437 protein-coding genes, 5 tRNA genes and 5 pseudogenes (2 of these 447 cut by a window edge) are annotated in these 461,373 nt (G+C 65.5%); 248 read left to right on the plus strand and 199 right to left on the minus strand.

Annotated elements, in window-relative coordinates:
- Window positions 1-383, plus strand: partial view of a 3-hydroxybutyryl-CoA dehydrogenase gene (locus tag AB431_RS03665; RefSeq protein WP_047328799.1) — the 3' end only. The gene continues 472 nt to the left of window position 1, outside the view; only the last 383 of its 855 coding nucleotides appear in the window; the start codon falls outside the window, past its left edge; its stop codon occupies window positions 381-383.
- Between the two features lie 3 nt (window positions 384-386).
- On the opposite strand, the gene AB431_RS03670 is transcribed toward AB431_RS03665, so the two are convergent.
- Both AB431_RS03670 and AB431_RS29400 read right to left on the minus strand, forming a co-directional pair.
- On the minus strand, window positions 387-1,244 hold the full coding sequence (locus tag AB431_RS03670) for a polyphosphate kinase 2 family protein (protein WP_047328800.1): 858 nt from the start codon (window positions 1,242-1,244) through the stop codon (window positions 387-389).
- 22 nt (window positions 1,245-1,266) lie between these two features.
- On the minus strand, window positions 1,267-2,613 hold the full coding sequence (locus AB431_RS29400; protein ID WP_052960178.1) for a hypothetical protein: 1,347 nt from the start codon (window positions 2,611-2,613) through the stop codon (window positions 1,267-1,269).
- A 196-nt stretch (window positions 2,614-2,809) separates the two neighbouring features.
- Here AB431_RS29400 and AB431_RS03680 point away from each other — a divergent pair, with 196 nt between their 5' ends.
- Window positions 2,810-3,703 (plus strand): DUF4344 domain-containing metallopeptidase, encoded by an 894-nt coding sequence (locus AB431_RS03680; RefSeq protein WP_047328801.1) that lies wholly within the window; start codon window positions 2,810-2,812, stop codon window positions 3,701-3,703.
- On the opposite strand, the gene AB431_RS03685 is transcribed toward AB431_RS03680, so the two are convergent.
- On the minus strand, window positions 3,696-4,382 hold the full coding sequence (locus tag AB431_RS03685; RefSeq protein ID WP_047333049.1) for a TetR/AcrR family transcriptional regulator: 687 nt from the start codon (window positions 4,380-4,382) through the stop codon (window positions 3,696-3,698). The genes AB431_RS03680 and AB431_RS03685 overlap by 8 nt on opposite strands.
- A 122-nt stretch (window positions 4,383-4,504) precedes the next feature.
- Between AB431_RS03685 and AB431_RS03690 the strand changes: the two genes are divergently transcribed.
- The 6 genes from AB431_RS03690 to deoC all read left to right on the plus strand — a co-directional run bounded on the left by AB431_RS03690 (window position 4,505) and on the right by deoC (window position 8,470).
- Entirely contained in the window at window positions 4,505-5,839 is a 1,335-nt protein-coding gene (locus AB431_RS03690) for a DUF445 domain-containing protein (RefSeq protein ID WP_082135536.1), read from the plus strand.
- Between the two features lie 94 nt (window positions 5,840-5,933).
- Entirely contained in the window at window positions 5,934-6,326 is a 393-nt protein-coding gene (locus AB431_RS03695; RefSeq protein ID WP_047328802.1) for a helix-turn-helix domain-containing protein, read from the plus strand.
- 65 nt (window positions 6,327-6,391) lie between these two features.
- Window positions 6,392-7,012 (plus strand): heparin-binding hemagglutinin, encoded by a 621-nt coding sequence (locus tag AB431_RS03700; RefSeq protein ID WP_047328803.1) that lies wholly within the window; start codon window positions 6,392-6,394, stop codon window positions 7,010-7,012.
- An 83-nt stretch (window positions 7,013-7,095) separates the two neighbouring features.
- Window positions 7,096-7,371 carry a DUF2516 family protein gene (locus AB431_RS03705; protein WP_192827587.1) on the plus strand — a complete coding sequence of 92 codons (276 nt, stop codon included), beginning with the start codon at window positions 7,096-7,098 and terminating at the stop codon, window positions 7,369-7,371.
- Between the two features lie 14 nt (window positions 7,372-7,385).
- On the plus strand, window positions 7,386-7,787 hold the full coding sequence (locus AB431_RS03710; RefSeq protein WP_047328804.1) for a DUF2599 domain-containing protein: 402 nt from the start codon (window positions 7,386-7,388) through the stop codon (window positions 7,785-7,787).
- Window positions 7,787-8,470 (plus strand): deoxyribose-phosphate aldolase, encoded by a 684-nt coding sequence (deoC, locus tag AB431_RS03715; protein ID WP_047328805.1) that lies wholly within the window; start codon window positions 7,787-7,789, stop codon window positions 8,468-8,470. Before AB431_RS03710 ends, deoC begins: the two co-directional genes overlap by 1 nt.
- Here the strand turns inward: deoC and AB431_RS03720 are convergent.
- From AB431_RS03720 to AB431_RS03740, 5 genes are read right to left on the minus strand one after another with little or no spacing between them, the layout of a single operon-like run.
- Complete coding sequence (locus AB431_RS03720) at window positions 8,467-9,408, minus strand: DUF2993 domain-containing protein (protein ID WP_082135537.1); 942 nt, start codon at window positions 9,406-9,408, stop codon at window positions 8,467-8,469. The two genes, deoC and AB431_RS03720, sit on opposite strands and share 4 nt — an antisense overlap.
- Window positions 9,405-10,226, minus strand: coding sequence for a carbon-nitrogen hydrolase family protein (locus AB431_RS03725; protein WP_047328806.1), 822 nt, complete (start codon window positions 10,224-10,226; stop codon window positions 9,405-9,407). Before AB431_RS03725 ends, AB431_RS03720 begins: the two co-directional genes overlap by 4 nt.
- A gap of 4 nt (window positions 10,227-10,230) precedes the next feature.
- Window positions 10,231-11,016, minus strand: a complete 786-nt coding sequence (locus tag AB431_RS03730; RefSeq protein WP_047328807.1) for a hypothetical protein — start codon at window positions 11,014-11,016, stop codon at window positions 10,231-10,233.
- Window positions 11,009-11,521 (minus strand): DUF2505 domain-containing protein, encoded by a 513-nt coding sequence (locus AB431_RS03735; RefSeq protein WP_052960180.1) that lies wholly within the window; start codon window positions 11,519-11,521, stop codon window positions 11,009-11,011. Before AB431_RS03735 ends, AB431_RS03730 begins: the two co-directional genes overlap by 8 nt.
- Window positions 11,522-11,542: 21 nt before the next feature.
- Window positions 11,543-12,049: a DUF2505 domain-containing protein gene (locus tag AB431_RS03740; RefSeq protein WP_047328808.1), complete on the minus strand. Its 507-nt coding sequence runs from the start codon at window positions 12,047-12,049 to the stop codon at window positions 11,543-11,545.
- A gap of 53 nt (window positions 12,050-12,102) precedes the next feature.
- Here AB431_RS03740 and AB431_RS03745 point away from each other — a divergent pair, with 53 nt between their 5' ends.
- The 3 genes from AB431_RS03745 (at window position 12,103) to AB431_RS03755 (ending at window position 15,686) form a co-directional block, all read left to right on the plus strand.
- Window positions 12,103-13,179, plus strand: coding sequence for a UDP-N-acetylmuramate dehydrogenase (locus AB431_RS03745; protein WP_047328809.1), 1,077 nt, complete (start codon window positions 12,103-12,105; stop codon window positions 13,177-13,179).
- A 155-nt stretch (window positions 13,180-13,334) separates the two neighbouring features.
- Window positions 13,335-14,291 (plus strand): hypothetical protein, encoded by a 957-nt coding sequence (locus AB431_RS03750; protein ID WP_047328810.1) that lies wholly within the window; start codon window positions 13,335-13,337, stop codon window positions 14,289-14,291.
- Between the two features lie 75 nt (window positions 14,292-14,366).
- Window positions 14,367-15,686 carry an Ig-like domain-containing protein gene (locus tag AB431_RS03755; RefSeq protein ID WP_047328811.1) on the plus strand — a complete coding sequence of 440 codons (1,320 nt, stop codon included), beginning with the start codon at window positions 14,367-14,369 and terminating at the stop codon, window positions 15,684-15,686.
- Here the strand turns inward: AB431_RS03755 and AB431_RS03760 are convergent.
- Entirely contained in the window at window positions 15,670-16,419 is a 750-nt protein-coding gene (locus AB431_RS03760; RefSeq protein ID WP_047328812.1) for an SDR family NAD(P)-dependent oxidoreductase, read from the minus strand. The genes AB431_RS03755 and AB431_RS03760 overlap by 17 nt on opposite strands.
- Window positions 16,420-16,614: 195 nt before the next feature.
- Here AB431_RS03760 and AB431_RS03765 point away from each other — a divergent pair, with 195 nt between their 5' ends.
- The 6 genes from AB431_RS03765 to regX all read left to right on the plus strand — a co-directional run bounded on the left by AB431_RS03765 (window position 16,615) and on the right by regX (window position 22,567).
- On the plus strand, window positions 16,615-17,922 hold the full coding sequence (locus tag AB431_RS03765; RefSeq protein WP_047328813.1) for an ROK family protein: 1,308 nt from the start codon (window positions 16,615-16,617) through the stop codon (window positions 17,920-17,922).
- Between the two features lie 52 nt (window positions 17,923-17,974).
- Complete coding sequence (gene mshA, locus AB431_RS03770; protein ID WP_047333053.1) at window positions 17,975-19,270, plus strand: D-inositol-3-phosphate glycosyltransferase; 1,296 nt, start codon at window positions 17,975-17,977, stop codon at window positions 19,268-19,270.
- Window positions 19,267-19,773, plus strand: a complete 507-nt coding sequence (locus AB431_RS03775; RefSeq protein ID WP_047328814.1) for a YbjN domain-containing protein — start codon at window positions 19,267-19,269, stop codon at window positions 19,771-19,773. The genes mshA and AB431_RS03775 overlap by 4 nt, the downstream gene beginning before the upstream one ends.
- 25 nt (window positions 19,774-19,798) lie before the next feature.
- Window positions 19,799-20,545: a phosphoglyceromutase gene (locus AB431_RS03780; RefSeq protein ID WP_047328815.1), complete on the plus strand. Its 747-nt coding sequence runs from the start codon at window positions 19,799-19,801 to the stop codon at window positions 20,543-20,545.
- Window positions 20,546-20,678: 133 nt separating this feature from the next.
- A complete protein-coding gene (locus AB431_RS03785) occupies window positions 20,679-21,884 on the plus strand; it encodes a cell wall metabolism sensor histidine kinase WalK (protein WP_047328816.1) in 1,206 nt (401 codons plus the stop codon).
- The gene (regX, locus tag AB431_RS03790; RefSeq protein ID WP_047328817.1) at window positions 21,881-22,567 is read left to right on the plus strand and encodes a two-component sensory transduction protein RegX; all 687 of its coding nucleotides are present in this window, start codon (window positions 21,881-21,883) and stop codon (window positions 22,565-22,567) included. The genes AB431_RS03785 and regX overlap by 4 nt, the downstream gene beginning before the upstream one ends.
- Before the next feature lie 31 nt (window positions 22,568-22,598).
- On the opposite strand, the gene AB431_RS03795 is transcribed toward regX, so the two are convergent.
- The gene (locus tag AB431_RS03795; RefSeq protein WP_235435815.1) at window positions 22,599-23,972 is read right to left on the minus strand and encodes a sugar transferase; all 1,374 of its coding nucleotides are present in this window, start codon (window positions 23,970-23,972) and stop codon (window positions 22,599-22,601) included.
- Between the two features lie 297 nt (window positions 23,973-24,269).
- The gene (locus tag AB431_RS03800) at window positions 24,270-25,547 is read right to left on the minus strand and encodes a glycosyltransferase family 4 protein (protein WP_047328818.1); all 1,278 of its coding nucleotides are present in this window, start codon (window positions 25,545-25,547) and stop codon (window positions 24,270-24,272) included.
- Between the two features lie 146 nt (window positions 25,548-25,693).
- On the opposite strand from AB431_RS03800, the gene AB431_RS03805 reads away from it, so the two are divergent.
- From AB431_RS03805 to AB431_RS29405, 7 genes are read left to right on the plus strand one after another with little or no spacing between them, the layout of a single operon-like run.
- Window positions 25,694-26,341, plus strand: a complete 648-nt coding sequence (locus AB431_RS03805; RefSeq protein ID WP_047328819.1) for a hypothetical protein — start codon at window positions 25,694-25,696, stop codon at window positions 26,339-26,341.
- A complete protein-coding gene (locus tag AB431_RS03810; protein WP_047328820.1) occupies window positions 26,338-28,341 on the plus strand; it encodes an O-antigen ligase in 2,004 nt (667 codons plus the stop codon). The genes AB431_RS03805 and AB431_RS03810 overlap by 4 nt, the downstream gene beginning before the upstream one ends.
- A complete protein-coding gene (locus AB431_RS03815; protein ID WP_144418184.1) occupies window positions 28,338-29,279 on the plus strand; it encodes a hypothetical protein in 942 nt (313 codons plus the stop codon). Before AB431_RS03810 ends, AB431_RS03815 begins: the two co-directional genes overlap by 4 nt.
- Window positions 29,280-29,308: 29 nt before the next feature.
- Complete coding sequence (locus AB431_RS03820) at window positions 29,309-30,133, plus strand: FkbM family methyltransferase (protein ID WP_047328821.1); 825 nt, start codon at window positions 29,309-29,311, stop codon at window positions 30,131-30,133.
- Window positions 30,134-30,153: 20 nt separating this feature from the next.
- Window positions 30,154-31,659 (plus strand): lipopolysaccharide biosynthesis protein, encoded by a 1,506-nt coding sequence (locus AB431_RS03825; RefSeq protein WP_082135539.1) that lies wholly within the window; start codon window positions 30,154-30,156, stop codon window positions 31,657-31,659.
- 32 nt (window positions 31,660-31,691) lie between these two features.
- Complete coding sequence (locus AB431_RS03830) at window positions 31,692-32,783, plus strand: glycosyltransferase (RefSeq protein WP_235435816.1); 1,092 nt, start codon at window positions 31,692-31,694, stop codon at window positions 32,781-32,783.
- Window positions 32,770-35,118 carry a glycosyltransferase gene (locus AB431_RS29405; RefSeq protein ID WP_052960182.1) on the plus strand — a complete coding sequence of 783 codons (2,349 nt, stop codon included), beginning with the start codon at window positions 32,770-32,772 and terminating at the stop codon, window positions 35,116-35,118. The genes AB431_RS03830 and AB431_RS29405 overlap by 14 nt, the downstream gene beginning before the upstream one ends.
- A 13-nt stretch (window positions 35,119-35,131) precedes the next feature.
- On the opposite strand, the gene AB431_RS03840 is transcribed toward AB431_RS29405, so the two are convergent.
- The gene (locus AB431_RS03840) at window positions 35,132-35,908 is read right to left on the minus strand and encodes a hypothetical protein (protein ID WP_047328824.1); all 777 of its coding nucleotides are present in this window, start codon (window positions 35,906-35,908) and stop codon (window positions 35,132-35,134) included.
- 97 nt (window positions 35,909-36,005) lie between these two features.
- Between AB431_RS03840 and AB431_RS03845 the strand changes: the two genes are divergently transcribed.
- The 9 genes from AB431_RS03845 to AB431_RS03880 all read left to right on the plus strand — a co-directional run bounded on the left by AB431_RS03845 (window position 36,006) and on the right by AB431_RS03880 (window position 43,574).
- Window positions 36,006-37,019 carry a Ppx/GppA phosphatase family protein gene (locus tag AB431_RS03845; RefSeq protein ID WP_047328825.1) on the plus strand — a complete coding sequence of 338 codons (1,014 nt, stop codon included), beginning with the start codon at window positions 36,006-36,008 and terminating at the stop codon, window positions 37,017-37,019.
- Window positions 37,016-37,987: a hypothetical protein gene (locus AB431_RS03850; protein ID WP_047328826.1), complete on the plus strand. Its 972-nt coding sequence runs from the start codon at window positions 37,016-37,018 to the stop codon at window positions 37,985-37,987. Before AB431_RS03845 ends, AB431_RS03850 begins: the two co-directional genes overlap by 4 nt.
- 7 nt (window positions 37,988-37,994) lie before the next feature.
- Window positions 37,995-38,840, plus strand: coding sequence for a sugar phosphate isomerase/epimerase (locus AB431_RS03855; RefSeq protein ID WP_047328827.1), 846 nt, complete (start codon window positions 37,995-37,997; stop codon window positions 38,838-38,840).
- A 63-nt stretch (window positions 38,841-38,903) separates the two neighbouring features.
- The gene (locus tag AB431_RS03860; RefSeq protein WP_235435817.1) at window positions 38,904-39,713 is read left to right on the plus strand and encodes a thioesterase family protein; all 810 of its coding nucleotides are present in this window, start codon (window positions 38,904-38,906) and stop codon (window positions 39,711-39,713) included.
- A gap of 105 nt (window positions 39,714-39,818) precedes the next feature.
- The gene (gene proC, locus AB431_RS03865) at window positions 39,819-40,682 is read left to right on the plus strand and encodes a pyrroline-5-carboxylate reductase (RefSeq protein WP_047328829.1); all 864 of its coding nucleotides are present in this window, start codon (window positions 39,819-39,821) and stop codon (window positions 40,680-40,682) included.
- 139 nt (window positions 40,683-40,821) lie between these two features.
- Window positions 40,822-41,085, plus strand: a complete 264-nt coding sequence (locus AB431_RS03870; protein ID WP_036422530.1) for a helix-turn-helix domain-containing protein — start codon at window positions 40,822-40,824, stop codon at window positions 41,083-41,085.
- A 149-nt stretch (window positions 41,086-41,234) separates the two neighbouring features.
- Entirely contained in the window at window positions 41,235-41,336 is a 102-nt protein-coding gene (locus AB431_RS29800; protein ID WP_003402602.1) for a 30S ribosomal protein bS22, read from the plus strand.
- A 73-nt stretch (window positions 41,337-41,409) separates the two neighbouring features.
- Window positions 41,410-42,483, plus strand: a complete 1,074-nt coding sequence (locus tag AB431_RS03875; RefSeq protein WP_047328830.1) for an SDR family oxidoreductase — start codon at window positions 41,410-41,412, stop codon at window positions 42,481-42,483.
- 26 nt (window positions 42,484-42,509) lie between these two features.
- Entirely contained in the window at window positions 42,510-43,574 is a 1,065-nt protein-coding gene (locus AB431_RS03880) for a lysophospholipid acyltransferase family protein (protein WP_047328831.1), read from the plus strand.
- 36 nt (window positions 43,575-43,610) lie between these two features.
- Here the strand turns inward: AB431_RS03880 and AB431_RS03885 are convergent, their stop codons facing one another.
- Together AB431_RS03885 and AB431_RS03890 are read right to left on the minus strand one after the other, a co-directional pair.
- Window positions 43,611-44,114: a MaoC family dehydratase N-terminal domain-containing protein gene (locus AB431_RS03885; RefSeq protein ID WP_047328832.1), complete on the minus strand. Its 504-nt coding sequence runs from the start codon at window positions 44,112-44,114 to the stop codon at window positions 43,611-43,613.
- A 38-nt stretch (window positions 44,115-44,152) separates the two neighbouring features.
- Window positions 44,153-45,082, minus strand: a complete 930-nt coding sequence (locus AB431_RS03890; protein WP_047328833.1) for an HAD family phosphatase — start codon at window positions 45,080-45,082, stop codon at window positions 44,153-44,155.
- A 30-nt stretch (window positions 45,083-45,112) separates the two neighbouring features.
- Between AB431_RS03890 and AB431_RS03895 the strand changes: the two genes are divergently transcribed.
- From AB431_RS03895 to AB431_RS03935, 9 genes are all read left to right on the plus strand, one after another.
- Window positions 45,113-45,373: a glutaredoxin family protein gene (locus tag AB431_RS03895; RefSeq protein WP_047328834.1), complete on the plus strand. Its 261-nt coding sequence runs from the start codon at window positions 45,113-45,115 to the stop codon at window positions 45,371-45,373.
- Between the two features lie 106 nt (window positions 45,374-45,479).
- The gene (locus tag AB431_RS03900; protein ID WP_047328835.1) at window positions 45,480-46,847 is read left to right on the plus strand and encodes a glutamyl-tRNA reductase; all 1,368 of its coding nucleotides are present in this window, start codon (window positions 45,480-45,482) and stop codon (window positions 46,845-46,847) included.
- 26 nt (window positions 46,848-46,873) lie between these two features.
- Window positions 46,874-47,806: a hydroxymethylbilane synthase gene (gene hemC / locus AB431_RS03905; RefSeq protein WP_047333057.1), complete on the plus strand. Its 933-nt coding sequence runs from the start codon at window positions 46,874-46,876 to the stop codon at window positions 47,804-47,806.
- A gap of 38 nt (window positions 47,807-47,844) precedes the next feature.
- Window positions 47,845-49,494: a bifunctional uroporphyrinogen-III C-methyltransferase/uroporphyrinogen-III synthase gene (locus tag AB431_RS03910; RefSeq protein WP_047328836.1), complete on the plus strand. Its 1,650-nt coding sequence runs from the start codon at window positions 47,845-47,847 to the stop codon at window positions 49,492-49,494.
- 13 nt (window positions 49,495-49,507) lie between these two features.
- Window positions 49,508-50,497: a porphobilinogen synthase gene (gene hemB, locus AB431_RS03915; RefSeq protein WP_082135540.1), complete on the plus strand. Its 990-nt coding sequence runs from the start codon at window positions 49,508-49,510 to the stop codon at window positions 50,495-50,497.
- Entirely contained in the window at window positions 50,494-50,916 is a 423-nt protein-coding gene (locus AB431_RS03920) for a hypothetical protein (RefSeq protein WP_047328837.1), read from the plus strand. Before hemB ends, AB431_RS03920 begins: the two co-directional genes overlap by 4 nt.
- 20 nt (window positions 50,917-50,936) lie before the next feature.
- Window positions 50,937-51,326, plus strand: a complete 390-nt coding sequence (locus tag AB431_RS03925; protein ID WP_047328838.1) for a hypothetical protein — start codon at window positions 50,937-50,939, stop codon at window positions 51,324-51,326.
- Window positions 51,319-51,828 carry a hypothetical protein gene (locus AB431_RS03930; RefSeq protein WP_047328839.1) on the plus strand — a complete coding sequence of 170 codons (510 nt, stop codon included), beginning with the start codon at window positions 51,319-51,321 and terminating at the stop codon, window positions 51,826-51,828. Before AB431_RS03925 ends, AB431_RS03930 begins: the two co-directional genes overlap by 8 nt.
- Window positions 51,825-52,106: a hypothetical protein gene (locus AB431_RS03935; protein WP_047328840.1), complete on the plus strand. Its 282-nt coding sequence runs from the start codon at window positions 51,825-51,827 to the stop codon at window positions 52,104-52,106. The genes AB431_RS03930 and AB431_RS03935 overlap by 4 nt, the downstream gene beginning before the upstream one ends.
- On the opposite strand, the gene AB431_RS03940 is transcribed toward AB431_RS03935, so the two are convergent.
- Window positions 52,063-53,208: an amidohydrolase family protein gene (locus tag AB431_RS03940; RefSeq protein WP_047328841.1), complete on the minus strand. Its 1,146-nt coding sequence runs from the start codon at window positions 53,206-53,208 to the stop codon at window positions 52,063-52,065. The genes AB431_RS03935 and AB431_RS03940 overlap by 44 nt on opposite strands.
- Before the next feature lie 138 nt (window positions 53,209-53,346).
- Here AB431_RS03940 and AB431_RS29410 point away from each other — a divergent pair, with 138 nt between their 5' ends.
- The 3 genes from AB431_RS29410 to AB431_RS03950 are packed head-to-tail and all read left to right on the plus strand — an operon-like array spanning window position 53,347 to window position 56,307.
- The gene (locus AB431_RS29410; RefSeq protein WP_052960183.1) at window positions 53,347-54,021 is read left to right on the plus strand and encodes a GPP34 family phosphoprotein; all 675 of its coding nucleotides are present in this window, start codon (window positions 53,347-53,349) and stop codon (window positions 54,019-54,021) included.
- Entirely contained in the window at window positions 54,018-54,149 is a 132-nt protein-coding gene (locus AB431_RS31395; protein WP_255353527.1) for a hypothetical protein, read from the plus strand. The genes AB431_RS29410 and AB431_RS31395 overlap by 4 nt, the downstream gene beginning before the upstream one ends.
- A gap of 46 nt (window positions 54,150-54,195) precedes the next feature.
- Window positions 54,196-56,307: a cation-translocating P-type ATPase gene (locus AB431_RS03950; RefSeq protein ID WP_047328842.1), complete on the plus strand. Its 2,112-nt coding sequence runs from the start codon at window positions 54,196-54,198 to the stop codon at window positions 56,305-56,307.
- A gap of 63 nt (window positions 56,308-56,370) precedes the next feature.
- On the opposite strand, the gene AB431_RS03955 is transcribed toward AB431_RS03950, so the two are convergent.
- On the minus strand, window positions 56,371-57,567 hold the full coding sequence (locus AB431_RS03955; protein ID WP_047328843.1) for an IS30 family transposase: 1,197 nt from the start codon (window positions 57,565-57,567) through the stop codon (window positions 56,371-56,373).
- A 143-nt stretch (window positions 57,568-57,710) separates the two neighbouring features.
- Between AB431_RS03955 and AB431_RS03960 the strand changes: the two genes are divergently transcribed.
- Together AB431_RS03960 and AB431_RS03965 are read left to right on the plus strand one after the other, a co-directional pair.
- The gene (locus tag AB431_RS03960) at window positions 57,711-58,574 is read left to right on the plus strand and encodes an oxygenase MpaB family protein (protein WP_047333060.1); all 864 of its coding nucleotides are present in this window, start codon (window positions 57,711-57,713) and stop codon (window positions 58,572-58,574) included.
- Window positions 58,567-59,154, plus strand: coding sequence for a TetR/AcrR family transcriptional regulator (locus AB431_RS03965; RefSeq protein ID WP_047328844.1), 588 nt, complete (start codon window positions 58,567-58,569; stop codon window positions 59,152-59,154). Before AB431_RS03960 ends, AB431_RS03965 begins: the two co-directional genes overlap by 8 nt.
- Here the strand turns inward: AB431_RS03965 and AB431_RS30735 are convergent.
- The 3 genes from AB431_RS30735 to AB431_RS03980 form a co-directional block, all read right to left on the minus strand.
- Window positions 59,151-59,327 (minus strand): hypothetical protein, encoded by a 177-nt coding sequence (locus AB431_RS30735; RefSeq protein ID WP_158423507.1) that lies wholly within the window; start codon window positions 59,325-59,327, stop codon window positions 59,151-59,153. The two genes, AB431_RS03965 and AB431_RS30735, sit on opposite strands and share 4 nt — an antisense overlap.
- A 78-nt stretch (window positions 59,328-59,405) precedes the next feature.
- Complete coding sequence (locus tag AB431_RS03975) at window positions 59,406-60,116, minus strand: Rieske (2Fe-2S) protein (protein ID WP_047328846.1); 711 nt, start codon at window positions 60,114-60,116, stop codon at window positions 59,406-59,408.
- Window positions 60,113-60,652 carry an RNA polymerase sigma factor gene (locus AB431_RS03980; protein ID WP_047328847.1) on the minus strand — a complete coding sequence of 180 codons (540 nt, stop codon included), beginning with the start codon at window positions 60,650-60,652 and terminating at the stop codon, window positions 60,113-60,115. The genes AB431_RS03975 and AB431_RS03980 overlap by 4 nt, the downstream gene beginning before the upstream one ends.
- A gap of 130 nt (window positions 60,653-60,782) precedes the next feature.
- On the opposite strand from AB431_RS03980, the gene AB431_RS03985 reads away from it, so the two are divergent.
- From AB431_RS03985 to AB431_RS03995, 3 genes are read left to right on the plus strand one after another with little or no spacing between them, the layout of a single operon-like run.
- Window positions 60,783-61,238, plus strand: a complete 456-nt coding sequence (locus tag AB431_RS03985) for a cupredoxin family copper-binding protein (RefSeq protein ID WP_082135541.1) — start codon at window positions 60,783-60,785, stop codon at window positions 61,236-61,238.
- Window positions 61,235-62,158, plus strand: a complete 924-nt coding sequence (locus AB431_RS03990; protein WP_047328848.1) for a metallophosphoesterase — start codon at window positions 61,235-61,237, stop codon at window positions 62,156-62,158. The genes AB431_RS03985 and AB431_RS03990 overlap by 4 nt, the downstream gene beginning before the upstream one ends.
- A complete protein-coding gene (locus AB431_RS03995) occupies window positions 62,155-62,547 on the plus strand; it encodes a hypothetical protein (RefSeq protein WP_047328849.1) in 393 nt (130 codons plus the stop codon). Before AB431_RS03990 ends, AB431_RS03995 begins: the two co-directional genes overlap by 4 nt.
- Here the strand turns inward: AB431_RS03995 and AB431_RS04000 are convergent.
- Window positions 62,501-62,881, minus strand: coding sequence for a nitroreductase family deazaflavin-dependent oxidoreductase (locus AB431_RS04000; RefSeq protein ID WP_047328850.1), 381 nt, complete (start codon window positions 62,879-62,881; stop codon window positions 62,501-62,503). The genes AB431_RS03995 and AB431_RS04000 overlap by 47 nt on opposite strands.
- Before the next feature lie 21 nt (window positions 62,882-62,902).
- On the opposite strand from AB431_RS04000, the gene AB431_RS04005 reads away from it, so the two are divergent.
- The 8 genes from AB431_RS04005 (at window position 62,903) to AB431_RS04040 (ending at window position 70,600) form a co-directional block, all read left to right on the plus strand.
- Complete coding sequence (locus AB431_RS04005; protein WP_047328851.1) at window positions 62,903-63,298, plus strand: nitroreductase/quinone reductase family protein; 396 nt, start codon at window positions 62,903-62,905, stop codon at window positions 63,296-63,298.
- Window positions 63,299-63,423: 125 nt separating this feature from the next.
- On the plus strand, window positions 63,424-64,740 hold the full coding sequence (gene hemL / locus AB431_RS04010) for a glutamate-1-semialdehyde 2,1-aminomutase (protein ID WP_047328852.1): 1,317 nt from the start codon (window positions 63,424-63,426) through the stop codon (window positions 64,738-64,740).
- Entirely contained in the window at window positions 64,737-65,345 is a 609-nt protein-coding gene (locus AB431_RS04015) for a histidine phosphatase family protein (RefSeq protein WP_047328853.1), read from the plus strand. The genes hemL and AB431_RS04015 overlap by 4 nt, the downstream gene beginning before the upstream one ends.
- Window positions 65,342-65,938, plus strand: a complete 597-nt coding sequence (locus tag AB431_RS04020) for a TlpA disulfide reductase family protein (RefSeq protein ID WP_047328854.1) — start codon at window positions 65,342-65,344, stop codon at window positions 65,936-65,938. Before AB431_RS04015 ends, AB431_RS04020 begins: the two co-directional genes overlap by 4 nt.
- On the plus strand, window positions 65,935-66,705 hold the full coding sequence (locus AB431_RS04025; RefSeq protein WP_047328855.1) for a cytochrome c biogenesis CcdA family protein: 771 nt from the start codon (window positions 65,935-65,937) through the stop codon (window positions 66,703-66,705). Before AB431_RS04020 ends, AB431_RS04025 begins: the two co-directional genes overlap by 4 nt.
- 89 nt (window positions 66,706-66,794) lie before the next feature.
- A complete protein-coding gene (locus AB431_RS04030) occupies window positions 66,795-68,369 on the plus strand; it encodes a cytochrome c biogenesis protein ResB (protein WP_162489430.1) in 1,575 nt (524 codons plus the stop codon).
- A 2-nt stretch (window positions 68,370-68,371) separates the two neighbouring features.
- Window positions 68,372-69,346 (plus strand): c-type cytochrome biogenesis protein CcsB, encoded by a 975-nt coding sequence (gene ccsB / locus AB431_RS04035; RefSeq protein WP_047328857.1) that lies wholly within the window; start codon window positions 68,372-68,374, stop codon window positions 69,344-69,346.
- 75 nt (window positions 69,347-69,421) lie between these two features.
- On the plus strand, window positions 69,422-70,600 hold the full coding sequence (locus tag AB431_RS04040; protein ID WP_047333062.1) for a MinD/ParA family protein: 1,179 nt from the start codon (window positions 69,422-69,424) through the stop codon (window positions 70,598-70,600).
- Here the strand turns inward: AB431_RS04040 and AB431_RS30310 are convergent.
- Complete coding sequence (locus tag AB431_RS30310; RefSeq protein ID WP_144418187.1) at window positions 70,597-70,758, minus strand: hypothetical protein; 162 nt, start codon at window positions 70,756-70,758, stop codon at window positions 70,597-70,599. The genes AB431_RS04040 and AB431_RS30310 overlap by 4 nt on opposite strands.
- A 47-nt stretch (window positions 70,759-70,805) precedes the next feature.
- Between AB431_RS30310 and AB431_RS04045 the strand changes: the two genes are divergently transcribed.
- On the plus strand, window positions 70,806-71,135 hold the full coding sequence (locus AB431_RS04045; protein WP_047328858.1) for a DUF4229 domain-containing protein: 330 nt from the start codon (window positions 70,806-70,808) through the stop codon (window positions 71,133-71,135).
- Here AB431_RS04045 and AB431_RS04050 read toward each other — a convergent pair.
- A complete protein-coding gene (locus AB431_RS04050; RefSeq protein WP_047328859.1) occupies window positions 71,132-72,001 on the minus strand; it encodes a 1,4-dihydroxy-2-naphthoate polyprenyltransferase in 870 nt (289 codons plus the stop codon). The genes AB431_RS04045 and AB431_RS04050 overlap by 4 nt on opposite strands.
- A 607-nt stretch (window positions 72,002-72,608) precedes the next feature.
- Between AB431_RS04050 and AB431_RS04055 the strand changes: the two genes are divergently transcribed.
- The 8 genes from AB431_RS04055 (at window position 72,609) to AB431_RS04090 (ending at window position 79,172) form a co-directional block, all read left to right on the plus strand.
- On the plus strand, window positions 72,609-73,730 hold the full coding sequence (locus AB431_RS04055; RefSeq protein WP_144418188.1) for a hypothetical protein: 1,122 nt from the start codon (window positions 72,609-72,611) through the stop codon (window positions 73,728-73,730).
- Window positions 73,731-73,738: 8 nt separating this feature from the next.
- On the plus strand, window positions 73,739-74,266 hold the full coding sequence (locus AB431_RS04060; RefSeq protein ID WP_082135542.1) for a MarR family winged helix-turn-helix transcriptional regulator: 528 nt from the start codon (window positions 73,739-73,741) through the stop codon (window positions 74,264-74,266).
- A 29-nt stretch (window positions 74,267-74,295) separates the two neighbouring features.
- Window positions 74,296-74,853: an SHOCT domain-containing protein gene (locus AB431_RS04065; protein WP_047328861.1), complete on the plus strand. Its 558-nt coding sequence runs from the start codon at window positions 74,296-74,298 to the stop codon at window positions 74,851-74,853.
- 20 nt (window positions 74,854-74,873) lie between these two features.
- Window positions 74,874-75,650: an S-methyl-5'-thioadenosine phosphorylase gene (locus tag AB431_RS04070; protein ID WP_047328862.1), complete on the plus strand. Its 777-nt coding sequence runs from the start codon at window positions 74,874-74,876 to the stop codon at window positions 75,648-75,650.
- Window positions 75,647-76,678 (plus strand): NAD(P)-dependent oxidoreductase, encoded by a 1,032-nt coding sequence (locus AB431_RS04075; RefSeq protein WP_047328863.1) that lies wholly within the window; start codon window positions 75,647-75,649, stop codon window positions 76,676-76,678. The genes AB431_RS04070 and AB431_RS04075 overlap by 4 nt, the downstream gene beginning before the upstream one ends.
- Window positions 76,679-76,852: 174 nt before the next feature.
- Window positions 76,853-77,440: a peroxiredoxin gene (locus AB431_RS04080; RefSeq protein ID WP_047333064.1), complete on the plus strand. Its 588-nt coding sequence runs from the start codon at window positions 76,853-76,855 to the stop codon at window positions 77,438-77,440.
- 2 nt (window positions 77,441-77,442) lie between these two features.
- Window positions 77,443-77,976, plus strand: a complete 534-nt coding sequence (gene ahpD / locus AB431_RS04085) for an alkyl hydroperoxide reductase AhpD (RefSeq protein ID WP_047328864.1) — start codon at window positions 77,443-77,445, stop codon at window positions 77,974-77,976.
- 71 nt (window positions 77,977-78,047) lie between these two features.
- Window positions 78,048-79,172, plus strand: coding sequence for a nitronate monooxygenase family protein (locus AB431_RS04090; protein ID WP_047328865.1), 1,125 nt, complete (start codon window positions 78,048-78,050; stop codon window positions 79,170-79,172).
- Window position 79,173: 1 nt separating this feature from the next.
- On the opposite strand, the gene AB431_RS04095 is transcribed toward AB431_RS04090, so the two are convergent.
- The 3 genes from AB431_RS04095 to AB431_RS04105 form a co-directional block, all read right to left on the minus strand.
- Window positions 79,174-79,794: a TIGR03085 family metal-binding protein gene (locus AB431_RS04095; protein WP_047333065.1), complete on the minus strand. Its 621-nt coding sequence runs from the start codon at window positions 79,792-79,794 to the stop codon at window positions 79,174-79,176.
- Between the two features lie 88 nt (window positions 79,795-79,882).
- Window positions 79,883-80,905, minus strand: coding sequence for a cell wall metabolism sensor histidine kinase WalK (locus tag AB431_RS04100; protein WP_047333066.1), 1,023 nt, complete (start codon window positions 80,903-80,905; stop codon window positions 79,883-79,885).
- Complete coding sequence (locus AB431_RS04105; RefSeq protein ID WP_047328866.1) at window positions 80,892-81,596, minus strand: response regulator transcription factor; 705 nt, start codon at window positions 81,594-81,596, stop codon at window positions 80,892-80,894. The genes AB431_RS04100 and AB431_RS04105 overlap by 14 nt, the downstream gene beginning before the upstream one ends.
- A gap of 100 nt (window positions 81,597-81,696) precedes the next feature.
- Between AB431_RS04105 and AB431_RS04110 the strand changes: the two genes are divergently transcribed.
- The 4 genes from AB431_RS04110 to AB431_RS04125 are packed head-to-tail and all read left to right on the plus strand — an operon-like array spanning window position 81,697 to window position 84,779.
- Window positions 81,697-82,353 carry a glycosyltransferase family 2 protein gene (locus AB431_RS04110; protein ID WP_082135543.1) on the plus strand — a complete coding sequence of 219 codons (657 nt, stop codon included), beginning with the start codon at window positions 81,697-81,699 and terminating at the stop codon, window positions 82,351-82,353.
- Window positions 82,350-83,021, plus strand: a complete 672-nt coding sequence (locus tag AB431_RS04115) for a DUF2064 domain-containing protein (protein WP_047328867.1) — start codon at window positions 82,350-82,352, stop codon at window positions 83,019-83,021. The genes AB431_RS04110 and AB431_RS04115 overlap by 4 nt, the downstream gene beginning before the upstream one ends.
- A 1-nt stretch (window position 83,022) precedes the next feature.
- Window positions 83,023-83,652 (plus strand): methyltransferase domain-containing protein, encoded by a 630-nt coding sequence (locus AB431_RS04120; protein ID WP_047328868.1) that lies wholly within the window; start codon window positions 83,023-83,025, stop codon window positions 83,650-83,652.
- Entirely contained in the window at window positions 83,649-84,779 is a 1,131-nt protein-coding gene (locus AB431_RS04125) for a molybdopterin-dependent oxidoreductase (RefSeq protein ID WP_047328869.1), read from the plus strand. The genes AB431_RS04120 and AB431_RS04125 overlap by 4 nt, the downstream gene beginning before the upstream one ends.
- Window positions 84,780-85,168: 389 nt before the next feature.
- Here AB431_RS04125 and AB431_RS04130 read toward each other — a convergent pair whose 3' ends face one another.
- Window positions 85,169-86,524: a hypothetical protein gene (locus AB431_RS04130; protein WP_047328870.1), complete on the minus strand. Its 1,356-nt coding sequence runs from the start codon at window positions 86,522-86,524 to the stop codon at window positions 85,169-85,171.
- Window positions 86,525-86,600: 76 nt separating this feature from the next.
- On the opposite strand from AB431_RS04130, the gene AB431_RS04135 reads away from it, so the two are divergent.
- The 3 genes from AB431_RS04135 to AB431_RS04145 are packed head-to-tail and all read left to right on the plus strand — an operon-like array spanning window position 86,601 to window position 90,093.
- Window positions 86,601-89,243: an adenylate/guanylate cyclase domain-containing protein gene (locus tag AB431_RS04135; protein WP_144418190.1), complete on the plus strand. Its 2,643-nt coding sequence runs from the start codon at window positions 86,601-86,603 to the stop codon at window positions 89,241-89,243.
- Between the two features lie 50 nt (window positions 89,244-89,293).
- A complete protein-coding gene (locus AB431_RS04140; protein ID WP_047328872.1) occupies window positions 89,294-89,626 on the plus strand; it encodes a helix-turn-helix transcriptional regulator in 333 nt (110 codons plus the stop codon).
- Complete coding sequence (locus AB431_RS04145) at window positions 89,623-90,093, plus strand: SRPBCC family protein (RefSeq protein ID WP_047328873.1); 471 nt, start codon at window positions 89,623-89,625, stop codon at window positions 90,091-90,093. The genes AB431_RS04140 and AB431_RS04145 overlap by 4 nt, the downstream gene beginning before the upstream one ends.
- Here AB431_RS04145 and AB431_RS04150 read toward each other — a convergent pair.
- From AB431_RS04150 to AB431_RS04165, 4 genes are read right to left on the minus strand one after another with little or no spacing between them, the layout of a single operon-like run.
- The gene (locus AB431_RS04150; RefSeq protein WP_047328874.1) at window positions 90,090-90,491 is read right to left on the minus strand and encodes a TIGR03668 family PPOX class F420-dependent oxidoreductase; all 402 of its coding nucleotides are present in this window, start codon (window positions 90,489-90,491) and stop codon (window positions 90,090-90,092) included. The two genes, AB431_RS04145 and AB431_RS04150, sit on opposite strands and share 4 nt — an antisense overlap.
- The gene (locus AB431_RS04155; RefSeq protein ID WP_047328875.1) at window positions 90,488-91,360 is read right to left on the minus strand and encodes an alpha/beta fold hydrolase; all 873 of its coding nucleotides are present in this window, start codon (window positions 91,358-91,360) and stop codon (window positions 90,488-90,490) included. The genes AB431_RS04150 and AB431_RS04155 overlap by 4 nt, the downstream gene beginning before the upstream one ends.
- A gap of 39 nt (window positions 91,361-91,399) precedes the next feature.
- A complete protein-coding gene (menE, locus tag AB431_RS04160; RefSeq protein WP_047328876.1) occupies window positions 91,400-92,545 on the minus strand; it encodes an o-succinylbenzoate--CoA ligase in 1,146 nt (381 codons plus the stop codon).
- Between the two features lie 50 nt (window positions 92,546-92,595).
- A complete protein-coding gene (locus AB431_RS04165) occupies window positions 92,596-92,898 on the minus strand; it encodes a DUF3349 domain-containing protein (RefSeq protein ID WP_047328877.1) in 303 nt (100 codons plus the stop codon).
- 229 nt (window positions 92,899-93,127) lie between these two features.
- Here AB431_RS04165 and AB431_RS04170 point away from each other — a divergent pair, with 229 nt between their 5' ends.
- From AB431_RS04170 to AB431_RS04180, 3 genes are read left to right on the plus strand one after another with little or no spacing between them, the layout of a single operon-like run.
- On the plus strand, window positions 93,128-94,384 hold the full coding sequence (locus AB431_RS04170) for an inorganic phosphate transporter (protein WP_047328878.1): 1,257 nt from the start codon (window positions 93,128-93,130) through the stop codon (window positions 94,382-94,384).
- A 28-nt stretch (window positions 94,385-94,412) separates the two neighbouring features.
- The gene (locus AB431_RS04175; RefSeq protein ID WP_047328879.1) at window positions 94,413-94,697 is read left to right on the plus strand and encodes a hypothetical protein; all 285 of its coding nucleotides are present in this window, start codon (window positions 94,413-94,415) and stop codon (window positions 94,695-94,697) included.
- Between the two features lie 7 nt (window positions 94,698-94,704).
- A complete protein-coding gene (locus AB431_RS04180; protein WP_047328880.1) occupies window positions 94,705-95,013 on the plus strand; it encodes a DUF3349 domain-containing protein in 309 nt (102 codons plus the stop codon).
- On the opposite strand, the gene AB431_RS04185 is transcribed toward AB431_RS04180, so the two are convergent.
- The 5 genes from AB431_RS04185 to AB431_RS04205 all read right to left on the minus strand — a co-directional run bounded on the left by AB431_RS04185 (window position 95,010) and on the right by AB431_RS04205 (window position 98,923).
- Window positions 95,010-95,396, minus strand: coding sequence for a VOC family protein (locus AB431_RS04185; protein WP_047328881.1), 387 nt, complete (start codon window positions 95,394-95,396; stop codon window positions 95,010-95,012). The two genes, AB431_RS04180 and AB431_RS04185, sit on opposite strands and share 4 nt — an antisense overlap.
- Window positions 95,397-95,411: 15 nt before the next feature.
- A complete protein-coding gene (locus AB431_RS04190; RefSeq protein ID WP_255353528.1) occupies window positions 95,412-96,260 on the minus strand; it encodes an SDR family oxidoreductase in 849 nt (282 codons plus the stop codon).
- 70 nt (window positions 96,261-96,330) lie between these two features.
- Window positions 96,331-97,392, minus strand: coding sequence for a hypothetical protein (locus AB431_RS04195; protein WP_047328882.1), 1,062 nt, complete (start codon window positions 97,390-97,392; stop codon window positions 96,331-96,333).
- 152 nt (window positions 97,393-97,544) lie between these two features.
- The gene (locus AB431_RS04200) at window positions 97,545-98,447 is read right to left on the minus strand and encodes a 1,4-dihydroxy-2-naphthoyl-CoA synthase (protein WP_047328883.1); all 903 of its coding nucleotides are present in this window, start codon (window positions 98,445-98,447) and stop codon (window positions 97,545-97,547) included.
- Window positions 98,444-98,923, minus strand: a complete 480-nt coding sequence (locus tag AB431_RS04205) for a nitroreductase family deazaflavin-dependent oxidoreductase (protein ID WP_047328884.1) — start codon at window positions 98,921-98,923, stop codon at window positions 98,444-98,446. Before AB431_RS04205 ends, AB431_RS04200 begins: the two co-directional genes overlap by 4 nt.
- An 86-nt stretch (window positions 98,924-99,009) precedes the next feature.
- Here AB431_RS04205 and AB431_RS04210 point away from each other — a divergent pair, with 86 nt between their 5' ends.
- Window positions 99,010-99,270, plus strand: coding sequence for a hypothetical protein (locus tag AB431_RS04210; protein WP_047328885.1), 261 nt, complete (start codon window positions 99,010-99,012; stop codon window positions 99,268-99,270).
- On the opposite strand, the gene AB431_RS04215 is transcribed toward AB431_RS04210, so the two are convergent.
- From AB431_RS04215 to fadD8, 3 genes are read right to left on the minus strand one after another with little or no spacing between them, the layout of a single operon-like run.
- Entirely contained in the window at window positions 99,260-99,949 is a 690-nt protein-coding gene (locus AB431_RS04215) for an HAD family hydrolase (RefSeq protein ID WP_047328886.1), read from the minus strand. The two genes, AB431_RS04210 and AB431_RS04215, sit on opposite strands and share 11 nt — an antisense overlap.
- Window positions 99,950-99,969: 20 nt before the next feature.
- Window positions 99,970-100,500: a hypothetical protein gene (locus AB431_RS30965; protein ID WP_200902691.1), complete on the minus strand. Its 531-nt coding sequence runs from the start codon at window positions 100,498-100,500 to the stop codon at window positions 99,970-99,972.
- A gap of 22 nt (window positions 100,501-100,522) precedes the next feature.
- Window positions 100,523-102,124: a fatty-acid--CoA ligase FadD8 gene (gene fadD8 / locus AB431_RS04225; protein WP_047328887.1), complete on the minus strand. Its 1,602-nt coding sequence runs from the start codon at window positions 102,122-102,124 to the stop codon at window positions 100,523-100,525.
- A gap of 47 nt (window positions 102,125-102,171) precedes the next feature.
- On the opposite strand from fadD8, the gene AB431_RS04230 reads away from it, so the two are divergent.
- The 4 genes from AB431_RS04230 to AB431_RS30970 all read left to right on the plus strand — a co-directional run bounded on the left by AB431_RS04230 (window position 102,172) and on the right by AB431_RS30970 (window position 106,602).
- Window positions 102,172-102,426 (plus strand): DUF3253 domain-containing protein, encoded by a 255-nt coding sequence (locus AB431_RS04230; protein ID WP_047328888.1) that lies wholly within the window; start codon window positions 102,172-102,174, stop codon window positions 102,424-102,426.
- Window positions 102,427-102,454: 28 nt separating this feature from the next.
- Window positions 102,455-104,020, plus strand: coding sequence for a long-chain-fatty-acid--CoA ligase (locus AB431_RS04235; RefSeq protein WP_047328889.1), 1,566 nt, complete (start codon window positions 102,455-102,457; stop codon window positions 104,018-104,020).
- Window positions 104,020-104,973 (plus strand): o-succinylbenzoate synthase, encoded by a 954-nt coding sequence (locus tag AB431_RS04240; protein ID WP_047328890.1) that lies wholly within the window; start codon window positions 104,020-104,022, stop codon window positions 104,971-104,973. The genes AB431_RS04235 and AB431_RS04240 overlap by 1 nt, the downstream gene beginning before the upstream one ends.
- A 135-nt stretch (window positions 104,974-105,108) precedes the next feature.
- Window positions 105,109-106,602: a PGRS repeat-containing protein gene (locus AB431_RS30970; protein WP_200902692.1), complete on the plus strand. Its 1,494-nt coding sequence runs from the start codon at window positions 105,109-105,111 to the stop codon at window positions 106,600-106,602.
- 5 nt (window positions 106,603-106,607) lie between these two features.
- Here the strand turns inward: AB431_RS30970 and AB431_RS04255 are convergent, their stop codons facing one another.
- Window positions 106,608-107,165: a TetR family transcriptional regulator gene (locus AB431_RS04255; protein ID WP_047328891.1), complete on the minus strand. Its 558-nt coding sequence runs from the start codon at window positions 107,163-107,165 to the stop codon at window positions 106,608-106,610.
- 78 nt (window positions 107,166-107,243) lie between these two features.
- On the opposite strand from AB431_RS04255, the gene AB431_RS04260 reads away from it, so the two are divergent.
- From AB431_RS04260 to AB431_RS04300, 9 genes and pseudogenes are all read left to right on the plus strand, one after another.
- A complete protein-coding gene (locus AB431_RS04260) occupies window positions 107,244-108,143 on the plus strand; it encodes an SDR family oxidoreductase (protein WP_047328892.1) in 900 nt (299 codons plus the stop codon).
- A gap of 9 nt (window positions 108,144-108,152) precedes the next feature.
- The gene (locus AB431_RS04265; protein WP_047328893.1) at window positions 108,153-108,953 is read left to right on the plus strand and encodes a serine/threonine-protein kinase; all 801 of its coding nucleotides are present in this window, start codon (window positions 108,153-108,155) and stop codon (window positions 108,951-108,953) included.
- 78 nt (window positions 108,954-109,031) lie between these two features.
- Window positions 109,032-110,531, plus strand: a pseudogene (locus tag AB431_RS04270) (amino acid permease).
- Between the two features lie 128 nt (window positions 110,532-110,659).
- Window positions 110,660-111,805, plus strand: a complete 1,146-nt coding sequence (locus AB431_RS04275) for an LLM class flavin-dependent oxidoreductase (protein WP_047328894.1) — start codon at window positions 110,660-110,662, stop codon at window positions 111,803-111,805.
- A 61-nt stretch (window positions 111,806-111,866) separates the two neighbouring features.
- Window positions 111,867-112,814, plus strand: a complete 948-nt coding sequence (locus AB431_RS04280) for a GlxA family transcriptional regulator (RefSeq protein WP_047328895.1) — start codon at window positions 111,867-111,869, stop codon at window positions 112,812-112,814.
- An 11-nt stretch (window positions 112,815-112,825) separates the two neighbouring features.
- Entirely contained in the window at window positions 112,826-113,569 is a 744-nt protein-coding gene (locus AB431_RS04285) for a DJ-1/PfpI family protein (RefSeq protein ID WP_047328896.1), read from the plus strand.
- Window positions 113,566-114,354 (plus strand): alpha/beta fold hydrolase, encoded by a 789-nt coding sequence (locus AB431_RS04290; protein WP_047328897.1) that lies wholly within the window; start codon window positions 113,566-113,568, stop codon window positions 114,352-114,354. Before AB431_RS04285 ends, AB431_RS04290 begins: the two co-directional genes overlap by 4 nt.
- A gap of 34 nt (window positions 114,355-114,388) precedes the next feature.
- Window positions 114,389-116,014 (plus strand): 2-succinyl-5-enolpyruvyl-6-hydroxy-3-cyclohexene-1-carboxylic-acid synthase, encoded by a 1,626-nt coding sequence (menD, locus tag AB431_RS04295; RefSeq protein ID WP_047328898.1) that lies wholly within the window; start codon window positions 114,389-114,391, stop codon window positions 116,012-116,014.
- Window positions 116,014-116,535, plus strand: coding sequence for a DUF3592 domain-containing protein (locus AB431_RS04300; protein ID WP_047333071.1), 522 nt, complete (start codon window positions 116,014-116,016; stop codon window positions 116,533-116,535). Before menD ends, AB431_RS04300 begins: the two co-directional genes overlap by 1 nt.
- On the opposite strand, the gene AB431_RS04305 is transcribed toward AB431_RS04300, so the two are convergent.
- On the minus strand, window positions 116,496-117,158 hold the full coding sequence (locus AB431_RS04305; protein WP_047328899.1) for a thioredoxin domain-containing protein: 663 nt from the start codon (window positions 117,156-117,158) through the stop codon (window positions 116,496-116,498). The two genes, AB431_RS04300 and AB431_RS04305, sit on opposite strands and share 40 nt — an antisense overlap.
- 90 nt (window positions 117,159-117,248) lie before the next feature.
- Here AB431_RS04305 and AB431_RS04310 point away from each other — a divergent pair, with 90 nt between their 5' ends.
- Window positions 117,249-118,379: a glycosyltransferase family 1 protein gene (locus tag AB431_RS04310; protein WP_047333072.1), complete on the plus strand. Its 1,131-nt coding sequence runs from the start codon at window positions 117,249-117,251 to the stop codon at window positions 118,377-118,379.
- A 308-nt stretch (window positions 118,380-118,687) separates the two neighbouring features.
- On the opposite strand, the gene AB431_RS04315 is transcribed toward AB431_RS04310, so the two are convergent.
- Window positions 118,688-119,512 (minus strand): SDR family oxidoreductase, encoded by an 825-nt coding sequence (locus AB431_RS04315; RefSeq protein ID WP_047328900.1) that lies wholly within the window; start codon window positions 119,510-119,512, stop codon window positions 118,688-118,690.
- Between the two features lie 56 nt (window positions 119,513-119,568).
- On the opposite strand from AB431_RS04315, the gene AB431_RS04320 reads away from it, so the two are divergent.
- Window positions 119,569-120,255: a demethylmenaquinone methyltransferase gene (locus AB431_RS04320; protein WP_047328901.1), complete on the plus strand. Its 687-nt coding sequence runs from the start codon at window positions 119,569-119,571 to the stop codon at window positions 120,253-120,255.
- A 69-nt stretch (window positions 120,256-120,324) separates the two neighbouring features.
- On the opposite strand, the gene AB431_RS04325 is transcribed toward AB431_RS04320, so the two are convergent.
- The gene (locus AB431_RS04325) at window positions 120,325-121,890 is read right to left on the minus strand and encodes an NAD(P)/FAD-dependent oxidoreductase (protein WP_047328902.1); all 1,566 of its coding nucleotides are present in this window, start codon (window positions 121,888-121,890) and stop codon (window positions 120,325-120,327) included.
- 136 nt (window positions 121,891-122,026) lie between these two features.
- Entirely contained in the window at window positions 122,027-123,247 is a 1,221-nt protein-coding gene (gene menJ, locus AB431_RS04330; protein ID WP_047328903.1) for a menaquinone reductase, read from the minus strand.
- 20 nt (window positions 123,248-123,267) lie between these two features.
- Between menJ and grcC1 the strand changes: the two genes are divergently transcribed.
- The gene (grcC1, locus tag AB431_RS04335) at window positions 123,268-124,275 is read left to right on the plus strand and encodes a nonaprenyl/(2E,6E)-farnesyl/geranylgeranyl diphosphat synthase (RefSeq protein ID WP_200902693.1); all 1,008 of its coding nucleotides are present in this window, start codon (window positions 123,268-123,270) and stop codon (window positions 124,273-124,275) included.
- 77 nt (window positions 124,276-124,352) lie between these two features.
- On the plus strand, window positions 124,353-125,219 hold the full coding sequence (gene htpX, locus AB431_RS04340; RefSeq protein WP_047328904.1) for a zinc metalloprotease HtpX: 867 nt from the start codon (window positions 124,353-124,355) through the stop codon (window positions 125,217-125,219).
- 4 nt (window positions 125,220-125,223) lie between these two features.
- Here htpX and AB431_RS04345 read toward each other — a convergent pair whose 3' ends face one another.
- Window positions 125,224-126,132: a mechanosensitive ion channel family protein gene (locus AB431_RS04345; protein WP_047328905.1), complete on the minus strand. Its 909-nt coding sequence runs from the start codon at window positions 126,130-126,132 to the stop codon at window positions 125,224-125,226.
- Between the two features lie 111 nt (window positions 126,133-126,243).
- Complete coding sequence (locus AB431_RS04350; RefSeq protein ID WP_047328906.1) at window positions 126,244-127,242, minus strand: hypothetical protein; 999 nt, start codon at window positions 127,240-127,242, stop codon at window positions 126,244-126,246.
- A 163-nt stretch (window positions 127,243-127,405) separates the two neighbouring features.
- Here AB431_RS04350 and AB431_RS04355 point away from each other — a divergent pair, with 163 nt between their 5' ends.
- Complete coding sequence (locus AB431_RS04355; protein ID WP_047333074.1) at window positions 127,406-127,957, plus strand: hypothetical protein; 552 nt, start codon at window positions 127,406-127,408, stop codon at window positions 127,955-127,957.
- On the opposite strand, the gene AB431_RS04360 is transcribed toward AB431_RS04355, so the two are convergent.
- The 3 genes from AB431_RS04360 to AB431_RS04370 all read right to left on the minus strand — a co-directional run bounded on the left by AB431_RS04360 (window position 127,954) and on the right by AB431_RS04370 (window position 131,120).
- Window positions 127,954-128,979, minus strand: coding sequence for an NAD(P)H-dependent glycerol-3-phosphate dehydrogenase (locus AB431_RS04360; protein ID WP_047328907.1), 1,026 nt, complete (start codon window positions 128,977-128,979; stop codon window positions 127,954-127,956). The genes AB431_RS04355 and AB431_RS04360 overlap by 4 nt on opposite strands.
- 57 nt (window positions 128,980-129,036) lie before the next feature.
- Window positions 129,037-130,551, minus strand: a complete 1,515-nt coding sequence (locus AB431_RS04365; RefSeq protein ID WP_047328908.1) for an NAD(P)/FAD-dependent oxidoreductase — start codon at window positions 130,549-130,551, stop codon at window positions 129,037-129,039.
- A 77-nt stretch (window positions 130,552-130,628) separates the two neighbouring features.
- Window positions 130,629-131,120, minus strand: coding sequence for a YajQ family cyclic di-GMP-binding protein (locus AB431_RS04370; RefSeq protein ID WP_047328909.1), 492 nt, complete (start codon window positions 131,118-131,120; stop codon window positions 130,629-130,631).
- Window positions 131,121-131,220: 100 nt separating this feature from the next.
- Here AB431_RS04370 and AB431_RS04375 point away from each other — a divergent pair.
- Window positions 131,221-131,303, plus strand: a tRNA-Tyr gene (locus AB431_RS04375).
- 174 nt (window positions 131,304-131,477) lie between these two features.
- Here AB431_RS04375 and AB431_RS04380 read toward each other — a convergent pair.
- Window positions 131,478-132,305: a hypothetical protein gene (locus tag AB431_RS04380; RefSeq protein ID WP_144418191.1), complete on the minus strand. Its 828-nt coding sequence runs from the start codon at window positions 132,303-132,305 to the stop codon at window positions 131,478-131,480.
- 910 nt (window positions 132,306-133,215) lie between these two features.
- On the opposite strand from AB431_RS04380, the gene AB431_RS04385 reads away from it, so the two are divergent.
- Together AB431_RS04385 and AB431_RS29820 are read left to right on the plus strand one after the other, a co-directional pair.
- Window positions 133,216-134,172 carry a hypothetical protein gene (locus AB431_RS04385; protein ID WP_047328911.1) on the plus strand — a complete coding sequence of 319 codons (957 nt, stop codon included), beginning with the start codon at window positions 133,216-133,218 and terminating at the stop codon, window positions 134,170-134,172.
- Window positions 134,159-134,935 carry a hypothetical protein gene (locus AB431_RS29820; protein WP_082135546.1) on the plus strand — a complete coding sequence of 259 codons (777 nt, stop codon included), beginning with the start codon at window positions 134,159-134,161 and terminating at the stop codon, window positions 134,933-134,935. The genes AB431_RS04385 and AB431_RS29820 overlap by 14 nt, the downstream gene beginning before the upstream one ends.
- A 690-nt stretch (window positions 134,936-135,625) precedes the next feature.
- Here the strand turns inward: AB431_RS29820 and AB431_RS04400 are convergent.
- Window positions 135,626-136,813 carry a tyrosine-type recombinase/integrase gene (locus AB431_RS04400; protein WP_047328914.1) on the minus strand — a complete coding sequence of 396 codons (1,188 nt, stop codon included), beginning with the start codon at window positions 136,811-136,813 and terminating at the stop codon, window positions 135,626-135,628.
- 32 nt (window positions 136,814-136,845) lie between these two features.
- Window positions 136,846-137,064 (minus strand): helix-turn-helix domain-containing protein, encoded by a 219-nt coding sequence (locus AB431_RS04405; protein ID WP_047328915.1) that lies wholly within the window; start codon window positions 137,062-137,064, stop codon window positions 136,846-136,848.
- Between the two features lie 450 nt (window positions 137,065-137,514).
- On the opposite strand from AB431_RS04405, the gene mobF reads away from it, so the two are divergent.
- Entirely contained in the window at window positions 137,515-140,325 is a 2,811-nt protein-coding gene (gene mobF, locus AB431_RS04410; protein WP_047333075.1) for a MobF family relaxase, read from the plus strand.
- Window positions 140,326-140,930: 605 nt separating this feature from the next.
- Here mobF and AB431_RS04415 read toward each other — a convergent pair.
- The 3 genes from AB431_RS04415 to AB431_RS04425 all read right to left on the minus strand — a co-directional run bounded on the left by AB431_RS04415 (window position 140,931) and on the right by AB431_RS04425 (window position 143,610).
- Window positions 140,931-141,569 (minus strand): TetR/AcrR family transcriptional regulator, encoded by a 639-nt coding sequence (locus tag AB431_RS04415; RefSeq protein ID WP_369803049.1) that lies wholly within the window; start codon window positions 141,567-141,569, stop codon window positions 140,931-140,933.
- A 171-nt stretch (window positions 141,570-141,740) separates the two neighbouring features.
- Complete coding sequence (locus tag AB431_RS04420) at window positions 141,741-142,655, minus strand: haloalkane dehalogenase (RefSeq protein WP_047333076.1); 915 nt, start codon at window positions 142,653-142,655, stop codon at window positions 141,741-141,743.
- Window positions 142,656-142,917: 262 nt separating this feature from the next.
- Complete coding sequence (locus tag AB431_RS04425; RefSeq protein WP_235435821.1) at window positions 142,918-143,610, minus strand: bifunctional 2-polyprenyl-6-hydroxyphenol methylase/3-demethylubiquinol 3-O-methyltransferase UbiG; 693 nt, start codon at window positions 143,608-143,610, stop codon at window positions 142,918-142,920.
- A gap of 580 nt (window positions 143,611-144,190) precedes the next feature.
- Here AB431_RS04425 and AB431_RS31120 point away from each other — a divergent pair.
- The 3 genes from AB431_RS31120 to AB431_RS04440 all read left to right on the plus strand — a co-directional run bounded on the left by AB431_RS31120 (window position 144,191) and on the right by AB431_RS04440 (window position 145,940).
- The gene (locus AB431_RS31120; protein ID WP_235435823.1) at window positions 144,191-144,409 is read left to right on the plus strand and encodes an anti-sigma factor; all 219 of its coding nucleotides are present in this window, start codon (window positions 144,191-144,193) and stop codon (window positions 144,407-144,409) included.
- Complete coding sequence (locus AB431_RS04435; RefSeq protein ID WP_047333078.1) at window positions 144,406-145,041, plus strand: RNA polymerase sigma factor; 636 nt, start codon at window positions 144,406-144,408, stop codon at window positions 145,039-145,041. The genes AB431_RS31120 and AB431_RS04435 overlap by 4 nt, the downstream gene beginning before the upstream one ends.
- A gap of 161 nt (window positions 145,042-145,202) precedes the next feature.
- Window positions 145,203-145,940, plus strand: a complete 738-nt coding sequence (locus AB431_RS04440; protein WP_047328918.1) for a maleylpyruvate isomerase family mycothiol-dependent enzyme — start codon at window positions 145,203-145,205, stop codon at window positions 145,938-145,940.
- 7 nt (window positions 145,941-145,947) lie between these two features.
- On the opposite strand, the gene AB431_RS04445 is transcribed toward AB431_RS04440, so the two are convergent.
- The 7 genes from AB431_RS04445 to AB431_RS04475 all read right to left on the minus strand — a co-directional run bounded on the left by AB431_RS04445 (window position 145,948) and on the right by AB431_RS04475 (window position 150,981).
- Window positions 145,948-146,709, minus strand: coding sequence for a hypothetical protein (locus AB431_RS04445; protein WP_047328919.1), 762 nt, complete (start codon window positions 146,707-146,709; stop codon window positions 145,948-145,950).
- Between the two features lie 351 nt (window positions 146,710-147,060).
- Window positions 147,061-147,615: a hypothetical protein gene (locus tag AB431_RS04450; RefSeq protein ID WP_047328920.1), complete on the minus strand. Its 555-nt coding sequence runs from the start codon at window positions 147,613-147,615 to the stop codon at window positions 147,061-147,063.
- A 1-nt stretch (window position 147,616) separates the two neighbouring features.
- Entirely contained in the window at window positions 147,617-148,945 is a 1,329-nt protein-coding gene (locus tag AB431_RS04455; RefSeq protein ID WP_082135547.1) for a molybdopterin-dependent oxidoreductase, read from the minus strand.
- Window positions 148,946-148,956: 11 nt separating this feature from the next.
- The gene (locus tag AB431_RS04460) at window positions 148,957-149,265 is read right to left on the minus strand and encodes a hypothetical protein (protein ID WP_052960187.1); all 309 of its coding nucleotides are present in this window, start codon (window positions 149,263-149,265) and stop codon (window positions 148,957-148,959) included.
- 104 nt (window positions 149,266-149,369) lie between these two features.
- Window positions 149,370-149,594: an anti-sigma factor gene (locus AB431_RS04465; RefSeq protein WP_047333079.1), complete on the minus strand. Its 225-nt coding sequence runs from the start codon at window positions 149,592-149,594 to the stop codon at window positions 149,370-149,372.
- 11 nt (window positions 149,595-149,605) lie between these two features.
- Window positions 149,606-150,241 carry an RNA polymerase sigma factor gene (locus AB431_RS04470; protein WP_047328923.1) on the minus strand — a complete coding sequence of 212 codons (636 nt, stop codon included), beginning with the start codon at window positions 150,239-150,241 and terminating at the stop codon, window positions 149,606-149,608.
- 20 nt (window positions 150,242-150,261) lie between these two features.
- Window positions 150,262-150,981, minus strand: a complete 720-nt coding sequence (locus AB431_RS04475) for a flavodoxin family protein (protein WP_235435827.1) — start codon at window positions 150,979-150,981, stop codon at window positions 150,262-150,264.
- A gap of 478 nt (window positions 150,982-151,459) precedes the next feature.
- On the opposite strand from AB431_RS04475, the gene AB431_RS04480 reads away from it, so the two are divergent.
- Window positions 151,460-152,026 (plus strand): hypothetical protein, encoded by a 567-nt coding sequence (locus tag AB431_RS04480; RefSeq protein WP_235435829.1) that lies wholly within the window; start codon window positions 151,460-151,462, stop codon window positions 152,024-152,026.
- Window positions 152,027-152,049: 23 nt separating this feature from the next.
- On the opposite strand, the gene AB431_RS04485 is transcribed toward AB431_RS04480, so the two are convergent.
- A complete protein-coding gene (locus tag AB431_RS04485) occupies window positions 152,050-152,715 on the minus strand; it encodes a peroxiredoxin-like family protein (RefSeq protein ID WP_047328925.1) in 666 nt (221 codons plus the stop codon).
- Between the two features lie 92 nt (window positions 152,716-152,807).
- Here AB431_RS04485 and AB431_RS04490 point away from each other — a divergent pair, with 92 nt between their 5' ends.
- Entirely contained in the window at window positions 152,808-153,413 is a 606-nt protein-coding gene (locus AB431_RS04490) for a TetR/AcrR family transcriptional regulator (protein WP_200902694.1), read from the plus strand.
- Between the two features lie 332 nt (window positions 153,414-153,745).
- Here AB431_RS04490 and AB431_RS04495 read toward each other — a convergent pair whose 3' ends face one another.
- The gene (locus tag AB431_RS04495) at window positions 153,746-154,708 is read right to left on the minus strand and encodes a hypothetical protein (protein WP_047328927.1); all 963 of its coding nucleotides are present in this window, start codon (window positions 154,706-154,708) and stop codon (window positions 153,746-153,748) included.
- A gap of 355 nt (window positions 154,709-155,063) precedes the next feature.
- Here AB431_RS04495 and AB431_RS30680 point away from each other — a divergent pair.
- Window positions 155,064-155,145 (plus strand) — tRNA-OTHER (locus tag AB431_RS30680).
- Between the two features lie 92 nt (window positions 155,146-155,237).
- Here the strand turns inward: AB431_RS30680 and AB431_RS04500 are convergent.
- Window positions 155,238-156,206, minus strand: coding sequence for a hypothetical protein (locus AB431_RS04500; RefSeq protein WP_144418192.1), 969 nt, complete (start codon window positions 156,204-156,206; stop codon window positions 155,238-155,240).
- A 146-nt stretch (window positions 156,207-156,352) separates the two neighbouring features.
- On the minus strand, window positions 156,353-157,438 hold the full coding sequence (locus AB431_RS04505; RefSeq protein ID WP_052960188.1) for a DUF2855 family protein: 1,086 nt from the start codon (window positions 157,436-157,438) through the stop codon (window positions 156,353-156,355).
- Between the two features lie 218 nt (window positions 157,439-157,656).
- Between AB431_RS04505 and AB431_RS04510 the strand changes: the two genes are divergently transcribed.
- Window positions 157,657-157,986: a hypothetical protein gene (locus AB431_RS04510; RefSeq protein ID WP_047328930.1), complete on the plus strand. Its 330-nt coding sequence runs from the start codon at window positions 157,657-157,659 to the stop codon at window positions 157,984-157,986.
- Between the two features lie 235 nt (window positions 157,987-158,221).
- Window positions 158,222-161,281 carry a serine/threonine-protein kinase gene (locus tag AB431_RS04515; RefSeq protein ID WP_047328931.1) on the plus strand — a complete coding sequence of 1,020 codons (3,060 nt, stop codon included), beginning with the start codon at window positions 158,222-158,224 and terminating at the stop codon, window positions 161,279-161,281.
- Here the strand turns inward: AB431_RS04515 and AB431_RS04520 are convergent.
- The 10 genes from AB431_RS04520 to AB431_RS04565 form a co-directional block, all read right to left on the minus strand.
- Window positions 161,274-161,894 (minus strand): FHA domain-containing protein, encoded by a 621-nt coding sequence (locus tag AB431_RS04520; RefSeq protein WP_047328932.1) that lies wholly within the window; start codon window positions 161,892-161,894, stop codon window positions 161,274-161,276. The genes AB431_RS04515 and AB431_RS04520 overlap by 8 nt on opposite strands.
- A gap of 1 nt (window position 161,895) precedes the next feature.
- Window positions 161,896-162,975 carry a branched-chain amino acid aminotransferase gene (locus tag AB431_RS04525; RefSeq protein WP_047328933.1) on the minus strand — a complete coding sequence of 360 codons (1,080 nt, stop codon included), beginning with the start codon at window positions 162,973-162,975 and terminating at the stop codon, window positions 161,896-161,898.
- 1 nt (window position 162,976) lies between these two features.
- Window positions 162,977-164,359, minus strand: a complete 1,383-nt coding sequence (locus tag AB431_RS04530) for an adenylosuccinate lyase family protein (protein WP_047328934.1) — start codon at window positions 164,357-164,359, stop codon at window positions 162,977-162,979.
- On the minus strand, window positions 164,356-166,323 hold the full coding sequence (locus AB431_RS04535; RefSeq protein ID WP_047328935.1) for an FAD/NAD(P)-binding domain-containing protein: 1,968 nt from the start codon (window positions 166,321-166,323) through the stop codon (window positions 164,356-164,358). Before AB431_RS04535 ends, AB431_RS04530 begins: the two co-directional genes overlap by 4 nt.
- A complete protein-coding gene (gene aroF, locus AB431_RS04540; protein ID WP_047328936.1) occupies window positions 166,313-167,347 on the minus strand; it encodes a 3-deoxy-7-phosphoheptulonate synthase in 1,035 nt (344 codons plus the stop codon). Before aroF ends, AB431_RS04535 begins: the two co-directional genes overlap by 11 nt.
- Before the next feature lie 173 nt (window positions 167,348-167,520).
- On the minus strand, window positions 167,521-168,813 hold the full coding sequence (locus tag AB431_RS04545; protein WP_047328937.1) for an ATP-grasp domain-containing protein: 1,293 nt from the start codon (window positions 168,811-168,813) through the stop codon (window positions 167,521-167,523).
- On the minus strand, window positions 168,813-170,582 hold the full coding sequence (locus AB431_RS04550) for an MFS transporter (RefSeq protein WP_144418193.1): 1,770 nt from the start codon (window positions 170,580-170,582) through the stop codon (window positions 168,813-168,815). The genes AB431_RS04545 and AB431_RS04550 overlap by 1 nt, the downstream gene beginning before the upstream one ends.
- On the minus strand, window positions 170,582-172,276 hold the full coding sequence (locus tag AB431_RS04555) for a class I adenylate-forming enzyme family protein (RefSeq protein ID WP_047328938.1): 1,695 nt from the start codon (window positions 172,274-172,276) through the stop codon (window positions 170,582-170,584). Before AB431_RS04555 ends, AB431_RS04550 begins: the two co-directional genes overlap by 1 nt.
- A gap of 36 nt (window positions 172,277-172,312) precedes the next feature.
- Window positions 172,313-173,539 (minus strand): aminotransferase class I/II-fold pyridoxal phosphate-dependent enzyme, encoded by a 1,227-nt coding sequence (locus tag AB431_RS04560; RefSeq protein WP_047328939.1) that lies wholly within the window; start codon window positions 173,537-173,539, stop codon window positions 172,313-172,315.
- Window positions 173,536-174,459: a prephenate dehydrogenase gene (locus AB431_RS04565; RefSeq protein WP_047328940.1), complete on the minus strand. Its 924-nt coding sequence runs from the start codon at window positions 174,457-174,459 to the stop codon at window positions 173,536-173,538. The genes AB431_RS04560 and AB431_RS04565 overlap by 4 nt, the downstream gene beginning before the upstream one ends.
- 256 nt (window positions 174,460-174,715) lie before the next feature.
- Between AB431_RS04565 and AB431_RS04570 the strand changes: the two genes are divergently transcribed.
- The 3 genes from AB431_RS04570 to AB431_RS04580 all read left to right on the plus strand — a co-directional run bounded on the left by AB431_RS04570 (window position 174,716) and on the right by AB431_RS04580 (window position 177,775).
- Window positions 174,716-175,159, plus strand: coding sequence for a Rieske (2Fe-2S) protein (locus AB431_RS04570; RefSeq protein WP_047328941.1), 444 nt, complete (start codon window positions 174,716-174,718; stop codon window positions 175,157-175,159).
- A gap of 100 nt (window positions 175,160-175,259) precedes the next feature.
- Window positions 175,260-176,189 (plus strand): CHRD domain-containing protein, encoded by a 930-nt coding sequence (locus AB431_RS04575; RefSeq protein ID WP_158423508.1) that lies wholly within the window; start codon window positions 175,260-175,262, stop codon window positions 176,187-176,189.
- A 38-nt stretch (window positions 176,190-176,227) separates the two neighbouring features.
- Window positions 176,228-177,775, plus strand: a complete 1,548-nt coding sequence (locus AB431_RS04580) for an alpha/beta fold hydrolase (RefSeq protein WP_235435830.1) — start codon at window positions 176,228-176,230, stop codon at window positions 177,773-177,775.
- On the opposite strand, the gene AB431_RS04585 is transcribed toward AB431_RS04580, so the two are convergent.
- From AB431_RS04585 to AB431_RS04600, 4 genes are all read right to left on the minus strand, one after another.
- Window positions 177,761-178,567: an alpha/beta fold hydrolase gene (locus AB431_RS04585; protein ID WP_047328943.1), complete on the minus strand. Its 807-nt coding sequence runs from the start codon at window positions 178,565-178,567 to the stop codon at window positions 177,761-177,763. The genes AB431_RS04580 and AB431_RS04585 overlap by 15 nt on opposite strands.
- A gap of 67 nt (window positions 178,568-178,634) precedes the next feature.
- On the minus strand, window positions 178,635-180,731 hold the full coding sequence (gene pabB / locus AB431_RS04590; RefSeq protein WP_047328944.1) for an aminodeoxychorismate synthase component I: 2,097 nt from the start codon (window positions 180,729-180,731) through the stop codon (window positions 178,635-178,637).
- On the minus strand, window positions 180,731-181,072 hold the full coding sequence (locus AB431_RS04595) for a chorismate mutase family protein (RefSeq protein ID WP_047328945.1): 342 nt from the start codon (window positions 181,070-181,072) through the stop codon (window positions 180,731-180,733). Before AB431_RS04595 ends, pabB begins: the two co-directional genes overlap by 1 nt.
- Window positions 181,073-181,102: 30 nt before the next feature.
- The gene (locus AB431_RS04600) at window positions 181,103-182,461 is read right to left on the minus strand and encodes a phenylacetate--CoA ligase family protein (protein WP_047328946.1); all 1,359 of its coding nucleotides are present in this window, start codon (window positions 182,459-182,461) and stop codon (window positions 181,103-181,105) included.
- A 238-nt stretch (window positions 182,462-182,699) separates the two neighbouring features.
- On the opposite strand from AB431_RS04600, the gene AB431_RS04605 reads away from it, so the two are divergent.
- The 3 genes from AB431_RS04605 (at window position 182,700) to AB431_RS04615 (ending at window position 185,097) form a co-directional block, all read left to right on the plus strand.
- Complete coding sequence (locus tag AB431_RS04605) at window positions 182,700-183,473, plus strand: SigB/SigF/SigG family RNA polymerase sigma factor (protein ID WP_047328947.1); 774 nt, start codon at window positions 182,700-182,702, stop codon at window positions 183,471-183,473.
- Between the two features lie 96 nt (window positions 183,474-183,569).
- Complete coding sequence (locus AB431_RS04610) at window positions 183,570-184,280, plus strand: GAF and ANTAR domain-containing protein (protein ID WP_082135548.1); 711 nt, start codon at window positions 183,570-183,572, stop codon at window positions 184,278-184,280.
- Between the two features lie 64 nt (window positions 184,281-184,344).
- Window positions 184,345-185,097: a GAF and ANTAR domain-containing protein gene (locus AB431_RS04615; protein WP_047328948.1), complete on the plus strand. Its 753-nt coding sequence runs from the start codon at window positions 184,345-184,347 to the stop codon at window positions 185,095-185,097.
- A gap of 6 nt (window positions 185,098-185,103) precedes the next feature.
- On the opposite strand, the gene AB431_RS04620 is transcribed toward AB431_RS04615, so the two are convergent.
- The 4 genes from AB431_RS04620 to AB431_RS04635 all read right to left on the minus strand — a co-directional run bounded on the left by AB431_RS04620 (window position 185,104) and on the right by AB431_RS04635 (window position 188,938).
- The gene (locus AB431_RS04620) at window positions 185,104-185,784 is read right to left on the minus strand and encodes a GAF and ANTAR domain-containing protein (RefSeq protein WP_047333084.1); all 681 of its coding nucleotides are present in this window, start codon (window positions 185,782-185,784) and stop codon (window positions 185,104-185,106) included.
- A 182-nt stretch (window positions 185,785-185,966) separates the two neighbouring features.
- Window positions 185,967-187,112: a SpoIIE family protein phosphatase gene (locus AB431_RS04625; RefSeq protein WP_047328949.1), complete on the minus strand. Its 1,146-nt coding sequence runs from the start codon at window positions 187,110-187,112 to the stop codon at window positions 185,967-185,969.
- On the minus strand, window positions 187,109-187,906 hold the full coding sequence (locus tag AB431_RS04630) for an alpha/beta fold hydrolase (protein ID WP_047328950.1): 798 nt from the start codon (window positions 187,904-187,906) through the stop codon (window positions 187,109-187,111). The genes AB431_RS04625 and AB431_RS04630 overlap by 4 nt, the downstream gene beginning before the upstream one ends.
- 39 nt (window positions 187,907-187,945) lie before the next feature.
- On the minus strand, window positions 187,946-188,938 hold the full coding sequence (locus AB431_RS04635; protein ID WP_158423509.1) for a diguanylate cyclase: 993 nt from the start codon (window positions 188,936-188,938) through the stop codon (window positions 187,946-187,948).
- 147 nt (window positions 188,939-189,085) lie between these two features.
- Between AB431_RS04635 and AB431_RS04640 the strand changes: the two genes are divergently transcribed.
- Together AB431_RS04640 and AB431_RS04645 are read left to right on the plus strand one after the other, a co-directional pair.
- Window positions 189,086-191,269 carry a hypothetical protein gene (locus AB431_RS04640; RefSeq protein WP_047328952.1) on the plus strand — a complete coding sequence of 728 codons (2,184 nt, stop codon included), beginning with the start codon at window positions 189,086-189,088 and terminating at the stop codon, window positions 191,267-191,269.
- 97 nt (window positions 191,270-191,366) lie between these two features.
- The gene (locus AB431_RS04645) at window positions 191,367-192,800 is read left to right on the plus strand and encodes a hypothetical protein (protein WP_052960191.1); all 1,434 of its coding nucleotides are present in this window, start codon (window positions 191,367-191,369) and stop codon (window positions 192,798-192,800) included.
- 80 nt (window positions 192,801-192,880) lie between these two features.
- Here AB431_RS04645 and AB431_RS04650 read toward each other — a convergent pair whose 3' ends face one another.
- The 6 genes and pseudogenes from AB431_RS04650 to AB431_RS31465 form a co-directional block, all read right to left on the minus strand.
- Complete coding sequence (locus AB431_RS04650; RefSeq protein ID WP_047328953.1) at window positions 192,881-193,231, minus strand: heme-binding protein; 351 nt, start codon at window positions 193,229-193,231, stop codon at window positions 192,881-192,883.
- Window positions 193,232-193,262: 31 nt separating this feature from the next.
- Window positions 193,263-193,562: a hypothetical protein gene (locus AB431_RS04655; RefSeq protein ID WP_047333086.1), complete on the minus strand. Its 300-nt coding sequence runs from the start codon at window positions 193,560-193,562 to the stop codon at window positions 193,263-193,265.
- Window positions 193,563-193,640: 78 nt separating this feature from the next.
- A pseudogene (locus tag AB431_RS31125) lies at window positions 193,641-194,315 on the minus strand (amino acid permease); the annotation flags it as partial.
- Window positions 194,316-194,370: 55 nt separating this feature from the next.
- Window positions 194,371-195,909, minus strand: coding sequence for an MFS transporter (locus AB431_RS04665; RefSeq protein WP_047328954.1), 1,539 nt, complete (start codon window positions 195,907-195,909; stop codon window positions 194,371-194,373).
- Window positions 195,906-196,220, minus strand: coding sequence for a hypothetical protein (locus AB431_RS04670; protein ID WP_047328955.1), 315 nt, complete (start codon window positions 196,218-196,220; stop codon window positions 195,906-195,908). The genes AB431_RS04665 and AB431_RS04670 overlap by 4 nt, the downstream gene beginning before the upstream one ends.
- Before the next feature lie 116 nt (window positions 196,221-196,336).
- On the minus strand, window positions 196,337-197,959 hold the full coding sequence (locus tag AB431_RS31465; protein WP_047328956.1) for a helix-turn-helix transcriptional regulator: 1,623 nt from the start codon (window positions 197,957-197,959) through the stop codon (window positions 196,337-196,339).
- A 155-nt stretch (window positions 197,960-198,114) separates the two neighbouring features.
- On the opposite strand from AB431_RS31465, the gene AB431_RS04680 reads away from it, so the two are divergent.
- The 3 genes from AB431_RS04680 to AB431_RS29425 all read left to right on the plus strand — a co-directional run bounded on the left by AB431_RS04680 (window position 198,115) and on the right by AB431_RS29425 (window position 200,119).
- A complete protein-coding gene (locus AB431_RS04680; protein ID WP_144418195.1) occupies window positions 198,115-198,534 on the plus strand; it encodes a hypothetical protein in 420 nt (139 codons plus the stop codon).
- 278 nt (window positions 198,535-198,812) lie between these two features.
- Window positions 198,813-199,505 carry a hypothetical protein gene (locus AB431_RS04685; RefSeq protein ID WP_200902695.1) on the plus strand — a complete coding sequence of 231 codons (693 nt, stop codon included), beginning with the start codon at window positions 198,813-198,815 and terminating at the stop codon, window positions 199,503-199,505.
- The gene (locus AB431_RS29425) at window positions 199,502-200,119 is read left to right on the plus strand and encodes a DUF6308 family protein (RefSeq protein WP_052960193.1); all 618 of its coding nucleotides are present in this window, start codon (window positions 199,502-199,504) and stop codon (window positions 200,117-200,119) included. Before AB431_RS04685 ends, AB431_RS29425 begins: the two co-directional genes overlap by 4 nt.
- A 42-nt stretch (window positions 200,120-200,161) precedes the next feature.
- Here AB431_RS29425 and AB431_RS04695 read toward each other — a convergent pair whose 3' ends face one another.
- From AB431_RS04695 to AB431_RS04745, 11 genes and pseudogenes are all read right to left on the minus strand, one after another.
- Complete coding sequence (locus tag AB431_RS04695; protein ID WP_047328958.1) at window positions 200,162-206,596, minus strand: SNF2-related protein; 6,435 nt, start codon at window positions 206,594-206,596, stop codon at window positions 200,162-200,164.
- Entirely contained in the window at window positions 206,593-211,830 is a 5,238-nt protein-coding gene (locus tag AB431_RS04700) for a RecQ family ATP-dependent DNA helicase (protein ID WP_047333088.1), read from the minus strand. Before AB431_RS04700 ends, AB431_RS04695 begins: the two co-directional genes overlap by 4 nt.
- Before the next feature lie 347 nt (window positions 211,831-212,177).
- Window positions 212,178-213,965: a DUF262 domain-containing protein gene (locus AB431_RS04705; protein ID WP_047328959.1), complete on the minus strand. Its 1,788-nt coding sequence runs from the start codon at window positions 213,963-213,965 to the stop codon at window positions 212,178-212,180.
- Window positions 213,962-216,073 (minus strand): DEAD/DEAH box helicase, encoded by a 2,112-nt coding sequence (locus tag AB431_RS04710; protein WP_047328960.1) that lies wholly within the window; start codon window positions 216,071-216,073, stop codon window positions 213,962-213,964. Before AB431_RS04710 ends, AB431_RS04705 begins: the two co-directional genes overlap by 4 nt.
- On the minus strand, window positions 216,073-217,353 hold the full coding sequence (gene brxD / locus AB431_RS04715; protein ID WP_047328961.1) for a BREX system ATP-binding protein BrxD: 1,281 nt from the start codon (window positions 217,351-217,353) through the stop codon (window positions 216,073-216,075). Before brxD ends, AB431_RS04710 begins: the two co-directional genes overlap by 1 nt.
- A complete protein-coding gene (gene pglZ / locus AB431_RS04720; protein ID WP_235435831.1) occupies window positions 217,350-220,052 on the minus strand; it encodes a BREX-2 system phosphatase PglZ in 2,703 nt (900 codons plus the stop codon). The genes brxD and pglZ overlap by 4 nt, the downstream gene beginning before the upstream one ends.
- Window positions 220,040-223,711 (minus strand): phage resistance protein, encoded by a 3,672-nt coding sequence (locus tag AB431_RS04725; protein WP_047333090.1) that lies wholly within the window; start codon window positions 223,709-223,711, stop codon window positions 220,040-220,042. The genes pglZ and AB431_RS04725 overlap by 13 nt, the downstream gene beginning before the upstream one ends.
- Complete coding sequence (gene pglX / locus AB431_RS04730; RefSeq protein ID WP_047328962.1) at window positions 223,708-227,253, minus strand: BREX-2 system adenine-specific DNA-methyltransferase PglX; 3,546 nt, start codon at window positions 227,251-227,253, stop codon at window positions 223,708-223,710. Before pglX ends, AB431_RS04725 begins: the two co-directional genes overlap by 4 nt.
- Window positions 227,253-231,485, minus strand: coding sequence for a BREX system serine/threonine kinase PglW (gene pglW / locus AB431_RS04735; RefSeq protein WP_047328963.1), 4,233 nt, complete (start codon window positions 231,483-231,485; stop codon window positions 227,253-227,255). Before pglW ends, pglX begins: the two co-directional genes overlap by 1 nt.
- Window positions 231,486-232,279: 794 nt before the next feature.
- Window positions 232,280-232,777: pseudogene (locus AB431_RS31135) on the minus strand (O-acetyl-ADP-ribose deacetylase); the annotation flags it as partial.
- Between the two features lie 60 nt (window positions 232,778-232,837).
- Window positions 232,838-233,872, minus strand: coding sequence for a hypothetical protein (locus tag AB431_RS04745; protein WP_200902696.1), 1,035 nt, complete (start codon window positions 233,870-233,872; stop codon window positions 232,838-232,840).
- A gap of 87 nt (window positions 233,873-233,959) precedes the next feature.
- On the opposite strand from AB431_RS04745, the gene AB431_RS04750 reads away from it, so the two are divergent.
- From AB431_RS04750 to AB431_RS04760, 3 genes are all read left to right on the plus strand, one after another.
- On the plus strand, window positions 233,960-234,604 hold the full coding sequence (locus tag AB431_RS04750; RefSeq protein ID WP_047328964.1) for an NUDIX domain-containing protein: 645 nt from the start codon (window positions 233,960-233,962) through the stop codon (window positions 234,602-234,604).
- Window positions 234,605-234,681: 77 nt separating this feature from the next.
- Window positions 234,682-235,932, plus strand: a complete 1,251-nt coding sequence (locus AB431_RS04755; protein WP_047328965.1) for a cytochrome P450 — start codon at window positions 234,682-234,684, stop codon at window positions 235,930-235,932.
- Window positions 235,933-235,996: 64 nt separating this feature from the next.
- A complete protein-coding gene (locus AB431_RS04760; protein ID WP_047328966.1) occupies window positions 235,997-236,428 on the plus strand; it encodes a hypothetical protein in 432 nt (143 codons plus the stop codon).
- Here the strand turns inward: AB431_RS04760 and AB431_RS04765 are convergent, their stop codons facing one another.
- The gene (locus AB431_RS04765) at window positions 236,429-236,644 is read right to left on the minus strand and encodes a DUF4926 domain-containing protein (protein ID WP_047328967.1); all 216 of its coding nucleotides are present in this window, start codon (window positions 236,642-236,644) and stop codon (window positions 236,429-236,431) included.
- Between the two features lie 104 nt (window positions 236,645-236,748).
- On the opposite strand from AB431_RS04765, the gene AB431_RS04770 reads away from it, so the two are divergent.
- Both AB431_RS04770 and AB431_RS04775 read left to right on the plus strand, forming a co-directional pair.
- Window positions 236,749-237,330 carry a hypothetical protein gene (locus AB431_RS04770; RefSeq protein ID WP_047328968.1) on the plus strand — a complete coding sequence of 194 codons (582 nt, stop codon included), beginning with the start codon at window positions 236,749-236,751 and terminating at the stop codon, window positions 237,328-237,330.
- A gap of 35 nt (window positions 237,331-237,365) precedes the next feature.
- Complete coding sequence (locus tag AB431_RS04775) at window positions 237,366-238,277, plus strand: hypothetical protein (protein WP_047328969.1); 912 nt, start codon at window positions 237,366-237,368, stop codon at window positions 238,275-238,277.
- On the opposite strand, the gene AB431_RS04780 is transcribed toward AB431_RS04775, so the two are convergent.
- Entirely contained in the window at window positions 238,274-238,756 is a 483-nt protein-coding gene (locus AB431_RS04780; protein WP_047328970.1) for a hypothetical protein, read from the minus strand. The genes AB431_RS04775 and AB431_RS04780 overlap by 4 nt on opposite strands.
- A 100-nt stretch (window positions 238,757-238,856) precedes the next feature.
- Between AB431_RS04780 and AB431_RS04785 the strand changes: the two genes are divergently transcribed.
- Window positions 238,857-239,666 (plus strand): family 16 glycosylhydrolase, encoded by an 810-nt coding sequence (locus AB431_RS04785; protein WP_047328971.1) that lies wholly within the window; start codon window positions 238,857-238,859, stop codon window positions 239,664-239,666.
- Between the two features lie 108 nt (window positions 239,667-239,774).
- On the opposite strand, the gene AB431_RS04790 is transcribed toward AB431_RS04785, so the two are convergent.
- The 3 genes from AB431_RS04790 to AB431_RS04800 form a co-directional block, all read right to left on the minus strand.
- Entirely contained in the window at window positions 239,775-241,370 is a 1,596-nt protein-coding gene (locus tag AB431_RS04790; protein ID WP_047328972.1) for a hypothetical protein, read from the minus strand.
- 149 nt (window positions 241,371-241,519) lie between these two features.
- Complete coding sequence (locus tag AB431_RS04795) at window positions 241,520-242,377, minus strand: endonuclease domain-containing protein (RefSeq protein WP_047328973.1); 858 nt, start codon at window positions 242,375-242,377, stop codon at window positions 241,520-241,522.
- 129 nt (window positions 242,378-242,506) lie between these two features.
- A complete protein-coding gene (locus AB431_RS04800; protein WP_047328974.1) occupies window positions 242,507-243,730 on the minus strand; it encodes a TetR/AcrR family transcriptional regulator in 1,224 nt (407 codons plus the stop codon).
- Window positions 243,731-243,856: 126 nt separating this feature from the next.
- On the opposite strand from AB431_RS04800, the gene AB431_RS04805 reads away from it, so the two are divergent.
- Complete coding sequence (locus AB431_RS04805; RefSeq protein ID WP_047328975.1) at window positions 243,857-244,735, plus strand: oxygenase MpaB family protein; 879 nt, start codon at window positions 243,857-243,859, stop codon at window positions 244,733-244,735.
- Window positions 244,736-244,740: 5 nt separating this feature from the next.
- On the opposite strand, the gene AB431_RS04810 is transcribed toward AB431_RS04805, so the two are convergent.
- The 11 genes from AB431_RS04810 to AB431_RS04860 all read right to left on the minus strand — a co-directional run bounded on the left by AB431_RS04810 (window position 244,741) and on the right by AB431_RS04860 (window position 256,156).
- Complete coding sequence (locus AB431_RS04810) at window positions 244,741-245,517, minus strand: mannan-binding lectin (protein WP_047328976.1); 777 nt, start codon at window positions 245,515-245,517, stop codon at window positions 244,741-244,743.
- Complete coding sequence (locus tag AB431_RS04815; protein ID WP_235435832.1) at window positions 245,517-246,098, minus strand: tetratricopeptide repeat protein; 582 nt, start codon at window positions 246,096-246,098, stop codon at window positions 245,517-245,519. The genes AB431_RS04810 and AB431_RS04815 overlap by 1 nt, the downstream gene beginning before the upstream one ends.
- A 10-nt stretch (window positions 246,099-246,108) precedes the next feature.
- Window positions 246,109-247,359 carry an MlaD family protein gene (locus tag AB431_RS04820; RefSeq protein ID WP_047328977.1) on the minus strand — a complete coding sequence of 417 codons (1,251 nt, stop codon included), beginning with the start codon at window positions 247,357-247,359 and terminating at the stop codon, window positions 246,109-246,111.
- On the minus strand, window positions 247,356-248,546 hold the full coding sequence (locus AB431_RS04825) for an MlaD family protein (protein ID WP_047328978.1): 1,191 nt from the start codon (window positions 248,544-248,546) through the stop codon (window positions 247,356-247,358). Before AB431_RS04825 ends, AB431_RS04820 begins: the two co-directional genes overlap by 4 nt.
- Complete coding sequence (locus AB431_RS04830) at window positions 248,543-249,658, minus strand: MCE family protein (RefSeq protein WP_047328979.1); 1,116 nt, start codon at window positions 249,656-249,658, stop codon at window positions 248,543-248,545. The genes AB431_RS04825 and AB431_RS04830 overlap by 4 nt, the downstream gene beginning before the upstream one ends.
- Window positions 249,655-250,674, minus strand: a complete 1,020-nt coding sequence (locus AB431_RS04835) for an MCE family protein (protein ID WP_047328980.1) — start codon at window positions 250,672-250,674, stop codon at window positions 249,655-249,657. The genes AB431_RS04830 and AB431_RS04835 overlap by 4 nt, the downstream gene beginning before the upstream one ends.
- Window positions 250,667-251,722 carry an MlaD family protein gene (locus tag AB431_RS04840; RefSeq protein ID WP_047328981.1) on the minus strand — a complete coding sequence of 352 codons (1,056 nt, stop codon included), beginning with the start codon at window positions 251,720-251,722 and terminating at the stop codon, window positions 250,667-250,669. The genes AB431_RS04835 and AB431_RS04840 overlap by 8 nt, the downstream gene beginning before the upstream one ends.
- Window positions 251,719-253,086, minus strand: a complete 1,368-nt coding sequence (locus AB431_RS04845; protein ID WP_082135549.1) for an MlaD family protein — start codon at window positions 253,084-253,086, stop codon at window positions 251,719-251,721. Before AB431_RS04845 ends, AB431_RS04840 begins: the two co-directional genes overlap by 4 nt.
- Window positions 253,087-253,941, minus strand: a complete 855-nt coding sequence (locus AB431_RS04850; RefSeq protein ID WP_047328982.1) for an ABC transporter permease — start codon at window positions 253,939-253,941, stop codon at window positions 253,087-253,089.
- A 1-nt stretch (window position 253,942) separates the two neighbouring features.
- Window positions 253,943-254,809 (minus strand): ABC transporter permease, encoded by an 867-nt coding sequence (locus AB431_RS04855; RefSeq protein ID WP_047333094.1) that lies wholly within the window; start codon window positions 254,807-254,809, stop codon window positions 253,943-253,945.
- Between the two features lie 273 nt (window positions 254,810-255,082).
- Window positions 255,083-256,156: an acyl-CoA desaturase gene (locus tag AB431_RS04860; RefSeq protein ID WP_047333095.1), complete on the minus strand. Its 1,074-nt coding sequence runs from the start codon at window positions 256,154-256,156 to the stop codon at window positions 255,083-255,085.
- 282 nt (window positions 256,157-256,438) lie between these two features.
- Here AB431_RS04860 and AB431_RS04865 point away from each other — a divergent pair, with 282 nt between their 5' ends.
- On the plus strand, window positions 256,439-257,149 hold the full coding sequence (locus AB431_RS04865) for a GAF and ANTAR domain-containing protein (RefSeq protein ID WP_047328983.1): 711 nt from the start codon (window positions 256,439-256,441) through the stop codon (window positions 257,147-257,149).
- On the plus strand, window positions 257,146-257,901 hold the full coding sequence (locus tag AB431_RS04870; RefSeq protein WP_047328984.1) for a GAF and ANTAR domain-containing protein: 756 nt from the start codon (window positions 257,146-257,148) through the stop codon (window positions 257,899-257,901). Before AB431_RS04865 ends, AB431_RS04870 begins: the two co-directional genes overlap by 4 nt.
- A gap of 6 nt (window positions 257,902-257,907) precedes the next feature.
- On the opposite strand, the gene AB431_RS04875 is transcribed toward AB431_RS04870, so the two are convergent.
- A complete protein-coding gene (locus AB431_RS04875; protein WP_047328985.1) occupies window positions 257,908-258,723 on the minus strand; it encodes a GAF and ANTAR domain-containing protein in 816 nt (271 codons plus the stop codon).
- A 66-nt stretch (window positions 258,724-258,789) separates the two neighbouring features.
- Window positions 258,790-260,424: a fatty acyl-AMP ligase gene (locus AB431_RS04880; protein WP_047328986.1), complete on the minus strand. Its 1,635-nt coding sequence runs from the start codon at window positions 260,422-260,424 to the stop codon at window positions 258,790-258,792.
- A 378-nt stretch (window positions 260,425-260,802) separates the two neighbouring features.
- Here AB431_RS04880 and AB431_RS04885 point away from each other — a divergent pair, with 378 nt between their 5' ends.
- Window positions 260,803-262,605, plus strand: coding sequence for a bifunctional serine/threonine-protein kinase/transporter substrate-binding domain-containing protein (locus AB431_RS04885; protein WP_047333096.1), 1,803 nt, complete (start codon window positions 260,803-260,805; stop codon window positions 262,603-262,605).
- Window positions 262,606-262,628: 23 nt separating this feature from the next.
- Here AB431_RS04885 and AB431_RS04890 read toward each other — a convergent pair whose 3' ends face one another.
- Window positions 262,629-263,072: a DUF5709 domain-containing protein gene (locus AB431_RS04890; protein ID WP_047328987.1), complete on the minus strand. Its 444-nt coding sequence runs from the start codon at window positions 263,070-263,072 to the stop codon at window positions 262,629-262,631.
- 132 nt (window positions 263,073-263,204) lie between these two features.
- Here AB431_RS04890 and AB431_RS04895 point away from each other — a divergent pair, with 132 nt between their 5' ends.
- The gene (locus AB431_RS04895) at window positions 263,205-263,702 is read left to right on the plus strand and encodes a hypothetical protein (RefSeq protein WP_047328988.1); all 498 of its coding nucleotides are present in this window, start codon (window positions 263,205-263,207) and stop codon (window positions 263,700-263,702) included.
- Between the two features lie 94 nt (window positions 263,703-263,796).
- Here the strand turns inward: AB431_RS04895 and AB431_RS31400 are convergent, their stop codons facing one another.
- Entirely contained in the window at window positions 263,797-263,928 is a 132-nt protein-coding gene (locus tag AB431_RS31400; protein ID WP_255353530.1) for a hypothetical protein, read from the minus strand.
- A 456-nt stretch (window positions 263,929-264,384) separates the two neighbouring features.
- On the opposite strand from AB431_RS31400, the gene AB431_RS31405 reads away from it, so the two are divergent.
- On the plus strand, window positions 264,385-264,519 hold the full coding sequence (locus AB431_RS31405) for a hypothetical protein (RefSeq protein ID WP_255353531.1): 135 nt from the start codon (window positions 264,385-264,387) through the stop codon (window positions 264,517-264,519).
- A 5-nt stretch (window positions 264,520-264,524) separates the two neighbouring features.
- Window positions 264,525-265,025 (plus strand): DUF5994 family protein, encoded by a 501-nt coding sequence (locus AB431_RS04905; protein WP_235435833.1) that lies wholly within the window; start codon window positions 264,525-264,527, stop codon window positions 265,023-265,025.
- Here the strand turns inward: AB431_RS04905 and AB431_RS04910 are convergent.
- Entirely contained in the window at window positions 264,918-266,354 is a 1,437-nt protein-coding gene (locus AB431_RS04910; RefSeq protein WP_082135550.1) for an MFS transporter, read from the minus strand. The two genes, AB431_RS04905 and AB431_RS04910, sit on opposite strands and share 108 nt — an antisense overlap.
- A 106-nt stretch (window positions 266,355-266,460) precedes the next feature.
- On the minus strand, window positions 266,461-266,916 hold the full coding sequence (locus AB431_RS04915) for a DUF5994 family protein (RefSeq protein ID WP_047328991.1): 456 nt from the start codon (window positions 266,914-266,916) through the stop codon (window positions 266,461-266,463).
- Between the two features lie 424 nt (window positions 266,917-267,340).
- Here AB431_RS04915 and AB431_RS04920 point away from each other — a divergent pair, with 424 nt between their 5' ends.
- The 5 genes from AB431_RS04920 (at window position 267,341) to AB431_RS04940 (ending at window position 272,248) form a co-directional block, all read left to right on the plus strand.
- Window positions 267,341-268,492, plus strand: coding sequence for a glycosyltransferase (locus tag AB431_RS04920; RefSeq protein WP_047328992.1), 1,152 nt, complete (start codon window positions 267,341-267,343; stop codon window positions 268,490-268,492).
- Entirely contained in the window at window positions 268,489-269,508 is a 1,020-nt protein-coding gene (locus tag AB431_RS04925; protein WP_047328993.1) for a hypothetical protein, read from the plus strand. The genes AB431_RS04920 and AB431_RS04925 overlap by 4 nt, the downstream gene beginning before the upstream one ends.
- Window positions 269,505-270,986, plus strand: a complete 1,482-nt coding sequence (locus AB431_RS04930; RefSeq protein WP_047328994.1) for a glycoside hydrolase family 130 protein — start codon at window positions 269,505-269,507, stop codon at window positions 270,984-270,986. Before AB431_RS04925 ends, AB431_RS04930 begins: the two co-directional genes overlap by 4 nt.
- Before the next feature lie 177 nt (window positions 270,987-271,163).
- On the plus strand, window positions 271,164-271,967 hold the full coding sequence (locus tag AB431_RS04935) for a transglutaminase family protein (protein ID WP_200902697.1): 804 nt from the start codon (window positions 271,164-271,166) through the stop codon (window positions 271,965-271,967).
- A gap of 8 nt (window positions 271,968-271,975) precedes the next feature.
- A complete protein-coding gene (locus AB431_RS04940; RefSeq protein WP_047328995.1) occupies window positions 271,976-272,248 on the plus strand; it encodes a hypothetical protein in 273 nt (90 codons plus the stop codon).
- 26 nt (window positions 272,249-272,274) lie between these two features.
- Here AB431_RS04940 and AB431_RS04945 read toward each other — a convergent pair whose 3' ends face one another.
- Both AB431_RS04945 and AB431_RS04950 read right to left on the minus strand, forming a co-directional pair.
- Window positions 272,275-273,438, minus strand: coding sequence for a N(5)-(carboxyethyl)ornithine synthase (locus tag AB431_RS04945; protein WP_047328996.1), 1,164 nt, complete (start codon window positions 273,436-273,438; stop codon window positions 272,275-272,277).
- A 137-nt stretch (window positions 273,439-273,575) separates the two neighbouring features.
- Window positions 273,576-273,755 (minus strand): hypothetical protein, encoded by a 180-nt coding sequence (locus AB431_RS04950; protein WP_047328997.1) that lies wholly within the window; start codon window positions 273,753-273,755, stop codon window positions 273,576-273,578.
- Between the two features lie 224 nt (window positions 273,756-273,979).
- On the opposite strand from AB431_RS04950, the gene AB431_RS04955 reads away from it, so the two are divergent.
- Window positions 273,980-274,582 (plus strand): TetR/AcrR family transcriptional regulator, encoded by a 603-nt coding sequence (locus AB431_RS04955; RefSeq protein ID WP_047328998.1) that lies wholly within the window; start codon window positions 273,980-273,982, stop codon window positions 274,580-274,582.
- A gap of 78 nt (window positions 274,583-274,660) precedes the next feature.
- Entirely contained in the window at window positions 274,661-275,164 is a 504-nt protein-coding gene (locus AB431_RS04960; RefSeq protein ID WP_047328999.1) for a DUF5994 family protein, read from the plus strand.
- A gap of 69 nt (window positions 275,165-275,233) precedes the next feature.
- Here AB431_RS04960 and AB431_RS04965 read toward each other — a convergent pair whose 3' ends face one another.
- Both AB431_RS04965 and AB431_RS04970 read right to left on the minus strand, forming a co-directional pair.
- Complete coding sequence (locus AB431_RS04965) at window positions 275,234-275,437, minus strand: cold-shock protein (RefSeq protein ID WP_036343377.1); 204 nt, start codon at window positions 275,435-275,437, stop codon at window positions 275,234-275,236.
- 75 nt (window positions 275,438-275,512) lie between these two features.
- Window positions 275,513-276,892, minus strand: coding sequence for a DEAD/DEAH box helicase (locus AB431_RS04970; protein ID WP_047329000.1), 1,380 nt, complete (start codon window positions 276,890-276,892; stop codon window positions 275,513-275,515).
- A gap of 264 nt (window positions 276,893-277,156) precedes the next feature.
- On the opposite strand from AB431_RS04970, the gene AB431_RS04975 reads away from it, so the two are divergent.
- Window positions 277,157-278,407, plus strand: a complete 1,251-nt coding sequence (locus tag AB431_RS04975) for a KasA/KasB family beta-ketoacyl-ACP synthase (RefSeq protein WP_047329001.1) — start codon at window positions 277,157-277,159, stop codon at window positions 278,405-278,407.
- Here AB431_RS04975 and AB431_RS04980 read toward each other — a convergent pair whose 3' ends face one another.
- Both AB431_RS04980 and AB431_RS04985 read right to left on the minus strand, forming a co-directional pair.
- A complete protein-coding gene (locus tag AB431_RS04980; RefSeq protein ID WP_047329002.1) occupies window positions 278,408-279,292 on the minus strand; it encodes a cyclopropane mycolic acid synthase family methyltransferase in 885 nt (294 codons plus the stop codon).
- Between the two features lie 62 nt (window positions 279,293-279,354).
- Window positions 279,355-280,284 (minus strand): cyclopropane mycolic acid synthase family methyltransferase, encoded by a 930-nt coding sequence (locus AB431_RS04985; RefSeq protein ID WP_047329003.1) that lies wholly within the window; start codon window positions 280,282-280,284, stop codon window positions 279,355-279,357.
- Window positions 280,285-280,395: 111 nt separating this feature from the next.
- On the opposite strand from AB431_RS04985, the gene AB431_RS04990 reads away from it, so the two are divergent.
- Window positions 280,396-280,947, plus strand: a complete 552-nt coding sequence (locus AB431_RS04990) for a bifunctional 2-polyprenyl-6-hydroxyphenol methylase/3-demethylubiquinol 3-O-methyltransferase UbiG (protein WP_047329004.1) — start codon at window positions 280,396-280,398, stop codon at window positions 280,945-280,947.
- A 15-nt stretch (window positions 280,948-280,962) separates the two neighbouring features.
- Here AB431_RS04990 and AB431_RS04995 read toward each other — a convergent pair whose 3' ends face one another.
- Window positions 280,963-281,814 (minus strand): NYN domain-containing protein, encoded by an 852-nt coding sequence (locus AB431_RS04995; RefSeq protein WP_047329005.1) that lies wholly within the window; start codon window positions 281,812-281,814, stop codon window positions 280,963-280,965.
- Between the two features lie 148 nt (window positions 281,815-281,962).
- Between AB431_RS04995 and AB431_RS05000 the strand changes: the two genes are divergently transcribed.
- Entirely contained in the window at window positions 281,963-283,219 is a 1,257-nt protein-coding gene (locus AB431_RS05000; RefSeq protein WP_047329006.1) for an Ig-like domain-containing protein, read from the plus strand.
- A 1-nt stretch (window position 283,220) separates the two neighbouring features.
- Here AB431_RS05000 and AB431_RS05005 read toward each other — a convergent pair whose 3' ends face one another.
- The gene (locus tag AB431_RS05005) at window positions 283,221-284,360 is read right to left on the minus strand and encodes a PE-PPE domain-containing protein (RefSeq protein ID WP_052960196.1); all 1,140 of its coding nucleotides are present in this window, start codon (window positions 284,358-284,360) and stop codon (window positions 283,221-283,223) included.
- A 204-nt stretch (window positions 284,361-284,564) separates the two neighbouring features.
- On the opposite strand from AB431_RS05005, the gene AB431_RS05010 reads away from it, so the two are divergent.
- Complete coding sequence (locus tag AB431_RS05010) at window positions 284,565-285,833, plus strand: Ig-like domain-containing protein (protein WP_047329007.1); 1,269 nt, start codon at window positions 284,565-284,567, stop codon at window positions 285,831-285,833.
- A gap of 5 nt (window positions 285,834-285,838) precedes the next feature.
- Here AB431_RS05010 and AB431_RS05015 read toward each other — a convergent pair whose 3' ends face one another.
- Window positions 285,839-286,381, minus strand: coding sequence for a hypothetical protein (locus tag AB431_RS05015; protein WP_144418196.1), 543 nt, complete (start codon window positions 286,379-286,381; stop codon window positions 285,839-285,841).
- A gap of 131 nt (window positions 286,382-286,512) precedes the next feature.
- Window positions 286,513-287,268, minus strand: a complete 756-nt coding sequence (locus tag AB431_RS05020; protein WP_047329009.1) for a hypothetical protein — start codon at window positions 287,266-287,268, stop codon at window positions 286,513-286,515.
- A 144-nt stretch (window positions 287,269-287,412) separates the two neighbouring features.
- Here AB431_RS05020 and usfY point away from each other — a divergent pair, with 144 nt between their 5' ends.
- From usfY to AB431_RS29430, 5 genes are all read left to right on the plus strand, one after another.
- The gene (gene usfY / locus AB431_RS05025) at window positions 287,413-287,721 is read left to right on the plus strand and encodes a protein UsfY (RefSeq protein WP_047329010.1); all 309 of its coding nucleotides are present in this window, start codon (window positions 287,413-287,415) and stop codon (window positions 287,719-287,721) included.
- Window positions 287,722-288,129: 408 nt separating this feature from the next.
- Window positions 288,130-289,284, plus strand: coding sequence for an IniB N-terminal domain-containing protein (locus AB431_RS05030; protein WP_047329011.1), 1,155 nt, complete (start codon window positions 288,130-288,132; stop codon window positions 289,282-289,284).
- The gene (locus tag AB431_RS31410) at window positions 289,281-289,406 is read left to right on the plus strand and encodes a hypothetical protein (RefSeq protein ID WP_255353532.1); all 126 of its coding nucleotides are present in this window, start codon (window positions 289,281-289,283) and stop codon (window positions 289,404-289,406) included. Before AB431_RS05030 ends, AB431_RS31410 begins: the two co-directional genes overlap by 4 nt.
- Entirely contained in the window at window positions 289,403-289,528 is a 126-nt protein-coding gene (locus AB431_RS31415; protein WP_255353533.1) for a hypothetical protein, read from the plus strand. The genes AB431_RS31410 and AB431_RS31415 overlap by 4 nt, the downstream gene beginning before the upstream one ends.
- A complete protein-coding gene (locus AB431_RS29430; protein ID WP_052960197.1) occupies window positions 289,525-291,147 on the plus strand; it encodes a hypothetical protein in 1,623 nt (540 codons plus the stop codon). Before AB431_RS31415 ends, AB431_RS29430 begins: the two co-directional genes overlap by 4 nt.
- A gap of 67 nt (window positions 291,148-291,214) precedes the next feature.
- On the opposite strand, the gene AB431_RS05040 is transcribed toward AB431_RS29430, so the two are convergent.
- The 8 genes from AB431_RS05040 to AB431_RS05075 all read right to left on the minus strand — a co-directional run bounded on the left by AB431_RS05040 (window position 291,215) and on the right by AB431_RS05075 (window position 299,719).
- The gene (locus AB431_RS05040) at window positions 291,215-293,914 is read right to left on the minus strand and encodes a fumarate reductase/succinate dehydrogenase flavoprotein subunit (RefSeq protein ID WP_047329012.1); all 2,700 of its coding nucleotides are present in this window, start codon (window positions 293,912-293,914) and stop codon (window positions 291,215-291,217) included.
- Window positions 293,914-294,645 carry an ABC transporter ATP-binding protein gene (locus tag AB431_RS05045; protein ID WP_047333100.1) on the minus strand — a complete coding sequence of 244 codons (732 nt, stop codon included), beginning with the start codon at window positions 294,643-294,645 and terminating at the stop codon, window positions 293,914-293,916. The genes AB431_RS05040 and AB431_RS05045 overlap by 1 nt, the downstream gene beginning before the upstream one ends.
- A gap of 23 nt (window positions 294,646-294,668) precedes the next feature.
- On the minus strand, window positions 294,669-295,535 hold the full coding sequence (locus AB431_RS05050) for an ABC transporter permease (protein ID WP_047329013.1): 867 nt from the start codon (window positions 295,533-295,535) through the stop codon (window positions 294,669-294,671).
- Window positions 295,532-296,956 carry an ABC transporter substrate-binding protein gene (locus tag AB431_RS05055; RefSeq protein WP_047329014.1) on the minus strand — a complete coding sequence of 475 codons (1,425 nt, stop codon included), beginning with the start codon at window positions 296,954-296,956 and terminating at the stop codon, window positions 295,532-295,534. The genes AB431_RS05050 and AB431_RS05055 overlap by 4 nt, the downstream gene beginning before the upstream one ends.
- Window positions 296,957-296,981: 25 nt before the next feature.
- A complete protein-coding gene (locus AB431_RS05060) occupies window positions 296,982-297,209 on the minus strand; it encodes a ferredoxin family protein (RefSeq protein ID WP_047329015.1) in 228 nt (75 codons plus the stop codon).
- Complete coding sequence (locus AB431_RS05065; protein WP_047333101.1) at window positions 297,209-297,949, minus strand: GntR family transcriptional regulator; 741 nt, start codon at window positions 297,947-297,949, stop codon at window positions 297,209-297,211. The genes AB431_RS05060 and AB431_RS05065 overlap by 1 nt, the downstream gene beginning before the upstream one ends.
- A gap of 204 nt (window positions 297,950-298,153) precedes the next feature.
- Window positions 298,154-298,894, minus strand: coding sequence for a glucose 1-dehydrogenase (locus AB431_RS05070; RefSeq protein WP_047329016.1), 741 nt, complete (start codon window positions 298,892-298,894; stop codon window positions 298,154-298,156).
- 36 nt (window positions 298,895-298,930) lie between these two features.
- Window positions 298,931-299,719 carry a DUF4239 domain-containing protein gene (locus AB431_RS05075; RefSeq protein ID WP_047329017.1) on the minus strand — a complete coding sequence of 263 codons (789 nt, stop codon included), beginning with the start codon at window positions 299,717-299,719 and terminating at the stop codon, window positions 298,931-298,933.
- A 64-nt stretch (window positions 299,720-299,783) separates the two neighbouring features.
- On the opposite strand from AB431_RS05075, the gene AB431_RS05080 reads away from it, so the two are divergent.
- Together AB431_RS05080 and AB431_RS05085 are read left to right on the plus strand one after the other, a co-directional pair.
- Window positions 299,784-300,572, plus strand: a complete 789-nt coding sequence (locus AB431_RS05080; protein ID WP_047329018.1) for an alpha/beta hydrolase — start codon at window positions 299,784-299,786, stop codon at window positions 300,570-300,572.
- A 60-nt stretch (window positions 300,573-300,632) separates the two neighbouring features.
- Entirely contained in the window at window positions 300,633-300,863 is a 231-nt protein-coding gene (locus tag AB431_RS05085) for a hypothetical protein (RefSeq protein ID WP_047329019.1), read from the plus strand.
- A gap of 5 nt (window positions 300,864-300,868) precedes the next feature.
- On the opposite strand, the gene AB431_RS05090 is transcribed toward AB431_RS05085, so the two are convergent.
- The 5 genes from AB431_RS05090 to AB431_RS05110 all read right to left on the minus strand — a co-directional run bounded on the left by AB431_RS05090 (window position 300,869) and on the right by AB431_RS05110 (window position 304,570).
- The gene (locus tag AB431_RS05090) at window positions 300,869-301,459 is read right to left on the minus strand and encodes a TetR/AcrR family transcriptional regulator (protein ID WP_047329020.1); all 591 of its coding nucleotides are present in this window, start codon (window positions 301,457-301,459) and stop codon (window positions 300,869-300,871) included.
- 3 nt (window positions 301,460-301,462) lie between these two features.
- Entirely contained in the window at window positions 301,463-302,161 is a 699-nt protein-coding gene (locus AB431_RS05095) for a crotonase/enoyl-CoA hydratase family protein (protein WP_047329021.1), read from the minus strand.
- A gap of 79 nt (window positions 302,162-302,240) precedes the next feature.
- A complete protein-coding gene (locus AB431_RS05100; RefSeq protein WP_047329022.1) occupies window positions 302,241-303,050 on the minus strand; it encodes a hypothetical protein in 810 nt (269 codons plus the stop codon).
- Window positions 303,051-303,081: 31 nt separating this feature from the next.
- Window positions 303,082-303,816, minus strand: a complete 735-nt coding sequence (locus tag AB431_RS05105; protein ID WP_047329023.1) for a hypothetical protein — start codon at window positions 303,814-303,816, stop codon at window positions 303,082-303,084.
- A 37-nt stretch (window positions 303,817-303,853) separates the two neighbouring features.
- A complete protein-coding gene (locus AB431_RS05110) occupies window positions 303,854-304,570 on the minus strand; it encodes an MBL fold metallo-hydrolase (protein ID WP_047329024.1) in 717 nt (238 codons plus the stop codon).
- A gap of 93 nt (window positions 304,571-304,663) precedes the next feature.
- On the opposite strand from AB431_RS05110, the gene AB431_RS05115 reads away from it, so the two are divergent.
- From AB431_RS05115 to AB431_RS05170, 12 genes are all read left to right on the plus strand, one after another.
- Window positions 304,664-304,736: transfer RNA gene (locus tag AB431_RS05115), tRNA-Thr, on the plus strand.
- Window positions 304,737-304,800: 64 nt separating this feature from the next.
- A tRNA-Met gene (locus tag AB431_RS05120) sits at window positions 304,801-304,874 on the plus strand.
- Between the two features lie 40 nt (window positions 304,875-304,914).
- Window positions 304,915-305,082: a 50S ribosomal protein L33 gene (gene rpmG / locus AB431_RS05125; RefSeq protein WP_003887980.1), complete on the plus strand. Its 168-nt coding sequence runs from the start codon at window positions 304,915-304,917 to the stop codon at window positions 305,080-305,082.
- Between the two features lie 66 nt (window positions 305,083-305,148).
- Window positions 305,149-305,628 carry a (3R)-hydroxyacyl-ACP dehydratase subunit HadA gene (hadA, locus tag AB431_RS05130; protein WP_047329025.1) on the plus strand — a complete coding sequence of 160 codons (480 nt, stop codon included), beginning with the start codon at window positions 305,149-305,151 and terminating at the stop codon, window positions 305,626-305,628.
- The gene (gene hadB, locus AB431_RS05135; protein WP_047329026.1) at window positions 305,615-306,043 is read left to right on the plus strand and encodes a (3R)-hydroxyacyl-ACP dehydratase subunit HadB; all 429 of its coding nucleotides are present in this window, start codon (window positions 305,615-305,617) and stop codon (window positions 306,041-306,043) included. Before hadA ends, hadB begins: the two co-directional genes overlap by 14 nt.
- A gap of 2 nt (window positions 306,044-306,045) precedes the next feature.
- On the plus strand, window positions 306,046-306,558 hold the full coding sequence (gene hadC / locus AB431_RS05140) for a (3R)-hydroxyacyl-ACP dehydratase subunit HadC (RefSeq protein WP_047329027.1): 513 nt from the start codon (window positions 306,046-306,048) through the stop codon (window positions 306,556-306,558).
- Window positions 306,559-306,746: 188 nt separating this feature from the next.
- Window positions 306,747-306,819 (plus strand) — tRNA-Trp (locus AB431_RS05145).
- A 100-nt stretch (window positions 306,820-306,919) separates the two neighbouring features.
- Window positions 306,920-307,351 (plus strand): preprotein translocase subunit SecE, encoded by a 432-nt coding sequence (gene secE / locus AB431_RS05150; protein ID WP_047329028.1) that lies wholly within the window; start codon window positions 306,920-306,922, stop codon window positions 307,349-307,351.
- Window positions 307,352-307,433: 82 nt separating this feature from the next.
- A complete protein-coding gene (gene nusG / locus AB431_RS05155; RefSeq protein WP_369803050.1) occupies window positions 307,434-308,147 on the plus strand; it encodes a transcription termination/antitermination protein NusG in 714 nt (237 codons plus the stop codon).
- A 70-nt stretch (window positions 308,148-308,217) separates the two neighbouring features.
- The gene (gene rplK, locus AB431_RS05160) at window positions 308,218-308,646 is read left to right on the plus strand and encodes a 50S ribosomal protein L11 (RefSeq protein WP_047329030.1); all 429 of its coding nucleotides are present in this window, start codon (window positions 308,218-308,220) and stop codon (window positions 308,644-308,646) included.
- Window positions 308,647-308,716: 70 nt separating this feature from the next.
- Window positions 308,717-309,427 carry a 50S ribosomal protein L1 gene (rplA, locus tag AB431_RS05165; RefSeq protein ID WP_047329031.1) on the plus strand — a complete coding sequence of 237 codons (711 nt, stop codon included), beginning with the start codon at window positions 308,717-308,719 and terminating at the stop codon, window positions 309,425-309,427.
- An 87-nt stretch (window positions 309,428-309,514) separates the two neighbouring features.
- On the plus strand, window positions 309,515-310,021 hold the full coding sequence (locus AB431_RS05170) for a low molecular weight phosphatase family protein (RefSeq protein WP_369803051.1): 507 nt from the start codon (window positions 309,515-309,517) through the stop codon (window positions 310,019-310,021).
- A gap of 3 nt (window positions 310,022-310,024) precedes the next feature.
- Here the strand turns inward: AB431_RS05170 and AB431_RS05175 are convergent, their stop codons facing one another.
- Together AB431_RS05175 and AB431_RS05180 are read right to left on the minus strand one after the other, a co-directional pair.
- Complete coding sequence (locus AB431_RS05175; RefSeq protein ID WP_082135551.1) at window positions 310,025-311,539, minus strand: sugar transferase; 1,515 nt, start codon at window positions 311,537-311,539, stop codon at window positions 310,025-310,027.
- A 416-nt stretch (window positions 311,540-311,955) separates the two neighbouring features.
- Complete coding sequence (locus tag AB431_RS05180) at window positions 311,956-312,714, minus strand: bifunctional 2-polyprenyl-6-hydroxyphenol methylase/3-demethylubiquinol 3-O-methyltransferase UbiG (RefSeq protein ID WP_047329033.1); 759 nt, start codon at window positions 312,712-312,714, stop codon at window positions 311,956-311,958.
- Between the two features lie 489 nt (window positions 312,715-313,203).
- Between AB431_RS05180 and AB431_RS05185 the strand changes: the two genes are divergently transcribed.
- The gene (locus tag AB431_RS05185) at window positions 313,204-314,031 is read left to right on the plus strand and encodes an FkbM family methyltransferase (RefSeq protein ID WP_200902698.1); all 828 of its coding nucleotides are present in this window, start codon (window positions 313,204-313,206) and stop codon (window positions 314,029-314,031) included.
- A gap of 652 nt (window positions 314,032-314,683) precedes the next feature.
- Here AB431_RS05185 and AB431_RS31140 read toward each other — a convergent pair.
- The 4 genes from AB431_RS31140 to AB431_RS05195 all read right to left on the minus strand — a co-directional run bounded on the left by AB431_RS31140 (window position 314,684) and on the right by AB431_RS05195 (window position 318,937).
- On the minus strand, window positions 314,684-315,319 hold the full coding sequence (locus tag AB431_RS31140; RefSeq protein ID WP_082135552.1) for an acyltransferase: 636 nt from the start codon (window positions 315,317-315,319) through the stop codon (window positions 314,684-314,686).
- A 172-nt stretch (window positions 315,320-315,491) separates the two neighbouring features.
- Window positions 315,492-316,283, minus strand: coding sequence for a glycosyltransferase family 2 protein (locus AB431_RS29835; protein ID WP_158423510.1), 792 nt, complete (start codon window positions 316,281-316,283; stop codon window positions 315,492-315,494).
- Entirely contained in the window at window positions 316,237-317,568 is a 1,332-nt protein-coding gene (locus AB431_RS05190) for a hypothetical protein (RefSeq protein ID WP_144418197.1), read from the minus strand. The genes AB431_RS29835 and AB431_RS05190 overlap by 47 nt, the downstream gene beginning before the upstream one ends.
- Window positions 317,561-318,937, minus strand: a complete 1,377-nt coding sequence (locus AB431_RS05195) for a lipopolysaccharide biosynthesis protein (RefSeq protein ID WP_047329035.1) — start codon at window positions 318,935-318,937, stop codon at window positions 317,561-317,563. The genes AB431_RS05190 and AB431_RS05195 overlap by 8 nt, the downstream gene beginning before the upstream one ends.
- A 533-nt stretch (window positions 318,938-319,470) precedes the next feature.
- Between AB431_RS05195 and wecB the strand changes: the two genes are divergently transcribed.
- Genes wecB through AB431_RS05210 form a run of 3 tightly spaced genes read left to right on the plus strand, consistent with a single transcriptional unit; the run spans window position 319,471 to window position 322,627 of the window.
- Window positions 319,471-320,580: a non-hydrolyzing UDP-N-acetylglucosamine 2-epimerase gene (gene wecB, locus AB431_RS05200; RefSeq protein WP_047333104.1), complete on the plus strand. Its 1,110-nt coding sequence runs from the start codon at window positions 319,471-319,473 to the stop codon at window positions 320,578-320,580.
- On the plus strand, window positions 320,577-321,314 hold the full coding sequence (locus AB431_RS05205) for a WecB/TagA/CpsF family glycosyltransferase (RefSeq protein ID WP_047329036.1): 738 nt from the start codon (window positions 320,577-320,579) through the stop codon (window positions 321,312-321,314). The genes wecB and AB431_RS05205 overlap by 4 nt, the downstream gene beginning before the upstream one ends.
- Before the next feature lie 29 nt (window positions 321,315-321,343).
- A complete protein-coding gene (locus AB431_RS05210) occupies window positions 321,344-322,627 on the plus strand; it encodes a nucleotide sugar dehydrogenase (RefSeq protein ID WP_047329037.1) in 1,284 nt (427 codons plus the stop codon).
- Window positions 322,628-322,848: 221 nt separating this feature from the next.
- Here the strand turns inward: AB431_RS05210 and AB431_RS29840 are convergent, their stop codons facing one another.
- Together AB431_RS29840 and AB431_RS05220 are read right to left on the minus strand one after the other, a co-directional pair.
- On the minus strand, window positions 322,849-323,736 hold the full coding sequence (locus AB431_RS29840; protein ID WP_082135554.1) for a class I SAM-dependent methyltransferase: 888 nt from the start codon (window positions 323,734-323,736) through the stop codon (window positions 322,849-322,851).
- Window positions 323,737-323,896: 160 nt separating this feature from the next.
- A complete protein-coding gene (locus AB431_RS05220) occupies window positions 323,897-325,861 on the minus strand; it encodes an acyltransferase family protein (protein WP_144418199.1) in 1,965 nt (654 codons plus the stop codon).
- Between the two features lie 834 nt (window positions 325,862-326,695).
- Between AB431_RS05220 and AB431_RS05225 the strand changes: the two genes are divergently transcribed.
- Window positions 326,696-328,834: an alginate lyase family protein gene (locus AB431_RS05225; protein WP_082135555.1), complete on the plus strand. Its 2,139-nt coding sequence runs from the start codon at window positions 326,696-326,698 to the stop codon at window positions 328,832-328,834.
- A 234-nt stretch (window positions 328,835-329,068) separates the two neighbouring features.
- Here the strand turns inward: AB431_RS05225 and AB431_RS29845 are convergent, their stop codons facing one another.
- A complete protein-coding gene (locus AB431_RS29845; protein WP_158423512.1) occupies window positions 329,069-330,832 on the minus strand; it encodes a bi-domain-containing oxidoreductase in 1,764 nt (587 codons plus the stop codon).
- Between the two features lie 1,149 nt (window positions 330,833-331,981).
- Between AB431_RS29845 and AB431_RS05235 the strand changes: the two genes are divergently transcribed.
- On the plus strand, window positions 331,982-333,061 hold the full coding sequence (locus AB431_RS05235) for a glycosyltransferase family 4 protein (protein ID WP_047329041.1): 1,080 nt from the start codon (window positions 331,982-331,984) through the stop codon (window positions 333,059-333,061).
- A gap of 183 nt (window positions 333,062-333,244) precedes the next feature.
- On the opposite strand, the gene AB431_RS05240 is transcribed toward AB431_RS05235, so the two are convergent.
- From AB431_RS05240 to AB431_RS05300, 13 genes are all read right to left on the minus strand, one after another.
- Window positions 333,245-334,390: an acyltransferase gene (locus AB431_RS05240; RefSeq protein ID WP_144418200.1), complete on the minus strand. Its 1,146-nt coding sequence runs from the start codon at window positions 334,388-334,390 to the stop codon at window positions 333,245-333,247.
- A 599-nt stretch (window positions 334,391-334,989) separates the two neighbouring features.
- Window positions 334,990-335,877 (minus strand): polysaccharide lyase, encoded by an 888-nt coding sequence (locus AB431_RS05245; protein ID WP_082135557.1) that lies wholly within the window; start codon window positions 335,875-335,877, stop codon window positions 334,990-334,992.
- A gap of 463 nt (window positions 335,878-336,340) precedes the next feature.
- Window positions 336,341-337,459, minus strand: a complete 1,119-nt coding sequence (locus AB431_RS05250; protein WP_047329043.1) for a glycosyltransferase family 4 protein — start codon at window positions 337,457-337,459, stop codon at window positions 336,341-336,343.
- Between the two features lie 136 nt (window positions 337,460-337,595).
- Window positions 337,596-338,570, minus strand: a complete 975-nt coding sequence (locus AB431_RS05255) for a GDP-L-fucose synthase (protein WP_047329044.1) — start codon at window positions 338,568-338,570, stop codon at window positions 337,596-337,598.
- A gap of 1 nt (window position 338,571) precedes the next feature.
- Complete coding sequence (gmd, locus tag AB431_RS05260) at window positions 338,572-339,621, minus strand: GDP-mannose 4,6-dehydratase (RefSeq protein ID WP_047329045.1); 1,050 nt, start codon at window positions 339,619-339,621, stop codon at window positions 338,572-338,574.
- A complete protein-coding gene (locus tag AB431_RS05265; protein ID WP_082135558.1) occupies window positions 339,618-341,150 on the minus strand; it encodes a polysaccharide biosynthesis tyrosine autokinase in 1,533 nt (510 codons plus the stop codon). Before AB431_RS05265 ends, gmd begins: the two co-directional genes overlap by 4 nt.
- A 43-nt stretch (window positions 341,151-341,193) precedes the next feature.
- Window positions 341,194-343,038 (minus strand): DUF4012 domain-containing protein, encoded by a 1,845-nt coding sequence (locus AB431_RS05270; protein ID WP_235435834.1) that lies wholly within the window; start codon window positions 343,036-343,038, stop codon window positions 341,194-341,196.
- A 123-nt stretch (window positions 343,039-343,161) separates the two neighbouring features.
- Window positions 343,162-343,962: a hypothetical protein gene (locus AB431_RS30980; protein WP_200902699.1), complete on the minus strand. Its 801-nt coding sequence runs from the start codon at window positions 343,960-343,962 to the stop codon at window positions 343,162-343,164.
- 171 nt (window positions 343,963-344,133) lie between these two features.
- Window positions 344,134-345,192 (minus strand): alpha/beta hydrolase, encoded by a 1,059-nt coding sequence (locus AB431_RS05280; RefSeq protein WP_047329046.1) that lies wholly within the window; start codon window positions 345,190-345,192, stop codon window positions 344,134-344,136.
- Window positions 345,193-345,256: 64 nt separating this feature from the next.
- On the minus strand, window positions 345,257-346,150 hold the full coding sequence (locus AB431_RS05285; protein ID WP_047329047.1) for a cyclopropane mycolic acid synthase family methyltransferase: 894 nt from the start codon (window positions 346,148-346,150) through the stop codon (window positions 345,257-345,259).
- 160 nt (window positions 346,151-346,310) lie between these two features.
- Window positions 346,311-347,174 (minus strand): cyclopropane mycolic acid synthase family methyltransferase, encoded by an 864-nt coding sequence (locus AB431_RS05290; protein ID WP_047329048.1) that lies wholly within the window; start codon window positions 347,172-347,174, stop codon window positions 346,311-346,313.
- A gap of 138 nt (window positions 347,175-347,312) precedes the next feature.
- The gene (locus AB431_RS05295; RefSeq protein WP_047329049.1) at window positions 347,313-348,221 is read right to left on the minus strand and encodes an alpha/beta fold hydrolase; all 909 of its coding nucleotides are present in this window, start codon (window positions 348,219-348,221) and stop codon (window positions 347,313-347,315) included.
- Entirely contained in the window at window positions 348,221-349,567 is a 1,347-nt protein-coding gene (locus AB431_RS05300) for an AarF/ABC1/UbiB kinase family protein (protein ID WP_047329050.1), read from the minus strand. The genes AB431_RS05295 and AB431_RS05300 overlap by 1 nt, the downstream gene beginning before the upstream one ends.
- Window positions 349,568-349,665: 98 nt before the next feature.
- Between AB431_RS05300 and AB431_RS05305 the strand changes: the two genes are divergently transcribed.
- Window positions 349,666-350,010, plus strand: a complete 345-nt coding sequence (locus AB431_RS05305; RefSeq protein WP_047329051.1) for a nuclear transport factor 2 family protein — start codon at window positions 349,666-349,668, stop codon at window positions 350,008-350,010.
- A 4-nt stretch (window positions 350,011-350,014) separates the two neighbouring features.
- Here the strand turns inward: AB431_RS05305 and AB431_RS05310 are convergent, their stop codons facing one another.
- Complete coding sequence (locus AB431_RS05310) at window positions 350,015-350,611, minus strand: DinB family protein (protein WP_047329052.1); 597 nt, start codon at window positions 350,609-350,611, stop codon at window positions 350,015-350,017.
- A gap of 24 nt (window positions 350,612-350,635) precedes the next feature.
- Entirely contained in the window at window positions 350,636-351,181 is a 546-nt protein-coding gene (locus AB431_RS05315; protein WP_047329053.1) for a DinB family protein, read from the minus strand.
- 61 nt (window positions 351,182-351,242) lie between these two features.
- Between AB431_RS05315 and AB431_RS05320 the strand changes: the two genes are divergently transcribed.
- Window positions 351,243-352,196: a YafY family protein gene (locus AB431_RS05320; protein WP_047329054.1), complete on the plus strand. Its 954-nt coding sequence runs from the start codon at window positions 351,243-351,245 to the stop codon at window positions 352,194-352,196.
- Here the strand turns inward: AB431_RS05320 and AB431_RS05325 are convergent.
- The gene (locus tag AB431_RS05325) at window positions 352,186-352,683 is read right to left on the minus strand and encodes a hypothetical protein (protein ID WP_047333110.1); all 498 of its coding nucleotides are present in this window, start codon (window positions 352,681-352,683) and stop codon (window positions 352,186-352,188) included. The two genes, AB431_RS05320 and AB431_RS05325, sit on opposite strands and share 11 nt — an antisense overlap.
- A 69-nt stretch (window positions 352,684-352,752) precedes the next feature.
- Between AB431_RS05325 and AB431_RS05330 the strand changes: the two genes are divergently transcribed.
- The 4 genes from AB431_RS05330 to AB431_RS05345 are packed head-to-tail and all read left to right on the plus strand — an operon-like array spanning window position 352,753 to window position 359,200.
- Window positions 352,753-353,520: an endonuclease/exonuclease/phosphatase family protein gene (locus AB431_RS05330; RefSeq protein WP_047333111.1), complete on the plus strand. Its 768-nt coding sequence runs from the start codon at window positions 352,753-352,755 to the stop codon at window positions 353,518-353,520.
- A gap of 28 nt (window positions 353,521-353,548) precedes the next feature.
- Complete coding sequence (locus tag AB431_RS05335) at window positions 353,549-357,700, plus strand: NEW3 domain-containing protein (protein WP_047333112.1); 4,152 nt, start codon at window positions 353,549-353,551, stop codon at window positions 357,698-357,700.
- A complete protein-coding gene (locus AB431_RS05340) occupies window positions 357,697-358,302 on the plus strand; it encodes a malonyl CoA-ACP transacylase (RefSeq protein WP_047329055.1) in 606 nt (201 codons plus the stop codon). Before AB431_RS05335 ends, AB431_RS05340 begins: the two co-directional genes overlap by 4 nt.
- Before the next feature lies 1 nt (window position 358,303).
- Window positions 358,304-359,200, plus strand: a complete 897-nt coding sequence (locus tag AB431_RS05345; protein WP_047329056.1) for an ROK family protein — start codon at window positions 358,304-358,306, stop codon at window positions 359,198-359,200.
- 75 nt (window positions 359,201-359,275) lie between these two features.
- Here the strand turns inward: AB431_RS05345 and AB431_RS05350 are convergent, their stop codons facing one another.
- Entirely contained in the window at window positions 359,276-360,163 is an 888-nt protein-coding gene (locus AB431_RS05350) for a hypothetical protein (RefSeq protein ID WP_082135559.1), read from the minus strand.
- A gap of 366 nt (window positions 360,164-360,529) precedes the next feature.
- Between AB431_RS05350 and rplJ the strand changes: the two genes are divergently transcribed.
- From rplJ to AB431_RS05410, 10 genes are all read left to right on the plus strand, one after another.
- The gene (rplJ, locus tag AB431_RS05355; protein WP_047329058.1) at window positions 360,530-361,066 is read left to right on the plus strand and encodes a 50S ribosomal protein L10; all 537 of its coding nucleotides are present in this window, start codon (window positions 360,530-360,532) and stop codon (window positions 361,064-361,066) included.
- A gap of 33 nt (window positions 361,067-361,099) precedes the next feature.
- Entirely contained in the window at window positions 361,100-361,492 is a 393-nt protein-coding gene (rplL, locus tag AB431_RS05360) for a 50S ribosomal protein L7/L12 (protein ID WP_047329059.1), read from the plus strand.
- A 213-nt stretch (window positions 361,493-361,705) separates the two neighbouring features.
- Complete coding sequence (locus tag AB431_RS05365) at window positions 361,706-362,725, plus strand: ABC transporter ATP-binding protein (RefSeq protein ID WP_047329060.1); 1,020 nt, start codon at window positions 361,706-361,708, stop codon at window positions 362,723-362,725.
- 179 nt (window positions 362,726-362,904) lie between these two features.
- Window positions 362,905-365,325: a hypothetical protein gene (locus AB431_RS29445; protein WP_052960203.1), complete on the plus strand. Its 2,421-nt coding sequence runs from the start codon at window positions 362,905-362,907 to the stop codon at window positions 365,323-365,325.
- Between the two features lie 102 nt (window positions 365,326-365,427).
- Window positions 365,428-368,343 (plus strand): lipocalin family protein, encoded by a 2,916-nt coding sequence (locus tag AB431_RS29450; protein ID WP_052960204.1) that lies wholly within the window; start codon window positions 365,428-365,430, stop codon window positions 368,341-368,343.
- 378 nt (window positions 368,344-368,721) lie between these two features.
- The gene (locus AB431_RS05390) at window positions 368,722-372,201 is read left to right on the plus strand and encodes a DNA-directed RNA polymerase subunit beta (RefSeq protein WP_369802989.1); all 3,480 of its coding nucleotides are present in this window, start codon (window positions 368,722-368,724) and stop codon (window positions 372,199-372,201) included.
- Between the two features lie 33 nt (window positions 372,202-372,234).
- Window positions 372,235-376,188, plus strand: coding sequence for a DNA-directed RNA polymerase subunit beta' (locus AB431_RS05395; protein ID WP_047329062.1), 3,954 nt, complete (start codon window positions 372,235-372,237; stop codon window positions 376,186-376,188).
- A gap of 193 nt (window positions 376,189-376,381) precedes the next feature.
- Window positions 376,382-377,029 (plus strand): dihydrofolate reductase family protein, encoded by a 648-nt coding sequence (locus AB431_RS05400; protein WP_047329063.1) that lies wholly within the window; start codon window positions 376,382-376,384, stop codon window positions 377,027-377,029.
- Between the two features lie 41 nt (window positions 377,030-377,070).
- Entirely contained in the window at window positions 377,071-377,823 is a 753-nt protein-coding gene (locus AB431_RS05405; RefSeq protein WP_047329064.1) for a deoxyribonuclease IV, read from the plus strand.
- Between the two features lie 2 nt (window positions 377,824-377,825).
- Window positions 377,826-378,659, plus strand: coding sequence for a PHB depolymerase family esterase (locus AB431_RS05410; RefSeq protein ID WP_047329065.1), 834 nt, complete (start codon window positions 377,826-377,828; stop codon window positions 378,657-378,659).
- On the opposite strand, the gene AB431_RS05415 is transcribed toward AB431_RS05410, so the two are convergent.
- Window positions 378,656-378,991, minus strand: a complete 336-nt coding sequence (locus AB431_RS05415; protein WP_047329066.1) for a cupin domain-containing protein — start codon at window positions 378,989-378,991, stop codon at window positions 378,656-378,658. The two genes, AB431_RS05410 and AB431_RS05415, sit on opposite strands and share 4 nt — an antisense overlap.
- Before the next feature lie 62 nt (window positions 378,992-379,053).
- On the opposite strand from AB431_RS05415, the gene AB431_RS05420 reads away from it, so the two are divergent.
- Genes AB431_RS05420 through AB431_RS05435 form a run of 4 tightly spaced genes read left to right on the plus strand, consistent with a single transcriptional unit; the run spans window position 379,054 to window position 383,118 of the window.
- The gene (locus AB431_RS05420) at window positions 379,054-380,682 is read left to right on the plus strand and encodes an acyl-CoA dehydrogenase family protein (RefSeq protein WP_047329067.1); all 1,629 of its coding nucleotides are present in this window, start codon (window positions 379,054-379,056) and stop codon (window positions 380,680-380,682) included.
- Window positions 380,679-381,587, plus strand: a complete 909-nt coding sequence (locus AB431_RS05425; protein WP_047329068.1) for a crotonase/enoyl-CoA hydratase family protein — start codon at window positions 380,679-380,681, stop codon at window positions 381,585-381,587. Before AB431_RS05420 ends, AB431_RS05425 begins: the two co-directional genes overlap by 4 nt.
- Window positions 381,588-381,610: 23 nt before the next feature.
- On the plus strand, window positions 381,611-382,324 hold the full coding sequence (locus AB431_RS05430; protein WP_047333117.1) for a PaaX family transcriptional regulator C-terminal domain-containing protein: 714 nt from the start codon (window positions 381,611-381,613) through the stop codon (window positions 382,322-382,324).
- Complete coding sequence (locus AB431_RS05435; protein WP_047329069.1) at window positions 382,321-383,118, plus strand: crotonase/enoyl-CoA hydratase family protein; 798 nt, start codon at window positions 382,321-382,323, stop codon at window positions 383,116-383,118. Before AB431_RS05430 ends, AB431_RS05435 begins: the two co-directional genes overlap by 4 nt.
- On the opposite strand, the gene AB431_RS05440 is transcribed toward AB431_RS05435, so the two are convergent.
- Window positions 383,115-383,411 (minus strand): DUF4242 domain-containing protein, encoded by a 297-nt coding sequence (locus tag AB431_RS05440; protein WP_144418202.1) that lies wholly within the window; start codon window positions 383,409-383,411, stop codon window positions 383,115-383,117. The genes AB431_RS05435 and AB431_RS05440 overlap by 4 nt on opposite strands.
- Before the next feature lie 46 nt (window positions 383,412-383,457).
- A complete protein-coding gene (locus AB431_RS05445) occupies window positions 383,458-386,220 on the minus strand; it encodes a LuxR family transcriptional regulator (RefSeq protein ID WP_158423515.1) in 2,763 nt (920 codons plus the stop codon).
- A 388-nt stretch (window positions 386,221-386,608) separates the two neighbouring features.
- Between AB431_RS05445 and AB431_RS05450 the strand changes: the two genes are divergently transcribed.
- Entirely contained in the window at window positions 386,609-388,606 is a 1,998-nt protein-coding gene (locus tag AB431_RS05450; RefSeq protein ID WP_235435835.1) for a cellulase family glycosylhydrolase, read from the plus strand.
- A gap of 2 nt (window positions 388,607-388,608) precedes the next feature.
- Here AB431_RS05450 and AB431_RS05455 read toward each other — a convergent pair whose 3' ends face one another.
- Both AB431_RS05455 and AB431_RS05460 read right to left on the minus strand, forming a co-directional pair.
- Window positions 388,609-389,007, minus strand: coding sequence for a DUF3060 domain-containing protein (locus tag AB431_RS05455; RefSeq protein WP_082135861.1), 399 nt, complete (start codon window positions 389,005-389,007; stop codon window positions 388,609-388,611).
- 19 nt (window positions 389,008-389,026) lie between these two features.
- Complete coding sequence (locus AB431_RS05460; RefSeq protein ID WP_047329073.1) at window positions 389,027-389,419, minus strand: DUF3060 domain-containing protein; 393 nt, start codon at window positions 389,417-389,419, stop codon at window positions 389,027-389,029.
- Window positions 389,420-389,513: 94 nt separating this feature from the next.
- On the opposite strand from AB431_RS05460, the gene AB431_RS05465 reads away from it, so the two are divergent.
- The 8 genes from AB431_RS05465 to AB431_RS05500 all read left to right on the plus strand — a co-directional run bounded on the left by AB431_RS05465 (window position 389,514) and on the right by AB431_RS05500 (window position 397,098).
- Complete coding sequence (locus AB431_RS05465) at window positions 389,514-390,152, plus strand: TetR/AcrR family transcriptional regulator (RefSeq protein ID WP_047329074.1); 639 nt, start codon at window positions 389,514-389,516, stop codon at window positions 390,150-390,152.
- Between the two features lie 319 nt (window positions 390,153-390,471).
- Window positions 390,472-390,846: a 30S ribosomal protein S12 gene (rpsL, locus tag AB431_RS05470; protein ID WP_036343468.1), complete on the plus strand. Its 375-nt coding sequence runs from the start codon at window positions 390,472-390,474 to the stop codon at window positions 390,844-390,846.
- Window positions 390,846-391,316, plus strand: a complete 471-nt coding sequence (gene rpsG, locus AB431_RS05475) for a 30S ribosomal protein S7 (RefSeq protein ID WP_003881868.1) — start codon at window positions 390,846-390,848, stop codon at window positions 391,314-391,316. Before rpsL ends, rpsG begins: the two co-directional genes overlap by 1 nt.
- A gap of 79 nt (window positions 391,317-391,395) precedes the next feature.
- Window positions 391,396-393,498 carry an elongation factor G gene (gene fusA, locus AB431_RS05480; RefSeq protein ID WP_047329075.1) on the plus strand — a complete coding sequence of 701 codons (2,103 nt, stop codon included), beginning with the start codon at window positions 391,396-391,398 and terminating at the stop codon, window positions 393,496-393,498.
- 84 nt (window positions 393,499-393,582) lie between these two features.
- Window positions 393,583-394,773, plus strand: a complete 1,191-nt coding sequence (gene tuf, locus AB431_RS05485) for an elongation factor Tu (RefSeq protein ID WP_047329076.1) — start codon at window positions 393,583-393,585, stop codon at window positions 394,771-394,773.
- A gap of 106 nt (window positions 394,774-394,879) precedes the next feature.
- Window positions 394,880-395,179 carry a hypothetical protein gene (locus AB431_RS05490; RefSeq protein ID WP_047329077.1) on the plus strand — a complete coding sequence of 100 codons (300 nt, stop codon included), beginning with the start codon at window positions 394,880-394,882 and terminating at the stop codon, window positions 395,177-395,179.
- 99 nt (window positions 395,180-395,278) lie between these two features.
- Entirely contained in the window at window positions 395,279-396,145 is an 867-nt protein-coding gene (locus tag AB431_RS05495; protein ID WP_047329078.1) for an SHOCT domain-containing protein, read from the plus strand.
- A 98-nt stretch (window positions 396,146-396,243) separates the two neighbouring features.
- Window positions 396,244-397,098 carry a mycofactocin-coupled SDR family oxidoreductase gene (locus AB431_RS05500; protein ID WP_047329079.1) on the plus strand — a complete coding sequence of 285 codons (855 nt, stop codon included), beginning with the start codon at window positions 396,244-396,246 and terminating at the stop codon, window positions 397,096-397,098.
- Window positions 397,099-397,126: 28 nt separating this feature from the next.
- Here the strand turns inward: AB431_RS05500 and rocD are convergent, their stop codons facing one another.
- Window positions 397,127-398,356 (minus strand): ornithine--oxo-acid transaminase, encoded by a 1,230-nt coding sequence (gene rocD / locus AB431_RS05505; protein ID WP_047329080.1) that lies wholly within the window; start codon window positions 398,354-398,356, stop codon window positions 397,127-397,129.
- The gene (gene ddaH, locus AB431_RS05510; protein WP_047329081.1) at window positions 398,353-399,198 is read right to left on the minus strand and encodes a dimethylargininase; all 846 of its coding nucleotides are present in this window, start codon (window positions 399,196-399,198) and stop codon (window positions 398,353-398,355) included. The genes rocD and ddaH overlap by 4 nt, the downstream gene beginning before the upstream one ends.
- A 124-nt stretch (window positions 399,199-399,322) precedes the next feature.
- Here ddaH and AB431_RS05515 point away from each other — a divergent pair, with 124 nt between their 5' ends.
- Complete coding sequence (locus AB431_RS05515; protein WP_047329082.1) at window positions 399,323-399,769, plus strand: Lrp/AsnC family transcriptional regulator; 447 nt, start codon at window positions 399,323-399,325, stop codon at window positions 399,767-399,769.
- Window positions 399,770-399,828: 59 nt separating this feature from the next.
- Complete coding sequence (locus AB431_RS05520) at window positions 399,829-401,016, plus strand: NAD(P)/FAD-dependent oxidoreductase (RefSeq protein ID WP_047329083.1); 1,188 nt, start codon at window positions 399,829-399,831, stop codon at window positions 401,014-401,016.
- Here AB431_RS05520 and AB431_RS05525 read toward each other — a convergent pair.
- From AB431_RS05525 to mftR, 3 genes are all read right to left on the minus strand, one after another.
- Window positions 401,013-402,269, minus strand: coding sequence for a VOC family protein (locus tag AB431_RS05525; RefSeq protein WP_047329084.1), 1,257 nt, complete (start codon window positions 402,267-402,269; stop codon window positions 401,013-401,015). The genes AB431_RS05520 and AB431_RS05525 overlap by 4 nt on opposite strands.
- A complete protein-coding gene (locus tag AB431_RS05530; protein ID WP_047329085.1) occupies window positions 402,266-402,781 on the minus strand; it encodes an RNA polymerase sigma factor in 516 nt (171 codons plus the stop codon). Before AB431_RS05530 ends, AB431_RS05525 begins: the two co-directional genes overlap by 4 nt.
- Window positions 402,782-402,861: 80 nt before the next feature.
- A complete protein-coding gene (gene mftR, locus AB431_RS05535; protein WP_047329086.1) occupies window positions 402,862-403,494 on the minus strand; it encodes a mycofactocin system transcriptional regulator in 633 nt (210 codons plus the stop codon).
- Between the two features lie 93 nt (window positions 403,495-403,587).
- On the opposite strand from mftR, the gene mftA reads away from it, so the two are divergent.
- The 7 genes from mftA to mftG all read left to right on the plus strand — a co-directional run bounded on the left by mftA (window position 403,588) and on the right by mftG (window position 410,083).
- Window positions 403,588-403,683 (plus strand): mycofactocin precursor MftA, encoded by a 96-nt coding sequence (gene mftA / locus AB431_RS29850; RefSeq protein WP_082135561.1) that lies wholly within the window; start codon window positions 403,588-403,590, stop codon window positions 403,681-403,683.
- Window positions 403,684-403,685: 2 nt separating this feature from the next.
- Entirely contained in the window at window positions 403,686-404,000 is a 315-nt protein-coding gene (gene mftB, locus AB431_RS05545; RefSeq protein WP_369802990.1) for a mycofactocin biosynthesis chaperone MftB, read from the plus strand.
- Window positions 403,997-405,160, plus strand: a complete 1,164-nt coding sequence (gene mftC, locus AB431_RS05550; protein WP_047329088.1) for a mycofactocin radical SAM maturase — start codon at window positions 403,997-403,999, stop codon at window positions 405,158-405,160. Before mftB ends, mftC begins: the two co-directional genes overlap by 4 nt.
- A 3-nt stretch (window positions 405,161-405,163) precedes the next feature.
- Window positions 405,164-406,357 (plus strand): pre-mycofactocin synthase MftD, encoded by a 1,194-nt coding sequence (mftD, locus tag AB431_RS05555; RefSeq protein ID WP_047329089.1) that lies wholly within the window; start codon window positions 405,164-405,166, stop codon window positions 406,355-406,357.
- A gap of 126 nt (window positions 406,358-406,483) precedes the next feature.
- On the plus strand, window positions 406,484-407,227 hold the full coding sequence (gene mftE, locus AB431_RS05560) for a mycofactocin biosynthesis peptidyl-dipeptidase MftE (protein ID WP_047329090.1): 744 nt from the start codon (window positions 406,484-406,486) through the stop codon (window positions 407,225-407,227).
- Complete coding sequence (mftF, locus tag AB431_RS05565; RefSeq protein ID WP_047329091.1) at window positions 407,224-408,636, plus strand: mycofactocin biosynthesis glycosyltransferase MftF; 1,413 nt, start codon at window positions 407,224-407,226, stop codon at window positions 408,634-408,636. The genes mftE and mftF overlap by 4 nt, the downstream gene beginning before the upstream one ends.
- A 4-nt stretch (window positions 408,637-408,640) precedes the next feature.
- Window positions 408,641-410,083, plus strand: coding sequence for a mycofactocin system GMC family oxidoreductase MftG (mftG, locus tag AB431_RS05570; RefSeq protein ID WP_047329092.1), 1,443 nt, complete (start codon window positions 408,641-408,643; stop codon window positions 410,081-410,083).
- On the opposite strand, the gene AB431_RS05575 is transcribed toward mftG, so the two are convergent.
- Window positions 409,994-411,640 carry an MFS transporter gene (locus tag AB431_RS05575; protein ID WP_047329093.1) on the minus strand — a complete coding sequence of 549 codons (1,647 nt, stop codon included), beginning with the start codon at window positions 411,638-411,640 and terminating at the stop codon, window positions 409,994-409,996. The genes mftG and AB431_RS05575 overlap by 90 nt on opposite strands.
- Before the next feature lie 93 nt (window positions 411,641-411,733).
- On the opposite strand from AB431_RS05575, the gene AB431_RS05580 reads away from it, so the two are divergent.
- Window positions 411,734-412,384, plus strand: coding sequence for a TetR/AcrR family transcriptional regulator (locus AB431_RS05580; RefSeq protein WP_047333119.1), 651 nt, complete (start codon window positions 411,734-411,736; stop codon window positions 412,382-412,384).
- On the opposite strand, the gene AB431_RS05585 is transcribed toward AB431_RS05580, so the two are convergent.
- The gene (locus AB431_RS05585) at window positions 412,350-413,600 is read right to left on the minus strand and encodes a cytochrome P450 (RefSeq protein ID WP_047329094.1); all 1,251 of its coding nucleotides are present in this window, start codon (window positions 413,598-413,600) and stop codon (window positions 412,350-412,352) included. The genes AB431_RS05580 and AB431_RS05585 overlap by 35 nt on opposite strands.
- 139 nt (window positions 413,601-413,739) lie before the next feature.
- Here AB431_RS05585 and AB431_RS05590 point away from each other — a divergent pair, with 139 nt between their 5' ends.
- Window positions 413,740-415,365, plus strand: a complete 1,626-nt coding sequence (locus AB431_RS05590) for a carboxylesterase/lipase family protein (protein WP_235435836.1) — start codon at window positions 413,740-413,742, stop codon at window positions 415,363-415,365.
- Here the strand turns inward: AB431_RS05590 and AB431_RS05595 are convergent.
- Genes AB431_RS05595 through AB431_RS05610 form a run of 4 tightly spaced genes read right to left on the minus strand, consistent with a single transcriptional unit; the run spans window position 415,362 to window position 418,278 of the window.
- Window positions 415,362-415,976 (minus strand): TetR family transcriptional regulator, encoded by a 615-nt coding sequence (locus AB431_RS05595; protein ID WP_047329095.1) that lies wholly within the window; start codon window positions 415,974-415,976, stop codon window positions 415,362-415,364. The genes AB431_RS05590 and AB431_RS05595 overlap by 4 nt on opposite strands.
- Entirely contained in the window at window positions 415,973-416,761 is a 789-nt protein-coding gene (locus tag AB431_RS05600; RefSeq protein ID WP_047329096.1) for an SDR family NAD(P)-dependent oxidoreductase, read from the minus strand. The genes AB431_RS05595 and AB431_RS05600 overlap by 4 nt, the downstream gene beginning before the upstream one ends.
- On the minus strand, window positions 416,745-417,215 hold the full coding sequence (locus AB431_RS05605; RefSeq protein ID WP_047329097.1) for a VOC family protein: 471 nt from the start codon (window positions 417,213-417,215) through the stop codon (window positions 416,745-416,747). The genes AB431_RS05600 and AB431_RS05605 overlap by 17 nt, the downstream gene beginning before the upstream one ends.
- A gap of 1 nt (window position 417,216) precedes the next feature.
- Window positions 417,217-418,278 (minus strand): dihydrodipicolinate reductase, encoded by a 1,062-nt coding sequence (locus AB431_RS05610; RefSeq protein ID WP_047329098.1) that lies wholly within the window; start codon window positions 418,276-418,278, stop codon window positions 417,217-417,219.
- A 233-nt stretch (window positions 418,279-418,511) separates the two neighbouring features.
- Between AB431_RS05610 and AB431_RS05615 the strand changes: the two genes are divergently transcribed.
- Window positions 418,512-418,691, plus strand: coding sequence for a hypothetical protein (locus AB431_RS05615; protein ID WP_047329099.1), 180 nt, complete (start codon window positions 418,512-418,514; stop codon window positions 418,689-418,691).
- 197 nt (window positions 418,692-418,888) lie between these two features.
- Here the strand turns inward: AB431_RS05615 and AB431_RS30320 are convergent, their stop codons facing one another.
- The gene (locus AB431_RS30320; protein ID WP_144418203.1) at window positions 418,889-419,110 is read right to left on the minus strand and encodes a hypothetical protein; all 222 of its coding nucleotides are present in this window, start codon (window positions 419,108-419,110) and stop codon (window positions 418,889-418,891) included.
- A 772-nt stretch (window positions 419,111-419,882) separates the two neighbouring features.
- Between AB431_RS30320 and AB431_RS05620 the strand changes: the two genes are divergently transcribed.
- The 28 genes and pseudogenes from AB431_RS05620 (at window position 419,883) to rplO (ending at window position 438,622) form a co-directional block, all read left to right on the plus strand.
- Window positions 419,883-420,173: a hypothetical protein gene (locus tag AB431_RS05620; protein ID WP_158423516.1), complete on the plus strand. Its 291-nt coding sequence runs from the start codon at window positions 419,883-419,885 to the stop codon at window positions 420,171-420,173.
- Window positions 420,125-420,607 (plus strand): hypothetical protein, encoded by a 483-nt coding sequence (locus AB431_RS30745; protein ID WP_158423517.1) that lies wholly within the window; start codon window positions 420,125-420,127, stop codon window positions 420,605-420,607. The genes AB431_RS05620 and AB431_RS30745 overlap by 49 nt, the downstream gene beginning before the upstream one ends.
- 935 nt (window positions 420,608-421,542) lie before the next feature.
- Complete coding sequence (rpsJ, locus tag AB431_RS05630; RefSeq protein WP_003883485.1) at window positions 421,543-421,848, plus strand: 30S ribosomal protein S10; 306 nt, start codon at window positions 421,543-421,545, stop codon at window positions 421,846-421,848.
- 19 nt (window positions 421,849-421,867) lie between these two features.
- Complete coding sequence (gene rplC, locus AB431_RS05635; protein WP_047329102.1) at window positions 421,868-422,545, plus strand: 50S ribosomal protein L3; 678 nt, start codon at window positions 421,868-421,870, stop codon at window positions 422,543-422,545.
- Window positions 422,542-423,186: a 50S ribosomal protein L4 gene (gene rplD, locus AB431_RS05640; RefSeq protein WP_047329103.1), complete on the plus strand. Its 645-nt coding sequence runs from the start codon at window positions 422,542-422,544 to the stop codon at window positions 423,184-423,186. The genes rplC and rplD overlap by 4 nt, the downstream gene beginning before the upstream one ends.
- On the plus strand, window positions 423,186-423,488 hold the full coding sequence (gene rplW, locus AB431_RS05645; protein WP_047329104.1) for a 50S ribosomal protein L23: 303 nt from the start codon (window positions 423,186-423,188) through the stop codon (window positions 423,486-423,488). Before rplD ends, rplW begins: the two co-directional genes overlap by 1 nt.
- Window positions 423,489-423,523: 35 nt before the next feature.
- Window positions 423,524-424,360 (plus strand): 50S ribosomal protein L2, encoded by an 837-nt coding sequence (gene rplB / locus AB431_RS05650; protein ID WP_047329105.1) that lies wholly within the window; start codon window positions 423,524-423,526, stop codon window positions 424,358-424,360.
- Between the two features lie 12 nt (window positions 424,361-424,372).
- The gene (gene rpsS / locus AB431_RS05655) at window positions 424,373-424,654 is read left to right on the plus strand and encodes a 30S ribosomal protein S19 (RefSeq protein ID WP_047329106.1); all 282 of its coding nucleotides are present in this window, start codon (window positions 424,373-424,375) and stop codon (window positions 424,652-424,654) included.
- Window positions 424,651-425,118 (plus strand): annotated as a pseudogene (rplV, locus tag AB431_RS05660) (50S ribosomal protein L22); the annotation flags it as partial. The gene rpsS and the pseudogene rplV, both read left to right, overlap by 4 nt.
- 17 nt (window positions 425,119-425,135) lie before the next feature.
- Window positions 425,136-425,978, plus strand: coding sequence for a 30S ribosomal protein S3 (gene rpsC / locus AB431_RS05665; protein WP_047329108.1), 843 nt, complete (start codon window positions 425,136-425,138; stop codon window positions 425,976-425,978).
- A gap of 3 nt (window positions 425,979-425,981) precedes the next feature.
- Window positions 425,982-426,398 carry a 50S ribosomal protein L16 gene (gene rplP, locus AB431_RS05670; protein ID WP_047329109.1) on the plus strand — a complete coding sequence of 139 codons (417 nt, stop codon included), beginning with the start codon at window positions 425,982-425,984 and terminating at the stop codon, window positions 426,396-426,398.
- Window positions 426,398-426,631: a 50S ribosomal protein L29 gene (gene rpmC / locus AB431_RS05675; protein ID WP_047329110.1), complete on the plus strand. Its 234-nt coding sequence runs from the start codon at window positions 426,398-426,400 to the stop codon at window positions 426,629-426,631. Before rplP ends, rpmC begins: the two co-directional genes overlap by 1 nt.
- Window positions 426,631-426,927 (plus strand): 30S ribosomal protein S17, encoded by a 297-nt coding sequence (gene rpsQ / locus AB431_RS05680; protein WP_047329111.1) that lies wholly within the window; start codon window positions 426,631-426,633, stop codon window positions 426,925-426,927. Before rpmC ends, rpsQ begins: the two co-directional genes overlap by 1 nt.
- A gap of 92 nt (window positions 426,928-427,019) precedes the next feature.
- Window positions 427,020-429,080: a cellulose biosynthesis cyclic di-GMP-binding regulatory protein BcsB gene (locus tag AB431_RS05685; protein ID WP_200902700.1), complete on the plus strand. Its 2,061-nt coding sequence runs from the start codon at window positions 427,020-427,022 to the stop codon at window positions 429,078-429,080.
- Window positions 429,081-429,155: 75 nt separating this feature from the next.
- Window positions 429,156-431,507: an arylsulfatase gene (locus AB431_RS05690; RefSeq protein ID WP_047329113.1), complete on the plus strand. Its 2,352-nt coding sequence runs from the start codon at window positions 429,156-429,158 to the stop codon at window positions 431,505-431,507.
- A 21-nt stretch (window positions 431,508-431,528) separates the two neighbouring features.
- Window positions 431,529-432,233 carry a hypothetical protein gene (locus tag AB431_RS05695; protein ID WP_047329114.1) on the plus strand — a complete coding sequence of 235 codons (705 nt, stop codon included), beginning with the start codon at window positions 431,529-431,531 and terminating at the stop codon, window positions 432,231-432,233.
- A gap of 4 nt (window positions 432,234-432,237) precedes the next feature.
- Entirely contained in the window at window positions 432,238-433,116 is an 879-nt protein-coding gene (locus AB431_RS05700; protein ID WP_047329115.1) for a formylglycine-generating enzyme family protein, read from the plus strand.
- A gap of 82 nt (window positions 433,117-433,198) precedes the next feature.
- A pseudogene (locus tag AB431_RS05705) lies at window positions 433,199-434,117 on the plus strand (hypothetical protein).
- 259 nt (window positions 434,118-434,376) lie between these two features.
- Window positions 434,377-434,745 carry a 50S ribosomal protein L14 gene (gene rplN, locus AB431_RS05710; protein ID WP_014814254.1) on the plus strand — a complete coding sequence of 123 codons (369 nt, stop codon included), beginning with the start codon at window positions 434,377-434,379 and terminating at the stop codon, window positions 434,743-434,745.
- The gene (gene rplX / locus AB431_RS05715) at window positions 434,746-435,063 is read left to right on the plus strand and encodes a 50S ribosomal protein L24 (protein WP_047329116.1); all 318 of its coding nucleotides are present in this window, start codon (window positions 434,746-434,748) and stop codon (window positions 435,061-435,063) included. It begins immediately after the preceding gene.
- 5 nt (window positions 435,064-435,068) lie between these two features.
- On the plus strand, window positions 435,069-435,632 hold the full coding sequence (rplE, locus tag AB431_RS05720; RefSeq protein WP_047329117.1) for a 50S ribosomal protein L5: 564 nt from the start codon (window positions 435,069-435,071) through the stop codon (window positions 435,630-435,632).
- A gap of 4 nt (window positions 435,633-435,636) precedes the next feature.
- Window positions 435,637-435,822 (plus strand): type Z 30S ribosomal protein S14, encoded by a 186-nt coding sequence (locus AB431_RS05725; protein WP_047329118.1) that lies wholly within the window; start codon window positions 435,637-435,639, stop codon window positions 435,820-435,822.
- A 73-nt stretch (window positions 435,823-435,895) separates the two neighbouring features.
- Complete coding sequence (gene rpsH, locus AB431_RS05730; RefSeq protein ID WP_047329119.1) at window positions 435,896-436,294, plus strand: 30S ribosomal protein S8; 399 nt, start codon at window positions 435,896-435,898, stop codon at window positions 436,292-436,294.
- A gap of 13 nt (window positions 436,295-436,307) precedes the next feature.
- Window positions 436,308-436,847 carry a 50S ribosomal protein L6 gene (gene rplF, locus AB431_RS05735; protein ID WP_047329120.1) on the plus strand — a complete coding sequence of 180 codons (540 nt, stop codon included), beginning with the start codon at window positions 436,308-436,310 and terminating at the stop codon, window positions 436,845-436,847.
- Between the two features lie 3 nt (window positions 436,848-436,850).
- The gene (gene rplR / locus AB431_RS05740; protein ID WP_047329121.1) at window positions 436,851-437,258 is read left to right on the plus strand and encodes a 50S ribosomal protein L18; all 408 of its coding nucleotides are present in this window, start codon (window positions 436,851-436,853) and stop codon (window positions 437,256-437,258) included.
- Window positions 437,259-437,286: 28 nt separating this feature from the next.
- A complete protein-coding gene (gene rpsE, locus AB431_RS05745) occupies window positions 437,287-437,997 on the plus strand; it encodes a 30S ribosomal protein S5 (RefSeq protein WP_174714106.1) in 711 nt (236 codons plus the stop codon).
- Between the two features lie 2 nt (window positions 437,998-437,999).
- On the plus strand, window positions 438,000-438,182 hold the full coding sequence (gene rpmD, locus AB431_RS05750; RefSeq protein ID WP_047329123.1) for a 50S ribosomal protein L30: 183 nt from the start codon (window positions 438,000-438,002) through the stop codon (window positions 438,180-438,182).
- Window positions 438,179-438,622 (plus strand): 50S ribosomal protein L15, encoded by a 444-nt coding sequence (rplO, locus tag AB431_RS05755; protein ID WP_047329124.1) that lies wholly within the window; start codon window positions 438,179-438,181, stop codon window positions 438,620-438,622. The genes rpmD and rplO overlap by 4 nt, the downstream gene beginning before the upstream one ends.
- A 52-nt stretch (window positions 438,623-438,674) precedes the next feature.
- Here the strand turns inward: rplO and AB431_RS05760 are convergent, their stop codons facing one another.
- Window positions 438,675-440,606, minus strand: a complete 1,932-nt coding sequence (locus AB431_RS05760) for a hypothetical protein (RefSeq protein ID WP_144418204.1) — start codon at window positions 440,604-440,606, stop codon at window positions 438,675-438,677.
- Between the two features lie 177 nt (window positions 440,607-440,783).
- Entirely contained in the window at window positions 440,784-441,710 is a 927-nt protein-coding gene (locus tag AB431_RS05765; protein ID WP_047333121.1) for an LLM class flavin-dependent oxidoreductase, read from the minus strand.
- 59 nt (window positions 441,711-441,769) lie between these two features.
- Here AB431_RS05765 and sppA point away from each other — a divergent pair, with 59 nt between their 5' ends.
- Window positions 441,770-443,575 carry a signal peptide peptidase SppA gene (gene sppA, locus AB431_RS05770; RefSeq protein WP_047333122.1) on the plus strand — a complete coding sequence of 602 codons (1,806 nt, stop codon included), beginning with the start codon at window positions 441,770-441,772 and terminating at the stop codon, window positions 443,573-443,575.
- Here sppA and AB431_RS05775 read toward each other — a convergent pair.
- The 4 genes from AB431_RS05775 to AB431_RS05790 are packed head-to-tail and all read right to left on the minus strand — an operon-like array spanning window position 443,556 to window position 447,225.
- Window positions 443,556-444,470 (minus strand): class I SAM-dependent methyltransferase, encoded by a 915-nt coding sequence (locus AB431_RS05775; protein ID WP_047329126.1) that lies wholly within the window; start codon window positions 444,468-444,470, stop codon window positions 443,556-443,558. The two genes, sppA and AB431_RS05775, sit on opposite strands and share 20 nt — an antisense overlap.
- Window positions 444,470-445,399 carry a class I SAM-dependent methyltransferase gene (locus AB431_RS05780; protein ID WP_047329127.1) on the minus strand — a complete coding sequence of 310 codons (930 nt, stop codon included), beginning with the start codon at window positions 445,397-445,399 and terminating at the stop codon, window positions 444,470-444,472. Before AB431_RS05780 ends, AB431_RS05775 begins: the two co-directional genes overlap by 1 nt.
- A 3-nt stretch (window positions 445,400-445,402) precedes the next feature.
- A complete protein-coding gene (locus AB431_RS05785) occupies window positions 445,403-446,308 on the minus strand; it encodes a class I SAM-dependent methyltransferase (RefSeq protein ID WP_047329128.1) in 906 nt (301 codons plus the stop codon).
- Window positions 446,305-447,225 (minus strand): class I SAM-dependent methyltransferase, encoded by a 921-nt coding sequence (locus tag AB431_RS05790; protein ID WP_047329129.1) that lies wholly within the window; start codon window positions 447,223-447,225, stop codon window positions 446,305-446,307. Before AB431_RS05790 ends, AB431_RS05785 begins: the two co-directional genes overlap by 4 nt.
- Window positions 447,226-447,617: 392 nt before the next feature.
- Between AB431_RS05790 and secY the strand changes: the two genes are divergently transcribed.
- The 10 genes from secY to AB431_RS05840 all read left to right on the plus strand — a co-directional run bounded on the left by secY (window position 447,618) and on the right by AB431_RS05840 (window position 456,756).
- Window positions 447,618-448,943 (plus strand): preprotein translocase subunit SecY, encoded by a 1,326-nt coding sequence (gene secY, locus AB431_RS05795; RefSeq protein WP_047329130.1) that lies wholly within the window; start codon window positions 447,618-447,620, stop codon window positions 448,941-448,943.
- The gene (locus AB431_RS05800; protein ID WP_047329131.1) at window positions 448,940-449,485 is read left to right on the plus strand and encodes an adenylate kinase; all 546 of its coding nucleotides are present in this window, start codon (window positions 448,940-448,942) and stop codon (window positions 449,483-449,485) included. Before secY ends, AB431_RS05800 begins: the two co-directional genes overlap by 4 nt.
- Before the next feature lie 6 nt (window positions 449,486-449,491).
- Complete coding sequence (map, locus tag AB431_RS05805) at window positions 449,492-450,289, plus strand: type I methionyl aminopeptidase (protein WP_047329132.1); 798 nt, start codon at window positions 449,492-449,494, stop codon at window positions 450,287-450,289.
- 141 nt (window positions 450,290-450,430) lie between these two features.
- Window positions 450,431-450,946: a sigma-70 family RNA polymerase sigma factor gene (locus tag AB431_RS05810; protein ID WP_047329133.1), complete on the plus strand. Its 516-nt coding sequence runs from the start codon at window positions 450,431-450,433 to the stop codon at window positions 450,944-450,946.
- The gene (locus AB431_RS05815) at window positions 450,943-451,656 is read left to right on the plus strand and encodes an anti-sigma factor (RefSeq protein ID WP_047329134.1); all 714 of its coding nucleotides are present in this window, start codon (window positions 450,943-450,945) and stop codon (window positions 451,654-451,656) included. Before AB431_RS05810 ends, AB431_RS05815 begins: the two co-directional genes overlap by 4 nt.
- Before the next feature lie 133 nt (window positions 451,657-451,789).
- A complete protein-coding gene (locus tag AB431_RS05820) occupies window positions 451,790-453,499 on the plus strand; it encodes a thiamine pyrophosphate-binding protein (RefSeq protein WP_047329135.1) in 1,710 nt (569 codons plus the stop codon).
- The gene (locus AB431_RS05825) at window positions 453,480-454,145 is read left to right on the plus strand and encodes a hypothetical protein (RefSeq protein WP_047329136.1); all 666 of its coding nucleotides are present in this window, start codon (window positions 453,480-453,482) and stop codon (window positions 454,143-454,145) included. The genes AB431_RS05820 and AB431_RS05825 overlap by 20 nt, the downstream gene beginning before the upstream one ends.
- Before the next feature lie 8 nt (window positions 454,146-454,153).
- On the plus strand, window positions 454,154-455,176 hold the full coding sequence (locus AB431_RS05830; RefSeq protein WP_047333123.1) for a 3-oxoacyl-ACP synthase III family protein: 1,023 nt from the start codon (window positions 454,154-454,156) through the stop codon (window positions 455,174-455,176).
- Window positions 455,176-456,207: an aminotransferase class I/II-fold pyridoxal phosphate-dependent enzyme gene (locus AB431_RS05835; RefSeq protein ID WP_047329137.1), complete on the plus strand. Its 1,032-nt coding sequence runs from the start codon at window positions 455,176-455,178 to the stop codon at window positions 456,205-456,207. The genes AB431_RS05830 and AB431_RS05835 overlap by 1 nt, the downstream gene beginning before the upstream one ends.
- A gap of 39 nt (window positions 456,208-456,246) precedes the next feature.
- Window positions 456,247-456,756, plus strand: a complete 510-nt coding sequence (locus AB431_RS05840) for a MarR family transcriptional regulator (RefSeq protein WP_047329138.1) — start codon at window positions 456,247-456,249, stop codon at window positions 456,754-456,756.
- Window positions 456,757-456,838: 82 nt separating this feature from the next.
- Here AB431_RS05840 and mmsB read toward each other — a convergent pair whose 3' ends face one another.
- The 5 genes from mmsB to AB431_RS05865 all read right to left on the minus strand — a co-directional run.
- Complete coding sequence (gene mmsB, locus AB431_RS05845) at window positions 456,839-457,708, minus strand: 3-hydroxyisobutyrate dehydrogenase (protein WP_047329139.1); 870 nt, start codon at window positions 457,706-457,708, stop codon at window positions 456,839-456,841.
- Between the two features lie 16 nt (window positions 457,709-457,724).
- Entirely contained in the window at window positions 457,725-458,891 is a 1,167-nt protein-coding gene (locus tag AB431_RS05850) for an acyl-CoA dehydrogenase family protein (RefSeq protein WP_047329140.1), read from the minus strand.
- Window positions 458,888-460,408: a CoA-acylating methylmalonate-semialdehyde dehydrogenase gene (locus tag AB431_RS05855; protein ID WP_047329141.1), complete on the minus strand. Its 1,521-nt coding sequence runs from the start codon at window positions 460,406-460,408 to the stop codon at window positions 458,888-458,890. Before AB431_RS05855 ends, AB431_RS05850 begins: the two co-directional genes overlap by 4 nt.
- A 112-nt stretch (window positions 460,409-460,520) precedes the next feature.
- The gene (locus tag AB431_RS05860) at window positions 460,521-461,198 is read right to left on the minus strand and encodes a response regulator (protein ID WP_047329142.1); all 678 of its coding nucleotides are present in this window, start codon (window positions 461,196-461,198) and stop codon (window positions 460,521-460,523) included.
- A protein-coding gene (locus AB431_RS05865) for a sensor histidine kinase (RefSeq protein WP_047329143.1) crosses the window boundary here: on the minus strand, window positions 461,195-461,373 show its 3' portion. It continues 1,354 nt past the right edge of the window; only the last 179 of its 1,533 coding nucleotides appear in the window; the start codon falls outside the window, past its right edge; it ends in the stop codon at window positions 461,195-461,197. The genes AB431_RS05860 and AB431_RS05865 overlap by 4 nt, the downstream gene beginning before the upstream one ends.

Raw genomic sequence — 461,373 nt, forward strand, 5'->3', positions numbered from 1 at the left:
TGGTCACCTCCGAGGAGGCCATCACGCGGGTCGAGCAGTTCGCAAGTGAGGTGCTCGGCAAGAAGGTGGTGCGCTGCGGCGACCGCTCCGGTTTCGTCGTCAACGCTCTGCTGGTGCCCTACCTGCTGTCGGCCATCCGCATGGTCGAGGCGGGCGTGGCCACCATCGAGGACGTGGACACCGCAATCGTTGCAGGACTGTCGCACCCGATGGGCCCGCTACGCCTCTCGGACCTCATCGGTCTGGACACCATGAAGCTCATCGCCGACTCCATGTACGAAGAACTCAAGGACGCTCACTACGCCCCGCCGCCGTTGCTGCTGCGCATGGTCGAGGCCGGCCAGCTGGGTAAGAAATCCGGCCAGGGGTTCTACCGCTACTGAGGTTCAGGCCTCTGCGAGTTTCTTCTTCTCCGCCTCGACGTCGAAGTCGGCCGGCGGCCACTGCAGCTTCATGCCCTTGAGCGCTTCGATCAGCAACTCGTTGATGGCCAGACGGCTGTACCACTTCTTGTCGCAGGGGATGACGAACCACGGCGCGTAGTCGGTCGAAGTCCGGTCCAGCACAGCCTGATACGCCTCCTGGTAGGCCGGCCACAGCTTGCGTTCGGCGACGTCGCCGGGGTTGTACTTCCAGTACTTGTCCGGCCGCTCGAGGCGTTCGGAGAGCCGCCGTTTCTGCTCGTCGAGGGAGACGAACATCGCGCATTTGACGATGGTGGTCCCGGAGTCGACGAGCTCCTTCTCGAACGCGTTGATCTCGTCGTAACGCCGTTCCCAGACGTCGCGCGGAACCAGTTCGTGCACTCGGACGACCAGTACGTCCTCGTAGTGGGAACGGTCGAACACCCCGATGTTGCCGGCCGCGGGCAGCGCCTTGCGAATCCGCCACAGATAGTGGTGGGCGCGCTCCTCCTCGGTCGGCACGCCGAAACTCGTGTAGTGGATGCCCTGCGGATTGCCTGCTCCGACAACGTGTTTGACGGTTCCGCCCTTGCCTGCGGTGTCCATCCCCTGCAGGACCAGCAGCAGTGAGCGGTTGTCGCCGGCGCGGCCGTTGGCGTAGAGCATCTCCTGCAGCTCGGCAAACCGTTCATTGCGTTCGGCCTGCAGCTCCTCCGATCCGTCCTTACCGTCGGAATATCCCGGCGAGGAGTCGGTGTCGATGTCGGCGACCTTGTCGCCCGGGTTGAACCGCAGGACCTTACGAGGCTCATGGGTCCATGGCGACGGCAGATCACTCATAGCCGACGAGACTAACCCTCGATCACCCTGCTGCGCCGCGGCGGCGCGAAACCAGCATGAACCCGACGACTGCCAGCGCCAGCACGCCCGCCGCGACGGCGACGCTGATGAGGACCGTCTTGTTCTTGTCGATCCACGAGGTCGACTCCGAGGCTGCCGTCAGCTTCACGTTGTAGCCGGGCAGCGGTTCCTGGCCCGGGCGCTCAATGCCCGGCAACAGCTGGGTTTGGTTGATCACGAACACCGCTTCGCCCTTGTCGGTCTTCGACCACTGCCCCCACGCAGGTACCTCTTCGTCGAGGAGCACCTTGATGGCGTTGTTGTTCCCAGGATCCTTGCCCAGGTCGGTCAGCGACTTCACCCGGAAGGGCTCGGACTGGCCCCGGTCGAACTTGACCTGGACCAGCACGTTCTTCTGGGTGTTCACCGGTGCCGGCTTCTGCGGTGGTGCCTGACCGGGCGCCGGCTCGTAGCCGCCACCCGAGAAGCTACCCACGGACAGGTTGGAGGCCGGCCCCGACGCCGGACGCGTCATCGCGGTGAAGCTGTAGGTACCGGTGTTGGGGACGTTCAATGCGGCCCGCTGTAGCGGGGCGACGGTGAAGACCTGGGTGTGGCCGCCGTAGTCGTACAGCACGCTCAGGGGCGTGCGGTACGGATTGGTGAACACCGGTCGGTAGAAGCGGTCGTAGCTGATCCAGCTCGAATTCCACAGTGTCACAGGACTACTCAGTGTCATCCCGGTGGTCAGGGTCGAGGTGCTCACGACCGACGAGACCGACTCCTGGTAGGTGGTGACCTCCTCCGAGGTCACCTCGGTGGTCGACGTTGTCGTCACCTCTGAGGATTGGGCCGCGGTGACGTCCTCGCGCGTCACCTCCGGTTCCGCGGGCTCGACGATGCCACCGTCGGGTGCCTGTTCCGCTGTGCTCCCGCCGACTGGGCTGCCCGCCGGATGGTCGGCGACGCCGGGGGATTCTGCGCCGCCGGGCTCGTCGTGGGTACCGCCGGGGGCCGGTTCGGCTCCGCCTGGCTCGTCGTGAACTCCGCCGCCGGGCACCTCGACACCACCGGGCTCGTCGTGGGTACCGCCGGGTTCGTCGTGAACGCCGCCGCTCGGCTCTTCGTGCGGCCCGCCACCGGAGGGTTCCTGTTCGCCGCCGCCGGAAGGGGCCTCGGGCACGCTGCCGCCGTCGTCGCCGCTGAAGCTGCTGCCGCCACCGTCGTCGTCGCCAAATGGGTCTGCCGCGGCGATCGCAGTACCAGCAAACAGAGCCGACGTCGTTATCGCGACGGCGGCCATCACCGCTGCCGGCCTACGGAACCTAACGGCGTTGTCGTTGTCCACCCCGGCCTCCTCGACCCACATGACGCGAAATCATTCCGCCCGAAGACATATCTCACGGGCTGCCCCGAAGAGTTGTTCTACAGGATTTGCGGCGGATTCACGGGAGGTTGAGCGTCCCATGCTTTTGCGCCTCTTTTTGACGCCCGGGCAGTTAACATCATCTGGCTTATTGCGTGGACGGGGATTGGGGACATCGGTGTGCTCAAGAAGCTGGTCGATGGGTGTCGCGATGCTGTTGCTGGTCGTGGCCGCAGCAGGCTGCGGGAGCGACAAGCCGGCGAAGCCGTCGTCGCAAGCGCCGGTTTCGACGTCGACGGCCCAGGCCTCGGCACAACCGTCCGGACAACCGGACGTCAACCGCAACGGAGTGCCCGATGCGTCGGCCGACGACAGGGACTGGCCCGGCAAGATGACGGCGACCTACGAGGACGCCACCTCGCCGGAGGCGATCACCGGTCGTGACCTCATCAAGAACGACCATCTGCTGGAGGACCTCGCCGACGATGTCAGCCAGTCGTTGAAGCTGCCCTACGACATTCCGCTGATCGGCAAGCAGTGCGGTACGGCGAACGCCTATTGGAGTCCCGACGCCAAGTCGATCACGATCTGCTACGAAGATGCGGCGGACGCCCTGGACATCTACACCAAGGCCGGCGACGCCGACCCGAGAACCGCGGCGATCAACTCCGAGCTCGCCACGTTCTTCCACGAGACCGGCCACATGGTGATCGACCTCTATGACTTGCCGGTGACCGGCAGGGAGGAGGATGTCGCCGACCAGCTGGCCGCCTACATCCTGCTGACGCCCGGACCCGACGGCAAGATCGACCCGCAAGCCCTACAGGCGGTCAAGGACTTCGCCCGCGAGTTCAAGGGTTACAGCGACCAGAAGGGCGGCCAGATCGATGAGGGCCAGCTGGCCGATGTGCACACCCTCGATCTGGCGCGGATGTACAACCTCGAATGCTGGGTCTATGGCGCCGACCCCGTCGGCAATGCCGATCTGGTCAAGGAGGGTGGGCTGCCCCAGGATCGCGCCGACGGGTGCGAGGACGAGTACACGAAACTGAGCAGCTCCTGGGACAAGTTGCTCAGCCCGTACTTCAAGTAAGCGTCGGCAGCTCGGGCGACGGATGCGGGCCGGAGCTGAACCTGTCCAGCGATCCGCCCGCCTCGACGATGCCGCACAGGGCATTCCAGCACAGCATCGTCAGGTAGTCGATCAGCTCGTCACTGGTCATCCGCGGGTTGGACATCCACGAGTGGGTCGCCAGCTGCACCCCGCCGACGATCAGGTAGGCCCACGGCTCGACACCGCCGGTGTCCATCCCGGCCCGCTGCATGCGCCTGCGCAGGACCACCGCGAGCATTCTGGCGATGATTTGCTCCGAGTCGGCGATGACTTTGGTTTTGCTAGCGGAACTGTTTGCCATCACGAATTGGTACGTGGCGGGCTCGGCGGCGACGGTGTCCACGTACACCCGGATGATCTCCCGGGTGAGGTCGAAACCGTCCATGTTCGACGACAGCGCTGCCGCCATGTTCGGGATGAGCGTGGTTTGCGCGAAGCGCATCATGACCGCGGTGGTCAGGTCGTTCTTGTCGACGAAATATCGATACAAGACGGTCTTCGACACACCGATTTCCGCAGCTATCTCGTCCATGCTGACGTCGCGGCCGCGCTGGCGGACGGCTTCGAGCGCGCCGTCTACCAGCTCGGTGCGTCGCTCGACCTTGTGCTGATGCCAGCGTCTTTTGCGACCGTCGGTCTTGGCCCGGGCATTTTCCAGGCCATGGCTCGTCTTCGGTGCCACTATCGCGGAGTCCGTTCCCCTCGTTCTCAACGATTCTACGGTCTAATCAAACGGCAGCGTCACATTAACTGGGTCATGCGATAGCGGATGATGGTGGTGTGGCAGCCAAACATCGCCTTCCGGCGTTGCCGAATGAGGTAGCGCGCGCGGGTACGTCGATTGCGGAGTCGTTCGCTGGGGCGGACCCCGAGGCGGACGCGCAGCGACGCCGAGCGCTGCGCCGGATGAAGGCCGTCGCCCTGGGATTCCTGGTCGGTGCGACGCTGATTTTCCTGGCCTGCCGGTGGGGCCAGTCGCAGGGCGGGCCGCCCTGGATCGGCTACGTGGGCGCCGCTGCCGAAGCCGGGATGGTCGGCGCGCTTGCCGATTGGTTCGCCGTCACGGCGCTTTTCCGCCATCCGCTCGGGCTGAAGATCCCCCACACCGCCATCATCAAACGGAAGAAAGATCAGCTCGGCGAGGGCCTCGGCGCTTTCGTCCGGGAGAACTTTTTGTCGCCCGCGGTGGTGGAGACCAAGCTGCGCGACGCGGAAGTGGCTGGGCGCCTTGGCAAGTGGCTGTCCGAACCGTCGCACGCCGAACGAGTGGCCAGCGAGACCGGCACCGTGTTGCGGGTCGTGGTCGAATTACTCAACGACGACGACATCCAACAGGTCATCGACCGGACCATCGTCCGGCGCATTGCAGAACCGCAGTGGGGGCCGCCGGTGGGGCGCGTGCTGGGCCAACTCATCGCCGAGAATCGCCAGGAAGCACTCATCCAATTGCTGTGCGACCGGGCGTTCGAATGGGCGCTCAACGCCGGCGACACGATCGAACGCGTCGTCACCCGTGACTCACCCAGCTGGTCCCCCCGATTCGTCGACCAGTTGGTGGGTGACCGGATCCACCGCGAGCTGATGGACTTCACCGACAAGGTGCGCCGCAACCCGAATCATGAACTGCGCCAATCGGCTAACCGATTCTTGTTCGAGTTCGCCAACGATCTGCAGAACGACGAGGCGACCATCGCCCGCGCCGAGGCGGTCAAAGAGCAGCTGATGGAGCGCGACGAGGTCACGCGTGCGGCCGAGACGGCGTGGAAGACGCTGAAGCGCCTGGTGCTCGAGGGCGTGGACGATCCGAGCAGCACCCTGCGCACCCGCGTCACCGACTCGGTGGTCGCGATCGGGGAGTCGCTGCGCGACGACGCCGAGCTGCGCGACAAGGTGGACAACTGGATCGTTCGCGGGGCGCAGCATCTGGTCGCTCAATACGGCGCGGAGATCACCACGATCATCACCGACACCATCGAGCGCTGGGACGCCGATGAAGCCAGCCGCCGTATCGAATTGCACGTCGGCCGCGATCTGCAATTCATCCGGATCAACGGCACCGTGGTGGGTGCGCTGGCCGGCTTGATCATCTATACCGTGGCGCAATTACTGTTCTGACCAGCGCTAGCAGGAGTGCTTGCAAAAGTTAGCACCCCCACGTAGTGTGGCGATGGTACGCACCGGATATCCATCGCGACGGGAGGTGAACCCCATGGCGCAAGACGGCGATCTTCATGCCGTGGTGTCGAATGCCGCGCAGGATATCGGTGGCTTCATCAGGGCGCAGCGTGAAGCCGCTCAGGTTTCGGTGCGGCAGTTGGCCGAGAAGGCCGGTGTCAGCAACCCCTACCTCAGTCAGATCGAACGGGGGTTACGGAAACCCTCCGCAGAGGTGCTGAGTCAGATCGCCAAGGCGCTGCGGCTTTCGGCCGAGGTGCTCTACATCCGGGCGGGAATCCTTGAGCCCGGGGAGGTCAGCAAGGTGCACGACGCAATCATCGGAGACACCGTGATCACCGAGCGTCAGAAGCAGGTGCTGCTCGACATCTACACGTCGTTCTGTCAACAGAACGAAGCTGCCCGTGAGGAGCTCCTCACTGAGTAACAGACCAGCAACTGACGAAAACCCCTAACTGACAACACATTTCAAATCCCGAAAGGAGCCATCCGATGGCTGAGAACAACCCCAATGTCGAAGACCTGAAGGCCCCCCTTCTCGCCGCCGTCGGCGCGGCCGATTTGGCCCTGGCCACCGTCAACGAGATCCTCGCGACACTTCGTGATCGCGCCGAAGAGGCTCGTAGCGAGGCCAGCACCCGCGTCGAGGAGCGTCGCGCTGCGCTGACCAAGCTGCAGGAAGACCTGCCGCAGCGTGCCGAGGAGCTGCGCGGCCGGCTGTCCAGCGAGGAACTGCGCAAGGCCGCCGAGGGTTACGTGGAGCAGGCGACCGCGACCTACAACACCCTCGTCGAGCGCGGCGAGGCGGCTCTGGAGCGCCTGCGCAACCAGTCCGACCTCAAGGATGTCGCCGCTCGTGCCGAGGGCTACGTCGACCAGGCCGTCGAGCTGACCCAGGAAGCCCTGGGCAACGTGTCGTCGCAGACCCGCGCCGTGGGTGAGCGCGCCGCCAAGCTGGTGGGCGTCGAGCTGCCCGCCAAGAAGGGCGCTCCGGCCAAGAAGGCCGCTCCGGCCAAGAAGGCCACTCCGGCCAAGAAGGCCGCTCCGGCCAAGGCTGCGGCCAAGAAGGCTCCGGCCAAGAAGGCTCCGGCCAAGAAGGTCACCCAGAAGTAATCGGAGAGCAGGAGCGAAGCGACCCGAGAGGCGAGCCCGGCTCGTCCTAGGGACAAGACCCGCCTACGCTTGTAGCCGTGATGCTGCAAGGTGTGGCGGGTCTTGTTCTTCAGGTCGTCTTCTGGGTGGTCACCGCGGTGACCATCTATGCGTTCGTCAATGCGGCAATGCAGCGGCCTGATGCCTACACCGCGGCCGAGAAGCTCACCAAGCCGGTTTGGCTGGTGATTCTCGGTGTCGCGGGTTTGTTGTCGCTGTTCCTGGGTGTCACGGGCGTGGCGATTGCCGCCGTGGCCACCGGCGTCTACCTGGTGGACGTCCGGCCCAAGCTGCTCGAGGTTCAGGGGAAGTCGCGCTGAGCGCTCGACACCGCGTGGCCGCAGTTCTCGTCGCTGTCCCGGTGGGGCTGTGCCTCGCCGCCCCGGCCGCGGCTGACCCCACTGCAGCCACGCCGTACATCGACCATGTCACGTGGGCGGACTGGGGTGATCTGAAGAGCCTCCGGGTCTACCCGACGCCGGCCGGCCGCGTGGTGGCGGCGCAGCTGCTGAAGCCGCAGAACGATATCGACGAGGCGTGGGGTGAGGTGTTGGCTTTGGCGCCCGAAGCCGACCTGCCCGGAATGCGAGACCAGTTCGTCTGCCATTTCCGCTTCGCCGAGATCGCCCAGCCCGGCAAGACCAGCTGGAATCTGGAGCCGTGGCGACCGGTCGTCGACGACCAGACCATGACGGCCACCGGCTGCAATCCCGGTGGTCTCGAGGAGCCGTTCTGATGCGTTCGCGGGCTGCAATAGCCGCGCTGGTGGACCACACGCTGCTGAAACCCGAAGCCACCGACGCCGACGTCGTCGCGCTCGTCGACGAGGCCGCCGAATTGGGCGTGCTGGCGGTCTGCGTCTCCCCGTCGATGGTGGCAACCGCTCACGCGGCCGCGAGCAGGCATCCGGAGAGCCTGGTCATCGCGAGCGTCGCCGGCTTCCCGTCCGGCAAGCATCTACCGGCCATCAAGGCCCGGGAAGCTGCGGCGGCGGTCGAAGAAGGGGCCACCGAGGTCGACATGGTCATCGACGTCGGCTCCGCGCTCGCAGGCAACTTCGCACAGGTGGCAGCCGACATCGCGACGGTGCGATCTGCAGTTCCCGGCGCAGTGTTGAAAGTCATCATCGAATCGGCCGTGCTGCTGAGCCTGGCCGACGAGGACACGTTGGTCGCGGTGTGCCGGGCCGCCGAAGAATCCGGCGCCGACTTCGTCAAGACCTCGACCGGATTTCATCCCGCGGGTGGGGCGTCGGTGGTCGCGATCGAACTGATGGCGGCGACCGTCGGCGGCCGGCTCGGTGTCAAAGCCAGCGGCGGGATCCGGACCGCCGAGCACGCGCTGGCGATGCTCGACGCCGGTGCCACCAGGCTCGGGTTATCCGGGACGCGCGCAGTGCTCGACGGGTTGTCCGGCTAGACGCCGGTGAAGCAGGGATCCTGCTTGCCGTTGGGGATCGTCGCGTTCTGAGTGACGAACTTGGCCGTGACGCCAGCGTCGGTGACCCCGACACTCTGCGCGTGGATGCCCATCGGCAGGTTCTTGGTCAGCGTGGACATGAAGGCGTCCAACGCCGGCTGCACCGTTTCCTTCGGCAGCGTGAAACCCAACCCCGTCAGGTTGACCACCTGCAGAGTGAGACCGCCGTTGGAGACCGCCGGCTTGATCGTCACGGCGCCCATCGCGCTCTGCAACTCGATGGTGCCGTCCGACGGCGACGTGGACACCCCGCTGACCAGGCTGCCCAGGAACGGGATGGCGTTCTGCACCGTCTCCTTGATGCCGTCCTTGGTCCACGAGATCGTGGCGTCCAGCGAGCCCATCGTGCCCGCCGACTCCGCGGTCTGCTGGAGCCGGATGTCATCGAGCCACAGGTCGAGCTTCATGCCCTTGGCCCCGCGGATCTGATTACCCGCCGTCTCCACGTGGATGTCGCTGTAGTGCTTCGACAGGTGCTGCAGCACGAAGGGCCGAGCGCCGAACGAGACGTCTGCCTGGTCCTGCACCACGCAGGAGACGGCCCGGGATACCACGGTGTCGGCCTCGTGGCGCACGTAGAGCTCGGTGCCCAGCAGGCCGGCGATCACCACGGCCACGACGATGATCAGCACCAGGGCGATCGAAAGCGGGTCACGCAGGAATCTGCGCTTGCCCTCGGCGGGCTCCTCACCCGGCGACGACGGCGGCGTCTGCGACGGCGGCGCCTGATGCGGGATGTGCTGGGTCGGTGCGTCGGCGGGGCCACCCGGCCGGGGGATGTACTCGGTGGGGGTGCCCTGACCCTGCGCGGGCCAAGCCGGCGTGGTCGGGTCGCCGGGGCCGACGGGATGGTTGGGGCCCTGTGGCGGATTCGTCACCTGGGCGATTCTGCCTTATCAATCTGAGCGAACTCTGAGCGGTTACGCAGCACCGCGAGCGTTTCCCGCGTCGGCGCGACCCGGTCGATGTCGATATCGGTCACCAAGAGCTGCGGATCATCACCCGCCGAAGCGACCACTTCACCGAGCGGCGAGGCGACCACACTGCCGCCGACGCCGGTCGGCGCCTTGGTCGACGTCGCCAGCTCGTCGCCCGGGTAGCCCTGGTCGACCGCGGCGACAAAAGACTGCGAGTCCAGCGCCCGAGCGCGGGCCAGCAGAGTCCACTGATCCAGTTTGCCGGGCCCTGCGCCCCATGATGCGTGGACGGTGATCAGCTGCGCCCCGCGATCCGCGAGTTCGGCGTAGAGGGCGGGGAAGCGGATGTCGTAGCACAGGGTCAGCCCGACACCGACGTCGTCGACGGTGATCACCACCGGTTCGCGGCCGGGTGCGACCGCGTCGGATTCAGCAAATCCGAACGCGTCGTACATGTGGATCTTGTGATAGTGCGCGTCGACATCCGGTCCGACCGCGAGGATCGTGTTGGTGACCCGGCCGTCGGGTGCGGGGGTGAACATCCCGGCCAGCACCGTGATGCCCGCGCTCTGCGCGATACGGCGGACGTCGTCGGCCCACGGGCCGTCGAGCGGCTCGGCCACGGCAGCCAGTGGCACACCGAAGCGGCACATCGTGCCTTCGGGGAAGGCCACCAACCGCGCACCGGCGTCGGCCGCGCGGCGGGTGTAGTCCTCGACCAGCTTCAGGTTCACGGCCGGGTCGGTGTCCGAGAGCAGCTGGGCCAGCGCAATCCGCATGTGTTCAGCCTACGTCCGGGGCGACCGTCGACCAGGGCACGGTGAGCACGGCATCGCGAACGGTGCGCCGTTGCGGCTCGACGGGGACACCGCTCGCACGCAGGTCGGCCAGCATCGCCCGCCAGCGGTCTCGCGGGCCGAACACCGAGTGCCCGGCCGCCGTTGCCCACGCACGATCCGCCTTGGCCAGCAGATTATGAATCGGCTGGCCCGGAACATTGTGGTGGATAAGGACTTTCGGCAACCGCTCAGCCAAATCCGAGGGGCGGTCGATATGCCGGGGATCGCAGGCCAGCGTCAGGCTGACCGGACCGTCACGGTCCAGCAGCACCCAACAGCAACGCCGGCCGAGCTCGTCACAGGTGCCGTCGAGGATCAGCCCACCCGAAGCCAGCTGCGCGCGCATCTGCGCCCAAGCCTGCTGCACCGCATCTTCGGGATACTGGCGCAGCACATTGAACGCTCGCACCAGTACCGGATGCAGACCCGAGAGTTCGAAACCACCGACCCGGAATTCGACACCGTCGGCGTCGGGTACCACCCGCGCGGGGTCGATCTCCAATCCGACCACACGGACGTCCGGCCGCACTGCACGCAGGCGCGTCGCCAATTCCAGTGTGGTGACCGGCAATCGGCCATAGCCGAGGTCGACGATCACCGGGGCGGTCGACGACTCCAGCGCAGCGCGGACGCGGGAAGAGTTCACCAGCCAGCGATCGGCGCGGCGCAGCCGGTTGGCATTGGTGGTGCCGCGGGTAGGAACACCGACCGGGCGTGGTGGTCTAGTGATGGCGGGCGATCCAGTCGCGGGTGAAATCCCGTTCGTTGTCGAACAATCCGCGTAGACCGTCCAGCACCCACTTCTCGATCTTGCCGCCGACCAGCGGCACGTTGACCTTGCAGAGGCTGCGCAGGCGCAATTCGCTTCCCGCGGCCGTCTGCTGCAAGACGTAGGTGCCGTCGAAGTTCATCGGCGCGGCGGGCACCAACGCCCGGTAATGCCCGTCTGCGGAGCTGGTCGCGGAGTCGAACGGATCGAAGTGCTGTTCACGGGTGATGGTGAGCCGCAACGGAACCACGGCGGCGATCATCGACGGCATGTCCCGGCGCGACACGGTGTGGGTGAACACGATGTCGGTGCCGCCCGCATGGGAGTCGAACCGGGTGAGTTCGGAATCGGTGTGCTGCTGATGTTCGGCGATCAGATCTTCCCAGTACGCACGGCTGGTGAAGCTGCGGTAGAGCTCGGCGACAGGTTTGTCGAGCGCGATGACGTAGTCCATGCGGCGGGACATGTGCCCACGGTACCTGGGGCGTCAGCCGTTCTCGGCGATCCATCGGGTGGTGAACTGTTGCTCGGCGATCAGCAGGTCGACGAGCTGGTGGCCGATGAAGTTCTCGATCTTGCCGCCGACCAGCGGGACGCGTACTTCGACGGTGGCGCGAAAAGACAAGTGCGCCCGCAGATCTGACGGCGTCAAGAGGGCGCTTCCGGACAGCGACACCGGCGCTCCGGGGATGGAGCCGCTGACGGTGGCGTCGGCCTTGCCCTCGAGGAGTCCGGTCCAGCTTTCCACCCGGCGGATCTCGAGATCACCGTGGTGGAACTGGGTGACGACGGCGGGGAGCCGGTCGACCCGCAGCACCTGGGTGGTGGCCACGTCGACGCCCCCGTCGGGCGTCACATGAATCGAGTCGAGGGAGGCGTGGTCGGCACCGGAATCGGCCAGCCGGGCCAGCCAGTAATGCTCGTCGCGTAATGCTTCATGCACTTGTTCGACGCTGCCTTCGTACTCGGTGGCCATGTCGAATGAGCGAGGCATAGCTGGTGAGGCTACCGTTACGGGCCGTGGCAGCAGGGGACCGGCGCGGCGGGGTGCAGCGAAGCGACCCAGGGATGGCGTATGGCGGCGCGACGGTCGCCGAGAACGTGCCGCTGGCGCCGCTGACCACCCTGCGGGTCGGTCCGGTCGCGCGACGCCTCGTCACCTGCACCACCACCGGGCAGGTCGTCGACACGCTGCGCACCGTCGACGGTGACGCCGGCGGCCCGGTTCTGGTCCTGGCCGGCGGCTCCAACGTGGTGCTCGCCGACGACCTCGCCGACCTGACCGTCGTTCTGCTGGCCAATCGGGCCATCAGCGTGGAGGGGCGACTGCTGAGGGCCGAAGCCGGCGCGGTGTGGGACGACGTCGTCGGTGCGGCTGTGGCGGCCGGATTGGGCGGCCTGGAGTGTCTGTCCGGTATTCCCGGGTCGGCCGGAGCGACGCCGGTGCAGAACGTCGGCGCCTACGGCGTGGAAGTGTCCGACTATCTCACCCGGGTTCGGCTGTTGGACCGCCGTAGCTCACAGGTGCGCTGGGTCCCCGCCGGCGAGCTCGGGCTCGGATACCGGCACAGCGACCTGAAGAACTCCTCGGACGCGGTGGTGCTGGAGGTGGAATTCGCCCTCGAGGCCGACGGCCGCTCGGCGCCACTGCGATATGCGGAGCTGACGGACAGGCTCGGTGTGGCTGCGGGGGAGCGCGCGGCGCCCGCCGAGGTGCGTGACGCCGTGCTGGCGCTGCGCGCCCGCAAGGGCATGGTGCTCGACGCCGACGACCACGACACCTGGAGCGTCGGGTCGTTCTTCACCAATCCCGTGGTCGCAGTCGACCGGTTCGATGAACTGCAACGCGGCTGGGACGGTCCGGTGCCGCATTACCCGGCCGACGACGGGGTCAAGCTGGCGGCTGGCTGGTTGGTCGAGAACGCCGGCTTCGGCAAGGGCTACCCGGACCGTGACGATGCGCGGTGCCGGCTGTCGACCAAGCATGCGCTGGCCTTGACCAACCGCGGCAGCGCAACCACCGCCGACGTGTTGGCCCTGGCACGTGCCGTTCGCGACGGTGTGCGCGACGCGTTCGGCATCACGTTGAGGCCCGAACCGGTGCTCGTCGGCTGTTCGCTGTAAAACCGCATATCGTCGATGAACGGCGTAGTCATGGACGCCTCGGCGACACGAATCGGCGAATATCGGCAAAATTAACCCGCGCGACGAAAAATGGGGAGAATGGTCGGTGGCAGCCCGCTCACGGGTTTGCTTAGACCATCTACGGGGGATGTGAAATGACCACTGACATCAATCAAACCGTCAAGCGCGCGCGCGGCCGCACGCTCGGAGTCAAGACTTGGCTGGGCGCGGGCGCTGTGACCCTGGGCGTGGGTGCCGCCCTTGCGGGGGCGACGGCCGTCGCTGCGGCCGACACCGGCGGTCATTCGGCCCCGAATTCGGCGTCGAGCCCGTCGACCAAATCCGATACCGGGCCCAAGCGCACGGTGGCCGGATCGGCTCGGACCGTCGCCAAGGTGACGACGGCCCCGGCCGGCGCGGCGGTCGCGAAGCCGTCGGCCAGTGCCAAGCCGGCCACCGGAGGCAGGACGGCAACCGCCAACGCGAGCCTTCCGCCGATCAACCAGACCATCAACACCCCGTTCGGACCGATCTCGCTGGTGGCAAACGTGACGGCCCCGACGCCGCCCGACCCGGGCGCCGTCACGGTGGACGTCAACGCGAGTACGCCTATCGGCGGTGCCCAGTTCGGGCTGGCCGGGAACTCGACGTTTGACGCGCCCACCCTCACGTACACGACGGCGTTGACCAGCGGGACGCTCCAGGTGCCCTCGGTGGTCGCATTCGCCGCAAGCACCGCCGGCGCGTTCCTCGGCGCCGGGCTCACCGCCTACAACAGCCTGAACACCTTCGTCTCGGCTGTGAGCAGTGGCAACATCGGGGGCGCGATCTTCGCCTGGGCCGAGGCCGCGCCGAAGTTCGCCAACGCTCTGTTGTTCGGCAGCCAGACGCTCGACCTGCCGCTGCCGACCGGCGGAACGGGACCCGCCATCGTGGCGCACATCCCCGTCGGTGGGTTGTTCTCGCCGGCCCAGTCGCTGTCGGTGAGCTGGGACGAGTACAGCACCACCCAATCCGGCATCACGGTCAAGCTGGCGGCCGGCAACATCGCGTTCGCGGGCACGAAGTTCGGCGGGGCGGCACCGGCCTTCTTCGCCATCTTCGGCCTCTGACACCGACGGGGTGGGGCGAAGCCCACACTCCGTCGATTGGCAGCCGGACGGCTGGGTTCCGTATCTTGGATTGACGTGAGCCCAGCCGACCGACCGCCGATCAACCGGCGACGCGCTTTGACAGCGCTGGTCGTCGGCGTTGCCGCGCCCAGCGCGCTGGCGGCCTGCGTAAACGGCGCCGGCAAACAGGCCGCGAAGCAGGAAGCTCCGCCGAAGGCGACGCTGAACTTCACTCCGGCCAAGGACGCCAAGGATGTGCTGCCCACGACCCCGGTGAGCCTCGAGGTCAAGGACGGCTGGCTGCAACACGTCGCGCTGACCAACGCCGATGGCAAGCCCGTTGCCGGCACGCTCAACCGGGACCGCACCACCTTCACCGCCACCGAACCGTTGGGCTACGGCGCGTCCTACAGCTGGACCGGTTCAGCGGTCGGGCGCGACGGGCAGGCACTGCCGATCGCCGCGGCGTTCACCACGATCAACCCCACCAAACAGGTCAACGGGCAGTTCCAGCTCTCTGACGGGCAGACCGTCGGCGTGGCTGTGCCGATCATCCTGCAGTTCGACGCCGCGATCGACGACGAGCACAAAGCCGACGTCGAGAAGGCACTGAACGTCACCACGACGCCGCCGACCGAGGGCAGCTGGGCCTGGCTGCCCGACGAGGTGGGCGGCTCTCGGGTGCACTGGCGCACCAAGGAGTACTACCAGCCCGGCACCAAGGTCCACGTCGACGCCAAGCTCTACGGCGTCAAGTTCGGCGACGACTCCTTCGGCGCCTCGGACTCGACGCTGGACTTCGAGATCGGCCGTCGCCAGGTGGTCAAGGCCGACGCCACCTCGCACCGCATCCAGGTGATCACCGACGAGGGCGTCACCATGGACTTCCCCTGCAGCTACGGCGAAGCCGACAAGCCCCGCAACGTCACCCGCAGCGGCATCCACGTCGTCAGCGAGAAGTACGCCGACTTCTACATGACCAACCAGGCCGCCGGATACAGCAATGTCCATGAGCGCTGGGCGGTTCGGATCTCGAACAACGGCGAGTTCATCCACGCCAACCCGGCCAGCTCCGGGGCTCAGGGCAACACCAACGTCACCAACGGCTGCATCAATCTGTCCACCGGCGACGCCGAGCAGTATTTCGGAACGGCCATGTACGGCGACCCTGTCGAGGTGACCGGTACGTCGATCCAGCTGTCTTACGCCGACGGTGACATCTGGGACTGGGCGGTGGACTGGAACGAGTGGAAGTCGATGTCTGCGTTGTCGGATCAAAAGCCCGAGACCAGCATTCCGAGCAGCGCGCCGGCCACCCCGACCGATGCCCCGACCCTGTCGGGTACGCCCACGACGACGCCGACGACGTCGCGCTCGGCTACGACCGGCGGTTGAACCGGCTGGCGCTGGCCTGATCGCGGGGCCGGAGCACGATCTGGTCGAGGTTGACGTGCGACGGGCGTGATGCGACGAAGCCGATCACCTCGGCGACGTCGGCGGCCACCAGCGGCGTGATCCCCGAGTAGACGGCGTCGGCGCGCTGCTCGTCGCCGGCGAAGCGCACCAGGGCGAACTCCGTCTCCACCGCACCGGGCGCAATCTCGGTGAGCCGCACCGGTTTTCCGAGTAACTCACCGCGCAGCGTTCGATGCAGCGCACCCTGGGCATGCTTGGCCGAGGTATATCCGCCGCCGTTGTCATACACCTCCAGTGCGGCGATCGAGGTGACGGTGACGATCAGTCCGTCGCCGGATTCGACGAGCTTGGGCAGCAGCGCCCTGGTCACGCGCAACGTCCCGAGCACGTTGGTCTCCCACATCCAGCGCCAGTGGTCGAGGTTGGCCTCGGCGATCGGTTCCAGTCCTTTGGCGCCGCCGGCGTTGTTGACCAGCACATCGACCCGGGGCAAACCGGCCGCCAGGGCGGCGACGGCGTCGTCGTCTGTGACGTCGGCCACAATGGCGGTACCACTGATCTCGTCGGCCAACCGCTGGATGCGATCAGCCCGGCGCGCTACTGCGACAACGTGAAAGCCAAGGGCGGCAAGGGTTTTGGCGGTCGCCTCGCCGATACCGGAGCTGGCGCCGGTGACTACCGCTACGCGGGAATGGGCGTCTGGAAACGTCATCGGACCAACTCTAGTAACTGTGCTAAATTCCTCTCGTGATCCGAATCGGTCTGACCAGCTGTCTGGTCGCGCACACCGCGTGTTGTTGTCACGCGATTCGCTGCGCCTGACAGACCCGGACACTCTTCTTCTCTCGTCCCGCTCACGTCGCCAGGTGTGGCACAAGCCCCCACCCCGACTCGAGAAGGACACCCAATGCGTACCGTCGCACTTTCCTCCCACGATCCGCTCCGTACTTCCGCCCGTGACGCGGCCCGCGTCGGAGCCCGCCCGCATCCGCTGCGAACCCGGCACCACATCGTGGCTCCTTCGCTGCGGATCCCCGATGCCGCCGCCGCATCGGTCTTCGCGGCGGTGCGCCAGCGCGGCGCCATCGGCCGCGATGTGATCGCCCAGGTCACCAACCTGTCGATCGCCACGGTGAACCGCCAGGTCACCTCCCTGCTGGAGGCTGGAATCCTGCGTGAGCGCGCCGATCTGGCGGTTTCGGGCGCCATCGGCCGCCCGCGGGTGCCGGTCGAGGTCAATCACGAACCGTTCCTGACCCTCGGTATCCACATCGGTGCGCGCACCACGAACATCGTCGCCACCGACCTGCTCGGCCGCACCCTCGACGCGGTCGAGACGCCGACGCCGCGGGGCGGACAGGCTGCCGCGCTGGCCTCACTGGCCGGCAGCGCCCGTCGCTACCTGAGCCGCTGGCATCGACGGCGCCCGCTGTGGATCGGCGTCGCGATCGGTGGTGTGGTGGACAGCGTCACCGGACATGTCGACCACAGCAGGCTGAGCTGGACGCAGGCCCCGGTGGGACCCGTGCTCGCCGAAGCGCTGGGCCTGCCGGTGTCGGTGGCATCCCACGTGGATGCGATGGCCGGTGCCGAGGTTCTGCTCGGGCTGCGTCGCCCGCCTGCCCCGGCGTCGAGCAGCCTGTATGTCTACGCCCGTGAGACCGTCGGCTTCGCCCTGGTGATCGGTGGACGGGTGCACAGCCCGATCAGCGGCCCGGGCACGATCGCCGCGCTGCCGGTGTCTTCCGAATTGCTCGGCGGCAGTGGGCAACTGGAGTCGACGGTCAGTGACGAGGCGGTGCTGGCCGCCGCTCGCAAACGCGGCATCGTGCCGGTCTCCGGGCCCGCCGCCTCGATGGCCACGCTGCTGCGGGCCGCCCGCCAGGGCGATACGCCTGCCGGTGTCGGGGCGCAGGAACTGCTGGCCGAGCGAGCCCGTGTTCTCGGCGGCGCGGTGGCGCTGCTGCGCGACATGCTCAACCCCGACGACCTGGTCGTCGGCGGCCAGGCGTTCACCGAGTACCCCGAGGGCATGCAGTTGGTCGAGGCCGCGTTCGCCGAGCGGTCGGTGCTGCCGGCCCGCGATATCAGGGTGACGGCGTTCGGCAACCGAGTGCAGGAGGCCGGCGCCGGCATCGTCTCGCTGGGTGGTCTGTATGCCGACCCGATCGGCGCACTGAGACGGGCCCAGAATCGCCGCGAAGCCGCGGTGTAAAGATGGAGGCGTGCGGCACGCCCGGGAACTGACCGACAGTTCGACCGATGGGATGCCGCGTCGCGTCGCGGTGTTGTCCGTGCACACCTCCCCGTTGGCGCAGCCCGGGACCGGGGACGCCGGCGGGATGAACGTCTACGTGCTCCAGACCGCGCTGCAGATGGCGCGGCGCGGGGTCGAGGTGGAGATCTTCACCCGGGCGACGTCGTCGTCGGATCAGCCGGTGGTTCGGGTGGCACCCGGGGTGCTGGTGCGCAACGTCGTGGCAGGTCCTTTCGAAGGGCTCGACAAGTACGACCTGCCGACCCAGTTGTGTGCGTTCACCGCCGGGGTATTGCGGGCCGAGGCCAACCACGAGCCCGGCTACTACGACATCGTGCATTCCCACTACTGGCTCTCCGGGCAGGTCGGCTGGCTGGCTCGCGACCGCTGGGCAGTGCCGCTGGTGCACACCGCCCACACGCTGGCCGCGGTGAAGAACGCGGCGTTGGCCGACGGCGACGCACCGGAACCGCCGCTGCGCTCGGTGGGGGAGCAGCAGGTGGTCGACGAGGCCGACCGCCTGGTTGTCAACACAGAAGACGAAGCGCACCAACTCATTTCGCTGCACAACGCCGACCCGCGACGCATCGACGTGGTATACCCGGGCGTCGACCTGGAAACGTTCACCCCAGGGAACCGGCACGCCGCACGCGCGGCACTCGGCCTCCCTGACGGCGAGCGCGTAGTCGCCTTCGTCGGGCGCATCCAGCCCCTGAAGGCACCCGATGTGCTGTTGCGTGCGGCCGCGCGGCTGCCCGGTGTGCGGGTGCTGGTCGCCGGCGGCCCGTCCGGCAGTGGACTGGCCGCACCCGACGCGCTCGTGGGTCTCGTTGCCGAACTGGGTATGGCAGACCGGGTGACTTTTCTTCCCCCGCAGTCGCGCGAGCAACTGGTCAACGTCTACCGCGCCGCGGACCTGGTCGCCGTGCCCAGCTATTCGGAGTCGTTCGGCCTGGTCGCCGTGGAGGCGCAGGCTTGCGGGACTCCGGTGGTGGCCGCGGCGGTGGGTGGTCTGCCGGTGGCGGTGGCCGACGGCGTCAGCGGCGCCCTGGTCGCCGGCCACGAGCCCGGCCAGTGGGCCGATGCGATCGACGGTCTGCTGGCCCGCGACCCCGGGGAACTCAGCGCCGCCGCCGAGGCGCACGCCCAGCGATTTTCCTGGGCACACACCGTCGACGGCCTGCTGGCCAGTTACTCCCGGGCGATCACCGACTACGCCAGCGTCCGGCGGCGGCACGCGGCCGGCGACGCGCTGGCCCGGCGCAACGGCCGGCGCTGGACGATGCGGCGGGGCGTGCGGCTATGACCGGCAACGTCCAACAGATCATCGAGAAGACGCTCGACGAGCACGGGCTGGTCTACAGCCGCCACGAAGGCGCGCATGGCGGCTTGCCCGGGCTGATCGTCGAGCTGCCCGGGGAGCGCAAGCTCAAGACCAACACCCTGCTCAGCATCGGCGAGCATTCGGTGCGCGTCGAGGCGTTCGTCTGCCGCCAGCCCGATGAAAACCACGAGGGTGTGTACCGCTTCCTGCTCAAGCGCAATCGCCGGCTCTACGGGGTGGCCTACACGCTGGACAACGTCGGCGACATCTACCTGATCGGGCGGATGGCGTTGGACTCGGTGAACCCCGACGAGCTCGACCGGGTGCTCGGGCAGGTGCTCGAGGCCGTCGACACCGACTTCAACACCCTGCTGGAACTCGGTTTCAAGTCGTCCATCCAGAAGGAGTGGGCGTGGCGGGTGTCGCGCGGTGAATCGCTGAAGAACCTCGCCGCGTTCGAGCATCTGATCGACGACGACGACTGATCGGTGCCGTGAGAAGATTTCCGGCATGGCTGACTCCACACTGATTCTGCTGCGGCACGGCGAGAGCGAATGGAACGCGCTCAACCTCTTCACCGGCTGGGTGGACGTCGACCTGACCGACAAGGGCCGCGCCGAGGCGGTGCGCGGCGGCAAGCTGATGGCCGAACAGGGCCTGCTGCCCGATGTGCTGTACACCTCGCTGCTGCGTCGCGCGATCACGACCGCGCACCTGGCGCTGGATGCCGCGGACCGGCTGTGGATCCCCGTGACGCGCAACTGGCGACTCAACGAGCGGCACTACGGCGCGCTGCAGGGTCTGGACAAAGCCGAGACCAAGGAGAAGTACGGCGAGGAGCAGTTCATGCTGTGGCGGCGCAGCTACGACACGCCGCCGCCGCCGATCGAGCGGGGCAGCACCTACAGCCAGGATGCCGACCCGCGGTACGCCGACATCGACGGCGGCCCGCTGACCGAATGCCTGGCCGACGTCGTGGCCCGCTTCGTCCCGTACTTCACCGAAACCATCGTTCCGGACCTGCAGGCCGGCAAGACGGTGTTGATGGTCGCGCACGGCAACTCGCTGCGGGCATTGGTGAAATACCTGGACAACATGTCCGACGCCGACGTCGTGGGCCTCAACATCCCGACCGGCATTCCCCTGCGCTACGACCTGGACGCCGATCTGAAGCCGCGGGTGCCCGGCGGTACCTACCTGGATCCCGAGGCCGCCGCCGCCGGCGCTGCCGCGGTGGCCAGCCAGGGCGCCAAATAAGCGGGTCAATTGCCGTGAATTCGGCAAACGCAGGGTAAACGGCGGCGGAATACATGCGCGCTCAGAGTGTGACGTGTCCCGAATTGGCCGCACGCTGCTGGGATGACGTTCACCGGATGCGTACCCTTCTCCTGTGAGTGTTGGCTCGGTGGCAGTACTGGCCACGGCCGCGGCGCTGGTAGCGCTTGCTTTCGGACTCGGGATCGGGGCCGCGCTCACCCCACGGATTCTGGAGCGCAAGCAGCGCCGGGCGATCACCGAAGCTGGGATCACCGTGTCGCAGATGCTGCAGCATGTCGTGTCGTTGGCACCGATCGGGATGGTGGTCGTCGACTCGCATCGCGATGTGGTGTTCATCAACGACCGCGCCACGGAACTGGGCATCGTGCGTGACCGCCAGCTCGACGAGCGGGCCTGGACCGCCACTCAACGGGTTCTTGCCACCGGCGAGGGCGTCGAGGTCGACCTGTCCCAGCCGCAGCGCGCCGCAGCCGGCCGGTCCGGGCTCTCGGTGCGCGGGCACGTGCGGCTGCTGAGCAAGCAGGACCCGCGCTTCGTCGTCGTCTACGTCGACGACCAGTCCGAGCAGGCGCGCATGGAGGCCAGCCGGCGCGACTTCGTGGCCAACGTCAGCCATGAACTCAAGACGCCCGTCGCCGCGATGGGCGTGCTGGCCGAGGCGCTGCTGGAGTCCGCCGACGATGCCGAGACCGTGCACCACTTCGGCCAGAAGATCCTCACCGAATCCCAACGGCTGGCCAGCATGGTGCGCGAGCTGATCGAGCTGTCCCGTCTGCAGGGTGCCGAGCCGCTTCCCGACCTCGACGGCGTCGACGTCGATTCCGTTGTCAGTGAGGCGATCTCACGTCACAAAGTGGCCGCCGACAACGCCGACATCTCGGTCACCACCGACGCGCCCAGCGGTTTTCGCGTGCTGGGTGATCAGTCGTTGTTGGTCACCGCGCTGGCCAACCTCATCTCCAACGCGATCGCGTACTCGCCCAACGGGTCGAAGGTGTCGATCAGTCGTCGCCGCCGCGGCGACAACATCGAAATCGCGGTCACCGACCGGGGTATCGGCATTGCCCGCGCAGATCAAGAGCGGGTCTTCGAACGATTCTTCCGGGTCGACAAGGCGCGTTCGCGTGCTACCGGCGGCACCGGATTGGGGCTGGCCATCGTCAAACACGTGGCCGCCAATCACAACGGCAGCATCCGGCTGTGGAGCCAGCCGGGCACCGGCTCGACGTTCACCCTGTCCATTCCCGCCTATCCGCATACCGATGACGACGAACCGGCCGACCAATCGGCCATTGACGAGGAGGCGCTACGCCAATGACCAATGTGTTGATCGTGGAAGATGAAGAGTCGCTGGCAGATCCGTTGGCCTTCCTGCTGCGCAAGGAGGGGTTCGAGGCCACCGTGGTCGGCGACGGCCCGTCGGCGCTGGCCGAATTCGATCGGTCGGGAGCCGATATCGTGCTGCTCGATCTGATGCTGCCGGGGATGACCGGGACCGACGTGTGTAAGCAACTTCGTGCCCGCTCCAGCGTCCCGGTGATCATGGTGACCGCACGCGACAGCGAGATCGATAAGGTCGTCGGCCTCGAGCTGGGCGCCGACGACTACGTCACCAAGCCGTACTCGGCTCGCGAACTGATCGCGCGCATCCGGGCCGTGCTGCGCCGTGGCAGCGACGCCGAGGACGCCGGCATCGGCGACGCCATCCTCGAAGCCGGCCCGGTGCGGATGGATGTCGAGCGGCACGTCGTGACCGTGGGCGGCGAGCCGATCACCTTGCCGCTCAAGGAGTTCGACCTGCTCGAGTACCTCATGCGCAACAGCGGACGGGTGCTCACTCGCGGCCAGCTCATCGACCGGGTATGGGGTGCGGACTACGTGGGTGACACCAAGACCCTCGACGTCCACGTCAAGCGTCTGCGCTCGAAGATCGAAGCCGATCCGGCCAACCCGGTGCACCTGGTCACAGTGCGCGGCCTGGGCTACAAGCTGGAGGGCTAGTGACGAGGCCCAGCCGCTTCGGCGGCTGGGCTCAGTACGCGCCGTCGCCGCTCAACACGGTCTTGATGGTCTTGGCGATGATCACCAGATCACGGATGGGCGACCAGTTCTCGATGTAGCTGAGGTCGAGGCGGACGGCGTCCTCGAGGGCCAGATCCGAGCGGCCGCTGACCTGCCAGAGGCCGGTCAGCCCCGGCTTCACCGTCAGCCGTCTGCGAACCAGATCGTCGTACGAGTCGACCTCACGGCGAACCTGCGGCCGCGGTCCGACGACGCTCATGTCGCCACGCAGCACGTTGATGAACTGCGGCAGCTCATCAATGCTGTACTTGCGAATAATCTTGCCCACCCGCGTGATTCGTGGGTCGTGCTTGTCCTTCCAGAACAGCGGATCACTGCCGTCTGCCGCGATCATCGCCGGCGCTACCGCATCGGCGCCGTCGACCATGCTGCGGAACTTCAGCATCTTGAACGTGGTGCCCTTGAGACCGATTCGTTCCGACACGTAGAACACCGGCCCGGGGCTGGACAGGCGGACCGCGAGAGCGGCGAGGAAGAACACCGGTGCGACCACGACCATCGCGCAGATCGTGAAGACGATGTCGAAGACCCGCTTGGCCACCGAGTTGGCCCCGTCGTACTGCGGCTTGGCCACCTCGAACATGGCCATGCCGGCGACGGGCCGGCTGTACAACCGATCCTCGGCGATGTCCACCAATCCGGGGGCGATCATCAGATCGACGCCCAATGAGTCGAGTTCCCAGATCAATCGGCGGATCTCGGTGGGGTGCAGGTGGTCGGTGGCGGCCAGAGCGACGGTATGGGCATGTGTGCGCCGGACGGCGTCGGCAATCGCCTGGTCGATCCCGACGACCGGGACGGCTTGGCCGTCGATCTCGATAGCGTCGTTCTGGGCGGTCGGTCCCGCCGGAGTGCAGATGCCGACGACGCGGTAACCGGCGGCCGGATCTCGAACGAAGGTGGCGGCGACCTCTTCGGCGGTTCGGGGGCTGCCGACGACGAGCACCGAGATCTGGTGTTCGGCACGGCTGAGTTCGGCGGTGACTATCCGGCGCCAATGCATGCGGCTCGCGAGGAGTCCGAGCAGTCCGGCCGGGAAGACGATCGCGAGATAGGGCCGTGACACGTCGACGTGCAGTAGCAGCGCACCGATGGCGATGAGGCCGAACAGCTGGAGCGTCGCGAGCACGACGCTCATGTATTCACCAACGTCCCGGCCGACGACGCGGCGTGCGCGGTACCCGTTGATGCCGAGCGCCGCCATCCAGAGCGCTGCCAGCGCGACCGAACCGATGGAGTAGGTCAGCAGGGCGGTCGGCTGCTCGGCGAACAGGACCGCGGTCGCAAGTCCCAGGGTGAGGCAAATAATTGCCGCATCGCTCAAGATCAGCCGCTTGGAATGCCGGAAGTGCCGGGTCTCGCGCCGTGAGGCCCGCGCTTCTTGCCAGAGCGGGGGGATGCTGTTCTCGTCAAATAACGGCGAGGTCGAGTTTTGGCGAACATTCTCGGCGCGACCGTTATCAACTGAGATCCGGCTATCGGACTGTTCAGCCAACACAGCGAAATTCTGCCTTCGTAGTCACCGAACTGCTATTAACTGCACCGTAACTCCGGTTAGGCCAGAGCGCAACCACTGGAGCGGATGGCGTACATCACTAGAATTGTGCAAGCGGGTGCAGATTCAGCAAAGACTGAATTCGTCGCGGCACACTGAGAACGCGGTGTCGTACGCCGCGAATACCGCTGACCGGGAGTACGTCGTACGAAAATGCTCGCGCGCCTGCGCCGAAATCTCGGCATTGACGGCGGGCTCGGTGAGCGAGCAGAGCAGCTCCACGAATTCGGCCGGTTGGCGGCCGAGGAGCACTCCGGTGCCCGGTCCACTGGCGATGCCCTCTGCGCCGATGGGCGTGGACACCACGGGTAACGCCCGGCCCAGCGCCTCGATCACCTTGAGCTTGATTCCAGACCCGAAGCGAAGCGGATTGACCAATGCCGCGACGCCGGCAAGAGCGGTACCCAGATCCGGGACGAAGCCCTCCAAGACGACGCTGTCACCCCATTTCGCCGCGAGGGCCAGCAGTTCGGGCCGTGCCTCGCGGCCGATGATCCGCAGCCGGGCATCGGGATGCCGCTTCAGGATCAGCGGCCACGCCGTCTCGAGGAACGATCTGAGTCCGTCGTCATTGTGGGGCAGCGACAGCAGTCCGAGAAACGCGAATTCAGGGGCGCCGTCGTAATGCCGCTCCGGCCCGGCCGGGACGGCGATCAGCGGCGGAATGCTCTGAATTCGGTCGGGCCCCATGCCCGTACGCTGCATCAGCACATCCGCCTCGTCGGCGTTGACCAACAGGCTCCGCCGGAAGCGACGCGCCGTGCGGTCCTCGCTACGGCGGACCAGGGAGCGTTCCGCCCGCAGCAGCATCGTCTGGCTGCGACGGTGGGTCGCCAGCGGGCGCAGTTTCGCCGGCACGTGTTCGGCGAAATTGCCGAGCGGGCTGATGTTGATGTCGCCGAACTCGTCGGCGGCTCGCAGCATCCGGTCGTAGCGCTCGGAGAACAGATCGTCGAGATAACACACCTGCTGAGCAGCTATCGCGTTCGGCGCGTACTGGGCCATTCGGACGGTGTCGTAGATCTGCAGGTCAGGGTGGATCTGATCGAGTAATTCGGCGATGCCGGCCGCCGTCTGCGACGATCCGAGGAAAGCCTCCTGCAAACTCATACGCCCGGTCAACACCCGGGTCATGACGTTGCCGAGCACCTCGCGCCGGCTGGGGCCGGGCACGACATGCATGCGCACTGGAAATTGCTGATTCGGCACCGACCCGACTTTTATGTAGTGCACGTTGTCGTGCCCGTACCGCTCGGTCAGGTAGTCGACGAACCCTGCGAGGACCACTTTCTTGCCCGCATCCGTCGGATACGGGTCGACAGCACTGATCAGGGCGACAGCCACCCGGTGATATTAGCTAATCTCAAAAAATTTGCCACACTTAACCCACATGGTAGGACTGGGCCGGTGGCGTCGCCGCGGAGCGCTTCGCTATTAAGCTGCATGGCAGCACGGTTCGGTCGCCAACGAAACCCGACTAAGGAACAACCATGGCCAAGTACCGCCTCACCATCGCGGCCTTCGCAGTGATCGGTGCTCTTCTCGGCGCCGCGCTGGGGTATGTCCTAGCTCCCCAACCGCACCGCTACCAGGCCGCGGCGCGCGTCGCGCTGCTTCCGGCCCCCGATCTGACGATCGGGGAAGCATCCCCGTTCTGGGAGGTGCTCAGCCGCGGCCAGATCAGCCGAACCGCGGCGGTGCTCTACAACGACCAGCGTTGGTTGCCCTCGGCCGCGACCGCCGCGAAGGTCCCGCAGGGCGAGTTGTCGCTCACCGCCGCCGCGCTGCCGGACACCACGATCCTGACGGTGACGGTCGATGCCGGTTCGGCGAAGGCCGCCGAGGCGGCCTTGAACGATGTGCTCACCAAAGCGACCCCGGAAGTCACCCAGCTGAGCGCGCCCTACGCCGTGAAGGTGCTGTGGCCGCCGGAGGGCAGCGCGGCACCGGTTCCCGTTCCCGGCGCGACGCAGGTCGCGGCGGCCGGCGCCTTGGGCGGTCTGCTGATCGGTGGCGGTGTCGGGTGGCTGGTACTGCGGGCCCGCCGCCAGCGACGTGACACCGCGCCGGTCACGCGCGTCCGCTCCCTCAACGACGACACCCGTCCGATCGACGAAGAGGTGCTACCCCGGTTATGACCGGGCTGATCCGATTCGCACCCTCCCCGGGGGAGTACGCGGCCATGGCTTTGGCCGGCGGGGCTGCGACCTTCGGTGCAATCGTCATGTTCGGGTCGCGGAATCCCCTGCTCCTCGCGGCGGCGACGATCGGTGGCGTCGGACTGGTGTTCGCAGCGCGTAGACCGGTATTCGCCCTTGCGGTCATCGTCTTCATCGAGGTCTGCAACCTGTCCGGGGTGCTCGACCAGTACGGCAGCATCCCGGTGTTCCAAGGGTCGATGCTGCTCGGAGTGGTCACAATCGGGTTGGCCCTCCGCGATCCCGAACTTCGTGGACGCCTCAACGCGTGGACCGCGATCTGTGCCGGCTTCGCCGGGATCTTCCTTGCCACACAATTGGTTTCGGTGATCGGAAGTGTCGACGCCACAGCGTCGCTGGCCTCTGCGCGCCGCACCGCCATCGATCTGGTCTTCCTACTGATCGTCTTGATGCTCACCCAGATGACGGCACGGCCGTGGCTGGTGGCCGCCGTGTTCGTGGTGGTGCTCGCCGCGTTGTCGGTGTTGACGGTGATCGACCAGGTGGTCTACGCGGGATCGACCTCGTTCGGCGGATTCTCGGTCGTCACAACGTCTTCCGGCGAAGACGTGACCACCTTGCGATACGGCGGCCCGCTACCGGACTCCAACTTCTGGGGACGCCACCTGATCATGGGGCTGCCGATGGCGGCAGCCCTGTTGACGCGCTCGCTGAGGGCCTCCCAGCGGCCGGTCGCGTTCGCGTGGGGCTTTTCGATCCTGGCCCTGCTGGCCGGTATCTACCTGACCCAGTCGCGCGGCACGTTCCTGTCCGCGGCGATCGCGATGGTCGTGTGGTTCCTTGCGACCGAGCGTCCGGTGCGCCGCTGGGGACTGGTGAGTCTGCCGCTCGCATTCGGGTTGGTGCTGGTGCCGGGCGTCGGCAACCGGCTTCAGAAGATGTTCACCGAAATCAGTCAGGGTCCGGACAGTGGTCACATCGATCCGTCCTTGCTCGGCCGACTGGCCGCCCAGCAGCAGGCGGGGATGATGTGGGACGAGCGACCGCTTTTCGGCTTCGGTCCCGGCACTTTCCCGGGCCAGGTGTTCAACTTCGCCGGCCGGGTTGCCACCGCACAGCTGGAAGCGCCCGACGGTGCGCACAACACCTATCTTTCATTGGCAGCGGAATCCGGCCTCCTCGGTATCACCGGTTGGGTGGTCATGGTCGTCGGGTTCCTCGCCGTGCTCGTGATGCGCAACACCGCGCAGCCACGGTCGCCGGATCGTGTCCTGGTCGCGGCGTTGATTGCGGCGATCATCGGGTGGTCGGTGTCCAGCGCCTGGCTACATCTGGCCTACTTCCGCACCTTCGCCGTCGTGCTGGCGATGGTGGCTGCTGTCGCCCCCGCCTTACCGATTCCGGCCGAGGCGCTACGGACCTTCTGGCGCGCCGCGGGGGTCTGGCTGATGGCCGCCGTCGTGGGATTCGGCGTCGTCTGGGCGTATCTGTCGGTGACCGGTCCGTCGAAGGTGCGGGCCGTTCAGCGCGCGACGTTGGTTCCGGCCGTTCCGACCGACGGGTGGTACGCCTACGCACTCGACATCCGGTCCCGAATGCAGATGTTGCCGACCTTCGCCGTCGTCTTGCGCGACGAGAAGTCACCGGTCTCGATCGACGCCGACTCGGTGCGTGGTCTGCTGGTCTTCACGGTCGAGGCCGACACCGCGTCGCAGGCTCGCGACGAGCTGCAACTGGCCGTGGCCCAGGCCGGCAACCGGCTCAGTGACTCGATCGGCTTCAACCAGTATGTGATGCAGGGGATCGCCAGCATGGAGTTGACCGAGGTGCGGGACCGCTCGACGGTGGTCACCGGGATCGGTCTCGGTGTGGCCGCGGGTTTGGTGACCGGGCTGACACTGTCGTCGGTCACCGCCCGACGGCGGCGACCCGAAGAGCATGCCGCGGTTCGTCCGTTGGCTGCCCTCAGATCAGGATGAACCAGCACCGCGCAATCGGGCGGACGTTGACCGTCGTCGCCATGGCGACAGCGGTGCTCTGGGCCGGCGTGACGGGCTGCTCCAAATCCGGTCCCACTGCGTTGAACGCCCCGTTCGCCTCGGATAGTTCCTGGCGGCAACCGATTCCGCCGAAACCGGCGATCGATCCGAACAGTGCGGCAATGATCGCCGGGATCCAGTCCGAACGCGCGTTGCACGCAAACCTCGTGGAGTTCGGGATTCCGATCTACCAGGTGCACGGGGACAAGCCCAGCCACGCGGTGGAGTGCACCGGCGGTGACTGGGGTGCGTGTCCTTTCGGCGGTACGGCAGTGCCGATTCCGGCTGATGCTGCGCCGAATTCGGGGTCCGACGGCGCGATGGTCATCGTCGATGAGTCGTCGTCGAAGGTCTACGAGTTCTGGCGCGCGGCCAAGCACGGTGATCGGTGGTCGTCGGAATGGGGAGCGGTGAACAGTCTGAAGGGGCCCGGCTGGGGTGGGTCGTCGACCGGGTCCGGCGCATCGCGGCTGGCCGGTGTGATTCGCGTCGACGAGGTCGCCGCAGGGAAGGTTTCCCACGCGTTGGCCCTGCAGACCAGCAACGCCTGCAAGACATTTCGCCCACCCGCCATCAAAGCCGACGGGACCTCCGGACGTCCCGACTGCATCCCGGAGGGCGCTCGGCTGCAGTTGGACCCCGGGCTGGATCTGCATTCCCTCGGTCTCAACAAGGGTGAGCTCGCCGTGGCCACCGCCATGCAGCGGTACGGCGGTTACGTCGTCGACGTCGGTGGCGCACCGCTCAGTGTGAGTTTCGAACTGGATCGCTCGGCGGCCGCCGGCACGTTGGGCAAGGTCTATCAGGACGCGGGATTCCGTTGGGATTACGACGCGATGGAGCGCGTCCCATGGGACAAGCTACGAGTGTTGGGATGACAGTGACTTCTTCGGGATATCGTGCACGGGTGAACATCAAGCACGCCGCGTACGGAGCGCTCAACCGGCCTTCGACTCGGTGGTTGCTCGGCGTCGCCGCCTCGGCGCGCACCGTGCTGGGGGACGAGCGTGCCTGGATCACCTACGACGCGCCGACCGGGGACTGGCTCAAGCGGACGCGGGCCGGTGCCATGCTGATGTCCGATCTTCGCAATGGCGGCGGGATGAGCGCCGAGCAGTGCGCCGACGCCGCTCAAGACATGTTCCTGCACCGGTATTCTCTCGGCCCCGGTGACGTGGTGCTCGACATCGGCGCCGGGATCGGGACCGAGATGCTGCCGTTCTCCAGAATCGTCGGGGACTCCGGCAAGGTCGTCGCCGTCGAGGCGCACCCCGCGACGTATCGCCGGCTCGAGCGGGTTCGCGAGCTGAACGATCTGCGCAACGTCACGCTGCTTCACGCGGCCGTGATGGACACCAACGACCCGGTGTACATCAGTGACCTCCAGGCCGAGGACTATCTGGAGAACAAGATCGGCGCGGACGGGGTCGAGGTTCCCGCGCTCACGCTCGCAGATCTGGTCTCCCGGCTGAAGCTCGACCGCATCGACTTTCTGAAGATGAACATCGAAGGGGCCGAACTGCCGGCCCTTCGCGGCGCGACCGATGTGCTGCCCCTCGTGCGGCACGCCGCGATCGGATGCCACGACTTCCTGGCCAGGGAGACCGGTGACGACTCGTACCGCACCAAGGACGCGGTGCGCGCCTTGTTGATCGAGGCGGGGTTCACCGTGACCACGCGGCCCGATGATCCGCGCCCCTGGGCCGCCGACTACCTCTTCGCGTCCCGCTGAGATCGGCCGGGGACGCGCGGGTGGGGCCTGAGCAGCGGAATGTAGACGGCGAAAGCACGGATAGCGTCGCGCCCGCTGCGGATGCAACGCCAGCGACCGGGCGCCAAGCCGCTTGGAATTACCTGGTTTTCGGGCTGAGCAAGAGCTCGACCCTGATCATGACGATCGTCGCCGCGCGACTGCTCGACCCTGCTGACTTCGGCCTGTTCACCCTGGCGCTGTTGGTGGTCAACCTCTTCGACTACATGAAGGACCTCGGAGTAGGGGCTGCGCTGGTGCAGAGCCCCGGCAAATGGGAGCGCCTTGCGCCCACCGGGTTGACCCTCACGGTCATCTTCGGCGTCGTCGCCGGCGCACTGCTCGCGCTCACCGCGCCGCTGGGGGCCGCGCTGCTGCATCAGCCGGGGTTGTCACCGTTGATCCGGGTGCTGGCAATCGGGCTGACCATCTCCGCGCTCAGCGCCATTCCGGCTGCCCGGTTGCGACGCGATCTCGACTTCCGGCAGCGCATGTGGCCGGAATTCCTCGGTTCGGTCGTCAAGGCCACGGTCACCATCGTCCTGGCCGCCCAAGGTCATGGTGTCTGGAGCCTGGTCTACGGGCAGCTCGCCGGAACCGTCGTGTTGACGGTCTTGTATTGGTGGGTTGCCCGGACCCCCATCGTGTTCGGCTTCGACCGGCAACAAGCAACAGGCCTGGTTCGGTACGGAGCCGCGCTCACCGGGGTCTCCCTGCTCAGCTTCGCGATGTTCAACATGGACTACCTGTTCATCGGCATGCGCCGCGGCGACGAGCAGTTGGGTCTCTACACCCTGGCCTACCGGCTTCCCGACCTTCTGGTCCTCGCCCTCTGCAGCGTGATCAGTGACGTGCTGTTCAGTGCGCTCTCCCGTCTGCAGCACGATCGAGAACGCCTCGGTGGTCACTACCTCGAAGTCATCGCCGCCACGATGGCGTTGAGCGCGCCGATCAGCGTCGCCCTGGCCGCCGCGGCGCCCGCTGTTATCGGGACCCTGTATGGGCCCGAATATGCCGGTGCCGCACCGGTACTCGTGGTGCTGGCCCTCTACGCCCTGCTCTTTTCGGTCTCATGGCACGCCGGCGACGTGTTCAAAGCCATGGGCCGGCCGACCCTTCTCATCGCGACCGGCACCGGGCGACTCGCGTTGATGGTCGGTCCGGTCTGGTGGGCGGCGGGTCACAGCATCGTCCTGGTGGGGTTGATGCTGCTCGCGGTCGAGTCGGTGATGTTCACGGTGAACACGCTGCTGGTGCGCAGGGTCGCCGGAATCGGCCTGCGCGACCTCGGGATTGCCGTGGTGCGCCCGCTGCCCGCGGCAGCCGCGATGGGCGCGGTGATGTTCGGGTTGACCTGGCTGGCCGCCGGTCTGCCGGCACCGGTCGTGCTGCTGATCGCCATCCCGGCCGGCCTGCTGACATACGCTCTCGGACTGCGATTGACCGCGCGTGCGCTCTACGATGCCGGAGCGGGCGTGGCTCGCAAGGTGATCGGGGGATCGCGTTGACGCACAGCAAGCGATCGCCCTTAAGGGTGCTGATGATTCTGGATTCGTACAACTTCGGCGGTGCTGAGAATCTGATCGCCGAACTCGGCCGGTTCGAACCCCTGGCGCTGCAGGTGTCGGTTGCCAGCCTCGCACCGGAGACCAGCGGGCGCAATGCGCTGTTCGGCAGGCTCGCCGACGCGCGCCTGAACCCGACGTACATTTCGGTGCGGAAGCTGTTGGATTTCAGAGGTTTTCTCCGGCTCGTGCGCACCCTGCGGAATGCCGATGTCGACGTCGTCCATGCGCATCTGGGCTACTCGGCGATCCTGGTCCCCCTGGCCGCGCGACTGGTGGGCAAGCCGGTGGTCGCGACCCTGCATCTGAGTCCGCAGCCCCACAGCAGCCGCGGAGAGTGGCTCAAGGAACGGATGTCGGTGCGGATACCGGCCCGCCTGGGCCGACTGGTGCTGGTCTCTCAACATGCGTTCGATCAGTATGCTCGCCGGCACGGCCCGGCCCGGTCCACGTGGCGGGCGATCCCCAACGGGGTGAACATCACGCGCTATAGCGCACGGGGCGGGCCGCGTTCGACGGACCGGCCGGTCTGGGCGATGGTCGCGGCGCTGCGCCCGGACAAGAACCATGTGGACCTCATCCGCGCCTGGGGCGGGGTTGTCGAGGTTTATCCCGGCGCGACACTGCTGATCATCGGTGACGGTCCGAGTCGGGGTGACATCGAGCGGGCAGTTGCCGATGCGGGGCTGGAGGATTCGATTCAGCTCCTCGGTCGTCGTGAGGATGTCCCCGACATCTTGCGCACCGTCGACGGGGTGGTGTCGTCATCCGTCGACGAAGCCCTGCCGACCGCGCTCATCGAGGCCGGCGCATGCGGTCTGCCGGTCGTTGCCTCCGATGCCGGCGGTACCCGCGAGATCGTCGTCGACGGGGTCACCGGCCGACTGGTTCCGTTGCGCGACGTGCCCGCGCTGACCGCAGCGCTGGTGGAAGTCATCGGAAACCCTGACCTGGCAGCACGATTCGGCGCGGCCGGCCGGGCGCAGGCCGAGGAGAAGTACTCGATGCGAACGTGGATAGCCCGGCTGGAAGCGCTCTACCGGGAGGTCATCGATGGGCACCCCTGACAATCCGGCACCGCTGACTGTTGCTCATGTGATCCACTCTCTCGGCGCCGGCGGCGCCGAAGCGGTGCTCGTCGAGCTGGCTCGCGCGGCACCGTCCGCCGGGATGCGGCTGATCGTCGTCGGGCTGTCCGATGCGGTGTCCGACGACGGTGTCGACAACCGCGTCGTACCGCTGCTGCGCGAACAGGGTGCCATCGTCCACGAAATGCATTCGGGCCGTTACGATGTGACCGCGACCGCCCGGCTGGCCAAACTGTTCCGCGACGAACGCGTCGACATCGTGCACACCCACCTCAAGCACGCCGACCTGGTCGGCGGTCTGGCCGCGCGTCTGGTCGGGGTGCCGTCGGTATCGACTCTGCATGTGATCGACATCGCGACGTCGCGTATGCATCGGCTGCGCGTCAAGGTGGCGCTGGTGGGCCGAAGATTCCTGTCCCGTGCGGTGATCGCACTGTCCAGTGCCCAACAAAGTTGGTATGCCCACTATGCCGGCGCGGCAGCGCCGATCGTGCTGCTGCCCAACGGCATCGTCGAACCACAGGCCACCCGTGACCGGGAACAGGTTCGCGCCGAACTCGGGGTGCCCGACGACGGTGTGCTGGCGCTGAGCGCGAGCCTGATGCGTCCGGAGAAGGGCCATGCCGACCTGCTCGACGCGGTGCGTCTGCTGCCCGCCGACAGCCCGGTGATCGTTGCGATGGCCGGTGACGGTCCGCTCTTCGAGGAGATTCGCTCCGCGGTCGACACCGATCCGGTTCTGAAGAAACGGATTCGGCTTCTGGGATTCCGCAGCGATATCGCCGATCTGATCGCCGCATCCGACTTCGTGGTCCAGCCGTCGCTGGAGGACGCGCTGCCGACGTCGCTGATCGCCGCGCTGGCCGGCGGTCGGCCGATCGTCGCGACACGGGTCGGCGGTATTCCTGACATCGTCGGACCAGGGTGCGGAGTTCTGGTTGCGCCGGGGGAGCCGTCCGCGCTCAGTGCCGGCATCGTGCAGATGGCAACCACGATCGGAACCGATGCCCAAGCGCTGGCCGCGATCAGCCGGGCCGCTCGCGAGCGCTACGAGACCCTGTTCAGCTCGGACGTCTGGGTGTCGAAGCTTCGCGCACTGTACGAAAAGGTGATCAGCGGCAACGGTATTCAGCGTCGCATCGTGCTGGTGGAGTTTCCGCCGTCCGGCGGGCTGTACCAGTTCGCGCTTCAACTGGGTGAGGCACTGGCCCGCGCCGGCATGAGCGTCGACCTGGTCACCGGTCCGTCACCGGAATTGGACTCCCGGGAACCGAACTGCCGGGTTCGCAGCATTCTGCCGACATGGCATCCGACCGCCGGTGCGGATGCGCCGGCGTGGTGGCGCAAGGCGCGGCGTGTGGTGCGCGCCGGACAACACACCGCCGCATGGATCGTGCTGTGGGCGTACCTGGCGCGAGTCCGTCCCGATGTCATCGTGTGGTCGGCATGGCGATTCCCGATCGACGGGTGGGGGGTTCGGGTCGCGCGACGACTCCTCCCGAAGGCGGTGCTCGCGCTGGTGGCCCACGAGCCCCGTCCGCTGGTCGAACAGCCTGGGCACCAAGGCATGTACAAGACTTCGAGCGCCACTGCACGCGCACTGGCCCCGGCCTACGCCGACCTCGACACCGTGTTCGTGCTTGGCGAATCCGCCAAGGACGTGCTCGTCGAAACCTGGCCGATCTCGGCGCCTGTGCACGTCATTCCGCACGGCGACGAGGGCATCTTCGCCCGGGACGCCCTCCCCGGTGCGGAAACAACTGAGCCGGTGGCACTTTCGTTCGGCACGATAACCGCCTACAAGGGCATCGACACACTGTGCGAGGCGTGGCCGTCGGTGCGGGCGCGGGTGCCCGCCGCCGAGCTGGTCATCGCAGGCGCACTGAGCGCCGATATCGACGAGGTGGCACTGCGTGCGCAAGTTGCCGCTCTGCCCGGTGTCAGCCTGCGGACCGGCTACGTGCCGGTGCCCGAGGTGGCCGACTGTTTCGCACGGGCCCGCTGCGTGGTCCTGCCGTACAAGCGCAGCTCGCAATCGGGCGTCGCGCACCTCGCCTTCACCATGGGCCGACCCGTGGTCGCGACGCGGGTCGGCGACATCCCCGCGGTCGTCCGCGACGAGGTCTCCGGTCTGCTGGTCGCTCCCGAGGATCCGGCTGCGCTCGCCGGAGCCGTCATCCGGCTGCTCACCGATGCCGAACTGGCGGCATCGATGGGCAAAGCCGGCGCCGAGAGCCTTGTCGAGGGAGCGTCGTGGGACGAGGTCGCCGAGCGGTTCCTGCGGGCGCTGCCGCCGGTGCGCAGGCCGGGTTAGGCCACCGGCTGCGTCACTGCGCGGCCCTGGTCGCCGGGTGGATGGCGATCAGCGGGAAACCTGCCCGTCGCCGGCACATCGCGGCCAGCTCCGAGTACGCCTTCTCGCCGAGCAGCTCGGTGAGCTCAGGGGCGTAGGACTGCCACACCTGCTTGGCCCCCACGTGGGCGGCGGGATCACCGGTGCAGTACCAGTGCAGATCGGCACCGCCCTCGCCCCAGCCGCGCCGGTCGTATTCGGTGATGGTGGATTTCAAGATCTCGGTGCCGTCCGGTCGGGTGATCCATTCCTGGACGCGCCGGATGGGGAGTTGCCAGCACACCTCGGGCTTCATCGTCAGCGGCTCGACCCCGAGCTTGAGCGCCTTGGTGTGCAGCGCGCAGCCGATGCCGGCCGGGAAGCCCGGGCGGTTGAGGAAGATGCAGGCGCCCTTGTATTTGCGCGTGCGCAGGCTGGGTTTGTCGTCGTACTCGTCCAACTCGAGGTAGCCCTTACGGCCCAGCCCCTTGTCCCGGAACTGCCAATCCTCGTCGGTCAGGTGCTTGACGGCGTCGTCGAGATTGGCGCGGTCGTCGTCGTCGGACAGGAACGCCCCGTGCGAACAGCAACCGTCGTCCGGGCGGCCTTCGACGGTGCCCTTGCAGGCGGGCGTGCCGAACACGCAGGTCCAATTCGACAGCAGCCAAGTCAGATCCGCGGCGATCAGGTGCTCGGGATTGTCCGGGTCGTAGAACTCCACCCACTCGCGGGGGAAGTCCAAGTCAACCTCGCCAGGGTGCCCATGCGTCACAGCGCCCAACCGTAGTCCACCTGCGCGCCACCTTCTCGGTGGGCATTTGCCCCATGTCGCAAGTGCCGGGCAGGTGTCGCAGGCTAGTTTTGTTGACGTGCGATTAGGCGTGCTCGACGTGGGCAGCAACACGGTTCATCTGCTGGTGGTCGATGCCCACCGCGGCGGGCATCCAACTCCGATGAGCTCGACCAAGGCCTCGCTTCGGCTCGCCGAGGCGATCGACGACTCCGGCAAGCTCACCCGCCGCGGTGCGGACAAGCTGATCGACACCATCGACGAATTCGCCAAGATCGCCGCCAGCTCGGGCTGCGCCGATCTGATGGCGTTCGCCACCTCGGCGGTCCGTGACGCCAAGAACTCCGAGGACGTCTTGGCCCGCGTGCTCGCCGAGACCGGCGTGAAGTTACAGGTGCTGTCCGGTGCCAACGAGTCTCGGCTGACCTTTCTCGCGGTGCGCCGCTGGTACGGCTGGAGCGCGGGCCGGATCATCAACCTCGACATCGGTGGCGGCTCCCTGGAGCTGTCCAACGGCGTCGACGAGGCGCCCGAGGTGGCGCTGTCCCTGCCACTGGGCGCCGGGCGGCTCACCCGCGAGTGGCTTCCCGACGATCCGCCCGGCCGGCGCCGGGTCGCGATGCTGCGCGACTGGCTGGACAACGAGCTGGCCGAGGCCAGCACGTTCGTCCTGGAAGCCGGCGTGCCGGACCTCGCAGTGGCGACATCCAAGACGTTCCGATCGCTGGCCCGCCTCACCGGTGCGGCCCCATCGGCTGCCGGGCCCAGGGTCAAGCGAACGCTGACTGCCAACGGCCTGAGGCAACTCATATCTTTCATCTCTAGGATGACCACGACAGATCGTGCCGAGTTGGAGGGAGTCAGTGCCGAGCGGGCGCCACAGATCGTGGCCGGTGCTCTGGTGGCGGAGGCAAGCATGCGAGCACTGTCATTGGAATCCGTAGACATATGTCCGTGGGCACTGCGCGAGGGTCTCATCCTGCGCCGACTCGATAGTGAAGCTGACGGAACCGCCCTGGTGGAAACCGCCGTGGGGGATGCTGGAAGCAAGAATTTTGATCGGTCGACTGCCCGATCGAGAGGCACACGATGACAGCACCAGACGACAGCGAGAACAGCCGGCCGATTTCGGTGGCCGAGCTGCTCGCCAAGAACGGAACGATCGGCTCACCGCCGGTCGGAGGCCGCCGCCGCCGCCGACGCGGCAACAGCGATGCGGTGACTGTCGCCGAACTGACCGGCGAGATCCCGATCATCCGGACCGGCGAGATTCCCGTCGTACGCGACGTCGAGGTCACCGAGGAACCGGAAACGGAAGAACCGGCCGAGGCCCCTGAGCCGCCGGTCGCCGCCACCAACGGCTCGGCCGCCGCAACAGAGCTGGTCGAGGACGAGCAGGTCGAGCACGAGGACGAAGGGCCGGAGCGGCCGTTCGATGGACCTCCCCCGCGCTCGGAGAGCCCGCTTCCGCGTCGCGAGGTGGGCCCGGAACGCAGCTACGACCCCCGTCCGCTGCGCCGGCCCGATTTCAAGTCCGACGTTGACGCGGACTCCGACGCCGAGCACATGACCTTCGACCCGGTCGACGAATCGGCACCCGTGCTGGACCTGGGCGCCGACGAGCAGGTCGACGAAGCCGCCGAGCTGCAGTCCTATCTGCGATCCTCGGCCGGCACCCTGTTCGGCGGCGGCACCGTGGCCGACGACATCGCCCGCGGCGGCGTGACGGTCGATGAGCGCGACGGCGACGCGGGGGCGAGCCAGACCGAAGCCGAGGACTATCCGCGCGAGGGCAAGCTCGCCGCGTTGTGGCGCGGGCTGCTGGTGGTGGGCCAGTCGATCCTCGCCGTCGCATTCGGTGCCGGGCTGTTCATCGCGTTCGACCAACTGTGGCGGTGGAACAACATCGTCGCACTGGTGCTGTCGGTGTTGGTCATCCTCGGTTTGGTGGTGGCCGTCCGAATCGTCCGCAAGACCGAGGACATCGCCAGCACGCTGATCGCCGTGGCGGTCGGCGCGCTGGTGACACTCGGACCGCTGGCGCTGCTGCAGTCGACCTGATTCGTCAGTGCGCCCAGCCATCAAGGTCGGTCTGTCGACGGCCTCGGTCTATCCACTGAGGACCGAGGCGGCTTTCGAGTACGCGGCCGAATTGGGTTACGACGGAGTTGAACTCATGGTTTGGGCGGAAACCGTGAGCCAGGACATCGGCGCCATCGCCAAGCTGTCTCGTCGGTACGACGTGCCGGTGTTGTCGGTGCACGCGCCGTGTTTGTTGATCTCACAGCGGGTGTGGGGAGCCAATCCCATACCGAAGCTGACCCGAAGCGTGCAGGCCGCCGAGCGGCTCGGCGCACAGACCGTCGTGGTCCACCCGCCGTTCCGGTGGCAGCGCCGCTACGCCGAGGGGTTCAGTGAGCAGGTGGCTGAATTGGAAAGCCGCAGCGACGTTCTGGTGGCAGTGGAGAACATGTTCCCGTTCCGGGCCGACCGGTTCTTCGGCTCTGGAGACCCGTCGATCGAGCGGATGCGCAAACGTGGCGGCCGACCCGGTGTCGGTATTTCGGCGTTCGCGCCGTCCTACGATCCGCTGGACGGCAACCATGCGCACTACACGCTGGACCTGTCGCACACCGCCACGGCGGGCACCGATGCCCTGGACATGGCCGAGCGGATGGGCGACGGCCTGGTGCACCTGCACCTGTGTGACGGCAACGGTGCATCCACCGACGAACATCTGGTGCCGGGCCGGGGAACCCAGCCGACGGTCGAGGTCTGCCAGAGGCTGGCCGCGAGTGACTTCACCGGGCATGTGATCCTGGAGGTCACCACCTCGGGTGCCCGCACCAAGGCAGAGCGCGAGGCGCTCCTGGTCGAGTCGCTTCAGTTCGCGCGCACCCATCTGCTGCGGTGACTACCGCGGTGCGCACACCTGTTGTCTGAGAAAGGATTGATGTATCCCCGGTTCGCTGACGCGATGACGCTGCACCCTGTCGACGGTGGCTTCGAGGCAAACCTCAACGAGCACTGGACAATTGGGCCCAAGATCCACGGTGGGGTGATGCTGGCACTGTGCGCCAACGCCGCCCGGGCGGCGTACGCGCAGCAGTCCGGCGGCCTGGATCGAAGCGACCGGGAAATGAACACAGCCGAGCCGGTGGCGGTGTCGGCGGACTTTCTGTCCGCGCCCGATCCCGGATCGGTACGACTGATCACGACCGTGCAGAAGCGTGGCCGCCGGATCGGTCTGGTCGACGTCGCGCTGACCCAGGGCGAGCGGACCTGCGTGCGGACCGTCGTCACCCTCGGTGATCCCGAGCACCACGTCGAGCCCCTGCTGTCGGCCAACCCGGTGACACCGCTGATGAGCGCCGAGCCGCCCGCGCACATCGAGCCGATCGGTCCCGGCCATCCGGCGGCGGCGATCAACAACCTGGCCCGCGGCTGCGATATTCGGCCTGACCTCGACGAGACGCGCACCGAGGCCGGCGCGCCGGTGTACAAGATCTGGGTGCGGCCCAAGGACGGCCCGGTTGACGTGCTGTTCGCGCTGATGTGCGGCGACATCTCGGTTCCGGCCTGCTACGCCGTCGGCCGCCGCGGCTGGGCCCCGACGGTGCAGATGACGGCATACCTGAGGGGCATGCCCGACGACGGATGGCTGCGGGTGGCGTGCACGACGGCGCAGATCGGCCAGGACTGGTTCGACGAGGACCACACCGTGGTCGACAGCGCCGGGCGGATCGTCGTGCAGACCCGCCAACTGGCGTTGGTGCCCAGCGAATGATTTCGGCGCGCAACCCGCCGCCGGGCGAACGAACGCGCGCCGAAATCGCTGGGGTCGTTCGTGCCGCAAAGCGGCACGCATCGTCGCCCCGCTAGGGTTCCCCGCATGGCCAGAATCGCGATCATCGGCGGCGGGAGCATGGGCGAGGCGATCCTTGCGGGACTGCTTCGAGCGGGCCGGCAGGTCAAGGATCTCGTGATCTCCGAGCGCATGCCGGAGCGTGCCCGCTATTTGGGGGAGAAGTACTCGGTTCAGCTCGCTTCGGTGTCCGAGGCGGTCGAGACCGCGGCATTCGTGATCGTCGCGGTGAAGCCGGGCGATGCCGAGACCGTCGTCGCGGAGATCGCCGAGGCTGCTGCCCGGGCCGACAGCGACACCATCGAGCAGGTCTTCGTGACCGTTGCCGCGGGAGTGACGATCGGCTTCTACGAAGCGCGACTGCCCGCCGGGTCGCCGGTGATCCGGGTGATGCCCAATACGCCGGCTCTGGTGGGTGCAGGCGTCAGCGCCATGGCCGCGGGCCGGTTCGCCACCGCTGAGCAGCTCGCTGACGTCGCGGCGGTGTTCCGATGCGTCGGCGACGTGTTGACCGTCCCGGAGAGCCAGCTGGACGCCGTCACGGCCGTCTCCGGGTCGGGTCCCGCCTACTTCTTCCTGTTCGTCGAAGCGTTGGTCGACGCGGCGGTCGCCAACGGGCTCGGCAGGGCGGTCGCGACCGACCTCGCCGTGCAGACCATGGCCGGATCAGCGGCGATGCTGCTGGAACGCCTCGACGGCCAGCGCGCGGCCGGCGAAGACGCCGGGCTGGACACCTCTCCGGCCCGGCTGCGGGCGATGGTCACGTCCCCGGGCGGCACCACTGCCGCTGGCCTGCGGGAACTCGAGATTGGTGGGGTGCGTGCGGCTGTGGCGGCCGCCGTCGACGCCGCAAAAACCCGCTCTGAGCAGCTAGGAATTACATCAGAGTAGTTCAAGAAATTTCTGATGGATTGACCCACACCCGTCGCAGTAACCCCATCCGCCACGCTATTCTCCTCGTGTATGCACGGCTGGGTGCCAGCGGTGGGGAAGCCGCTGGAACTGCCCGTGCCTGACGGATTGGGTTGCGATGACGTCTATGAACGGGCCATCGGCGCGGGATTCGGCTGGAAAATCGGCGCGTGATGCCGGCGGCGCCGACAGCCCGCCCGCCGCTCGAGCTCAATTTCTCACCGTCGCCGAAGTCGCCGCGCTGATGCGCGTCAGCAAGATGACGGTCTACCGCCTGGTGCACAACGGCGAGTTGCCCGCTGTGCGGGTGGGCCGGTCGTTCCGGGTGCATGCCAAGGCCGTCCACGACCTGCTGGAGACGTCGTACTTCGACGCCGGCTGATCGGTCGTCGCGCAGGCGCTCATCGCTGGGTGACCAGCTGGTCGGCAACAGGTCGTTTTCCGTTCCGCATGCCTGCTTAGGTAAGGTGTCCGGGACACAAGAAGCCTGCTCTGGTGCAGGCACTGCGAGGATTTAGGTAGCGGATTTTCATGGGTTCAGTCATCAAGAAGCGGCGTAAGCGCATGTCGAAGAAGAAGCACCGCAAGCTGCTGCGTCGTACCCGGGTCCAGCGCAGAAAACTCGGCAAGTAGTCGTCGCAACCCGGTCTGGCTCGGCCGCCGTCGAGCCGTGCCGGGTTTCGGATGAGCCGATAGGCTGTTGAAGATGTCTTCCGGCGGTATCGACAACGAAGCTCCGCATTACCCGAAGGTCGTGCTGGTCACCGGGGCGTGCAGGTTCCTCGGTGGGTACCTCACCGCGCGCCTGGCGCAGAACCCGTTGATCAACAAGGTCATCGCCGTGGACGCCGTCGCGCCCAGCAAGGACCTGCTGCGCCGGATGGGCCGCGCCGAGTTCGTCCGCGCTGACATTCGAAATCCGTTCATCGCCAAGGTGATTCGCAACGGCGAGGTCGACACCGTGGTGCATGCGGCCGCAGCCTCCTACGCTCCGCGCTCTGGTGGGCGCGCAACGTTGAAGGAAATCAACGTCATGGGCGCCATGCAGTTGTTCGCCGCCTGTCAGAAGGCGCCGTCGGTGCGACGGGTGATCCTCAAGTCGACCTCCGAGGTCTATGGCTCCCATCCGCACGATCCGGTGGCCTTCACCGAGGACAGCAGCAGCCGCCGTCCGCCCGCGGAGGGTTTCGCCCGCGACAGCATCGACATCGAGGGCTATGCGCGCGGCCTGGGCCGGCGCAGGCCCGACATCGCGGTCACCATCCTGCGGCTGGCCAACATGATCGGCCCGGGGATGGATACCGCGCTCTCGCGTTATCTGGCCGGACCTCTGGTGGCCACGGTGCTCGGCCACGATGCGCGGCTGCAGCTGCTGCATGAGCAGGATGCGCTCGGCGCGCTGGAGCGGGCCACGATGGCGGGCAAATCGGGCACCTTCAACATCGGCGCCGACGGCGTGATCATGATGTCGCAGGCAATCCGGCGGTCCGGGCGAGTTGCGATTCCACTGCCGAATTCCGCGGTTTGGGCACTGTATTCGTTGCGCAGGGCAGGCCGGACCTCCGACCTCAACCGTGACCAGATGGACTGGTTAAATTACGGCCGCGTCATGGACACCACCAGGATGCGCTCCGAGTTGGGCTTTACGCCGAAATGGACGACGATGGAGGCATTCGACGACTACGTGCGCGGCCGAGGATTGACCCCGATCATCGATCCGAAATGGGTACGATCTGTGGAGAGTCGCGCGGTCGCCGTTGCGCAGCGGTGGGGCGGCTGAGACCGATGGTGGGGAGAAGGTAAGAAGTGCCGGGTGAATCAAAAGCGAAAGTGATTCCGCTGCACTCGAATACGAGTCGGGTTGCGGCCGCTCGCCGCGCCGCGCAGCGTGCCGAAGCCGCGCGCCGACATCCCTCGCTGCTGTCCGATCCCGGTACTCGCGCCTCGGCGGAGGAGATCGCCGCCGTCGTCCGGGAAATCGATTCGCGCCGCGGAGCCAGTGGAATGGGGCCCATCGATGAGGCTCCCAATGAACTGGCGCAACGTATTTCGGCAGTCGCCGATTACGTCACCAAGCGATTCACCGGTGACTATTCGGTCGACGAATTCGGCTTCGACCCGATGTTCAACGACGCCGTCGTCATGCCTTTGCTGCGGGTGTTTTTCAAGAATTGGTTCCGGGTCGAGGTCAGTGGCATCGAGAATCTGCCGAAAAAGGGCGCCGGACTGGTGGTGGCCAATCACGCCGGAACGTTGCCGATCGACGGGATGATGTTGTCGGTGGCGGTACACGACCATCACCCGGCGAACCGGGATGTGCGGTTGCTGGCCGCGGACATGGTCTTCGACATGCCGGTGCTCGGACCCATCGCGCGCAAGGCCGGGCACACGATGGCGTGCACCACCGACGCCCATCGCCTGCTGGCGGGCGGCGAACTGACCGCCGTCTTCCCCGAGGGATACAAGGGTTTGGGCAAGCCCTTCCGGGACCGGTACAAGCTGCAGCGCTTCGGTCGTGGCGGGTTCGTCTCCGCGGCACTTCGCACCAAGGCGCCCATCATCCCGTGTTCGATCGTCGGGTCCGAGGAGATCTATCCGATGATCGCCGACGTCAAGCTCTTGGCGCGGGTGCTCGGACTGCCGTACTTCCCGATCACGCCGCTGTTCCCGCTGGCCGGCCCGGCCGGGCTCATCCCGCTTCCGTCCAAGTGGCACATCGCTTTCGGCAAGCCGATCGAGACGGCGAGCTACGACGAGGCCGCGGCCGACGACCCGATGATCACCTTCGATCTCACCGACCAGGTGCGGGAGACCATCCAGCAGACGCTGTACCAGTTGCTGACCAAGCGCCGCAACATGTTCTTCGGCTGAGCGGCCGTAGGTCTGCTCGGAGCCGACGAAAAAGCTTTAGGTTTGCCGGCCCATCGCTGCCGCGGCAATTGCCGCGACCTGAGCGTTGGTCTCCTCGGCGCCGGCTTCACCGATCATGGTCACGACGGTCGTCATCACCGGTTTGCCCTCTTCGTCGGTGACTTCGCTGCGCAATTCGCTGATCACCGTGCCGTGCGATTCGACCACTGAATCCAGCCAGGAATCGAAGAACAATTTGTCGCCCGCCACGATCCGGCGGTGATATTTGATCTTCTGATCGCGATGAATGACGCGGGCGATATTGATGCCGACATCGAAGTTGCGGAAGATGTCGAGCTGCACCTGCCGTCCCGGGATCGCGATGAAGGTCAGCGGTGCCACCACATCGGGGTAACCGGCGGCCCTGGCCGCCTCCTCGCTGAAATGCAGCGGATTGTCGGACTGAATCGCCTTGGCGTACTCGCGGATTTTCTCCCGGCCGACCAGGTAATAGTCCGGATAGCGGTAGTGGGTTCCGATGATGTCGCTGGCGATTGACACCCGGGGAGCCTATCAGCGGCTATTCCGGCGCCTGTGAATCAGCGCCGACGGGACACCGCTGCCGCGAGCGCGCCGCCGACCGCTCCCAGCGCCAGCGCCGAGGGCACCCCGATGCGCGCCGCCTTGCGCGCGGTGCGGAAGTCGCGGATTTCCCAGCCGCGCTCGCGGGCCAGCTCGCGCAGGTCGGCATCCGGGTTGATCGCGACCGCGGTGCCCACCAGCGACAGCATCGGAACGTCGTTGTAGCTGTCGGAGTAGGCGGTGCAGCGCCTGAGGTTCAGCCCTTCGCGAACGGCCAGCTGGCGCACCGCATGCGCCTTGCCGACGCCGTGCAGGATGTCGCCCACCAGGCGGCCGGTGAACACCCCGTTCTCCGACTCCGCGACCGTACCCAGCGCGCCGGTGAAGCCCAGCCGGCGGGCGATCGTGTCGGCCAGCTCGAAGGGCGTCGCCGTGACCAGCCACACCTGCTGGCCGGCGTCGAGGTGCATCTGCGCCAGCGCGCGGGTACCGGGCCAGATCTTGTCGGCGATGATCTCGTCGTAGATTTCCTCGCCCGCGGCGATCAGCTCGGCGGTCGACCGTCCCTCGATGAACGCCAGCGCCTTGCGCCGGCCCTCGGCGACGTCATCGCTGTTCTCCCGCCCGGTCAGCTGGAACTTGGCCTGTGCGTAGATGAATTTGGCCATGTCGCCGTAGGTGAAGTACTTGCGCGCGGCCAGGCCGCGGCCGAAGTGCACCAGCGACGAGCCCTGCACGAGGGTGTTGTCCACGTCGAAGAACGCGGCGGCGGTGAGGTCGGCGGGCGGTGGCAGGCTCGGCTCGGCGGCCTGCGGCCCCGGCTCACGATGCGCGGCCATGCTGGCATCGCGTGCCACAGCACTGGCTTGCTCGGCGACCAACTCGTCGACGGCCCGCGCGGCGCTGGCATCGCCTGCAAGCTCCTGGTCGTGGTCCCCAGAACCCATGGGACAACCCTAACTGCGACACTGGATCAGGTGAGCCGCGCACACGTCGAGCTGTTGACCCGGGCCGGGTGCACCATCTGCCAACAGGTGTACCAACGCCTGGCCGAGCTGGCCGCCGAGCTGGATTTCGAGCTGACGGCCACCGACGTCGATGCGGCTGCGGCCGGGGGGGACAACGCTTTACGGGCCGAATTCGGCGACCGGCTGCCGGTTGTCCTGCTCGACGGCCGCGAGCACAGCTACTGGGATGTCGACGTCGAGCGGCTTCGCGCCGACCTGTCCCAGCGGTGAACACCGGCGGAATTTGGCCAGCCGCCTGCGCAGCGTTTACCGTGGAAGTAAGTTTCACTAACGGAGCATTCCGTCACAGCGAGGGAGCGGGCCAGGTGATCGTGCCGTGAGCGTGCTGCTGTTCGGAGTGTCGCATCGCAGCGCTCCCGTGTCGGTTCTCGAGCAACTGTCCACCGATGAGTCGGACCAGCTCAAGATCATCGACCAGCTGCTGCAGTCGTCGCTGGTGACCGAGGCGATGGTGCTGTCCACCTGCAACCGTGTCGAGGTCTACGCGGTGGTCGACGCCTTCCACGGCGGCCTGTCGGCCATCGGCCAGGTGCTGGCCGAGCACTCCGGCATGTCGATGGGCGATCTGACCAAATACGCCTACGTCCGCTACGCCGAGGCCGCCGTCGAGCACCTGTTTGCGGTAGCCAGCGGCCTGGACAGCGCGGTGATCGGCGAACAGCAGGTACTCGGCCAGGTCCGCCGCGCATACGCCACCGCCGAGGCCAACAAGACCGTCGGCCGCATCCTGCACGACCTGTCCCAGCGCGCGCTCTCGGTGGGCAAGCGGGTGCACTCCGAGACCGCGATCGACGCCGCCGGCGCCAGCGTGGTGTCCGTCGCACTGGACATCGCCGCCTCCCGGTTGGACGGCTTGGCCGGTCGCACCGCCGCCGTCGTCGGCGCCGGATCGATGGGCGGGCTGTCGGTCGCGCACCTGTTGCGGGCCGGTATCACCCACATCGACGTCGTGAACCGGTCCCTGCCGCGTGCGGAGCGGTTGGCCGAGAACATCCGCGCCCAGGGCGCGACGGCACGGGCGCTGAGCCTCGAGGAGCTGCCGGCCGCGCTGGCCGCTGCGGATGTGGTGGTCAGCTGTACCGGCGCGGTCCGTCCGGTGGTCACGCTGGCTGATGTGCACCACGCGCTGGCCAGCGTCCGTCGCGACGAGACCGCCCCGCCGCTTGTGCTCTGTGACCTGGGGATGCCTCGCGACGTCGACGCCGCCGTGGCCGGACTGCCCGGTGTGACCGTGATCGACATGGACCGGGTGCAGCGCGAGCCATCGGCGCGGGCCGCGGCCACCGATGCCGAAGCCGCCCGCCAGATCGTCGCCGCCGAGGTTGCCAGCTATCTGACCGGTCAGCGGATGTCGGAAGTCACGCCGACAGTGACCGCATTGCGCCAGCGCGCCGCCGATGTGGTCGAGTCCGAACTGCTGCGGCTGGACAACCGGCTGCCCGGCCTGGACGAGGCCCAGCGTGACGAGGTCGCCCGCACCGTGCGCCGGGTGGTCGACAAGCTGCTGCACGCCCCGACGGTGCGGGTCAAGCAGCTGGCCAGCGCGCCCGGCGGGGACAGCTACGCCGAGGCGTTGCGGGAACTCTTCGAACTCGATCCACAGGCCGTCGATGCCGTGGCCGCAGGTGAATTGCCCCTGCTGGCACCGGAATTCGATCAGCGCCGAGCCGACGGTACCGGGTAGCACGGTTGGCCGGCAGTAACGACGCGGTGATCCGGATCGGTACCCGGGGCAGTCTGCTGGCGACCACGCAGGCCGGGACCATTAGAGACGAATTGATCGAGCGCGGGCACCGCGCCGAGCTGGTCATCGTCAGCACCGAGGGTGACCGATCGGAGGCGCCCGTCGCCGAAATCGGGGTCGGGGTCTTCACCGCCGCCCTGCGTGAAGCCATCGCCGACGGCCGCGTCGACATGGCCGTGCACTCGTACAAGGATTTGCCGACGGCATTCGACGACCGGTTCACCATCGCGGCGATCCCCCGCCGGGAGGACGCCCGCGACGCGTTGGTGGCCCGCGACGGGATGGTTTTGGGGGAGTTGCCTGCGGGCTCGGTGATCGGCACGAGCTCCGTGCGACGGGCTGCGCAGCTTAGAGCACTGGGTCTCGGTTTGGAAATCCGCCCCCTACGAGGCAACCTAGATACCAGGTTGAACAGGGTAAGCAGTGGTGATCTCGACGCCATCGTGGTTGCCCGGGCGGGCCTGGCCCGCCTCGGGCGACTCGGCGATGTCACCGAGACGCTGGAGCCGGTGCAGATGTTGCCAGCGCCGGCCCAAGGTGCGCTGGCGGTCGAGTGCCGCGCGGGCGATACCGAGCTCGCGGCGCTGTTGGGATCACTCGATGATCCCGACACCCGCGCCGCGGTCACCGCGGAGCGAACCCTGTTGGCTGAACTGGAGGCGGGCTGTTCCGCACCGGTGGGCGCGATCGCCGAGGTGGTCGAATCCATCGATGACGACGGTCGCGTCTTCGAGGAGCTGTCACTACGCGCATGCGTGGCGGCAGCAGACGGATCCGACGTGATTCGTGCGTCCGGTATCGGCACGCCCGGCCGGTCCGCAGAGCTGGGGCTCTCGGTCGCCGCGGAGTTGTTCGAGCTGGGTGCGCGCGAAGTCATGTCGGCACAGACTCCGCAATGACCGTGGAGTAGAGCGGGAGTGAAGCGATGACTGGTCACATGAGCGGTCGGGGACGCAAGGCGAAGCCGGGACACATCACGTTCGTCGGCTCGGGTCCGGGCGACCCCAACCTCTTGACGACGCGAGCCCGCACCGTGTTGGCCAACGCCGCGCTGGTGTTCACCGACCCCGACGTGCCGCCGGCCGTCCTGAACGTGGTCGGCACCGAACTGCCCCCGGCAGTCGGCCCGGCGCCGGCGCCGGACGGCTCACCCGCCGAGGGCCACGACGAGACCGCACCGCCGGTCGTCTCGGTCGGCCCGGACATCCGCCCCGCGCTCGGCGACCCGGCCGAGGTGGCCAAGACGCTGGTCCATGAGGCCAAGGCCGGCTTCGACGTGGTGCGCCTGGTCGCCGGTGACCCGCTGTCGATCGATTCGGTCATCACCGAGGTCAACGCCGTCGCCAAGGCCCACGCCGAATTCGAGATCGTTCCCGGCCTGCCGGCCACCAGCGCAGTCCCGACCTATGCGGGTCTGCCGCTGGGCTCGGCGCACACCGTTGCCGACGTGCGTGGCGAGGTCGACTGGGCGGCACTGGCCGCCGCACCCGGTCCACTGATCCTCACCGCGAGCGCCTCGCACCTGCCGGAGGCCGCACGCACCCTGATCGAGTACGGCTTGGCCGAAAGCACCCCCTGCGTGGTGACCTCCAACGGCACCACGTGTGGCCAGCGTTCGGTCGAGACAACCCTGCACGGCCTCACCGATCGCGCCACCCTGGCCTGCAACAGTGATCCGGCCGGCCCGCTGACCGGCACCCTGGTGGCCACTATCGGCAAGACCGTGGCGCATCGCGCCAAGCTGAACTGGTGGGAGAGCCGGGCGCTGTACGGCTGGACCGTGCTGGTGCCGCGCACCAAGGATCAGGCAGGCGAGATGAGTGACCGGCTGGTCGGCCACGGGGCGCTGCCCGTCGAGGTGCCGACCATCGCCGTCGAACCGCCGCGCAGCCCGGCCCAAATGGAAAGGGCCGTCAAGGGTTTGGTGGACGGTCGCTACCAGTGGGTGGTCTTCACCTCCACCAATGCGGTGCGTGCGGTGTGGGAGAAGTTCGGCGAGTTCGGCTTGGATGCCCGGGCGTTCTCCGGTGTGAAGATCGCCTGCGTGGGCGAATCGACCGCCGACCGGGTACGCGCCTTCGGTGTGAGCCCCGAGCTGGTGCCCGCCGGTGAGCAGTCCTCACTCGGTCTGCTCGACGAATTCCCGGAGTACGACAGCATTTTCGACCCGGTCAACCGGGTGCTGCTGCCGCGCGCCGACATCGCCACCGAGACCCTGGCCGAAGGTCTGCGCGACCGTGGCTGGGAAATCGAGGACGTCACCGCCTACCGCACCGTGCGCGCGGCACCGCCGCCGGCCGAGACCCGCGAGATGATCAAGACCGGCGGGTTCGACGCGGTGTGCTTCACCTCCAGCTCGACGGTGCGCAACCTGGTCGGTATCGCCGGTAAGCCGCACGCTCGCACCATCGTGGCGTGCATCGGGCCCAAGACCGCCGAGACAGCCGCGGAGTTCGGGTTGCGGGTCGACGTCCAGCCGGAGACGGCCGCGGTCGGACCGCTGGTCGACGCGCTCGCCGAGCACGCCGCCCGGTTGCGGGCCGAGGGCGCTTTGCCGCCGCCGCGCAAGAAGAGCCGACGCCGCTAACCGGGGAGAAGGCGTGACATTGCCGGGCTTCCCGAGACAGCGCCCCCGCCGGTTGCGCTCCACCCCGGCGCTGCGCCGGTTGGTGGCCGAAACAACCTTGGAACCAAGGCATCTGGTGCTCCCGATGTTCGTCGCCGACGGGATATCGGAATCCCGGCCCATACCTTCCATGCCGGGGGTGCATCAGCACACCCGCGACTCGTTGCGCCGCGCGGCGGAACAGGCCGTGGCCGCCGGAGTCGGCGGATTGATGCTGTTCGGGGTTCCGCGTGACTCGGACAAGGATGCCCTGGGTTCCTGCGGTGTGGATCCCGACGGAATACTCAACGTCGCCCTACGTGACCTCGCCAAAGACCTCGGTGACGACACCGTGCTGATGGCCGACACCTGTCTCGACGAGTTCACCGACCACGGGCACTGCGGTGTGCTCGACGCCCGCGGCAGGGTGGACAATGACGCCACGAACATGCAATACGTCAAACTGGCTGTGGCACAAGCAGAATCAGGTGCCCACGTGGTGGGTCCGAGCGGCATGATGGACGGCCAGGTGGCGGCCATCCGCGATGGGCTGGATGCGGCCGGATTCACCGACGTGCTGATCCTGGCGTACGCAGCCAAATTCGCCTCCGCGTTCTACGGCCCGTTCCGCGACGCGGTGGCCTCCAGCCTCCAGGGCGACCGGCGTACCTATCAGCAGGACAGCGGCAACGCCCGGGAAGCGTTGCGCGAGATCGCTCTTGACCTCGACGAGGGGGCCGACATCATCATGGTCAAGCCGGCCATGGCCTATCTGGACGTGGTACGCGCGGCCGCCGACGTCTCGCCGGTTCCGGTGGCCGCCTACCAGGTGTCAGGGGAGTACTCGATGATCAGCGCCGCGGCGGCCAACGGATGGATCGACGGCCGGGCGGCCGCGCTGGAGTCGCTGACCAGCATCCGGCGCGCCGGCGCCGACGTGGTGTTGACCTACTGGGCTGCCGACGTCGCGGGCTGGCTGGCGTGACCCAACAACCGCCGTCCGGGGCTCCTACGCGCCCAGCCGACGTCGACACCGGATTCTGGCTGTGGCTGGTCGCCCTGCCGCTGATGGTCATCGGCTATCTCGCCGACGCCTACTTCACCGCGAGCAAGCATTCGTCGTACTTCGTCATCGGGATCACCGTGCTGTTCGCGGTCACGGTATCGGCCGTGGTGGTGACGTTCCTGTTCTTGATGCGGTCCGGGTATCGCTGGACCCGCACGGTCCTGACCGGCGGTGGGCTGGCCAGCGTCATCTACACCGCGGCCAGCCTGTTCAGCACCGACCGGGACACGGTGCAAGCCCTGATCTTCGCGGTCACCGGAATCATCGGCTCGGTGCTCATTGTCGGCGGCGCCTTCCTGCTGCACCGGCCGGACGCGCAGGGGTTCTTCACCAAGTGAACCGATAGGCTGGCCCGACCATGACCGCAACCGAACCCCGGCCGCGCGCCCTGACCACCGCGTTCTGGCTGCTCGTAGTGGGTGCTGTGATGCTCATGGGCGGTGGGCTGGTCGCGGTGACCGCGAGCATCCCCGCGATCTTCCGCGGAGCCGGAATCGTTTGCGTTCTCGCCGGCGCGGCGATCGCGTTCCTCGCCGGGCAGGTCCGCAAGAACGGTGACGCCCGCTTCCGCCGTGCGACGCTGGCGCTGACGTTGACCGTCGTCGTCCTGGTGTGTGTTGTCGCCGCGCTCGGCGTTGTCCACATCCTGGCGCTGCTGTCGGTCTTGCCCCTGATCGTGGGCGCGATGCTGTTGAGCCGTCCTGCGGCGGCCGGCTGGTCCACCGAAGCGCCGAAGTCCGATGTCTGAGGATCAGCTGCTCGAGCAGCCCGAGCCACCGCTGTTCGTCGAAACCGGCGCCAGCTGGTACTGGCTGCTGGCCGGCCCGGCATCGGCGATCGCGATGCTGCTGATCCAGATCAAGGGCGGGGTGGGATTCCAGCCGGTCGTGCCGCTGATCTTCCTGGTTCTCGTGACCGGCTTCCTGGCCATCCAGGTCAAGGCCGCCCGCATCCACACCAGCGTGGAGCTGACCCGCGATGCCTTGCGTCAGGGCACGGAGGTCACAAAGCTGATTCACATCGTGCGGGTGTTCCCGCCGGCCGAACACTCGGCGAAATCCAAAGAGCTACTGGAGAAGTGGCAAACCTCGCGTGCGCTCGGTGAGTTGTCCGGGGTGCCCCGCGGCCGGACCGGGATCGGCGTCGAGCTCACCGGGAAACGCACCGCGCAAGCCTGGGCGCGCAACCACCGCGCCCTTCGCGCCGCGCTCAACGAGCTGGTCGAGGGCAAGACGGCGGACGCCTCATGAGGCACGTCATCCAGCTGATCGTGGCCGCGCTGGCCATAGCCGGCGCCGTGGTGACCGGACTGGCCGCCCGCAGCGTGGTCGTGGTGGCACCGATCGCCGACGGTCAGCCGTCGACCACGTCGGCGGCTTTCGACCCGCCGCTGATGCTGCTGACCTGGCTGCTGATCACCGCGGCCGGGGTGCTCGCGGTGCTTGGAGTGGCCGGGCTGGTTCGCACCAGGCGCGCCCGCGCCGTCAGAACACCCGCGTCTGACCCTCCAGTACTGGAACCGTCGTAGGCAGCTTGTAGGTTTCGACACCGTTGCGCCACATGACTGCGTCGCGGGCCTGCTCGGGCAGGTGTTTGACCAGCCAGCGCGGGTCGTCGTAGGTCCAGTGCGGGTAGTCGGAGGAGAACAGCAGGATCTTCTCGCATTCCATCCACTCGAAGGCCCGCAGCAGTTCGGTCTTGTCCTCGGGATAATCCAGCGGCTGGGTGGTGAATTTGATGTGGTCCTTGACGTATTCACTCGGCTTGCGCTTGATGTCGACCCAGGATTTGCGGGCTTCGTAGATGGCGTCCATGCGCCACATCAACGGCAGGATCCAGTTGAACGCATGCTCGACGAACACGATCCGCAACGTCGGGTAGCGGTCGAAGACGCCGTCGAAGATCAAGCTCATGACCTGGTTGGCGGCCAGCAGTGAATAGGTGACCATGAAGTCGTGGTTGTAGCTGGGGAAGCCGACCGGCGGGATCGGCAGGGTCTCGAACTTGCCCCGGCCCAGATGACAGCTGACCGTGATGTCGTGTTCGGTGGCGGCCTTCCACACCGGGTCGTACTGCGGATGCCCCCACGCCGGGCGCGGTTCGGCCTTGATCAAGATCTGGGACATGAACGGGTGTCCCGCCCAGTGCTCGATCTCCCGGGCCGCGCCGTCGGGATCTTCGATCGCCACCGTGATCGATCCGCGCCAGCGCTGGTGCCAGTTGTTGCGGCTGTCCAGCCAGTGTTCGTCGAGCCAGCGATTGGTCGCGATGGCTGACGCGTGCGATGCCTCGGGCAGCCGTCCACCGGGAGCCAGCGGCTCCAAAATGCAGATGTCGGCGCCGGCCTCCATGACCAGCTGACGGAAGGCCAGGTCAGGGTCGCTGCCGGCGAACTCGCCGTCGGGCGGGAACGTATCGGTACGCATCGCGTAGGCGTGCGCGTAATCGGGCGCGTCGTAATAGATCTGCTCACCGATGGGGTGGGAGAGGAAGTACTTCGTGCGCCAGGGTTCAGGGATGTAGTCGATCAGTACGCCGCGGCGCGGTACCGGGTGGACGTCGGAATCCACGCACCGCACCGCAACGTGTTCGGTCGGTGCTGACCGCTGTTCGATGTGGGTCAGAGTCATCCGGTCTTCTCTTCGTCGTCGGTGTGTCCATTGTCCCACTCCACCCGACGGCGCTCGGGGAAAAAATTGAGTAGTCGCCTACGCATGTTCTCTCGTGCTGGGTAGTTCAGAGTTGGATCCGGGGAGCGAGGAGGGGGCATGGAGAACATCGGCGGTCCGCCGGCTGAGTTCTCGCAGGTGCCTCCGACCCTTCACGGGCAGCTGTTTCTGCTGGCTTTCGATCCGAAAAGCCGTCGATTCGACGGTTACGACCCCACGCTCTTCAGTTTCGCGCTCCGTGCTGCGATGTTGACCGAACTCCATCTGCGGGGATTTCTGACGGAGCGTGCCGGTTGGGCGGTCCCGGCCAGAGCCGCCAGCCCGGACAACCCGATCTTGCGTGCGGCGTTCGCTCAGATTGGAGTGCACAACCGCGCGACCTGGACGCAGCTGATCGCCGGCGACGAGCACGAAGCGATCTCCGCAGTCCGCGAGCAGTTGGTCAACGAGGGTTGGTTGCGGACCCGCCAACAGCCTGGGTCCGCCGTGTGCGATGCCCGCCTCGAGCCTTATGACGAATCCCGGGTCGCTGCACTGGCCGACGAGGTGGGCGGAGCGCTTCGAAACGCGATCGCGGGCCTTGCCGCAGAGCCATGGTCGGTGGGATGCGCACTGCTCGCTGCGCTGGCCGAGCTACCCACGATGGCCGATGTCCAGGACAGGGATCGCCTCGACGAGTTGGCGAGCGGTGCGCTGGTGCCGGTCTCCGGGTTGGCCGAGGCGATCCGGAATCACCGCGGCGGCAGCCGTACGTGGATCGCGGGTGGATCGTGACCGGTCGCGAGCCCCGGCACCTGCGGTCGGTGCCCCCGCCGAACAGTCCGGACGACGACCCCGAGCCACCGGACGGCGACGATCCCGAACCTCCGGAGGAGACGGACACTCGGGTGCTGTTGTGGTGATCCGGTAGACACTGGACAATATACCCCCTAGGGGTATCATCGAAGCATGACGACGACCGACCTTCAGTTGAGCGGTATGAGCTGCGCGTCGTGCGCGGCGCGGATCGAACGGGGCCTCAACGACCTGGACGGCGTGCAGGCCACGGTGAACTTCGCGGTCGAGCGCGCGCACGTCGAACACGGGCCGCAGGTCTCCGAGCACGACCTGATTCACGCCGTCGAATCCACGGGTTACCACGCCTCGGTGATCGACCACTCCGGTCACGGCCAGAACCACATGGACCATGACGTCCCTACCGAACAGTTACGCCCCAGGCTCATCGGCTCGACGGTGCTGGCGGTACCGGTGCTGGCGTTGTCGATGGTGATGCCGTGGCAGTTCACCGGCTGGTTGTGGGTGGTGCTGGCGCTGACGACGCCGATCGTGTTCTGGGGCGGCTATCCCTTCCATAAGGCCGCGATCAACAGCGCACGCCATGGGGCGTCGACGATGGACACGTTGGTGTCGCTTGGCACGCTGGCCGCCTACCTGTGGTCGCTCTACGAGGTTGTGACCGGGGCGGCCACGCACGGTCATGGCCATGTGTACTTCGAGGTCGCTGCTGCGGTGACGGTGTTCCTGTTGGCCGGCCGGTATGCCGAGGCCAAAGCCAAGCGCTCGGCGGGCGCCGCACTGCGAGCGCTGCTGTCGCTGGGCGCCAAGGATGCGACCGTCGTGCGAGATGGCGCCGAAGTGCGAATCCCGGTGGGGGAGTTGCATGTTGATGACGTGATCGTTGTCCGACCCGGTGAGCGGGTGGCCACCGACGGTGTCGTGGTGGACGGTGCTTCGGCACTGGACACCTCTGCGATGACCGGCGAGTCGGTGCCCGCGGATGTGCGCCCCGGTGACGAGGTGCTCGGCGGGGCGGTGAACACCTATGGACGGATTTTGGTGCGCGCCAAGCGGGTCGGCGCTGACACGCAGCTCGCCCGGATGGCCCGGATGGTCGCCGACGCGCAGAGCGGCAAGGCGTCCATCCAGCGGCTGGCCGATCGGGTGTCGGCGGTCTTCGTGCCGGTCGTGTTGGTCATCGCGGTGGTCACGCTCGGTGCGTGGCTGTTGGCCGGTGGTTCGGCGACGGCGGCGTTCACCGCGGCGGTGGCCGTGCTGATCATCGCCTGCCCATGCGCGCTCGGCCTGGCGACGCCGACCGCGATCCTGGTCGGCACCGGCCGGGGTGCTCAGCTCGGGGTGCTGATCAAGGAGCCGAGCGTCCTCGAAACCGTCAAGGGCATCGACGCCGTCGTCCTGGACAAGACCGGCACGGTGACCACCGGCACGATGGCCGTCGCGGCCGTCGAGACCGAATCCGGCACCGATGCTGACGCCGTGCTGGCGCAGGCGGCCGCCGTCGAATCGGCGTCCGAGCATCCGGTGGCCGCGGCGATCGTGGCCGCCGCCCGCGAGCAGGGACTGCGCGTGCCGGCGGTGACGGAGTTCGCCAACGACCCCGGGACCGGGGTCAGCGGCATCGTCGAGGGGGTCCGGGTGCGGGTGGTCCGCGCCTCGGACGACGACGGGCGCACCAGTGTCGAGGTCATCGCCGACGGCGACCGTCGCGGGGTGATCCGGTTGGTCGACGCGGTCAAGCCGACCAGTGCCGAGGCGATCGCTGAGTTGAAGGCCATGGGCATCACGCCGATCCTGCTGACCGGCGACAATCCAGCGGTCGCGGCGCGGGTGGCCGCCGAGGTCGGTATCGCGTCGGACAACGTGATCGCGGGCGTGCTTCCTGCGGAGAAGGCCGACGCGATCGCCCGACTGCAGGCGCAGGGCCACAAGGTCGCGATGGTCGGTGACGGGGTCAACGATTCGGTCGCGCTGGCCACCGCTGATGTCGGCATGGCGATGGGAACCGGAACCGACGCCGCGATCGAGGCCGGCGACATCACGCTGGTCCGCGGCGACCTGCGGACCGTGCCCACCGCGCTGCTGCTGTCGTCGCGCACGCTGCGGATCATCAAGCAGAACCTGTTCTGGGCATTCGGCTACAACGTCGCGGCCATCCCGCTGGCCGCGCTGGGCCTGCTCAATCCGATGATCGCCGGTGCGGCAATGGCCTTCTCTTCGGTTCTGGTGGTGACCAACAGCCTGCGCCTCAAGCGTTTCTCCTGATCCCGCCCAAACCGACGATCCGCCGGGAAAGTGCGAGGCGATGTCAAGCGGTGATGGAAACATTTAGGCGGCTTGGCTAATGAGGGCGGCGAGTCGTTGGGCTGGAGTCTGTAGCCCTAGGGTGGGCCGTGGTCGGGTGTTGAGTTTGTCCTGGATGCGTTTGAGATCGGCTTTGGTATAGCCGGCCAGGTCGGTGCCTTTTTCGAACCAGAACCGCAGCAGCCGGTTGGTGTTCTCGTTGGTGCCGCGTTGCCAGGGCGAATGTGGGTTACAGAAAAACACCGGCGCTGTGAGCTGTAGCTGGATCCTCTTCCAGTCGGCCATCTCGCTGCCCCGGTCCCAGGTGATCGACCGACGCAGATGCGCGGGCAGCTCGCCCATGGCCTCGATCATCGCTGCGGCCACCGACTCCGCGGTGTGGTCGATAGGGAGATGCAACAAGATGGTGAACCGGGTGCTGCGTTCGACCAGAGTGCCGATCGCGCTGGTATTTCCGGCCCCCATGATCAAATCGCCCTCCCAATGACCTGGCACGGCCCGATCAGCGGCTTCGGCTGGGCGGTCACTGATGGTGAATATTTCGGCGCCATACACCCCGGTGCGGCCGGGGTGACCATGAGGTTTGCGGGCCGACCGCTTCGTGGACAGACACTGGTGCAAATCGGCGCGCAGACTGCCACGAGTCTGCACATACAGCGCCTTGTAGACGGTTTCGTGGCTCACCTGCATCAGCTTGTCATCGGGGTGATCGTGAGCCAACATCTGTGCAATCAGCCGCGGACTCCACCCCTCATCCATCCACGTTTCGATCGCCGCGCACAACCGGGGATCTTTAAGCTTGAAATCCTTGGGACGCTTGGCTTTATCGCCGGCACGGGCATGAGCCATTAACGCGTGATAGTCCCCGTCATCACCGCGATTACGGGCGACCTCCTTGAACACCACCGACCGGTGGCGACCGATCCGACGCCCGATCTCGGCGTAGCCCAGCCCGTCATCCATGCCTCGCATGATTTCGACCCGCTCGGCCAAGTTGACCCGATGCCCCCGACCTCCCGGCCCGTCACGATCCATCGCATCGGCCACGCCCCCGCGCTGCCCTGTCGCCAGTTTCATCCCGCCAGCCTTATGCCACCACTGATGACCCAGCCCGTGCGCCACGCCTAACGCCGCCCCAGCCGCCGTCACCGACTGCCCTAAGCAGACCCGGTCGAACAACTCCCGTTTCACCGACCGCGCAGCTGGAACTCCTCTGGGCACAGCAAACCTCCACGATCAGACACGTTTCCCTGACCGTACGAATCCGCCCGAGAAAACCCCTGCATTTCGTCGATCTCGGTGGTGCAGTGACGCTGGTCACGAACCTGTTGGTACAAAGTGCGAAATCTGTAACACTGTTGCACATGACGGACCTCGCCGAATCCCACTCCGCGACCGACGCACTTCCGCTGGGCCCGCAGTCGCTGGTGTGGCGATACTTCGGCGACAACCGGATGTTCCTGATCGGACCGCGCCCGGCGGTGCTGCAGAACATGCTGGCCGAGCTCGGCCAGGGCGTCCTCGACCACTCGGTGTTCTTCGCCGATACCGCCGCCCGGGTCAAGCGATCGCTGCCGCCGATCTTCCGCACCGTGTACGGCAGCGATGATGACAACGCCGGCACCCAGGTCCGCGACTTCCATCACGACATCAAGGGCGATATGCCCGACGGCAGCCGCTACCACGCGCTGGACCCCGACACCTACTTCTGGGCGCACGCGACGTTCTTGGACCAGGCGCTCTACTTCGCGGACACCTTCGTCAAGAAGCTCACCCGCGCCGAGAAGGAGCAGATGTACCTGGAATCCAAGACCTGGTACCGCCGGTACGGCGTCAGCGATCGGCCGATGCCCGCCGACTATGCCGAGTTCGAACGCTACTGGGACCGGATGATCGACGAGGTGCTGGTCGCCCACTCCACGGCCAAATACGGGGTCGGCTATGTCACCAAGGGCTTCCCGAAGCCCAAGGCCGTCAACCCGATCGTCTGGCGGCTGGTGGCGCCGGTGTTCAATCCCGCCGCAGCGTTTCTCACCACCGGGGGCATGCCGCCGCGCACGCGCGAAATCCTCGGGCTGCCCTGGAGTGCACGCAAAGAACGCAACTACCAGCGATTCGCGGCGTTCTGGCGCTCGCGACCGGTCAACTGGCTGTGGGATCATCTGCCGATGAACATCCGCTACAACGGTTACGCCAGAGCGGGTTTCGCGCGGGCGGGGCATGCCTGACCAGGCGACCGAAGCGATCCTCGACGCCGCGCTCGTCGAGTTCGATCGGTATGGCATCCGGCGGGTCGCCCTCGATGACGTGGCGCGCCGGGCCGGGGTGAGTCGGACCACGATCTACCGCCGTTTCGCCAACAAGGACGACCTGGTGTCCGCAGTGATGGACCGGGAAAACCTGCGGTTGTTCACCGATATCGCCGATGAGCTCAAAGCCGGACGGCCGCAATCGAATTACTACGTCGAAGCCTTTACGCAGGCGATTCTGCGAACCCGACGGCATCGGGTGCTCAACCGCATGGTCGTCGATGAGCCGGCGCTGACGCTGGAGTTGGCCCGGCTGCACTACGCTGCCGCGGTACAGCGCATCGAGGCGGCGCTGCAGGTGATCTTTCCGCCCGGCTTCGCCGAACGTATCGGGCCGCAAGCGGTCCATGAGCTGGCCGACAACATCTGGCGCTACGCGCTGATGGCAATGCTACTGCCCAGCCCGGTGCCGCTCGAAACGGCGGACGACATCCGCGTATTCGCCACCAAGCACTTCTTACCCAGCCTGCCCGAAGCACTGCGTGCGGTGCCGGTTTAGTCGTTGCTGGTGCAGTCCAGATCCACGTACGCGGTGGGCATCGACTGATGCACACCGGTGACGGTGCACTGGGATAGCCCTCCGCTGGGCTGGCCGTTGAGTTGGACATCGTAGCCCTGGCTCTGCAGTTGGCTGATGATGTCGGGCGCAGAACCGGTTCCGGACGAGGACACGATGTGCGCGACGCTTATGAGTGCTGCGCCAATTATGTTGCTGTACATACCTTTAGATAGGTATGCAGGTTACAGCCGTCAGGTGCTCCGGGTCGGCGGGGCCAGCACTTCCACGACGCCGTCGCGTTCGCGGACTTCGAAGTGCGGCAACGGCTTCGGCGCGATCGGCAGGGCGTGCGTGACGACTGCGCCGGCCGGCGAGAACGATGTCGCGTGGCACGGGCAGCGCAGCCGGTCGTCGCCCTGGTCGAACCACAGCTTGCAGCCCTGGTGGGTGCACACCCCGGACACCGCATCGACCCGGCCGTTGACCCGGCGGACGAATCCGCTGACCGAGCCCAGGTCAAAGGCATGCACCGCACCTTCGGGCAGGTCGCCGCTGGACGCCACGGTCTGCCAGGAGCCGTCGGTCGGCACCAGATGCGGGTCGGCGACTTGCTGCTCATCGGTATGGGGACGGACCACCAATCTATCCACCGACACACCGGCCACCGCAGCCGTTGCCGCCGCGGAGGTGCCAACAATCACCTGCCTGCGAGTGGCCGACATTCTCGGCTTCGGGGATGGTGTACCGGGCGAAGGCGCAGTATCCGAGGACATTTCGGCAGCCAGTCGTGCCTTGAGGCCGTCGACGAATTCCGGTCGTGGCTCACCGGCGTCCTCGCGGGCGGCGGTCAGGTCGATCGCGGTGCGCAGCTGTGCCGCCTCGAACTCGTTCGGGGTGAAGGGCTTCGGTTGACGGCCGGCCTGCATGTCGTCGATGTAGCGGCGAAGATCGCGGCGGGTCATGGCAGTGCCCCCTCGCTGATCTGCGCGGCCAGCCGCAACGCCCGATGTTGCAGTACTTTGGCGTTCGCGACGCTGATGCCGAGCGTACTGGCCGCCTCCCGTACCGAACAGCCCTGTAGAAAGCGCAGTTCCAGGACGCGGCGGTAGTTGTCGGGCAGGGCGTCGAGAAGTGCGGCGACGCGCTGCGGGGCAGTGCTCGGCGCGGCGGGACCGAAGACGGTGTCGGGCACGTCCTCGATCGTGGTGATCTCGGTGCCGAGGGTGGCTCGCCAGTGCGCCGCCAACACGGTGCGAGCGGTGGCCCGCAGGTACGCGCGCACCTCGGGAATGCTGGCCGTCAGGCGCAGCGGCCGCATCGCGGCCAGGAACACCTCCGAGGTCAGGTCCTCGGCGTCGGCGCGAGTTCCCACCCGACCGAAGATCAACCGGTAGACCCAGGTGATGTTGTCGTCGTACACGGCTTCCCAGTCCGGATAGCGCGCTTCCGCGACCAGACGCAGGTCTGGTCGCGGGCGTCGATCGTCGTCGGCCGCCATCGTGGTGTGCCTTCCGCTCATCGATAAGAGATAGGCGGCGGGGTTACACGACCCTGGCGTGTAACCGCCGCCCTACCTCTTGATGAGACGGTCCGCGCCGCGGACTTGGTTCAGCCCAGGAGGCAGGTTCATGCACCACACCCGTATCGCGCTGACGTGCGCGGCGGTCGCTGTCGGCGTCGCCGCGTGCTCCACGCCGGCGAAGGCCCCACCACCGTCGGTCGACTTCGGACCGAACGGTGGTACGTCGGTCGGCATGCCGGGAATGTCGAGCATGCCCGGCATGCCCGGGACGATGCCGCAAGCGACGACGGCGGTCCCGGCCCCGCCCGTTGCCGGAACCGCGGTGAGCATCACCAATTTCGCGTTCGCCCCGGCCAACCTCAGCGTCAAGGTCGGCGACACCGTCACCTGGACGAATAAGGACGAAGAGCCGCACAACGTCGTCGCAAGCGACGGTTCGTTCCGCTCACCGGGCATGGACGCCAACGGCACCTACAGCTACACGTTCACCAAACCGGGCACCGTCGACTACATCTGCGGCATCCACCCGTTCATGCGCGGCACCGTGGTGGTGAACCCGTGACCGGCGACCCGCATCAGATGAGCCGGCGACAGCTGATCCGGCACGGCGCCTGGTTCGGTGCGGCGGTCGGGCTGGCCGTCGTCGGCGGGGAGGTGCTGTCCCATGTCGCGAGCGCGCCGGCCGCGACCGACGCCCGGCCCACCCTTAGATTCGCCCAGATCAGTGACAGCCACCTCGGGTTCAACGGGACGGCCAATCCGGACGTCACAGGATCTTTCGAGCGGGCCATCCGGCAGATCAACAGCTTCGGGTACACACCGGATTTCGTCATCCACACCGGCGACCTCACACATCTCGCCACACCGGCTCAGTTCGACCAGGTCAACCAGATGATGGGCGGTCTGAACACCCCGCACGTGTTCACCGTGCCGGGCGAGCACGACTCGGTGGACGACGCGGGGCAGAAGTACCGCGCGGTGTTCGGCGCCGGCACCCGGGGCGACGGCTGGTACAGCTTCGACATCGCCGGCGTGCACGTCATCGGATTGGTGAACACGTTGAACCTCAAGAAGCTCGGGCACCTCGGGGCCGATCAGTTGGAGTTCATCGAGAAGGATGTGGCACCGCTGTCCGCCGACACCCCGATCATCGTGTTCAGTCACATCCCGCTGTTCGCGATGTACCCGGACTGGGGGTGGGGCACCGACGACGCCACCCAGGCGCTGAGCTATCTGCGCCGGTTCTCATCCGTCACCTGTCTGAATGGCCATGTCCACCAGTTGTTTTCCAAGACCGAGGACAACGTGACGTTCTACAGCGGCACGACCACCGCATACCCGCTGCCGCATCCCGGTGACGGGCCCGCGCCCAAGCCGCTGACCCTGCCGGCCGGCCGGCTCCACGATGCCCTCGGCATCCGCGAGGTCAGCTACACCAAAGGCCAGACCATGCTGGCGCTGAAAGAGGAGACGCTGCAGTGACCCGCCTGATCGGTCTCGGAATCGCTGCCAGCCTGCTTGTCAGTGCGGCCAGCCACGGCTACCTCTACCTGCACGGGTACTCGTCCATCCCGAGCATCGGCCGCGGATTCCTGGTACTGACGAGCCTCTTCGTCGCGCTGGCGATCCTGATCGCGGTCGGCGGCCCGGCCTGGTTGCGTGCGGTGGCGTTGGTGGCGGCGCTCGGTTCGATCGTGGCGTTCGCCCTGTCGCGCACCGTCGGGCTGCAGGGCTTCCTCGAGCGCGGCTGGCAGCCGGCGCCGCATGCCCTGATCAGTGTGCTCGCCGAGGCGATCACCGTGGCGCTGTGCGCGTGGTCGCTGCTCAGGACCGGGTCAGCAGTACGGCGGTCTCGAACGGCAACAACGTGAAGAGCGGGCGCCACGGTGACGAAACATGTTGGGCGGCTTCGGCTCTGGGCATCATCCGCGGGTTTTCGACGGCGAAGGTCCGGCCGTAGCGCTTGAGCCGGCCGCCGCCGGCCGCGGTGATGTTCTTCAACCAGTCCCGATCCGGCCCGTAGGTGAGCAGGATCGCGATGCCGTCGTCGGTGGTGAACACCGTGAGCGGAGTGCGATAGTGCCTGCCGGAGCGGCGTCCGACGTGCTCGAGGATCGCCATCGTAGGAACGAAGCCGGCCCACAACCGCTGCACCGGATTGGTGACGTACCGGTTGAACCTGGCCAGCCATTGCGGCAGTTGCATCAGACGATCAAACTCTGACCCATGGCGTACCTCAAGCCTCCGTGGTTCACCGCCAAGGTGTTCAACAAGATCGCGATGGCCACCGGCGTCTCGGGCACCGAGACGCTCACGGTGACGGCCCGCAGCAGCGGACAGGAGCAGAAGATTCCGGTGATCAGTGTCGAGGTCGACGGCACCCGGTACCTGGTGTCGACGCGAGGGGAGTCGCAGTGGGTGAAGAACGTGCGGGCCAACCCGGTGGTGATCTTGGACACCAAAGTCGGCGCTGCCCGGTTCACCGCCGCGGAGGTGCCGGTTGATGCGCGGCCACCGGTGCTGGCCGCTTACCGCGCCAAGGCGGGAAAGACGGTCGACGGCTACTTCACCAAGCTGCCCGACGCTGCTGACCACCCGGTTTTCTCGCTCGACCCGGTCTGAGCGCGGCCCTTCGCGCGAGATTGGCATGACGCAGAGGTTCACTCGAACTCTGGCTGCGTGAGTTCAATCTCGCGTGTCCTACACCCTGTAGTTGAGCATCCCCGCAGTCTGGGACACTGGTGGCCATGAGCAGTACGGATCAGGCCGCCTCCACGGCGATATCGGCCGGGCTGTTCGCCGACGCCTGTGCGGTCATCCCCGGCGGAGTGAACTCGCCGGTCCGGGCCTTCAACTCCGTCGGCGGCACGCCTCGCTACATCACCTCGGCCAAGGGCTACTGGCTGACCGACGCCGACAGCAACCGCTACATCGATCTGGTCTGCTCCTGGGGTCCGATGATCCTCGGTCACGCCCACCCGGCGGTCGTCGAGGCCGTGCAACGCGCCGCCGCCGACGGGCTGTCGTTCGGGGCGCCCACTCCTGGTGAGACCGAGCTGGCCGCCGAGATCGTCGCCCGGGTGAAGCCGGTCGAGCGGGTGCGGCTGGTCAACTCCGGTACCGAGGCCACCATGAGCGCGGTGCGCCTGGCCCGTGGTTTCACCGGCCGTTCCAAGGTCATCAAGTTCTCCGGCTGTTACCACGGCCACGTCGACGCCCTGCTGGCCGACGCCGGTTCGGGCGTTGCCACCCTGGGCCTGCCGTCCTCCCCGGGCGTCACCGGCGCCACCGCTGCTGACACGATCGTGCTGCCCTACAACGACGTTGCCGCGGTGGAGGAGTCCTTCGCCACGTTCGGCGACACCATCGCCGCGGTGATCACCGAGGCCTGCCCGGGCAACATGGGCGCAGTCCCGCCGCTGCCCGGCTACAACGCCGCCCTGCGGCGCATCACCGCCGAGTACGGCGCTCTGCTGATCGTCGACGAGGTGATGACCGGCTTCCGGTTGAGCCGAAGTGGTTGGTATGGAATCGATCCCGTCGATGCCGACCTGTTCACCTTCGGCAAGGTGATGAGCGGCGGGTTGCCCGCGGCAGCATTCGGCGGCCGCAGGGACGTGATGGAGCGACTCGCGCCGTTGGGCCCGGTGTACCAAGCCGGCACCCTGTCCGGTAACCCGGTGGCGGTGGCCGCCGGACTGGCGACACTGCGCAATGCCGACGACGCGGTGTACGCCGCCCTCGATGCCAACGCCGACCGGCTGGCCGGACTGCTCACTGCTGCCCTGACCGAAGCCGGTGTGGCGCATCAGGTCCCGCGGGCAGGCAACTTCTTGTCGGTGTTCTTCACCGACGCCCCGGTCAACAATTTCGCCGAGGCCAAGGCCAGCGCAACCTGGCGATTCCCGGCGTTCTTCCACGCCCTCCTCGACGCCGGCGTCTATGCCCCGCCGAGCGCGTTCGAAACCTGGTTCGTCTCAGCCGCACTCGATGACGCCGCCTTCGACCGAATCGCCGACGCCCTGCCGGCGGCGGCACGCGCGGCCGCGGGAGCCAAGCAATGACCGAGCGCACGACCGTGCACGTGATGCGCCATGGCGAAGTCCACAATCCGGAGGGCATCCTCTACGGACGCCTGCCCGACTTCCACCTCTCCGAGCGGGGACGTGCCCAGGCCGAGGCAGTGGCCAGCTGGTTGGCCGCCCGTGACATCGTCTACGTCGTGGCCTCGCCGCTGGAGCGAGCGCAGGAAACGGCTGCCCCGATCGCACGCCACCACGGCCTCGAGATCGATACCGATGACGAACTCATCGAGTCGCACAACGTCTTTCAGGGCGAGCGGGTATCCCCGGGCGACGGCGCTCTGCGTGACCCGCGTAACTGGTGGCACCTGCGCAACCCGCGTTCACCGTCTTGGGGGGAGCCCTACCGCGAAATCGCCGTGCGGATGAAACGAGCCGTCGAACGAGCCCGGGTCCACGGGGCCGGTCACGAGGCGGTCTGCGTCAGCCATCAACTGCCCGTCGAGACACTGCGCAGGTCGATGACCGGTGCGAAGCTGCACCACTTTCCGACCCGGCGGCTGTGCAACCTGGCATCGCTGACCTCGTTCTACTTCGATGGGGACGACTACGTCGGCTGGGGTTACGCGGAGCTCGCCGGGCGGTGAAGTGGCTGTTGGTCCTCCTGGTGGCGGCGTCGGTGTTGGCCGGCTGCTCCACTGGCGACGACGCGGTCGCCCAGGGCGGCACGTTCGAGTTCGTCGCTCCGGGGGGCAAGACCGATATCTTCTACGACCCGCCGTCCAGCCGCGGCACCCCTGGGCCGCTGTCCGGGCCAGAGCTGACGGATCCCTCGAAAACCGTGTCGCTGAAGGACTTCGAGGGCAAGGTCGTGGTGATCAACGTGTGGGGCCAATGGTGCGGTCCGTGCCGGTCCGAGATCACCCAGCTGGAGCAGGTCTACGCGCAGACCCGTGATCTGGGTGTGGCATTCCTCGGGATCGACGTGCGGGACAACGACATCACCGCGCCCCAGGACTTCGTCACTGACCGCAAGGTCACGTACCCGTCGATCTACGACCCGGCGATGCGCACCATGATCGCCTTCGGCGGCAAGTACCCCGCCACGGTGATCCCGTCGACGGTGGTCCTCGACCGTCAGCACCGGGTGGCCGCCGTGTTCCTGCGCGAACTGCTGGCCGAGGATCTACTGCCGGTGGTGCAGCGGCTGGCCGCCGAACCGAAACCGGCTGCACCGTGACCGGTTTCGCCCAGACCGCCGCTGCGGGTCCGCTACTGCTGGCCCTGGGCGTTTGTGTGCTCGCCGGATTGGTGTCGTTCGCCTCGCCGTGCGTGGTTCCGCTGGTCCCCGGTTACCTGTCCTACCTGGCGGCCGTCGTCGGGGTGGATGACACGGCCGGCCCGGTCGCGTTACGGACTCAGCGTCTGCGGGTGGCCGGATCGGCGCTGCTGTTCGTGGCCGGCTTCACCGTGGTGTTCGTGCTCGGGACAGTGGCAGTGCTGGGCATGACCACCACCTTGATCACCAATCAGCTTGTCCTGCAACGTGTCGGCGGAGTGCTGACCATCGTCATGGGCCTGGCGTTCATCGGCTTCATCCCGGCGTTGCAGCGGCAGGCCCGCTTCACCCCGAAAAGGCTCGCCGGAGTGGCCGGCGCCCCGTTACTGGGTGCGGTGTTCGGGCTGGGCTGGACGCCGTGCCTGGGGCCGACACTGACCGGGGTGATCGCTGTTGCTTCGGCCACCGATGGCGCGAGCGTCGCCCGTGGTGTGGCGCTGGTGATCGCCTACTGCCTTGGTCTGGGCATCCCGTTTGTGGTTCTGGCGCTCGGGTCGAGTTGGGCGGCCAACGGGTTGAGCTGGCTTCGCCGTCACACCCGGACCATCCAGGTCGTCGGTGGGGTGCTGTTGATCATCGTCGGGCTGGCCCTGGTCACCGGGATCTGGAACGACTTCATCTCCTGGGTGCGCGACGCGTTCGTCTCCGACGTGAGGCTGCCGATTTGACCAACTCGCCACCGCCAGCAGACGCAGAATCGCCCAAAACCGGGGGTTTTGGGGCGATTCTGCGTCTGCTCGGCAGGTCAGCCCGCACCCTGTGGCGGGCTCTGACGTCCATGGGCACCGCGCTGGTGCTGCTGTTCCTGCTCGCGCTCGCCGCGGTGCCCGGCGCGTTGCTTCCGCAGCGCAGCCTCAACGACGCCAAGGTCGAGCAGTACATCGCCGAACACAACATCATCGGGCCGTGGCTGAATCGCCTGCAGTTCTTCGAAGTGTTCTCCAGCTTCTGGTTCACCGCCATCTACGCGCTGTTGTTCATCTCGCTGGTGGGCTGTCTGACCCCGCGGATGATCGAACACGCCAAGAGCCTGCGTGCGGTCCCGGTTCCGGCCCCGCGCAACCTGTCTCGGCTCCCCAAGTACGCCACCGCCGAGGTCTCGGGAACGCCCGAGAGCGTCGCCGCCACCATCTCGGAACGGCTCAAGGGCTGGCGGCGCGTCACCCGCCAGACCGACGATGGAACCGAAGTGTCGGCGGAGAAGGGCTACCTGCGCGAGTTCGGCAACATCGTCTTCCACTTCTCGCTGCTCGGCCTGCTGGTCGCGATCGCGGTCGGCAAGTTGTTCGGCTACGAGGGCAACGTCATCGTGATCGCCAACGGCGGGCCCGGGTTCTGCTCGGCCTCGCCGGCCGCGTTCGACTCCTTCCGCGCCGGCAACAGCGTCGACGGCACCTCCCTGTATCCGATGTGTCTGCGCGTCAACGACTTCCAAGCCCACTACCTGCCCAACGGGCAGGCTCTGTCCTTCGCGTCGAACATCGACTACCAGGCCGGGGACGATCTGGCCCGCGGTACGTGGCGGCCCTACCGTCTCGAGGTCAACCATCCGCTGCGCATCGGCGGCGACCGGGTGTACCTGCAGGGCCACGGCTACGCCCCGACGTTCACCGTCACCTTCCCGAACGGGCAGAAGCGGACTCAGACCCTGCAGTGGCGCCCGGACGATCAGCACACTCTGCTGTCCTCGGGCGTGATCCGCGTCGACCCGCCCGGCGGCATGTACCCCGACGCCGGGGAGCGGCGTAAGCATCAGCTGGCGATCATGGGCCTGTTCGCGCCCACCGCCGAACTCGACGGCACCCTGCTGTCGTCGAAGTATCCGGCAGCCAACGACCCGGCGGTGGCCATCGACATCTACCGCGGCGACACCGGGCTGGACACCGGCCGGCCCCAGTCACTGTTCACGCTCGACCCGCGGCTCATCGAGCAGAAGCGGCTGACCAAGGTCAAGCGCACCAACCTGCGCGAGGGCGAGGAAGTGCGCCTCGACGACGGCACCGTGGTCCGGTTCGACGGGGCCACGCCGTTCGTCAACCTGCAGGTCTCCCACGATCCCGGTCAGGTGTGGGTGCTGGTGTTCGCGATGTCGATGATGGGCGGCCTGCTGGTGTCACTGATTGTGCGCCGTCGGCGCGTGTGGGCGAGGATTTCTACTGGCGGCGGGCAGGAGCGCAGCGACCCGGGGATGGATTTGGGTTCGAACGGTACGGTGAACGTCGAGCTGGGCGGTCTGGCCCGCACCGACAACTCCGGCTGGGGCAACGAGTTCGAGAAGCTCACCGAACGGATGCTGGCCGACCTGCCGGAGCCGTCGAAAGAGAAGGTCTGAGCATGAATACCGAGCACATCGACATCGGGCTGGCCCGCTACTCCGACTGGGCGTTCACGTCATCGGTCGTGGTCCTGGTCGCAGCGCTGCTGCTGCTGGCCGTCGAACTCGCCTACAGCCGCGGCCGCAAGGTCGAGGCCCGCGAGCTCGTCTCGGCCGGAGTCACCGCCGACAGCGACCGCCCCGGCGTCGTCGTCGACAGGCAAAAGCGCCCGGCCGACGAACGCATCGGCCAGGCCGGCCTGTCGCTGGTCTACGTTGGCATCGCGTTGTTGTTCGTCTGCATCGTGCTGCGCGGGCTGGCCACCGCCCGTGTGCCGTGGGGCAACATGTACGAGTTCATCAACCTGACCAGCTTCTGCGGCCTGATCGCCGCCGCGATCGTGCTGCGCAAGCCGCAGTACCGCGCACTGTGGGTCTTCGTACTCGTTCCTGTGCTCATTCTGCTGACGGTCTCGGGCCGCTGGCTCTACACCAACGCCGCGCCGGTGATGCCCGCACTGCAGTCCTACTGGCTGCCGATTCACGTGTCGGTGGTCAGTCTCGGCTCGGGCGTGTTCCTGGTCGCCGGTGTGGCCAGCATCCTGTTCCTGCTCAAGATGTCGCCGTTGGCCGATCCGGGCCGGGAAGGTCGGCTGGCGCAGATCGTGCAACGGCTGCCCGACGCGCAGACTCTCGACCGAATCGCCTACCGCACTACGATTTTCGCGTTTCCGATCTTCGGCTTCGGGGTCATCTTCGGCGCCATCTGGGCCGAGGAGGCATGGGGCCGGTACTGGGGTTGGGACCCCAAGGAGACGGTGTCGTTCATCGCCTGGGTGGTCTACGCGGCGTACCTGCATGCGCGCTCGACGGCGGGGTGGCGCGACAAGAAGGCCGCGTGGATCAACGTCGTCGGCTTCATCGCGATGGTCTTCAATCTGTTCTTCATCAACCTGGTGACGGTCGGCCTGCACTCGTACGCCGGAGTGAGCTGACACCGGCGTGCGCTAGGGTTCAAAGGACCACGAAAACCCACTCGACCCGAAACGATATGTCAGGGGGAAGTGCACGTGTCCACTCCTCATGGGTCCCGTCAGGGCCATGAATTAACTGATGCGACAACGGTATTCCGCGCCGAACAGCGGTTCAGCGATCCGGCCGGCTCGGCGCCGGAGTCCGAGCCGGACTGGCTGGCGTCCACGCCACCCATCGGTATCCCGATGGATCCGCTCACGTCGGCCGCACCGCTGTTCAACCAGTACGTCGCCGAGCATCCGGTGCCGTCCTACCGGCCGACGGTGCCGCAGACCCCGTATCCGGATTTGTCGACGAGCGCGCTGCTGCGCCAGGCCAAACCTGCGCCGGCCTCTGGCTGGCGCAAGTGGCTCTATCTGGCGTCGGGCAAGCTGATCAACGTCGGCGAGGGCCAGCGGGCCGCGCACCACACCAACCTCGTCGCACAGGTGAACCGTCCGCTGCCGGGCTGCTACAAGATCGCTCTGCTGTCACTGAAGGGCGGTGTCGGCAAGACGACGATCACCGCCACCTTGGGCGGCACGTTCGCTTCCATTCGCGGTGATCGGGTGGTGGCGGTCGACGCCAATCCCGACCGCGGAACGCTGAGCCAGAAGGTGCCGCTCGAAACTCCGGCCACCGTGCGCCATCTGATGCGCGACGCCGAGAAGATCGAGCGTTACAGCGATGTCCGCAGCTACACCTCGCAGGGCCCGAGCCGGCTGGAGGTGCTGGCCTCGGAGAGCGACCCGGCGGTGTCCGAGGCATTCAGCGCCGCGGACTACGACAAGGCGATCGCGGTGCTCGAGCGGTTCTACAGCCTGGTGCTCACCGACTGCGGGACCGGCCTGTTGCACTCGGCGATGTCGTCGGTGCTGTCCCAGGCCGACGCGCTGATCGTGGTGAGCTCGGGTTCGGTGGATGGCGCGCGCAGCGCCTCGGCGACCCTGGACTGGCTCGACGCCCACGGCCATCAGGACTTGGTGCGCCGGTCGGTGTGCGTGATCAACGCGGTTCGGCCGCGGTCGGGCAAGGTGGACATGCAGAAGGTGGTGGACCACTTCTCGCGGCGCTGCCGCGCGGTGTGCGTCGTGCCGTTCGACCCGCACCTCGAAGAGGGTGCCGAGATCGAATTGGATCGGTTGAAGCCGAAGACCCGGGAGGCGTTGGTTCAGCTGGCTGCCGTGGTGGCCGACGGCTTTCCCGCCGTCGACGTCAACGAACGGTTCGGCTAGCGAGGATTGTTGTCGCCGTGGCTCAGTCGCCACAGGAAGTCGGGATCGTCGTCGGGACCGACAACCCTGGTCTTCGGCCGGTGCGCCTGAGCACGAATTGCACGCCAGCCGACGTAGAGGGCCGCCGCAATGATGAGAACCAACAGCAGGTACAGCACGAAAACCTCCTTTGTCCGAATATACGCGCGTCGGTAGGCTCGGCGCGGTGTCGGACAAATCGGACAATCAGACCCAGGGCACGGGTGGCCGCTTGGTCCTCGACGTCGTCGTTTATACCTTCGCGCGGCTCGTTTTGGTGGTCGCTCTGACCGCTGCCATCTATTACATCGCCAAGTTGATCGGAATCTCCGAGTTCCCGCTCATCGTCGCGCTGCTGTTCGCGATCGTGCTCGCTCTGCCGTTGGGCATCTGGCTGTTGGCTCCGCTGCGCAAACGCGCCACCGCGAGCATCGCGTCGGTAGACGAACGCCGCCGCCGCGACCGCGAGCAGCTGCAGGCGCGGCTGCGCGGTTCCGAGCCCAAGAAAAGCGACTAGCCGAACGCCAGCGCCAGCGCCACCGCGATCGACCAGACCAGCATCGTCAGGCCGGTGTCGCGCAGTACCGGGATGAGCTCGCGGCCGCCGAGACCGCGCCGTACCGGGCCGGCCGCACGCAGCGCCAGCGGTGCCGAGATCAGACCGACCGCACACCACGGCGTGGCGAGCATGAGGACCAGGGTCAGCACGCCGGCCAGGGCCAGCATCGACTGGTAGAGGATCCGGGTGCGGCCGTCGCCGAGCCGAACCGCCAGCGTGACCTTGCCCGCCACCCGGTCGGTGGGGATGTCCCGCAGGTTGTTGGCCACCAGTACGGCCGACGACAGCGCACCCGTCGCGACGGCCAGGGCCAGGCCGACCCAGTCCACCCGCAGTGCCTGGGTGTACTGCGTGCCCAGCACCGCGACGAGGCCGAAGAACACGAACACCGCAACTTCGCCGAATCCGGCGTAGCCGTAGGGCCGGGATCCGCCGGTGTACAGCCACGCCCCCGCGATGCAGATCGCGCCGACTGCGATCAGCCACGGCGCGCTGACGATCGCAAGAGTCAGCCCGGCGACCGCGCCCACGGTGAGGCTGACGACGGCCGCCGTCAGCACCGCGCGCGGCGACGCAAGCTTCGAACCGACCAGTCGCAGCGGCCCGGCACGATCGTCGTCGGTGCCGCGAATGCCGTCGGAGTAATCGTTGGCGAAGTTGACCCCGACGATCAGCGCAAGCGAAACCGCAAGTGCCAGCAGCGCCTTCCACCACACGGCCGCGCCCAGCCACGCCGCCGCGCCGGTGCCTGCGATCACCGGCGCCACCGCGTTGGGCAGAGTTCTGGGCCTGGCCCCCTCGACCCATTGGGGGATGCTTGCCATGCCCGCAATCGTCCCACGCGCGGTGACGGGGGGCGCCGGGGCATCGTCACGGGCAGATGGATGTTTGCCCGGTCCCGGTGCGGCCGACTCACCAGACGTAGCTGGTGTCGGCCGCGGACCACCCGTCGAGACGTAGCCTGGCGGCCTGTCGGCCCCGATCGGCATTGTGCGCGCCGCTGCTGAAATTCGCACATCGGTCATTGTCGACTTTGCCGTCGGTCGATCTACGGGATAGCGGGCGAGGGCTCTGCCGACCCGTGACACAAAGACGACGGCATGTCGGACCGGTTCCGATTCAGCAAAGTAAACCCAGCCTCATAGGCTCAGGTGACGGGTTTACGGCTCTGTGTAGTTAATCGAATCGCGTCCGATAACAAGTTTCATTCTGCTGCGGTGTACTTGCGGACCTAAAGTAAATTAGCCGTCCGATATTGTTTGCTGTAATCGCCGAACGGTCCGTCCACCTGCGCATCTAGGGCCCGCGGCGATTGCGCAAAGTCGGACTACTCTGACGGACACGTCAGCACTTCAAATAATGCTGCTGGTTCTCAGTATTTGCTCAGATATGGTTTGCCGCGTCCAAGTGAGTGCTCTGACGGGAGAAATCATGCACATAGCTGTGCGGTCAACCGTTGCGACTGGGGTAGCGATGGTGGGAGCCGGTGCCATCGCCCTGGCCCCGATTCACCCGATCGGCCCGGTCGCCCTGCCGCTGTCGGAAATCAATGTCCCCGCTGCTATTTCGACGATGGAGGTCGAACTCGCGGCGCTGCCCAACCCCATCACGCCCTGGGTCGATGTCTTCACCACCGCCGTCACCAACGCGGGCGTGCTCGGCTCGGCGTGGCTGGACGACCCGGCGCCGGTCGCACGGCAGCTGGCGTTGAACTGGATCGGCTACGGCCAGACCACCGCGACCGCACTCGGTCAGGCGGTCCAGGGAGCCATCGATTACTTCGGCACGTCCTTTCCGCAAGCGCTGCAAACGGCGTTCCAGCAGATCCGGGACGGCCAGCTGTCCGCGGCCGGTTCCACGCTCAGCGATGCCGTCCTCGGGACGATCTTGTACGTCGGCGGCCCGCTGTTTCCGCTCGCGGCGATTCCCGGCCAGATCACCCAAAACCTGAACGCAGCCGTCGTCGCCGCCACCGACATCAACACTCTCGTCGGTCTGGTGCTCGGTGCCGCGGGGCCGGTGGGCGGAGTGATTCGGGCAGTGGCTGACACGGCGCAGCAGTTCGTCGACGCGATCAGCGTCAGGGATTACAGCGCCGCGGCACAGGCTGTCTTCGACGTCGCGCCGAACATCGTGACTGCGATCGTCAACGGCTACACGACGACCGACGGCACGCTGTATCCCGGTCTTCTCACGCCGCCGGACGCTCAGGGCGTCAATGCCGGACTGGGCTACACCCTGCTGGTGTCCATTCCGCGGACGATCGCCACCGCGCTGGGCGCGCCGGCACCAACCGCCGCCGCCGTCGTCGCGCCTGCCGCAAGCCGTGAAGCGGCCAGCTCGCAGACAACCGACTCCGATGCGACCGAGGCAGGATCCGAATCGTCGTCGCCGAAGTCGACCGCCCGGGCACTGCGGACCAAGGGGAAGTCGGCAACCAAGACAGCCACTGCCGCCAAGAAGCCGGCGGGTGCCACGACGTCGACCGGCGCCAAGAGCGCCCGGCGGGGCAAGGGCACTGGCCACGGCGGAGGTCGGAGCGCAGCCGGGTAGACCACTCGATGCATCATGATGCTGCGGGCAACGGTTCCCGGTCGACCCATCAGCGGTATGTGAAGCTCGGATTCGATGACGTCGAGGCCGGTGCGTGGGTGCATTTCGAATCGGTCGCAATCGCCTTGCACTCGGCCGTCAACCGCGCCTTGGCGCAGCATCACCAGTTGAGTCTTGCCGACGTCCAACTGCTGGCGCATCTCAAAGGTCATGGCCCGAGCGCGATGGGAGCGCTGGCCGAGATGCTGATGGTCACCCCCAGCGCGCTCACCCAACAGATCCAGCGTCTGGAGCGGCGCCGGCTGGTGCACCGGGAGGCCAGCAGCGACGACGGCCGGCGGGTGCTGGCGACGATCACCCGGGAGGGGCTGCGACTGAGCACCGCGTCGCTGGCGACCTACGCCCGTGTGGTGCGCGCGCACTTCCTGAACGAGCTGAGCAGGAACCAGATGATCGCCCTCGGCGACGGCTGCCGCCGGATAAGCACCAGGTTGAAGGCTGTTGACACAACCTCGGACTCGTCGGATAGCCAGTGAGATAGCGGGCACCAATTTAAGGTGCCGGCATGCCTCTGTTCAAAAAGGGCTTCAGGCAAGCGTGGGCCGACGCGGGCGCGGACCGGGAGGATGAGTTCGCGCAGGTGATGAAGTTCCCGCCGGTGCCTGAACTCGCGGTCGAATTGATGACGGCTTTCGGTGCCAGCGGACCCCGGCAGGGGAAGCCACTGACCGAAAGCGATCTCGCACAGTGGTGGCTTGACCGCTACGAGTTCACCTCCCGACGCCAGAAAGTGCTGTGCTCGGCGATGTTGCGCCGTGGTCGCAGCCCGATTCGCGAGGCGTTGCAGGTGCTCGAGCACGCTGAGCTGGTGTATCTGACCGTGCGTACCGACAGGGAAGACAACTGGCGGGCGACAAATCTGGGCTCGTCGATCTTGGCCGAGGGCAGGGATGCGGTGGCCGAGCGAGTCGGGCAGCGGCCCGGAGCAGGTGCCGCGACGCCGACGGCGGAGCCGAAGTCTGCGGTCGATCGCCTGCAGGAGCTCGACACGCTGCTGCGCGCCGGGGTGATCAGCGATGCCGAATACGCGGCCAAGCGCCAACACATCATCGACGGGATCTGAACGCCCGGCACAATGGGCGAATGCTCGGAGTCATCGGCGGCAGCGGTTTCTACACCTTCTTCGGACCCGACGCGCGCAGCGTCAACCTGGATACGCCCTACGGCGAGCCGAGTGCGCCGATCACGGTCGGACGCGTCGGCCAGCACGAGGTGGCCTTCCTGCCCCGGCATGGCATGAGTCACGAGTTCTCGCCCCACAAGGTGCCTTACCGGGCAAACATGTGGGCATTGCGTGCCCTCGGCGTCCGACGGGTCTTCGGGCCGTGCGCGGTCGGCAGCCTCACGCCCGAGCTCGGTCCGGGAGCAATCGTCGTCCCCGATCAGCTGGTGGACCGCACCCGGGGGCGTTTGGACACCTACTTCGACTCCGGCGGTATCCATGTCGGGTTCGCCGACCCGTACTGCCCGACGCTGCGCTCGGCGGTCACCGGCCTGCCCGGCGTGGTCGACGGCGCCACCATGGTGGTGGTGCAGGGACCACGGTTCTCCACCCGCGCTGAGAGCCAGTGGTTCGCCCGCGAAGGGTTCAGCCTGATCAACATGACCGGCTACCCCGAGGCGGTGCTCGCCCGTGAGCTGGAGATGTGTTATGCGGCAATCGCTTTGGTGACCGACCTGGATGCCGGTGTCGACGTCGGAGCGGGTGTGCGGGCCGTCGACGTCTTCGCGGAGTTCGAGAAGAACCTGGGGCCGTTCAAACAGCTGGTGCTCGAAGCGATCGATCAGGTAGCCACCGAGCGTGTCTGCGGGCATTGTCTTGCGCACGAAGGTGTCGAGTTGCCCTTCGACCTGCCGTGAGGGTTCTACTCACCGGCGCGGCCGGGTTCATCGGAAGCCGGGTGCGCGCCGCCCTGCTGGCTGATGGGCACGAGGTGGTCGCGGCCGACGTGATGCTCGACGCTGCCCACGGACCCGGTGCCGTACTGCCCGAGGGCGTCCATCGGGTCGATGTGCGAGACGCGGACGCGTTGGCGCCCTTGCTGTCCGGGATCGATGTCGTGTGTCATCAGGCCGCGGTGGTCGGCGCGGGTGTCAACGCTGCCGACGCGCCGTCCTATGCCAGTCATAACGACTACGGCACGGCGGTATTGCTGGCTCAGATGTATGCCGCGGGGATACAGCGCCTGATTTTGGCGTCGTCGATGGTGGTGTACGGCCAGGGCGGGTACCGGTGCCCGGAGCATGGCGTCGTCGATCCGCTGCCGCGCAGCCGGTCCGATCTCGACGCCGGTGTGTTCGAGCACCGCTGCCCGGTCGGCGGGGAGGAGCTGGACTGGCAGCTGGTGGGCGAGGACGCTGCGCTTCGTCCGCGCAGCCTGTATGCCGCCAGCAAGGCTGCCCAGGAGCACTATGCGTTGGCCTGGGCCGAGTCGACGGGCAGCTCGGTCGTCGCGCTGCGCTATCACAACGTGTACGGCCCGGGCATGCCGCGGGACACCCCGTACTCGGGGGTGGCCGCGATCTTCCGGTCATCGCTCGAAAAGGGCGATTCTCCAAGGGTTTTCGAAGATGGCGGGCAGATGCGCGATTTCGTTCACGTCGACGATGTCGCGGCTGCGAACGTCGCATCCGTGCGCTCGGAGGCAGGCGGCTTCGTGGCTGCCAACGTCTGCTCGGGGCGGCCGGTCTCGATCATGACCGTCGCGACTCGGATTTGCGAGGCCCGCGGTGGCCCATCGCCGGTGGTCACCGGCCAGTATCGCAGCGGCGACGTCCGTCACATCGTTGCCGATCCGGCACAGGCCGCCGAATCCCTGGGTTTCCGCGCCCGGGTCGACCCTGACCAAGGTCTGCGGGAGTTCGCGTTCGCCCCCTTGCGTGGGTGAGCCGCGCCACAGCGCGTAAATCCCTTCCCTCCGTGGGTATTTAGGCGCGGTGACTGCGGTCCCCGGATCTGGTGACAATCGTCACCTTCGCCCCGTCGAGGCCTGACTAACGGCGCGTCGAGTGGCAGAATCTGGAACGGTTCCAATTTAGCTATTCAAGGAGTGGTGCCAATCATGGCTCTGTTGACAATCGGGGATCAGTTCCCGGCTTACGACCTCAAGGCGGTTGTCGGCGGTGACCTGTCCAAGGTCGACGCCAAGCAGCCCGACGATTACTTCATTCAGGTGACGAGCTCGGACAACCCGGGCAAGTGGCGCATTATCTTCTTCTGGCCCAAGGATTTCACGTTCGTGTGCCCGACCGAGATCGCCGCGTTCGGCAAGCTCAACGACGAGTTCGAGGATCGCGACGCGCAGGTGCTCGGCGTCTCGGTGGACAACGAGTTCGTCCACTTCCAGTGGCGTGCCCAGCACGAGGACCTCAAGAAGCTGCCGTTCCCGATGCTGTCCGATCTCAAGCGCGAGCTGTCCTTGGCAACGGGCGTGCTCAACGCCGACGGCGTGGCCGATCGTGCGACGTTCATCGTGGACCCGAACAACGAGATCCAGTTCGTGTCGGTGACTGCGGGATCGGTCGGCCGCAATGTCGACGAGGTGCTGAGGGTGCTCGACGCGCTGCAGTCCGACGAGCTGTGCGCGTGCAACTGGAAGAAGGGTGACCCGACCATCGACGCCGGCGAGCTGCTGGCCGAGGCGGTCTGAGGATGAGCATCGACGCCGTCAAAGAGGCATTGCCCGAGTTTGCCAAGGATCTCAAGCTCAACCTGGGCAGCATTGTCCGCTCGACCGAGCTGACCGAACAGCAACTCTGGGGCGCGCTGGTGGCCACCGCCGCGGCGACCAAGTCCGCGCCGCTGCTGCGCGAGGTCACCGAGGACGCTCTGGATGTGCTGTCCGAAGAGGCCTATAACGCCGCGTTGGGCGCCGCGGCGATCATGGGGATGAACAACGTCTTCTACCGCACCAAGCATCAGCTCGAGGGTCGCTATGACGACCTGCGGGCCGGGCTGCGGATGAACATCATCGCCAATCCCGGCGTGGCCAAGGCCGACTTCGAGCTGTGGTCGCTGGCCGTATCCGCCATCAACGGATGCGATCAGTGCCTGGCCGCGCATGAGAAGGAACTCCGGGACGCCGACGTCTCGCGGACGGTGATCTTCGAGGCCATCCGGGTCGCGTCGATCATGTCCGGCGTCGCCCAGGCCCTGCTCACGACCCAGGCGCTCGCCACCGCCTGATCGAATATCGCCTCGACCCCCTTCCCAACCCGGTAGTTGGTCGGGAAGGGGGTCGAGCGCATAATTGGCCGGTGAAGACTGAGATCTGCGACCAGTTCGGCATCGAGTTTCCCTTGTTCGCCTTCAGCCACTGCCGCGACGTCGTCGCCGCGGTGACCAACGCGGGCGGCTTCGGTGTCCTGGGCGGTACCGCGTACACCCCCGATCAGCTCCACCAGGAACTCAGCTGGATCGACGAGCAGGTGAAGGGCAAGCCGTACGGCGTCGACATCATCGTGCCGGCGAAATTCGAGGGCAAGGGCGAGAACCTGTCGTTCGGTCAGCTTGCCGACCGCATCCCCGAGGATTTCCGCGGGTTCATCAACGACCTGCTGGCAGCCCACGACATCGACATCAGCGATCAGCCGCGGATGGCCGCATCGTCGCTGAGCGGGGATACCGGCGCCAGCCTGCTCGACGTCGCACTGGATCACCCGATCAAGTTGATGGCCAACGCACTTGGCGTGCCGCCGGACTACATGATCGAAGCAGGCAAGCAGACCGGCATTCCGGTCGCCGCGCTCGTCGGCGCCAAAGAGCATGCGATCAAGCAGGTGAACGCCGGCGTCGACCTGATCGTCGCCCAGGGCACCGAGGCCGGCGGTCACTGCGGCGAGGTGACCACCTTGGTGCTCATCCCGGAGGTGATCGAGGCGATCAAGCCGATCCGCGAAGTGCCGGTGCTCGCGGCGGGCGGGATCGTGACCGGCCGGCAGATGGCTGCGTCGGTGGCGCTCGGCGCCGCGGGCGCCTGGACCGGCTCGGTGTGGTTGACCACCGAAGAAGCCGAGACCGCGCCGTACACGGTGCAGAAGTTCCTGGCCGCGACGTCGCGGGATACGGTCCGATCCGCTGGGCGTACGGGAAAGCCGTCGCGCCAACTGGTTTCGGATTGGACGGATGCGTGGGCGCCGCACGAGGGCGGGCGCCAACCGCTGCCGCTGCCGCTGCAGAACATGATCGCCGAGCCGGTGCTGCGCCGGATCGACAAGCTGGCCGAGGGCGGCCATCCGGGTGCTCAGGCGCTCGCGACGTACTTCGTGGGCCAGGGAGTCGGGCTGATGAACAAGGTCAAGCCCGCCCGCGAGGTGGTTCTGGAATTCATCGAGGATTACCTCGCCGCCGCCGAGCGGTTGAGCCGATCGCTCGACGACTGATCTAGAGCCCCTTGGGGGCTGCCTTCACCGCCTGCACGTCCGACGGGTCACCGCTGAAGTCGACATGTGCGACGCGTCCGGTCGCGAACAGCAGCAGCTCCTGAGGTTCGCCGGTCACCGTCACGGCCGGACCGCGGCCCGCGGTCAGCACGGTCTCGCCGTCCGGAGTGCGCAGCTGCACCCGGGCCGGCATCTTGGCCAGGGTCAGCCGGGCCATCAGCCCGAGGGTGCGGCTCAGTTTGCCGGTCAGTTCGGCGTCGAGGGTGCGCGGTTGCCAGCCCGGTTGGGCGCGGCGGATGTCCTCGTGGTGGATGAACATCTCGGCGACGTTGGCCACCGAATCAACGAGTTTGAGCGGCGAGTACAGCGGTGGGCCGGCGGCCACCTTGTCCACCAGATCATCCCACGCGGTGTTGCCCGCGACGGCGTCCTGCACCTTGGCGGTGTGGCCGGCGAACGCCGGAATGAGGATGCCCGGCGCGGCATCGACGCGGTACTCCCGAACCATCAAGTGCGCGGCTAGGTCTCGAGCCGTCCAGCCTTCGCACAGGGTTGGGGCGTCGGGACCGACATCGCGCAGGGCGGCGACGACGGCGGCACGTTCACGCTGAGCTACGGACATCTCGCTCACGCTACTCTTACGCCCAAACCGACGTTTCGCCGAACAAGTTCGAGTAGATCGCTACAAAACGTCGATCTCGGCGCCCGCCTCACTCCGACAGTGGCAGCCGGACTTCGAACCGCGCACCATGCGCGGTGTTGTGTGCCGACAGGGTGCCGTGGTGGGCGTGCACCAGGCCGGCCGCTATCGCCAGTCCCAAGCCCGAACCACTCGGCAGCGAAGAATCCTCGCGCGGCACACGGCCATTCGACCCCCGGTAGGCCACGTCGAACACCCGCGGCAGGTCCGTCTCGTCGATGCCGACGCCGGTGTCGTCCACCCGGGCCCATGCCCCGCCCGCGTCGCTGCCGAGCGCCAGTGTCACGGCCCCACCCGAGGGGGTGTGCGCAATGGCGTTCGCCACCAGATTGGACAGCACGCGTACCAGTGCGCGATCGCTGCCCATCACCCGCACCGGGTCAACCGGAACCGATGCCGACAGTTGTACCCCGGCGCGCTCGGCAGTGATCCGGTGGGCTGCGATCACGTCGTCGACCACCTCGTCGAGCGCAACCTTCTCGTATGGGGCGTGGACCGCCCCGGCATTGATCTTCGACATCTCGAACAGGTCGTCGACCATCTCGGAGAGCCGCACCGATTCCTGCTCAATGTGTTTGGCCTGCACTCGTACCTCGCCGTCGCTGACCACCCCGTCGGCGATGGCCTCGGCCAGCGCGCGGATGCCGGCCAGCGGTGTGCGCAGGTCGTGGCTGACGAACGCCACCAGCCGGCGCCGGGATTGCTCGGCCAGCCGCTCGGCGTCGTGGATTTCCTGCTCCCACACCGTCCGGCGGGCCTGATATCGCGCCAGCATCACGGCCGCGGGCAGTGTCACGATCGCCACGATCAGCAGGACGACGACGATCGACGCGAAGGTGCTGGTGATCATGAACCCACTGGCGCCCAGCACACCGGTCAGCGTGGCCAACGTCGGGATCAACACCAACGCCACCATCGTGACGGTCATAGACCAGGACCGGGCCAGCCGAATCACCAACGCGCCCAACAGGACTACGGGCAGCGAGCAGGCCAGCGCCAGTACCGCGATCTGGGCCAGGTCACGCGGTGGCACGGTCACCGCCGCCGGCTTCACCGCGCCACAGATACCCACGGCCCCAGACCGTTTGTACGCGGTGGTGATCGCCGAGCTTGGACCGCAACCGTTTGACGTGCACGGTGACCGTCGACAGGTCACCGAAGTCCCAGTGCCACACCTGCTGCAGCAACTCTTCGCGGGAGAAGACGGTGTCCGTATGGGTCAGGAAGAACAGCAGTAAGTCGAATTCGCGGTTGGTCAACCCCACCGGCTGGCCGTCGATCTGCACCGCGCGCGCGGCCGTCGAGACCGTCAGGTCACCCACCGTCATCTCCAGCGGGAGAGTCGCCGCCGTCGACGGTGCCCGCCGCAGTACCGAACGCACCCGCAGCGCCAGCTCGCGCGGGCTGAACGGTTTGGTCAGGTAATCGTCGGCGCCGGCCTCCAACCCCGCGATGCGGTCGTCTTCCTCGCCGAGGGCGGTCAGCAGGATGACCGGCACGCTGTAATCGCCATGCTGGCGCAGGGTGCGGCACAGCGACAAACCGTTGGGTCCGGGCATCATTACGTCCAGCACAGCGACGTCGATGCGCTGGGTCCCCAGCACCCGCAGTGCTTCGTTGCCGTCGCCCGCAACCGCCACCTCCAGGCCGTCGCGCTCGAGGTATCGGCGCACGACGTCACGCACGACGGTGTCGTCGTCGGCGATGAGTACGCGGGCCGGCATAGTGAAAGATTAGCTAACACCAGGCTCCACCTGCACCAACGTCACGGTTTTGTCATTCCTCGCGGCGCACAGCCGCGAATGCTCACCTAGGTTGGCTCCTATGCCCGAGTGTCCGGTCACGGTGGTGCTGCCCTGCCTCAACGAGGCCGACTCGCTTCCCACGGTGCTCGCCGCCATACCGCCTGGCTATCGGGCGTTGGTCGTGGACAACAACAGCACCGACGGCACCGCTGAGGTGGCCCGGCGACATGGTGCAGACGTCGTCAGGGAGAGCCGGCCGGGCTACGGCTCGGCGGTCCACGCCGGGGTAGAGGCCGCCCGCACCCCGATCGTGGCCGTGCTCGACGGCGACGGTTCGCTGGACCCGGCCGACCTCCCGCGGCTGGTCACCGAGCTGGAGCGCGGCGCCGACATGGTGACCGGCCGGCGCCGGCCGGTCAGCGGGCTGAAATGGCCGTGGCATGCGCGGGTGGGCACCGCGGCGGTGTGCTGGCGGCTGCGTACCCGGCACGGGCTGCCGGTTCACGACATCGCACCCATGCGGGTGGTCAACCGTGACGCGTTGCTGACGCTTGGGATTGCCGACCGTCGTTCCGGGTATCCGCTCGAACTACTGGTTCGTGCCGCGGCCGCAGGATGGCGTGTGGTGGAGGTCGACGTCGACTACGGCCCGCGCGTCGGCGGGAAGTCGAAGGTCAGCGGATCGGTGCGAGGAAGCTTTACCGCCGCTGTCGACTTCTGGAAGGCCATTTCGTGACACCACGCCCGGGGCCCGTAGCGGTCACCTTGCTGGTGGTGGCCAAGGCGCCGGTACCCGGTCTGGCCAAGACGCGACTGGCGGTGACGCTGGGGGAGCACGCCGCCGCCGACATCGCGGCCGCAGCCCTGTTGGACACCCTCGACGCGGTGGCCGCCACTCCAGTCACGCAGCGGGTGGTCGCGATGACCGGTGATCTCGGCCGTGCGTGCCGGGCTGACGAAATCAGAACGCGGCTGCGCGACTTCAGCGTGATCGAGCAGCGCGGCGACGGTTTCGCCGACCGGCTGGCCAACGCCCACGCCGACGCCGCGGCCCTGAAACAGCCGGTGTTGCAGATCGGCATGGACACCCCTCAGGTGAGCGCGGATCTGCTCGGTGATTGCGCCCGTCAGCTACTCAGCGCGCGGGCGGTACTCGGAATGGCATGCGACGGCGGGTGGTGGGTGCTCGGGGTGGCGGATGGCGCGATGGCCGAATGCCTGCGTGACGTGCCGATGTCGCAATCCGACACCGGGGCTGTAACGCTTGCGGCCCTCGAGGACACCGGTATGTCCGTGACGCTTGCCGAGGAATTGCACGACTTCGACACCGTCGACGACATCCCGCCGGTCCGCGCCGCCTGCCGGTCGTCGAGCCGGTTCGCCGAAGTAACCCAAGGGGTCTGAAATGCTGGGACAGCTTTACGATGAAGCGCTCGACGGCGAACGATGTTGGCTGCGCCACGACGACGGCCGGTGCCACCGGCTTCCGGTCAGCAGCTGGTTGGGCGGCCATGGCGCCGACACGGTCTTCGACGCGGCCATCGTGGCGCTGTGTGACGGCCCGACGATCGACTTAGGCTGTGGCCCAGGACGATTGGTGGCCGATCTGGTCCAGCGCGGGATTCCGGCCCTCGGCGTCGACCAGTCCCCGACGGCGGTTCGCCTGGCGCGGCGCAGCGGCGCACCGGCGTTGCTCCGTGATGTGTTCGAGCCGTTGCCCGGCACCGGGCGCTGGCAGACGGTGCTGCTCGCTGACGGGAATGTCGGCCTGGCCGGCGATCCCCGCCGGGTCTTGCGTAGGGCCGCTGAGCTGTTGCGCTCCGGCGGCCGCTGCGTTGCCGAATTCGACCCGGGCTCAGTCGGCGTGCGGGCCAGCTGGGTCCGGCTGGAGTCCTCACGCAGCATCGGGCCATGGTTCAAGTGGGCCACGGTGGGCGTCGACTGTGCGGCCGTGCTGGCCGAAGAAGCTGGTCTGGCACTGGTCGGGATTCACCCGATCGGTGAACGCGTGGTAGCTACACTCACGCTGACGTGACGCCGCAGAAGGGATCGACCACCAAGGCTTCCTTGCGTGGAACAGCAGTGACGGCTCGGGTCGGGGTCGCCCTCGGTATCGCCGTGGCCGTCTGCTTCGTCACGGGTCTGATCAGTCATTTCATCCAGCATCCGCAGCCCTGGTTCTTCTGGCCGACCCGTCCGGTCTGGCTCTATCAGCTGACCCAGGGCCTGCATGTGATCTCCGGGATCGCCGCGATCCCGCTGCTGGTGGTCAAGCTCTGGTCGGTGTACCCCAAACTGTTCGAACGGCCCATCATCGGCGGCCTGACCCGGCAGATCGAGCGGGCGTCGATCTTGGTTCTGGTGGGGGCGATGATCTTTCAGCTCTCCACGGGCGTCATGAACATCGCGCAGTGGTACGCATTCAAGTTCTTCTTCACCACCAGTCATTACGCGATGGCCTACGTCGCGGCCGGTGCGGTGTTGGTGCACGTCGGCGTGAAACTGCCGGTCATCCGCCGAGCCCTGGGCGAACCGCTGGAGGAGGCGCCGACCGGTGAGCTGCGCGCCGGGCCCAGCCGGCGTGCGGTGCTGGGCGGCACCTGGCTGGCCGTCGGTGCGGCGACGATGGTGACTGCCGGGCAGACGGTTCCGTGGCTTCGGCACGTCTCGCTGCTGTCACCACGGTCGGGACGTGGCCCGCAGGGCGTTCCCGTGAACCGGTCAGCGTTCGCCGCCGGGGTGCTGGACAGCGCGCGCTCACCGGACTACCGGCTGACCGTCGTCAACGGCTCCACCGTCAAAACGTTCACAGTCGGCGACCTTGCGGCGATGCCGCAGAGCACGCATCGGCTGCCGATCGCCTGCGTCGAGGGGTGGAGCGCCACCGCGGACTGGACCGGCGTGGTGCTCGCGGACCTCCTCAGATCAGTTGCGGCCGAACCGCATTCTGACGTACTGATGATCTCGCTCGAGCCACCCGGCCCGTATTCACGCACGGTGCTGCCCGCACGGCATACCGGTGATTCGCAGACGTTGATCGCGCTGAAGCTCAACGGCCAGACGCTCGACATCGACCACGGCTATCCGTGCCGACTGATCGCTCCAACGAGACCCGGTGTCCTGCAGACCAAATGGCTATCCAGGATCGAGGTGGTGACGTGACGTCCGCCCGGGTCTTCCTGGTGGCCCTCGGTCTGGCGCTGGGTGCCTATGGCGTGGTGCTGGTCGCGGAGAACTCGACCGAGGTCATCATCCGCATCGTGGTGTGGGCACTGATCGGTGTGCTGCTGCACGATGCGGTGTTCGCCCCCGTGTGCGTTGCGCTCGGTTTCGCCGGCCGGCGGTTGTTGCCGCACAAGTGGTGGACGCCGGTGTTGGTGGCTGCACTGCTGACGGTCGTCCTGGTGCTGCTGGCGATTCCGGTATACGCCAAGCCAGGACTCCATCTCGACAATCTCACTGTCCTCGACCGCGACTATGAGTCCGGATTCTGGATCGCGCTGGCGGTCGTGTGGGGCTCGGCGCTGCTCTACCTAGTCGGCGACCGCGTGCTACCAGTTGGTGAGGATGAAGTGGTTGAGCAGCAGCGCCCCGAGGACGTTCAGACTCAGCCACCATCGGTGGGCCCGGGCGGGCAGCAGAGCTCCGGCGGCGGTGAGCCAAACCTCGAACGGTAGCCAGATCCGTTCGGTCTCGGCCTTCGACAGCATTGACAGGTCGGCGAACAGGATGGCCGCCAGGGCGGCCAGGATCAACAGGTGCAGGCCGGACCGACGCCTGATCACCGAAACGTCGAACACCCGGCCGATACCGGCCACGCTGCCCAGCCCGATCGCGCAGACCACAGACGCCAGATTGGCCCAGCTCCAATACTGGAATGGCCGGTTCAGCGCGATACCCTGCCAATAGCGCTGCTGCACAAGGGTATAGCCGTCGAACCACCAGAACCCTGCGATCGCGAACGCGCCGACCACCGCCAACGCGCCCAGCGCCGCCGGGATCAGCACCCGAACCGCGTCGCGCCAGGACGACGCGCAAACCAACACCGCGACCGCGGGTAGGGCCATCAGCGCCAGCCCGTAGTTGAGGAAGATCGCCCAGCCCAGTACCAGGCCCGCGGCCACGGCGGCGAGCAATGGCCACCGTCCCGATCGGCGAACCGCCAAGGCCAGCAACGCGATTCCCCAGGCCGCGACCCCTGCGTAGTAACCGTCGGCGGACACCGCGATCCAGATCGCGGTCGGTGCAACGGCCACGAACGGCGCGACCCGACGTGCGATCTCCTCGCCGTTGAGCGCCTTGACCGCGACCAGAATGGCCGCCGCGGCCGACGACCCGAACAGCAGGCACCACAGGCCCGCCCAGGCCCCGCCGCCCAGGCCGATTCGGTCCAGCCAGACGAAGGTGAGCAGCGCACCCGGCGGATGGCCGGAGACATGGGTGATCCACGAATTCGGCTGAAAGTCGAGGATGCGGCTGGCGAACGTGCGGACGGCCTCGGGGATGTCGGTGATCGTCGGCACCTGCTGGAGGTATTCGTGGCGAGCGGTGAGCCTGCCGGCGAATCCGCGCTGCCACCCGTCGATCATCGCGAGCGCGAACGCCCACAGCATCGAGGTCGCCCACACCGTAAGCGTCAACGACCGCCAGGACAGCCGCCGTGCCATCGAGGCGCCCCAGACCACGGTCGCCGTGCCGATCAGGATGGCGGGAACGGTGCCCCAGCCGACATGGGCATTCCACCAGCCGAAAATCGGCGCCGTATCGGCGAACCTCGTGATCTCGGCGGCCGAGCTGTTGATCAGCGGGGTGACGATGCCCAGGTGCAGGTGCGGAACGACGAATGCCGCGACCACCAGCAGCACGCCAACAGATAGCGCGACCGCTTCTTTGCGCCCGATGCTCACAAGACCCCAGCGTACGGACGGCCGAATGTGGGATCCTCCGTGTGTGTCCGCAGGGGCGGCACCACCGTCGGGGGTGGTGACCTTCTTGTTCACCGATGTGGAAGGCTCTACACGTCGGTGGGAGTCCGATGCGGGCGAGATGCGGCTTGCCCTAGCCGACCACGACGACGTCTTGAGTCGCTCGATCGCGACGCACGGTGGTTATCTGTTCAAGCACACCGGTGACGGCGTCTGCGCGGCCTTCGCCTCACCGAGTTCGGCGGCGCGAGCGGCGATTGAAGCTCAACGTGGACTCGCGTTGCCGGTTCGGATGGGTATCGCCACCGGCGAAGCCGAACTTCGCGGCGGTGATTACTTCGGGCCGGTGCTCAATCGGGTGGCCCGAGTGATGGCCGCGGGCCACGGCGGACAGATTCTTCTAGCCGACTCGACCATGCGGTTGGTGACTGACATCGACGTCGCGGACCTCGGCCCCCATTTACTCCGAGATGTTCCCGAACCGATTGGTTTGTTTCAGGTGTATGGATCCGGTCTGCAGACGCACTTTCCACCGTTGCGAACACTGAGCCGTCGGCTCGGCAACCTTCGGCCACCGGCATCAAGCTTCGTGGGCCGCGAAGAGGATTTATCGAACGTTGTTGCGGCGGTGCAGAGCTGTCGGTTAGTAACGCTGACCGGCGTTGGTGGGGTTGGCAAGACGCGTCTGGCTCTCGAGACGGCACGCCAGATGAGCAACGAATTCGCCGACGGCATGTGGCTGGTGGAGCTGGCGTCGGTGTCCGATCCAGGTGCGGTGCCCGATGCGGTGGCTGCAGTCCTCGGCGTGACGCAGCAGCCGGGTCGAGACCTTACCGAAAACGTGGCAGACGCCATCGCAGAAAAATCACTGCTATTGGTCATCGACAACTGCGAACACGTCCGCGATGCGGCAGCCGAATTGATCGACGCTGTTCTAGCGGACGCCACAGCCGTTCGCATCGTGGCGACCAGCCGGGAAGGTTTGGGAGTCGTCGGTGAGCGTCTGTGGGCGGTTCCGTCATTGGACGTCAACAATGGGATCGACTCTGCGGCCGTCGATCTCTTCGTCGATCGCGCCCGGACAGTCTCCGCGGGATTCGAGTTGGCGGATTCCGGAGAAGCGGCAACGGCCGTGGAGATCTGTCGCCGGCTCGACGGGATCCCGCTCGCGATCGAATTGGCCGCATCCCGGATGGCGTCTATGACCGTGTCCGAGGTTCGCGATCGACTCGACCAACGGTTCCGGTTACTGGTCGGATCGCGGCGCGGTCTGGAACGTCATCAGACGTTGCGGCACACGGTAGCCTGGTCCTTCGACCTGTTGGAACCCGCTGAGATGGCTTTATTGCAGACCTGCTCGGTGTTTTCCGGTGGCTTCGACCTTGCCGGTGCACACTCGGTTGCCGCGGACGAGTACACCGATGAGTTTGTGGTGCTTGACCTACTCGACGCGCTGGTACGAAAATCTTTGCTTGTCGCCCAACGGGTTTCCGGCCGCACCCGGTACTCCATGCTGGAAACGATCCGCCAATTCGCAGAGGACCGCCTCATCGACAGCGGCTCTGCCAGTGAAGCCCGATCGGCCCACGCCGCCTACTTCGCCGGGCAGGAGGCCGCGCTCGAAGCATTGTGGGACAGCCCACGTCAGCGAGAGGCATACGACTGGTTCAGTTGCGAATTGCCCAATCTGCGGAGCGCTTTCCGGTGGGCTGCCGACGAATCACAGCTCGATGCCGCAATCACGTTAGCGGTATATGCGTCGTTTCTGGGCCTGTCGACTGAGAACCTCGAACCCCTCGCCTGGCCCGAGGAGCTCATTCCGGCCGCGCGTGCCGCCCACCATCCTCGGCTGGCGCTGTTGCTGGCATCGGCTGCCCAGTGCTGGACCCTGGGTCGCAGTGATGACGCACTGCGGTTCGCCAGCGCCGCGCTTGATGAACTCCGCGTCAACCCACACACCGGCTTCCCGCTCGGTATCGAAGGCTTGCTCGCCGCCGGCTTTTTGGCTGGTGGTGAGCCGCAACGTGCGCTCGACTATTGCCGGTACCGGATCGAATCCAGCTCGGCCCCAACCACCCTCGTCAAGGTGACACTCGCAGTGGCGTTGGCTGCCGCGGGTGAAGTGGACGAAGCGGGGATTGTCGCATCAGCCGTTTTGAACGATGGCGAAGTGATTGAGAATCCGTACCTGGAGTCGTACGCAGTGCTGGGGCTGAGCACAGCCCTCGCGGTCACTGACCCCGCGAGCGCAATGGTGGTGCTGCGCCGGGGTATTGAGGTTGCCCTTCACAGCGGGAACCGCAGCCTAGCAACCCATCTCACGTCCGGCCTGTCGCGTGTCACGGCAAGCCACGGGGAACCGCGCGAAGCTCTGGACCAACTGTCAACGGTGATCCGGCACTATCTCGACTCCGGCAACCTCGCTAATCTGCGCAACGCCCTGGCTGTCCTCGCTGGCCTGCTTCACCGATGGGGGCATTCGACCGCAGCTGGCCTGTTAGCAGGCTTTGCGATCAATCCGTTTGTCAGTGTGACGATGCCCGAGATCGCGACCACCGTGGCCCACCTGCGTGACAACCTTGGCCGCGAGGCCTTGGACGCTCTAATGGCTAAAGGGGCGGCGATGTCGAAGCAGGCCATGGTCGAACTTGTTGAAAAAGAGATCGCGGCCCTCCGCTCCGAAATCGATTCAAAATGGTAAGCGTTCGCTAACGGTTGACACAGACTTACCGTTAGCTGTAACTTACCGATGTGTCCGAATCTGCAGCTGCCGTCCTCGACGCACTCGGCGACCGGACCCGGCGGTCGATCTTCGAGAAACTGGCCGACGGTCCCGTCGCCGTCGGCGTCCTCGCCGATCAGCTACCAATCTCGAGGCCTGCTGTCTCGCAACATCTTCGGGTGCTCAAAGAAGCCGGCCTCGTGGTAGAGGCGGCCGAGGGGACTCGTCGGCTGTATCGGGTCAGTCCAGCCGGGCTGGCCGCCGTGCGGTCCTATCTGGACAGGTTTTGGGAGTCCACCCTCGACAACTTCGCGCTGCTGGCCGAGGCCGAGGCGCACCGGAAGGCAGGGAAGCCAACATGACGATCCAGTCCACGCCAGACGTGCACGTGACCCGCTCGATCACGGTGCCCCTGGAACCCGCGGCGGCCTTCGATCTGTTCACCAGCCGGATGACCGAATTCTGGCCGTCGAGCCACTCGATCGGAGCCAATCCCTTTGTAGCGGTGGAGATGGAGCCCCGAGTCGGCGGCCGTTGGTACGAGCGCAGCGCGGACGGCGTCGAGTGCTCGTGGGGCCGCGTGCTGGCGTGGGAGCCACCGCACCGAGTGGTCCTCGCCTGGCAGCTCAACGCCGACTGGACATACGATCCCGAGTTCGAGACCGATGTCGAGGTCAGCTTCACCGAGACCGAGCCATGCCGCACGAATGTTCTTCTGCGCCATGGGCATTTGGAACGGTTCGGGGAGCGCGCCGCCGAGATGCAGGCGACGTTCAAGTCGTCCGGCGCCTGGGAGAGCATCCTCGCCGCGTACCGCGGCGCGGCCTAGACGCCCCAAGCGGTCCACTGATCGATGTCCACCACGATCACCGGACCGTCGAGCGAAACCGACTCATACTGGGGGTATTTCGCGCGCAGAAGCTCATAGCCGCGCTCGGCCGGCGAATCGTTGTCGTGGATCGTCGCGATCCCGTCGGCGCGTACCCACCACAGCTGCGACCAGTCGTCGTCGTAGTGGTCGACCAGGATGCTCACCCGAGGGTTCGCTTCGATATTGGCCAGTCGCCGTAGTCGTCGGCCGGATTTCGGCTTGCCGTCCACCGCGGTGTAAAGGATCGACTCGGCCACCGCGAACACGATCGGCACCACGTGCGGGGGGCCGTCGGGAATCGTGGTCGCCAGGCTGGCGACCTTCGCGGAGGCGAAGCGATCCGCCGGATCGGTCACGCCCGGGTGGCGGGCTGTTCGATGTCTGCGCCGGCGGTGCTGGTGATGAAGTCGTCGATCAGTTCGACCACTTCGGTCGGGCGTTCCACCTGGGGGAAGTGCCCCACGCCGGGCAGCACCTCGAGCCGGACATCGGGCCGCGCCTCGTGTGCGGAGTACGCGTGCTCGACGGGGATGATGGCGTCGGAGTCGCCCCAGATCGCCATGATCGGCATATCGGCCTTCATGTGCAGCCGGTTCAGCGCGCTGACGGCCTGGCCGCGGTAGTCGACCACCGAGCGCAGCGTGCGCAGGAAGGCCGCTCGGGTCGCAGCGTCGGAGAATGAACTGTAGGCATTCCAGATCTCGGCGCCTCGCGGGGACGTGATGCCGGCCTTGCCGAACCACGACCGAACCCGCTCGCCGAGCGCGAGCACCGGCGGGGGAGCGATGATCGGCATGATCAGCTCCGCGCCGGGTGCTGAAAGCAGCCGCAACGTCCATCCGACGTCGGGCCCCAGGCCGCCGCTGTTCACGAGTATCAGCCGGTGGCAGTAATCCGGGTGCTGATACAGGAACTGCATGGCCACCCCGCCGCCAAGCGAGTGCCCGACGATCGTCGCGTGCGCCACCCCCAGCTCATCGAGCAGATCGCGCAGCCACACCGCGAACGCGCCCAGCGAGTAGTCGCTGCGCGGCTTGGCGGAGTGGCCGTGACCGAGCAGGTCGGGGGCGATCACCCGGTACTTGCGCGAGAGCGGGCGCACCACCGAACGCCAGGTCTGCGAGCTGCCGGCCATGCCGTGCAGCAGCAGGATCACCTCGCCCTGCCCCTCATCCAGGTAAGCCACCTGGTCACCGTGCAGGTCGAGATACTTCAGCTCGTCCATACCTGTCTGTCCCCTCTATAAGACTGCGTAAACCATTGTTCACCAGCCGTAGCCGCCAGGCAGATCCCCGCCGTTCGCGAACCGCTCGCGCAGCGCCCGGCGGTCCAGCTTGCCGATGCCGCGGCGCGGCAGCTCGTCGAGAATGTGCAGCTCACGGGGTGCGGCAGTCGAATCCAGCGACTCCGCGAGGTACTCCCGAATGTCGTCCAGACTGGGTTCGAGCGCGCCAGTGAGAAGCACCACTGCGGCCGCCACCCGCTCACCGAGCCGGTCATCCTGGAGCCCGAACACCGCACAATCGGCGATCGCCGGATGCTGCGAGAGCACGGCCTCAACCGGTGCGGGCATGACCGTCAGGCCCCCGGTGCTGATGGCTTCGTCGACCCGGCCCAGCACCCGCAGGCGGCCTTCCTCGTCGATCGTGCCGAGGTCGTCGGTCCGGAACCAACCGGGTTCGGCGAACGGATCAGGATCCGGTGGATTCCGATAGCCCATGGCCAGCGTGGGGCCGCCGATCACGATGCGGCCCTCGCCTGGCTCGGCGCCGTCGTCGAGTCGGATCGTCACTCCGGTCAGCGGTACGCCGTCGTAGACACAGCCCCCGGCTGTCTCGCTGGAACCGTACGTCCGCACCACCTCGATCCCGGCGGCCGCCGCACCGTCGAGGACCGGCCGCGGTGCGGGACCGCCGCCGAGCAGCACCGCGTCGAGATCGGCGAGGGCCGCGGTGGCCTCGGAATCCAGCAGCGCCTTGGCCAGCTGGGTGGCGACCAATGCGGTGTATCGCCGGCCGGAGCCCAATTGGGCCACCGCCGTTGGCAATTGGCTGACGTCGAAACCGGCTGAGATGTCCAGCTCGACGGGAACCGTGCCGGCTTGCAGGCTGCGGACCAGCACCTGTATTCCGGCGATGTGATGCGACGGCAACGCCAACAACCAGGTGCCCGGGCCGCCGAGGTGGTCCAGGGTCGCCGACGCGCTGGCGATCAGCGCCGCCGGCGTCAGCATCGCACCCTTCGGGGTTCCGGTGGTTCCCGACGTCGACACCACCAGTGCCACGGCGTCATCGATCTCTTCGCCGACTCGCAAAGACGTTGTCAGCAACTCGCTTTCGCGCAGGTCACCGGCGGGAATGGGAACCAGCGGCGCGTCTCGTCCGTCGAGGACGCCATCCAGGGCAGCCATCAGTGACTGCGCCGACGGGCCGGGCGGGATGGCGAGCGCTCGCAGAGTGGTTATTCGACGTCCTCACTGTCTCGCGGATCGTCCAGCGGCCAGCCGTAGGTGGCCAGCCTGTCATGGACCCGGTCGATGTCCTCCGGAGTGGGCAACGCGTCGGTGATCTCAGTGATCAGTACCCCGATGTCGATGTGGTCGAACGCCCCCCGCTCGAGCAGTGCGTTGGCCACCGCGATGACCTCCTCGTCGCTCAACCGCCGCCGCAGCAGGGCAAACAACGGCACCTGGTCGGGGTGCGGGACCCCGTCGGGGTAACCGGCTTTGATCCAGGCCACGATCTTGGTGATGAAGTTGGTCACCGCAGCATCTCCCTTGCGGGGGGCGTTAGGCGCCCGGTTGACTCGTGAGAATTCTAGTCGGCATCGATTTGCCGCGCCTCCGGTGTACCCCCGCTGTGTCGGCCCGGGGGAAGCACTGACGGCTGGTAGGTTAACTGTCGATGAACACCTGCGGGACGTTCGCAAATGCCCAGTTCGAGGACTTTTGGCAACTGGTCAAAGGACCCTCCGAACCACCAGAATCTCAGTCATGAGCACGGAGATGATCATCCTGGTGCTATTGATTGCCACCGCGTTGGCATTCGATTTCACCAACGGATTCCATGACACGGGCAACGCCATGGCGACGTCGATCGCCACGGGTGCGTTGAAGCCCAAGACTGCTGTGCTGCTCGCCGGAATCCTGAATCTGGTCGGCGCGTTCCTGTCCGTCGAGGTGGCGGTCACGGTGACGACGTCGGTCCTGAAGGTTCAGGACGCCAAGACCGGCCACCTGCTGTCCGGCATCGACGCGTCGATGGGATTGACCATCATCTTCGCCGGCCTGATCGGCGGCATTCTGTGGAACCTGCTGACCTGGCTGTTCGGCATTCCGTCGAGCTCCTCGCACGCGCTGTTCGGTGGCTTGATCGGCGCCGGGCTGGCTGCGCTGGGCAGCAGCGGCGTCAACTGGACCGGTGTCACCCAGAAGGTGCTGATCCCCGCCATCGCCGCACCGGTCATTGCGGGCCTCGTCGCCGCGGCAGGCACCTGGCTGGTGTACCGCATCACCCGCAAGGTGCTGGTGCGCCGGCGCGAAGAAGGCTTCCGCTGGGGTCAGATCGCAACCGCGTCGCTGGTCGCTCTCTCGCACGGCACCAACGACGCGCAGAAGACCATGGGTGTCATCGCCTTGGCCCTGATCACCACCGGTCACCTGACCGGCGACGTGAAGAAGGACGGCCTGCCGTTCTGGATCATCCTGAGCTGCGCGCTGGCCATCGGGCTGGGCACCTACATCGGCGGCTGGCGCGTCATCCGCACGCTCGGCAAGGGTCTCGTCGAGATCGAGTCGCCGCAGGGCCTCGCCGCCGAAGCCTCCTCGGCCGCAATCATTCTCAGCTCGTCCGCCGCCGGTATGGCGCTGTCCACCACCCACGTCGCCACCGGCTCCATCCTCGGTAGCGGCGTCGGCAAGCCCGGCGCCGAGGTGCGCTGGGCCGTGGCCGGACGGATGGCGGTGGCCTGGCTGGTCACCCTGCCGGCCGCCGCCCTCGTCGGTGCGCTGGCGTACTGGTTGTCCTACATCGTCAAGGACGTCAGTGGCTCGCAGCTGATGGGCGACGGCCTGATCTTCCTGGTCCTGGTTGGCTTGTCCTTCTACATGTGGTGGCGCGCCCAGCAGCAGAAGGTCGACCACAGCAACGTCAACGCGGATTGGGACACGTCGACCAACTCCGTGGTGCCCGCGGAGGTTCGGGCAGCCACGAAGGATGCGAAGACGGCTGAGCCCACGGCCTCAGTCTGATCACCGCGACAAGCAATAAGGACACGTGATGACGTACTTCGAAGCCATCTTCAAGGTTCTGGTGGTCGGGCTGATCCTCGGCGCGGGCCTGCCTGCACTGTTCGCGACCGGCATGCTGGCGTACTCGTTCGGCGCCGGCGGCGAGGAAGCCGACCATGCGATCCACAAGCCCAACCCGGCGCTCAAGGCCCTGGGCATCCTGCTGTTCCTCTTCGTCGCGCTGGTGATCCTGACGGCCGTCGCCTGGATCACCCGGGCCACGATCATCCACCACTTCGGTGTCGACCTGTTCCCGATGCTGCCCAAGAAGTGAGATTGCGATGACCATCCAACAGCAACCCGCATTCCTCGAGAACGTTCTCGGCTGGCTGCACAAGGGCTACCCCGAGGGCGTGCCGCCCACGGACTATTACCCACTACTGGCCTTGCTGAAGAGGTCGCTGTCGGAAGACGAGGTCGTTCAGGCGGCCCAATCGATTTTGCGCGCAGCCGATTTCGACACCCCGGTGCGGGAGGAGCAGATCCGCGACGCCATCCGCGAGGTCACCGCGAAGGACCCCAGTCCCGATGAGCTGAACCAGGTTGCGGCACGGCTGGCTTCGGTGGGCTGGCCGCTCGAATCCCACTAGCCTCGCGTATCGCGGCGCAGCGGGTGATCCTCGGGGACCTGCACGAAAATCAATGTGATCCCGTCGGGATCGTTGACGTGCATTTCGTGTAACCCCCACGGTTCGCGCCTGGCCTCCCGCGCGATCTCGACTCCGCGGCCCGACAGCTCGTCCTGGGTGGCGTAGAGATCGCGCACCTGCAGCCACAGCGACGCGGGGAACGGGCCGCCGAGGCTCGGGGGTGCGCCGTGACCCGCCAGCTCGATCAACGACTGGCCGGCATAGAACACCGTGCCGCCGCTGTATTCGCGGGCGATGGCCAAGCCGAGCGCGTCGCGGTAGAAATCCACCGACCGTTCGTAATCCGCCGGGCGGAGCAGCATCCGACTCGCGAGGATCTCCATGCCGTCGTGTCTACCTCAGTTCGGCTGTAGGCGCTGACGCTTCATGGCCCGGTTCATCGCACCGGGCGCGACGACGTCGAGCGCGCGGGCGGTGACGGCCATGCGGGGGGCGATGCGCACCGGGCGGTGCCGGGCCGCCTCGATCATCCATTCGCCGGCCTCCTCGGGGGTCAGCGCGGGCAGCCCGTCGTATTCCTTGGTAGGGGCGATCATCGCGGTGGCCACCAACGGGTAGTAGAGCGTCGTGGAATGCACGCCCCGACTGGACCATTCGGTCTCGATGACGCGACTGACCGCGCTGAGCGCAGACTTCGATGCGTTGTACACGCCGAACAGCGGCGAGGCTTCGCTGAACACACCCCAGGTCGCGACGTTGATGATGTGCCCGTCGCGGCGCTCCATCATCCCGGGTGCCAGCCCGCGGATGAGGCGCAGCGGGGAGAAGTAGTTCAGCATCATCGTGCGTTCGACGTCGTGCCAACGGTCGAGCGATTCGGCCAGCGGCCGCCGGATCGACCGGCCGGCGTTGTTCACCAGGATGTCGACCGCGCCCACGTCCTGCGCCAGCGCGTCCACGGCGTCGAGGTCGGACAGGTCGCAGGGCATTGCGGTCGCGCAGCCTCCGGCGTCGGTGATGCGGTCGACGACCTCGGCGAGTAGGTCTTCGCGCCGCGCGACCACGATGACGTCGCACCCCTCGGCGGCGAACAGCTCAGCGCCGGCGGCCCCGATTCCGGAGGAGGCGCCGGTGATGAGCACTCGCTTGCCACGCAGGTCGATGGTGATCCCGGTCGGCAGGCTCAGTGGCGGCCGCATGCCGGTCAGGGCGATGGCCTCGGTCAGTTTGCGGCGCAGGGGATTCACGGCTGCTGAGTCTATGTCCGCCAGACTTGGGCGCGGTTACCGGCGCTGTCCGGGGTTGCCGCGCCGAAGATCAGGCAGCCAGTGGTGCGCTGGCCGCCTCGGCAAGCACCGCGGTCGTGGTCTCGTAGCTGTCCGCCTGCCATGCCCGCATGAACACCTTCAGCGGCACGGCCACGCCGCCCCTGTCCATGCCGCTGTCATTGATGTACACGGTGTGGGTTGTCGCGTTGACGGCGATCACCGAGATCTCGTGGTCTGCTGCTTCGGCGACGGCACCGGGCGGCGGGGTTGCGTTGACGTACTTCCAGATCGCGTCTGCTTTCACGCCGACCATGATCGCCTTACCGGATTGGAGCGCCGCTTCCAGATCGTGCAGGGCCTTGGCGCCCTGTGTCTTCCGGTAGTCGTCTTTCGTGGTCGCGTCGATACCGTTGAGCCGCAACAGCTCTTCGGCGTCTCCGATCGCAACGCGGTCTTCGGTGTTGAGGCCCAGGTACATCTTCCTGGTGGGGTCGACGACACTCTGGGTGCTCGTTGCCTGGTCGGCGATCTGCTGTTCGGACGGCATCGTGCCCTTGAGTTGGCCGATCACCGAGGCCGTCGCCATCAGCACGCAGTTCTCGGCGCTTTGAGTCGCCCAGTACTTGGCGTTGTCCAGGTTTCCGTAGATCTTCTGCGGCGCAGGCTTGCCGCTCAGCACGCGGGTCAGACCGGCGATGTCGCGCTTGATCTCGGTCTCGGCGCGCTGTTCCAGGGCGACGAGGTCTCGGCGGGCGTTCTGCACCGCGCCTTCCACCGCCTGCTGCACCTCGACCGGTGTGGGTAGATGCGGCGCCGCGGGCGTGGCATTGGCGGTGGCCAACGATGTCGAGACGCTGGCCGGCACCGCGCTGATCGGCGACGAGTTCTGTGCCGCAGCAGGTTTGGCCGTGCGCAACGCCGACCGCGTGGTGGCGTGGTCGCGGCCCGACGAGGCGGCGTGCGACGAATTGGCCGAGCCGGCCCCGGAGTGGCCGGTATCGCCGGGCGCGGCCGATGCGACGCCGCCGTCGCAGCCCAGTGCGATCAGGAATCCGACGCCTACCCCGAACGCGAGCGTTCCGGCCTGGCCGATACGACGTGCTGATGCCACCAAAGCCCCCTTGACCCGACGCGCGGCCGCGCGTAACTCACGTGATGGTAGCTACGACTGCCTTCCTCTGGGCGTGAAACGCACTGGGTGTTCGCCTGATCGTGGTGCTGGTAAGTATTTGCTCTGAGCGCGGCAGGGTGAACGGGAGAATCTCAGAAGTACCGGGGGAACGGACTCCAGTCGGGATCGCGCTTCTCCAGGAACGCATCCCGGCCCTCGACGGCCTCGTCGGTCATGTAGGCCAGCCGAGTGGCTTCGCCGGCGAACAATTGCTGGCCCACGAGCCCGTCGTCGAGCAGATTGAAGGCGAACTTCAGCATGCGTTGGGCCTGAGGTGATTTGCCGTTGATCTCCTTGGCCCATTGCACGCCCACGTTCTCGAGCTCAGCGTGGTCGACCACCTCGTTGACCGCACCCATGTGGTGCATCTGCTCGGCGGTGTAGGGCCGGCCCAAGAAGAAGATCTCGCGGGCGAACTTCTGCCCGACCTGACGCGCCAGATACGCGCTGCCGTAACCCCCGTCGAAACTGCCGACGTCGGCGTCGGTCTGCTTGAACCGGGCGTGCTCGCGACTGGCCAGCGTCAGGTCGCACACAACGTGCAGGCTGTGCCCACCGCCGGCTGCCCAGCCGTTGACCAAGCAGATGACCACCTTCGGCATGAACCGGATCAGCCGCTGCACTTCGAGGATGTGCAGTCGTCCGGCGCGCGCCGCATCGACGGTGTCGGCGGTTTCGCCGGCCGCGTACTGGTACCCGCTGCGACCGCGGATGCGTTGGTCGCCGCCCGAGCAGAACGCCCAGCCGCCGTCCTTGGCCGAGGGGCCGTTGCCGGTCAGCAAGACCACACCGACATCGGGGGACATGCGGGCGTGGTCCAGTGCGCGGTACAGCTCGTCGACGGTGTGCGGACGAAATGCGTTGCGCACCTCGGGCCGGTTGAATGCGACCCGCACCGTGCCGTCGGCGATGTGCCGGTGATAGGTGATGTCGGTCAGATCCTCGAAGCCGTCGACGGCTTGCCACTGCGACGGGTCAAACGGATTGTCAGTCAAGGGTTTTGAACTCCATCATTCGGGGGATCGAATCGGAAGACCGCGCACCGGCCGGCGAGCGCCTCGAACTCTTCGGGCTTGCCGTCGGTGACCAGCCCGGCGTTCTTCATGAAGCTGACACCGGTCGGAACCAGGATCGGGAATGCGCGCAGCAGTGGCCGCGCCTCCTCGGCCGGCAGCTCCACCATGCGGACTGTTTGACGGCGTCGGCCCTTGGTCAGGGTGACGACGCCGGCGGCGCGGGCGTTGCGCACCCAGTCGGCGCCGGGGAAACCACCGACCACGTAGCGCTTGCCGTCCACGGTGAACGGGGTGATCGGCGTCGACCGTGGCTTGCCTGATCTTCGGCCGGGCACTGTCAGCACCTCCGGCGATTCGCCGCCAAAGTTGGCCAGGCTCAGACGCATCGCCGCCATGAAGATCTTGTTCATCGGCTTGAGCCACCACGGCGGCCTGATGCGCTCGGAGTCGGCCATGTCCAAAAGGTACGCCAACCGATTTCAGGCCGACCGGAGGGCCGATAGTGCTGTAACACCCGCCCCAACAGGCGCGATCGAAACATATGTCACATTTGACGAGCGCGTCAGCGTCGGACAGCGGTCAGGCGGAGCACTTCCGGTGCATTCTTGCCGAGCGCCGAGCCGAACTCGACGCGCGCTTGGCCGAAGATGCGCAACGGCTTGCGGCCCGGCGCCGGGCCGGCAGCACCTGCGGGGTCAAGTCGATCCGCCATCGCATGCGTAAGTTGGAGCGACAACTCAACGAGGTGGACCGGATGCTGAGCGGACTCGATGCGCTGGCGGGCCGAACGGTCAACAGGTGATGCCGCGGGCGCGCAGCGCGTCGACGAGCCCGGTCGGGCGTTCGGCGACCGGCAGCGGGTCGACGAGGATGAAGTCGCAGCCGAGGTGACGCGCGGCGCCGTCGTTCTCCTCGCTGTCGCCGACCATCACCGCGTCCTGAGCCACGACCTCGAGACGCTGCAGCGCGATCTCGAAGATCCGCGGATCGGGTTTGACCGCACCGACTTCGAAGGACAACACGAATTCATCGGCGTCGGCCCCGGCGGCGCGGAACGCCGGCCGGATGTCGAAGGCGATATTGGAGACGATGCCGGTGCGCAAGCCGCTCGCGCTGAGCGATCGCAGCACCTCGAGGGTATCGGGATAGGGCACCCACGACGCCGGGTCGACAGTGCGCTGATAGAGCGACTCGGCGTGCTCGTCGGGCAGGCCCGTCTGCCGCAGCGCGTGCAGGTACGCCTCCCGATGCAGTGCGGGGGTGAGGTCGCGGTTGATCCAGGTTTGGTAGGCGTCCTCGTTCATCGTCACCGATCGGCCGGTGGGATGCGTCAAGCGTTCCATCAGCTCGGCCTGCACGTGCTCGTCGACGTGGCGACGGCCGTCGGCGTCAATCAGTTCCATTCCGGTGAACCAGCTGTCGTCCTCCTCGAGACGAAACAGGGTGCCGGAGAAGTCGAACAACACGGCGCGCAAGGGCATGGCCCCATCGTTGCACTGCGCTACGGGGTACTGCCCTTGATGGCCGGTACCTCGGAGTTCGTCGGGTGGTGAGCGGGATGCACGCCCGGGTAGAGGGTGGGCCCGCGGTAATACGCCAGGAGTAGACCGACCGCGAAAATCGTGGCGATCAGCGCGATCTGGACTGCGATCACCACCGGACGTGGGGGAGTCGGCATCTTGATCTTGCTGCGGATCTTCGGGGCGATCCGTTCCGCACGCGGCATCACCGGTTGCTCTTTGCCGCGCAAGAACTGCATCACCACATCGGTGGCCCGATTGTGCTGTTCGCGGTCCACATAGAGCTGCACGCCGGTTGCGGGTGCGCCTCGTCGTCCGCTCGGACTCGCTACGTAGGCGCCGACATCGGCATCGTGCAAGAGGTCAAGAAGCGGTTGTGCGTCAGCGGGTTCGAGGTCGGCGAGGATCACCCAGGTGTCGGCCCAGATTTCGTTGTCCCGGCCGCCGGGTGGCAGCCAGAACATCACGTCGCGCTCTTTGAGGTACTCGAGCGGGACGACCCGAGACAGCATCACTCAAGTATGCGCCGCACACCTAGCCGATGGCTCTGGATGAGCCTTCCCAGAACTGTGCGCGGACGGCTTTCTTGTCCGGTTTGCCCAGTGCGGTCACCGGCACCGAGTCGACGACGATCACCTGCTTGGGTGCCTGCACCGACCCCTTACGGTCCTTGACCGCGGCCTGGATTTCACCGGTCAGCTTCGCCACCGCGTCGTCGTCGCTGGGGTGGTCGGGCCGCAGCACGATCACCGCGGTGACGGCCTCGCCCCACTTCTCGTCGGGCGTGCCGATCACGCACACCTGCGCGACCGCGGGATGCTCGGCGACGACGTCTTCGACTTCGCGCGGGAACACGTTGAATCCGCCGGTGACGATCATGTCCTTGACCCGGTCGACGATGAACCAGTAGCCGTCCTCGTCCTCACGCGCCATGTCGCCGGTGTGCAGCCAGCCGTCCTTGAACGTCTTGGCCGTCTCCTCCGGAAGGTTGTGGTACCCGCCGGACAGCAGTGGCCCGGATACGCAGATCTCTCCGACTTCGCCTTGGGGCACCTCGTTGCCGTCGGCATCCAGCAATGCGGTGCGGGCGAACAGCGTGGGCCGCCCGCATGAGGTCAGCCGCTTCTCGTCGTGGTCCTTCTTGCCGAGATAGGAGATCACCATCGGCGCCTCGGACTGGCCGTAGTACTGCGCGAAGATCGGGCCGAAGCGACGGATGGCCTCGGCGAGGCGCACCGGGTTCATCGCCGAGGCGCCGTAGTAGACCGTTTCCAGCGACGACAGGTCGCGGGTGTGCGAATCCGGATGGTCCATCAGCGCGTAGATCATCGACGGCACCAACATCGTCGCGGTGATCTTCTGCTCCTCGATCACCCGCAGCACCTCGGCCGGGTCGAACTTGGTCAGCACGACCAGCTCGCCGCCCTTGACGACGGTCGGCACGAAGAACGCGGCGCCGGCGTGCGACAGCGGCGTGCACATCAGGAACCGCGGATTCTCCGGCCACTCCCACTCGGCGAGCTGAACGGTCGTCATCGTGGTGATCGACTGCGCGGTGCCCAGCACGCCCTTCGGCTTGCCGGTGGTGCCGCCGGTGTAGGCCATGCCGCCGACGTGATCGGGCGGCAGGTCGGCCGCCACCAACGGCTTCGGCGAGTACTTGGCGGCCTCGGCGATCAGGTCCACCGCCGAATCGCCCAGCGCGTCAGGGACCGGGCCCAGGGTCAGCACCTGCTTGAGGGCGGGCACCTTCTCCAGCAGGCCCTGCGCCCGCTCGATGAACATCGGATTGGGGTCGATGATCAGCGACGTCACGCCCGCGTCGTTGAGCACATAGGCGTGGTCGTCGAGCGAGCCGAGAGGGTGTAGTGCCACGCGCCGATAACCCTGGGTCTGCCCGGCTCCGATGATCATCAGTACCTCGGGACGATTCAGCGACAGCAGCCCCGCCGTTGCGCCGGAGCCCGCGCCGAGCGCTTCGAAGGCCTGAATGTACTGGCTGATGCGGTCCGCCAGCTCCCCCCCGGTCAGAGTGGTGTCACCCAGGTGCAGCACCGGCTTGTTCTTGTTGCGCTTCAGCGCGCCGACGGTCAGGTGGCCAGAATGGAGGGGATGGCGCAGCAGGTGCTCACTCATGGGAACCACATTAGAACGTGTTCCAGTTCGGAAGAAAGGGCGTCCTCATGACCGAGATCAGCGATCGGCTGCGCGCCGCGATCCTGAGGATGTCCAGCGAGCGCGCGCCGCGCACGATCTGTCCGTCCGACGCCGCACGTGCCGTGGCGCCCCACGACTGGCGTGAGCTGATGGACACGACGCGCGACCTCGCCCGCGAACTGGCGCGCACCGGCGACGTGGTGATCACGCAGAAGGGTGAAGTGCTCAACCCGGACGGGGAGTGGCGCGGGCCCATCAGGATCCGACGAGCCGACTCCTGATTTTCGCCGACATGGCAATCTGGCCGGTATGCAACCACCCGAACCACGCTTTCTTGACGACCGGCCGGCGTACTGGGCGCAGCACAAGTCCGACGGTGAGGCCATCAGTTACCTCGGCCGCAGCTGGACCTGGGCGCAGTGGGACGACCGGATCCGCCGGCTGGCCGGCGCCCTGGTGGATCGCGGCATCGGCCGCGGTGACGTGGTGGCGTTCCTGGACAAGAACCATCCGGCGTGTGTGGAGCTGACGCTGGCGGCGGCGTCGATCGGCGCGGCCACCGCCGTCATCAACTTCCGGCTCGCCGCCGACGAGATGGACTACGTCCTCAACGACTGCGGCGCCAAGCTGCTGATCGTCGGAACCGAGCTCATGGATGCCGTCACCAGGATTCGGGACAAGCTCGTCCACGTTTCGGAGGTCATCGAGGTCACGCCGGACGGTGCGGACGGTGACGAGTACGAAGATCTGCTGGCCGCGGCGACCCCTGTTGCGCACGCCGCCGACGTCGAGCCGGATGACCCCGTGTTGATCATGTACTCCTCGGGCACCACGGGCCGACCCAAGGGGGTGACACTGTCGCACCGGAACGTGTTGGCGCACACCATCAATGCCGGCACCTTCGAGTTCGACGACGACGACAAGAATCTGGTTGCGATGCCGCTGTTCCATGTCGGCGGGTCGGCATACGTGCAGTACGGCATTCACGCGGGCATCCCGACGATCATGACGCGCGACGTCGACGGTGCTTCGTTGGCCGGTGCGATTCTCGCCGGTGCCAACCGCACATTCCTGGTGCCGGCCGTGCTGGGCAAGGTGCTGGAGTCCGGCGACGACGCGGTCAAGCTGTTCAGCTCGCTGCGGACGTTCGTGTACGGCGCGTCACCGATGCCGCCGGCGCTGCTGAAGTCGGCGCTGAAGGCGTGGCCCGATACCGATTTCATCCAGGTTTACGGCCTGACCGAGGTATGCGGCGCGATCACTCAGCTCTCGCCGGAGGTGCACCGCGACGACTCCCGCCCGGACCGACTGGTCAGCGCAGGCCAGCCGGCCCGCGAAGTGGAGGTGCGGGTGGTGGACACCGACACCCTCGCCGAGGTACCGGTCGGCCAGCCCGGCGAATTATGGTTCCGCACACCGCAGTTGATGATCGGCTATCACAACAAGCCGGAGGCCACCGCTTCGGCGATCACCGACGACGGGTGGTTTCGCACCGGTGACATCGGGCGCGTCGACGAAGACGGGTTCGTGTTCGTCGAGGACCGGCTCAAGGACATGATCATCTCCGGCGGCGAGAACATCTACTCCGTCGAGGTCGAGCGGGTACTCACCGACCATCCGGCCGTGCTCGACGCCGCGGTGTTCGGCATCCCGGACGAGAAGTGGGGCGAGTCGGTCAAGGCGGTCGTCGAATTGTCGCTTGGCGGACAGACTTCCGAGGAGGAACTCATCGCGTGGTGCCGCGAGCGGCTGGCGCACTACAAGTGTCCGCGCAGCGTGGAGATCTCCGAGGCGCTGCCGCGTAATCCCACCGGGAAGCTGCTCAAGCGCGACCTGCGCACGCCGTACTGGGAGAACCGCGGCCGCGCGATCTGATGGCGACCGCGCTGGACGACCTGCTGGAGCGGCTGCACGTTCTCGCGCTGCCGATGCGGGTCCGCTTCCGCGGCATCATGGTTCGCGAGGTGGCTCTGATCGAAGGGCCGACCGGCTGGGGAGAGTTCGGCGCGTTCGTCGAGTACGAGCCGCCCGAGGCCGCGCACTGGCTGGCATCCGGCATCGAATCCGCTTATGGCTCATGGCCGTCCGCGGTGCGCGACGTGGTGCCGATCAACGCGACGGTGCCTGCGGTGCCTGCTGAACAGGTGCCCGAGGTGCTGGCGCGTTTTCCCGGGACGCGCACGGCCAAGGTGAAGGTCGCCGAGCCGGGTCAGGCCCTGGCCGATGATGTCGCCCGGGTCAACGCCGTGCGTGCGGCGATCCCCACGGTGCGCGTGGACGCCAACGGCGGGTGGACGGTCGAGCAGGCGGTGGCCGCCGCGGCCGCGCTGACTGCCGACGGTCCGCTGGAATACCTTGAGCAGCCGTGTAAGACGGTGCCGGAGCTGGCTGAGGTGCGCCGTCGGGTGGACGTCGCGGTGGCCGCCGACGAAAGTATCCGCAAGGCCGCCGACCCGCTGGCCGTGGTACGCGCACGGGCGGCCGACATCGCCGTGCTGAAGGTGCCGCCACTCGGGGGTGTGCGCGCGCTGCTGGACATCGCCGCCGACATCGACATCCCGGTAGTGATCTCCAGCGCGCTCGACACCGCGGTCGGCATCGCGGCCGGACTGGCCGCGGCGGCCGCGCTGCCGCGGTTGGAGCATGCCTGCGGACTCGGCACCGGCGGACTGTTCGTCGAGGACGTCGCCGAGATCACGCCCGTCGACGGTGGTCTGCCCGTCGGCGACGTCGTGCCCGACCCGGCGCGTCTGGCCGCACTCGCTGCACCGGCCGACCGCCGCGACTGGTGGATCGACCGCGTCCGAGCCTGCTTCCCCCTGCTGTAGCCCCCTTCGCCCAAACCGACGAGTCGCAGAACAATCGCGAGTAAACCTCTGCGCAACGTCGATCTCGGCGCCTCTTAACGCGGCTGACCCAAGACAGCGAAAGCCCGCGCCGCCAGTGCTCGTCCTGGCAAAATCATGTCCGTTCGCCATTCGAACAGCGCTGCGCATCGCAGGGAGAATGTCATGACGAAGTCAGCTCTTGTCGGAGTGGTCGCCGCGTTGGCCGGAGCCTGGGGAGTCATCGGGGCTTCGCCCGCGGTGGCGACGCCGTCGACGACGTGCAGCGGCATCTTCTGTGAGCTTGTCGGGGGCAAAGCCGCTGCAGGGACTCCCACCGCTTCGGCCAGTGCAAAGCTGACCCTTTTCGAAAATTCGTGCGGGCTTGTCTGCGATGGGGCCGCGGGGACGGCGTCGCATCCCGATGGCCAGAACGGCGGCCTGCTGTTCGGCAATGGCGGCGCCGGCTGGTCGAGCACGACTGCCGGAGTCGCCGGCGGAAACGGCGGCAGTGCCGGGTGGTTCGGCAATGGCGGCAAGGGTGGGGATGGCGGAGCGGGCGCTAACGGTGGCAAAGGTGGTGCGGCCGGACTGATCGGGAACGGAGGCGACGGCGGAGCCGGGGGCACCGGCACCGCGGGCGCCGGCGGCGTCAACCCGACACAGCAAGTCAGCTCGGTCGCGGCCAACGGGTCGAATGGTGCAAATGTGAGCACATCGGGCTTCGCGACGGGCGGCACCGGCAAGGACGGGTCCGCGGGCACCGCCACCGGGCAGGCCGGTGGAACGGGCGGAAACGGCGGAACGGCGTCGGGAACCGTCGTCGTCACCGGTGGCTATGGGGGTAACGGCGGAAACGGCGGTGATCGGGCGCCCGGTGGGGACGGCGGAGCCGGCGGCGACAGTTCCGGTACCGCGTTTTTCAGCCTCGGCGGCAACGGGGGCAATGGGGGCAATGGCGGACCCGGCGGCACCGGCGGCCTGGGTGGTCATGGCGGATTCGCCAACAACGCCGGCGGCGCCGGCGGGAACGGCGGCAACGGCGGCATCGGTGCGCGCGGCGGCGATGGCGGTTACGGCGGACCGGTCCAGTCGACGTCGAGCAGTAGCAACACCGGTGGCACCGGCGGCAACGGAGGTACGGGCGGCGACGGCGCGCCCGGGTTGGCCGGTGGGGCCGGGGGATCCGGCGGTGACGGCGGCCGAGGCGGGCTGTTGTCAGGCAACGGCGGCGTCGGGGGTGCTGGTGGTCACGGCGGCGTCGGCGGTGCAGGTGCAACCGGGGCAACCGGAGGATCTGGTGGCCTGGGCGGCCAGGCCGTCGGCGGGACCGGTGGAAACGGCGGTGCGGGCGGTGCCGGCGGCAGCGGGGGCGCCGGTGGTGCCGGTGGCCCTGGCGGATCGGGTGGCGCCGGTGGAGCTGCTGGACCGTTCGGCACAGCAGGAAGCGGCGGCGCCGCCGGCCCGGGCGGAGCCGGCGGGCCCGGCGGCAACGGGGGCATCGGTGGGCACGGAGGCAGCGGTAACCAAGGAAGCACGGTCAGCGGACGAAGCGGATCCAATGGCGCGAACGGGGCCACTGGCGCCACGGGGTCGACCGGATCTGACGGCAAGGCTGGCCGGCACGGCTGATTGGATCAGCCCGATGTGGCGGCCTTGAGGTCCGCGATCCCGGCGCGCACGAAGTGCGCCAAATCGTGCCTGTCATCGGCCAGCCACTGCTCGAAGGCGAGTTGGAACACCGCCGCGCCGGCCTCGGCCGTGAGCCGGGCAGTCGTCTCAGCGACACCGCGGCTCACCAGGCCGTCGGCCATCGCAGCGGCCAGGGCGAAACGTTTGGTCAGCTCGCGCTCCTGCAGCGCCGGGTTGGCGTCGATCACCGCCTGTCGCGCCCGTGCCCCTCGCCGGTCGCCGAAGATCGCGGCCGCCTCCTGCAACGCCGCGCTGATCGCATCCAGCGGAGTGGCCGAATCAGGTGCTTCTGCAACACCTTTCGTCAACTGCTCGAGTAGGTGACGCTGCCCGCCGAAGAGCACCTCACGTTTGTCGGCGAAGTAACGGAAGAAGGTGCGTTCGGTCAGCCCCGCCCGCTCGGCGATCTCGGCGACCGTCGTCTGATCGAATCCGCGCTCGGTGTACAGCGCCATGGCCGCCTGTTGCAGGCGGCCCTGCGCATCCGGCTCCCAGCGGCCCATGCGGGAATTTTAGCGGGATGACAGTTGCTGACATCAGCTCTACGGCTCGATGACAGCGACTGACATGGAGGTTCCTCGATGAAGATTTTCGTAACTGGTGCGTCCGGCTGGGTTGGCTCGGCGGTGGTGCCCGAGCTGCTCGCAGCCGGCCATCACGTGCTGGGCCTGGCTCGCTCCGAAAAGTCCGCCGAGAAGCTCGCCGCCGCCGGCGCAGACGTCCATCGCGGCGACCTGAACGATCTGGACAGTCTGCGCAGCGGCGCGCACGACGCGGACGGCGTCATTCACCTCGCCTTCCACCACGACTTCGACAACTTCACCAACGCTGGCGAGCTCGACCGCAGCGCGATCACCGCCCTCGGTGAGACGCTCGCCGGTTCTGGCCGGCCCCTGGTCGTCACCAGCGGAACCGCCGGACATGCGCCTGGCCAGATCCTCACCGAGGACCAGCCCGCCAACCCGCAGTCGCCGCGCGTCTCCGAGTCCGCCGCGCTGGCCTTTGCTGACCGCGATGTGCGCGTGTCTATCGTGCGACTGGCGCCGACGGTGCACGGCAACGGCGACTACGGGTTCATCCCCGTGCTGATCGACGTGGCCCGCGCCAAAGGTGTCTCGGCTTTTCCGGGAGACGGCGCCAATAGGTGGTCGGCGGTACACCGCGACGATGCCGCGGTGCTCTTCCGGCTCGCCGTCGAGTCCGCGGAGGCCGGGACCATTCTGCATGCGGTCGGCGAGCAAGCGGTCCCCACCCGCGACATCGCCGAGAACTTCGGCCGTCACCTCGGTGTGCCGGTCACCAGCGTCGCGCCGGAGGCCGCAGTTGAGCACTTCGGTTGGATCGGAGCGTTTTTCGGTATCGACATGCCGGCCTCCAGCGTCATCACCCAACGGCGCTTCGGCTGGCAGCCGACCAACGTCGGGCTACTCGAAGACCTCGATCAAGGTCACTACTTCGCCGCCGAAGTCAGCCGTCGATAGGCTTGGCGTGTGCTGCGTCCCGGTGATCCGTTCGCTGACTATGTCATCGAACGGACGCTGGGCCGCGGCGGTAATGCAGTGGTGTACCTCGCCCACCGGCAATCCGAACCCAGCGTGGCATTGAAGATCCTCGCCGACGACCATCGTGACCCAGCGTCGATCGCACGCCTGCAACGCGAATTCGATATCGCCCGAACCCTGGATCACCCACGTATCGCCGCGATGTTCGACCACGGAACCACATGGCTGGCCATGCAGTACGTCGACGGCGGCAATGCCACCGCATTGACATCGGTCACCGCCAAGCTGATGGCGCTCGCACAGGTCGCCGATGCGCTCGACTACGCCCACACCAAAGGTGTCGTGCATTGTGACGTCAAACCCTCAAACATTCTCGTCGCCAACGACTTCGCGCATGGCGGTGCTGTCCTCATCGATTTCGGTGTCGCACACGTCGCGGGAGAGCCGCCCCCTCCGATCGCCGCGCGGCCGTCCCATGTACAAGCCTCTCTGCCCTATGCCGCCCCGGAGCTTCTGACCGGTAGCGTGCCGTCCCCGGCGACCGACGAGTATGAATTAGCGTGTACTGCAGTCGAATTGCTCACCGGATCGCCGCCATTCACAGCTGCCACCCCGACGGGCCTGGTCGACCGGCATCTGCGCCATCCGCCGCCGCGGGTCTCACATCAGATCGTGTGGGTGCCGCGCGCGTTCGACTCCATTCTCGCCAAGGCGATGGCGAAACGGCCCGAAGCCCGGTACCAGACGTGCGTGGAGTTCGTCCGGCTGATAGCCCGAACTCTCACGTGACACCCGGGAAATGTTGCGTTACAGAGGTTTAACGCCAGGTGCGTTTCGGGCAACTGGATGGCTGGATATACCCGCTCAATGGCAGCGCCAACCACATACGACAATTCCGCGTTGGCCCACGAAGAAGAGGGCTATCACAAGGGGCTCAAACCCCGGCAGTTGCAGATGATCGCCATCGGGGGAGCGATCGGCACCGGTCTGTTCATGGGTGCCGGGGGACGGTTGCACACCGCGGGCCCAGGATTGTTCCTCGTCTACGCGGTCTGCGGCGTGTTCGTCTTCTTCATCCTGCGAGCACTCGGGGAGCTCGTCCTGCACCGCCCGTCGTCGGGATCCTTCGTGTCCTATGCCCGCGAATTCCTGGGCGAGAAGGCGGCTTACGTGGCCGGGTGGATGTACTTCTTCAACTGGGCCTGCACGTCGATCGTCGACGTGACCGCGATCGCGCTCTACATGCACTACTGGGGCGCCTTCAAGGCGATCCCGCAGTGGACCATCGCGCTCATCGCCTTGGTCATCGTGCTGACCGTCAACATGATCTCGGTGAAGGTATTCGGCGAGATGGAGTTCTGGGCCGCGCTCATCAAGGTGATCGCACTCGTCACATTCCTGGTGGTGGGCATCGTGTTCCTCGCGGGTCGCTTCACCGTCGAGGGCGCCACCACCGGGCCCTCGGTCATCGCCGATCACGGCGGCATCCTCCCCACCGGTCTCCTGTCGTTGGTCGTCATCACATCTGGTGTCATATTCGCCTATGCCGCAGTCGAATTGGTCGGCACTGCGGCGGGAGAGACAGAGAATCCAGCCAAGGTCATGCCCAAGGCCATCAACTCTGTGGTGTTCCGCATCGCGGTGTTCTACGTCGGCTCGCTGATCCTGTTGGCACTTCTGCTGCCGTACACCACCTACAAGCAGGGGGAGAGCCCGTTCGTCACGTTCTTCTCCCGCATCGGCGTTCCCGCCGCGGGCACGATCATGAACTTCGTGGTGCTGACGGCGGCGCTGTCCAGCCTCAACGCCGGCCTGTATTCGACCGGCCGGATCCTGCGGTCGATGGCGATGAATGGCAGCGCTCCGCAACTCACCGGGCGCATGTCCAAACGCGGCGTGCCTTTCGCCGGCATCGCGCTCACCGCGTGCTTCACCGTGCTCGGCGTATTCCTCAACCTCGTGGTGCCTGCCGAGGCGTTCAACATTGCGCTGGACCTCTCGGCGTTGGGCATCATCGCGTCGTGGGCAACGATCGTCATCTGCCAGATCCAGCTGTATCGCTGGTCGCAGAAAGGCATCCTCGCGCGGCCGGCGTTCCGGTTGTGGGGAACGCCCTACACCAGCTACGCCACCCTGGCCTTCCTTGCGGTCGTCACGGGGCTGATGTGTTAGGAGAACTACTGGAATCTGGTGGCTATCGTCGCGTTGGTTCCGCTGCTGACGATCGGCTGGTACGCGGTTCGCGGCCGGGTACTGGAGATGGCGCGTGAGCGGATCGGCTACACCGGCGATTACCCCATCTCCGCGGAGACTCCGCTGATGGACGAGTACCTGCGGGAGGATCGCGAGGATCAGAAGCCCGGCTGACCAGGGCCCGCCCAGGCTGTAGTTGCCGACACCGCTACTCGCATTTCGTGACGGCACCTACAGCCTCGGCAGGATTTAAGTAGGCCACTACGCTAGCCATCCGCAGTGACCGCCCTGAGGCTGAAGCAATGTCAACGCTTCGCGTCGGAATGATGGATCCCATTGTGGCGGCACGCCCGTCGATCGATTTCCTCACCAGAGCCAACTACGCAGCCGCAGCCGCCGCCCGGGTGGACTCCTTCTGGGTGCCCGATCACCTGAATTCGCTGTTTCCGCGGTCGCTGTGGAACAACCCGAAGTACTGCGGCGGAGCTCGTCTGCTGCCCCGCGGCGATGCGTATCTGGAGCCGTGGACCATGCTCGGCAACATCGCTGCGCGCAACCACGCACGGCTGCGCCTGGGCATCGGGGTCACCGACACCGGCCGACGCAATCCAGCGGTCACCGCCCAAGCGGCGGCAACGCTGCAGCTGCTGACCCGGGGCCGCGCGATCCTGGGAATCGGCACCGGTGAACGGGAGGGCAACCAACCGTACGGCGTCGAGTGGTCCAAGCCGGTGGCCCGATTCGAAGAAGCGATGGCGACCATCCGTGCACTGTGGAATTCGAAGGGAGAGTTGGTGAATCGCGACTCGCCCTACTTCCCGCTGCGGAATGCGCTCTTCGACCTTCCGCCGTACAAGGGCAAGTGGCCCGAGATCTGGATCGCCGCACACGGTCCGCGGATGTTGCGAGCCGTAGGCCGTTACGCCGATGGGTTCTATCCGGCTTTTCCGCACACTCCCCAGGAGTACGCGCAGCGGCTCGAAGCCGTGCGCACCGCGGCCTCCGACGCGGGACGTGACCCGATGTCGATCAAGCCGGCGATCTGGTTGATGACGCTGGCCGCGCGAAACCAGGAGGACCTCGACGAGGCGCTCGACTCCGAGGTGATCCGGGCCGCCGCACTCAACGCGCCCGATGACTTTTTCGCGCGGCACGGCGCTCAGCATCCACTCGGCATCGGCTTCACCGGGGCGCAGGACATCCTCCCGCAGGACATGGACGAGCAGACCGCGCTGTCGCATGTGAAAGCGATCCCCACCGACGTGGTGCGCGACTGCTTACTGTGCGGGACGCCGGACGAGATCGTCGACCGGGCTGCTCAGTGGCGCGATTGCGGCGTCGAGTACGTCGTGCTGGCGAACGTGGGTCCACTGCAGCGCAGCCTGCGCAAGGGCGCAGCGTCGATGCTGCCGTTGATGCAGGCCGTGCGACGCCTCAAGAAGCTGTGATGTCCTGATTTGTGGGGTCCATGGCCTAGACGCCATCGAGGCAAGCCTCGACACTGAACCCATGGCGCGATCGGTGGTGATCCTCGGCTTTCCCGGCGTGCAGGCGCTGGACTTGGTCGGGCCGCACGACGTGTTCACCGGCGCCGCGCTGCTCACCGAGGGCGGCTACCGGGTGACGGTGGCTTCGCGCGACGGCCGGCCGGTGACCACCAACACGAGTCTGGCCTTCGTCGCCGAGGCGATGCCCGACCCGCAGGACATCGATACGTTGGTCCTGCCCGGTGGTGCGGGTGTCGACGACGCCCGACGTGATCCCGCGACCATGGCGTGGATTCGCAGGGCCGCCGCCAACTCGCGCCGCGTCGTCAGCGTCTGCACCGGGTCGTTCCTGGCTGCCCAGGCGGGACTGCTCGACGGCTGCCGCGCCACGACGCACTGGGCGTTCGCCGACCGGATGGCCCGCGAGTTTCCCGACGTGACCGTCGACCGCGAGCCGATCTTCCTGCGCAGCTCGGCCACCGTCTGGACGGCGGCCGGGGTGACGTCCGGCATCGACCTGTCGCTTGCGCTGGTCGAGGACGATTACGGCACCGAGGTCGCCCAGACCGTCGCGCGCTACCTCGTGCTCTATCTGCGCCGGCCCGGCGGCCAAACCCAGTTCGCCGCCCCGGTGTGGATGCCGCGAGCGCGCCGACAACCGATTCGCGACGTCCAAGAGGCGATCGAAGCCGAACCCGGTGCCGCCCATAGCATTACCGACCTCGCCCGTCGCGCGGCGATGAGCCCGCGACACTTCACCCGGGTGTTCACCGACGAGGTCGGCGAGGCGCCCGGCGCCTACGTCGAGCGGGTTCGCACCGAAGCCGCCCGCCGTCAGCTCGAGGAAACCGACGACACCGTCGTCACCATCGCTGCGCGGTGTGGTTTCGGAACGTCGGAAACCATGCGCCGCAACTTCATTCGCCGGATCGGCATCTCGCCCGATCAATACCGCAAGACGTTCGTCTAAAGGAGAGTCCCATGCAGATCGCCATCGTCCTCTATCCCGGGTTCACCGCCCTGGACTTCATCGGCCCCTACGAGGTGCTGCGCTGGCTGCCAGACGCCGAGGTTCGCTTCGTGTGGCACGAACCCGGTCCGATCACCGCGGACTCCGGCGTGCTTGTCGTCGGCGCCACCCACTCATTCGACGAAACACCCTCTCCCGACGTCATTCTCGTGCCCGGCGGCATGACGACCATGGAACACGCCCGCGACGAGAAGCTGCTCGACTGGGTCCGCCGGGCACACGAGACCTCGACGTGGACGACGTCGGTGTGCTCGGGGTCGGTGATTCTGGCGGCCGCCGGATTGTTGAAGGGCAAGCGGGCGACGTCGCACTGGGCGGCGCTCACCGCGCTCAAGACGCTCGGGGTGACGCCGGTCAAGGATGAGCGGGTGGTCCACGAAGGTGACATCGTCACCAGCGCGGGTGTCTCGGCCGGCATCGATCTCGCGCTGTGGCTGGCCGGCGAGATCGGTGGCGAGGAGCGCGCCAAAGCGATCCAGCTGTCGATGGAATACGACCCGCAACCGCCGTTCGACTCCGGGCACATGTCGAAGGCCTCGGCGTCCACGAAAGCCACCGCGACCGCGCTGATGGCCAGAGAGATCGCCAACCCGACCCAGCTCAAGGCCATGACGTCGCTGCTGTGGACCGGCGCTATCGACGCGGCGCGGTCCCGGGCCAGGCGGAAACGGGGTCGCGTAGCCTCTGCCAGGTGATCAACCTGGCCTACGAGGAGAACGGTTCCGGCGATCCGGTGCTGTTCATCGCCGGCACCGGGGGCGCCGGCCGCACCTGGCACATCCATCAGATCCCGCAGTTCGTGGCGGCGGGTTACCGCTGCATCACGTTCGACAACCGGGGAATCGGGGCCACCGAGAACGCCGGCGGTTTCGGCACCGAGCAGATGGTCGCTGACACCGCCGAACTCATCGAGCAGGTCGTCGGCGGGCCCACCCGGATCGTGGCCATGTCGATGGGCGCCTACATCGCCCAGGAGTTGATGCTGGTCCGCCCCGAGCTGATCAGCCAGGCCGTGCTGATGGGAACCCGTGGACGGCTGGATCGCATCCGGAAATCCTTCCGCGCCGCCGACGTCGAGCTGAACAAGGCCGAGATCCAGGTCCCGGCTGCCTACGCCGCGAAAGTGCGTGTGCTGGAGAACTTCTCACCCAAGACCATCAACGACGAGAAGGCCATCGGGGACTGGATGGAGATGTTCACCGCATTCCCGATCAAGCGCACCCCGGGTCTGCGTGCCCAGCTCGAGGTATACCCCCACGAGAACCGGCTGCCCGCTTACCGTTCCATTACCAATGAGGTGCTGGTGATCGGGTTCGCCGACGACCTGCTGACCCCGGCGGCGCTCGGCCGCGAGGTGGCCGACGCCCTGCCCAACGGCCGGTACGTGCAGATCGGGCACACCGGCCACCTCGGATTCCTGGAGCGCCCGGAGACCGTCAACAACGCGATGCTGGACTTCTTCGCCGGCACGCTGGTGTGACCTACGCCGGATCGACGTGTGACACGCTGTAGTAATGAACCCATCGACGGCTCAGGCGCGCGTCGTCGTCGACGAATTGATCCGCGGCGGCGTCCGCGACGTCGTGCTGTGTCCGGGTTCGCGTAACGCCCCATTGGCCTTCGCACTGGCCGACGCCGACCGGGCCGGCCGGCTGCGCCTGCACGTCCGCATCGACGAGCGCACCGCCGGCTTCCTGGCGATCGGGCTGGCGGTGGCCGAACGCGCGCCGGTGTGCGTGGCGATGACATCGGGCACCGCGGTGGCCAACATGGGACCCGCGGTCGTCGAGGCCAACTACGCACGGGTGCCGCTGATCGTGCTCTCGGCCAACCGGCCCTACGAGCTGCTGGGCACCGGCGCCAACCAGACCTTCGAGCAACTCGGCTACTTCGGCACGCAGGTCCGCGCCGCGATCAGTCTGGGTCTGGCCGAGGAGTCGGCAAACAAGCTCGACTCGCTCAACGCGCAGTGGCGCTCGGCGACCTGCCGGGTACTGGCCGCCGCGACCGGCGCCCGCACCGCCAACGCCGGCCCGGTGCAGTTCGATATCCCGCTGCGCGAGCCGCTCGTGCCGGACGCCGAGGCCGCCGCGGCGGACATCCCGCCCGGCCGGCCGGACGGCAAGCCGTGGACATACACCCCGCCGGTGGCGTTCGACCAGCCGCTGGAGATCGACCTCACCCCCGACACCGTGGTGATCGCCGGGCACGGCGCCGGTGTCCATCCGAATCTGGCCGCGCTGCCGACGGTCGCCGAGCCGACGGCCCCGCCCGCCGCCAACCCGCTGCACCCGTTGGCGCTCCCGCTGCTCAAACCCCGCCAGGTGATCATGCTGGGCCGCCCGACGCTGCACCGGCCGGTGTCGACGCTGCTGGCCGACCCGTCGGTGCCGGTCTACGCGTTGACCACCGGGCCGCGCTGGCCGGACGTCTCGGGTAACTCCGCGGCCACTGGCACGCGCGCTGAGACCACCGGTACGCCGGACCCGGCGTGGCTGCAGCGCTGCGCGGAGGTCAACGCGCACACGATGGACGCCGTGCGCCAGCAGCTGGCCGCCCACCCGTTGACGACCGGCCTGCACGTCGCGGCCGCCGTCGCCGATGCGATGCGCCCGGGGGACCAGCTGGTCCTCGGCGCCTCCAACCCGGTCCGCGACGCGGCCCTCGTCGGGCTGAATACCGAGGGCATCAAGGTCCGCTCCAACCGTGGGGTGGCCGGTATCGACGGCACCGTGTCGACGATCATCGGCGCCGCGTTGGCGCACACGGGCCGGACCATCGGTCTGATCGGGGACCTGACGTTCGTCCACGACAGCTCGGGCCTGTTGATCGGCCCCACCGAGCCGACGCCGAAGAACCTGACGATCGTGGTGTCCAACGACAACGGTGGCGGCATCTTCGAACTCCTCGAGCAGGGCGACCCACGGTTCTCCGACGTGTCGTCGCGGATTTTCGGCACCCCGCACGACGTCGACGTCGGCGCGCTGTGCCGGGCGTATCACATCGATGCCCGCCAGATCGAGGTCGACGAGCTCAGCGGTGCGCTCGCCGAGACGCATGAGGGCATGCGGGTGCTGGAGGTCAAGGCCGACCGCTCGTCGCTGCGGCAACTGCACGCCGCGATCCGAGCGGCACTGTGATCGCCCGCCTGCTGACCCTGCTGACAGCCGCCCTGCCCCGGCGCGATCCTGATGTCGCCGACACGACACGGCGAAAAGTGTTGCGCTGGACCAAGTGCGCCGTATGGATCATCATCGGACTGGTCACCTTGCAGTCGCTTCTGCTGGTGGCCGGGGCCTGGCGCAATGATCGTCAGATCGAACGCAACATGGGCGTCGCACAGGCAGAGGTGTTGTCCGCCGGCCCCCGCCGCTCGACGATCGAGTTCGTCACCCCGGACCGCGTCACCTACCGCCCCGAGCTCGGTGTGCTTTATCCGTCGGAGCTGGCCGAGGGGATGCGGATCTACGTCGAGTACGACCGGAACAACCCGGATCTCGTTCGGGTGCAACACCGCACCGCTGCACTCGCCATCATCCCGGCAGGGTCGATCGCGGTGGTGGCGTGGCTCATCGGGGGGCTGGTGCTGACCGGGCTGGTTCTGGCGGAGCGCCGGGTGACTCAGGTCGACATCAGCTTGGACAACCAGTTGTTGTCGTAGATGTCGATCTTCTCGTTGGTGTTCAAGTCGAATACCGTTGGGGTGCCGGAGTTGACCGGGTCGATCTCGTAGAGATACTCGAAGTTGGTGTCGGCCATCTGCTGGACGTCCAGTGCGGGTTTGGCCGCCCGCATCGCATCGACCGCTGAGGCGGGAATACCGCTTTCTCGTGCCATGTCGGCGATCTGGGCGTCGCTGGGCCCCTTGCCGTGTGAATCCTGGTGGCCCCAAAGGTCTTCGACGAACGCCTGAAATGTCTTGGCGGACGTGTTCGGGCCGACCGCCAGGAACAGGGCGTTGCTCACCCGGTCGGAATAACCGCCCGGCTGGTCATCGAGAAACGTCAGCGGACGGTAGGTCACGACCAGCTGGCCGAGGTTCATGTACCGGGCCATCTGATCACCGAAATCCTTCTGCAGGTCCGCACAGTGGTTGCATTGCGGTTCGGTGTACAGCTCGATGTGAACCCGCGCACTGGGGTCGCCCGCCACGATGCCGAAACCGTCCTTGCTCAACGCCGTCCCCGGCCCGTGCGGATCAACCTGTGCCACACCGGTTATTTCCCTGCTGCAACCTGTGACCAGCACCACCAGCGCGACCACCAGCACAGACCAGAACCGCATGCTCGCACGGTACCGCGTTCCACCTGGTTTTCGTGTCGGGTATGCCTGAGCGCAACCTCGGTGACAGACGCCGCTGACAACCTCGAAGTCGTGCGCGTTGCCATTGTCGCCGAGTCCTTCTTGCCCAACGTCAACGGAGTCACCAACTCGGTGCTGCGGGTGCTCGAACATCTCCGCCGCACCGGTCATGAAGCGCTCGTCATCGCCCCGGACACCCCACGCGGTGAACCTGCGGCCGAGCGGATTCACGACGGAATCCGGGTGCACCGGGTGCCCTCGAAAATGTTCCCCAAGGTGACGTCACTGCCGCTGGGGGTGCCCCGGCCGCGCATGGTGGGAGTGCTGCGCGGCTTTGATCCGGATGTGGTGCACCTGGCCTCGCCGGCACTGCTCGGGTACGGCGGGCTGCACGCCGCCCGGTTCCTCGGGGTGCCGACGGTGGCGGTGTACCAGACCGACATCGCCGGATTCGCCGAGAGCTACGGCGTCGGCGTCGCCTCTCGGGCCGCGTGGGCCTGGAATCGGCACCTGCACTCCCGCGTCGACCGCACGCTGGCACCGTCTACCGCTGCGATGGAAGATCTTGCCGCACATGGCATCCCCCGGGTGCATCAGTGGGCCCGCGGTGTTGACGTCACCGGCTTCGCGCCGTCGGCACGCAGTGGGGACTTGCGAGCGCGCTGGTCACCGGCGGGCAAGCCGATCGTCGGCTTCGTCGGGCGGCTGGCGCCGGAGAAACACGTCGAACGGCTGGCCGTGCTTGCCCGCCGGAACGATCTGCAGCTGGTGATCGTCGGCGACGGTGTCGACCGGAAAAAGCTGCAGTCGCTGATGCCGTCGGCGGTGTTCACCGGCGCGCTGTATGGCGCGCAGTTGGCCGCCGCGTACGCGAGCATGGATGTCTTCGTCCACCCGGGCGAGCACGAGACCTTCTGTCAGGCCGTGCAGGAGGCGATGGCTTCTGGCTTGCCCGTCATCGCGCCGAACGCGGGTGGCCCCCGCGATCTGGTGGCACCATACCGAACCGGATTGTTATTGACGGTCGCGGAATTCGAAGCGCGCCTTGGCCAGTCGGTAGATCATCTGCTCGACGAGCGGGCCCGTTATTCGCCGGCCGCCCGCCGCAGCGTGCTCGGCCGGACGTGGCCCGCGATCTGCGACGAGCTCCTCGGCCATTACGAAGCGGTGCGCCGGGACGGGCGGCGGAGCCGTGCGGCCTGAGTCCTGCGCCACGCCAACCACTTTCCTTAATTGTTCCTGAGAAACCTTTTCTTAGCCTGTGGGCTGGCGCACACTTAATGCCAAGCGGGGGAAGCTAAATGCAAATGCAAACATCACCTCTCCAAGACTCGGGGGGCGTCCGAATGACCGATGCGACGTATCGCCAAGATCTCAGCGAATTCGCAGTCGAACTCCGTAAGTTGGCTTACACCATGCCCGCTGGGCATGAGGATCGACTCATTCACCTCAGTGAACGGATGGCGAGTCGTGCGCGTCAATTACAGAGAGTCGACGCACACGCGATGTAGTCAGCCCTGGGCCTCGACGGCGACCGGCTGCCACTTCTCCCAGTTGGCAATGCGGCTTTCGTAGTCGGCCTTGGCGGTTTGCAGCGGCGACTCCCCGAAGAACACCCGCAGCGGGGGCGTCTGCGCGTCCACGACTTTGAGGATGGCTGCCGCCGACGCCTTGGGATTGCCCGGCACCGCCCAGCGCTGCTTGCGGGCCTCGTCAACCTGGCGGTGCAATTCGGCGTAGTCGGGCAGTTCGGCCGAGCGCTTCGAGGACGGCCCGGACCAGTCGGTGTCGAAGCCACCCGGCTCGATGAGCGTGACGTGAATGCCGAACGGCGCGACCTCCTGGGCCAGCGCCTGCGAGAAACCCTCCAGCGCCCACTTCGAGGCGTGGTAGATCCCGACGAGCGGGAACGCGGTGATACCGCCGATCGAGGACACCTGGACGATGTGGCCGCTGCCCTGGGCCCGCAGGTAGGGGAGGGCGGCCTGGGTTATCCACAACGCGCCGAAGACGTTGGTCTCGAGCTGGTCGCGCGCGTCCTTCTCACTCAGCTCCTCGATGAAGCCGAAGTGCCCGTAGCCGGCGTTGTTGACCACGATGTCGAGCCGGCCGAAGTGGTCGTGGGCCTGCTTGACGGCGGCGAAGTCGGCCTCGCGGTCGGTGACGTCGAGCTGGATCGGCAAGATCGCGTCGCCGTACTTGTCCACGAGGTCGGACAGGGTGTCGGTGTTGCGCGCCGTGGCAGCAACCTTGTCGCCGCGGTCCAGGGCGCCGATCGCCCACTCCCTGCCGAAGCCGCGCGATGTGCCGGTGATGAACCAAACTTTTTCGCTCATGCGTCTAGCCAACGCATGGACGGGCGAAGCATTCCCGCTCGGGTAGCGTCGGCATCGTGAGCCGCGCGACGTTGGATAAGGATCCCCGCGATGTGGCGTCGATGTTCGACGCCGTCGCCCGTCGCTACGACATCACCAACACGGTGCTCTCGCTGGGGCAGGACCGCTCCTGGCGCCGGGCAACCCGCTCGGCGCTCGGCATCGGACCTGGTGACCGGGTACTGGACCTGGCCGCCGGCACTGCGGTGTCGACGGTCGAGCTGGCGAAGTCCGGCGCGTGGTGCGTGGCCGCCGACTTCTCGGTCGGGATGCTGCGGGCCGGCGCCGAGCGGCCGGTGCCGAAAGTCGCCGCCGACGCGACGAAGCTGCCCTTCGACGACGCGGTGTTCGACGCGGTGACGATCAGCTTCGGATTACGCAATGTCGTCGACCATCCCGTCGGCCTGCGCGAGATGGCGCGGGTCACGCGCCCGGGCGGCCGGCTGGTGGTGTGCGAGTTCTCCACCCCCGTGGTGCCGGTGTTCTCCGTCGTCTACAAGGAGTACCTGATGCAGGCGCTGCCGCGGGTGGCCCGTGCGGTGTCGAGCAATCCAGACGCCTACGTCTATCTGGCCGAGTCGATTCGGGCCTGGCCCGACCAGGCGACGCTGGCCCGGCAGATCCGCGACGCGGGCTGGACCGACGTACGGTGGCGCAACCTCACCGGCGGCATCGTCGCGCTGCACTATGCCGTCAAGGCCTGACTCTTTCGCGATTTCGGCGCGCAAACCGCCGCTGAGCGAATGAAACCGCGCCGAAATCGCTAAAAATCGCTAGCGGCCCGCGTCGGCCAGCACCTGATACCCGGCGTTGTAGCCCGGGACGAACGTGATGCCCGGCCCGCCGTGGCAGCCCGCTCCGCCGAGGTAGAGACCCTCGATCGGGATCGGCTCGTCGATGAACCCCTTGGGGCCCGGCCGATTGACGCCCATCAGCTCGGGCTGCAGCAGTCCGTGGCAGAAGTCGCCGTTGGGCGCGGCGAACATGGTGTTCATGTGATACGGCGCGAACGTGATGTCGCGGATGAGAATGTCCTTGAAGTTCGGCGCGTAGCGGGTGATCTTGTCGACAACCCGCTCCGCCATCACGGTTTTCAGGTGGCCATGCTGATCCCGCGGAGCTTCGACCGGGAAGCCGTAGGCATACACACTGGCGGCGTGCTTGCCCTCAGGCGCCATCTCGGGGTCGCCGACCGTGGGCATCTGGATCGACAGCGCCGGGTTGTCGGGCACCTCACCGCCACGGGCCTTTTCCCATTGGCGTTGCTGCTCTTCGGGTGAACCGAACATGCCCACCGACATCTGCATTCCCGGCTCGTTGAGGAAGTCATAGGGTGCGGCGTACTCGGGCAGGCCATCGAGGGCGAAGTGGATCTGCATGAACGACGCCCGGTGGTCGCGCCCGCCGAGGCGGGTCACCAGCGATGACGGAAGATGGTCAACGCCAACAAGATCCAGCAGCGTGGTCTCGGGCGCAAGGTTGGACACGACGACCGGCGCGGTGATCACTTCGCCGCCGCGAAGTCGCACCCCGATGACCTTGCCGTCCTCGACCAGAATCTGTTCGACCTTCGTGCGGTAGCGCATCTCGCCGGCGGCCTCGATGAACAGGTCGCGCAGATGATCGGCGAGCACTCCGATTCCGCCCTTGAGCTTGGTGGTCATCTGGCCGCCCTCCGGCGGCATGGCCATCGCGAACGCCAAACACGTTGCGCTGCCGGGGGTGTACGGCCCGCGGTAGGTGGAGTTGACCGCCAGGAACGCCAGCATGCCGCGGATCACGGCGTGCTTGTCCTTGTCGGGCAGGAACCGGTCGACGACGTCCATCGCCGAGCCGAACAGCATCTCGTGGATGGCGCGCCGCTCGTTTTCGTCTGCGGCACAGGCGTACATCTCGTCGATGGTCTTCGGCAGGGCCAAGGCGTCGAAGCGGCCGAGCGCCTTACCGGGGCCGGTGCTCCAGGCATACAGGTTGGCCATGGCCATCACGGCTTCCATGCCGTGCTTGTCGTTGAGATGGGTCATCATCGCCATCGGGTCGCTGTGGAAGACCATCGCTTCCTCGCCGTTCTCCCCGAGGTTGACCGACATGATTTCCGACTCGATGGTCGGCAGGGTGTCCAGACCCAGCTCGCTGTTGATCTTCTGGGCAGTGGGGAAGCGCACGGAGCCGGCGATTTCGAACTTGAACCCGTCGATCAGTTCGACGGTGGCCGACATGCCGCCACTGTAGGTGTTGGCCTCCAGGCAAAGGGTGCGCAGACCGGCCCGCTGCAGCACCACCGCTGCGGTCAGGCCGTTGTGTCCGGCCCCGACGATGATCGCGTCGTAATCACTCATGCGCGGCAGCCTAGCGCCAATCCTGCAAAGTTTTGTCAAATTTGCCATTCCGGCGGCACCGACTCCATTACCTGGGCGGTGACGCAGAGAAACTGCCGCAAATCGCTGCGTCAGCGCTCACTCAACGCGCCGGGGGTCAGCTGAAAGGCTTGCGGCGGTCCAGTTTTCGCGATCCCATCCCGGCTACGCGCCACGCCCGCGCCACGAGGTCGGCGTCCTCGTCGGTGACCAGGTTGCCCATCACCCGCACCGCGACGTTCATCATCCGGGCGGACCGCATTGCGATCGGCCCGGTCAGCGGCAGGAAGCGCGGCAACGTCAGCAGCAACCCCAGGCGGCGGGCCACCGAGAAGCCGCGCCCGTAATGCGTCTGCAGCGCAGACGGCCACGCCGACGACAGATCACCGGAGCCCAGCATCTCGGCCGCTAGTCGCCCCGTCTCCAGTCCGTAGTCGATGCCCTCGCCATTCAACGGGTTCACGCAGGCGGCGGCGTCACCGATCAGCACCCAGTTGGGTCCGGCGACGCCCGAGACCGCCCCGCCCATCGGCAGCAACGCCGAGGACACCGCACGCGGCGCACCCTCGAACCCCCACGAGGCGCGCTTGAGGTCGGTGTAGTGCTTGATCAGCGGCCGCAACGCCACATCGGCGGGCCGCTTCGCCGTGGCCAGCGCGCCGACGCCGATGTTCACCTCGCCATTGCCCAACGGGAAGATCCAGCCGTACCCGGGTAGCACCTGCCCGTCGACCGAGCGAAGTTCCAGATCGGAAGAGATCCACGGCTCCGAAGACCGCGGCGATGCGAGGTATCCGCGCACGGCCACCCCGTACACCGTCTCCTGATGCCACTGCCTGCCGAGCACCCGACCGAACGGAGAGCGAGCGCCATCGGCAACGATCACCCAGCGGCACGACACCCGCGACCCGTCGGCCAGCACCACCGCATCGACGTTACCGCGCGAATCACGGGATACATCAACGGCTTTCACGCCGAGCAGCATGGACGCACCGGCGTCTTCGGCGACCTTGCGGATCCGGTCGTCGAGTTCGGTGCGCGGCACTGCTGATCCGCCGGACGGAAATGACGGCCCGGGCCACGGGACCTCGACGTCGGCACCGAACCCGGAGAGCCGAAGCCCGTGGTGACGGATGTGGCCGTCGAGCCACTCGCCGAGCCCGAGCCGCTGCAGCTCGAGGACCGCGCGGGGGGTCAGCCCATCGCCGCACGGCTTGTCGCGTGGGAACTCGGCGGCGTCGATGACGAGCACGTCGTGGCCGCGGCGGGCTGCCCAGGCGGCCGCCGCCGAGCCGGCCGGCCCGGCCCCGACGATGACCACGTCTGACCGCAAGTCCATGCCACCAGTATGTTGGCAGGGTGAGTACTCCGGCCACGGTGGTAGCAGGGGTGGACTTTGGTGACCCGGCGTTCGCCAAGAGCGTCCGCGACGGGGTTGGTCGTGTCGAAGAGCTCATGAGCACCGAACTGCGGGGCGGTGACGAGCTGATGACCGAAGCCGTTGTCCACCTGTTCGAAGCCGGCGGCAAGCGTTTCCGCCCTCTGTTCACGGTTCTGTCGGCCCAGATCGGCCCGGAGCCCGACGCCTGGCAGGTCACGGTGGCCGGCGCGGTGATCGAGCTGGTGCACCTGGCCACGCTTTATCACGACGACGTCATGGACGAGGCGCAGATGCGCCGCGGGGCGCCCAGTGCCAACGCCCGCTGGGGCAACAACATCGCGATTCTTGCCGGCGACTACCTGTTCGCGACGGCATCGCGGCTGGTGAGCCGCCTGGGCCCGGACGCGGTGCGGATCATCGCTGAAACGTTCGCCCAGCTGGTCACCGGCCAGATGCGCGAAACCAAGGGCAACACCAACGGCGTGGATCCGGTCGATCACTACTTGAAGGTGATCTACGAGAAGACCGCCTGCCTGATCGCGGCGTCCGGTCGGTTCGGGGCCACGTTCGCCGGTGCCACCGAAGACCAGATCGAACGGCTGAGCCGGCTCGGCGGCATCGTCGGCACCGCATTCCAGATCTCCGACGACATCATCGACATCGACAGCGACCCCGATGAGTCGGGCAAGACCCCGGGCACCGACCTGCGTGAAGGCGTGCACACGCTGCCGGTGCTGTATGCGCTGCAAGACACCGGCCACGATGCGGATCGGCTGCGTGAGCTGGTGAAAGGTCCCGTCGAGGACGACGACACCTTGGCCGAGGCGCTGGCGCTGCTGCGCGCCGGCGACGGCATCACCAAAGCCAAGGCCACCGTGCAGCGCTACGCCGAGCAGGCCGGCGAGGAGCTGGCCGGTTTGCCGGACGGGCCGGGCCGTCGGGCACTGGCATCACTGATGGATTACACGATCAACCGCCACGGCTGACCGGCGATTCGCGGAACCAGACGGTTGGTGCGAGGCGTTAATCTCCCGAACAGTGCGTTTGCTCGTAGGAGGATTTGATGACTTGGCACCCGACCGCCAATACGTTCAAGACGTTCGCGCTGCTCGTCGGGATGTCAGCGCTGATCGTCTTCATCGGTTCACTGTTCGGCCGCAACGTGATGTTCCTGGCGCTGGTCTTCGCCATCGGCATGAACGTCTACGTGTACTTCAACTCCGACAAGCTTGCGCTGCGCGCCATGCACGCCCAGCCCATCACCGAGGTTCAGGCGCCGCAGATCTACTCGATCGTCCGCGAACTGGCCACCGCCGCGCACCAGCCGATGCCGCGGCTCTACATCAGCGACACGGCCAACCCCAACGCGTTCGCCACCGGCCGCAACCCGCGCAATGCGGCGGTGTGCGTCACCACCGGGATCCTCAACATCCTCAGCGAGCGTGAACTGCGTGCGGTGCTCGGCCATGAGCTGTCCCACGTCTACAACCGCGACATCCTCATCTCGTGCGTGGCCGGTGCGCTGGCGTCGGTGATCACCGCGTTGGCTAACATCGCGATGTTCGCCGGCATGTTCGGCGGCAACAACCGCGAAGGTGGTCCCAATCCGTTTGCGCTGCTGCTGGTTTCGTTGCTCGGGCCGATCGCTGCCACCTTGATCCGGCTGGCTGTGTCCCGGTCGCGGGAGTACCAGGCCGACGAGTCCGGGGCCGAACTGTCCGGTGATCCGCTGGCGCTGGCATCGGCGCTGCGCAAGATCAGCGGCGGGGTGGAGAACGCGCCGCTGCCTCCCGAACCTCAGCTTGCCGACCAGGCCCACCTGATGATCGCCAGCCCGTTTCGCGCCAGTGAGAAGATCGGCAAGCTGTTCTCCACCCATCCGCCGATTTCGGACCGGATCGCCCGGCTCGAGAAGATGGCCGGACACTAGGCCACTAACTGGACGTAGCCACCGCAGCGACGTTGGTCTTCGTGGTCGGGCTGACGATGCCGGCCTGACGAAGTGAGCGCAACACCATCGCGCGCAGCTGGCGGCCCACCTCGAACTGCTTACCCGGCAGGGTGCGAGCCACCATGCGCAGGTTCACGGTGTCGACCTTGATGCTCTCGACGCCCATCAGGGCGGGCTCGTCGAGCAGCAACTCGTCAAGTCGCTTGTCGGAGGTGGCGGCAGTCGCCACCTCGTGCAGCACGTCGTTGACCTTGTTGAGGTCCGCGGTGGCGGGCACCGGAATATCGACCACGGCACGCGCCCAGTCCTTCGACAGGTTCAACGCCTTGACGATCTGCCCGTTCGGGATGGTGAAGACCTCACCGTCGCTGGTGCGCAGCTTCGTCACGCGCAGGGTGACGTCCTCGACAGTGCCTTGAGCTTCGGCGGACGATCCGCTGACCGTCAGTGCCACCAGATCGCCGAAACCGTATTGCTTCTCGGTGATGATGAAGAATCCGCTGAGCAGGTCCTGCACGATCCGCTGGGCACCGAAACCAAGGGCGGCACCCAGCACGGCAGCCGGCGCGACGAGCGAGCCGATAGGCAGGCCGAGTTGGTCGAAGACGTCGACGGCCACCACGGTGTAGAGGATCGCGATCGCCACCGACGAGATCACCGATGCGACCGCGGCGCGGTGCTTGGCGCTTTCCGAGCGCACCAATTCATGGCCGGTGTTGAGACGGCGCGCGATCTTGCTGGCGACCCAGTTGATGATCCGGGTGCCGATCAACGCGGCGATGATCACCAGCACGATGTGCAGGCCTTTGGTGCGCAGCCACTCGCCCAGATTGCCGTTCCAGAAGTCGTGAAGTTCGTTGGCAGCGAGGTACGTCGTCGTTAGTGAAGTCATAGTCCTTTACGCGAATTGCCTTGTCATGGCGCTCGTTTGATGTGTGTGAAGCATCGGACCGTTGTTGCGTTTCCCGAACCGCCGGGTTCTACACCTTGGTGGTGGCGTGGATCACGGCTCGTCGGCCGTGGGGACCGGGCGGGGCCGGCCGGCCCCCGGACCCGTCGCGGTGTGGTCGAAAAACCCCTTTACCGTGTCCGACACCCGCGTCAGCACGTCATTGACCAGCTTGTCGGTTTTGTCGGACAGGCTGGTGCCGGCGCCGGATGTCGAGGCCGAGTCGTCGGAGCGTCCCGGAGTGAAGTTCGGCGCAGGCCGCACGACGTTCAGGCGGGGTCCGGTGCTGGTGGCGGGCGCTGCGGGCGCGCCGACTGGTGCTGGGGTCGGGCTGGGCGGGGGAGCCGTTGGACTGGTCTGCACCGCGGCGGCCGGGCCCGGCTGCACCGCCGGTGGCGCGGGCGGCGCGGGCGGCGCGTCGGGGATGGGTGCGGGTAGGGCTTCACCGCGTACCGCGGCGCCGAGGGTCTTGTAGGCGACCAGGGTGATGTTGTTGATCCGCTGGATGATCGCGACGACGCCGTCCGGGTAGGTCAGCGTGGTGATCTGGGTGCGCGGATCGGTCTGGCAGGACGTGGTGCCGGTGCAGTCCACCCCGCCGGACTTGTCGACCGATGGCTTGGAGTCGTGGTTGGCCATCGCATTGGCGTCGGTGAAGACGTTGACCACCTGCGTCTGCGCGTGCGCGTCGAACTCGTAGTTGATGTGGAAGACGTTGCCGGACGGGTCGGCCGGGGCCATGAGTTCGAGAGTGGGGACGTCGTCGGCGAGTACCTCGCTGTCGGTGTCGGGGGCCTGCATGGCTCCATAGAGGCCGACGGGTCCGCCCAGGTAGTTCGCGTACAGGATCCCGCCATCGGCGCTGTGCTTGAATTCGCCGTCGAAGAAGTCGAAGAGCGCGTCCCCGGTCGGGTTCTCCGGGGTGCCGTGGATGATCAGCGCGGCCAGGTCGAAGTCGGGCGTGCTCAGGGCTTGTGGCTGTGTGGAAGCCAACACCATGGTCGCGACGGCAAGGCTGAGCGCCGCAGCGCCGCCGCGCAGCGTGCTCGTCATTGCCCCACCACCCCAACGGCCTCGATCAGCCGGATTCGGTCAATTCTAGGCCGTAATTGACGGAAACGAAGGGGCCTTGGCGGTAACGAATCACGACCGCGTGGTCGAAGACCAGGTGAATGCGCAGACTGCGCCAGGAGTGGCGCTTACGTAGGGTGTGGTGATGCTGAGCAGAATCCTGATCGGCCTGGTGAGCGTCGCGGGGGCGGCGGCGATCGGCGTACCGGGAGTGGCCTCGGCCGATCCCGACCCGGCTCCTGCCCCGGTCCTTCCGAATGTCAACGCCTACAAGCCGGTCAGCCCGGTGGATTACACGGCGATGGGCGGCAACTGGTACGCCTTCGCCGGCCCGCCGGGCGTGGTCTGCGTTCTGGACAAGCAGAACGCCAGCTACGGCTGCAGCGGCGCGCTGCCCGGCGCGCCCGGTGGCGCCAACCTGGTCAGCGCCGGTCCATCCGGTGAGCCCGGATTCTCCAGCAGCGGCGCATCGCTTTATGCGGCTGCCGGAGACGTCAAGCCCCTGCCGCCGAACACGCGGCTGAGCTTCCGCGACATCAGCTGCGGTGTCGACGTCGGCGGAGTGGTGGCGTGCGTGAACAACCACGACCAAGTCGGATTCGTCGTCGGCCCGTCGGCGACGTTCACCTCGGGACCCAGCCCGATGCTGGACCGGCCGAAGAACTCCAACCCGCTGTTCCCGTCGTTCCCGGGCTAGAAGTGTGAGTCGAGGACCTCGTGGCCGGGCTTCTCGGCCATGAGGCCCCGGTAGGCCTGTTCGACGTTGGCGCCGTGGTTGACCACGGCATCGACCTCGCGGGCGATCGGCATGTTCAGGCCGTACTTCTCGGCGAACTCCATGATGACGCTGGCGGCTTTGACGCCCTCGGCGACCTGGTTCATCGAGGTGATGATCTCCTCGATCGTCTTGCCCGCGCCGAGTTGTTCGCCGACGTGGCGGTTGCGGCTGCGCTGCGAGGTGCAGGTGACGATGAGGTCGCCCATGCCGGCCAGGCCGGCGAAGGTGTCGCGATGCCCGCCGATGGCCTCGCCGAGCCGCGACATCTCGCGCACCGCACGAGCCATCACGAGCGCCCGGGTGTTCTCGCCGATGCCCAGCGAGTAGCCCATGCCGACCGCGATGGCGTAGACGTTCTTCAGTGCGCCCGCGATCTCGACTCCGACGACGTCGTCGGTGGTGTAGACGCGGAACCGCTTGGTGCGGAACATCTTCGCGAGATTGGCGGCCAGGTGCTGGTCGGGCATGGCCAGCACGGCGGCGGCGGCATAGCCGTCGGCGACCTCGCGCGCGATGTTCGGACCGGCGAGGATGCCGGCCGGGTGACCGGGCAGAACCTCGTCGATGATCTGGCTCATGCGCATGTTCGTGCCCTGCTCGAGGCCCTTGACCAGACTCACGACGGGCACCCAGGGGCGCAGTTCCCTGCTCAGCTCGGCCAGCACGCCACGGAAGCCGTGCGACGGCACTCCCATGACGACGACGTCGGCGCAGTTGGCGGCCTCGCTGAAATCGGTGGTGGCGCGCAAGGTTTCCGAGAGCTCGACCTCGTCGCCCAGATAGCGGGAGTTGCGGTGGTTCTCGTTGATGTCCTTGGCGGTCTCCTCTGAACGAACCCACTGCAGCGTCGGCCCGCGGCGGGCGCAGATGGATGCGACGGTGGTGCCCCAGGATCCGCCACCGAGTACGACGACCTTGGGTTCGCGGCGTTCAGAAGTCATGGGGTTCAGCGTATTGCGAATACCCGGTTGTTCATGGGGAGTTCGGGCAATCGGTCGCTAACCCGCGATGCGCGCGGGGCTCGCCACCCGTCCGAAGGTCATGTCCTCGTCGATTTTGTCGATGAAGTGGTGGTCGAAGGCGTCGGCGAGATAGTTCTGCCGCACCACCCACGGCCGCTTGAGGCCCGACTTGGGCAGGGCGTGCAGATTGCGCAGCACGTACCCGGCCTGGATGTCCCACGCCGGCTTCTCGGCGATCGGCTCACCGCCCAGATGCGGGGCGGCGTGGGTGTAGCCGTGGGCGTTCATGTACTCGATCAGCTTGGCCGCCGCCCGTGCGGTCATGTCGGCGCGCAGCGTCCACGACGCGTTGGTGTAGCCGATGCACCAGATCAGGTTCGGCACGTCCTCGAGCATGTGCGCCTTGTAGGAGAACCGCTCCTGAGGCTTGATCTCATTGCCGTCCAGTGTGATTCGCACACCACCGAGAGCCTGCAGTTGCAGGCCGGTGGCGGTGACGATGATGTCTGCCGCCAGGTGCTTACCGGATTTCAGCATGACGCCGGTGTCGTCGAAGCGGTCGATGTGGTCGGTGACGACCTCGGCGCGGCCGTCGGAGATCGCCTCGAACAAGTCGCCGTCGGCCACCAGGCACAGCCGCTGGTCCCACACGTTGTAACGCGGCTTGAAGTGCACGTCGACCGGATAGCCTGCGGGTAGTCGGCTGACGTTCTGGGCGCGGATGATCTTGCGGGCGACGCCGGGGACGGTGCGGGCCAGGAACCATACGACGCTTTCGAAGGCGACCGCGAAATAGCGGCCGAACGCGTGAGAGATCCTGCGGGGGAAGACTTTCCGGACGGCTTCGATGATCGGGTTGACCCGCGAACCGGCCAGCAGATACGTCGGCGACCGCTGGAGCATCGTCACCTTGGCCGCCTTCTGGGCCAGCGCGGGGATCAGCGAGATGGCGGTGGCCCCGCTGCCGACGACGATCACGTTCTTGCCGGTGTAGTCGAGATCCTCCGGCCAGAACTGCGGATGCACGACTGTGCCGGTGAAGTTCTCCAGGCCCGGGAAGTCGGGGGTGTAGCCCTCGTCGTAGTTGTAGTAGCCCGAGCCGAAGAACACGAAGCGACCGCGATAGGTCGTGGGCTTGCCGTTTTCTTCGGCGTGCACGGTCCAGGTGTCGGTGGCCGAATCCCAGTCGGCCGATTGCACGTGGGTCCCGAAATGGATGTGGGGGAGGATGCCGCGCTTGCGGGCGGTGTCTTCCATGTATTCGCGGATGTGGTCGCCGTCGGCCACGCCCTCCTTACGGAGCCAGGGCTCCCACGGCCAGGACAGTGAGAAGATGCTGGAGTCCGAGCGCACGCCGGGGTAGCGGAACAGGTCCCAGGTGCCGCCGATGCGGTCGCGCCGTTCGAGCACGACGTAGCGGGTGCCAGGGTTGCGCTCGGCGATGCGGTAGGCCGCGCCGATCCCGGAGAACCCGGCGCCGATGATCACGACGTCATAGGACCCGCCGTCGGCCTCGGCGGGTACGGGCTCGGTCTCCGGAGTTGCGGTCATCGCGGTCCTCGCTTCGCATGGGTGGTGACGCTCACCACATTAGGCACTGACCGGTTGGTTGGGCGAGGGGCTTTGGTCTACCGGTAGTTGACGAACTGCAGGGCCACGTCGAGGTCGGCGCCCTTCAGCAGTGCGATGACGGCCTGCAGGTCGTCGCGCTTCTTGGAGCTGACCCGGATCTCGTCACCCTGTACCTGCGACTTCACGCCCTTGGGGCCCTCGTCGCGGATGAGTTTGTTGATCTTCTTGGCGTGCTCGGAGTCGATGCCCTGCTTGAGGGTGCCGCTGACCTTGTAGGTCTTGCCGCTGGCCTGCGGTTCGCCGGCGTCGAAGGCCTTCATGGAGATGTCGCGGCGGATCAGTTTCTCCTTGAAGACGTCGACGGCGGCCTTGACCCGCTCCTCGGTGGAGCTGACGAGCTCGATGACCTCGTCGCCCTTCCACGCGATGGTGGTGTCGGTGCCGCGGAAGTCGAACCGGGTGCTCAACTCCTTGGCCGCCTGGTTCAGCGCGTTGTCGACCTCCTGGCGGTCGACCTTGCTCACGATGTCGAACGATGAATCCGCCATTGGACCCCTCCTCGGTGTGATCGGCCGGTTTGTGTTTGGGGTACATCCTCGTTGTACCCTGCTACTCGCACCAAACCGGATCTCCGGTGCGGCGCACCCAGGCAGGTTGCCCGAGCGGCCAATGGGAGCGGACTGTAAATCCGTCGGCGGAAGCCTACACAGGTTCGAATCCTGTACCTGCCACGCTGGTCAGGCCCCCTCAGCTGAGGGGGCAAAATCCGTTCCGCCGTTGGCAGTTGTCACGGATTGTCACAACTTGCTGGAAACTCACCGTTGACTCGCTGCTGCCCGGTGTCACATTGGTCCGGCTCGTGTCGGTGAGACCCGCGATGTGTTCAAGGCAGCCGTATGGATTGGCTAGGGACGTTTTGCACGACCGAGCGATTCCATCGCCAGATCCAAGAAGTGATCTAGGGGTTGTCCCCTCGCGGGGAGCAGAGGAGGGACGACCTGCGAAACCATGACGTAGACAAGGCGTTTCTCGAATGTTTCGCGGTCGTGCTGGGCGCCGAGATGTGAACGCAGGATCCCGACTAGTGCTGTCGTGTGGTACTTGGCCATCGCGACCGCGTCAGCCTTATCTTGAAGAGTGGCTGATTCATTCAAGATGATGGCTTCGCCCAGGGCGTCACTGAGGGACAGGATGATCTCCCGTGGAAGCACCCCATCAACCTGGAACAAACGCGGGTAACGGCCGACGTGTTGGACCAAGCGAGCAACGGCGATAGTCGCCCTCTCGGCGCGATCGAACGTCCGCCCCTCTTCCTCTCCTGCACGCAGGATCTCGCGTCGTAGTCCTTGAAGGACAGCTCGCTCGATTCGATCGATGATTGCGAGCATTAGGATGAAAGTGCCGCTTAGAACATCGCCCGGCGCTAATACGGCCTCCTCGGCCTCGGCCGTTGACTCATTGACGATGACACCGTCTGCAGTCCGTGCAGCGAGATTCTTATGGAATGCGGCTTCGCTGACCTCTGCCTTCCGGCAGAGGTCAGCAACGGTGATGGGATTTTCTGGTGCGGACGCGTCGCGAACTAGACGGAGGTAGGCACGCCAGAGCTTGAGGTAGGTGTTCTGGCGGCGTTTGTCCTTCATCGCATCGTCGTGGAGCTTGCGGTTCCGGAGGATCTTCGCGGCTGCCCGGCTCTTCCGTTCTAACTGGTACTGCACGGCGTCTGCCTGCATCAACGGGTCTTGCACAGCGAAACGGCCTCCGGTTGGCGCAGTTCATAGGCTCAGTTCTTCGGCCTATTTCGAGGTATCGCACCGCATTCTACCCAGGATTGGGCGCACCCGTATAGGAATATGTCGATTAGACAGCTAGCGCTATGGCAAAGCAATAAATTTAGAGTCCCTAGTATCGAAACATGGTGATTAATGAGGCTTGTCTGTATGATCGACTCTGTCCGGTTCGCGGGCGTATGCCCCTTCTGTTAGGAGAAAGTTGGTGACTGTTTCACGAGTGATGACCCGTACAAAGGTCCTGTTGTGCGCCCCACTGCTAGCGATCACGTTGTTTCTGCCCATATCGGCGATCGACGGAACGGCGGTTGCGCACGCCGGCTCGCTCGGGCACGTCGAACAGACGTGCATCCTGCCGGCTGCGAGCGGCAGGGGTCCACACGGCGACGGATGCGCGATTGAGGGAGCTCGCAGGTGGGTGGACGACACTCCGCACGACACCCCGGAGTGGGCTCGTAATGCCCTCCGTAACTGCGTGATTGGAGCAGGGGTAGGTCTTGCAGAGGTGTACTTAGCGCCTCCGCAAGGAAAAATGATCTGGATGGCAGTCGATTGCGTAGAGCATGTTGCTGCAGACGCAATCCTCACTGGAGGGCGCTGACGTCTTTCAATTGTTTGGCTCTTTGGTGCTTCGGCAGGAACCCGGGTCTTGAAAAGGACCCGGGTTTTTTGCGTGCAATCCAACAGAAGCCGCGAGCTCGCCATGGCTGATGAGATGCCGGGAGGATTCAGAACTCGTGCGCGAAGCGGTGCAGGCTTCGCGGCCGCTCTCCGCCCCCGCGCACGGCGTCGAACGAACGCGCCGGGGACCACTTGCCCCTGGCTGACGGAACACCCACTTAGAGTTCGCACCGTGGTGGACAGCTACGAAGTCGTCGACCTCGCCGGCTGGACTCGCGGTGAGAGCGAACCGGGGGGTGACGAGGCGAAGCGATGGTTTATAGCGCCTGAGTCTTCGCGACATGCCGGGCACTGGCTGTTCAAACCGCGCCGAATCAAGACTCTCAAGCTGTCCAAGGAGCGTCAGCGTCTCGGCCATGAGCCCGACGTCCTCATACGAGGTGAGGACTGGGCGGAGAAAATTTCATACGAGATGGCCAAGCTGATCGAGTTGCCCGCGGCGGAGACAGAGCTGGCGACGGTTATCCAGCTACGGACCGACGAGCGGGTCTACGGCTCGATGAGCCGAGACATGCGGCCCCGCGGTTGGGCATGGACACCGGGCGCGGCGTTGCTTGCCGAGCGCGACGACGAGTTCGATGCCAAATCCTGCCGCGGCCATACGATCACAGCTATTCGTGAGGCCTTGGAAGGGCTGCGAGGCCCTGTTGGCACAAGCTATGTCGATTGGCCCGCATTCGACGTTTTCGCCGGCTACCTCGTCCTCGATGCTTGGATCGCTAACACCGATCGGCACGCGCACAATTGGGGGGTATTGCAGGACCTCAGGACTGGCGACATATGCCTCGGTCCAAGCTTTGATCACGGATCTGCGCTAGCCAGCGGCGATGAGGATAGGGTCCGTGCCCAACGGGTCGAACAGGGGACAGTTGATCACTGGTGTGAGCACGGTCGTACCAAGCGGTTTAATGCCGGCGAGGCGCTCGATCTAGTAGATGTGGCCATGCAGGCGTTGTCAGTATGCGGGAACATGGCGCGACAGCATTGGGCCGCTCAAATAATCGATGTTGACCTGGATATATGCAACGATATCGTTGCAGCGGCACCAAATCTGTCGGACTCGACCCGTACGTTCTTAAGGACAGCGCTAGCCACCAATCGAAAGCGAATCAGTGATGCAATCCGTTGACCTCTTGATGGAGTCGACAGATGCCGGCTCGGATCTTCATCGGTCGAGACTGATCGTCACGCGTCGCGCTGCAGATGATGGCGTCTATCGGGCTATCGGCTACCTCGACAAGTTCACAGGAGCAGATAAACCGCCGACATATCAGTTCACTTACTTAGCACGTGCGGTGGTTGATCCTGGTTTCGTCCCCATTGTCGGTTTTCGGGACATCAGGCGGATCTACCGCTCGGAGCGGTTGTTCCCGTCCTTCGCCGACAGAGTGATGAGCGCCAAGCGTCCTGATCGACCTCAGTACCTGGAAGCCCTAGATCTCGACGCCGATGCTGATGCCTGGGAGATCTTGACCGCGTCTGGTGGACATCGCGAAGGTGACCCGATCGAGCTGATATCCCTGCCGCGCTTCGATAGCGCTACGGGCGAGACTTCCGCGCACTTCCTGGGCCACGGTGTCAGACATCGCGGCCCCGAAGCGAGCGATCGAATAACCAAACTCCAGGGTGGTCATCGCCTTTGGCTTGAGGTTGATCGTGAGAACCCGTACAACCCTGAGGCTCTCCGGATCGTCGATGACGGCATTCATCTGGCATTCGTGCCCGATCCTCTGCTCGACTACGTCCACTCAGTAATGGACAGCGGCACATACGAGCTCACGGTTGTGCGTGCAAACCCTGCCGAGACCCATCCGCATCTGCGGCTACTTCTACGGTTGGACGGGCACTGCAATTCTTTTGCATTCGATAGCCCCGACTGGAACCCGGTCTAGCGCCACCTGCGCTCCACCTCGATGGTCCTGACGGTGAAAGCGCACGCAAGCGCTTCCAGCGCCTCTTGCCGAATCGTGCCGGGAATTGCTTGGGCGACATTGTCTTTGGTTACGGGGTTGTCGGCCCTACTGATCGCACGCCTCCAAAGGCCGGTGGGTGTCTCAAGGTCCTGTAGGTGATACAGCGTGCGTCGGTTCTCGTTGACCCGTTCTAGCCGCACGGCGAGGTCAGCGTCGAACCAGCCCCGCTCCCTTCCCGTGCGTATGAGTCGGCCCAAGCCCCAGCGATCGGATTTGAGCGTCGCGGGTTCCTGCCATCTCAGGATGCCAGCAAGCTCTCGCTCGCAGCAGGCATGGGCGCAGAGTATGCAAGCAAGATCAGCCCCAAAATGGTAGCAACGAGTTGCTTCGAGGATGAGAAAGCTGTTCTCGTACCCGCCAGCTGACGTGCCGTAAAGGGCCGGCCCACCCAATGATTCGACAATGAGGTTGACCTCTGCCCTGCGCTCTTCGTCTGTGGAAGTGCTCATCGCCGCACGTCCGAATGCTTGCAGATGGGAACCCGCGGCAGTCGTGTCACAGACGCAACCAAGCCGGAACGGGATCCGATGTCATCGATCGATGATAGTGGGGTTCAACGCCGTCGAACCGAGCCTTGGATTGATAGGCAGTCACACGTAGGGCGCCGGATCAACTATTTTTATCTCCGACGACCTTCGCGAAGCTCTGTGCCGCCGCGCTCAGTGCCTCAGGTTGCGAATGCACGTACGTTGCCATCGTGAACGCCTTTGAAGCGTGACCCAGCCACGCAGAGATCAGCGCTATGGGGACGTCCTGGAGGTGCATCAACGTCCCGCAGGTATGGCGCGCATCGTGGAAGCGGATATGCCTGACGCCGGCGGCCTTCAGCATTCGGGCCCATCGCGACGTGAGCGCATGCGGACTCAGCGCCTCGCCGAGTTCGTTGACGACTACGAAGCCGCTCGGTTGGTACTCCTCGCCGAGGGCGAGGCGGTCCGTCGCCTGGATCGCGCGAGCCGACCGCAGGGTCGCTGCCAAATGGTCAGGGATGGGTAAGGTGCGTCGCCCAGCGCGCGACTTCGGCGTGTCCTCGATGAGGTTCTTGCCGAAGCGCAATCGCGTCGTCGCGATCTGCAAAGTCCGAGCATCCAAATCGACGTCACCCCAACGCAAGCCGGCCACCTCACCGCGGCGGAGTCCGGTAAGTGCCAGCTGCCACGCGATCGCATACCTGTCACCGTCGATGTGGTCGAGTACTTGTTGCAGTTCGGCCGACGTGAAAGTTTCCGGCGGCTTGGGGTCGGCGGGAATGCGGTCAACGAGTTCTGCCACGTTGCGCACGACTTGGCCCTGGCGCATCTGGTCCTTCAACACGGCGGTGAGCAGTCCCAGCATGTAATTGATCGATCGCGGCGACCAAGGCTTGCGGACCTTTCCAGTAGGCGAGGGCAGGCCGCCCGCGCGCAGCGTAGTGACGAGATCGTCGATGTCTCGCTTAGTTAGCTTCTGTACTTCGATATCGCCCAGTTCAGCGATAGCTGCTGCAAGGTTGACGCGATGCCCGTGAAGCGTCGACGGCTTGAGCCCATGCTTGGCGGCCAGCCAATCCTCGCACGCCTCACCCAGCGTGACCTTGGTGGGATGAACGTAGGTCCCTCGGGAGACCTCACCGCGCACTGCGTCCAGGGCCGCTCGCGCCTCTTTCTCGGTGGGGAAGCGCTTGCGCAGCTGTTTGCGCTTCCCGTCGACCAACCCGACGTCAACGGTCAACTGGTATCGCACGACGGCTCGGCCGCCGTCACGCTGCGTAAGCTCCACGCGCTTGATTTGCGGTGGCAACTGCCGTCGCTCGGCCATGGCAGTCTCCTAGCGTGCAGTAGTCTCGAATCTCACGATGCCGCTTCTTCGGTGTGCGCGGAGATGAATCGTTCGATCTCTTTCCACGCCACCCGCCGGGAAGAGCCGATCTGGACCCAGGCAAGTTGGCCCGCATCGAAGAGGCGATAGACGGACGAGCGCGAGATTCTCAGCGCATCGGCTGCCTCAAGCACGGTAAGCAGCCGGCGGGTGCCAGGAGCGGTGCCGTCAGGCCACAGTGAGTCGGTCATTGTCGCCTCGAGTGTGTATGGGAATCATGCGGTCTCCTCGCGTGTAGTCGGTTTCCACCAGTGTAATTCCGCGGTCTGACGCTTCATGCACTACTTCTTGGCTACTAGCAGGCCGCCGGTGTCCGGCTATGCGGTTGTCCCGGTGAAGAATCCGTGGTTTCGGACGAGCAGTTCACAAACGAAAATGATGCGCCGCCGCTGCTTCGCGTCGAGCGCGACCAACTTCAAACCATCTACCACATAACAATTCTCATCCCATGTCGTCTCAACCGCCACATTCATCCCACATAATCCATACACGTCTCTATCCAAATCATCTGTCTCTCAACATAACAAGCCCCTATCTCCATCAGGTCCGCCCCAAATTTCTGTTGGCACATTTGCACAACGGTGCGAGAATGGTTGTGGCGCAGCAAGCGTCGAAGCTCTCGTTTGTTAGTGGGCGCGCTGGTGTTAACAATCTCGAAGCTCAAGCGGTGGTCGATCAACTACTACATCGACACCGCCGCAACAGCTTCGCGTGCGAGCGCTGATTTGCGGCGCGCGAATGGTGGACTAGGCGAGTATTACTCCGAGCATGAGACCCGAACTCCGGTGTGGGCGTGCGCGGGCGACGCGCACACGGCTGCACGGTTGGTGGGCTTGAGTGATGTTCAGCGCGCGGGCGGCGAAGCGGACGCGGCGGTGGTGGCGCGTTGGCTGAACGAAGGAGTCGCACCGAACGGTGCGCGGGGGCGCGCGTTAGGGGCTCGCAGTGTGCATGGTTTCGATTTGACGTTCGCCGCCCCGAAGAGTGTGTCGTTGGTGCGGGCGCTCAAGGGTGGTGATGTGGCGCAGAAGGCGTTCGCCGCAGCGCACACTGCCGCGCTGGGGGAGGCGATGGAGTATCTGGCCGATCATGCCGGCTACACCCGCGTCCATAACCCGGTGACGGGGGAGAAGGATCTGGTGCGCCTGCCGGGGTTGGTGGCGGTGGCGTATCAGCATGAGACGTCGCGGTGCGGGGATCCGCATCTGCATACCCATGTGATCGTGCCGAACCGACAGGCTCGCGCCGACGGGCGATTGGTGTCGCTTGATGGGACGTCGCTGTATCACGAGGCCCGCGCCGCCGGGGTGATCTATCAGGCCACCCTGCGGCGTGAACTGCACCAGTCGCTGGGCATCTTGTGGGCTCCGGTTGATCCCGCGACCGGCATGGCGGAGATCGCCGGAATCAGTCGCGGCGACATCCAGGCGTGGTCACGTCGCTCCTCGCAATTGCGGGACTGGGCCGCCCACAACCTCGTATCAGTGGATGGCGCGCCCAGCGCGGCGCAGCTTGCGGCGGCGCAGAAAGCGACGCGCCCGGCCAAACCCGAGGAGTTGGCCTGGAGCCAGTTACAGCAGCAGTGGCGCGCCGATGCTCGGGGTTTGGGGCTGGACCGCGCCGCACTTGAGGAGGCGCGGGCGGCGCGCCGCGCTGCCGCGCCTGCCGCGTTAAATCACTCGCGCCTGGCTGAGGCGGCGGAGAAAATCGACAAGGCGGTGTTCACGCGCGCGGATTTGGTCGAGATCGTCGCCGCGCAACTCCCCGTCGACGGGGAGCAGTCACCGCGCGCCGCGGTGGAGGCCGCGGTCGACGCGCTTGGGATGCGGTTGACCGCGCCACGCGCCGCGCACCAGCGCGAAGGACACGAGCGGTTCACGCTGGCGCGGATCCTGGCCGAAGAAGCCGCGATACTCAATCTGGTCGACGCGCGCGATGACCGCGCCGTGCTGTGGGCGCTCGACGACCGCGACCCGGCCACGGCCGCGCTGTCGGAAGATCAACGCCGCGCGGTGACCAACATCGCCCAGTCACCCTGGCTGGTGCAGGCGCTGTCCGCCCCGGCCGGCGCCGGCAAGACCACCTCATTACGCTCGCTACGCGCGGCCGCCCAACGCTGCTACTCCCATGTATTGGTGCTGGCGCCGACCGGTCAGGCGGTCGACGTCGCCATGCGGGAAGGCGCTGGCCACGAGGGCCACACCCTCGCCCGGGCCCTACACCTGCTGGACCAAGACCAGCTGCGGCTGCGGCCCAACACCCTAGTCGTGGTGGATGAAGCCGGGATGGTCGGCACCGACGACCTGCGCAAGCTGCTGACCGCGACCACCGCCGCACGGGTCAAAACCATTCTGGTCGGCGACGCCCACCAACTGGCCCCGGTCAAAGCCCGCGGCGGTATGTTCGCCCAACTCTGCACCGACCTGCCCTGGACCCAGCACTTATCCGAAGTGTGGCGCATGACCGACCCGCAAGAACGCGAGGCATCGCTCGCGCTGCGCGACGGTGACGCGAACGACGTTCGCCCGGCGGTGGACTGGTATCGCCAACACGATCGGCTGCACAGCGGTGATGCCATCACCATGGCCAGTGATGCGCTCAAGGCATACACCGCCCACACAGCGCTAGGGCGAGATGCACTGCTGGTGTGTGACACCACCGAAATGGTCGACGTCCTCAACATGCGAATCCACCGGGAGCGCATCCACACTGAGGCGCCCACAGTCACGGTGGCCAGAGGGCAGCAGGTGGCGGTCGGCGATGTGATCATCAGTCGCCGCAACGACCCCACCATCTCCTTCCACCACTCAACTCCGAATGCGGAATCGCTCCCGTCGGTGCGCAACGGAAACCGATGGCGAGTCGCCGGGATCGACGCCAAGCGCAATCTCCTGGGCGCCGAACGGCTCGACGACGGAGCCCGTGCCCTCTTCGACCAGAACTACTTCCGCGAGCACGTCAACCTTGGCTACGCCGTTACCGCGCATTCCGCGCAAGGAGTCACCGCGGATACCAGCGTCGCCGTCCTCAGTGAGACCACCACTCGCAGACTGCTCTACGTCGCCATGACCCGCGGACGCCACGCCAACCACGCCTACATCTACGAACGCAGCACCGAAGCAAGCGAATTCAGCCACGGCCAACCCTCGGACACCCACGTCGCTCAACGGGGCAACAGCCACGAAGCGACCGCCCTGCTGCGTCTGATCCTCGCCAACGACGAACCCGCAGTCACCGCCCATGACTACGCCACATCCACTTCCGAGGAAGGATTACCAGACCGCGTCCGCTCTCTGCTCTCCATCCGCACCGCCGCCACTCAACACCGACGAGAGACATACCAAGCCTGGAAAACCGAACGGCAAGAACACGCGCGCCACACTGAAGAAGCCCAGCAACGACACATCGACAGAAGCCAACACCAAAGCAACGACCACGGGCTTGAACTCTGATCCGACAACTTGCCCCAATCAAGTTCGCGGCCAACCGAACTAGGTATTGCAAGACTTGATCCGGTGACGGCTCCGCGCCGGCCATGGTGAGCAATTTCCCTGCCGCTATCACGGCGGTCACCGAGCCAATGCTGAACGCTCCGTCACCGTCTCGCGATTCGTCCACCGAGTACCTCGCGTCCAACGTGCGGCATGGGTGCAATCGTCGCAGCGATCGTCCACTTCGAGTGATGAGCCGACGTCCACGATCTGCCCGTTCTCGCGCCGTTCAGGCGCTAACGGTTTAGCACCTAAAGGAGCACGACGAACACGGGGACGACGAGAGTCTTCATCAGCGTCATCGTCTGCCGGATGTCGCCGACGGGTCCGAATAGCGATGCTCTGCGTCGTCAAAGTCGACCACGCAGCATACAACGACAAGAATGGTGATGACCGAAACATATTCGAGAGCAGCGGATTTAGGCGGCTCCCCAACCCTGGCTGGACGGCGACGACTGCGAGCCTTTGGTCCCGAGCGATCTTCACCGCAGCCGGCGGACAACACGACTGGCGCCAACACGATCGGATGATGGCCGAGCAGCGGTGCACATCCGCCCCAACGTCGTCTACAGCGATCGATGACCAGAGTCTTCTGGCTGCCATTTCCGTAGGTGTGCCACGGCTGCGCGCAGGGTATCGCGCAGGGGCGCGATATCACCGTGGACCCTGGCCAGCAGCATCCCGCCTTGCAGCGCGGCGATGACGCCGGTGGCCAGACGGGCCGGATCGGCCGTGTCGACTAGTTCGCCCCGATCCTGCATGGATTGCAACCCGCGCGCCAAGGGGGCCTCCCACCGACGGAACGCAGCATCCAGGCTCGGTCGAAACGCGTCGTCGTTCTTCAGCTCGGCCGCCATCGTTCCCAATGGGCACGAGAACGGACCGCCGGGTGCGGAGTGGGCGCGCAGGATCTCCTCGACCCACGCCTCCAGTCCAGTCCACGAGTCCGCGCTGTTGATCAGGGGCTGCTGGGCGAGCACGATCTGGGATTGCCGTTCGACGACGGCACGAACTAGGTCGGCCTTATCGACGAAGTAGTGGTAGAGCTGAGACTTGCCGGAGCCGGCAGCGGCCAGGACATCGTCCAGGCTGGTGGCGCCTACCCCTCTTTGGTACATCAGCGTGGCAGCGGCGTCGACGATGAGCGCCCGCATCCGGCGTCCCCGGGTGGTAGCCGGCAGTGGCCGTCCGGCATTGTCGGGCACAGAACTGGACACGCGTCATCTTATCGCCACGCCGACGAGGGCCGAGCATTCACCTCATCGGCGCCAATTGAGCTGCGGCCCCGGCCTGCCTTCGTGTCGGCTACTGCCGATACGCCATTCTCGATGGCCGGACCGTGTGTGGCCGATGTTCTCGTGCAACCGCTGCGCGGCTTACCTGCGTGGGGTGGCGGTGACGAAGGCGACGACCTCGTTGGCGAGTTCCTCGCCTTTGTCCTCCTGGAGGAAGTGTCCGGCATTTGTGATGGTTACGGGCTGAAACCTTGCGGCGCCGGGGATTTCGGCATGCAAGACTTTTTCGGCGCCTCCGGTGATGGGATCGGAATCGGAGAAGGCGCATAAGAACGGGCGGTCGAATGCTCGAAGGGATTCCCAGGCCGCGCGGTTGGCAGGTGCGGCTGGGTCCTCGGGTGAGGTGGGGACCAGCAGCGGAAATTGCCGTGCCCCCTGTTTGAACGAGTCGTCGGGAAAGGGTGCGTCATAGCCGGCCACCACGGCGGCAGACAGCGTGCTGAGGCAGCCGCCGTTGACGATTTGTCCTACCTTGAAGGCGGGGGTCTCCTGGCTGTATCGCTGCCAGGCGAGAAAGGCCTCACCCGGATGCCGATCACCGGTCGGCAGGAAGGTGTTCGCCGCAACGACTCGAGCGAATCGGTTCGGATGTTCACCCACAAGGCGTAGTCCGATGAGGCCGCCCCAGTCCTGGCAGACCAACGTCATATCGGACAAGCCGATCGCCTCGATTGCCGCCCAGGTCCAGTCCACGTGCCTTTGATAGGTGTAGTCGGCTCGGCTGGCGGGCTTGTCGCTGCGCCCGAAGCCGACGAGGTCGAGGGCGACCGCACGCAAGCCGGCTTCGACGAGCACGGGAATCATCCAGCGGTAGAGGAACGACCACGATGGTTCGCCGTGCAACAACAGCACGGTCTCACCGTCGGCTGGACCCTCGTCGAGGTAGTGGACCCGCAGGCGGTCACCGTCCCCGGCCTCGACATGCACATAATGCGGTTCGAAAGCGTAGTTCGGCAGGTCCGCGAACCTGTCATCAGGTGTCCTAAGGGTGTGCATCACGTTCCCTCTCATCGTGGCCATCATCCATGTACTGATGAGTACAGGTTCGGATGGCGAAAGTCGATGACGGGCGTCGAATTGGTCCTCACGTGAGACGCGACACCGACGGTTTTGCTCGCGATCTCTCAGCGACTGCGCCAGGGGACTGGGTTCGATGACCTGCACCGGGATGCTGTCTCGCGGGGTATCAACCACGTGGTGCCCCCAGCAGCTGGGCCCCACGCGACACCGGGGTGTCGACGGCTGCGCCCGGGTTCGGCTACGGGGTGGCCGGACTGCGCACTGGGCCCAGAACGGCGATGATGTGCGGGGGAATGGTGACGATCTTGTGCAGCTCCAGCCCGGCCGCGTCGGCGACCGCGCTAAGCGCATCGGCACCCAGCCGCGCCCATCGAAACCAGGCTCCTCGAGCCGAGTGGGTCTCCCAGCGCAGCAACTCGCGCGATACCGACGCCGTGTCAGTACCCGAGGAGTCGACTTCGACGATGACCCGCCCACCGGGTGCCAACAATTCGGCCGCCCGGCGCAAGGTTCGGACAGGGTCCCCACCGATGCCGATGTTTCCATCGGCGAGCAGCACCCGGTCCCAGCACCCCTGGGCTGGCAGCGACCCGAAGAGATCACGGCGCATCGCGGCGCCTCCGCGGTGACGCGTCAACGCCACAGCCACCGCCGACGCGTCGACACCTAGTGCCGCTGACCCTCGGTGTTGCAGAGCGGCGGTGAATCGTCCTGGGCCGCAACCTAAATCGAGGGTCGTGCCGCCGGAGCACTCGGTCATCACCAATTCGTCGGCGAGCCGATCATGGGCGGCCACGCCGGGTGCGCCAAGCCAGCGGTTCATCAGTAATTCCCGTACCAGCCCGCGGTGATTGCGCGACCAGCACGACATCCCCGCGGCACCGGCTCGATAGATCGCGTCGACCGGTGTGGCTTCGCCCGTCTCAGTCAACGGCGGAGACAGCGACGCCGGGACGGGGACACCAGATCTGCCGAACCGTCGTTCATCGCCGAGCGACTCCGAGCAGTGCGATGCCCCCTCGACGCGGCGTCCATGCGCAATCCCATATCCTTCGGTCCCTTCGCTCGCTGCCGCGCAGTCCGGTGGGTTTCGGCGGGCATCAATTCGATGGCCTGGCAGCCGATTTTGTACCGAAGGGTACACCGGAATCCAGACCCGCACCCGCTGACGGGATACCGCCTACGGCGTCCGTCGTCGGGTCCGCCGGCGGATCGCGGGACAGCCTCGCGTTGGTTGCAGTGGTGCGTGTTCAGGTTTGACCGGCCACTGTGTAACGGTCTCGCCGATCGCCAACACCATGTGTTGAAGGCGCAAGCGACGATTCACCGCGACCTCTAGCGATCGTTCGTCCGAAGAGGTTGAGTGCACGGCTGGTTCGTCGCAATCAACGGGAAGGACAAGCGTGCCGGAGAACACCATCGAACCCTCGGGGTCGCGGCGCTGGGGTCCGGCAGCGCTCTGGAGATGGATGGCCTCGCGGCGTCGATCGCGCCCCTTGACATGCCAGGAAATGGTCCGTTTGGTCACCGACTACCTCGAGGGGGCCCTCGACGACGCCCAGCGCCAGCGGTTCGAAGACCACCTGCGAACGTGCGATGGCTGTACCGCCTACCTCGAACAACTTCGTCTCACCGTGGCGTTGGTGGGGGAGATCCGCGAGGAACACCTCGACCCAGTGTTCCGCGACCGCCTTCTGGTGGCCTTCGCCGACACGACGGATACGTGGTGACCGTGACCGCCGACGAATCGGCACTGATCGCCGCCCTGCGGCTCGGGGATGAGAGAGCCTTCGCCCAGCTTGTCGATCGACACACCATGGCGATGTTGCGCGTGGCTCGCAGATACGTGAAAAGCCAGTCGAGCGCCGAGGATGTTGTGCAGGAGACGTGGATGGCGCTGGTGCGCGGGATCGGCACGTTCGAAGGCCGATCGTCGATACGGACGTGGTTGTTTGCGGTCCTGATCAACATCGCCAAGTCGCGCGGGATCCGGGAACACTACGACCACGACGCGGTGGCCGTGCTTGGCACCGTGGAGGATCCGGCGCGTTTTTACAGCGCCGACGATCCCCGTGCGGGAGCATGGAGGGAGCCGCCGTCGTCGTTTCCTGACAGCCCTGAAGGATCTGTCCTGCGCGGTGAGCTGCGCACGGTGGCGCAGCGAGAAATCGACAAGCTACCCGAGGCCCAACGCGCGGTCGTAACCCTGCGCGACATGCTTGGCTTCGACGCATCCGAGGTGTGCGAGCTGCTCGACATCAGCGCAGGGAACCAACGAGTCTTGCTGCACCGTGGCCGCGTAGCAGTCCGCCAAGCCCTCGAACGTTATGTGCGAGGGACGGCATCATCGCCGACGCGGTAGAACGTGGCCCCATGTTCGCTACGCGACCGCGCTTGGCTGCATCGGCGGCCACGGGCGGCGATCGCCACAGAGCCTGTGCCACTCGTTTCGGTGTACTCAACGGTACAGTGTGCAAGACGCGCCGACGCACGCGCTGACGTCCGGCCGATGTGAGTGGGGACATGGTGACAACTAACGCGGTGCTGGACGTCATTGCGCGCGACGGTCGAGCACTGGTCGCGGCGGCCGCCTCGGAATGGGCTCGGCCGGTGCCGGATTGCCCCGACTGGGACGCCGCAGGCCTGGTCCGTCACACCGGGGGAATCCTCGCGTGGATGGCCCGCATCGTCGAAACCGGTGAGCGAACCAGCTTCCGGTCATTGCCGCCGCCTCCCGAGGAGGACGCCGAGCTGGCGGCGTGGTTCCTCGAGAACCTGGAGCGCACCCTAACGGTGATGCGCAACGGCGACCCTGACAGGACGGTGTGGACGTTCTCCAGCCTCGGCGATCACCGGGCGTCGTGGTGGTGGCGACGGCTGGGGGTAGAGATGGCCATCCACCGCTGGGACGCTGAGTATGCCGTCGCTATCGCCGATGGGCCGACACCGCGGCCGCTCGACAGTGCCGTCGCGATGGCAGGAATCGAGGAGTTCGTGGCGGAGTTCCTGCCCGGGCTGCTGGCTCAGCCGGCGGCCGAGCGGCCATCGGGAACGCTGCGTCTGCACATCACCGACGTGATGACCGACCGATGGCTCGACCTCGACGATCAGGGCACGGATCTGATCGGCCCGACGGAGGTCGACACCACCGTTCGGGGCACGGCGTCGGCCGTCCTGTTGTGGCTGACTAACCGGCACACCGACGCCGTCGTGGCCGGCGACCGCAGCCTGCTCGACGCGTGGACCGCACTGAAGCGCTGACCGTTCGCTACTTCTTTAACCGTCGGCTTCCGCCGTGCCAGTCCTCTTCGATCCCTGACGTCGCGGGGTCGAGGCCGAAACTCGCGAGCTGGGGACGCTCCCGCAGGCTGCGCTTGAGTTCGGCGAAACCCGGGAAGCTCGCCAACCCCAACACGTTGTCCCAAAGCGGGCCTGCCTCTTCGGGTTTGGGTAACCGGCTGATCACCGGACCGAAGAACGCCACGCCGTCTGGTGGGCGGAACTGCAGGATCGGGGTACCGACGTCCTTGCCGGTCAGCCCCAGAGCGTGATCGGTTTCGGCGCGAAGCGTGGCGTCGAAGGTGTCGTCGTCGAGGGCGTCGGCCAGCTCGAGGGGCAGTCCGGCTTCGGTGAGAATCGGCTCGAGGAACTCCCGCGTGCCGTAATAGCCTGCAGCCAAAAAGGCGAGTTCGTCGGGTGCAGTGTCGAAGATCTGTTGTCCCAGCGCCAGATACAGTGGGCCGACGGCGCTGCGCCCATACTCGGCCCTGACCCGGGCCGCGACGCGCAGCAACCTCAGCCCGGCGGTGTGCCCGGCTTCGTAGTCGGGCGGAAAGTGAGCGTCATAGTCGATGTGGGCGTTGATCATTCGCAGCGAGATGAACCGCCAATCCACCTCGTAGTCGCGTTGGCCGGCCACCAGGCGCACCCACTTGCTGGTCATCCACGCGAACGGGCACACGGGGTCGAAGTAGAAATCCAGGTCGGCCCGGCGCTCCTCGGAGGGCGGCTCATCGACCCGGGCGCTCATGAACGGGACTCCGCCTGAGCCGCGACGAACCGGTGGATCGCGGCGTCGGCGTGGTCGACCAGGGGACCGCCTAGGGTATGGAGTGCACTCGCATAAAACGAGCGCCGTGGAACAACAACAAGATGTCCGGTCTCACTCGTGTGCGCCACGTGCCACCCGCAGAAATGTCAACTTCATGGAGACGGTCGTCGTCCTGTGTTCTTGTCGGTGAACTCATTATGTCCGCACTGCCGGCAGATTTCCACGGTTACAGCCGGTCCTAAAGCGCTCAGCGAGTGCTTGTTGGGGGCGGGGGTAATGCCGCATCGAGGGCAGCGCGATACTGACTAACCCGTCGAGGTTGTGATGTGATCAGTGTGGCGGCCCGTTTACCGAATGAGTCGGGCCCTGGTTTTCGCGCACGACGCTGTGTCGGGCTAGTTGGATTGCGTAGATTGCGGTGCTGGCGCCGAAGAAGGCGGCGGTCAACAGAAGCCAGCGCCCGCAGTATGGCTGCTGAGTCAGACCCGTGGCTGACTGAAAGTTCCACGCACCCTGCTGGATGATTCCGGGTAGAAACACAACGAAGCTCAGAGCTGACGCCAGCAACGGAACACGAACGTAGTTGATCACGGGCAATCGCCGGGTCGTGGCGGCGGATCGCCGATGTGGCAACGCGGCGACCAAGATCCGGTCGACAAGTGAGTAGGCGGGAAACAACACGAGATCGTGCGCGATGATCGCAGCGGCGAACCACACCGCGATCGACTGCCACCAGGTGGTTGGGTTCCACAGCTGTCTTGGTCCCACCGTGACGAGAACGTAGGTGAACAGGGCGAAGCCGGCGATCATCGACAGTAGGTGTAGGGGATGAGATCCGTAGATGTCGCGGAACGCGGTACTCGATGATGTTGATGGGGTGGGCATGTCACGCCTTTCGGAAGTCGATCGCGGCCACCCATTTTGTGCAGTGCACGCCGGGCAGGGCTGGCACGATGATCCGAGCCGGATATCCGTGGTCGGGGGACAGATCGACGCCGTTGACCTTCAGGGCCAACAACGCGTCCGGGTGCGTGACCTGGTTCTGTTGCAGGGTCGCCTGGTTGAAGCCATAACGCTCTAGCGATCGGACATAGGCCGAGGCGGGGTTGGAGACACCTGCCAGTGTGGCTAGATTCCGCAGGGGTACGCCGGTCCAGACCTGTGTGCTTGACCAGCCCTCCACACAGGCGATCGGCAGCGTTGCGGTGTGTTGCGCCATGGCAAGTAGCGCCACACGGTCGAGGGTTACCGGATGTGGGCCGCCGGTCAACGTCAATCGCCATGTGTCGCTTGTTGTTCGGGGGTCGATGAGTGATGCGGCGAAGGTCTTGTTGACCTCGAAGGCGTTGGGGCCCTCCCCGAGATTTCGGCCGCGCGGTAACAACAGTGCTGCGTGCCGGGTGAACCCGCCGATCGTTTGTCCGGCGGTGATGATCGCAAGGAAAGCCGAGCCTGCGCCGACGAGCGCCAGAGCGCCGCGCCGGCTGATCGTGGCGGGGGCGGGGTTGGGGGCGACGAGTCCGTCGGGATCGGCTGGTTCGGGGCGGGTGTCCGCGACTCGGGTTTTCATGACCTGTCGTAGTGACAACCCTCGCAGGCCGGCGAGCATCTTGGGGAACTTGATGGCGACGTGCACCACGAATCCTGCGATGAATACCCACGCTCCGAAGTAGTGGGCGGTGTAGAAGCTGAACCCGAAGATGTAGTCGTACTGGATGTTGAGGACACCGGTGACGATCTCGAAGAGGATTCCACCGACCAGCATGATCAGCGAAATGCGTTCTAACAGTTGAGCGATTGAACGCGACGGCGGCCAGGCGAAGAATCGCGGGATCACCGACCACAGCTTGGCCAGGACTACCGGGATCAGAATCAGACCCAGTCCGACGTGCACACCCTGTGTGAGCCGATACAGCCAAGACGGGTTGGCCGGCCAGTTGAACGTCGGCAACTTGAGCACACCAACATCCGCAGGTATCGCCTGCCCGAACTGAGGACCGTAGGCGATGTAGGACAGCAGGCCGGTCACAATGACGATCGGCAGCGCCACGAGAAGTACGGCCCCGAACACCGACGTCAACCATTGACCGCGCAGCGGGCTGCGCCATCGCATGAACCGCTGCGCTCCTGGCGGTGGATGCTGGTCGAGGGTGCGCCACAAGGACTTTGGAAAACCGTACCGCGGCGGTTCGTTGTCCGGGTCCGTACCACTCATCGTTGCCGGCCTCAGTTGTTGCTGTTCGGGCAGGACAAGTCGACGTAGACGACTCCGTTGTTGGCGGGGTCCATCCGCATCATGAGGCTGCCGTCGGTCATCATCATGACGGTCAGTCCGTGCACACCGTTTACGGTGCACCGCGACAGTGCCATGGTCGACGGTTGGTTGAATTGCACGCTGTAGCCCTGGTCTTGTAAGGCCTTCACCACGTCGGCGGCCGAGCCGCTGTTGATCGGAACAGCACTGGCGACGGCAGTAGTCGCCAGAGCGGCACCGGCGGCGATGCCGATTGTGGCGGCGATGAGGGTGAGTTTCACGATGAGCTCCTCTGGGTCGTGCGCCTCATCCGGTGGAAGCGCTTCAGTGACGACCTGGAGTGATCAGCAGCTGCCCTGGCGTTACACGGTCAGTGAGAAAATGCTCAGCGCCAATTGCGGAATGCCCTGAGCAGCCTGCCACGGAACTCGGGATCGATCTGTTCGTGGGTGATGCGGCCGACCGTGTCGATCGTGACCCGGAATTGTTGCAGGTAGTTCTCGCAGCCGTCGCAGTCGAGGAGGTGCAGGTCGAAGCGTGCACGCGTCTGCGGGTCGAGTGAGCCGTCAAGGTAAGCCGTGACGAGTTCGACCAGCTCGATGCAATCCATGCTGTCGGCGCTCACGACACCCCTGTCATATACGTTTCAAGTGCTTGCCTGATGGCCGCACGGCCACGGTGCAATAGCACTCGCTGATTTGCCACGGATATGCCCAGCAGGTCGCATACCTCATGAGACTCGAAGCCGAGCACATCACGCAAAGTGACGACCGTTCGTTGCCGTTCCGGCAGCCTGTCCAATTCTTCTCGGGTCAGCTCAAGGAATTCCGCACTGAGCACTGAACCCTCCGGGGTGTCGGGAAACGGGCAGGGCGCGCGGTCGTCCTTCCAGTGCCCCGGCCACTCGTTGTCGGTGGCGGGGCGAAATCGCTGCGGATCGACGGTGGCACCCGCCGCGGTCAGTTCGGCATCGGTAGTGCGTCGATCCCGGATGCCGCGTGACTTCGCGATGTTGATCATCACGGTGAAAAGCCAAGTGCGCAGCGAGGATCGGCCCTCGAACTTGTCGATGCCCTTGATCAGGGCGATCCATGTCTCCTGAACAACGTCCTCGGCAGCCTCGGTGCTTCGGACGTAGCCGCGAGCGACCCGCAGCATCGCCGGGGTGTAGCGGTCGACCAGCGTGGCGAATGCCGACTCGTCGCGGGCAGTCAGTGCCGCGACAAGCTCCGATTCGTCGTATTCCGTCGAGGTCATCGAGACGGAATACTAGCTGCTCAGCGGTATTCGGGATTGGTGAAATCGTAGCGGCAGCCCGCGTCCCAGCCCGAGCGGATGTTGCCGTACGCCGGCACACCGCCGGCGCTGCGCAGCATCTGGGCCACGTGCAGGAGATTCCACGTCGTAAAGGTCGTGTTCCGGTTGGTGAAGTCGTTCTCCGGTCCCCCCGAACCCGGATCGAGATACGACGGTCCCGGGCCTGCTTCTCCGATCCATCCGGCATCGGCTTGTGGGGGAATCGTGTAGCCGATGTGTTGCAGCGTGTAAAGCACATTCTGCGCACAGTGCTTCACCCCGTCTTCGTTGCCAGTAATCAGGCAGCCGCCGACGCGACCGTAGTACAGGTATTGGCCGGCATCGTTGAGCAGATGTGAACCACCATAGAGCCGTTCGTGCACCTGCTTCATCACCGAGCTGTTGTCGCCCAGCCAGATCGGGCCGGCGAGGACCAAAATGTTTGCGGCGAGGACTTTCTCAAATATGTCGGGCCAGTCGTCGGTGGCCCAGCCGTGCTCCCGCATATCCGGCCACACACCGGTGGCGATGTCGTAGTCGACGGCCCTCACCACATCCACGGCTACGCCGTGCCGAGTCATGATGGAGCTGCTGATATCGATCAGCCCCTGAGTATTACTCGGTTCCGGTGAACGCTTCAGCGTGCAGTTGATGAACAACGCCCGCAAGCCGGTGAAGTCATAGTCAGCAGGGTTGGTCACGCTGTCGTCCCTTCGATCGCCATTCATCATCCACAGTCCCGGGTCGCACCCACATCGTTACGCCCAATTAGGCCGCAATTTTTCAGCGGGCCCGGCCAAGGGCCTTTTTGGGTTCGATGGACACTCCGTCGCCAACGGATAACTCTCGCGACGGTCAGGCTTGCCCCGCCGCGACGGCCACACCTCGCGGGATCGTCGGGCGAAGTCGTCGAATCCTTACCCATCGGTGACGTCCCGGCCACGGCGCCGAGCGATGTAACGCATCAAATGCCCAGGCGCACTATCGATCACACAAGAGATGCCGGTACCCAGCGCGGTGATCGGCCGACAAGGAGGACGAATACATATGAAGCGATACACCGGTGCAGTGACACTCGCAGCCGGCGCAGTAGTCGCCGCAGGCATGCTCACCGCATGCTCTGACAGCTCAAACCGAGTCACATCGCCCACCGGCATCACATCGAGCACGGTGGCTGCGATGCCGCAGTCGGCAACGTTCATGGCCGACGTGCCCGAAGCCAACGGAACGACGATGACCATGGCGATCACAGTCGAGGGGGACAAGGTGGTCGCGTTCACCACCGACGGCGTCAAGGACGAGGCCTACTTCAAGGGCACCCAAAAAGACGGCACGATGACTCTGACATCAATGTACGGGGACACCCTCAAAGCCTCCTTCAACGGCACCGTCGTCAGCGGCACAGTGCTGATGAATGAAAGCAACTCCGTCCCGACGAAGTTCAAGGCCGCCTCGGTCCCCGCACCCGCCGGGATCTATACAGCGGCCCACGACAACATGCGCGCCACCTGGGTGGTGCGCCCCGACCACACCCTCACCGGTGTGATGAACAACAGCGCACCCGGTGACCACAAGATCACCGACGCAATCATGGCTCAAAATCAAGCCTTCATGGACCAGGTACGACAGATGCGAGTGAATCTACAGCTGCACCAAGCGCCACCCATGACCTACGGAACCTGGACAACCCGGATGGGCGGCACCACGATGAACGCTGTTCGCGTCACGGGTGACATGTCGTTCTGACGCGCGCAGGTTCTCGTAGGTGCCTACAGGACTGCGTCAACGGCGGCCAGGATGTCTGCCACCTCGCTGCGGATCGTGTAGTTCGGGTGCACGTCAATCCATCGGATCGCCCCGGCATGATCGACGACCACGACCGTGGGCATGGGCAAGGTGGTCTGGCCGTCGGCGTTGACCTCGGTGAGGTCCAAGCCCAAACTCTGTTGTGCGGCAAGGGCGTCCGCCGAGGGTTGGGTCAGCACACCAAGCGCAGTGGCGAGCCGATTCCCCGGATCCGAGGCGACGGTGAAGGTCAGCTCATTCAACTCGACCGAACTCAGCGACCCGTCGGGCTTCTGCGGGCTCACTGCGATCAATCCGACGCCCCGCTCCAGCAACGCCGGCACCAGCTCGGTTTGGTAGGTCCGCAGAGCGATATTGCAATACGGGCACCACGCCCCTCGGTAGAGCACCACGACCGCGGGCCGCTCGCCGCGGATCCGTCCCAACGTAGTCAGTTCAGAGTTCACATTGAGCAGCTCGACATCGGGCAGGGCAGTTCCCAGCGGCGCGACCCCGGTGGGCACGCCGTGCGCTTGCAGCGCGGCCTGCTCGGCGGTGAAGGCGCCAATCACCTCGCCGGGCAAACTCGCAGCCGACTCGTCTGCATGCCGCTGTGCCTGTTCGGCGATGGTGGGAGTGTGCGTGGTCATCGGAGGGCCCTTCTAGAGAATGGATTGAACGCTCCATAACGCTGCGCCCCTAACATTGGAATGTCAACTCCAGAAACGGTTATTCTGGAGTGGTGATCACGCGCAAGGGCGAGGCCACCCGGGATCGCATCGTGGCCGCCGCCGCGGCCCTGATGTATGAGCAGGGAGTGGCCGGTACCAGCACCGAGGACGTCCGGGCCGCTGCCGGCGTCAGCGCGTCGCAGATCTACCACTACTTCGAAGACAAACCTTCGCTGACGCGGGCCGTCATCGGATATTGGAGCGAGGCGATCCTGGGGTTCCAGCAGCCTCTACTGGCGCGCCTCGATGGCATCGACGCGTTGCGGAGTTGGGCAGAGGTCGTGGTGGACAAACAGCGCGCCAACGGCTTTCGGGGTGGCTGCCCGCTGGGTTCGTTGACCAGCGAGCTCGCCGACGTTGACGATGCGGCTCGAGACGGCGTCGTGGAGGGCTACCGGCGATGGCACGGCGCCATCGCTGACGGCCTGGCCGCAATGAAAGAGCGTGGCGAACTGGACGACAATGCCGACGTCAACCAACTCGCGTTGGCACTGCTGACCGCCCTCCAGGGCGGCCTGCTAGTGGCCAAGGCCGCGCGCGACCCTGAGCCCCTCCGAGCAGCATTGAATACCACCATCGACCACATCGCCTCCTTCGCCACCAAGGGCAAGCCCTAGGTGTACTCGGCGAGAACATTGCCGTCACTCTGCTGAAAGGGGCGGCTGACCCCCATTGGTGCTGAATTTGCCGGGACCTAACAAGCTCCTTGCCCTGCGGCATTCGCCTTTCTCGCATCGACGAGGCGTACAACTCTCTAGACGGGCGGGAGTCGACCCCCCGTTGTGCCGAGAGTGTGCCAAGACGCGCAAAAAAGGCGATAGGCCGTCGACGCCGTGAAACGATTGCGAGGCGCTGACCTGCACAGACCCGTATTCAACGCAACAGACGAGACGCCAGAAATACGTCAAAAAACCATTTACACCGTAGCGATCGGGCCCTTTGTGTCTGGCTACTCGTCGTGCTGAGGCTGCTCGGCCACCTGCTGCGCGATCGCTAACCACTCTCGGTTCGGTTCCTGCAGGCGGCCGAGCACCACCGCCTCGGATACGGCGGTGTACCGCGCGAGGGAGCAGAGGTAGGTCCGCATTGCAATCGCCGCATACATCGTGGTCTGCGCAGTGACCGCCAGCGTGACGTGCATCGCCGCTGTCGAAACGCCTCCCACCGACGGGCCAGCAGCCGCGTACCCGACAAGCCCTGCCTGTCGGAAGCGTCCGTGCGTCGCCGCTGACAGCAGCGAGTACGGCAGTCCCGCCAGCTCGTCCTCCTGTAAGCCCGATGCTCGGTAGAAATCCTTCACCAGCTGGGTCTCCGACGGCGGCGCATCGGTGAGGCCTTGACCTTCCCGGGCGAGGATAGGGGCGTCCCACGGCTTTGGCTTCCTCCGATAGACCGCTTCGAGCCCGGCGGTCGCGCCGACTGCCAGGTAGTCGGCGGCGCGGGCGTCGCGTTCGGCAACCGCTTCTTCATCGTCCGACGGGAACGGTAGGCCGTACAGCGCCGCCAGCTCTTCGTTCAGGAACCGTCGCAGTCGCTCCTCTTTGGACCCCGCGGTGAGGACGTACCACGCTTTCGCCGCGATGACGGCAGACGTGCGTGCCAGCGGGAACGGCGCCAAGGTGACGAGGTCAGTGCGCAGGATGGCGGCGATCCCGCGGAGCAGGTCGCACTGCTCGAGCCCGACGGCCCCCTGCTTAGTCGCCAAGGTCAGCAGAGTCTGCTTGGACCGCGTCCCGGGGTGGTCGCCACTCGCGGCTCTGTCTCTCATCGCCTCGCTGCCAATGTTGAACGGGTGCGATAGTTCTGCCTTAAGCAGGCTCTCCGCTGCGTCCACGAACCGCATCACCACGTCGGCGAAGTATTCGAACTCCGGTGGTGTCAGCCGGCCGGTCAGCGGTGGCGGGGATGTCATCAGTTGAGCGTAGGCACCCCGCCAAACAGCATGGGCTTGGCTCGCGGACCGGCCCGCAACTCGCTGGAACCCAACCCCCGCTAACTTCACGTTCATACAGAGTCCGCAGACCAGCCGGAACGGCTCGGCTCCTCGATACTGTCGGCGAAACCGACGAAGAGCCACGCACAACGCGAAAGCTTGGCTGCCGTTGTGCATCGCCGAAGTTCCGTATCAAGGGGTCACGCGACCATGAAACGAGGCGTCGAGTGGTCGGTTTGATTGTCACGGGGTTGTCACAACACGCGCGAAACACTCGGGCATCTGGTGGCACGGCTTGGGATCGTTCCCGCAGCTCAGAGAGCAAGATGCGATCGCAGGACGTACCCGGAGACTCCTCTTTGCGGACTGTAAATCCGTCGGCGGAAGCCTACACAGGTTCGAATCCTGTACCTGCCACTCCGTCGGGCCCGGTTTTTGACCGGGCCTGATTGCGTTTCGCAGCTCAACCGACCGCCTTCGCTGCAATGCAGCCCATGGTGAGTCTTGGTTATTGGCCCGCTCGGCGTTTGGTCGCTGCATGCGGCTTGCGGTGCCCTGTTGCCGTTGGCCGTGGAGCGTTGGCAGCACCGGGTGCCGCTGCAGCCGCGGGTTGTCCCGTTGCGGCGGCGCCTCCGACGCTGACGCCGTTGATGTTGAAGCCGGGGCCGTGCTTGGTGACTGTTGCACCAGTTTGGAATAGCGACCCTGCGGTGGACAGGGGCCCGATTGCCTTGACGGTACTGCCGGCGCTGAAGCTGCTGAACGCAGTATTGAATGTTCCCGATTGTTGAAGGGGAGCGAATCCCTCGTAGCCCGCGTAGGCCTTGCTGTTGGGCCCAAACAGATTGGCAGCGAAGTTGACGACTCCGCCGGCCACCACGTTGCTGCCGAAATCGTGTGCCGACGAAGGGCTGAACAGGCTGACGGCAACATTGCCAATTCCCTGCGCCGCGGCCCCTGCTTGGTACGCGTTGCTGTCGCCGATCACGATCGCGATATTGCCGAACGCTGGACCCCCGGTGGAGATGTCCCCACCTGTGTAGCTATAGGTATTGGAACCGGCCGCCCATGTCATGCCGATTGCGCCACCGGAAGATGCGACGGCTCTGTTGCCCAACGCAATTGAAGAAGCCAGCAGACTGCTGGTCCTGTTGAAGGCAGCGGCCCCATCACCCTGTGCGAGGGCCCCTCCAAACAAACTGCTGCCCTCGTTGGTGGCGTTCGCCTGATTCCCGACCGCCAGTGCTGCACCGAACAGGCCGTCCGCGTGAGCTTGAGCGTTCGTACCTATGGCGATCGCGATACTGGTCAAGTTGCTTGAGCATTCGGTGCTGTTACCGATACCGAAGAATGACGCGCAGCTTGCAGAAGCGGTGGTAGCGCCTCCGAGCCCCGCTGCGGTCAATGCGCCGGCAGTCAGTGTTGCGAGCGCGATCCCGCTCAGAAGCCTTGAAGAGTCGGCGATTTGACCAACCATGATTGTTCCCCCGAACATTGTGTGTCCTGGCCAGCGATGACCCCAAGGTATCCGCGGGCAGTGGGAGTCGACTCAGTAGTGAGCTACTGCATCCCTCTGCCGTCGAACGAGACTACGAACCCTCTACGTAGTGGCCTAGTCGCATCTCACACCGACAGGATGTGACCCTCATTGGCGGGGACCGCGCCGTCGAGCAGTGCGGCGTAGCACTGCTCGACGGCTTCGCGACCGTGCCGCGTCACCACGGTCATCCACGGGTGCTCGGCATCGTCGATGCGCGCCATGAATGCCGCCCACGCCGAGGCGATCCGCTCCTGCAGTCCGTCCGGGCCCCACTCCGCCGCGCGCTTGCGGGCCTGTTCGGGCGCGAAGAACAACTGCGGGGGCGGGCCCGGCAGGTCGCCGCCGCCACCGAGTGCATCCCAATGCGTGGCGCCGACCGCGCAGCTGTAGGCCAGCAGATCACCGAGCCTGCCGTGCACGGCCGCGCGCACCGCCGTGTCGCCACTCATGTCGACGTAGACCGACGCGGTCTGAGGAAGTGACGCCACGTCGTCGTAGAGGACCACGTCGTCGTAACAGCCCAGCGAGCGGGTGAATTCGGCATTGGCCGGCGACGTGATCCCGACGACCGTGATCTCTTCGCCGCGCTGCGCGAGCCGGAATGCCGTGCCGTAGGCGGTCTTGCTGGAGGCGCTGGACAGGATCACCGTCCGCGCACCGAAGAAGTCGTTGTCGGCGAGGAAGTCGTCGATGAGGAACGACGTCGCGAACAACGGCCGCAGCAGTGCCTGCTGCGCCTCACGGTCGGCCCGATAGCCCGGGTCGGCGCTGCACCGCACGTACTGGTTGTACACGGCGTGCAGGCCGCGCCGGTGTTCAGCGCCGTCGGCGAAACCACCCGGATGAACATCGGTGGCCGGTAAGACAACCTCGTCGGCGATCGGCCAATAGCCGTAGAAGCGCTCGTCGACTTCGACTCCCGGACAGCGTGATTCGACCACGGTGGCGAAGCCCCAGACCGGGACGCGGCCGGTATCCGGATCGCCGGTCGGATAGAACTGCCAGTAGTTCATGACGTCGCCCAGGGCGGCGTAGGTGATGTTGTTCGATGTCAGCGCGAACGCGTCGACGCGCAGGCGGACCTGGCCGTCGTCGAGGGGCGGCGCCGTTGACTCCTCCCAGTGGGTGGTTCGCAGATTGCTGCGGCGCACCACGAAGTTCGTCACCATCGGTTTCTCCCGTCGTCTCGCTGCATTACACCAGGGCTGTGGTTGAACCATGCCGCCTTTAAATGCGTTTCACCCAGAGCGTCGAAAGCGAGCGACCTTACCCCGGGGATAGCAAATCCTTCCTTTGTGCACGAGGAAGTCTGGCTGCCGGGCGATTACCTGTGCACGTCTGAAACGGGAGCATTTCTTCTCAACACCCCATGAGAGGAAATACCGAAATGACCGCATCGACCCGCACTCTGACCGGCTTCAAATTTGCAGCCACCGTGTTCGGCGCCCTGGCCGTCGTCGCCCTGGCCCCGGCCACCGCGAATGCGCTGCCCGTCAACAACACCGACAGCGGCGGCTGCCACTACACCGACAAGGACGGCTACGACATCCCGATCGACGAGGGCCAGAGCGTCATTGTCGACGGCAAGACCGTGACCTGCCGCGGCGGATCGATCGTCGTCGCCAATGCGGGGTCCACCACGGGTGGAATCAAGCCGAACAGCCCCTCGAAGATCGGTGTCCTCATCGACCTGCCGCGCGCGGCGGCCACCCGCTGACCCCCGACCAACCACCCCTCGGCCCGTCACCGGACGCCTGGTGGCGGGCCGAGTCATGATGTCGGGCGAACCCTTGAGCTTTGTCGTAACCCAGACCACTATCTAGCTACAGCTTTCTGGGGGCGACTGGATTTGTAAGCTGCGGCGGAGGGTGAATCCGAACGTCGACGAGCTAAACCTCGTTACTTTTGGAGATCGCGAATCTGCCGCATCACATCGGAGGAACATCGGCGATATGGCCGGAGAACGTGCGGAGGGCGCCAAGCCATCCGGTGGGGGCGGTATCGCTGCTGAGCTCGAAGCCGCAGGATTTTTAGACGCGGTCGAGGTAGGCCGCGGCGGCGCGGGGGTGGTCTACCGCTGCTATCAGACGTCGCTGGCGCGGACCGTCGCCATCAAGGTCTTGATGTCCGACCTCGACCAAGACAATCGCGAGCGGTTCCTGCGCGAAGGCCTGGCGATGGGCAAGCTCTCCGGTCACCCGAATATCGAAGACATTCTCCAGGTCGGCGTCACCGAGACCCATCGGCCCTACATCGTGATGCCGTATCACGAGGCTGGATCCCTGGCCCAGCGGTTGCAGCGGGTGGGCCGGATCGCCTGGCCCGACGCGCTGCGTATCGGGGTGAAACTGTGCGGGGCGCTGGAGACCGCACACCGCGTCGGCACGTTGCACCGCGACATCAAACCCGGGAACGTCCTCGTCAACGACTACGGCGAACCGCAATTGAGCGACTTCGGGATCGCGCGCATCGTCGGCGGGTACGAAACCGCGACCGGATTCTTCACCGGCACCATCGCGTTCACCGCACCGGAAGTGCTGGCCGGCAATCCACCGACGGCGGTGTCGGACGTGTACTCCCTCGGTGCCACGATTTACGCGGTGATCGCCGGAGCCGCGGCCCACGAGCGTAAAGACGGCGAGGATCTGGTCGCGCACTACTTGCGGATCAGTTCGACGCCGGTGCCGGACATGCGGCCCCAGGGAATTCCCGCCAATATCTGCGCCACGATCGAGAAGGCGATGTCGCTGGATCCGTCTCAGCGGCACGTGTCGGCGGCCGAGTTCGGCCGCGAACTGCAGGCGGCGCAGCGTAACAACGGGTTGATCGCGGACACGATGGTGCTCAGCGAATCCACCGGCCACTCGAAACCTGCGACAGAGACCGCGGCGATTTCGCTGGCGACCGCCGAGCAGAGCGAACTGCCCGATCCGGCCTCCCTCGCCATGGCCGCACCGCCGGTGACACCGCCGCCCCCACCGGTGTCCAACCTCGGTGGCGCGGGCGGACCGATCTCGCCCAACCCGCCGGGACCGATCCCACCGGGCCCGCCGTTTCCCCCCGTCGGCCACGGTCCGCACACGCCCGGGCACGACGGGCCGACCAGCATCATCAAGAAGCCGACAACTCGGCGGTCCTGGCTGGTGGTCGCGGCGGCGCTCGTCGGCATCCTGGCGTTGGTGGCCGGCGGCATCTACTACGCGTCGAAGCCCGACAACGGCGGGGGCGGTGGCAGCGCAACGGCGACGTCCAGCGCACCGACCACCGAGACTCAGGCCGGCTGGAAACCGATCACCAATGCGCGGGTGGCCCGCGAGGCCGCCGCGACGACACAGGCTGACGGCACCATCTGGATTTTCGGCGGCCTGGAAAGCGATGGCGGCGTCAGCGGACGGCACGAGGGTTACGACCCGGCCATCGACAGCTGGAAGGGCGGCGACGAGCTTCCCGTTCCGGTTCAGCATGCGATGGCGGTGACGTGGCAGGGCACCCCGTGCGTGATGGGCGGCTGGCGGGCCGAGGGCACCACCACCCAGATCGCGACGGACAAGGTGTGGCGGGTAGTCAACAGTCACTGGGTCGAACTGCCACCGCTGTTGCAGCCCCGTGCGGCGGGTGTCGCGGCGGTGGTCGGTGGCCGCATCGTCGTCACCGGCGGTGTCGACGCCAGCGGCAAGCTGGTGAACACAACGGAGGTGTTCGACGGCACCGCGTGGAAGCTGGCGGCCCAAATCCCAACGCCGAGAAAGATGTTGGGCGTGGCGTCGGACGACAGGGTGGTCTACACCGTCGGAGGAACCGACGGAACGAACGACCTGCCGACGGTGGAGGCCTACGACCCGGCCGCCGACTCCTGGACGGCGTTGCCGGCTTTGACCCAGCCGCGCAGCGACCTCGGCGTCGCGATCGCCGACGCGCGGCTCGTCGCGGTCGGCGGACTCTCCGCGGGGCGGGTGCTCAAGTCCGTCTCGGTGATGGACCTCGCGTCAAAGACGTGGGCCGACCTGCCGGACCTGAGCACCGCTCGGCACGGGATGGCCGTCGCGGCGGTGGAGAAGTCGGTGTACGTGATCGGTGGGGCGACCGACGTCGGCACCAGCCAAGTGACATCGACCGCGGAGATGCTCAAGTTGGCGCCGCGCAAATTGCAGCCCGCGCCGGCCTGGCGGTCGCTGCCCGATGCGCCGACGGCCAGGCTGATGATGGCGTGGACGGTGCTCGACGACAAGATCTTCATCGCGGGCGGCATGAGCCACGGCGACACCCTTGCGCTCGTCCAGAGTTACGACCCGCAGACCAGGGCGTGGCAGGCGCAACCGCCGCTGCCGACGCCCCTGCACCATGCGACCGCCACGACCTACCGCGGCGAAATGGTGGTGATCGGCGGGGCCACCGAGGAACTCGCGAACGCCTCGAACAAGGTCTACGCCTTGCGTGGCGGCACCTGGGTTGAGCTACCGAACCTGACCCATGCCCGCGCCGCCAGCGCCGCCGCAGTGGTCGGCGACAAACTGGTGGTCGTCGGCGGGCAGAACGCCAAGCAGCTCGTCGCGCAGACCGAGGTGTTCGACGGCCAGTCCTGGAAGGACGTCGCCGACCTGCCGACGCCGCGCGAGCACCTGGCCGCGGTGTCGGACGGGACGTACGTCTACACGATTGGTGGACGATTCCTCTCCGCCGACAAGAACTCCGCGGCGTTCGAGCGCTTCGACCCCAAGTCCGAGCAATGGACCAAGCTGGTCGACATGCCGACTCCGCGCGGAAGCTACGGCGCCACCCTCATCGACGGCCGGATCGTCGCGCTCGGCGGCGAGGAGCCGACCCAGGTGCTGACGACGGCCGAGATGTACGACATCGCCGACTCGAAATGGATTTCACTGCCGCCGATGCCGACGGCGCGGCACGGTGAGGCGGTCGCGTCGGTCGGCAACACCGTGTACGCGATCGGCGGCGCGAACCGGCCGACGCACGAGGGAGCGGTGGCCACGGTGGAGGCCCTCGACTTCACTTAGTGTCGTTGTCCCGCAGCATGTTCAGGGTGACAGCGCCACGACGGATCGCCTCGTTGGCCAGGCGCACGCGGCGCTCACCCTCGGGCGGGATCGCGAACTTGTCGTACAGGTTCTGCAGATGCTGCTTGATCGCGGCTTCGGTGACGAACAGCTCCTGAGCCATCTGGCGCACCGACACGGCCTCGGGGAACGGGTCACCGGAAACCAGTGGGCGGCACAGCACCACGAGCACCTCGAGTTCCCGAGGGGTCAGGCGCGGAGCCGGCTGGGTGGGGGCGACGGAAACCGTCGCTTCACCGATCGTCACTTCGTCGGCGTCCCGTACCTCCCAGAACACCAACTTCGATTTGCCGACCCGCAGCTCGTCACCGGAGCGCAGGACTCGTTCGGCCGAGATCTTCTCCCCGTTGATGTAGGTGCCGTTGCGGCTGCCCACATCGCGGATCGACCACGCGTACCCGAGGTTCTCCAGCACGGCATGCAGCCGCGACACCGTCGAGTCATGCTCCAGCGACACGACATTGGACGACGACTTGCCGACCGTCACTCGCTCGCTGCCGAGTGGGATCAGCTGCCGTCCGGATGGCTTCCAGACTTCCAGGTGGGAAGGCATGTCAACAGCTTAGGGGGTGGGAAGTCTCGCGTATGCGAGGGCGGACGACCCGCATCCAATCGAAGGTGTCGGGTGCCTGGCCGTGGCAGATGTCGAGCATCACCTGGCGCAGCCGCGTCGTCACCGGACCGGCGACGCCGTCGCCCACCGTCCAGTCCTGCTCGGTGGAGACGACGTGTCCGACGGGGACGATCGAGCGGGCGGTGCCGCACGCGAACGTTTCGGTGATGCGTCCGGCGCGACAGCCCTGCTCCCACGCGTCGAGGGTGAGCGGCTCCTCGGAGATCGGGTAGCCGAGCGACTCTGCCAGCCGCAGGATCGAATTGCGGGTGATGCCCGCCAGCAGGGTTCCGCTCAGTGGCGGGGTGCGCAGCCGCGGGCCGCCGGCAGTGGCTTCCACGAAGAACAGGTTGCAGCCGCCGGCTTCTTCGACGTAGCGACGCTCCCGGGCGTCCAGCCACACGACCTCGTCGCAGTTGTTGGCTGCCGCCTCGCGCTGGACGATGAAGGAGCCGCCGTAGTTCCCGCCGCACTTCGCCGCGCCGGTACCGCCCGGCGCCGCACGGATGTATTCCGGTGCCGCCCACAACCGCATCGCCTTCGGTTCCAGGGTGGCCGGCCGCGACGGGGTGGCGATCACGGTGAACAGGTACTCCTCGGCGGGCCGAAGGCCCAGCGCGGCCTGCGACGCGATCATGAACGGCCGCAGGTACAGGTTGTGGCCGCGGGATTCGGGCACCCAGGCGGCGTCGGCGCGGACCAGCGTCTCGACCGCCGCGACGAAGTCGTCTTCGGGCAGCGTGGGCATGGCCATCCGGCGCGCCGAGTTGTTGAAGCGGCGGGCATGGTCGCGAGGCCGGAACACGGCTCGCTGACCGCCCGGCCGCCAAAACGCCTTAATTCCCTCGAAAATCGTTTGGCCGTAATGCAATGCCATGGTGGCCGGGTGAAACGACATCGGGGTGAGCGGTCCGACGGCAGGCGAATGCCAGCCCCTCTCTGCCGTCCACTGCATCGTCACCATGTGATCGGTGAAGACGTCGCCGAATCCGGGTGTCGCAAGCGCGGCAATGCGATTCATGTCAGTTCTCTTTCATCGATGCGAAGTGTTTCAGCGCCCGGTCGACCAGTCGACCGGAAATCCCGGTGTAGCCGGACGGGTCGAACAGCCCCGGGACGCCGGGGCACGTGACCCCGGCCTCCTGCAGCGCGACCTCGAGCAGCTCGGCGACGTCGGTGCCGTCGCGCTCGGCCGCCGCGGTGACCTCGGCCAGCAGGCGTTTGGCAGTGCCCTTGCCGAGTAACGGCGCCAGCACCGCGTTGACCCGCTCGGAGACGATGGCGCCACGAGTCAGTTCCAAATTCGCGGCCATCTTTTCTGGCCGCACCTGAAGCGTCTCGATCAGTTGGTGGGCGTTGGCGGCTGCACCGGCGCCGATGCGCAGGCACTCCCGCAGCGGTTGCCACTCGGCGTGCCAGCCGCCCGAGGACCGTTCGTCCTCCACCGCCATCGAGCTGAACAGGACGACGGCGATCGGGGGCAGCTGCCGTGCGGCGGTGGCGACGAGCGTCGCGAAAACGGGGTTGCGCTTCTGCGGCATCGCCGAAGATGCACCGCGGCCCGGCGCCGGCTGCTCGGTGACCTCGCCGATCTCGGTTCGACTCAGAACGAGGACGTCGGCGGCCAGCTTGCCGAGCGCTCCGGTGGCGATCATCAAACTCGCCGCGACGTCGGCGAACGGAGTGCGGATCCCGTGCCAGGGCAGGACCGGCTCGGCCAGACCGAGCCGTGTGGCCACCAACGCCGGCAGCCGCAGCGTCACACCGTCCGGATCCTCGGTGTCCAAGGCGTATTGGTGATATGCGGCAAGGGTTCCCGCGGCACCGCCGACCGAGACCGGCAGCGCTGCGCGCGTCTGGCGCACTCTCTCGAGCGCGTCGAGCACCAGCTGCAGCCAGGTCGCGGCCTTCAGGCCGAAGGTGACCGGTACGGCGTGCTGGGTGAGCGTGCGCCCGGCCATCGGTGTGTCCCTATGCCGTGCGGCGAGTGTGGTGAGGTCGTCGGCGGTCGCCTGCAGATCGTCGACGATGCGCTCCAGCGTTGCCGCGCACAGCAGGGTCAAAGCGGTGTCCAAGATGTCCTGACTGGTGCTGCCCCGATGCACATACTCGGCGGCGGCCGGGTCAATGGATCGGACCGCCGCAGTGAGTTGCTCGACGAAACCGACGACCGGGTTGGCCGTATCACGCACGCCTGCAGCCAGTTTCGCGAGATCGATGTGTGCAGGCGCAGCGGCGGCTCTGATGGCCACCGCCGCGCCCGCAGGAATCACGCCCAATTCGGCCTGCGCCTCGGCCAGTGCGATTTCGGTCGCGAGCATGGCGCTCAGCAGCGCGTCGTCGTCGACCAGGTCCGCCGCTCCCGTCGCGGCCCACGCCGGGGCCAGGATTCCGTAGTCCGTCATGCAGATCTCTCCGTGAGGTTGTCAGTCGCCATCCGAATGCTGGCGCGGGCGATGGCATCCGAATCGCCGAGGATCACCGAGTTGACGCCGGGGCGAATGCCTGCCGCGGTCACCCAGTGCACCGACTCGGTGGGGACACCGAACGCGAAACGCCGTGGGTGCGCGCGATCGTGCGCGTCGAGCAGCCGGTATGGGCGGCGGGTGACAGCGACCCCACCGGCGACCCAGTGCCCGCCGCTGCGGATCGGGATGCGATGGGCCCGGCACTCACCGCGGTCGCGCAATGCCTGCAGCAGCGGATCGGCCGTGCGGTGCAGGTCGGTCTCCGGCAGGCGTGCCTCGATCAGCGTCGCCGACCGCACGGTGATGTCGGGGCAGACCGCGGAGTGGGCGACGAACTCTCCGTCGGTGGCGTCGACCCGCATATCCGGGCCGAGCACTTCGAGCACGCCGGCGTCCATCAGGGCGCAGAACTGCTCGATCCGCTCTGCCGGCGGCCCGATCGACAGGAACGCGTTGAGCGGCATGTACCACCGCTGCAACTCGTCGCGGTACGAGTCGCCGGACAGACCGCCGTGGTCCACCAGGAGGCGGATCTCGTTGCGCAGGTCGCGCAGAACGTCCATGGCGGCCTTGCGGGGACCGGCCACGTTGCCCTTGTCGGCCTCGCGAACCTCGTCGTCCAGGTACTTCCGCAGCCAGCTGCGGAACTCTGGTGTCGACGCGATGTCGTCGTCGGAGAAGGGAGTCGCGATCTTCCGCCAGTCCCAACCGCTTTCGGCGTCGATGTCGAACTTGGCGAGCACGGTGCGCTGCGCCTCGCTCTCCTCAACGGCCAGCGGGTCACCGAAGAGCGGTATCGTCGCGGGCTCCGCCGCGGCGAATAGGCTGGTGAATTCGTCTGCGTCGCAGACGCATCGCCGCTCCTGCACCAGCGTCGCGTAGTACACGGTGCGCACTTCCCGGTCGATCAGCGGCCAGATGTCGCGGCGGAAGTCAGCCGGTGCGCCGGCGTCGGCGCGGGCCCGCAGCCGTTCGATCACATCGGCGGTCGCGTATCGCGGCGTGTGGCGGCCGAACGAGCCCTTCTGGTTCTTGCCGCGGGCGTGGTAGGGGACACCCCGACGGGATCCCACCACCAGGCGGGGCTCGTCGCCGGACGGGATGTAGGTGAGAGTGTTGTCGGCGTCGCGAACGAAAGTGCCGCCGCGGCCGATGGTGAACAGTGCCATGTAGTCGAAGAAGTTGAGACCCATGCCGCGCAGGATGATTGGCTCGCCGGCGGGTATCGCATCCAGCGGCACATCGGCCGGGTTGTTGGGGGCGATGTAGCGCAGGTCGTTCTGATGCGCGAATTCGCTCAAGCGCGCCTCGGGCTCACCGAGGTGGTGCGGCATGTGACCGAGCGCGAGCACCACGGACTGCAGCTCGCCGATCGTCTCCCCGTTACCGAGTTCGATCTGCTGCAATCCATCGGCGGTGTCGCGGACGTCGACCGCGATTGCCTGGTGCGACACGAAGCTGACGGACGGGGGTGCCGTCCAGATGATCCGGTCACGCGCCCACTGCAGATACGCGCCATAGAAGGGGCGCGACGGGTAGTCGTCCGGCCCGAGCGTAAGGGCCTCGGCGCGAACATCTTCGGGCACCGTCGGGCTGCCGACCAATGCGATCGAGCGGGCCCATTCGTAGAGGCTCGGCCCTGCAACGACCGGTCCGTCGCAGTCGACGGTGTCGTCGACGAAGATCGTCACCTGGCAGGCGACGGTGTTCATCAGCAGCACCCGGTCCTGGGTGCTCCGCCATACCTGGCCGCCGTCGAAGACATGCGGGTCGATGAGGTGGATGACGAGCTCCTGCCCACGCGCCAGAAGCGATTCCGCGTTGGCGCACAGGCGTTCCGCGACCGACAAGCCGCGCGGCCCGAGGCCGACGATCGCCACGTGCAGCTGCTCAGTGAACACCGGGCACCTCGCTCAGGTGCCGCCCGAGTCCGGCCGCCAGCGGTGCGAGCCGGTTCATCACGTCGGCGAACTCATAGGGCATCAATGCCTGCTTGCCATCGCACAATGCCTGCTCCGGCGCGACGTGGACATCGATGATGAGCGCGTCGGCGCCGGCTGCGATCGCGGCCAAGGACAGCGGTGCCACCAGGTCGGGGTGTCCACCGGAGTGGCTGGGGTCCACCATGACCGGCAGGTGGGTGCGCTGCTTCCAGAGCGCAACCGCGGTGAGGTCAAGGGTGAAGCGGGCCGACGGCTCGAAGGTGCGAATCCCTCGCTCGCACAGCACAACCTGGTCGTTGCCCTCGAGCAGCAGGTACTCGGCCGCGGCGAGGGTCTCCTCGACGGTGCAGCCGAAGCCGCGCTTGAGGACGACCGGAAGGCCACTCTGGCCGGCGGCGGTCAACAGGGCGAAGTTCTGCATGTTGCGCGCACCGATCTGCAGGGCATCGACGACACCGGCCAGACGCTTGACGTGCTCCGGGTCGATCACCTCGGTGACGACGGGCAGGCCGGTGCGTTCGCGTGCCTCGGCCAGGTGCTCGAGGCCGTCCCACTGCAGGCCCTGGAAGGAGTGCGGGGAGGTGCGGGGCTTGAACACGCCGCCTCGCAACCCGACGGCGCCCTCGGCGGCGACGACGGCCGCGGTGGCCAGCGTCTGCTCGCGCGACTCGACCGCGCACGGCCCGGCGATCACCGCGACGGAGCCGTCGCCGATCGTCGTCGGCCCGAAGGAAACCGTGGTGCCACCGGGACGTAAGTCCCTGCGCCCCAGCCACGCCTCGCTGTGCTTGGCCACCCGATGGGTCGGCGCAGGCAGCTGGGGGCTTGCGGTGTCGATGAGGTCGGCGTCTGCGACAGAGAGAACGTAAGCCTCGCCGAGGCGGTACATCTCGGCGTCGTTGTCTTTCTCAAGGTGGCGCAGCCATCCTTCGATGCCGGCGCGGCTGACGGTCTGGTCGAACACGAGCAGTGTGTTGGTCATGCCCTAATAGTCGTGACCAGGGCTTTTCTGCGTAATTGCCGGCGATACCAGAGTCTTGCTGTCGCGCGGATAGGTTTTCCTAGCTGTGAAGCAAGGCTGCGACATCGCGCGAAAACGACACTAGGGCTGTGAATCTGGTCGATTCGCAGCCCTAGTGTCGATCTCGTTGCGCGCTACCTCGTGTGAATGCGGATGGCCGCCCGCGCCCGCGCCTCGATCTCGTCGAGTTCCGCCAGCGTTGGCGCGTCGATGAAGAAGGTGACGGCGCGGTCGTCGGAGCTGCGGATGGGGCCCAGCGTCGCACCGCGCGGCTCGTAAACCAGGACCGCACGCAGCGCCGGTGGATGGTCGGGGGGCAGGGGCGCCATGTCCGGCCAGGGATTGCCGTCGTCGACCCACACCGGCGCGACGCCATTCCAGTCGATCGTAACGTCGACGAGTGTGCCTGGCGTGTGAGCGACGTACACCTGACGGGTGTAGCGCCGGGCCGCGGGGTAGTCGGCAGCCTCGCCCAACGCGATCCGCAGGATCTCGGGCTCCATCCGCCGGCCCGTCGCCAAGTGGTAGAGCACCATGATCCCGTCGCCGGGTGTGCGGGCGGCGACCTCCATGAGGCGGGGGTCGCCGCGTTCGTCGAGTCGCCACTCGGCATGGGTGATCCCGTTCTCGATGCCAAGCCGGTCGAGCATCTCGAAGGTGGCTCGCTGCACCGCATCCCAGTTGTCGTCGCGTGGAGCCGGGACGGTGTGCGCCATCTCGACGAAGTACTGCGAGTCGACGTCTGTGGTCTCCTTGCGCGTGACCGAGGAGAACAGGGTCTTGCCGTCCTGCGTCAGACTCTCCACCGAGTACTCCTGACCGCCGATCATCTGCTCGACGAGAATGGTTTCCTCCGCTGGGTATTCGGACAACTGAGCGGCCAGCTCGGCGCGGTCGTGCACCATCTGCACGCCTTCGCTCGAGTGTCGTGTCGCAGGCTTGACCACGGCGGGGAATGGCACGGAGCCGACAGACTCGCGCGCCCCGGGCGGGATCAGCACGGACACCGGGCTGAGGTCGGGTAGATACCAGCGCTGCAGGTATTTGTTGCGGCAGGCGCGTGCCGCCCGCAACCCCGGGAACGGCAGCCCGAAGTAGTCGGCGACCAGGCCGGTCGGCTCGACGAGCGTCTCGCCGACTGCATAGATGCCGACGATCTCATACGACTGGCGCCAGCGCTCGGCGTGCTCGATGACCCCGGGGAGGTAGGAGCCCTCGCTCGCCACCGACCCATCGACGAAGGCGATCTCGTCGATCGCGGCGGCTGGATGGGCGGGATCGCCGCGGTGGGCCTGGGCATACGACCGTGAGATGGCCGGGGTGATCACCAGGACCGTGAGGTCGCGGCGCCGCACGTCGTCGATGTACACCGAATCGCGGCAGACGACGGGCAGGTATCCGGTCAGGATAAAGGCGCGGGGTTTCATCACGAGTTCCTCACTGATGCGACGGGAATTCTGTTGGTGTTCTTCATCCGTACGGTCGACGCACTCGACGGCGGCGCCGCGACCGCACCCCGCAGGGTGTTGCCTTCCAGCCGCAGGACTCGGCTGCCGATCCGCACGGACATCCCGGGCAGCCAGACGACCGGCTTCCACGGCGCGATTCGGGTCCATTGACTGTGTCCGGCCGGCCGGATGGTGACACCGTTGCGCGACTGCCGGTCGATGATGTACACCCGCCCGAACACGCTGCGAATCTCCAGATGGGCTCGGGATATCCCGTTGGAGCGGACCTCGATCTGGATGGGGCGCAGCCCACGCCGCGCCGCATCGCTGCCGTGTGGATCTCGCCCGACCACGCAGTCGCGGTCGAGCACGAACCGTGAATTGTCGTCGAGGACAACGCATTCAGGGCGTCGGTGGAGTTGCACGGTGGTCTGCGCAGGAATCTGCCGACGGGCCGGCGGACGGACGGCAAACGGGGCGGTGGCCAGCACGACGGTGGCGGGTTCGTCGCCAACCACAGTCTCTACCACCTCCGACATCGGGAAGGGCCGGCTGCGCAGCGCCCACTTGACGACGGGCACCGTCGCCAGACCGGCTGCGGTGAGCAACCCGCCGAGCAGCAACCAGCCGGCTTGCCCGATGCCCAGGCACAGGGCGCCCAGCACCGCCGGTGCCACCGCGAACGCCGCACCCAGGCCCATGTCCTGCAGGCCCACGTACTCACTCTGTGCGTGAGCAGGTGCCAGCTCGAAGCTCAGCGCGAATACCGCAGCAGCATGGCACATCTCGCCCACCGAATGGATGGCGACCGCCACCAGCAGTACCGCGGCCGCGGCCCATGCCGGCAGGTGCGCTGACACCGCGACACCTCCGCAGGCAAGCAGGAAGACGAACCCGGCGACCCGCATCGCGGCGGCGCCCTGGCCGACGGTCTTGACCTTACGGCCGACCCAAACCTGCAGTGCCACCACGCCAATCGTGTTGACGATCAGCACGGCGCCGACCATCCAGCGGGGCGCGTCCGTCTTCATCGCGATCCACAACGGCAGGGCGAACGTGATCACCGCATACTGCAGACTCATCACCCCGTTGAGAATCGTGTACACGACGAACGGCTTGTCGCGCAGCGCGACGCCGGGCCGAGTACCAGGCGGAGCAGGCAGCGGCGGAAAGTGCGGGAGCCGGGCGCACACCCACGCGCCGATCAGAAACGTTGCGGCGTTGGCGATGAACAGCATCTGATAGGCGGACAGGCTGTGCAGCGTCAGCGCCAAGCCCCCGACGGCGGCACCGATGCCGACACCGGCATTCTCGATGGCTCGCAGTTGGGAGCGGTAGGCCGCCGCACCCTCGCCGCCGACGCGGCGGATGAGCCCGCCGCGCGAGGCCCTCGACGCCGCCGTCGCCAACATCTCCACCACGGTCACCGCGACGAACATCCAGATGCTGGTGATGAAGATGTAGCCCACCATCGTCACCGCCAGCACCACCAGGCTCAGCGATGCGACCCCGCGGGGCCCCCGGCGGTCGGCCAGGTGGCCCATCGGGACGCCGGCGAACAGCCCGATCAATCCCGCCACCGCCAGCCATAGACCTACTTCGGAGACCGAAAGCTCTAGTCCCTCAGTGAAGTACAGGACCGAGGACGTCATGAACATGCCGGTGCCGATGTTGTAGATCCCGGTGCCCAAGCCCAGGCGGCGACGCGCGCCGGGCTCTGGCACCAGGGCGGACAGCCAATTGCCCATCACGCGACCGCGCTATCGGGCTCGGACATGAACGCGGCGACCGCGCGGTTCTCCGGTACCGAGCACAGTGCGATGTCGTTGTACCGCTCCCGCAGCTCGCGCTTGAGCACCTTGCCGGTCACGCCCACCGGGAAGTCCTCCGGAGTCAACGCGACGTCCAGGATGGCGATCCGCGGATGTTCGCCGGCCTTCTCCAGGACCGAGTTGGCCATCACCAGAAGGCCTTCAGCATCGGCCGATGGATCACGACTGATGACGACGGCGACCGGAACGATCTGCTCACCGACCCGCCCGGCGACGACCGCGCAGTCGGAAATGGCGCTCATCTCGCTGAGCAGCACCTCCTCCATCAGCACCGAATAGCCGGTGCCCTCGGCGGTTTCAATGGCGTCCTTCGTCCGGTCGACCACGAAGTAGTTGCCGTCCTCGTCCTGGTAGACCAGGTCGCCGGTCAGCCAGTAGCCGCCCAACTTGGAGCGGTATGTGGTGTCCGAGTCGTTCCAGTACCCGGCGGTGATCGACGGGCCCTTGGCGCCGAAAAAGCCGACCTCGCCGATGGGTGCCTTGCTGCCGTCGGGCCGCAGGGCTGCGACCTCGGCGACGGGGTCGGGCTTGCCGATGCGACGGTCGGAGCGTTCCGATGCCAGCGTGCGGGGCTGGACCACCAGACCCCAGCCGAGCTCGGTGGTGCCGAACCGGTCGTAGAAGGTGGGTGGTTCCTGATCTGCGCTGCGCTTGGCGAGGATCGCCCCGATGTGGGCCTCGTGGATGGCGTCGCCCATGTTGACCCAGTAGTCGACGGAATCGACCACACCGGGCGCTGTTTCGACTGCGGCCAGCTCGGAGTAGGCGTGGGCGAATGCCATGACGCCCTTCGGCTCGTGCTGATGCACGGCGGCGGCCAGCTCCTCACCGGTCGGGTCGTAGAGCGCGACCAGCGGTGTGCCGGCCAGGATCGAATAGGTGGTGTAGACGATGCAGCCGAGATGTGACTGCGGTTGGGCGGTCATCATCCGCTCTTGGGCGGGCTCGATGTAGTTCGCCAGGCGGAAACGCGGCCCTGCGACGCTGGATGCGTGAGTCTGGGTGACCGCCTTGGGAATTCCCGTGGTCCCGGACGAGTGCATGATCGACACCGGGTCCTCGCCCGCATGGTTGAAGCGCCAGTCGTCGGGCAGTGCGGCTGCCTGCGGGGCAGGCAGATCCTCGACGAGCTGAATCCATTGCAGGCTGGTCAGCGACCCGAGCCCGTGGTCGATCGCGGCGAGGCGTGATTGAGTGGTGTAAATCCCCACCGGTGTGGTGCGCTCGCAGAGGCCGAGCGCCAGCGCCGGCGAGGCCTTGCTGTTGATGAGCACTCCGATCGCGCCCAACTGCGCCAGCGCATTCAGGTGGATCGTGTAGGCGAACGTGTCCTCCATGTAGAGCGCCACGCGGTCACGTGGGCCGACGCCCTTGTCGTGGTACCACACCGACCAGCTCTGAACGAGTGCGTCGATCTGGGCGAGGGTGAATTCGGTCTGCGCTTCGCCCGCCGTGTTGATCACCGGCCGGCCCGTGCGGATGAACGGGATGTGCGGATCGGGGTGCACGGCCATGGCCGTCTTCAGCAGGTTGCCGCCACCGAGTTCGGGCAGTGCCGCCAGGTGCGAACGCTGTTCGGGGGTCAGCACAGCGTGGGTGGTGATGGTCATGGGTGTAACTCCTTGTCGGTAGGTGTGATTGGGGGATCAGAAGCCGAGGGCGTGGGCGGCAGTCTCGAGGTCGTGCTGGTGGTGCAGGCTGGACACCGCGAAGCGCATCAGTCCGGTGCCCTTGGCGACGGTGGGGTAGAAGGCCGGCAGGACCAGCACACCGGCCCGCTTCAGCCGGCGGGCGGCCGCGAACGCCTTCTCCTCGGTGTTGAATACCGCGCCGCGGACCGGTGAGTGCAGCCCGGCGTTGACGAGAGTCCCGCCGGTCAGCCGGTCGAACTCGGCGGCGTTGTCCCACAGCTGGGTTTGCAGCTTCGCCACCTGGCCGTCGACGTGCAGCCGGGCGGCGGCGACGTTGGCGGCCAGCATTGGCAGCATGATCGAGTGTCCGAACACCAAGGGGTTGGCGAACTTCCGCAACACCCGCATGTCGTCGTCGCTGGGCACCACCGCGAAGCCACCGGCGCCGCCGAAGGCCTTCGAGAGTGACCCGGCTAGGACGACGTTCCGCGGCAACCTGCCACCCAGAGCTTCGAACGCATATCCGGCGCCCAGTGCTCCCTCGATCGAAACGCCGTGGGCGTCATCGACATACAGAATCCCGCCGAAGGGCTTGAGGATGGCGCGCATGGACGCCACGTCGATCAGGCCGCCCATCGAACCGACACCGTCGACCAACACGATCGGGGTGCGCCCGGTGGCGGCGGCCTCGTGCACCGCCTCGGGCAGCGCGGTCGGGTCGGTCATGTCGAAGCGCTTCGTCGGCCCGATCTGCTCGAGAACGCCGCGGATCACCTGAATGGACGCGTGCGCGGTCTTCTCGACGAGGAACGTGACGCCGGCCTCGGACACCGGATAGCTGGGCAGCGCACCCGCGCCGAGCAGCGGCAGCAGGCCCAGATGAACATTGCTCACCGAGGTGAACGCGGCGACCTGCGCACCGCCGTACATGACCGACAGCAGCTCCTCGAGCTCGGCGAGGTACGGCGGCCGGCCACGGTTGCGCGATGTCGAGAAGTGCAGTCCGAACCGGCTCATCGCCTCGGTCGCCGCGGCGATCAGATCGGGGTGCGACTCCAGGCCGAGGTAGGAGCAGGAGACGAACTCCACCGCGTCACCGCCGTCGGCCAGCGTGACTCGCTTACCGTCGCGTGCGGTAATGACGTGCCCGGTCAGGCCTTCGGCGAAGGCGCGATCGAGGGAGTCCGAGGTCTTGCTGACCCGCGATGCGACCCAGTTGGGCCGGCTCATCAGTTCCGTCATGTCATGTTCTCCTTTGTGAGGTCAGTTGTCATGGCGCGCAACGCTTGTGCGCTGCGCTCGCGATAGGAGCCCCGCAGGGGGCCGAACAACCCGCTGAGCCGCTCGAGCAAGTCACCGAACTCGCCGCAGGTGCCGTCCTCGACAACACCGGCCAACTGCGACACCCCGCGCGACAGCGCGCGGCGGGCCGCCGGGGCATATGGGTTGGCCGCCTGGACGTCCCAATACACCTCGGGCGCACCGGAGGCGATGCGCGCCAGCAACGACAGCAGCGCGCGGTGGGGTGGTGGGGCTATCCGGTCCAGATCGGCGATGTCGACGTCCAATTCGGCCAGCGCGGCCCCGAAGGCGATCACCGCGGCGTGGGTGAGCGCCTGCGACGCGGCTGAGATTCGGTCGTGCTGGTCGGCGGTCACCGGCACCACTCGCGCGCCCCATTGCGCGATCAGTTCGTGCAGGGCACGGCCGCGTCGGCCGTCACGCACGGTCACCGATGCCACCGGATGCCCGGCGAAGCCCAGCGCGGGAGCGAACATCGGGTTGAGGCTCAGTGCCTCGACATCCCGGGCGATCGTGGTGGCCGCGCGCAGCGTGGGAACCACTGCGGACTTGACCGACAGCGTGTCGACGATCAGGGCGTCGGGCCGCAGCGTGCCGACCAGCCGGCCGATCGAGACCAGTGCCACCGGTTCGGGAACGCTGAGCAACACGGCGTCGGCGGTGCGGACGACGTCCGCGACTTCGGCTCCGGGATCGCTGATGTCGCCGCGGACGAAGCGGGTGACCCGATGGGTGGGCCCGGGGATGGTGCGGTCGACGATGACGACGTCGTTGCCGGACTCCTGAAGTCGTTCGGCGAACAGTGCTCCCACCGCTCCCGAGCCGCCGGCGATGACGACGCGCCCGATGCTGCCGCTCATCGCTGCTCGTCCTGAGTTGCGGTGACGCCGTACTGGTCGGAGGTCATGAGTCAAATAGTCGCGATCGCGCCGTGTTTCAGTAATCGCCGGCGATACCAGATTCCCGTTGTCGATGGGTAAGGCTTTCCTGTCCCCGGGGTAAGGGTCGAGGGTTTCGGATCACGCGCCCGCATCGCAGAAATCGGATCGGTAGACGTGTGCGATAACTCCTGGAACAGTGAGGCGTTGGCCCGTGCACCCACAGAAAGAGGCTTCGATGCGTCCTGATTACGTGCGGCTTGGTCGCCGCACCGTGTTCATCGGCACAGGTGTCGGCCTGATCGGCTTCGTCGTTGCCGCCTGTTCGACGAGCAAGACTCAGCCGGCGGCGAGCTCCACCGTCGACGCGACCACCCCGGCCACGTCTGTGCCACCCGCGCCGCCGAAGGTGATCGCCAAGACCGAGCAGGTGCCCGTCGGCTCAGGAGTGATCATCGACGACATCGTGCTCACGCAGCCATCGCAGGGCGTCTTCAACGGATTGTCGGCAATCTGCACCCACCAAGGCTGCAAGTTGGACCGGGTGGCGGACGGGACCATCGACTGCCCGTGCCACGGCAGCAAGTTCAACCTTGACGGCTCGGTTGCCAATGGGCCGGCCAAGCTGCCGTTGCCGACGAAGTCGATTACTGTCCAGGGTGATTCGATCCTGCTCAACTGAAACGAATTCGCTCCGGTCCGCCTCCGCGGCCCGTACCCTGATCGAGTCAACCGCCTTCGCCGCCGAGGGCGATCGCGCCAGTGGAAGGCGGTACATCAGCGTGGCTTCTCCGACAACCAGATCGAGCGCATTACCGATCGTGATCGCAGGCGTGGTCGTCGCCGCGATGGTGGGGGCGTGCAGCTCGAATTCGGCACCATCAGCCACGTCGTCGAGTGCCACCCCCACGACCTCGAGCGCCACGCCGTCTGGGTCGACGACGACCAGCGCTGCCGCGAGCGGCCCGACCCAGATCATCGTCCCGCTCGGCAACGAGCCGTCCGGAACTGTGACGCTGACCTGGGACCCCCAGACCAAGTACATCACCGCGAAGATCGCGATGGTCGGTCTGACGCCGGGTAGCACTCACGCCATGCACATCCATCAGGGCACCTGCGACAAGCAGGGCGACGTACTGGTCCCCTTCCTCGACGTGACTGCCGACGACACCGGGAAGATCAACGATTCGATGTTGAGTGCGCAGCCCTCGAATACCGGATTGGTCGCGGGCACATTACTGAACATCCATCTGGCGCCCGCCAACGAGATGGGCGCTCCGGGATCGCAGACCTACATGCCGATTTCTTGTGCCAATATCGACCCGGCGGCCGGGGCGACACTGCAGATGGCGCCGTTGCCACAGTTCGGCGATCACCCGCAGAGTCAGGCAATTCTGAATTACGACCCGACGGCCAAGGCGCTCACCGTGTCGACCCGTGCCACGGGACTCGTCCCGGGCAGCGCGCACGCGGTGCACATTCACGCCGGCTCGTGTGACTCGCAGGGCAAGGTGGTCTACCACCTCAACGATCTGGTCGCCAAAGCTGACGGCGTCGCCGAGACCACCACTGTCGTCAAGGATGTCGATCAGGCCCCACCGACGAGCGGCTGGTACGTCAACGTTCATCTCGGCGACCACGACCAGATCGAAAAGGACGGCAAGCCCGCCCTGTTGTTCGCGCCGATCCTGTGCGGCAACGTCACCAAGTAGCGCCATGGCGACGCCTGTGGCAGGCGGTCTTCGCGGCGGTGATCCTCAGCGTCGCCACGCTGGTCAATCCGTGTACGCCGGCCGGCGCTGACATCGGTGTAGCCGACTCGTTCGTCGACCCGCTCGCGGAGGCCGCCGATACACCAGCCCTGGACTGGACCCCGTGTGACGGCGGATTCCTCTGCGCGACAGCCACAGTCCCGATGGACTACAACGCGCCACACGGCGAGCAGGTGAGTCTGGCGGTCATCAAACTGCCGGCGAGGGATCCGGGTAAGCGAATCGGCACGTTGTTCATCAACTTCGGCGGTCCGGGCAATTCCGGGGTGGATCGGTTACGGCAGCGGGCGACATGGCCGTGGCTGTTCTCCGAGGAGCTGCGTTCACGCTTCGACCTCGTCTCCTGGGACCAGCGCGGCGTAGCCCGCAGCGCCGCCGTGCGCTGCTTTCCCGACAACGTCGAACAGTGGCGATATCTCGTCCCCACTCCGGGCCTGCCGGCGGACGCCGCGGGGGAGGATCAGCTCTTCTCATGGGCTCAGGGCTTCGCGGACCGCTGCCGGGACCGGGCGGGGTCGATCCTGGATCACGCCTCATCCGCCAACTCCGCACGTGATCTCGAGCTGTTGCGCCGCGCGGTCGGGGATCCGGCGCTGACGTATCACGGCATTTCGTACGGCACGCAGCTCGGTGCGATCTACGCCAATCTGTTCCCCGGCCGCGTGCGGGCGATGGTCTTCGACGGATCGATCGACTTCGAAGGCAACATCTCCGGCCACGGCACCGAGGGAACCACCATCCCACTGAATACCCGCCAAGACGTTCCGGTCGGCACGGCGTCGGCGTTCGAGCAATTCCTCACCGACTGTTCGGCGGCCGGCGACCGCTGCGCGTTCTCCTCCGGAAACCCGAGGGCCAAGTGGCGGACGTTGACCGACCGTTTTCGCAATTCGTCCGTTCTGATCTACGGCCGCCCGTGGACGCTTCCCGAAATCGCCGCCTCCACACTGGCTGTACCGGACAGCTATCCAGAGCTCGCGGAATTGCTTCAGCAGTTCTACGGCACCGGCACTGCGGCACCGGAACTCATCGACGATGTCACCGGCGTGAGCCCGGCGCCCGAGAACACCGAGCAGCCGTACCTGGCCAATCGCGAAGAGGCCTACAACGCCATCCAATGCAGCGACAGCATCGTGCCGACCGACCCCGAGGACTACCGTCGCGCATCGAGCGTCGCAGCCGGGTCGGCACCGGACTTCGGGCGCATCTCGGTGTTCGACACGATCCCGTGCGCGTTCTGGCAGGGCCGCGACGCCGACCGCTACACCGGCCCGTGGAACCGCCGCACCGCCGCCCCAATCCTGGTGCTCAACACCAGAAACGACCCCGCCACTCCATTGGACGGCGCGTACGCGGGTGCCAGTGAGTTGGCCCAGGCCCGCGTCGTCGTGACCGAGGGCGCCGGTCACACCAGTATGTACGTCGCGAGTACGTGCACCGAGCGGGTCAAACGCAGCTATCTGTTTACCGGTGTGCTGCCACCGGAGGGCACCGCCTGCCGCCGAGACCGGTCACCGTTCGGCTGACACCGGTTCCAGAGAAGCAAAGTCGGCGATCAGCCGGGTTACCTCGTCCGCCAGTGCGATGTGCGGAAAGTGGTCTGATCCATGCAGTCTGGCGATGACTGCCTGAGGCACGTGCGCGCGAACCAGGTCGACCCACCCCGAGCTCGAGTCCGATGTGAGCGAAATCCGTTCGCGTGCGGCGTCCATCGTCGTGCTCTGGATGACGAGCAACGGAACAGTCACCCCGTCGAGCGCACCCTCCACTCGGTCGGCATCCCAGCCGGCCAGGTCGGTCATCAGGGCCCTGCCCACCGTGGCTGGAAGCCGCAGTGCGCGCTCGACGATCGCTTCGGCGAGAGCAGGATCGCTCGCCGGGAAGAACATCGATTCGAAGAACTGCCGCACGAATAGCGGGTAGCCGTCGCCGGCGATCTCATCGGCCATGGCCTGTCTGGCGGCCGCGGGGTCGCCCGCTGCGATCCGGCTGCCGTCCACGAGCACCAACCCGGACACCAGGTCGGGCCGCACGCGGTTCGCCTCCAGCACCACCCGGCATCCCATGCTGTGCCCCACGAGGATCGCAGGTGGTAACGCCAACTCCGCCAGCACATTCGCCAGGCCCGCGCCGAAAGCCTCGATGGTGCACTCGGCCGGAATGACCGGGCTCGGACCATGGCCGGGCAGGTCGCACACGATGACGGTGGTCCTGGGAGCCAACGAGTCGAGCTGAGCGCGCCAGTCCGTCCCGTCGCACGCGAAGCCATGCACGAAGACCAGCGGGGGACGCCCGGCACCGGCTCTGATGATGCGCACGCGCGCGCTCCTCCCGCGCTGGTTCTCGGCTACGGCTGTGTCCGAGATGCAGCGCGTGACGATCCTGTCACGTCCGGCCTGCGTCGGAGGACGCTTTCGCGTCCTCGTAGCTGGCGGCCAGCGCGGTCATCATCGCCCGCGACTTGACGACCGTCTCGTCGAATTCGCCGTCGGGATCGGAGAGGGCGACGACCGCGCCGCCGACGCCGAAGCTCACCCGCCCGGAGTCGACGACCAGGGTGCGGATCACGATCGACAGGTCGCTGGCCCCGGAGAGTGAAAACCAGCCGAGCGCACCGGAATACACGCCCCGTGGGCCCTGCTCGAGCCGGTCGATGATCTCCATCGTGCGGACCTTGGGGGCACCGGTCATCGAACCGCCGGGGAAGGCGGCGCGGATGCAGTCCACCGCGGAGCGGCCTGGGGCGAGTGTGCCGCGGATCGTGGACACCAGCTGATGCACCGCCGCATAGGTTTCGACGTCGAACAGATTCGGCACGTGGACCGATCCCACCGAGCAGACGGTGTTGAGGTCGTTGCGCAGAAGGTCCACGATCATGAGGTTCTCGGCGCGGTCCTTCGGGTTGTCGCGCAGCTCGGCCACGAACGCACGATCCTCGTCAGCGTTCTTGCCCCGGGGGCGGGTGCCCTTGATCGGCTTGGCCTCGACGGTTCCGTGCAGGTCGATCGAGAGGAACCGCTCCGGTGACGCGCTGAGCACGGCCACGTCACCGAAGTCGAGCAGGGCGCCGAACGGAACCGGGCTGACCCGTCGCAGGTGGGCGAAGGTCGGCAACACCTCGATCTGGGTGTGGACGGTGACCATGTTCGTCATGCAGATCTCATACGATTCACCGGCGTTGATCTCGTCGAAGCACTCGTCGATCCGCTTGAGGTAGGCGGCCTTGTCGTGCCTCAATTCGACGTTCATGCCGATGTCAGGATCGGTCATGGCCGGGCCGGACAGCGTGAGCTTGGGTGCCGGATCCGTGGGAGCCGCAGGCAGGGTACGCAGCGCTTCGGCGGTGGTGGTAAGCCAGGCCTCGGCCTCGGCGGTATCACCCGAATATGACAGCGCCAGAAGGTAACTGGTGCGGGTGGCGTGGTCGAGGACCAGGGCGCGGTCGGCGAACAGCAGGGCGGCGTCGGGCGCGTCGGACTCATGCGCCGCGGTGCCCCCGGTCTCGGCCTTGAGTTCGTAGCCCAGATAGCCGACGTAGCCGAGGTTGAACTCGAAGGGCAGGCCGTCGGGTGCCGGCACCTCACGGGCGCGCAGTTGATCGTCCAGATAGTCGAAGAACGACTGGCGAACCCGTTTGGCGCTCCCGTCCGAGCCCCGGACGGTGACGGTGCTGTCGGTGACGCTGTACGTGACATGCTCGGCGAGCGGCCCGTCACCGTTACCCATGAATGAGAACCGGGACAACCCGTCGATCACCGAACTGCTGTCCAGCCAGAAGCCGTAGTCGCCACCGGCGAACAGCGAACTGTAGGCCGTCAGTGCATCGGGATGGACATCGAGGTGTTGCACGTGCAGGTCGTAGCGGGGAGACTCGGCGTCCGCCGTGGGGGTGGAGACGGCGGACGCCGAGTGGTCTGCGGCGAGGGCAAAGAAGTTGGCCAGCAACTCGTGCCCGTAGGTGCTGCTGATGGATTCGGGATGGAATTGCAAGCCCCACAGCGGAAGTCGTCGGTGTCGCACCCCCATCACGACGCCGTCCTCGGTCCACGCCAGCTCCTCGAGGTCCTCGGGAAGAGACGTGACGGCCAGCGAGTGATAGCGCACGACGTCGAACGGTGACGGGATGCCGGCGAACAGGTCGACACCGGTGTGGTGGACGGGGGAGATGCGACCATGCATGGGCTCGGGTGCATTGACCACCGCGCCGCCGAAGAGGTGGCACAGACCCTGGTGGCCGAGGCAGACGCCGAGCACCGGCAGGCCACTGTCGAGGATCACCCGGGCGCTCACGCCGAAGTCGCGGTCGCGGTCGGGCCGGCCGGGGCCGGGTGAGATGACCGCAGCGTCGAATTCGTCGAATCGGATTTCAGCCCAAGGGGTGTCGTTACGGACGACGGTCGGCGGCTGGCCGTTCACCTCGCCGATCAGCTGATAGAGGTTGTAGGTGAAGGAGTCGTAGTTGTCGACCAGGATGACGCGCATCAGGCGGCGCTCCCGTCGAGGTCGGCATCGATGATCAGATCCTCGATGCGGCACGTCTCGTTGATGATCAGGTCGTACAGCTGCTTCATGAAGGTGGAATCGAGGTCGTGGGCCTCGGCGAAGCGGGCTGCCCGCTGCTGCACCACGCCGATCCGGTGCGGCTGCATCATCGGCACCCCGTGCTCGCGCTTGTAGTGGGCGATGCTGCGGCACACGGCAACCCGCGCACCCAGTGCCCCGAGGAACTGCACGTCGATGCGGTCCAGCTCGGCGCGCAGCATCGCGAGGATGTCGTGGTCCTCTTTGGCCGCAACGACTTTGAGGTCTGCCAGTTCTCGCATGATTCGATCTCCTTTTCTTCCGAACTTCCGTTAACCAGTGATTCCGTGCTGGTAGAGGACCGGCACCTTGCCCCGCTGGGTGCGGGCGAACTGATCGATGGCCGCGTGCTGCACCTCGAAGGCCGCGCAGCGCGGGTTGACGATGATTTCGTTGATCTCGTGGGCGTGGTGCAGGGCGGCGCGCACCGTGTCGGTAGTCACCTCGGGGATGGCCGGTGACAGCAGCATGCGAACCCGGTAGCGGTGGGCCTCCCAGAGGACCTGGAATTGGCAGTCACTCGGCTGATGCACGCCCAGGCTGGCCAACGCTGCCAGCAGGTGATCGCTGGAGAACGTGATCGTGTCCACGGTCATCGAATTCGGCATGCGGCCAAGGAGTTTGACCGTGCGGGCGGTGCTACCGCAGGCACAACTGCCGCTGAGCAGCTGGCCGCGGTCGCCGAGCCGATAGCGCATGAGCGCCATCCCCGAGGTGGTCAGGGGGGTGACGACGAGCTCGCCGGGAGTACCGGGAGCCACCGGCCGGCCGGTCTCGTCGACGACCTCGAGAAGAACGGCGTCCTCGTGGATGTGGTGCACGGAGCCGCTCTGGTGTCGGCACTGGTATCCGATGGGACCGGTTTCCGACGTCGAGTAGGCCAGCGATCGCACGGTGATATCCGGCGCGGCCGAGCGCACTACGCGCTCCCGTTCGGCTCCCAACGACTCGCCGATGAACAGGAAGTTGCGCAACGGCAGGTCTGGCGTTCCGGCCACCAGTTCGGCGCCGTAAGCCGGCGACGCCACCAAGGTGTCGATGCCGTGGGCGGCGATGACGGCCGCGGCGTCGGCGGTCGCGGTCAGCTCACCCATCGCGAAGGAGAGCGCCGGAAGCGAGCGGGTGATGTCTTGGACGAACAGGAACGCGCCGTTCAAGTCACCGGGCCAGAGGCAGTTCGCCACCCGGCTCGGTGGTGTCTGCAGGGCGGCGCGCACACCACGCACGCCCAGATGCCCAACCCGGTCGGTGAAGTCCCACGAGTGGTAGAGAACCTTCGGCCGGCTGGCGGTCCCGCTCGACCGCAGCACCAGCCCGGGGCTCTGGTCGAACAGCAGAGCCGCCGAGTGCGGCGGGCAGCCCGCAGCCACATCCGCGGCCGACAGAAGCGGCAGCGAAGAGAAGTCGTCGACGGTGTCGACGGCCGCAAGCGCGGGGAAGCTACGCCACACGTTGATGGATTGGCGTGCGGCCCCCAGCGTGGCACGCAGGTTGTGTTGCTGAATGTCGTCGATCTCGGTGCGGGACAACGAATCGAGGTCCTCAGCGAGGCGGATCCCTGCCACGTTGCGCAACCGGGGCCTCAGTGCGTCACGACGCTCGGGTGCCGTCTCGTGCAGGTGCGTGGTCATGACACAAATGGTCGTGATCCGAGGCCACGGGCGTAATCGCCGCCGAGACCAGATTCCCCTGTCCCCAGGGAAGGGTCACCTATCCGTGGGGTAAGGCGCGGGGGCATCGGCGCTGGCAGAGCCGGTTCTACCGGGGCCGACGTTTGCCGCGCGGGTGGCATGGGTACACGGGTGACCGCAGGTTCAGAGTCGGGCCGCGCAGCCCTGGTACCGCGAACGAATGTGATGGAGCCTGCTCATGTCGGAATATTCGGAATTGACGGCGATGTTCCGTCACCTCAAGACCCTCGAAGACGGGTCGCCGGCATTCCGCCGTCAGCGCAACGACATCATCGAATGCGCATTGCCGCTGGCCGATCACATCGCGCGGCGGTACAGCGGCCGGGGAGAACCGTTCGACGACCTCGTGCAGGCAGCGCGGACCGGCCTGGTCAACTCGGTCAACCGCTACGACGTCGACAACGGAGCGGACTTCCTGTCGTTCGCCGTGCCTACCATGATGGGCGAGGTTCGCCGCCACTTCCGCGACCACACGTGGGCGGTCAAGGTGCCGCGACGCGTCAAAGAGCTTCAGCCGCAACTCAATAAGGCCCGTGCGGAACTAGCGCAACGTCTTGGCCGGGCGCCGAAGATCGTCGAAATCGCCGAACATCTCGGCATCGCACGCGAGCTCGTCGTCGAAGGGACCATCGGTGGCGCCCAGTACTCGACGATATCCACCGATATGCCGACCGGGAATGGTGACGACTACCGACCCGTCGGCGATGTGATCGGCAGGGTCGACCCCAAGCTGGACAAGATTCTGGACATCGAGACGGTACGGCCCCTGATCGCCGCTTTACCCGAGCGGCAGCGGACCGTCCTCAACCTTCGGTTCTTCGAGAACATGACGCAGAGTCAGATCGCCGAACGCATCGGCTGCTCGCAGATGCATGTCTCGCGCCTGCTCACCAGGGCGCTGGAGACGGTGCGCAACCGCGCCGCAGAGCCATGGCTGGCGGCCGCCGGGTAAGGGCGCTGATCCGGCGAAGGACCAATCGATATGCCTGCGGTTCCGGCTGACGCCGGCAGCGAATTCGTCATTACGATGCCCGACGCGGCGTAGTCGGTGTCCAACATCGAGCACCGATTCCTCGACGCATTGGGCGAGTCGCGCGGCGTCGAGGCCGCCGACCGGCTGTGCCGAACCTGCGTCGAACTGATCGATGTCGACGCGGCCGCGGTGTCTTTGGTGTTCGACGGCATCAACGTCGGTACGGTCGGCGCCAGTGACCCGCAGGCGCGGGTGTACGACGAGATGCAATTCGTTGTGGGTGAAGGACCTTGTCTGGACTCTGTCGCACATCGCGCGCCGGTGCTGGTCGCCGACCTCGCCGATGCCGGTGAGCAGCGGTGGCCGGCGTATGGACCGATGATGATCGACCATGAGATTCGCGGCGTGTACGCCGTCCCGGTGGTGGTCGCCGGTGAGTATGTCGGGGCGCTCGATTTGTTCCGCAGCGATCCCGGTGACCTGTCCCGTGAGCAGATCGCCGGGATGCTGGTCGCCGCCGAGTTGGCTCAGCTGCCGTTGCTGGATCTGCTGAGCGAAGACTTGCAGGCCGGCTTCTCGGACCCGACGAGCAACGCATGGGCGGACCTCAACGAGCTGTCGCGCTCAGAGGTGAGTCAGGCCACCGGCATGTTGATGGCTCAGCTGGGCCTCAGCGCTACTTCCGCGTTGGCCCGGCTGCGGGCGTACGCGTACGCGTCGGGGCGCAGCGCGACCAGCGTTGCCCGCGACATCATCGACCGTCGATTGTCGCTGGAGGCAGACTGATGAACGAGCCCTTTCCGAACCAGTGCCGCCCGGCGCTGCCGCCCCAGAGCGATGAGAGTGGGCAATGATGAGCGCACCCCGGGAAACGCAGGTGCTGGGAGCAGTCGTCGGTTTGGTCGACAGTCTGCTCGACGACTTCGACATCGTCGAGCTGCTGACCGACCTCACCGAACAATGCGCACAGCTTCTCGATGTGCGCGCGGCGGGCCTACTTCTTGCCGGCCCGCGTCAGGATCTTCATCTGATGGCGGCAACCTCGCGGAGCTCGCACGATCTGGAGATCCTCCAACTCCAGGCCGACGAGGGTCCGTGCCTGGACTGTTTCACCACCGGCCAAGCGATTTCGGCGCCCGATCTCGACGTCGAGCAGGCTCGCTGGCCGCGTTTCGTCGCCGCTGCCACCGAGGCCGGCTTCGTCTCGGTGCACGCGGTTCCGATGCGTGCCGGCGGCACGATGCTGGGGGCGCTCGGCCTGTTCGGCACGCGACAAGGGTCGCTGAACGACGCCGATCTGCTCGTCGCGCACTCTCTGGTCCACGTGGCGTGTGTGGCCATCCTGCAACAACATTCACCGAGCCCGATAACCATCGGCCCGTCGCTGCGAGCGGCGTTGAACGATCGCGTGGTGGTCGACCAGGCGACGGGCTTCGTCAGTGAGGTCCTCGGTGCCTCCATGGAGGACGCATTCGATCTCCTGCGCCGGTACGCGCAGAGCCACCCCGAGCATCTGACCGACGTGGCTCGACAGGTGGTCGGTCAACCCGCGCGGCGCGCGGGCATCCTGGCCGCACTCGCGGAACTGGTCCCACGTGCCTGACCAGGCTCAAGGCGCTGGTCGGTCAAGCCCGGATTCATGCTCCGCGACGAGCCAGCGGGCCACGTCGACGAGCTTGATGTTGGTGTCCGCCGATGCATGCGTCAACATCGCGAATGCCTCCACACCGGTGATGTTGTTACGTTGCATCAGAATGCCTTTGGCTTGGCTGATGACGTCGCGGCTAGCCAGCGCGGCATGGAATTGAGTTGCAGCGGCCGCGCCGAACATCGCCACCGCCGCGTGCTGGGCGACAATCGTGCCGACATCAACCGATTCTTGACTGAAGCAGTGTGGCTGAGCGCCATAGAGATTCATTGCTCCGAGGGTTTCGGGTTCAACGAATAGCTGAAATGACAGCAGGCTGTGCACCTCCAGCGCAATTGCCTGCCGGACGAATTCAGGCCAGCGGCTTTCGCGCGACATGTCGTCGATGAGGACGGTGTGATGTTCCCGCAACGCGGTGATGCAGGGGCCGTCGCCGAGCTCGCTTTGCAGTTCGTCGAGTTTGGCGACGATCGGATCGGTGGGGGCCTGTGCCACCACGCTGCCGCGCTGGATCAGTGAGATTCCCACCCAACGCACTCCAGGCACGATCCGTGCGGCCGCGTCGACAATGACGCGCAGGGTGTCGCCAGTGCCCTTCTGGGCTTGCAGACGCACCGCGAGGTCGCCCAGGGTTCGGGCCAACTCGTTGCTGGCATGGGCAGACACCGACCAAGAGTACCCACAACGAAGGAAATGATTCCCCTACGACCCCGCCGGCACGGATTTTGAACCGACGGGATCTAAGCAGGTCATGTGGGCGCCCACAGCTCCTGCGTACGACAGCTATGCCCGGTCACACCGACACTAAACCCATTCGTCTCAACTCATCTAGGCACACCCAGCGCCAGTACCGCTGTGTCGTCCTCGACACCGGAGCCCAAACCGGTTAGCAGATAACGGATTTGGTCGACCAGTGCGTCTGCTGTAGCGGGCGCGTGCGTGGTCGCGAACCTGCGCAGGGCGCCGTCGTCGTCGTAACGTCGGGTACCGTCACCGATGAGGGCTTCGGTCAAACCGTCGCTGTAGAGCAGCATCGTGTCACCGGGGCCCAGCCAGAGGGAGGCGTCGACGAACGTGGGTTGGTCGCTGAGGCCGACCGCCATGCCGCCGGTGACGTCCAGATAGCTCGCCTCGCCGGACTGCTCGAGCAGCAGTGGCGGTGGATGTCCGCCACCGGCCAACCGCACGGCAAACCCGCCGTCTCGCTGAGTCAGGGTGCCGAACACCACAGTGCAGAACCGGGGTGTCTCGGCGCCGCTTTCCTGAGCCAGCACGGAGTTCAACCGGTGCAGCACAGTGATGGGGTCCGGGTCGACGACGGCGGCGGCGCGCATTGTGTAGCGCATCAACGACGTGATCGCCGCTGCTGTCGGGCCTTTGCCGCACACGTCGCCCAGGAAGAATCCGGACGATTCGCGCGACAGTGGGAACAGGTCGTAGAAATCACCGCCGATGTCCTGAACGGAAGGTTGGTAATGAGCGGCCGCGGCGAGACCATCCGGTATCGACAACGTCGGCGGCAGCAGTGATCTTCGCAAGGTGTCCGCCAGCGCCTGTGCCCTGGTGCCCTCGGCTTCGGCACGCTGCCGCTCGTCGAGCAGAGCCCGTTCGTAGGTTCGCCGTTCGCGGGCGTCCTGGATGACCACGCGCAGCAGCACCGCCCGCCCGCCGTCGTCGGCCTTGACATTCGCGCTGAGAAAGACCGGCCGCCGCGAGCCGTCGGCGGTCGACAGTTGCATGCTGATCTCGTCGAGCTGACCGCTCATCTGCAGTAGCGGCGCGAAGTGGGTTTCGAAGTGCATCCGTCCGCCGACCGTGAACAAGTCGACGATCTGCTTGCCGCACAACGTCTTCGGCGCGACACCCAACCACGAGGCGAGGGTGGCGTTGACCCTCAGTATCTCACCGTCGGGGGTCGCGGCCAGCTGGCCGCAGGGCGCGTTTTCCCACAGTTCCTCGGCGTCGGTCATGGCTGGGCGAATGCCGCAATCGCCTCGGCGGTGTCGTCCGGTGCGCTGACATGCGGACAGTGGCCGGTCGCGTCGAGAGTGACCAATCGCGCGTCGGGGATCTGATCCCGGACGTAAGCGCCGACTTGGGGCGGCGCGATGGCGTCGTGTCGGCAGTCGATGATCAGCGTCGGTATCGCGACCTTCGCCAGGTCAGTTCGACTGTCCGACAAAAACGTAGCGCGAGCGAAGACTTTGGCCGCCGCGGGGTCGGTGCGGCAGAACGTCGCCGCGAGGTCCTCGGATAGCTCCGGGCGGTCAGGGTTGCCCATGATCGTCGGTGCCATCGTCTGCGACCACCCCAGATAATTGCTGTCCATCGACTCGAGCAGCTCGTCGATGTCCGCGCGGGTGAAGCCGCCGCGGTACCCGTCGTCGTCGATGTAGCGCGGAGAGGGCGTGACCATCACCAGCTTGGCGAATCGGGCTGGCGTGGCCGCCACCGCCAATGCACCGATGACGGCGGCCACCGAGTGTCCGACGAACACCACGTCGCGCAGGTCCAGCGACTCGACGATGTCCACGATGTCGTCTGCGTAGGCCTGCAAGGACGCGTACTTGGCGGGGTCCCACGCAGCTGGGTCGGCCCGACCGGAGCCGACGTGGTCGAACAGGACGATGTCGAAGCGGTCCCGCAATCGGGCGGCCACCGGATGCCACAGCTGCTGGTCACAGCCGAAGCCGTGGGCCAACATGAGTGTCGGCCCGGTGGTGTCGCCGACCCGGGTGACGTTGTTGCGGGTGGCGGCATCCATCGGTTCAGTCTTGCAGAGGTGTCGACCTGAACGGACCCGCTAACGTCGAGGCCCGGACTTCGTTCTCTTGTCCGCATACATCGCAGCATCCGCGCGGGCCAGAACGGCTTCGGCGAGGTCGCCGCCACCCACCACGGCCGCGCCGCAACTGGCCCCGACGTTGACGATCCCGGCACTGGTGGGGATGTCTTTCTGAAGCGCGATGACCAGGCGATCGCGCAGCCCGAAGGGGTCCGGAGCCGCCGAGGCCGCCAGCAGGACGGCGAACTCGTCGCCGCCGATACGGGCTCCGAGGTCGTCGGAGCGGCAGGTGTGGGCGATGCGATGACCGATGGCTTGCAGCACCTCGTCGCCGACCGCGTGCCCGTAGACGTCGTTGATCGGCTTGAACCCGTCGAGGTCGATGTACAACACGACAGCTACCGGAATGCCGTTACCGGCGGCGTTGGAGATCAACCCTTCCAGCCCGGCGAGGAACGCCGCCCTGTTGGCCAGGCCGGTCAAGGCGTCGACGGAGGCGGCGCGGGACTTCTCTTCGATGACGTTGGCGCGCGCCAATGCCTTGGCGATGAAAGCGGCGAGCTGCTCGAGCAGGTCGACGTCGTTGTCGGTGAAGGCGTCCGGCTGGCCGCAGATGACCTTCAGCACGCCCTGGGTGCGGTTGCCGTCGACCAGGGGGACGACGATCATCGACCGGGCGCCGACGCGCCGACAGGCCGCCAAATCCACTCGGGGATCGGTTTCGGTGTCGGTGGAAATCAGGATCTTGCCGGTCCTGACGCACTCGCCGGACATGCTGCCCGACATCGCCAGCCGCAGCCCTTCGGTGCCCACCAGCGTGCCGGCCGTGGCCGTGTACACCATTTCACCGAACTCGGCCAGCTCGATCACGGCGCCTTGGGCGCGCGTTGCGTCGCGCGCCTGCTCCACGACGATCTTCATCACCGCGTCCGCGGTGACGTCGGCGTCGTTGATGGCTTGCTGGACCTTGATAATGGTCTGCAACGTCGCCAGCTCCGGGCTGCCCCCCACGATCGGGATGCTAATTGAATTCATCCTGGTCAGCAGCGGCAATGAACAATTTGCATAAGTTCGTTTATCCGTACACGTTCGCGTCACCCCCGCCGTGTGCTATACCCCTAGCAAACTTGCGTCAACGTCAAAGTCGGGGATGGTGTCATGGGCCAGGTACAGCAGGGTCGCTATATCGGTCGAGTCGGGGCGTTGGCCGTGGCTCTGGGTGTCGGCGGTTTGATCGTTGCGTTGCCGGCGGCGGCAGGCGCCGACACGGGCGCCGGGGACTCGGGTAAGACGACGTCATCGGCGGGCAAGCACGCTCCGCGGAATGCGGCGAAACCCCGTGCCTCAAAGGCACCTACCGCAACGGCCACCGCGACGGTCAAGCCCGCGGCGAGCCGGGCAGCGCTGGACCGGCTGAACGGCGGCGAAGATCCGCTGGCTCCCGTGACCGAGCCGCTGTCGTTCGCGGTGCTGGCGGTGACGCGCCGCGACGGGTCCGCCCGATCGGCGCGGTCGGTTACCACCAGTGGAACAGCTTCTGCCGCAGCAGCTTCGGTGCCCAGCGGCAGCTCCGCCGCCAGTGTGTCGCAGCCAGCCGGGGCCACCGCCGGCACTGTCCTCGGCACCGCTGTGCGCAACTTCATCGACACCCACCTGCCCGGGTGGAGTCCGATCGCCGACCAGCTGGCGCCGATCGTCGCCGACGGTCTCCAGGATCTGCTCACCAACGGTGCGGTCAGCGCCGAGGTTCAGCGGCTGGTTGCGAACGACGCGATTCGCCAATTCGTTTCGGCGAAGATCTCGGCGGCCCTGAACACCTACCTCGGTGTACCGACGTCGGTCGGCACCGTCGTCGGCAACGCGGCAGTCAGCTTCGCCGGCACCGTACTCGGCACCGCCGGTGTCCAGACCGCGCTCGACGTGCTCGCGGCCGGCGTGAAGCCGGACAGTGCGCAGGTCACCGCGATCTTGACGGCGGCAGCGGCCGGTGACGTTGCGCCCCTTGCGAATTACTTCACATCGGTAGTCACGAACTCCACTGACGAGATCGCGACCTTCCTGAATAACTCGGCGGTCCGGGGCGCGCTGGCTTCTGGCATTGCCGGCGCGGTCGTCGACCTCACCAACGGTGGCGTCATCCCGACGTGGCTCGGCAATGTCGTTGATGGCTGGGTGACATCGGCGCTCGGCGGTGGTGCCACCGCGACTGCCGTCGGCAATGCGCTGGGGACGGCGGTACAGGGCTTGCTGAGCAACACCAAGGCGGTGCAGGGTGTGGCCACGGTCGCTGGTGCCGCAGTCTCGAATCTGTTGGCGGCGCCGGGTGTTACCGCGGCCCTGGCTGACTACATCACCCAATTCGGTACCGCCCTCGTTGCAGGCGAAAGCTGGATCGACGCGCTGGACGTCGCTTGGCAAGGGCTGCAGGTGAATTCGGCATTCCTGTCGGCGCTGGGTCCCGTCGCCGGCGATGCGGTGGCGTCGTTGGCCACCAACGCAGATGTGGTTGCGGCGCTGGCGTCGACCGCTAAGACACTGGTCATCAACCTGGCCGCCGATGCGGGTTTCCGCGCGGTCGTCGGTGAACTGTTCGGGCCCCAGTACGGTCCCACGCTTGCCCAGGCTCTCGCCGATCCGGCGTCCGCGGCTCAACTGGGTGCGACGGTCGGCTCGGTCCTCACCAACTTCCTCGGCCAGGACGGGGTGACCGACGCGTTGGCGGCTGCCACCGAGCAGATCGTCACGGCGCTGCTGAGCGGGATGTCACCGGTTTTCGCCGTGCAGAACGTCATCCAGTCGCTGGCGTCGAACCCCGCCGTGGTGGCCGCATTCAACGCCACGGTCCCCGACGCGCTCAAGGGTGTGCTGCAGGCTCCCGCCGTGCGGGGTGTGATCAGCACCGTCGCGCAAGGGGTCGTCGCCCAGCTGATCGATACGACGCCACTGAACAACACGGTCCTGGATCCGGTGGTGAGCCAGGTGGCGAAAGCTGCGGTGGACGCCTTCGTGGCTAACCCGGCCGCCCAGGGCCTGATCGGCGACCTCGCCGGTGATCTCCTGGACGGAACGCCGCCGGCGGACGTGGTGCAGACCGTGATTTCGAAGGTCGTCACCAGCCCGGCGCTGCAGATCGCTCTCGGTCAGGCACTGGGTCAGGCCTTCGGCGCGCTGCTCGGCGACAATCCGGTCAGCTTCGCCGTGGGTCAGCTGGCTGGAATCGGCACGGCGCTGGTTCTGGTGCTGGGCTTCGGAGCGGCGAACCTCTTCGGGCTGACCGGGGCGCTGACGGCGTCGAGCGTCCCGAGCGGGAGCTCGTATTTTGTGACGCTGCAAATCGCCTGACCGAGAAACGGCGTCAAACGTGGCCGGTTGAGCCATACTGAACCCGATCAATCAGCAAATCCGTCAAGAGCGATCTTGATGTGATCGGGGGAGCGTCATGAACACCACCGCAAAGACCCGTTACACCGTCGCCGGCGTCCTCGCCGCGGGCGCTGCCGCCAGCTCCCTGCTGGCCGGAGCCGCGCTGGGATCAGCGCCCACAGCCAACGCCACGTGCGCATCGTTCTTCGGCCTGGGTAACAGCGCTGACTGCAGCAGTACCCCGCTGAGCATCGCGATCGCGGTCGGTAACGGCGCGACTGCCCACGCCGGCGGATTGTTCGGCGGGGCGTTCGCCGTTGGGACCAATGCCGCCGCGACCACGGGCGACGCGTTCACGTTCGCCACCGCGGCCGGCGACGGATCGGTCGCCACTGCCAACGGCGTATTCGGTATAGCTACGCAGCTTGGGCCGAACGGCGCCGCGATCACCCAAGGCTCGGGAGTGCTTGGGAACCTCGGGCTCAATATCGCAACGAACATCACTCCGCTCAACTCGGCGGCGAACGGCAGCACCGTCACCGCCGGCGGTGCCGGCGGCGGCGGAAACATCGCCACCAATCTGTTCGGCGGGGCCACTGCAGCCGGCACCATGAAGGTCACTTCGCACGGCTTCTTCAACATCGCCACGAACGTCGGCGGTCGCGACAACGTCATCGAATCCGGTGACGCGGCGAACAGCTCGATCATCAACCTGGCCACCAACCTCTTCGGCAGCGGTAACACTGTTTCGGCGCAGGGCGGCATCTGGAACTGGGCCACCAACATTCTCGGCGACACCAACACGGTGCAGACGAACGGCAGCCTGGTGAACACCGCCAGCAACCTGTTCGGCAGCAACAACACCGTGCAGACCATCGGCGGCTACGCGAACTGGGGCCGCAACCTTCTGGGCAATGGCAACACCGTCACGATCACCGGTGGCTACGCCAATGCGGTCCGTAACTTGTTCGGCAGCGGTAACACCGTGGAGACGAACGGCGGCAACGGCAACCTCGCGCAGAACTGGTTCGGCACTGGCAACGCCGTGACGATCACGGGCGGCATCTACAACACCGCCACTAATCTGTTGGGCGGCAACGGAAATACGCTGACATCTCAGGGCGGGTATCAGAACGCGGTGTACAACATCGTCGGCAGCAACAACACGTTGACCGTCGGCGGCGCGGGCAGTAACTACAACCTGGCTCTCAATACGTTGAGTAGCGGCAACCAGGTGACCGCTGGCGGAACCGGTGGGAACTTCACCGCAGGATTCAACGTGCTCGGCGGCACCAACACCGTGACGGCCGGTCCCGGACCGCTGGCGCTGGCCGGCACCATCTTCACGAACGGCGCAGTCGTCACCAAGCAGTCGACGGGCATCGCGATCAACAACTTCCGCACTCCCGGGGCGCAGGCGACCAGCGGCACGAGCAGCAAGGCGCCGGCGACGAAGAAAGCCGGCAGCACGGCGAAGAAGTCGGGAACCGCGGGCAGCGCGCGGAGGTAACCGCTAGCCGTACCCGCACGCCAAAAGTGAAGTAGCGCAGACGAATGCACGTCTGCGCTACTTCATTTTCGGGGCGGGTTCTAGCCCGTCGGCCCCATGTCGTCGGGCAGCTGTGCGTCGCAACGCGCGCGGAAGTCGGCGGCCGGCTGCCGCACGGCCTTGATCTGATCGCGGACGTCAGGGTTCGCCTGCAGATAATCGGCGACGGCAACGCGCATATCGTCGCGTGACTTTCCCTTGAGGCTGGTGAAGAAGGCGTTCACGTCGGGATGGGTGAACAGGTAGACCGACATGCCGGCGTTGACGCCGGACAGGACCTGGGTGAGGTCGGCCGCCGTGCAGTTGGGCTCGTCGGCGACGGCGGTTGCCGCACTGCCGATCAGCATTGCGCCTGAGATGATGCCTGCGCCGACCAAGTTGCGGATCAACATTCGACTGCTCCTAAGGATGTGGATTGACGGGTTAGCGAGGGCCGATGCCAGGTCGACCCGGCCGGATGGGTGGACGTGACGGCGGCCGGGGATTGAGATCGATGTCGACACCCCAGGCGTCGTCGCAGTACCAGGGATCAGCGCAGTAGCCGGGGTACACCGGACCGGCGTTCGGCGGTGTAGGGCCGCCGCCGCGCACCTCGCCCTGCGCGCACACGGTCGCGTAACCGGCGCTGGTGCAGTCCGCCAGGGCCGGGGTCGCCTGCACGAGACCGACGGACCCAGTCGCGATGATCAATCCGAACGCCAAGAAGCAAGGAGTCTTTCGCATGGCCGCCACCCCTATTCCCCGAACTTCGGTTTGTGCATAGTACTACGCCGCGTCGTGCGTTTGCGCAAGAGCGATGGCTCAGAATGCCCCGGGCTCACCGGGTTCGCTCTCGAGTATCTCGCGGTTGGTGAGCAGTAATGTCACGAAATACGCTCCGCCGAGCGCGATCAGGCCGAGAACGATCAAGCCGGGAATCCGTGCCTCACTCGGTGATACAAGGGCGAAGATCGAGGACACCACCCAGGCGAGCGCGGCGTAGGCCACTGGTACTTCAAACCGCCCGAGGCTGAATCCCCCTTCCTTACTTTCGAGGCGGTTGCGCACGCAGAGGTACAACACGACGATCAACTGCAGCAGCTCCGCACCGGGCAGCGCGACGATCAGCACGGCACCGATCACGAAGATCAGGATCGTTGCGAAAACCGGGGTCTGAGTGCGCGGGCTGACCCGGCGCAGGCGTGGTGAGCGGGGAAGCGCGAGTCACGCACCAGCGCGAACGCCTGCCGCGAGCAGGCAGCGATCATCACCATGCCGGCGCCGAACATCGCAAACACGATGCCGGTCAACAGAACTCGTCCCTCACTGGATCCAGCTGATCGCGGATGATCGTCGCCACTTCCGTGATGTCCTTGATCGCCAGCGTCACGATGATGACGAACACCAACCCAGCGTCTCCGAGGCCACCACCAACGAGACGATGGCGCGAGGTACGCTGCGGAACGGATCCTTGGCTTCCTCAGCGAGATTCGCCGCCAGGATCGTCTGAGTGAGCAACACCGCCAACGTGATCAGCCGGGCGACGTCGATGTCATTGCGGCACTGGGCCTTCCTCGAAGTTCTGGCAACGAGAAGGGAGAATTTCGCACTCGGGCGGCGGCTTGAGGCACACCCACACCGCCACCGCCGACGCCAGCAGCAGAACGGACCCGATTCCCGCGGCGGCGGCCAGCCCGTCGGCGAACGCGCGTTGAGCGGCGCCCAGCAGGGCGTGCGCCTTATCCCCGCCCAGCGTGGCGGCGGCCCGGTGGGCGGCGGCCAACGATTGCTCGGCATGGGCCACAACGTCGTCGTGGATGCCGGGCGGCCTGGCCAGTCCGCGGTACACGGCTGCAATCACGCTGCCGAGCAACGCGATACCAAGGGCCATGCCCAGCTCGTACGCTGTCTCGGAGATGCCCGCCGCGGCGCCGGCGCGTTCCGGCGGCACGCTGGTGATGATGACGTCGTTGGCCACGGCGAACGCCACCCCAAGGCCTGCGCCGACGACGAACAGGGCAACGCCTAGCGGCAGATAGGGGGTCGTCGGGCTGATCAGCGTCAGCGATGCCAACGCCACACCGATCGACGCCAGCGCGCCGGTGAGGACCACTCGCTGCGACCAGTACCGCACCATGATGCCGGCGAGCACACCGAACACCATCGCGGCCAGTGCGGCAGGCAATTCGGCGAGGCCGGCCTGCAGCGGACTGTATCCATCGACCAGCTGGAAGAACTGGGACAGAAAGAAGACGACTCCGGACAGGCCAAAGATCGAGAGCATGTTGGCGACGATGACCCCGGAGAACGCGTGATTGGCGAACAGACGCATGTCGAGCAGGGGGTGAGGCGCCCTCAGTTGGCGTTGGACGAACAGCGCCAGCGAGACCCCGCCCACCAACCCGGCGGCGACGATGTCGGCGTGGAGTCCATGGGCGGCGCCCTGTTTGGCGGCGTAGACGACGCCGAGGATGCCGACCAGCGATAGCGCGACGCCGATCGGATCCCACGGTCCCGGCGTCGGGTCGCGGAGCTCGGGTAGCAGCAACCAACCGCCGACCACCAGAATGACGACCGCCGGGACGTTGATCAGAAAGACCGAGCCCCACCAGAAGTGCTCCAGGAACAACCCGCCGATCACGGGGCCGAGTGCGGTCCCGGCCGAGAACACCGATGCCCAAATGCCCACGGCCAGAGCACGTTCCCGAGCTGTCGGGAACAGGCCGCGGATCAGTGCCAGAGTCGACGGCGCCAGGCTGGCCCCCGCGATTCCCAGAAGTGCGCGGGCCGCGATCAGCATTCCGGCCGTCGGTGCAAAGGCTGCCACCACCGAGGCGAGCGCGAAACCGATTGCGCTGCAGAGCAACAGCTTCTTGTGTCCGATGCGGTCGCCGAGGCTGCCCATGGTGACGAGCAGTCCGGCGAGGACGAATGAGTAAATGTCGCCGATCCAGAGGATCTCGGTGGCGGACATTCCGAGATCCCGGCCGAAGATCGGGGCTGCGACGGCCAGCACGGTGCCGTCGACCCCGATGAGCAGTACGCCCAGGCTGAGCACACCCAGCGCGAGCCAGCGGTGTCGTGTGGTCATGCGTGGCAGAACACGTTGACGTACGCGGTTTCGAAGGCGTCGCGCTCCTGGCCGCCGTGGTGCTCGTGGCGGTCCTGGTGCACCGAGATCACCGAGCAGTTCTCGAGCGGGCCGTTGCCGTCCTTGTTGACGACCACGTGCATGCCCTGGTCGCGCAGCTGGCCGATCATGTCGCTGGCGCTGGCAGTACCACCGTCGGTGTCAGGAGTCTCGGCCGAGGCGGTCGACGCAAGCCCGATGGCCAGGCCGGCCAGAACCGGGGCGGCCAGCGCGGCGAGGGCGATCTTGGCGGAGGTGACGGTGATGGTCATGGTGTCCCTGTTCTTCGGTGGGCCGCCCTTACTGGGCTGATACCGAAGTTATGGGGCGCGGGCACCCTGCATCATCGGGCGAAGTATGCGTTTGTGCAGGCAGGCGATGGTGCAAATTATGTAGAGGCGCCGTGCAGCGCCTTGTTCTCGTGTGCCCACGCGGCGGCCGCGGTGCGTGACGAGACGCCGATCTTGACGTAGATGTTGGCCAGGTGCCGGGCGGTGGTCTTCTCGCTGATGAAGAGCTTTTTGGCCACGTCGCGGTTGGACAGGCCGGCGGCGACGCCGGCGAGCACCTCGAGTTCGCGCTTGGTCAGGCCGCCGGGTGCTGCGGCGGGTACGGCTCGGGTCGACACAGCGCCGAGTTGCTGATAGATGGCCGCGGCGTTGGCGGCGTCGGCTTCCGCGCCGGCAATGTCGCCGGTGCCGCGGCGGGCCAGCGACATCCACTCGTAGACCTGGGCCATGTCATAGCGGCACTGCGTGCTGCGGTAGCGGCGCAGCGCATCCTGCAAGATGGGCAGCGCTTCGGCTTCCCGGCTCTGCTTGACCAGCACTGCGCCGCGGGCCTGCAGCGCCCAGGCTCGGAAGCCGGGGGAGTCGAACTTCTCGGCGTCTGCCTCCAGTTCGGTGCAGCATTGGTCGGCCTCGTCGATCTTGTTGCGCGCCAATGCGATATCGACGGCGGCGGGCAGCAGCCGGACGCGGTTGATGCTGTCGTGCTCGGCGTCGATGCGCATCCGCAGGTCGGTCGCGGCGGCGGTGTCCTCGCCGAGTTGGCAGCGCAGCAGCGCTTCGCCGGGCTGCGGGTCGTGGTCGAGGTCGCGGGCCTTATCGAAGGCTTCACGGGCGCCGGCGATGTCGCCCCGGCGGCGACGCACCTCGCCGAGTTCGTAGTAGCCCTGCCCGGCGGTGGACGGGAAGTCGCCGAGCTTGGCCAGGGCGTCGAGCAGCCGCTGCTCCACGTGGGCGTAGTCCTTGGTGGCACTGTGCAGGTCCATCTTGTGGACCTCGCAGGTGGTGCCGTACCAGGAGGAGGAGACCTTGGGGCCTTGGCGCCACACCTCCATGGCCTCGAACCAGCTCCTCATCCGGCTCAGGTCGGCCATCCGATGGCACTCGTGGATCACCGCGCAGTAGATGTCGCCGGCCCAGTCGACGGGCACCTGGTCGGCGAGCACCGGCATCATCGCCTCGTCGAGTTGGGCGAAGGCCTCCGTGGTGCGGGCGAAGGGCAGCATGGTCACGCCGGTGGCCGTCGACAGCAGCGCGTTGAAGCCGGGAGAGTTCAGCCGGGTGGTGACTTCGCCGAGCTGCTCGACGAGTTCGGCCGCCAGGTCGCGGTGGCCTTCCTCGCCGGCGAGGGCGGACTCCAGATAGAGGACGTAGGCGAGGACCTGGTCGTCGGGGTGCTTTTCGTTGAGGCGCCGGGCGCGGTTGAGCCAGACCCGGGTAATCGCCCAGTTGCCGCCGTTGAGCCACTGCAGTGCGACCTCGACGGCTTTCATCGCCGCGCCCTGGACGTCGTTGGCGGCGTTCAGACGGTTAAAGGCCTGCTCAGAGAGCTGCATGGACTGCCGGCCGTAGCCGAGTCGCCAGGCGGCCATGCCGTAGGACGACAGGTCGTCGGTGCTCAGTTCTTGGGTTTCTTGGGCTGCCGTGAACTGGTCGTAGGCGGTGCGCCAGTCGCCGTGGGCGTAGGCGCTGCGTGCAGCCTGGAGTTCGTCATCGTGCGCCATGAGGATCGGGATAACGGTAGCCCACTCCCCGGCGATGTAATGGCTGAACAGCGCGGGTCGGAGGCGGTTTTGGCGTGACCGCAAATTTTCGAGCTGCGGGTTCTTAGGTTGTCGAGATACCGTTGACAGCCGTCGAGTGTTGGAAGGGGTTGTTCATGCGTGCTGGCCGTGTCGTAGTAGGCGCCGTCGTGGGCTGCCTTGTGTTGGCGGGTGCGCCCACGGCGTCGGCCGCCAACGATCTGATGAGCGGCAGCTTCACCGTGAAGGGGCCGAACGAGATCATCGACACCTGGACGATCTCGAACCTGTGCAACGTGATCGAGACGGGCTGTCTGGCCAACGTCACCTCACCGCTGATCACGGGGCAGGCCGTCTACCAAGGCGCGCATACCTGGATGATGCGAGTCGTCGGTCAGGTGCCGGTGTGCCCGGACAGGTCCAAGACCAAGGGCGCGATGGTCTTCACATGGAGCTCGGAGACGCTGACCGGTCAGGTGACCGAGATCCAGCAGGGCAACTGCGTGTTGACCCGGCCCGGGCAGTCGCAGCTTCCGATTACGTTGGTGCCTGCTTAGGGGTTGGGAGGGGCTGCGCCGTCTCGGGAATCCGATAAACCATCGGTGAGCCGCGCTACGTTGTGGCAGTGCGCTGGTACGCCCGCCCCGAAAACGAACCCCTCTCCCTGAGAGTGCCACCGCGTCTAGCTTCATGGAACAAGGCCGACGATCCCGACCAGGTTCGGCTGAGGGCTTATCTGGATGACACCGAGTCTCTCCTCTCTGAGTCAAGGGTCGACGGTGAATGGGCACTAAGGCTCGACGTTGGGTTGCCGCCCAGTCGGGACCTCCTCGGGATGTCAGACCTCGACAATTTCGCCTACCCCCTGGCCTATCACTTGAGGGATCCCGGGCTGGTTTCCGTCTGGTGCACGAAGCAGTACAGCGAGCGATCATTCGTACGAATCGAAGCGGCACATGAGGCGGCCTCACCGTCGACTGAAGTCTTAGTCGCGAGGACAACCGGGTCGACGTCGACGGTCGCGTATAAGGAGCAGATCCGCGCCGCCGTTGCGACGGCGGAAGAACTTCCGCCCGGACCTGTCAGGCTGGAGCTTTCTTTCGTCGTCGGCCCGCGGAGGAACTGGGTCAACCTGTGGAAGCAGACGATCGACTCACTTGAGCCAATCCTTGGACGTACCAACCCGAGTCGTGCATGGCATCCTCGCGATGGACGGATCACGGAACTCGGTATGCATGTCAGCGTTGATCCTGCCGCCGGCAACGAGATCGTGGTTGGCATCGCTGCGACGCCAACAGCATTGCCGACTGCCGCCGCGGCCGGCGTCGCATTGACGACGCCAGACCGGAAGGTGGTGTTTCGGGGCGAAGGCATCTGCTTAGCAAGTTATGAATTGCCGGACGGGACCGCGACGGCGTGGGATGTTGTGTTCCCGCACTGGCCTACTGCGATGCAGATGTCGACCGAACAAGCGCGAGCCCTACGGGATGCCCTGGTCGCCGCACTCGGCGGGGCGGCCACTCAATGACAAAGTTTCGGTTCGACCTAGCCGAGTGGTTCTCCGACAACGCGGACCAAGTCCGCAGTGACTTAGCCGGTTATTTCGGAGGAGGGAAGCAACCCTTCACCGGACGATGGTTCGAGGAGTTTGCGGCCATAGGAGATCCGAACCGCTTTGAAGCTTCGGACCTACTGGCTGTTGAAGCGCTGAGCGTGACGGTGCCCACCGAGGCTGGAGCGTCGCTTCTCGTCGCAGAGAGCGAGCGCTTCAACTCGCTGCTCAGGGACATCCCCCGCGAGCAGAACCTCTGGGAGGTGAGTCGGCTGGATGTCAACGTGGGAAGCGCCGCCGACAGATTGCACGCGGAGCTGCGCACCTTGCCGGGTATCGAGTGGGTCATCGCGGGCAAGCTGATGGCGGCGAAACGCCCCAAGCTGATTCCGATCCTCGACAATGAGGTCCGCAACTACCTGAAACCTCCGAAGAACCTCTTTTGGGTGGCTATGCATGACGAGTTATCGGATCCTGCACGCCGCGAAGTAATCGCGGAGGCTTGCCAGGCCGCGCCTGCGCACGTGAGTCTGCTGAGGCGAATGGACGTTGCGCTATGGCGGGCAGCCCGGCGTGGTGCTCCCCGATAAGCGCGACGCCCGTTCTTGCGTCGACGAATGTCACACCACTTGCTAGTCCATCTCCGCCAATCGTTGGTCGAGATATCGAGCTACTGACGGATTGGCGATCAGGCGCTTTTTTCCGTCCGGACCGTGAATTTCCCAGTGGGACTTCGAGTGTTCGACCACGACGGTATGCAGAGGATCGACGCCAATGAGCATGCCACGCTTAAACAAGAGTCGCCCGTGTTCGCGAGCCTCTTGACGGCTAGGCGGACGCACCGACGAACACCCGTGGCAGAGCCACATTCCGCTGAATGGCGTGTGTACGCATCTCTTGCAAATGGCGATCCCGCAGCAATCACACACGACAATGCCGTCTGTGCATGCGGGGCAGACTGGCTGTTGGCAGTAACCGCATTGGGCAGCAACTGATCCGAAATGCCCCTCCCGGTCAATCCCACCCCAATCGAGAATCTGCCTGGTGATGTGATCAACTCGGCGGGCGTCGGTCTGGCCGGGCGCGAGGACGACGTCATAACGCCACTCTTGGCCGCCGGCAACAGTGACGCTCTGCGTTACCGATGCACCAATATCCAGGCGGCTCCGCGGCGTCGGCGGGATGAGCGTCTGCAACAGGCCTCGAAGCCGTTGCGGTAGCTCACTGAACTGCGGGATGACAACCAGTTGGCCCGGCATCCACGCGTCGAGGGCATCGTTCGTGCCGTCCGCGACCGACCTTGGCCCGGTCTTGATCTGTCCACGCGGCTCGATGTGGTGAGCAACCGCCGTGGCGTTCGAGAGAGTAGACAAAGTGACCTTGTTCGGATCGGTGTAGACACCGACCTCGTCGGCGTCACCCAAGCCCATCTGCCGCGACAGTAGCGTGGCGGCAGGCGCATGCTCAGACATTGAAATCAGGTACCAGTGCACCTCTTCGAGGCGGCGCACACCGAGCGTGACCAGGTTCGCCATGCTGGAAATGACTGCCTCGGTGTCAGTTCCGATGACCATCTCCCGGACCGTCGGCTCGGGATTCCATGCATCAGTCACCCACGGCGGCCGCGGCTCGGCCGCACCCCACTCTACGGTGACCTCGTGCTCGTCCGAGTCAACAATGGTTATCTCGCTGATTCCCTCAGGCGTGATCGCAACCTCGAAACCCGAACGCTCCCAGCGCATGATCAGCGGAGTGGTCGAGGGCTGGTCCATAGCGTGCAGGACGGGCCTAAGCCGATTCGGCGTCTGCAGGGCCGCCTCCGGACAGTGCGCCAACGGCGGGAATAGTTCTACGACAGCTGCAGCTAGGTCATCCGTAGGAGACGGTTGTGGTTTGGGGCTTCTCCCGGAGGCATCGAGCTCTGGAGCCGACCAGACCGAGCGGAATTCGCGTTTCGAGTGCACGACGAGCCGAGGGTCTGTGCGTGTCGACTCGGGCTGGAGTATTTGGGCAGCCGGGACGACCTGAGTCTGCAGCGCGCGACTTGCCGACAAGCGCAAGGAGTACGAGTTGTCGATGTGACCGCGGTCGAACGCAACCCACCGTGTAACAGCGCTGTGGCGGATGATGGCTTGCTCGTAGGCCCGTCCGCGGTTGATGAGGACCACAAGCGCGTGGTCGTCCGTACCTGCTTGAATCGTTGTCCCGTGCGCCGCGAGAGCTGCAGGCAGCGTCGCCCGCTGCTCGTCTGTTATCGGTGCCATCCTGTCGCAGGCTGGGCAAAGATCGTCCACTCGGCACGACATGCACATGGCTCGTTCGCACATCGCGCATGCAGCGACCTGCGGGTCCCGACCGCAATCGGTGCAGGCGTGGTCACCACACAGAAGGCATCGAACCGGGGAGACTTTGTGGCTAGTAGATGCGCATCGTCGGCAAACCTCATGTGAACAACCCCCACATGTAAGCGAGGCCAGCTGGCCGAAGTCGTCACAGGCGCGACATGCCCAAGAATCACAAGATGAGCACAGGGCAGCCGCTCCGGCGGCGTAGAAGTGTCCGTCCCGACACACCCCGAAATTCGATTGCCGGATTCCGAGGTCGTTTACCTGGGGAGTCAGCGGAGAGCCATCGAATGTCTGGTAGACGTGCGTTGCGGTGCCGTGTCCTTGCCAGGTCTCCGCAACTTCCAGACCATTGCACAGCGCAGCAGTAAAGCTACGCGTGCTCTGGGCGATCAGCTCCGAGGCCAATTCACTCGGCAGTAAGGAGATACCCTGTATTGCTGATGGATTGGAAACCACGCCCAGCGCCAGAAGCGAAGCGTTGTCGGCTGCGACGATTTCTGCATCGGCAGTGAGCTCGACCAGCTCTGCGACCGGACGTATGTCTCGTTTCTGTAATGTGCATTCCGACGGCGACGGGAAGTCTCCGACTATTCGAACAATCTCGTCACTTCGCTTACCGATCCGTCCTCCCGGCATCCCGATCGCGGAGAGATATTCGTGAGCACCCAACTGTTCCGCAGGTGTGAATCCATGCGGGCATGCGATCCACGTGCCGACTTTGTCGTTCGCGTGGCGAGCGCTGACTAGCACCGCCTCGTTCCTGCGTTCCAAAGTCACGTGAAGTCCGGGGAGTTCGGCAGTGGCGATTGAAGGACTGTCAGTCGATGGCGCCTGCCAGTGAATGCCGGCACTCCGCACATCTGATGTCTCGGGGACTCCTTCGTCGTTGACGGAGGAGTCCTCCTGCACGATCTGATGTGCTTCAAGATAGGTGTCCACGAAATACGAACGGCGCGTGATCAACACGGCCGGACGTGGTGGCGGCACGACATCACCGCGTAGCTTCTTCAACAGATGGGCAAGTCCGGACTCCGCTTCGGAGCTGACAGGAACCTCCGGTGCCGAGGTCGGTAGGTCGGCTACGGCCTTGCTGTCGATCGACGAACCGGCATCGAAAGCAATCGACCGTTCGACCGCGACCCTTTCGGTGCTATGCAGCCGGGCCCGCGTATTGCTGTCTTGCAATCGACGCCCGGTCAGGTCCCGAGTAATAAGGCCGCAGTCCAACGGCAGGCCGTTCTGTCTTGCGTACGCACGCAGGCGGACCCGTTGGGGGTCGGCCGCGTCAGACTCGTGAACAATAACCGCTGAAGTTGAGTCGGGTCGGACCAATTCGGCGACTCGATCGCCCACTCGAAGGATGTTGCCTCGGTTGAGCTTCCAAGCGATAGAAAATTCGTCATCCAGTTCAGGCACGCGCTCCGGTGAGGCACACGTTTGGCAGAGCCCCCCTGTATCGCGGCGGCATTGAGCACAGCTCGACTGTCCACATACGGCGCATGGTGCGAAGACCGCATCGTCGCCGCAACCCTCGCACAATGAGCGGGCACACGACTCGCAATGGGTTACTTCTGATTCGTCGACCCAATGCATTGCGGAGCAGAGCGCAAGTATCTCGATTGCTTGACCGGAGAAGTCGCTCTCCACCGTTACGGGTTCATTGGTACCCCACTCGTAGGTCAACGTAGCTTCGTCGCCGCTGGGCCCCTGCCAAGTCTCTTCGACCAACCAGTCGTCTTCGTCGAGGGTTACCGCGAGGATCTTGGCTCTAGCGCGTATGTCTGGACGCCGACTGAGGCGAGCCTCCTCGGAGCGCAGAGCGCGTTGCAGGCGTGTCCGATCCTCCGCGACTGCCTCGGCTATCTGAGCTTTGTAACCTGTGGTGATTCGAGATAGCTCTTGACTTTGCTCCTTCTCCACCAGCGTCGAGCGTTCACGACGAAGCTTTTCGAGCTGGGCCTTCGCTGCACGTTCAAACTGAGCGATTACTTTCGGAGCGGTGTCGAATGCCGGCGGCAGTGATTCTCCGTCCTCGAGTGGACGTCGTGGGAGTCGGCGTTCGTTGTGCCCGTTGATGTCCGCCGTGATGAGGTGCTCAGTTGTCTCGGCTTCGCCCACTGTCGCTCGGAACGTCGCTTGCCCGCTCCATGAGCCGGAAGGTACGAGACGCCGGCGGAGCAGTCGGATGTTGGCGGCATGTCGATACGGGCTAGGTCCGATGTCATCGGGGATCACCGGCACGGTCGCGTGCATGTCCCCGCGTACACGGAGCAGGCCAAGCAGCTCGTCGAAGACCGGTGATCCGACAGCGCACAGTTCAGCATCAGGATGGTGTTCCAGTCCGAAGCGGTCGAACGCCAAATGCATGAGAGTGCGGCCGCCAAGTTCCTGATCGAATTCCTCGTCGAACTTCACAGTAATGAATGCTCCATCACCGCTGCCAGTGTCGTGCACAATGACCGCGCCGAGCGCTTGGAGAACATTCCTCACCCATGCCTGTACCCGACGCTGGCGCATCCGTGCACGCTCGCTAACCTCGGGAGCCAGCTCCGTGCTGCCCGCCTTCGTAAGCTCTTTGCGATGCTCGAAACCCGTCGCCATCCACTTGCTCATACCGGCATCTGCGGCGATTAGTTGCGATGCCTTCTTGCGAGCGTCGACAAGCTCAGTGCCCAGCTTGTTAAGTAGAGTATTCATTTTCGCGTCGCTCTCGGCGAATAGGGCCTCCATGACGCGTGTTTCGAAGCTCGCAGTCTTTGAGTCGTCGAGTTCACCGAGAATCGTGGTGACCTGCCCGAAGAGCAGCTCGAACATGCGAAGCTTCTCAGCTAGCAGCCGGAAGACGCTTTCGTCGATTGTTCGTTGAGCGTAGAGGTTGGCGACGAACACCTCATCTTTGGGCTGCGTCAGGCGATCCACGCGACCTATGCGCTGCTCGATGCGCATTGGATTCCAAGGCAAGTCGTAGTTCAGAACGCAGTTGCAGAACTGGAGGTTTTGACCTTCCGCTCCGGCGTCCGTCGAGATCATGATGGGGGCGTCACCGGATCTGAAAGCAGCTATCGTAGCTGCACGTTCGCCGGCAGACATCGAGCCGTGAAACGATCGCGCGCTGAGCCCTTCGGCTTCCATCCGTCGAAGCAACCCGGTGACTGTATCCGTGTGCTGGGTGAATATCAGGACACGGCCATGCTCCTGCATCCAATCCCGCGTTATCTGAATTGCCTTGTCTTCCCGGGCCGACGTTTTGATGTCCATCGCAAGGTGACCAACTTCGTGCAGCACTTCGCGCACGCGGGCGTCGGGATGGCGGTCCGCCATTCTGAGTGCTGTGGTTCCCATCGAGAAAGGACTGGCCGTCAACCGTAATGCAAGGCTGCGACGCCGCATTGTGTCGCCCGATTCACGCATTACGTTGCGAAGCAGTTGCGTTGCCAGCGTATACAGTTCGTTCTCACGAGACCCGAGCGTGATGGGGACATCGACGGCGCGACGCACCACTCGGTCGACTCCTGCTTGGGCCCGGGTGGTCCGGATCATCACGCTGCTGATGAGTCGCCGTAGGGCGGCGGGGTCGTTTGGCGTGCGTGGGTCGTAGCCGCGCATGAACTGGCGCTTGAAATCGTTTACCGAGTTGAAAGTGCCAGGACGCAATAGCTCGACCAGCCGGTAGAGCTCGAGTAGATCGTTCTGGACCGGCGTCGCGGTAAGAAAGAAGGCGTACCGGCACGCGGTAGTTAGTGAAGTGATGAGGTCGCGAGTCTTGCGCGCGCCAGAGCCGGCCGCGCGGTGAGCCTCGTCGACGATGACAATGTCCCACGGCTTCTTTGTGAGCTTCTCTGCGTTGCTTCGGCCCAGCGTCAAGCTGAGGATCAACCTGTCCTGCTGGTGGATCTCAGGGCCACGGGCGGCGACGTCGAAGTTCATGTCAAACTTGCTGTTCATCTCCTCACGCCACTGGTCGCGCAAAGGTGCTGGGCACAATATAAGGACCCTCTTCGCGAGACCGCGCAGCGCGAGTTCCTTGATGGCGAGCCCAGCCTCGATCGTCTTACCCAAACCGACTTCATCAGCGAGGACGGCTCGGCCACGAAGTCGCGACAACGCGTGTCGTGCCACCGCCTCCTGGTGAGGCATCCGGTCGACATTCGAGACGTCGACCGCCAAGAGTTCCTCGAAATCGTCGAGTGTTGCTAGCTCTTCGCCCTGAAGGCGTAGCTCGACAAGGTCGAGTGTGTCGAAACCAGCGGCCTTCAGCTGTTCGGCCAGCAGTTCGCGTGCCGTGCTGAGAAAGCCGATAGTTTTGTCTGCCCCTGCGCCCCAGTCATATTCAGTGTCTGGGTGGAACTGGCGGTCTACCGTCGCTCGGCGTCGTTTCGCCTTCGCCCCGCTCGATTTGGCGACAGGGACAGGTGGTGGTGCTGCAATACTGATTTGGCTGGGGGTACCGGGAGGCAGAAGCTGCAGTCGATACACATGATCGACGAGGCGCAGCCGCAGCAGGCCACCCTCTTGACCGTAATCCTGAAGGCGCTCACCGAGAAGCTCGCCGGTGAGTTGTCGGCTGCGCCCGCTCCATTGGGCGAGAAACGGTTCGCTCTCGAGTTCGAGTTGAATGCTTGAGCTGTGCTCTGGGAGAGCCAACACCGAACATTCACGCTCGGTCAGAGCGAGTTGGCCAGTCTCCAGCAACTGCTGCGTGATTCGCTTTTCGATCATTGAGGCTCCGTGATGCCAAGGGTTTTCGCGCCGAGGTTCGTGAGGGCGAGGGACTGGTAAGCGGCTTGAGAGGTTTCGCGTATGGCGGTACGGCGCTCAATCAATCCCTGGCCGACGAGCTTCGCGACTGCTTCATCCCAGCGTCGCTCGCCGTTGCGAACGTGGCGCAGCGCACCGAACTGCGGACAGCTAAGGACGCCGGCGCCTAGCGGCCGGCCCTCGCCGAGTGATTCTCGCCCAAGCACGGCCGCCTTGAGGCTGGCTTCGCCATATGCCCCACGTCGGAAGGCCGATGCCCAAGCAACGGACTGCAACGCAATGAGGTCGACGTTCACGAGTAGCTCTGGATCTGGCACCATGTGGTCCGCCAGCGCCGCCCACGGGGCCGGCTCGCTGCTGCATATGTCACAGGGCTCGACATCCCTGCTCTTGCAATCCTGAACCACGTCCCCAAAATGTTCTGCGACCGCTACCCGACGGCAGTGTGAATCGTCCGTGGCGTAGTCGATCATCGCCTGGAGACGACGCTTCTGCCACCACTTCCATCGCGCGGATTCGCTTTCCAACGCCTGCGTAGGCGCGACACGCGTAAGCGTGCGGACGCGGCGCAGTCGGCGCGAGCTGGAGAAGGTGACCAGGCGGTCTAGCGACCAATCAATAAGCTGCTGCTCCAGTTTGTCGGGATCGTATCCGTGCTCATCCTTCAGCTGTTGAAAATCAAGTTGGATGCGGACATTCGGCCGAGCCCTGTGATCTCTATAAAAGAGATCGCGGAAGAGGCGCCGCTCTACTTCATCGTCTGGCTCCCGGAACCCGACATCAACCATTCCTCGTGCCGAGCAGTCCAGTCCTTGTTCGATTGCATGGACGCGTTCTAGCTGAGCGAGGTGCACGTTTATCTCATCGTCCTCAATTCCCAGGCTGTCGGCGATGTCGTCGATATCAAAGACCCGGCTATCGCCTCGTTCAGGGCAGTCCCACAAGGCGGCCAGCAACCGTTGGGTGATGGTCGCGTCGGCCTTGGTGCCGTGGGCCTCGATAAGTCGCCGGCGGCGGGTGAGGTCGGCGTTGGTGTACAGCAGCACACAGTCGCCAGAGATATCGCGCGCACGGGCAGCACGGCCAGCTTCCTGGGCATAACCATCGAGTGAATCTGGTAAGTCGTAGTGCGCGACCCACCCGATATTGGGCTTGTTGATACCCATCCCGAAGGCTTTGGTTGCGACGATGATCTTTGTCGTATCGGAGTCGAAGTCTTCTTGAACAGCGTCGCGTTGTTCCGGGACCATGCCCGCGTGATACGGCCGGGCAGCGTGACCAGCGCGACGAAGCAGCGCTGCAATCTCCTCTGCCAGAGCACGTTTGGATACGTAGATGATTCCCGATTTGTCGCCTGCCCATGTCACGAACCGGAGCAACTCCCGTGCGCGATCTCGCTCGTCCGCGCATCTCACCACGCGGAAGCGAAGATTGGGCCGGTCGCTCGGCTCGCGGATGGCGATGGGATCGTGCATATCCATCGCGGTGGTGATGTCCGTTTCCACCTCGGTTGTGGCTGTCGCGGTCAGACCCGCTCGCGGCGGTCGAGTTTCGAATGCTGCAACGGACGCAGGGACTTGCCGGAACTCCGGCCGGAAGTCATGTCCCCAAACGGACACACAGTGCGCCTCATCGACGACGACACCGTTGAGCTGCTGGCGACCGAGGGCTCCGCGCAAGATGGGATCGCGCGCCAGGCGCTCGGGCGATACATACAGCAGGCGCACTTGACCGTTGGCGGTATCGCGCAATATTTCAGTTTGAATCACTCGCGAGGTGGTGCCAGTGATGCCCTGTACTGGTCGGATTCCGCGTCGACCGCGAAGGTCGTTGACTTGATCTTTGATGAGCGCGACGAGGGGCGAGACGACGACCGTCGCGCGAGCCTGCGGGGCAAGTAGCGCAGGCAGTTGGAAACATAATGACTTTCCGAACCCTGTAGGCAAGACAGCCATTACGTCTTTGCCATCGACGATGGCGCGCATTACTTCAAGCTGCTTTGGGTGCAATTTAGTAATGCCGAAGAGCTTCTCCGCCGCCTCGGTGAGCTTCGCAGTGGGATCCTCCCCCTCGACGAGTCTCAGGGACTCTAGTAGTTGCGTGACGTCGTCACGACCAAACGAAAGGGCCTCCGACAGATTGGGCGGCTCGCCGGTGACGAACTCGATAGCCCGTGTCCACGCGTCGTCTCGGTCGATGGCTTCGTGAATAATTGGATTAGGCAGTGAGCCAAGAATTACCCGTTGGGCTTGCGTCGGTGCGTGCAGCCGTCGGTCGCATACAAAGGCTGCGCCCCTGTCCGTTTCGGAACGAATCAACCGGCCGAAGCCCTGCGTGAAGAGCATGGCCGTCATCGGCAGCACGTAGTCGAGAAACGGGTCGCCACCCCGCTCGGCTATGGCGCGCTGCCGTGCCGATACGAGAGGGTCGTCGGGATGAGGGTAGGGCGGCTTTTCAATGAACAGGTACGAAAGCGTCTCGCCCGGGGCATCGAATCCCTCCCAATACGACTTGAGCCCGTAGAGCACGGTGCCAGGCTCAGTCCGGAAGCGATGAGATATCTGAGAGCGTCCGAGTTCATCTTGGACGAGCATCTCAACCCCGCGATCCTTGAGCTCTTTCTCTCTCGTCCGGACGCCGTGGGCTACCGCTTCCATGCGCTTACGGGCAGCGAATAACGTCAACGTCTTACCGCCAGACAGTGACAGAAAGCCAGCTTGGTCCGCGGCCATCTCCTCACAAAATTCTCGTTCGTTGACCGGCACGGGCACCGGAAGATGGTTGGTGAGCACCACTACCGACTGATTCTGATAGTCGAACGGCGACGACAACAGCAACGCTCGGAACGCGTCGTCGTCCGGGTCCGGGTTGATACGGATGCCTAGACGTGAGCCGAGGTAATCGAAACGACGTTCCACTGTCAGCGTTGCAGAACAGAGCACCGAAGAGTGAGTACGGTCAACCACACTTTGCTTGAACTCAGGGAAGACGTGGATGGGCATGCGCTCAAACGTCCACGCCGCAGGGTCGTCTTCTTCCGCAGCGAGTCGGTAAACCCAAAGGTGGCTGTCGGGCAGAGTCCCCATAGCTTCTAGCAGGGCAATGGCGTTGTCGAGGCGCTCGGAATAGCCCCGAAGTCGTTGCTTGGCTGACCTCAATCCGCTGATCTCCGACAGCGAGTCCCGAAGGTTAATAACAGCTTTGGCCAGCTGAATCAACCAGTAGCGGACGGTCGATGAAGCTTGCCGTAGATTTCGGAACTCCGGGCGGTTGTTTACCACACCGGCCTGCAGTACTACGGCGTCGGCTTTGCCGGCGTACTCATGAAGGTACGTGTCAATTGCCTCTGCGAGTTCTGCAGCGGTTGAACGTACTTGGGCGGTCACCGTCGCGATTGGTTCGAGTGCGTCGATGATGCCTGATTGAGCCCTGGCCTTCGACCGAATCTCTCTGATCAGTCTGGAACGTGGCGACATGCTGTTCACGAGGATCTCGAGCTCGAGGGCGTCCACATGTTCGGTCCACGCGGCGGTCAAGGAGTCTTCGAGGGCGTGGGCCTCATCGAAGACCAGATCAGCTCGGCCTTCGGCAAGCACGTCTCCTGGAGCGCGCGAACCCTGCTGCTCGAGCTTTATCCAGCTCGCGATAAGTGCGTGGTTGATCGACACGACGCCTGGCGCCTTCTCGAGACCTACCAGCTGTTGCATAAGAGGGCAGACGTTTGCCCACGCGCAATTGCGCCGATCGCAACCTCCCGAATTGGTACGGAGTCGAGCCCGTGTTCTTGCGTAACGAGCATCCGTGCTACGCAATGTGTAATCCGTGACGTCGTCCCACGTGCCCGATGCCGATGTAGCCAAGCCCCGGATGGCCACGGCCAGTGCAAGTCCGGACGCCTCCGTGTCAGTGAGCACGATTTCTAGCTCCCGCGCGCAGACGTAGTTGCCTACACCCTGGATCTGTCGAAATGGTGCGCGCAGCAAGCCATCCTCATGGAGGCGCGTCGCATCGGCACGGAGTTGGTTTTGGAGTGCCTTCGTTGCCGTCGCGACCAAGACTGGGCGACCTGCTTGCGACGCACGGCCGAGGGCGGGAAGCAGATACGCCAGGGACTTACCGGTTCCGGTCGGAGCCTCAACGGCTAGCCGACCGCCCCGATCGAAAACCTCTGCGACAGCATGCGCCATCTCTTGTTGTGCTGGGCGGGGACGCAGTCCATGGCGTTGGTGAAGAGCTGGAAAGTCATCGCGCGCGGCCGACCACGCGTCCGGTGACGGCGACCCCGTTGCCTCGAGTAGGGGATCGGACGGTCGTGTCAGCGCTGACAGCGTCGGCGCGTCGGTCAACTGGGGGAGGAGCTTCGCGAGGGAGTGATCGTGGGTTTCGAGGGCAGCGATGGCGAGCTGCCAGCTTGGATCACGCGCATCGACTGAGGCCAGCAATGCTCGAATAACTTCAGATGTGGCAGTGGCATCCGAGACTGCTCGATGTGGGCTGTCGTTGTTGACTTCGTAGGCCAGGCAGAGATCTGCGAGCTGGCGGTTGGGCAGTGCGACGTCCACGAGCAATGACAGATGAATGCTGTCAGCACTCAAGGGAAAGCGAACTGGCGGAGCGCCGGCACGGCTGGCGGCTTGCGCTACGAACGGAAGATCGAATGCGAGCAGATTGTGGCCGATGACAAGGTCAATGTCTGCCAGCTGCGTCGTCAACGCGCGTAGGGCGTTGTCAAGTGAGACGGTTTCGGTTGCCGCGGGCACCGGTCGTTCCAGTCCGTCAGGTAGCTCGACGGCGAGGTCGACCAAGACCGTGCCGTCCATGCGGACGAGCGCTATCTCGGTGATGAAGTCGCTCGCGCGGTGTAGCCCGGTCGTCTCGATGTCCAGCACGGCTACACGGTCGATCGAAATGCGCTCCGGCCGTGCGACGTACCAATCCGCTGCTTCGGGCTCTGGTTCATCGGCCTCGGGATTCTCGTCGCGGTCCGCCGCCGCGATCGACAGCCGGCCGTCGGCGGCGACTTGAAAGCGGAGGGGGAACCGGTCCGGCAGTTGCAGGAGCCGTTCCAAAGGGAGAACGAACTGTTCCTTCCGCAAGCGATCGCGAAGTTCACTCGCGGTGAGTGGGCCATCGTCGGCGAGGATGCGGTGGGCTGCCTCCGCAGCCGGAGGAAGAGGACGGTTCGCGGTGCTCATGACCACTCCGTGCACGCAAGAGGCTCGAACAATTGTCGCAGCGCAGTACTGCTACCGATTAGCACCCCAAACCCCCGCCTGCGACGAACCGAATAATTTTCGACCAGGTCAGTACTGGCCGGCCGCTCAGACGATACTCAGTCCCAGGGACAGTGACATTAGGGTTGCTAAAAACATTTCGCGGAGGCTTCGGCTAAAAAGGCAACGCCGGCTCTAGTAGGGCGGGCGCCCTTGTCGGAGGGCCCCAACCATTCATCAGCCTGCCTGAACACGGGAAGCGGCGCGCTTGGTACTCCGTATAGCGGCGACGTCCGTACCTGTTTGACCTTGTGCCTGAGCTTGGAGCATCAAAGAGGGAAAAGTTTCAGTACGCGTTTGGCTAGCCTCTGCGTCCGGGCATCGATCTCCGACTCAGTCCACTGCGACGCCTCGACGACGTCAGCGTTGAGCGGTAATCCGTTCCGGAAACCAACGAACTTCTTGTTTGCGTCCTTGCGGTTCTTTTTCGACTGGAAGGACTTGTTGCTCAGAGTGCTGTTGTAACCAGTAATCGTGAGATTTCCGAGTCTATGGACATGCTGTTGCTGGACCGCTGAAGCCTTCTCGGCCCCGCCCAGCATCGTCAGCCATTCCTTCGGCAGCCCGGGCCCCTGGGGAAGGATGTGTTCGATCGTCCACTTGTAGTGATTGCCTTCGCGTTCCCACAAATCAGTGAAGGTCTCGTTCGTCATATCTGCTTGGGCGAGAGCAACGAGTATGTATCGAGTGACATCGGCGTTCTCGTTGTAGAGCGGGCCGGTGAGCTTGGCTTCGAACGTCTGGTCATCGGACACGACGTTGCGAAGTCGTCGCTTGACTACGTCGACGACCTGCTTTCCGGTCGATCCGGCGACGTCGGAGATGATTGACATGAAGAGTCGCTGAAGAACGTTGGTCGCCGGATCGCCTGTCAGGTTCCGTCGGACGAAGAAGCTGACCAGCGTCTCGGTGACTGACTGAAGCAGGGAGTCGGTTAGTGCGTAGTCGTCACGGTATGTCATCAGATAAAGGAGAAGCGCCTCTGAAGGCGCGCCTTGCACGCGGGCCAGGTTGGCCAGTGCATCGTCGAACTTATTGGTTGACTCGTCCGCGTCTAGGTTGCCAACTATGCGGCGATAGACGCTCCCACAGAGCAGAATGTCTTTCAGTCGTCCTTGCAGGTCCGCGTCGATGACCTTCTCGTAGATTTTGATGAGATTGGACCGAGTTGCTATGGGCGCCTTCGGGATCGAAGGCAATTCATCTTTGAATGCGTTGTAGTAGTGCCGGAAGAATCGCTCTTGGATCTTGTAATCATCGCCAAGATCGTCGAGTAACTCGTTCCATTGGTCGAAGACGTGGTCTGCAGTCAGTCCCTTCAGCTGCTTCTTGTCGGCAGCTGCAAGTAGCGAGTTCTTGATGATGTCGATGGGCGTCAGAGGAATTCCACGATTGTTCAAGGACTCGAACAGGGTGAAGGCGTCCGCGGTGCTCTCCACCTCCAGCTTCACGAGGATCGCGTGTTTGACCCGCTTGAGTAGTTGGAGGACTGGGAGGACTGTCGACCTCGGCCCCGCGAGTTGGTCGATGCGAGCGCCGAAGTGGTTGTATGACTTCATAATCCGGCGATTGCCGAGAAACTTGACTGCTGGCGCCTTCACGTCCAATCCGCACGTCTTCAAGACGTTCAGGTAATCGGCGTGATTGCTATTTTGAAACTGGGGACGAACGCGCAGCCGTGTCGGATCCTTCAAGATGAGTTGGCGACGCAGCGTGCTGAGGTCAACCACGCCGTCCTCGTCTAGTTGGTCACTGCGGTCGCTTAAGAACTTGTAGATCGCGGCGAGCAGGATTGACAGCGTCGTCATTCGTTGCTGACCATCGACGAGCTCCAGAACGCTTTCTTTCGTCGCATTTGCGGTGCGGTTTATGCATATTATTGTGCCGAGAAAGTGACCAGAGCTTGAGTCTTCCTCTTCCAGTAAGTCATCGAAGAGTTCGTCCCACTGCTGCTTAGACCATGCGTACTCCCTCTGGTACTTAGGGATCTCGTACACGACATCGTTTTCAGAGCTCAGAAGTTTGTATACCGGTTCGTCTGCAACCGACTTGATCACGATCGTTTCCCCACTTCGTCTACTTGCCTGACTAACACACGGTCTTGCGCTGCTACGAGCTTCGCATTCGCGAGGTCGGTGAGTCGCTCGCTGAGTGTCGCTTTCGCCAAACGCGGAGGCAGTGCCGCTGAAAACTTCAATCCACGAAGCGCATTGGGGTCCACGTCGGGGCTAGCCCACTCGGTCGAGGCGAGTGCCTCGGAAAACTCGTCTACTGAAATTCCCGGGATGAGGCGGACGGATTTCTCATCGATCCGCTGTCGCGGATCGATCGCGGATGGCAGCGACGCCTGAAGGGTGCGGTTCGCGGCAGTGCCGGCCCAAGTCCACCACCGGCCTGCTGAGTCTTTGGGAATTCGGACGATGAGTCGACCAGGTGCGACGGCATCGGCATACTCCTGCTGCAGAGTTGCAAGCACTTTCGTCGCGCGCGCCGTGAATGACACACCTTCTAAGACGGCGCCAAGTAATACAGAGCGCATCCCTCTAGCGATGTCGAAGGACAACCCTCCACTGGTGCCAGACCACTTTGCTTTCCCACCGCCGTCGGCCGCTTCAACGAAGCACCGCCGGCGCTCCCAATCGACATGAGTGACTTTCCATGACCGTCCGCCGAGCAAGAGAAGTCTCGGTCCAGCAACTTCATCCGTCAGCAGGTCTGTCCCGATCGTCCCCACCTCGACACGTCCGGCGAGTACCACGAATTCCGGGGGAGCGGTGAACACGGCAGTGAGATCGGAGAAGTACCGTCGTCCGAAACGCCGCTCGGCCTCCGGACCAATCTGCATAAAGGGACCGTCCTGCTCGAAATAGCCTTCTGACAAGAGATGTTCGAGGATCGCGGGCGTGGTTGAGTCAAAGACGGCTAACTCGCCCCACCACGACTTCCAATCAGCTGAACTGATCCGGTGCTCCTGCAGGCACAAGGCCATTAGCTGCTGCGCGGCAATGTGCCGGGGGTGTGGGGGAGGCACAATGGGTTCGACCCAAGCCTGGGCCCACTGGTGCAGCATTCCGGCAGTCAGCAGCACTGACTCATCGTCGAGACATAAGAACAGACAATTGCGTTCGATTCCGGGCCTTCGACCAGTCCGGCCGAGCCGCTGCAGGAACGACGCTACGGTGCGGGGAGAGCCAATCTGAATGACACGATCAAGGTCACCGACGTCAATACCGAGCTCCAACGTCGACGTCGCGACGATCACCGTGTCACGTGCGTCGGCGAACGCGGCCTCTGAGCGCCGTCGCTCAGCCGCCGACAAGGAGGAGTGCGAAATGAATGTCTCGATTCCGTGAGCGGTCAGCCCGGCACCAAGTTCTTCGGCCCGACGCCTACTGTCCACGAACACCAGGCGCTTCTCGCCAGCATGCAACGAGGCGATCACCTTCGCGGCGTTGGCTATTGACCCAACGAAGTCGACGGTGATATCAGGCTTGGCGGAGGCAGCCTCCACAGAGGGCGTGATGACAGTCTTATCGCGCCCGTGGAAGCTGCCTTGCAGCCAGGCCAGAAGTTCGTCGGGGTTACCCACGGTCGCCGACAACCCAATACGCTGCAGATCGCGGCCGGCGACACGCGAAAGCCGTTCCAGTACCGCGAGCAGATGCCAGCCCCGGTCATCCCCGGCGAACGCGTGGATCTCATCGACGACGACCGCACGCAGACCTGAGAACAGCACCCGCGGATCTACCTTCGTCGACACCAGCATCGACTCGATCGACTCGGGAGTGGTCAGCAGGACGTCGGGTCTATCCGTCAGAATCCGCTGCCGCAGCGCCTGGCTCACGTCGCCATGCCACACCGCGGCTGATCGGCCCAGCCACTTGCAGTACCCGTCGATCCGCGGTTGCAGGTTGTTGAGCAGCGCTCGCAGCGGCGCCACGTACAGCACTGACACGCCCTGCCAGTCTTCGCCTGCCATCCTCGACAGCAACGGAAACACTGCTGCCTCGGTCTTACCACCAGCCGTCGGCGCCAAGACGAGAGCGTCGCGGCCGGCGAGAATGGGTTCGACCGCGTCAGCCTGGGTGGGTCGAAGACCATTCCAGCGCAACGTGTTCGCGAGGTGGTACTGCAGGCCAGGGTGTAGCTGGTCGAAGGCGTCCATCAGAGATCAAGCGTCACGTCGTCAGCCGTAAGCGCCGCGCGTTCAGCGTCGGAGAGTTCCGCAGGGGCGATCCGGATCTCATAGTCGCGCGCCGGGTCGAAGTCGGGGAACTGTTCGATCTTGTCGAGCACGTCGACGAGCTTGCGCAGAAACAGTCGCGGCGCGATGCCCACCTTGCCGCCAAGTTCGCCGGCAATGGCGGTCGCGAATTGCGCAAGGAAGTCGTCGTCGGCGACGCTGGCAACGCGAGCAACATCCGGCACGCCTGACAGGTAGAGATCCCGTACCCGGGCGCCGAGCTCGATCAGACGAGTCTGGTCGAACCCGGTCAGTCGGAGCTGCGGCGCCCGCGGGTTGTCGAACCGGGCATCTTTCGCGAACTCCGTGTGCAGACGATCGGCCAGCGGTGGTAGCAGGGGAATGCCTTGGCGCCCTTCGAAGAACGCAGGCGTTCCGGTGATTAACAGATACAAGCCGGGGAAGTGCCCGTCGTGGACCTCATCGATCAGCTGGCGTAGCGCATTCAATGCCTTCGCGCGCGCGTCACTGCGAATGCGCTGAAGTGTTTCCACCTCGTCGAGCACCAGAAGCAAGCCCGGGTTTCCCGCGTCGGAAAGCACCGCCAACAGCCCGCGCAGAAAACCAAGGGCCAAAAAATGGTCGAGGTCGCCCTTGATCCCTGCCCGGCGCTTGACCGCAGCGGCGACGTGAGGTTGCCCACCAAGCCACGCCACCAACCCGTCAGCCCCGTCGTGGTCCCCGTCCGCGACGAAACGCCGATAGGCGCGGATGGCAATCGGGAAGACGGGCGCGCGGGTTGCGACATCCGCTAGACGCCGCTCCAACAAAGCGTCGACGTTGATCTCTTGCTGGCGCGCATCATCTTCGATGGTGAACAGCCACGCATCGAGGATCGGTCGCAGTGCGCTCGGCTGGATCGACGCTGTCCGCAGTGACTCGATGCTGCGTCGGTAGACGGTCTCCAATTTATGCAGCGGGGTGTCGATCTCGTTGATCTGCACCTCCGCAACGGCGAAGCCTTTCTTCATCGCGCGGTCTGCGAGCCAACGCGCAAAAAAGGTTTTACCGGAACCATATTCGCCGCGCACAGCCTTGAACACCGCACCACCGCCAGCGACGATGTCGAGTTCGGCGTCGAGTTCAGCCTCGAAGCGACCGAGGCCGACAGCCAACTGATCGAGCCCGTTGGACGGTACGGTGCCGCGGCGTAGAGCGTCGAGAATCTCTCGTCGTCGCCGCGCAGAGACCGGCGATGTCATTCGGACACTCCGAATTGTTCCTTCAAGACCGCGATATCGAGGCGCACGATGCCGTTTCCGACTCGAAGCACTTCGTAGCCCTCGACGTCGAGGACGCGCTTGGCTTGCATGAGAGCGCCGTTGACGCTGGCGGTGGCGACGCCGAGCGCGGCAGCGGCCTGGGCGAGTGTGACCTCGTGCGCCGAGGTGTCGATCAGGGCCTGCAGCAATCCCTTGATCTGGGTGTGCTGCAACACAATTCGGCCGGCGAGCTTTAGCTGCTCGGCAAACACCTTGGTCGCCACCACGTCAGCCGCAAGTCGGCTCTGCTGCACGATAATCAGGCCTGAATCGGAGCCGTCATCAAACAGGCTGGGGCCGTCTTGTGCGGGCTTGCGGGGTGGCTTCGTGGTTCGGCTTGTCGGTGCCACTTGAGCTTTGATGGGCTCGGCATACCACCAGGGAGGTTCGGCACCGACGACCCGCGAGGCGCCGTCAGGAAGCTCGCCGGCAACGAGGACCACTACCGGGACGATGGCTTCGGCCGGGGTCGCGCCACCGTGGTAGCCGGCATTGCGGGCGCCGTAGCGAATCGTCTCGTCGACAGCGAGGACGACTGTGTTGGTCTCAGTCATTACCCGGGGACCCGTGACGACGACTTCGCGGTCTGGATCGACGTTCGCGAGATCCCCATGCGCCCGCTGGCCGTAGGTATTGGCGCGGGTCACTTTCGCGCTGGAGCCGTACTCGATGATGTGCCCGTGGTCAGAGGTGATTACGACAGTTCGCCCGGCGTTCTTGGCGGCATTCAGCAGGGGGCCGAGGTAGGTGATGGTTTCCAAATTCCAGTCGGTACCGCCGGGGTCGACGTGGTGCAGAGTGTCATCGACGTAGTTGAGGACGACGGCGACCAACGACTGGTGTGTGACGTCGGCGATGGCGTTGCGCACGTCGCTGGCGAGTTTCGCCCCGCTAGGCACCGCATCGAGGGCCTTCTTGTGGAAGATGGGGTCGGGAACACCCCCCGTCGCCTCCAGCTGTGCGTTGTGGAGGAGCAATAGGAACCCGGAGCGCTCCGGCCCGTCGCCGCCTTCGCGCAGTTCCCCGCAGAGTAGCGAGCACCGGCTGCGCTGCGTGAGGGTAGGGAGCACCGCGAGTGCCGATGCGCGGCGTGCATCATGATTCGCGGAAAGCTCTGTCCAGCCTTCCAATTGGGTGGACCGGACGAGATCATTTGTCGCTGCCATCGATAGCCCGTCGACGACGACAAGCAAGGTGGGTGACTTCTTGGCGATCGGTATGACGAGGTCGTGCATGAGGTTCTCGATAGTCTGCACGGGCGGTGTTGGTGCGTCGGCCAGCGCGGCGGCGAAGGAGCGGTCGTGCTGTGCTCGGCGGGCGAGAACGACGTCGATGATGGCGCGTAGGGCCGCTGCGGGGATGGGTTGGTCGGCCCCTCGTCGCGCCGTCACCAGTGCGGTGTCCACCCAGGAGTCGATGCGGACGTACCGCTCGAACGACGGGGCGAGCCCCTGTGCGGGGGCGACGGGGGTTGCCAGCCAGCGGGCCAGGCGGACGGCACCCCCGAACGCGCGACAGCTCTGGTCGCGGTCCGCGAGGAAGTGCTGTTGCACGTGCGTCCAGTGCGTTTCGATGTCGCGAAGCGCGTCGTCGGGCAGCAACCGGGCATCGAGCTCGGCTGGAAGTGGGTTCGGCAATGCTTCGGTGATTGCGTCGGACAACGTGACGAGCCGCGCATCGAGTCCCTGAGGCAACAGTTCGGAGGTCGCTGCGGCGGCGTTGATTCCGAGTTCGTTCACGATCGACGCTGCTGTGGTTAGGACGGTCTGTTGTTGTTGCGTGTTCAGAGAGTTGGTGACGAGCCCGCGGGTGTGCTGGTACCAGGAGTTCAAGTCCTCACCGTCGAGGTCACTGAGTCCATAGCTGCCGAGGAAGACGCCGAGGGCCTTGCCGTCGGATTCGTCGAAGAGCCCCGCGACGACGCCGAGCGGAACCAGGTCGGTGATTCGCTGCGCAGACAACAGAGCATCGACCGGTTTGCGGAGCCGACCCGAACGCTCGGACAACCAGGACTGGAACGCCGACGTGAGTTCGGGCCCACCCGAAGCAGACAGCGTGACAAGTCCGTTCGTAACATCTTGGGACCGGCTCCATTCGAGCACGGCCAACGCGTCGATCTCCACGTCGACGTCTTTGACGATGTTGAGGACGTCGCGCGCGATCGTCGACATGGCGTGGTCGCGGGTGAGGACACCGCCGGGTGCGGGAATGTAGGCGTCGGGCGACAAGGCGGTGAGAAGTCCGTTGGCGATCGCCCGGTCGTTGTGGGTTCGATACAACGCCGGCTCAATGGTGGTGGCAGAGAAGTTGCTTTTCAACGCATCCCACGGGTCGGGCGTGATGAGCCGACCGTCAAGCAGATGCGCGAGCACGGTGTCACCGAGATCGTCGTCCTCGACGTCGGTGAGGACAATCGTCCACTGATCAGGGTTGCGCTGGTCGATGGCTTCCCAGAGTGCCAACACCGACGGACATGCCACGACCATGACGGGTGTGCCTTCATAGGTGAAGGCGTCGCCATCCCATGACGGTTTGGCGCGCAACCCGAGGACACCACTCCTGTAGTGCTTGTCGCGAGCCTTCTTCAGGCGAGCCCGAATGATCGGTTCGGTGGCGTTCAGGATGCTCAATCGACCCACCAGTGAACGTGAACTTCCTTGCCGTGCGCGTCGATTGCCTTTTGGAGGTCGGCGACGAGAGTCGAGATGTCCTCGGCGGTACTCAACGTGACATCGCCCTTGATCGTTCGCGGCGGTGGTGGAGGCGTGCCACCACCGTCTTCGTCGACGACCCATGCGACGAGTTTGTTCTCGACGGAGGTGAGTTCGTCGCTGAGCGAACGTCCGGGGACCGAAATAGCTTGGTGGAGGGACTTTTCGATGGCACGCGCACTGTCGCCACTTGCGTCACCGCGTTGTACGCCTTGCAGGAGTCGTTCGACGAGCTTCCACTTGAAGCTTCGCAGCGCCTGGGTGTCCCGGCCCGCATCGTTGCGGATCTGGCCGGCGGTCTCGGCCGCGACCGGAAGCTCGGCGCCCGCCATGGTGTTGATCACGGCGACGTTCCCCGACAAGCCCTGCAAGCGCTCCGTGAGACTGCGCAACGCGATGGCTGAGGCGAGTCGGTCGCCGGAGCCTTGGGTTAGCCCGAGTCGTTGGTAGGCGCGTCCGACTTCCTCGACGAGGTAGCCCAGTTGGTTCGTACTCTCGGCCGCCTTCGCGCAAACCTGGGTGGCGAAGTCGGCGACGTTCGCACCGGTGAGGTAGGTACGCGCGATGGTGTACCCGAACAGCTTCGACGCATTCGAGCGCGCGGCATCCCACGCTTGCTGCTCTGGGAGCTCTTCGGCCCGCAGCTCGATGTTCGGCGACATCCGCCCCAAAGCAGGCGCTGGGCAGGCTGCGCCAGCGTTGAACCAGGCACGTTTCCGCAGCAGTGCCCATGCGCTGATCACGAGATCCCGCGCCTCCGGTCGTAGACCCCATGCCGGTGTGATGGCCTCAATGTGCTGTTGCATCGCGCCCACCGTCAGCGGGTCAGCCGTGAGCGCGGCGCGATCAAGTTCACCCGCCCAGTACGCGAAGGAGTCCTCTCCGAACAGGTAGTGGTCTTCGGTGGCCTTGCCGACGCGAAGTGGTCCCGCGACGCGGCGGACGATCTTGCGGTCGGTGCCCGGATCGGTGGGCACCCGGCCGTCCCGGTTGGTGGCGGCTTTCTCGACGTAGTCACGCACCGTCTCGAAGTTGCGGGCGGTGACTTCGTCGGACGGGGGATCGAAGGCAGGGTGTTGCGGGTAGATCGCTGAGAACGCTTGGTCGATGATCTTCAGCAGCGCGTCTTCCAGGCTCGCGGCCGGGGGCAGGGCGGGGCTGAAGTCTCGCGACAGCGACGTGAGCACGTCGAACTGCGTTGACTCTTCAGAGATTCGCTTCAGATCGGCCGGTTCGATGCCGTAGGCCTGCTTGAGCAGACTCTCAAGGCTGGTCAGCGTGCCGCTGAGGAGGTTCTCCAGGATGCCTCGGGCCTGGGCTCGATCGGTCGCTGAGAGGTGATCGGAGTTCTCCGTCCATCGGTCACCACTGCCGGTGAAGAGCCAATCGAGCTTGACCAGCAACGCCAGATCGTCCATTGCGGACTCAGAGAAGAACCGGGGCAGCCACACGAGGGTGTTTCGGTCGCCGTTGGTCAACAGCCGGTCAATGCGGTTGACGTCGTCGGCGCTGGTGTAGCCGGCCTCGTCGAACGGGTAGTCGACCACCACCCGCCAGGTGCCGGGTCGGGGGTCGAAGGCCTGTTCGGGTGTGGAACCGGCGTCGCGGACGTTGCCGAAGACGATGTCGACTTCGCGGCGTGATCCGCGCCAGATCACCGTCCGAGTCGCGGCACCGCTGAGATCGTCCTGTCCGCTCGGAACTCCGAGGGCCTTGTGAACAAGGCGACGGATGAGGACGCGGCGTCGGCCCGCATTGTCTTCGCCACGAACGCGTTCGATGATCGACTGGTAGTCGACGTCGGCGAGCTGCACCCGGATGACGGGGTTGGCGCCTTCGGAAACGGTGATCTCGGGGACGTCTTTCTGCGCCCACTCGCGGACGACACCGAGTACGACGCGGGCTTCGCCGCCTGCCATGCGTGCCTTGATAGATCCATGGTTGAGCGCGGCAAGCCGTGCGGCGGTGATATCACGCAGAGCAGGGACTTTCGGTGCAATCGCGGAGAGCAGCAAGGTCTTCGCGATGCGTTCCTGCCCACGAAAGCCCGATGGAACCGAGGCGGGATCCTTCTCGAGTTGGTCGAGGCTAACGGAATGCTTGTCAAGCAGGCTGGGCAGCAGACGGTTCTTGTAGAGGTCTGATGCCGCCTTGAACATGGCCCCGGCGTGCCCGTCGATGGGGTCGCTGCCGTCGACGATGAAGTCATAGGAGTCGCCGACAGGAATGAGGTCGTCGACGGTCAGTGTGTCGCGCAGGGATACCAGCATGCGTTGCATCACTTTCAATGCGGTGCGCTCGCGTTGCATCACCGAGGAGAGGTTGCGCAGGGTCGACACCAGCGCCGGGGAGAACGGGTAGGTAAGCCGGAACTCCTGTTCGGAAGCACCTCGATGCCGATCGTCGGTATTGAGACTGTCCTGCAACACATCCCATACTGCAGCGGTGCGGGTGAGGTTGTCGAAGGCGTCGTCGAGAATCTTTCGGGCGGCCTCGTCCTTAGGTTTCAGTAGCCGCGCGTGGGCGACTTCGGCGAGGTTGTCGTCGCCAAGCTGGATCTCGCGGAACCGGCCCTGCTGGAATTGGAACGCACTGTCGAGCGCTTCTTGCTCCGCACCGGAGGCCCCTGCGTCGGCGAACCACTTCCGGAGGTCCATTTGACGAGAGATGAATGAAATCAAAGGGATTGCCCGCTGACGCCCCGATGACTCGACGAGTTTGGTGATCTTTTGGGATTCGCGGGCGAAGAACTCGGCGTCACGCACGGAGAACGCAAGCCACAGCACTAATTCATCGAGGAATAGCACGACGCCGTCGTAACCCAGGTTCTTGGCATGCTCGGAGATCACGACGAGGCCGCGATCAAGGTCGACATAGTCGGCGGTCTCGGAGAACGACGTGAAGTAGCTGTTGACGAGTGCGGACACCAGTTCACGGCGTTCAGCGTCCTCAGCGGTGGCGGCGCGTGCCGCTTGGTAGCGCGGCAAGTCCCACGCTGCACCGAGAAGGCCGCCCCAACCGTTGCCCTGTGCCTGACCCCCTCCCAGTCCGGCCAGGAACTCGTCGTCGCCCATGCGAGTGCGGAGATTGTCGGCGTCATCCAGCAGTGAGTCGGATACGTGCACGGCAGGAAGCGGGGCATCGGGGTGCAGGGCCTTGATCTGTTCGACGTACCCCTTGAGTACGGCCTGCTCCAGGCTCTTGGCGCCCAGCAGGTGGTACGTGAGCCGCAGGATCTTCTTGCCGTTGAGTTCTCCGTCATAGCGCCCGGTGAGGTCGCGAAACTTCTCGGTGCGTAACGCCTTGTGGTTGCCGAGGAGGGCGTAGAGCACCGCCATGAAATGGCTCTTGCCGGAGCCGAAGGAGCCGGTGAGGTAGGCCGCCCGCGAGGTGTCCTTCGTCAGTGCGTCGGCGACGATGTCGACGGCGGCGTTGAAGTTGTCGCGCAGGGACGCGGTGAGCACGTACTGGTCGAGGGCGGCCTCGATGTGGGCGTCATCGTTGGTGCTGTCGGTGAGGCGCAGCACGTAGTCGTCGGCGCCGACGCGTTCGGGAATGTCGATGACGTCGCGCAGGAGTGTGGTCACGATGTCTTGGCCTTCCGTCCTCGGCCGGTAGGTTCGGGCCGCCACGTGGCCAGCTCGGTGACGGTGAGGTGATGTTCGGCCAGGCGAGTGGTCAACTCGTCGGCGATGGTATCGGCGACGGACTCGCCGTATTCGGGGTCGATCTGGTTGTGCCACTGCAGAACCCAGGGCAGTAGTTCGTTGAGTCCGGCGAGCAGCGGGATGAGCTTGGGAGTCTCCCAGCCTTCTTCGATGCGCTGGCTGATCAGCCCAGCGAGAGCCAGTGCTTGGTCGGCATGATCCCAACCGGCCCAGCCGAGCAGTTCGGTGGAGTCTGAGTCACGCCCGGCGCCCGGATAGGAGATGAACCTTTCTTTCGGCACATCGAGCTTGCCGCGGTGCGACCAGTACGAGGCCTTGGCGAAGTCGGTGGGCTTGTACTTCGGCGGCACGGGGATCGGAGCGTCGAGTTTGTCGCCGTCGTCTTCGCGGCGCTGCAAAGCCCAGGTGTCTTCCCAGATTGCGCGCTTCTCCAGTCCTGATTGCTTGTAGCGGTACGCCGAAAGATAGGGAACACCCTCGTCGGCAAGGAGTTTCGCCAAGGCGGTGCCGGTGGCGACGTTGGCGTCACCGGCCCAGAGCCGCAGAACGTTTCGGAAGTCGTCGTCGCGATCGAGAAGATCGGCCAACTGTGCAGTAGACATGGTGGTCGGGCGGCCTTCGCGATCGAACCACAACGAGCGATTCTCGACGCGGTCGAGCAGCCAATCACGCAATGCTGACTCGACCTGCTTGTCCCACGGCTCAACGGCCCAGCGCCGCTTGTACTCCGGACGCTCCAAAAGGCGAATGTTTGGATTGGATTCGATTGCGTCCAGTCGACGCTGCAGGAGTTCCTGGTAGTCGGCGGGTAGGCGGCCGGGAATGTCGGTGATGGGCGTTGACGAGTGGCGGTCGAACCAGGCGGTTTCTTCACCTTCCTTCATCCGCCGCGCCAGGGCGATCTCGAAGGCGCGCTGCCCGAGGACAATCTCAGGGAGGTCGCCGTGATACGTGAGGTCGTCCTCGGTGAGGTCGTAGATGCGGTAGTACTCCCAGTCGAGTTCTTCCTGGTGCGCAACCATTAGCCCACGCAGCCGCTCGTTCTCGGTGCGGGCGGCTTCGAGTGATGCGGCAGAGGGGGTTTCGATATTGGCGATTTGGGCAGGGGTTTGAGCTTGGAACCCGTGGGCGAGATCGTCTAGTGCCATAGGCCGTTCGGCAGATGCATTTTCCGGTAGAGGGAAGCCTTGGAGGGTACTCCCGGTGAACTCATACGTTCGTGACCAAGGATGCTCCGCTGCACCACCTTTGGGCTGGCTGTTCTGCTTAAGCCAAAAGCATGCCACTGACGAGTTCAGCGCCCCGAGCAGACGCAGGTGGTCATCGACCGACGAGCTCTCGGACAGCTTGATCACGGGCGCCGAACGGTTGAATACCTTGCCGCCGCGGTCCAACACGAAGTGATTGTGTGTTGCGATGAAGGCGAATGCGATGGAAAGGGGTGATGTGAAGCGTTTGGGGAAAAACATGGAATGGTCGAACCATCTTAGCCCGCGTGCTTCAAGCGTCTGCTGGAAGTCGATGCGCTGTGAGAGCGATGCGCGGTTCGGCCACAGATAGTGAGCGGTGTTGGCGCGCAGACCCTTCGGTTTACCTTTGGCGTCGTACGGGAAGATCGTGTCTAGCTTGGCGTCTAGGGCGTAGTCGCGGACGTCTTCGCCCAGGATCACAGGCACGGCATCAGTACTGAGCCTGAGGGTGTTCGACGTGTGCATCGGTAAGTAAAAGGCGTCATCGGAACCGGTGTGGGTGGTGCGGCCGATCTCGCGGATATGCAGAGAGAGCCTGTCAGATCTCGCATCAATCAGTTGCAGCAATTCGACCGCACCCCCGCCCGACAAGCTCCAGGGATGAGTTTTCAGTGTCTTGCGCGGCAGGTCGGCAACGCTGATGTATGCGTCTTCGTAGCCAGTTTGGCCAATGTGCTTAACGATCGATGCCCAGTACGGGCCGTATCCGCACTCAAGGGCGTCGGCGGGGGTCTCCCTCACTCCCTTACTGAGGACAGCGCGTACTGTCGCTGCAGCTGGGGGGCGATTGCGTCCGAATAGGATGGCAGTTGGAGTGCCATCCATGTTGTGCCCGGGAATCCACGAGCCTTCAGAATCAATCACGAGTTGAAGATCCACGGTTGGCAGGAAGTCTTCGATCAGTTTGGAACCAAACTCGCGTTTCATGAACGAGTTTGAAGTAATCTGCCCAATCCACCCAGCGGGTCGCGCGCGGCCTGGTACGTACGCAAGGCGGAAGAACAACTCCATGAAAGGAACTGTCAGCGCATATTGCCGATAAGGAGTCTTGTACAGTTGTCGGTACGTCGCATTCAGCGCCGCGTCCTTCACCGTTATGTACGGCGGGTTCCCCACCACGACATCGTGTTCGCGTTGCAAGATCTCCGTCAGGGCCTCCGCGTTCTCTGTGGTGTCTGCGCGTATTGAATGTCCACTCGCGAGAAGATCTTCGGGGAGTAGTTGCTGATTGGCTCCCCACAGCAGGCTGTCGCCGGCGGCGAGATGCGGCTTGTAGGCGATGTGCTGTTCGATGCTGTTGTCGCCGGCCGCTTGGAGGGCTGCGACGAGTAGTCGGAATCGTGCGATCGCGACGGCGAACGGGTTGATGTCGACCCCGTAGATGCCCTCGAGGGCCTTCTCGACGAGTTCGCGTGGGCCGAGCGCTGGGGCGTGGCGCTGCCACCGATCATGCAGACGGTGGAATGCACCGAGCAGAAAGTGTCCCGAACCGCACGTTGGGTCGATGACTGTGAAACCCTTCAGCGGCCGGTCGGCGAGGGCGGGCTCCATCGTCTGGTCGAGGATGAACTCCTCTACGAACTCAGGTGTTTGGAGTAGCGCGAATGTCTTTTTGGCGTGCTCGGAAAGATCTTGGTAGACATCACCAAGAAATCGAGTGTCCATGCCGTGGAACGTAAATGCTGGTTCACCGTCGGCGTTCTGTTGCCACCAGAACTCCAACACTGCGCGAGCTGCATCACCAGACGGCGCGACCAAATGGATCGGCGAGTACGAATCGACGAGCGCGGCAGTCGCCGGGAACTTCGCGAAGTGCGCGATGATCTGACCGAGCCACTCCCGGTCAGTGTGTTCGGGATTCTGCTGAAAGTACGCCCGCCGCGAGTCCAAGGCATGCGTGCGCTCGTCGGCGGTCGCGCCGGAGATCCACCGCGGCGTGACTAGTGCGTTGTCCTCGCAGTAGCGCGCGAAGACGGTCAGCAACACCCACGCGACGGCAGCCTGCGTGACTCGATCGTTGCGCCATTCCTGCCACGATGCCGCAGTGCGATTGGCCGAGGCAGCTTTGTCGTAGTCACGCTTCCATGCGTCGTACACGTCGACCTGTCGAATGTCAGCGTCGGCACCGTCGACTCGGGCGCGCAGATCCGTTTCGAGGTCAAGCACTTGCCGGCGCAGCGCCGCCACCAGATCTGATGTGGCCGCAGCCATCACACCACTCCTTCATCTTCAGTCGCAGACACGAGATCGGCAGTCGGACGCCACATAATGAACTGCCCGCCGGGAGAGCCCAATTGAATCGGTTTGCGATCCACCAACGCGCCGTGCTGGCCGCGCAGCTGCGGCAATACCACCCACAGTGGGCGGCGCCGTGGGGCGGCGAGATCGCTAAGCGCAGCAAGGACGTCGAGGTGGCCGTAACGCGCAAGGGGTGAGACTTCAGTCAGAATTAGCGGCTGTTCACTCGGCTTGCCGTCGAACACTTCTGCGCTCAGGTCGTCACGCAACTGCGGGACCACACGATCGATCACGGCGCGCAAGCCCCGAGCGTCCAGGCTGCCGGCATCGGCGGCGTCCGCGCTGCGCACCAGGTCCCATGAGATGCCCTGTTGGCTAGCCAACTTGCGCATTGAGTCGATAAGCCGAGTCGTGACATCGACGACAAGTCCGTCGTAGGCGTCGGCAAGTTCCCGCGCGACCCGCTCGTGCTCGCCGGGCCTGTCCGGCGGAATCGGCACTCCGATCGCGACGAACCCGTGCTCGTCCAGTGAGCGGCGCAGCGTCGCTCGTTCGCCGGCGTCGTCTCGCACAATCGTGGCAGGCGGTTCTGTCGTCGGTGGGATCGTTGTTGGGTTGCGGGTGTGCATCGTTGTCGCACTGGGAGGTTGAGCGTCCCGAAACCGGTACGTGCTCGACGCGGCGTCCCACTCCAGGTTCAGCGTCGTCTGCTTAAGGAACGTATCCAGATGCGGTGGTGCAGGAACACGGTCGAGTTCGGGGAAGCGCGCGCTCACCCGGCTACGGATCTGCGACGGCGACAACGACTCCGACTGCGCCAGGCCAGTGAGCGCAGTCTGAATCGCCGCAGACGGCGCGATGTCCTTATTGTGCAGCTCGGTGCGCCCGGACACAGCGGCATGCTTGGAAATGGCCGCAGCCAAGCGGATCAGCCGGCCGTCGGTGGGCAGCGCGGTTTGCGCACCCGGGTCACTGACCGAGCGGTAGCCATCCAGGAAGGCCTTGCCCAGCTCCCGGGCCGCTGTTGGTGCGGGGATGACGATGTTGCGATCAGCGGCCACCAACTCGTCGGCGCGCTTGGCTGCCGATTCCGCCGCAGCGAGCAGGAGTTCGTCGGTCGCGAGCAGGGCAAGGCGGCGCCCGTGTCTGCGCCGAACGAATTCCTTGGTGCCCGAGGCAGTTTCGTGTTCGCTGAGTCGTTCTAGGGCGACCCGGAGCAGCCCACCGGCGGCACGATCGGCGCGCGCCCGCTGTGACAGGTCGGTCGACGTCACCGGTGCCTCGGGCAGGCGGGCGCGAATCTCCGCGGTCAGGGTGTCGATGGCTACGACGCCACCGAAGTCGGAGAGCACCTGGCGGGTGATCTCACTGACCGCGTCCAAGAGTTCGCGGGTGTCTTGGCGCTCGGCCCAGTCGTCCTGTAACTCCTTGAGCAGCTGTGGTCCGCGTTGGGCCGCCTTGCCCAGCTTGGCGGCGAGTTCGGTGCTACTGGCGAAGGCATCGAGTCCGGGTTTCGCGCCAAGCAGCAGCTCGGCGGCGTCCTTTCGTGTCGAGGCTCGTGCTCCAGAGACTGCAGACAGCAGCAGATCCACGGCGTCGTCGAGCCCCATCAGTGCGTCGCCGGAAGCTTGCTTGCGTTCCTTGCCCAGCCGTTTTGTCCAGGCGCGGAAGCGAGTAGTGATTTCCTTACGGGTGTCCTTGGCCTCACGGGCCACCAGGCGATTCAACCGCGTCGAATCGAGTGCCAGGAGTTCGCCCACGGTGGTCACCTGCACAGTCGCCAACGCCGACACCGCCCGGGCGCTCAGGCCAGAATTCGCCAGAGGGGTTGTGATGGTGGCGTTCTCGGCGGCTTCGTCGTCAACCTGGTCCTCCGGCTCGTTAGCGAGGGTGCTGAAGATTGCGCGCCAGGCTCGCAGCATGTCCTCGGCAGTGTCGGGTCGGTTCTCTGCGCGGCGTGACAGTGCGGCGGCGAAGAACTCGGTCATCGCGGGCGTGATCGTCGGCTCAAACATGTCGGGCCGCAGCGTGACGTCGTCGTCGACGGTGGCGGGGTTGGCGTTTTCGTCGGATCCGTACCACGGTGTCTTGCCGGTGGCCATCTCATAAAGCACCACGGCAGCGCCGTAGCGCTCGGCCGCGGTGTCGTACTGGCGGCGCTCTCCGATGCCGAGGAAGGGGTCGAGGTACGGCGGGGTGCCGGCGTCGACGTTCTTGGCGTCCACACCTGCCATGGAGAAGTCGAACATCACCAGGTGCGAGTCGGCGCGCGGACTTGTCTGATAGACACCAAGATTCGACGGTTTGATATCCCGCTGGGTGACGCCAGCGCGTTCTAGGGCAAGCAGTGCCGTCAGCAGGTCGGTGCCCCAACGTTCGAGGACGTCGATGGACAGCCGGCCGCGGTTGTTGAGTTCTTCGGCAAGCGTGGTCCGGCCCGCGTACCGGAGCAGCAGTGCGGTGCGTCCACCGACATCGAGGCAGTCGTGCAGTGTGACGATGCGTTCTTCGTTCTCGAGCTTGCCCAGCACCTTCGCCTCCGCCAGTAGACGCTCGGCGGCGTCCGCATCCTTGGCGACCTTGAGGACCCGCTCGGCGTCGCCCACCTGTTTGTCGGTGACGAGGATGCCGACGGCGGTCGAGCCAGCACCCAGTCGTTGGCGGTAGACGAATCGTCCGTCGAGTTCAGCGCCGGGACCTGCCTCCAGCGGATCGGTTCCGGTGGCCTTGCCCAGCAAGTCCTCGCGCACGGCGGTGAGTTGTTCGAGGAACGAGGCTATGTCGGCAATGCGGTCGGCGGGGCTGGGGTTGGTGGCGTCGAGGACGAGCTGCCGAAGGGGCGTCCGAACTTGCGGCATCTCAGCGGCGAGGTCGAGGCCACGGTCGCGGCGCAGTCGATCAATCAGTTCGCCGCGCTCGGTAGCTGGCGGCTGACCGCTGAGGATATAGAACGCCAGCGCGCCGAGACCGAAGACGTCGACGCGCGCCGGATCGGTGGGACGGTGGCCTTCGGGCGCGGAATACAGCTGTGCGGCATCACTAGGGCTAGCCGCCATCAGGCTCAGTGAACCCGAGGAGAGCCTGCTTACGGCGGTGTCAGGGTTGGCGGGCAGTACTCCGGCGCTGTCCCAGTCGGTGACCTGGGGCAGAAGCTGTGAGCCCTTCTCTCGGATGGCAATGGCGCGAGGGTTGAGGCTGCGGTGCACAACACGATTGCGATGCGCGTAGTGGACGATGTCGGCGATGCGGCCGATGAGGTCCAGTTGCCGTTCCAGCGAGAGCTTGCCTTTGTTATCCGCGAGCCAGAGATCGAGCGGGACGTCGCCCTTTGGCTGGGGGAACACCAGACCGACACCGAGTTCAGGCTCGTTGACGATGTCCTCAGGCACCTGCAAGCCGTCGAAGCGCAGGCGGGACAGCAGGTGGTACTCGGAGGTCACGGCCCGGGTGCGGGCGTGCTGCTCAGCAGTGGGGGCGCCCTGGCTGGTCAGGTAGAAGCGGATGCGGGCGTGGCGCTCGGCGTCGACGTGGTGAAACGCCGGCCAGTCCTGCCAGCCGTCGCCGTCGGCGAGCGGTTGCTCGTCGATGATCCACGAGCCGACCTCGCGCTGTCGCCGTGGCGCCAGGCCGATCGCCTTCATCAGCCCGGCGATGAGCAGGCTGTTGTGTTCGGTGATTGGCTCGTGTCGGGCGGGGGCGAGCAGGCGCTCGGAGATGCCGGGCAGTCCGGTGGTCTTGGTGGCCCCATCGAGCCCGTACAGGTTGATCGCCGCGCTCGGCGAGAGGTCGCAGACGAACTCGGGGTGGCTGAGGAAGACCAACTCCTGCACGTAGGGGATGACGCCCTTTGGTAGGTGTCCAGCTTTCTGCCGCAGCGAGTCCTTCAGCAGCGAAGCGAAGTACTGGGCCTTGCGGCGTGCCAGCAGTAGCGGAGAGTCCTCGGCGCGGTTGCCGTTGCGCATCCACACGTGGTCGTTGCCGCGCAGGATGCCGCGGTAGTGCTTGAGTTCAATGAGGTAGAGCGTGTCGCGGGCCAGGACCAGTAGATCGACCTCGTGCCAGCGGCCACGGTTGTCGCGGAACTCGAAGTTCGCCCAAGCGCGGAACGGGGGAGCGTCGGGCAGGGCTTCCTTGATTGCGTCGAGGCCTTGCTGCTCGTGGGCGAACTGCGACTCGGCGATCTGGACCCAGCGTCCGTCCTTCACCGGTTCGGTACCCCCTCGTCGCAGTGTGCAGAGACAAACTTACTTAGTTGTGCTTCGACCTTGGCGGTTTGTCGCGTGATAGCGACCAATCCGGCGTCGATTCCAGGCCAAACTGCGAGTATTCACCGAGATGCCGACAACGCCGCGTCGCGCGTGGGCGGCCGTAACACCCGATTCCTTGCAGGGCTTCGTGAAGGCGACCTCAGCGGCGATCACTGACACGGGTTGCTGCCCGCGCCCGAACAGTTCGCCGACAGCGGCTCGATGAGGGAAAGGGCGTCAGCCGCGTTGGAGGCCCTCGACCGCCGTTCACACCCTCAACGCGTGTCTTTCGCCGGTTTATGCGGTTTGGGCGGGTTGGGATAGCGGATATCGCCGCCCCAGCCGACCTCCCAACCTTCGGTGCTGTCGAAATACTCGGCGTAGGCAATGGGCAACTCGCCAGTTCGTTCGACGAGCTGCACTAGACCGGCGTACCACGCGACGTACGCGGGGTCGTCAGCTGTGGGCACGATCCTGGGCAGCGCGCTGAGAATGATGTCGGCGACTACCTCGGGACTTGTCGTGACGGTGACCTCGCTACCCGCAAACTCGGTGAGACTGCCCGTTGTATAAGTGACGGCGGCCTCGTAATCGCTCACGCTTCTGCCGCCACCGGGGTCCGTGTTGTCGACGGTGGCGATGGTCACCCGCCAGTACACGCCCGACGGACTCATCCCCGGCAGAACGCGGATCCTGTCGTAGCCGCGCTCGTGAAGTGTCCGCACTCCTTGGAGGATGCGAGTTGGGGTCGATAACGCGATGTGGTTGCCGACTGCTTCGTGAGTGGTCGAGTCGAAAGCTATGAACCTCACTTCTGCGACGTCGGTCTCGGCGTCGGCGACAGATTGAATCGCTGTGGCGATAGCGTCACGGCGTGGCCAACCATATGAGCCCGTGCTGATCAGGGGAAATGCGACGCTTCGCGCACCGAGCTCGTCTGCAACCTGAAGAGCTCGGCGGTAACAAGACTTAAGAAGCGATCGATCACGTTGGCCTACGGCATAATTCGGACCCACGGTGTGGATCACCCACCGGGCCGGCAAGTTTCCCGCTCTCGTCCACCCTGCGTCGCCGGTGGGCAAACCGTTCGGAAAACGCTCGATGCAGTCCCGGAGGATTGCCGGACCACCTGCACGATGGATCGCGCCGTCGACGCCGCCGCCCCCTCGCATGGCGGTGTTCGCAGCATTGACTATCGCATCGACGTTTTGCTTGGTGATATCGCCGAGGACTGCGGTGATGGCGCGCACGGCATCAGTGTGCACTGGAGTACTGACGAGCGGAGCCACCAAGGGTCGCCAGCCAGTCGATCACCGACCCACCTCCCAGGACTGGGCGTTCCAGCGATCGATGAGGTCCTCGACTCCTGGCTCGACGCCACGGTAGCCGACAATTCGAACATCCAGACCGGGATCCTTGACGACACCGAGCGCCCGCTCGATCGCGTGGTCGATCCAGCTGCCGTCGTTCCCGAACACCCCGCCGCCGACGCGCGTCAGCAACACGACGTTCGACCCACCCGCCCCAGCCTGCTCCGCCGCGGCACGCAAAGTCGCCTCGTAGGTTGCCTCGAGAACCAACCGCGCGAACAACTCCCACTGCCGGGGCGCCAACCGCGAATACCCAAGCGGCAGCGCCGAACAGAACGCCTGCGACACCAGCCGGCGCTCCGGTCCCTCGACATCGGTGACTTCCACGTTGCGGTGAAGACCGATCGCCAATCGTCCGCGCAGCGAATCCCACACGTCCGTAGAAACGTCCGCCAGAGCACGGTTGATCGCCGTCAGACCCTCCGCGGTGCAGAGGGCGTATCCGTTCCGCATTTCCCACAGCGCGTCCACCGGTAGCCCGGTCATTTCTGACAATGCCGATCCCAGATTCTCCAATGTGTTCACCTGGCGGCGGGCAGTCTGGCCGACCCCGCCGTCTACCGGGACGAAGTAGTTGCGATAGATCGTCGCTGCACCAGCGGCGATTGCACACGCTGGCCCTTGGGTGGGATCTGAGGCGTAGCGTGTGACGCCCGCCTCGGGCGTCACGTTCTCCGAGGTCATCTCCAACAGGTTGAACTGCGACGCCACCTGGAACAACGCGCCCTCGAAGCGAGGATCAGTGTGCAACGCCCGCGCGTCACCGACAAGAGCGCTGACCGAGGTGCGTTGTCCCCTCGATGGATTCGCTCGCTCCCGCAACTCGGCGAGCGTGGGCATCGTCAACGAACCGATTCCATAACGCTTGCCGTTCACGCTTGACACCAACTCGTCGCCCTCGACGCTCAGCCGGCGCTGAGTGGACTCGTAACCGTCCTCGACAAAGCCGGTGAGGCGTTCAAACCAGTTCATCATCGTCCTCCCCGCGCCCACTATTTAGCGCAACAATCGCACTAAACCAGATTTAGCGCAAGATGCGCGCTTAATGCTAGGTTCTCCACCATGGCTGAGCGCCCGGTGCACAACTATCCGCGACCGACGGTCGCCGTCGACACCGCATTGTTGACGTGGGACCCGGATCAAGGCCTGCTCGTGGTAGAGATGGCGCGCGACGACATCGGGAAGTGGGCATTGCCCGGCGCGTTTCTGCGTAAAGGCGAGACGCTGGCCGAAGCGGTCGAGCGCTGCCTGCGGGACAAGCTCGGCGTGCAGAGGATGCGCCCCCGTCAGCTTCATGTATTCGACGATCCGGACCGCGACGATCGCGATTGGGTGCTGTCCGTCGCCCACGTCGCCGTGGTGCGGCCCGACCAACTCGTCGACCTGGGCTCGGGCTCGGCGCACCAGACCCGTCTGGCCCCCGTCGACCGTCCGGGTGAGCTGGCGTGGGACCACCCCGAAATCATCCGCCTGGCCAAGAACGACATCCGCGCACGCTACGAAGCAGACCCGGACCCAGAGCGTCTGCTCGGCAACAGGTTCACCCTGCGGGATCTCCGCCAGGTGCACGAGGCCGTCGCCGGCAGGAAACTCCAGCGCGACAAGTTCCGTCGCACGATGGAGCCGCGCCTTGCCGGCACCGGAACCCTCGAGCAGAACACCGGAACACGAGGACGCCCGGCCGAGCTGTTCCGTCGGAAGCGGTGACCCCAACTACCTCGTGCGACGCACACCACATAAGCTCACTTATTGACACCCGTCAAGTCCTGTCTGAGCGAGGATGCATGAGCAGTTCGATCGTCGATGACGCCGCCAAGGTTCTGGCCGAGCCCCGTGCCTACGCGGAGGAGGCCCGCCTCCACCGGGCCCTAGCTCACCTGCGTGAACACGCCCCGGTGTCCTACGTCGAGGTGCCCGACTATCGGCCATTCTGGGCGATCACCAAGCACGCCGACGTGATGGCGATCGAACGCGACAACGAGCTGTGGATCAACGCCCCCCGCCCGATGCTGCAGACCGCCGCCACCGACGATTTGTCGGCGGCCAACCTCGCCGCCGGCGGTGGCCTGCGCACGCTGATTCACATGGATGACCCGCTGCATCGCGACATCCGCAAGATCGGCGCCGACTGGTTCCGGCCCAAGGCCATGCGCGCACTGAAGACCCGTGTCGACGAGCTGGCCAAGATCTACGTCGACAAGATGGTCGCCAACGGCCCCGAGTGCGACTTCGTCCAAGAGGTCGCGGTCAACTTCCCGCTGTACGTCATCCTGTCGCTGCTCGGTCTGCCGGAATCCGACTTCGGCCGCATGCTCAAGCTCACCCAGGAGTTGTTCGGCGGTGACGACGACGAGATGAGTCGCGGCAAGGACCCGGAGGAGTTGCACGCGGTCATCCTCGACTTCTTCCAGTACTTCACCGCGCTGACCGCCGAGCGCCGCGCCCATCCCACCGAAGACCTCGCCTCGGCGATCGCCAACGCCAAGCTCGACGGCGAATTCCTCAACGACATCGATTGCCTGTCCTACTACGTGATCGTCGCCAGCGCCGGCCACGACACCACCAGCGCCGCGATCTCGGGTGGTCTGCTCGCACTTATCGAGCACCAAGATCAACTCGCTCGGCTCAAGGCACAGCCGGAGCTCATGGGCACCGCGGTCGAGGAGATCATCCGCTGGACCGCCCCGGTCAAGGAGTTCATGCGCACCGCCACCGCCGACACCGAAGTGCGCGGCATCCCGATCAGTGAGGGCGAATCGGTGCTGCTGTCCTACGTCTCGGCCAACCGGGACGAGGAAATCTTCGACCAGCCAGCCACATTCGACGTCGCGCGCGACCCGAACAAGCACCTGTCCTTCGGCTACGGCGTCCACTTCTGCCTCGGTGCCGCCCTGGCGCGCATGGAGATCAACAGCTTCTTCACCGAGCTACTGCCACGACTGGACTCCATCGAGTTGGCCGGCGAGCCAGAGTTCATCTCGACGATCTTCGTCGGCGGGCTCAAGCATCTGCCGATCCGGTACTCGCTGCGCTGACGTAATCGCCGTCGCCTCCGGTGGGTCCGACTACGCTGACACCACCACAACGGGAGGGCGACACATGCGACTGTTCATCACCGGAGTCGACGCCGACGGCAAGTCCTGCATCGTCAGCAGCGACGAGGTCGAAATCAACTCAGTCGCACCCGGTTTCGGCATCGCCATTCCGTACAACACCACCCAAAGCCCGCCGCCCGCGCGGCCGCAGGGCAACGCGGACCTCATCGACCAGTTCCTCGAGCCCGGCCACGTCCGCTGGATGGTCGTCGACCAAGGCGCCGACACCGAGACTCCCAAGCACCACACCGACACCCTCGACCTCGAACTTGTCCTGAGTGGAAGCGTCGACCTCATCCTCGACGACGGCGCGCACCGCATCGAAGCCGGCGACATGGTCGTCATGACCGGCGTCGACCACGCGTGGAAAGCCGGCCCCGACGGCTACCGCATGACTGCCGTCCTCATCGGCACCCCGCCGCCGGGTCAGAACTGATCAGGTGTCGGCCCGCCAAGTGACCTCGACGTCCTCGTCTTTCAGAGTCACCAGCGCTTGGGTCAGGCCGTCGTCGTCGGCGAACTCCACCTCATAGGCCGGCGGGAGCCCCGGTTTGTGGTAGACCATCACGACAGTGCCCTGAGCGCCGACAGCAAGGTCGTATTGCGGCAGTGGCCGCAGCAGTCGGACGCCGTCGTGTTCCTGTGGACTCATACCCCGCACTCTCTTCGCTTCATCAACACCCCGCCACCCGCATAACCCACGTTAGGTCGCCCGAACGCCTAGACAACGCAAGTTGTCACGCGAAAGAATTGCCTATGCGCATCTGGCCAGGTCTCGCGGCAGCACTGTCCGCGGCAGCACTGACGATCACGCCAATTGCCAACGCCGACAACCCCACTCCGTCGCTCCCACAGTTCATCCCGCACCAATCCGACTGGCAGCCCAACACCACCGTCTATCCCTACAACTTGTGGCACAACCGCGCGACCCCCGAGCAAGTCACCGCCATGCGGGACTCCTGCCAATGGTTCAACGCCCAATACGATCCGCTCATGAGCCAGGTCTTCGGCTTCCAACACTTCCTCGACAGCCAGCACGACAACTGGACAGCCCCCGGCATCCAGCAAGCCGCCACCACCATCGAAGCCAACCTCGACCAGTCCGCGGCCTTCCTCGAACCCCGCGCCCACACCCTCTTCATCGTCAACTACCCCGACCAGAGCGAGTATTCGCCTGTCTACAACGGGGATTCGATGTTCCACCTCTGGTACCAGCTCACCCAGATCAGCGACAACATGAAGCAGCAGCTGCCATCCGGTCAGCTCAACGCGCACATCGCCACCGCGAACGTCTACGGCAACACCATCCGCGACTCCGGAGTGTGCGCCGGCGCTTAACCCCCGGAACAGTCGTCCCGCCGTAACCTCGACCAATGGTGATCGGTGTCGTCGCGGCGCTGCTGGCGTGCCTCGGGTACGGGGTCTCCTCGGTGCTGCAGGCCTACGGGGCGCGCCGATCGGCAACCGCAGCCCGCGACCGCGGCGCGACCGGACACGTCACCGCGACCGGCGGCCCGACCCTCCTCTCGACCCTGCACGCCGCACTCACCGCAGCCTTCATCGTCGGGATCGTCCTGGATGTCGTCGGTTTCGTGGGAAGTGCGGTGTCGGCGCGGCTGATCCCGCTGTTCCTCTCCCAGACGATCATCAGCGCCAACCTGGTCGTCACCGCCGTGCTCGGTATCGCGGTCCTCGGCATCGGCTTGCGCACCCGCGACTGGATCGCCATCGCCGCGGTCATCGTCTCGCTGTTCGTGCTCGGCCTCGGCTCGGGGGAGCGCGGCGAGGTGAACCCCGACCGCCTCGTCCACTGGATTGTGCTGGCGGCGTCCGTGCTAATCCTGCTCGCCGGAATCGCCCTCACCCGTGTCCTCGGATCACGCAGCGCGATCATGGCCGGACTGATCGCCGGTGTGCTGTTCGGCATGCTCGCCATCGGTGTCCGGGTGCTCGACGGCCTCGAACCACTGCAACCTGGCGTCCTGCTCGCCGACCCCGCCGCGTGGACCGTCGCCATCGCCGGCATCGGCGGCTTCTACCTGCATACCGTTGCGCTGCAACTCGGTTCGGTGAACGGGGCCACCGCAGCCCTCGTCGTTGGTGAAACGGTGGTCCCCGGATTCATCGGTGTGGTGTTCCTCGGCGACAGCGCACGGCCCGGGCTGGGCTGGGTGGTGGCCCTCGGCTTTGTCGGCGCCGTCGCCGGCGCGGTAGCAGTCGCCGTCTTCGGTGCGGCAAGTCATCAGACGACGCAGGAGAACGAGCCCGCGAGCGTCGAACCTTAGGCCGGCGTAAAGCGAATTGCCGCCAGCTTGTTCACCTCGATCGCCTCACGGAACTCCTCCACAGAAGGAATCCGGTCGTCGCGGAACTGAAGCCCCATCATCCGCTGCGCCCGCTTCACCCCATACGACTCAGCGCATCGATGAAACAGCTCCGCCGTCGCATCCAGACCCTCGACCAGCTCGCCGCGGATAGACCGCTCAACACCGTCCACCAACACCGACGCCGCAGCCCCGCCGCGGAAGTTCACCTTCCACGGCGAGCCCACCAACGCATACAGATCGCCGTCGATCCGATGCGCAGAAACCGGCAGCACGAACTCCCGCCCTGTCTTACGCCCTTTGAACGAAAGCACCATGAATTGCTTACGCAGCCCGCCCGCGAGCGGGGTGCGCAACAGATACCGCATGAGCGGGTTGACCGCCCGCATGATCGCGTCCGGCGGAGGCGCCGGCGTGATCGCCGCTGTCTGATCTGCCACCCGACAACGGTACGACCGCAATCCGCATAACCGCAGCTCAATGCGCATATCCGCAACCGCCGGGTTGCACCTCGCCGCACGCAGCGGCTTTCATGGGGTCATGGATCGTCGCCAGATGCTCATGACCACAGGCCTAGGCCTCATGGTCGCCGCCACCAAGATCCCGCAGGCGAACGCCGCACCGACCACATCCGCCCCACTAGCCCCGGCCCCGCAGAACTACCTGTTCCACGACGAGTTCGACGGCCCGGCCGGCTCGGCCCCCGACCCGTCGAAGTGGACCACCGCGCTGGCCCGCGAATCGATGGAAGACCCCACCTTTTGGGAGCTGCCCCAGAACGTCGGCCAATACCGCGACGACCGCCGCAACGTCTACCTCGACGGCAACTCCAACCTCGTCTTCCACGCCGCCAAGGACGGGCCCACCTACTACAGCGGCAAGATCTTCGGGAAGTGGCAGGGCGGCATCGGCCACACTTGGGAAGCCCGCATGAAGATGGACTGCCTGACCCCCGGCTGCTGGCCCGCCTTCTACCTGTCCAACGAAAGCCCCGTCAACGGCGGCGAGGTCGACGTCATGGAGTGGTACGGCAACGGCAAGTGGGCGCCCGGCACGGCGGTGCACGCCAAGCTCAACGGCGGCGAACACGTCAGCCAAACCATCTCCGTCGACAGCGCCTGGCACACCTGGCGCGTGGTGTGGGACGACGCCGGTATGAGCTTCTCCAAGGACGGCGGTGCGCCCTACTTCAACGTGCCCGCCCGCTCACTGCCGGACTGGCAGTTCAACGACCCCGGCTACTCGATGATGCCGGTCTTCGACCTCGCGGTCGCCGGCTCCGGCGGCGGGGATCCGACGGGCGGCAGCTACCCGGCCAACATGCTGATCGATTACATCCGCGTCTGGTAACTCGCGCCGAGCGTGCGGGCTATCGGTGCGAATGCGCCGAAAATCGACAACAGCGCCCACTCTCGGCGGTCCAGCCCGGGTTGATGACAGGATCGGCCTACCTTCGCGCTATGGCGCAATCAGCTGCCCGGCGTCCGAAGCCGCCTGCAGCAGTTGGGAAATGGTCAGCGCGCCGTAACCCGTCTCCACGGGGCCCATCGGCAACCCCAGCCATGGCACCACCGTCGGATCCGGGTCGACGTCGAGGTTGTAAGCCTGCATGCCCGGCAGATGATGCTCAAAGAAATTACCCAACGTGTCGACCATGAAGATCAGATCGCCGATCGGGCCGTAGCCGTACAACGCCGACGCATTGAACAGCGGCGCAACGGCATTCGGGTCGCCGATCATCACGATCGGGCCGTAGTGCGGCTTGCTTCCGCCAGCGGGCTCATAGCTCGGCATGAACGGCTGCAGACCCGGGAGATCGGTAGCGAAGTACGCCGCCGGGTCACCATAGGTCTCGATGTTGACGAACCCGGAGTCGGCGCCGTTGCGCGCGACGATGGTGTTGATCCCGGGACTCTCGAAGCCGATGCCGTCCAAACCCGTCTGCTGCGCAACGTATTCGGCCTCCCAGCCGCCCAGTGAGTGGCCGGTGACAAAGATGTCAGAAGCGCTGTAACCCTGCAGCGCAGCGTCAGCCTGTACCCGTTGCGCGAAGGCCAGCGCGTCAACGAAAGCCTGCGGAGTGGTGTGGGTGTAGAGGACCTGCAGGTCGGTGATGATCTGCGAGATGGCGATCAGCGGATTGAACAATAGGTTCGTCCCGCCGGTGGTGCCCTGATAGGCGATGATGATCTGATTCTGCGGGGTCACCCAGACCTGCGCTCGCTCGCCCGACAGGATGTTGGTGGACGTGACCGGTACCCCGTTGACGGTGAACGGCTGTAACCCGCCCGGGACACCGCCCAGCACGTATTCCGCCGCGGCGGCGTTGAGGAATTGGGCGACGGTCGGAGTCAGTGCGGTCGTCGGGCCGGTGTAGGTCAGGGTGGGCGGTACCGGTTGCGTGGTCGGGGTCGCGTCCAGTCCCACCGCATGCTCGATTCTCCGGAACACCGCAAAAATCAGGTTGTCGAACGGCGCGAAGTCGAGCGGGCTTTGCGGGCCGCCGACTGCGGCGGTGAGGTCGAGGGACTGCAGCACGGTGTTGACGATGTGGCCGGGCAGTGCGATCAGCTTGGCGATCGGGGACAGCGGTGCCGGGGGAGTCGGGGTCGTCGGCGAGGTGACCGTCACCGCGAGCGCAGCGCTCGCCGTGGTCTTCCTCGCCGTGGTCGCCACGGCACGGGTGGACGTGGCCGACGCTTCCGTACCCGGTGCGGGCGCGCTGATCGGAACGGCGACCGCGGACGCACTCGCTGGCCTAGGCGAGTTACGCTGCGACGCAGTCGAATCCGGCCGGATCGTCGAGCGGCGGGCCGTCGCCAGGCCGCTGCCGCGATGACTGTCGTGACCGTCGGCCGCCTTCCCGGGGCCGCTCGCCTGCGACTGACTTGACGACGTCGTCGACGACCCGGCGTGGCCGGTATCGGCCCAGGCCGCAGCTTGTCCGCCGACAGTTCCGATGCCCAACCCGATGCCCACCGCGAACGTGGCCAGGCTGCAACGGGACGCTGTCCGCTTCCATTGGCTGGCGCGGCGCTGCGTTTGTACCGTCATCTATCCGACGATATGACAACGTGAGATGTCGGTGTCGATTTTCAGTGCCAAACTGCCGTGCCGAGGTCCGCGTCTAGTAACGAGCACCGAACGTGCGGGTTGTCGTTGACGGATCGACGTTCCACCACCGATACCTCACACGCTCGGTGTCAGAGTGGGCAGCCAGCAGCGCGCAGTTTGGCCGTAACTCGCTCAATGATCACCTGAGGACGCCTGAGCATGTCAGCGCTGACCCGAACCACCGCCCACCCCATCGATTCCAGGATGGCAATGCGGTCGATATCCCAGGACCGCTGTCGGCCGTCGGCCCAGTGTTGTACGCCGTCGTATTCGACTGCAACCTGCCATTTCCGCCAGCCCATGTCGACCCGGATCATTGCGTCGCCGTAGGCGTCGAAGAACTCGATCTGCGTCTCCGGTGCCGGAAGGCCCGCGCCGATCAACAGAAGGCGGAGCCGAGTCTCTTGCGGTGATTCGGCGCCGCCATCCGCCAGTTTCATTGCAGCCCTTAGCCGACGGACTCCTCGTACGCCATGACTCGCATCGGCGATGGCCAAGACGGCGTTGGGGTGTAGGCGGGTGGCCTTCATCAAGGCGTCGAGGATTGGGACGGCCGTGTCCAGTGGCAGGCTGCGTCCGATATCGAACGCGGTGCGCGGTGCAGTGGTGACACGCATACCTCGGCGCGTGCACACCTGGTCATCCGCGATCGCATACGACCGGGCCACGATGCCCTTCGGCGCATGGCGATCGGCGCGAATGATTTCCGCCGGCGCGGCGCCGTCCAACCATTTGGTGCCGTGGACCGCGGCCGCCGATATCCCGGCCAGGACGACGTCGGGGCCGGCGAACAACCACACGGCCTGCGCTCGTCGCAATGCCGTCAGCTTCACCTCATTGGCCAGGTACACGTTGCGGTACACGGCGCGATAGCGAGTGCGCAACTGGTAGTCGGTGACCTGTCCGGTACTTATCGCCGACGTCCCGAGGAACGGCTCGTCGTGCACGCCCCCACCTTGCGCGACTCGCCTGTCACGTGAATACACCCATCCCCAGCTGTGTCGAGAGTGGGGGACGTCGTTGAAGAGTCGCGCCGAAATCGACGGGAAACCCCACGCTCGACGCGTGAAGCGGTCCTAACGACGCTTAGCCGGCCGGCCCAGCAGCGTGATCTCCATCAGCCGCCGGATCGTCGCCACCGACTCCGGCCCTGAATCCCGCGCGAACAGCCGCCGGAAGTCCACCGTCAACGCGAACGCCGCACCTACTGCGTACCGCGCGGCACCGATCTTCATCTCCGGCCGCGCCGCCGTCACCAGGCGCGCCCACGCGTCCATCGTCGAACTCTCGATGGTCTCCAGCACCCGCAGGTCTGCGTCCGGCACATTGTGTCGCTCTGTGTAATACACGTACGGCAGGTCCGGCCACTCCATCACCCGGCCGATGTACTCGTCGACCACATCGTCGAGCGCTTCCTCCGGATCGGAGTTGCGCGACAACGCATCCGCGGTATCCGACGAATGCCGGTCTGCCGCCCGCCGATACGCCAATGCCAGAATGTCGGCCTTGCCGGGGAACGACCGATACAACCCCGACGCCTGGATGCCCACCGCCGAGGCGATGTCCTCCATGCTCGTGTTGCGATACCCGTTCTCGTAGAACAACCGCACCGACTCGTACAGCACATGCTCGTACATTCCGGCCTCGGGTCCAACATTGATCGGCTCCGTCCGAGGCGCCGCACGACGCCGCGAAGCCGGCAACTCAGCCGCCAGCACGTCGGCCGCCATCGACGTCAACACCAAGCGAATCTCGCCTGCCGCAAGCTGATTCGAGTGGTCAGTAATGCTCCCTATCACCGAAAGCACCGCCGACGACAGCGTCCACCGCTGCGACGACGTCAACTTCGGCCGCAGCTGCAGCAGCGGACGCTGCAACCGGTGGTTCACCACCCGCAGTTGTTCGGCCAGCAGCACCCGGTCCTCGTCGCGCAGATACCGTGCCTCCCAACGGTACAACCCACCCGCCGTCCGGTTCGCGATCGTCGCGTCGGCCAACGCCGCCGTCAACGCCCTCAGAGTCGAAGCCGGGTCCTCGTCGTCGCGCTGGTCGGCGAATGCGGTCGCATCGACCAGCAGCTGCCCCAGGCCCAGCACCGCATCGCGGAACAGGTCGTACTTGCTCGGCGAGTGCCGGTACAGCGCGGCGGGCGTGATGCCGACCCGCGCCGCGATGTCCTCCATGCTGACGGCGTGATAGCCCTGCGACCCGAACGCGTCGGCCGACGCACGCGCGATCTGCGCCTTGCGATCCTTCGGCCGCCGCCGAACAGCGGGTTCGCCCTCTGACACAGACTCCACGCTAGTCGCTCCTCGGCCGCACCACTGAAAGTCCACAAATCCGTGAGAACCAGTATTCACTTAATCTTGTCCTCAACCACTGCGCTGTGAGACGCTTAATACAGCTAGATAAGGGGAGATGCTCGCATGCCGCCGTCATCGCTGACCACCGCAGCTACTCGCATCGCGATTAACAAGCGCACCGCTCGCTGGGGCGACGAGGCGGTCACCGCCGCCGACGCCCTGGACTTCTGGTCCTTCGCCGGCGGCGCCGCCAACGTCATCATGCAGCTGTCCCGGCCGGGCGTCGGCTACGGCGTCGTCGAGTCCAAGGTCGACTCCGGGAACCTGCTCATCCACCCGTGGAAACGCGCCCGCACCACGTTCACCTACATCGCCGTCGCGGTCGTGGGCACCGACAGCGACAAGCTCCTGTACCGCGAGGCCGTCAATTCCGCGCACCGCCACGTCAAGTCCACCGAGGAAAGTCCGGTGCGCTACAACGCCTTTGACCGGGACCTGCAGATGTGGGTAGCCGCCTGCCTGTTCGTCGGGCTCGAAGACACCTACCAACTGCTGCGCGGCGAGATGACCCCCGACCAAGCCGAGGGCTTCTACCGATCGGCCTGGCCGCTGGGCACCACCCTGCAAGTCAGCGAGGACCAGTGGCCGCCCACCCGCGCCGCCTTCGACGATTACTGGAACGACGCCTGCCAACGCGTCCAGTTCGACGACACCGTCCGCGCCTACCTGTTCGACCTGATCGACCTCAAGATGATCAACCCGTTGCTGCGCTTGCCCTTTCGCGGTCTGCTGAAGTTCCTCACTGCGGGCTTCCTGCCCCCGGTGTTCCGCGACGCCCTCGGGCTGACCTGGAGCGCCGGCAAGCAACGCCGCTTTGAGTTGCTCTTCCGGTTCGTCGCCCTGGTCAACCGCTTCCTGCCGTCGTTCGTCCGCCAACCCGGCCCGCACGTCCTGCTGGCCGACCTGCGCTGGCGCGCCCGCCGCGGCAAGCGGCTGGTCTAGCCCGCTCACGTCCCACCGAACTGCGGGCGCAGCACCGGACTCAACGCAGACAACGGAATGTGCGCCTGCACGGTGCCGCCGTCCATCGACCACTGCATGACGCCCGGCGTGTAGTTGATCGGCGTATCGTGGGCGACCGGATAGTCCGGCATGTACAGGATCAGCTCGTCACCGCTCAACGCCCACGCCTTGTACCCGCCGGAGTACACCTTGTCCGGACCCCACCGATCCACCACGAACGGGTACGTGCCCGGCTGATGCGGTGGCGGCGCCTGATCCAGTGCGTCGGAGATGAACGGCTGACCCAGCGAGGCGATCGCGCCGAAGTCCGCCCCGGGCTTCAGCACGTCGGCCAGCCCCAGCCGAACCCCGCGGCTCATGTCCCAGGTGAATGTGCGAAAGGCGTTGTTGGGCTTGGGTCCATCGGCGTGGTAGTCCTCGTGGAACACCACACTCAACACATCACCGCGCTGCAGGATCTGGAAGTTCTCTTCACCGAAGCTGTCGGCCACCATGTGCAGACCCACGGTGCGCCAGTTGTTGACCAGTTGCGTCAGGTAGTCCCGGATCGTCGGGCCGGTGACGGGATTGTCGACCAGGTCACCGGGCACCGCGACCTTGATGTCGCGGATGGCCTTGCGTTCCGACAGCACCGAGGTGTGGCAGTAGGCGCCGTCCCATTCGGCGCCAAGGCTTCCGCAGAAGTCCGGTGCCGACGCCGACGCCACCGGTGCGGCGACCAGAGAAGCCACCGCGAGACCCCAGAGCGTCCGAGCAAGCATCAGGGGAGTTCGACTTTGCTTGCCCGCCAGGCGCCGTCGACATTCTCCATGGTCATCTTGACCCGGCTGCGATCGATCCGCGGATCCGGCGCGGCTTTGTTGGCCACCGTCTGGTCGACGAACATCAGCACGACGACCTTGTCGGCGGTCGCCGACTTCACCGCCGAGTCGATCACGACGCCGCGCGCGGTCGCCTTGTTGTCGAGCAGCAGCTGGCGCAGCTGCGCGCTGGATTGCGAGTACATGTCCTTGAATTCACCCGTCGCGCCGTTGAGCACCTCGGCGAAGTTCTGGTCGACGTTGTTGGAGTCGATGCTCGTCAGCACCTGCGCGTAACGCACAGCCGCCGCCTGGGCGTCGCGCGACGCCGCGTCGACTCGGTGCGCCTGCCAGGCCTGCCAGCCGAGGAAGCCCGACCCACCCAGCAGCGCAACGATCAACGCGCCCAGCAACACTCGACGTAACAGCGGCCACCGCCGGCGCTTGGGCTGTTCTTCGACGGGCTCGGACTCGGCCGCGGCCTCGATCTCGGCGTCGTCTTCAGCATCGACGTCGGGTTCGATGTCGGTCGTAGCAGTCACCGCATTCTCCTTAGCTCGGCGGTTCGATCGGCAGCACCGGGCCGCCGTACGGGGTCGGGATGGTGTAGCGGCCCTTGGGTGTCGGGTCGGTGGTCTGGCCCAGGTCAGCACCCGGCGGGGGACCGGCGGTGTCGTCACCGGCCGGCCGTGGTGCGTTCTTGGCCCCGCGGATCAAGACCGCGGGATCGTCGTCGCGGCAGTAGGTGTACAGGTACGGCTCGGGATAGTCGGCCGACGATGGTGGGCGTCGCGGAGTGCCGTAGTCACACGTGTAGCGCGGGTAGACATCCGCGGTGACCCACAAGCCGTGGTCGTGCATGATGCTGCCCAGCGCATCGAGCAGCGACCCGCGGTAGTCCGGGAACAAGGCGTTGAGCGCCGGAACCCGTACATACAGCAGCTGCGACGCGGTCGCCATGCTGGTGAGCAGCCCCACCATGGTGTCGGAGTTGTCGGTGAACAGATTGTCGGTGGCCGAAAAGGTCTGCGGCGTCTGGTCGACGAACCGGCGGTACCCGTCGACCATCTTGTTCACCCCGACGAACGTACGGCTCAGGTTCCCGGTGGCCACCTTGATCCCGGGGTTCTTGTCGGCGGCCGTCGTCAGCACGATGCGGCTGGTCCGCAGGATGCTCGTGGTCTGCGGCAGAACGGAATCCAGCGTCGAGAGTAGGAAGGTGCCGCCGTCGATGATGTTGGCCAGCTTCTGCGGCCCCGCACTGGTCAGGCTCAGCTCTTTTTTGACCAGCTCGAGTTTGGCCGGGTCGACCTGCTTCAACATCCCGTCTGCGTCGGCCAGCACCTGCGCCAGGCTGACGGGCACCGAGGTCTTGCTCTGCGCGATCACGCTGCCGTCGTGCAGGTACGGGCCGGTGTCGGAATCCGGCACGAATTCGATGTACTGCTCACCGGCCGGCGAGAGCCCCGACACCCGCACCGGACTCGCCGTCGGGATCCGTACATCCGAGCGCACGCTGGCGACTGCGGCGACCCCATCGGGTGTCACCGCCAGCGACTGCACCCGCCCGATCGGCACCCCGCGCAGCGTGACGTCCTGATTGGGCAGCAGGCCGCCGGATTCCGGCAGCTGAATGGTCACCCGGTACGCCGAGGCGAACGGCGTCACCCGCAACGCACCAACCAATACGTAAGCCGTCGCGATGACCAGTGTCAGCACCAAACCTGCTGTCGACAGCCATAATCGGTGCCGATAGCCGAATCCGACCACCCACACGACATGACGAGCCGTTCTATCGATCATGGCGGCGGCTCCAACGGTGCGGGTCCGGGCGGCGCGACGATCAGCTGCCCGGGATCAGTCGGGCTCGGCAGCACCGGAACCTGCGGAACACCGGGACCCTGCCCGACGACACGCTGCTGCAGCCGCCACAGGGTGTACTTGAACGTGCCGGCCATCTGGGCCCAGTCGTAGCGTTTGGGTCCGTGGAATCCGACATCGCCGCCGAACCCGGCATCGGGAATCGATCCGAGCACCAGCCGGTCGATGCTGGCCCGCACTGAAATCGCATTGCTGGGAGTCGATTTGATAAACGGCGGCATCAGCCGGTTCAGGGCGGCCAGGTTTGCGTCCGGGGCCAACACCAAGTCGTTCCACGACCGGGCGATCGTGTTGGCGTCAGCGATCACGCTGCGCCCGCTGGTGTCGGTGCCCGCGACCGACGGGAACTTCTGCAGCTGCCTGCCGATGTCACCGGCCTGCTGCACGACGTCGGCGACGCTGTCGGCGTTGGCGGCCAGCGCGTCGGTGGCCGGGCCTGCCGCGGCGAGCACCTCGGTGAGTTGCTGATTCTTGGCGTCGAGATCCTTGGCCAGGTGTGAAGTCTCGGTCAGCGCGTCCGAGATCTGACCCGAGCGGGCCGTCAGCTTGGACAGCGTGGTGTTGGTTTTGGCGATGATGTCGCCGAACGCCTGGCCCTGATCACCCGTCGCCTTGCCCAGGCCGTTGATGATGTTGGTGAAGTTGCGCACCGCACCGCCGTTGACCATCACCGCGGCCGAGCTGAGCACCGACTCCACGGTCGCCGCGGCCATCGTCGAGTCCAGCCCGATGGCGTCGCCGTCTTTGAGCAGGGGCGTGGCGGGGGAGGCGTCGGCCGGTGGTTTCAGCGCGATGAACACATCACCCAGCGGAGTGGCCGACCGCAGCTCGGCGGTGCTTCCCCGCGGTAGCCGCACCCCGTCCATGACCCGGATCGTGGTGACGGCGGTGTAGTTGCGCGCCACCATCGTCTCCATCTGGCCGACGTCGGCGCCGGCGAGTTTCACCTTGGCGTTGGCGGGCAGGTTCAGCGCGTTGGCGAACACCGCCGTGAGCCGGTAACCCCCGCTGCCGACCGTCGGCGCAGGCAATGGCAGGCTCGACAGCCCGTTGGACGAGCACGCGGTGGCGCCGACCGCGACGACGAGAATCGCTACCGCCCGCTTCATTTCTGCCCCATCGCGGCCATACCGTCGAGCACGTAGCTCAGCCCGAAGTCCGGTCCGAAATCCTGCAAGGTGCCGGTGCTGCAACCCAACTGGCGCAATCCCATCAGGTTGCAGAGCTCCTTGGTGGCCTGGTTGTCGAACAACACCCGGTCGGTCAGCACCCGGGCCCTCGCCGTCCCGTTGTTGCGGTCGACGACGTTGTACAGGTTGTCCAGCGTCAGGGGCGCGACATCGATGAACTCCTTGAGATCGCGCTGACGCTCGACGAGGGTGTTGGCGGTGGTGTTGCCGTTGTTGACAACAGCTTTGATGTTGTCGCGGTTCTTCTCCAGGAAATCGCCGACCTGGGCCAGCAGGGTGTTCATCGTCTTGCCGGTGGTGCCGCCGCCGAAGTCCTCGTCGTTGACGATCTGGCTCAGTTGACGCACCGTGGAGCCGAAGTCGCGCAGCGTCGCGTCGTTGTCCGCGGCGGCCTGCAGCAGCGAACTGAGGTTGCGCACAATCGTGGTCAACTGATCGCGGGTCTGCGCGCCGCCGTCGGCGGACAGGCGCAACGCATTCGACAGCTCGCCGAGTGCGTCCTTGATCTTCTGACCGTTGCCGTCGGCGATCGCCGCCCCCGAGTTCACCACGTCGCCCACCGGGCCGTTGCCGTTGCCGTCGCCCTTCAACGACAGCGAGATCTTGTCCAGCACGCCGAGCACCCGCGCGAATTCGACGGGCGTCTTGGTCCGCGGCAACCCGATGGTGTCGCGGTCCTTGAGCACCGGACCCCCACGGTAGGGCGGGGTGAGCTCGATCTGCCGGTCGGTGAGGATCGACGTCGAGATCGTCACGGCCTGAGCGTCCGCCGGAATCTTCACGCCGCGGTCGACGGTGAACTGCACCTCGACGTAGCCGCTCTTGGGTGTGATCGCGGTGACCTTCCCGACCGGCATCCCCAGCACCGCCACCGTGTTGTCGACGTAGAGCCCAGCGGCGCTGTCGAATTGCGCGGTCAGCATGATGTGGTCTGTCGTCGAGCGGAAGTACACCCACGCCACCGTGACCGCCGACGCCGCGACCACCACGACGACCGTCACAAGAGCCAGCAGCCTGGCCCGCGCGCTCACTTGCAGTCCTTGAAGTACTGGATCATGCCGAACTGCTTGGCCCGCCCGCTGATCGCGCACATCCAGGAGTCCACGGCCAGACCGTTCGGCGCGTTGAAGTCGAAGGCGTTGCCGGTGCCGCTCGCATTGGCGAAGCCACGCAGCGCGACCGGGCCGGCCTGCAGCGTGCTGCGCAGCAGATCGTCATGCTGAGCCAGCAGGTCCGACAGCTGCCGCAGGTTCCTGATGGTCTGGTCAAGTTCGCCGCGGTTGGCCACCACGGTGGTGCTCATCGTGTTCACCAGATTGGTCAGCGCCGCCATCATCGCGTGGAAGGTGGCGCTACGCTCCACGAACCGGCTGATCAGCTCCTGCCCCTGGTTGATCATCGCGGCAATGTTGGCGTGCTGCCGTTCCAGGGTGGTGCTGATCATGTCGGTGCTTTTCAGCAAGGCGCCCAACTGGTCTCGCCGGTCGGCGATCACCGTCGAGAGAGTCTGGATGTTTCGCATCGCCTGCGGCACCAGCTCGGGCAGACCCTGCATCTGCTTGCCCAGTATTCCCAATGACGTCGCGAACGCGTCGGTGTCGACCTGCTCGTAAGTGGTCGTCACATCGGCGAGCGCGGCCTGCAGATCGTAGGGAACCTCGGTGTGGGACAGGTCGAAGGTGTTGTCGGGCAACGTCCCACCGTCTTCGGGCTCGAGCGCCAGATAGCGGGAGCCGAGGATCGTGGTGACCTTGATGACGGCCTTCGAGTTCGTGCCGAGCGCGAGATCGTCGCGCACCTCGAGGCCGGCTTCGACGTGGTCGCCGGCCAGCTTCATGCTGGTGACCTTGCCGACCTGGATGCCGCCGATGGTGATCGGGTTTCCGGTTTGCAGCGCGGCGGCCTGGAGGAACTGCGCGGTGTAGTGGCGGTGACCGACGTTGGCCGCGTTGGCAATCAACATGGCGCCGACGATCACGGTGACCACGGCGACGGCGATCAGGCCGATCCAGGTCATGTTGTAGCTCTCCAGTCGGCGCCTAGCCATTGGCCATGTTCCTGCATCGCGGGGTGTACATCGCGTTGTTGCCCGGGGTCGCCGCGTTGACGATGATCGGCGTGATGTCGTTGAGCCCGGGGAAGAACCCCGTGGCGTTGAGGTCGCAGGCGTACGCGTTGCCGAACGCGCCCTCGTTGGTGATCCTGGCCAGCCCCTTGAGCATCAACGGCAGGTTGTCGCCGGTGAACGCCAGCTGCGGCTCGATGTCGACCAGATGACCGGTGAAACCCGGCTGGCGGGTGATCATGTCGTTCAGTTGAGGATTGACCGTGTCGGAGATGGTCGACAGCTGACGGATCACCCGCGCCATCGTGCCGGTCGAGTCGACCAACGCCGTCCGTCGGGCGTTGAAGTCCGACACCACCTTACTGGTCTGGGAGATCACCTGATCGAGGCTCGTGTTCTGGGTCGAGAGGTTCGCCATCACCGTGTTCAGCTGGGTGATGACATCGCCGAGGACTTGATCGCGCCCGGCGAATGTGTCGGTCAGCGTGGAGGTTTGGCTGACCAGGTTGAAAATGGAGGCGTTGTCACCCTGCAACGACTGGATGACGCCTTTGGTCAGGTTGTCGGCGTCACGCGGGTTCAGCACGCTGAACAGCGGTTCGTAACCATTGAGCAGTGTGCCGACGTCGAAGGACGGGTCGGTGCGCTCGATCGGAATTGTGGTGTGCGGCGGGAGCGGACCCGGGCTGCCGATCTTGCCGAGCGACAATCCGAGGTAGCGCTGGCCGACGATGTTCTGGTAGGTCACCGACGCGACGGTGTTGCCGAACAGGTGCTGCTCGTTCTGGACAACGAACGACACCTTCGCCAATTTGCCTGCGAGTTCGATCTTTTCGACCCGCCCGACACGCACGCCCGCCATCCGGACATCGTCACCTTCGCGCAGCCCGAAGACGTCGGTGAACATCGCGGCATAGGGAGTGGTCGGGCCTGCCACGTCGCGGCGCAGCGTCGCATACACCAGCCAGGTCAGCGTCACCGCCACCACCATGAACAGTGACAGCCCGATCAGCGGGGCACGGAATCTCATCGGGATCCCCCTGCTTCGGCGGGCAGCGGCGCCGCCGCAGCCGGTGGTGGCGGCGCATCGTCCGGATCGGCGGTGCCGGGCACTCGGGGGAATGGCGGCGCCCACCACGGTGTAGGCGGATTGGGGTCGGCCAGGTTCGGGTTCGGGTTGATCAGCGGGGGCCCGACTGCGACGAGGTTGCCGTCCGGGCCGACCACCGTGCCCGGCGTCGGCGCCAGATCCTTGGGTGGCTGGTAATTCTGCGGCAGCAGCATCTCGGGCAGATCGGGGCGCACCACGATCTTCGGCGCGGTGTAGCAGCTCGGCCCCAGCAACTGGGCGTAGCGGGGGCAATCCGCGCGGGTGTAGTCGTAGCTGGGTGTCAGTGACAGGTTGACCCGCATGTTGCCGGTGTCCAGTTCGGGGATCCATACTTCGTCGAAGAACCTGCGCGACAACTCGTTCATCTTCGTGAACGCGGGCACGAACTTGCCGGCATTCATCGCGAGGCTGCCCAGCACCGGGGTCAGGTCGTGGGAAATGCCGGTCAGCTGATCGATGTGATTGTCGACCGCGGTGCGCGTGGTGCCCAAGGTGTGCGTGCCGCCGGTGACCAGCGTGGTCAGCGCCGACCGTTTCTCGGCCAGGACCTGCATGGGCCGCACCGCCTGGTGCAGTGCGTCGACCAGATCGGGTGCGGTTGCCGACAACCCGTGGGTGGCGTCGATCAGCGCCGATACCGTCGACGGTCCGTCGTCGGTTCTGACGATCGAATTCAGCTGGTCGAGAAGCCGATTCAGCTGTGCGCCGCCGGTGAGCAGTTTGCCGCGGCGGTTCTCGGTGGCGGCGTTGACCGCCGCGAGGATGCCGACACTGCGGTCCTCCCGGCCACGGCCGGTGGCGGCCAGCACGTCGCGCAGCTTGCTGATGGTGGTTTGGAACAACACGGTCGGCAGCGCGGTGTCCTCGGGGATGTGCTCGCCGGCCCGAATCGCCGGGCCGGCACCATCGGCAACCAATTGCACTGAGGAGACGGCGAATACGTTGGAGGGCACCACCCGCGCGGTCACCGAGGCCGGGATGGATCCGGCGTATTCGGGTTTGAGGTCGATGTGGACGTAATTGGGATGGCCGTTGGCGGCGGGGATCACGCTGTCGACGGCCCCGACCAGGATGCCGTGATATTTCACGTCGGACTTCTGCGGCAGCCCGTCGCCGACGTTCAGCAGATCGGCGACCACCCGCACGTAGTTGGTCAGCTTGCCGTTCGACTTGAGCAGCAGCAGTGTGGTGACCAACGCCGCCACCAGGACCACGGCCAAGCCACAGAACAACAGCTGCCGCTCCGTGGGGCCGCGCCCGTCGGTGTCAAAGGAATTCGCCATCTAACCGCCGAACCTCGCTCCGGCATCGACACTCCACAGCGCCATGGTCAGCAGCATGTTCACCACGATCGTCACGGTGATGGCCGCGCGCATCGCATGTCCGGCCGCGATGCCCACGCCCTCGGGTCCGCCGCTGGCGTAGAAGCCGTAGTAGCACTGGATCGTCGAGGCGATCCAGACGAACACCACCGCCTTGAGCAGTGAGTACAGGACGTCGGTTCCGGACAGCATCAGCGTGAAGTAGTGCAGGTACGCGCCGTTCGATCCGCCGCTGATCACTTCGACCACGATCTGGGTGGTCAGGTAGCTCACCGCCAGACAGAGGACGTAGAGCGGGATCACGGCGACGACCGATGCCATCAGCCGGGTGGTGACCAGATAGGGGATGGGCCGGATCGCCAGTGAGTCCAGCGCGTCGATCTCTTCGGCGATCCGCATGGAGCCAAGCTGCGCGGTGAACCGGCAGCCGCCCTGCGTCGCGAACGCCAGCGAGGCCGCGATCGGCGCGAGCTCGCGGGTGTTCACCAGCGACGAGATGATTCCGGTCGCCGGTCCCAGGCCCAGTAGGTTCAGGAAGTTGTAGCCCTCGATGCCGACGATCGCGCCGACCGTCACGCCCAGCACCAGCGCGACTCCCGCGGTGCCGCCGCCGACCACCAAAGATCCGTTGCCCCAGGCAATGTCGGAGAGCAGCCGGGCGAACTCGGTCCGGTAGTGGCGCAACACGATCGGCACCGCCGCGACCGCGCGGATGAAGAACACCAGCATGTGGCCCATGCGAATGATCGGCGAGGTGAGCGTCCGGGAGAACCGGGCCCACGGAACCCGAAACGGGTTGTACGTTGACGCGGTCACGTCACAACCCCACTCGCGGGAACAGCATGTTGTAGAGCTGACTGATGACGACGTTGACGATCATCAGAATCAGGATCGACTCGACGACAGCGGCGTTCACCGAGTTGGCCACCCCGGTCGGGCCGCCCTTCGTGGACAGCCCCTTCTGGCTGGACACGATGGCGACGATCGCGCCGAACACCACGGCCTTGAGTAACGCGAGCACCATGTCACCCGGGGTGGTGAACGACGCGAAGGTGGCCACGAAGCTGCCGGGGGCGCCGTTCTGGAAGTAGACGTTGAACAGGTAGCTCGCCAGGAACCCGACGAAGCAGACCACCCCGGTGAGGGCGACGCCGATCATGATCGCGGCGGCGAACCGCGGGACGACGAGGCGGCGGATCACCGAGACGCCCATGACCTCCATGGCGTCGATCTCTTCGCGCATCGTGCGCGAGCCGAGGTCGGCGGTGATGGCCGAGCCGACGGCGGCCGCCATCAGGATCGCCGCAACCAGCGACGCAGCCTGCCGGATGACAGCCAGACCGCTGGCCGCCCCGGCCAGCGAGGTCGCGCCGACCTGCCCCGCGAGCAACGCGAACTGGATCGACAGGGTCACCCCGACCGGCAGCGCCACCAGCACGGTGGGCACCACGGCGGTTCCGGCCATGAAGGCGCCCTGGCGCACGAACTCCTGCAGCGGAAACCGGCCGGTGACCAGGTCGACGAACAAGTACTGGAGAGTTCTCACCCCGAGAACGAACTGCTCCCCGACCGTGGTGAGCGACGCGAGCGGATGTCGCTTCACATAACCGACGGTCCAGTTCTCGATGACCTCCACACCGCCGGGGGTGGGGGCAGCGACTGGGGACGGCTGACGATCAGTCATCGCCACGAGCCCGCGGCGTCATCGTTGGACCTAAATATGCTGCGCCTCAAATCATTCAGCGAGATACCGCGGCATTGACAGCGATGGATACGTGCATTGACCCATCACCTGACGATGCCCGGGACTCGCGGTGTCGACCTCCCCAACCTGTCGTCACCGTAGGACCCGGGCGATCCCGGCGTCAAGAAAATGAAGAATATTCATTAACATAATCGGACCTATGGCGGCCAGGAAGTAAACACCGGATCAGTCGGAGAGCGCGGTGAACGGGGATTATGCGCGGCGGTCGGGCAGCGCCAACGTCAAGATGCTGCGCTGGGTCTGGAGAAACTGGCCTAACAACGCACCCGTCGTGTAGGGCAGGCCGTAGGCGTCGCAGAGCGCCCGCACCCGGGGTGCGATGTCGGCATACCGGTTGCTCGGCAGATCAGGGAACAGATGGTGCTCGATCTGGTAGCAGAGGTTCCCACTCAGAAATCCCAGCACCCGCCCGGCCCGGAAGTTGGCGCTTCCCAGCATCTGGCGCAGGTACCACTCACCCTTGCTCTCGTCCTTCAGGGACTCCAGCGTGAACGTCATGACGCCGTCCGGGAAATGCCCGCAGAAGATCACCGCGTAGGCCCAGAGGTTGCGCAGGACGTTGGCCGCGGCGTTCGCCGCCAGCGCCCGACGCCAGCGAGATCCGTTGAGCGCAGGGATCAGCAGATAATCCTTGAGGACCTGACGCTTGATCTTGGCCCGCAGCGCGCGGCTGTGCGCGACGCGCTCGCCGGGACTTGCTGCGCGCTCATGTTCGGAATGCAGGCCGTGCAGCGCGATGCCCCACTCGAAGACGACGGCCAACAGTACGTTGCGGAACGGCTGGGCCAGGTGGCGCGGTTGCCACGGATCGTCACGGGTCACCCGCATGATGCCGAAACCCAGGTCGTCGTCGAGGCCGACGACGTTGGCAAACACGTGATGTCGGTAGTTGTGCGAGTACCGCCACTGCGACATGACCCCGGCCATGTCCCATTCCCAGGTTGCCGAGTGAATCTCGGGGTCGTTCATCCAATCCCATTGCCCGTGAACGACGTTATGGCTAATTTCCATGTTCTCGATGCTTTTGGCCACGGCCAGCGAGAGCATGCCGAGAGCCCACCCACCGCGGGATCGGCTGCCGAAAATCAGGAGCCGCGCACCGGCATCCAGCACCCTCTGGAACCTGATGGTCCGGCGAATGTAGGCGGCGTCGCGGGCACCGCGGGAGTCCTCGATCTCGGTGCGGATAGCATCGAGAGCGGCCCCGAGCGCGCTGATCTCGTGCTCGCTCAGGTGGGCATAGCCGGCGACATCTGTGATCGCGATGATGAGTCCTCGAAAGCGCGACCGGTCGTGTGCTTGCACGACAACGGAATTGGAGATCATGCCCGGCTATGAGCGGTTGCTCGCGGAGCCGCGCGGAGATGGGGCGCCGATTTCGGGCCGGCTGTGGGTGCCAGCAACTCCAGCCTACTCGGCTGCCGAGTGACACGATTGCCGCCGGCCTTGGGCAAACCCATGCAGCCACGCCGCAACTAGGGAAGGCTGAAGGGATGGCTGCGCGAACGTTACGCGCCGCACCGGCCTCATCCGCCTGGTTCGGCTAGTTTGACGATCCAAGAGGAACTCATCGCGGCGGTCGACGGCCAGCGTGGAGTGAAGGCCGCCGACCGGCTGTGTGAAGCGTGTGTGGTGCTGCTCGACGTTGACGCCGCAGCGATTTCGCTTGTCTTCGACGGTGCGAATGCGGGCACGCTGGGGTCCAGCAGCAACAGTGCGCGGGCGTTCGACGAGTTGCAGTTCACCTACGGGGAGGGGCCGTGCCTAGACGCGGTCAGCCTGCAGGCTCCGGTGGTCGTGGTCGACCTCGCCGACCCCGGGGAGGCGCGCTGGCCCAATTACGGAATCGCCATGCTGGAACAACGCATCCGCGGCGTTTTCGCGATGCCGGTGCTTGCTGCGGGCGAGTACGTCGGTGCTCTGGACCTATTTCGCGCCGAGCCGGGTGCGCTGGGGCGCGAACAACTCGCCGGTGCGGCAGCCGCCGCGGACCTGGCCGGCATCCCGGTGCTGGATCTGCTCGCCGGTGACCTACGGGCCGCGGTCGACGATCCTGCCAGCGATGCGTGGGCGGAGTTGTACGCGCTCAGCCGCGCCGAAGTCAGCCAGGCCACCGGAATGTTGGTGGCGCAATTGGATGTAGACCCGACCGAGGCACTCGTGCGCCTGCGTGCGCATGCCTATGCCACCGGCCGAAGCGCCACCGACGTCGCCCGCGACATCATCAATCGCCGGCTGAGACTGGAGACGGACCGATGAGCGAGAACCTTCGCGAAACCCGGGTGCTGAGCGCGGTGGTGTCGCTGGTCGACAGCCTGCTCGACGATTTCGACGTCGTCGATCTGCTCACCGAACTGACCGAACGTTGCGCGGAACTCCTCGACATCGCTTCGGCAGGCTTTCTCCTGGCCGATCCGCTGCAGCGACTCCATCTGCTGGCCGCCACCTCCGACCGGACGCGCGACCTCGAGCTGTTCCAGTTGCAGGCTGAGGAGGGGCCGTGCATCGATTGCTACCGCACGGGTGAGCCGGTTCTGGTCGCCGACCTCGGTAGCCAGATCGATCGGTGGCCGCGGTTTGTCGCGGCTGCGCAGGAGGCCGGTTTCGCCTCGGTACATGCGCTGCCGATGCGTGCGGCCGGCGTCGTGCTCGGAGCGCTCGGTCTGTTCGACACTCGGCGCGGAGAGCTCACAGAGGCAGACGTACTGGTGGCTCAGACCCTGGCCCACATCGCGTGTGTGGCTGTGCTGCAAGAACATTCGCCCCGCCCCGACACCGTGGTGTCGCCGCTACGGTCCGCTGTCACCGGCCGCATAGTCGTGGAGCAGGCCAAGGGGTTTGTCAGCGAGGTGCTCGGTGTGTCGATGGATGAGGCCTTCCGGCTGCTGCGCACCCACAGCCGGGGACACGGCGAGCATCTGACCGATGTCGCGCGGGCGCTGATGAGGGACCGGCACACCCGGCCGGAGTTGATCAGGGCACTGACCGAACTCACCCGCGACCGGCATTGATGATGGTCATTGCTGACGCGCGCGAGCCCGTCGGACCGCCTCGTCGACGAGGCGCTCGGCTACGTCAGCCAATTTGATGTGCTCCCGCTGGCTGATGCGGGTGAGGCGGTCAAAGGCCTCTTGCGCGGTGCCGCCGGACCGGCTGCGGATGATGCCGATGGCCTGGTCGATCACCGCCCGGCTGCGCAGTGCCTGTTGCAGTTGCGTGGTGCGCAATCGGGTGTTGGCCAACAGCTGCGCGTTGTACACCGATACCGCTGCGGGGCGCGCGAATTGGGTCCCCAGTTGGACGGCGTGTTCGGTGAACGCGTCCCGGCCGTGGGCGTAGGAATTGATCGCGCCGATGACCCGGTCACCGATGGCCAGCGGCAGTGCCAGTACGGAGTGCACGCCCATGCGGGCCACAGATCCACCGAAGCGCGGCCAGCGGCGGTCGCTGCCGAGCGAACCGCTGACTGCCGGCCGTCCGGACCGAATGCAGGTGATGCAGGGCCCCTCGCCGAGCTTGTCGTATTGCAGGGTGTCGATGGCCGCGATGAACTCGGCGGTCACCGACCACGCCTGGATGCATAGGTCGCCAGGTGAGTCCGGCCCATGGGGTTGGATCAGGGTGACCCCGGCGCCGTCGGCGCCCGGTATTGCCTGGACCGCGAATTGTGCTACCTGGCGCAGTATTTCATCGACGCTGGCGGCATCTGCGACGATCCCGGCCAAGCCGCTGAGACCGGCGTTCAGGTCAAGTTCGTCGGCCTGGAGCTGGGCCGCGGAGAGCTCCGGTTCCGGGGGCGGTTTGCGGCCTGGCTGCGCGTCGTAATCGTCCATCGGCCCCCTCCCGGGTTTCTGGGCGGAGACGGCGGGATCCCCGCGCGATCAATGTACTCGCTGCCCTCAGGTGACCAACGCCAGGGCGTGAGCGCGCCGCAACTTGCCGGACGGCGTCTTGGGGATGACTCCCGGCGCGAGCACCACGACGTTGCGCGGCCGGGCATTGACCTCCACCACCACCTCGTGGATCACCTCGTGCTCGATGCGGCGCACCTCGTCGTGATCATCGAAACTCTTGGATTCCACCGCGACGGCGAACGATTCGCGCGAGTGTCCGGCGTCGAGTCGGACGGCCACCGCGCAACCCGGCCGCACTCCACTCACCCGGGCGGCGGCGCGTTCGATGTCGGTCGGATAGATATTGCGCCCGGCCATGATGATGACGTCCTTGAGCCGGCCGCAGACGACGATCTCGTCATTCTCCGTGAGGTAGCCCAGGTCGCCGGTGTCGTACCAGCCCTGCTCGTCCTGCGCCGAGATGAACCCGGCGACCGTGGTGTACCCGGGCGTGACAGGGGCACCCCGGAGCTGGATCACGCCGACCCCGCGGACGCCCAGCTCGGCGCCGTCCTCGTCGAGGATGCGGGCCTCCAGCCCGTCCAGCAGGGAACCGAGCGTCACCAGGCGTCGGGTGTTCCCCCGGGTTGCGGGTACCGCGCGATGCAGGACGGCCAGGAGATCGGCGTCGACCTCGTCGACGGTCATGCCTGCGCCACACGTGGAGAACGACGCGGCGACGGTTGTCTCGGCCATGCCGTAGGCGGGCAGGATCGCTTCGGGCCGCAGGCCATGCGGTGCCCCTGCTGCGCACAGGGCCTCGACGTCAGCCGGATCGACCTGCTCGGCACCTGACAGCGCCCACCGCAGCGACGACAGGTCGAATTGGCCGGGTGAAGCCAGGTTGTGCAGCCGCTTTGCCAGCAGGTTGTAGGCGAAGTTGGGGGCCGCGGTCATCGTGCCCTTGTATTTGTCAATGAGCTTGACCCACAACAAGTTATCCCGGAGAAAGTCCATCGGGGTGACCTTGATGAGCTCAACGCCGAAGTACATCGGCACGGTCAAAAAGCCGGTCATGCCCATGTCGTGGAAGCAGGGCAACCAGCTGACGATCACGTCGGACTCGACGTCGACCTCGGCGCCGGCGAACATCGCCTCGGCGTTCGCGACGACGTTGGCGTGCGTGATCTGGACGGCCTTGGGGGAGCCGGTCGAGCCCGAGGTCAGTTGCATCAGGGCGAGGTCGTCGTCGCAGGAGTCCACGGGGCGCACGGGGGCTGCTTGCAGCAGTTCCCCGGCGATGGCCACCCGGATTCCCCGCTCGGTGAGCAGCGGCGCGGCAGGTAGGAACGGCTCGCCGACGACGACGACTTTGGCGTCGATCGTCTCGAGTACCGCCATCGTCTCCTCAGCCCAGCGCAGCAGGTCGGTGCGCGGCGTCGGCTGGTGCAGCATGGTGACACAGGCGCCCCGGATCCAGACGCCCTGAGCGGTCGGCGCGATGTCGACAGGATTCCCGGCGAGCACAGCCACGGCATCGCCGTGACCGACACCGGCTGCTGCCAGGCCGCCGGCTATCCGGCTGGCGCGTGCATGCACTTCGGCCCAGCTGTGGCGCACCGGAGCGTCAGGCTCGCCGGTGACCATGCCCTTCATGCTCCATTGGGCGTTACTGAGCATGGTTTCGGTGAACTGGCTCAACGGAGCCTTCTCTCTGCGCGCCGCGCGGAGTGCGACGTGCGATGTTGTGGCCGCAGGTGACTGCCGCGAATAGTCGTGTGAAGCAGCGCTCGGTCGGCGCTGGTGATCGGCCACGCGCCCACGTTGGGCGCCAGAACTTGCGGTCGGTTTACGTCGGTCCGGAGGGCACCGGTGCGGCGGGGCGTGCAGATCGCCGCCGTGACGTTTCCGCGAGGCTGGTGGGTCAGCCGCTCTGACCGTACCGTGTGAAGGCGCTGGTAGTCGAAGACTCGCAGGCGATTGAGGTCACGACTGGGTTCCATCCACCGACCGGCGGCGTCGCTGGCAAAGGTGATGTAGCTTCAATCGACGGTCGGGGGAGCTGCCGAGGAGTAGATGGTGGAGGCGACACCATTCGGGCACTATCAGCTGCAGGAGCTGATAGGCCGCGGTGGCATGGGTGAGGTTTACCGCGCCTTCGACACCAAGACCGACCGGGTCGTCGCCCTCAAGGTTCTGCCGCACCGCCTCGCCGAGGACGCGGTGTTCCAGCAACGTTTCAGGCGAGAAGCCCAAGCAGCCGCCGCGCTGAACGAGCCGCACGTCGTCCCGATCCACGGGTACGGCGAGATCGACGGGCGGCTTTACCTGGACATGCGCCTGATCGAGGGCCGCACACTGAGTGCCATCCTCTCCGAATCCGGCAAGCCGCTCGAGCCCGCGCTCGCGGTCAGCATCGTCGAGCAGGTCGCCGCCGCCCTCGACGCCGCGCATGCCACCGGCCTGATCCACCGCGACGTCAAACCGTCCAACATCCTGGTCACCGGCCGCGACTTCGCCTACCTGATCGACTTCGGGTTGGCCCGGACCGCCGAGGAGGCCGGGCTGACGACGGCCGGCAGCACCTTGGGGACGCTGGCGTATATGGCCCCCGAACGGTTCAGCGGCAGTCAGGCCGATCCGCGCTCCGATGTCTACGCCCTGGCCTGTGTGCTCTACGAATGCCTCACCGGCGATCGGCCGTATCCCGACGACAGCCTCGAACAGCAGATCGCCGGGCACATGACTACACCGGCGCCGCGACCGTCGGATAAGAATCCGAAGCTCGCGGCCTTCGACGACGTCATCGCCAAGGGCATGGCCAAGAAACCGGCGCAGCGCTACGCGAGTGCCAGCGAGCTGGCCGCCGCCGCGCGCCAGGCACTGACCGCCAGGGTTCGCCGGGGTGGCAGTTCCGGACGCCACGCCCTGGCCGCCTCACCGGCGCCGCATCGGCGGCGGGTGCTGTTCGCGGTGGGCGCGGCCGTGCTGCTGGTGGCCGCCACGGGTGTGGGCGCCTGGCAGTGGCGCGGATCCGACGGCCGCTCGAGCAGTGCGACCAGCCTGGCCGGCACCGCGTCGAGTTCGCAGCCCCTGCCGCCGGCCGACGGTGCTGTGCCGGCCATCGCCGCGACGGTGCCGGCGAAGATCCGGGATTCGGGGCGGTTGATCGTCGGCGTCAATATCCCTTATGCACCAAACGAATTCATCGACGCGGACGGCAAAGTCGTGGGCTTCGACGTCGATCTGATGAATGCGGTGGCCCGCGTCCTCGGGCTGACGCCGGAGTACCGGCAGACGGCGTTCGAAGCGATCATTCCTTCGGTGCGCGCGGGAGATTTCAACCTGGGCATGTCGTCGTTCACCGACACCAAGGAACGCGAAGCCGCGGCTGACTTCGTCACCTACTTCCGGGCCGGCACCCTGTGGGCCCAGCGCCCCGGGAAGGCGATCGATCCTGACAACGCGTGCGGCCTCCGAGTCGGGGTGGCTTATCCCTCCCTGCAGGAGTCCGAGGAGTTGCCGGCCAAGAGCAAGGATTGCGTGGCGGCGGGCAAGCCGCCCATCAAGAAGGTGATCTACACCCGCCAGGACGATCTGAACAGCGCCCTGATGGCCGGCGAGGTCGATGCAATGTCGGCCGATTCGCCGGTCACCGGGTTCACGATCAAGACCAGCGGTGGACAACTCGAAGCGGCCGGGGCGGTGTTCGACTCCGCGCCCTACGGATGGCCGGTGGCCAAGGACTCCGGGCTCGCGGAGCCGTTGCGGCTGGCGCTACAGCACTTGATCGCGACCGGGGAGTACCGCACCATCGCCACGATCTGGGGAGTCGAGAAAGGAATGATCGACAAGCCGTCGATCAACGGCGCCGTGCGCTGACCGCTCAGCCCGGGACGGACCGCTCAGTCTTCGTTGTCGATGACGTGCATGGCAGCCTCCTCCGCGGAGGCCGCGCCGCCGTCGATGCCGACGTCTTCGGCGACGAGCTCGGACTCGTCGTCCTCGCCGAACCCCGCATCAGGTGCCACCAGCCTGCCCGATCGCGTCCGGCCGACCTCGTCGTCCTCCGGAAACTCCGAGTCGTCGGGCTGCTTGCCGTCCAGCTCGTCGAGCACGTTGTTCAGCCGGGACAGCGGATCGGGCTCCTCCTCGGCCAGCAGCTCGTCGAGCGTCTCCGGGCCCGGGTGGTCGAAGTTCGTGCGGGCGACCGGTCGCTCGGGAGGGGAAATGCCTTCGTCGAGGATGTCGTCGACGCCCCGATCCACGAGGGTGTCCTCGGGTTGGAGCTGGTTGTCGTCCTCGACGCTGTATTCGCCGGTGTCAGTGCTGTCGTCCCAATTGGTCACAGCTCCAGAATGGCACGACGCCGGAGCGCGGCCACGGGGACTTTGGTCACCAGCGGCCCGAACCTCCGTCATCGCGCCCGCGCGGGCCCCAGTTCTTTGAGTTCATAAAGAATCGATCGCCACCATCTGTGCATGGACTCACCTCGTTCCGGATTTCGCCGGGCCGCCGTGACCTCATGGGCGTTGGCCGGGATCGGCATCGCGGGAGTAGCGGGCGCTTCTGCGTTGGCCTACGGCGACACCGTCAAGCCTGTCGTTGGCGAGCTCCCGGCGGTTGAGCCCGTCGCGACCGATCCGGCCGTGAATCTGCCCCCGCAGCCTTCCGTCGTCGAACCACCCCCGGCGCCGGTTCCCGCGCCGGAGACACCGGCGCCACCGAGCCCGGAGCCGAGCGCCGCGCCGGCCCCCACAGAGACCTACACCCCCCAGCCGACCTACGTCCAGAAGCCGGCCTACACCCCGAAGGCCACAGTGCAGGAACAGGCACCGGCACCGGCACCGGCGCCTGCGCCGAGCACGAAGTCGCAGCCGGCGTTTCCGATCCGGCAGAGCCATGTCCCGGCCGGTGGCGGCGGGACGTCGGGCGGCAACAGCTTTTCCCCACACGTCACCGTCTCACGCGGGTCCTGACGAACGAGGCTGTTCGCTCCGCGAGCGATCGGTCGCGAAAGGTGTTGTCCGCGAGTGTGATCCGATGCGATCTCCGTGCATCGGCCGTTCCGGACTAGCGGGCCTTGGCGTTCGCCACGGTTTGCATCGGCGGCCCATCGGACTTGGAGCGCTTGTCGGCCCGTTTCTCTTTCAGGGACTTGCCGGACTTCTTGGACATCGCCTGTCGCGGGGATTTGTCGGACATCGTCGGCCCTTCAATAGGGGGCCTGATGGTGGTCCCGGTCCTTTGGACTCTACGCCGGATTCCCGAAACGGGAATGCAATCCCTGCCAATCGAGTTTTGGCTGTCCCGCAAAATTTTTCGCTCGTGCACGCGCGATCAGCGCATCGGTATCGCCGACACCAGGGTGTGCTGCCCGGCATTCGGGGCATTGAACGAGCAACTCTCCCAACGGGATTGGTGACAGCAGCACGCCGATGCGGACGACCGGTCATGCGGCGGCGCTACTTCGATTGCACCCACAATCCCGGATGTCCTAATTGGCCCAATGGCGGCAGTGGACCGCTACCCGGCGTCGACCGGCAGCCCAAAGCGCCCCGGGGTGTAGTGTGGGGCGTAGATCCGGTCAGCATTGGCGGGGACGGCCTGTTACGTCACGTCCACGGATCGACACTGCTATCGCGTGAGGAATTCCCCCAGATGGAAAGCTCCGACCTCTTCTCTCATCCTGTCGACAAGACCGACGTCGCCTACGAGACGGCCAACGAGCCTGTCCGGCACCCGATTTTCTCCGGCCGAACCGAGTACGACGCCTCCGAACCAGCGTCGTCGTGAACGGCATGTCCGGGACTCGGCGCCTCGCCAGCCCGGTACGTGTGACGCTCAACCCCTTCCTCGGGGGCGACATCGATGGCGCCTGGTGGCCGCATTCCTTCGCGCTTGCGCGCGAACTGCCGGAATTGATCGGGGCCTTGCACCCGGCGCTGGGTGAGATCGTCGACATCAACATCAACTGGTCTTCGGCGTCCGGCACCCCCGTTCTCAAGAAGCTGACGTCGGGTTCGGTGTCGATGCACGGCTGGAACGACCGACAGCACCGGCTGATGATTGTCTCCGGCCGCATCGGCTGCGCACGGCTGATGGTGGTGCCCAGCTCGACATCCGCGGGACTGGCGCGCTTGGTCATGCGCCGTGCGGCGTCGATGCCTCTGGGTGAGGAGCACGACAGTTCGTTATGCGACACCGCTAACGCCGTGGTCCGCACCGCAAAGCTCGAGTGCTCCGCGTGGTCGGCCGAGGTCTCCGGGACGGCCACCGACGTGAAAGTCGCCGCGCCCTGACGAATTAGCCGGCGCCGGCGCATCGCTGTTCACCGGTTCATCCGATCCAGCTGCATCCGGCATGCCCATGCCGCGTCCGGCTGTCTCGGTCAGCAGCAGCACGCTGACCAGACTGACCACGGCGAAGGCGGCCATCATCGCGGTGATCGACCAGCTGCCGTACGACGACAGCAGCATGGGGGAGAGCACCGGGGGCAGCGCGCCACCCAGGATGCCGCCGACGTTGTAGGAAAGACCGGCACCGCTGTAGCGGTAGCGAACCGAGAAGATCTCTGGAATGAATGCGGCCAAGGGCCCCATCATGATTCCGATGATGCCGTAGGTGCCGATGATCGCGAGCCCGTACCGGACGGGGTCCCCCGACTGGACGAGCGGGAACAGCACCAACGTCCATGGCAGGGCCAGAGCGGCTCCGAGTCCGAGGATGCGCCGGCGGCCGTACGTGTCGCTGAGGATCGCTGAAGCGGCGACGAACACCAGCGAGCACACGCCGCCTGCCACTCCCACCAGCAGGATGAAGTCCTCGTCGTAATGCAGGTGGTTCACCGCGTAGTTCGGGAAGTAGGTGCCGACCTGGAAGGCGAGCATGAACAATCCCATCACCGCACCGGCCGCCAGGACCACCTCACGGCCCTGCCGGCGCACTGCATCGGCGATCGGTACACCGCGGTGCTCTTCGGCGGCCGACTCGGTGAACACCGTGCTCTCCTCGACGTGCAGCCGGATGTAGATCGCGACCGCCAGCAGGACGGCACTGATCAGGAACGGGATGCGCCAACCCCATTGCAGGAAAGCGTTTTCGGCGTCACCGAAGGCGCCGTGCACCCCGAGGAACACCAGATTGCCCAACACCAGGGCAGTGCCGAGGCCCAACTGGGTGAACATGCAGTAGTAGCCGCGCTTGCCTCCGGGCGCCTGCTCGGCGCTCATCAATGCCGCGCCGGCCCACTCCCCGCCGACGGCAAAGCCCTGCAGCAGCCGCATGGTGATCAGCAACAGCGGGGCCGCCTCACCGATCGTCGCGGTGCTCGGGATGAGGCCGACGCCGACGCTGGAGGCACCCATGATCAACAGCGTGAACACCAAGGTGTTCTTGCGTCCGATGCGATCGCCGAAGTGTCCGAACACCGCGGCGCCGATCGGCCGGGACAGAAATGCCGCCGCGAAGGTGCCCAGCGAAGCGATCGTCGCCGTCAGCGGGCTCAGGTGCGGGAAGAAGACATGCGGGAAGACCAGCGCTGCCGCGGTGCCGTAGATGAAGAAGTCGTAGTACTCGATCGCCGAGCCGACATAGCTGGCGAGAGCGACCCGGCGGATGCGTGTATCCATGCCGCAATCGTCGGCTGGCGCGGGCGCCACGGGTATCGGCTGAGCGGCGGAACCTGGCGGTTGACGACGCTGTCCCCCGATCAGACGACGGCGCCAGGGTCCTCACCTAGCGGGTGTGGCCCGCTGCCAGCAGTTCGTCGACGGTATTGGCATTGTCCGGAGCCGCGGCCGCCATCATGACGGCGTGCGCCTGATCGGGATCCGTCCCGGCCGGCACGACGAGCAGTACGAGCTTCCCGCCGCCGAGCCCCTGCACTTCAACCGTGTTGCTTCGCTGGCGGTTGTAGCCGGCGAGCCGGACGAGCCGTCCGCCGATTCGCATCTTGCTGCGGGTCTTCACCCAGTCCGTCATTTTGTAGAGGACGTCGCTGATCGGTCCAAGCCGCACCGACAGCACAGCGAGTAGATCGGGGACTTCCGCCTCGAGGTCTCCGCTGTGCGGCCACCAGGCCCCGTCGACGCGACCCGTCCGGGGACCCTTCGGCTTGAGTCGTAGACGAGGTGTCGCCTGTGGTGGTGGCTCTTTCCAGCCGACTGATGGGCGAACTTCTGGTTGCGTCATCGGACGCTCCTGACTGCGGCCGTGAAACCGACATCGATGGCCGGACGTGACGCGAGAAGTGATCGCGCGAAGCACCGCTGTACGTTCGAGCCTACTCGCATAGTCGATGACTCACGCATCAACTGACGAGTCCGGTGAATTGCTCGGAAATTGTTCGTTCCCAGTGGAAATCGACGACGCAAGCGGCGACGTGCGCTCAGCGGTGGCGGATTCTTCACAGCGCCGTTCGATTGTCGGGCCGGCCGTCGAGGTGGTTCATCGCCTGGTCGCGGGGTGTAGGGTAGGTGGTGTTGGGAATTCAGCCAGTCCGGAATGACTCAGCCGTCCGCCGCTGACTCGCCGAGCATCCGCTCATGCCGGGCACGTCGGTGATAGACCGCAAGACGGGATCACCTTGAACTTTCAACCCTTCCTTCCAGCAGGCATGCCGATCGGCATTCACCGCCAAGGCTTTTCCGGTGTGCCGCGAGTCGGAATTCTGAGTACGTATCCGCCCACACTGTGCGGACTGGCCACCTTCAGCGCAGCGCTGGCCGAGGGCCTCCGCGCCAACGGTGCAGCCGTCGACGTAATTCGGATTGCCGATGGACCGCCCAGTGGCGACGTCCAGGTCATCGGGGAGTTGGTCAACGGTGTGCCGGCATCGGTGACCGCCGGCGTGGAACTGCTGAACAGATCCGACGTTGCGGTCATCCAACACGAGTACGGGATCTATGGCGGACCTGACGGCGAAGAGGTCGTCGACATCATCCGTGGGGTACAGGTTCCGACGATCGTTGTTGCTCACACCGTGCTCAAAGATCCGACGCCACACCAACGTTGGGTGCTGGAGACGATAGTCGCCCAAGCGGATCAGGTTGTCGTGATGACCACCGCTGCGCGCGAACGTCTTTGTCGGGGTTACGAAGTCGACGACCGCAAGATCACCACGATCCCGCATGGGGCGATCGTGACCGCCAAGGCTCATGTCAAACGCGCCGGTCGCCCGACGCTCCTGACCTGGGGCCTGCTCGGGCCCGGCAAGGGTATCGAGCGAGTGATCGATGCCATGGTCGCGCTTCGTGAACTACCCGGCCGGCCCCGTTATCTGATCGCCGGCCGCACCCATCCGAAGGTTCTCGCTGCTGATGGAAACGCCTACCTGGATTCACTGCGGGAGCGGGCGATCGCCCGTGGAGTCGCGGACTCAGTGAGCTTCGACGTCGGTTACCGGGACACCCAGGCGCTTGGCGCGCTGATCCAGTCGGCCGCTGCGGTGGTCTTGCCCTACGACTCCACCGAACAGGTCACGTCGGGTGTACTGGTTGACGCCATCGCGAACGGACGTCCGGTCGTGGCAACCGCGTTCCCGCACGCGGCCGAACTGCTCGGTGACGGCACCGGAATCGTCGTGCCGCACGGTGACACGGGGGCACTCACCTCGGCCCTGCACTCGGTGCTCACGCAGCCGCGGATGGCCGGACAGATGGCGGCAAGGGCACGCCTCTTGGCGCCCACGATGGCCTGGCCAGTGGTTGCCAAAGACTATCTGGTTCTGTCGCACCGTCTGTGTTCCAGGACGTCGGCTCTCGTATGAGCGACACACCGACTCCAAACTTCGACCAGCTGCTGCGGATGACGGACCATCGTGGGACCTTCGAGCATGCATGTTTGGATCAGCCGCGGCCCGAGCACGGCTATTGCACTGACGACATGGCCCGCGTGCTTGTCGTCGCCACTCGTGAGCCGGGTGCTTCCGGCGAGGTCAATCGGCTGGCCGGCGTTGCCGTGCGGTTCCTGAACGAGGCCCAAGCCCTCGGTGGTGCCTGCCGCAACCGAATGGACGCTGCCGGCAACTGGTTAGACGAGCCGAGCCTCGACGACTGTTGGGGCAGATGCATCTGGGGACTCGGCACAGCGGTAGCGCACAGCGACGTGGTGTGGGTGCGCAAGTCGGCGCTCGTGCAGTTCGAGCGCGCCGCGCAAGGACGTTCGAGCTATCCGCGCGCGATGGCATACGCAGCTTTAGGCGCCGTTGAAGTTCTTTCGGTCCATCCCGACCATGATGCTGCCCTCAAGTTGGCCACCGATTACGCGGTCTCGATACCCAAGCCGAACGGCGATCCCGACTGGCCCTGGCCCGAGCCACGCCTGCGTTATGCCAATGCGGTGCTGGCCGAGGCGATCATCGGCGTGGGCGTCGCGCTGGAGGCACCGAAGCTGTGGCAACAGGGGCTGGACCTGTTGGCGTGGCTCCTGGATATCGAAACCTTCGACGGGCACCTGTCGCCCACTCCCGTCGCCGGACGAGGCCCCGGCGACACCAGACCGGCCTTCGACCAGCAGCCGATCGAGGTCGCGGCTCTGGCCGACGCGTGTGCTCGCGCTGCTGCCGTCGACCCCGGCGCTCGATGGAACGACGGACTGCGAAGTGCCTTGTCCTGGTTCACCGGTGACAACGACGCGGGCCACCCCATGTGGGATCCAGTGACCGGCGGTGGATATGACGGACTGCGGGCCGACGGGGTCAACCTCAATCAAGGCACTGAGTCGACGTTGGCAATGATCTCGACGATGCAGCACAACCGGCGAATATCGTTGCTGCAGAGATGACGTCGATGGAGGTTGATCTCGCCAGACGCGTCCCATTGCGGCTGGCGGCGGATAGCTCGCGGGTCGTCACCCGACTCTTCGTGCCTGGGCAGGAAGGTTTCGAGCAGCAGGACTCGCGGGCGGGAGCGGTGCTCGCGCGCATCCTCGCGCTCAGTGAAGACGAGGTTTTGCGTTCGCTGGATGACGTGATCAGCCGATTCGACAGCCGGCATCGTGATCTGGGCGGGACGTTCCGCCGGCATGCGCGCGAACTCGCCGACCGGTTGCGGCCGGATGCGCATGTGTCCGACGCCCGGATGGTGCTAGTCGGCGCGACCTTCACCAGCGAGTACGCGATCGAAGGCGCCGCGCTGTGCAATCCCAGCGTCGTGGCGCACCCTGACCAATCCGGGACGGCCGCGGGTGAATTACGAATCATCTTGAGCGTGCGAGGCATTGGCGAAGGTCACCGGTCGTCGATCGGGTTCCGGACCGGTGTGGTTGATGCGACGGGATGTCCCCGGATCGACCCTCTGGGTCCGTTCGCCACTGTCGGCGCGACGGCGACCGGACTTTTGGACGCCGCAGTGTTCCGCAGCGAACTTCAGCGGCTCGACGATGACGGGGAAGCGGCCGACTACGTCCTGGAAACCCTCGGTGAGCGATTCACCCGCGCCGACCTCGAGGAGAGGCTGGTCCAACTGCAGTCTCATTCGCGTACGCGTGGACGAGCGCTCGAGACCATCTCTGAGATCCGCGCGATCGCCGACAGGAGCTACGCGGTCGAATTTCCTTACCAGATGCCTATTTCCGAACGCGTGCTGTGGCCGGCGATGGACGCCGAACAGGCCGGTATGGAGGACGCGCGCTTCGTTCGCTTTGTCGACGACGACGGCTCCGTGACCTTCTACGCCACGTACACCGCCTACAGTGGGTCGCACATCAGGCAACAGCTGTTGGAGACGACCGACTTCCAGTCGTTCACCTCGAGGCCGATGGTTGGGCGCGCCGCGGCCAACAAGGGTTTGGCATTGTTTCCACGTCGCATCAACGGCCGGTACGCGGTGTTGTCGAGGGCGGATCGCGAGTCGAACTCGATCGCGTATTCGGATCGCCCATTCGTGTGGACGGACGCGCGCGCGTGCCAGCGCTCGGTCGAGGCATGGGAGCTGCTGCAACTGGGAAATTGCGGTTCGCCGATCGAGACCGATGCCGGATGGTTGGTGCTCACTCACGGAGTCGGCCCGATGCGCACCTACCGGATTGGGGCATTGCTGCTCGACCTCGATGACCCGACGAAGGTGATCGGCCGCCTGCACGAGCCGCTGCTCAGTCCCGCGCCCGACGAGCAGAACGGTTATGTCCCCAACGTCGTCTATTCCTGCGGCGCAATCGTTCACGCCGGCACCTTGGTGGTGCCCTACGGGATCGGCGACGTCTCGATCGGGTTTGCGACTGTTGCGATGTCGGACCTGATGTCGGCGCTCGGGGTGCGATGACCGTCCGCCGGATGGCTCGCGACGCTTGAATGGCAGCGGGAACTACTGCAGCCGGGGCGTTTTGGGATTCCGAAGGCGTCGGGCGGAGCTTGTGCGGGCTACCCGCCTTGACGTCGGCTCCTTCGCGAGTCCGGTCGAGTTGAGCGCCGAGCAGCCCGGCAGGGCATCATGGCCGGTATGAAGCGAGAGGTGGGCGCCCAGCTCGAGGTCGAGATCACCGGTCCGACGACATTGGAGTTCCAAATCGCCGTCGCACCACACCCGGGTGCCGAGGTGTCCGAGGCATTGTCATTCGTTCTGGATGGGTCCCCGGCCTCAGCGGTGGAGATCAGCGGTGAGCATGGCAACCGAATCCACAAACTCGACGTTCGGGAGGGAACCCTGACAGTCGCGTACGAGGCGACGATCACGGGCCAAACAAGCCCTGCGCCGGTGACGGAATACGACTTGTCAATGTACCTGCGCCCCAGCCGCTATGCAGAGGCGGACAAGTTCTACGGCTTCGCCGCAACGGAGTTTGGCACCTACCTCGATTCGGAATCGCTCCTGGAGCACGTGGCGTCCTGGGTGGGAACCAGATTGAACTATGTGCCCGGCTCCAGCGACCCGATCGACGGAGCGGTCGACACGTTGCTGGCGGGTGCGGGGGTATGCCGTGACTACGCCCACCTGGTGGTCGCACTGCTGCGGGCGGTCAATGTCCCCGCCCGCGTCGTCTCGGTGTACGCACCGGGCCTGTACCCCATGGATTTTCACGCCGTCGCCGAGGCGTACGTCCGGGGACAGTGGAGGGTCGTCGACGGAACGCTCTTGGCGCCGCGGCAATCCCTGGTGCGGATTGCCACCGGCCGTGACGCGGCGGACATCGCCTTCCTGGACAACCACAAGGGCGCGATCACGCTGAACAGGCTGGAGGTCATGGCGATCGTCGACGGTGATCTGCCCCGGGACTCGATCGATCAATTGGTATCGATCCAGTAAGCCCAGCGATGAAGGCCGCCGGCGTCATCGAAACGAGTCGATCGTCCGTCCTGTCCCCGCTTTGGGATGACAATTGCGGTATGGATATACAGATTCACCAAGCCGACGGGCGCGTGACTCGCTACCCGGACGCCACCGGCTATGAGCTGATGGCCGATGCGGTGCTCAAGGTTGATGTTGATGGAAGCCCGCTGTTCTTCAATTCCCGGTTCTGGCTCCAATTCGCGGTCGAAGCTACCGATTCGGACCCGTTCAACGTCAACCTGAACCCATTGAGATAACGGCAGACCCGAGCCGGGACTGGTGGTTACCGCTCTGCGCGGTGCGGGTAGTCGGCCGCGCGATGCTGGAACGACAAGATCGTCGGGTTGCGGACAACGCCGTCGCGAATCTCGACAGCCCGGGAGATTGTCGGGCTGCTGTCCCAGGCGTTCGGTCCGGCCAGGACTGTTGAGATATGCGGCAGCAGCGCCTCACTGATTTCCCACGTTGCCGAATTCCACAAGTAGGACGGACTGTGGTCGACCGCGTAGTAATACACGTCGGAACCCACCGTGATGACCGGGTCGGTGAACGATGTCGGCCGGGCCCAGCTGAAGCCCATCCCGGTGTCGCAGGAGACGTCGATGATCAGGCTGCCGGGAGCGAACGCATCGAGTTCGTCTGCGGTCACGAAGACCAGGGGCGCCTCGGGATCCTGTAGGACGCAGTTGACGACGATGTCGTTCTCGGCGAGCAAGGTCGCTGCGGGCACGGGACCGTCGGGAGTGTCCACCCAGGTACGCCCGCCGGCGTCGGAGTCCTGCCACATCTTGAAGATCTGGGTGGAGTGGATCGGCGAGGCGACCGCGGCCACATCGCGGTTGGTGAGCACCCGCACATCGTCGACGCCGTGCGCGTTGAGCGCGGTGACCGCACCGCGAGCAGTCGCGCCGAATCCGATCACCGCCGCCCGCAACCGTCGGCCGTAACTGCCGGTGGTGCCCGCCAACTGCATCGCATGCAGTACGGAGCAATAGCCGGCGAGTTCATTGTTCTTGTGGAACACGTGGAGCGCGAAGGAACCATCGGCATTCCAGTGATTCATCGCCTCGAAGGCGATGATCGTCAACCGCCGGTCAATGGCGGCCTGCGTCAAGGCGGTGTCCTGAACGCAGTGCGGCCATCCCCAGACCACCTGTCCGACGTTCATGTCCGCGAGGTCTTCGGCTTGGACTTTGGGCAGCAGTATGACGTCACACTCGGCGATCAGCTGCTCGCGCGGCTTGATTCCGGCGACCTGCCCGGCGAGCGTCTCGTCAGTGACGCCGAAGTGCTCGCCGAAGCCGCGCTCGAGAAACATCCGCTGCCGCAGTGCGGGGTCGATTCTCTCGATATGCGAAGGATGGATGGGCAGCCGAAGCTCGTTCTCCTTGCGTGACCGAGCGAGCACGCCCAGTGAAAGCTTGGAGTCCTCAGAGCTTTTAGACATGCAATAGGCCTCTGTTCCCGAGCTCGGTGCTTCGACGGCTTGGCTGCGCGGTGCGCGGTTGCCTGCCACCGCACACAAACCATAGCTCAGCGGTCGACCAGTGGACCTGGGGCCGGACTCGGGAACCGAGTGTCACATCAGAGGCGGTACATCTCCCGTGACATCGACGCCTGCTCCACGAAGCCGGGCCGCCGGGGCGGGAAATGCGCTGTCTTGTCCCGGGATTCACGTTCGCCGAACGCCGGTGCCCGAAACCACGCCGCGACTCGGCTGAGGAAGCGTGCCGGCGACAGACCGCCGGCTCCGATGGCGACCATTACCGGGCCTCTGGGCAGGCGGTGAGGTACCGAGGCGTCATGCCGGGCCGCTCGCAAGTCGTTCTCATTGACGGTTCTCCGTTCGGTCAACCCCCTCTGCGCTAGACTAGATCGTCTAGTCGTCTTGGTCTAGACGATGTGGTCTAGGCCACATCGTCTAATCGCGGTCCGAAGCGATCTATAGTTGGGAAAGCCCAGTTCACCGATGGTTCGAAGGCGGTTCGATGACGACGCAGCAGGAAGCGGCGCTCTCGCACAAGGAGCGACTGTTCCGCGCTGGCGCGAAGTTGTTCTACGAAAACGGCTTCCACGGGACCACGATCGACGCGGTCCTCGCTGAGGCCGGCGTGCCGAAGGGGTCGTTTTACCACCACTTCGGATCCAAAGATGCGTTCGGCCAAGCCGTCTTGAGCCGGTACATGGGGTCCCAGGGCGAACTGGTCGCCAAATGGGTCGCCAGAACTGACCTGTCCACCGCCGACCAGGTGACCGGGTACTACCGCGACATGTCCCAGGTCTTCATCAAGTCGGGCTATCAGACGGCCTGCCTGACCGGAAAATTCTCCACCGAGGTGGCCGCCACCTCCGACGTCTTCCGTCCGCAGCTCGCCGGGCAGATCGAGGGGTGGAAAGCGCGGCTTTCAGCGCTGTTCGCGGCGGGCCAAGAGCGCGGTGACGTCCGCCGGGATCGCCCGGCCGCGGATCTCGCCGACGTGGTGCTCGCGCTGATCCAGGGTTCGTTCGTGTTGACCTTGTCGACCCGGGACGAGCACACGCTGGTGACGGTGTGCGACACGATCCGGCAACTGATCGAACCCCCGAACTGAGGTACTGTTCACAGGAAACCTTTCGCGCTCAGCAGTCGTCGCAGTCCGCGGATCACCCGGCAATCGTGAGGACTTCTGATGAACGGGATGAGCGGCCCGCGCCGAACTGCCCGCCCGGTTCGCCTCAGCCTGAATCCAGTGCTGGGCGGTGACATTGACGGAGCATGGTGGCCGCACTCCGGCTCAATGGCCAGTGAGTTGCCGGACCTGATCGATGTGCTGCACACCCCGCTGGGTGAAATCCTCGACATCAACCTCAACTGGTCACCGACAGATGCGGCGCCCATCCTGGATGGGCACTTCTCAACCGCGGTACGCAATATGCGCTGGAACGACATTCGTCAGCGCATCATGGTCGTCGTCGGCCGGGGCGGATGCGCCCGGCTGATAGTCATCCCGCATATGACCACGCAGACGTTCGCCCGGATGGTTTTGCGTCAGGCCGCTGCCGTGCCGGACGTCGACGACGACCCGGATGTCCCGGCCAGCGCGATAGCCCGTCTGGTGGTGGAGGCCGCCCGAACGCAAAGCGCGGCGTCGGCCAATCGCACCATCGCGAGCCCGGTGGCCAAGACTCAGTAAAGCTCTTCAAAAGCCAAGGGCTGGTACGGCATTGCCGTACCAGCCCTTGCTTGTGGTATGGGGTCCGAGTCAGACCGCGGAAACCCGCGTTGCCTGGGGGCCCTTGGGTCCCTGTCCAACCTCGAACTGGACTCGCTGGTTCTCCTCGAGCGACTTGTAGCCATTGCCCTGGATTTCCGAGTAGTGCACGAACAGATCCTGCTCGCCACTGTCAGGAGCGATGAAGCCGAAGCCCTTTTCGCCGTTGAACCATTTCACAGTTCCCTGTGCCATCTATTCTTCTTCTCTCATTCAGATGGATGCCGAAGGCATCCCTTGCTCGTTCTGGCGGGCCCGCCGGAACGAAATCTATTTGGCGCCAACCGCGGAACGCGGCCGACGGGACCGGCGGCGGCCGGGCTGGCCACCACCATTATGGGGTTGGTTGCCGGTGGACTGTCCACCACGCGACTGCCCACCGCGAGGCTGGCCACCGCGAGGCTGCCCACCAGTACGGCCACGCCCCGGTGCCGACGAACGGCGCGGCTGCGCCACGGCCGGAGCGGGTGCCGGTGCCTGGTAGGGGGCGACCTCGCCGACCAATGCCTGCACCGGTTCGGAATCCGCCGAAACGTGTTGCGGCGTGGCCTTGATGCCGGCCTTGCGTAGCAGCGCTTGGGTGTCGCGGCGCTGCTCGGGCAGCACCACGGTCACCACGTCACCGGTCCGCCCCGCACGTGCGGTGCGGCCCGAGCGATGCAGGTACGCCTTGTGCTCGGCCGGCGGGTCGATGTGGACGACCAGCTCGACGTCGTCGACGTGAACGCCGCGCGCAGCGATGTCGGTGGCTACCAGTACGCGGGCTTTACCGGCGGTGAACGCCGCCAGGTTGCGATCGCGGGCCGGTTGAGACAGGTTGCCGTGCAAGTCAACTGACGGAATGCCGGCCTCGGTCAGCTGCTTGGCCAACTTCTTGGCGTGATGCTTGGTGCGCAGGAACAGGATTCGGCGTCCGGTACCCGAAGCCAGGGCATGCACCAAGTCCTTCTTGGCCTCGACGCCGGCCACATGGAACACGTGATGGGTCATCGCGTCCACCGGGGACGTGTCGGAGTCGACCGCGTGCGACACCTCGTCGCGCAGGAACCGGTTGACCAGCTTGTCCACGCCGTTGTCCAGCGTCGCCGAGAACAGCAGACGCTGCCCGCCGGCCGGAGTGGCAGCGAGAATCCGGGTGACACCGGGCAGGAAGCCCAGATCGGCCATGTGGTCGGCCTCATCGATTACGGTGATCTCGACCGCGTCGAGCGTGATCAGTCGCTGCCGCATCAGGTCTTCCAGGCGGCCCGGGCACGCGACCACGATGTCGACACCCGCCTGCAACGCCTTGACCTGCTTGTTCTGCGGCACGCCACCAAAGATCGTGGTGACTTTCAGACCGCAGGCGTCAGCCAGCGGTTGCAGTGCCGCGGTGATCTGGGTGGCCAGCTCGCGTGTCGGCGCCAGCACCAGACCAGAGGGGCGGGAGGCCCGACGGGTGCTGTCGGCCAAGCGGCTGACCAGCGGGATGGAAAACGCCAGCGTCTTGCCGCTGCCGGTCTTTCCCCGGCCCAGTACGTCGCGGCCGGCCAAAGTGTCCGGCAGCGTCGAGACCTGGATGGGGAAGGGATGGATAATGCCGTTGTCGGTCAGTGCGCGCACCAAAGCGGGGCGCACGCCGAGGTCGGCGAACGTTGATTCGGGTTTCATGAAGCCTTTCAGGCATCGAGATGTGGCGAGATTGCCGGTGGGCAAAATCGATCGCCGCGAGACTGTGTGCTTGGGTGCACTGATCAGCTGAACTCGGCCTCCGCAGGGCGGATGCGCCGGTGAAGTGAAGGTGTTCCACGACGTGTTGGCGGTTCTGTCGAGCAGCCAACGTTGTCATCAGCATAACAGCATCGAGCGAGGATAATCTCAAGCGGTAACGGGTATCACTCGCCGCACTAGACGCGACCGAGGGGGTCAGCGGGTATGACAGCGCTGCGGACCGGCGACGGACTTCCCGATGTGGTGGTCACCGCCGTGTCGTCGACGACCGCCATCGCTGCGGACGCCGAGGAGACCTGGCAGCAGCTTCTCGATGGCGGCAGCGGCATTCGCCTGCTCGACAAATGGTTCGTCGACCAGTACGAATCGCCGGTACGGATCGGCGGATCGCTGCGCGAGGACTTCGATGAACAGCTCAACCGCGTCGAACGCCGCCGGCTGTCCTATCTGGGCAAAATGGCCACCGTATTGGGCCGGCGAGTCTGGGAGGCGGCCGGCACACCCGAGGTCGACACGAACCGATTGCTGGTCTCGATCGGTACTGCCCTGGCCAACACCGAGGAGATCGCCGAGGGTGCCGTCGACTGGCACGCTCGCGGTCTGAAGGCGATGTCGCCACTAGCCGTACAGATGCATATGCCCAATGCGCCGGCCGCGGCCGTCGGACTGGAACGCAAGGCCAAGGCGGGTGTCATCGCCCCGATCATGGCCGACGCCTCGGGGGCGGGCGCGATCGCGCAGGCGTGGCGGCACATCGTCCTGGGCGAAGCCGACGTCGCGATCTGCGGTGCCGTCGAGACGCGGGTCGAGGCGGTGCCCGTCGGGGCGTTCAACGAGCTCGGCATCCTGTCCACCAACAACGACGACCCGGCCGGGGCATGCCGCCCCTTCGACCGGCACCGCGACGGGATGGTGCTCGGCGAGGGTGGAGCGATGTTGCTCATCGAGACCGAGGGGCACGCCAAGGCCCGTGGCGCGCCGATCCTGGCTCGCCTGATGGGTGCGTCGACGAACTCGGACGCCTACGACGACGTCCAACCCGATCCCAGCGGTGAGATCGCGGGTGCCGCCATCACCCACGCGATCGACCTGGCCGGGCTGCAGCCGTCCGACATCGATCTTGTCAACGCGCACGCCACCGGGACGACCTTCGGCGATCTCGCCGAGGCTCGCTCTATTCGGCGCGCCTTCGGCGAGCACAGTCCCGCGGTGTACGCACCCAAAGCGGCACTCGGGCACTCGCTGGGTGCCGCGGGCGCGGTCGAGGCGGTGCTCACCGTGCAGGCGCTGCGCGACGGTGTCGTGCCGGCCACCCGCAACGTGAAGGACCTCGATCCCGAGATCAACCTCGACGTGGTGGTCGACCGGCCGCGGCGGGCGGACTACCGCTACGCGGTCAGTAACACGATGGGGATGGGCGGCTACAACGTGGTGCTGGCGTTCGGCGCGGCGTGATCAGCGCTTGACCAAGGTGAACTGCCCGACCTCGGACACTCCTCGGTTGAAGAAGTCCGAGCAGCCGACGAGGTAGCGCATGTAGCGGTCGTACACCTCGACCGACGTCACCTCGATTGCGCGGTCGCGTGCGGCCTCCAACCGCTCCGACCAGATGTCCAGCGTGCGCACGTAATGCGGCGTGAGGTACTCCAGCTCAGCCACCGAGAACCCGGCTTTCTCGGAGAACTCGACGACGTCCTCGTCGCATGGCACCGCCCCGCCCGGGAAGATCTCCTTGGCGATGAAGCGCATGAATTTCAGATCGGACATCACGATCGGGATGCCGAGCTCCGGCCAGCGCTTCAGCGGATGACCCATGATCGTCTGCAACACCATTCGTCCGTCGTCAGGCATCACCCGGTAGCAGGTGTCGAAGAACGCGGCATAGCGATCCTTGGGAAACGCTTCGAACGCCTCGATGCTGACGATCCGATCGACCGGCTCGTCGAACTCTTCCCAGCCGCGTAGCTGGATTTGCCGAGATCGCTTGGTGTCGACCGCGTCCAGCACCTCTTGCCCCAATGCGCGCTGGTTACGACTCAAGGTCAAGCCGAGAGTGTTTACGTCAAATCTTTGCGCAGCGCGCTTCATCACCGAACCCCAGCCGCAGCCGACGTCGAGCAACGTCATCCCGGGCATCAGGTCCAACTTGTTCAGCGCCAGATCGATTTTCGCGAGCTGCGCCTCTTCGAGCGAGGAGTCCTCGCGCTCGAAGTAGGCGCAGCTGTAGGTGCGCGACGGATCCTGGAACAGCGCAAAGAACTCGTTCGACAGATCGTAGTGCGCTTGGACATCTTCGTAGGCCGGGCGCAGCTGCGTTGAGCCCGAACCACTTTCCGCCATCGTCGGCCGACCCCCTCTTCTTGAGATGTGCACGCCGTAACGACGCCGACTATGAAAAGAGGCTAGCTGATTGCCTTTTCACACGTGAACTGACATACGTCGGTATAGCCGTTGCGGAAGAGATCAGCACATCCAGTCAAGTACTTGTCAAAGCGCTCGTAGATCTCCTCGGACGTGATCGCGATCGCCTCGTCCTTCTTGGCCTGCAGGTTGGCCGCCCAGGTGTCGAGCGTGCGGGCGTAGTGCGGCTGCAGGTGCTGCTCGCGGGTGACGTTGTAGCCGACGTCCACCGCGTGCTTGCGGACCATCGACGCCAGCGGCAGCCGGCCGCCGGGATAGATCTCGTCCATGATGAATTTGATGAAGCGCACCCGCGACATCGTCAGCGGAAGACCCTTGGCTTTGATCTCCTCGTCCTCCGGAATGATGATCGTGTGTAGCAGCATCACGCCGTCGTCGGGCAGCCAGCTGAAGGTCTTCTTGAAGTAGTCGTCGTACTTGTTGAAGCCGAAGTGCTCGAACGCGCCGATCGACACGATCCGGTCGACCTTGCCGTCGAATTCCTCCCACGGCTGCAGCCGGACCTCCATGCTGCGGTCGGTGTCGATGTTCGGGAACCGGTTCTGCTCGATGTGCTGCTTCTGGTTCTCCGACAGCGTGAGTCCGATGACGTTCACGTCGTACTTCTCCACGGCGCGCTGGATCGTGGAGCCCCAGCCGCAGCCGATGTCCAGCAGCGTCATGCCGGGCTGCAGGCCGAGCTTGCCCAGCGAGAGATCGACCTTGGCCATCTGCGCTTCTTCGAGCGTCATGTCGTCGCGCTCGAAGTAGGCGCAGCTATAGGTCTGGGTGGGGTCTTGCCAGAGCTTGAAGAAGTCGTTGGAGATGTCGTAGTGGAACTGGACTTCCTTCTTGTCCGAACCGCGGGTTTGCGACGCCGACTTCGACAGCCACTGGGACGAGGGAGGCGATGTACGGGATGCGTCAGTCACAGATTTCCGTCCTCAAGGCAGGGGGGTATCGATTCGACCCGATGGTGTACCCACTCAGCTTGATCCCAATCCCCGACGGTCGGGGAGATTTCGGCGGCTACGGTGAGAACCGTGTCCGACGCCGACCGGGTCCGCTGGGACGGCAAGTATGCGGGCCGGATCGCGGGTTCGCCGCAACTGCCCGCGGTGTTCGCGCCGTACGCGGATTTGATCCCGACGACGGGTCTGGCGCTGGAACTGGCCTGCGGGTTCGGGGCGGCATCGGTATGGCTGGCCGAGCGCGGCCTGACCGTGTGGGGTGTTGACGTGTCGGCCGTCGCGATCGGGCAGGCGCAGGACCTGGCCGCGCGTCGCGGAGTCGCCGAGCGGTGCCGGTTCTGGGTAGCTGACCTGGATGACGGGCTGCCGCCGGGTCCGCCGGCCGCGGTGATTCTCTGTCATCGATTCCGCGATCCCGCCGTGTATCCGTCGATCATCGACAGACTGGCGCCCGACGGCGTGCTGGCGATCAGTGTGCTCAGCGAGGTCGGCGCCGAGCCGGGACCGTTTCGCGCCCGCGCCGGCGAGCTCGAGAACGCCTTCGCCGATCTGCAAACGTTGGGTGCGGGTGAACGCGACGGCGCGGCCTGGCTGATTGCGCGGAAGGCAGGGGAGCGGCCATGAGCGGACCGTCGGCGGTCAGCGCAGCTTGACCATCCGGGTCGTAGAGCTCTCATCGAGCTCGACGACATCGGTGCGTGATCGCAGGAAGTCGCTGAACGACTTGAAACCCAACGACTTCTCCGAGAACGACGGGTCCATCCGCTTCATCTGTGCTTTGACCGCCGAGTTGTGCAGCCAGTCCGCGTCGTCCTTGTCCAGGCCGATCTGCAACGCCCGCTGCAGCAGCGCGGTGGCCACGGTCTGCGGGTCGGGCGGCTCCTTGTCGGCGGACTTCGTGCGCTTGGTCCGCTTCGGCGCATCGTCGCTCGCGGCCGGTTCGAATACCGGGACCCCGGGCAGCGAGTCGTAGATGACGAAGTCGTCGCAGGCCGCCGCCAGCGCGCGGCTCGACGAACCCGCCACGCCGATGCCGACAACGTAGCGGCCCAGCCGCTTGCAGCGCTGCGCGAGCGGGATGTAGTCGGAGTCGCCGGCCACGATCACGACGTGGGTGAGGTCGGGTAAGCGGAACATGTCCTCGACGGCGTCAACGGCCAGTCGGATGTCAGCGGCGTTCTTGCCGTAGGCCGCGGCGGGGAACAGCTGCACCAGATCCACGGCACGGCCCACCAGCTGCTGCTGGTACTCGGCGTTGACGTCGGCAGACCAGTCGGCATACGCCCGCGTCAATACCACCGTCCCGAACGACGACGAGAAATCCAAGATCGCGCCCACATCCACGCGTGCCCGGGCCAGCTTGGCGGGCTCCAGGCCCTTGGCCTTATCGCGTTGAAAAGAGTTGCGGCCGTTGACCTGGTCGTAGCGGGAGATCACGATGTTGTCGAAGTCGAGGTACACCGCAACGCGTGCAGCACCGGGTTCGGTCATGTGCTCAAGTCTTGTCCATGTTGTAACGCGGCACGCGCATTTGCTCGAACGCGAGGCGCTCCCGAAACGTCTATGCTTCAGGAGCCCCGCAGATCTGGGTATCCCGCCAACAGTGGCCAATCTCGTAAATTCGCATGGAGCAAACAAGTTGACCTTGAGTCGTCGTGCGCGCGGAGCCTGCCTCGGCGTGGTTCTGGCGGTGCTGGCCGTCCTCGGTGGAGTCGTCGTCTCCTCCGCGCCGCGCTGCCCCGAGCACTGCCGAACCGAGGCGGCCGCCCGCAACCCGCAGCCGGCGCCGTCGAAGGATCCGGCCGCCGTCTCCCTCACCCCCGTAGACGGCGCGACCGACGTCGACCCGCTCGGTGGCATCAACGTGGTGGCCAAGACCGGTGTGCTGACCCACGTCACGATGGTCAACGACGCCGACAAACCGGTCCCGGGCGTCGTTACTCCGGACTTCAAGACCTGGAAGCCGACCGTGCCGCTGGGCTACGGGCGCTCCTACACCCTCACAGTTGACGCCCGAGGCCCCGGCGGCGTGCCGTCGACGATGTCGTCGACCTTCCAGACGTTGGTGCCCAGCGACCAGACCCAGGTGTCGTTCACCGCGGCCGGCTGGCAGCCGATCGATGGTGCCCGGTTGGGGATCGGCACCGTCGTCGTCGCGCACTTCGGCGAGCCGATCAGCGACCGCACCGCCGCCGAGCGGCACCTGTCGGTCACCACCAACCCGCCGGTGCGCGGATCCTGGTATTGGATGGACGACCAGACCGCCCACTGGCGTCCCGAAAAGTACTATGCGCCAGGCACTTCGGTGACGGTACGCGCCAACGTCTACGGGGTGCCGCTCGGCGACGGCCTCTACGGCGCGCAGGACTCCGCCGCGACGTTCACCATCGGCGATGCGCACGTCTCGGTCGCCGACGACACCACCAAGCAGGTCAGCGTGTTCGACAACGGCAAGCTGATTCGCACCATGCCGACCTCGATGGGCAGGGGCGGGAGCGAAACGATCGGCGGCCAGACGCTGACGTTCTGGACGCCGCCCGGCGTCTACACCGTGATGGACAAGGCCAACCCGGTGATCATGGATTCCTCCACCTACGGTCTCCCCATCAACTCACGACTGGGTTACCGCGAGACCATCCCGTACGCCACACGGATCAGTCCGGACGGGATCTACCTGCACCAGCTGAACGCGACGGTCTGGGCGCAGGGCAACACCGACACCTCACACGGCTGCCTGAACCTCAGCGGTGATAACGCCGCCTGGTTCTACGACTTCTCGGTGCCCGGGGACGTCGTCGAGGTCAAGAACACCGGCGGCCCGCCCCTGCAACTGACTCAGAACGGCGACTGGACACTGCCGTGGAGCGAGTGGCTCAAAGGCAGTGCGCTGCACTGAGTTATCGCTTGGAGTGCCCGGTGCCGGTCGACCCGGCGGCCTTCTTGACGGTTGCGTGCTTCTTGGTGGTTGCGTGCTTGTTGGTGGCCGGGGCCGCTTTGGGACGGGACTTGAGGTCGGCGATGGCCGCCGCGATTCCCTGTTCGATGGCAGCGGGTAGCCGTTCGGCCGCGGTCAGCAGCACCTTCGGTGGGGCAAAGAGCCGCATCGGCGTATAGACATCCGGCGCGCTGAGCGGGTCGTTGTTCGGATATCCGGCGTCGATGATCACTTTCAGTGCAGGCTCGACGAGGTCGGCGAAGATCTGGCCGCCCTTGCCGCCGAAGTCGCGGAACGGGCGCAGGATGGCCAGCCCGTTCGACTTGTAGGTCACGTAGACGGTGGTGTTGTCGGCCGACAGTGGGGCGAAGCTGACGGCGCCGTCGGTGTCGACGACGTAATGGCCCGGCGCGGCACCGAAATTCACTGACCCGTCGGGATTGAGCAGCGCATCGGGCAGGACGACGGAGTCTTGCCTGCGGTAGCGGTAGGCGTACTCGGTGATCGAGTTCAGCAGCGCCAGCGGGTTGGTGATGTAGAGGGGGACATCGGAGTTCCAGGCGTACTCGTAGCCGATGTCGATGATGTCGGCCCCGGTGGTCGTCGGCGTCGGGCACGGGTTCACCCCCACCGCGGCGAAGAACGGCAGCCGGGTGGCGTACCCGCCGTTGGGGCGGTCGATGTTGTTGTCCAGCAGCCACTGGGTGCGATACAGCGTCGGGTCGGCGTCGCGGACATAGGAGCTGATGAGTGCGCTGGCGTTGCCGGCGCCACGACCGGACGTCAGAACGACGTTCGGTTCGGGGTTGCTCTTGAGGGCGTCGTCGATGGCATCGACCTGGATCTGATCGCGCAGTAGATGAAATGTCGCGACCACGGTCGGCCCGTAGGTGGCGTTCCAATCGACGCCGTAGAAGTCGTCGATGCCCGTAGCGTCCGGGTTGGTGGCGGTGCCGGGTGTCACGACCGCCGAGAGCTCGATCCTCGAGGTCACGGCGCGCCGTGAAGCCACCGGGCCGGGCGTTGGGGCCGACACGCCGACGGCCACCACCACAGTCGCGGCGATCAGGCTGTGGCTTGCGCGGCGCATGCGCTTGCTCATCTGAAAATCCCCCGATCTTCTTGGTCCACATTAGCCGCGTCGGGGGCCGGAAAAGTTAGATTTCGCTCATGATTGGATGTTTGCTGCAGGTGGGCCCAACAGCGTGCTTCGCCAGGTGACATCAGGGGCCGGTGGACGTCTATGATTCAGGCGTCAATGGTGACGCCGGCAACTCATCGTCGACCTGTTCTGGAGTGATTTTCGGTGGACTTTTCCCGTCGTGCACGCACGATCGGCCTCGTGGTGGGGGTGTTACTCCTCAGCGTCCTGGTGAGTGACGTCGCCGGGCTGCCGGGCTGCCAGGGCGTTTGCAAGACCGCCACCGCGACCGCCCAGGTGCAGTTGCCGCCCGCACCGCCGAGGCCACCGTTGCTCGGCATCACACCGGCCAACGGCTCGACCGACCTCAGTCCGCTGAGCCGGGTCTCCGCCCAGGTGGTGGGGGGCAGACTGACCAACGTCTCGCTGGTCGACGACTACGGCAACACGCTGCCGGGCACGCTGTCGCCGGACCGCGCGTCGTGGCAGCCGGCCCAGCCGCTCAAGTACGGGCGCACCTACACGATGAAGGTGGACAGCCAGGGGGCGAGCGGTGTGCCGCTGGCGCGGACGACGAAGTTCTCGACCGCCTCGCCCGATTACCTCACCCACGTGTATCTCGAGACGCCCGGTGGGCTGCCGATCCACGAGGAGACGCGCTACGGAATCGGCACGATCATCGCCGCGCGCTTCGATGAAGACATCGCCGACAAGGCCGCCGCGGAACGCAACCTGGTGGTGACGACCAACCCGCCCGTGCAGGGATCGTGGTACTGGGTGGACGACAGGACCGCCCATTGGCGGCCGGCCAAGTACTACGCGCCGGGAACGACGGTGTCCGTGGCCGCCAACATCTTCGGCGTGCGCGTCGGCGACGGGATGTACGGCGACGAAAATGAGAAGGCCACCTTCACAATTGGTGACGCGCACGTCTCCATCGCCGACGACACCACCAAGACGGTCAGCGTGTTCGACAACGGTAAGCTGGTCCGGGCGATGCCCACGTCGATGGGCCAAGGTGGTTACCAAACCATTGCGGGACGGACGTTTTCGTTCTGGACGCCACCCGGGGTGTACACCGTGATCGACAAGGCGGAGTCGGTGACCATGGACTCGTCGACCTACGGTCTTCCGGTGGCTTCGTCGATGGGCTACAAGGTGAAGATCCCGTACGCCACGCGGATCAGCACCGACGGCATCTACCTGCACCAGCTCAACGAAACCACGTGGGCGCAAGGCAACACCAACGTCTCGCACGGCTGCCTGAACCTCAACGGAGCGAACGCGTCGTGGTTCTTCAACTTCTCCCAGCCCGGTGATGTGGTGGAGGTCAAGAACACCGGCGGTCCCAAGCTGGAGATCTGGCAGAACGGCGACTGGTCACTGCCCTGGGGTGAGTGGCTGAAGGGCAGCGCACTGACGCCAAAGCCGTAGGCAGCTCAGGGCCTCGTGCTGGTGCTTCGGCCTGAGCGGGCGGTAGCGCCGCGCTTTGTGCTGCCGGGTGTGGACGTATCGTTGGCGGCCCGATGCTGGGACGATGCCCGCTTGGTGTTGATGCGTGCGCTGCCGGTCAAGCCTCGATTGTGGTCTCGACGGGACGACGCAGCCATTCTGGGCGGGCTCGGCGCCAGCTTGGTTCGCGCTGCTGCAGCTGATATGGGTTGTGGGACAAGGTTTCTGATTGCGTCCTGAATCAGGTCGACGGGGGCCATCGCCCAGGCCGAGACGCCGAATTCGAGTGCCGCGAGGGGGTCGACGCCGACGCCGCAGGCGCTGATGCAGGAGATCGCAACCTCCGCAAAGTAGAAGAGCGCAACCGTCGCCGGCAGGGTGATCGGGAAGGCTGCATACCAAACCGGCGCCAGCGCGATCAGCAGCGCAGCCCTGGTCAGATTGTCGACATTCGGCCCGGACGCGTTGGCCTGCGGGGTGGCGGAAGCGGTGCGGTTCGGTGACGTGGTCGCTGTTGTGAAGTGCTCCACTGCGGTCAGTGCAACCGCATGCGTCTGCACCTCGATCGCCGGTGCCTGCCGTGGGTCAGCGAGACTTGTTGTGTCCGTGGCAGTTACGAGAACGGCGGCAAGAACTGCGGCGGCTGTGGCGGCGGTGAGCCTCAAGGTTGAGTCCTCTTGCTCGTGCCACGACCCGAGTTGGCTTTTGTCGCGCGGTTCTTCTGGTCTGGGTGGGTAGCAGTGTCCTTGGCGGTCCGATGCGACGACGGAGTCCGGTTCGCGTTGGTGCTCGGGCTGCCGGTTCGTTTCGAGCCCGCCAGACCTTGCAACGGCTGGCGAGCTTGGCGCACGGTCGGTGAGACGACGGACGATGCGGTCGACTGGCTTGGGTCTGGCGGCGCGCCAAGTGAATTGAGGTAGTCGCCCGCCGCCTTTGCGACCGCGCTGACGAGCACGATCGGACCGACCGCCCACCCCGCCAGGCCCAGCCCGAGAAGGGTGATCGGGTTGATGCTGACACCGGTGATCTGCACAACCCCTCCGAAGAAGGCGGCGATGACGATGCTCGCGGGAATTGTCACGGGGAACGCTGCATACCAGACCGGGGTCAAGGCGATGAGGGCAGCGGTAGACGCCACCGCGGTCACTGCAGACTGGAGCTGTTGGACTGTGACGTTGGCCTGCGGTGTCGCCGAAGCGCTGCGCACGGGTGTCGTCGGAGTCGGGTTGATGCTCAGGGCTGCAGCCGTCAGCTCGATGGCATCGGCTTGCACCTGTGTCCCGCGGATGTGCGGTGTTTGCGTGGGCGTGCAACCCGCGGCGTTGGGTGCTGAGAAAAGACTTATGGCGACTGCGGCGGCCATGCCGGCGGCGGCGATGCGGTATGTGGCATCAAGCTTGCTGATCGAGCCATTCATTGGTCCCCCCCGGGAAGCGTCGATGGGGACAGTCTAAATGACGTACACGTAAATCGGCAGTACGCCGCGGGCTCCTGTGTGCGCTGTGATCTGGCTCACATCCGGAGTACCGTGAAGAGTGTTCCTGCTCGGAAGGGAGACGGGATGAAGGGTGCCTATCGCGATCCGGTCGATCACTCCCGCACAACACAACCGCACGCCGGCGAATCATTCATAGACACGCTGTGGCTTCCCGGCTTGTTCCTCATTGCACTGGGTGTGGTGGGACTGGTGGGCGTCATCGCGGCGCTGGCCTATAACCATCACGAGATGCTCTTGGCGCTGGGCTCGATCGCGGCCGGGCTGCTGATAGTCGGCGCCCTGCTGATCATGGCCGAGCACCACCGGGTGGTGCGTGTCGAGCGGCGCTGGCTGGCGGACCATCACAACCGCCCGCCGCATCACGCGGCCTAGCGGATTGGTCCGCTCGCACCCGAGGCGGCACGGGGTGCGCACTGGCCAGCGCGCCCGCGCAAGACCGCCTTCGACGTGGGGATATGCAAATTAGCGATTTGCTGATACTTACCTGGATGTCAATATATCGGTAACGGTTGTGAATCAGTTCACAATTTGCACTTGTCCACGATTGGCGCCTTGAACAGTATCAATGGCGATCCGACTGAAAATGTTCTGCGAAGTCGCGGTGGACACCCTTGCGATCCCCTAATCCCCTAATGGGGATTGCTGGGATATCCCGGTACTACCCGTATGGGGTAGGGGACCGCGCCCCATTTCGGGGTGTGCGTCATGTCCATACCGTTGCTAGTAATCACCGGGCGGGGCCGGCGATCGAGCTTTCCGAAGACTAGGAAGGAACGTCCAATGGACTCCCTGCTTCAATTCATCCTTGACCTGTTCAACAACGAGTCTGCCGCGCAGTCGTTTGTCGCCGACCCGAATGCGGCTCTGGCGAACGCGGGTCTATCCAACGTCAGCCCTGAGCAAATTCAGTCAGTCGCTGCGTCCGCAATTCCCGGTCTCGACCTCGTCGGTGCCGATCCGGTTTCCGGCCTGGCGCACGCTGTTTCGAATCAGTTCGGCTTCGCCCCGGTGGAAGGGCTTCTTTCGGCACCGGGTGCGGCTGCCGGCGTGCTCGCCGACCAGGCGCTGAATCTTGGCGTGGACGGTGGCTCGAACCTGGCCGCGGCGGTCGGCGATGGCATCGGCATCGGCCTGGGCGAGAGCCTCGGTGCCGGCCTCGGTGCGGCTCTCGGCGGTGGCGTCGAGACCGGCCTCGGCCTGGGCACCGGAATCGGCCTCGGTACCGGTCTCGGTGGCGGATTCAACACCGGCGGAGGTTTCGAGACGGGACTGGGTGCCGGAATCGGCGCCGGCTTCCAGGCCGGGATGAACGTCGAGTTCGAAGCAGGCTTTAACGCCGGGCTGGGCGCCGAGCTTGGCGCTGGCTCAGAGTTTGGTGGCCAGACTGGGGTTGGTCTGGGCAGCGGCTTCGGTACGGGTATTGGTGCCGGTGGCGGCGCCGAGCTCGGTGGCGGTTTCCACACCGGCTTCGGCACTGAGATCGGTGCCGGCTTCAACTCCGGTTTGGAAGTTGGCGGTGGTGCGGGACTCGGTGGCCAGACTGGGGTTGGTCTGGGCACGGGCTTCGGCACCGGCCTCGGTGTCAACGGTGGATTTGAAAGTGGCGCTGAACTTGGCGGCGGCTTCCAGAGCGGCGTCGAACTTGGCGGCGGCCTGGAGAGTGGTGCTCACCTCGGTGGGCAGAGCGGCCTTGGTGTGAACACTGGGTTGAACGGTGGCGCAGAACTTGGCGGCGGCTTCCAGAGCGGCGTCGAACTTGGCGGCGGCCTGGAGAGTGGTGCTCACCTCGGTGGGCAGAGCGGCCTTGGTGTGAACACCGGTTTCAACGGTGGTGCTGAGCTTGGTGGCGGCTTCGAGAGTGGCGCCCAGTTGGGTGGCGGCCTCCAGAGCGGTGCTGAGCTCGGTGGTGGCTTCCAGTCCGGTGCTGAGGTGTGAACACCGGTTTCAACGGTGGTGCTGAGCTTGGTGGCGGCTTCGAGAGTGGCGCCCAGTTGGGTGGCGGCCTCCAGAGCGGTGCTGAGCTCGGTGGTGGCTTCCAGTCCGGTGCTGAGGTGTGAACACCGGTTTCAACGGTGGTGCTGAGCTCGGCGGCGGCTTCGAGAGCGGCGCCCAGTTGGGTGGCGGCCTGGAGAGTGGCGCCCAGTTGGGCGGCGGCTTCCAGTCCGGTGCTGAGGTGTGAACACCGGTTTCAACGGTGGTGCTGAGCTCGGCGGCGGCTTCGAGAGCGGCGCCCAGTTGGGTGGCGGCCTGGAGAGTGGCGCCCAGTTGGGCGGCGGCTTCCAGTCCGGTGCTGAGCTCGGTGGTGGCTTCCAGTCCGGTGCTGAGCTTGGTGGGCAGAGCGGGTTTGGTGTGAACACCGGTTTCAACGGTGGTGCTGAACTTGGTGGTGGCTTCCAGTCCGGTGCTGAGCTCGGTGGCGCTGCAGCCGCCGGTGCCGGTGCGGCCGTCGGTGGCGGCGCTAACATCAATGCGCAGAGCGGGTTTGGCGCTCAGGCCGGAGGCCAGTTCGGTGGCGGCGCCAACGTAGGCAGCAACTTCGCCGCCGGTGGCAGCAGCCAGCTCGCTGGCGGCGCGCAGATCAACGATCGCGCTCGCGTCATCGACACCAACAGCGAGGTTGACGCCGAACGTCGCGCGACGCTCAGTGGCAGCACGAATGCTGGTGGCAGCGCAAGCGGTTCGGCGAATGTCGGCACAGGCCTGAGCGCACAGGAGAACGCGAACTTCAGCAGCACCTCCAATGTCGGCTTCAGCAGCCCGCTCGGCGGTGCGAGCCTCGGTAACCAGACCGCCGCGGCCGGTGGCGGAGCGATCGGCCTGGGTGGCGCCGGTGTGACCGCGGCTGGCAATGCCGCGGCGAGCAGCACGACCGCTGCCGCGTTCACCAGTCCGCTCGGCGGTGCGACCGCCAGTGCGCAGGCAGCTGCGAGCAACACTGCGGCAGCGAGCTTCCTGCACAACGACGGTGCGGCCCTCGGTGGCCAGACCAACGTCGCTGCCGGGTTCGGTGGACAGACCAACCTCGGCGGTGTCGTCGGTGGGCAGACCGGCTTCGGTGGCGCCTTCGGCGGGCAGACGCACGTCGCCGCCTCCGAGACCTCGGCGGCTCACGTGGGTGGCCAGACCGGGATCACCGGCGCCTCGAGCATCACCGGCGGTGCCAATGCCTCCGGCGGTGGCAGCGCGAACTTCCTCAACCACGAGGCGACGAGCCTGAACCTGCACAACTCGGTTCAGGGCGCCGGTTCGACGAGCGGCTCAGCGTCGGCCGACCATGTGTCGGCGGGCGGAAATACCGCCTTCCAGAACACCTTTGGTGGTCAGGGCAGCATCCTGGGTCACGACACCGCGGCGCTCGGCAGCCACGGCTCTGTCAACACCGGTGCCAGCGGGTCCGCGTCGACGACGGCTCAGGGCTCGGCAACGACCCCGTCGCAGGGCAGCAGCGTCATCCATACCGGTGGTTCTGCGACCGGCGGTGGACAGGTCGCGGCAGGCTCCAACGGTGGCTCGGTGATCACCACGTCGCAGGGCGGTGCTCACGCCGCCGGATCGAGCTCGGTTGACAGCAGCCACAACTCGGCGACTGTCGATCAGCATTCGGCTTTCGACGCGTCGAGCCACGCCGCGGCGACTCCGGTGCCCGATCACTCGACGTACGACCAGTCGTCGCACGCGAGCACCGACTACTCGAGTCACTCGCTGTACGACACGAGCCACGACAGCGCGGCGGCGCACAGCCAGGCGAGCACCGACCTGTCGGCGCACAACCAGTTCGATCAGCACCCCGGGTTCTGATCGGAGAAGACCTGACACACAATCGGTGGGGACCGCATGGTCCCCACCGATGTGTTTGTGCCAGCGCCTAGTCCGAGATCTCGGCGAACTCCGCGGATCGAGCCAACGCCTGCCGCGCGTAGGCGCGCACGTCGGCGTCGGTGTCGTCCAGGGCCCCCAGCAGTGCGTCGCGGGCGGCCGGCTGGAAGACCCACCGGGTCAAGCCCAGCACCGCCGCCTTGCGTACGTCCAGGTGCCGGTCGACCAGCGCGCGGACCAACAGCTCCACGCCGGCCTCGTCCGCTCCGGACAACGCGCGAACCGCTCCGACGCGGATCTGCCACGCGGTGTCGCGTAGCGCCCGTTCGATGACGATCAGATCGGAGTCCTCGCAGCCGACCTCGCCGAGGGCGGCCAGGGCGGCGGCGCGCACCAACGGGTCCGGGTCACCGGCGAGTTGCCGGACCGCAGCGGGTCCACTGGCGAGGGTGCCCAATCCGTTGGCGGCCGCGATGCGAACCTCGCGGTTCTCGTCCTGGGCGGCTGAAGCGACACCCTCGGCGTCGTCGACCGACACCAGCGCACGGACCGCCTCGATCCGCACCCGGTGATCGGGATCTGCGAGCGCGGCCCGGAAGCTGTCGACGTCGCCCACTCGCCGGAAGCTCAGCAGGTAGAGCGCGGAGCTGCGCACCACCGGATCCGGCGAGGACAAAAGGGGTTGCGCCGCAGCGGGATCGGGCAAGACCTCGACGAGTTCCCGCACACCGTCTGCGGCGGCACTGCGGACGCCGGCGTCGTCGTCGGCCAGAGCAGCGATCAACGCGCCCGCATACCCGTCGCAGAGATGTTCGCTCAACGCATCCACAGCGGTGCGACGCACCGACGGGTCGGCGTCGGCCAGAAACTCGGCGAGGTCCTCCAGTGAGGGCGAATCCAGTGCGAGTACGGCGGCGATCCGCGGCGACGGCGGATGCGTCGGCGGCTGGATCACGGTGGCCACCGGCGCCGCGTCCCAGTGCCGGTCGTGGGCGATCGTCGGTTGTTCCACCGGGATCGGGTCGGTCTCACCGCTCGGCAGATCGTCGAGGCCGGGGACCGGGACGAAGTACGGCGCGACCGGCCGCTTGAGGAACTCCATCGTCCCGTCCGCGGTCTTGCGCAGGTTCAGGTGGTAGCGCCAGTTGACGTCGTCGCGGTCGGGAACGTCGGAACGATCGTGATAGAGGCCCCAGCGAGATTCGGTGCGCGTCAGTGACGACCGTGCAGCCATCTCGGCACAGTCCCTGATGAAGGACACCTCGACGGCGCGCATCAACTCGTGCGGGGTGCGGGCACCGATCTGTTCGATCTCGTCGTGCATCCGCTCGAAGGTGTCGACCGCGATCGACAGCTTCGTCGCCGTCTTCGGCGGGGCGACGTAATCGTTGACGAAGCGCCGCAGTTTGTACTCGACCTGGGGTTGCGGCGGTCCGTCGGGATGGTGCAGCGGCCGGTACACCAGATCGTGTGCCTCGCGGAGCTGCTCGTCGGGAAGTGCCTGCGGCGCTTGCAGATCGGCAAGCGTGGAGGCGGCGTGCTCGCCGGCCAGCTCCCCGTAGACGAACGCACCGATCATGTAGTTGTGCGGGACACACGCCAGATCGCCGGCGGCGTACAGCCCGGGGACCGTCGTGCGGGCGTGCTCGTCAACCCATACACCCGATGCGGAATGGCCACTGCACAAACCGATTTCGGAGATATGCATCTCGATGTCGTGCGTACGGTAGTCGTGCCCGCGGTTGGCGTGGAAGGTGCCGCGAGTGGGCCGCTCGGTGGTGTGCAGGATGTTCTCCAGCGCGGTCAGCGTTTCATCCGGCAGGTGGCTGACCTTCAGGTAGATCGGTCCGCGCGCGGATTCGATCTCGCGCTTCACCTCGGCCATCATCTGACCCGACCAGTAGTCGGAGTCGACGAACCGGTCACCGTTGGCGTTGACTTGATAGCCGCCGAAGGGGTTGGCGACGTACGCACAGGCCGGCCCGTTGTAATCCTTGATCAGCGGGTTGATCTGGAAGCACTCGATGCCGGAGAGTTCCGCCCCGGCGTGGTACGCCATCGCGTAGCCATCACCGGCGTTGGTCGGATTCTCGTAGGTGCCATACAGATACCCCGATGCGGGTAGGCCCAGGCGACCGCAGGCGCCGGTCGCCAGGATCACGGCTTTGGCTGCGACGGCGACGAATTCGCCGGTGCGGGAATTCAGGGCCGCGGCTCCCACCGCGCGGCCACCCGACGTCAGCACGCGCACCGGCATCAACCGGTTCTCGATCTGGATCTTCTCCCGCATCGATTTCTGTCGCAGCACCCGGTAGAGCGCCTTCTTGACGTCCTTGCCTTCGGGCATCGGCAGGACGTAGGACCCGGAGCGGTGTACTCGGCGCACCGCGTACTCGCCGTGCTCGTCCTTCTCGAACTTGACGCCGTAGCGTTCGAGTCGCTGCACCATCGCGAAGCCGCGGGTCGCGGTCTGGTAGATGGTGCGCTGATTGACGATCCCGTCGTTGGCCCTGGTGATTTCGGCGACGTAGTCCTCGGGCACCGCCTTGCCCGGGATCACGGCGTTGTTGACGCCGTCCATGCCCATCGCCAGGGCACCCGAATGCCGGACGTGCGCCTTTTCCAGCAACAGCACCCGGGCGCCGTGCTCGGCGGCGGTCAACGCCGCCATCGTGCCCGCGGTACCACCGCCGATCACGAGCACGTCACACTCCAGGCGCGTGGTATTGGCGAGGTCAGGGATGTGCATCAAGACAGCTCCGGGGTATCAAGGGCGGCAATGAGTTCCGAGCGTAGGGCGCTGCGGTCGACGGAAGGATCGCGTGGCGTCGGAACGTCAGGCAGCCCCCGTAGCGGGTGGCCCGCCCGACCGAGCACGGCGATGCGGTCGCCGATGAGCAACGCCTCGTCGACGTCGTGGGTGACGAAGACGATCGTGGTCGGATGGGCCCGCCAGGTGTCGATCAGCAGCTTCTGCATGCTGGACCGGGTCTGCGCATCCAGCGCCCCGAACGGTTCGTCCATCATGACCGCCCGCGGTGCTCCGGCCAGCCCGCGAGCCAGCTGCACCCGTTGGCGCATGCCGCCGGACAGGCTCTTGGGCAGGTACTTCTCGAAGCCGGTCAGCCCGACGTCGGCGATCCAGCGCAGAGCCTCCTCCCGCCGCCCCGCCCGGGGTGTGCCGGCCAGCTTCAAGGCCAGTTCGACATTCGATTGCACTGTGCGCCAGGGCAGTAGCGCGTTGTCCTGGAACACCAGCGCACGGTCGCGGGAGGTGGTGTGCACAGCTTCACCGTCGGCGAGTACTTCGCCGGCGTCCGGGCGAAGCAGGCCGGCCAGTGCACGCAGCACGGTGGACTTGCCGCATCCGGACGGGCCGGTCAGGACCAGGATCTCACCGGGTCGCACCTGAAGGTCTAGGTGATTGATGATGGGCTGGCCGCCGTAGCTGAGCACAAGATCCCTCAGCTGCAACGTCATTCCCGTCTTCGGGGCGGTGAGCGTCATCGCGCCTTCTCCTCGCCCCGCGGGAGCCAGCGGGTGACCCGCCGACCGAGCAGTTCGACGGCAGCCGAGGTGGTGAAGCCGAGCACCCCGATGGTGATGATGCCGACGAAGACCTCGGGGTACGCCAGCATCGTGTAGGCCTGCCACGTTCGATACCCCACCCCGAGACGGCCGGAGATCATTTCGGCGGAGATGACGCAGATCCATGCCACCCCGATACCGACCGACAATCCGCCGAAAACTCCGGGCAGAATGCCCGGCAGCACCACGCGAGCCAACACATCCCATCGGCTGCCGCCGAGGGTGCGCACCGATTCCTCCCAGATTGTCGGCAGCGCGCGCACCGCATGCCGGGTGCTCACCAGGACCGGAAAGACAGCGGCCAAGAACGTGATGAAGACGATCCCGGCCTCGTCACTGGGGAACAAGAGGATCGCCACCGGAACGATCGCGATGGCCGGGATCGGCCGGACGAGTTCGGTCAGCGGGCCGAAGACGTTGGCGAACGCATTCGACCGGCCCAGGAGTATGCCGGTCACCACCCCGACCACCGCCGCGAGCGCGAAGCCGGTCAGGATCCTGATCAGCGACTGTCCGAGGTCCAGCCAGTAGTCCTGCGCAGCAAGTCGTTTGGTGAATGAGCTGACGATCTCGGTCACCGTCGGCAGGGTGTCGAACCGTACCCACAGCCGAACGTGGTTGGCGGTCAGCAGCTGCCAGAGTGCGACCGCCGCAGCCACCGAGGCCACCCGCACCACCCACGAGCGCCATGGCTGGCGCCGTGACCGGGCCGCTGTCGGTGCGGCGGCGGCGTCGACGCCGACGCCCACCGGACCGGCAAGGACGGCCGGTGGAGTCGTCATACCGCACCCGCCAACGCCGCCTGGTAGTCGACCACCGTCGACCCGGGGTGCGCGGCGATGTAGCGCTGAGCGCCGGCATCGGTGTCGAACGGCAGGTACCCGGCATCGGACTGCACCCACACCGAGCGGTCGGCCAGCCACCGGGTGCCCAATTCGGTGTCCGGGATGTAGGCCGCGATCACCTTTTCGCCCTTGGCGTTCGCCTCGCGAAGCGCCCGCAACAGGCAGCCGGGGTTGGCGGCGGGCTGCGTGGTGGGGTGACCGTCGATCCACAGTTCACCGGCCAGCGCGGGATCGGTCACGGGAACATTGCACACCGGATCCTGGCCGCTGACCGTGATCGGGTTGGTGGTCGCGGCCACCGCGTTGTCGTAGTTCAGGTTCCGGTCGGCGAACGCCTTGCGCAGCGGGCCGTCGTTGACGAACTGATCGATGTTCAGGTCGGCGAAGTCACCGATGGACTTCAGATAGGGGATATCGCTCTTGAACGCCGCGACCAGTGACGGTTTGATCGTCGGGTCGAAGGACACGGCGCCGCCGGGACCGTTGTAGAGGTAGACCACTTCCTGCGGCAGGCCGCTACCCTCGGCCACCAACTTGGCTGCCTCGAGCGGCTTCTCGTGCAGGAAGTCGGTCGCGTCGATCTGCGCCTGTAGGAATGCGTCGAGCACCTCGGGATGCTGGGCCGCGTAGTCGCGGCGAACGACCACACCGTGGAAAGTGGGGACGTTCAGTTCGGCGCCGTCGAACAGCAACCGGCCTTTGTTCTGGAAGGCGAGCAGTCCCGGCCACGCGACGAACTGCGCGAACGCCTGTACCTGACCGGCTTCCAGCGCTGACGCACCGATCTGCGGCTGCTGATTGAGCACCTCGACCCCGGTCTTCGGGTCGATGCCCGCCTTGGTCAGCGCCCGCACCAAGGTGCCGTGGCCGGCGGAACCGACCGAGGCCGACACCTTCTGGCCGCGTAGATCGTCGATCGTGCGGTCCGCTGAATTCGGGCTGACCACAACCATATTCAGTGCGCCCTTGGCGTTGTAGCCGGTGATCGACACCACCTCGGTCTTGGCGCGCGCGTTGGCCTGAGTCTTGGAGCCGTTGATCAGCATCGGGTAATCACCCATCGAGCCGATGTCGATCTTCTCGGCCAGCATCTGGGCGGTGATCGGTGCGCCGGTGTCGTAGTCCTGCCACTGCACCGTGTACTTCACGTTGGTGCGCTTGGTGATGTCGGCGAGGCGCTGCTCGAGGAAACCCTTGGCCTTCAACAGGGCACCGGCGGTGGCGGTGTTGATGGTCTTGGACTGGTAACCGACCACCACGTTGACCTCACCGGCCACCGGAGCCTTCGAGTCCAACGAGCAGCCGGCGGAGGTCAGGACGAGGGCAGCCGCCAGCGCGACCGCAAAGCGGTTCTTCATTGAATGACTTTCGGAGTTGGGCTTTTCAGCGAAGGAGATAGGGCATGTTGACGGTGACGGCGCCGGTGGGACAGCGGGCCGCGCAGGGGCCGCAGTACCAACACTCGTCGACATGCATGTAGGCCTTCCCGTTGTCCGGGTTGATGGCCAGCGAGTCGAGGGGACAGATGTCCACGCAGAGCGTGCATCCGTCGATGCACAGCGACTCGTCGATGGTGACCGGGACATCGGCCCGCTGATTGATCAGTGTCATCACAACTCCCTGACGAGGTTGCCGCGCAGGGTGATTCGGTCGCCCCGCATGCGGATGTATTCGAGATCGACGGGCCGGCCGTCGTCGAGGTGGGTCAGTCGTTCCAGCAGAAGCACTGCGGCGCCCTCCGGTACCTGCAGGATCGCCGCAGAGTGGGAGTCGGCGGGTACCGCTTCCACGGCCAGGCTGGCCGATCCCAGTCGTTGTCCGGTGACGTCTTCGAGCAGCGCGAAGATGTCGTTGGTCTCCAAGGGATGTTGAAGTACGTCGGCTCCGACATCGGGTGCCAGGTAGGTCTTGTCCAGGCTGAGCGGGAGATCGCCGAGGAAGCGCAGGCGTTCGATGAACAGCACGGGCTCGCCGGGCTGCAGCTGCAACCGACGCGCCACAGCCGGGGGAGCGGCCACCGACATCGCCGCGCGCACCTCGTTGCGGACCTCACCGTAACTTTTGAACGTCTCCTTCAGTCCGACAAGGGTATCCAGGCCGTGGTCGTACTTGCGGATGGCCACTTGCGTGCCGACCTTGGGGCCCCGGTCGATCAGCCCCTCGTCTTTCAGCGTGGCCAAGGCCTCGCGAACGGCGTTGCGTGACACCCCGAATTCCACCGACAATTCGGCTTCGGTGGGCAGACCCTGCGGGTAGCCGCCGTCATGGATGTGATGACGCAGCACGTCGGCCACCAGGCGAGCCTGATCGGCCCGCGCGCGGCGGATCGGCACCGGCTCGGCGTCGCCCATCGTGCCCTCCTGACTGACCATGACTCCCGTCGAACACGGTAAAGCCGCTGCGCACACCCACCAGCCGGGTGCTTGCGGGGGCAGTGAGGTGCTGCTGCATTGCGCCGGTCGAAAGCGACTCAGACCTGCCGATACTCATCTTTCAGGGGGTATTGCGCCACCATTGCGTCAGTCGGCGCAGTTCTGATCGTGCTGAGCGGAAAGCTACGGGATGCGGTGCGGAACGTCGGTGATCAGCCCGCCGTCCATGACGAATTCCGCGCCGGTCGCATACGACGACTCGTCACTGGCCAGAAACAGCACGAACATCGAGACCTCATTCGGCTCGCCGAGGCGGCCCATCGGGGCGGCCACCAGGTCGTCGGGCATGTGCGCGGTCATGGGCGTGCGGATCATCCCGGGGTGCAACGAGTTGACCCGAATGTTGTTGGCCGCCAACTCGAGTGCGGCCGATTTTGTCAACCCGCGGATCGCCCACTTGGACGCGACGTAGCCGTGGTTGCCCGGAGTGCCGCGCATGGCCTGAATCGACGACATGTTGATGATGGAGCCGCCGCCCGCGTCGGTCATCGGCTCGATCACCGACTTGATACCGAGCATGGTGCCGGTGAGGTTGACGTCGATAACCCGCTGCCAGCGTTCGCGTTCGAGGTTCTTCAGGGTGCGTCGGTAGACGATGCCGGCGTTGTTGACCAGAACGTTGAGGAGCCCGAACTCGGCCACTGTCAGCGCCACCGCCGCCGACCAGTCGTCGGGATCGGAGACGTCGAGATGAACGTAGCGGGCAACGGCGCCGAGTTCGGCGGCCACCGCGGCGCCCTCCTCGTCGAGCACGTCACCGAGGACGACCTTGGCGCCTTCGCTGGCCAGGAGCCGGGCGTGGGCCGCGCCCATCCCGCGCGCGGCCCCGGTGATCAGGGCGACCTTGCCGTCGACGCGTCCCATGGGCGCACGGTACCCGGCCGCCAACGTCCCGACGGGTTACTTCCCCGCTAACTGAGACCAGGTGTCCAGCACGTTCTCGTACGCCGCAGGCGACACGGCGATGGAGCCCACGAACGGATGCTCCATCGCGAAGATCAAGTACAGAACGAACGCCAGTAGCGAGCCGGCCAGCGCGATCAGTCCGCCGTGGACGACGACGTCGGTGGACGGAAACAGGTAGGTGAACAACAGCATCACCATCCCGCCGCCGAGGAGCAGCACCCACAACTCGCCGGGGATCTCGGCCTGGCTTCCTGAGATGCGGGTCTTGCGGGCACTGCCCAGCTCGTCCAGCCGGGAGATCGACTGCCGGAAGAACGAGATCTCGCTCTGGCTCACCGGTTCGATGTGCAGGAAGCTCTGCCATACCGCCGTCAGGTGCTCCGACTGCTGTTCGACCGTCTCGCCGTGACGCATCCTCGGAAACTCGTCGTCGACAATGTCGTTGGTGTACGCGATCAGGCTGTGCTGGATCTCCGCCCGATCGGCGACCGGCAGGCCGGCGGAGTCACGCAGGAGATCGGAGATGGCGGCGGCCTCTGCCTCGGTGCCCTTTTCGGCCTGATTGAGCTGTTCCCACACCACCACGACCACGAAGGCCACCAGCACCGCGTACAGCACACCGGCGAGATTGAAGACATGGCCGGCCAGGTCTCCGGACCGTGCCAATCGCCGCTGCGGAAGGATCCGTCGTGCCAGCACCAGGCCCAAAACGGCCAGCCCGACGGTGATGATCACGACCATCAGCCCGACGAGCGGCGCGGGAAGCTGCAGTAGCCAGAGCACGAACCTACGTGTTACCGCAGCGTTCGGCCGCCAAACTGCGGCGCCGCCGATAGGGTCATCGGCTGTGCTGGAGGTGATCGACAAGGGTAGGGCCACTGCCGCCCACGCCACACCGCTGTTGTTCGTGCACGGCGCCTTCCACGGGGCGTGGTGCTGGGACGACCACTTCCTCAACTACTTCGCCGACCGCGGCTATCACGCGCTCGCGCTGAATCTGCGCGGCCACGGTGGCAGCCCGTGCTCGGTGCCGATCAACGCGTGCAGTGTCCTCGACTACGTCCAGGACGTCGGCACCGTCGCCGATCGGCTGCCGGTGCCGCCGGTGGTCATCGGTCATTCGATGGGCGGGTTCGTGGTGCAGAAGTATCTGGCGGTGCATGAGGCACCCGCCGCGGTTCTGGTCGCCTCGGCCCCGCCGACCGGTATTGCGCCGGCGACGGTCCGGGTGGCCTGCCGGCACTGGCGCGACTCGCTGCGCACGCGCTCATTTAGTAGACCGCTGGATTTCTTTGCAGCGCCGGGTGTTTCGCGAGCGACGTTCTACAATTCGGCAACCCCCGAGGAGATCGTCACCGCCTGCACGTCGCGGCTGAGCGCGGAAAGCGCCCGCGTGCTGTACCGGGACCTGCTCTACCGCCACCTCGCCCGGCCCAAGCGGGTCACCGCACCGATGCTGGTGCTCGGCGCCGAGCTGGACGGCTTCTTCACGCCGAAGGAAGTGGCGGCGACCGCGCGGGCCTACCGGACCGAGCCGGTGATGTTCGCCGGAATGGGCCACAACATGATGCTCGAGCCCGGCTGGGAATCAGTGGCCGACCACATCGACCAGTGGCTGGCGATCACTCTCAGCTGACGCGCAGGTTAGTTCGGCCTCGGATGGGGAACCCAGACCCGACCTACCAAGGAGGCCCGAATGTTGCACAGCGTCGTGTTGGCGGCCAGCGACAACATCGAAGCCGCGGGGTTCATCCTGCGCGGCATCAAAGGCATCTTCGTCGCGATCGGCAGCATCATCGCCGCGGTCATCTGCGCGGTGATCGCCGGGATGAAAGGACGAAATCCGTTCGGATGGGGCATCCTCGGGCTGTTCTTTTCCATCCTGACGCTGATCGTGATCATCGTGATCCCGAGCAAGAAGTCGTAGCGCGGTCAGGCTTGAAAGCCCACAAGTACCGCCTGCACACCGACATCCCAGCGGCGGTTGACCGAGTCCGCTGACGTGCCCAGCCAGCGCCCGGCCTCCTGAACGGCCAAACCCTGTGCCAGCGCGAGCAATACGTGGGAGATGTCAACCGGGTCGCCCGCCAGTAGCCCGGCGTCGATGCACCGCTGCACCTTGCCGACGAGGATCTCCCGCACCGTCGGCGCAGCCGCCAGTTGTTCGGGGTCGGGGTCGAGATCCTGGAACGGCCTGCTGAACATCACCCGCGCCAACGGTGGGTAGTCCAGGCAGAATCGGCGAAACACCGGGATGACCGCGCGGAGGTCGCTCAGCTCGTCGGTGGTCTCCGGGATGGCGACGAGCTCACCGCCCAGTCGGCGGAAGCCCTCGAAGAACACTGCCCGCAGCAGTCCGTCCTTGTCGGAGAACAGCTCGTAGACCGCGGGCACCGAGGTACCCGCGCGTTCGGCGACCCGGCGCGTGGTGAAGCCCGACATCCCGTCTTCGCACAGCGTGCTCACCGCCACGTCGACCACGCGGTCGCGCAGCTCGGGCGTGCGCTGCTTGACCCTGGGCACGGACTAGGAGAGGCCGAATTCGGAACGGATGTTGTCGATACCTTCGCGCATGGCGTCGAGGGTGGCCTGGCGGGCGCGCAGCTTGCTCGCCAGGTGCGCACCAGCATTCAACGTGGTGAACTCGTGGGCGGCTTCTTCGGCGCGCGCGAGCACCTGGTCGTTCATCGCGATCTCGTCCACCCAGCCGCCGGCCAGCGCGGTCTCGCCGAGGAAGTTCTTGGCCAGACCAACCGCCTGCTGATAGGCCGACGGGGTGAGCCGCAGCCGCATGATCTCCAGGGCGGGGTAGGGCAGCACCATCCCGATCGCGACCTCGTTGGCCTGAAAGTTGTACGTGGGACCGGCAATTCGGTGGTCGACACTGCACGCGAGGAACGATCCCATCGCGATGGCGTGACCGGTGATCGCCGCGACGACGGGCTTGGGGAACGACAGCAGCCGGTGCGCCAGGTTGAACCCGCCCTGCAGCATCTCAACGGATGCGTCGATGTCACCCGAGCGGAACACCTTCAGGTCGAAGCCACCGCTGAACACGCGGTCGTTGCCGGCGATGACCACCGCGCCGGCGTTCTCGCCCTGGGCGCGATCCAGCGCGTCGTTGATCTCCGTCAGCATGGCCGGACTCAGCACGTTGACCTTGCCGTCGTCCATCGAGATCACGGCGACAGCGTCGTCCTTGCGATAACTGACCGACCCGCTCATGGAGGCTCCTTCGTCGCAGCGTCTACTTTCGTACCGACGTTACGTAACGAAGTTCCGATTGCCAAGAGGCAATCGCGGCCTACCCGTGCCGGGGGAGCCGGACGACCTCGGTGGGATGCTCGAACCGCTCCCGCCGCCACCGGCTCTGGGTCTCCTCGGCAGCACGCTTCATCCGGGCGATCTCCTCGCGCAGGACGTCGACGCGCGTCTCCTTGGTGGCGAAATGGAAGTAGTCGAGCACGTTGCGCAACAGTTCGAGCTTCTCGCGCTCGCGCCGGGCCAGGTCATGACCGGTCATCATCTCGACGCGGTGAACGGGCTGCAGGGTGTCCCAGTCCAGGGCCACCTTGGTGCGATACACCGTGCGCTTGCGTCCGAAGGTCTTCGCCCACCAGCCCTGCGGCTCGGGCTGGTCGTAGTAGGTGACCACCCCGTCGAAGCGTGAGTCGATGGACTCGCCGAACTGACTGCGGTCCAGCGCCGAATCCCACACCGTGCGCCATTCCTGGGCGGGTGCCAGCTCCGGAAGACTTTGGGGCAGAATCAATTCCACGATGTCGGTGAACCCGTCCTCGGTGTGCTCGTACCGGGCGACCGTAGGCGGTTTCGGGAAGGCGAAGCCCACGTCGTAGGCGGCCGTGCTGCCGTAGTTGCGGACGACCAGTTCGATGACATGCCAGTCCGCGGAATGCGGCTCCATGAACATCGCGACGTGCGGCCGCGCCTGCTTGGCGTTAACTCTCTGTTGTCGACGAATCTGCCGATGCGCGTAGATGAGCGCCGCCAGCCCCAGCAGCACTGCTGCCCAGGCGGCTACCGCCAACCACGTGCCGGCCCCGACTCCGGTGACATCTCCCCACAGATCCGCGAGATCTCTCGCGTTTTCCACCCCATGCTTATATCACAGCAAAGTTGCGTACTCAGTATTGACGAGGTCGAAAGTTCTTGTCGCGCTGGCCTTGTCGGCGCAGTGCGGCCATTGGCGTGGCGGCGGCGAATGCCCGTCTCCGACGCGCCGCCAATGTCACCGGCAACACCGGCGAAATCCCGCAGGCCTGCGCGAACTGCTGTGCGGTCAGCCCGTCCGCGGAATTCATGTCGCAGCGGCCGAACGGCGGCGCGCCCTCCGGCAGTCCGCCGCCGTAGCCCTGGCCGTCGGTGTACTGGTGGGCGACCTTGCCGGGGTACGGGGGATTGGAGCCGTAGGACGCGACGACCAGCCGGATACCCTCGGGTTTGATGGGCCACAGGCGGTTCAGGTCACCGACGTTGCCGTAGCCGATCACCCTCGCCATCGAGCCCACGTAGGCGCCCACCTCTTCATATGCGGCGTTGATGCCGGCGGACTGGTCGCCGGAAATCTGTCCGCCCCACGATTCGACGTCGATCATCACCGCCATCTGCGGATGTGGTGCTCGCACTTGGGATTTGAACGTCTCGACGGTCTCGCTCCAATTCGGCCGCCACACGAAGTAGACGATGAAGAAGGTCAGGCGTCCGCTGTCTGCATTGGCCCGACACCAGGTGTAGTTGTTCACCCACCGGCGATCGCGGTAGGTGCCGTCATTGGAGCGGATGCACAACACCGGGTAGGGATAGGTGTCGTTGACACCGACCTGCCACTCCGAGACGTCGGCATAGAGAGTGTCGGCCACGGGAGAAAGTGTTACCCGCCAAGAAGACTGGCGAACCTCAGGCACCCATGAGTGTGCGCCACTGGTCCAGGTTCGAGGCCTTGTAGACGTAGTTGGACCGCTTGACCTCCGAGAGGTTGGCGCTGGGCTCGATGGAGTACCAGTGCCCGGGAAACACCGTCGGGTCGCCGGAGAGTGAGGCCAGTTGCTGAAGGCTGCGGAACATCTCGTCGACGTCGCCGCCGGGGAAGTCGGTGCGCCCGCAGCCGTCCAAGAACAGCGTGTCCCCGGCGACCAGACGCCCGTCGAGCAGGAAGCACTGGCTGCCCGGCGTGTGGCCCGGAGTGTGCAGCAGCTCGATGTCGATGGCTCCGACCGACACGGTGTCGCCGTGTTCGTGAGCGATCAGGCCGCTCATCGGGATGCCGGTGACCCGCGACACCCAGAGGGCTTCGTGGGTGTTGACGTGGACCGGGACCTCGACCCGCTCGAGCAGCTCGGCCAGGCCCGCCAGCGTGAAGCCCATCATCGAGCCGCCGACATGGTCGGGGTGGTGGTGGGTGACCAGCACGCCGGACAGGTGCATGCCGTCGGCCTCGAGCGCGTCGACCAGGTCACCCGCGGCGTAGGCCGGGTCGACGACGACGGCGTCGCCGGTCTCCCGGTCCCCGATGAGGTAGGCGAAGTTGCGCATCTGCTGCGCCATCATGTCGCCCACGGCAAAATCCCGGCCGGAGAGCAGTTGGCGAAAATACAGACGGTCCGTCGAAGCCATGGCTCAACAGTAATAGGTGCCCGACGAGCGGTTTGGCTGAGCCGAGCCGCAGGCTGTACCCTCTTTAAGGCCCACGACGGTTTCGCGGGTCAGGCCCCCTTAGCTCAGTCGGTAGAGCGTTTCCATGGTAAGGAAAAGGTCAACGGTTCGATTCCGTTAGGGGGCTCGGTGGACACTCGGATCTCGTGGCTGACCTCTGGGCGCCGCGGAGCTCCGCAAGTGCCCATCGGGGCGGTGTAGCTCAGCTGGTTAGAGCGCACGACTCATAATCGTGAGGTCGGGAGATCGAGCCTCCCCACCGCTACAGGTAGACGCAAACGAGAACGTGAAAGAAGGCAACGGACGTGGCCTCCAGTACCGACGTACGGCCGAAGATCACTTTGGCCTGCGAGGTGTGCAAGCACCGCAACTACATCACCAAGAAGAACCGTCGTAACGACCCCGACCGTCTCGAGCTGAAGAAGTTCTGCCCGAACTGCGGCAAGCACCAGCCGCACAAAGAGTCGCGCTGATCTCGTCCGGCCGTCGGCACGACGGCCGGTGAACCGTGTCGAGGTTGACTAGATAGGTCCTGCTCCGTGGCTTTGTCCCAAGATCTCGTCGGGCGGCACTTCCGCTACCCCGACTACTACTTGGTCGAGCGTGAAAAAGTCCGCGAGCACGCCAGAGCGGTGAAGAACGAGGATCCGTCGTACTTCTCCGACGAGGCCGCCGCCGAGCTGGGCTACGACGGTCTGCTGGCACCGCTGACCTTCACGTCGATGCTGGGCTACGCCGCTCAGACGGCCTTCTTCGACCATGCCAACATCGGGGTTTCCGACAAGCAGATCGTGCAGGTCGACCAGGTTCTGAAGTTCCTCAAGCCGATCAAGGCCGGCGACAAGCTCTTTTGCGACGTCTACGTGCACGACATCCGGCGGGCGCACGGAACAGACATCATTGTGACGAAGAATGTCGTCAGCAATCAGGACGACGAGGTAGTACAGGAGACCTACACGACGCTCGCCGGGCGGAGTGAGGGAGACGGAGAGAGTGGCTTCAACGATGGCACTGCGTGAGTTCAGCTCGGTCAAGGTGGGTGAGGAGCTGCCCGAAAAGGTCATCACCCTGACCCGCGCCGATCTGGTCAACTACGCCGGCGTGTCCGGCGACCTGAACCCGATCCACTGGGACGACGAAATCGCCAAGCAGGTCGGTCTGGACACCGCGATCGCCCACGGCATGCTCACGATGGGCCTCGGCGGCGGGTACGTGACGAATTGGGTGGGTGACCCGGGCGCGGTCACCGAGTTCAACGTCCGCTTCACCGCGATCGTGCCGGTGCCCAACGACGGCGTCGGCGCCGAGATCGTGTTCACCGGGAAGGTGAAGTCGGCCGACCCCGAAACCAAGACGGTAACGATCGCGCTGATCGCCACCACGGGTGGGAAGAAGATCTTCGGTCGCGCCGTCGCTATTGCGAAGTTGGCGTAACGATGGCACTCAAGACCGATATCCGGGGAATGGTCTGGGAGTACCCCGACACCTTCGTGGTGGGCCGCGAGCAGATCCGCCAATACGCGAAGTCGGTGAAATCGACCGATCCGGGCTCAATGGACGACAAGGCCGCGGCCGAGCTGGGCCACTCCGGGCTGGTGGCGCCGCCGACGTTCATGTCGATCCTGGCGGTGATGATCCAGAACCACTTCTTCCAGCACGTCGACGTCGGTTTGGAGACGCTGCAGATCGTCCAGGTGGACCAGAAGTTCAAGTTCAATCGGCCGATCGTCGAGGGTGATGCCCTGCGCGGCACCATGTACATCGAGTCCGTCGATGAACGGTTCGGGGCCGACATCGTCACCACCCGCAACGTCCTGGTCGACCAGCACGGCGAGGTCGTCATGGAGTCGTTCACGACGTTGATGGGCCACGAAGGCGACAACTCGATCAACGCGGGCTGGGACCCGGAGACCGGGCAGGTGCTGCGCAAGCCGGTCAGTCACGACTAACGACGGATTAACACCTGCTTGGTGTGCCGTTGTACACTCGGACCTCGGGGTTTTCCCAGATAAGCGCGCTGTCCGTCGGTTCGGGTTTGACCGAACGGGGAGCGCGCGAATTGTGTGGGGACTTCCCGAGGTACCGCGACAACGACGAACCTGAGCTTGCGAAGGTGAGGAGTGTCGCAATCAGACAGAGGGGCGTAGCTCAACTGGCAGAGCAGCGGTCTCCAAAACCGCAGGTTGCAGGTTCAAGTCCTGTCGCCCCTGCTCCAACTGAATAAAGCTGGAATGAACATGGTGGACACTGGAGGGTGCACACCGGGCTGGGTACTCCAGCCCACACGTACTCGACACGAAGGAGCATGCGGTGAGCGACGAGCGCGAAAGTGCTGACGCCGCAGGCGACGGCACCGAGGACACCACCGGCGGTCAGACCGTCGTCGTGACCCGACCCGCGCGTCCCACCGGCAAGCGGTCCCGGCGCGCCGGGGCCACTGCGCTGGCCGAGCCGGAGGAAGCCGAATCGACCGCCGAAGAACTCGGCGTCGAGGACAAGCCCGGCAAGAAGGCCAAGGCCAAGAAGAAGAACGCCAAGTCCGGGCCGTCGCGCAACCCCATCCTGTTCGTCTGGAACTACCTCAAGCAGGTCGTCGCCGAGCTGCGCAAGGTGATCTGGCCCAACCGCAAGCAGATGGTCAGCTACACCACTGTGGTTCTGCTGTTCCTGGCCTTCATGGTCGCCCTGATCGGTGGGGTCGACCTCGGCCTGGCCAAGCTTGTGCTGTGGGTGTTCGGCTAACGAACGCTGACGTTTTTAGAGAGGACTGACTACCGTGACTACCCCCGAAGGCGATACGCCCACGGGTGAGGCGCTCGTCGATGTGATCGACGAGGACACTGCCGCACCTGAGCCCGAGGCGGCGCCTGAAGCTGAGGCGACGGAAGCCGCCGGCGAGGTTGCCGAGGAGGAGCTCGATCCGGCCGCCGCGCTCAAGGCCGAGCTGCGCAGCAAGCCGGGCGACTGGTACGTCATCCACTCGTATGCCGGTTACGAGAACAAGGTGAAGGCCAACCTCGAGACCCGCGTGCAGAACCTCGACGTCGGTGACTACATCTTCCAGGTCGAAGTACCCACCGAAGAGGTCACCGAGATCAAGAACGGCCAGCGCAAGCAGGTCAACCGCAAGGTGCTGCCGGGCTACATCCTGGTGCGCATGGACCTGACCGACGACTCGTGGGCCGCGGTGCGCAACACCCCGGGTGTCACGGGCTTCGTCGGCGCGACGTCCCGGCCGACCGCACTGTCGCTGAACGACGTGGTGAAGTTCCTGCTGCCGCAGGGCGCGGCCAAGAAGCCCGGCAAGGCGGCATCAACGGCTGCAGCGGCCTCGTCCGAGGCCACGCTGGAACGCCCGGAGATCCTGGTGGACTTCGAGGTCGGCGAGTCGGTCACCGTCATGGACGGTCCGTTCGCGACGCTGCCGGCCTCGATCAGCGAGGTCAACGCCGAGCAGCAGAAGCTCAAGGTGCTGGTGTCCATCTTCGGCCGCGAGACGCCCGTCGAACTGACCTTCAACCAGGTCGCCAAGATCTAAATCGGATTTGGGCGCGCAAACGTGCGCACAGCGCACACGAGCGCGCCAACTCAGAAAGGAAAGAAACCCAATGGCCCCCAAGAAAAAGGTCGTCGGGCTGATCAAGCTGCAGATCCAGGCCGGGCAGGCCAACCCCGCCCCGCCGGTCGGCCCTGCGCTCGGCCAGCACGGCGTCAACATCATGGAGTTCTGCAAGGCGTACAACGCCGCGACGGAAAACCAGCGCGGCAACGTCATCCCCGTGGAGATCAGCGTCTACGAGGACCGCAGCTTCACCTTCGCGCTGAAGACCCCGCCCGCCGCCAAGCTGCTGCTCAAGGCTGCCGGTGTGCAGAAGGGTTCGGCGGAGCCGCACAAGACCAAGGTCGCCAAGGTGACGTGGGATCAGGTGCGCGAGATCGCCGAGACCAAGAAGGAAGATCTCAACGCCAACGACATCGACCAGGCCGCCAAGATCATCGCCGGCACCGCCCGGTCGATGGGCATCACTGTCGAATAAGAACGAACGCGTGGGAGGGCTGGCATCGGCCCGCGAACCACGAGTCCAACGAAACAGATTGGAATAACCAATGAGCAAGACCAGCAAGGCATATCGCGAAGCCGCCGAGAAGGTGGACCGCACCAAGCTCTACACCCCGCTCGAGGCGGCCAAGCTCGCCAAGGAGACCTCGTCGAAGAAGCAGGACGCGACCGTCGAGGTGGCGATCCGGCTCGGCGTTGACCCGCGCAAGGCCGACCAGATGGTCCGCGGCACGGTCAACCTGCCGAACGGCACGGGTAAGACCGCGCGCGTCGCAGTATTCGCAGTGGGGGAGAAGGCCGAACAGGCCAAGGAAGCCGGTGCGGACATCGTCGGCAGCGACGACCTGATCGAGCAGATCCAGGGCGGCATGCTCGACTTCGACGCCGCGATCGCCACTCCCGACCAGATGGCCAAGGTCGGTCGCATCGCCCGCGTGCTGGGCCCGCGCGGTCTGATGCCGAACCCGAAGACCGGCACCGTCACCCCGGATGTGGCCAAGGCTGTCACCGACATCAAGGGCGGCAAGATCAACTTCCGCGTCGACAAGCAGGCCAACCTGCACTTCGTGATTGGCAAGGCGTCCTTCGACGAGAAGAAGCTCGCCGAGAACTACGGTGCCGCGCTCGACGAGGTGCTGCGCGCCAAGCCGTCGTCGTCGAAGGGCCGCTACCTGAAGAAGATCACCGTGTCGACGACCACGGGCCCGGGCATCCCGGTCGACCCGGCCGTCACCCGGAACTTCACCGAAGAGGCGTAAGCCTTTTCGTCCAGCGGGCCGTCTACTTCGGTAGGCGGCCTCTGGCGTTTCCGGAGTCGAGGAGGACTTGCTCTGCACGTCTTGTTTGTGTGTACGGGGAACATCTGCCGGTCGCCGATCGCAGAGCGGCTCGCGGTGTTGTTCGCCCGGCAGTCGCAGGCGCCGACCTTCACGGCGTCAAGCGCGGGAACGCGGGCGCTCGTCGGCCACCCGATTCATCCGGACTCGGTGCGGGTGATCGAGAGTCTGGGCGGGGACGCATCGAATTTCAGTGCGCGACGCTTGTCTCCGAAAATCGCGTCGGGGGCCGACCTGATCCTGACGATGACACGTGCGCACAGCGACATCGTGCTGGAGACCGCGCCGAGGCAATTGCGCAGGACCTTCACCCTGGCCCAGGCGGCGGCGCTTGTCACCGAGTTCGCGCCTGCCAGTGTGGCCGATCTGGCCTCGCTGCGCCCGCATGTGGCGGCCGACGAACGGTGGGACATCGCGGATCCCATCGGCCAGAGCTCCGAGGTCTTCACCGAAGTGGGCGCACGGATTGCCGATCTACTGCCGCCGATTGTGGAGCTGTGTCGGCGCTCTGAGTAATCCTCAGTAAGCGCCGGCGTGGCTCAGGATGGCCTTCACAGTCTTCACCGCGATCAGCAGGTCGGAGATCATCGACCAGTTTTCGACGTAGAACAGGTCGAGCCGGACGGAGTCTTCCCACGTGAGGTCGGAGCGTCCGCTGACCTGCCACAGACCGGTGATGCCGGGGCGGACCAGGAGGCGCCGCCGTGTGCAATCGTCATAGGTCGCCACTTCGCGGGCCAACGGCGGGCGCGGCCCGACGACGCTCATATCCCGTTTGAGGACATTGATGAACTGCGGCAGCTCGTCGAGGCTGTATTTGCGCAGTAGGCGACCGATCGGCGTGACCCGCGGATCGTCGTGCATCTTGAACAAGACCCCGCCGGGGCTGTCATTGAGCGAAACGAGCCCGCCGAGCATCGTGTCTGCGCCGTCGACCATGGTGCGGAACTTGATCATCTTGAAGGGCTGGCCATCGGCTCCGATGCGTTCCTGCCGGTAGAACACGGGGCCGCGGCTGGTCAGCTTGATCGCCAGGGCGATGAGGGTGAGGACGGGCAGCCCGCAGAGCAGGACCATGCTGGAGAACACCACGTCGAAGAGCCGCTTTTCGAACTGTTTGGCGCCGTGGTAGGTGGGCTTTTCGATGTGGATGAGGGAGAGGCCGGAGACGGGACGCATCTGCAGTCGTGGGCCGGCGACGTCGATCACGCCGGGGGCGACGAACATGTCGATGTTGAGGGCTTCGAGCTCCCAGGAAAGTTCGCGCAGTGCACGGCCGTCGAGGTGGTCCGATGCAGTGACGGCGACGGCAAAGCTGTTGGTTGCAGTCGCGGCCGCGACGATGTTCGACTCGTCACCGTAGGTGGGGATGTTCCCGACTCCCGGGATGTCGAGGTTGGTCCGCATGGCTCGGCCGGGAATGCACGCTCCGACGACCTCGTACTCGCATGCGGAGTCGGTGCTAAGGGATCGGGTCAGATCCCGGACGGCCGAAGGGCTTCCGACCACCAGAATGCGTGTGATGCAGTTGCCGTATCTCTTCCGGGCTTCGAGGACGACGCGGCGGGCAAGCCATCGGAAGAAAACCAGCAGCGCGATGCCGCTGGGTAGAGCGATCAGCAGATAGCCGCGGGCGAGCTCGAGTTTGAAGGCCATCGAGATGATCGCGATGCTGCCGAACGTTGCGGCCGTGCCGACCCACACACGCCGGTACTCCTCGACGCCTGCGCCGATGACCCGCGGAGACCGAGAACGGTTGATCGACAGGACCAGCATCCAGCCGACGACGATCAGGGCGGACACCACGAGATAGTTGGAGAAGTAGACCGCCCAGTAGTTGGTCCTCCCGCGGGGACGGGCGATGGCCAGCGGTCCGCCGAAGCGCACGAACTGCGCAAGGGCCACCGCGGAGACGACGGCGACGAAGTCGACGGCGACCAGGCGCCGGGCGTAAGTCTCCTGCCAGCCAGATGGCCGAGCTTTTGCGCCAGAGTCAATTATTGGCTGCCTGAAGGGCTCACCTATCGCCGTCATACTTCCCCCAAGACCCGCTCTCTGTCCCCCCAAGGGAGCTGTCTTGATCTTAATCGCTGCGGCGCCAGGTTTCATAACAAATATTAATGTTGACAGGAACTGCGGAGGTCAGGGCGTTTTGCCGATACGGAGTTCTCAAGGATGAAGTGTGCCGTTCGATTCGGCGTGTCAACCGCTACAGCACCGAGCCAAATCGAGGCTGATGGACGGCCGCGCCGTTCCCATCTCATCCGACGACGCGTACGAAAACCGTGTGCCGCTACACAGGGGGTCGGCTGCGTTTCCCGGATTGCTACCCAATTCCACATTCGCCAACGGATAGCTGCGCCCGTTAGCGGCCCGGCTGCACCGGTACCGTCAGGCGCCCACGTCCCGAACCCATATGCGCTCGGATAGCGGGAAAAGTAGCCTGCCTGTCAACACCGACGCTGCGTGATCGGCAGCTCCTCGGACAGGCTCGGCAAGTCCAGCCGGTTGCGCGAGGCGACAAACACCGCACGAGTCAAGCCGTTCGAACTTGGCGGTCGCGCGGCAGTCCAGTCGAGCGGGAATTCTTCATGCCACGGCTGGGTGACCGTTACGTACACGTACGGCAACTTCTCTTTCAGCCGATTCATCACCCACACACGCGAAGGCCGGCACCCAATGCCAGTTATCGCCTGACTCGGCGAGGAGGCAATTTCGTTGACTGGAAACGGGCTGTCCTCGGTGGACATGCTGACGCATGTCTCGAGCAGAAGAAGGCCCTCGGTGCGGTCGCACATCCAGGCGATCGCCTCTGCAGGTCGAGATAGGTGGTAGAGCGCGCCATAGCAGTACACCACGTCGTAGCGCGGTGCATCTGTGGGGAGTTCTCCATCGAGGTCCAGGCTCTCGACGGTGACGGCCGACTCCGAAAGGAAACGACGGCGCAACACGTCCAGATTCTGCGCTCTTGGTTCCGTGCTCGTTACCTGACACCCGCGGTCAAGAAAGAAGGTTGTATGGTCGCCGATTCCGGCCGCTACTTCGAGGACGCTCTTGTCGCTGAGGTCGAGGCCCAGTGTGGCGAGGTGCTCCTGTCGACGGGCATTGTGGCGAAGGTAAGCCCAGTCGTGGAAAACCCCGATGGCAGCCGGGCGGATCCGCTCAACGATTTTTCGAGCTGCTGGGCGGAGCGTTTGATTGAATCGCATCAGAGGAGGATAGACGCGGCCGCTCGCGCTCCAAATTCTTGGGGTGAAAGCCAGCCATTGACGAAGCGTTGCCTTCAAGGCCGCGTTGGGACGGAATACCTGATGCGCGTGAGGCATGATTGACCTTTCAGAGGGCCTGGCCCGACAAGTCGCTACAGGGGGTTTGGCCTTGCGCGGAACGATAGGGGAGGTTGCCGAAAGCGTCGGAACCCAGCGCATGGGACGATCAGTTGGCAACCCGACCGAGGGGTCTGTCGTCGATTACCTAGACGTTACCCGGCCCGCCCTCTGTGCTTCGCCACAGAAGCGACATACAGCCGAAATCGTCATTCCGCTGTCGATGCGATTTAGCGACGAGGCTGGGTGGGTCCGCCGCGCCGAACTTCGCGACGTGCATTGTCCGCCCGCTGCAACCTATAGACGGGCGCTAGAAACACGGTCCGTCAGCTGTACATCCGTGATCCAAATTCAAGTGAGGGTTTCGAGGCAATGAAGAAGCTCCGCAATTTTCGTGAATCTGGATTCTTGAAGGACATGGTCAACAGAGCACTCAGATCATTCGATATCGGCATCGCGCGGTACGCGGCATTGGAGAAACTCCGATCGGAGGCGCGCCTAGGGGCGGCCGCGTCACGCGATATCGCCTTCCTTAGCACGATTCACCAGCCGGAGACACTCCTCAAGACACTGCAATATCTTCCCAGTTCGAAAGCGCAGTTACGTCAAGACTTATTTGTGCTGTCCTGTTTGGGGTTCAAAACCGGTGGCTTTTTCGTCGAATTCGGGGCGACGAACGGGCTCGATTTATCCAATACCTATCTGCTAGAGAAAGAATTCAATTGGACCGGGATTTTGGCCGAGCCCGCAAGATGCTGGCACGGGCCCCTAAGGGAAAATAGAAGTGCCAGTATCGAAACCAACTGCGTGTGGAGGGACTCCACCTCTTCGCTACTGTTCAATGAAGTCCGCTCTGCTGAGTACTCGACCGTGAGCACTTATAGCGGTACCGACTCGCATGTGGAGATACGAAGAATTGGCCGAGAATATCAGGTCGAAACAATTTCTTTGATGGACCTACTTGAGAAGCACAACGCGCCTGAGGTTATCGATTACCTGTCAATTGACACTGAAGGGAGTGAATTCGAGATCCTGGAAGCCTTTGATTTCTCAAAATACAAGTTCAGGGTTATAACTTGCGAACATAACTATACGCCAATGCGAGAGAAAATTCTTGAACTGCTCTCGGCGAAGGGCTACTCGAGAGTGTTTCAAGAGATCACGTACTTCGATGATTGGTACATATTAAACGACATGTAACCAGACGCAGAGGGCCTACGCAGTAGCGGTCGGCAGGCCTTGGATGTCGAAAGATTATCGGAAATGCACAATGGAGCCCCGGCGGGTTGCACGGCGAGTGCGAACGCGAAGGTAAGAACATTAAATTTCGAGCACGGGTAAACGGGCGCATAAGGGATTTAGCCTACTCACGGCTACCCATAGTTGTTGCGCAGTTAAAGAGTTATGTCGGCGGGTCAGTCTCGAAATCTTCCGGCGTTGCCCGGATCGCCGGATGGGGTAGTCACGCAGAAAGCCCAACAAGAACCCCTCGGCGAACCGAGGATAGGGGGTTGGGGCACTCATCCTCGACTCAGGGGCATGACCCAGCGATTCGACCCGCACAGTCCAGGTCGGTGGACATCTCGTTCCGCCCGATCAGCCGTGGTGCAACGATATCGACCCTTTCAGCTCCCGCATCCACGACGAATCCCTGAGCAGCAACAGCTTCCACTCACCGGCGCGTGCCCGCGTCGTCGTCAGCGAGGAATCGCGACGACAGCACACGACCGGCGGAAGTCATCGCGCGGCTACCAACACGTGCCCGCTACGCTCCCACCTGTAGCAACGATGAAGACTCTCGTCCGCCGTGGACCAGCTCACGGGGTCCCGGTCATGCGGGGTGACAACTTCTCTAATCAGTGGCCCAACGGACATTGTGCCGAATGATTTTCGCCGGCACTCCTCCGATAAGGCAGTTCGGCTCCGCGAACTCACCCGCAATCACGCTGCCAGCGGCCACCACGCACCCATCAGCAATCTCGGAGCCTTTAAGAACGATGCATCGTGTGCCAATCCAAACGCGGTTGCCGATAATCACTGACGCGCTTCGATTTCGTGGCACGGAATCGATTTCAAGAGTATGAAAATCGTCGTCGAGGATCTGTGTCTGCCACGATATGGCGCACCCAGTGCCCACCGATACCGCTGTCGAGGAGATGAGGAGAGTATCGGGCGAGAAATATGTGTCGTCCCCGATATCTACCTTGGAGTTTGGACCGATGTCCCACCGGGAGCCAGTCCCGACTCTAACGTTAGTGCCAACTGTGAGCTTTCCTCGGACGTGCAAGAAACTGGGCGTCCGATTGTCGGCAAAGCCGAAAAAAGATGTACCAAGCGAGAGATGGCCGCGCGGGACGTAGATATTGCGCACTCCCCGAACGCGAAACCTTCGGCCGACAAGGATCTGCCGACGTCGCAGAAGGGACCACCCAGTTCTTGTCACCGAAATTCGTCGAGGGCCGATGAGTAGGTGCACCCGTAATTTCATGAGGGAAGTCTAAAGCGGCGAAGGCCATCGAACGGTTAGGTTGCAGGACCGAGCGCCCTGGAGGTCAGCCCGCTTTGTGATCCATAGATCTGTGCTGTGTTGCTAATTAACCGTTGCGAGAGCCGGTGGCAGATCGATCCTGGCCTGACCGTTATCGGCTTGTTGCGTATCACTAGATGCGTCGAAGTTGTTTTCGCGCGGCGCTCGTCAAGCGTTCGAGAGATGCGTGAGCTCCTGAAGCCACTCGGTCGACGTATCGGTTATTCGCGATCGCAGCTCCGTTTTTCACGCGCATCAGATGCCAAAGAGTTCTCACGTGCCAGACCGATTGTTTGCTGTGGATGCCACCGGCCATGAAGTCTGCGAGGAATCGTATCCATACAGCTGGGGCGTGCGTCTGGCATACACGGACGAAGAATTCTTGATCGGCCGCTGTGCCGAAGGACTCGTCGAAGCCGCCACTCTCGAGAAAGAGTTTTCGGCTTACATAACTCGCAGGGTGGGGAATGTACTGCCGCCCAAACTCAAACTTCCGACGATCAAAGGGTGCCTGGACCGTGCCGGAAAAAGGCGTTCGGTTCGAATCAGTAAACCGTTGCGCACCGTACCCCCATTGCCAATCGTCGTGTTCTGACCATTGATGTGCAACGAATTCGAGGACGGACGGATCGGTTAAGCCATCGCTGGAGTTAACGAAAACGAGAAGATCACCACGCGCCCTTCTCGCACCCTTGTTCATTGCGTCAAAAATCCCGCGATCTTGCTCGGAAGTATATGAAAAATTAGAGAGCCGCTTTGCGGTAGCTTCGCAGAAGTCAACCGTACCGTCGCTGGACAGTCCATCAACGACGATGTGTTCATAGTTACGATACGTCTGGCTCTCGACACTTTTGACCGTGTAAATGAGGCCGGCGAGATCATTGAGCGTGATTGTGACGACGCTGATGAGCGGAGCTTCTCTCACAATTAGGATCCTTCGTCTCAATCGGTTCGACATTTGGTCGACCGAGGATGTGCAATGCCGTTGCGATCGCGATTGCTAGTTGAGGGACGAGTGTGGCACTGAAAAGAATGTCCCAGATGCACGACAGCAAAAGGAGCACCACTGATGCTCTTAAGGCGACCCATTTGATCGCTGCAGTCGCGGCAATGGTCGCTTGCCCCGCATAAACGAGCGCAAGGACCACGAAGACAACTCCTGCAACACCGTAGATGCCCCAAAATGTCCAGAACGTCGAGTGGAAGCCGAGCTGCCCCTGCTGGAAGGATTCCGCGACGGTGCTGATCTCCTGCCGAGCTTGCGCGCCTAGAGGCATGCCACGAATCGCCAACCAGTAGTCATCGGCGGACGGCACCACGCCGATACCAAGGCCAAGAGGGTTCTGTCGCCATAGGGCGATCGCCGCCCCCCACTCCGGGCGCCCGCCCAGGAGCAGGTTACCGTTCGAATTCTCGAGTTGGTCCCTTGTGCGTTGCTCGAGGTAGCCGCCCAAGATGCCTGCAGTGGCGGCCTGAGAAATTAGCCATGCCACGAGGGTGGTGGTTGCGACCGTAGCGAGCCCTATTGAGGCAACTCTCGAAGCTGATGGTCGTGTCCGCCGACTGGACGAGAAGACAGAGAGGATTGTCGCGATGGCGAGAAACGCTATCCAACCTCGAAAGTCGGATGCAATCGACACGGCGATGAGGAGTGGCGTGATGACGAGTCCGAGCAGTACGCGATTCCGTGCGAGAAGCAGCACCACCAACATCGAAACGGGGAGCGCTAGGCCGTATTTCCAAGGGTTGTTGTTGATGAGGCTAAACGTGAACGGCGCTGCCGCGAGCAGGCCCGCAAAGAAGCACAGCAGGGAACGCTGAAGCCCAAGTTTTGTGATGCACCAGTAGGCACCTATGACGCTCGCGAGTAGGCCGACGGGCATCGCCGCCTCGTAGAGGAAAATTTTGCTGCTGAAGGTTCGGCCGTGGTCTTGTTGCAGTGTTGTTTGGGCGACAAGCCAGCCGGATGGCACGAGTGCAAGGAGCGCAATTAGCAACCAACGACCGCGCGTATTACGCCAAAGCGCTGCGAATGTGACCGGAGCGAGAATCAGGCTGAGAATTCCCCCCACGCTTACGCTGACGGATACCGGGGAGGGGACCGCAATCAACACTGCCAAGATGCCTGGCACCAGCGTGTCGATCGGGGGGAGTCCTAAATGACGCTCGTTAGGGTTTATCAGATCGGGCAAGCGCTGCGAGCTAGGCATGAGCAGGTTCCCGGCGGTGCATGAAAATGACGGCTGCAGCGGCAATCGGAATCGCTTCGCCGAAGGTTATCGCTGCCAATAGGCCCAGCAACGGGGCGGTGGCGCCGAAACTGGCAGACCCTACTGCGCCTACTGCGACCACAATGGCGGCCGCGACCCACACCGCCGCTGCTTGCAGCCACAGGCCCCGCGGGAACGTAAGGACCATTCCGGCCGGCAGCATTGCGCCAATCACCGTAAGCGTGGCGCCGAGAATAGCGCATTGAGTGATATCGACTTCGATTTTTCCTGCGGTAGCAATATGCACGGCGAACGGGCCGAGGACAGTCAGCCCGAGACCTGCGCATAATCCGATCAGCCCGCATGTCAACGTAGCGACTCGGAAATCACGGTGCACAGTGCGTCCGGCTGAGCGGGCGGCAGCGAACCGGGGCCATAGTACAAGCGCCGCGGCTCCGACGATTGACATTAGCGGCTGAAAAAACGTCCACAGAGCTGAGTACACCGCGACCTGTTGCAGTGACGAAGTATGGGACAACACCAAACGCCCGCTCTGATAGACCACGGCGCTACCTGATGTCATCGCGATCATCGGCATTGCTGTCCGGATCACCTCACCCATCACGCCGCGTTGCGGAGCTCGATCATAACGCGGGGGGGCGGACGGCATCGATCTGGCGGCGAAGAGGAATCCGATCCAGTTGGCCAAGAATACGCCAAGGGACGAAACAGCGACGAGGCCTTCGACCTGCGCGCCGAAGCCGATAGCCGACGCGACGACGCCAAGTGAAAGAAGCGGCGTGAGTCCTTGGATGATGATGCCTGGTACGTAGCGGCCGATGCCAAGGAGGATTTTCAATCCCAGCCCGCCCGGTACGGAGAAGCCGAAGACGATCAGCGCCAGGCTGATCGGTGCGTTGAGGCTCGGGTCAGAGAGTCCGAGCATTTTGGGCCAGAGGCCCGAAACGCCGAGCAACATCGAAGCGGCCGCGATGAGGGACGCGACGGAGAACGCGATGAGGAGGCTCCGGCGCAGAATAGAGTGGAAGCGAGCAGGGTCTGTCTGCGCGGCGGATGCTGCGTTCGTAATCGCAGCTCCCAGCCCGAGATCGGCGACGGGGAATAGTAGGGGCAATCCGGCGACGAGCGCATAGACTGCAAACGTTTGCGGCCCGAGCGTGGCGTTTACCAGCCGTGTTGTGAAGATCGCAGCGAGTCCTGCGGCGGGAAGCACAAGGACACGTGCGGACATTCCCGAAAGAAGATCACGAATGACCCCGCGCGGTTGGCCGGTCATCACCATCGGTGAGTGAGCACTCGCATCAGCACCCGATTGAGTGCCGAGGAAATGCGCGAGGACGTGAACCACGACGGTTGCGGCGCCAGCGAATCCGTATCGATTGGTCGCACTTTAGTCACCGCCTCGTGGGACGCCTTCAGCCGTTCGTTGCCCGATGACACCACCGACGTGGGGGTCAGCTGCCACCTGCGGAGCAACCCTATCTCAGAGTGTTCCGTCGCCGATTACTCTGAGCGGCTACTGCGAGATCGTCGTGCTGTTGCCCGTCAGGGTCGGGCACCCTCATGTGCGCGAAGTACCTGATGAAGCTCGGCTAGACGGCGGAGTCTGCGGACTACCGTCGGGCAAAGCGACACCAACATATCTCGTGTGACCATTCGAGGGAGCGGCGACCGAAGCGAGCTCACGCGTTGCTTGTACGTGGGACGGGTTGGATATCGGAAAGCGCCCGAAATCAACATCGATAAGCTGAAGGTCCGCATCTACCGGGGCGTTGGTATCCTGCTGGGACAGCTGCGGCGCCTGTGCGGCTGTATAAGCCTTGATCCGCCGACGCCCAGCCCTGTCCCACCATCCGACAAACCGCTTCGATGATGGATATCATGCGACTGATCTACCTAGTTGTCGGCGCACGGCCGAACTTTATGAAGATCGCACCAGTGGTCCGCGCTATTGAGAAGCGTGGTGACCTCGATTACCAGATAGTGCATACCGGTCAACATTACGACCGCGAGATGAATGACGTCTTTTTCGAAGAGCTGGGAATTCCGGCGCCCGACGTGTTCCTGTCAGCTGGTGGCGGTTCACATTCCCAGCAGACCGGCAAAATTATGGTCGCTTTTGAGGAATACTGCGCAGCGCATCGACCGGACGCCGTGATGGTGGTCGGCGACGTCAATTCGACGTTGGCCTGCTCGATCGTCGCCAAAAAACTGTGCATTCCTGTGGCGCACGTGGAAGCAGGCCTTCGCAGTGGTGACCTCGCCATGCCCGAAGAGATCAACCGTCTGGTGACCGACAGCATCTCCGACTGGTTTTTCGTGACGGAACCCGCGGGTGTCGAAAACCTGAAGAACGAAGGCAAGCCGGCGTCGGCTGTTCACTACGTCGGCCACGTGATGATCGACAACCTTCTGTATCAGGCAGAGAAGCTGGCACACACGGATACTTCACACTTCGACACGGCCGCATTCAAGCGGCAGGCCACAGCGGATAGTGGTCGATACGGGGTGGTCACATTGCACCGGCCGAGCAATGTCGACAATGTAGAGACGATGTCCAGAATCATCGGGGCACTGCGGGAAATTGCGTCCGAGTTGCCACTGATTTTTCCCGCGCATCCGCGAACGCGTCAAAACTTGGAACGGTTCGGTATTGACGTGGGGCCGGGCATCACTGTGGTTGCCCCACTTGCTTATATGCCGTTCCTAGATCTTTGGAAGGATGCTGCGGTAGTTCTGACCGACAGCGGCGGCCTGCAGGAGGAGACGACTGCACTCGGCGTCCCGTGTATCACGATTCGGGAGAACACCGAGCGCCCCGTGACGGTCACCGAAGGCACAAATACACTTGTTGGAACGGACCCGGTTCGCATCGTCGCCGAGGCGCGTAAGGTGCTGCTTGGCGACGGCAAGCAGGGGGGGCGGCCGATGTTTTGGGACGGCAAAGCAGCAGAGCGCATCGTGGAGATTCTGGCGATGGAACTGGCATGACCGATCGCGTCGACATGATGGGATGCCAGATCGACAACTTGTCGATGGAAGAAACCCTCCAAAAAATTGAGAGCTTCATCAACAGTGGAACTCATCAGCAGCACGTAGTTGTTAACGTCGACAAGCTGGTCAAGGCCAGTCGAGATGCAGACCTGCGGCGAATCATCAACGACTGCGCGTTGGTCAATGCCGATGGTATGCCGGTGGTGTGGGCGTCCCGACTGCTGGGGAAGGGCCTGAAAGAACGCGTCGCCGGCGTCGATCTGTTCGAGGCATTGATGGAACGGTCCGCCGAGAAGGCTTGGCGCGTCTATCTTCTCGGGGCGAAAGAAGACGTTGTATCTGAGGTGAAGCGCCGTTATGAGCGCCGATATCCTGCCCTCAGAATCGCTGGCTACCGCAACGGTTACTGGAAGCCTGAGGAAGAAGCAGGCGTAGTCGAGCAGATTAAGGCAGCGCGAGCCGACTTATTGTTCGTGGCGATTAGCTCGCCTAAGAAGGAGCAGTTTCTCGGCCGCTACCAAGCCGAAATGAAGGTGCCTTTCGCGATGGGGGTGGGCGGTACCTTCGACGTTGCCGTCGGCAAGGTGAAACGCGCCCCGCTCTGGATGCAGAAGTGGGGGCTGGAATGGTTCTATCGCTTTTTGCAGGAGCCGCGACGGATGTTCAAACGCTACTTCATCGACGACATGGCCTTCGTGTGGCTGTTCGTCAAGGAAGTTGCGCGCCGTTGATCTTCGCGGTTGGTCCTTGAAGGAGACCGATGCCCTCAACTGTTGCCGTCATCGGCCTCGGCTATGTCGGACTGCCCTTAGTGGTCGAGTTTGGAAAGCGCACGCGCACAATCGGTTTCGACATCGACCCCGCGAAGGTGAAATCGTGTAAGCAAGGCCTAGACCCCTCCCGGGAGATTCCTGACGAGGAAATGGCCGCTGCCGTCCACGCAGAGTATTCGAGTGATCCCAGCATCGTGGCCGAGGCCGACGTGATCGTCGTTGCAGTGCCTACGCCCGTCGACGATGCGCACCGACCGAACTTGGGCCCGCTTGTTGAGGCCAGTAGAGCGGTCGGCGCCCACCTGACGGCAGGCACCATTGTCGTGTACGAGTCGACGGTGTATCCCGGAGCTACCGAAGAAGTGTGCATCCCAGCGCTGGAACAGGCGTCGGGGATGACGTGGAAGCGGGATTTCTTCGTTGGCTATTCACCAGAGCGCATCAATCCTGGGGATCGTGAACACATGCTGACCAACGTGATCAAGGTGGTCTCGGGTGATACGCCCGAGACTCTTGAGAAGGTGGCGGAGTTGTATGAACGCATCGTTGAGCCGGGTGTACATCGGTGCTCGAGCATCAAGGCCGCGGAGGCATGCAAGGTAATCGAAAACACGCAGCGTGACTTGAACATCGCGTTGATGAACGAATTGGCGATCATCTTCGACAAAGTTGGTATCGATACCACCGAGGTGCTCCGTGCCGCAGGCACGAAATGGAATTTCCTGAGGTTCAGCCCCGGCCTCGTCGGAGGCCACTGCATCGGAGTCGACCCGTATTACCTCACGCATAAGGCGGAGATGCTGGGCTACTTACCTCAGGTAATTCAGGCGGGTCGACGTATCAACGATGGCATGGGTAAGTATGTCGCCGAACAAACGGTAAAAAACATGATCGCAAGCGGCAGTTACGTCAAAGGCGCACGCGCGATCGTTCTGGGTCTGACGTTCAAGGAGAATTGTGCCGATATCCGAAATAGCAAAGTAGCAGACGTAATTGCAGAGCTGACAAGCTACGGAATAGAGGTGTTCGCCTACGACCCTTGGGCCGATCCCGAGGAGGCATTACACGAATATGGGGTGCGCCTGTTCGAGTGGGACGAGCTGCCGCGGGCCGACGCTATTGTGGCAGCTGTCTCACACCGCGAGATCGTTTCGCTGCCGCTCGATGATATTCAGAAAAAGCTAACCAGAGGGGGATGCTTTATCGACGTGAAGGCATCGTTCGATGTGAATGCATTGTCGGCGTTGGGCATTCGAGTGTGGCGGCTTTGACCTTCACTGATCAGAAGCTGGCCACCTGATCTGTCGCTGACGGTGCAGGCGCCGTCGGCTCCCGCCGGACGTCGTATGGACTGAGGTGTATTGCGAAAGGTTCCGGACGGCAGGACGCACGTGAGGGCGGCCGCCTTTCCCACTTCTTTCAACGATTACCGATTACCGGATACCGAGCCCGATGCGATGAGCATCGCACCAGAAAGCGCAACGGCAAGCTCCTAAGGGCCCGGCTTGTGTAGATACACAACTCGGGATCGGAATGTCCTATACAGCCAGATAATCGGCAGACCGACACGACCAAGGTTTCGCATCAATGGGCGCTCATGGCCGCGCAGGAATTCCTCTTCGACGAACCGGTATTCGAAGCCGATCCGGTTCCAGACCACCCGGTAGCAAGAGGTCGGCACATACCGGGTCGCCTCGACAGCGAAGTATGCGTCCTCGTCGGCAATCTCGTCGCTGGAGCATTCGCGCTGCTTCTGGCCTTCGTTGCAGACGCCTGCTGAGGCCCACAGCTTGTACCACCACCGGTGTTGCATGACACCACCAAACGGAATGGCGATGTGCCCCTCGATTGGCATATATCGCGCCGGGATGAAGTGCAGTCCGTGACCGCCCGGTTTGGTGATTCGGTACAACTCCGAAAATGCGGTGACTTGGTCGAGGACATGCTCGAAGACTTGGTCGGAGATGACCAAATCGAACGAGTTGTCCTCGTACGGCAGTCGCAGATCCATAGACGTACCCAGGGTGACGTGGTCACGTCGCTCGCTCAACTGGGTCGACTCAACCATGTCGTAGCCTTCAACGTTTAAGTAGCCTTGTTCGCGCATAGTCCTAATGGTCTCGCCGCTTCCACAACCAAAATCCAGGACCCGCGCCGACGTCGGAAGGTCCACACCCAGCGTCTTGAGGACCACTAACGTTCGTCTGTGCTTCCAGTGCGCCAACTGCGAGTCGCATCCGGAGCGCCCCTGTATGTCTAGGGACTGTGATGTGGCTTGGGTCCCATCGAGTCGGCCATTATCACTTTCGGTCACGAGTCCCCCTTTGAATGTGACAGCCTCGGCATTACTTGCCGAACTCTTCAGCGCCGACTTTCCCACAGAGTGAGTCGCACCGAAACCCGGATTCGCGTAAGTCCCTAAAGTAACCCGAAGGAACCCTTCGGGTTAGTAGAGGCGTGTGTCGGCTAGCCACGAGGATGACCCATCGCCATGGTGGGTCAACTCGAAGCGACGGAAGTCCGCAGGGAGCGTCAATTTGTTAGGCACCCGCGGAGGCTATGGCCGTGCGGATCTCCGCGGCGAGAGCGACGGACTGCGGCACGCTGATGTGGGCCGAGTCCCTATAGCGTACGAAGGCAGGTGCCACCGTCGAACATGTTCCTGCTGGACAGAGCGGCTCAGCCGGATCCCAGATGGCAGCCCCGACGTCACGTGCAACTTCCGCTAACACACGACGTGCAGCCAACCCGGGCCTGATCGCGTTGTCGAGTGTTGTCGATGCGGCGCACTGACCTCTAATGATCACCAGGAAGCCACAGCGGCTTGGGTCCCAGCTGATGTGCGGAATTGTCTGAACCAACAGCACTCGGTGCCCAGCGTTGTGCAGGGCGCGAACGGTGCGGGCAAGGCCCGTACGCAACGCTTCGATCTTTCGCGTCGAATCGGCCGACAGCGTATCGATCGCATTGCCGGCCTTGATGTCGTTGGAAGACCAGTACCCGTCGTTATTAGCGATTAATACAGTGCCAGCCTCGGCCCCTTTCAGATAACCAAGAGTCCCTTCAAAGTATCGGCGGCAGACTGCTCCGTCTGATGGGGGAGGGGTGTCGATATAGATATCGGCGAAAGGGCACGCAACCGCCGCAGCGATAATCACGGGCCGGCCGAGGTCTCTGCCCGCTGCAATGATGCCCTCGCTGAACTGGGTAGAGTTCGAGTCGCCGACCAGGTAGATCGGCGTGCCAGCCGCATCCGGGATCCATGTGCAGCGGCTCTTGATCGCTGCGTCGAGCGGTTTGCGCTTGTCGCAACCCGCGACGGTTGCGGTATGGAGCGGGATGGTCGCCGCCTGAAGATGACGCACAGACTGCGACCACCACCCGTGGGAAGCACTGAACCAGAGGGCGCTTCCCAGAAATACCGGAATGACCAGCACCACACCTATTAACCCAGTCCACTGACGTCGGTTGAGCCCATTAATTTTTCGGATGGGCTCTTCTAGATACCGGTAGGACAGAACGGCAGGAATGAACGACAGGACGGCTGCCCCGAACAACGCAGGGGCATTCTGGTTCCACAGGAGGGCAGCGACGACGATGAATGGCCAATGCCATAAGTAAATGGAGTAGGACCAGTCACCAACCTTGACCATCGGGCGAGTGGACAGCAACCGATACGTCGGACCTGTGGCGCGCGTTCCGGCGAGAATGAGCAGCAGTGTGCCGGCAACCGGAAGCAGCGTCCAGGTTCCTGGGAATGGTGTTCGTTCATCGATGACGAGGACGGAGCCGATGACGAAGGCGAGGCCGACGACGCCTAGCGCGTGACAGACGCGAGTCGACGCAGGGATCCAAACTGTGAGCATTAGCGCCAACAGGGCCCCGGCGGCGAACTCCCATACCCGGGTCACCGGACTGTAGAAGCCGAGGATGCGTTGAAAGCCAGGGACGCTTACGCCGTACGAACTAGTAACGGCCAAGGTGAAGGAGAACGCACCAAAGCCCGCCACGATGAGCAACGGGTTTAGTGCTTCGAGACGCCGTCGCGATCGCGCCAGCATCCAGCCCAGAACCAGCAGCGCGGGAAATATCAGGTAGAACTGCTCTTCGACGGACAGCGACCAAGTATGTAGCAGCGGGTTGGTATCGGCTTTGGGACCGAAATAGTTGCCCACCGTGGTGGCGATCACGAGGTTCGCCACGAGCATCATGGCGCCGATAGCGGTCTGGCCAGCTGTCTGTTGAGGACCCAACGGAGATACGAACAGGGCCGACAGCGCCATGGTCACCGAGATCATCAGTGCCAATGCCGGTGTTAGTCGCTTAAAGCGGCGCAAATAGAACCGGCCGAATTTGATGCGGCCGGAGTGTTGCCTCTGCCGGTGCAGCATCGCAGTTATCACGAATCCCGATATAACGAAGAAGATGTCAACACCGACAAAGCCGCCGCGCAATGGAAGCCCTGCGTGAAATGCGACCACGACGAGGACGGCGATCGAGCGCATCCCCTGAATATCAGGACGCCTGTTGCTGTGCGCTTCGCGTTGCCGGTCGCCGAGCAAAGATCCCCCTGAGTTATCGTTGCGGCGATTCTGCGCGGGGCCACGATGTCGCCTCAACGCGGGACCTTAGCATTGGGGCGGAGGGGGTTCATGAATAGTACGCAGCCGGGTCTGGGACGGCACACTCTCACTGTGGTCGAGTACCTCTCGGTATCTTTTGACGGTCGGCGTATGACAGGAGAGTCGCGCGCTGACGATTGCCCACTTTATGGTGACGGTCGTCTGCCTGACAGGAGCGAACCGCGAGAAGCATCTCTTGGATGTCTTGGCGGGGTACCAATCCGCACTAGCCCCTGCGTCCCCCGAGCGCAGACGGGCGGGTTATTTCCGCGTGTACGGTCCGGCGCTGTGGCACAGGCTGGAGTTGACGGTGACCGTCCGGCGGCAGGACCCAATCGATGCTATGCATACGTGCAATCCGCCGGTCCTGTTCTGCTCGTCGCTGCATTCAGCGCCCCCTCGGCGGACGGTCTTCGACCACCCCTGCTGCCCGAGTTCCGTCGCGGTCATGGCTTGCGGCAAACCCCTGTCACGGCAGACGCTCTCTGCCGCGATGTTGGCGCGATGAAGCCTCGGCATGAACGATTAGTCGGGTTGTATCAACCCGCGCGTGGTCCCCGAAATGAATGGCACAGGTGCCCTCGCAGCCACGTGGCGCGTGATCACTCTCGGCAGCATCATGGTTAGCCAGTGGACCACTGCTGCAAGCGCGTGAAGCACAACTAGACCGTTCAGGCACAAATCTGATTTCAACTAACGCGGCCGAGGGGATTTCTCATGAATGGTCTGGGCTGGTACGGACGCCGCATTCGGACTATGGGTGCCCGCGAAGTGCTTTGGCGCGCAACCAAACCCCTGCAGGCGGTTCGCAGCGGGCGAATGCGCGGTGATGGGGCGTTCGCGCTGAGTGGCTCGTTGGATTTGCGAACTGCTTTGGAGCGTTTCCAGTCAGGGGTTGACCGCCCTATCCTTCTGGATCGTCAACGCGCCCAAGCTATTTACCAAGAAGATCCCGCGCTCGTTGATCTGCTCCTGAGCGCGGCAGATCGCGCAGTGCAACGTTCGTTCCGCTTCTTCGGGTATCCCGCCGTAGTTTTGAGTAGCCCGATCGACTGGCATTACGATCCAGTGGCCGATGTTCATTGGCCTGATCTTCCATCCGAACGAATCAACTATCGTAATTCTGCCGGCGACATCAAGTGGATCTGGGAACTCAATCGTCTGCAGCATCTTCCGTGGCTGGCTCAGGCTTGGCTCTTCACCGGGGACGCCCGTTATGAACGCGCGGCATTCGAACACCTCGATTCCTGGATAGAACAAAACCCTCCCGGACGCGGTATCGCCTGGCGCGGTGCCTTCGAGGCCGGAATTCGGGCCATCTCCATCGCGACGGCGGTGCAGGGACTGCGCGACTCTGCCGAGCTAACAGAGGATCGCTTTGAACGAATCCTCATGGTCGCCGCTGAAAGTGCCCACCGATGCTGGCAAGACCGGTCCCTGTTCAGTTCGGCCAACAATCATCTGGTTGGTGAGATGGCGGGACTTGCCGTCATTGCATTGATGTTTCCCGAATTGGCTGCAGCGTCTGAATGGGAGGCGTTGGCCGTCCGGATGCTATCCCTCGAGGCCGGCAAGCAGATCCTGGCCGACGGCACCAGCTCTGAACAGGCTATCGGCTACCAGACTTTCACAGTCGAGTTGCTGTACCTGGTAGCAGCATTACTAACCCAGCGAGACGGCCACGCGCCCAACGAAATTATCAAGGCCATCGACCGAAGTTCATCGTTTCTCACCGCTGTAATGGGGGATCGGGATCCGGCCCCACGTTACGGGGACGATGACGAAGGGTTCGCATTGAGATTGGGACCCGAGCCGGTACGGACGGTACGCGACCATCTCGGCATCGTGTCAGCGTGCGGCTGGTACGCGACACCGGAGGCATCAGGCAACGATTCGTTGACCGCCCAATGGTATAGAGCGATGGGGCAGAGTTCGCCTGCCAAGCCGACGGCGCCCTCCGCGTGCTCAGCCGAAGGTCCCGCGAGCTTCTTTGCCCGCGACGGGGGCTTGGTTGTGTTACGAAGCGGTCGACGCAGGACCACGATGGATGTGGGTGCGCTGGGATATCTTTCAATCGCTGCTCATGGCCACGCCGACGCATTGGCCCTCACACTGAGCATCGATGGCCACGAAGTCATCAGCGACCCTGGAACGGGTAGTTACCACGGGCACCCGAAGTGGCGCCCAATTATGCGCTCGACCCGCGCCCACGCGACGGTGTGCATCGATGGCCAGGACCAGTCAATTTATGCGGGCCCGTTCCTTTGGCTGCGCCATGCGCGCACTCGTGTACACAAAGTGGATTTGGTAACGGGGTTTGTCGACGCCGAACACGACGGCTATACGCGATTGCGCGGAAAGCCCATACATAGGCGGTGGCTGATTGCACCCCCTGATCACCAGTCGCAACTGGTGGTGGACATGATCACCGGGAGCGGACACCATGAAGTTAGGGCTTCCTGGCCGCTCCACCCCAGTCTGCAGGTAGAGCGAATTCCACTCGGCCACAAAGCTAGCCGGGAGGATTCTGCGCTTGCGCAACTGTTGTACGCATCGACCGCGCCACTCATGATCGACGAGGTGCGCGGCGACGTGCGGGAAAATCTGGGCTGGTGGTCTGATCGATTGGAGAGTCGCAAACCCGCGTGGTGGCTGGGCGCGGTCGCCACGGCCGAACTTCCGGTCGTCATTGCCACCTTGATCGCTCCGGTGGACGGGCGGCGCCCCGATGACCTATCTGTTGAGCTGCGGGGTGACTACATCAATGTTTGCTGGGCAGAAGGCGACGCTATACAGACAGCGAGCTTGCAGTTTGCCGCTTCCGCTGGGCGCACAAGTGGGTCTAAGGTTGGCTAGCCGCGAAATATGCCTCGTGCACCTCGGGTTTCGAGAACCTTATCGACGGGTTCGGGAGAATCCGTCTGATAGCCGTGACCGGGTTAGTCCGGCCTGTTCCGCAAATGGATCGATACTGCGAAACTCCTTCGACGCCTAGCGATCCGGGTAACGCGCGAGATCCCACCGGATCGGGCCAAGATCCCCGCACCGATGGGGTGGGCCGGAGTTCACCCGATCGCCCGGGCCGCATACTCACAGGTGTCTGGGCTCCCCAGATATGAGTGAGTTCAGGGTCTCGAAGGTAGCGCGCGTGGAGAGGTTGGCCTCTTCGAAAGGGACCGGAGATGGAACTTCTCCTAAGCAGAAGCCTATGAAGCTCTTGACGAGCGTGGTCTGGCCCTTATCAGAAGCGAATTTGTGTACATGACTTTTTCCTCCGCGCCAAAATTGCAGCCGCCGGAAGTCCCGTGAAATCTCGGCGAACCATTCCTGGCCCCAGACTTCGATCCGCTCCTTCTCGTTCGGGATCGAGCGGGAAGGTCCGTAGGAGACTTGTGCAGTGCTACCCGAATGCCAGGCAAGTTGTACTTGAAGACGCTCCTCACCGCGGCCGTCGGAGGCAGTGGGACCGGACGCATACACGGTGTCCAAGTCTGCGCCTAGCAGACTTACGGCGAAGTCGATGAAATGACAAGCCTCGCCGACGATTCGACCCCCTTGCGCTGAGTCCTGCGACCAGTGCTCCGGCGCGGGGTCCGGCGTCACACGGTAGATGAGCTGCAATCCGCTGAAGCCCGTCACGAGGGATCGGAGCTTTTCCAACGCTGGAGCTGCCCGTCGGTTGAAACCCACGACCACCTGGTTGCGGAGGGGGTGGTTGGCAATCTCGATGCGCTCCTCTTCCGTTATGCAGAGGGGCTTGTCAACATAAATCCACTTCTCCCGATCTAGCGCTTCCTTGACCAAGCGGCCATGGGAATCATGCCTCGTGCTGATCACGACCGCATGGACGTTGGGGTCGTCAAGAATTTCACTGTCGGAAGATGCTGATTTATCGATCCTAAATTTCTTTTGCGCTTGAACCGCGCTGAGACCGGACGCCGTCACCACCGACTCAAGTGACACTCTCGTGTCACGTGCCAAGGTGGGAAGAACGAATTTCCTTGCGTAACTTCCCGCTCCAATTACTCCCACTCGCAATGTTCCGGATGTATCCCGCTGCTTGACTCGTTGCTGCGGCGCGCGAACGGGGGGAAGATCGGGGTCGGACGTTGAATATGTCAGCGCGATTGCGTGCGGTCCTGGTACCGACTTGAGGCGATCGTATGCCGCGGGTGCCTCCTCGACCGGAAAGCGTCGATCGACTAGCGACGCGACGTCCAATCGTCCTGAAGACAACAGCCTAACGACCTCGGCGAAGTTCCGTTTCTCCGTCCATCGCACGTAACCTATTGGGTAATCGATGCCTTTCTCTTCGTATTGCGGGTCGTAACGTCCAGGCCCGTATGAACGGGAGATTCTTAGGTCATGCTCGCCGTTGAAGAATTCATTTCGGTCCAACACGAGTGGAACGTCTCCCACGACTGTGATGGTGCCGCGGTCCCGAAGGTATCGCGCAGCGCGGCGAACCAGGGTTTGGTCCGAGGACGATGCTGTAATGATCACATGGTCGAAGTCGCTGCTCACCGACTCGTCCAACTCGGGAAGCACCGCGAGGAGGGCTTCGGCCGACAATTCGCGTGCTGCGGGCTTGGGATCTACGCCTACGGAAGGTGATCCGTAGGCGTCCAGAAGGCGGGCGGTCATCTGACCGATCAGTCCGAGTCCGATGACGAGGCAGCTTTCGCCTGGACGTACGTCAGCCTGTCTTATGCCTTGAAGTGCGATGGCACCTAGCGTGACGAACGCCCCGTCCTCGAAAGAAACATTGTCCGGAAGTGGAGTGCACAGCTGCGATGGAACTGCATCGTATTCGGCGTGATTGGCGATGCCCGCACCTGAGACAGCTACTCGCATACCGACTCTGAGGTCCTGTATCTTATTTCCTACGCCGACTACTACGCCTGACGCGCTATACCCCAGGGGCTGCAGGGTGTGGAGTCGATCCTGCACTTTCTCGAAAGTGCGTCTCACTCCCTCTCGACGAAGCGTCTCGCGCACGACCGCGACGTCTTGAGGCCGCGCTCGAGCTTTGCCTAAGAGACTCTTTTCCCCTAGAACCAACTTGGCTCTCTCTGTCCCGCTTGAAATTACGCTGTTGCGCACTCTCACAAGGGCTGTGTAGTCGTCTATCTGAGGAATTGGACAATCGACGACCAAGACTTCCCCTCGGGCCTGATCCTGAACGACCTGCTTCATTGCCCTACTCCCGGATCACTCGCCGAATACCTCGGCCCGACGGACGCGAGCTCGTGTCGAATAACGCTGCGTGATTCGACTCAGAATGTTCATATCAGCCCCGCCTCAAGACTCGACCGCCAGGTTTCAGGTTCACATGATTATCACTAGGGGAAGATTGACTTGATGTGGGTGCCGGGGTGAGTTGAGACACCCTGGTTCCGCCTGAGCCCATCCGCCGTCGGTTTGTCCACAGGCTAGGGCCTCTTCTGGTCAGGAGCGTCCGGAATTGCGCTCATCACCACACGGGCTGCAACAACACTAGAGGAGTCTGACGCCGATCGGGTCTGGTGACCGTGGCGCGCGGAATGGGCTGGCGTCCGTCTCAGCGGCCGACAGGAGCGACTCAGTACTCCCGGACGCGCACAATTTTCAGGCCGTGGTTGGGCACGCCTCGGTCGCGGTAGGCTCCACATCTCGAGGGGGTTCAGTCTTGGAAGTCCGCCTGAGTTTGGACCTTCGGTTTAGTGCTTTGATTCGGCCATGTTCAGGTGGGCCAGGATTGTTCGTCGAGGGGCAGGGATCTTTGGGTCGCCAACGACTGGATGGACCCTACGACTGGCAGTATGAGCCAGTCGCTGACCTTCACCGGCCGGTGCTTCCATCCCCACGGATGAACAGCCGCGTCTCTAATGGCGAAGTCAAGTGGATCTGGGAACTTGATGATCTCCAAGGCCTGCCGTCGTTGGCACACGCCTCGCCTTTCATCGGCGGCGCCAGTTATGAACGTCCGGCGTTCGAGCACTTCGGCGCTGGGGTCCCGACGGAGTGACCCCGCGCGGATCGATCACTGTCGCGCTCGTCGGCCCGTTCCCGCCGCCCTACGGCGGGATGGCCGTTTACTTGTCGTCGATCGAGGCCGGTCTGCGGCAGCAGGGGATGGAACCTCTGCGCGTCTTGGTCCCGTATGCGGGGGTGGGCGGCTGGAGGCGCCATTTGGGACGGATCGCGATATTTGTCCGCGCCGCGCTCACGGTATTGCGGACCCGGCCCGACGTGGTCCACTGCGTGACGGGTAGCCAGCCGAACCTAATCGGCAACATCTTGCCGCTGCTCGCCGCTGAGTTCGCACGCCGGCCAAGCATTCTCTCGATAGCAGGCGGCGAGTTCCACGCCGCGGTCACCGGCTACCGAGGTGTCCGCCGGCGAATCGTCCGGTTCATTCTCACCCGCCCGCGACTGCTCGTGGCTTGCACCAACGAGATCACCGAGGCGCTCCGGGTTATCGGCGTGCGCGAGTCGCGCATAGTCACCGTCTCCAACGCCCTGCCACTAAGGCTCGACCCCCGCGCACATCAGGCCTTGCCTCCGGAGGTCGAGGCCTTCGCTGACGCTCACTCCCCTCTGATCGGCTCGATTAGCGGGTGGTACGGCTTCTATGGCAGCCAGGACCTCGTTGAGGCCATGCGCGAGCTTCGCTCGTCGGATCCGCGTGTGGGGCTCGTGCTGATGGTCAAGGGCGGGGGAGACGCCCGCTTCCGCGCCGAGTTGCTGGATCTCCTGACCCGCTACGGCCTTAGCGACGCGGTCCTCGTCCGCGAGGACGAGCGCGCGGTGTTCCCCATCCTGCGCCGGGTGGACATCTTCGTTCGCACCCCCCACCACGAGGGGGACGCGATTTCGGTCCGTGAGGCCCTAGCCGTTGGCACGCCCGTCGTGGCGAGCGACGTCGGCTTCCGACCGGACGGCGTCGTACGTTTCCGCCCGGCCGACCACCGGGACCTCGCGGCACGACTCCGCGAGATGCTCGACGTCCGCTCGGTCGACTGGGAGGCCGACTCCAGCGAGGGCGAGCGGAACTTCCAGTACCTTCTGTCCGTCTATCGGCGCTTCACCGCTCAGGCCTAACACGAGCAGGTCCTGGCCAGTTCGGCGACCTCGGTCGAGTGCCCACACAGACGGTCGCTGCTTACCCCACCAGGCAACAAGTCCACCTGATCTGGTAGCACGACGGGCGAACCTACGCCACCAAGTACCTTGCGAGCCCGGCCAGTTGCGCCCATTTCGACTGGCTAACCAAGATGTACCCACTTATCGGGGCCGCGCTCTCAACTTGTCACGAAGGCCTTCAACCGGGTCGCCAATATACTTATTCAATAGTATAGAAAAACAGATTGACAGAACGACGGCGGCGAGGCCTTCGGCAATGACACTTTCGATTGCAAACCTTGGCATTAAAAAATTTAGCACATGGATTACAAGCATATGGCATATATAGACGGGGTAGCTCAGCTCGCCGATTCGCTTGTCCCAGGTCCTCCTGGATTGGAATAAAAATGTGAGAGGCATCAGTGTCAGAAAAACGGCAAACAGCGCGACACTCTTTAGCTTTTCAGGGAGCGGGATCAGCCAAAATGTAAGAGTTATCGAAATCAAAAAATAAGTCGAAAGAGCGGACAATCTGTCGATGTGGTCGCGCGAAAAACGACTGCGATAGATGGGCATTAGCACTTGGTGCGAAAGGGCGCCCAATAAGAACAGGGCCAGTTCGGCTGGAAAGAATCTGTAGTCCCAAGGATCCTGAGCACCTAGTCCGATATAGATCAAGTATATGCGCACTAAGATTGACAGAGATAGGAGTACCAACAGCAGCTTCCTGCGGAAAAGCACAAACGGTGCTATGAGATAGAAGCTGAGCTCTACGCCCAATGTCCAAGCTTGAGGAACCAGAAGCCCTTCCCAGAGAACGACATCGCTTGTTTTGAAGTTCGCGGAAAATACCAGCTGTCCGTGTTCGACGCCAGAAAACAGGACCCAGTCTTGCAGAAATAGTGTGAGATTTGAAAATACCAGTAGCGCATTTGCCGCCAACGGTGCCCTCTGATAAACGCTGAAGAACGCTACGTCTTCCTTAAGCGCAAGAGCGGCGACGGTTAAGCCGACGAGTGTGAGAAGGGCCACTACAACGTAAATAGGATAGAGCCTGAGATACCTGTTGATGTAGAAGCTTTTGATGTTTGAGTATACTTTCTTTTCGACAAGTACATACGAAATAAGAAACCCAGAAATCATATAAAAAAGTTCTACGGCGTTGCGCCCGCCAACGAACACGTATCCGATGGTATGCGCAAATACAACCGATATGGCAAAAAGAGTTCGCAAGGTACCCATAGACCCCCCGTCGCTTTCCGCGGAGCATTGTATAGTGCGCAGGGCCGAACTGAAGATCCTGTCCATGCCCACCGTAGGGGCGGGGCGCCGTGCGCAAGCTTGCCACAGCTTGCGAAGCAGATGCGGCCGGTGCTCCTTCGACGTCCGTCTGTCGCCAGGATGTTCTGCAAGGAAGAATCGGCAACGACAAGATCGCCGTCTTGGCCACGTCGCCCTACAGCGAGGCGACCCGGCCGAGTGCTCTTGACATCGGCCTCAACCGCGTAGCGCACCTTCGTCCCATGACTGGTCGCTTCAACAGGGCCACTTCGCGATTCGTGGATCCGGATCGCATGACAGAACCCCACGAACGAGTCGTTGAACGGGCCCGACCGCGTGACAGCTGCTCAACGAGTTGCGCGTCGGTTCGTTGTGGAAGCCAGCGCGATCATCGAAGACCGCCGCCGGGACTACAGCATGAACAGGGCCATGGTCGGCCCACGCAGACGAGCTCGCCGTAGTGCGTCATGACCCGCGACCTTAAGTCGCGTAGCGAGTGGACCGCCTTGGGTCCCTCACAGACATCCTGAAGGGTGCATTGCCGAGCTTCGGAACCACAGAGGCTTTTCGACGTCGCGTCTCAGTAGATCTAGCGCAGAGTCGGGGTCCTTCCCATTCTATGATCGTCAAGAGCGGGCCCTGTAATAGCCGAAAGCATCTGAAAGAGAAGCCCACCGGTAGGTGTCGCTGAACCAAAGCCGCGTGGGCTTGTCATATGCGGAACGGTAGACGCCCTGTTTCCAGTACATACCAGGGTCACCGCAATATCCGATCTTTCTATAGTGGGCATCCACCAACTTTCGCCCATCAAGCCAAAGCTGGACGTAACCCGATCCTGTGCAACCGAACCGGACTTCCATAACGAAGTCGTGCCATCGGTCCTTGGGCAATTGGCCGAGATCGAACATCTCCCAGACGGCGTCATCCGGCTGTGTCGAAGGATTCCAGTCTCCACCACCGAACAGCTTGAGACTCAGATCAGCCTGGTCACCGGCGAGATGAAGAGACAATGGCGATTGATTGCTGCCCGGCCCGCCGGCGTGGATCTGTACAAAGCTATTCCAGGTCCCAGGTGGGCTCGCGAAGTTGGAGTCGATCATGAGGCCCCACGACATCACGATGGTCTGGCCGTCCTGAAAGCCGCCGAGATCGCCCGTATTGATCACTTCGGCGCGCTCACCGGCACTTGACCCCACAGCGCTGTTGTCGCCGGGCCGCACTTCGATGCGCTGCACGATTCCCCGCTGATCGGTGGGATCGTCGACATACCGCACCCGATCTGGCGCCTCTACCTGTTCACCCCAGTAATCGTAGTTCTCGACACCTGGCGGCACACTTCCGTAATCCGTGTGAGTCAAGAGTCCGGACGCCGCCGACGCCCAATCGGGACCGCCTGCGCTTACCTCCGCCGGGCTTACCATGCCCACAATAAGGAGCGATGTGAACGTCAGGGCCGCGGCTGCAAGCAGCGAACAGCGTCGACGCAGCCGAGATGGGCTCGTCGGCGCGGGCATCTAGCGAACTCTTTTCTCCCCCTGCGGCGACATAACTACCCCAGTTCAAGGTCGCCTCCGCACTCCAGCATACGAGCGACCGGTGGTCACCATCGAACGCCAATTGGTCTACCAAGCCAGTTTGCGGTTGCTGACCTTGGCAATAACGCAGGAAGCCTTTCGAAGAAGCAGGCCCATCGGGTAAATCGCGACTTTATTAGGACTTGAAGACGGGATAATGTCTCGAGTCCTTCGGCCCAGCGAACAAGCCGGCCCGTCATGCATCCCGCCGTGCGCAACACTTCCGACCGTCGAAGGCCCTTGCGCGGCGCGAATGTGCAAGTTGTGCCGGGAAAGCCGCACGCGAGTCTTCCGAGGGAATCTCGCCTTAGCTATGATGCCTTTTGATCGTTCGCGTGCAAAGAAGAATGGGCCTATCTGCATTTGCCGGCTCTTGCCTTGACTGACTTGCGACGGCAGATAGCTACCCACCAGCTATCAACGACTTGTAAACTGCCACGTATCGATCGCGCATCGTTGAAATATCGTATTTGCCCGATGTTAGTCGGCCGTTCGTGCTCAGTGTCTGGGCCAACGTTGGCGACTGAATTAGAGTAGTTATCTTCTCGGCGAGATGCTCATCAGAGCCGGATTCAAAAAGCAGCCCATCTGATCCGTCAGTTATGACATTCGCGGGGCCATCTATGTTCGAGGCGATGACCGGTAAACCTGCGGCCATCGCCTCGACTAACGCGAGCCCGAAGCCCTCCCATCGGGAAGGCAAAACAAATATGTCCGCATCGGCGAGTAACGACGCGACATCGGTTCTGCCTTGCACAAACTTAACGCGGCCGGTCAGACCCAAAGTTGAAGTCAATGCTTCAAGCATCGGCAACGTGTGCAGATCCCCTGCTGCGGGCTTGCCCACAAATATGCACTCGACATCCAGTCCGCGATCGACGCACCGCTTGACTGCCCGGATAAGAACGTCCTGCCCCTTTTTTTCAGGAAAAAGCCGCCCGACGGATATTATTCTGACCTTTGGATCGTTCTGCTGGGGCGAGATCGACCGGAAGAGAGAAATCGGTATCCCATTTTCGATCTGTTTTACCCGCTTTATGGGCAACGCGGCAGCCTCATCGGAAACTGCTTGGGAGATCGCAATCGTCGCGTCGATAGTCAAATTATGGAATAAAACGTCTAGAGAGCTCATGCCGATTCTAGTATCATGAAGCGTGTGTACCAACTTGAGATTGGACTTTAGAAGCCGACAAGCCATGGACCAATATTTCGATCCGCGGTTGTGCGAATGTATAATGGCTACATTATGGCGTTGAATTATCTTTATGAGTTGAAAAATATATCTGGGGTTACAGCTGCTCTCAGGCCGGCCCAGGTAGTACGTGCAATCCGACGTGGCGTTAAGCTCCGAAGCTAAGTCGGGATCGACTTGATTGTTCATCACGACGACGACCTGAGGAAATAGCGGCAGCTCGGTGCAACTCTTGACAAAATTCACCAGCATACGCTCGGCGCCGCCGACCTCAAGGGACGATATAAGTTGCAAGACCGCAGGACGTTGCGGTGAATTATCTCGGTCCATGGAACTTATCCAGAATCCTATCGCGTGTGTCGTGCGTCGTTTGGTGGGAGGGGGCAAGGCTGCGTAAAGCAGTTGGACATCTGCAAACCAGAGCTATTTGCCGCTCCTCCCGCCATCAAAAAGTGTTGCTGATTAGTCACTCCCGAAGCGCGTGTACATGCTCTCGATACCAGGCAACCGTCCGGTCCAGGCCCTCTTGCAAAGTGATATGAGATGTCCAACCAGTTCCGGCCAATTTGGAGACATCGAGGAGTTTCTGTGGCGTTCCGTCCGGTTTTGTTGTGTCCCAATGGGTTTCACCGCTATAGCCGACAATTCCGGCGATCATGTCGGCTATCTCGCGGATCGTGACATCCGTGCCGGTGCCGACGTTCACTTGCTGAGATCCGTCGTAGTGCTCGAGCAGGTGTAGGCATGCGTCGGCGAGGTCATCGACGTGCAGGAATTCCCGGCGCGGTGTGCCGGTTCCCCAGTTGGTGACCGACTCCGCCCCGGTGGCAGCTGCCTGGTCGTAGCGGCGGATCAGTGCCGGCAGCACGTGTGACCCCTTCGGTGAGAAATTGTCCTCCGGCCCGTAGAGATTGGTCGGCATCGCTGAGATCCACGGCAGCCCGTACTGCCGGCGTACGGCTTGAACGTGCAGGATCCCGGCGATCTTGGCAATGGCATAGGCGTCGTTGGTCGGTTCGAGGTGCCCGGTGAGCAGTGCGTCCTCGACAATGGGCTGCGGCGCGAACTTCGGGTAGATGCACGACGACCCGAGGAATAGCAGACGTTCAACGTCGTTCTCGCGGGCGGCGTCGAGCACGTTGAGCTGAATGCGCAGGTTGTCGCTCAGGAAATCGACGGGATAGGTGCTGTTGGCCAGGATGCCGCCGACCTTAGCCGCCGCCAGCACCACGTATCGCGGCTTGACGTCGGCGAATAAACCAAAAACCGCGTCTCGGTGTTTCAGGTCAAGTTCCTCTGACGTTCGCCCGACGATGGCTTCGAACCCGGCTAGCTCAAGTCGTCTCTTTATCGCAGAGCCGACCAAGCCGCGGTGGCCGGCGACATAAAACGTTGCGCCACGGTCGAGTTCAGCGGGGGAAAACTGAACGTCATCGGCCATATCAGATGGTGCCTGTGGCCATCGGCGTGTTCCAGGACGCCAGTTGGACCTTATCCACCCATGGCTGCCCCGCGTGTTTGAGCGCTTCGATATCGGCGTCGACCATTAGGCGGGCGAGCGTCTGGCCGTGCACTGTGGGGATCCAGCCGAGTCGATCACGCGCACGGCTGGGATCGCCGATCAAGGCATCCACTTCGGTAGGACGAAGATACCGCTCATCGAAGCGGACATGATCTTTCCAATCGAGGCCCGCATGCTCGAAGGCGATCTCGATAAACTCCCGCACCGTGATGCCGGTGCCGGTAGCCAACACAAAGTCGTCGGGTTGGTCGGCTTGCAGCATCCGCCACATGCCTTCGACATATTCGGGGGCGTACCCCCAGTCGCGGACAGAGTCGAGGTTGCCCATATAGACGTGTTCCTGCAGGCCGGCCTTGATGGCAGCAACAGCTCGCGTGACCTTCCGGGTCACGAAAGTCTCGCCCCGACGCGGTGATTCGTGGTTGAACAGGATCCCGTTCACCGCGAACATGCCGTAGGCCTCGCGATAGTTCTTGGTGATCCAGAAGCTATAGAGCTTCGCCGCCGCGTACGGCGAGCGCGGGTAGAACGGCGTGTCCTCGTTCTGCGGCGGTGGGGTGGCGCCGTATAACTCGGAAGACGACGCTTGATAGAAGCGCGTCTTGATGCCAGACAAACGCACGGCCTCGAGCATCCGAATGGTTCCGGTGCCGGTGGTGTCGGCGGTGTGCTCGGGCTCGTCGAACGACACCCGGACATGAGACTGCGCGGCGAGGTTGTAGACCTCATCGGGATCGATGCCGGCTAGCAGCGTGACCAGGCGGGCGCCGTCTCCGAGATCGCCATAGTGCAAGAACATGCGGGCCGAAGAGGCGTGTGGGTCGACATACAGATGATCGATGCGGGAGGTGTTGAACGTCGACGCACGGCGAATCAGGCCGTGAACTTCGTAACCCTTGCTGAGCAACAGTTCTGCAAGATAAGAACCGTCTTGGCCCGTGATCCCCGTGATCAGAGCACGCTTGCTCATTTGCTCCGCGGATCCCGTGTCCTGGCGCCGGAAGGTCCAGAATGGTGCCCCCGAGCGACTTCAGCTATTTCGCTGCCGTGCACCGGCGCGCGGTCTGAAACCGCGGTGTCGTCTTCCACCACCGAGACGTCCGTATGCGAGGTCGCCGCCGATTCCGTGGCCGGCTTGCGACGGTCATTGCCGTAATAGCCATAGCTATAGCTGTAAGCGTTGCCCCCGCGGGTGGATGTCATCGTGAACACCGAGCCGAGCACCGTAGCCCCAACATCCCTGAGGTTTCCGATGGCCTGCGCCAAATGCTCGCGTTTAGTCTGCCCATACTTGGCCATGATGAGCGTGCCATCGGAATTGGCCGCAAGTATCGCGCCGTCGGTAACTGCGAGAAGCGGTGAAGAGTCGATGATCACGTAGTCGAATTGCTCGCGCAGTTCTTTGAGGACACTCTCGGCTGCCTGCGATCCGAGGAGCTCGCTGGGATTCGGGGGAGTGGCGCCTGAGGTCAGGGCCGTCAGGTTGGGAAACGCTGTCTTCTGTAATACATCCGACAGACTAGCTGCGCCGCTCAGTACAGTGCTGAACCCCGCCGCCCCAACTAGGTCGAGATATTTGTCGATGGACGGCCGTCGCATGTCACCGTCAACCAGAACCACATTGTGTTCGGCCTCTGCGAGTGCCAACGCAATGTTGATCGCTGTGGTGGACTTGCCTTCGCCAGGAGACGCACTAGTGACCATAATTACCCGCGGCGGATTGTCGACTGCCAGGAACTGCAGGTTGGTTCGCAGCTTACGAAATGATTCCGCGGCGGACGAGTTGTCGCCCTCGAACGATATTGCAGGCCTTTTGTGGATTTCCTTATCCATCGGAATGGCGCCGACTAGTCCAACACCGGTGATCGCTTCGAGGGTGTCGCGGTCCTTGACGGTGTTGTCCAGCCGATCTCGAACGAGGGCGAGACCCACCCCGAGCATGACTCCCGCCGCAAGCCCGAGCACCAGATTACGAAGCTTTTTCGGGGTGACCGGTTTGGTAGGAACAGAGGCCCGCTGTTCGACGATGACGCGCGCATTCGGGGTGGCATCGCCTGTCGGTGGGGTCTCGAGTTCGCGTACCAACTGCACGAATTCGTCGGATAAGGCGTTCGCGATATCGAACGCCCGTGTAGGCGATGGGTCCAGCACCGACACGTCGATGAGCACAGTGTTTTGCTTTGCGGCCGCACTGACCCTGGCTCTCAATGAGGCGGCAGACATATCGAGATGAAGACGATCAATGGTGCGCTGCGCTAGTGTCTCGCCCATGATCAGCTGCGTGTAGGACAACACGCGTTCCTGAGATAAGCGGTTGCCCTGATACAGATCGGTCATTGACGATCCGGAAGATGCCGATACGTAGAGCTGTGTCGACGCTTGGTACTGCGGAGTGGCAGACAGCGTGTATGTCAGCGCGGCCAGGACTGCCACGAGTGTCGTGACGCAGATCGTGATCCAACGTGTGCGCAGTACTTTTATGTAGTCCTGAAGATTCAATGCAGCGTGCCGCTCTCTAGAGGATTGGCATCGGCGCCGTAGCTCATCCTGCACATTGTGGCACCGAGACCTTCGTGGTGACGGGACCCACTAGCGGTTGAATTGGAACCCGTGCGGCGCCCGGCGACGTGGGCTCGGAAAGGTGGAAGGTCAGCTCATCTGTCTGTCCGGCCGGTATCACCAGCAGGGCTTCGAAGCTCGGGTGACCGCGTTCGCTGTCTGCGCGAGCATCTATTTGACTACCGTTGGACATTACATCAATTAGCTTAGCCCCCGTGGTGGCGAGCAGGCGAACAGACGTGAACATAGTTCCTTTGGGGATAAGGTCTGCTCCGTGTTTAGGGGAGAAGCCCAGCCGTCCCGCAACGTTGTCCGGTAGCGATTCAGGGCTGGTGACATTGTTTTTCAAGCGAACCGTCACCGTTGACCTGCGGGTAGCGCCACTGCAACCATCGGCGACATATTCAATTCGCCGATCCAAGTAATAGTCCAGTTTGTTACCACCAAGGTTATTGATAACGATTCCGGCATACGGTGCGGCATCGTCGGGAATCGTGTGCGCCAGAGGCGTTTGTTCCAGCAGGGCCTGTTCCTCAGGGAATGAGCTCCACACGGCGATTCGGCGTTCGCTGACCGCCCGGCCTAGAGCTTCAAGCAACGCCCGGGGTGACTTCACATTGCCCAAAACCTGTTTGACGACTTCAGCGGCAATTCCCTGGAGGTATTTCTTGCGCGCCGGCTGATCCTTTTCTCCGGGATAACGGATATAGACGGTTGACTCCGTCAGCTCGACTGCATTGTCCTTCGTCACCGTCTCCCCGTCCGGCAACACCACGGGACCGGTAGCGCCGAGAATGTAGCTCAGCGCGACGGGGTCGATCGACATTACCCCGTCAACGTCGAGCCCCGCTTGCTGTGCCATAGATCTCCAGATCTGCGCAGCGTAGGGAAAGTGTGAAGTTTGGTTGGTGTTTCGGTAATCGGTAGACGGATTGGTGAATCCGTATTGGTTGTCGAATTCGGGGCCGAGGCTGAGCGGCGTGAATTGCCTGTTATTGAAATCGGTATTGGGAGCCAAGGTGTCAATGCTGGGTTTGCCGTCGTCGAAGCGGACAACTCCGAACCCCCCGAGGAGGCCACCGGTGCCTCGAGCCTCGGCATTTGTCAGGAAAGCCATGAAGTAGCTGCGGGGGCCATCGGCGCCCATCATCGACGGAGCCAGGCGCGCGGCGAGTGCGGTGTTGGTTAGCAGTTTTGACAGGTCTTGCGTCTGCGCCTGTAGCTGAGACCGGGCATTAACGATGGCTTCGAGGTAGCCGGGCTCTGAAATCGCTTGTGCTTCGGCATCGATACGTGCGGCATCCGTCGCGAACTTCCGCAGCGTGGGTTCTTCATTGCGGAGCGCGACCACATCGAGCCGGCCATCGGCGAGTAAATGATTCGGCGAAACAGTTGTGCCGGCCTCGGCGATGGGCTTCAGCACGTCGGTGGCCAAGTTGAACACCACGTCCGCGATCTGTTGACCGGTCTCGAATGGGCTGCCCAGCCACGGCACGGCAGCGGCGATGTCCCACGGTAATGAGTGCGCTGCATCGCGGGCCGCCTGCGCGTGGGCCCCTGCATCCAGGGCAAACCGAGACGCATCCCCGGTGTTGCCCTGCAGCACTGCGCTTTTCGCCTGCTGCGCGCTATTTCGCGCGGCCTCGAGGTTCGACTTCGCGGCGTTTGCCTGGAAGCCGAGCCAACAGCCGAACGCGAGGAGTAGGACCAATACACCGAGGGACGGCCAAACGACAGCGCGGCGCTTGAACCACGGCTGGCCGTCATCGCTCCGCTCCGTCAGCGCCGCTTCGTCACCGCCAGTCAAACGCCGCCAATCAAGTCCCACTCAGTCAGCTTCCCCTACTCGGACGTGGTCTGTGCGCTGTGCGCGCAGATTCACCGTTAGCTCCAAAAAACGACTCGCCGGTGGACGCTGTGTCCAGTCGACGAGTCGCTTTGGTGTGAACCGTTACGGGTTGAGGTACGGGCCGACCTTGAAGTTCTGGGCGACGGCGTAGGCGACATTGTGAGTGGCGTCAGCAACCGCTATGAATGCATTTCCGATTGGCGGGCCGATGATCGGGATGACGGTAATCGCCTCGCCGAGGAGCTTTATGACTCCAGCTGTGGTGTCAAGGAAGCCCCAAACTATCTGTGCACCGATCTGGACGGTCACCCTGGCGAGAGTGGCGAGACCGTCAATAACCGGATTGGCGTTCGCATTCGGAGTCGCCGCTGCCTTTGGCGCGACGGCCGGAGCTTCAGCAGTGGGCGCGGTGCCGGGGTCGGATGCCGGCGGTGTGTCTGAGCTGCCCGCGCGGCCGGAGTGGCCACTGCCGCCCGAGGTCGTGCCGCCGGTGGTGCCTCCGGTCGTACCGCCGGTCGTGCCGCCGGTCGTACCGCCGGTCGTCCCACCTGTGGTGCCGCCGGTCGTCCCACCTGTGGTGCCGCCGGTCGTCCCACCTGTGGTGCCGCCGGTGGTGCCGCCGGTGGTGCCGCCGGTCGTCCCACCTGTGGTGCCGCCGGTCGTCCCACCTGTGGTGCCGCCGGTCGTCCCACCTGTGGTGCCGCCGGTCGTCCCACCCGAGGTGTTGTCACTGCCGGGCTTGTTGTTGTCGCCGGCCTTCGGGCTGTGCCCGCCAGTCTCATCCTGAGAGAACGGGGCGTGCCAGGGGGCCGCGTGCACGACTGCCGGCGAGATTGTCGCTGCGGCACCGAGCGTGATGGTCGCCAAGCCGACCTGAACTTTCTTGGAAAGCGAAGACGACATTATCCGATCCCCCTATGACCCGACTTAAAGCCTGATACTCCGGTCAACTAGACGCGCGAGTGCTGTGATAGTACCTACATTTCTTCGTTACTGTCAATCGAAAACGGCCGATTCATCGTCGAAAAAAGTTACGTCTAGCAGGGCTAACATGCTTGCTTACGCATCCGTCATTTAGGTGAGCGAGCGTGCAAACCCGCTGACATCACGCACCGTCGCCGCGAAGACGTCCGGCATTGTCGCCGGGAACAGCAGATCTCCGCCGTGACAGGTGCCTGCAACGACGCGACCCACGGTCGGAACACCCGCGGCCAGCAACCGTCGGTAGTACAGCAGGCCTTCGTCGCGCAGGGGATCCAGTTCATTCACCGAGATCACATGTGGCGGTAGGCCGGCAAGGTCGTCGTCGCTCGCCGCACCGGCCCAGCAGGTCGGATCGCCGGCGTGGGCCCTGCCCGGGTCGTAGATCGAGCCCAACAGCGCGGCCTGCTGACAACTGATGAAGTAACCGTCGTTCTCCCGAAGCGACGGCAGGTCGTCGGGGTAGTCGAGCCAGCGGTTGGAGACGTACGGGCACTGGGCGTACGCGCCGGCGATCTCGCCGAGCCAGCCTTCGCGTTTGGCCTTATGGACGACGGTCAGCGTCAGATTTCCGCCGCCGGACTCGCCGGAGACGATCAGGTGGCTGACACCGAGATCCGCGGCATTGGCGTGCACCCAGCGGGTGGCGGCCGCGCAGTCGTTCAATCCGGCGGGATAGGGGTGCGCGCCGAGCCGGCCGCCGGAGTTGCGGAACTCCACGCCAACTGCGACCAGGCCCGTGGCCGCCAGGCTCTCCCGCAGATGCCGGTATGAGGCGTCGGCGGCACTCGCGATCGCCATCGCGCCGCCATGGAAATGCACCACCGCCGGCAGCGGTCCGTCGGACTGATCGGGGCGGCTGATGTACAGCGTGATCTCGTTACCGTCTGCGCCGGGGATCGTCACGGTCGTCGTCGTCACGCCATCGGGGGCCGGGGCGGCTTTGGCGAGCATCTCGAGTGTCCCGCCGACGGCATCCTCGGCGAACGCGGCGTACGCCAGTAGGTCCGCGATCGGCGAGTCGACCGTCAAAGGTGCGTCGGGGAACACGTCGGCCAGCCCGAGCGGGGTCAGAGCCGCGACCATCCGCGGGTCCGATCTGGGATCGGTGCCAAGTGTGCAATTTGGATCGGCGAGTCGCCCAACAGCCATGAGCCCGAGACTAACTCGGGCTCATGGGCTGTATTCGGTTATTCGCCGAGGGTGGAAATGTCGGTTAGGCGGCCGCACCCGGCTTCAGGTAGGTGACCAGGCTGACGTCGAGCTGCTCGTCGACGAAGTAGTACTGGCACCCGGTCAGGTACCGCATGTAGTTGTTGTAGCTCTCTTCGCCGGCCGCAGCGATGGCCTCGTCCTTGTGCTGTTCCAGGCGAGCCGCCCAGATGCCCAGGGTCTTGATGTAGTGATTGCGCAGCGACAGCGGCTCCAGCACGGTGAATCCGGCCTTCTCGCCGTGGTCGACCATCATCTGGGTGCTCGGGATGCGGCCGCCGGGGAAGATCACCTCGCCGATGAACTTCGCGAAGCGGGCCAGCTCGAAGGTCAGCTTCTTGCCGCGCGCCTGCAGATCGTAGGGGTGGTACCCGCAGCTGCTCTGGACCGTCATCCGGCCGTCCTCGGGCAGGATGTCGAACGAGTTCTTGAAGAAGTCGTCGTAGCGCTCGAAGCCGAAGTGCTCGAACGCCTCGATCGACACGATCCGGTCGACGGGGCTGTGGAACTGCTCCCAGCCCTCCAGGCGAACGTCGAACGTCCGCTCACTGTCAACCTTTGCCAGCAGCTGATCGCAGTAGGCCTTCTGGTTCTTCGACAGCGTCAGCCCGATGACGTTGACGTCGTACTTCTCCATCGCGCGTTGCAACGTCAGACCCCAGCCGCAGCCCACCTCGAGCAGCGTCATGCCCGGCTTGAGGTCCAACCGGTCGAGGTGCTGATCGACGTTGGCAATCTGCGCCTCGGAAAGGGTTACGTTCGGCCCGGTGAAGTACGCACAGCTGTACTTTCGGGTCGGATCCTGGAACAACCCGAAGAAGTCATCCGAGAGGTCGTAGTGGGCCTGGATGTCTTCGAAATGGGGCCGCATGTCCTTGGTTTCAGTTGCCTCGGGCATGAGTGTTAGAGCCTTCCTGCTTTTGCTTGTCTATCTGCACCACGGCCCCCGCAGGTGACGATTTGCGCGCGCGCCAGTATGCACTATGTGATCTGGACCATACCCTCTCGGGCATTCGGAACGGTGTCCAAACAATGCCTTAACCGGGCGTTTCCTTCGCCTACTTCTCAAGCGTGAACTGGTCAACGTCGATGTACCCTACCCGGAATCCGTGCGCGCAGCCGGTGAGGTACTTCATGTACCGCTCGTAGACCTCCTCGGACTGCACCTCAATGGCCTTGTCCCGGTTGGCCTCCAGTGCGGCCGACCAGCAATCGAGCGTGCGCGCGTAGTGCGGCTGCAGCGACTGGACCCGGGTGAGGTTGAAGCCGGCCTTGGTGGCGTGTTCCTCGACCTTCTCGACGGTCGGCAGCCGGCCGCCCGGGAAGATCTCGGTCAGCATGAACTTCACGAACCGCGCGATCTCGAAGGTCAACGGCAGACCCTTCTCGGTCATCTGCGGAAGCGTGAACGACGTGATGGTGTGCAACAGCATCACGCCGTTGTCGGGCAAGACGTTGTAGGCCATCGAGAAGAAGTCGTCGTAGCGGTCGAAACCGAAGTGCTCGAAGGCGCCGATCGACACGATCCGGTCGACGGGCTCGTGGAATTCCTCCCAGCCCATGAGCTCGATGCGCTTGTCCCGAGGACTGTCACTTTCCGCGAACAACTGCTCGACGTGATCGCGTTGGTTCTTCGACAGGGTCAGGCCGATGACGTTGACGTCGTACTTCTCCAGGGCGCGCAGCATCGTGGCGCCCCAGCCGCAGCCGATGTCGAGCAAGGTCATGCCGGGCTGCAACCCCAACTTGCCCAAGGCCAGGTCGATCTTGGCCAGCTGGGCCTGCTCCAGCGTCATGTCATCGCGCTCGAAGTATGCGCAGCTGTAGGTCTGGCTGGGATCGAGGAAGAGCCGGAAGAAGTCATCGGACAGGTCGTAGTGAGCCTGGACATCTTCGAAGTGAGGTTGAAGCCGTTTGGCCATGTCGGTGCGCCTTTCGCATGATGCTGCAGGCAGCAACCACTAATCCCCCCCGATGGGATGGCGATTACCGCTGTTTGCAGACCTGATGTTAGCCGGTCGGCTGCCCAGTCGACGATTCTGGGAGATCAGCGCAATTACCTAGCTGACCTCGGCAAAGGTTCTCTTCAGCTCGCCGGCGATGTCGTCCCAGAGGGCTTCGGGCAGGTCATGTGCCATGCCGTCGAACAGGACCAGGCGGGCATTCGGGATCGTTGACGCGATCGAGCGGCCACCCGAGGGCCGCATCAGCTTGTCGGCGCGGCCATGGATGACGACGGTTGGTGCGCTGGTCTGGCGGTTGTAGCGCTTGAGGCTGCCGCTGCCGAGGATGGCTGCGAAATGCCGTGCGATGCCCTGCGGGTAGTGCGACCGCTCGTAGGCCTCGATGGCCCTCGCGCGCGCGACATCGTCGGGAACCGGGTAGCCGGGGCTGCCGAGGATCTTGCCGACCCGGACGACGTTTTCGACGATCACGTCGCGTGGTGCATTCGGCGGCGGCCCGGTGATCAGGGATAGCAGTGACCGCGGCGCGGGGGGCGGCAATAACGCAGAGTTGTTGGAGGAGAAGATGATTCCCAATGCTCGTGTTCTGGCGCTGTAACGGGCCGCGAAGATCTGCGCGATCATCCCGCCCATCGATGCTCCGACGATGTGTGCCTGCTCAACCCCGAGATGATCGAGCAGGGTCGCCGCATCGTCGGCCATGTCCTCGAGCGTGTACACCGACGGGCTGGGACGCCCAATGTAGGAACGCGCCAACTTGGGCACCAAACCGCCGCTGGCCCGCTGGCCGTGCAGCTTGCTGGACAGCCCGACATCGCGGTTGTCGTAGCGGATCACCCGATAGCCCTGGTTGACCAACTTCTCGCAGAAGCCGTTGCGCCACAACAGAAGTTGTGCGCCCAGGCCCATGATCAGCAAGACCGCCGGGTCACCGGGGTTGCCCAGGTCCTCGTAGTACAGCTCGATGTCGTCGGTGATTTTCGCGGTGCCGGTTCGGATTTCCATCACACCTCGACATCGCTCTGGTGCTCGCGGCTGACCTCGACCATGAAGTTGGCGAAGTAGCCACTGAACTGCGGGTCATTCATCATCTGCCACTTGGGTGCCAGCAGTTTCATGTAGCGCTCGACATAGAGGAACTGCTTACCGATCAGCACCAGCTCACGCGGCAGCTTGACGTCATAAGCGTCGGCCAGCGTGGAGAGCTGCTTGCCGATGTCGGCGTACGACATGTCGCCGAGCGTCTTCAGCGTCAGCGGGGCGGCGAAGGCTTCGAGGTCTTTGGCGGCTTCCTTCTCGGGTTTGGTGGTGCCCACCGCGCCCAGCAGCACGACGATCTTGCCCGCCGCGGCGTGATCCTTCTTGACCAGCAACGCGTAGACCAGCTCACGCAGCAGCCAGCGGGTCCGCGGGTCGATGCGACCCATGATCCCGAAATCCAGGAAGACGATCCGGCCCTCGTCGTCGACCAGCAGGTTGCCGGCGTGCAGGTCGCCGTGGAACAGGCCGTGGCGCAGGCCGCCCTCGAAGGTGGCGAACAACAGCGCCTTGACCAGATCGGTGCCGTCGAAACCCTTCGTGCGGATCGCCTTGACGTCGTCGATGCGCACGCCCTGCACGCGTTCCATGGTCAGCACCCGCTCACTGGTGAACTCCCAGTGGACCTGCGGCACCCGGATGTTGCGGCCGAGTGGAGAGCCGTGCAGGCCCGAGACCCAGGCCTCCATGGACTGCGCCTCGATGCGGAAGTCGAGCTCTTCGGCGAGGTTGTCGGCGAAGTCGGCGACCACGTCCTGGGCCGAGAGCCGCCGGCCCAGCTTGGCCAGCTCGACGAGCTGTGCGAAGCGCTTGAGGATTTGCAGGTCAGCGGCCACCCGGCGGCGAATGCCGGGGCGCTGGATCTTCACGACCACGTCCTCGCCGCTGTGCAGGGTGGCGAAGTGCACCTGGGCGATCGAGGCCGACGCGAACGGCTCCTCCTCGAAGTGGGCGAACAGATCCGCCGGGTCGCCGCCGAGCTCCTGACGGAGCAGGTTGTGCACCTCGGTGGTGTCGGCGGGCGGGACCGCGTCCAGCAGGCCGCGGAACTCCCGGCTCAGGTTTTCGCCGAACGCACCCGGGCTGGAGGCGATGATCTGGCCGAACTTGACGTACGTGGGTCCGAGGTCGGAGAAGGTCTGGGGAATCTGCTTGATGACCTTGTCCTGCCAGCGGCCACGGCCGGGCAACTTGGTGATCACGCGGGCGCCGGTGCGGGTGAGTTGCCACCCGGTGGTGCCGACGCGGACGGCCTCGACCGGCAACGGGACGCGATCGAGCTTGGCTACTTCGCGGTGTTTGGTCGAACTCATTCTTGCCAGTGTGCCAAAAATGCACGTGGTACCCCAATTTCTGCTGGCACATTGGGGTTGTGGATAGTGCGCAAACCCAGGAATTCGCGTGTCGTCTCATGGACCAAATCTGGCGCCGGCTGGACTCGACCGATGTCGCCGACTTTTATCACCGCGACGTGGTGGGACACCACGACAGCCCGCGGGGATCGGATCAATTGGGGTACGACGACATCGTCCATCGGCTGGATTTCGACCGGCAAACGTTTACCGACCCGGTTTATGAGATCGCCGATCTGATTTCCGGCGACGACCGGTTCGCAATCCGCTTCTACTACAGCGCCACGTTGATCAGTACCGGCGATCGATATGGATCAGAGGCCGCGTACTTCTACCATCTGCGCGGCGGCAAGATCGCCGAATTCTGGCTGCTGGCCAACGTCGACTTCGACTACAAAGAGTGACTCGTCACTCCTTCGGGCGCCACGGGGTCAGCCAGGGCTGCGGCTGCATGCGTTCGGCAGCCGCGACGAGCTCGTACATCGTTGCCCCGTCGATGGATTCGCGGATGATGTCGGCGTGGCCGGCGTGCCGGGCCAGTTCGGTGATCAGGTGCTCGAACACCCAGCGCACCGACCAGGCTTCGACATCGCGGGGGAACCACGGCGCATCACGCGGCACCGGCACCGCGGTGTCCAGATCGGCGGTCTCGACGAGCCGCAGCGATGCGGCGTTCTGGGCGGCCAGGGCGTCGAGGAGCTCGGCCAGTGTCTCGTCCGGCCGCATCAGGTACTGCTCCTGGTATTCCTGAGCACGTTCCTCGAAGGGGCGGTCGTCGGCCGGCGGTTCGTGCGGCGCCGCGGCCACCCGCTGCATCCAGGACTGCTGAACCCCGATGATGTGTTTGATCAGCCCACCGATCGACAGCGAGCTGACCGTCGGGGTGGATCGGGCCTGCTCGTCGGTGAGGCCATAGGCGACGGCGACGAAGGCGCTCTGGTGATAGGCGAGGAATTCCCGCAGGGCGTGGCGTTCGTCGTGGACGGGTGGGGCGAGGGTGGGCATCTCGGTCCTTTCGGTTTCAGGTCGTTACTGGTGAGCGTAAAGGTCACGCAGGCAAGCGATTTCAGCACCGTGATGGATGACTTCACGGTTGATGTGCAGGATCAGTTCGGATAGCGCGTACTCGGCGTACGGCCCTTCGGCCGGACCGCACGGGCGGGCGAGGTCGTCATCGGAGAGCCCCCGCACTCCGGTGATCCACCGCGCGTAGGCGTCGTCGAGCTGAGCCAGTGCGGTGTTCGCGTCGGTGGCATAGGGCCAGCTTTCATAGTCGGCCGCCGGCCCACCGAAGTGGGAGTGATTCCGCATCGCGAGGACCCCGACGATGACGTGGGCCAGCCGCCAGGCGATCGTGGTGACGGGCTCCGGCTGTGGCGGCGGATACGCGAAATCGATCCGAAGTCTTCCCCGGGTCGCTTCGCTCCCGCCCGCCGCATCGTCCCGATGCACGGTCCAGCAGCCCGCGACCGGCTCCCAGAAGTACTCGTCGTCGGTGAGCCCGTCCAGGCGCGGCCGCAGCGCATTGCGGAAGTGCCAGTCGAGCTGGTCGGCGAGTTGGTCTGTCCATGTCATATTTGCAGACTTTCATGACTTGCGGACAGGTTCTGTCCGCAGAGTGGGCCAGACTGGTGGCATGTCTCAAACGACAAGCCGCGTACTGCAGCTTCTTGGCCTGTTGCAGTCCAGACGGGTGTGGTCCGGCGCGGAGCTGGCCGAACGGCTCGGGGTGACCGCCCGCAGCGTGCGCCGCGACGTGGAGCGGCTGCGCGATCTTGGCTATCCCGTGCATGCCAGCACCGGCCACGGTGGCGGCTACCAACTCGGCGCGGGCGCCGCGCTGCCGCCGCTGCTGCTCGACTCCGACGAGGCCGTCGCGATGGCGGTGTGCCTGCGACTCGCGGCCGGCGGCAGTGTCGCCGGCGTCGGCGAGGCAGCGCTGCGCGCGCTGACCAAACTCGACCAGGTGATGCCGGGACGGCTGCGCTCGCAGGTCGCCGCCGTTCACGACTCGACCGTCACGCTGACCCGCGACGCCGAGTCACCCGTCCACCCGGAGATCCTGATGACGCTGGCGCGTGCCTGTCGCGACTCCGAACACGTCGGTGTCGACTACGTCGACCGGGCAGGTGCCCCGACCAGTCGGCGCCTGGAGCCCTATCAGCTGGTGACCACCGGACGGCGGTGGTATCTGCTGGCCTTCGACCGGGACCGCGACGACTGGCGCAGCCTCCGGCTGGACCGGATGACCCAGGTTCAGGCGAAAGGGAGCACCTTCACCGCGCGGGAGGCGCCCGACGCGGCCGCCTACGTCCGTCGCGCCATTACGACCTCGCCCTACCGCTACGTCGCCAGGGTCCGCTACCAATCCGCCAAAGAAGTTGTCGCTCAGCACTTCTCGCCGACGACGGTGACAATCGAGGACGACGGGCCGGGCACCTGCATCGTCGTCACGGGTGCCGATGACCCGAAGGCCTTGGTGTTGTATCTGGCAATGCCCGGTATCGCGTTCGAGGTGCTCGAACCCGAGGAGGTCGCCGAGGGCGCGCGGGTGATGTCCGAGCTCCTCGCCGACGCCGTCAGGCGGTGATGCCGAGCCGATCGGTGAGGACCAGGAACGCGACGGCGAAATCGTTGTGCGCGGTGCCGGCCCGGACACCGTCCCAGTCAACCTGCTCGCGCACGGCCCGCACCGAGGGCAGCAGCGAGGCGAAATCGCAGTGGTGCTCATTGAGGGAGCAGAGTTTTTCGATCACGACATGGGTGGGTGGCAGCACCTGCATGGAGACCGCCAGCACCTCGCGGGGCACAGCGCACTCGAGCGTGGTCGCATCGACCGGCACCCCATTGAGGCGATGCAGGATGTCGATGACGAAATCGTCGCCGACACAAGCCTTGAACAACCAATCCTCCGGCGGCCGCTCGATCGCGAAGCCGGCGTCGGCGAGGCTCTTGGCCGCCACCTCCACCTCGGACTCGGCGACCACGAAATCCACATCGTGCACCGGCTCGGGCGCCCCGAATACCCACAGCGCGTAGCTGCCAGCCAGGGCGAAGTCCGGCCCGTCGGCCTTCATCGCCGCCGCGGCTTGACGCAATGCCGATCGAAGGTCTTCATTCCGCTCGTGCACGGGTACCAGGTACCCATGCGGATGGCCACCTTCAACATCTTGCACGGCCGCAGCCTGGACGACGGGCAGGTCAACCTGGAGCGGTTATCGGAGTGCATCCGACGGTTGGATCCCGACGTGCTGGCTCTGCAGGAGGTGGACTGCGACCAGCCGCGCTCGTCGCTGGCCGACCTCACCGCGATTGCGGCCGCCGCGATGGGCGCTGTGTCGCACCGGTTCGTCGCCGCCATCTCCGGCACGCCGGGGGCGACGTGGATGGCGGCCACCGGCAGCGAGCAACCGGGCACCGCCGCCTACGGCATCGCCCTGCTGTCGCGGTATCCGGCGATCTCGTGGCAGATGCTGCGACTGCCCCGCATCCCCATGCGCTTCCCGATGTACCTGCCCGGCCCCAACCGTGTGCAGATCGTCCACGAGGAACCGCGCGCGGCGATGCTCGCCCAGCTCGACACCCCGCTCGGGGTGATGACCGTGGCCAACACCCATCTGTCCTTCGTGCCGGGCTGGAACCGCGTCCAGCTCCACCGGTTGAACCGGGACTTACGTGGTCTGCCCGGTCCGCGGGTGTTGATGGGAGACCTCAACATGTCGGCACCCGCGCCGAGCCGCCGGACCGGGCTGCGCTCACTGGCCACCGCGCCGACGTTTCCGCTGCAACGCCCGGACCGCCAGCTCGACCACATCCTCACCGACCACGACGATCTGATGGCCACCCAGGTCTGGACCCCGGTGCTGCCCATCTCCGATCATCGCCCGCTCGTGATCGACGTCTCGCTCCGCTGAGGGGTGTTGGGGCCGTACATTGCTGGGCGTGCGGATAACCTCCGCGGAGTCGACGGAACTCTTCGTCGGGCCGCCCGATGCGCCGCTTCAGGTCGTCCGCGTCGGCTACAGCGGTGCCGGCATCGTGCGGATCGTCGGTGACGGGCTGCAGTCCGAGGGGGTCGCGGTCGCGCCCGGCGACGGGGTGGCCGAGGTACCGGTTCGCATCGAACGGGCGGTACCCGGTCAGGTTCGGCCAGCGGGTGTGGAAGGTTCGGAGTTCTCCTTCGAGCTCACGGTCGCCGAACCCGGCTGGACCATGTACATGATCAGCCACTTCCACTACGACCCGGTCTGGTGGAACACCCAGGGCGCCTACACCAGCGTGTGGACCGAGGACCCGCCCGGGCGCGCCCGGCAGACCAACGGGTTCGCGTTGGTGGCCGCCCACCTCGAAATGGCCCGCCGCGACCCGGATTACAAGTTCGTCCTCGCCGAAGTCGACTATCTAAAGCCCTATTTCGACACCCACCCGGAGGACCGCGCCGACTTGCGCCGCTTCATCGCCGACGGACGCGTCGAGGTCATGGGCGGGACCTACAACGAGCCCAACACGAACCTCGTCGGCGCTGAGACCGCGATCCGCAACTTCGTGCACGGCGTCGGCTACCAACGCGACGTACTCGGCGCCGACCCGGCGACCGCCTGGCAGCTCGACGTATTCGGCCACGACCCGCAGTTCCCCGGCATGGCGGCCGACGCCGGCCTGACGTCGAGTTCGTGGGCCCGCGGCCCGCACCACCAGTGGGGGCCGATGGCTGGTGACGGCGATCCGCGGCGGATGCAGTTCCGTAGCGAGTTCGAGTGGATCGCCCCGTCGGGGCTGGGGCTGCTGACCCACTACATGCCAGCGCACTACTCGGCCGGCTGGTGGATGGATTCCGCGGCGTCGCTGGCCGAAGCCGAGCAGGCCACCTATCACCTGTTCGCCGAACTGAAATCGGTTGCGTTGACCCGCAATGTGCTGCTGCCGGTCGGCACCGACTACACCCCGCCCAACACCTGGGTCACCGAGATCCACCGCGACTGGAACGCCCGCTACACGTGGCCGCGGTTCGTCTGCGCGCTGCCGTCGGAGTTCTTCGCCGCCGTGCGCGCGGAAACTGCCGAGCGTGGGGTGGCGCCCTCGCCGCAGACCCGCGACATGAACCCGATCTACACCGGCAAAGACGTCTCCTACATCGACACCAAACAGGCCAACCGCGCCGCCGAGGACGCGGTGTTGGGGGCCGAACGGTTCGCCGTGTTCGCCGCGCTGCTCGCCGGCGCGCACTATCCGGAGGCCGCGCTGGCCAAAGCCTGGGTGCAACTGGCGTACGGCGCCCACCACGACGGCATCACCGGCTCGGAGTCCGATCAGGTCTACCTCGACCTGCTGACCAGCTGGCGCGACGCGTGGGAGCTCGGGTCGGCCGCGCGGTCGGGAGCGCTGCAGCTGCTGTCCCGTGCCACCGCGCCCGAGGCGGAATCGGTGGTGGTGTGGAACCCCTTGGCGCACAAGCGAACCGACATGGTCACCGTCGAGTTGGCGACCCCCGTCGGTCCGGGCGTCGCGGTGGTCGACTCGGCTGGGGTGTCTCGTCCTGCCGTCGTTTCCGGCGACGGTCATCTGGTGAGCTGGCGAGCCGACGGTGTCGACTCCCTGGGCTGGCGCAGCTACCGGGTCGTGGCTGCCGACGAGCCCACCGGGTGGCAGGCCGTCGACGGGTTCGAGATCGCCAATTCCTACCACCGGCTGCGGGTGGACCCGGCCCGCGGCGGAGCCGTGGTGTCGCTGATCGAGCTGGCCGCCGATCGGGAGCTGATCGCGAAGGGACGGGTCGGCAACGAGCTGGCCGTCTACGAGGAATACTCGGCGCACCCGCAGGCAGGGGAGGGGCCGTGGCATCTGCTGCCCGTCGGACCGGTGACGTGTTCGTCTGCGGCCGTTGCCGATTCGGTGCAGGCCTACCGCAGCCCGGTCGGCGAGCGGCTGGTGGTGACCGGGCGGATCGGCGAGCTGCTGCACTACACGCAGGTGCTGACCCTGTGGGACGGCATCGACCGGGTGGACACCAGCACCACCATCGACGAGTTCACCGGAGCCGACCGGCTGGTCCGGCTGCGGTGGCCCTGCCCGGTGCCCGGCGCGCTGCCGGTCAGCGAGGTCGGTGACGCCGTGATCGGGCGCGGGTTCGGGCTGCTGCACGACCACGCCTCCGGGGAGGATCGCGCCGTCGACGCCGCCAAACACCCATGGACACTGGACAATCCGGCGCAGGGCTGGTTCGGACTGTCGTCGGCGGCCCGCATTCAGGTCGGCACGGAGGTGCGGGCTGTGTCGGTGGCCGAAGTGGTGGTGCCCGCCGAGGGCACCTCCGGGGCGCGTGAGGTGATGGTCGCATTGGTGCGGGCCGGGGTGACCGCGACCTGCAGTAGTGCGGAGAACCCCCGGTACGGTCACCTCGACGTCGACTCCAACCTGCCCGATGCGCGAATCGCGTTGGGCGGCCCCGATGAGAACGCATTCACCGCTGCAGTTCTCGCCGCTGCCGACGGTGCATACGCCGCGGACCTGCGCCGGCAGCTGTCGGACGCCGGGCAGGCGCGGGTGTGGGTTCCGGCGAGCAAGTCGTTGACCGACGTCTGGCAGCCCGACGCCGACGTGCGCGGTGTGCTCGACCTGCCGGTGCTCATCGTCGCCGGCGAGGGGGCGGTCGCGGCCGTCGCCGAGGACCTCGACGACGCGCAGATCGAGGTGGTTCAGCAGGCGCCGTCGGGCCTGGGCGAATTCGAATCACGCACCATCGCCCTGCTCAACCGCGGCGTGCCCGGCTTCGCAGTCGAGCCCGACCAGACGCTGCACAGTTCGCCGATGCGGTCGTGTACCGGCTGGCCGTCGGGCGTGTGGATCGACCCGCCGCAGCGCAAGGCGCCCGACCAGTCCAACTTCCAGCTGCAGCACTGGACTCACACCTTCGACTTCGCGCTGGTATCCGGTGCGGGCGACTGGCGGTCGTGCGAATTGCCCTCGCGCAGTGCCGAATTCAGCCATCCGATGGTGTGCGTGGTGGCCGACGAGGGAGTAGGTGTGCTGGCCGCCGACGGCTCGCTGCTGCGCGTCGAGCCGTCCCGTGGCCTGCACCTCGCCGCGCTCAAGGCCGGTGGCAATCCGACCGCCACCGGAAGCTCCGCCACCGTCGACGCCGAAGACGTCACCATCCGGTTGGTCGAAACCCAAGGCGCCACAACCAAAGTCGCGCTGTCGTCCGATGTGGGATCGGTGTCGGCAGTGGTGTCAGCCGACCTGCTTGAGACCGCCCGCGACTACGACGAGTCACCGCTGCGGCTGCACGGCTATCAGATCGCCACCCTGCGGGCCCGGTTGAAGGTGCATGCGGTGCTCGATGCCGGCGGCGCCGCACTGGCTCCCGAGGCCGAGAAGGCCCAGCCGCTGTATGCCCGCTACTGGCTGCACAACCGCGGCCCGGCCCCGCTGGGCGGATTGCCCGCCGTTGCGCACCTGCATCCCGACGCCGTCGCAGGCGAGGCCGGCAGCCAGGTGCGGCTGCGACTGACCGCCGCCAGCGACTGCAGTGACGCGACGCTGGCCGGGCAGGTGCGGTTGCGCGGCCCGCACGGCTGGATCGTCGAACCCGATGTGCTGGCGTTCGAACTGACCGCCGGTCACCATCGGGACGCCGAGATCGTCGTCACGGTGCCGCCCGATGCGCAGCCCGGCGACCATCCGATTCGCGCCCAGCTCACCCTGTCCGGGGACGTGCCCGAGGCGTGGAGGCAGCCGGTCGAAGACGTCTGCGTCATCTCGGTCGGAACACCGGGCACGTTGGTGCGGCTGGTCACCGAGCCGTCGGACATCGTCGTCGCCGCAGGGGAGCGGGCCCGCCTGGCTGTCACCGTCGGCAGCGCCGCCCACACCGACCTGTCGTTGGAAGCCCACCTGATCAGCCCGTGGGGGACATGGGAGTGGATCGGCCCGGCCGCGTGCGGAGCCGTCGTCGGTGCGCGATCGGAGGTCGACGTCGCGTTCGAGATCGCGCCGCCGCCATGGACCAAACCCGGCCAGTGGTGGGCGTTGATCCGGATCGGCTGCGCGGGCCGGTTGCTCTACACCCCGGCCGTGGCGGTGACGGTCCGATGAATGTGGCTGCAACCGTCGCCGGGATGAGCGTCGACGTCGGCGAAGTCGACGCCCGCGAAGCCGCATTGCGGGCCACACCTCAAGTCGCGGCGCTGCCGCGGCCGCACACCAGCGAAGGACGCCAGTTGCGGCGCTGGCTCACCCAGTTGCTGATCGCCGAGAAGCTGGTGGCCCGGGAGGCCGAAGCACTCGGCGTCAGCGTCACCGCGTCGACGCCGAAGGAGGATGACGTGCTACCCGACTCGACCGCACGGCTGGAGATCGGCAGTGTCGCTGCCGCCGTTCTGGCGGATCCGATCGCCCGGGCGGTGTTCGCCCGCGTCACCGACGACGTCGGCATTGACGACGACGCCGTCGCGGAGTTCCACGCCCGAAACCCGCGCCGGTTCCTTCACTTCAGTGGTGCTGCGGGCTGGCGCGTGGCCAGCGAGCCCGACCTGACCGAAGTGCGGCCGCTGATCGCCGCGCACCTGCTCGGCGCCGCCCGGCGTCGACGGTTCCGGATGTGGCTCTGCGAGCGTCAAGCCGACCTGGTGTGGTTGGCGCCCGGCTACGAACACCCCGGTGACCCGCGCCAACCCGACAACACCCACAAGCACTGACATGACAGCGCTGGTTCTGGATATCGGAGGCACCAAGATCGCCGCCGGCCTCGTCGACCCCGACGGCCGGCTGCAGTACGAGACACGGCAGCCCACACCACACACCGACGACCCCGAACAGGTGTGGGCCGCGGCCCGTCGCACCATCGACGACACCCTCGCCGAGGCGGGCGGCGCGGTCGACGGGGTCGGCATCTCCTCGGCCGGCCCGATCCACGTGCCCGACGGGACCATCAGCCCGATCAACATTCCCGCCTGGCGTGACTTCCCGGTCGTCGAACGGGTGGCAGCGGCCATCCCCGAGGTGCCGGTGCGCCTGGGCGGCGACGGGCTGTGCATGGCGCTGGGGGAGCACTGGCGCGGCGCCGGTCAGGGTGCGGCGTTCCTGCTCGGCATGGTGGTGTCCACCGGAATCGGTGGCGGACTCGTCCTCGACGGAGCGCCCTACCACGGGCGCACCGGCAACGCCGGTCACGTCGGTCACGTCATCGTCGACGTCGAAGGACCGCCGTGTGCCTGCGGTGCCCGCGGCTGCGTCGAGGCGATCGCCAGCGGACCGCACCTGGCGCAGTGGGCTCGATCGCAGGGCTGGACGGGCGCCGATGCCAAGGAGCTGGCCGACGCTGCGGCATCGGGAAACGAGCTGGCGCTGAAGGCCTTTCGCCGCGGGGCTCGTGCGATCGCGGCGATGATCGCCTCGGTGGGCGCGGTGTGCGACCTGGATCTCGTCGTCCTCGGTGGCGGTGTGGCCAAGGCCGGACCGGTGTTGTTCGACCCGGTACGCGAGGAGTTGCACACCTTCGCAGGCCTGGAGTTTCTGTCCGGGCTGCGGGTGGTGCCCGCGGCACTGGGCGGGGAGGCCGGCCTGGTTGGCGCGGCCGCGCTGCTGCGTGAGTGACGGCCGAGCAGACGCAGACTCGCACGGTGGCGGGCATTTTCGTGCGATTGTGCGTCTGCTCGCGGATTAGGCGGATTAGGCAGCCACCCTTGCCCTTTCCAGGTGGGTGGCAATCCGGCGAGCCAGCCGTTCCGGCCGGCGCCGTACGTCATCGATGACGATGGGGACAACAGTCCAGCCCAGCTCTTGCACTCCCGCGAATCTGGCTTTGTCCCTGAGCATCTCGGTTCTGCCGGCATGCCATTCAACGCTCTCGTATTCGGCCGCAACTCGCGCGTCCGGCCACGCGAAGTCCACTCGCCAGCGTTGGCCACCCGGAGCGCTGATGATGTATTGCAACTCAGGAGCAGGCAGCCCGTGATCGATCATGACGAGTCGGGCTTCGCTTTCCATTGCCGACTCCGACCGCGCGTCGGCGAATGGCAGGAGGTCACGGACGGCTCTGATGCCTCGTCGGCCGCGTTGAGCGATTACCGCCTGCTCGAGATTGCCCGGCGTGCACCACTGCGAGTGCAGCGCCGCGTCGAGTGTGGCCAGTGCTCGTGGCCGGTTCAGTTGCCGCGCCACCTCGACGGCCGTCCACGCCGGAGAGGTCGCCGGGCGGCCTGCGACCCACTGCACGGGCGCGCCGATCCGCTGATGGACCACCAGGCCGACGGTCGATCGCAGACGAATGCCCGGATCGAGGACGTGGATCGCGGTGGTGTTCTCGGTATCGAAGCCGTACATCGCGGCGGCCGTGCCCATTGAGGCCACCGCCCGCTGGCCCATGAACACGTCCAAGGCAGCCAGCCGCCCGAGGAGGTCTGGCATCTCTCGGGCATAAACGCCGTACCAGACGCGGACCAAACCGCCCCTGCGGACTTGGACATCGAGCTGTTGGCGGGTCATGACACTCAGCAGTTGCGCAGTGCTGGCTATGCCGCCGGTGCGGTCGAACAAGGCGGTGACGGCGGAATTCACGCAAGTAGCGTCGAGGTTCAACGCAATTCTGGTGTGCGCGCCGGCTGTGGCGCTGTGCATAACCCGCGACCAGACACAGACTCGCATGCAGGAGGCGCGATCTGTGCGATTGTGCGCCTGCTCGCGGATTAGGAATACCGGTGAGCGCACGCTATTCTTGGCCCGTTCCACCGAAGACCGTCGGTCACCGAGCAATCGGTTGAAGGTCCCGGATTCCCGGGCGGCCCACGCAGGAGGACGAGGCTCGACCGCTGTTCGCAGCGGCATTTTCACGCCCCGACCTGTCCTGTGTCGGGGCGTTTGCGTTTTCCAGGGCTTTTGCGCTCGTCGGTTGGTGGACATCCCAACCATCACGAGGAGGCAAGCATGGCCAAGGCTGACAAGGCCACCGCGGTCGCCGACATCGCCGAGAAGTTCAAGGAGGCGACGGCCACCGTCGTCACCGAGTACCGCGGCCTGACGGTGTCCAACCTTGCCGAGCTGCGCAGGTCGCTGGGCGCCGGTGCGTCGTACACCGTCGCCAAGAACACCCTGGTGAAGCGTGCGGCGACCGAGGCCGGTATCGAGGGTCTCGACGACCTGTTCGCCGGTCCGACCGCCATCGCGTTCATCAACGGCGAGCCCGTCGATGCTGCCAAGGCGATCAAGAAGTTCGCCAAGGACAACAAGGCGCTCGTCATCAAGGGCGGCTACATGGACGGCAAGGCGCTGTCCGTGTCCGAGGTCGAACGGATCGCCGACCTGGAGTCGCGCGAGGTGCTGCTGTCGCGCGTCGCCGGTGCACTGAAGGCGAAGCAGTCCCAGGCCGCGGCGCTGTTCGTCGCCCCCGCGTCCCAGGTCGCTCGCCTGGCCGCAGCTCTGCAAGAGAAGAAGGCCGGCTCGGAAAACACCGACGCCGCATAAACCACCACAAACAGTTAGAGATAAGGAATCACCATGGCAAAGCTGTCCACTGAAGAACTGATCGACGCCTTCAAGGAGCTCACCCTGCTCGAGCTCTCGGAGTTCGTGAAGGTGTTCGAGGAGACCTTCGACGTCACCGCCGCCGCTCCGGTCGCCGTTGCGGCTGCCGGCCCCGCCGCCGGTGGCGCCCCCGCCGAGGCCGCCGAGGAGCAGTCCGAGTTCGACGTCATCCTCGAGGGTGCCGGCGACAAGAAGATCGGCGTCATCAAGGTGGTCCGCGAGATCGTCTCGGGCCTGGGTCTGAAAGAGGCCAAGGATCTCGTCGACAGCGCCCCCAAGCCGCTGCTCGAGAAGGTCAACAAGGAGGCCGCCGACGACGCCAAGGCCAAGCTCGAGGCCGCAGGCGCGACGGTCACCGTCAAGTAAGTCTGTTTCGGTAGAAATCCCCCGCGGGCATTCGTGCTCGCGGGGGATTTTCTTGTCTCCACCCGTGTGGGCAACGGTGTGGGCTCGAGCTGCCGAGATCGTCAATAACGGCTAGGTACACAAACTCAGTGGCACCAAACCGCGTGCGCTACAGTGACTCAAACCACAGGCCATCGCGGCGGTGGCTGAACGGTGTGGGCGGAAGGATCTGGCGTGGGTATTGCTATTCAGGTCGAGGGGCTGACGAAGTCGTTCGGTTCCCAGCGAATTTGGGAAGACGTAACCCTCGACATCCCCGCCGGTGAGGTCAGCGTGCTGCTGGGCCCGTCGGGTACCGGTAAGTCCGTGTTCTTGAAGTCGTTGATCGGTCTGCTGCGCCCGGAGCGCGGCAAAATCATCGTCGACGGCACCAACATCATCGAGTGCTCGGCCAAGGAGCTCTACGAGATCCGCACGCTGTTCGGCGTCATGTTCCAGGACGGCGCGCTGTTCGGCTCGATGAGTCTGTTCGACAACACCGCCTTCCCGCTTCGTGAGCACACGAAGAAGAAGGAATCCGAGATCCGTCAGATCGTCATGGAAAAGCTCGACATGGTCGGCTTGGGTGGGGATGAGAACAAGTTCCCCGGTGAGATCTCCGGCGGTATGCGCAAGCGTGCCGGCCTGGCGCGGTCGCTGGTGCTCGACCCGCAGATCATCCTCTGCGACGAGCCCGACTCCGGTCTGGACCCGGTGCGCACCGCGTACCTGAGCCAGCTGCTGATCGACATCAACGCCCAGATCGACGCCACGATCCTGATCGTGACGCACAACATCAACATCGCCCGTACGGTCCCCGACAACATCGGCATGCTGTTCCGTAAGCACCTGGTCATGTTCGGCCCGCGCGAGGTGCTGCTGACCAGTGACGAGCCGGTGGTGCGTCAGTTCCTCAACGGCCGCCGTATCGGCCCGATCGGTATGTCGGAGGAAAAGGACGAGTCGACGATGGCCGAAGAGCAGGCCATGGTCGATGCCGGCCACCACGACGGCGGTGTCGAAGAAATCGAAGGCGTGCCGCCGCAGCTGACGGTCACCCCGGGCATCCCGGAACGCGACGCTGTGCGGCGCCGCCAGGAGCGGGTGCGTCAGATCCTGCACACCCTGCCCCCGGCCGCCCAGGAAGCCATCCGTGACGACCTCGAGGGCACGCACAAGCTGCGGTCCCACACGTTCGCCGGCGAAGACGGCTGACCCGAGTAAGCATCAAGCGGAGGGCCCCAATCGAAAGCGATTGGGGCCCTTCGCTTTTCGGCTGAGCAATTGCACCGCATCGGGTGAAGGCGCTACTCGCAGGCAATGACGCTTTGGCCAATTGGCTCATCTGCCTCGATCTGCTCAGATACCGTTGAGCGTCGAGGAGGGGCGGTCAGGTGCTGCGCGACCGGCGGGTCTGGTGGGGGGCGGTTGCCGTCTTCGCCGGTATCGGCGTCGGCCTGCTGACCGGAACTGCCACCGCAGCGGCCGATACCGGCGGCAACCCAGAGCACTCGGGTGGCGCATCCAATTCGCAGGCCGCCTCGTCGCCGACCAAGTCGTCGTCCGTCGCCACGACCGGAAAGTCCCGCATCGCGGTCGCCCCCGTCGCCGGCCCGCGCGCCCCGAGATCGACCGCGAAGGCGGCACCGAAGGCGGCGGCCGGCCAGCAGACAACCCCCCGGCCGGCGGCCGCACTGGTGACCAGCGTGCTGTCCGCACTCGGTGTCACACCGCCGCCCGCGACCGGCACCACCACGCAGCCGGCAACCGCCACCAGCGCGCGTCCCGCCGCGGCGTCGAGCCCCACCCGGGCTGCACTCGTCGTCACCCCGCCGGCCACCAACGGCGTCACCGGCGTCGAGGTCGGGCACTCGACCCTGACGATCCCCGTCAACGGCGGCTTCAGCGCACCGGCCGACTGGTACTTCCCGACCCAGGCCGACGGTTCGGTACAGGCCAACGGCGTCATTTGGCTGCAGCACGGATTCCTGGCCGACAAGTCGTTCTACTCGGCGCTGGCCACCGAGCTCGCCCAGCGCACCAACTCCATCGTGGTCGCGCCAACGCTGCCATCGTTCCCGCAGCTGACCTGCGGCGGTTGCACCCTCTATGGGGTGCCGATGCAGAAGGCCGCGGCCACGATGTTCCTCGGCGACCGCTCGGCGTTGACTTTCAGCGCCAGCCAGGCCGGGTACGAGGGCACGCTGCCGCAGGACTTCGTCCTGGCCGGCCATTCCGCCGGCGGCGGGTGGTCGTCGTCGGTCGGCGGCTACTACGTCGACGCCCTGCCACCCGGTGACCAGAACCATCTGCTCGGCGTAGTCATGTACGACGGCGTGAACATGAACGGCACTTTGCGGCAGGCGATAGCCAGCCTGGACACCCTCGACATCCCGGTCTATCAGATCGCAGCACCGGCCCAGATGTGGAATACCTTCGGCACCACCACCGATGAGCTGCTCGCACTGCGACCCAACCAGTTCGACGGCGTGGTGCTGGTCAACGGCTCGCATGTCGACGCGATGCTGGGCAGCAACCCGGTCATCGACTTCTTCGCCCAGCTGGTCACCAAGCGGTCGCCGCCCGGCAACACCGCTGCCGTCGACACCCTCAGCACGGGCTGGATCAACGACTTCTATGCCGGCGCCGGGCCCGACGCCCCGCAGTTCGGCATCTATGGCACCGCCGGTCAGCCGATCATCATGGGCGACGCCTCCGCGGTCGTGCTGCCCACCCCGTTGGCCAGCCAGCTCGGACCGATCGAGATGCTGATGAAGAGTTGGACCACCCTGATCATGCCGCTGATCTTCGGCGGCTCGCCCAGCTCAGCCAGCCCCGCCACGCTCACTCCGGTTGTTGCCGATCCGACGGTGGCCACGCCCACCCCCAACGGAGTGAGCGGGGTCAGAACGGGCACCACCAGGCTGACCATCCAGGTCGGCTCGCGAACCTACAACGCGCCCGCGGACTGGTACTTCCCGACGCAGGCCGACGGCTCGGTGCACGCCAACGGCATCATTTACCTGCAGCACGGCTTCCTGGCCAACAAGTCCTTGTACAACGTGTTGGCCCAGGCGCTGGCGAAGGAGACCAACAGCATCGTCGTCGCGACGACCCTGCCGTCCTTCGCGCCGCTGAGCTGCCCGGCCTGCACCATCAACGACCCCGCGATGCAGCAGGGCGTGGCGGACCTGTTCCTCGGCGGGCGCGCCGCATTGACCATCAGCGCCGCCAACGCCGGGTATCAGGGCACCCTCCCGCAGGACTTCACGCTGTCCGGGCACTCCGCGGGTGGGGGATTGGCGGTGGCCGCGGGCAGTGACTACATCAGGTCGCTGGCGCCGGGCGAGGACAATCATCTGCTCGGTGTGGTGATGTTCGACGGCGTCGCCAACGGCGACCTCGCCGGCGCGCTGGCCACCCTCGACGGCATTCCCGTTTATCAGATCGCCGCGCCGCCGCAGCCGTGGAACGCGTTCGGTGGGACCACCACGCAGCTGATCGCCGAGCGCCCCGATCAGTTCGTCGGCGTCGAACTCGTCAATGGTTCGCACACCGACTCGACGGTCGGCTCCAACCCGATCTTCGACGTGCTGGCAGCCATCGTCGTCAGGCCGTCCGCGCCGGGAAACGCCTCCGCCGTGCACACCTTGGCCGCCGGTTGGATCAACGACTTCTACGTCGGGGCCGGCCCTGGCGCCCCGCAGTACGGGCTCTACGGCACGGCCGGCCAACCGATCATCATGGGGCCGACAGCCGCCGTCGTCCTGCCGACTCAGTTGGCCGCCGCGGCAGCCGGGTCCGTCGCCGCCTGACGAATCGATGACATCCCAGACCGCGGCTGGGATTTCCCACCCGGCGGGGTCCCAATGTGGATACCTTTGCCCGATCGTCAATTTCGGGGAAACGGGTCAACGATGACGCAACGACAGATCTTCTTGGGAACCGGCGCAATGGTGGTGGGGCTGGGCGCGGCACTGTTGTCGGGATCCGGTGTGGCCCATGCCGATAACGACGACAGTGGCACTCAGCCCAAGGCGTCTGCGAACTCGTCGTCCGCATCCGCCGGCAAATCAACCGGCTCGAGTCGTCGCGCGGCCACGACGCGATCGGCGACGCCCTCACCTACGGCCGGACGCAAGGCCAGCCCCCAAGCGCTGGTGACCCCGACGACCGTGACGGCTGCCGTCGGCACCTCGCGACGCGCGGCGGCGATGAGGCCGGTCGCCGCGTCGGATGCGGCCCCGGCGTCCGATCTCCTCGCCGGCGCTGTACTCAACGTGCTCGCCGGTCTGGGGGCGGCGCCGCGCACCACCGTCGCGGCCGCCACCGCGGCCCCGAGCGCTGTGGTCGCCCCGGCGGCCACACTGCCCGTCGCGCCGACCAACGGGGTCACCGGTGTGATCGTCGGGCATTCCCGGCTGGACCTTCCCGGTGCGTTCATCGGCAACACCGTCGCCGCGGACTGGTACTTCCCGACGCAGGCCGATGGCAGCGTCAACGCCCAGGGCGTCGTCTGGCTTCAGCACGGTTTCGGTGCCACCAACACCTTCTACTCGGCGCTGGCCACGGACTTGGCGCAACAGACCAACAGCATCGTCGTGGCCCCGACGCTGTCGTCGATCCCGATCACCTTCTCGGGGGGCTGCCTCACGTGTCAGGTCACACAACAGGATGCCGCCGCCCTGCTCGGACCGGACCGCGCGACGCTGCTGAGCAGTGCCCTCGCGGCGGGATTCACCGGATCGGCACTCCCGGAGCGATTCGTGCTCGCCGGGCACTCGGCAGGTGGGGGATTCGCGACCGCTGTCGCCGACGATTACCTGGGCGGCGCTGACGCCCAGTACGACCCGTCCGATCTGGTCGGCGTGGTCATGTTCGACGGCGTTTCGAACGGCGCTCTGGACGGATCCTTCGCCAGCCAGGTCTCCGACCTCGCCGCCGCCAACAAGCCGATCTACCAGATCGCCGCGCCGGCGCAGAGCTGGAATCTCTTCGGGGCGACCACCAACGTGCTGGCCGCGACCCTGCCAGGGCAGTTCGTCGGCGTCGTGCTGCAGGGCGGCTCGCACGTTGACTCCATGCTCGGAGTCAATCCGCTCTTGGACGTGGTGCTCCAGCTGGTGACCAAGCCGGTGCCGGCCGGAAACACTGCAGCGGTCTACACGCTGAGCAACGGCTGGATCAACGACATGTATGCCGGCGCCACCCCCGAGGCTCCGCAGTACGGCCTGTACGCCGCGGCGAATCAGCAGATCATCATGGGTCCCACCGCGGCGGTCGGCCTGCCCGCGGCCCAGGCCAATCAGCTGTCGTTCGGCGACTATCTCCTCAAGGCCCTGATCGACACCGTCGGCGGTTTCTTCGGCTTCCACCTGCCGACCCCGGTCAACAGCGGCAACAACGGACTGGACCCCAACACCGCTGTCGTCACCGTCGGCAACGGTGTCACCGGTGTGCGGACCGGGTCGGCCGTACTGGACATCCCGTGCGGTCCCAACGGCTACGCCGCGCCCGCCAATTGGTACTTCCCGACCCAGGCCGACGGAACCGTGCAGGCCAACGGCGTCATCTGGCTGCAGCACGGGTTCCTTGGGTTCAACGACTGGTACGGCGACATGGCCCAGCAGCTGGCCCAGCAGACCAACAGCATCGTGGTGGTGCCGAACATCTTCTGGTTCGACAACCCGCTGTGCCCGGGGTGCTATCTGGGCGGCGAGCCGATGCGCGAGGCCGTGGCGCAGATGTTCTCCGGCAGTCGGTCGGCCCTGACCATCAGCGCCAACGCCGCCGGTCTGAGCGGCACGCTGCCGGAGAAATTCCTGCTCACCGGACATTCGGCCGGCGGCAACTTCGCCACCGCCGTCGGCGCGCTGATCACCCAGACCGACCAGGTCGACAACTTGCTCGGCGTGGTGATGTTCGACGGCGTCTCGCGCGACCCGCTGTTCACCGAGTCACTGACCGCCCTGGCCGGAGCCGGCATCCCGGACTATCAGATCGCTGCGCCGCCGCAGCGCTGGAACGCCTACGGCGTGGCCACCGAGCTCATGCAAGCGTTCTACGGCAACCAGTTCTACGGGGTGCAGATCGACAACGGCTCGCACACCGATGTCATCGCCGGCGACAACCTGTTCGCCTGGCTCGGCGAAATCGCGAGCGCGATCATCGTCAAGCCGTCCCCGCCCGGCGCCAAGCCCGCGGTGCGGACGTTCGCCTCGGGCTGGATCAACGACATCTACGCCGGCCACGGGCCGACCGATCCGCTGTACGGCATTTACGGCAGCCCCAACGACGGCACCTACGTGCCCAACCAGCCGATCGTCATGGGTGAGGCGGGAGCGGCGACGCTGCCTGCGCCGCCGCCCGTGGACGTCACGCAATACGCCGACGGCCAGCCCTGGTACGAGCAGGGCAGCGTGAAGCTGCCGTTCGCGTGGGGGCTGGTCAACACCAAAGCCGTCTACACCCTCAACGCCGACGGCTCGGTCCGGGTGCAGAACTCGGGTAACTACTTCGTTGCCAACGGCCCGACGAGTCAGATCGTCGGAACAGCGGTTCCGGTCAACACCGCCAACACCCGGCTGGACGTCGCCTTCTTCAACATGACACCGAACAGCGCCGAACCCGGCAACTACTGGATCCTCGATTACGACCCCGACTACCAGTGGGTGATCGTCAGCGATCCGACCGGTTTCTCCGGCTACATCCTCACCCGGGACCAGACGGTCCCGGACAGCGAGTACAACGCACTGGTGACCCGGGCGCGCCAGCTCGGGGTGTGGGGGCCGATCACCCGAACCGCGCAGTACCCCGCCACGGTGACCGTCTGAGGCGTTTAGCGGGCAATTTCCACACCAAACGCCGCGTTATCCCTTGACGGAAAGGCACAAACGGGTCAGTCTGTTCTCCAGCATGTGTGCATGGGTAGCTAGATCGCCAGCCAGCGCCAGCCCGCCCGGCATGAGCTTGTTGAGGAATGCGCCGTCTTGCGCTATTGTTGGACGTTGCGCTGGCTGCCTCCTGCCCACCTCAACCTGCACCTGACCTCCGGTCCTCAAGTCTGAGTCAAGACGTTCCAGCTCTGAGACCTGTTGTCGCGTGCGTTCGGGGAAAAGGCCGGGCCTCGAGTAGGCCAGCCGAACCGACGCAGATATCGCGACCTTTCGGATGACTCCGGTCTGTCGCATTAGGTGCTGGAAGGATGCATCTTGGCAGTCTCTAGCCAGAGCAAAACGACTACTACTTCTAACTCCGTCCCCGGAGCACCAAAACGAATTTCCTTCGCAAAGCTGCGCGAGCCGCTAGAAGTACCCGGCCTGCTCGACGTCCAAACGGAGTCGTTCGAGTGGCTGATCGGCTCGCCGCGCTGGCGTGAGATCGCCGAGGCGCGCGGCGACGTCAACCCGGTGGGTGGCCTCGAAGAGGTCCTCACCGAGCTGTCGCCGATCGAGGATTTCTCGGGCTCGATGTCGCTGAGCTTCTCCGACCCCCGTTTCGACGAGGTCAAGGCTCCGGTCGACGAGTGCAAAGACAAGGACATGACGTACGCGGCCCCGCTGTTCGTCACGGCCGAGTTCATCAACAACAACACCGGCGAGATCAAGAGCCAGACGGTCTTCATGGGTGACTTCCCGATGATGACCGAGAAGGGCACCTTCATCATCAACGGCACCGAGCGTGTCGTGGTGAGCCAGTTGGTCCGTTCGCCGGGTGTGTACTTCGACGAGAACATCGACAAGTCCACCGAGAAGACGCTGCACAGCGTCAAGGTGATCCCCGGCCGCGGTGCGTGGCTGGAGTTCGACGTCGACAAGCGCGACACCGTGGGTGTGCGCATCGACCGCAAGCGCCGTCAGCCGGTCACCGTGCTGCTCAAGGCGCTCGGCTGGACCAACGAGCAGATCCGCGAGCGCTTCGGCTTCTCCGAGATCATGATGTCGACGCTGGAGAAGGACAACACCGCAGGCACCGACGAGGCGCTGCTGGACATCTACCGGAAGCTGCGTCCGGGCGAACCGCCGACCAAGGAGTCGGCGCAGACCCTGCTGGAGAACCTGTTCTTCAAGGACAAGCGCTACGACCTGGCTCGCGTGGGCCGCTACAAGGTCAACAAGAAGCTGGGCCTGAACGCCGGCCAGCCGATCACGAGCTCGACGCTGACCGAAGAGGACATCGTCGCGACCATCGAGTACCTGGTGCGCCTGCACGAGGGCCAGACCACGATGACTGCCCCCGGCGGCGTCGAGGTTCCGGTCGAGGTCGACGACATCGATCACTTCGGCAACCGTCGTCTGCGCACGGTCGGCGAGCTGATCCAGAACCAGATCCGGGTCGGCCTGTCCCGCATGGAGCGCGTCGTCCGCGAGCGGATGACCACTCAGGACGTCGAGGCGATCACGCCGCAGACCCTGATCAACATCCGTCCCGTCGTGGCGGCGATCAAAGAGTTCTTCGGCACCAGCCAGCTGTCGCAGTTCATGGACCAGAACAACCCGCTGTCGGGTCTGACCCACAAGCGTCGTCTGTCGGCGCTGGGCCCCGGTGGTCTGTCCCGTGAGCGCGCCGGCCTCGAGGTCCGCGACGTGCACTCCAGCCACTACGGCCGGATGTGCCCGATCGAGACCCCTGAGGGTCCGAATATCGGTCTGATCGGTTCGCTGTCGGTGTACGCACGGGTCAACCCGTTCGGCTTCATCGAGACGCCGTACCGCAAGGTCGTCGACGGTGTCGTCTCCGATGACATCCACTACCTGACCGCCGACGAGGAGGACCGCCACGTCGTGGCGCAGGCCAACTCGCCGACCGACGACGCGGGCCGCTTCACCGAGGAGCGCGTTCTGGTTCGTCGTAAGGGTGGCGAGGTCGAGTTCGTGTCGGCGACCGAGGTCGACTACATGGACGTCTCGCCGCGCCAGATGGTGTCGGTCGCGACGGCGATGATCCCGTTCCTCGAGCACGACGACGCCAACCGCGCCCTGATGGGTGCCAACATGCAGCGCCAGGCGGTTCCGCTGGTGCGCAGCGAGGCACCGCTGGTGGGCACGGGCATGGAACTGCGCGCCGCTATCGACGCCGGTGATGTCATCGTGACCGAGAAGGCCGGTGTGGTCGAGGAGGTCTCCGCCGACTACATCACCGTGATGGCCGACGACGGCACCCGGCACACCTACCGGATGCGCAAGTTCGCCCGCTCCAACCACGGCACGTGCGCCAACCAGCGTCCGATCGTGGATGCCGGCCAGCGGGTCGAGTCCGGTCAGGTACTCGCCGACGGGCCGTGCACCGAGAACGGTGAAATGGCACTGGGCAAGAACCTGCTCGTCGCCGTCATGCCGTGGGAAGGCCACAACTACGAGGACGCGATCATCCTCTCCAACCGTCTGGTTGAAGAGGACGTGCTCACCTCGATTCACATCGAAGAGCACGAGATCGATGCCCGCGACACCAAGCTGGGCGCCGAGGAGATCACCCGGGACATCCCGAACGTCTCCGATGAGGTGCTGGCCGATCTCGACGAGCGCGGCATCATCCGCATCGGCGCCGAGGTCCGCGACGGCGACATCCTGGTCGGCAAGGTCACCCCGAAGGGTGAGACCGAGCTGACCCCGGAGGAGCGGCTGCTCCGCGCGATCTTCGGTGAGAAGGCCCGCGAGGTCCGCGACACGTCGCTGAAGGTGCCGCACGGCGAGTCCGGCAAGGTCATCGGCATCCGGGTGTTCTCCCGTGAGGACGATGACGAGCTGCCCGCCGGCGTCAACGAGCTGGTCCGCGTTTACGTGGCCCAGAAGCGCAAGATCTCCGACGGCGACAAGCTCGCCGGACGCCACGGCAACAAGGGCGTCATCGGCAAGATCCTGCCGGTCGAGGACATGCCGTTCCTTCCGGACGGCACGCCGGTCGACATCATCCTGAACACGCACGGTGTGCCGCGACGGATGAACATCGGCCAGATCCTGGAAACCCACCTCGGGTGGGTGGCCAAGACCGGCTGGAAGGTCGACGGCAGTCCGGAGTGGGCGGCCAACCTGCCGCAGGACATGCTGGAGTCGCCTTCGAACTCCATCGTCTCCACGCCGGTGTTCGACGGTGCCCGCGAAGAGGAGCTGCAGGGTCTGCTGAGCTCGACGCTGCCCAACCGCGACGGCGAGGTTCTCGTCAACGGTGACGGCAAGGCCGTGCTCTACGACGGTCGCAGCGGCGAACCGTTCCCGTACCCGGTGACGGTCGGCTACATGTACATCCTCAAGCTGCACCACCTGGTGGACGACAAGATCCACGCCCGCTCGACCGGTCCGTACTCGATGATCACCCAGCAGCCGCTGGGCGGTAAGGCGCAGTTCGGTGGTCAGCGGTTCGGTGAAATGGAGTGCTGGGCCATGCAGGCCTACGGCGCGGCGTACACGCTGCAGGAGCTCTTGACCATCAAGTCCGACGACACCGTCGGCCGCGTCAAGGTCTACGAGGCGATCGTCAAGGGCGAGAACATCCCCGAGCCGGGCATTCCCGAGTCGTTCAAGGTGCTGCTCAAGGAGCTGCAGTCGCTGTGCTTGAACGTTGAGGTGCTGTCTTCGGACGGCGCGGCAATCGAGATGCGGGACGGAGACGACGAGGACCTGGAGCGTGCTGCTGCCAACCTCGGAATCAACCTGTCGCGCAACGAATCTGCCTCTGTCGAAGATCTCGCCTAATTTATCTAGTCCCGAAAGGGGAAAGGGAGTTACGTGCTAGACGTCAACTTCTTCGATGAACTCCGGATCGGTCTTGCCACCGCGGACGACATCCGTACCTGGTCCTACGGCGAGGTCAAGAAGCCGGAGACCATCAACTACCGCACATTGAAGCCGGAGAAGGACGGCCTGTTCTGCGAGAAGATCTTCGGACCGACTCGCGACTGGGAGTGCTACTGCGGCAAGTACAAGCGCGTCCGCTTCAAGGGCATCATCTGCGAGCGCTGCGGCGTCGAGGTCACTCGCGCCAAGGTGCGTCGTGAGCGGATGGGCCACATCGAGCTGGCCGCACCCGTCACGCACATCTGGTACTTCAAGGGCGTCCCGTCGCGCTTGGGCTACCTGCTCGACCTGGCGCCGAAGGATCTCGAGAAGATCATCTACTTCGCCGCCTACGTGATCACCGCGGTCGACACCGAGATGCGCCACAACGAGCTCTCCACTCTCGAAGCCGAGATGGAGGTCGAGAAGAAGGCTGTCGCCGATCAGCGTGACTCCGACCTGGAGGCCCGCGCCCAGAAGCTCGAGGCCGACCTGGCCGAGCTGGAGGCCGAGGGTGCCAAGTCCGACGTGCGCCGCAAGGTGCGCGACGGTGGCGAGCGTGAGATGCGTCAGCTGCGCGACCGGGCCCAGCGTGAGCTGGACCGGCTCGACGAGATCTGGACGACGTTCACCAAGCTGGCTCCCAAGCAGCTCATCGTCGACGAGAACCTGTACCGCGAGCTGGTCGACCGCTACGGCGAGTACTTCCAGGGCTCGATGGGTGCGGAGTCGATTCAGAAGCTCATCGAGAACTTCGACATCGACGCCGAGGCCGAGAACCTGCGCGACGTCATCCGTAACGGCAAGGGCCAGAAGAAGCTTCGTGCTCTCAAGCGCCTGAAGGTCGTTGCCGCGTTCCAGCAGTCGGGCAACTCGCCGATGGGCATGGTCCTCGACGCCGTCCCGGTGATTCCGCCGGAGCTGCGTCCGATGGTTCAGCTCGACGGTGGCCGCTTCGCGACCTCCGACCTGAACGACCTGTACCGCCGTGTGATCAACCGCAACAACCGGTTGAAGCGACTGATCGACCTCGGTGCGCCCGAGATCATCGTCAACAACGAAAAGCGCATGCTGCAGGAGTCGGTGGACGCGCTGTTCGACAACGGCCGTCGTGGCCGGCCCGTCACGGGTCCGGGCAACCGTCCGCTCAAGTCGCTGTCCGATCTACTCAAGGGCAAGCAGGGCCGGTTCCGTCAGAACCTGCTCGGCAAGCGCGTCGACTACTCCGGCCGTTCGGTCATCGTGGTCGGCCCGCAGCTCAAGCTGCATCAGTGCGGTCTGCCGAAGCTGATGGCGCTGGAGCTGTTCAAGCCGTTCGTGATGAAGCGCCTGGTTGATCTCAACCACGCGCAGAACATCAAGAGCGCCAAGCGGATGGTCGAGCGTCAGCGTCCCCAGGTGTGGGATGTCCTCGAAGAGGTCATCGCCGAGCACCCGGTGCTGCTGAACCGTGCACCTACGCTGCACCGCCTCGGTATCCAGGCCTTCGAGCCGCAGCTGGTGGAGGGCAAGGCAATTCAGCTGCACCCGCTGGTCTGTGAGGCGTTCAACGCCGACTTCGACGGTGACCAGATGGCAGTCCACCTGCCGCTGAGCGCCGAGGCGCAGGCCGAGGCTCGCATCCTGATGCTGTCGAGCAACAACATCCTGTCGCCGGCGTCGGGTAAGCCGCTGGCCATGCCGCGTCTGGACATGGTCACCGGGCTGTACTTCCTGACCACGCTGGTTCCGGGTGACACGGGCGAGTACACCGCCGCGGGCAAGGATGCCCCGGAGACCGGTGTGTACAGCTCGCCGGCCGAGGCCATCATGGCGCTGGATCGTGGCGCGCTCTCGGTTCGTGCTCAGATCAAGGTGCGCCTGACGCAGCTGCGTCCGCCGCACGAGGTCGAGAACGAACTGTTCGGCGAGAACGGCTGGCGCCCGGGCAATGCCTGGACCGCCGAGACCACGCTGGGCCGGGTGCTCTTCAACGAGCTTCTGCCGCAGGGGTATCCGTTCGTCAACGAGCAGATGCACAAGAAGGTCCAGGCCCGGATCATCAACGATCTGGCCGAGCGCTACCCGATGATCGTCGTCGCGCAGACCGTGGACAAGCTCAAGGACGCCGGTTTCCACTGGGCCACCCGTTCGGGTGTCACGGTCTCGATGGCCGACGTCATCGTGCCGCCGGAGAAGCAGGAGATCCTCGAGCGCTACGAGGCTGAAGCCGACGGAGTCGAGAAGAAGTACCAGCGCGGTGCTCTGAACAAGCAGGAGCGCAACGACGCCCTCGTCGAGCTGTGGAAGGAAGCCACCGAAGAGGTCGGTAACGCGCTGCGGGCGCACTATCCGGAGGACAACCCGATCATCACGATCGTCGACTCCGGTGCGACGGGTAACTTCACCCAGACCCGCACGCTGGCCGGCATGAAGGGTCTGGTGACCAACCCGAAGGGTGAGTTCATCCCGCGGCCGATCAAGTCCTCGTTCCGCGAGGGCCTGACGGTGCTGGAGTACTTCATCAACACCCACGGCGCCCGAAAGGGTCTGGCGGACACCGCTCTTCGTACCGCCGACTCGGGTTACCTGACCCGTCGTCTGGTGGACGTCAGCCAGGACGTCATCGTGCGCGAGCACGACTGCGGTACCGAGCGCGGCATCGTCGTCGAGCTCGCCGAGCTGCAGGGCGACACCCTCATCCGGGATCCGCACGTCGAGACCTCGGCGTACGCCCGCACGCTGGCCGCCGACGCGGTCGACGAGAAGGGCAACGTCATCGTCACCGCCGGACACGATCTCGGCGATCCGGCGATCGACGCCCTGCTGGAGGCCGGCATCACCTCGGTCAAGGTTCGCTCGGTGCTCACCTGCACCAGCGCCTCGGGTGTGTGCGCGATGTGTTACGGCCGTTCGATGGCCACCGGCAAGCTGGTGGACATCGGCGAGGCCGTCGGCATCGTGGCCGCGCAGTCCATCGGTGAGCCCGGCACGCAGCTGACCATGCGCACCTTCCACCAGGGTGGTGTTACCGGTGGCGCCGACATCGTCGGTGGTCTGCCCCGCGTGCAGGAGCTGTTCGAGGCGCGTATTCCGCGGAACCGCGCACCGATCGCCGATGTCGCCGGGCGGGTTCAGCTGGAGGAGACCGACAAGTTCTACAAGATCACCATCGTTCCCGACGACGGGAGCGAGGAGGTCGTGTACGACAAGCTCTCCAAGCGTCAGCGGTTGAAGGTGTTCAAGCACGACGACGGTTCCGAGCGACTGCTGGTCAACGGTGACCACGTCGAGGTTGGTCAGCAGCTCCTCGAGGGCTCGGCCGACCCGCACGAGGTGCTTCGTGTCGAAGGCCCGCGCAAGGTGCAGATCCACCTCGTCAAGGAGGTGCAGGAGGTCTACCGGGCGCAGGGTGTGTCGATCCACGACAAGCACATCGAGGTCATCGTTCGGCAGATGCTGCGTCGCGTCACGATCATCGATTCGGGCGCAACGGAGTTCCTGCCCGGCTCGCTGACCGAGCGCAGCGAGTTCGAGTCCGAGAACCGTCGGGTGGTTGCCGAGGGCGCAGAGCCCGCGGCCGGCCGTCCGGTGCTGATGGGCATCACCAAGGCGTCGCTGGCCACCGATTCGTGGCTGTCGGCGGCGTCGTTCCAGGAGACCACTCGGGTGCTGACCGATGCGGCGATCAACTGCCGCAGCGACAAGCTCCAGGGTCTGAAGGAGAACGTGATCATCGGCAAGCTGATCCCGGCCGGTACCGGTATCAACCGGTACCGCAACATCCAGGTGCAGCCGACCGAAGAGGCTCGGGCCGCGGCGTACACGATCCCGTCCTACGAGGATCAGTACTACAGCCCGGACTTCGGCCAGGCCACCGGAGCTGCGGTTCCGCTGGACGACTACGGCTACAGCGACTACCGCTAGTCACAAGAAAAGAGCCCCGGCATTGTGCCGGGGCTCTTTTCTTGTCCGCGAACAGACGCACAATCGCGTGAATCTGGCCGTCCCAGTGCGATTGTGCGTCTGCTCGCCAGTCGCCGCCGACCGTGCCGCGATGAGTTCTGCCGCCGGTCGAGGTCTACCTTGGCGACTGTCAAAAGAATTCCAGGAGGAACGCGTGCCCCAATTGCTCCGAGTCCACAATTTCATGCTGTCGCGCGACGGTTTCGGCGCCGGGCTCAACCAGCGCTTGGAGCGGCCGTTCGGCGACGCCGATCAGCCTGCCCTGTTCGCCTGGGTCGGTGCGACGGCCAGTTGGGTGGGCCGCAGCGAGCCGGGCGGAACGCGCGGCCTCGATGACTACTTCACCCGCGAATTCCACCGCAACATTGGCGCAGAGATCATGGGTCGCAACAAGTTCAGCCCGTATCGCGGCCCGTGGCAGGACCACCCGGAATGGCAGGGCTGGTGGGGCGACGAGCCGCCCTTCCACACACCGGTATTCGTCATGACGCACCACGAGCGCCCGTCGCTGACGTTGGGGGAGACCACGTTTCACTTCGTTTCCGATGACCCGGCGAGCGTGCTGGAGCAGGCGAAGCAGGCCGCGGGCGGTAAGGACGTCCGTCTCGGCGGCGGCGCGGCCACCGTCCGGCAGTTTCTCGACGCCGGTCTGGTCGACACCCTCCACGTGGCGGTCGCCGACGTGGAGATCGGCGCCGGGTCGCGGCTCTGGGTGTCACCGGACGAGCTCGACGACCAGTTCCATCACGAGGTGGTGCCCAGCCCGAGTGGTGTCACACATCACCTGTTCTGGCGGAGATGACGGCGGTGCGCGGCGTCGGTGCGCCCGCCTAGACTCGACATGTGCTCATCGGTTCCCATGTCCACGGCGACGACCCGCTGGCCGCCGCAGCGGCTGATGGCGCCGAGGCGGTGCAGTTCTTCCTCGGCAACCCGCAGAGCTGGAAGAAGCCCAAGCCGCGCGACGACGCCGAGATGCTGAAGGCGTCGTCGGTCCCGCTGTACGTGCATGCGCCGTACCTGATCAATGTGGCGTCGGCCAACAACCGGGTCCGCATCCCGTCGCGCAAGATCCTGCAGGACACCTGCGATGCCGCCGCCGAGATCGATGCGACTGCGGTGATCGTGCACGGTGGCCACGCCGACGACAACGACATGGAGGCCGGTTTCGAGCGCTGGGTCAAAGCCCTGGCTCAGCTGGAGACGAACGTGCCGGTGTATCTGGAGAACACCGCCGGCGGCGATCACGCGATGGCACGCCACTTCGACACCATCGCCCGGCTGTGGGAGCGCATCGCCGATACCGGTATCGGATTCTGCCTCGACACCTGCCATGCCTGGGCGGCCGGCGAGGAGCTGATCGATGCCGTCGAGCGCATCAAGTCCATCACCGGCCGCATCGACCTGGTGCACTGCAATGATTCCCGCGACGCCAAGGGATCCGGCGCCGACCGGCACGCCAATTTCGGCACCGGACAGATAGATCCGCAACTTCTGGTGGCGGTGGTTCAGGCGGCGAACGCGCCGGTGATTTGTGAGACAGCCGACGAGGGCCGCAAGGACGACATCGCCTTTCTCCGGGAACACCTCAGCTGACCGTGTGGGTTCGTCGACTCGCGCTGTTGGTAGCGCTGTGCCTGGTGGCGGCCTGCGCGCCCGTCGCGACCGGCTTTGCCCCGGGTGCCAGCGTGCACCGGATCAACGTCGGCGGTGTGGATCGCGTCTACCGGCTGTACGTTCCGGAGGGCCTGCCGCCGTCGGCGCCGCTGGTGGTGATGTTGCACGGCTGGACTGGTAGCGCCGGGCAGGCCGAGCGGCAATACGGCTGGAACGGGAAGGCCGACTCCGCCAAGTTCGTGGTCGCCTACCCCGACGGTGTGGGTGAGTCGTGGAACGTCGACGCCTGTTGCGGAAAAGCGAGTGAGGACAAGGTCGACGACCTCGGCTTCATCACCGCCGCCGTCCGCAACATCACCGAGAACCTCGACATCGACAGGACCCGCATCTATGCCGCCGGCATCAGCAACGGCGGCATCATGGCCTACAAATTGGCTTGCAACACCGACCTTTTCGCGGCCATCGGGCCGGATGCCGCAACTCTGCTCGCGGCGTGCCCGGCGCCGCGCCCGACGTCGGTGTTGCACATCCACGGTACCGACGACCGGTTGGTGCGCTACGACGGCCAGCCCGGAACGGTGCTCCCGATCCCGACCATGACGCCACCGGATGCGAACGCCTTCTGGCGCAACGTCGACAAATGCGAACCCCCGACGACCACCGTCGACGGAGATCTGACGACGTCATCGGCCAACTGTCCGGGCGGGCGCAGCGTCGAGTTGATCACCGTGGCCGGCGGCGAACACGACTGGCCGTCGTTCGCCACGGAGAAGATGTGGGACTTCTTCGCCGCGCATCCCGCTCGGTCGAGCTAGGTCAGATAGATCTTCCGCAGCGTCTCGGTCACCGACCACACCGTCTTGGTGCCCTTCGCCAGGTGCACCACATCACCAGCGCTGAGCGTGATCAACGGGCTGCCGTCCTCGAATTCGATGGTCGCCGCACCGGACAGCACCACGAAGACTTCCTCGGCCTCGACATCGCGCATCACGCCGGGCGTCATCTCCCACACCCCGACCTCGAGGCCGCCGAAGCTTCCGAGTTCGGCTGTCCCGGTGTACGGCTCACCGCCCAGGGATTGCTCGGCGGGGACCGGTTGATGTTCGAGCCACTGGGTGGCGGCGTGGACGACGGAGTTCGGCTTCACGCCATCCAGCCTGCCATATTACGCATCTTGTGCGATTGTCGAGAAAGTGTAACAGTGGTGTCATGTCGGACACGCATGTCGTCACCAATCAGGTCCCGCCGCTGGTGGACCACAACCCGGCCAGCTCGCCGGTTCTGATCGAGGCTCTGATCCGCGAGGGCGGTCAGTGGGGTCTGGATGAGGTCACCGCGCTCGGTGCGCTGTCGGGCAGCGCCCAGGCGCAGCGCTGGGGAGAGCTGGCCGACCGCAACCAGCCGATCCTGCACACGCACGACCGGTATGGGTACCGCGTCGACGAGATCGAGTACGACCCCGCCTATCACGAGCTGATGCGCACGGCGATCGCCCACGGCCTGCACGCGGCGCCGTGGGCCGACGAGCGTCCCGGCGCCCACGTGGTCCGCGCGGCCAAAATGGGGGTGTGGACACCTGAGCCCGGCCACGTGTGTCCGATCTCGATGACGTACGCCGTCGTACCCGCGCTGCGCCACAACCCCGAGCTGGCCGAAATCTACGAGCCGCTGCTGACCAGCCGCCAGTACGACCCCGAGCTGAAGGTGCCCGCCACCAAGGTCGGCATCACCGCGGGCATGTCCATGACCGAGAAGCAGGGCGGTTCCGACGTTCGCGCCGGCACCACCCAGGCCGTGCCCAACGGCGACGGCAGCTACACCATCACCGGCCACAAGTGGTTCACCTCCGCGGCGATGAGCGACATCTTCCTGGTGTTGGCCCAGGCCCCCGGCGGATTGAGCTGCTTCATGTTGCCGCGGGTGCTCCCCGACGGCACCCGGAACCGAATGTTCCTGCAGCGCTTGAAGGACAAGCTCGGCAATCACGCCAATGCCTCCAGCGAGGTGGAATACGACGGCGCCATCGCGTGGCTGGTCGGTAAAGAAGGCCGCGGCGTGCCCACCATCATCGAGATGGTCAACCTCACGCGGCTGGACTGCACGCTGGGTAGCGCAACCAGCATGCGCAGCGGTCTGACCCGGGCCGTGCATCACACCCAACACCGAAAAGCCTTCGGCGCCTATCTGATCGACCAGCCATTGATGCGCAACGTGATCGCGGACCTCGCGGTGGAGGCCGAGGCGGCCACCATCGTCGCGATGCGGATGGCCGGGGCGACCGACGCGGTGGTCCGCGGTGACGACCGGGAGGCCCTGCTGCGCCGGATCGGGCTGGCCGCGGCCAAGTACTGGGTGTGCAAACGCGCCACCCCGCATGCCGCCGAAGCCATGGAATGCCTGGGCGGCAACGGCTACGCCGAGGAGTCCGGCATGCCGCGGCTGTACCGCGAGGCACCGCTGATGGGCATCTGGGAAGGCTCGGGCAACGTCAGTGCGCTGGATACCCTGCGCGCCATGGTAACTCGTCCCGAATGCGTCGGTGTGCTCTTCGACGAGCTGGCCACCACCGCCGGCCAGGATGCCCGGCTGGACACCCACGTCGCCGAACTGCGGTCGGAATTGGGGAATCTCGACGGCATCGAGTACCGGGCGCGCACGATCGCCGAGGACATCACGGTGGCGCTTCAGGGCTCACTGCTCGTCCGCCACGGTCATCCCGCGGTCGCCGAGGCGTTCCTGGCCAGCCGGGTCGGTGGCAACTGGGGTGGTGCGTTCGGCACATTGCCGGCCGGGCTGGACCTGGCACCGATCATCGAGCGCTGCCTGGTGAAGGGATGACCGAACTCAAGACGATGACCTACGAGGTCACCGATCGGGTTGCCCGCATCACGTTCAACCGTCCGGAAAAAGGCAACGCGATCGTCGCGGACACCCCGCTGGAGCTGGCCGCGCTCGTCGAGCGGGCCGATCTCGATCCGAATGTGCACGTGATCCTGGTGTCCGGCCGCGGCGAAGGCTTCTGCGCCGGTTTCGACCTCGGCGCCTACGCCGACGGCTCGTCATCGGCGGGCGGTGGCGACCGCGAGGGCACCGTGCTCGACGGCAGGACCCAGGCGGTCAACCACAAAGCCGACCGGCCGTGGGATCCGATGATCGACTATCAGATGATGAGCCGCTTCGTGCGCGGCTTCGCCAGCCTGATGCACGCCGACAAGCCGACGGTGGTGAAGATCCACGGCTACTGCGTGGCGGGCGGCACCGACATCGCGCTGCACGCCGACCAGGTGATCGCCGCATCCGATGCCAAAATCGGCTATCCGCCCACCCGGGTGTGGGGTGTTCCTGCCGCCGGCCTGTGGGCACACCGGCTCGGCGATCAGCGCGCCAAACGCCTTCTGCTGACCGGGGATTGCATCACCGGTGCGCAGGCCGCCGAGTGGGGTCTCGCGGTCGAGGCGCCCGACCCGGCCGACCTCGAGGAGCGCACCGAGCGGCTCGTCGAGCGGATCGCCGCGGTGCCGGTCAATCAGCTGATCATGGTGAAGCTGGCGATGAACACCGCGCTGTATCAGCAAGGTGTGGCGACCAGCCGGATGGTCAGCACCGTGTTCGACGGCATCGCCCGTCATACTCCGGAAGGGCACGCCTTCGTCGCCGACGCACGCGAGCATGGATTCCGGGAGGCGGTGCGCCACCGCGATGAGCCGTTCGGTGATCACGGACGCCGCGCGTCGGGAGTGTGAGCGTACCGCAGTCGTTGTCGAAGATGACCGCGCGGTCGGTGGTGTTGAGCGTCCTGCTAGGTGCGCACCCGGCATGGGCGACTTCGGCTGAACTGCTGCAGTTGACATCGGATTTCGGCATCCGCGAGCAGACCCTGCGGGTGGCACTGACGCGGATGGTGGCCGCCGGCGATCTCGTACGCTCCGATGACGGCTACCGGTTGTCCGACCGGTTGTTGAACCGCCAGCGTCGCCAAGACGATGCACTCTATCCGCGCGCCCGCGACTGGGACGGCGAGTGGGTCACCTTGCTGATCACCGCGGTCGGCATGGACGCCCGAGCGCGCGCGGCACTGCGAACTACGTTGCAGGTCAAGCGGTTCGGCGAGATCCGGGAAGGGGTCTGGCTGCGTCCGGACAACCTCGACGAGGAGCTGCCCGCTGAGATCGCCGAGCGGGTGCGGGTGCTGCGCGCACGTGACGCCGACCCGTCGGGGTTGACCGGGCAGCTGTGGGACTTGCCCGGATGGGCAGCCACCGGCCAACGGCTGCTGGACGAGATGGCTGCCGCCGAGGATATCCCGGCGCGCTTTCGGGCCGCTGCCGCGATTGTGCGGCACCTGCTCACCGATCCGGTGCTGCCGAACGAGCTGCTGCCGGCGCACTGGCCCGGCGCAGAGCTTCGACAGGCCTACGCAGACTTCGCCGCCGAACTGGTTGCGCGGCGGGATGAGGGACGACTGGTGGAGGCGACATGAGCGACGAACCTGTGCGGGTAGAACGCAAAGGACCGGTGACGACGGTGATCATCGACCGGCCACAGGCCCGCAACGCCGTCAACGGTCCCACCGCGATGGCGTTGTTCAACGCGTTCGACGAATTCGACAAAGACGAGTCGGCATCGGTGGCCGTACTCTGGGGCGACAACGGAACCTTCTGCGCCGGAGCCGATCTCAAAGCCATCGGCACACCTGAGACCAACCCCACCCATCGCCCTCGGACAGGGTCCGATGTCGCCGGCCGAGCGGCTCCGGGGCCGATGGGGCCCAGCCGCATGCAGCTGTCCAAACCCGTGATCGCCGCGGTCAGCGGGTACGCGGTCGCCGGCGGCCTCGAGCTGGCGTTGTGGTGTGACTTACGGGTGGCCGAAGAGGACGCGGTGTTCGGGGTGTTCTGCCGTCGCTGGGGAGTTCCCCTGATCGACGGGGGCACGGTGCGGCTGCCCAGGTTGATCGGTCACAGCCGGGCGATGGACCTGATCCTCACCGGCCGCGCCGTCGATGCCCAGGAGGCGCTGGCCATCGGCCTGGCCAACCGGGTGGTTCCGAAAGGGCAGGCCCGCCGGGCTGCCGAGGAGCTGGCCGCGGAGCTCGCGGAGTTACCTCAGCTCTGCCTGCGCTCGGACCGGATGTCGATGCTCAATCAGTGGGGTGAATCCGAAGCCGACGCCATGGATTTCGAATTCGGCAGCCTGTCGCGGGTGGCAGCCGAATCATTGGCCGGGGCACAGCGATTCGCCCAGGGCGCCGGCCGCCACGGCACAAAGGCCTAGGTCAGCTGAGGGGCGGGCCAAGGGTCTACGTCGGTGCTGATGCGGTCCGGGGGCCAGCCGGCGCGCTGGCAGAGCTGAATGACCGCCTCGCAGCTGGCAGCCGAGAAGACGGCGAAAACCGTCTGGTCCGTCGGCATGGTCAACGCCATCAACAACGTTGCCGGTGGGCTGTCATCGTCCGTCGCCGAGGCGTCGGAGAGGTGGGCGGCGACCGCCTCCGCCAATTGCGCGACCGGACCAGCCTGGTACCACTCCACCAGGAAGCATCGGCCAGGGGGCAATGTGCCGCTCACACTGCGACTGTATGGCGGATGGCCCTGAGTTGAATGAGGGTTTTCCCTAGACCTCTCGGGTCTGCAGCGCCGCAGAGAGGCCGCCCCGGGAGCGGATGCCCAGTTTGCGGTAGGTCCGGGACAAGTTCATCTCGACCGTCTTGTCGGAGATGAACATCTCGGTGGCGATCTCTTTATTCGACAGCCCAGTAGCTGCCAATTCGGCGATCCGCAGCTCGGTGGGGGTCAAAGCGCGTCCGTCACCACGTGAGCCGTCGAGGCGCGCGAGCTCGGCCTGGACACGCGTTGCCCACAGCGGTGCACCGAGTCGCTCGAAGGTCTGCAGCGCCTCACGCAGCGACCCCGCAGCATCCTGTTTGCGCCGGCGGCGGCGCTGCAGCTGACCCAACACCAGTTGAGTGCGGGCGGTTTCGAACGGCATCGGCAACCGTTGATGGTGTGCGATAGCCGCCTCGAGGGCACGTTGCGCCCCGTCCAGGTCACCGCGGGCGGCCAACACATGACCTCGCCCGCGTGCACCCATTGCCAGCATCCAGGGCCTGTCGACGCGAGTTCCGTTGCGCTCCAGCGCCTGCACAAGCGGCTCTGCTTCATCAGGCCGGCCGAGCATCGAGAGTGCTTCGATCGCGTCGGGCAGATGGCGGCCGAACTCGATCTCGGTGGCGGCGGGATCGAAGGCGTCGAGGTCGGGCTGGAGGACGGTGAGCGCTGCGGAATAGTTGCTCAGCGATACTTCGAGGAAGGCCAGGCTGCTGCGGGGCTCCTTCGCCATCAGATCCGCACCGATCTCATAGGCGGTATCGATGGCCATCTGCGCCGCCGCACGCGCCTCGGCTTCGCGGCCGCTGTAGGCTGCTGCGGCGGCTTGCGGCGTCCACGCCGTGATGAGGGCAAATTGCCCACCCATCTGCTCGGCCCGCTGCAATGCCTCTTCGGCGAGTCGGGTGCCGTCGGCATAACGTCCCGACCACAGGGCGATCGCCGCCAAATGAACTGCAGCCCAGATGATGTCAACCTCTGTGCCGCCGTCGAGCATCTGCTCTCGGACACGGTGCATCAACGTCTCGGCTCGATCGAGATCGCCGGTATAGGCGGTGAGAATCGCCTCAGTGGCGCTGGCTCGAAACCAGGTGGTTGCCCCACCGTGTGGATCCTCGAGCTCGAGCGCCGTCTGCAGCGACTCGCGATCAAGTCCGTGCCCGGCCGCGAACTTGCCCGCCACCCAGATCGAGAGCGCCTGGCTGCGCAGACCCGGCACTCCGAGACGCTCCGATAATTCGACCGCCTGCGCAGCGCATTTCAGCGCGTCGTCGAGACGATCGGCCATCACCAGGGCGATCGCCAGCCGCAGCGAACACAGCAATCCGAGGGCCGGGTCATCGCCGGCCTCGCCGACCGCTTCGCTCATCGCCGCGACCGCGCCGGTCATATCGTCGTCGTAGGCCTTCACCGCGCCCAGCCACATCAACGCCATGCACCGCAGCACTCCAGGCGGTGCCTCACCGAGCGCGGTCTGCAGATGCCTGCGGGCTGCGATCGTCGAGCCGGCCCGGAAATGCAGCTCGCCGGCCCGAATGCGGCGCCACACGCTGTCATCGCCGAGTTTTATTGCCAGTTCGACCAATTCGGCGGCCACGCCGGGAGCGCCTTGGGTAACTGTGGCTTGGGCGGCCGTGTCCAGTGCCGCCAGAGTGTCCGGATCAGCCGTGGTGGCGGCGAGCGCGAGATGCCGGGCCCGGACCTCGGGGCGCGCGGAGTGGGCGGCCAGTTTCTGATGCACGGCCCTGCGACGCGAGGGTGGCGAATTGGCGTAGACACCGGTGGCGAACAAGGGATGGGCGAATCGCACCCGGTTACCGTCGAGGCGCACGATTCCCAGGTTCTCCATCGACTCGAGCACTTCGACCGTGCGGACGGTCGGCATCTCGGTCGCGAGGCTGACCGACTCGATCGTCGGTGCAGCACTGCATGCGGCGGTCAGCAACACGACGTCAGCGTCGTCGGCAGCGTCACCGATGCGACGTCGGACGAGTGCGGCCAAGCTGTCGGGTAGCTCCAAGCCGAGTGCGCTCGGATCGCGGGCCGCACTGGTGGCGAGTTCGAGTGCGAAGAGCGGGTTGCCGCCGGAGATCTCGTGTATCCGGGTGATTTTCGGGCGCGGCAATGTTTGACCCAGCCGGGCTGCCACCAGGGCGTGTACCCCGCCCAGGCTCAGCGGTTCCATCGTTACGCGGGCTACGGTGTCGGGCTGGGGGAAGTGCAGCCAAGACTGTGCATCGGCTGCCTCGGGGTCGCCGGTGCGGAAGGCGAGGATCATGCCGACCCGGCCAGTGAGCCTTCGTGCGGCGAAGCTGATCACCGCCCGGCTGGAGGCATCGAGCCATTGCGCGTCGTCGATGGCCAACAGCACAGGCCGCTGCGTGCTGATTCGCTCGATGACCGACAGAAACCCGGTCGCGACCGTGCGTTCGTCGGTGGCCGGTCCGCTGCCAGCCGTATCACCGACGCAAGCGCGTTCGAGAGCTAACCGATGCACATCGGGCAATGCCGCCAGGGTCGCGGAGTCCACGTCTCTCAACAGGTCCGCAACCGCGGCGTAGGCATACGTCACCTCTGATGGTGACCCGTGCGCGCTGAGCACCCGAAAGTTCCGGTCCTCGGCCTGCTCGCGGGCGTCGAGAATCAGCGTCGTCTTCCCGATGCCCGCTTCGCCCTCCACCAGCAATCCGGCCGGACCGCTTTCGGCGCGCAGGAGAAGGTGAGCCACCGCCTCGGTTTCGCGCGCGCGCTCTACGGCCCCCCTTGCCACGCTCAGCATCTTGACAGGCGCCGAAGACCGGCCGCAGCCAGTTTCACGAATGTGTGTGCTTCGGGTGCCCCGATGGCTCTATAACAGGTCCATGGGGGCAGCGGTGTGGGTCGGTCGGGTCGGTGGTTTGACTGTCGCGCTGGGGCTGGGGGTGGCGATTGCCTCGTGTATCGGTGACGCCTCCGCCGAATCGGGAGCGTCAGGTTCCACTCAATCCTCAACAGGCTCAGCGGGCCCGACCAAAGCCGGCGCCACGCGCAGGGCGTCGGGTGCGAGCGGCTCCAGCGGCAGACCTCCGTTACGTGGGCCGGGGAACGTCTCGCACACGTTCCCTTCTGCTATCGGCCGTGCACCGGCCGCACACCGCCAAACCCCGAGCGCTCCGCGCATGCCGTCCGATGTGGTGCAGCAGATGGTCTACACGCCGATCCATACCGCCGGCCAACTGTGGATCACGAGCAAGGCCGGCCAGGTCGTGGACGGCCTTATCAACAAAGTGGCCGGATCCTATGTGATCGGCAACGGCGCGCCGGGCACCCAAGATCACCGCGACGGCGGCGCCGGCGGATGGCTGCTCGGCGATGGTGGCCCCGGCTTCGGTGGTGTGACTGCCGGAACCGCCGGCGGCACCGGCGGCGCCGGTGGGTTGATCGGCGACGGCGGCGACGGCGGTGACGGCGGAGCGGGGGCCGAGGGTGGTCGCGGCGGCCGGGCCGGTTTGCTCGTCGGCATCGGTGGTGAGGGTGGCGACGGCGGTGACGGAGTCGTCGGCGGCCGCGGCGGCAACGGGGGCAATGGTGCGCTCGTGTTCGGCTGGGGTGGCGATGGCGGCGATGGCGGCGACAGCGGATTGGGCGGTGCGCCTTCAGGATTGACAGCGCTCGGCGGCGCAGGCGGTACCGCGGGCGTATTTGGTTCCCATGGTGAGGTCGGGACATTCGGAACCGTCGTAGGCGCTGTGCCAGATGCTGCGAAAGCAGGATCCATCTCGACCACCGGAAGATGGCTGACCACCGACGACGGGCGGGTCGCAGTCGTGCACGGCGTCAATCTGGTGTACAAGATTCCGCCCTACGATCCGGCGACCGTGGGGTTCGGTGCCGATGACGCACAGTTTCTTGCGGACAACGGATTCAACGTCGTCCGGCTTGGAATAGATTGGGCGGCAGTGGAACCCGAGCCGGGCATCATCGACAGAGGCTACTTGGCCGGAATCAACGCAACGGTGCAGACTCTGGCCGACCATGGCATCTACACCGTTATCGACATGCACCAAGATCTGTACAGCGCGGTATTCAAGGGTGAAGGTGCCCCAGCATGGGCTACGCAGACCGGCGGCCTGCCCAACCCGAATCTCACAAAACCGTTGTTCGGCCTGAACTATTACCTCAACCCTGCGGAGAACTACGCGTGGGATGCGTTCTGGCGCAATGCTGATGCACCTGACGGCATGGGACTCGAAGACCACTACGCGGTCACCTGGCAGGCCGTGGCCGACTACTTCAACGGCGACCCGAGCGTGATCGGCTACAACATCATGAACGAGCCGTGGCCCGGGTCGGGCTGGGGGGTTGCCACCCTGAACGCATCGTTCTTCAGCACCCAACACCTGACCCCGATGTACAACCAGACCATTGCCGCCATCCGGTCCGTGGACGCAAGCACACCGGTGTTCATTTCCCCCGTCGCGCCGACGGTGGAAGTGTTCGGAGGGGTCCTGTTCGGTCAGCCCATCGCTTTGGGGGCCATCGACGACGACAACATTGTGCTGGAGTACCACGGCTACGGAGGGGGATCGATCGGCCTGCGGGCGCTCGCCTCGGTGATCGCGCCCGGCTTTTCGCGGCGGGCCGCCGCGTACAGCGCCAGAAACGGTGTGCCGGCATTCGACGGCGAATTCGGTTCATCGAGCGACGGCTCCGAACTCGACATCGAGACCGAAGCGGCCAACCGTTATCAGATCAGTTGGACCAATTGGGCATACACGGGTGTCGGAGAGATCACCAGCAGCGGCGGGCCGAGGGAGCAGTCGCTGGTGTACGACCCCGCACTGCCGCCGGTTGGCGACAACGTGAATTCAGGCAACCTGCAAGTACTTTCCCGACCGTATCCGACCACGATCGCCGGCACGCCCCGAGGCTGGCAGACCGCTGACGACGGTAGCTTCCGGTTCAGCTACACGACCGAGAAGGTGGACGGCTCCGGGGCGTTCGCAGCCGGATCGCAAACGGTGATCTCGACGCCGGCCGTCCAGTACCCACACGGCTACCAGGTCAGCGTCACCGGCGGGTATGTCGTCTCGCCGCCGAACGCCTCCAGACTCGTCATCGAGTCGGATTCGGATGCGACGGTGGTGAGCGTGATCGTGACGGCCGTACCGGTCTGAGCTCAGCTCTTGTTGAGCGTGTTGCCCGAGCCCAGGTTGTTCACCTTCGGCTCGCCCTTGTAGTTGATGGTGTTGTTGAGGCCGACGACAGACAGTTCCCGGTCGATCTTGTCGAACGTGATCTTGTTGTCCGCGCCGCCGATGTTCACCGACGCGCAGGTCCCCTTGACCGTCAGGGTGTTGTTCGAACCGCCGACGTTCAGTGACTTGCCATTCATGCAGTCGATGTCGGCGGTCGTGCCGAACGAGCCGTAGTTGATGGTGTTGCCGACCTCGACCTGAGCGCCCGAGCTTCCGGCGGTCGCCGACGGGGCGGGCGACTCCTTGCTGGTGGATCCGCAGCCGGCCAGGGCGATGGCGGCGAGAACGCCGATCCCAGCGATGAGGGTGGGGGAGTGCATCGGCATCCGTCCTTCGTAATTACGCCGGAACGCGGTCGATCCGGTTCGTCATTCCCAACTCGCGGCCACGATCGAGGACGAATGGCTCGCCGCTCTTGTACAGGACCGTCTGGTCCCAGCCGTAGACCGTGATGTCGTTGACGACGTTATCCGCGATCACCGTGTTCGACGACCCCTGCGTGGTGACGGCCCAGCACGAGCCCAGCGCGGTGATCTGGTTTTCCGCGCCGTTGATGAACAAGGTCGACCCGTTGCAGTCGACCGTCTGCACGATGCCGACGCCGACGATGTGGGTATCGCCGTTCTTCGCGTGCGCTACCGGCGATGCGACCGTCCCGGTGATCCCCGCCGTCAGGGCGGCTACGCAGGTCGTGATGAGCGCGCAGCCGCGGTGTCCCCAGCTCACCGACATGCCTCTCTTTCCACCCAACCCGAGTTGGAGCCTACGTGGCTGCCGGTCGGTCAACTAGAGTTCTCTTCTCGATCCACCATCGAAGGGCCTCGTCATGACATCTGAGCCGGAACCGGACTCCGCGGCCGACCGGCCGCGCGCCGGCAACCGGTCGTCGGCGAGGTCCGCCAAGCTGAGCCGTGAGGTCATCGTCAACGCGGCGCTGACCTTTCTGGACCGCGAGGGCTGGGACGGTCTGACGATCAACGCGCTGGCCACCCAGCTGGGCACCAAAGGTCCGTCGCTGTACAACCACGTCCACAGCCTGGAAGACCTGCGCCGCACTGTCCGCATGCACGTCATCGACGACATCCTGCAGATGCTGTCCACCGTCGGGCAGGGTCGCACCCGCGACGACGCGGTCACCGCGATGGCCAGCGCCTACCGCAGCTATGCGCACCACCACCCGGGCCGGTACTCGGCGTTTACCCGGATGCCACTGGGCGGCGACGACCCCGAGTTCACTGCGGCCTCGCACGCCGCCGCGGCGCCGGTCATCGAGGTGCTGGCCTCGTACGGCCTGGACGGCGACGACGCCTTCTATGCCTCGCTGGAGTTCTGGGCGGCCCTGCACGGATTCGTCTTGCTGGAGATGACCGGTGTGATGGACATGGTCGACACCGATGTCGTGTTCTCCGACATGGTGCTGCGCCTGGCCGCGGGAATGGCCCACCGCAGCGGGGCCCACGGCTGACCTCCCGTCGGGCAGCCGATATCCGGGGTACGCGGAACCGACGCCAACATTCTGGCGTTGACCTGCAGTAAGGCGCCGTACACCGAGTTTGGAAGGGCGTGCCGCGCCTGGTATCGTAGAAGCTCGTGCCTGGCCGATAGGGGCGCTTGCGGGGACGCATGCGCGCACGCCGGGCAAATTCGCATGTCCAGTATGCATCGGATTCGACCGGTGTGCAGTGGGTGCGACACGCCCGGCAGCGGGGTACGCGGCGGGGTGAAAACAGCAGTACAGAGACTTGAGAACCGCCGAAAGACGTACGAGAGAAGAAAGCCGGTAGATGCCAACCATTCAGCAGCTGGTCCGCAAGGGTCGCACCGACAAGGTCGCCAAGGTGAAGACCGCGGCCCTCAAGGGCAGCCCGCAGCGCCGCGGCGTGTGCACCCGCGTGTACACGACCACTCCGAAGAAGCCGAACTCGGCGCTTCGCAAGGTCGCGCGCGTGAAGCTGACAACCGGCGTCGAGGTGACCGCCTACATCCCCGGTGAGGGCCACAACCTGCAGGAGCACTCGATGGTGCTGGTGCGCGGTGGTCGTGTGAAGGACCTCCCCGGCGTGCGCTACAAGATCATCCGCGGCTCGCTGGACACCCAGGGTGTCAAGAACCGCAAGCAGGCCCGTAGCCGTTACGGCGCGAAGAAGGAGAAGAGCTGATGCCGCGCAAGGGTCCCGCGCCGAAGCGCCCGTTGGTCAACGATCCGGTCTACGGGTCGCAGCTGGTCACCCAGCTCGTCAACAAAGTCCTGCTGGACGGGAAGAAATCGCTGGCAGAACGCATTGTTTATGGTGCGCTCGAACAGGCTCGTGACAAGACCGGCACGGATCCGGTCGTCACCCTGAAGCGCGCTCTCGACAACGTCAAGCCCGCCCTCGAGGTGCGCAGCCGTCGTGTCGGTGGCGCCACCTATCAGGTTCCCGTCGAGGTTCGCCCCGATCGCTCCACCACTCTGGCCCTGCGCTGGTTGGTGAGCTTTTCGAAGGCGCGCCGGGAGAAGACCATGATCGAGCGGCTGGCGAACGAGATCCTCGACGCCAGCAATGGCCTGGGTGCCGCTGTCAAGCGGCGTGAGGACACCCACAAAATGGCCGAGGCGAACCGAGCCTTCGCGCACTACCGCTGGTGATTGCAAGCCGCCGCAGTGCTGCGGCGGCGCGGCGCAATGAATACACCGAATTGATAAGCGAAAGAGTGGGAATTTAGCCGTGGCACAGGACGTGCTGACCGACCTGAACAAGGTCCGCAATATCGGCATCATGGCGCACATCGATGCCGGCAAGACGACGACCACCGAGCGCATCCTCTTCTACACCGGTATCTCGTACAAGATCGGTGAGGTGCACGACGGTGCTGCCACGATGGACTGGATGGAGCAGGAGCAGGAGCGGGGTATCACGATCACCTCGGCCGCTACCACCTGCTTCTGGAATGACAACCAGATCAACATCATCGACACCCCGGGCCACGTCGACTTCACCGTCGAGGTGGAGCGCTCGCTGCGCGTGCTCGACGGTGCGGTAGCCGTCTTCGACGGCAAGGAAGGTGTCGAGCCGCAGTCCGAGCAGGTCTGGCGTCAGGCCGACAAGTACGACGTACCGCGCATCTGCTTCGTCAACAAGATGGACAAGCTCGGTGCCGACTTCTACTTCTCGGTGCAGACCATGCGGGATCGCCTCGGCGCCAACGTGGTTCCGATCCAGCTGCCGATCGGCTCCGAAGGTGACTTCGAGGGCGTCGTCGACCTGGTCGAGATGAAGGCCAAGGTGTGGCGCGGTGAGACCAAGCTCGGCGAGAAGTATGACGTCGTCGACATCCCGGCCGATCTGCAGGAGAAGGCCGAGGAGTACCGCACCGCGATGATCGAGGCCGTCGCCGAGACCGACGACGACCTGATGGAGAAGTACCTGGGCGGCGAAGAGCTCACGGTCGACGAGATCAAGGCCGGTCTGCGCAAGCTGACCGTCACCAGCGCCGGTTACCCGGTGTTGTGTGGTTCGGCGTTCAAGAACAAGGGCGTGCAGCCCATGCTCGACGCGGTCATCGACTACCTCCCGACCCCGCTGGACGTTCCGGCCGCCGAAGGCCATGTCCCGGGCAAGGAAGACGAGATCATCTCGCGCAAGCCGTCGGCCGACGAGCCGTTCTCGGGGCTGGCGTTCAAGGTTGCCACGCACCCGTTCTTCGGCAAGCTGACCTATGTCCGGGTGTACTCGGGCAAGGTCGACTCCGGTGCGCAGGTCATCAACTCGACCAAGGGCAAGAAGGAGCGGCTGGGCAAGCTGTTCCAGATGCACTCCAACAAGGAGAACCCGGTCGAGTCGGCATCCGCCGGTCACATCTACGCGGTCATCGGCCTCAAGGACACCACCACCGGTGACACCCTGAGTGACCCGAACAACCAAATCGTGCTGGAGTCGATGACGTTCCCCGATCCCGTCATCGAGGTCGCCATCGAGCCCAAGACCAAGAGCGACCAGGAGAAGCTGAGCCTCTCGATTCAGAAGCTCGCCGAAGAGGATCCGACCTTCAAGGTGCACCTGGATCAGGAGACCGGTCAGACCGTCATCGGCGGCATGGGCGAGCTACACCTGGACATCCTGGTCGACCGCATGCGCCGCGAGTTCAAGGTCGAGGCCAACGTCGGCAAGCCGCAGGTGGCCTACAAGGAGACCATCAAGCGTCCGGCCACCAACGTCGAGTTCACGCACAAGAAGCAGACCGGCGGTTCGGGCCAGTTCGCGAAGGTCATCATCAACCTCGAGCCGTTCGTCGGCGAGGACGGTGCGACCTACGAATTCGAGAACAAGGTCACCGGTGGCCGGATCCCGCGCGAGTACATCCCGTCGGTGGACGCCGGTGCGCAGGACGCCATGCAGTACGGCGTGCTGGCCGGCTACCCGCTGGTGAACCTGAAGGTCGTGCTCCTCGACGGCGCCTATCACGACGTCGACTCGTCGGAAATGGCCTTCAAGATCGCCGGTTCCCAGGTGCTGAAGAAGGCTGCCGCGATGGCGCAGCCGGTGATCCTGGAACCGATCATGGCCGTCGAGGTCACCACCCCGGAGGACTACATGGGTGACGTGATCGGCGACCTGAACTCCCGCCGTGGTCAGATTCAGGCCATGGAGGAGCGCAGCGGTGCTCGTGTCGTCAAGGCACAGGTTCCGCTGTCGGAGATGTTCGGCTATGTCGGCGACCTTCGGTCGAAGACGCAGGGCCGGGCTAACTACTCCATGGTGTTCGACTCGTACGCCGAAGTTCCGGCGAACGTGTCGAAGGAGATCATCGCGAAGGCGACGGGCCAGTAATCCTGGCTCGCCGGCTTGGCGGACCACAACTGAAAACATCAAAACTGCTTTAGCAAGCACCAACAAGTCCAGGAGGACACAGAAGTGGCGAAGGCGAAGTTCGAGCGGACGAAGCCGCACGTCAACATCGGGACCATCGGTCACGTTGACCACGGCAAGACCACGCTGACTGCAGCAATCACCAAGGTTCTGCACGATAAGTACCCGGAGTTGAACGAATCGCGCGCATTCGACCAGATCGACAATGCGCCCGAGGAGCGTCAGCGCGGTATCACCATCAACATCTCCCACGTGGAGTACCAGACCGAGAAGCGTCACTACGCACACGTCGACGCCCCCGGTCACGCTGACTACATCAAGAACATGATCACCGGTGCCGCCCAGATGGACGGCGCGATTCTGGTGGTCGCCGCCACCGACGGTCCGATGCCGCAGACCCGCGAGCACGTGCTGCTCGCCCGCCAGGTCGGCGTCCCCTACATCCTGGTGGCGCTGAACAAGGCCGACATGGTCGACGACGAGGAGCTCCTCGAGCTCGTCGAGCTGGAGGTCCGCGAACTGCTGGCCGCTCAGGAGTTCGACGAGGAAGCCCCGGTCATCAAGGTGTCCGCGCTCAAGGCCCTCGAGGGCGACCCGCAGTGGGTCAAGAGCGTCGAGGACCTGATGGACGCCGTCGACGAGTCGATCCCGGACCCGGTCCGCGACACCGACAAGCCGTTCCTGATGCCCGTCGAGGACGTCTTCACGATCACCGGCCGCGGCACCGTGGTCACCGGTCGTGTCGAGCGTGGTGTGATCAACGTGAACGAGGAAGTCGAGATCGTCGGCATCAAGCCGACCGTCACCAAGACCACGGTCACCGGTGTGGAAATGTTCCGCAAGCTGCTCGACCAGGGCCAGGCCGGCGACAACGTCGGTCTGCTGGTTCGTGGCGTCAAGCGCGAGGACGTCGAGCGTGGCCAGGTTGTGGTCAAGCCCGGCACCACCACCCCGCACACCGAGTTCGACGGCAGCGTCTACATCCTGTCGAAGGACGAGGGCGGCCGGCACACGCCGTTCTTCAACAACTACCGTCCGCAGTTCTACTTCCGTACCACGGACGTGACCGGCGTGGTGACCCTCCCCGAGGGCACCGAGATGGTGATGCCCGGTGACAACACCGACATCTCCGTCAAGCTGATCCAGCCGGTGGCCATGGACGAGGGCCTGCGGTTCGCGATCCGTGAAGGTGGCCGCACCGTCGGCGCCGGCCGGGTCACCAAGATCCACAAGTGATCTGACCTAGTACCGCGAAAGCGGCGCTCACCTTCGGGTGGGCGCCGTTTTCGCGTTGTGGGCCGAACCCCGGTGCTACGCTTCGGCATCTCAGCGGGGTGGGGCGGTGGACGACGACGATTTCCAGGAGCCGGCATACCCGCCGTCGATCCTGATCGGCGGCGCGGCGTTGGTGGCTGTGCTCGGTGGGATCGTCGCAGCGGTGCTGATGGTCAGTGCCGCCAGTGTCGACGTCCAGCGGATGACCCCGGTTCCCCGCGGCCAGCGGGGTGCGACGGCCGCATCTTCGGTGCCCACTGCGCCCGCGGCCCCGGCGGGTCCCGGGGTGCACAACAATCTCGACGTGTTCGTGAACCGATTGACCCCGCAACTGCCCGGGCTGGACCGCTTACTCCAGCAGCCCTGACAGCGATTTCACAGAGTTCGACCACTTGTCCCCGGTCCCAATTGGGTGTGTTGGCGTTAGTCTGATCGCGACATTGCTGGCCGAGAAGGGGTGTGCCAAATGTTGGGTCGGTATATCAAAGCCCAGTTGACCGTGCTGCTGTTCGGCGGCCTCGTCGGTCCCATTTTCCTGATCGTGTACTTCGCGCTCGGACCGTTCGCGCGGCCGTACATCGGGTGGATGTTCTGGGTCGGTCTGCTCATCACCGCGGGCGACGTGCTGGCGGCGCTCTGGCTGACCAACGCCGGGATCAAGTCCTCGGCGCGGCATGAGGAGCTGAATCAGCGCGGTGTTCTGGTCCTGGCCCAGATCACCGGGATCTCCGATACGTCGTGGTTCGTCAACGACCAGCAGATGATCAAGGTGAACCTGCACTTCGAGGTACCCGGCTATCCAGGCTTCGACACGCAGGAAACCATGGCGTCGAGCCCGACCCGCATGCAGATCCTCAACGGCCACCAATTGGTGGCACTTGTCGAGCCGGGCACCCAGAAGTACGAAATCGACTGGAATGCCAGCGCTTTGATCGCAGGCGTAGTTCCAGCGCAATTCACCCTCGCCGAGGACAACAAGACCTACGACCTGCGCGGGCAGGCCGGGCCGTTGATGGAGATCATGCAGATCCTGCGGGCCAATGGCGTACCGATGAACGGCACCATCGACATCCGCTCCAATCCTGCTGTGCGGCAGCAGGTGATGGCCGTCGTCCGCCGCGCCGCCGCCGGACAGCCCACCGCCGCCGCGCCGCCGCAGGCCGCGCCGCCGCAAGCCGCCCCGGTCCAGGCCGCGCTGCCGGTATATGCGCCGCCCATGCCGGAAGTCACGACCGCGCAGCGGTTACAGGAGCTGGAGACGTTGCGGGCCACGGGCTCGATCAGCGAGGCCGAGTACACCGCCAAACGGCAGCAGATCCTCGCCGACCTCTAGCTTGCCCATCGGCACGTCGCGCAGGGTTTCGGACCGGTCCTTAGAACACGTTCCAGTTGGCTTGCTAGCCTGGCCTGGGATGACCGAAAGGACCATTGATGACAACACCGTCGGGGACGCTCGAGGGGCGAGTGGCATTCGTGACCGGCGCCGCTCGCGGCCAGGGTCGCGCCCACGCCGTACGCCTGGCCCGCGAAGGCGCCGACGTAATTGTCTCCGACATCTGCGCGTCGGTGAGTGACACCATTCCCTATCCCGGGACGACTCCCGAGGACCTCAATGAGACGGTCCGCCTGGTGGAGGCCGAGGGCCGCAAGGTGCTGGCCCGTGAGGTCGATGTCCGTGACGACGCCGCAGTGCGCCAACTGGTGGCCGACGGTGTCGAGCAGTTCGGCCGGCTCGACATCCTGGTTGCCAACGCCGGTGTGCTGTCCTGGGGCCGGTTGTGGGAGTTGACCGACGAACAGTGGAACACCGTGATCGACACCAATCTCACCGGCACGTGGCGCACGTTGCGTGCCGTCGTGCCGGCGATGATCGAGGCGGGCAACGGTGGCTCCATCATCGTGGTGAGCTCGTCAGCCGGCGTGAAGGCGACTCCCGGAAACAGCCATTACGCTGCGTCGAAGCACGGCCTGACCGCCCTGACGAACTCGCTGGCTCTCGAGGCCGGCCAGTACGGCATCCGGGTCAACTCCATCCACCCGTATTCGGTGGCCACTCCGATGACCGAAAACGACGCCATGATGGGCGTTTTCGCCGCACATCCCAGCTATCTACACGGCTTCGCGCCGATGCCGTACCTTCCGGTGGGGCAGAGCGCGACCGGCAAGCGGTCGGACTTCATGAGCGTCGACGAGGTCGCCGACGTGGTGGTCTGGCTGGCCGGCGACAACTCGGCGACCCTGTCGGGCTCGCAGATCAGCGTCGACCGCGGCGTGATGAAGTACTGATTCGACGTCGGGCGACATGGGCTGATCGTCAGCCCGCCTCGGCCAGTACCTCTGCGAATTGCTGCACAGCCCAGTCGATCTCCTCGCTGGTGATCACCAGCGGCGGGGCGAACCGCAACGTCGACCCATGCGTGTCCTTGACCAGCACACCGCGTTCGGCCAGGGCCATGCTGAGATGCTTGCCGGTCCCCAGCCGTTCGTCGATGTCGACGCCGGCCCACAATCCCATGCCGCGCACACTGAGGACGCCGTGCCCGATCAGCGACCGCAGCCCCGCGTGCAGACGCAGGCCGAGTTCGGCTGAGCGCGACTGGAATTCACCGCGCTGCAGGATGCCGACCACGGTGGAGCCGATCGCGGCGGCCAACGGGTTGCCGCCGAAGGTCGACCCGTGCTCGCCGGGATGGAGCACCCCGAGGATGTCGCGATCGGCCGCCACAGCCGACAGCGGAACAACGCCGCCGCCGAGGGCCTTGCCGAGCAGATAGACGTCGGGCACCACACTCCAGTGGTCGCAGGCGAAGGTGTGCCCGGTCCGCGCCAGGCCGGACTGGATCTCGTCGGCGATCAGCAGCACGTTGCGCCTGCTACACAACTGGCGCAGCCGAGGCAGGTAATCGTCGGGCGGGACGATGATCCCGGCCTCGCCCTGGATGGGCTCGATGAGCACCGCCACAGTGTTCTCGTCGATCGCGGCGGCGACGGCGTCGGCGTCACCGAACGGCACGGACCTGAAGCCCGGGGTGAACGGACCGAATCCGCCGCGGGCGGTGGCGTCGGACGAGAAGCTGACGATGCTGATCGTGCGGCCGTGGAAGTTGTTGTCCGCGACGATGATATTCGCCATGCCGGCCGGGACGCCCTTGACGTCGGCACCCCATTTTCTGGCTACCTTGAGGCCGCTCTCCACCGCCTCGGCACCGCTGTTCATCGGCAGCACCATGTCTTTGCCGCAGAGTCCGGCGAGCGCGGCGCAGAACGGCCCGAGCTGATCGGAGTGGAATGCGCGGCTCACCAAGGTCACCGCGTCGAGCTGGCGGTGGGCGGCAGCGATGATCTCGTCGTTGTGATGACCGAAATTGACCGCCGAATACGCGGCCAGGCAGTCCAGGTAACGGCGGCCCTCGACGTCGGTGATCCACGCTCCACGGGCGCTGGCAGCGACCACCGGAAGTGGCGAATAATTGTGTGCGACATAGGTGTTGTCGAGTGCGATGGCATCGGCCGTCGCGCCCGTGACGGTGTCGGCGATGGTCATGAAAATACCTCCAGCGTGCAGCATTTCACCGAACCGCCACCCTTGAGCAGTTCGGACAGGTCGACGCCGACCGGGTGAAAGCCGGCGTGGTAGAGCTGCTCGGCGAAACCGGTGGCCTGGGCGGGGTGTACGACGTGCTTGCCGTCGGACACCGCGTTGAGCCCCAGCACGTAGGCATCGGCGCTCGCCACCTCGATGGCGTCGGGAAAGAGCCTGCGCAGCGATGTGCGCCCATCGTGGGTGAACGCCGGCGGGTAGTAAGCGATCGTGGTGTCGTCGAGTACTGTCAGCGCCGTATCGAGGTGGTAGAAGCGCGGGTCGACCAGTTCCAGGGAGACCACGGGGATCCCGGTGAGGGCGGCGATTTCGGCGTGGGCGTGCGGGTGGGTGCGAAAGCCGGTGCCTGCCAAGATCATTGAGCCGACGACCAGTAGATCGCCCTGTCCTTCGTTCACGTGCCGGGTCGCCACTGGGTCGTGTCCGTGCTGGGCCATCCAGGCGGCGTAGGCCACCGATTCGCCATGACGCTCGGCGTGCTTGAACCGGGCGACGATCGCGGTGTCGTTGATGATGAGTCCGGCGTTGGCTGCGTAGACCATGTCGGGCAGTCCCGGAACCGGCTCAACGAGGTCGACGGTGTGGCCGAGTCGCAGATACGTGTCACGCAGGTTTTCCCACTGGGTGAGCGCCAACTGCACGTCGATGGGGGTTTTCGTGTCCATCCATGGGTTGATGGCGTAGGCGACGGTGAAGTACGTCGGCGGCGTCATCGCGTAATGGCGGATTCGCTGGCTGCGGGGTGTCCTCGTCGATTCGGCGGCGACATCAGGGGACATCGTCATGAAAATAACGATAGAAGCGGCAGTTCACGCAATCAATCGACACCTATTGCGTGTCTATGAACGATCTATTGCGTGAGAGCTAAGATTGTGGTGATTTGTTGTGTACAGCGGGGAAAGGCGGCCGATGGACCGGTTTGACGACACCGACGAACGCATCCTCGCCGAGCTCGCCGAGCATGCGCGCGCGACGTTCGCCGAGATCGGCGAACGGGTGAACCTGTCGGCGCCGGCGGTGAAACGCCGCGTGGACCGGATGCTGGACACCGGGGTGATTCGCGGCTTCACCACGGTCATCGATCCCAGCGCGCTGGGCTGGAACACCGAAGCCTACGTCCAGGTGTACTGCCACGGTACTATCGCGCCAGATCGGTTGCGGGAGGCCTGGATTGACATTCCCGAGATCATCAGCGCCGCCACCGTCACCGGCACGTCGGACGCCATCCTGCATGTCCTGGCCCGCGACATGCGGCACCTGGAGGCAGCTTTGGAGCGCATCAGGTCCAGCGCCGATATCGAGCGCAGCGAGAGCATCGTGGTGCTGTCCAACCTGATCGACCGTTCACCCGCCTAACCAGTGGGTTGGTCCAGGCTGGCGCGCACATCGCGACGGCGATCGTGTAAGAACACCACGTGAGCACGAGCGAAAACGGCATCCTGATCGTCGGCGGCGGCCTGGCTGCCACCCGCACTGCCGAGCAGTTGCGCAAGTCCGAATACACCGGTCCGGTCACCATCGTCAGCGACGAGGTGCACCTGCCCTATGACCGCCCGCCGCTGTCGAAAGACGTGCTGCACGCCGACCTCGACGATGTGGCGCTCAAGCCCGCCGAGTTCTACACCGACAACGACATCACCCTGCGGCTGGGCAGCGCGGTCACCTCGCTCGACACCGCCGCCCAGACCGTGACGCTCGCCGACGGCTCGGAGCTGGGATACGACGAGCTCGTTATCGCCACGGGTCTGGTGCCCAAGCGCATTCCGTCGTTCCCCGACCTGGAGGGCATCCGGGTCCTGCGCTCCCTCGACGATGCGCTGGCGTTGCGCGCCCACGCGGGATCCGCGCGCCAGGCGGTGATCATCGGCGCAGGCTTCATCGGGTGCGAGGTCGCGGCCAGCCTGCGCAAGCTCGGCGTCGAGGTGGCACTCGTCGAGCCGCAGCCGGCGCCCCTGGCCTCGGTGCTGGGCGAGCAGGTCGGAAACCTGGTCACCCGCCTGCACCGCGCCGAGGGCGTCGACGTGCGCCCCGGCATCGGGGTGGCCGAGGTGCGCGGTGAGAACGGCCATGTCACCACCGTGGTGCTCTCTGATGGCAGCGAGCTGCGTGCCGACCTCGTGGTGGTCGGCATCGGGTCGCGCCCGGCCACCGACTGGCTCGAGGGCAGCGGCGTCGCCATCGACAACGGTGTCGTGTGCGACGAGGCGGGACGCACCAGCGCCCCGAACGTCTGGGCCCTCGGCGACGTCGCGTCGTGGCGCGATGCCACCGGACATCAAGCCCGCGTTGAACATTGGAGCAACGTGGCGGAGCAGGCCCGGGTCATCGTGCCGTCGATGCTGGGGCAGGACGCGCCTTCGGTGATCGTCGTGCCGTACTTCTGGAGCGACCAGTACGACGTGAAGATCCAGTGCCTCGGCGAGCCGGAGGCCACCGACATCGTGCACATCGTCGAGGACGACGGCCGCAAATTCCTGGCCTTCTACGAGCGCGACGGCGTGGTGGCCGGTGTGGTCGGCGGCGGTATGCCCGGCAAGGTCATGAAGACCCGGGGCAAGATCGCGTCCGGCGCGCCGATCTCCGAGGTCCTGCCCGCGTCCTAGAACTGTCCGAGATAGAACCGGGCGCCCTGGTCGTCGGTGCACTCCGCCATCAGTCCGTAGGGCTGGCGGCTGGGTTCGGCGAGAACGGTCCCACCCGCCTCGCCAACCCGCGCGACGGCCGCGGCGATGTCCGACACCGTCCACATCGGCACGGTGCCCGGCCGCCGTGAGCCCCCGGCCGCTCCGGACATCGGATGCGCGTTCTGCACGGCCCAACCGTCCTCGACGCGACCGCGCTCGAACGTCCACCCGAAGACCTGACCGTAGAAATCCCGGAAGGTCGCCGCGTCGCCGACCTCGTAGGTCACGTACGACAGTTCGCCCGGGCCTGCGCCGTTGAGCCGCGGACGGGGCCGCCCCGCCTCGGGGACGTAGACGGCGAAGGGAGTGTCTGCGGCGTCGGTGGCGTCCAGGGCCGTCCCGACGGCGGTTTCGCGTGCCTCGCCGAGTCGACCGCCGGCAGCAAGGATCGAGGCGCGCGCGTCGTCGATATCGTCCACCGCATAGCAGCAATACAGCGACGTCCGATCGGCGGACGAGACAGCAACCGGCTCAACGGTATTGGTCACTCGGCCGGTCGAATCACAGTCCCACCCCAGCACGCGCGAGTAGAACGCGGCCGCGCGGGCGGCATCGGGGCTCTGCACCAACACGAAACCGATGTCGCCGTGTTGAATCGGCTCGCGGACCGGTCCGCTGAGCATCCAACGATGACCGAATGGGTCTCGGACGGTGGCGGTACGTGCGCCATGACCTTCGTAGGGCTCGCGTTGGACATCGGCACCGTTACCCCTGACCCGTGCCAGCGCGGCGTCGGTGTCGGAGACGCGCAGCATCAGGCTCACTGAATTGACCCCCGGCGCAGGCGCCTGCAGGCCGATGTCGGTGAATTCGTCGGCCAGATACAACACACCGCCGCCCATCGCGAGCTCGGCGTGACCGATCCGTCCGTCGTCCATCACGATCGCCTCGCCGATCAGTTCCGCCCCGAAGGCGTCGCGGTACCACTGGATTGCCGCCCTGGCGTCGGCCACCGTCAGATACGGCAGCGCGGCCGGCCGAGGTGGTTCGACGTCGGTGGTCGGTGCGTTCAAGTCGGCGACTGCTGCGGCGGTGCCGCTCATGGTGACTCCTTCGGTCCTCGCGGGCAATGACAGTGCTGACTCCAGGCGCGCCCGCAATCGGGCGGCGAACGACGGATCCGGTTGTACGGGAGGGTCTTCGGTGGCCAAGACCCGCAATGGATCTGTCATGGGGCACCTCCCTCCGGATAGAGCTTTCTGAACGCGCGCCGGGCGCGCACGAGTAGGGCTTCGGTGGCGTGCACGCTGCGTCCGATCAGGTCCGCACACTCAGGTACCGAACAGTCGTCCATGTAGCGCAGGGTCAGCACCACGCGGTGTGCGTCGGGCAATCGGGCCAGCACACTTTCGGCGACGATTCGGTCCAGCTGGGCGTCCCACTCATCGGCCGCTTGGCCGTCGGGAACGTCGGCGACCGTCACCGACGGCCTGGCCGCGCGGCGCCGGTAGTGGTCGGCGAGTTTGTGCCGGGCCACGCCGAGCAACCAGGGGACCGCGAGAGGTGGCGGCGCCGAACGGCGGGCGGCGTCCATCGCGGCCAGGAACGTCTCCGAGGTGAGGTCCTCGGCGGTGGCCTGATCACCGCACCGGCGGACGAAGTAGCCGTAGACGACCGGTAGTGCGTCGTCGTAGAGCTCCAACAGCCGGTACGGAGCATCGGGTGGTTCCGGATCCGCGCTCACATCCCTATCGTCGTCGTGCGAGAGCGATCTCCGACGCGTCGGGACCAACTTTTTTCAGGCGACCGCTTCCGAGTCACGGATCAGAGCCGGCCGAGACCGTTCGCGACGACGTCGAACGCATCGCCCAGCGCCTGCGGCAGCGACACGGCCTCGTCGGCCAGCCAGTGCTCGTAGGCCGACAGCGCGACGCCGAGCATCAGCCAGGCGACCGACTGCGGTACCAGGTCGCCGGGCTTGCTGCCGGTGCGTGCGGCCACGAAGTCCGCGACCACTCCGCGCCAGCCGGCATACATGGTCATCGAGTGCGCCTGCAGCTCGGCGGTCTGCAGGATCACCCGCATCCGCTGCCGGTGCCGCTCGGTCTCGGAGGAGTCAAAAGTGTTGAACGCCAACAATGCTGAGCGTAATGCCAGGCTGATCGGTTCGTCGTCGCCGACCCGGTCGAACAGGTCGCGGAAGTGCTGCAGGTGGGCGTCGAAATCTCCCCAGGGGATCGCGTTCTTCGAGGAGTAGTACCGGAACAGAGTGCGCCGGGCTATCCCCGACGCCTGGGCCACGTCGTCGACGCTGACCGAGCCGAATCCGTAGTTCGCGAACAGATCGAGTGCGACGTCGGTGATGTGGTCCTGGGTGGTCGACCGGCGCCGGCCTACGCGGGCGCTCGGAGAACCCTGCGACGCACCCACAGCAGGACCCCCTGAACCAGCCGCCATCGATCCACCTCTTTCTTTTCGGCACTCGATGCCATATTCTTGCGATCTCGATCACAATTGTCGAGAACCTAGGCCGACGAAAGGGTGCTTTTCATGGAGCCGAGCCAGACAACCGAGACCGAAACCGAACTGGTGACCGAGTCGCTGGTCGAAGAGGTCTCCATCGACGGGATGTGCGGGGTCTACTGACCGTGCCCGCCCACGCTGTGGGCGATCCGGCTGTGGCCGGGTCGGCCTTCGACCCGGCACTCAGCTGGCGCCTGCATCCGCAGGTGGCCGTGCGCCCCGAGCCCTTCGGTGCACTGCTGTACCACTTCGGCACCCGGAAGCTGTCGTTCTTGAAGAACCGCACCATCCTGGCCGTGGTGAACTCGCTGGACGAACATCCCGACGCGCGATCCGCCCTGCGGGCCGCCGGCGTCGACGAGCCCGACGAGGCGCCCTACCTTCATGCGTTGAGTGTGCTGGTGACCTCGAACATGCTGACTTGCAAGGATTCTCAATGACTTCGGTGGTACCCCGGCTGATCGAGCAGTTCGAGCAAGGTCTTGACGCGCCGATCTGCCTGACCTGGGAACTGACCTACGCCTGCAACCTGGCGTGTGTGCACTGCCTGTCGTCGTCGGGCAAGCGCGATCCCCGCGAGCTGTCTACGGCGGAGTGCATGGGCATCATCGACGAGCTCGAACGCATGCAGGTCTTCTACGTCAACATCGGCGGCGGCGAACCCACTGTGCGGCCTGACTTTTGGGAGTTGGTCGACTACGCCACCGCCCACCACGTGGGGGTCAAGTTCTCCACCAACGGTGTGCGCATCACCCCCGAGGTGGCCGCGCGGCTGGCCGCCAGCGACTACGTCGACGTGCAGATCTCCCTGGACGGCGCGACCGCCGTAGTCAACGACGCAGTCCGCGGTCCCGGCTCGTTCGAGATGGCCACCCGAGCGCTCGAGAATCTCGCCGCGGCGGGGTTCTCCGACGCCAAGATCTCCGTGGTGGTCACCCGCCACAACGTCGACCAGCTCGATGAATTCAAAGCTCTCGCCGACCGCTACGGCGCCACCCTGCGCATCACCCGGCTACGTCCTTCCGGGCGTGGAGCCGACGTCTGGGACGAACTGCATCCCACTCCCGAGCAGCAGGTGACGCTCTACAACTGGCTGGTCGCCAAGGGCGAGGGAGTGCTGACCGGTGACTCGTTCTTCCACCTGTCCGGTCTGGGCGCGCCGGGTGCGTTGGCCGGCCTGAACATGTGCGGTGCCGGGCGGGTGGTGTGCCTGATCGACCCCGTCGGTGACGTCTACGCCTGCCCGTTCGCCATCCACGACCGGTTTCTGGCCGGAAACGTGGTGTCAGACAACGGTTTCGACAACGTCTGGAAGAATTCGCCGCTGTTCCGCGAACTGCGCGAGCCGCAGTCGGCCGGCGCCTGCGGAAGCTGCGGGCACTACGACGCCTGCCGGGGTGGCTGCATGGCCGCGAAGTTCTTCACCGGCCTGCCGCTGGACGGCCCCGACCCGGAATGCGTCGAGGGCTACGGGGTACCCGCCCTGGCAGGAGAGCGCGACAAGCCCCGCCCCAGCGCCGACCACTCCCGCGGCAAGCCGATCATGCTGACCCTGTCCACCCGGCCGCCGACCAAGCCCTGCAACGAAAGTCCGATCTGAGTCATGGCACGCGACACCTGGTTCGAAACCGTCGCCATCGCGCAGGAGCGCGCCAAGAAGCGCCTCCCCAAGTCTGCGTACGGCGCACTCATCGGGGGCAGTGAAAAGGGCCTCACCGTCAACGGCAACAACGAGGCCTTCAACGAGCTCGGCTTCGCGCCGCACGTCATCGGTGCTCTTGAAAAGCGTGACATGGCAACGACCGTCATGGGCCAAGAAGTTTCGCTGCCGGTGCTGATCTCGCCGACCGGGGTCCAGGCTGTGCACCCCGACGGAGAGGTGGCCGTCGCCCGCGCCGCAGCGGCCCGCGGTACCGCGATGGGGCTGTCATCGTTTGCCAGCAAGCCCGTCGAAGAGGTCGTTGCGGCCAACCCGAAGACGTTCTTCCAGATCTACTGGCTGGGTGGCCGGGACGCTATCGCCGCCCGCGCCGAGCGGGCCCGCGCGGCCGGGGCGGTCGGTCTGATCGTGACCACCGACTGGAGCTTCAGCCACGGGCGGGACTGGGGCAGTCCCAAGATCCCGGAGAAAATGGATCTGGCGACCATGGTCAAGATGAGTCCCGAGGTCCTCACCAAGCCGCGCTGGTTTTACCAGTGGGCCAAGACCCTGCGTCCGCCTGCGCTGTCGGTGCCGAACCAGGCCGCCAAGGGTGAGCCCGGTCCGGCGTTCTTCGACGCCTACGGCCAGTGGATGGGCACGCCCCCGCCGACCTGGGACGACATCGCCTGGCTGCGCGAGCTGTGGGGCGGACCCTTCATGCTCAAGGGCGTGATGCGTATCGACGATGCCAAACGCGCTGTGGATGCTGGCGTTTCGGCGATCTCGGTGTCCAATCACGGTGGCAACAACCTGGACGGCACGCCGGCATCGATCCGGGCGCTGCCTGCCATCGCCTCCGCGGTCGGCGATCAGGTCGAGGTGCTTCTGGACGGCGGCGTCCGCCGCGGCAGCGACGTTGTCAAGGCCCTGGCGCTGGGCGCTCGCGCGGTCATGATCGGGCGTGCCTACCTGTGGGGTCTGGCGGCCAACGGTCAGGCGGGTGTGGAGAACGTCCTCGACATCCTGACCGGCGGCATCGACTCCGCCCTACGAGGGCTGGGGAAGGCGTCGGTGCACGACCTGACACCCGAGGACATCCTGGTGCCGGACGGCTTCGTACGCGCGCTCGGAGTGCCCGGCGGCGAGGCGCACTGACTGCGCCATAGGCAAGCCTTTGGTGCTGGCGTGACTGACGGGACGATGGTGAACGCTCCGGGTGGACCGGTGCGTTCGGTTTCTGAAAGAAATCCGTCTTCTCCTCGAACAATTGGCGCACGGCAGGTGAATTCGGCCTACCATCGGCGCGTGGCTTTTCGGGGCGAGCTGGGCAACATGACATCACGGCAGCTTCGCGATACCTCGCCCACGATCTTGATCCCGGTCGGCTCGACCGAGCAGCACGGCCCGCACCTGCCGCTGGATACCGACACCCGCATCGCCACCGCGGTCGCCCGGGACGCGGCCGACCATCTCGACCGATCCGATCATGATCGTTATTTGCTCGCACCCCCGATCGCCTACGGCGCCTCGGGCGAGCACGAAGGGTTCGCCGGGACGGTGTCGATCGGCTCCGAGGTGCTGACGACCGTGCTGGTCGAGTACGGCCGGTCGGCGTGCGGCTGGGCGCGGCGGGTCGTCTTCGTCAACGGCCACGGCGGCAACCTGGAAGCGATGCGCTCGGCTGTGCGACTGCTGCGGGCCGAGGGCCGCGACGCCGCCTGGTGCCCCTGCCTCGCCGAGGGCGGTGACGCCCACGCCGGCCATACGGAAACGTCTGTATTGCTACATATTTCACCTGCGGACGTCCACACCGATGTTTGGTGTAGCGGGAACCGGGCACCACTGGCTACCCTTTTGCCGCAGATGCGTCACGGGGGGGTGGCTGCGGTGAGTGAGGTGGGCGTGCTGGGTGACCCGACGACGGCGACTCCGGTGGAAGGTGAGCGCATCTTCGCGGAGATGGTCGCGGATTGTTCGCGGCGGATCGATCGGTGGCGCCCGGCCGATGACGGGATGTTGCTATGACCCAGCCGCGGTTGCCCGACGGCTTCGCGGTCCAGGTCGATCGTCGCGTGCGCACCCTCGCCGAGGGCTCGGCCCTACTCGGTGGTTCCCCGACCCGGCTGCTGCGCCTGGCGCCGTCCGCCCAGACCTTGCTCGCCGGCGGTCGCCTCGAGGTACGCGACGCCGTGAGCGCGCAGCTGGCCCGTACGCTGCTCGACGCCACGGTCGCTCATCCACGCCCGGCCGGCGGTCCGTCACACCGGGATGTCACGATCGTAATCCCGGTGCGCGACAACCCGTTTGGACTCTACCGTCTGGTCATGTCGCTGCGTGGAATGCGGGTGGTGGTAGTCGACGACGGGTCGGAGACTTCGGTTCAGCCCGACGACTTCGCCGGCGCCCGCTGCGACGTCGAGGTGGTGCGCCACCCGCGTAGCAAGGGGCCGGCGGCCGCCCGCAACACGGGGCTGGTGGCCTGCACAACAGATTTCGTCGCCTTCCTGGATTCCGATGTTGTGCCGCGGCGCGGCTGGCTGGAGGCGCTGCTTGGGCATTTCTGCGACCCCGCGGTGGCGCTGGTTGCTCCCCGCATCGTCGGGCTCGGGCACAGTGATCAGTTGGTCGCCCGGTACGAGGCAGTGCGGTCATCGCTGGACCTCGGTGAGCGGGAAGCGCCGGTGATGCCCTACGGCCCGGTGTCCTACGTGCCCAGTGCGGCGATCATCTGCCGGCGTTCTGCGCTTCTCGAGGTCGGGGGCTTCGACGAGACGCTGCCGTCGGGGGAGGACGTCGACCTGTGCTGGCGACTCATCGAAGCGGGCTCCCGGCTGCGCTACGAGCCGATCGCACTGGTCGCCCACGAACACCGCACCCAGATGCGGGAGTGGCTGGGCCGCAAGGCATTCTATGGCAGTTCGGCGGCTCCGCTGTCGATCCGGCATCCGGACAAGATGGCTCCGGTGGTGATCTCGGCATGGAGCCTGCTGGTGTGGTTACTGATGGCGTTGGGCTCGGTGACCGGTTGTGTGGCGTCGCTGGTCTTCGCCGGGGTGACCACTCGCCGCACGGCCAAGGCCATGCAGAACACCGATGCCGGGATCTCCGCCGTGGTACAGCTGGCCCTGCGTGGCATCGGTGCTGCCGCTCTGCAACTGTCGGCGGCGGTCTGCCGGCACTATTGGCCGCTGGCCCTGGTGGCGGCCCTGCTGTCCCGGCGGTGCCGGCAGGTGATCCTGGTTGCCGCGGTGCTCGACGGAGTCCAGGACTGGCTCCGCCGCAACCGCGGGACCGAGGTGGAGGGCAAGCCGATCGGCCTGCTCGCCTACCTGTTCTTCAAGCGCCTCGACGATCTGGCCTACGGCGCCGGGTTGTGGACGGGTGTGGTCCGCGAGCGCACATTGCGGCCGCTGAAGCCGCAGATCAAAACCTGACTCGGTGGTCGACCCCGTAGCGCACAGCGACGTCCTGATCGTCGGTGCGGGCAGCGCCGGATCCGTGCTGGCCGAACGTCTCTCGGCGGACCCCGCCTGCCGGGTCACTGTCGTGGAAGCCGGGCTCGGCCCCGACGCACCCGGAGTCCGGGAGCTCACCCGCAACGGCCTTCAGCTGCCCATCGGCGCTGCGAGCCCGCTGGCCCAGCGCTATCGCACCCAGCTGACTGATGAGCCGCCCCGCGGCGCCGACCTGGTGCGCGGTGTGACGGTGGGCGGCTCCGGTGCGGTCAACGGCGGCTATTTCTGCCGGGCACTGCCGATCGACTTCGACGGGCCGGGCCTGCCGGGCTGGTCGTGGCACGAGGTCGGTCCGCACTACCGCGCCATCGAGACCGACCTCGATTTCCCCGATCGCGCCGACGGTGGTCCCATCGCGATCCGGCGCACCCACGAACTCGTCGGCAGCACAGCAGCTTTCGCCGACACTGCCCACGCCTTCGGATTGCGCTGGCTACCTGACCTCAATGCCGAACCGGTCGGGGACAACGCGCCGCCGGGAATCGGGGCGGTGCCGCTGAACATCGTCGACGGTGTCCGCAGCGGTCCCGGCGCGGCATTCCTGGAACCGGCCATCGCCCGGCCGAATCTGACGGTGCTGCCGGGCACCCGCGTCCTGCGGCTCCGGTTATCCGCCGGGCGGGTGGTCGGGGTGGACACCGCGGGACCGAGCGGGCCCGCTTCGTTGCAGGCGGATCGGGTCGTGTTATCGGCGGGTGCCATCGGGTCGGCGCAACTTCTGATGCTCTCCGGTATTGGTCCCGCCGTGACCCTGAACCGGCTCGGCATCGCGGTCTCGGCCGACCTACCGGTGGGGCGACGAACCTGGGACCACCCGGAGTGGGTGCTGCCAACCACATGGACGGTCGTCCCACAACGGCCGGTGCTCGAAGTGGTGCTGGTGGCTGATGGAATCGAAATCCGGCCTTACACAGGCGGTTTCATTGCGATGGTCGGTGACGGTACCCTCGGCCGCCCAGACTGGCCGCATCTCGGGGTGGCGCTGATGACTCCTCGCGCCCACGGCCGCGTCTCGCTGGTGTCGGACGATCCCATGGTGCCCCCGTTGATCGAACACCACTACGACGGCGCCGCCGAAGACGTGGCCGCGTTGCGGCGCGGCTGCGAATACGCCGCCGAGATGCTCGGAACGACGACGCAGCTCGGCGAACCGATGTGGTCGACATCGCAGCATCTCTGCGGCACCGCACCGATGGGTCACGACAGCGACGACTACGCCGTCGTCGACCCGCGGTGCCGGGTGCGGGGGATCGACAACCTCTGGGTGGTGGACGGCTCAGTGCTGCCGCGGATCACCGGTCGCGGCCCCCACGCGACGATCGCGATGATCGGGCACCGGGTCGCCGAATTCGTCTCGGCGGGTTAGGTTTCGGACGAACCGCAATTGCCGGCCGTCACGGCCGGGGGCCCACAGCCCGATCAGAATCGCGGCGACGGCGACGAGGATCGATAGCACGCTGATCGAACTCTGCATTGCGTGCAGGAATGCTGACTTGCTGATCTCGGCCAGTTGCGTGCCCGCCGGTCCGATCCGGGTGGACACCGCCAGCGCCTCTGCCAGTGATCCCCCGGCGGCCTCTCGCACCGGGGGCGGGAATGCGGCTAGCTGGTCGCCGAGGCGGTGGGTGTACTGCCCGGCCAATATCGAGCCGGCCAGGGCGATGCCCAGCGCGGCGCCGACCTCGCGGACAGTGTCGTTGACGGCTGATGCCACCCCCTGCTTGTCGTCGGGCGCGGCGTTCATGATCGCCGATGTCGTCGGCGCGGTGCACAGCCCGATGCCGGTGGCGAGCACCAGCAGTGGCCAGGCCAAGTCGATGTACGACGAATCGACGCGCAGCGTGAGCAGGCAGACGAACCCGGCCGCGAGGAACAGCAGTCCGGTGAAAATGACCAGGCGCAGACCCAATCGGGGCAGATACCAGGACGACGTCACCGAGAGAACGGCCAGCGGCAGCGTCAGGGGGGTGAAGGCCAGTGCTGTCTGCAGTGCCGAATAGCCCAGGATCAGCTGCGTGTACTGCATGACCAGATACATGAACCCGAAATTGGCCAGGAAGAACACCGCGATGGCGGCCGCTCCGGTGGCGAAATCGGCTCGGCGGAACAGGGATACGTCGAGCAGCGGATGGCGGCGGCGAACCTCGAAGACACCAAACGCCACTGTCAGCGCCAGACCCGCGCCGAGACAGCCGATCACCAGCGGGTCCGACCAGCCCCGCTGCGGCGCCTCGATGATGCCGAACACCAACACCGCGACGGCCCCGCCGATCAGCGCGGCGCCCGGCCAGTCCACCGCAGGGGCATCGGCATCGCGTGAATCGCTGACCGTCCATGTGAGCACGAACAGCAACACGCCGGCGCCGGCCAACGCCCAGAAGATCGACTGCCACGGCCAAAAGCGCAGCAGCAGGCCGGAACCCAGCATTCCGACGACCGCGCCACAGCCTGCCACTGCGGCCCAGATGCCGACGGCCTTGGTGCGTTTTGACTTCGGATAGACCACCGTGAGCAGCGACAATGTGGCGGGCATGATGAATGCGGCACCGGCGCCGGCGACCGCCCGAGCGGCGATGATCTGGATCGGGGCATCGAAGACGAGCGGAGCCAACGAGGCCAGCGCGAAGATCGACAAGCCGATCAGCAGGGCGCCGCGGCGGCCGTACCGGTCACCGATGGCCCCGGCCGGGAGTAACAGACACGCCAGTACCAGGGTGTAGCTGTCGACCACCCAGGTCAGCTGGGATTGGGTCGCCGAGGTGGTGACGGCGATGTCGCCCAGCGCGGTGTTGAGGGCGACCATCGAGGAGATCACCAACGCCACACCCAGGCAGGCGACGGTCAGAGTCCACGTTCGCTGCAGAGTCGAGACGTCACGCAGCCGGGTATCGGTACCCTTGTCGGGCCGGATCAAGGTGTCCACGTCAGGCGCCTTCCTTCGGTCGGGGGTCCTGTTTGGGACTATCCGTCTCGAAAGTATTCAAACGTGCGAAGCATCACCGGAGAGGATTTGGTCATGGCGAGCCGGCGTAGCGACCCCAGACCTGCGCGTTCGCGCGCGCGGTTATTGGACGCCGCAACGGCATTGCTTCGGGCCGGCGGGCCCAGCGCGGTAACTGTCGACGCCGTCACCCGCGGAGCCAACGTCGCCAGGGCCACCCTCTACCGGCATTTCCCAAGCGGCAACGACCTGCTGGCCGCCGCCTTCCACAGCCTGATTCCGCCCGCGCCGATGCCGCCGGAGTCCGGGACCCTGCGAGAGCGCCTGCTAGCCCTGATGCAGGCGCAGTCCGACCTCATCTCGGAGACGCCGGCATTGTTGACGGCCACCTACTGGCTGGCGCTGGGCCCGGACATGGAACACATGCCCGAAAAGGGCGGCGGCTCCGACAGCCCAGAGGTGCGCACGCTGCGGGAGCGGGTCGCCCAGCAGTACGGAGCCCCCTTCGACGCGATCTTCGACAGTCCGGACGCTCGACGAGAACTCGGCGAGGTGGACCGGGCGCAAGCCATCATGCTGCTGATCGGGCCCCTGGTGGCCGGTCGGATCAGCACGCTGGCCGACTTCGACTACCGAGAATGCGCGCGTGCCGCGGTGGACGGCTTTCTGGCCGTCCACCGAATCGGCGAAATCACTTCAGCGAGTAGCGAATCGGCAGGCGCTTGAGTCCACCGACGAAGGTGGTGGCCATCAGCTCGGGCTCGCCGGCGAGTTCGATGGACTTGATGCGCGGGACGAGTTCGGTGAAGAAGCTGTTCATCTCCATCCGGGCCAGGGCAGCACCCAGGCAGAAGTGCACGCCGTAGCCGAAGGACAGGTGCTTGTTGGGGTCGCGGCCGACGTCGAAGCGCATCGGGTCGTCGAACACCTCGTCGTCGCGATTGGCCGAAACATAGGACAGCAGAACAGCTTCGCCCTTGGCGATCGGCACGCCGCGGACCTCGGTGTCGGCTTGGGCGGTGCGCATGAACTCCTTGACCGGCACCACGCACCGGATCATCTCCTCGACGGCGGTGCCCATCAGGCCGGGGTCGTTCTGCAACCGCTGCAGTTCTGCCGGGTTGCGGATCAGTTCCAGCAGTCCGCCGGCGATGCCGGCGCTGGTGGTGTCGTGGCCGGCGCTGGCGACGATCACGTAGTAGGAGGCGGTGTCCATGTCGGACAACGGCTCTCCGTTGATCGTGGCGTTGGCGATCGCCGAACTGAGGTCTTCGGTGGGAGTTTCGCGGCGCGAGGCCGTCAACGCATTGAAGTAGTTGAAGAAGTCCAGCAGCACCGCGAGCATGTCGTCGGTCGAGCCGCCGCGCTGTAGTTCCTGGTCGTCACCGCCGAACATCTCCTGGGTGAGCTTGAGCATGCGCGGGAAGTCCGACTCCGGCAGCCCCAGCAGGGTCAGAATGATGTAGAGCGGATAGTTGACCGCGATCTCCCGGACGAAATCCAGCTCGGGACCCTGCTCGAGCATCTTGTCGACGTAGATCTTGGCCAGTTCGTCGCAGCGAGTCTTCAAGGCGCGCATGGCTTTTGGGCGGAACCAGTCGGCGCCGATCTTGCGCATGTCGCGGTGAAGCGGGTCATCCATGTGGATCAGCGTGCGCAGGCCGATCCCCGCCTCCATCTGCGCACGCAACACGTCGTCGGCCTCGGCGATCGCCAGCAGTGGGCGCGGGTCGTTGGTGAACAGGTCGTTCTGTCGTTCGATGTCCATGATGTCGGCGTGCTTGGTGATCGCCCAGAACGGCCGGTACCCCTCGGCCTCGACCCACGACACCGGAGCATGCGCACGCAGATGAGCAAGCGAGGAGTGCATCCGCGTCTCGTCTGTGTAGCCCAGCGGACTGGCCAGAACCCGGGCCGCCTTGTCCATGATCCGTGGGGTCATCGGGTCTCCTCGCTCGCTCATAACAGAAACTTGACGGGTGTCAGGTTGCTAGTTTGGCGGCGATTCTGCCAGGTCGCAGGCAATTGACGCTAATTCCCAGGTCACGACTCGGGACGGCCGCCGCGTAGGCTCGATTCTCGTGCCACACCTAACGAGCCGAGGAATCCGGCGCGCAGTGGTGCTGCTGCTGACCGTCGCGGCCGTCGTCGCGTGCACGCACAACGGCAGCGAGTCGCACCCGCCGGTCGCTGCGGCGGCGGAGCCGGGGCCCGCGGTGGTACAGACCGCGGGGGGCGCGGTGCGCGGTGTGGTGGCTCCCGGATATCGGGTCTTCGACGGCATTCCCTACGCAGCCGCGCCGGTGGGGGCGATGCGTTGGCAGCCGCCGCAACCGGCCGCACCATGGCAGGGGGTGCGCGACGCCACCAAACCCGGCCTGCGCTGCATCCAAGACACCAGCAACGATCCCGACTACGGGCGCCCCACCGGCGAGGACTGCCTGAACCTCAATGTCTGGAGTCCCGACGGCGCCGCCCCGTCCCGCCAGAAACCGGTGATGGTGTGGATTCACGGCGGCGGATTCCTGAACGGCAGCGCCGACATCTACGACGCGCGCTGGCTGGCCACCCAGGGCGATATCGTCGTCGTCACCGTCAACTACCGGCTGGGGACCCTCGGGTTCCTGGCGCATCCCGCGCTGAGCCCGAACGGCGACATCGGCAATTACGGCCTGGCCGATCAGCAGGCCGCGCTGCGGTGGGTTCGTGACAACATCGCCGAATTCGGCGGTGACCCAACCAAAGTCACCATTGCCGGCGAATCGGCCGGTGCGATGTCGGTGTGCGACCACCTAGTCGCGCCGGAGTCGGCCGGGTTGTTCCGCGCCGCGATCATGCAAAGCGGTCCGTGTGAGGCGCAGGCAGACCGCGCGACCGCTCAGCGGGTGAGTGCCGATTACGCGACCAGCGCGGGCTGCAGCGACCCGGCCGCGGTCGCCGCCTGCCTGCGGTCGCTGCCGCCCGAGACCCTGCAGCGCGCACCGCTGTATGTCGGGTTCGGGCCCGACAAGCTGACCGGCCCGGTCACCGGAACCGACCGGTTACCCGCCGATCCGATGACCGCATTCGCATTGAACCGCGTTCCCCGGATCCCCGTGCTCGTCGGCAGCAACGGGGATGAGTTCGCGATGTTCACCGCGATCCAATTCCTCAAGGACGGGGGGCGATTGCCGCCCTATCCGCAGCTGATCGCCACCACGTTCGGTCCGGATGCCGCTGCGGTGGCCGCGCACTATCCGCTCGAATGGTACGGGGGAAGTGAAGGCCTCGCGTATTCGGCGGCGGTCACCGACAGCCTATTCGCCTGCCCCGCAGACAGAATCGCGTCCGGCATGGCTCACACCGGGCCGGTGTACGCCTACGAGTTCAACGACCGGACGGCGCCGGCCCCCGATCCGCTGCGCGCGGCTCCGTTCCCGGTCGGCGCCAGCCACTCCCTGGAGTTGCGGTATTTGTTCGACGTCGGTGGCGCCCGGCCGCTGGATCCGGCGCAACGGGCGCTATCCGACCAAATGGTGTCCTACTGGAGCGACTTCGTGAAGACCGGTATCCCGGCGGGCGTGGGGTTGCCCGACTGGCCGAAGTTCGGCGCCGACGGGGCCACCGGCAAGCGAATGTCGCTGCAGACCGGGGCGTTGTCGATCACCACCGACTTCAGCTCGCGGCACCAATGCCCGTTCTGGGCGGGCATGAAAGGCGCGCGCTAGCCGCGCCAACGCGAGTGGGCGACCACTGCCAGCGCCTCTGCCACGCTCGAGGCCAACGACCGCCGCTGGGCGCCGCGATTCCTGACCCACTGTTGAAAAGCGAAGTCCGCTGCGGCAAAAGATAATTGGACCAGCAATCCGGGGCGGCTGTCCGCGGTCGGGTCGGCACCCATACGAGCGGCGACAAGCTCGACCATCTGTTCGCGATCGGCGGTGGACAGCAGGGTCGCCCGGTCGAGCAACTCCGGGGCGGTCAGGATGGCCGCGCGCCAGTTCTCCAGGTCGACATCCTCGAAGGACTCGACGCGGCCGACGATCGCGGCGGCCAGGGCGGCGTCAGGCGCCTCGTCGGGCGGGCGGCGCATGAGCAGCTGCGCGATCGCGGCGTTCCCGCGCTGCACCGCTCCGAGAAGCAGATCCTCCTTGGTGGCCACATGACGGAAGAACGTTCGCGGTGAGACCGATGCCTCGGCGGCGATGTCGTCTGTGGTGACGTTGCCGAATCCCCGTGCGGCGAATAGTCGGTACGCTGCAGCGTGGATGTCGGCGTGCACCTGCGCCCGTTGCCGGTCCCGCAGTGTCGGTGACCGTCCCGTGGGCGCGTCGCTCACCGGAATGTTCCCGTTCCGCCATCGATGTTGATGGTCTGGGCGGTCATGTACGACGCGTCGGGGCTGACCAGGAACGCCACCACCGCACCGATGTCGGCGTGGGTGTCGCCGATCCGGCGCAGCGGGACACCCTTGACAATCCTGTTGTAGATATCCGGGACGGCTTCGCTCCAGCCGGCCACGCCTTCGGAGTTGGCGAACGGGCACACCACGTTCACCCGGATGTTGTCGATTCCCCATTCCAGCGCAGCGACTTTGGACATTCCACGGATCGCTTCCTTGGCAGCGGCGTAGGCGCCGAAAGACTTCTGGCCGGCCGTACCGCTGCCGGATCCAAAATTCACGATCGACCCGCCGCCGCCGGATTTGAGTACCGGGTAGGCGGCCTGCATGAGGAAGAAGGTGGCGCGCGGGCCGATGTCGAACACGAGATCGTAGTCGGCCATGGTGATGTCGGTGAACGGCTTCGGTTCGTCGGTGGCGATCGCATTGTTGATCAAAGCGTCTATGCCGCCGAACCTTTCGACCGCGACGTCGACGATGTGTTGATAGCTGGAGCGGTCGCACAGATCGGCGACCAGTGGCACGGCGTGCTGGTCATCGGCAAGAGATCCCGCGACGCCGATCACTCCGGGGTCGCGGTCGACCAACAAGACCGACGCACCGCGTTCGAGCAGTGCCGCGGTGATACCTCGGCCCACCCCGCGCGCCGCTCCCGTCACGACGGCCCGGTGACCACTCAATGATCCCGGATGCCAGTAGTTCGCCTCAGCGCTGGACGCCACGATGTAATTCCTCCGATGTTCGAGCAGCACCTGGGAATTCGATGAACTCCACCGCGGTGCCGTCGGGATCCTTGACGAAGAACATCCGCACCCCGGCGATCTCGAAGGGGGCCTGCTCCGGTTGACAGCCTGCCGCCTGCACGTGCCGATACGTGTCGTCGAGGTCGGTGACCGACAACGAGATGTTCTGGTTGCCGACGAACGAGCGCTTGGCCGGCCGGCTTTCGGAGCCCAGCGACAGCAGCTCGATCATCACGCCGCCAATCAGCCCGCCGACCGCCCGACTGCGGTTCCCGTCGCCACCGCCGAGCGCATGGTCGAACGACTCACCCGTCAGCGTCTGGTCGAACACCACGTCCATGCCCAGCAACCCCCGGTAGAACTGGAGCGCCCGGTCCATGTCGGTGACACCGACCACCAGATGCGAAAACCGAAGATCTACAAGGCTTTCCATGTCATCCGGCCAGGTCGGGGGCGGCGCGGCCGGCGATGAGCGGCAGGTCGAGATAGGTCTTGATGCCGGGGCCGGCCTGGCAGACATAGGGGATGGCGCTGATGCAGTGGTTGGCGGTGGCGACCACCCCCGGATTGCGCTTGAGTCCCTCTTCGACCGTTTCGGGTTGCAGCCCTTTGAAAGTCAGTGAGACGTCCGGATCTCCGGTGATCTCCACCTCGAAGCGCTCACCCTGTTCGCCGAGCGTCCACGGTGGGTCGAGCTCCACCTCGCACATCAGCCAGTTGACCGCGGCGGTGACGACCGGCTTGTCGTCGACAATGGCCTGCCAGCGGAATCGGCGCGCGGCCACGGTGCCCGCCTCCATCGGGACCACGAGCTCGTCGGTACCGGTGACCGCGACCGCCACCTCCTGGGTGGACCGGATGCGTGGTTCGGCGCGGAAGCCCAACTGGTCGGCGACCATCCGCACCGACTGTTTGAATCCCGCTTCCAAGAGTGCGGCGATCGGTCCGCTCATCGCCTGCTCCGGGGCCAGCCCGAATCCCATCACCTCGCGCACGACCAGCGGTGCGTTGTAGGTGCGAATGTCGGAGAACTCCTCGGCCCGCACGTGGGTGATCGCCGAGCTCAGTGACGAGATCATCAGCGGGAAGCGTTCGGTGATGCCGCCGGGGTGAATGCCCGACCCGTGCAGCGTGGCGTTGCCGGCCGCGCACGCTTCCTCCAGGGCGCGCACTCCCGCGTTCTCCCGGTCCGGATAGACCCACCCCACCGGGGTCACCACGTTCTTTCCGGAGCGCAGGATCTTGGCGACCACCTGATCATCTGGCAGCAGCGGGGAGTACATGACGCAGTCGGCGTCCAGCGCCAGTAGCTCGTCGACGTCAGTCGTCGCCGCGACACCGATGGGCCCTTCGCCGATCACCTCGCCGACATCGCGGCCGTTTTTGTCGGCGCTGTGCACCCAACAACCCACGAGTTCGAGTTCGGGGTGCCGCAGCACGCCTTGGATCGCCGCTTTACCCACACCGCCGGTTGCCCACTGGATGACGCGATACATGGCGGCATCGTATGCCGATATGGCAGTAACTGTCACCAAATTGCGCGCAACTTCCCCGCAAACGCCGTGCGAAGCGTCGTAACGTCCCCGGTAGGCAGCAGAGACCCCGGGGACGATGAGAGAAATTCAGTGGAAAGGGTCGGATGTGCGGCCGGCACCGCGTACGTCGCTGCCTCGTCCGTCGCGCAAGTCTGAACGGCAACGCGCCGGCACGGGATGCAACCAACGAGGCTGTGCAGACCTTCTTCGTCGACCACCGCACCTCGGTGATCGCCCAGGGCTGGCTGTATGCGCTGGCGACCGCGCTGGTCATGTGGTTTGCAGTGGCGGTCCGGGGCATCCTCTATACCGCCCCGAATGGCAAGCATCTGGGCGACTTGTTCCTGGTGTGTACCGCTCGATCCCGACGTTGAGGCCCTCGTTGCGCCCTTCCGAGATTTGGGCGGTTACCTGATGTGTCTGGGAAACACCTGAAAACAGGTGTCGAATACCGAAATACGGGACTGATGTTGCCGTGCCGATTCCCAAGGCCTGCAGCAGATTTCTCTCAATTGCTGCATCGGAAGCAGTTATTGACGCGCTGGTATATGACAGCTAATCTTCAGCTAAATCACAGTAAATCGGGGGGATTTGGCAAGTGAAGACTCATTCGCTGCATCGCAACGGCAACCGTCATTCCGGTCATAAGATCCGACATCGCAAGGTAAACCACCGGCGCGTCGAGCCATACGCGTGGCTGGGCGTCGGAGCTATCGGGTTGGGAGTGGGTGCAGCACTGGTGTGCGGCGCGGGTGTGGCGCAGGCCGATGTTGGGCGCAGCGGAAACGGTCATTCGGCCTCGTCTGATAGTGCCGCTCCTCGCAAGGCAGACGCTGGTCGGTCTGCAGACGAATCGTCGCTACAAGCGAGAACGACTGTGCCGGTGCTCTCAGGCACCGTGGCTCCCGACCGCCTCCGAACTTCCGTGCGAACAGTCGGGCACACAAATGTCCGCCCACCGCGCAGCCTTCAACGTGCATCAGGCGAAGGTGACCGCGCTGCAGTCACAGAGGACACTGCCTCAGCGAACGTGCGGGCGGTGGGGCCTCGCGGTGACGCAGCCGGCCCGTCCAGTCCCGCCTTGCACGCGGCGACAAGTCCACGTTCAACCGAAGCCGCCTCTGATCCAGCCGGTACGACGATCAACGCTCTAGAGCGTATGGAAGAGGCCTATCGCGTCGGCATGATCGGCGGCGCCGTGCTTACCGAAACGACGCTGCCACCGACTTACGATTCCTCAGGTCGACGATTAACGCTAGGCGTCAACGCCCCCGAGCTCATGAATAATGGTGAGTACGTTGTGCCAGATCTTTTATACGTCGAATATCACTTGACAGGTCCCTGGGTAGATTCGTCCAACGATTCCTGGGACTCGCAGATCCGCGTGCCGGACTATGCGCTACAAATCAAGTCGGGCGGCATCTTCTACGCGGGCGATTGGTTCGAGCCCGAAGGACCTCGATCTGAATATTCGAGGGTGTTCGTGCTCGCTCCGGGAACGATTCAATCCCTCAGCTTCCCAACCGCCAGCCCGACACAGGGGACCTATCCGACGGGTTCCGGTGGTGGTGGCACTGACCCTGGTGGTGGTGGCACTGACCCTGGTGGTGGTGGTACCGATCCTGGTGGTGGCACTGACCCTGGTGGTGGCACTGACCCTGGTGGTGGCACTGACCCTGGTGGTGGTGGTACCGATCCTGGTGGTGGCACTGACCCTGGTGGTGGCACTGACCCTGGTGGTGGTGGTACCGATCCCGGTGGCGGTGCGGTCGATCCAGGAAATGGCTTGCTGCCCCTTCCGCCGGGAATGGAGTCGATTGACCCTGACATTCCGGCCTACGTTGGCGAAGCGATAAAACGCATTACAAAACCGTTGCCCGAAATTTTTAGGCAATCGGTTGCCGATGGCATCGAAGCAATCTATCGGCTTTCCGAAGCCATTCCCTTCCTTGGAAGCGCCATAAGCATAGTGGACGTCGCTTGGTATATGGGCGAAGTTGCAAATGCCGTTACAGCCCATGATAAGGACAGACTATCAGCGGCGCGGTACGACCTGATATGGAGCTGCATTGGCATCATTCCTGGCGTCGGCACCGTTGAGGGTTTATTCGATCAAACGGCTGACTTTCTCAACTTCGGCTTTATGAATAAGGGTAAAGAACTGACCATCCATCGAGCAATTGACGGCGTTTCGTTTACGCATTTTCCGCTTCTGGCCTATAGCGTTATCCTCGCTGTCGATGCGCACATTCTCGGCCAAGAGGCGATAGCGGGCTGGCGCCCCGACTGAGCGACGGCGGTTCCCGGCCTGGGGCTGGCAGAACCTAACGACGACGCACGGCAATCTTCTAGCACCACAGCACCGACAGGCGGCGTCATCACTTCGACCAGCGCGAGCCACTCTCGGTGTCGCGGCGAATCCTTGCGACCAACCGCCGTCGGCCATCGCGTCAAGTTGCAACCTGGGGCGCGTCACCACGGGAGCCTCGGACTTGCCGAGACCTGGCTAGAAGTTCTGGGTCACACCTCCACCGACTCGTCCCGTAGATGCACGATGCCGGGATCCCAGTTGTCGAACAGCCATTCGATCGAGGCGAATTGTGGCGACGACTATCCACAACGCTTCCCACGCCACTGCCAACCAGCAGACCAGGGCAGACGTATGGCACAACGGTTGCGCGCCTGGCCCGCTGAATCAATCAAATCTGTGTGACACCGACGCGTGCGGTGAGGGGCTGCCGGGACATGGGTAATCCGGAGTGCCGACGGTTCAAGCCCTTGATGGTCATGCACTGCGCCACCAAGGCCGCCCGGGGGTTTTCGACCCGGCCAACTCGCTGATCCACCCGCTGACCCAACCTGTTCAAACTGGCCCGCTGAGCAGGCAGTGCAGGGGTTTGGATCAGACTCCGACCGGATTTGGCTGGTGCCGCGATCTGAGGCATACTGTTCGGGTTGCCTTGAGCCGGGTTCGCCCCCGATTGGGAGCGTGCCGCCCAAGGTATACGACCGGCGCCCGTACGGGCGCCTCCGGTCCCAATCTCGGAGCGCGACAGATTTTCATCGCGCCTCCGGGGCTGCGTGAGGGCGACACACCCGACCGCGGGGGCCGGAGCACCAGAGACAGGTAAAGAGCGGCGGCGACAGCCAGCGTGACGCCTTCGGGCTAGCGCATGACCACCGTGTCCCGCTATGGGACCGAGCAGGAATGAAGGTAGGAGAAGCGTGGCGGGACAAAAGATCCGCATCAGGCTCAAGGCCTACGACCATGAGGCCATTGACGCCTCGGCGCGCAAGATCGTGGAGACGGTCACCCGTACCGGTGCGAGCGTGGTTGGTCCGGTGCCGCTGCCGACGGAAAAGAACGTGTACTGCGTCATCCGCTCCCCGCATAAGTACAAGGACTCGCGGGAGCACTTCGAGATGCGCACGCACAAGCGACTCATCGACATCCTCGACCCGACGCCGAAGACCGTTGACGCCCTCATGCGCATCGATCTGCCGGCCAGCGTCGACGTGAACATCCAGTAGTAGGGGAGTCGACGAACAAATGGCACACTCAAGCAGTTCTGCCGCGCCGCGACGTGGCATCTTGGGCACCAAGCTGGGCATGACCCAGGTGTTCGACGAGAACAACCGGGTCGTCCCCGTCACGGTTGTCAAAGCCGGACCCAACGTGGTGACCCGAATCCGTACGCCCGAGCGTGACGGCTACAGCGCTGTGCAGCTGGCCTACGGCGAGATCAGCCCCCGCAAGGTGAACAAGCCGGTCACCGGCCAGTACACCGCCGCCGGAGTGAACCCGCGCCGGCACCTGGCCGAGCTGCGGCTGGATGACGAAACCGCGGCCGCCGAGTACGAGGTCGGCCAGGAGCTGACGGCGGAGATCTTCGCCGACGGTGCCTACGTCGACGTCACCGGCACCTCCAAGGGCAAAGGCTTCGCGGGCACCATGAAGCGTCACGGCTTCAAGGGCCAGGGCGCCAGCCACGGCGCCCAGGCAGTGCACCGCCGGCCGGGATCGATCGGTGGCTGCGCCACCCCGGGTCGCGTCTTCAAGGGCACCCGGATGTCCGGCCGCATGGGCAACGACCGCGTCACCACGCAGAACCTGTTGGTGCACAAGGTCGATGCCGAGAACGGTGTGCTGCTGATCAAGGGCGCTGTCCCCGGCCGCAACGGCGGGCTCGTGATGGTTCGCACGGCAGTCAAACGAGGTGAGAAGTGACTCTGAAGATTGACGTTCGCACGCCGGACGGCAAGACAGACGGGACGGTGGAACTGCCCGCTGCCCTGTTCGACGTCGAACCCAACATCGCGCTGATGCACCAGGTGGTGAATGCGCAGCTGGCCGCCAAGCGGCAGGGCACGCACGCCACCAAGACTCGCGCTCAGGTTTCCGGTGGCGGCAAGAAGCCTTATCGGCAGAAGGGCACCGGTCGCGCCCGTCAGGGTTCGACCCGCGCTCCGCAGTTCACCGGAGGTGGCATCGTCCACGGCCCGCAGCCGCGTGACTACAGCCAGCGGACCCCGAAGAAGATGATCGCCGCCGCGCTGCGTGGCGCATTGTCGGACCGGGCCCGCAACGAGCGGATCCACGCGGTGACCGAACTGCTGAGCGGTCAGACCCCGTCGACCAAGAGCGCCAAGACGTTCCTGGGGACGCTGACCGACCGCCGCAAGGTGCTGGTCGTGATCGGCCGGACAGACGAAGTCGGCGCCAAGAGCGTCCGGAATCTGCCTGGTGTGCACGTGATCTCGCCTGATCAGCTCAACACCTATGACGTGCTCAACGCCGACGACGTGGTGTTCAGCGTGGAAGCGCTGAATGCCTACATCGGGGCCAATGTTCAGGAGGTTTCGGCCTGATGGCAACCATTACCGACCCCCGCGACATCATCTTGGCCCCGGTCATCTCCGAGAAGTCGTATGGGCTGATCGAGGACAACGTCTACACGTTCATCGTCGCACCCGGCTCGAACAAGACGCAGATCAAGATCGCCATCGAGAAGATCTTCAAGGTGAAGGTCGACTCGGTGAACACCGCCAATCGGCAGGGTAAGCGCAAGCGGACCCGCGCCGGTTACGGACAGCGCAAGAGCACCAAGCGCGCGATCGTGACCCTGGCCGCCGGCAGCAAGCCGATCGACCTCTTCGGAGCTCCCGCCTGACCGGCGGGACTGCAGATAGAACTCAGGAATAGATAATGGGAATTCGCAAGTACAAGCCGACGACCCCCGGTCGCCGCGGTGCCAGCGTCTCCGATTTCTCCGAGATCACTCGCTCGACTCCGGAGAAGTCGCTGATCCGCCCGCTGCACGGAACCGGCGGTCGTAACGCGCACGGCCGAATCACCACCCGCCACAAGGGCGGCGGGCACAAGCGTGCCTACCGGGTGATCGACTTCCGGCGCAACGACAAGGACGGCGTCAACGCCAAGGTCGCTCACATCGAGTACGACCCGAACCGCACCGCGAACATCGCGCTGCTGCACTACCTGGACGGCGAGAAGCGCTACATCATTGCGCCGCAGGGTCTTTCGCAGGGCGACGTCGTGGAGTCGGGCGCCAACGCCGACATCAAGCCGGGTAACAACCTGCCGCTGCGCAACATCCCCGCCGGTACCGTGATCCACGCCGTCGAGCTGCGTCCCGGCGGCGGGGCCAAGCTGGCCCGGTCGGCCGGCTCGAGCATCCAGCTGCTGGGCAAGGAAGGCGCCTACGCCTCCCTGCGTATGCCGTCGGGTGAGATCCGCCGCGTCGACGTGCGCTGCCGCGCCACGGTCGGCGAGGTGGGCAACGCCGAGCAGGCCAACATCAACTGGGGCAAGGCCGGCCGCATGCGGTGGAAGGGCAAGCGCCCCACCGTCCGTGGCGTGGTGATGAACCCGGTCGACCACCCGCACGGCGGTGGCGAGGGCAAGACCTCCGGTGGTCGTCACCCGGTCAGCCCGTGGGGCAAGCCCGAGGGCCGTACCCGCAAGCCCAACAAGCCGAGCGACAAGCTCATCGTCCGACGCCGGCGCACCGGCAAGAAGCGCTAGGCAGGAGAGAAGATGCCACGCAGCCTGAAGAAGGGTCCGTTCGTCGACGGCCATCTGCTCAAGAAGGTCGACGTTCAGAATGAGAAGAACACCAAGCAGGTCATCAAGACCTGGTCGCGTCGTTCGACCATCATCCCCGACTTCATCGGTCACACCTTCGCCGTCCACGACGGTCGCAAGCATGTGCCGGTGTTCGTCACCGAGGCGATGGTCGGCCACAAGCTGGGCGAGTTCGCCCCGACGCGCACGTTCAAGGGTCACATCAAGGACGACCGGAAGAGTAAGCGGCGATGACGACTGCAACCACCGAATACCCGTCTGCGACGGCCAAAGCGCGCCACATCGGGATCTCGGCGACCAAGGCGCGCCGCGTCATCAACCTGGTCCGCGGCAAGAGTGTCGAGGACGCCCTCGACATCCTTCGCTGGGCGCCGCAGCAGGCCAGCGAGCCGGTCGCCAAGGTGATCGCCAGCGCTGCCGCCAACGCGCAGAACAACAACGGTCTGGACCCGGCCACTCTCGTGGTCGCCACCATCACCGCCGACGAGGGCCCGACCGCCAAGCGCATCCGGCCCCGCGCGCAGGGGCGCGCGTACCGGATTCGCAAGCGCACCAGCCACATCACGGTGATCGTCGAGAGCCGGCCGAGCAAGAAGGACACGGGCAAGTCGGCCAGTGCCGCTCGTGCCCGTCGCGCACAGGCCAGCAAGGTCGCCACCAAGAAGGCGGCTCCCAAGACCAAGGCTTCTGCTGAAGCGAAGGAGGGCTCGGAGTAGTGGGCCAGAAAATCAACCCCCACGGCTTCCGGCTCGGTATCACCACCGACTGGAAGTCCCGGTGGTACGCCGACAAGCAGTACGCGGACTACGTCAAGGAAGACGTGGCGATCCGCCGACTGCTGGCCACGGGTCTGGAGCGCGCCGGCATCGCCGACGTGGAGATCGAAAGGACTCGCGACAGAGTCCGTGTTGATATCCACACTGCGCGCCCGGGCATCGTGATCGGCCGTCGTGGCACCGAGGCAGATCGCATCCGCGCCGACCTGGAGAAGCTGACCGGCAAGCAGGTTCAGCTGAACATCCTCGAGGTGAAGAACCCCGAGAGCCAGGCACAGCTGGTCGCCCAGGGTGTCGCCGAGCAGCTGAGTAACCGCGTGGCGTTCCGCCGTGCGATGCGCAAGGCCATCCAGTCGGCCATGCGGCAGCCCAACGTCAAGGGCATCCGCGTGCAGTGCTCGGGCCGCCTCGGCGGCGCCGAGATGAGCCGCTCGGAGTTCTACCGCGAAGGCCGGGTTCCGCTGCACACCCTGCGCGCCGACATCGATTACGGGCTCTACGAGGCCAAGACCACGTTCGGCCGTATCGGCGTGAAGGTGTGGATCTACAAGGGTGACATCGTCGGTGGCAAGCGTGAGCTGGCCGCCGCCGCACCCGCCGCCGATCGTCCGCGCCGCGAGCGTCCGTCGGGCACCCGCCCCCGCCGCAGCGGTGCGTCGGGCACCACCGCGACGAGCACCGAAGCCGGTCGCGCCGCCAGTGAAGAAACCGCAGAATCTGCGGTTCCGGTCACCACGGAGGCGCCGGCCGTCGAGGCCGCCGCTGAAACCACGGAGAGCTGACTCATGCTTATTCCCCGTAAAGTCAAGCACCGCAAGCAACATCACCCGAGGCAGCGTGGTATTGCCAGCGGTGGCACGTCGGTGACGTTCGGTGACTACGGCATCCAGGCACTGGAGCACGCCTACATCACCAACCGGCAGATCGAGTCCGCTCGTATCGCCATCAACCGGCACATCAAGCGTGGCGGCAAGGTGTGGATCAACATCTTCCCGGACCGTCCGCTGACCAAGAAGCCCGCCGAGACCCGCATGGGTTCGGGCAAGGGCTCGCCCGAGTGGTGGGTGGCCAACGTCAAGCCAGGCCGCGTGCTGTTCGAGCTGAGCTATCCCAATGAGCAGACTGCTCGGGAAGCTCTGACCCGTGCGATCCACAAGCTGCCGATCAAGGCACGCATCGTGACCCGAGAGGAGCAGTTCTGATGGCTGTTGGCATCAGCGCCGGCGAACTGCGTGAGCTCACCGACGAAGAGCTGACCGACAAGCTGCGGGAATCCAAGGAAGAGCTGTTCAACCTGCGCTTCCAGATGGCAACCGGGCAGCTGGACAACAATCGCCGGCTTCGCACCGTGCGTCAGGAGATTGCGCGCATCTACACCGTGCTGCGCGAACGTGAACTGGGTCTGGCCGCCGGACCCGCTGGTGAGGAAGCGTAATGGCAGAAACAAAGGGCCCCAAGCACACTGAGCGCACCGAGCAGTCGCGCGGCCGTCGCAAGACGGTCATCGGCTACGTGGTCAGCGACAAGATGCAGAAGACCATCGTGGTCGAGCTCGAATCTCGCAAGAGCCACCCGCTCTACGGCAAGATCATCCGGACCACGACGAAGGTCAAAGCGCACGACGAGAACGGCGACGCCGGTATCGGCGACCGGGTCTCCTTGATGGAGACTCGTCCGCTGTCGGCGTCCAAGCGCTGGCGTCTCGTCGAGGTTCTTGAGCGCGCCAAGTAACACTCCGTTCATAGCAAACGCGAGCCGCGGCTGATAAGCCGCGGCTCGCCGTGTAAATTCCCAAGGCGACAGTTTTTGGCAATCATTCGACCGTGAGGGTTGGCATGCCGGTGGTGAAGTCGGGGGGCTTGGTCAAATTCGGGGCGACCGTTGGGGCGGTAGCCACCCTGCTGTGGTCGGCGCCGTGGGCAGGGGCGGACCCCGTGTCTACGGATCCAGCACCACCCAACCCCGTGCCGACCGTGGCCACCGCCGGCGAGGTCATCACGGCGCCGACGCTGTCGCTGGTCGATCTGGGCGCAACCCCGGTGCTGTCCTTCTACGGCGGAACCAGCTCGACGTCGCTGTCGTTCCCGGTGCCGCCGGGGCTGGCTCCCGTCGCCCTCAACGCGACGCTGGATCTGCCGTTCGCCGTCCGCAGCGGTCTGATCTCGGTGACGCAGGGCGATCGGCTGATCGGCAAGCTGGGCCTGCCGACTGCGGACCTCTCCCCGGTCGTCATTCCGCTGGCCGGCGCCGAGGTGGTGGACAACGTCGCCACCGTGACGCTCACGTTGGCGTCGGTGCCCGACGACGGCTACTGCCTGGACCGGCTCAACCCGGTCGACCTCATCGATGGCTCGGTCACGTTCACCGGCACCGAGGCGGTACCGGCTACGGTGGCCGACTTCCTTCCACCGCTGCTTCGCAAGGTGACGATCGGCCTGCCCGCCAACCCGTCGATGGCCGAATCCGATGCCGCGGTGCAGCTGGCCGCCGGACTGGTCAAGAAGTACGGCAATCAGGCACCGGACGTCCAGGTCGTTCCGCTCGCCGACGGTGCCACCGCGGTGCCCACGCCGTCGGCGCCGCTGGAGCGCCAGATCGTCGTCAAAGAGGGCTCCGACGAGAGCATTTCGCTCGAAGGTGCCGGTATTCCTCAGCTGCTGATCACCGGCCCGGCGGGCAATTTGACCAACGACACCCGACTCCTCAGCGACGGTGCCCTGAACCTTGCCGTATCGCCGCGGGTGGTCCCGGAGAAGCTCAGCTCGGGCCGACGCCCCGAACCAATTGGCGGTCTGGTGACGGTCGCGCAGCTCAACCAGAGCACCCTGACGGCGGCCGGCGCTTCGCCCGGCGTGACGATCGGGCTCGACCAGACCAAGTTCGGCCACTCGGTCCAGGGTGTCCGCGTGCATGCGGTGGGGACCTACACGCCGCTGCCCAACAGCTTCGGCGCGCAGCTCACGGTGACCGTCAACGGTGAGCAGATCGATTCGTGGGCAGCCGATTCCGCCGGGACGATCGACCGGTGGATCAGTGTTCCCGACCGCCTGCTGACGCGCTTCACCGATGTGCAGATCTCGCTGAACACCACCGGCAACACCGGAGGATGCAACGACGATCGCTCGCTGAACCTGAAGATCAACGGCAACAGCGTGATCGAGAGCAGTGAGGCGTCGCCGCCCATCCCGGCCGGTTTCGGCTCGCTGCCGCAGTCACTGCTGCCGGTGGTCAAGGTCGGCATCGGATCGGATCGGTTCGCCGACACCGTCCGCGCCAGCCAGATCACCATCGGATTGCAGCGTCTCAGCTCGCTGGCGCTGCGCACGTCGGTGACGTCGTTCGAGGAGGCCCGCAAGAGCCAGGAACCGGCGATCCTGATCAGCGCCGACGGATGGACCGACAAGTCGATCACGTTGCCGGTCAGCGCCAACGAACGCCGCATCACGCTGGAGGGGACGCCCAACGATGGGCCGACCGTCCTCAACCTCGATCCGGGTATCCAGTTCGGATCGCTGCAGACGGTGTACGACGGCCACCGCTCGCTGCTCATCGCGACGTCCAACGGGGCACCGCAGCAGCTCGACGAATTGCTGGGTTGGCTGAGCTCAGACCGGTCTCGCTGGCCCCAGCTGCGTGGCACCGCGATCGTCGCAATCCCTGGACGGGCACCGGCTTTGGTCGCCGGCCGTACGCCGATGAGTGCATACGGTCCGCCCGCCGAGGCTCCTGATCAAGCAGCCTCCCCGGCCGGGCGTTACCGCTACGACCCGGCCTGGTGGGTGGCAGCCGGTGTCGTGGGTCTGGCCGCCGCCGGCGTGCTGGCGATCATCCTGACCGCCCGTGGCCCGCGGGACAACAGCGGAGGGCACCGCCGCGACACCTGAGCTCGGTCTTGGGGCTCGCCGGTAATCCGTCGCGGAACCGCGCACATTTGGTCCACCGCATGGAAGTCTGTGCGCATGACCACCGAGTTCAACGGCAAGATCGAACTGGACATTCGCGATTCCGAGGCGGACTGGGGACCGTACGCGGCACCAACGGCGCCCGACAACGCGCCCAACGTGCTGTACCTGGTTTGGGACGACATCGGCATCGCAACCTGGGACTGCTTCGGCGGCCTGGTGTCGATGCCGGCGATGTCGCGGATCGCCGAGCGTGGCGTTCGGCTGTCGCAGTTTCACACCACGGCGCTGTGTTCCCCGACCCGGGCGTCACTGCTGACCGGCCGCAACGCGACCACGGTAGGCATGGCGACAATCGAGGAATTCACCGACGGTTTCCCCGGTATCAACGGCCGGATTCCCGATGACACCGCACTCATTTCGGAGGTGCTTGCCGAACGCGGTTACAACACGTACTGCGTGGGCAAGTGGCACCTCACCCCGATCGAGGAGTCCAACCTCGCGGCCACCCGCAGGCACTGGCCGCTGTCGCGGGGCTTCGAGCGGTTCTACGGATTCATGGGCGGGGAGACCGACCAGTGGTACCCCGAGCTGGTGTACGACAGCCACCCGGTGGAGGCGCCGGCCACCCCCGAAGAGGGCTACCACCTCTCGAAAGACCTGGCGGACAAGACAATCGAATTCATTCGCGACTCCACCATGATCGCGCCCGACAAACCGTGGTTCACCTATCTGTGCCCGGGGGCCGGCCACGCGCCGCACCACGTGTTCACCGAATGGGCCGACCACTATTCCGGCACCTTCGACATGGGCTATGAGCGCTATCGCGACATCGTTCTGGAGAACCAGAAGAAGCTCGGCATCGTGCCGCCCGACACCGAACTGTCCGCGGTCAATCCCTATGCCGACGTCACCGGACCGGCCGGCCAACCGTGGCCGGAGCAGGACACGGTGCGGCCATGGGATTCGCTGAACGACGAGGAGAAGCGGCTGTTCTCCAGGATGGCCGAAGTGTTCGCCGGCTTCCTGTCCTACACCGACGCCCAGATCGGCCGGATCCTGGACTACCTGGACGAGTCCGGGCAGCTGGACAACACGATCATCGTCGTCATCTCCGACAACGGCGCCAGCGGCGAGGGCGGGCCCAACGGGTCGGTCAACGAGGGCAAGTTCTTCAACGGCTACATCGACACCGTCGAGGAGAGCATGCGCTTCTTCGACGAACTGGGCGGTCCCACCACCTACGAGCACTACCCGATCGGGTGGGCGATGGCATTCAACACGCCCTACAAGCTCTACAAGCGCTACGCCTCCCACGAAGGGGGCATCGCCGACACCGCAATCATCTCCTGGCCCAACGGAATTGCCGCCCACGGTGAAGTCCGGGACAACTACGTCAACGTCTGCGACGTCACCCCGACCGTCTATGAGCTGCTGGGCATCGGGGCACCGGACACCGTGAAGGGTACCGCCCAAAAACCACTCGACGGCGTGAGTTTTAAAGCGGCGCTTCAGGATTCGACGGCCGCCACCGGCAAGGAGACCCAGTTCTACACGATGCTGGGGACTCGTGGCATCTGGCACAAGGGCTGGTTCGCCAGCGCGGTGCATCCCGCTTCGCCGTCGGGCTGGTCGCATTTCGACGAAGACCGCTGGGAGCTGTACCACATCGAGAACGACCGCAGCCAATGCCACGATCTGGCAGCCGAGCATCCCGACAAGCTCGCCGAGTTGCAGAAGCTGTGGTTCAGCGAGGCCGAAAAGTACAACGGCCTGCCGTTGACCGACCTCGATGTGGGGGAGATGCTGGGCCGCTGGCGGCCCACGCTGGCCGGGGACCGGCCGCGCTACGTCTACTACCCGAACACCGCGCCGGTCGCGATGGGGGCGTGTGTCAACATCGTCGGCCGCTCGTTCTCGGTCTTGGCCGAGGTGAGCATCGACAGCCCCGACGTGCGCGGCGTGCTCTTCAAGCAGGGGGCCGGCCACGGCGGGTACGTGTTGTTCGTCGAGGACGGGAAGCTGCAGTTCGTCTACAACTTCTTCGGCGAAGACGAGCAGCGGGTGATCGCCCCGGACCCGGTGCCGCTGGGTGACCACATCCTGGGAGTGGGCTACGTCCGCACCGGCGTAGTCGACGGCAGCCACACGCCGCTGGGCGAGGCCACCCTCTACGTCGACGGCGCCGCGGTGGCCACGCTGGGCGGCGTGAAAGCCCATCCCTTCACCTTCGGGTTGGCCGGCGGCGGGGTCAGCGTCGGCCGCAACCTCGGCCAGCCGGTCTCGGCTGCCTACCAGGCACCTTTCAGCTTCACGGGAGGAACGATCGCCCAAGTGGTCGTCGACGTCTCCGGCACGCCCTACGTCGACGCGGAGCGCGAACTCGCCGCGGCCTTCGCCAGGGACTGACGGCCGCGTCATACTGGAGCGGTGACTCGGCTGGTATGTGCCGCTGCTGCGGTATTGGCGCTGGCCGCTCCGGGTGTTGCCGCCTGTGCGCGCAACAGTGACGGGACAGCGGTCCGGGTCGAGGCGTCGACATCGGCGACCAGCGTCGCGCCCACGTCGGCGTCGCCGACAACCAAGATGACCGACGAGCCGGAGTCGTCGCAACCCGGCGTCGTGGAGACCACCAAGGTGCCCGTCCCGCCGAACGCCGTCGTGTGCCGGCCGGAGCAGCCCGGGCCGACGGTGGTGGCCACCGTCGCCGACCCGGCCGCGCCGCAGATCACGGTGCGGGTGCCGGCCGGCTGGTCGGCCACGCCCGGTGCCGGTGACGTCGGCGCGTCGTTGTCGGGCCCCGACGACATGGTCGCCAGGGTGACCATCGCGGCGACCCCGCTGGATCCCGCTGCCGCCTTCACCCGCTACGGCGACGAGGTGATGGCCAAATATCCGATCAGCACGCTGAGCCTGCTGCCGGGCGACTTCTGCGGGTTCAGCGGACAGAGGCTGATGGGCACCTGGGCGCAGGACCCCGGCGAGTCGATCGAGTACCGCGACCGAATCGCCCACATCTGGACCAATGGCGGCAATTTCCTGGTCGCTGTCCACGTGGAGGCGCCGTCGGAAACGCCCGGCTTCGACGAGGCCGCCTCGGTGCTGACCGACAAGTTCACCATCGTCATACCCTGAAGCCATGCTCACCGAGCTCGTCGAGGTGCCCGGCGGGGCGTACCGGATGGGGTCGACCAGCTTCTATCCCGAAGAGGCGCCGATCCATACGGTGACCGTGGGCCTCTTTGCGATCGAACGACACCCGGTGACGAACGCGCAGTTCGCCGAATTCGTCGCCGCCACCGGGCATGTCACCGTCGCCGAGAAGGCGCTCGATCCGGCGCTGTATCCCGGTGTGCCCGAAGCAGATCTGCAGCCGGGTGCACTGGTGTTCCGGCCGACGCCGGGTCCGGTGAACCTGGCGGACTGGCGGCAGTGGTGGGACTGGGCGCCCGGTGCGAATTGGCGCGCGCCGTTCGGGCCCGGCAGCGACATCGCCGACAAAGCCGACCATCCCGTCGTGCAGGTGGCGTATCCCGACGCCGCCGCCTACGCGCAGTGGGCCGGCCGCCGGCTGCCGACCGAAGCCGAGTGGGAGTACGCCGCCCGGGCCGGCAGCACGAGCGCGTACGCGTGGGGTGACGAGCCGACGGTCGGGGGAGCGTTGATGGCCAACACCTGGCAGGGCCGATTCCCCTACCGCAACGACGGGGCGCTGGGGTGGATCGGCACCTCCCCGGTCGGGACCTTCCCGCCGAACGGGCTCGGCCTGGTCGACATGATCGGCAATGTCTGGGAGTGGACGACGACGCGGTTCTCCGCCCATCACGTGGTGAACCAGAAGAATTCGTGCTGCCCACCGCCCGCGGAACCGGATCCGAGCATCAGCCAGGCACTCAAAGGCGGCTCGCATCTGTGCGCCCCGGAGTACTGCCATCGGTATCGTCCGGCGGCGCGGTCGCCTCAGTCGCAGGACACCTCGACCACCCACATCGGCTTCCGCTGCGTGGTGAGCCTGTAGTTAGCGACGGGGTTACTCGCACTTTCGCGCGGTAACGACAGCCTGGCCGGGATCTGTCGGGATCCGCTGGGAGCATTCCGCCATGAGGAAGCTCATCATCGGCAGTCAGGCGCAGCGGGCGGGCACCGTGACCGAATACGAACTGCGCCGGGAATACGTCCGGATGCACCGGGATGTCTATGTGCCCAAAGGGTATTCGCCAGATTTGATCGACGTCATCGATGGGGCGTGGTTGCGTTCTGGCCGAAAAGGCGTGGTCGCAGGGATTGCCGCGTCTGCGCTGCACGGGGCCGCCTGGGTCGGCGATGACACTCTCGTCGAGCTGATCTGGGACAACACCCGGCCGCCTGAAGGGATCATCGCCCGCGCCGAGCGCTTGGCTCCCGACGAGGTCACCACCTGCGACTGCATTGCGGTGACCACGGCGGCTCGGACCGCCTACGACCTCGGCCGGCACCTTCCGCGAGGCGAGGCGCTGATGCGACTCGACGCACTCAAACGGGCGACCGCCTATCTCGACGATGAGGTGCTCGAGCTGACCAGGCGGCACAAAGGTGCGCGGGGCATGCGCCAGCTGCTCGAATTGCTACCGCTTGTCGACGGCGGTGCGGCCTCGCCACAAGAAACGCGGCTGCGGTTGTTGTACCTCGACGCGGGGTTTCCCCGGCCGAGCACCCAGATCGCCGTCTTCGAAGGGCAATGGAAAGTCATCCGCAGGCTGGACATGGGCTGGGAGGACCTCAAGGTTGCCTCCGAGTACGACGGCGATCAGCACCGGACCGACCGGACGCAGTACGTCCGAGACCAGCGGCTGATGCCCAGGGTTTGCCCGCCTGGGTTGGGAGGTCGTCCGGGTGATCAAGGAGGATCGCGATGCGGAGATCCTCGACCGCACATATGTCACCCTCGTCCGACGGGGATGGGACGGTCGATTGCGGTCGTCCCGGCGAAACCGCTGGTGGCGACCGCCAGCCATACTGGGCGATGCGGCGAGCCTGTAAGTGGCGACAGCTCTACTCGCGTTTCGTCTCGATAACTACAGCCTGGGCGGCAGGGCCAGCGCTGAGCGCGGTGAGCTGCGCGGATTTGGAGCTTTTCCGCTCGTCACCTAGCATGTAGGGGTTGCCTAGGGCAGACCTCGGCCGGCGAATGTCGGCCCCGCGTGCTCTTGGGTGACAAAGACCGCGCACGACAGGCTCCATCTTGGACTGCCTTTAGGGATTTTGTCGTGCACACAGTTACCAGATCCGAGGAGATCTAGTGATTCAGCAGGAATCGCGGCTCAAGGTCGCCGACAACACGGGTGCCAAGGAGATCTTGTGCATCCGTGTTCTGGGTGGCTCGTCGCGGCGCTACGCCGGCATCGGCGACGTCATCGTGGCGACCGTCAAGGACGCCATCCCCGGCGGCAACGTCAAGCGTGGTGACGTGGTCAAGGCCGTCGTGGTGCGCACCGTCAAGGAGCGTCGGCGCGCCGACGGCAGCTACATCAAGTTCGACGAGAACGCTGCCGTCATCATCAAGAACGACAACGACCCGCGAGGCACCCGCATCTTCGGACCGGTCGGCCGTGAGCTGCGCGAGAAGCGCTTCATGAAGATCGTCTCGCTGGCACCGGAGGTTTTGTAAATGAAGGTCCACAAGGGCGACACCGTCCTCGTCATCGCCGGTAAGGACAAGGGTGCCAAGGGCAAGGTCCTGCAGGCCTACCCGACCCGTAACCGCGTCCTCGTCGAGGGCGTCAACCGGATCAAGAAGCACACCGCGCAGTCAGCCAACGAGCGCGGCGCATCCTCGGGCGGCATCGTCACCCAGGAGGCTCCGATCCACGTCTCCAACGTGATGGTCGTCGACTCCGACGGCAAGCCGACCCGCGTCGGTGTCCGCCGCGACGAGGAGACGGGCAAGAACGTCCGCATCGCCAAGAGCAACGGCAAGGACCTCTGAGAGATATGACAACCGCAGAAAAAGTTCAGCCCCGGCTGAAGGCGCGCTACCGCGAAGAGATCAAGGACGCGCTCAACAAAGAGTTCAACTACGACAACGTCATGCAGATCCCCGGCGTGGTCAAGGTCATCGTCAACATGGGTGTCGGTGACGCCGCCCGCGACGCGAAGCTGATCAACGGCGCGGTCAACGACCTGGCGCTGATCACCGGCCAGAAGCCGGAGATCCGCAAGGCCCGCAAGTCGATCGCCCAGTTCAAGCTGCGCGAGGGCATGCCCATCGGCGCGCGGGTGACCCTGCGCGGCGACCGCATGTGGGAATTCCTCGACCGGCTGGTGTCGATCGCGCTGCCGCGTATCCGCGACTTCCGCGGCCTGAGCGCCAAGCAGTTCGACGGCCACGGCAACTACACCTTCGGGCTCGCCGAGCAGTCGGTGTTCCACGAGATCGACGTCGATTCGATCGACCGTCCGCGCGGCATGGACATCACCGTGGTCACCTCGGCGACCAACGACGACGAAGGTCGGGCGCTGCTGCGCGCGCTGGGCTTCCCCTTCAAGGAGAACTGAGCAGATGGCAAAGAAGGCACTGGTCAACAAGGCCAACAAGAAGCCGAAGTTCGCCGTGCGGGCCTACACCCGCTGCAACAGGTGCGGACGCCCGCATGCCGTGTACCGCAAGTTCGGCCTGTGCCGAATCTGCTTGCGTGAGATGGCCCATGCCGGCGAGCTGCCCGGTGTGCAGAAGTCCAGCTGGTAACAGACCCCTACAGAACAGGTGCGCAGCAGGCCCAGCCCGGGAACCGTTGCGAGGAAGGTAGACAGGCCCAGTCATGACCATGACGGACCCGATCGCAGACTTTTTGACACGTCTGCGCAACGCCAATTCGGCGTATCACGACGAAGTGACCCTGCCGCACTCGAAGATCAAGGCCAACATCGCCGAGATCCTCAAGCGCGAGGGGTACATCAGCGATTTCCGGACCGAGGATGCTCGGGTCGGCAAGTCACTTGTTGTCCAGCTCAAGTACGGCCCCAACCGCGAGCGCAGCCTCGCCGGGCTGCGCCGGGTGTCCAAGCCCGGTCTGCGGGTGTACGCGAAATCCACCAATCTTCCGCGGGTGCTCGGTGGGCTGGGCGTGGCGATCATCTCCACGTCTTCAGGCCTGCTGACCGACCGGCAGGCAGCCCGATCCGGCGTGGGCGGCGAAGTCCTCGCCTACGTGTGGTGAGGGAGGCTTAGACATGTCGCGTATTGGAAAGCAGCCGGTGGCGATTCCCGCCGGTGTAGATGTGACGATCGACGGTCAGAACGTGTCGGTCAAGGGCCCCAAGGGCACGCTGGAACTGGCGATCGCCGAACCGATCACCGTGTCGCGCAACGACGATGGCGCGATCGTGGTCAGCCGGCCCGACGACGAGCGGCGCAGCCGTTCGCTGCACGGGCTGTCGCGCACGTTGGTGTCCAACCTGGTGGAAGGCGTGACGCAGGGTTACACCACCAAGATGGAGATCTTCGGCGTCGGTTACCGCGTGCAGCTCAAGGGCAGCAACCTCGAGTTCGCGCTCGGGTATAGCCATCCCGTGGTCATCGAGGCTCCGGAGGGCATCACCTTTGCGGTGGAGACGCCCACCAAGTTCTCGATCTCGGGTATCGACAAGCAGAAGGTCGGCCAGATCTCGGCGAACATCCGTCGCCTGCGCCGCCCCGACCCCTACAAGGGCAAGGGCGTGCGTTACGAGGGTGAGCAGATCCGCCGCAAGGTCGGAAAGACAGGTAAGTAAGCCATGGCTCAAGCACAGAAGGCAGCCACCGATCGCACGCCGGTTGGCACGAGTGTCTCGGCCGCGCGCCGGGTTTCGCGCCTCCGTCGGCACAACCGGCTGCGTAAGAAGGTCGTCGGCACCGCCGAGCGGCCCCGTCTCGTGGTCAACCGCTCCTCGCGGCACATCCACGTGCAGCTCGTCGACGACGGCACCGGCACCACGATCGCCGCGGCCTCGTCCATCGAGGCTGACGTGCGTGCGGTCGAGGGCGACAAGAAGGCCCACAGCGTGCGGGTCGGTCAGCTGATCGCCGAGCGCGCCAAGGCCGCCGGCGTCGAGGCTGTGGTGTTCGACCGCGGTGGCAACACCTACGGCGGCCGCATCGCGGCGCTCGCCGACGCAGCTCGCGAGAACGGACTGAAATTTTAATGACTGCTTATAACGGAAGGACCGCATGATGGCGGAGCAGACCGCAGCCGGCAGCGCGCCGGATACCGGCGCCCCCTCAGCCGGCACCCGTACCGACACCCAGCGCGGCGGACGTGACGACCGCGGTGGCCGTGGCCGTCGCGACGATCGTGGCGACCGCGGTGGACGTGGTGGCCGCGACGGCGGCGAGAAGAGCAACTACCTCGAGCGCGTCGTCACGATCAACCGAGTCTCCAAGGTGGTCAAGGGTGGTCGGCGCTTCAGCTTCACCGCCCTGGTCATCGTCGGGGACGGCAACGGTCTGGTCGGGGTCGGCTACGGCAAGGCCAAAGAGGTGCCCGCCGCGATCGCCAAGGGTGTCGAGGAAGCTCGTAAGAACTTCTTCCGCGTCCCGCTGATCGGTGGCACCGTCACCCATCCCGTGCAGGGCGAGGCCGCGGCCGGTGTCGTGATGCTGCGTCCGGCCAGCCCCGGTACCGGTGTCATCGCCGGTGGCGCGTGCCGCGCCGTGCTGGAATGCGCTGGCGTGCACGACGTTCTGGCCAAGTCGCTGGGCAGTGACAACGCGATCAACGTGGTTCATGCCACCGTGGCCGCGCTCAAGCTGTTGCAGCGTCCCGAAGAGGTGGCCGCCCGTCGCGGGCTGCCCATCGAAGACGTTGCGCCGGCCGGCATGCTGCGCGCTCGTCGGGAGAGTGAAGCGCTGGCTGCTGCAGCCGCGCGTGAAGGAAGCGCATAACCATGGCAGAGCTGAAAATCACCCAGGTGCGTGGCATCGTCGGTACCCGCTGGAATCAGCGTGAGAGCCTGCGGACCCTGGGCCTGAAGAAGATTCGCCAGTCGGTGGTTCGCGAGGACAACCCGCAGACGCGCGGACTGATCAACGTCGTGCACCACCTCGTTCAGGTTGAGGAAGTCAAATGAGCGTCATCAAACTGCACGACCTGAAGCCTGCTCCCGGCTCCAAGACCGCGAAGACTCGCGTCGGTCGCGGTGAGGGCTCCAAGGGCAAGACGGCCGGTCGTGGCACCAAGGGCACCAAGGCCCGCAAGAACGTGCCGGTGACCTTCGAGGGCGGGCAGATGCCGATCCACATGCGGCTGCCCAAGCTCAAGGGTTTCCGTAACCGGTTCCGCACCGAGTACGGCGTCGTCAACGTCGGCGACCTGAACAAGGCCTTCCCGCAGGGCGGCACCGTCGGTGTCGACGAGCTGGTGGCCAACGGCCTGGTTCGCAAGAACGTGCTCGTCAAGGTTCTCGGCGACGGCAAGCTGACCGTCAAGGTCGACGTGACGGCTCACAAGTTCAGCGGCAGCGCCCGCGAGGCCATCACCGCCGCTGGTGGTTCCGCCACCGAGCTGTAAGCATCCAACGAAAAAGCCCCCGCCGAGCGCGGGGGCTTTTTCGTTGCAACTCCTAGGTGGCGGGTAATTCAGCGGTGATCAACGAGTAGTCGCTGTAGCGCCATGCCTTCATGAACTCGTCGAGCGGCACCGGGAATCCTTTGCCGTTCTGGAGCGCACTGTCGTTCAAATAGACGATCTTCTTGCCGGGGTCGACACTGATCACCACGACGGAGTGATCGCTCTTGACTCCCTCAGGACCGGGCTGCTCGCGAGTCTCGTCAAAGTACGCCCGCGTGTAGGCGTTGTAAATAACATTGCTCGCGACAGAGACGATCACGCCCTGCTTCTGGTTCAACGCTGCGGTCATCGCATCAAGCGCCACATTGCCTTGGCTCTTGAGGTACGTCGTCCAATCGGCGTTGAGTCCGTTCATGTTCAGCAGTTTGACGACGTCGGTGTTACTGACTCCCCAGTGCAGCGCGGTCCCCGGCTGACCGTTGGGTTCAAAGATCTTTTGACCGGGGTATTGGCCACTGGCCGTTGACGTCGCCTGCCCGTACACGACCTGCCCCAGGTCCGGCGGCAGAATGCCCTTGAGCTGGCCGACGATTGCAGCAGTCGCCATGATCGCGCACGTGTCGTAGTTGCCCTGGTAGTACCAGTACCGGAGGTTGGCGGCGTAGTTGCCCACCTCGATATCGCCAGGTGCTGGTGGCGCGGCGGTGGGATCTTTGATCCCGAAGGTGTAGCTGAGGTCGTTGGCGAGGTCAGCGAGATTGGCTTGTGCGCCTTCGATTTGGTGCACGATGGCCAGCGCGATGCTCTTGCCTGCGCCCTGCAGGGCTTGTCCGATCTGATCGGGTGCGGGTAGCGACCAGACCAACTTCGTCGCCGGAGCGGGCTGTGGCGTGGAAGACGACGCGGCCAGCTGGACGGTGACGAGGTCGTATTCGTTACGACTCCATCCGGTCAGGAAGTCGTCGAGACCCACCTCGAGGCCCTGGCCGTCGGTACGGGTCGGATCGTTGATCGTGACGATGTTCCGGTTGGTGTCGTATCCGAGCACCACCACGATCTTCTCGGAGACTCCGGTCTGCCCGGTGACCGCGCCCTCGACGGGCACGATCACAACTTTGGTCGGATCCTGCAAACCGGCCACCAGGTCATTGATGGCCTTGCTCTGCTGCTCGGGCGAGTAGGGGTGGGTAATGACTCGAACACCCTTGTCTTGCAACAGTTCATAGCTGTCCGTCCAAAGGACGAACGAATCCGTATCCAGACCGCGGTAAATCTTGTACCCCGGGTAGCCGAGGCTGTCGGTGGTCAGTGCCTTGTCGATGAAACCCTGCAGATCGGGCGTGGAGCCGGTGAGTTGCCCATATGCCATCGCGACGGTCGCCAGTGCCCCGGACACGAAGTCGCGCATCGGCACGAAGTACTGTTTGTTTTGTGTCGGATTGCCGTATACGCCGGGGTTGGTGACAGTTACCCGGGAGATGCCGAGAACGTTGGCCAAGTCGTCCCGGAGTATCTCGAGATTGGTTTGTGCGCCGATGATTTGGTTCGAGACCGTCAAGTAGAGGTTGTGGCCGAATTCGGCCAGGCCGCCGAGGAGTTGGTTCGGGGTGGGCGTCGAGAGGCTGGCCGATGGGACGATCGACGGCGTCGTCGTCGATTCGGCGGCAACAGAACTCGAGTTCGCGGCCTTCGGCTGAATGGCCGACGTGGCCGTGATGCGGCTCGACACCGCTACCCGCGCCGACGCCGCCGCTGCGGTGTCGGCGGTGCGGTCGGCGCCGGAGCCCTTGGGCTTGCTCGCCGCGGTGCGCGCACTCTTGCCCTTCGCCGGGGCTGCCGAGTGCGAAGTCGAGGTGTCCGCGTTGGCAGAGTGGCTGCCCGATGATCCCGTGTCGGCGGACGCCACCGCTGCACCGGCGACCATCGCAGCGCCCACCCCCAGCGTCAGGGCTCCCGCATTCAGCCACATTCGCGTGCTGGGCACCCGTCGCGCCTCGACGCCCTCGAGCTGATCCGTCTTTTGAACGTACGAAACCACCGGCTTGCCCCCAACCCGTATCGCTATTGACGCTACTGTCGGGAGTCGATGCTAACGACCGGAAGCGGCATGCGGACGGCTATCAGCAATTCTCGGTAAAAACGTAGTCAGCGTCCTACAGAACTAGGTCAGCTGCGGAATGATTTCGGACGCAAGAAGTTCCATCTGCTCGCGGTCCTCGGCCAGGTTCGCACCGACGGGATGTAGCAATAGCGTCTGGGCGCCGGCATCGATCACCGCGCGCAGGCCGCGAACCACATCGGACGGTGTGCCGGACACCGGGACCGCCTCGACGCCGGGCATCGAGCCATAGATTCCGCGCAGCCCGTCCAGCACCCGCTCGCGCGCACGGGCTGCGTCGCCATCGACGATCAGGTACACCCGTTTGCCGATCCGGAAATTGGCCGGATCCTTGTCCTGCCTGGCCAATTCGGACTCCACGGTCCGCACGGCGGTCGCGAAGTCCTCGGTCGTCGACGAACCCGCCCCCATGAACGCGTCACCATGACGGACCGCACGGGCGATCGCACGAGGGGCGTTAGCGCCGAACCAGATCGGCGGATGCGGTCGCTGCACCGGTTTGGGGGCGATCGGCAGATCGTCGACATCGCGAAAGCGCCCGTGAAAGGTCACTCGCGGCTCGTCGGACCACGCCGACTTCATCAGTTCCAGACCCTCGGTGAAGCTGCTGATGAAGGTGGCCGGGTCGACGCCGAATGCCTCGAATTTGCGCCGCCCACCGCCGGGCGCGACGCCGAGTTCCAAGCGGCCATGGCTGAGCCGGTCGACGGCGGTGACCGTCGCGGCCAGTTGAAGCGGATCGTGCAGGGAGGTGACCAGTACGGCGACCCCCAACCGCAGCGTGGTGGTACCCGCCGCGGCCCACGCCAGCAGCTCCATCGGCGCGATCATCGGCGTGGGCCCGATGATCTGTTCGATGGTCCAGCCACCCTCGAATCCGAGTTCCTCAGCGCGGGTCAGGTAGCTTCGCAGCCCCTCGCCGTCGAAGCCGTCGACGTCGAGCTGCGGTATCGAGATCGAGTACTTCACCACTACACCGTACGAGCGCGCGGGTGGGCACCCGCACCGGCGCCGGTAACCTCGACGGTATGTTTGCTTTCCTGCCTGCCGTCCCCGGTGCCGACGATCTTCGCGACGCGCTGCGGCGTATCGACACTGCCCGCCACCACGGGGTCCCGGACGGCTGCATCCTCGAGCTCGACCTGCAGACCGTCCCGCCGGAGACCAGCAGTTTCGACCCGCTGGCCTTTATCACCGGCGGTGGGCGGACGATGCTGCTGCGCGACGCCGTCGCCGCGATCCACCGCGCCGCCGACGATCCGCGAGTCGCGGGACTGATTGCGCGAGTTCAGCTTTCCGCCGCGCCGGCCGGACCGGTGCAGGAATTGCGGGCCGCGATCGCCGCCTTCACCGAAGCCAAGCCCACCCTGGCGTGGGCCGAGACCTATCCCGGCACCCTGTCCTACTACCTGGCCTCGGCGTTTTCCGAGGTGTGGATGCAGCCGACCGGCACCGTCGGGCTGGTCGGATTCGCCACCAACGCGTTGTTCCTTCGCGACGCTCTGGACAAGGCCGGCATCGAGGCGCAGTTCATCGCTCGCGGTCAATACAAGTCGGCGGCCAACCTGTTCACCCAGGACCACTACACCGACGCCCACCGCGAGGCCGATTCCCGGTTGATCGCCAGTCTGCACAGCCAGGTGTGGCAGGCCATCGCCGAGTCGCGGAAGATCGATGTGGCAGCAGTGGACGAGCTGGCCAACCGGGCTCCGCTGCTGCGCGACGCGGCGGTCGAGGGACACCTGGTCGACCGGATCGGCTTCCGCGACGAGGCCTACAGCCGGATCGCGGAACTCACCGGCCGGGAAGGCATTTCACCAGAGACCGGTGACGCCGACTCCGATGACAACGCTCCGCCGCGGCTGTACCTGTCCCGCTATGCGCAGGCAGGCAAGGGCGGCCCGCAAGTGTCGATGCCGCCGGTGCCGGGCCGAAAGAAACGCCCGAGGATTGCGGTGGTCACCGTCGCCGGGTCGATCGTCAGCGGTCGTGGCGGTCCGCAGGGTCTGCCGTTCGGCCGGTCCAGCGCCGGTGGCGACACGATCGGTGCGGCGCTTCGCGAGGTCGCCGCCGACGATGACGTCGACGCGGTTGTTGTGCGGGTCGACAGTCCCGGCGGTTCGGTGACGGGCTCGGAGACGATGTGGCGCGAGGTGGCGCGTGTCCGCGCCAAGGGCAAGCCGGTGGTGGCCTCGATGGGTGCGGTCGCCGCGTCCGGTGGCTACTACGTCGCAATGGCCGCCGACGCCATCGTCGCCAATCCGGGCACCATCACCGGGTCCATCGGGGTGCTGACCGGCAAGCTGGTGGCCAGGGAGCTCAAGGAACGTCTCGGGGTCGGCTCGGACAGTGTGCGCACAAACGACAACGCCGACGCCTGGTCGGTCAACGCGCCGTTCACCCCGGAACAGCAGGCGCTGGTGGAGGCGGAGGCCGATCTGTTCTACACCGATTTCGTGCAGCGGGTGGCCGAGGCGCGGCACATGTCCGTCGAGGCGGTCCAGGAGGTTGCCCAGGGCCGGGTGTGGACCGGAGCCGACGCACTCGATCGGGGGCTCGTCGACGAACTCGGCGGCCTGCGGACGGCGGTGCGGCGGGCCAAGGTGCTCGCTGGGATCGACGCCGACGCCAAGGCGGAGCTGGTGAACTACCCCAGCTCGTCGCTGCGGGACTTCCTGCGGCCCAAGCCTTCCTCGCAGCCGGCCGCGGCTTCTCTGCCCGAGGCGCTTGCCGTGCTGATGGGCCAGTCGGTCCGCGAAGTGGTCGGTCAAGGTGAGCGTGCGCTGACCGGGACCAGCGCATTATGGCTGGGGTTCAGCCCAGAGTGGCGCTGACGTAAACGATTTCGCCGAACGGGTCGTTAGGGTCCCGTTCCGGCCGAGCCGGCAGGCCGTGGCGTTCGAACAGTTCGCCGGTGGGGGTGCCGGTGACGTTCCAGCCCTTTTGGGTGAGGTACTCCATGACGTGGCTGCGTGGCCCGGCATAGACCAGTGATCCCATGTCGATGTCCAGACCCTGATCGCGGGCCTGGGTGGTCATCGCGGTGCCCTTCGCCGGGTCGAAATCCATGATGCCGGGTACGTATTCGGTGGCCACGGCACTGCCGGGCGCGCTCAGCGACGTGATGGTGTCGAACAGCCGGTCCTGGGCTTCCGGAGGAAGGTAGACCAGCAATCCTTCGGCGAGCCATGCGGTCGGTGCGCTCGGGTCGAAGCCGGCCGAGCGCAGCGCGCCAGGCCAGTCCTCGCGCAAATCGATGCCGACCGTGTGGCGCTGCGCGGCGGGCTGGGCGCCGAGGCCGTCGAACACCCCGGTCTTGAACTCGATGACATCGGGTTGGTCGATTTCGAACACCACGGTGTCCGACGGCCACGGCAACCGATATGCGCGCGCATCCAGGCCCGACGCCAGGATCACCGCCTGCCGGATGCCGGCGCCGGTGACCGAGGTGAAGTAGTCGTCAAAGAACTTGGCGCGCATACCCATTCCGTCGATCATCGACTGCACCCGCTCGGGGGCGAGCTCGCCGAACGCCGAGGTGTCCAGTTCACCGTCGATCAGCTTGATGAAGAAGTCGATGCCGACGGCGCGAACCAGGGGATCGGCGAACGGATCGTTGACGAGCTGGCGCGGGTCCTTGGTGGCGAGCGCACGTCCCGCGGCCACGGCCGTCGCGGTGGCGCCGACGCTCGAGGTCAGGTCCCAGCTGTCATCGTCGGTGCGGGTCATCACCCCTCCCGGGTGCGGGTCGCGGTCAGGTAACCGGTGTTGTCGCTGAACTGCACCAGCGTCTCGTCCTCGGGCATCTCGAAACCGTTGACGGCGTACGAGTCTCGGGTGTTCAGCGTGCTGATCCGCCAGCCACGTTCGGCGAGGTAGTCGCCGGCCGCATTGCGCTCACCGTCGTAGAACAGCGCGGGCAGATCGATCTCCGAGCCGATCTGGCTCGAGTATTTCTTGAACCGGTCGCGCCAGCTGTCGGGCAGTGTCGTTCCCGCGGCCATGAACTCCGTGGCGAAGCGGCTGCCCGGGGCCGACAGCGCGGTGACGTTGTCCAGTAAGCGGTCCTGCGCCTCCGGCGGCAGATAGATCAACAGACCTTCGGCGATCCACGCGGTCGGCTGGTCGACGTCGAACCCGTTCTCCCGCAGTGCCGTCGGCCAATCGTCGCGCAGATCGATGGCGACGGTGCGGCGGTCGGCGGTGGGCGACACGCCGAGATCGGCCATCACGCGGGTCTTGAACTCGATGACCTGCGGCTGATCCAGCTCGAACACCACGGAGCCGGCCGGCCAGCTCATCCGGTAGGCGCGGGTGTCCAGGCCTGAGGCCAGGATCACGGCTTGGCGAATTCCGTCGCGGGCGGCGTTGGTGAAGACGTTGTCGAAGTACCGGGTGCGCACGGCGATCTGTTCGGTCATCCGGCGCCGATTGAGCATCGGGTCGTCTTCGATGTTGGCCTCGCCGTTGGCAACCCGGATGAGGGCTTCGACGCCGACGGCCTTGACCAGTGCGTCGGCGTAGGGGTCGTGGATCAGCGCGTCGGGGCCCTGGGAGGCCAGCGCGCGCGACGCTGCCACCGATGTCGCGGTGGCGCCGACGCTGGACGCGAGGTCCCAGGTGTCGCCCTCGTAGCGGACGGAATCAGTTTGGCTCATGGTTTACTTCCGGATTGCGATGACGGACATGGAGTTCCGTAGTGATTCGGTCAAGTCGGTCTCTGGGAACGACCGGCCGTACGCCGCGAACAGCTCAGCGCGAGCGCGCGCGTTGACGTCCCAGCCCAGCCCCTCGAGGTAACCGGTGACAGGATTGCGGTCGCCGGCATAGAACAGATCGGCCATGTTGAGCTCCAGCCCCCGGTCGCGCCACTGCTCGCTGATCGCCTTGGAGCGTGCTGCCAGGCCGGCGCCGCCGTCCGGGTGGTACTCAGTGGACAGCCGGCTTCCCGGGGCGGACAACGCGGTGATGTTGTCGAACAGCCGGTCCTGGGCTTCCGGCGGCAGATAGACAAGCAGGCCCTCGGCGCTCCACGCGGTCGGCTTTGTGTCGTCGAAACCGTTGGCGCGCAAGGCGGACGGCCAGTCCTCCCGCAGGTCGATGCTCACCGATCGGAGGTCTGCGGTGGGGGAGGCGCCGAGTTCAGCCAGTGTCCCGGTTTTGAACTCGATGACCTTGGGCTGGTCGATCTCATAGACGACGGTGCCGCTCGGCCAGTCCAGCCGATACGACCGGGAGTCCAGCCCGGAAGCCAGGATGACCGCCTGTCGCACCCCGGCGGCACCCGCGTCGAGGAAGAAATCGTCGAAGAAGCGAGTCCGCACAGCCATCACGTTGGTCATCACCCGAGCGGTCTCGCCGCCCTCGAGGTCGGCGAGGTTGAGCTCACCCTCGACCATCTTGGTGAAGACGTCGATGCCGACGGCGCGGACCAGTGGCGCGGCGAACGGGTCGTCGATCAGTGCGTTCGGTTCGCGGCTGGCTACCGCACGGGCGGCGGCCACCATGGTGGCGGTGGTGCCGACGCTGGTGGCCAGATCCCAGGAGTCGGACTCGCTGCGGGTCACCGGGCGCCGCCGTAAATGGCGCTCAGGTAGTAGAGCTTGCCCATCGGCTCGTCGTCGTCGAAGGTTCCGCGTCGGCCCGCCGCGAGCAGCTCGTTGACCGGAGAGCGGTCGGTTCGCCAGCCATGGTCCTGGAGATAGGCGCTGGCCTCATTGCGCTCGCCGAGATAAACCAGCGAGCCGAAATCAAGGTCGAAGCCGTTATCGCGCCAGTGCGCGGAGATGGTTTCCATCTTCTCGCGCGACTCCTCCTGCTCGGCCAGATTCGACGGCGGCGCGGTGTCGATGGCCACCCGGCTGCCCGGAGCGGAGAGCTCGGTGATGGTGTCCAGCAGACGGTCCTGCGCGGCCGGTGGCAGATAGCCCAGCAGGCCCTCCGCGCTCCACGCTGTGGGCTTTTGGGGGTCGAAGCCGGCGTCGCCCAGTGCGGACGCCCAATCGTTGCGCAGATCCACCGCCACGGTCCGGCGGTCGCAGGTCGGTGCTGCGCCCTGCTCGGCCAGGGTCTGGGTCTTGAATGCGATGACGTCGGGCTGGTCGATCTCGTAGACGACCATGCCGGCCGGCCAGTCCAGTCGGTATGCGCGGGAGTCGAGCCCGGAGGCGAGGATGACGACCTGACGTATACCGGCTCCGGCCGCGTCGAGGAAGAACTCGTCGAAGAACTTGGTCCGCACCGCCATGTTGTCGGTCATCCGGGTCACGCCCATCGCCGCCTCATCGTCGGCAATGGCGAGGCCGCCGCTGGCCATCTTGGTGAAGAAGTCGACGCCGACGGCGCGCACCAGGGGTTCGGCGAACGGATCGTCGATCAGGGGTTCATCCTCGCGGCTGGCTGCGGCACGGGCAGCGGCGACCAGAGTCGCGGTAGCTCCCACGCTGGATGCCAGGTCCCAGGTGTCATTGTCGGTACGCGTCATCGTCAGACCCTTACTGCTGCAACTTATACTTAGCCAATATAACCACTACCGACTGTACGGTGTTCCCGCTGTGGGACCGCTGTGAGCGCCCGGCGCCCGGCGGTACCGATCCCGGGTCGCTTCGCTCCTGCCCACCGGGACCTGATCCCCGGGTCGCTTCGCTCCTGCCCACCGGGACCTGATCCCCGGGTCGCTTCGCTCCTGCCCACCGGGACCTGATCCGCGGATTCCCGGCCTGCCTGGGCCAACTGTTACTCTCGTAGACTGTTTGAGCGAGCGGTGCCGCGGGCGGAAACCCGGCGGCGATCGGCGCTAGGCAGGATTACCCGAACGCTGGCCAGGCCAGCCCCAATGGCACGCTGCGATTCACGTCCGGCTGCCCAGGAGGAAGAGTGCTCTCGGCTTTCATCTCTTCGCTCAGGACGGCCGACCTGAGGCGAAAGATCCTGTTCACGTTGGGTGTCGTGATCCTGTACCGGGTCGGCGCCTCGCTCCCGTCCCCCGGGGTCAACTACAAGAACGTTCACCAGTGCATCGAGCAGGTCAGCGGTGGTGCCGGCGGGCAGATCTATTCACTGATCAACCTGTTCTCCGGCGGCGCGTTGCTGCAGTTGACGGTGTTCGCGGTGGGTGTGATGCCCTACATCACCGCCAGCATCATCGTTCAGCTGCTGACCGTGGTGATCCCACGCTTCGAGCAGCTGCGTAAAGAAGGCCAGGCCGGTCAGGCCAAGATGACCCAGTACACGCGCTATCTGGCGATTGCACTGGCCATCCTGCAGGCCACCAGCATCGTGGCGCTGGCCGCCAACGGCGGTCTACTGCAGGGCTGCACGCTGGAGATCCTGCAGAGCCAGAGCATCTTCTCGCTGGTGATCATCGTGCTGGTGATGACCGCGGGCGCAGCGCTGGTCATGTGGATGGGCGAGCTGGTCACCGAGCGCGGCATCGGCAACGGCATGTCGCTGCTGATCTTCGCCGGCATCGCGGCCCGCATCCCCGCCGAGGGCAAGAGCATCCTGGACAGCCGCGGCGGCCTGATCTTCACCGCCGTCTGCGCGGCCGCCCTGCTGATCATCATCGGCGTCGTCTTCGTCGAGCAGGGTCAGCGCCGTATCCCGGTGCAGTACGCCAAACGCATGGTCGGCCGCCGCATGTACGGCGGCACGTCGACGTACCTGCCGCTGAAGGTCAACCAGGCCGGCGTCATCCCGGTGATCTTCGCCTCGTCGCTGATCTACATCCCGCACCTGATCACCCAGCTGATCCAGAGCGGACGCACCACCCCGAGCAACGGCTGGTGGGATCGCTTCGTCGCCAACTATCTGACGAACCCAGCGGATCCGGTCTACATCGGCATCTATTTCGGCCTGATCATCTTCTTCACATATTTCTATGTCTCGATCACGTTCAACCCTGACGAGCGCGCCGACGAGATGAAGAAGTTCGGTGGCTTCATCCCGGGTATCCGACCCGGTAAGCCGACCGCCGACTACCTGCGTTTCGTGTTGAACAGGATCACCCTGCCCGGGTCGATCTACCTGGGTGTGATCGCCGTCCTGCCGAACGTGTTCCTGCAGATGGGCAACAGCGGTGGCGTGCAGAACCTGCCGTTCGGCGGTACCGCGGTTCTGATCATGATCGGTGTCGGTTTGGATACGGTCAAACAGATCGAGAGCCAGCTCATGCAGCGCAACTACGAAGGGTTCCTGAAGTGAGAATCGTTCTGCTGGGACCGCCGGGCGCGGGCAAAGGGACTCAGGCGGTCAAGCTGGCGGACAAGCTCGGCGTACCGCAGATCTCCACTGGCGACCTGTTCCGGCACAACATCAGCACCGGCACCGAGTTGGGGCTGGAGGCCAAGAAGTACCTCGACGCCGGTGACCTGGTCCCGGCCACGCTGACCAACGCGCTGGTCGACGATCGGCTCAACGACGCGGATGTGGCCGGCGGCTTCATCCTCGACGGCTTCCCCCGTTCGGTGGAGCAGGCCGAGGCGCTCAAGCAGATGCTGGCCAAACGCGACCTGAAGCTCGACGCAGTGCTCGAGTTCCGGGTGCCCGAGGACGAGCTCGTCGAGCGGCTCAAGGGCCGTGGCCGCGCCGACGACACCGAGGACGTGATCCGCAACCGGTTCAAGGTCTACCGGGACGAGACCGCGCCGCTGCTGGACTACTACCAGGACGAGCTCAAGACCGTCGACGCCGTCGGCAGCCTCGACGAGGTGTTCGCCCGGGCGCTGCACGCCCTCGGTCGCTGATCTTCGATGGTTTCCCTGCCCGGGCTGCGCAACCGCAAGACCGTTCCCGCCCGCACACCGGGTGAGTTGGACGCGATGGCCGCTGCCGGAGCGGTGGTGGCCGCGGCCCTGCGCGCCGTCCAGGCCGCCGCCGCACCAGGGGTTTCGACCAAGGAGCTCGACGACGTCGCCGAGTCGGTGATCCGGAAGGCCAACGGCACGCCGTCGTTCCTCGGCTACCACGGCTACCCCGCCAGCATCTGCTCGTCGGTCAATGACCGTGTGGTGCATGGCATTCCGGCGCCCGACGAGAAGCTCGCGGCCGGCGACCTGGTGTCGATCGACTGCGGTGCGATCATCGATGGCTGGCATGGCGATGCCGCCGTCACGTTCGGGATCGGCACGCTGATCGCGATGGACGAGGCGCTGTCCGCGGCGACGAAGCACTCGATGGAAGCCGGCATCGCAGCGATGGTCCCGGGCAACCGGCTCAGCGACATCTCCCATGCCATCGAGAGCGGCACCCGCGCCGCCGAGCAGACCTACGGGCGCCGCTTCGGCATCGTCGCGGGCTACGGCGGTCACGGCATCGGGCGGGCCATGCACATGGATCCGTTCCTGCCCAACGAGGGCGAGCCCGGCCGCGGCCCCACGCTGGTGGCCGGATCGGTCCTGGCGATCGAACCGATGTTGACCCTCGGCACCACCAAGACCCGGATCCTGGCCGACGAGTGGACCGTCGTCACGGCCGACGGGTCGCGCGCCGCACACTGGGAGCACACCGTCGCGGTCACCGACGACGGCCCGCGCATTCTCACCGTCTGATCTGCGCCGAGACCGCCACCATGGTTGTGGATCGGCTCGGATCACGACCCTCAGGTTGATTTCGCGGCTGGGCGGGCCGCCGACGGCGCACACTTTGAACCAGATACTCGCCGGTTACGTGTCTCAGCCGGGAGGTTGACGATGGACGACCCGGAGGCGGCGTTGGTGCGGGTGCTCTATGAGGAGCACGCGGCCGCACTGTGGCGCTATGCGCTGCGGCTCACCGGCGACTCCGCGCGCGCCGAGGACGTGGTCCAGGAGACGCTGCTGCGGGCCTGGCAACATCCCGAGGTGGCCGGCGACGCCGAGCGTTCCGCCAGGGCGTGGCTGTTCACCGTGGCCCGCAACATGATCATCGACGAACGGCGCAGCGCCCGGTTCCGCAGGGAGACCGACTCGCTGAACACCGAGGGGGCCCCGGAGCCTGCAGGACCGGACGAGGTCAATACCGCGCTCGACCGGCTACTCATCGGGGATGCGCTGGCACAGCTGTCGCCCGATCATCGCGCGGTGGTCCGCCGTTCCTACTATCTTGGCTGGACCACGGCGCAGATCGCGGCCGACCTCCAGATCGCCGAGGGCACGGTGAAGTCGAGACTGCACTACGCCGTTCGTGCGCTGAGGCTGACGTTGCAGGAGATGGGGGTGACCCGGTGAAGGATTTGAACGATCCGTACGAAACGTGGGACGCCGCCTACGTGCTGGGGTCGCTGTCGAGCAATGAGCGCCGCGAGTACGAAGCGCACCTCAGCGGATGTGTGCGCTGCCGGACGTCGGTCGGGGAGCTGAGCGGGATGCCCGCGCTGCTGGCCATGCTCACCCCCGACGAGGTGACGGCCATCGACACGGGCGGGATCGAACCCCCGCCGCTGCGCCCGCAGCTGCTGGACGGCGTGCTGTTCGAGGTGCGCCGCCGCCGGCGTCGGGGACGCTGGATCACCTGGTCGGTGGCCGCCGCGGCTGCGGCGGTGCTGGCCGTCGGGATTCTCGTCGCGATCAACCCCGCACCGTTCGGTACGCCCACACCAGCGCCACAGGTGTCGGCCGCGACGGTCAGCATGACGCCGGTGATGCCGTCGTCGTTCGAGGCGACGGTCCAGGTGACACCGACGGGGTGGGGCACTCACATCGAGATGACGTGCACCTACCACGAAGAGATCGGCACCGGCACGGAAGCGGACGCGGACAAGCTGGCGATGTATGCCGTAGCCCGCGACGGAAGCCGGATCCAGTTGGCGACGTGGATGGCCCGCGAAGGCGAGTCGGCCTCGCCGACCGGCAGCACGTCGATGCCGATGGAGAAGATTTCCGCCGTTCAGGTTGTCAAGGTCGAGACCGGTGACGTGCTGCTCCAGCGCAGCCTGTAGGCCACACTGATCTGTCGATCAGTCAAAAGCCTTTCCCACAAGCACTTTTCGCTTGATCAGTACCCGTGTTCGTGAACCGAACCGACCCAGCCCTCGTGTCAATGGCAGGGCCGGGGAGGACGGGTGATCTGAGATGGACGAGCGACAACGCGTGGTCGACTACATTGTCGACCAACTCGCGGCCATCGGCGTCGAGCACATGTTCGGGGTCGATGGTGCGAACATCGAGGATCTCTACGACGCCGCGTACTTCCACCGAGGTGTGACCGCGGTTCTGGCCAAACACGAATTCTCCGCGGCGACAATGGCCGACGGCTACAGCCGATCCGGCTGCGGGCTCGGGGTGGTCATGGCGACCTCCGGCGGCGGATCACTGAATCTCATTCCAGGGCTCGGTGAATCGTTGACCAGCCGGGTGCCGGTGCTGGCGCTGGTCGGCCAGCCGCCCATGGCGATGGATGGGCGTGGCAGTTTCCAGGACACCAGCGGGCGCAACGGTTCACTGGACGCCGCGGCGCTGTTCTCGGCGGTGTCGGTGTACTGCCGGCGCATCACGTCCGCCGAGGAGATCATCACCGCGCTCCCGGCGGCGATAGCCGCGGCCCGGCGGGGTGGCCCGGCGGTGTTGTTGTTGCCCAAGGACATTCAGCAGGCGTTGATCGCGCTGCGAAGTCGACTGGCAGTGGCACCGGACTTCCCGGTGGTGGGTGATCCATGGCCGATTGCCCGTGTGCTTCGCCGGGTTCGCGGACCGGTGACGATCATCGCGGGCGAGCAGGTGGCCCGCGACGATGCCCGGGCCGAACTGGAGCGGCTGCGTGCCGTGCTGCGAGCTCGGGTCGCGACCGCCCCCGATGCCAAGGATGTCAGCGGCTCGCCCGGCCTGGGTTCGTCGTCCTCGCTGGGAGTCACCGGCGTGATGGGTCATCCCGGGGTTGCCGATGCGATCCGCGACAGCGCGCTGTGCCTGATCGTGGGGACCCGGTTGAACGTGACCGCGCGGACCGGTCTGGATGAGGCGTTGGGGTCGGTGCCGACGATGTCGCTCGGCTCGGCCGCGCCGTACCTGGCCTGCACCCACATCCGCACCGACGATCTGCGGGCGTCGCTGGGACGACTGACGATGATGCTGTCCGGCGGCGGTCGTCCCCACGGTCTGCGGGTGCCCGAGGCGGTGGGGCACCGGGAGATGGCACCGCCAGAGTGTGACGACAGCGGAATCCGCTACCGCGATGCGGTTTCCGCGCTCGACGCCGTGCTGCCCGACGATGTCGACATCGTTGTCGACGCGGGCAACACCGGCGCGGTCGCCATCCACACGCTGCCGGTGCGCAGATCCGGTCGGTTCATGGTCGCGCTGGGAATGGGTGGCATGGGCTACAGCTTCGGGGCTGCCATCGGGTTGGCGTTCGGGCGGGGTCGGCGGGTCGTCGTGGTGGCCGGCGACGGGTCGTTCTTCATGCACGGCATGGAGATGCACACCGCATGGCAGTACCGACTGCCGATCACCTTCGTGTTGTTCAACAACAACGCCCACGCGATGTGCGTGACGCGCGAGCAGTTGTACTACCGAGACATGTACAGCTACAACAGATTCCGCGCCAGCAACCTGGGAGCGGGGCTCGCGGCGATGTTCCCCGGTCTGCATTCGGTGGACGTCACCGAGCCTGGCCAGCTGCGCGCCGCCCTGGGGTCCGCTTTAGGCGGCGACGGGCCGTCCGTTGTCAGCATCGAATGCTCCGCCGACGAAATCCCGCCGTTTGCACCATTTCTGGCTGCTTTGCGGCAATCCGACAGCACACCTACCGAGGAGAGCACCACTCATGTCGCTGCCCGCGCTTGACGATATCGTCACCCACACCGGATCCGTCGACCCTATCGACGGGGTGACCAGAATCGAGACCTCACCGCGAGAGAAGGCCACCCCGGTCATCATGGAGATGATGCGGTCGGTGTACCCCCACGATGAGGTCTTCGGTCGATACTGCACCGTCAACGACTACATCGACTGCCCGCCGGACGAACTCTACGAGTACCTGTCCGACACCCGGTCGCTGGAGGAATGGACATACAGCCTGCGCGGTTTCGAGTCCACCGACGAGCCGGGACTGTGGGTGGCTTACGACCGATTGGGCTCGCAGACTTCGATATACACCCGCACCGTGGCGAACCCGGACGCACGCACCGTGGACTACCACTGCGCGTGGGACCAGGGCAAGCACCTGTGGATGGTCTATCTGATGCGGGTGGTCGACGCGCAGATCGTGCTGGACAAGCCGGGTTCGGTTGTGCTGTGGACGAATTGCCACCACCCGTTCTATGACGACAACCCCTATCCGGAGTCCGCGCCGCCGGAGCGTCCGGTCTGGGTGGGCGACTTCTGGGACATGTTCGGCGCCGGTCACGCCCTGGAACTGCAGAACCTCAAGGCGATCGCCGAATACCGGCATCACAACGGCCTGCCGGTAACCCCCGACTGGATGAAATGAGCACCGCGATGAGCCATCCCAACGTCAGCCTGATCGACGTCTCGAGCTACCTGCCGGGTGATCCCATCCCGGCCGACTACTACGCCCAGTTCGCCGACTCCGATGAACTGCGCGACAACCTGATGTTCCGTGCGCCCAAGTTCCGCCATCACGTGGCACCCGACGAGACGGCCACCGACATGATCGAGCGGGCCGCGGCAGGGCTGACCGAACGGCACGGTGAGGATGTGATCGCCGGCGCCGACGTCCTGATCACTCACACCCAGATGCCGGACATGCCGTTCTACGGCGGGGGAGGCGCGATCGCGCATCGCCTTGGTATGCGGCCGAACTGGGTGCTCGATCTCCACAACGGAGGCTGCGCTGCGTTCGTGCTGGGGCTGCAGGTGGCACGCCAGCTGCTGTCGTCGGGCGCAGGGCGGACCGCGGTGGTGGCGATCGCGCAGAACGCGGCCGGCCAGGTCTTCGAGCAGCCGACCGTGCGCCGCAAGGCCCAGGCCGCCGTGCCCGGGGACGGCGCCGCCGTCGGACTCGTCACGGTGTCGGACGAGTCGCCGATTCTCGATGTCGAGACCCGCACCTACGGCGAGTTCGCGGGAGACATGACAATCGCGTTCGATCCGCCGCGCAAGTGGTGGCAGCCCGGACAGGCCGAGGGCTACATCGGGTTCACCGAATCCAAGATCACCAAGGTGCTCGCCCGGGGAAACCGGCAGGTGCCCGAGGTGGCGCTGGCGGTCTGCGATCGCATCGGGATGAAGTCGCGCGACCTCGACCTGTTCGTTACCAACCAACCCAACCGGGTGTTCCTGCGGAACTGGCGCGAGGCACTCGAGCTGCCCGCCGAACGACACGTCGATACTTTCGACGAGTGCGGCAACCTGTTCGGCGCAGGCATCCCGATCAACCTGGACCGGGCAATCCGCGACGGCCGGATCTCACCCGGGGACACCGTGCTTATGGCAGCATTCGCGCACGCCGGCGACTTCGCCGGTGCGGCGGCAGTGCGCTGGGGCGGTCGGGCGGCCTGATGACAACCATGATCCGGGTCGCCGAGGACACCGTCGCTGCACTGCCCGACGCAGTTGACCCACTAGCGTTGTCGCTCAACGAGAATCCGTTCTCACCGCTGCCCGCAGTGCGCTCGGCACTGATCAGCGCGATCGATTCGGCGAACAGGTACCCGGAGTTCCTGCCGGAGCGGCTGCGGCGGATGATCGCCACCCGGATCGGCGTGGCCGAGGATCAGGTGGTGCTTGGTCCGGGCGCCACCGGCGTCGCGATGCAGCTGTTGCACGCCGTGACCGAACCGGGTGACCGGATCGCCATGGCCACACCGACGTTCGACGGCTATCCGATCATGGCGGGCATGGCGCGGCTGAATCCGGTGGCAGTGCCGCTGGATCAGCACGGCTTTCATCAGTTGGATGCGCTGATCGACGCGGCCGCGGAGGCCAAGGTGGTGGTGGTGTGCCGGCCGCACAATCCCACCGGGACGATCGAATCGACGTTCGAGGTGAATCGATTCCTTGCCGCGGTGCCGAGTGACACCGTTGTCTTGCTCGACGAGGCCTACATCGAGTTCGTCGCGCCCGGCTTCCGGCTCGACGCACGGACGCTGATCCGCAAGTACCCGAATGTGCTGGTGCTGCGGACGTTCTCCAAGGCATACGGTCTGGCGGGACTGCGCATCGGCTACGGTTTCGGCTCCGCTGATCTGACCGCCGAACTGTGGCGGATGCAGCTTCCGTTCGGGATGGACAGCACCAGCCTGGTCGCCGTCGCGGCGTCCTACGACGCGGAACGCCAGCTGCAGCGCCGGATTCGGGCAATCGCCGCCGAGCGACGCTACCTGCGGATGCGCCTGCGTGCGATGGGCGTGTACGTCACCGAAGGGCACGCCAACTTCGTGTACCTGCCACCGGGCGACCGCCCCTGGCGGGAGGTCTTCGAGCCGGCCGGCCTGCGGGTCCGCCATTACAACGATGGTGGAGTGCGAATCACGGTGGGGGACCGCTGGTCGACGCGAGCGGTACTGGCCGCGGTATCCGACGGGCGGTAGTGCCCTACGGGGGTGCGTCCATGCGGTATGAATGGGCGGATGGCCGAATCACTCCCGTCCCCCAAGCCGGACCCGATCGCCGCGGCGCGGCGGAATTGGGAGCGCGCCGGGTGGGGTGACGTCGCCGAGGGCATGGTGGCGGTGACCTCGGTGATGCGGGCCCACCAGATTCTGCTCGCGCGGGTGGAGAATGCGCTGCGGCCCTATGATTTGAGCTTTTCGAGGTTCGAACTGTTGCGGCTGCTGGCGTTCAGTCGCACCGGCGCACTGCCGATCACCAAGGCGTCGGACCGGCTGCAGGTGCACGTCACCAGCGTCACCCATGCCATTCGCCGGCTGGAGGCCGACGGGTTGGTCAAGCGGGTGCCGCACCCCACCGACGGGCGCACCACGCTGGTGGAGATCACCGAGCTGGGCCGCTCGACGGTCGAGGATGCCACCGCGACGCTCAACGAGCAGGTGTTCGCCGACATCGGGATGGCGACGCCGGAAGCCCGTGCGCTGGTGGCCTCGATCGAGACCCTGCGCCACCACGCGGGGGATTTCTAGCGCACCCCTTACCGCGAGCAGACGCAAACTCGCACAAATTTGGGTCTGATTGTGCGAGTTTGCGTCTGCTCGCGCGGAGAACTCAGCGCAGGGTTTCGATGACCGCGCTGAAGTCGAGGTCGGCGTGCTCTTCGGCGAACTTGGCGTAGATCTCGGCGGCGTGGGTGCCCAATGGTGCGGTGGCGCCCGTGGAGGACACTGCATTCATCGCCAGACCAAGGTCCTTGTTCATCAGCGCGGTGGCAAAGCCGGGCTGGAAGTTGTTGTTGGCCGGTGACGTCGGAACCGGTCCGGGCACAGGGCAATTCGTGTGCACAGCCCAGCAGTTGCCGGTGGCGCCGGTGATCACGTCGAACAGTGACTGCGCCGAGAGCCCCAGCTTCTCGGCCAGCACGAAGGCTTCGCCCACGGCGATCTGCTGCACGGCCAGCACCATGTTGTTGCACAGCTTGGCGGCCTGCCCCGCGCCGGACGATCCGCAATGAATCACCTTGCTGGCCATCGGGTCGAGCACGGGACGCGCCTTGTCCAGCGCGTCGGCCTCACCGCCGACCATGAACGCCAGCGTGCCCGCGGTCGCGCCCTTGATGCCGCCGGAGACGGGGGCGTCGAGCTGAGCCATCCCGGCCGCCGACGCCTGCGCATTGACCTCGCGGGCGTCGTCGACCGAGATCGTCGAGGTGTCGATGAACAGTGTGCCCGGCCTTGCGGCCGGAAGCGCTTCGGCGTAGCAGGCTTTCACGATCCCGCCGTTGGGGAGCGACGTGATGACGACGTCTGCCTCGGACACCGCGGCCGCGCCGACCTCGAACACCGTCGCGCCCTTTGCCTCGGCGGCCGCACGCAATGCGGGTACCGGATCGAAGCCGCGCACGCTGTAGCCGGCGTTGACCAGATTGGCCGCCATCGGCCCACCCATGTGGCCAAGCCCGAGGAACGCGATCGTCGTCATGTATGGCTCCTTTGCCTCATGCGGATGCGCGCGCCCGGGCGGCTTCAGCTCGCCCGATGACGACGCGCATGATTTCGTTGGTGCCCTCCAGGATTCGGTGCACCCGCAGATCGCGAACGATCTTCTCGATCCCGTACTCCCGCAGGTAGCCGTAACCGCCATGCAGCTGCAGCGCCTGGTCAGCCACCTCGAAGCAGGCATCGGTGACATAGCGCTTGGCCATCGCGCACAGCGCGACCTTGTCCGGTTCGTCGTTGTCCAGGGCTACGGCCGCGCGCCCCAGCATCAGCCGCGAAGTCTCCAGCGCGGTGGCCATGTCGGCCAGGGTGAATCGGATGGTCGGCTCGTCGAGCAATGCCCCGCCGAATGCCTGCCGGTCGGCGAGATAGCCGGCGGCCTTCTGGTAGGCGGCCTGCGCGCCGCCGAGTGAACAGGCGGCGATGTTGAGCCGGCCGCCGTTGAGGCCGTTCATCGCGATGCCGAAGCCGGTGCCCTCCCCGTCGGCTCCACCGAGCATGGCCGAGGCCGGCACCCGCACACCTTCGAGGATCACCTGAGCGGTGGGCTGGACGTTCCAGCCCATCTTCTCCTCCTGAGCACCGAAACTCAGCCCAGGCGTGTCCTTTTCGATGATGAACGCTGAGATGCCGCGCGGGCCGTCCGCCCCGGTGCGGGCCATGACGATGTAGACGTCGGAGCTGCCTGCGCCGGAAATGAACTGCTTGACGCCGTCGAGAACGTAGGTGTCGCCGTCACGAACCGCCTTGGTGCGTAACGCCGAGGCATCCGAGCCTGCGCCGGGCTCGGTGAGGCAGTAGCTCGCGATGGCCTCCATCGAGGCCAGCCGCGGGATCCACGACTTGCGCTGATCGTCGGTGCCGTACGTGTCGACCATCCACGCGCACATGTTGTGGATCGAGAGGAACGCCGCCAGCGCGGGGTCGGCCGCCGAGAGCTGCTCGAAGATCCGCACCGCGTCGAGGCGCCGCAGCCCGCTGCCGCCGACGTCCTCGGCGCAGTAGATGGCGGCCATCCCCAACTCGGCGGCGGCACGCAACACGTCGACAGGGAACTCCTTGGAGTGATCCCAGTCCAGGGCATGCGGCGCAAGGCGTTTGGCGGCGAACGCGGCCGCCGTCTCGGCGATCACGCGTTCGTCGTCGTCGAGCGTCAGGAAGCTCATTGCATTGTGGGGATGACGAACTCGGCGCCGTCCTTGATACCCGAGGGCCACCGCTCGGTCACGGTCTTGGTCTTGGTGTAGAACAGGATCGAGTGCGGCCCATGCTGGTTGAGGTCGCCGAAGCCGGAGCGCTTCCAGCCGCCGAAGGTGTGGTAGGACACCGGGACCGGGATCGGGACGTTGACGCCGACCATGCCGACCTGGACCCGGGAGACGAAGTCGCGGGCGGCGTCGCCGTCGCGGGTGAAGATCGCCACGCCGTTGCCGTATTCGTGTTCGGTCGGCAGCCGCAGCGCCTCTTCGTAGTCGTGTGCGCGCACGATGCACAGCACCGGGCCGAAGATCTCGTCGGTGTAGATCGACATGTCGGTGGTCACGTGGTCGAACAGGGTGGGGCCGATGAAGAAACCGCCTTCGAGGCTGGCGTCGTCGAAAGTCAGCTCATCACTGGCCTTCTCGCGGCCGTCGATCACGATCTCGGCTCCGGCTGCCACGCCGGCGTCGATGTAGTCGCGGACCCGCTGCAGCGCGGCACTGGTGACCAGGGGGCCGTAATCGGCCTTCGGGTCCAGGCTGTGCCCGACGCGCAACTCGTTGATCCGCTCGACGAGCCTGCCGCGCAACCGGTTCGCGGTTTCCTCCCCGACGGGCACCGCGACACTGATGGCCATGCACCGCTCACCGGCGCTGCCGTAGCCGGCGCCGATCAGCGCGTCGACGGCCTGGTCGAGGTCGGCGTCGGGCATCACGATCATGTGGTTCTTGGCGCCGCCGAAGCACTGCGAGCGCTTACCGTTGGCCGCTGCGGTGGAGTAGATGTACTGCGCGATGTCGGAGCTGCCGACGAAGCCGACGGCCTTGATGTCGGGGTGCTGGAGGATCGCGTCGACGGCTTCCTTATCGCCCTGCACCACCTGGAAGACACCGGCGGGCAGGCCGGCTTCGAGGAACAGTTCAGCCAGGCGCACGGGCACCGAGGGGTCGCGCTCGGAGGGCTTGAGGATGAACGCGTTGCCGCACGCCAGGGCGGGGCCGGCCTTCCACAGCGGGATCATCGCCGGGAAGTTGAACGGCGTGATGCCTGCGACCACACCGAGCGGCTGGCGGATCGAATACACATCGATGCCGCCCCCGGCACCCTCGGTGAACTCGCCCTTGAGCAGGTGCGGGATGCCGATCGCGAACTCGATGACCTCGATGCCGCGCTGGATGTCACCTTTGGAGTCGGCGACCGTCTTACCGTGCTCGATGGACAGCAGCTCGGCCAGTTCGTCGACGTTGGCGTTGACCAGCTCGATGAACTTCATCAGGACGCGGGCCCGGCGTTGGGGGTTCCAGGCGCCCCATTCTTTCTGCGCCTCGACGGCCGAGGCCACCGCGGTGTCGACGTCGGCGGCGGACGCGAGGAGGACCTGGGCCTGCACCTCACCGGTGCTTGGATTGAAGACGTCCGCGGTGCGCGTGCTGCTGAGGTTGCTGCGCTTGCCGTCGATGAAGTGCTGAATGGTTGTGCTCATGACTGCCCCTTGGCTGACCTGCCGGCTGAATACTAGGACATCCTAGTAACGCCGTGACCGGCTCCGCAAGGGCCGGATGTGCGCATCGAGACCGCGATGAGCTCGGTGACCGTCAGCGCCACCGGTAGCGCGTGCTCGGCCGTCCGGTCTTGCCGTATTCGGGCAGACGGGTGACGGTACCGTCGTCGGCCAACCGTTCCAGGTATCGCCAGGCCGTCACCCGGGACACCCCAACCAGCTTGGCTGCCTCATCGGCGGTCAGCCCGTCGGTGCGGTCGCGCACCGCGCGGGCGATCTCGTCGGTGGTTCCCGGCGCGGTGCCCTTGGGAGCGACGGACTTGTCGATCGTCCGAAGCTCGGCCAGTGCGCGGTCGACCTCGGCCTGGCTGGCGGCCTCGGTGCCGGCGGGCAGCGCCTCGCGGTAGCGGCGGTACCGCTCGAGACGGTCACGGAACGCCGCGAACGTGAACGGCTTGAGCAGATACGCCAGGGCACCGTGGGCGACGGCGGCGCGGACCATCTCCAGATCGCGTTCGGAGGTGATCGCGATGATGTCCGGCGCGGGCCGCAGCCCGGACAGCGCCGAGGCCAGCGCAATCCCGCTGGCATCGGGCAGGCCGAGATCCAGCAGTACCAGATCGACCGGGGATTCGGCCTCGGATGCCATGCGCATCGCATCCCGCGCGGTGTTGGCCACGCCCGCGACGGCAAAGCCCTGCAGCCGAGTCAGATACGTGCGGTGCGCCTCGGCGATGAGCGGTTCGTCCTCGACGATCAGCACGTTGATCATCGGATGGTCACCGTCACCACCGAGCCGTAGGTGATGTCCGCGCTCAGAGCGCCGCCATGGCGGTGGACGATCTGCGTGACGAGGGCGAGCCCGAGGCCTTGATGCCCGGCGTCGTCACCGGATTTCGTCGAGTAGCCGCGCTGCATGGCGCGCTGGAACGTCTCGGGATCCATCC

The organism is Mycobacterium sp. EPa45, assembly GCF_001021385.1.
Taxonomy (GTDB): Bacteria; Actinomycetota; Actinomycetes; order Mycobacteriales; family Mycobacteriaceae; genus Mycobacterium.

Coding starts and splice junctions, on each gene's coding strand:
- AB431_RS03670 (WP_047328800.1), bottom strand. CDS start 1,244: ATGAGTGATCTGCCGTCGCCATGGACCCATGAGCCTCGTAAGGTCCTG.
- AB431_RS29400 (WP_052960178.1), bottom strand. CDS start 2,613: ATGTGGGTCGAGGAGGCCGGGGTGGACAACGACAACGCCGTTAGGTTC.
- AB431_RS03680 (WP_047328801.1), top strand. CDS start 2,810: ATGGGTGTCGCGATGCTGTTGCTGGTCGTGGCCGCAGCAGGCTGCGGG.
- AB431_RS03695 (WP_047328802.1), top strand. CDS start 5,934: ATGGCGCAAGACGGCGATCTTCATGCCGTGGTGTCGAATGCCGCGCAG.
- AB431_RS03700 (WP_047328803.1), top strand. CDS start 6,392: ATGGCTGAGAACAACCCCAATGTCGAAGACCTGAAGGCCCCCCTTCTC.
- deoC (WP_047328805.1), top strand. CDS start 7,787: ATGCGTTCGCGGGCTGCAATAGCCGCGCTGGTGGACCACACGCTGCTG.
- AB431_RS03725 (WP_047328806.1), bottom strand. CDS start 10,226: ATGCGGATTGCGCTGGCCCAGCTGCTCTCGGACACCGACCCGGCCGTG.
- AB431_RS03735 (WP_052960180.1), bottom strand. CDS start 11,521: ATGTCCCGCCGCATGGACTACGTCATCGCGCTCGACAAACCTGTCGCC.
- AB431_RS03740 (WP_047328808.1), bottom strand. CDS start 12,049: ATGCCTCGCTCATTCGACATGGCCACCGAGTACGAAGGCAGCGTCGAA.
- AB431_RS03750 (WP_047328810.1), top strand. CDS start 13,335: ATGACCACTGACATCAATCAAACCGTCAAGCGCGCGCGCGGCCGCACG.
- AB431_RS03760 (WP_047328812.1), bottom strand. CDS start 16,419: ATGACGTTTCCAGACGCCCATTCCCGCGTAGCGGTAGTCACCGGCGCC.
- AB431_RS03765 (WP_047328813.1), top strand. CDS start 16,615: ATGCGTACCGTCGCACTTTCCTCCCACGATCCGCTCCGTACTTCCGCC.
- mshA (WP_047333053.1), top strand. CDS start 17,975: ATGCCGCGTCGCGTCGCGGTGTTGTCCGTGCACACCTCCCCGTTGGCG.
- AB431_RS03775 (WP_047328814.1), top strand. CDS start 19,267: ATGACCGGCAACGTCCAACAGATCATCGAGAAGACGCTCGACGAGCAC.
- AB431_RS03780 (WP_047328815.1), top strand. CDS start 19,799: ATGGCTGACTCCACACTGATTCTGCTGCGGCACGGCGAGAGCGAATGG.
- regX (WP_047328817.1), top strand. CDS start 21,881: ATGACCAATGTGTTGATCGTGGAAGATGAAGAGTCGCTGGCAGATCCG.
- AB431_RS03805 (WP_047328819.1), top strand. CDS start 25,694: ATGGCCAAGTACCGCCTCACCATCGCGGCCTTCGCAGTGATCGGTGCT.
- AB431_RS03810 (WP_047328820.1), top strand. CDS start 26,338: ATGACCGGGCTGATCCGATTCGCACCCTCCCCGGGGGAGTACGCGGCC.
- AB431_RS03815 (WP_144418184.1), top strand. CDS start 28,338: ATGAACCAGCACCGCGCAATCGGGCGGACGTTGACCGTCGTCGCCATG.
- AB431_RS03830 (WP_235435816.1), top strand. CDS start 31,692: ATGATTCTGGATTCGTACAACTTCGGCGGTGCTGAGAATCTGATCGCC.
- AB431_RS29405 (WP_052960182.1), top strand. CDS start 32,770: ATGGGCACCCCTGACAATCCGGCACCGCTGACTGTTGCTCATGTGATC.
- AB431_RS03850 (WP_047328826.1), top strand. CDS start 37,016: ATGACAGCACCAGACGACAGCGAGAACAGCCGGCCGATTTCGGTGGCC.
- AB431_RS03860 (WP_235435817.1), top strand. CDS start 38,904: ATGACGCTGCACCCTGTCGACGGTGGCTTCGAGGCAAACCTCAACGAG.
- proC (WP_047328829.1), top strand. CDS start 39,819: ATGGCCAGAATCGCGATCATCGGCGGCGGGAGCATGGGCGAGGCGATC.
- AB431_RS03870 (WP_036422530.1), top strand. CDS start 40,822: ATGACGTCTATGAACGGGCCATCGGCGCGGGATTCGGCTGGAAAATCG.
- AB431_RS29800 (WP_003402602.1), top strand. CDS start 41,235: ATGGGTTCAGTCATCAAGAAGCGGCGTAAGCGCATGTCGAAGAAGAAG.
- AB431_RS03875 (WP_047328830.1), top strand. CDS start 41,410: ATGTCTTCCGGCGGTATCGACAACGAAGCTCCGCATTACCCGAAGGTC.
- AB431_RS03890 (WP_047328833.1), bottom strand. CDS start 45,082: ATGGGTTCTGGGGACCACGACCAGGAGCTTGCAGGCGATGCCAGCGCC.
- AB431_RS03910 (WP_047328836.1), top strand. CDS start 47,845: ATGAGCGGTCGGGGACGCAAGGCGAAGCCGGGACACATCACGTTCGTC.
- AB431_RS03925 (WP_047328838.1), top strand. CDS start 50,937: ATGACCGCAACCGAACCCCGGCCGCGCGCCCTGACCACCGCGTTCTGG.
- AB431_RS03930 (WP_047328839.1), top strand. CDS start 51,319: ATGTCTGAGGATCAGCTGCTCGAGCAGCCCGAGCCACCGCTGTTCGTC.
- AB431_RS03935 (WP_047328840.1), top strand. CDS start 51,825: ATGAGGCACGTCATCCAGCTGATCGTGGCCGCGCTGGCCATAGCCGGC.
- AB431_RS03940 (WP_047328841.1), bottom strand. CDS start 53,208: ATGACTCTGACCCACATCGAACAGCGGTCAGCACCGACCGAACACGTT.
- AB431_RS29410 (WP_052960183.1), top strand. CDS start 53,347: ATGGAGAACATCGGCGGTCCGCCGGCTGAGTTCTCGCAGGTGCCTCCG.
- AB431_RS03950 (WP_047328842.1), top strand. CDS start 54,196: ATGACGACGACCGACCTTCAGTTGAGCGGTATGAGCTGCGCGTCGTGC.
- AB431_RS03960 (WP_047333060.1), top strand. CDS start 57,711: ATGACGGACCTCGCCGAATCCCACTCCGCGACCGACGCACTTCCGCTG.
- AB431_RS03965 (WP_047328844.1), top strand. CDS start 58,567: ATGCCTGACCAGGCGACCGAAGCGATCCTCGACGCCGCGCTCGTCGAG.
- AB431_RS03975 (WP_047328846.1), bottom strand. CDS start 60,116: ATGACCCGCCGCGATCTTCGCCGCTACATCGACGACATGCAGGCCGGC.
- AB431_RS03980 (WP_047328847.1), bottom strand. CDS start 60,652: ATGGCGGCCGACGACGATCGACGCCCGCGACCAGACCTGCGTCTGGTC.
- AB431_RS03985 (WP_082135541.1), top strand. CDS start 60,783: ATGCACCACACCCGTATCGCGCTGACGTGCGCGGCGGTCGCTGTCGGC.
- AB431_RS04000 (WP_047328850.1), bottom strand. CDS start 62,881: ATGCAACTGCCGCAATGGCTGGCCAGGTTCAACCGGTACGTCACCAAT.
- AB431_RS04005 (WP_047328851.1), top strand. CDS start 62,903: ATGGCGTACCTCAAGCCTCCGTGGTTCACCGCCAAGGTGTTCAACAAG.
- hemL (WP_047328852.1), top strand. CDS start 63,424: ATGAGCAGTACGGATCAGGCCGCCTCCACGGCGATATCGGCCGGGCTG.
- AB431_RS04015 (WP_047328853.1), top strand. CDS start 64,737: ATGACCGAGCGCACGACCGTGCACGTGATGCGCCATGGCGAAGTCCAC.
- ccsB (WP_047328857.1), top strand. CDS start 68,372: ATGAATACCGAGCACATCGACATCGGGCTGGCCCGCTACTCCGACTGG.
- AB431_RS04050 (WP_047328859.1), bottom strand. CDS start 72,001: ATGGCAAGCATCCCCCAATGGGTCGAGGGGGCCAGGCCCAGAACTCTG.
- AB431_RS04055 (WP_144418188.1), top strand. CDS start 72,609: ATGCACATAGCTGTGCGGTCAACCGTTGCGACTGGGGTAGCGATGGTG.
- AB431_RS04060 (WP_082135542.1), top strand. CDS start 73,739: ATGCATCATGATGCTGCGGGCAACGGTTCCCGGTCGACCCATCAGCGG.
- AB431_RS04065 (WP_047328861.1), top strand. CDS start 74,296: ATGCCTCTGTTCAAAAAGGGCTTCAGGCAAGCGTGGGCCGACGCGGGC.
- AB431_RS04070 (WP_047328862.1), top strand. CDS start 74,874: ATGCTCGGAGTCATCGGCGGCAGCGGTTTCTACACCTTCTTCGGACCC.
- AB431_RS04080 (WP_047333064.1), top strand. CDS start 76,853: ATGGCTCTGTTGACAATCGGGGATCAGTTCCCGGCTTACGACCTCAAG.
- ahpD (WP_047328864.1), top strand. CDS start 77,443: ATGAGCATCGACGCCGTCAAAGAGGCATTGCCCGAGTTTGCCAAGGAT.
- AB431_RS04095 (WP_047333065.1), bottom strand. CDS start 79,794: ATGTCCGTAGCTCAGCGTGAACGTGCCGCCGTCGTCGCCGCCCTGCGC.
- AB431_RS04105 (WP_047328866.1), bottom strand. CDS start 81,596: ATGCCGGCCCGCGTACTCATCGCCGACGACGACACCGTCGTGCGTGAC.
- AB431_RS04110 (WP_082135543.1), top strand. CDS start 81,697: ATGCCCGAGTGTCCGGTCACGGTGGTGCTGCCCTGCCTCAACGAGGCC.
- AB431_RS04120 (WP_047328868.1), top strand. CDS start 83,023: ATGCTGGGACAGCTTTACGATGAAGCGCTCGACGGCGAACGATGTTGG.
- AB431_RS04145 (WP_047328873.1), top strand. CDS start 89,623: ATGACGATCCAGTCCACGCCAGACGTGCACGTGACCCGCTCGATCACG.
- AB431_RS04155 (WP_047328875.1), bottom strand. CDS start 91,360: ATGGACGAGCTGAAGTATCTCGACCTGCACGGTGACCAGGTGGCTTAC.
- menE (WP_047328876.1), bottom strand. CDS start 92,545: ATGGCTGCCCTGGATGGCGTCCTCGACGGACGAGACGCGCCGCTGGTT.
- AB431_RS04170 (WP_047328878.1), top strand. CDS start 93,128: ATGAGCACGGAGATGATCATCCTGGTGCTATTGATTGCCACCGCGTTG.
- AB431_RS04175 (WP_047328879.1), top strand. CDS start 94,413: ATGACGTACTTCGAAGCCATCTTCAAGGTTCTGGTGGTCGGGCTGATC.
- AB431_RS04180 (WP_047328880.1), top strand. CDS start 94,705: ATGACCATCCAACAGCAACCCGCATTCCTCGAGAACGTTCTCGGCTGG.
- AB431_RS04185 (WP_047328881.1), bottom strand. CDS start 95,396: ATGGAGATCCTCGCGAGTCGGATGCTGCTCCGCCCGGCGGATTACGAA.
- AB431_RS04205 (WP_047328884.1), bottom strand. CDS start 98,923: ATGGCCGACTCCGAGCGCATCAGGCCGCCGTGGTGGCTCAAGCCGATG.
- AB431_RS04210 (WP_047328885.1), top strand. CDS start 99,010: ATGTCACATTTGACGAGCGCGTCAGCGTCGGACAGCGGTCAGGCGGAG.
- AB431_RS04215 (WP_047328886.1), bottom strand. CDS start 99,949: ATGCCCTTGCGCGCCGTGTTGTTCGACTTCTCCGGCACCCTGTTTCGT.
- AB431_RS30965 (WP_200902691.1), bottom strand. CDS start 100,500: ATGCTGTCTCGGGTCGTCCCGCTCGAGTACCTCAAAGAGCGCGACGTG.
- fadD8 (WP_047328887.1), bottom strand. CDS start 102,124: ATGAGTGAGCACCTGCTGCGCCATCCCCTCCATTCTGGCCACCTGACC.
- AB431_RS04230 (WP_047328888.1), top strand. CDS start 102,172: ATGACCGAGATCAGCGATCGGCTGCGCGCCGCGATCCTGAGGATGTCC.
- AB431_RS04235 (WP_047328889.1), top strand. CDS start 102,455: ATGCAACCACCCGAACCACGCTTTCTTGACGACCGGCCGGCGTACTGG.
- AB431_RS04240 (WP_047328890.1), top strand. CDS start 104,020: ATGGCGACCGCGCTGGACGACCTGCTGGAGCGGCTGCACGTTCTCGCG.
- AB431_RS30970 (WP_200902692.1), top strand. CDS start 105,109: ATGTCCGTTCGCCATTCGAACAGCGCTGCGCATCGCAGGGAGAATGTC.
- AB431_RS04255 (WP_047328891.1), bottom strand. CDS start 107,165: ATGGGCCGCTGGGAGCCGGATGCGCAGGGCCGCCTGCAACAGGCGGCC.
- AB431_RS04260 (WP_047328892.1), top strand. CDS start 107,244: ATGAAGATTTTCGTAACTGGTGCGTCCGGCTGGGTTGGCTCGGCGGTG.
- AB431_RS04275 (WP_047328894.1), top strand. CDS start 110,660: ATGTCAACGCTTCGCGTCGGAATGATGGATCCCATTGTGGCGGCACGC.
- AB431_RS04280 (WP_047328895.1), top strand. CDS start 111,867: ATGGCGCGATCGGTGGTGATCCTCGGCTTTCCCGGCGTGCAGGCGCTG.
- AB431_RS04285 (WP_047328896.1), top strand. CDS start 112,826: ATGCAGATCGCCATCGTCCTCTATCCCGGGTTCACCGCCCTGGACTTC.
- menD (WP_047328898.1), top strand. CDS start 114,389: ATGAACCCATCGACGGCTCAGGCGCGCGTCGTCGTCGACGAATTGATC.
- AB431_RS04305 (WP_047328899.1), bottom strand. CDS start 117,158: ATGCGGTTCTGGTCTGTGCTGGTGGTCGCGCTGGTGGTGCTGGTCACA.
- AB431_RS04315 (WP_047328900.1), bottom strand. CDS start 119,512: ATGAGCGAAAAAGTTTGGTTCATCACCGGCACATCGCGCGGCTTCGGC.
- AB431_RS04325 (WP_047328902.1), bottom strand. CDS start 121,890: ATGAGTGATTACGACGCGATCATCGTCGGGGCCGGACACAACGGCCTG.
- menJ (WP_047328903.1), bottom strand. CDS start 123,247: ATGGACTTGCGGTCAGACGTGGTCATCGTCGGGGCCGGGCCGGCCGGC.
- htpX (WP_047328904.1), top strand. CDS start 124,353: ATGACTTGGCACCCGACCGCCAATACGTTCAAGACGTTCGCGCTGCTC.
- AB431_RS04345 (WP_047328905.1), bottom strand. CDS start 126,132: ATGACTTCACTAACGACGACGTACCTCGCTGCCAACGAACTTCACGAC.
- AB431_RS04350 (WP_047328906.1), bottom strand. CDS start 127,242: ATGACGAGCACGCTGCGCGGCGGCGCTGCGGCGCTCAGCCTTGCCGTC.
- AB431_RS04355 (WP_047333074.1), top strand. CDS start 127,406: ATGCTGAGCAGAATCCTGATCGGCCTGGTGAGCGTCGCGGGGGCGGCG.
- AB431_RS04360 (WP_047328907.1), bottom strand. CDS start 128,979: ATGACTTCTGAACGCCGCGAACCCAAGGTCGTCGTACTCGGTGGCGGA.
- AB431_RS04365 (WP_047328908.1), bottom strand. CDS start 130,551: ATGACCGCAACTCCGGAGACCGAGCCCGTACCCGCCGAGGCCGACGGC.
- AB431_RS04370 (WP_047328909.1), bottom strand. CDS start 131,120: ATGGCGGATTCATCGTTCGACATCGTGAGCAAGGTCGACCGCCAGGAG.
- AB431_RS04380 (WP_144418191.1), bottom strand. CDS start 132,305: ATGCAGGCAGACGCCGTGCAGTACCAGTTAGAACGGAAGAGCCGGGCA.
- AB431_RS29820 (WP_082135546.1), top strand. CDS start 134,159: ATGCAATCCGTTGACCTCTTGATGGAGTCGACAGATGCCGGCTCGGAT.
- AB431_RS04400 (WP_047328914.1), bottom strand. CDS start 136,813: ATGGCCGAGCGACGGCAGTTGCCACCGCAAATCAAGCGCGTGGAGCTT.
- AB431_RS04405 (WP_047328915.1), bottom strand. CDS start 137,064: ATGACCGACTCACTGTGGCCTGACGGCACCGCTCCTGGCACCCGCCGG.
- AB431_RS04420 (WP_047333076.1), bottom strand. CDS start 142,655: ATGCACACCCTTAGGACACCTGATGACAGGTTCGCGGACCTGCCGAAC.
- AB431_RS31120 (WP_235435823.1), top strand. CDS start 144,191: ATGGTCCGTTTGGTCACCGACTACCTCGAGGGGGCCCTCGACGACGCC.
- AB431_RS04440 (WP_047328918.1), top strand. CDS start 145,203: ATGGTGACAACTAACGCGGTGCTGGACGTCATTGCGCGCGACGGTCGA.
- AB431_RS04445 (WP_047328919.1), bottom strand. CDS start 146,709: ATGAGCGCCCGGGTCGATGAGCCGCCCTCCGAGGAGCGCCGGGCCGAC.
- AB431_RS04450 (WP_047328920.1), bottom strand. CDS start 147,615: ATGCCCACCCCATCAACATCATCGAGTACCGCGTTCCGCGACATCTAC.
- AB431_RS04455 (WP_082135547.1), bottom strand. CDS start 148,945: ATGAGTGGTACGGACCCGGACAACGAACCGCCGCGGTACGGTTTTCCA.
- AB431_RS04465 (WP_047333079.1), bottom strand. CDS start 149,594: ATGGATTGCATCGAGCTGGTCGAACTCGTCACGGCTTACCTTGACGGC.
- AB431_RS04470 (WP_047328923.1), bottom strand. CDS start 150,241: ATGACCTCGACGGAATACGACGAATCGGAGCTTGTCGCGGCACTGACT.
- AB431_RS04480 (WP_235435829.1), top strand. CDS start 151,460: ATGCCGCAGTCGGCAACGTTCATGGCCGACGTGCCCGAAGCCAACGGA.
- AB431_RS04485 (WP_047328925.1), bottom strand. CDS start 152,715: ATGACCACGCACACTCCCACCATCGCCGAACAGGCACAGCGGCATGCA.
- AB431_RS04495 (WP_047328927.1), bottom strand. CDS start 154,708: ATGACATCCCCGCCACCGCTGACCGGCCGGCTGACACCACCGGAGTTC.
- AB431_RS04500 (WP_144418192.1), bottom strand. CDS start 156,206: ATGGTTGGTCAAATCGCCGACTCTTCAAGGCTTCTGAGCGGGATCGCG.
- AB431_RS04505 (WP_052960188.1), bottom strand. CDS start 157,438: ATGGTGACGAACTTCGTGGTGCGCCGCAGCAATCTGCGAACCACCCAC.
- AB431_RS04510 (WP_047328930.1), top strand. CDS start 157,657: ATGACCGCATCGACCCGCACTCTGACCGGCTTCAAATTTGCAGCCACC.
- AB431_RS04515 (WP_047328931.1), top strand. CDS start 158,222: ATGGCCGGAGAACGTGCGGAGGGCGCCAAGCCATCCGGTGGGGGCGGT.
- AB431_RS04520 (WP_047328932.1), bottom strand. CDS start 161,894: ATGCCTTCCCACCTGGAAGTCTGGAAGCCATCCGGACGGCAGCTGATC.
- AB431_RS04525 (WP_047328933.1), bottom strand. CDS start 162,975: ATGAATCGCATTGCCGCGCTTGCGACACCCGGATTCGGCGACGTCTTC.
- AB431_RS04530 (WP_047328934.1), bottom strand. CDS start 164,359: ATGACGGACTACGGAATCCTGGCCCCGGCGTGGGCCGCGACGGGAGCG.
- aroF (WP_047328936.1), bottom strand. CDS start 167,347: ATGACCAACACACTGCTCGTGTTCGACCAGACCGTCAGCCGCGCCGGC.
- AB431_RS04545 (WP_047328937.1), bottom strand. CDS start 168,813: ATGAAACCCCGCGCCTTTATCCTGACCGGATACCTGCCCGTCGTCTGC.
- AB431_RS04550 (WP_144418193.1), bottom strand. CDS start 170,582: ATGGGCAATTGGCTGTCCGCCCTGGTGCCAGAGCCCGGCGCGCGTCGC.
- AB431_RS04555 (WP_047328938.1), bottom strand. CDS start 172,276: ATGACCATCACCACCCACGCTGTGCTGACCCCCGAACAGCGTTCGCAC.
- AB431_RS04560 (WP_047328939.1), bottom strand. CDS start 173,539: ATGACGGAACTGATGAGCCGGCCCAACTGGGTCGCATCGCGGGTCAGC.
- AB431_RS04565 (WP_047328940.1), bottom strand. CDS start 174,459: ATGAGCGGCAGCATCGGGCGCGTCGTCATCGCCGGCGGCTCGGGAGCG.
- AB431_RS04570 (WP_047328941.1), top strand. CDS start 174,716: ATGCGTCCTGATTACGTGCGGCTTGGTCGCCGCACCGTGTTCATCGGC.
- pabB (WP_047328944.1), bottom strand. CDS start 180,731: ATGCGCGTCATCCTGGTCGACAACTACGACTCCTTCACCTACAACCTC.
- AB431_RS04595 (WP_047328945.1), bottom strand. CDS start 181,072: ATGCGAGAACTGGCAGACCTCAAAGTCGTTGCGGCCAAAGAGGACCAC.
- AB431_RS04600 (WP_047328946.1), bottom strand. CDS start 182,461: ATGACCACGCACCTGCACGAGACGGCACCCGAGCGTCGTGACGCACTG.
- AB431_RS04605 (WP_047328947.1), top strand. CDS start 182,700: ATGTCGGAATATTCGGAATTGACGGCGATGTTCCGTCACCTCAAGACC.
- AB431_RS04615 (WP_047328948.1), top strand. CDS start 184,345: ATGATGAGCGCACCCCGGGAAACGCAGGTGCTGGGAGCAGTCGTCGGT.
- AB431_RS04625 (WP_047328949.1), bottom strand. CDS start 187,112: ATGACCGACGCCGAGGAACTGTGGGAAAACGCGCCCTGCGGCCAGCTG.
- AB431_RS04630 (WP_047328950.1), bottom strand. CDS start 187,906: ATGGATGCCGCCACCCGCAACAACGTCACCCGGGTCGGCGACACCACC.
- AB431_RS04640 (WP_047328952.1), top strand. CDS start 189,086: ATGGGCCAGGTACAGCAGGGTCGCTATATCGGTCGAGTCGGGGCGTTG.
- AB431_RS04645 (WP_052960191.1), top strand. CDS start 191,367: ATGAACACCACCGCAAAGACCCGTTACACCGTCGCCGGCGTCCTCGCC.
- AB431_RS04650 (WP_047328953.1), bottom strand. CDS start 193,231: ATGTTGATCCGCAACTTGGTCGGCGCAGGCATCATCTCAGGCGCAATG.
- AB431_RS04655 (WP_047333086.1), bottom strand. CDS start 193,562: ATGCGAAAGACTCCTTGCTTCTTGGCGTTCGGATTGATCATCGCGACT.
- AB431_RS04665 (WP_047328954.1), bottom strand. CDS start 195,909: ATGACCACACGACACCGCTGGCTCGCGCTGGGTGTGCTCAGCCTGGGC.
- AB431_RS04670 (WP_047328955.1), bottom strand. CDS start 196,220: ATGACCATCACCGTCACCTCCGCCAAGATCGCCCTCGCCGCGCTGGCC.
- AB431_RS31465 (WP_047328956.1), bottom strand. CDS start 197,959: ATGGCGCACGATGACGAACTCCAGGCTGCACGCAGCGCCTACGCCCAC.
- AB431_RS04680 (WP_144418195.1), top strand. CDS start 198,115: ATGCGTGCTGGCCGTGTCGTAGTAGGCGCCGTCGTGGGCTGCCTTGTG.
- AB431_RS04685 (WP_200902695.1), top strand. CDS start 198,813: ATGTCAGACCTCGACAATTTCGCCTACCCCCTGGCCTATCACTTGAGG.
- AB431_RS29425 (WP_052960193.1), top strand. CDS start 199,502: ATGACAAAGTTTCGGTTCGACCTAGCCGAGTGGTTCTCCGACAACGCG.
- AB431_RS04695 (WP_047328958.1), bottom strand. CDS start 206,596: ATGATCGAAAAGCGAATCACGCAGCAGTTGCTGGAGACTGGCCAACTC.
- AB431_RS04700 (WP_047333088.1), bottom strand. CDS start 211,830: ATGAGCACCGCGAACCGTCCTCTTCCTCCGGCTGCGGAGGCAGCCCAC.
- AB431_RS04710 (WP_047328960.1), bottom strand. CDS start 216,073: ATGGACGCCTTCGACCAGCTACACCCTGGCCTGCAGTACCACCTCGCG.
- brxD (WP_047328961.1), bottom strand. CDS start 217,353: ATGACATCGCCGGTCTCTGCGCGGCGACGACGAGAGATTCTCGACGCT.
- pglX (WP_047328962.1), bottom strand. CDS start 227,253: ATGGCTGCGGCCACATCAGATCTGGTGGCGGCGCTGCGCCGGCAAGTG.
- AB431_RS04745 (WP_200902696.1), bottom strand. CDS start 233,872: ATGATGAACTGGTTTGAACGCCTCACCGGCTTTGTCGAGGACGGTTAC.
- AB431_RS04750 (WP_047328964.1), top strand. CDS start 233,960: ATGGCTGAGCGCCCGGTGCACAACTATCCGCGACCGACGGTCGCCGTC.
- AB431_RS04755 (WP_047328965.1), top strand. CDS start 234,682: ATGAGCAGTTCGATCGTCGATGACGCCGCCAAGGTTCTGGCCGAGCCC.
- AB431_RS04760 (WP_047328966.1), top strand. CDS start 235,997: ATGCGACTGTTCATCACCGGAGTCGACGCCGACGGCAAGTCCTGCATC.
- AB431_RS04765 (WP_047328967.1), bottom strand. CDS start 236,644: ATGAGTCCACAGGAACACGACGGCGTCCGACTGCTGCGGCCACTGCCG.
- AB431_RS04770 (WP_047328968.1), top strand. CDS start 236,749: ATGCGCATCTGGCCAGGTCTCGCGGCAGCACTGTCCGCGGCAGCACTG.
- AB431_RS04775 (WP_047328969.1), top strand. CDS start 237,366: ATGGTGATCGGTGTCGTCGCGGCGCTGCTGGCGTGCCTCGGGTACGGG.
- AB431_RS04785 (WP_047328971.1), top strand. CDS start 238,857: ATGGATCGTCGCCAGATGCTCATGACCACAGGCCTAGGCCTCATGGTC.
- AB431_RS04790 (WP_047328972.1), bottom strand. CDS start 241,370: ATGACGGTACAAACGCAGCGCCGCGCCAGCCAATGGAAGCGGACAGCG.
- AB431_RS04805 (WP_047328975.1), top strand. CDS start 243,857: ATGCCGCCGTCATCGCTGACCACCGCAGCTACTCGCATCGCGATTAAC.
- AB431_RS04810 (WP_047328976.1), bottom strand. CDS start 245,517: ATGCTTGCTCGGACGCTCTGGGGTCTCGCGGTGGCTTCTCTGGTCGCC.
- AB431_RS04820 (WP_047328977.1), bottom strand. CDS start 247,359: ATGATCGATAGAACGGCTCGTCATGTCGTGTGGGTGGTCGGATTCGGC.
- AB431_RS04825 (WP_047328978.1), bottom strand. CDS start 248,546: ATGAAGCGGGCGGTAGCGATTCTCGTCGTCGCGGTCGGCGCCACCGCG.
- AB431_RS04835 (WP_047328980.1), bottom strand. CDS start 250,674: ATGGCTAGGCGCCGACTGGAGAGCTACAACATGACCTGGATCGGCCTG.
- AB431_RS04840 (WP_047328981.1), bottom strand. CDS start 251,722: ATGAGATTCCGTGCCCCGCTGATCGGGCTGTCACTGTTCATGGTGGTG.
- AB431_RS04845 (WP_082135549.1), bottom strand. CDS start 253,086: ATGGCGAATTCCTTTGACACCGACGGGCGCGGCCCCACGGAGCGGCAG.
- AB431_RS04855 (WP_047333094.1), bottom strand. CDS start 254,809: ATGACTGATCGTCAGCCGTCCCCAGTCGCTGCCCCCACCCCCGGCGGT.
- AB431_RS04870 (WP_047328984.1), top strand. CDS start 257,146: ATGAGCGAGAACCTTCGCGAAACCCGGGTGCTGAGCGCGGTGGTGTCG.
- AB431_RS04875 (WP_047328985.1), bottom strand. CDS start 258,723: ATGGACGATTACGACGCGCAGCCAGGCCGCAAACCGCCCCCGGAACCG.
- AB431_RS04895 (WP_047328988.1), top strand. CDS start 263,205: ATGGACTCACCTCGTTCCGGATTTCGCCGGGCCGCCGTGACCTCATGG.
- AB431_RS31400 (WP_255353530.1), bottom strand. CDS start 263,928: ATGTCCGACAAATCCCCGCGACAGGCGATGTCCAAGAAGTCCGGCAAG.
- AB431_RS31405 (WP_255353531.1), top strand. CDS start 264,385: ATGGAAAGCTCCGACCTCTTCTCTCATCCTGTCGACAAGACCGACGTC.
- AB431_RS04905 (WP_235435833.1), top strand. CDS start 264,525: ATGTCCGGGACTCGGCGCCTCGCCAGCCCGGTACGTGTGACGCTCAAC.
- AB431_RS04910 (WP_082135550.1), bottom strand. CDS start 266,354: ATGGATACACGCATCCGCCGGGTCGCTCTCGCCAGCTATGTCGGCTCG.
- AB431_RS04915 (WP_047328991.1), bottom strand. CDS start 266,916: ATGACGCAACCAGAAGTTCGCCCATCAGTCGGCTGGAAAGAGCCACCA.
- AB431_RS04920 (WP_047328992.1), top strand. CDS start 267,341: ATGCCGATCGGCATTCACCGCCAAGGCTTTTCCGGTGTGCCGCGAGTC.
- AB431_RS04925 (WP_047328993.1), top strand. CDS start 268,489: ATGAGCGACACACCGACTCCAAACTTCGACCAGCTGCTGCGGATGACG.
- AB431_RS04930 (WP_047328994.1), top strand. CDS start 269,505: ATGACGTCGATGGAGGTTGATCTCGCCAGACGCGTCCCATTGCGGCTG.
- AB431_RS04935 (WP_200902697.1), top strand. CDS start 271,164: ATGAAGCGAGAGGTGGGCGCCCAGCTCGAGGTCGAGATCACCGGTCCG.
- AB431_RS04940 (WP_047328995.1), top strand. CDS start 271,976: ATGAAGGCCGCCGGCGTCATCGAAACGAGTCGATCGTCCGTCCTGTCC.
- AB431_RS04945 (WP_047328996.1), bottom strand. CDS start 273,438: ATGTCTAAAAGCTCTGAGGACTCCAAGCTTTCACTGGGCGTGCTCGCT.
- AB431_RS04950 (WP_047328997.1), bottom strand. CDS start 273,755: ATGGTCGCCATCGGAGCCGGCGGTCTGTCGCCGGCACGCTTCCTCAGC.
- AB431_RS04955 (WP_047328998.1), top strand. CDS start 273,980: ATGACGACGCAGCAGGAAGCGGCGCTCTCGCACAAGGAGCGACTGTTC.
- AB431_RS04960 (WP_047328999.1), top strand. CDS start 274,661: ATGAACGGGATGAGCGGCCCGCGCCGAACTGCCCGCCCGGTTCGCCTC.
- AB431_RS04965 (WP_036343377.1), bottom strand. CDS start 275,437: ATGGCACAGGGAACTGTGAAATGGTTCAACGGCGAAAAGGGCTTCGGC.
- AB431_RS04970 (WP_047329000.1), bottom strand. CDS start 276,892: ATGAAACCCGAATCAACGTTCGCCGACCTCGGCGTGCGCCCCGCTTTG.
- AB431_RS04975 (WP_047329001.1), top strand. CDS start 277,157: ATGACAGCGCTGCGGACCGGCGACGGACTTCCCGATGTGGTGGTCACC.
- AB431_RS04980 (WP_047329002.1), bottom strand. CDS start 279,292: ATGGCGGAAAGTGGTTCGGGCTCAACGCAGCTGCGCCCGGCCTACGAA.
- AB431_RS04995 (WP_047329005.1), bottom strand. CDS start 281,814: ATGACCGAACCCGGTGCTGCACGCGTTGCGGTGTACCTCGACTTCGAC.
- AB431_RS05005 (WP_052960196.1), bottom strand. CDS start 284,360: ATGAGCAAGCGCATGCGCCGCGCAAGCCACAGCCTGATCGCCGCGACT.
- AB431_RS05020 (WP_047329009.1), bottom strand. CDS start 287,268: ATGAATGGCTCGATCAGCAAGCTTGATGCCACATACCGCATCGCCGCC.
- usfY (WP_047329010.1), top strand. CDS start 287,413: ATGAAGGGTGCCTATCGCGATCCGGTCGATCACTCCCGCACAACACAA.
- AB431_RS05030 (WP_047329011.1), top strand. CDS start 288,130: ATGGACTCCCTGCTTCAATTCATCCTTGACCTGTTCAACAACGAGTCT.
- AB431_RS05040 (WP_047329012.1), bottom strand. CDS start 293,914: ATGCACATCCCTGACCTCGCCAATACCACGCGCCTGGAGTGTGACGTG.
- AB431_RS05045 (WP_047333100.1), bottom strand. CDS start 294,645: ATGACGTTGCAGCTGAGGGATCTTGTGCTCAGCTACGGCGGCCAGCCC.
- AB431_RS05050 (WP_047329013.1), bottom strand. CDS start 295,535: ATGACGACTCCACCGGCCGTCCTTGCCGGTCCGGTGGGCGTCGGCGTC.
- AB431_RS05055 (WP_047329014.1), bottom strand. CDS start 296,956: ATGAAGAACCGCTTTGCGGTCGCGCTGGCGGCTGCCCTCGTCCTGACC.
- AB431_RS05060 (WP_047329015.1), bottom strand. CDS start 297,209: ATGACACTGATCAATCAGCGGGCCGATGTCCCGGTCACCATCGACGAG.
- AB431_RS05065 (WP_047333101.1), bottom strand. CDS start 297,949: ATGGGCGACGCCGAGCCGGTGCCGATCCGCCGCGCGCGGGCCGATCAG.
- AB431_RS05070 (WP_047329016.1), bottom strand. CDS start 298,894: ATGGGACGCGTCGACGGCAAGGTCGCCCTGATCACCGGGGCCGCGCGC.
- AB431_RS05085 (WP_047329019.1), top strand. CDS start 300,633: ATGTTGCACAGCGTCGTGTTGGCGGCCAGCGACAACATCGAAGCCGCG.
- AB431_RS05095 (WP_047329021.1), bottom strand. CDS start 302,161: ATGAGCGGGTCGGTCAGTTATCGCAAGGACGACGCTGTCGCCGTGATC.
- AB431_RS05110 (WP_047329024.1), bottom strand. CDS start 304,570: ATGGCTTCGACGGACCGTCTGTATTTTCGCCAACTGCTCTCCGGCCGG.
- hadB (WP_047329026.1), top strand. CDS start 305,615: ATGGCACTGCGTGAGTTCAGCTCGGTCAAGGTGGGTGAGGAGCTGCCC.
- hadC (WP_047329027.1), top strand. CDS start 306,046: ATGGCACTCAAGACCGATATCCGGGGAATGGTCTGGGAGTACCCCGAC.
- rplK (WP_047329030.1), top strand. CDS start 308,218: ATGGCCCCCAAGAAAAAGGTCGTCGGGCTGATCAAGCTGCAGATCCAG.
- rplA (WP_047329031.1), top strand. CDS start 308,717: ATGAGCAAGACCAGCAAGGCATATCGCGAAGCCGCCGAGAAGGTGGAC.
- AB431_RS05175 (WP_082135551.1), bottom strand. CDS start 311,539: ATGACGGCGATAGGTGAGCCCTTCAGGCAGCCAATAATTGACTCTGGC.
- AB431_RS05180 (WP_047329033.1), bottom strand. CDS start 312,714: ATGCGATTCAATCAAACGCTCCGCCCAGCAGCTCGAAAAATCGTTGAG.
- AB431_RS05185 (WP_200902698.1), top strand. CDS start 313,204: ATGAAGAAGCTCCGCAATTTTCGTGAATCTGGATTCTTGAAGGACATG.
- AB431_RS31140 (WP_082135552.1), bottom strand. CDS start 315,319: ATGAAATTACGGGTGCACCTACTCATCGGCCCTCGACGAATTTCGGTG.
- AB431_RS05190 (WP_144418197.1), bottom strand. CDS start 317,568: ATGCCTAGCTCGCAGCGCTTGCCCGATCTGATAAACCCTAACGAGCGT.
- wecB (WP_047333104.1), top strand. CDS start 319,471: ATGCGACTGATCTACCTAGTTGTCGGCGCACGGCCGAACTTTATGAAG.
- AB431_RS05205 (WP_047329036.1), top strand. CDS start 320,577: ATGACCGATCGCGTCGACATGATGGGATGCCAGATCGACAACTTGTCG.
- AB431_RS05210 (WP_047329037.1), top strand. CDS start 321,344: ATGCCCTCAACTGTTGCCGTCATCGGCCTCGGCTATGTCGGACTGCCC.
- AB431_RS05220 (WP_144418199.1), bottom strand. CDS start 325,861: ATGCGCTCGATCGCCGTCCTCGTCGTGGTCGCATTTCACGCAGGGCTT.
- AB431_RS05225 (WP_082135555.1), top strand. CDS start 326,696: ATGAATGGTCTGGGCTGGTACGGACGCCGCATTCGGACTATGGGTGCC.
- AB431_RS29845 (WP_158423512.1), bottom strand. CDS start 330,832: ATGCGAGTAGCTGTCTCAGGTGCGGGCATCGCCAATCACGCCGAATAC.
- AB431_RS05240 (WP_144418200.1), bottom strand. CDS start 334,390: ATGGACAGGATCTTCAGTTCGGCCCTGCGCACTATACAATGCTCCGCG.
- AB431_RS05245 (WP_082135557.1), bottom strand. CDS start 335,877: ATGCCCGCGCCGACGAGCCCATCTCGGCTGCGTCGACGCTGTTCGCTG.
- AB431_RS05250 (WP_047329043.1), bottom strand. CDS start 337,459: ATGGACCGAGATAATTCACCGCAACGTCCTGCGGTCTTGCAACTTATA.
- AB431_RS05255 (WP_047329044.1), bottom strand. CDS start 338,570: ATGGCCGATGACGTTCAGTTTTCCCCCGCTGAACTCGACCGTGGCGCA.
- gmd (WP_047329045.1), bottom strand. CDS start 339,621: ATGAGCAAGCGTGCTCTGATCACGGGGATCACGGGCCAAGACGGTTCT.
- AB431_RS30980 (WP_200902699.1), bottom strand. CDS start 343,962: ATGTCGTCTTCGCTTTCCAAGAAAGTTCAGGTCGGCTTGGCGACCATC.
- AB431_RS05280 (WP_047329046.1), bottom strand. CDS start 345,192: ATGGCTGTTGGGCGACTCGCCGATCCAAATTGCACACTTGGCACCGAT.
- AB431_RS05285 (WP_047329047.1), bottom strand. CDS start 346,150: ATGCCCGAGGCAACTGAAACCAAGGACATGCGGCCCCATTTCGAAGAC.
- AB431_RS05290 (WP_047329048.1), bottom strand. CDS start 347,174: ATGGCCAAACGGCTTCAACCTCACTTCGAAGATGTCCAGGCTCACTAC.
- AB431_RS05295 (WP_047329049.1), bottom strand. CDS start 348,221: ATGGAAATCCGAACCGGCACCGCGAAAATCACCGACGACATCGAGCTG.
- AB431_RS05300 (WP_047329050.1), bottom strand. CDS start 349,567: ATGAGTTCGACCAAACACCGCGAAGTAGCCAAGCTCGATCGCGTCCCG.
- AB431_RS05305 (WP_047329051.1), top strand. CDS start 349,666: ATGGACCAAATCTGGCGCCGGCTGGACTCGACCGATGTCGCCGACTTT.
- AB431_RS05310 (WP_047329052.1), bottom strand. CDS start 350,611: ATGCCCACCCTCGCCCCACCCGTCCACGACGAACGCCACGCCCTGCGG.
- AB431_RS05315 (WP_047329053.1), bottom strand. CDS start 351,181: ATGACATGGACAGACCAACTCGCCGACCAGCTCGACTGGCACTTCCGC.
- AB431_RS05320 (WP_047329054.1), top strand. CDS start 351,243: ATGTCTCAAACGACAAGCCGCGTACTGCAGCTTCTTGGCCTGTTGCAG.
- AB431_RS05325 (WP_047333110.1), bottom strand. CDS start 352,683: ATGAAGGCCGACGGGCCGGACTTCGCCCTGGCTGGCAGCTACGCGCTG.
- AB431_RS05330 (WP_047333111.1), top strand. CDS start 352,753: ATGCGGATGGCCACCTTCAACATCTTGCACGGCCGCAGCCTGGACGAC.
- AB431_RS05340 (WP_047329055.1), top strand. CDS start 357,697: ATGAATGTGGCTGCAACCGTCGCCGGGATGAGCGTCGACGTCGGCGAA.
- AB431_RS05345 (WP_047329056.1), top strand. CDS start 358,304: ATGACAGCGCTGGTTCTGGATATCGGAGGCACCAAGATCGCCGCCGGC.
- rplJ (WP_047329058.1), top strand. CDS start 360,530: ATGGCCAAGGCTGACAAGGCCACCGCGGTCGCCGACATCGCCGAGAAG.
- rplL (WP_047329059.1), top strand. CDS start 361,100: ATGGCAAAGCTGTCCACTGAAGAACTGATCGACGCCTTCAAGGAGCTC.
- AB431_RS29450 (WP_052960204.1), top strand. CDS start 365,428: ATGACGCAACGACAGATCTTCTTGGGAACCGGCGCAATGGTGGTGGGG.
- AB431_RS05420 (WP_047329067.1), top strand. CDS start 379,054: ATGTCGGACACGCATGTCGTCACCAATCAGGTCCCGCCGCTGGTGGAC.
- AB431_RS05425 (WP_047329068.1), top strand. CDS start 380,679: ATGACCGAACTCAAGACGATGACCTACGAGGTCACCGATCGGGTTGCC.
- AB431_RS05430 (WP_047333117.1), top strand. CDS start 381,611: ATGACCGCGCGGTCGGTGGTGTTGAGCGTCCTGCTAGGTGCGCACCCG.
- AB431_RS05435 (WP_047329069.1), top strand. CDS start 382,321: ATGAGCGACGAACCTGTGCGGGTAGAACGCAAAGGACCGGTGACGACG.
- AB431_RS05450 (WP_235435835.1), top strand. CDS start 386,609: ATGCCGTCCGATGTGGTGCAGCAGATGGTCTACACGCCGATCCATACC.
- AB431_RS05455 (WP_082135861.1), bottom strand. CDS start 389,007: ATGCACTCCCCCACCCTCATCGCTGGGATCGGCGTTCTCGCCGCCATC.
- AB431_RS05460 (WP_047329073.1), bottom strand. CDS start 389,419: ATGTCGGTGAGCTGGGGACACCGCGGCTGCGCGCTCATCACGACCTGC.
- AB431_RS05465 (WP_047329074.1), top strand. CDS start 389,514: ATGACATCTGAGCCGGAACCGGACTCCGCGGCCGACCGGCCGCGCGCC.
- rpsL (WP_036343468.1), top strand. CDS start 390,472: ATGCCAACCATTCAGCAGCTGGTCCGCAAGGGTCGCACCGACAAGGTC.
- rpsG (WP_003881868.1), top strand. CDS start 390,846: ATGCCGCGCAAGGGTCCCGCGCCGAAGCGCCCGTTGGTCAACGATCCG.
- AB431_RS05495 (WP_047329078.1), top strand. CDS start 395,279: ATGTTGGGTCGGTATATCAAAGCCCAGTTGACCGTGCTGCTGTTCGGC.
- AB431_RS05500 (WP_047329079.1), top strand. CDS start 396,244: ATGACAACACCGTCGGGGACGCTCGAGGGGCGAGTGGCATTCGTGACC.
- rocD (WP_047329080.1), bottom strand. CDS start 398,356: ATGACCATCGCCGACACCGTCACGGGCGCGACGGCCGATGCCATCGCA.
- ddaH (WP_047329081.1), bottom strand. CDS start 399,198: ATGACGATGTCCCCTGATGTCGCCGCCGAATCGACGAGGACACCCCGC.
- AB431_RS05515 (WP_047329082.1), top strand. CDS start 399,323: ATGGACCGGTTTGACGACACCGACGAACGCATCCTCGCCGAGCTCGCC.
- AB431_RS05525 (WP_047329084.1), bottom strand. CDS start 402,269: ATGACAGATCCATTGCGGGTCTTGGCCACCGAAGACCCTCCCGTACAA.
- mftR (WP_047329086.1), bottom strand. CDS start 403,494: ATGGCGGCTGGTTCAGGGGGTCCTGCTGTGGGTGCGTCGCAGGGTTCT.
- mftA (WP_082135561.1), top strand. CDS start 403,588: ATGGAGCCGAGCCAGACAACCGAGACCGAAACCGAACTGGTGACCGAG.
- mftC (WP_047329088.1), top strand. CDS start 403,997: ATGACTTCGGTGGTACCCCGGCTGATCGAGCAGTTCGAGCAAGGTCTT.
- mftD (WP_047329089.1), top strand. CDS start 405,164: ATGGCACGCGACACCTGGTTCGAAACCGTCGCCATCGCGCAGGAGCGC.
- mftF (WP_047329091.1), top strand. CDS start 407,224: ATGACCCAGCCGCGGTTGCCCGACGGCTTCGCGGTCCAGGTCGATCGT.
- AB431_RS05580 (WP_047333119.1), top strand. CDS start 411,734: ATGGCGAGCCGGCGTAGCGACCCCAGACCTGCGCGTTCGCGCGCGCGG.
- AB431_RS05585 (WP_047329094.1), bottom strand. CDS start 413,600: ATGACCCCACGGATCATGGACAAGGCGGCCCGGGTTCTGGCCAGTCCG.
- AB431_RS05605 (WP_047329097.1), bottom strand. CDS start 417,215: ATGGAAAGCCTTGTAGATCTTCGGTTTTCGCATCTGGTGGTCGGTGTC.
- AB431_RS05610 (WP_047329098.1), bottom strand. CDS start 418,278: ATGTATCGCGTCATCCAGTGGGCAACCGGCGGTGTGGGTAAAGCGGCG.
- AB431_RS30320 (WP_144418203.1), bottom strand. CDS start 419,110: ATGACCGTTTCCGCTGCGCCCAACATCGGCCTGCGCCACACCCGCGCC.
- AB431_RS30745 (WP_158423517.1), top strand. CDS start 420,125: ATGGAGTCGATTGACCCTGACATTCCGGCCTACGTTGGCGAAGCGATA.
- rplC (WP_047329102.1), top strand. CDS start 421,868: ATGGCACACTCAAGCAGTTCTGCCGCGCCGCGACGTGGCATCTTGGGC.
- rplW (WP_047329104.1), top strand. CDS start 423,186: ATGGCAACCATTACCGACCCCCGCGACATCATCTTGGCCCCGGTCATC.
- rplB (WP_047329105.1), top strand. CDS start 423,524: ATGGGAATTCGCAAGTACAAGCCGACGACCCCCGGTCGCCGCGGTGCC.
- rpsS (WP_047329106.1), top strand. CDS start 424,373: ATGCCACGCAGCCTGAAGAAGGGTCCGTTCGTCGACGGCCATCTGCTC.
- rplP (WP_047329109.1), top strand. CDS start 425,982: ATGCTTATTCCCCGTAAAGTCAAGCACCGCAAGCAACATCACCCGAGG.
- rpmC (WP_047329110.1), top strand. CDS start 426,398: ATGGCTGTTGGCATCAGCGCCGGCGAACTGCGTGAGCTCACCGACGAA.
- rpsQ (WP_047329111.1), top strand. CDS start 426,631: ATGGCAGAAACAAAGGGCCCCAAGCACACTGAGCGCACCGAGCAGTCG.
- AB431_RS05690 (WP_047329113.1), top strand. CDS start 429,156: ATGACCACCGAGTTCAACGGCAAGATCGAACTGGACATTCGCGATTCC.
- AB431_RS05700 (WP_047329115.1), top strand. CDS start 432,238: ATGCTCACCGAGCTCGTCGAGGTGCCCGGCGGGGCGTACCGGATGGGG.
- rplX (WP_047329116.1), top strand. CDS start 434,746: ATGAAGGTCCACAAGGGCGACACCGTCCTCGTCATCGCCGGTAAGGAC.
- rplE (WP_047329117.1), top strand. CDS start 435,069: ATGACAACCGCAGAAAAAGTTCAGCCCCGGCTGAAGGCGCGCTACCGC.
- AB431_RS05725 (WP_047329118.1), top strand. CDS start 435,637: ATGGCAAAGAAGGCACTGGTCAACAAGGCCAACAAGAAGCCGAAGTTC.
- rpsH (WP_047329119.1), top strand. CDS start 435,896: ATGACCATGACGGACCCGATCGCAGACTTTTTGACACGTCTGCGCAAC.
- rplF (WP_047329120.1), top strand. CDS start 436,308: ATGTCGCGTATTGGAAAGCAGCCGGTGGCGATTCCCGCCGGTGTAGAT.
- rplR (WP_047329121.1), top strand. CDS start 436,851: ATGGCTCAAGCACAGAAGGCAGCCACCGATCGCACGCCGGTTGGCACG.
- rpsE (WP_174714106.1), top strand. CDS start 437,287: ATGGCGGAGCAGACCGCAGCCGGCAGCGCGCCGGATACCGGCGCCCCC.
- rpmD (WP_047329123.1), top strand. CDS start 438,000: ATGGCAGAGCTGAAAATCACCCAGGTGCGTGGCATCGTCGGTACCCGC.
- rplO (WP_047329124.1), top strand. CDS start 438,179: ATGAGCGTCATCAAACTGCACGACCTGAAGCCTGCTCCCGGCTCCAAG.
- sppA (WP_047333122.1), top strand. CDS start 441,770: ATGTTTGCTTTCCTGCCTGCCGTCCCCGGTGCCGACGATCTTCGCGAC.
- AB431_RS05775 (WP_047329126.1), bottom strand. CDS start 444,470: ATGACCCGCACCGACGATGACAGCTGGGACCTGACCTCGAGCGTCGGC.
- AB431_RS05780 (WP_047329127.1), bottom strand. CDS start 445,399: ATGAGCCAAACTGATTCCGTCCGCTACGAGGGCGACACCTGGGACCTC.
- AB431_RS05790 (WP_047329129.1), bottom strand. CDS start 447,225: ATGACGCGTACCGACAATGACACCTGGGACCTGGCATCCAGCGTGGGA.
- map (WP_047329132.1), top strand. CDS start 449,492: ATGGTTTCCCTGCCCGGGCTGCGCAACCGCAAGACCGTTCCCGCCCGC.
- AB431_RS05810 (WP_047329133.1), top strand. CDS start 450,431: ATGGACGACCCGGAGGCGGCGTTGGTGCGGGTGCTCTATGAGGAGCAC.
- AB431_RS05820 (WP_047329135.1), top strand. CDS start 451,790: ATGGACGAGCGACAACGCGTGGTCGACTACATTGTCGACCAACTCGCG.
- AB431_RS05825 (WP_047329136.1), top strand. CDS start 453,480: ATGTCGCTGCCCGCGCTTGACGATATCGTCACCCACACCGGATCCGTC.
- AB431_RS05830 (WP_047333123.1), top strand. CDS start 454,154: ATGAGCCATCCCAACGTCAGCCTGATCGACGTCTCGAGCTACCTGCCG.
- AB431_RS05835 (WP_047329137.1), top strand. CDS start 455,176: ATGACAACCATGATCCGGGTCGCCGAGGACACCGTCGCTGCACTGCCC.
- AB431_RS05840 (WP_047329138.1), top strand. CDS start 456,247: ATGGCCGAATCACTCCCGTCCCCCAAGCCGGACCCGATCGCCGCGGCG.
- mmsB (WP_047329139.1), bottom strand. CDS start 457,708: ATGACGACGATCGCGTTCCTCGGGCTTGGCCACATGGGTGGGCCGATG.
- AB431_RS05850 (WP_047329140.1), bottom strand. CDS start 458,891: ATGAGCTTCCTGACGCTCGACGACGACGAACGCGTGATCGCCGAGACG.
- AB431_RS05855 (WP_047329141.1), bottom strand. CDS start 460,408: ATGAGCACAACCATTCAGCACTTCATCGACGGCAAGCGCAGCAACCTC.
- AB431_RS05860 (WP_047329142.1), bottom strand. CDS start 461,198: ATGATCAACGTGCTGATCGTCGAGGACGAACCGCTCATCGCCGAGGCG.